Raw genomic sequence first — 461373 nt, 5'->3', positions numbered from 1 at the left:
TCATCAAGACGGCGAAGGAGACGGGCCGCATTCTGCAGGTGGGCAGCCAGCGCGTCAGCTCGGTGGCCTATGCCAAGGCGAAGGAGCTGCTGGCCTCGGGTGCGATTGGCAAGCTGAACTCGGTGTCCGCGCGCTGGGACCGCAACTCGTCGATTGGGGCGTGGAATTATACGGTTCCCCTGGATGCCAGCCCGGAGACCTGCGACTGGCCGCGCTTTCTTGGCTCGGCCCCGAAGCATGCGTGGAGCGCGGAGCGATTCTTCCAGTGGCGCAAGTGGAACGACTATGGCTCGGGCGTCGCGGGCGATCTGTTTGTCCACCTGTTCAGCGGAACGCATTTCATTACCGGTTCCAACGGGCCGACGCGGGCAATGGCGACCGGCGCGATCCGCTACTGGAAGGACGGGCGCGACGCCAACGATGTGTTGCAGGCGCTGTTTGACTATCCGGAGGGCTTCAACCTGAGCCTGCGGGTGAACTTTGTGAACGGCGGCGAGGAGAGCGAAGGCTTTCTGTTCACCGGAGACGAAGGCACGATGGAGATTGCCGGGCAGACGGTGACGGTGACCCGCGTTCCGCATGAGAAGGAGCCGGGCTTTACCGTGGGCACCTTTACCGAGGCGATGCAGAAGCAGACGACGGCGGAGTACCGGAAGAAGTATCCGCTGACGCACCCGGAGGGCGCTCCACAGCAGACGGTGCAGAAGTTTGCGGCGGAGAAGGGCTACTCGGACAGCTATGACCACTTCAAGAACTTCTTTGACTCAGTACGCAGCCGGCGTCAGCCGGTGGAGGATGCGACCTTCGGTTTCCGGGCAGCGGGAGCGGCTCTGCTGGCGAATCGCAGCGTAGAGAAGGGAACGATGGTTCACTGGGACCCGGTGAAGATGCAGCTTGGGTAGAGAGTGAGGGCCGGTGCGTGTCTTTGCGGCACGCACCGGCTCCGACGCCGGTCGATACGACAGTTTGTCCGAAAGCACTAGGCGAAGATGAGTTTGTTCGGGTAGGATTCCGTGGCGGTATGGATGGGGGAGTTTCAGGGGCTGTGCTGAGACGACTCATTTTTGATGTTTTGGGAGGCAATTGACCGATGAAGAAGCTGTTTTCGATTCCTATGCATTTTGGCGCCGCGGCGCTGATGCTGATGGCCCCGTTGGCCGTCTCACAGGCTCCGGCGGGCGGACCACCGCCGGGATTCAATCCCCGTGGTTCGGGGCCGTATGACTATGCCGACAACACAGGATTTACGCCGCTGTTTGATGGCAAGACCCTGAAGGGATGGGACGGCGATACCGCCCTGTGGTCGGTCAAGGACGACTCGATTTACATTCATCCCAGCTGCGAGCATCCGACGGGTACGGTGTACCTGATCTGGCAGGGTGGTGAGCCGGGTGACTTCATCCTGAAGTATGACTTCAAGGGCACGGAACGCGTGAACGGCGGCATGCAGTTCCGCAGCTACCTGTCGGCCAAGCCGACGGGCACGGTGTATCCGCCTCGTCCGCAGATGGCGCCTCGTCCTCCGGCCGCTGCTGCAGGTGCTGCCGGCCAGCCTCCTCGTCCGGCGGGACCGCCGCGTCAGCCGGCGTGCGCCAACCCCGGAACGCCGCCGAGCAAGGAGTCGCAGGCTAAGTGGGATCTGTTTGGACCGCAGGCGGACTTCGACGCGCCGAATATGTGGTCGGGCATGTTCTATGAGCAGGGTGGCCGCTCGATCATCTCGCCGCCCGGACACGTGGTTCTGGCTGAGCCGGGTAAGCCGACGCTGGTGACGGCGACGGTTGCCGAGAAGGCGCAGCTGACCGAGTGGTTCAAGAAGGACGACTGGAACACCTTCATGATCGTGGCCAAGGGCAACACGGTGCAGATCTTCATGAATGGCCACCTGACGACCTCGTTCACCGACCTGGATCCGAAGTACTTCCGCGCGAGCGGCAAACTGGGTATTGAAGTGGAGTCGACCGGCGAGTACTGGGTGAAGAACGTGTATCTGAAGGAACTGAAGTAAGCGTTCCGAGCTAAGCTAGCCTTCACAGGCGCAGCATCGCCCCGCCATGTGCGGGGCGATGCTGTTTGCGGAGGAAATGGATGCTGGCAGGCTGGCGCGAACGCTTCAACAGTAGCTTTACCCCGGAGAAGTATCAGCGTTTGCAGCAGCTTCTGGAAGAACGCACCGGGACGCGGCTTCAGTTCCGCGTGGCCGAGACGCCGTGCTTTCTGGAGCCGGAGCTGTTGCAGCAGATGGTGTGTTCCGGGCAGGAGATGGCACTGCAACTGATTGGCAGTGAGCGCTATATGCAGGATTCGGCCGCCGCCGTTCCGGAGAGGTACCGGGTTCCGCAAGAGAGCCGGAAGCCGCTGTTTCTGGCGATTGATTTCGGTCTGGTGCGTGGTGAGGAGGGCCGGCTGAGTCCCCGCCTGGTGGAGATGCAGGGCTTTCCGTCGCTGTTCGGTTTTCAGAGCGTGCTGTCGCAGGCGTATGTGGATGCGTTCGAGATCGAGGGGTGCGGCTGGTTCCTGGGAGGGCGGGATGAGGACGGGTACTGGGAGCTGCTGCGCCAGGAGATTGTCGGTCCCCATGACCCGGAGCAGGTAGTACTAACCGAAGTAACCCCCCTGGAGCAGAAGACGCTTCCGGACTTCCGTGTGCATGCCGATCGGCTGGGGATCCGCGTTCTTGATATCACTTCGTTGAAAAAGTTTGGGGATGGATTGATCTATGAAACCGGGGGGCGTAAGGTCCCTGTGCGGCGAATTTATAACCGGGCCATCGTGGACGAGATGGAGCGGAAGGGCATTTCTCCGGGCTTCGACTACCGCGACGACCTGGATGTGGAGTGGGCCGGCCACCCCAACTGGTACTTCCGCATGAGCAAGTTTTCGCTGCCGTATCTGGAGCACTGGGCGGCGCCGCCGGCGGTGTTTCTGGACGACTGGATGGAGGGCCGGGGCCGGGAACGGTTGCCGGAGGACCCGGAACAGTGGGTTCTGAAGCCGCTGTATTCCTTTGCAGGTAAAGGAGTTAGCTTTGCCCCCGGAGAGATGGAGATGCAGTCGATACCGGTGAAGGAGCGGAGGAATTTCCTGCTGCAGCGAAGGATGCGTTTTGAGCCGGTGGTGGAAACCCCGGAAGGGCCGACACAGGCCGAGGTGAGGATTCTGTACCTGTGGCCGGAAAAGGGAGCCCTGGAACCGATGATCAGCCTGGTGCGGATGGGGAGGGGAACGATGATGGGGGTCGACCAGAACCGCGAGAGGAAGTGGGTCGGCGGATCGGCTGGAATCTTCCCGGAATGGTAAGAAGTGGTCAAAAAAATTGGGGTACGGGGTATTTGCAAATGAGTTACACTGGGCTCCACCGTAGTAACCAATAGAGGGCGAAGGTCACAAATGCGCTCCGATCGGCGGTAACGCGAAATGTCCTACTTGCCTCCCAGTTTTGCTCTGACCAAAGACCCGGTGCGCACCGCCGTACGGTTCCCGCTGCGTCTCCAGGTATCCCTGCAAACCCCGGAAGGTGCTCTGGACGCGGTGACGGAAAATGTTTCCGCCAGCGGCCTGCTGCTTGTGGCCCATTGGTTGCCTGCAGTCGATACCAAAGTGGAATTCACAATGGCGATGCCTTCGGCCATCATGGGAACGACTTCTGACGTCAAGGTTCATTGTGTGGGCAGGGTAGTCCGCCACCAGCAGTATGAAGCGGAGCAAAAAGCGGCAGTAGTGATTGATGAGTATTCTCTTGAGGCAAGCTGAGTATGAGTGCAAACGAAACGATCCACGATCTGGATCCAGCGGAAGGACAACACGGGGCGAGTAGCGGCATCCGGGTGATTCTGGCAGACTCCCAGGCGATCTACCGCGTAGGGATGCGGAAGATTTTCGCGGTCGAGGACGACATCCGTGTGGTGGCGCAGGCAGAAAGTCTGCCAAACCTGTATCAGGCGCTGCAGCGTTATCCGACCGATGTTGTGCTGCTGGAAGGGCAGATGATTGCCGGGACCATTGATGCGATTCCCGAGCTGGTCAAGCGCGCGCCCAACGCAAAAATCATTGTGCAGGTGGTGGAAACCGACGAGGCCAACACGGTGGAGCTGTATCGCCGTGGGGTACGTGGCGTGGTGGCCAGGTCGATCTCCCCGGATCTGCTGGTGAAGTGTGTCCGCAAGATTGCGGCGGGTGAGACCTGGATCGACAACCAGTCGATCAACTGGGTGATTGAGGCGTACCGGGCGCAGGCCACGACGCTGACCAACCCGAAGGTACAGCCGCGTCTGTCGCCGAAGGAGATCTCGATCATCTCCTGCATTACGCGTGGCATGCGCAACAAGGAGATTGCTTACCAGCTTGGCACGACCGAGCAGGTAATCAAGAACTATCTGCGGAAGATTTACGACAAGCTGGGCGTGAGCGACCGCCTGGAGCTGGCGTTATACTGCCTGCATCACCAGCTGCTGAAGAAGTACATGCAGGATGGGGACGTTCCCGCGGCTGAGGGAGCGGTGCATCCTATCGAGATTGTGGCGGCGAATTAGTCTCAGGAAGATGGGATACGGCAGAAGAGGCGTGGCCACTGGCCACGCCTCTTCTGCCGTATCCGGAGAAATATCTATGGCTCGGGATAGAGCAGTTCTGTAAAGCGCGGATCGTCGGCCATGTCCTGGAAGTCGGAGTCGGAGCGGGCCTGGATGCGTCGATGCGGATTCAGGCTGATGGAGACGGTCAGGTGCTCCAGGCAGGCGGTGAAGTCGCCGGTGATGGCCGAGAGTACGGACAGGCCATAGAGAGCGAAGTCGCTTTGCGGGTTTTTCTTCAGAATTTCGTTAAAGTGCTCGCGTGCGTCGGCATAATTGCCATCGTTCAGCAGGACCACGGCGAAGTCACAGCGTTCTTCCTCGGAGGCGAACTTTGCTGTCGCCTTCTCCGTCTGCTTGGCGCAGGCGATACGGAAGGTACGGATGCGGTCGCCGAGCTCAAAGGGCGCGGTGGGGAGCAGCTTGTCGAAGGCGGCAAGAGCCTTGTCGAACTTGCCGGACTGCATGAGCTGAACGGCAGTGGAGAACTGTTCGAGGGCCTGCTGGCGTGCAGCGTCGGGGGCGGGCTGTGCGGCGATGGTGCGAGGCATGCGGCGTATGTTGTTCGCGGGTGGGGTTTTGCTTGTGGCCATGAGGTTCCAGTTGATTCAGACGCGGGTCAACGTGCAACAGGTAGCGCCGAAAGGGGTCGTGGGTGATTTATACGCAGGATATGCCTCGAGGTCAAGAAGGAGACATCGAGCTACGAGTTCCCGCGGGTGTAGAGAACGGGATTGAGGGTGGGATCGTTGTACATCTTGAGCTGGCGGTAGAGCTTGAAGCGGCGCTGGCCGGCGAGGACGTCGGACCATAGAGCATCGAGGCAGCCGGCAAGGTCAGTCCGCTGCTCGGTGAGGGTGGCAAGCCGCTGCTGATTGCGTGCACGGTGCTCGGCGGTGATGCCGGTGCGGTCAATCTGCTCCTGCGTGTGGAAGATCTTGAGCGCGAGGATGGAGAGCCGGTCGAGGATAAGACCGGGCGTCTCGGAGTGCAGGGCGGCTTCTGGCCTGGGGAGACCGAGCGGAGCGAGCGCGTCGAGCAGGGCGCGGTCCAGTTGTTCGACGACATCGTTACGGCGCTGGTTCAGGATGTCGATGGCGCGCTTGGTGATGGCGATCTGGTCCGAGCTGGCGTTGGGGTCGCGGGCGCGGTCTTCCTCGTGCCACAGGTCAAAGTTGGCGCGGTGGAGTTGCGCGAGCAGGGCGGCGAAGGGCTCAGCCGGTGTGGCCTGCGGAGAAGCGGGCAGATGCCAGTCGCGGGTGTGCTGATCCTGTTGGGCGGCGATGGCGGAGGCGTTAAGTATCGGTGCGGACATGCTCAGCGGATATTCTATGTGCGATGACTCCAAATCACGATGTGAAGCGGGTACTGGTTTACCGTCTGGGAAGCCTTGGGGATACGCTCGTCGCACTGCCGAGCCTGCGCCTGATTGCACGTGCCTTTCCGAATGCGGAACGGCGGATGCTGACCAACTGGCCGGTGAGCAGCAAGGCTCCGGCGGCAGCGGCGGTGTTGGGGCCGACAGGGCTGATCCACGAATATATGCGTTACACGGTGGGGACGCGCAGTCCGCTGGCGCTGGCGAAGCTGGCGTGGGAGATCCGCCGCTATAACCCGGATGTGCTGGTGTACCTGGCCGCGGGGCGCGGTGTGAAGAATGCCAGACGCGATGCCGCATTCTTTCGCGTGGCGGGTGTGAAGACGATTGTGGGACTTCCTCTGACCGAGGACATGCAACGGAACCGGTTGGACGAGAACGGCATCTACGAGCCGGAGGCGGCAAAGCTGGCGCGGAATATCGATGCGCTGGGCGACGCTCGCCTGGATGAGGCGGGAAGCTGGGAGCTGGAGCTGGTTCCGGCAGAGATCGACAAGGCCGGTGCGCTGATGGAGGCGCTGGGCGATCGCAAGGTGATTGCGGTGAGCGTGGGTACCAAGGTGCAGGCCAAGGACTGGGGCCCGGAGAACTGGCGCGGGCTGATGGCGCAGATGGGGGCGGCGTATCCGGGCTACGGGCTGGCGCTTGCGGGAGCTCCTGAAGAGAGCGCGGTGAGCGAGGCTGCGGCCGATGGGTGGCGCGCGGCCGGCGGTGGACCGGTGGTGAACCTGTGCGGCAAGCTGACTCCGCGGGAGAGCGCGGCGGCCTTTGCGCGGGCTGAGGTGTTTGTGGGGCATGATTCCGGGCCGATGCACCTGGCGGCGGCGGTACAGACGCCGTGCGTAGCGATTTTCGCGGCTCGTAACAAGCCGGCGGTATGGTTTCCATATGGGCCGGGGCACCGGGTGGTCTATCACAAGGTGGATTGCTGGGGCTGTGGCCTGGAAACCTGCATTGTGGAGAAGAAGAAGTGCCTGATGTCGATCACCGTGGATGAGGTGATGAACGAGGTTCGGGCTGCCTTGGCCTAGAACAGGCTCTCGTGTGGAAATGATTGATCTTGCGCGGGATGCGATGATGGGGAGAAGGAGAGACGATGCTTCCGCAGGTTCATGAAGTGCTGGGCTTACTCGAGGGCGGATTTTCCGGTCTTCGCGTTCTGGTTGTCGGTGACATCATGCTGGACCGCTATATCCATGGTGAGGTGGAGCGGATTTCCCCTGAAGCGCCGGTACCGGTGCTGCGCCATGCACAGCGGTATGAGCGTGCAGGCGGTGCGGCCAATGTGGCGATGAACCTGGCCGGTCTGGGCGTGAAGGCGACGCTGGCGGGTTTCTGGGGTGCGGACCGCGAGCGGGAAGAGCTGATGGCCCTGCTGGACAAGGATGGCGTGAACCACGCGCCAGTGGTGACCGGCAGCCTGCCGACCATCTCCAAGACGCGCATTGTGGCGCGCACGCAGCAGATGCTGCGGCTGGATATTGAAAGCCATAAGAAGCCGATGCCGGAAGAGATGCAGCGGCTGATTGATTCGTCGGTGGCGTCGGTGGCGCAGGCGGATGCGGTGATCCTGAGCGACTATGCCAAGGGTGCTCTGTCGGAGGAGCTTTGCCATGCGGTGATCCGCGCGGCGCGGGACCGTGCAATTCCCATCCTGGTGGACCCGAAGAGCCGCGACCTGGGCAAATACTCCGGTGCGACGACGGTATGTCCGAACCTGGGCGAGCTGTCGCAGGCAACGGGTGTCTCGATTCACGAGCTGGATGAGCTGCTGCATGCGGCCGAAAAGCAGGTCGTGGAGCATGAATTCGAGTACCTGACGGTGACGATGAGCGAGAAGGGTATCCGCGTGATTCGCCCGGGGTACACATATCACTCGCCGGCGCGGGCGCGCGAGGTCTTTGATGTCTCCGGCGCGGGCGACACGGTAATTGCCACGCTGGCGGCAAGCCTTGCGGGCGGGCTGAAGATTGAGTCTGCCATTGAGCTGGCGAACCTGGCGGCGGGCATCGTGGTGGGCAAGGTGGGCACGGTGCCGATTGCGGCGCATGAACTGGTGGAACTGCTGACGCCGAGCCAGAACCTGCGTTCGGATGAGCGGGTACTGGACCGCGAGCGGATCAGGCATCGTGTGGAAGAGTGGCGCGCCGCGGGCGAGACGATAGTTTTCACCAACGGCTGCTTTGACCTGCTGCATGTGGGCCACATCACGCTGCTGGAGGACTGCCGCAAGTTCGGCACCAAGCTGGTGGTGGGTATGAATACGGATGCCAGCGTGCAGCGCCTGAAGGGACCGACGCGACCGATTGTCGGGGAGAAGGAGCGCGCGCATGTCATGGCGGCGCTGGCCGCGGTCGATGCGGTGGTGCTGTTCGATGAGGACACACCGATGGAGTTGATCCAGGAGCTGAAGCCGAGTGTTCTGGTGAAGGGTGGCGACTATCGCGTGGAGACGGTGGTGGGGCATGAAGTCGTGCTTGCCGCAGGTGGCCGCGTGGAGATTGTGCCGACGGTCGAGGGCTTCTCGACAACCAACATTGTGAAGAAGCTGACAGGCGGCTGCTGAAGGGCAGTTGTCAGTTGTTAGTGAAAGACAAAGTAGAGGAGAGCGCATTGATTATCGTCACGGGTGGTGCGGGGTTTATCGGAAGCAACCTGATTCATGAACTGAACCGGGCTGGCGAAAAAGACATCCTGCTGGTAGACAACTTTGCGCCTGCGCCGAACTGGAGCGGTCCGAAGTTTTTGAACCTGTGGGGAGCGGATTACTCCGACTACATGGACAAGCGCGAGTTCCGCGAGGCGCTGAATGCGGGCGACCTGGACAGCGTGAAGATCAAGGCGATTCTGCACCAGGGCGCCTGCTCGAACACGCTGGAAGACGATGGGCAGTACATGATGGACAACAACTTCACGTACTCCAAGGAACTGCTGCACTTTGCTACCGACCGGAAGATTCCCCTGGTGTATGCGTCGACCGCGGCGACCTATGGGTTGAGCGAGAACTTTACGCCGACCAAGGAAAACGAGAAGCCGCTGAACATTTACGGCTACTCGAAGCTGGTGTTTGATAACTATGTCCGCCAGCGGATGGACAGTTTCGAGTCGACGGTGGTGGGCCTGCGGTACTTCAACGTGTACGGCCCGCGAGAGCGCCACAAGGGCCGCATGGCCAGCGTGATGCAGCACTTCTCCAAGCAGCTGAAGCAGACCGGCGAAATCCGGATGTTTGAGGGTACGGGGACGTATGGCGATGGTGAACAGCTGCGCGACTTTGTCTTTGTGAAGGATCTTGCGCGGATCAACATGTTCTTTGGCGGGCTGCTGCCGGAAAGCCCGAAGCAGCCCGTGAAGGCCGTGGTGAATGCCGGAACCGGCAAGGCGCGGACTTTCAAGGATGTGGCCAAGGCACTGATGGCCGTGCATGGCGAGGGCAAGATCACTTTCGTGCCGTTCCCGGCGGACCTGCATGGACGCTACCAGCACTTTACGGAGGCCGATGTCACGGGCCTGCGCGCGGCTGGATACACCGACGCGATGACGGACCTGGAAGAGGGCGTGAAGCAGACCTTTGCAGAGGAGCCGCTGCAGCTTTAGCGCACACGTATGGACGACGTCAGGCAGACGGTTCTATGCATCAGCAGCTATGAGAAGGGCAAGGCGTTTTTACGCGAAGCGGCGGCGCTGGGCTGCGATGTCGTGCTGCTGACAGCGGAGAAGCTGAAAGACGCATCGTGGCCCCGGGAGGCGCTGGCTGACCTGTGGCTGATGCCGGACCGGTTGACGCCGGAGCAGGTTCTGAACACGGTCACCTACCATGCGCGGCACCGGCGGATTGACCGAGTGGTGGCCCTGGATGAGTTTGACCTGGAGGCGGCAGCGCTGATCCGCGAGCATATGCGGTTGCCGGGGATGGGGCAGTCGACCACCCGGTTTTTCCGCGACAAGCTGGCGATGCGCCAGAGGGCGCAGCGGGCAGGCGTGCTGGTGCCGGAGTTTACCCCGGTGCTGCACTATGACGATCTGCGTGAGTTCATGGCCAGCGTTCCGGGGCCGTGGGTGCTGAAGCCGCGATCGAGCGCCTCGGCGATCGGGATACGGAAGATTCATCAGCCTCAGCATCTGTGGCCGGTTCTGGAAGAGCTGGGGGATGAGCAGAGCCATTACCTGCTGGAGCGGTTTGTACCCGGTGAGGTTTTCCATGTGGACGGCGTGACCTGGAAGCAGCAGGTGCGGATGAGCGCGGTGCACCAGTATGGAGCTCCACCGATGAAGGTGATGCATGAGGGCGGCGTGTTTACGACGCGCTCTATCCATCGTGACAGCCTGGACGCGCGTATGCTGACGGAGATCCACGAGGGACTGGTCCCGGCGCTGGGTATGATGAGCGGCGTCACGCACACGGAATTTATCAAGGCCGAAGATGATGGGGAGTTTTACTTCCTGGAAACGGCGGCACGCGTGGGCGGAGCCTATATCTCGGACGTGATTGAACACTCGACGGGAACGAACCTGTGGCGGGAGTGGGCACGGATCGAGGTGGCATCGATGCGTGACGCCAAGTATGACCTGCCCCGTCAAAAGGGGCTTTACGCGGGAAGCGTACTGTGCCTGGCGAAGATGCCGGAGCCGGACCTGTCAGGCTTTGATGCGCCGGAGGTTGTAGACAGGCTGAAGCACCATCACCATGCCGGATTGATTGTGGCGTCAGAGAGCGCCGAGCGGGTGAATGTGCTGGTAAAGCAGTATGCGGGGGAGTTCCTGGAGCGTTTTTGCGCGACGGCTCCTGCTCCGGCAGACCGACCAACGGCGTAAGCCCGGTCGCATGTCCGTTGGCGTTGGGGATTCCCGTCTCCAAGTGGGTACCAGAGTGTTCGCAAGGTAACCCTGGGAACGGATAGAATCGCCGGGAGTTAACAGGAAGGGAAGAAGGAGTGGTGAGAGCGCTGGGGCTCGAACCCAGGACCAGCGCCTTAAAAGGGCGATGCTCTACCAACTGAGCTACGCTCTCGCACTTTCACCAAGTTAGCACAAACGGGCGGAGAGCATGTGCATTGCCTGTGAAAGCGGCAGGATGCAGGGGGATCTGCTCCAACATCCGTGGATTGTGACACTTAAGTAGCACCTTCCGGTCATTGACTTGGTTTCCTAAGCTCAGTACGCTCAGGGCATTAGCTGGAAAATTTGCGGAAAAGAGTGTGTTTTTCCGGACGGTAAGACCACCAGTTCGACGACACGCAAGGCTCAAGGAGAAGGCATGGATCCCAATAATCCGGAGCGGAGTGGCGAGCAGAAGGCGGCTGAAGAGACCCCGGAAGACGTCGCTGTTCTGTACTCGTGGGCGAACCTGCAAGGCGCCAAGTATCGTGATTTTTCTGCGTCGCGCCGTGAGTTTCGCGCTCAGATGAAGCACCGTGCGGCGGAAGTGGCTCGCGAGACCGAGGAAAAGGCCAAGGCGGATGCCGAAGAGGCCGCGCGCCGCGAGGAAGAGTCTGCACAGAGGCTGATTCAGGAGGCTGCGGACGCCGAAGAGGCGCAGAGGGCTACGGCTGCGGCCGAGGCCGCGCGCCAGGCTGAGAAGGCTGCGCAGGACCGGCTGGAAGCGGCTCGCCATGCGGAAGCTGCAGCGGCTGCCGAGGCGGCTGCCCGCCGTGCAGCGCGCGAGGCCGCAGAGGCGCATGCGCATGCCGAGATGCAGCAGCAGCGCTGGGAGGGCCATCAGGCTCAGCCGGTGGTACCGGGTGAGATCAGCGATCCGTATCTCAAGCCGTCACATGATGTCGAAATTGAGCATCACATTCACCGTCCGCATACCTCTTCCGGAGACCGTGCAGCAGCGTTGCGGCAGAGCTCGGCTATCCGGGCTGCGGTGCGTGTGCAGCCGGGCTTCTCGTCCGGTATGAAGAAGGTTCCGATTGTGGACCCGGTGACACCGCGGGAGCCGAAGTTTACCGCAGGCGAGCCGCCGGCACCGCAGGAGCCGCCGCGTCGTGGATACCATCCCGATGTCCCGACGGCGCAGATGGATGCTTATCGCGAGGAGCCGCGCTATGAGGCTCCGGCGCGCAACTTTATCCCTGCTCCTGAGCGTCCGCTGCAGCCGTATGACGACCGTCCGGCGGTGTTGCACCGCCACCTGGACGTGGTGGATGCTCCCGTGGAACCGGTCCGCAACTTTATTCCGCCTCCCCCGGCTGTCCAGCAGCATGAGGTGATGATTCCTCCGGTGCATGAGACGCCGGTGCGGAACTATGTGCAGCCGCAGGAGCGCATGGAGGCAATTCCGGAGAAGCACGAACCGGCGCCGCCGATGTATCGTCCGGCCCCGATCCGCCAGAGCGCGGTGGTGCCAGCGGCGCAGCGTGAGCCACAGCCGGTACGTCCGGCGTGGCTGTACGGGGATGACCGTGGAGCGCGTCCGCAGCCGGCTCTGCCAGAGCAGGCTCCGTTGCAGGTTCCTGATACGCTGCAGCATTCGCGCGAGCGTGTGGCTTCGCGATGGTTTGCCCTGAAGGGTGTGTTTGATCACACGCAGGAGCAGGTTGAGCCGCAGCCGGTGCGCAAGCAGGAGTACCGCATTCCTACGCTGGTAGTGTTCTCGCTGGCCGGCGGCGTGGGCAAGACGAGCATGGTGGCGACGCTGGGTCGTGCCTTGTCCAGCATGGGGGAAAAGGTTCTGCTGACGGATACCACCTCGCATGGCCTTCTGCCTTTCTACTTTGGAGCGCGCGAATTGCGCCCCGGAGTGGTGCGGACCTTCTCGCCGCCGCCGGGAAGCACGGATGCGCCGATCTACCTGGTGAACTACGAGCTGGACCAGAAGAGCAATGACCAGGGAACGCAGGAGTGGGTGATGGACGAGATTGCCCGCAATGGACAGGGTGCACATCGCATGGTGGTGGACCTGAGCTCCGGTTCCGGATGGCTGCTGCGCCGCCTGGCCCGGCTGAACCCGACGGTGGTGGTTCCCGTGGCGCCGGATATGAACTCGGTGATCAGCCTGCAGGCGGTGGAGAAGTTCTTCCACGGTATTACGGACGCGGACGGACGTCCGATCCGGCCAAGCTATGTGCTGAACCAGTTCGACGCTTCGTTGCCGCTGCACCTGGATGTGCGCGAGGTGATGCGTCAGCTGGTGGGCGACCGTCTGCTGCCGTTCTCGATCCGCCGCAACCCGGCGGTGAGCGAGGCGCTGGCAGAAGGAATGACGGTGATTGACTATGCGCCGTCGAGCCCGGTTTCAGAGGACTTTTTGAATGTGGCAACGTGGGTGCGTGCGGCGACCGCGCCGGCGACGGCAGGATTTCGCGGAGCAAGGTGGACTGAGCGATGACGCACACCTCGGCGTGGCGTGAGTTTGAATCAGGTGACAGTCTTTGGATGAAGCTGGTCAGGATCGTGGTGATCCTGTGCGGCGTGATTGTTCTGGGCACGACGGGAATGCTGCGCCTGACATGGCCACAGCAGGCTGTGCTTGGCCTGTTGATGGTGCTGGTGACGATCTGGATGGACCGCAGCTCGCGCAGCTACCTGGTGACGCTGACGCTGATGTTGGCCTCCATGTTCTCCACCTTCCGGTATGGATACTGGCGTATCGCCACGGTGGTGGAGTTCTTCCAGGACCCCGGAACGAAGTGGGGCCCGCTGGACGCCTTCTTCATCCTGACGCTGTGCGTGGCTGAGAGCTACGCATTCATCATCCTGTTCCTGGGCTACCTGCAGACCATCTGGCCGCTCCGGCGCACGCCGGTGGCTTTGCCGGATGATCCGAACGAGTGGCCCGAGATCGACCTGCTGATTCCGACCTACAACGAGCCGCTGAGCGTGGTTCGTTATACGGCGCTGGCAGCGATGAACATTGACTGGCCGGCCGACAGGCTGAACGTCTACATCCTGGACGACGGCAAGCGGGAAGAGTTCCGCAGCTTCTGCGAAGAGGCAGGCATCGGCTACATGACGCGCGACGACAACGCGCATGCCAAGGCGGGCAATATCAACCGGGCTCTGAAGCGGCTGAATGCTCCGCTGGTGGCGATTTTTGATTGCGACCACGTGCCGACGCGCAGCTTCCTGCAGGTAACAGTGGGCTGGTTCCTGCGTGACCGCAAACTGGCCATGCTGCAGACGCCGCACCACTTTTATTCGCCCGATCCATTTGAGCGCAACCTGGGCCAGTTCCGCATTATTCCCAACGAGGGCGAGCTGTTCTACGGCATTGTGCAGGACGGCAATGACTTCTGGAATGCGACCTTCTTCTGCGGAAGCTGCGCCGTGCTGCGCCGGGAGGCACTAGACGAGATTGGCGGCATCGCGGTGGAGACGGTGACCGAAGACGCGCATACCTCTCTGCGTATGCAGATCAACGGCTGGAACACGGCGTATATCAACATTCCGCAGGCTGCTGGACTTGCAACCGAGCGTTTGAGCGGTCACGTGAAGCAGCGTATCCGCTGGGCGCGCGGCATGATCCAGGTGATGCGTACGGACAACCCGCTGTTTGCCAAGGGACTGAAGCCGGCGCAGCGGCTGTGCTATTTCAACGCGATGACGCACTTCCTGTATGGTCTGCCGCGTTTGATCTTCCTTACGGCTCCGCTGATCTACCTGGTACTGGGGCATACGAATATTCCCGGCTACTGGGCTGCGATTCTTGCCTATGCCTTCCCGCATCTTGTGCTGTCGAGCATTACGAACTCGCGCATTCAGGGGCAGCACCGGCACTCGTTCTGGAACGAGATCTACGAGACCGTACTTGCGCCGTACATCTTTCTGCCGACCATGATGGCGCTGGTGAATCCGAAGCTGGGTTCGTTCAACGTGACGGCGAAGGGCGGCGTTGTGAACCGCCGGTTCTTTGACAGCCGCATCGCGCAGCCCTTCCTTGTGATGCTGGTGTTGAATGTGATCGGGTTGCTGATGGCGATTCCGCGCTATTTTTACTTCTCGCCGGCGCTGCCATTCCCGTTCAACTACCTGGGCGGTCTGTATGACGGCACGCATCCTGGAACGATCTGGATGAACGTGATCTGGACCCTCTTCTCGATCATGATCCTGGGCGTTGCGACTGCGGTTGCGTGGGAGAGCCAGCAGCGGCGGCAGACGGTGCGTATCACCATGAGCGTGCCCGCGGATGTGATCGCTCCGGATGGCACGATCATCTCCGGCCAGACGGCGGACATCTCGAGTGGCGGTCTGCAGATGGATGTGGAGGGCAACGCGTCTCTGCATGCGGGTGACCTGGTGAAGATCGTGTTCCCGGTGCTGGATGGGGATGCTTCTCTGCCGGCGACGGTGGTGTCCTATGACGGCGTGCAACTGCGTGCGCAGTTTGATTCGCTGACGATTGAAGAAGAAGAGGCGCTGACGATGGTGTTGTACTCGCGCGCCGATACGTGGCTTGGATGGGGCGAATCCCGTGAAGTGGACAAGCCGCTGGTAAGCCTGTTGCGCATTTTGAAGCTGGCGGTGTTTGGGTTGAAGCAGACGGTTCAGAGCCTGATGAAGAAGAAGACGGCGGGAAAGGTTGCCACCAGCGTGGCTCCCATCCTGGTGCTGGCAGCGATGCTGGCCGGTGCGGGCAAGATGCAGGCGCAGTCGCGGCCGATGTTGCCGGCGACCTCGCCCAATGCGGGCGGAGTAGCGCCGGTTGGCGGCTCAGCGCAGGCGGGGGCGATGGCTGCCGCGGGGCGTGATGGTGGCGTGCAGGCGCGTCCTGTGCCTCCCGGGCAGTTCGACAACATCTTCACGCTCGGCGATATCGGTGTGCCGGATACGGTTGTACTGCGCGGTGTGGATGCGTACCACTCCACGTATTTCTCGATTCCGCAGAACCAGGTGGTGAAGACCGCGACGATGCACCTGCGGTATCACTTTTCGCCGGGCCTGCTGCCGGCCATCAGCCACCTGAAGGTAAGCGTGAACGGCACGCTGTTTGCCACGCTGCCGGTAACGACGACGCCGAATACGGTGGGTGAGCCTGCCGACCTGACACCCGAGCAGAAGGTTGCAGCGCAGAACAGTCTGAGCAACGCGCGTGCGTTTGAGAACAACGCCCTGCTGGAAGCCACGCTGCAGATGCCGGCAGAGATGCTGGTGCATGACAATCAGATCACCTTTGAGTTTGTAGGCCATTACACGCTGCAGTGCGAGGACCCTTCGCATTCCACGCTGTGGAGCCATGTGGACACCAGCTCGACCATTGAGTTGGCGGGTAACCTGCTGCCTCTGCAGGACGATTTGAAGCTGTTGCCGCTGCCGTTCTATGACGCGGCGGTGAATCTGCATCCGTCGATTCCGATCGTGTTCCTGAACCAGCCCTCGCCGAAGGGCCTGCAGGCCGCGAGCATTGTTGCTTCGTACTTCGGCATTCTGACGGACTACCGTCCTGTACGCTTCCCGGTTTCCTACGGCACGATCCCACAAGGCAACGCGATCATCATCAGCGAGAACGCGGGAGAGCTGCCCGCGGCGCTGAGTGTGACAGGAAGTACAGGGCCAACGGTGGCCATGCGCACCAATCCCAGCGACCCTTATTCCAAGGTGCTGATCCTGACGGGCGACAGTCCGGAAGACGCTGTCCAGGCTGCCATGGGGCTGGCACTGCAACGCAGCATGTGGCAGGGAAGCCAGGTAAGCGTGCAGGTGAAGCATCCCGCGGCCAGCCAGCCGGACGATGCTCCGCGGTGGCTGCCAACCGATCAACTGCGGCTGCTGGGCGATATCACGCAGCAGGCCGAGCTGCAGGGCGACGGCAGCGTCCCGTTGGGCGTGTATATGCGCGTACCGCCGGACCTTTGCTACGACTGCGTGGCCAAGTCGAATCTTGAATTCCACATGGAGTACCGTTACAACCCGGTACCGCTGGCCAACGAAAGCACGTTGCAGGTGTACATGAACGGAGCGTATGTGAGCTCCACGCCCATGCCTCACCAGGACAAGGCAAGCGCCGTGCTGCAGACGCCGGTTCCGGTGCCTGTGGTGAACATGCGGCCGTTCTCGAACTCGCTCATGCTGAAGTTCGTCTTCCAGATTGCGAAGAAGGGCAAGTGCCAGGACACGGCTCCCCTGAACCTGCAGGGAGCGATTCTGAAGGGCTCATACCTGGATATCCGCGATATTCCGCACTGGGCGGTGCTGCCGAACCTGGAACTGTTCTCGAACGCGGGCTATCCATTTACGCGCATGAAGGACCTGTCAGAGACGGCGGTGGTGATGCCGGACAATGCGCAGACCGACGAGGTGGAAGAGCTGCTGACGCTGATGGGGCACTTTGGCGCGCAGACCGGATACCCGGTTACGGATGTGACGGTCACCACGGCCGATGGCATGAAGCGCGACAGCAAGAAGGACTACATCGTTCTGGGAACGGTGGAAGACCAGCCGGCGCTGAACATCCTGAAGAATGATCTTCCTGTGCGTATCGATGGTGGCGGCCTGCATGTGCAGGACACGCAGGGGTTCTTTACACCGCTGCAGAACGCGTGGTGGAAGGTGCGCTCGAGCGACCATGTGCAGACGGGTGAGCTGCAGATGGCCGGCGGACTGCCGGACGCGATCATGGAGGGCATCGAGTGGCCGAATAACTCGGGCCGCTCGGTGGTGGTGATTGCCACGCGCGACCATTCGGTGATTCCGCAGTTCCTGAAGACCTTCCTGCGCGACTCGCAGTCGTCGGATATTGCGCAGTCGGTCAGCGTGCTGCATGGCGACAAGTTTTCGTCCTACCGTATTGGCAACTATGTCTACCATGTTGGCTATCTGTCCCTGTGGGCTCGCCTGAAGATGTTCTTCACGCAGTTCTCCTGGACGGTCGTGATCCTGGTGATGGGCTTCTGCTTCCTGATGGCGGGGCTGATCCGGGTATGGCTGCGCCGCAAGGCCAGAATCCGCCTGCAGGGCGAGTAAAGCGAGCGAAGTGGAATGCGGTGGAGAACGACAAGGCGGGCAAGCGCGTGCGCGCTGCTGATCACGCTGGCGGTGTGGTTCAACCAGGGCTGCCGCGCAGAGCAGACATGGGACCTGTGGGAAAAGTACACGGTCAAGTTCATGGACCCGCAGGGCCGTGTGATCGACCACAGTGCTGAGGACCGCACCACGAGCGAAGGGCAGGCCTATGGCATGTTCTTCGCGCTGGTGGCCGGGGACCGTGTCCGTTTCGACAAGCTGTTGAAGTGGACTGAGGATAACCTGGCGGGCGGCGATATGACGCTGCGTCTGCCGGCGTGGAACTGGGGCAAGTCGCCGGAGGGCCAGTGGGGTGTCCTGGATCAGCATCCGGCTTCCGATGCCGATCTCTGGATGGCGTACACGCTGCTGGAGGCCGGTCGCATCTGGCGGGACGATCGCTATGCGAAGCTCGGAACGGTGATGGCCTACCGCATTGCGCAGAGCGAAGTGGTGCTGGTGCCTGGGCTGGGAACGTCGATTATGCCCGGACCGCAGGGATTTCATCCGGAGCCATCGACTTATGTGCTGAACCCAAGTTACCTGCCGCCATTTATTCTGGTGCGACTGGCCAAGGAGATGCCGCAGGGACCGTGGGGCACGGTTCTGGACTCGTTGCCGCAGATGCTGGCGCGAGGCAGTGGAGGCGGGTTCGCCATGGACTGGGTGCTTGCCGGATCGACCGGTGTTCGGCCATCGCTGACGCCGGCGCAGCTTGCCACGGGCAAGAACGAAGGCATTCCGATGGGCAGCTATGACGCCATCCGGGTGTACCTGTGGCTGGGTATCAGCGATCCGGGAACGCAGGGGCTGCGGGAGATGGTGGCTCCGCTGGGCGGCATGACGAACTACATGCGCACGAACCTGGCGCCACCGCTGCAGGTGGACTCCTCGGGGAAGGTGCTGAATACGGAGGCCCCGGTTGGGTTTTCGGCGGCACTGGCGCCGTACCTGCAACTGGTGGGATTGAAGCAGCAGGCGAAGTCGCAGATGGACCGTGTGACGGCGTTGAAGGATCCTGCGACTGGTTTGTATGGCCGCAGTGGCGAGTATTACGACCAGAACCTGGCGATGTTTGCCACTGGGTGGCAGGAACAGCGTTTTCGATTGGATCGAGATGGCCGGTTGAAGTTGAAGTGGAAGTAACAAGCAGCGGGCGAAAGAAAGAACAGACCGGCTGTAAAGTAGTGATTCCGCAGTTAATAGCGGCAGAAATACGGGGACAAACCCTAAGAAAAGCGGTAAGCTAAGCTGCGATGTAGTGTCCTCCCCAAGGGATACTCGTTGTCACCCAAAGAATTGCCGCTCAGGGTTTGCAGATAGGGATTTGCAGGTAGGGATGAAGAGACTGCTTTCAATCCGGACGATGACCGCCAGCCTGGCGCTTTGCGCCTTGATGCTGAGCGTGCCTGCGGGCTATGCGCAGGGCAATTCATCGACGACATCGGCACTGCTGGACAAGGCACATTCGCTTGAGGTGCGCGGACGCATGGATATGGCTGCGCAGACCTGGCAGCAGGTCCTGCTGGCGGATCCGAACAATACCGAGGCGCTGGGTGGACTGGCGCGCGCGGCACGGCTTGCGGGCAACCAGCAGCAGGCGACGATGTACCTGAACCGCCTGAAGGCGATCAACCCGAACGACCCTGGCATTGAGCGCGCCGAGAACATGATGACCCAGCAAAACCAGCTTGCGCAGTTGCAGCAGGCCGGCAAACTGGCGCAGAGCGGGCAGTACGCGCAGGCCATGAATATTTACCGCCAGGTATTTGGCGGAACTCCGCCGGCGGGTGACTGGGCGCTGGCGTATTACGAGACCGAGTCGGCAACCGAGGATGGACGTCCTCATGCCATCGCCGGACTTCGCTCGCTGATTGACAGGTATCCTCAGGACTCGCGTTACCAGATCACGCTGGGCCGCATCCTGACCTACAATCCGGCGACACGCCCGGAAGGCCGCCGTTACCTGGAGCGCCATCCGAACGATCCTGCGGCGCAGGAAGCATTGCGCCAGTCGCTGACATGGGATGCACAGAATCCTGCGGCCATGGCGGACATTCGTGCGTACCTGGCAAAGCATAAAGATCCTGCGCTGGAAGCCGCGATGAAGAGCACGCAGGCGCGTGTCGCTGCTTCGACAAGGGCGGGATCCCGCGCAGCAGCGGCCCAGGCGCCGGTGATGACTCCGGAGGAGCAGCAGGAGATTGTCGCCAATCGTGCGATCAGCCAGGAGGAGCAGGCCGCCTATAGCGCTCTGAACGGCAAGCGTCTGGCCGAAGCCGAAGAGCGCTTCAAGGCGCTGCTTGGCAAGAACCCGGACAATGCGCGTGCCCTGGCGGGCATGGGATATATCCGCATGCAGCAGTCGAACTTCGGCGGAGCGATCAGCTTCCTGGAGCAGGCCAAGCAGGACGGCGCGCGTGATGCGGGACTTGAGAACGCTCTGTCGACCTCGCGCTTCTGGTACACGATGGGCGAGGGCACAACGGCCCTGAACGAGAACGATCTGACGACGGCCGAGAAGGAGTTCCGCTCGGCGCTGGCAATGAAGCCCAGCAGCCCGGAGGCCCTGGAGGGGCTGGCTGGAACGCTGATGAAAGCGCAGCAGCCTGAGGCCGCGGCTCCGTATTACGAGCAGTACATCAAGCTTCGCGGTACCGGAATTACGGGCTGGCGTGGTCTGTTTACGGCGCAGTATCAGGCGGGCAATGCCGCGATGGCGCTGGCGACAGAGCGACGAATGCCGGCGGGGGTCCGATCGCAGCTGATGCGAGACCCGGACTTCTTACGAACTCTGGCCTCGGCGTATTCAGCCGTGGGCCGGGACGCAGATGCGCAGCGTGTGTTGAAGGGAGCCCTCGAGCTCCCTTTTCCCGCCGATGGGCGTGGCGTAAAAGTTGAGACGCAGCTGCAGTATGCCAGCCTGCTGCTGGCCAGCAATCACATGGACCAGGCCGCCGGCCTGTATCGCCAGGTGCTGGGCGAGGATGCGGCGAACGTTGCTGCGTGGCAGGGACTTGTCCGGGTTGAGCATGCGATGAAGAACGATGCCCTGGCCGAGCAGACGCTGGAGAGCATGCCGCCTTCGGCCTATGACCAGGCATTGCGCGATCCCGGCTTTGTGAGCACGGTGGCTTCGATCTACGACACGCAGAACAAGCTGGACGTGGCGCAGGACATGCTGGAGAAGGCGGTTTCGCAGTCGACCATGGCAGGGCAAAAGCCCGCGGCCGGCATGCAGACAGAGCTGGCCAGCATTTACATGAAGCGCGGCAACTCCCAGCAGGCTTATGCGATTTACCGCCAGGTACTGATGGACAATCCGGATCGGTTGGATAGCTGGAAGGGTCTGCTGACGGCGCTGCACTCCAGTGGTCATGACCAGGAGGCGCTGGCTCAGGTTCAGCAGATTCCCGCGCCGATTCGCAAGCAACTTGAGCAGGATCCGGATTATCTGCAGACGGTGGGTGGTATCTATGGCGGGCTTGGGCAGCCGCAGCAGGCAATGGTCTTTCTGCAGCGCGTGCAGCAGCACTATGCGAGACAGAACGCGACTCCTCCGGCCGACATCGACATTCAGGATGCGTGGTTGCTATATAACGCGCAAAACGATTCGGGCCTGTACCGCCAGTTGATGATGATTGGCAGCCGCAACGACCTGAGCGAGGAGCAGCGCCGCACGGTCCAGACCATCTGGGCGAACTGGGCGGTGCGCCGTGCCAACCAGGCGGTGGCCGCGAACAATGTTCGCCGCGGTCTGGCGATCCTGAATGCAGCGGCCAAAGCCTTCCCGGATAACCCGGCGGTGATTCGCGCGTTGGCCACGGGATATGCCCGCGCTGGACAGCCGAAGCAGGCGGTTGCGATCTTCCGGTCGCAGGATATGACCACGGCCTCGGCGACGGATTACAAGGCGGCGATTGGCGCTGCCCTGGCTGCCAACGATACGAAGAATGCCGAGTTATGGCTGCGTTATGGTCTGGACCAGTATCCGAAAGACGCGCAGATGATGATTCTGGCGGCGAAGTTTGAGCAGGCCCGTGGAGACAGCGGGCGCGCCGCCGATTATTACAAGGCGAGCCTGCAGGCGATGCCTCCGGGAGACCCCGGTGCGGAGCTTGCGGCTGAACTGAGCATGGCGTCTCAGAACGGCGGACGTCTGCCGAACGCGACGCAGGCGCAGGATCTTGCCGCCCTGATGGCTCCTGGCACCGATAGCGCCGCTCTTGCAGGACAGCAGCAGTTTGCTGTTCCGGCTCCGCCGCCGTACCTGCCCAGCTATTCGAACCAGTACGGCAATGCGCCGGTGCAGTTGCAGGGCAACGGTGCGGCCTATCAGAACAACAACCTGGTGCCGTCATACATGACGAACCCTGCTTACCAGCAGCGAGTTCCGGCGCGGCAGGGAGCGACGCGGCTGAAGGATTATGTGCCGCAGTCGCAGACGAATCCGGCGTATGAGCTGCTGGGACAGCAGCCGCCATCGACCGCGGCAGCGCAGAGCGCCCTGCCGGCATTTCCGCAGACCGATACCAATGGCAACCCGGTCGATTCCAATGACTATATGGCGTATCAGCGGGAGCAGATCCGCCAGCTGACGCAGCGAGCCGTGAACTCTGCCGGACCAATGAATGCGTACGGGCCTCCCGCGCAGCAGGCAGGCGGCGATACCTATGGGCCGTATGTCCCGTATAACCCGCAGAACACGATCACGCAGAATGCGGCTTATATGGCACAGGCCTCGCGCGTCGATCTTGGTTCGGACCTGCAGCCGATCCATCCGAAGATGCAGGAGCCGACGGATGTGATTCCGACGGCGGCGTATGTGCCGAACGCGAAGCGCACGGGTCGTGTTCCGTCGACCTCATCGCATCCTGATATTGCTGCGGCCCAGGCTGCATCCGTACGCCGTCGCCAGTCCGATCCGAAGCCACTGGTGGGTTCCAGCCATCCGATTCAGCCCGAGCCGGTTGATGTTGCTCCGTTGACGGAGACGCAGTACACCGGCCAGCCATACAACCCGGCACAGAGCCAGATCCCGCAGTCGCGCGCCAATGCCTCCGGTTCGATCCAGGCAACGCAGACACAGCCCGGCTACCAGTATCGTGGTGACCTGGCGCAGCAGAGCGCCGGCGCTGAGACCTATGGTCAGCAGTACCCGCAGCCGGCGCGCCGTCCGACGGCGACAACACCGCGCCGCCGCACGGTGCGCAGCCGCTCAGTCGAGGGTGTTTCCTCCGGGCCGCAGTCGGCGCCGCTGTTCTACCCCGGTGTTCCGGTGGCCCTGAGCGGCCAGCCGTATCCCGATTTAGGACCGGCATATCCGCTGCAAAATCCGCCCAGCGATCCGATGCTGGTGGCGAAGAATGTTCCTCCGCTGCGTGGCGGATGGGATCGCAACGCGGCACTGACTCCGGGGCCACCGATGAGTGAGCGCCAGCAGACGGAGCTGGACCTGGCTTCGCTGGAGGCAAGCTACTCATCGTGGATGGGTGCGACGGCTCTGATGCGTTATCGCAGCGGCATCTCCGGTATGAACCGGCTGTTCGACCTGGAGGCGCCGATGGAGGCGACCCTGGTGGCGAATAAGACACTGCGCCTGAGCATTATTCCCAAGGCTGTCTTTTTGAACGCGGGCACGCTGGATACCGCCTCTTACCAGGGAACGGAAGGCACCGTGCCGATTCTGGGCACACTGCCGTTGAATGCGGTGAACACTCCGTCGCAGCAGCTGACCTCTGGCCTGGGCGGCGAGGTGCAGCTGGTGACGACCAACGCGGCGTTGTCGATCGGCTTTACGCCGTATGAGTTCCTGGTGACCAATGTGATTGGTCACGCGCGCTGGCGTCCGTTTGGCGGGCATGTCATGTTCTTTGCCGACCGCGACAATGTGAAGGACACGCAGCTCTCCTATGCCGGTATGCGCGACCCTGGGTCGGTGACGCCGGTCTTCGCGGGGAACATCTGGGGCGGTGTGATATCGACCGGTGGCGGCGCGCGCCTGGACTTCGGCAATGAGCGCGCGGGCTTCTATGCCAGCGTGTCCGGAGCGTCGGTGACCGGCTATCACGTGCTGGATAACAAGCGCTTTGAAGGCTCAGTCGGTGCGTACTGGCTAGCCAAGTACATTCCCGGTTACGGCAGCCTGAATATTGGCGCCAGCTTCTATGGAACGCACTACGACAACAACCAGCGCAACATGACGTACGGCATGGGTGGCTACTTCAGCCCGAACGCGTACTTCCTGGGAGCGGTGCCGGTGACCTTCAATGGCCACTATGGCACGAGCTGGCATTACTCCATCGCCGGCGCAGTCGGTATTCAGACGTTCCAGGAGGCTTACGCCAAGTACTATCCGCTGGACGTTTCGCTGCAGACGGGAGCGTACTCGGGTTGCACGCTGCCCTCCATTGCGGCGCATACCTGCGGTGAGTATCCGGTGAACACGGGCACGGGCCTGAACTACTCGCTGAACTCCGAGATGAGCTACCGCATTGCCGACCACTGGTATGTGGGTGGCATTCTGACCGGCAACAATACGAGTAACTTCAATACCATCACGGGCGGTTTCTTCTTCCGCTACCTGTTCAAGCCGCAGGTGCCGAGCGAAGAGTATCCGACGGGCCTGTTCCCGTTTGAGGGCTTCCGTCCGCTGCGTGTGCCGTAAGCCGCCGAAATTTACTTGCCACTCCCCGTGGCAAACGATATAAAGCAGCTACATAAAAAATCAGGATGGATCAAGCGCGGCCTTGCCGTGGCTTGATCCATGCGATAACCCACTCGTTGGCTTGATCTGCAAAGGGTTTGTAGCTGTGCTTCCTAAGCGTTCTCCTTCTGTTCGTTCTCTTCTGGTTCCGGTTGTTCAGTGCGCCTGCGTCGTGGCGCTTCTCGGCTTCTCCGCCATGGCGGAGAAGAAACCTGTGCTGCCTGACTGGTTGAAGGAAGCGGCGAAGCAACCGGTTCCCTCCTATCCTGCCAATACCAATGCCGTAGTCCTGCTGGATGAGACGACCTACACGGTCGGCGCAGATCTGCACGCAGTGGAGCATCAGCGGCTGGCGATCAAGATCCTGCGGCCTCAGGGACGCCGCTATGCGCAGATGGGGACGTATTACGACAGTCTGTCCAAGGTGCGGTCACTGAAGATCTGGAGCATCGGGACGGATGCTCATGAGTATGAGCTGAAAGAGAATGAGATTGGCGATGTTGCGGCCTATGACGGTTTCTCGCTTTACTCCGACAACCGCTATCGCGGGGGGAAAGCCCCTGCCGGCGATCCCGGTGCGATTGTGGCGATGGAGTATGAACAGGAAGCTCGCCCGTACTACACCGAATACATCTGGAGCGTGCAGCGCGAGATTCCCGTTTTGAAAGAACGGTTGAAGCTGGAACTGCCGCCAGGCGTGGAGTACAAAGAGGTCTGGAAGGGCAAGAAAGAGACGACCGCGGTTGACCTGGAGAAGGGTAAGTATCTGTGGGAGGTCAGCGATGAGCCACCTGTGGACCTGCGCGATGTAACGATGTCTCCTGAGTGGCGGGGCCAGCGGAAGCGGATGTCGGTCCATTACTACGGGCCTTCGATTGCGAATGCGACCAGGGGGAACTGGGAGAGCATCGGCGAGTGGTACGAGGTGCTGGCCAAGGGACGTAACGAGACGACACCTGAGATCGCTGCCAAGGCCCAGGAGTTGGTTGCTGGAAAAACGGATTTCGCCGATAAGGTTCAGGCGATTTCAGAGTATGTGCAAAGCCAGATACGGTATGTGGCCATTGAGATTGGCATTGGCGGAAACCAACCGCATCCGGCTCCGCTGGTCTTCAAGAATAAGTACGGAGACTGCAAAGACAAGGCAACGCTGCTTTCAGCCATGCTGGCTGGCATCGGAATTCGATCTACGTGGGTGATGGTGGATACGGATCGTGGAGTGGTTGACCTGAACGCGCCGTCGATGGCCGGTAACCACATGATTGCAGCCATCGAACTTCCGAAGGGATATGAATCCACAAGGCTGAGCGCTATCGTGACGGCGGCCAGCGGCAAGCGATTCCTGATCTTTGATCCAACGTGGGAGTACACCCCTTTTGGCCAGTTGGAGTACAACCTGCAAGGAGGCTACGGCCTCTTGATGGATGGCAAGGACAGCCAGGCGATTGCTTTCCCGGTGCTTGATCCGAAGGTGAACACAATTCACCGTACGGGCGAGTTCAAGCTGGCGGCGGATGGTTCGCTGAATGGGCAGATGGTGGAGAGCCGGTTTGGCGATATCGCCGATCGCCATCGCCGCTTGTTCCGCACGGCAACGGAGAAGGAACAGCGCGAGGTGATCGACCGTCTGCTGGGGCATGACCTGGTGAGCTTCAGCTATGACGGGTTGAAGGTGGAGAATGCGATGGAGCTGACAAAGGACCTGCGGGTGTCCTATGCGCTCAAGGCGAACTCCTTTGCGAAGCCTGCCGGTGGCCTGTTGATGGTGCGGCCGCGAGTGCTGGGGACGGAAACGCTGGAGACGGACAAGAGGCCGCGCGTGTATCCCATTGACCTGGGAGCGGCGCGCGAGGTGAAGGACGAGTTCGAGATCGAGCTGCCGGAGGGATATGTCGCCGACGAGATTCCCGATCCGGTGAAGCTTGATATGGGCTGGGCAGCGTATGAAAGTGCGAGCAGGGTGGAGGGTAACAAGCTCCACTACTCGCGGACGTATGTTGTGCGGCAAGTGGAATTACCGGCTGACAAGTATGCCGAAGTGCAAAAGCTGGCCGGTGTGATTGGATACGACGAGCAAAGCAACGTCGTACTGAAGAAGAAATAGCGAACTGCCTTGGGGAGGGTTGGGATGTTACGCATGGTTCGGGCCGCATATCTTGGAGCGGCATTTCTGATGGGGTCGGGGGTTGGGTTTGCGGCGGATCAGTGGATTTCGCCGACCCCGGATGAGTTGAAGATGACGAGCTTCGCGAAGGCTCCGGGCGCTGCGGCGGTGATCTTGAATTATGACGAGCTGACGGAAGACTCGCTGCACATGGAGAGCCACTACGTCCGCATCAAAATTCTGAATGAAGAAGGCCGGAAGTATGCGGATATGGAGCTGTTCCAGAACAAGGGGTCGGATGGCTGGGCGTATACGGTCGATGATGTGCAAGGGCGTACGATCCATCCGGACGGAACGATCATTCCGTTTACGGGTAAGCCGTACCTGAAGATGATCGATAAGGACAAGGAGCATCAGCATTCCGCGAAGGTGATCACGCTGCCCGATGTAACCGTGGGCAGCATCATCGAAGTGCGATACAAGGGACGCTGGGACGACTATTGGTACACGCTGCCGCGGTGGTATGTGCAGCGCGAGTTGTACGTTGTGAAGTCGCATTTCGTGTGGAAGCCTACGACGCGCGAACTGCATTCGAGCGACGGCACAAGCAACAGCCGGATTTCGTGGACCCCGGTTCTGCCGAAAGGAACGGATCTGAAACAGACGCAGTTGCCTGGTGTGAACGGCAATGCGGGCCAGTTGATCTTTGAGTTGAATGCAAACGATGTTGCCAGCCAGGTGGAGGAAGAGTATATGCCGCCGGTGAAAAGCAACGCGTACCGCGTCCTGTTCTATTACCTGAACTACAGAACAGCAGAGGAGTTCTGGCAGCAGGAAGGGAAGAAGTGGTCGAAGTCCGTGGATAAATTTTCCGACCCTTCCTCGGCGGTGCGTGCATTTACAACTGAGACGACTACGGGTGCGACCACGCAGGAAGAGAAGCTGAAGAAGATCTACGCAGCCGTGATGGCGATGGAGAACACAGACTTTTCTCGTGCGCGGACGGCATCGGAGGATAAGGCAAATGGGCTGAAGGTTGTGAAGTCGGCTGACGACGTGATTGCCCGTAAGCGTGGCAGTGGAGACGAATTGACGGAGCTCTTCCTGGCGATGACGCGGTCGGCGGGGATGAAGTCCTATGGCATGGAGGTCGTGCGTCGCGATGACCGCATGTTCATGCCTGGCTGGCTTTCATTCTCGCAGTTGGATGACATGATTGCGATTGTGACGGTGGATGGCAAGGAGCAGTTCTTTGATCCTGGCATGAAGTATGTTCCGTATGGCCATCTGGACTGGAAGCATACGTTTGCCAGCGGTATCCGGCAGACGGACCAGGGCGTGAAGGTGGACAACGCTCCGGGAGAGAACTACAAGTACTCGCAGGTGCAGCGCGTGGCAGACCTGAAGCTGAACGAGGCCGGAAACGCAACTGGAAGCGCCATCTTCACGTTCCTGGGAGCGCCGGCTGTCCGGTGGCGCCAGAGAGGAGCCCGGACCGACGAGACGGAGCTGAAGCGTGATCTGAAGGATGCGGTGGAGGCGATGTTGCCGAACGGCATGGAGGCCGAGGTCACCAGGATCGAGCAGCAGGAAGAGTACGAGAAACCGCTGAAGGTCACATTGAAGGTCAACGGTCCGGTGGGTGTTGTGACCTCCAAGCGCATGATTCTGCCCGGCGACATTTATGAGTCGCGTACCAAGGCGGCTTTTCCTCATGAGAAACGCGAGCTTCCGGTGTACTTCAGCTACGAGGTATGGGAGCGCGATGCGGTGCGTTACGTGCTGCCTGCGGGGATGAAGGTGGAGTCTGCTCCTGCTACGGCGCAGGATACGATTCTGCAGAGCATGATGTATGACCTGAAATCAGACCAGGTGGCGAACACGATCACTATCCGCCGCAACCTGGCTCGGAACGGGCTGGTCTATCCAATCAGCGACTATCCGACAATGCGGACGTTCTACAACAAGCTGCAGGCCAAGGACCAGGAGAACGTGGTGTTGCAGGTGGCGCCGGCAACAGGAACTCCAACAGCGGCGAACTAGCGGTTAAGGAATCCGGCAGACGCGGATTCCTTTGTAGAGGTAGGGACAATCGAGGCGGGTGCTGGCCGTGGGAGAAAGAATGACCCAGGTCACACCCGCCGGTTTCATTCTGGCGATGCGTTCTGCGTCGTCCATGTTATCCAGACCATGCTGCAGGCGGATACCATCCGCCCACTGTCCGGCAATCGAGGGCTTGACGGCGGCAATGCCGCCGTCCTTGGAGTAGTCGGGCAGGGCATCCCGCAGGGCGATCGAGCGGAACAGGTGTGTGTCCTCGCCGGAGATGTCGTTGTAGTCGGCATCCATGGCGAAGAGCGCATCCTTTGGCGTGTTATCCCGCACCCAAAGGAAGACGTTCTGCCAGTCGTTTGAAAGCGGACGGCCGGGTAGCTCCAGGTGAGCTGTGGATGGATAGGTGCTGCGTTGCACGCAGAACATCAGGCCGGCAAGTGCGGCGCAGAGAACGATGGCCGGAACCTTACTGCGCAGCAGGGAAAGCAGCGAGCCGAGGGCCAGCGTCATGAAGATATAGAGGAAGGTAAAGAAGCGCAGGGGCTGCAGGCTGGCAACCAGGTGGTTGCCGGAGTCAGGATGCGCGAAGATCAGGTTGAGCGCGACGACGGCGGCTCCGCCAAGGCAGAGGGCGCGGACGAAGTCCGAGCAGGTGCCGGTCAGGTAGGCAGGCCGGAAACGGTCAAGAGCGAGCAGAACGATGGGCGGAGCGATAACGCCGAAGATTTCGTCCCAGCTCCACTGGGTAAGGAACCAGTAAGGGCGCGAGAGGACAGCCTGGTGATAGGCAGCGGACTCCGGCGGCGCCAGGCGATGGACAACCAGGGCCGTGAGCAGGGCGAAACCGAGAATACCGGCCATGGCGTACCGGCGGCTATCGCGAAATGCCAGCGTAAGAGCGATCAGGAAGACGCCGCAGGCCGCGACAAGGGGGTGCAGCAGGCCGCCCGCGAGCAGAAGAAGCGCGATACGTAGCCAGCGCGGCTGCAGGCGCAGCGATTCGGCGATGGCGAAAAGCACCAGGGGCAGGCTGAGGGAGCGCGAGGTGATGTAGGGGTCGACGGTGATGATAGAGGTACCGGCGACCGGCGCCGTCATGGTGACCGTGAAGATCAGCAGGCTGCACCAGCGGGCAGCGGAGCTCCGCATGCAGCGCTGCAGGATGAGGTGCAGGCTGGCGAGCGTGAGATAGAGGGACACGATGTAGGCGAGGAAGAAGACCCACGTCAGGGACAGGTGGGTCAGTGTGGCGATTCCCGCCATGATGCGTGAGAAAAAGACGCAGGTGACGTGGGCGTCCGCGAACTGAGGCAGGTGCGGGAACAGCTGCGGATGAAGGGCGTGTTCCGCCGCTGCCAGGTAGATGCCGCCGTCTTCGCTGTAGGGGTGGTAGCCGTGGATAGCAAGGGCTGACAGCGTGAGCAGCCCCAACAGCGCTGCCTGGCCGCCGGATGAAGCGGCAAACTGGCGTACGGAGTGTTCTGCCGTTTGTGGCTGGTTTGCGACAAGCGTTGCCAATTCCGAGAGCGCTCCGATGAGTTATTTGCTTAGACGGGTGGGAAATTGAAAAAAGTTTCGAGAAACCCGCTTTTGATAGGGGCCTGGGAAAAAGCTGCTCCGTCTGTCCTCACTATAATAAGAGCGATGCCCCGCACCCACGAATTGTTGCCAAGGCTCGCCGCCGTTGTTTGCGCGAGGATGACTGCATGACGCCACAGCAGCGCCGCAACCTGCTGAAGACGATCCCCGGGTTCCTGATCAGTGGATTTTTCCTCTGGTACACCTTCCGCAGCGTGGATTATGCGGGGTTGAGCAAGGTGCGGCTGGTCGCGCCGGGCTGGATTGTGGTCGCGGTGGTGTTTCTGGTGGCTGGGTACACGTTGCGTTCGCACCGCTGGTGGCTGATGATGCGGGCGTCGAGCAAGGCAAAATTCAGCGCCTGTGCGCGTGTACTGATGACCAGTTTTGCGGCTAACAACATCATGCCGCTGCGCATTGGCGATTTTCTGCGCGTCTTCAGCTATGCGAATGACCTTGATTCGACGGCTCCGGCGATTCTGAGCACGGTGGTGCTGGAACGCGTGCTGGACGTCTTTACGCTGCTGCTGTTGTTCATGATTACGATGGGCCGCAACTCGACGCTGCTGTCCCACAAGTCGCAGATGATGGCGCGTGTTCTGCTGCTGTGTGTCAGCCTGGCGGTGCTGGTTCTGCTGCTGGCTGCCGGAGCATTGAAGACGCCCCTGCGGAAGCTGCTGAGCCTGCTGCCGCATCCCGGGTTGGTGGGCAAGCTTGAGGGCCGCCTGGTGTCGGCACTGGACGCGATTGCGCTGATTTCGCTGCCGGTGCGGATTTTTCTGGTTCTGGAGTCGTTCATCCTGTGGACATGCGAGGGCATGATCTTTGTCTCGGTGGCGCGGACGCTGGGGATTGTCAGTGACTGGATCGGTCCGTGGCAGGCGCTGGCCTTTGCCAACCTGTCGTACCTGATTCCCAGCTCGCCCGGAGCGGTGGGCACCTTTGAGTTCACGGCCAAGCTGGCCATGGTTTCGCACGGCGCGGCGGAGACGCCTGCCGTGGCCTTTGCATTGGTAGTGCATGTCTTTATCCTGTTCACGGTGACGGTTGCCGGCGGTGTGATGTTCCTGCTGCACCGTGCCAAACGTGGGCCACACCCGTCGCTGGGAGAAGAGATGGAACAGCTTCCGGCCGAGCTTCCGTAAAGTAGAGAGAGTTTATGTATCGCAAGATTCAGTTAGAGCTGCTGCGGCAGATTGCCGTCGTGGTTGAGAGCAAGTACGGGATTGAGCTGCCGCAGTTTGCGGTGGAGCAGCCGCCGAAGATCGAGTTCGGCGAATACGCGCTGCCGGTTGCGCTGCAGCTGGCCAAGCGTGTGAAGAAGGCTCCGCGAGCCGTGGCTGAGGAGCTGCGCCCGGAGCTGGAGTCGATTGATGGCGTGGCCGCGGTGGAGATTGCCGGGCCGGGTTACCTGAACATCAAGCTGGACCGGGCGGCAATTGTTGCGCGCATGGCCGCAGAGGAGCACGCCGATGTCGGCGGGTCGGGGTTCCGCCTGCTGGAGCATACCAGCATCAATCCGAACAAGGCAGCGCATATCGGCCACCTGCGCAACGCTATTCTTGGTGACACCTTCCAGCGCCTGCTGCGCAAGGACGAATACAAGAGCGGCTACGACATAGGCGTGCAGAACTACATTGACAACACCGGAGTGCAGGTGGCGGATGTAGTGGTGGGGCTTGAAGCCCTGGAAGGCAAGAAGCTGCCCGAGGTGAAGGCCTTGCTGGCAGAGCTTGCCGTAAAGGGTGAGCGCATCGATTACTACATGTGGGACCTGTATGCGCGGGTCTCGCAGTGGTACACGGCTGACGAGGCCGAGAAGGACGTCCGCAAGAAGCTGCGCCTGGATACGCTGCACGCGATTGAGCATGGCGGCAACGAGACGGCGGAGATCGCCGACCTGGTAGCGACGGCCGTGCTGAAGCGTCACCTGGAGACGATGGAGCGGCTCGATATCGAGTACGACTTTCTGCCGCGCGAGAGCGAGATTCTGCACCTGAAGTTCTGGGATGCGGCGCGCTCTCTGATGATTGAAAAAGGTGTTCTGTACCAGGAGACCGAAGGCAAGAACAAGGGCTGCTGGGTGATGCGCCGTGCCGGTACAGAAGGCGTTTCCGAAGGACCGGATGAAGAGGCGAAGATCATCGTCCGCTCGAACGGAACGGTGACCTATGTCGGCAAGGACATCGCGTATCACCTGTGGAAGTTCGGTCTGCTGGGCCTGGACTTTGGCTACAAGCCGTTCCATGAATATGCTTCGCACACCTGCTGGATCTCGACGGAACAGGGCGTGGAGCCGCATCCGTACTTTGGTCGCGCGGACGCAATCTACAACGTGATTGACTCGCGTCAGAACGATCCGCAGAACAACGTGAAAGAAGCGCTGCGCGGTATGGGCTATGAAGATGCCGCCGACCGCTACACCCATCTGAACTACGAGATGGTGGCGCTGACGCCGCGTTGCGCCCTGGACCTTGGTTATGCCGTGAGCGAGGAAGACCAGCAACGGGCGTATATCGAAGTGAGCGGTCGCAAGGGATTCGGCGTGAAAGCCGACGACCTGCTGGACAAACTGATTGCCGCGGCGAAGGCAGAGATAGACGCGCGGCGTCCGGAGTTTGCTGAGGAAGAGCGGGCGGAGATTGCCCGCAAGATCGCCGTGGGTGCGCTGCGCTACTTCATGCTGAAGTACACGCGCAATACGGTGATTGCGTTTGACTTCCGTGATGCGCTGAGCTTTGAGGGCGAGACCGGGCCGTACATCCAGTACGCTATCGTGCGCGCGGGCAACATCTTCCGTAAGGCGGGTGTGAGCGAGGCCGAGGCCATGACCGCAATCAACGCCGGAGATCTGTTGGCGGGTGAGGCGGGCGTGAGCATCTGGGAGGTGTGGCTGACGGCGTCGAAGCTGACGCTGGTGATTGAACAGGCTATCCAGAATGCGGAGCCGGCGATCCTGGCCAAGTATGTCTTCCAGCTTGCCCAGCAGTTCAACAACTTCTACCACAAGCACCACATCCTGACCGAGACGGACGAGGCGAAGAAGAAGCTTCTGTTGGCGACAGCGGCTGTAGCTAAACGCGAGATGGTGCGTGCGCTTGGTCTGCTGGGGATTGAAGCGCCCGAGGTGATGTAAACCGATTGCGTTGCCCCATTCTTTGTGCGGCTGTATCGCACAAAGGGTGGGTTTTGCGCATTTACGCGACGAGTTTCTTATTCTGCAAATACGAGGCGCTCTGATCTCGCTTCGCTCCATACCCCGCCCTTCGCTATGCGAAGAATGGGGCAACAAGGGACTCTAAAGTTTTGCCGCCTGTGCGAGGGCGGCGAGCATCTGGTCACGCTGAATGGGTTTGGAGAGCACCGCGATGATGTTCAGGCGGTGCTGTTCTTCGTCCGCAATTTCTTCAAGGCCGGAGGCGAGCAGGATGGCGGGTCTGCCGCCGCATTGCTCAATCAACTGTGGGCCGTTCATCCCTGGCAGGTTGTAGTCGACGAGCAGGGCGTCAATTGCTTCGCCGGCCAGAACCTTCAAAGCATCCTCGCCGCTGGCAGCCGTTAAAACGTGATACCCCTGCCGCGCCAGCCATATCGGAAATAGCTGGAGCAGCAGGGGTTCGTCATCGACAAAGAGGATGGTGGGTTGCCGGGGCATGGCTCACTGGGCGGTGGAACGGACCCATTCTACGATGGAACGCACCGCGAAGCCGCTGGGACCTTTGGGCGACCACGGCTTGTCGGCGTCCTGCCAGGCCATGGCGGCGATGTCGAGGTGCATCCAGGGAGTATCGCCGACGAACTCGCTGAGGAAGGCGGCAGCGGTAGAGGCTCCGCCCCAGCGGGTGTTGGAGGTGTTCATCAGGTCGGCGATGGCAGACTTCATGGGCTGCAGGTAGTCGTCGTTGCAGGGCAGGGGCCAGAAGCCTTCGCCCGCGACCCTGGCGGCGGCGGCAAACCCAGCGCTGACGGCTTCGTCATTGGTGAACAGGCCGGCGTTGATCTGGCCCAGGGCAACGGCGCAGGCACCGGTGAGGGTGGCGGCATTGATCAAGCGGGTAGCGCCGAGCTGCCTGGCATACCAGAGACCGTCGGCCAGCACCAGGCGGCCTTCGGCGTCGGTGTTATTGATTTCAATGGTCTTGCCGCTGGCGGCGGTGAGAATATCTCCCGGTTTGTAGGCCCGGCCGGAGGGCATGTTCTCTGCCGAGCAGATGACAGCGATGATTTTGAAGGCGGGCTTGAGCGCGGCGATGGCCTGCATGGCTCCGATCATGGCGGCGGCGCCGGCCATGTCGTACTTCATCTTCTCCATGCCATCGGAGGGCTTGATGGAGATACCGCCGGTGTCAAAGGTGATGCCCTTGCCGACCAGCCCAAAGACGGGGGCGTCTGGCGCCGGGGAGGTGGCTGGCGTGTAGGTCAGTACGATGAGCGCGGGCGGCTCATAGCTGCCCTGGGCGACACCGAGAAAAGCGCCCATGCCGAGCTCTTTAAGCTTGTCTGTTGAGTAGACCTCGGCGGCCAGGCCGGAGGTCTTCGCCATTTCGGCGGCGCGCTGGCCAAGCACGGTGGGGGTGAGCTTGTTGCCTGGCTCGTTGACCAGGGAGCGGGCGAAGTTCTGCGCCTCGGCGATGATGCTGCCTTCGGCTGCGCCGGTTTCCACGGCGGTTTTCACGGCAGATGGAGCAAGCAGGGTAAGGGTGCTGATGCTCTGGTCCTTACGGTCGGACTTGTAGGTGTCGGGGTCGAAGTCAGCGAGCGTTGCGCCTTCGAGGATGGCTTGTGCGGAACGGGTGGGGTCGAGGGTGAAGGCTTCTCCCGAGGGGAAGAGCACACTGAGTTCGCGGATACCGCGGGGCTTGGCAAAGCGGACGGCGGTTCCGGAGGCCTTGCGCAACTCCACGGTGGAGAGTGACTTAGGCTTGCCGACGCCGATGATCAGCAGGCGCTCGGACTTCAGTCCGGCGGGCGAGTGCAGAAGTACGGTTTCAGCGACGCCGGCCTTGAACTCGCCGGAGGACAGGACAGCGGAGGCAGCGTAGTTCACGTCCGTGGAGGCGGTGAGCAGCGTGATCTGCGGCGTGCCGTCCTTCTCGGTGTTCAGGTCGGTGGCGAAGACGGCGAGGAGCGGAGAGGTGGAGGACGCGACGTCCTCGAAGAGGAGCTTGGTCTGCATGAGGACTATGGTAACGCCGGGGATCGGTCATCGTTGTGCCAGACGAAAACTCAAACCGTTGTCATCTTGACCGTATCGCAGGGAAGAGATCCGTATCTGCTTCGTAAGCCGGGCATGCCTGCTTACTCCGGTCGAAATGACAAGTGCGGTATCAGGAAAGATTGAGGGAAAGGGAATCTACCGCCGCTGGCTGCGGGCAATGGCGGCTTTGGCTTCTTTGTCGGCTTCGCGGCTGCGTTCGGTCTCGCGCTTATCCCAGTCCTGCTTACCCTTGGCCAGGGCCAACTCGCACTTTACGCGGCCGTGCCGGAAATAAAGCCGGGTGGGGATAAGCGTAAAGCCCTTTTGGGCCGTCTTACTGATTAGCTTACGGATCTCTTCCTTGTGCAGCAGCAGCTTGCGGGTACGCAGCTCCTCGTGATTCATGGAATTGCCGTGCGAGAAAGGGCCGATGTGGGCGTTGAGCAGGTAAATTTCACCGTCTTTGATCAGGCCGTAGGCGTCTCTCAGATTAGCCTTACCCTCGCGGACAGATTTAACCTCGGTGCCGCGCAGGGCGACTCCGGCCTCAAAACGGTCGGTAAGAAAGTAGTTATGGCTGGCGATGCGGTTCTGGGCTGCATCGCGCTCCCCATTAGCCACGGGGTCACGTGGGCGCGTGGGACGCGCCTTGACGGCTCCGGCAACAGGTTGGCTTCCAGGACGAGGCATACGAAGGTTTGATGTTAACACGCAGCAAAGGATTCGGCGGGGGATTCCGCTTTTGGGATCATAGGCATAGCATGGACGGACAGCCCAAGGCGGGCAGGCCCGCGATGCTATACTTTCGCCATCAGGAAGCCGGGAGCGGTCCGATTTCACGCAAAGATTTGAGCCTTTACAGAACCATGGATCGCAGCTTCGCGCCCATTCGTCATGCAGCCTTTGTTGCCGCCGTTTTGGCGCTTGCTGGAGGGGTGATGCACGCCCAGTCGGCCGGATCGCTGTACAAGCGTGGCCAGCAGTCAGAGGCGACGCAGGACTACGATGCTGCCTACGAGGCGTATCGTCAGGCCCAGGCAAAGAAGCCAAAGGACTTACGTTACAAGGTGAAGGTCGAGCGGTTGCGCTTTGAAGCTGCCACGGCGCACGTGGACCGTGGCCGTATTCTGCGGCAAAGCGGCGACAGCGGAGGCGCGTTGACGGAGTTTGCCCGCGCCCTGCAGATTGACCCTGCCAATGAGACGGCGCAGCAGGAGCTGGACCTGACGCAGAAGATGGCTGCGGCCACTCCCGCGCAGCAACAACAGCAGATTCTGGACAGCGGCGTTGTGGCGACGCAGGCGGAGATTGCCGGCCTGGGCGGTCCGGTGACGCTGAAGCCGATTTCGAACGACCCCATTACATTGCGCATGGTGGAGGACACGAAGAATATCTACCAGGCGATTGGCAAGGCTGCGGGACTGAACGTGCTGTTCGATCCGGCCTATACCTCGACGCGCATTCCGGTGGAGTTGAACAACGTCTCGCTGTATGACGCGTTGCGTATTGTCGGTGCGATCTCCGGCACCTTCTGGAAGCCGGTGACGGACAACACCATCCTTGTGGCGCAGAACACCCGCAACAAGCGCCAGGATCTGGATGAGATGGCAGTGCAGACCTTCTACCTGACGAATGCCACGCAGACGGCGGACACGAACGAGATTGTGACCGCGCTGCGGAATGTTTTCGGCCAGGGACAGAATGTTGGCGTCTATGCTATCCCCAGTCAGAACGCGATTGTGATGCGCGCGACGCCGGACCAGCTGCTGCTGGCGCAGAAGCTGCTGAACGATCTGGATCGCACGAAGCCCGAGGTGGTTGTGGATGTAGCGGTGCTGGAAGTGAACCGCAACAAGGTTCGCAACCTGGGCATTACGCTGCCGCAATCGTTTGGCGTGACGCCGACGACCACCACGACGACTTCGAGCTCCAGTTCAAGCTCCAACTCGTCCACGACGACGACCAGCAATCTGACGCTGAACAATCTGGCTCATCTGAACGGCAACAACTTCAACGTCACCATCGGTACGGGCACTGTGAATGCCCTGCTGACGGACAACGACACGCGCGTTCTGCAGAATCCGCGGATTCGTGCGACGGACGGCCAGAAGGCGACGCTGAAGATCGGTTCGAAGATTCCGATCGCAACGGGTTCGTTTGCCTCCGGTACGACGGCGGCGGTGAGCGCCCTGGTGAACACGCAGTTCACGTACATCGACGTTGGTGTGAACATCGACATGACGCCAACGGTGCATACGGACCGCGACATTACGCTGAAGATGAAGCTCGAGGTCACCTCGCAGAGCGGATCGGTAACGATCAGCTCGGTGACGCAGCCGATCATCAGCCAGCGCAGCGTGGAGCATACGATCCAGTTGAAGGAAGGCGAGCCGAGCATCCTGGCGGGCATTTTGACGCGGCAGGACTCGCTGGATGTGAGCGGAACCCCCGGTCTGGGCGAGCTTCCTCTGCTGAAGTACGTTTTTGGATCGCGGCAGAAGACGCAGGCGCAGGATGAAGTGGTGTTCCTGCTGATTCCGCATCTGGTGCGTGAGAGCATGTTGAGCCGCATGAACACGCGCGCAATTGATACCGGCACCAGCCAGTCGATTGAGCTGCGCCGCGATCCCACTGCCGAGGCGGCCGCTGCGGCCAGCCTTGCAGCAACGGCGGCGGCTGGAGCGACGAGCGCTCCGGGCCAGCGGACCACCGCAGCCGCGGCGGCGAATGCCGCGATGCAGCAGTTGCAGCAGGACGGCACGGTAGCCCCTCCGGTGGCGCCTCCGATCAACTTTGCAGTGACTCCGGCAAATGCTACACAGGCGGTTGGCAGCACCTTCCAGGTGGCGGTGATGGCTTCGAATGCGCGCGACCTGTACTCGGTGCCGCTGCAGATGCAGTTCAACCCGCAGGTGCTGCAGCTGGTGAACGTCGACAGTGGCGAGATGCTGGGTCGTGACGGCCAGGCGGTTGCGCTGGCGCACCGGGATGAGGGCAACGGACAGGTGACGATCTCGGCTTCACGTCCGCCATCGACCAAGGGCGTGGATGGACAGGGAAGCATTTGCGTGTTGACCTTCAAGGCTCTGGCCGCGGGCGATTCGAACCTGTCGCTGACCAAGGTTGGCGCTCAGAATTCGGCGCAGGTGAATCTGCCGTCGGTGGGTTCGCAGGGCGTTGTTCACGTCAAGTAAAGCCATGCCGAAGCATGCTCCAAACCGTAAGGGTGAGGCAGGTGTCACCCTGGTGGAACTGATTGTCGCGGTGACAATCATCGCCATTCTTGCGTCGGCGGTGGTGCCGATTGCACGCTTCCAGGTGAAGCGGCAGAAGGAGCGCGAACTGCGGCGCGATTTGTGGATGATGCGGGATGCGATTGACCGCTATAAAGACGCGGCCGACCGTGGAGCTTTCCAGACGAAGCTGGACAGCTACAACTATCCCCCGGATATTGAGACCCTGGTGAAGGGCGTGGATGTGCAGGGGCACAAGGTGCGTTTTTTGCGCGAGCTTCCAAAGGACCCGATGACCGGCAACACGGACTGGGGAATCCGGTCCATGCAGGACGACCCGAGTACGGATAGCTGGGGCGGTCAGAATGTATTTGACGTGCACACGAAAAGCACGGCGACGGCGCTGGACGGATCGAGGTACTCCGAATGGTGAGAAGGCGGAGCGCGGAGCGAGGCTTCACGCTGATTGAGCTGATTATCGTGATGACCATCATCCTGCTGCTGATGGCGATGGCGATTCCCGCTTACCAGAACTCGGTGAAGAAGGCCAAGGAAGCCGTGCTGAAGGAGGATCTTCAGACGATGCGGCAGGCCATTGATTCGTACACGGTCGATAAGGAAAAAGGTCCGCAGACGCTGGATGACCTGGTACAGGCCGGATATCTGAAGTCGATGCCGATTGACCCGTTTACCCATAACAAGGACACCTGGCAGACCAGCTCCGACGGGTCGTACAGCTCGGTGGACCAGACGGATACAGGGATCCAGGACGTGCATAGCGGGTCGCAGGAGATTGGCACGGACGGCAGCATGTACTCGACATGGTAGACCGGCAATACACGGCATGGCGTCTTTACACGGTGTTGCGTGTCCGGTCGCAGGACTGGGGCGGCAGCATCGTGGTGCACCAGGGAATGGACAACGATGGTATGGCTCTGGCGGTTGCGGCCAACCTCTGCGGCGCGGTGTTCCTGGGCCTGGAGCCTGACCCTGCGCAGGCGCGCGTCGTTATGCGTGCCGGCTTCTGCGATTTCCTGGTGAACACGCTGGATGAAGCTCTCCGCGCGATGAAGAACGAGGTGCGCAAGCACCGTCCGCTGACGGTGATCCTGGAAGGCGACGCCGCGGCGCACCGGGCTGAGATGAAGGAACGCGGCGTGTATCCCCAGCTGCAGGTCATCCGGGAAGGGGAAGAGCCGATTCCCACCGGGCGAGTCGAAGAACTTTCCGCCATGCTGGCAACGGCGGATGCGGCGCACAGCCTGCTTGCCATGGTGGTGACGGCCAACTCCAATGCCGAGTTGCGCGGTGCCGACCGTGCGATTGCGGAGATTATCCCCGAGGGTGACCCGCGCCGTGCCTGGGCGACCGGCGCGCCGAAGTTCTTTGTGCGGGAGCAGCCACCCCGCCGCTATGTATGGCTGGATGACCCGGAGCTTGAGGCTATGCTGGCAGTGCTGCCAGCAGGGCTGACCATAGAGCCTTTGTCCCATTCTGCTTATTGACCGTGCAGGGGATTACGTTGTCCACCTGGTGCTCGCGCTTGAGTGCGGCAATGGACTTGGCGAGCGTGTTGTTGGAGAGACGGTCCGCCTTGGTACCAACCACAATGTAGGGCCGCTGGTGCTGCTGGAGGAAGTCAATCAGCATGCTGTCGCTGGGCTGCGGTGGGATGTTGGTATCCACCAGGCAGACGGCCAGCGCCAGTGTCTCGCGCTCGGTGAGGTAGGGCTCAATGAATGAGGGCCACTCGGCCGAGATGGACTTGGAGATCTTGGCGTAGCCGTAACCGGGCAGATCGGCAAAGATCATCTTGGGAGGAGTATTGGGGTTGTTGTGCAGCGCGAAGAAGTTGATCGCGCGTGTGCGGCCCGGTGTTGAGGAGACGCGCGCCACGGTTTCGCCCAGCAGGGCATTGATCAGGCTGGATTTGCCAACATTGGAGCGGCCAAGAAAGGCGACTTCCGGCACCGAGGGTGCGGGGAAGTGCGAAGGGCTTGTGGCCGAGAGCAGGAATTTGACGGAAAACTTCACGTTGTTAAGTGTAGCGGGCGCGGAGAGTGATCTCCGCGCCCGAGGTGTTTTTGCCTGACAGGTTGTTTTATTTGCGGACCGTCAGGGGAGCCGTGAGGTGGAAGTTGATCAGGCTCTCCGAGGGGATGGTGACGTCCTTGTTGCCGGTGAAGGCCGCGCCTGCGGTACCAGCTCCTGCGCCGGAGGCTGCACCGATGGCTGCGCCCTTGCCTCCGCCCGCCAGTCCACCGATCAGGGCGCCGAGACCCGCGCCGCCAGCGATGAAGCCGGTGGTGCGCTTGCCCTTACCCTTTACGGCGACCTCGTAGGAGGAGCCAGAGACGTGCATGCCGTTGATCTCCGTCAGTTCGATGCCCAGGGCTCCGGCGCCCTTGAAGCGGCCCTGGCCCTTGGCTGCGGTGACGGTGCCACTTACCTCAGTGCCGCGCGCGAAGACGGTAGCTCCGTCGACGGTAATGGGAGCATTCAGAACTCCGCTCCAGCCATCGCCCACATTGGACGCCTTGGCGGAGATGGTCTGGTTGATGCGGACCGGTACGCGTGTGCCATCCGGTACGGTAATCGTGGTCACCACGGGCGCCGCCGGGCGTGGTGCCGGAGTTGCCGCACGGGGAGCCGCCGGAGCGGGAGCCGGTGCAGTCGCGGTGGTGCTGGCCGGAGCTGCACCTTCAGGGGCCGGCTGGCCGTTGACCGGCAGGCTGGCGCTGTTCGGAGCCTGACCCGGAGGCGGCTCGGGAGTCGAGCTCTTGCAGCCCGTGAATCCAACGGTGGCCAGAACGAGGGCGGCGGTGAGAGGGAAAGTACGAGACATGATGCGGTGTCCTTTCTTACGGTCTTGCGTGTGGACCAGTACCATACTTCAGTTTGGATGGCGGCTGTCTCAAAAAGCGTTGGCTGGACCGCGCAAACATGTGCGAAAGCGCGGCCCGGGCTTATCTCACTACGGCGGCGGCAATTCCAATCTGTCCAAAGATAGAGGCGATGGATGTCAGTTGTTGGAGGATAGGCGTGGGATAGAGCTGTTCCGGCACGACTACGGTGTCTCCGGGGTAGAGTTTGACTGAATTGAAGTTATCGCCCCAGCTGCGGTTGTCCTTGCTGGTGACCGTTCCGTCAGCCCGAATGATGAAGGTATGCTTCCTGTCCGAGTTACGGTCCGGGCCGCCAGCCATGCGGAGAGCGTATTTGACGTTTGCTCCGGGCACGTAAAGTACGGAGTTCTGGCTATAGACCGATCCGATGATGGAGATGATCGCAGGGCGGTTGGCGACGGTGAAGACGTCACCATCTTCCAGTGGGATATCCGGGACATCCGCAAGATTCGAAGAACTGGGCTTGAAGCTAAGCAGGACCCGACCGGAGGCGCGCAGATCACGGATGCGGTTGAGTACATTCTGCTGTGTTGTTCGCAGAAGGGCGTCTGCGCTTTGATTGGAAGAGCTGAGCGCGCGATTGGTGGCGCTATGCTCCTGCTCGATCTGCAGCTTTGACAAATACTCCTCAAGGCGTGATTGCTGCTGAAAGCGTGTGGATTCGCGCTTGAGTTGCGAGGCGTACAGGTAGGCGTTGGGAGTCAGACCTCCGACGCGGATAAGCAGATGGCGAAGAGTCTCGCCCTTTTCGACGCTGTAGATTCCAGCATTGACGACTTCACCCTCCAGGCGCACATACTTCGTGCGATCCAGGATGGGTACCTGAAAGTCCGCCTGGGAAAAGATAGTGACGGTGTCATTCGGAAGCAGTTCGAGGTCGTCTGCGTCGTTGTGATCAAACACGAGTCTTCCCAGATGGAAGGGGATAAGCTCGTGCTTCAGCGTCGTCGCGTCGGTTCTCTCGATCACGGCATAGTTCCAATTGATTTCGGCTGCCGGAATCTGGACGACATTGAGTGGTGCCAGCGGCCGGCTTACGTTTTCGCGTCCTGTAAGCCGGGTAGACGTACCTGATGTGTTGGAGGAGCTTTGAACAGCAGACGAAGCTGTGCGATCTCCCGCGGAGACCTGGTCCATGGGAGTAAAGAAAGGTGTCGGAAGAGATTCCTTGGTTCTCCGCTGCCAGTAGTCAGGCGTCAGAAGGGACGCACGGTCCGGAATGATTTCATGCAGCCGCATTCCTTCGTGCCAGGCGAAGCGGCCGGGGGTTTCTACGTTGCCGCGGAGCGTAATTCCGGCACTGTAGCGGCGGGAGACGGTCCGAATACGAATCAGGTCGCCGTCACGAACCGGAATGGAGAGGCCAGCGCTGGTGAAGGACAGGTTGGTGACAACGCGCTCACGGTGGTCCTGGATGCGTTCCAGCGTTCCGACCTGCAGGGATGCCGTTGTATTGAAACCGCCGGCGTACTCGAGAACCTGCTGCAGGGTAGAAGTGTCCGTGGCTTCATAGATGGCCGGAACCTTCACGCTGCCCGACAAGGCGACACGAGGGCCAGCCGGAGGGATGTACAGGACATCGCCCGGAAGCAGGCGACTGTCATTGTTGGTATGGCCGTTAATGATCAGGTCATAAAGATCAAATGAGGAAACGGTCTTGCTTTCGCGGCGCAACTCGATGCGGCGCATGGAACCTTCAGAAGAAGGGCCGCCCGATGCAAAGATTGCATTGACCAGAGTTGAAAGGGAACTAACGGTATAAGCACCGGGCCGTTTTGCCGCGCCCAGAACAAAAATCTGGATGGCATGCAACTGGCCGAGCTGGGCGGAGAGTTCGTAGTTGCGGAACACACGGTCTACGCTGGATTTCAGATGACTCTCAAGCTCGGAATAACGAAGGCCTGCCACGTGCAGAGTTCCGACCCTGGGAAGAAAGATATCGCCGGCACGGTCAACGATAATCCTCTGGGTAATCGAAATAGAGCCCCAGATGCGTACGATGACCTCGTCTCCGGGAGCGATGACATATTCCGGTGTTACCGGGATATTGGAGACCGGGGAAAAGGTAGAGGGAGATTCGAAGAGGTTTTGCCCGAAGATCGGCAGCATCTGGCCTGTAGAGGCCTGCACCATCCGTTGAAAATCCGTAATAACCGGTGGCGGCGGCACCTGGGGCTGGAGCGGACGAAGATTCGTGGTCGGTGTCTGCTGGTCAGACGTGCGTCCTGAGGAACCGTTCTGCGTCGAGGTCGTGGTGTCACCCCAGGTGATATCGGGCAGATTGAATGAATCAGACGATGTTCCGTTCAGGTTCGTCCTGTTCTGGTTTGATCCATTCTGGTTTATGCCGTTTTGGTTGATGCCCGAAGTATTTCCGCTGCTATAGGGGTCGTTGCTTGATCCAGAATCATAACTCGATCCCGACGTCGAATTGCCGGAAGAGTTGGAGCCATTCTGGTTATCCGACTGGTCTGAAGGAAGAGTGGATTGCCCGAGCGAAGGTAAAGCAAAAGTGCAAGCCAAAACTGCTGTAAGGACGACCGGAGAGGCGAAGATTCTATTCATAAAATAGCGGAAGGCCACAAGGTTTCTCAACGGCAGGATATGCAATAACACCGTTGGGATTAGCATATAGCATTCGTTTTCAAGGTTGGCTGCAGAGCAGAGAGGTTGTTATGCCCGTTTCCAGTTGCCGTTTTGCGTTGAATTTGTTTCTGTTGTTTGCCGCGCCCGTCATAGGACTTGCCCAGCAAAAGGTACCGGCGGAGGTGAGAGCCTTGATTACTTCTCACCATGGCAAGGTCGCTGTCTATGCCAGGCAGCTAAATACGGGCAAGGTCATTGCGGTGGACGAGAATGAGCCGGTGCAGACGGCCTCGGTGATCAAGCTGTCGATGCTGTATGAGGCGATGGAGCAGATTCGCGACGGCAAGGCTCACTGGGACGAGAAGATTGTTCTGAAGCCGGGAGAAGCGGTTAGCGGCTCTGGCGTACTGGGGCTTCTGGATGCTCCCAAGGAACTGACACTGAAGGACGTTTTGACGCTGATGGTGATTTTGAGCGACAACACTGCGACCAACCTGGCGATTGACCGTTTTGGCGTAAAGGCCGTGAATGACCGCATGGCCGCGGTGGGGCTGAAGGATACCCATTTCTACAAGAAGGTGATGAAGCCGGCGACAGAGCCCATGCCGGCGGATCAGCCGAAGTTTGGCCTGGGAAAGACGACTGCGCGCGAGATGGCCGTGGTGATGGAGAAGATTGGCCGCTGCGATCTGGGCGGCCCGGCGCAGCCACAGGATGAGGCGATCTGCCAGACGGCGTTGACCATGCTGCGGAGCCAGTTCTATCGCAACACCATTCCGCGCTACCTGGAAACGCTGGATTCGAGTGAAGCCGGTTCCGCGATTGCCAGCAAAACAGGGTCTCTGAACGCCGTACGCAATGATGTGGCGATTGTGGCAGCGAAGTCCGGGCCGATCGTGCTGAGCATTTTTACCTGGCAGAATGAGGACAAGAGCTGGACGACGGATAACGAAGGCGAAAGCACGGTGGCGCACATTGCACGGGCGATTGTGAAGGAGTGGTCGCCGGATGGGCTGGACGGCCGCCAGATGAAACCGGGATTGGGGCTGAAGTAGTAGATTAGAAGTATTCCCCGTCTAACATTTCAGGTGGTCATGCAGGACGAGCAACAAACGATCCAGACGAAGCAGTCATCCCGCCAGGTAACGGGCTGGATTCGCGACTTCATGATTTCGATCGCGATATCGGCGTTCATCATCATCTTTCTCTACCAGCCTGTGGTGGTGGAAGGAACGTCGATGCTGCCACGGCTCGAAGACCAGGACCGCTTGTTCATCAACAAGATTGCATATCGTGTTGGACAGATTCATCGCGGTGATGTGGTGGTCTTCAACTATCCGCGCGACCCTTCGAAGAGCTACATCAAGCGCGTGATTGCGCTGCCGGGCGACACGCTTGAGATTCGTCATGGGCGTGTGTATGTGAATGGCTACATGGTGCCGGAGCCTTATGTGCCGGCCCGCTACCGGGACGAGCGCTCGTTATCACAACAGATGATTGACCCCGGACAGTACTGGGTGATGGGCGACCATCGTTCGGTCTCAAGCGACAGCCGTGACTTTGGCGCTGTGGACCGTAAGTTCATCTATGGCAAGGCCGTGCTGGTCTTCTGGCCTTTTGATCAACTGGGCGTCGTGCACTAAAACATTTCCGCTCACATTGTGCGTCGTATTTTGACGCGAAGGCAACCCTTTCCAAAAGACAACCCTTTCCTTCTGAAGTTGCATCCTTTTGCCATCCCGGTTTCCGGGCTGCGTCGCGACTGGTTAACGCGCGCAAACGGTTCCAGATGCATATGTGCGTCTGCGTTCCGGATACCCAGTACGGACCAGGGGGAGACCTCATTCCCCAAGCCCAGACACGAAGCGGGCTCTCCTGGTGCGGTTCTATTTGGAGGCAAGGTGATGAGCAATCTGAAATGGATGGTGCGAGCGGCTGCGCTTGTAGCCTTCGCGCTTGCAATGCCGGTGATGGTGCTGGCGCAGTATCGTGCCGGCCTGCAGGGCACGGTGACGGACACCGATGGCGCGGTAATTCCGAATGCAAAGATCAAGCTGGTGGACAAGGCGACGAACCGTACGCTGGAGACGACATCGAGCGCAGAAGGGACCTATTCGTTTCCGCGTCTTGCGCCTTCGAACTACAGCATGACGGTTGAGGTGACTGGCTTTGTGAAGCAGGAGCTTGCGAACGTCACGATCCAGGGCGAGACAACGACCGGTCTGGATGTGAAGATGCAGGTCGGCGCCATTACCGAGACGGTGGAAGTGACCGATGCGACGCCACTGATCAATACGCAGAATGCGCAGGTGGGAGGCACCATCTCCACGCAACAGATTCAATCGCTGCCTTCGAACGGGCGCGATCCGTTCCAGTTGTTGCAGCTTGCTCCAGGCATGTTTGGCGACTCGTCTCGCAACAGCGGTGGCGGCGCGAATAATCTTCCTGGCAATGCCGGACCTGGCGGAGCTGGAACGACGAGCAGCGTTTTCCAGGCGGAGAACCAGGTGCAGGTCAGTGCCAACGGCACACGAAATATCTCCAACAATATGCAGATTGATGGCGTCTCCGTGAACAGCCTTGCATGGGGTGGCGCCGCGGTGATCACACCGAACGAGGAGAGCGTGAAAGAGGTTCGTGTCTCTGCCAATCCGTATGACGCGGAGAGTGGTCACAATAGCGGTGGCCAGGTGCAGGTCGTATCGAAGGGGGGATCGAATGACTGGCATGGCAGCGGCTTCTTCAAGATGCACCGCCCGGGTTTGAATGCCTACCAGAAGTACAACGGGCCCAATAACTCGCCCGTGCAGCGTGATGCTAACCGCTTCAACCAGTTTGGCGGCAGCGTGGGTGGGCCGATCTGGAAGAACAAGATCTTCTTCTTCTTTTCGTATGAGACGCTGCGCAACAACGGCACCAGCTTTGGCAACGGATGGTATGAGACACCGCAGTTTATTCAGACGCTGGCCAGCCGTAAGCCGAACGGCATCGGCACGCGACTCTATAACTACCAGGGCATGGGTGTGTCGTACAGCGCGGTCAGCGGACAGAACTGCGCGTCGATCGGCTTGAGCGCCTCCAGCTGCCGCGATGTAGCGGGAGGTCTTGACCTGGGATCACCGACGAACACCGCACTTGGCACACCTGACCCGACGTATGTCAGCAGCGGAACGCCGGGTATTGGCGGCGGCTTTGATGGTGTTCCGGATATTTTCAACGTACAGACCGTGAACCCGACGCGCAGCACAGCGCAGCAGTTCCAGGGGCGCGCGGACGCTCAGATTACGCAGCATGACCTGCTGACATACACCATGTACTGGGTTCCTGTGAACACGGTGTCGTATAACGGGCCGGTACGTTCTGCGAACCTGTGGAACAACAACCGTTTGAACTACACGGCCGCCGTGGTGTGGAACCATACCTTCAGCCCGACGCTGGTGAATGAAGCGCGCGGCAATGTGACACGCTGGTACTTCAACGAACTGACCTCGAACCCGCAGGAACCGTGGGGGCTGCCCACGCTGACGACGGACACACCAGGTACTCTGACTGGAGGTATCCAGCCAGCAGGGGCTCCGGGACCGGGCATTTTCTATCAGACGACATATAACTTCCGTGATGTGATGACGAAGACGATAGCGTCGCACACCATCAAGGCCGGCGCCGATCTCTACTGGGAGCAGGACAACGATGTACAGTCCGGCGCTGCCCGTCCGCAGTACTTCTTCCGTAACCTGTGGGATGTGGCCAACGATGTTCCGTATCGTGAGACCGGTAACTTCGATCCGCGCAATGGATCGCCGACAGCGAATAAGAAGTACATTCGTTCGAATATCTGGGCAGGCTTTATTCAGGATGACTGGAAGGTGCTGCCGAATCTGACCATCAACGCCGGTCTGCGCTGGGAGTACTACAGTCCTGTGCGTGAGAAGTACGGCAACATCAGCAACGTGGTCCTTGGGCAGGGCAGCGCTCTTCTGACGGGAGCTTCTATTCGCGTGGGTGGCGATCTGTACCAGGCCTCGAAGAACAACTGGGGTCCGCAGATTGGCTTCGCCTTTACGCCGAAGACGGCGTGGAGCAAGCCGCTGGTGATTCGCGGTGGCTTCGGTATTGGCTATAACCGTATGCAGCAGGCCATTACACTGAATGGCCGCGCGAATCCTCCGCTGGTGACGAGCCTGACGCTGCAGTGCTCGGATGTGAATGCACGTACGGGTTGCGGCGACATTCTGTACCAGACGCCCAGCAGCCCGACCTCGTTTGATGGATATCCTTCAAACCCGGCGGCGCGGCAGACCTTTGATGCCAACGGTCTGCCAACGACGGGAACCGCTCTGACGCTGACAGGCTTCCCGAGCTTTATTCCTACGCCGGTGACCTATGGCTACTCCATGACGGTGAGCCAGGATTTGGGTGCAAACTGGGTGGCGACCTTTGGCTATCAGGGAAGCAGCACGCGGCATTACACGCGCCAGTTGAACCTGAACTGGAACTATCCCAACATTCGCAATGCTCGCGTCCAGAACATGTATTACTACGTGAACGATGCCAATGCGAACTTCAACGCCGGATGGGCCGAGATCAATCACCGCTTCTCGCGCATGTTCGATATCGATGCGCAGTATCGCTATGCGAAGTCGATGGACACTGGCTCAAACGATTATTTTATCGGCGAGTATCCGTATGATATCCGCTATGCCACGGGCCCTTCGGATTATGACGTGAAGCACAACGTGAAGCTGTATGGTACCTTCCGTCCGGTGCTCTTCCGTGGCAATAACTGGCGTGAAAAGGTTGCGGGTAACTGGGAGTTCAGCGGCATTATGAACTGGCATAGCGGTTATCCGTGGCAGCCGGTCTACTCCAACTATGCCGGGAACGTGGTGTACAACGGCAGCGGTTACAGCACGCTGCGCGCCGGCGGATACCGTGGCGGTGCAGGCAGCAGCCAGAGCAACGACGCCTTCCGGAACGGAAGCAACTATTCCGGTGGAGCATTGAATTACTTCACCCTTCCGAACTACACGGCAGGGTCTGGCATTCCGCCTGCTCCTGGCGTGGGCCGCAACAGCCTGCGCGGTCCGGGATACTTCAACCTGGATATGGCGGCGCAGAAGGGCTTCGGTCTGCCGAAGTGGGGCTTTCTGGGTGAGAATGCGAAGTTCGTGATTCGCGCGGATTTCTTCAACATCCTGAACAAGCTCAACCTGAATCCGACGAGCATCTCAAACTCCATCAGTTCGGACGGAGTTACGTCGAATCCGCAGTTCGGCATAGCGCAGAGCGCTCTTGGGGCACGTGTGATTGAGTTTACGGGCCGCTTCAACTTCTAACCCACAATGCAGAAACGCCGCGACGGGTATTTACCGTCGCGGCGCTGTTCTACGTCTTACCTTCGTAAGGAGAAGTATGCGTCGCTGGATCTCATCTCTGTCGGTTCTTGCTCTTGCTGCCGCAGCCTCTTTGCCTGCGCAGGATTTTGAGCAGGTTGTTGTCGATGCCCATCAGCAGGGAAGGCCGTTGCGCCATTTCTGGGAGGAGATGTTCGGCTCGGGTCGCGCCATCCTTACGCTGCGCGACAGCTACCGGCAGGACATGCGCACGGTAAAGAAGGCCACTGGTTTTACCTACGTCCGGCCGCACGGCATCTTCATGGACGAGGTCGGTGTGTATGACGTCGACGCGCAGGGCAAGCCGGTCTATAACTTCTCCTACGTGGACCAGATCTACGATGGCTTGCTGGATGAGGGAGTAAAGCCGTTTGTCGAACTGAGCTTTATGCCGAAGAAGATGGCGGCCGATCCGAACCAGCTTCATGCCTTCTGGTACAAGCAGAACATCTCTCCACCTAAGGACTACGCGCAATGGGACGACATGATGCGGGCGTTTGCGACGCACCTTGTCGACCGCTATGGCATTGAAGAAGTATCTACCTGGTACTTCGAGGTGTGGAACGAACCGAACCTTGATTTCTGGGGTGGCAAGCCTTCCATGCCTACCTATTACGAGCTGTATGACCATACGGTGCGCGCGCTGAAGTCGGTGAACGAGCATCTCCGCGTTGGTGGACCTTCCACCGCGCAGGCGGCGTTCACCACGGAGTTCCTGGCGCACTGCAAGGAAGCCGGGGTTCCGGTGGACTTTGTCTCCAGCCACATCTACGCGAACGATACGGCGAAGGATGTCTTCAAGACGGACGAGCAGATTCCCCGTGACCGCATGGTGTGCCGGTCGGTGAAGAAGGTGCATGACGAGATTGCCGCGTCGGCGTTTCCGCAGACGCCATTCATCCTGAGTGAGTACAACGCCAGTTATGCCAACGAGCCGAATGTGACCGATTCGGTATACATGGGCCCGTGGATGGCTGATACGATTCGCCAGTGCGATGGCATGGTGGACATCATGAGCTACTGGACCTTCTCCGATGTGTTTGAGGAGCAGGGCGTGGTGAAGACTCCGTTCTACGGCGGCTTTGGTTTGATTGCGGAGCGTGGTATTCCCAAGCCGGCATTCAATGCGTATGTTCTTCTGCATAAACTGGGCGATCGTCGTCTGGATGTGGACAGCGAGAGTGCCCTGGCGACGAAGACGAAGTCCGGCGCGCTGGAGATTGCGTTATGGAATTACGCACCGCCGGAAGGAACCGGAGCATCGTATACAAAGGAAACCTATGCCGGCGCCGAGAAGACCTTCGAGGTACAGTTGAAGGGCAAAACGGCAGCCACGGCGACCGTGTGGCGTGTGGATGCCAATCACGGCAACGTGGTGAAGGCGTATGACGAAATGGGCCGGCCAGCGACGCCGACCCGGTTACAGATCGCGGCACTGAGGAAAGCCGGCGCCCTGGCCGCGCCGGAAAGGCTTGCAGTGAAGAATGGCAAGCTGACGGTGCATGTCCCGGCGCGCGGCCTGGCGCTGGTGGAGATTCGTTGAACCGGAGAGACGCGCTGAAACTGGTGGCCGCGGGAGCGGCTGGGTTGGGACTGAGTACGGAGGCGCATGCCTTTCCCTTTGGCAGCACCAGGAAACGCGAGCTGACTGCACCGCAGGACGCGTTTCTGGAGGAGCTGACACAGGCGGGCTGCCGCTACTTCTGGGACGAGGCAAGCGAAAAGACTGGCCAGGTGAGGGATCGCGCCATGGCGCAGATTCCTTCGTCGCATGGCAAAGAGACACGCCGCGCTTCAAGCATTGCTGCCACCGGCTTTGGCCTGACGGCATTGTGCATTGCGGACTGGCGGGGGTATCTGCCGCGCAACGACATCCGTCAGCGTGTGCTGCACACCCTGCAGTGGCACTGGGAACAGATGCCGCACGAGCACGGTTTTTTCTATCACTACAACGATATGGAAACGGGGGCCCGTTTTTTCAAGTGCGAGCTCTCGTCCATCGACACCTGCATCTTCTTGTGCGGTGCCCTGATGGCGCGCGAATACTTCAAGAACACGCCGGGTATCGGTGCTCAGATTGCAGAACTGGCCACGAAGATCTACGACCGTGTGGATTTTCCGTGGATGCTGAACAAGGAGACACAGTTCAGCATGGGATGGACCCCGGAGTTCGGCTTCCTGGCCGTGCGCTGGCAGCATTACTGCGAGCTGATGATGCTGGTGCTGCTGGCGATCGGCTCGAACACTCATCCGGTAGACGGCATTTTCTGGCAGTACTTTCGGCGGCCCATTGTCAGCTATGACGGTATCCGCTACATCAGCGGGCCGGACCCTTTATTTACGCACCAGTTTTCACATGCGTGGTTCGACTTTCGCAATGTGCGCGACAAGTACGCCAACTATTTTGACAACTCGATTGCCGCGACCAAGGCGCACAAGGCGTTCTGCCTGTCGATGAAGCACTGGTACAACGAGGATTACTGGGGGGTGACGGCGTCCGACTCGCAGCGTGGTTACCAGGCCTGGGGAGGTCCGCCGGAGTTGGGACATATTGACGGCAGTGTGGTGCCATGCGCGACGGCCGGCTCCGTGGCATTTCTTCCGCAGGATTGTGTGCGTGTGCTGATGTCACTCCGGCAGAAGTATGGCAAGGACGCCTGGGGCAGGTATGGCTTTACGGACGCCTTCCGGCCATCTGCGCATTGGTTCAATCCGGACGTATTGGGCATCGACCAGGGAATTGGCGTTCTGATGGCGGAAAACCTGCGGACCGAGATGATCTGGGCCACGTTTATGCAGGCCGACGAGATCCGGCTGGCGATGGTGAAGGCTGGTCTGACGGCTAGATGACACCAAATGGGTAACTAAAGTATGGTTACCTGTGTTATCTTTTAGGTAACACTTCAGCAAGCCTTTCCCACTCGCCGCGCGTTCCCTTATGTAATTGCGTCCTGAGTTAAGTGTCGTGTACCGTACCGATGGCTGAACGATCGTCTTCGACGCGCAGGCAGCAGAGGGCCAGAATTGCTGAAGCTTCTCTCGAGGTCAGGCCCCCGTGCTGTCTCTTAGCTCTTTCTCTCCCCTCTGGAAATGCCTCTGCGTGCTTCCGTTTGTGTTTACTGCTGCTTCTTCGTTGGCGCAGGTCTACCAGTTTCCTTCAGCAGTGGCCGCGGGAACTGGGAATGATAGTCAAACGATCACGGTCCCGATTACCTCCAATGGCACGTTGAGTGGAATCACTGTGGGAACACAGGGACTCTCGGGATACGATTTTTCCCTGGCTACGGGTGGCAGCTGTTCTACCGGCCTGAGTTATGTTGCCGGGCAAAGCTGCACGGTTGCGGTGAGGTTTGCTCCTGCTGCCCCGGGTGTGCGGCAGGGCGCCATTGTGCTGAAAAGCGGGAGCGGCCAGGTGATGGGCCGTGTGCTGTTGAGCGGTACAGGTTCCGGTCCGCTGGTGGCATGGCTGCCGGGGACAATGTCCACGGTGGTGGGCAACGGAAACTGGATCTATCAGGGCGACAACATGGCTGCGACGGCCTCCACGCTGTACCTGCCGCAGGGGCTGGTGGTGGATGCGGCGGGCAACCTGTATGTCACAGACACGCAGAGCAACCGCGTTCGCCGGGTCGATGCGCAGACGAAGCTTATCTCGACGATTGCCGGCAATGGGACGACCGGGTATGTGGGTGACAATGGCCTGGCCACGGGAGCGGCTCTCAATAACCCGACCGGCCTGGCGCTGGATGGCGCCGGCAACTTGTATATCGCGGACAGCTTTGTGAATGCCGTGCGCGTTGTCGACCTGTCGACCGGCATCATCCGGACGATTGCCGGCAACGGAGCACCTGGGTATACGGGCGATGGTGGGCAGGGAACCGCGGCCATGCTGAACGGACCGAACGGTCTGGCGGTCGATCCCGTGGCGGGCGTGCTTTACATTGCCGACACCGGCAACAACGTGGTGCGGAAGCTGGATCTGGCAACCGGCGTGATTACGACATTTGCGGGTACGGGAGCAGCAGGGTACAGCGGTGATGGCGGCCTGGCGACCTCGGCCCAACTTAACGGTCCATGGGGGCTTGCGGTGGCGGCTGACGGCCATGTCTGCATCGCCGATCAGAACAATCACATGATCCGCTGCGTTACCGGCGGCACCATGCAGCGCGTTGCAGGCGGCACGACTCCGGGGTATTCCGGTGACGGCGGTTCGGCGCTGAGCGCAGTTCTGAACTATCCTTCCGCTCTGTTGTTTGATGCTGCGGGGAACCTGCTCATCTCCGACGCCAGTAATAACCGTGTGCGCCGTATCAATGCCGCTACTGGCGTGATAGAGACGATTGCGGGTAACGGTGGACAGTCTGCCGTGGGTGATGGTGGCCCTGCGAATCTTGCGCAGATCTACGGTCCGTACTCCCTGGCGCTGGATGGTTTTGGCAACCTGTATATCGCGGATATGTTCCACAACCGTATCCGCAAGATCACGACCAACTCCGCGAAGATGGCCTTTGCGGATATCCGTGTGGGTCGTACCTCACCGACGCAGAACATCACGGTGGAGAACTCTGGCAACAGCTCGTTGACGATTACCAGCGTCGAGACAGATGCGAACTCTTCGCTGGATGGGACGACCACAACCTGCGCAACCAACACGGTTCTTGCTTCCTCCGCGAGTTGCGTTGTGGGGGCGCAGTTTGCTCCGACAGTAGTCGGCAGCCCGATTACAGCAACCATCGCCGTACATTCAGCAGCCATCAACGATCCGGCTCTGCTGACGCTGAGTGGCAACTCGTTGACGCTTGATCCGACGACGACAACACTGACCTCCAGCGCAAATCCGTCGGCAGTGGGCACGTCGGTGACCTTCCGCGCAACGGTGCAGAGCAGCGGAAGCAATGTACCTACTGGAACAGTGACCTTCAAGGACGGTTCCACCACGATTGGCACCGGAACGCTTGCGGCTGGTGTCGCGGCGTTCTCCACCAGCACGCTGACACTGGGCAGCCATTCCATTACGGCCAGCTATGCGGGAGATACGGCGAACAATCCCAGTGTCTCCGCCGCGCTGACGCAGGTGGTGAAGCAGGGCGCTACGGTTTCGGTGGGGTCGAGCCTGAATCCGTCCGTAGTGAAGCAGCAGGTAACCTTCACGGCGACGGTGACTTCGGCGGGCACTCCTACCGGCAGCGTGACCTTTCAGGACGGATCGACCAATCTGCAGATCGTGGCACTGAACGGCGCGGGTGTGGCGCAGTTGACGATCGATACGCTGACCGTCGGATCGCATGGCATCAAGGCCATCTACAGCGGCGATACCAACACGATGACCGCAACTTCCAGCACGCTGACGCAGACGGTCAACAAGGATTCGAGCACGACAACACTGGCGGCTGCACCGCCCTCCATCAAAGCTGGAGAGCCGCTGACACTGACAGCGACGGTGACCAATGGCGGCCAGGTGGATGTGACCGGCACGGTGACCTTCCGGGATGGATCGACGACGCTGGGAACGGGGACACTGAATGCCAGCGGCATTGCGACCCTGACGACCTCTGCGCTGGGTGGCGGATCGCACGCGCTGACAGCTGTCTATGCTGGCGACACGAATAACAGTGGCAGCACGTCGACGGCGCTGAGCTACTCGGTGGACAAGATTGGCACGACGACGCTGCTTTCCGCGACCTCGACGACTCTGGATGCGGGATCGTCATTGACGATCTCGGCAACGGTATCGCCGGCGCAGACTACGGGCGGCACGGTGACCGGAACGGTGACCTTTTACGATGGCGCGGTTGTTCTGGGAACGGCAACGGTTCCGGCCAACGGCGTGGCGCAGTTGACCACGACGGCGCTGGGGGTAGGACCGCATACGCTGACGGCCAGTTACGGTGGCAGCACCAACTACAACACCAGTACTTCGAACGGCTTTACGGTGACGGTCCGCCAGGCGACGACCTCGGTTGTACTGACGAGCAGCGGCTCGCCTGCAATTGCCGGCAGCGTGGTGACCTTCTCCTTTGTGGTGACAGGTTCGGGCGGTGTTCCCTCGGGCACGGTGCTGCTCTATTCGGACGGGGTGCAGATTGGTGCATCGACACTGAATGGTGCGGGAAGAGGAATATTCCAGAGCTCAACGCTGAGTGTTGGTTCCCATGTGATTACCGCCGAGTACACCGGCAATGCGAATAATGGTAGTGCGACATCCAATCCGCTTACCCAGGTGATTCAGCAGGCCACCAGCCGGTTGGCGCTCTCGGCCAGCGTGAACCCGGTGGTCAGCGGACAGCCGGCGGTGTTAACTGTAACAGCGACCAGCAACGGCGGCGTACCGACCGGCCAGGTGCAGTTCCTGGATGGCGGTGTGTTGCTGGGCTCGTCGACACTGAGCGGTAGTGGTGTCGCAAGCTTGCCGGTCTCAACGCTGCCGCCGGGCGTTCATACAATTACCGCGACGTATGCGGGCGACACGAAGTATCAGTCAGCCACCTCCAACGTGCTTTCGCTTACGGTACTGCAGGCCATTACGGTGGGCATTGCTTCTGATAACAATCCATCGATTGCCGGACGCACGGTGAACTTTACAGCGACCGTTACTGGTGGCAATAACCTGACAGGGGCTATCACCTTCCGGGATGGTTCGCAGCCGCTTGGAACCGTGCAGTTGCAGGGCGGGGTGGCAGTGCTGCCGGTGGCCAATCTCTCCGTTGGAACGCACAGCATTACGGCCAACTATAGCGGCGACAGCGCCAACGCGGCTGCCAGCTCCGCGGCGGTGCAGCAAATCGTGCGTGCGGCGACGACGACTGTCATTGCGACTCCCAGCGCTTCAACGCTGGTTTATGGAACGCCACTCACCATGCAGGTGCAGGTGACTGGCAATGGTGGCGCGGTGACAGGCCAGGTAACGCTGCTGGATGGGGCACAGGCGTTGGGTACGGCAACGTTGACAAATCTTAGCACCGCCAGCTTCATCAACTCATCGCTCGCCATTGGCAACCATACACTGACGGTAAGCTACGCCGGCGACGCGAACAATACGGCCGCTGTCTCCGGTGCCGTGCAGGTGCTGGTGCGGCAGAACAGCCAGGTGGCTCTTGCCTCCAGTCTGAACCCTGCATTGACGGCGGACATGGTTGTCTTCACTGCCAAAGTAACCAATGTAGATGGCAAGCCGACCGGGTCGATCTCGTTCCTGGACGGCGGATCGCTGCTGGGTTCGACGGCGCTGGACGCTAACGGCAACGCGAGCTTCTCAAGCGCAGTGCTGGCGGCCGGTACGCATACGATTACAGCGCAGTACAGCGGCGATACGCTGAACGTGGGCAGTACGGCCAGCCTGTCGCAGCAGATTGCGCTGCGGCCTACGACCACCGGTCTGACTGCGTCAAAGAACTCCACGCAGACCGGGGATCCGGTAACGCTGGTGGCGGTGATTCGCGGAACCGGGCCAGTGCTGCCGACCGGTATGGTGACCTTCACCTCGGGTGCATCGGTACTCGGCTCAGCCAGGGTGGATGCAAATGGCCTGGCGACGCTGACGCTGACGCCAGCCGCGGGAAGCTACCAGGTGGTGGCGACCTATGGTGGCGACGCACTGTACGCGGGCTCGATTTCATCGGCAACCGGGCTTGCGATTGCGCAGGCTGAGCAGTTCACGCTGACCCTGTCGCCCTCTACGGTGAAGCTAAGCAGTGGTGATCACACGACCGTGACGTTGAGCGTGGCCTCGAAGAATGGCTTTGCGGATACGCTGAGCCTTGGTTGTGCTGGCCTGCCGTTTGCTGTGACCTGCACCTTCTCGTCACCGACGGTCAAGCTGGCGGCCAATGGATCACAGCAGGTACAGATCACGGTGGACACGGGCACTCCGCTGGGAGCGGGAGCGCAGGCAAGTGTGCGTGGAAACGATACGGCGGTGCTTGCGACGCTGCTGTGGCCGGGTGCTGCCATGCTTGGAGTGCTGGGCCTGGGGATGCGCAAGCGTCGCCGGATGCTGGGCGGTCTGCTGATGGCGCTGGCGATGATCGGCGTGATTGGCTCGGCGACCGGCTGCGGATCGCTGCATGTGAATACGACGCCTGCCGGCTCCTACACCTTCCAGGTGACGGGTGTGGGAACGACGAGCGGTGCAACTGAGGCTGTGAATGTAAGCCTGACGGTGGGGCAGTAAGATGCGGCGTTGGATTGCTGTGATCGCGGCCTTTCTGTGCAGTGCTGTTGCCGGTGCCCAGGCGATTCCTGCGGGAGTCGGCCCGGGCCCGCATGTGATGGTGGGTGGCGGCTACAGCCTGTTTGACTCAGACTACGGGAAGCGCAAGCTGGGCGGCGTAACGCTGTGGGCGGATGCGAATGTGACCTATCGCTGGGGACTGGAAGCCGAGGCCCGCTGGCTGCGCCAGAACAAGGACTTCAATGGGAGCGACCAGTCAACGTACCTGGCGGGGCCGCGCTACACCGTCATGACACACAGCCTGCGCCCCTATGCCAAGGCGCTGGTCGGCGTAGGGCACTTCAACTTTCCCTTTGGCTATGCAAACGGCAACTACTTCGTGGTTGCTCCGGGCGGCGGCGTGGAGTGGCACCATAAGCGGTTCGCCGTGAAGCTGGTGGATGTGGAGTACCAGATGTGGCCGCAGTTCTCCTACGGCTCACTGCATCCGTACGGGGTTTCCGCGGGCATTACGTTCAAGCTGTGGCAGGGACGCTCGTACATGACCGAACGCTAAATCATTCTCTAGCGTGCTTCCTGCGTAAGCTCTGCTTCGCGCAGGAAGTCATAGCTGGCCGATGGGTTGGGATGGATATTGGTCACACGGCGTGAATGGATGACGGTGTTGTCCAGGTACCAGAGGTTCACGCCCGCGGCGTCTTCGGCCAGGATTTGCTGGATGCGCACATAGAGGACACGGCGCTTTGCCTGGTCGGGCTCAATGGCGGCGCTGGCGATAAGCGCGTCGACTGCGGGGTTGCTGTAGTGGCCGCGATTGGCTCCCTTGGGAGGGAAGCTCTTCGTCGATGCAGTGTAGCGGAAGATGTCGGGGTCTTCGTTTGATCCGATCCAGCGCAGGCCATAGATCTGGAACGCTCCCTTGGTCACATCCGCGTAGAAGGTGCCGAACTCATTCGAACGCAGTTGAAGGTCAATCCCCACACCACGTAGCTGCTGCTGCAGAATAGCCGCGAGCAGACGCGTTGTCTCGTCGGTCGAGGTCTTCATCGTCAGCGTAAGGCGTGTACCGTCGGCCTTGGCAGGGAAGCCTGCGGAGTCCAGCAGCCTGCGTGCGCGGTCTGGATTGAAGCTGAAGTCGGGTAGCTCGGTTGCTGTGGCCTGCGCCCAGTGTCCATTCGGTAGAAGGGATGCAGCGGGACGAGCGTGATCGCGGAAGAGCGCGTGGATGACGGGTGCGCGGTCAATGGCGAGGGCAATGGCCTGCCGGACTTCGCGACGCTTCAACAGGGGGTCCGTGCAGTTGAAGTTGATGTAGTTGAGGATGGAGCCGGGACCGACGTCGATGACGATGTTCTTCTCGTTGCGCATCGCCCATACCATGTCCTGCGTGATGACATTGGAGGCGATGTCGGCGGAGCCTTTGCGCAGTTCGAGCGCTGTGGTGACGGCATCCGGAATCACGGCGAAGCGGATGCGTTCAAGCTTCGGCACGCCGGACCAGCTCTGCGGATTTCGTTCGAGGACGACGTCTTTATCCACTACCTGCGAGATGAAGCGGAAGGGACCGCTGCCGATGGGTGCGTTGCCCAGTTCTTTACCACTGCCGCGCGGCACGATGCCGAAGAGTCCGTCTGAGAGATTGAAGAGCAGCGAGGCGTCAGGCTGTTTCAGATGCATCACCAGCGTGTAATCATCCGGTGTTTCGACACTGGTGATGGAGTTCAGACTTGCGCCCTTGCTGGTGACAAGAGAGCCATCCTGCAGCGAGCGGATGGTGTAGGCCACATCCTCGGCCTGCAGCGGGCGGCCGTCGTGAAAGGTGACGCCGTGGCGGATGTGGAAGACCATGCGCGTGGGCTCGGGCTGCTGCCAGCTCTCGGCGATCCATGGTTGCGGGTTGAAGTGGTCGTCCTTGCGCACCAGCGGATCGAAGATCAGAGCACCAATGCGTTCGGACTGTGCATCGGTGCCGATGCGCAGGTCAAGGTTATTGGGGCTGGACTCGATGACCATGACAACGGTGTTGGGTTCCGGCTTCGAGTGACAGCCGGTGAGAGGTAGCAGTGCTGCGAGAACGAGAAAGGCAGATTCCTTCGCTGCGCTACGGAATGACAAACCAAAAAAGCGGATCTTTGGCTTGCTAAACATGCGTGATCCTGCCGAGGATGACCGGACGCGATGCTCCAGTGGCGGAGGGCACGTTGCCTGGCAGATGGTGCCATGTGAGCCATGCCAGCAGAGCGAAGGCGGCTGCCTCCTTGGCTTCGGCGGGCAGGCCGAAGTCTTCAATGGCGGCGAAGGTGATGCCCAGAGGTTCCAGCCGTTCGCGCAGCATGCGCATCAGCGTGGCGTTCTTCGCTCCGCCGCCGGCGGCGATGTAGTCCGTGCCTGTGGCCAGCGGAGCGTTGGTGCCGAGGTGAGGCCATACAAAGGTGCGGTAGGCATGCGCGATGGTTTCGGCTGTGAGAGCGGTGGCAGTGGCGATGATGTCCTCGCTGCGCGCCTTGCCTGCAAGCTTCATCAGCTTGTCGACGAAGACGATGCCGTACTGCTCGCGCCCGGTGGACTTCGGCGGAGCGGCTGCGTAGTAAGCGTCACGCATCAGCGCATTGACCACGGGCTGCAGTACGATGCCACGCTTCGCGGTGGCTCCGTTGCGGTCATACTTCTTCTGGAAGAGCCGCTGCATGAGAGCGTCCACGACCATGTTGGCCGGGCCGGTGTCGAAGGCAAGCAGCTTGCCTGCATCAGAACCGGCGGGGATAGCCGAGAGGTTGGCGATGCCGCCAAGGTTCTGCAGGATGCGATTGCGTTTCGCGTGCGCGAAGAGTGTGTAGTCGAGCATCGGCACCAGCGGAGCAGCGTGGCCTCCTGCGGCCATGTCCGCAGGGCGGAAGTCGCTGACGATGGGAAGACGTAAGCGTTCGGCAAGGCAGCTGGCTTCGCCGAACTGCCAGGTGCAGCGCAGCGGCGTGCCCAGATATTTTTCCGGCACGCCCTGGTGATAGACCGTCTGACCGTGGACGCCAACGAGCGAGGCTTTGAGTTTGTTCTCTGCCAGCGTCTCCGCGATGCATTCTGCATAGACCTCGCCCAGACGCCAGTGCAGGCGTGCCATCTCTGCGGCGGAGATGGACTGAGCGTCCATGGCCGCGAGCACTGCGGAGCGTAACGGTTTTGCGTAAGGGAAGCTCTTGTGTGCGAGAAGCTTGAGCTTTGGAGCTGCTTTGCCCGGCGTGATGCGAACAATGGCGACGTCGACGCCGTCGGCCGAGGTGCCGGACATGACGCCGGCTACGTTGAGGGGTTGTGGTTCCGAACCCACCCTGGCGTTGCGAGGGTGGGGCACCCGGGGTAAATTTCTCACTGTCCCTCCAGTTCTCGTTTCAACTCGTCGAGCAGTTGCAGCGCCTGCATCGGTGTCAGGGAGTTGATGTCGGTCTCCTGCAGGCGGTCGACAATCTTCTGCGAGAGCGGCGTGAAGATGGTCATCTGCAGCGATGCCTGTTGCGGTGCAGGCGACGCCCCGCGGACGGAGGCTGTTTCGGCCTTTTCATGTAGCCGAAGCACATCGCGGGCGCGGTCGATCACGGTTTGCGGCAGGCCGGCGAGGCGTGCCACCTCGATGCCGTAGCTCTTGCTCGCAGGTCCGCGTTCGACGGCGTGCAGAAAGACGATACCGGTGGATGTTTCCTTGCAGGCGACACGCAGGTTTTCGAGCCGGGTGAGCTGCTCGCCCAACAGTGTGAGCTCATGATAGTGCGTGGCAAAGAGCGTGCGTGCGCCGATGCGGTTATGCAGATGCTCGACTGTCGCCCATGCCAGTGAAAGGCCGTCGTAGGTGGCGGTGCCACGGCCCATCTCGTCCAGCAGCACCAGCGAGCGTGCGGTAGCAGTATTCAGAATGGCGGCAGTCTCCGTCATCTCCACCATGAAGGTGGAGCGCCCGCGCGAGACGTTGTCACTTGCGCCGATGCGGGTATACACGCGGTCGACCAGCGAGAGGTGCATTCTCTCCGCCGGAACAAAGCAGCCCATCTGCGCCATGATGACCAGCAGCGCCGCCTGACGCAGATACGTCGACTTGCCACCCATGTTTGGTCCTGTGATCAGCAGCAGCGACGGGCCTTCCGCGCCATTGAGATGCAGAGAGTTCGGATGGAAGCGTCCGCTGCCTGCAAGCTCAAGACGCCGCTCGACCACAGGATGGCGTCCGTTGACGACCTCATACAGGCTGCCTTCGGCCTCAATCTGGGGGCGAACGTAGTTGCGCAGAGCGGCCAGGTGAGCGAAGCTGGCCATCAGGTCCATCTCGGCGACGCGGCGTGCGGTTTCTTTCAGCCTGTGTGCGGCGGCAAGCACGGTCACACGCAGTTCGGCAAAGATACGCTTCTCGATCTCGACCGAGCGTTCATGCGCCGTAAGAATCTTGGTTTCGTATTCCTTCAGCTCGGGCGTGGTGAAGCGCTCGGCGTTGACCAGCGTTTGCTTGCGCTCGTAGTCGGCAGGCACGTTGGCCAGGTTCGACTTGGTGATCTCAATGTAATAGCCGAAGACCGAGTTGTAGCGCACCTTAAGGGAGCCGATACCGGTACGTTCGCGTTCGCGCTCTTCAATGGCGGCAATGGATTGGCGGCCGGACTGCGAGAGGCCGCGCAACTCATCGAGCTCGGCGTCTTTGCCTGCGCGGATAAAGTTGCCGTCGGCCAGTGTGACCGGAGGCTCGTCCGCGATGGTGTTGGATATGGCCGCGTAGATGTCGGTCAGTGCGTCAAAGCTCTGCACCAGCGTTTGCCAGCCTTCGGTGTGGAAGGCCGCAGCCTCGGCCAGAACCGTGGGCAACGCACCCAGCGTGCGACCGAGTGCAAGCAGGTCGCGCGGTCCGGCAGAGTCCATGGAGACGCGAGCCAGCAGGCGTTCTAGGTCGAGCACCTCATCCAGAGCGCGGCGCAGTTGCTCGCGCAGGCGGAGGGAGCTGACAGCTTCGCCAACGGCGTCAAGGCGGCGATTGATCGCCACGGCGTCGGCCATGGGGCGCAGCAGGCTGGCACGCAGAAGGCGCTTGCCCATCGGCGTGGAGCAGGCGTCCAGCGCGTGGAAAAGCGTGCTTTCGATGCCTTCCTGCGTCCACAGCGGATCGACCAGCTCGAGGTTGCGGACGGAGACGGTGTCGAGTTCGAGGGAGCTGCCGCGCTGGTAGTACTTCAGGCCGTCCAGGTGTTGCAGTTCGCCCTGCTTGGTGCTGCGAACATAATGCAGCAACGCACCGGCGGCCACGGCGGCGGCGGTGTGCCCGGCCAGACCATAGCCATCCAGCGAGTGGGCATGGAAGTGGTTCTGCAGCAGCGGCAGGGAGTAATCGCTTGTGAAGACCCAGTCTTCGACCGGGGTGCGTGTGCGAACCTCGAGGCCGGGAAGGTCGGCTTCGTCTTCGGCCAGCAGACCCGCCTTGCCGGGATGGAAGCCTTCGGGTAGTACCAGCTCCACCGGGCGCAGGCGGGCCAATTCATCGAGCGCGAGCAGCAGGGAATCGGAGCCACGGAATTCCGTCGCGCGGAAGTCGCCGGTCGAGAGGTCGAGCGCGGCGACGCCGAAGGCATCTTTACCAACGGGTGCAAGGCTGGCGAGGAAGTTGTTTTCAGCCGAGCCAAGCGAGGGGTCAAGCGCCGTGCCCGGAGTCAGCACGCGGACGACTTCGCGGCGGACGATGCCTTTGGCCGCCTTGGGGTCTTCCATCTGCTCGCACAGGGCAATGCGATAGCCCTTGCGCAGCAGGCGCTGAATATAGGTTTCGGCGGCATGGTAAGGAACGCCGCACATGGGCTGTGTTCTCTGCTTGTCGCGGGCGGTAAGGGTAAGCTGCAGCTCGCGCGAGACCTTGATAGCGTCGTCGTAGAACAGCTCGTAGAAATCGCCCATGCGGAAGAAGATCAGGCAGTCCGGATGTGCCTGCTGTGCGGCGGTGTACTGCCGCATGAAAGGGGTCATCGTGCTCTGTGTCGTCTCGCTCACCGGAGCCTTCAGGATACTTGCCCAGCCCTGTGCATTTCCGGGGTGGAATCAGTGGGACCCGGCTGGCGCGGGGTTGGCGGTGAATTCACCGCGCACCAGCGCATCGGCACGGTTGCGCCAGTAAACGAACAGGGCTCCGGCAATGACGATCAGCGCGGCGGTCAGGCCGATCCAGATGCCCAGGACGCCCCAGCCTTTCCAGAAGCAGAGCGCAATCCCCAGTGGCAGGCCAAAGGCCCAGTAGCCGAACAGGTTGCTGAGCATGGGGATACGCGTGAGCCCAAGGCCGCGCAGGGCTCCGGTGCCGATGGTTTGTATGGCGTCAAAGACAGCAAAGGCCGCAGCCAGCCACAGCAGGCGCGCGCCTTCCCGCAGCACGGTGGCGTCCGTGGTGTAGAGCGCGATGAGTGGGCGGGGCAGCAGGATAAAGACCACCGCGACGATGGCCATGAAGGCCGTTCCCATTGCCATGGCTATCCATCCGTCGCTACGGGCGCGGGACAACTCTTTCGCCCCCACGGCGTGGCCTACGGCGACCGAGGCTGCTGCGGAGATACCAAGAGGCACCATATAGGCCAGCGCGGCATAGTTCAGCGCGATCTGGTGGGCGGCCAGGGCGACGGGGGAGACCTTTCCGGCCAGTACGGTGGCAGTGCCGAAGGCGCCGATCTCCAGCAGGATCTGCAGGGCTGCGGGCAGGCCCAGGTGGATCAGGTGGCGGATCTGCTGCCAGTGCGGCCTGGCCCAGCGCGCAAAGAGCGGATGCCCGCGCTTGCGCTCGTAGCGCCAGACAAAGCCGAGGAGCATGGAGGCCATGATGATGCGGGAAATGACGGTAGAGAGCGCCGATCCGCGCACGCCCATGGCCGGCAGACCGAAGTGGCCGTAGATCAGCGCCCAGTTGCCGCCCCAGTTCACCAGGTTGGCGACAATGTACGTAAGTGTGACGACACGGCTTTGTCCCACGGCCTGCAGGTAACGGCGGGATGCGGCATAGAGCAGCAGCGGCAGGGTGCCCCAGATCAGCACGCCGACGTACTGGGTTGTCGGTTCCACCAGGGACGGCGCAACGCCGAAGCGTCCGACCATATGGCCGAGAATCCAGACCGGGAGCATGAGCAGCGGCGTGGCCGCGATGGCGATGTAGACGCCCTGCGCCAGCCAGCGATGGCAGTCGTCGAAGTCCTTGCGACCGAAGGCCTGGGCGACCACGGTGTCCAGGCCGAGGATGAGGCCGATGCCGAAGATGGAGGGCGCATAATAGAGCGCGTTTCCCAGAGCGACGGCCCCGATGCCGACAGGCCCAAGGCGGCCCACCATGATGACGTCCACGATGCCCTGCAGCATCCAGCCCAGTTCGGCCAGGACGACGGGCGTCGCCAGCTTCACCATGCTCCACAGGTCCTGCTTCCAACTGCGCATCCGGCGATTCTATCGGTATCAAGTCATTGAATCTGCTCTTGTGCAGTGAAGGGACGGCAAATCGTTCCGGGCGGTATCCGGACGGGGCTAAGCTGATGAAAGAAAAAGCCGTTGGGCGACCTTATATACTTAAAAATCGCTATGTCATTGCTCTGGCTCAGGGTCGCGGTTGTTCTGTATAGCATCGCCAGCCTGGCTGTGTTGCCTGCCGCGCTGTACGAGCGGCCGCGCTGGCGGCATATCGCTCTGCCGGCGACCGTTGCCGGGGTTCTTTTCCAGTTCGTGGCTCTGTCGGAGACGCTGAACGCGGCCCATCACCGGGTTCCGGTGGAGGCGCGCGAGGTGCAGTCGCTGCTGGCTATGCTGATCGCCGGAGCGTTTCTGCTGGCATACTGGCGTTACCGTACGCTGCAGCTCGGGGTTTTTGCCCTGCCTATCGCTTTCACCCTGGCGCTGGTAGCCGGGTTCGTGCCGGGGCAGCATTTTGCGGAGTCCGCGCTGGTGCGCAGCGGCTGGATCTGGCTGCATGTTCTTCTGATTCTTGCCGCTTACGCCGCCATGCTGATCTCGCTGGTCGCCAGCGTGCTTTACCTGATCCAGGAACGCCACCTCAAGACCAAGGGGCTGGGCTCGCTGGCCGGATGGCTGCCGCCGCTCGAAACCATGGACCAGATCGCACTGAGGTCGCTGCTGTTTGGTCTGCCCTGCATGACCGCCGGGCTGCTGATCGGCTCGGTCGTGGCGCAGGAGACGGTGGGACCAGCGTACTTTGCCGATCCGAAAGTCCTGTTGAGCTTCGGCATGTGGATCGCCTACGTGCTGATGATCCAGATCCGGCGCATCTCGGGTCTGCGCGGACGGCGCGCGGTCTATCTGTCCAGCTTCGTCTTCCTTGTGATGGTTGCGGTGTGGGTAGCCAACCAGTTCTCGAACGTGCACAGGTTCACCACATGAAGCTGGCGCTGCTGGGTGTGAATCACAATACGGCCCCGATCGAGGTGCGCGAGCGCCTTGCGATTCCGACTGGGCAACTGGCGGATGCGACGCGGTCGCTGCTGCATCAGCCCGGCGTGCGCGAGAGCATGATTCTTTCCACCTGTAACCGCGTGGAGCTGGTGACGCTGCATGAGGATACGGCGGACCTGCGCCGCTTTCTGGCCGAGTATTTCTCTGTGCCGACGCAGGATATTGAGCCTCACCTTTATGAATATTCGGAGCGCGAGGCGGTGCGGCACCTGTTCCGCGTGGCCTCGTCGCTGGACTCGATGGTGGTGGGCGAGCCACAGATTCTTGGCCAGGTGAAGGAAAGCTATACCGTTGCCCGGGAGATTGGCGCGGTGCAGGCCACCCTGGAGCCGCTGCTGCAGCGTGCGTTCACCGTTGCCCGCAAGGTCCGTCGTGAGACGCAGATCGGCTCGTCCTCGGTCTCGATTGCTTCGGTCGCGGTAGACCTGGCGCAGAAGATCTTCGGCTCTCTAAAGGGCAAGACGGTGCTGCTGGTGGGAGCGGGCAAGATGAGCGAGCTGGCGGCACGGCACCTGATCGCACAGGGGGCCGGCAACCTGTTCGTGGCCAACCGCACGCGTAGCCGGGCGGAGCGCATCGCGCAGGAATTTCATGGTGCGGTGATGGACTTTGAGTCGCTGGCCGCGCAGGCTCATCAGGCAGATATCGTTGTGACCTCCACGGGATCGCAGGATGCCGTCTTCACCGTGAAGATGGGGCGCGACCTGCTGTCACGGCGCAGGGGCAGGCCAATGTTCTTTATCGACATTGCCGTGCCGCGCGATGTGGAGCCGGCGATGAACCAGGTGGATGGTGCATTCGTCTATGACATTGACGACCTGCAGCAGGTAGCCGCCGCCAACATGGCGGAGCGCAGTAAGGAAGCGCAGGCTGCGGAGCGCATCGTGGCCCGCGAGGTAGACCGCTATGAGCAGCGTCTGCAGACACTGGATGCCGTGCCGGCGATTCGCGCCATGCAGATGTCGGCCGAGGCGATGCGTGAGGCGGAGTTGCGCCGCATACAATCCAAGCTGACCGGCCTTACGCCGGAGCAGCAGCAGGCGGTGGAGGCGTTGACTCGCGGCCTGATGAACAAATTTTTGCACGGTCCCATGGCTGGTGTGCGCGAGGCGGCACGCGAGGGCGATGCCGAGGCTCTGGATGCACTTCGCCGCGCCTTTGGACCTAACGAAGAAGGAGATTCCAAGTGAACCTTCGCATCGGCTCCCGCGGTTCTGCGCTTGCGCTTTGGCAGGCAGAGCATGTTGCCTGCCTGCTGCGTACGCATGGCCATGAAGTTTCGATTGAGATCATCAAGACCACTGGCGACCGCATGCAGGACCCCGCTTTTGTTCCTCCAACGGGCGTTGACGGCAAGGGCATCTTCACCAAGGAGATCGAAGAAGCTCTGGCCGAGGGCAGGATCGACCTGGCGGTGCACTCGCTGAAGGATCTGCCGACGGAGTTGAATCCGACCTTTGAATTGGGGGCGATTCCCGAGCGTGCCGACGCGCGTGATGCCCTGATCTGTCCGGAGTGGTTGTTGATGCACACGCTGCCCATTGGAGCTCGCATTGGCACCACCAGCCCGCGGCGTATCGCGCAGCTGCTGGCGCACCGTCCGGACTTCCAGTTTGTGGCCATTCGCGGCAATATCGATACCCGTCTTCGCAAGCTGAGTGAGGGCCAGTGCGATGCCCTGATTCTGGCAGCAGCCGGGCTTGACCGTCTGGGGCCGGAGAAGCTGAGCATGCCTCCGGACTGGATTCGCCAGCGTTTTGACCCGGAGGACATCTGTCCCGCCCCGGGACAAGGCGCACTGGGGATTGAAATCCGCTCTGGAGATGCTGCCGTGCGGGAAGCTGTCCGCGTGCTGCATTGCGAGGCGACAGCCTGGTGCGTGGACGCCGAGCGGGCCGTTCTGGCTGCGCTGGGCGGTGGTTGCAGCGTGCCGATTGGAGCGCACTGCGCTGGTGAAGGCAGGTTCCGCCGCATGCTGGCCTGCGTGGTGGCTGAAGACGGCGAGCAGATGGTGCAGCTCTCGCTCGCGCCGGAAGACGACGACACGCCGCAGAGCTTTGGCGAATTTGTTGCCGGGGAACTGCAGCGTCGTGGAGCCCATGAGCTTCTGCATCCTGAGGTTTAAGGGCATACTTTTCTGGTGACGAATCCCCACGTCCCACTCGGCAAGGGCCCGGTTGCACGGGTGCTGGTCACGCGTGCTCTTCACCAGAGCCCTGAACTGGCCGATGCGCTTCGTGCGTGTGGGCTGGAGCCGGTGATCATTCCCGTGCTGGAGATGGCTCCGCCGGTAAGCTTTGCCGGGCTGGATGATGCGCTTGCGCGGCTCAAGGAGTTCGACTGGCTGCTGTTCACCAGCGCGAATGCGGTGCAGGTCTTCCGTCAGCGTTTTCCGGGCGAGCTGCCGTCTACCCTGCACGTAGCCGTAATTGGCAGCGTGACCGCGCGGGCGGCGCAACAGGCTTCCATTCCCGTTACGCTGCAGCCCGAAAAGGCCACGGGCGAGGGACTGGCCGATGCATTGTTGCCGCATGCTGACGGCGCGCGGATGTTGCTGGTGCGCGCAGCCGTGGCCCGCGACGTACTGCCCGGAGTGCTGCAACAGGCAGGCGCAAGGGTTGAGATTGCCGAGGCGTACCGCACGGTGGTACCTGCCCATGCTCCCATGCAACTGAAGGAACTATTCATTGGGCAGGACCGGCCATCGGCGGTGGCGTTTACTTCGTCTTCGTCGGTGCATCACCTGTTGCAGGCGCTGCAGGCGGGAGGGGGAGAGCTGCCGGAGTTGACGGTGCTGGCCACCATCGGTCCCATCACCTCCGCTACTCTGCGCGAGGCCGGATATATACCGACGGTCGAGGCGAAGGAGGCCAATGTGGCCTCCCTGGCGGAGGCGATTGCTTCCGCGCTGGGGCCGCAGTCATGAGCTGGCTGGTATGGGCTCTGCTTTCGGCTGTCTTCGCGGCGGCTACGGCGATTCTGGCGAAGATTGGCGTCTCCGGCATTGATTCAAACCTGGCGACAGCGGTGCGCACCACGGTGATCTTTGTCTTTGCCTGGGCCATTGCGCTTGCGTTGGGGAAACATGGCGAGCTGCGGCACATCAACACGCGCTCGTGGTTTTTCCTGGTGCTCTCCGGGCTGGCGACGGGGCTTTCCTGGCTGTGCTACTTCCGCGCGCTGCAGATGGGGCAGGCCTCGAGAGTAGCCCCCATCGACAAGCTGAGCGTGGCTCTGGTCATCGTCTTTGCATGGCTGTTTCTGGGCGAAGGCCTGACGATGCTGAAGGTGCTTGGAGGCCTGTTGATCGCGGCCGGAGCCATCGTGCTGGCCTTTGCGTGATTTTTGACGAAGCTAGGTCATTCCGACCGTAGCGGGTCTCCCCGCTACGCGCTTCGGTCGAGATGACAAACTTTATGTTTCTAATGCGAGCTCCAGGTCTTGTCCGGAGCGTTGCACAGCTTCTCCAGCGTGCAGTCGGCACACTTGGGCTTGCGGGCGATGCAGACCTGGCGGCCGTGGAAGATGATGCGGTGTGAATAGTTGATCCACTCGCTTTGCGGCAGGATCTTGATCAGGTCGCGTTCCACCTTCACTGCATCTGTGTTTTTCGTTAACTCAAGCCGTTTTGAAATGCGCAGCACGTGGGTATCCACGACGACGCCGACGGCGATTCCGAACCACGAACCAAGGACAACATTCGCTGTCTTGCGGGCGACTCCGGGCAGGGTGATCAACTCTTCGAGCGTCTCCGGCACCTTGTTGCCAAACTTCTCCACGACCACCCGGGCTGCGCCCTGGATATTCTTCGCCTTGGCGCGAAAGAAGCCGGTGGTGCGGATGATCTCTTCAATGGCGGGCAGCGGGGCTTCGGCCAGGGCTTTGGGGGTGGGGAAGGTGCGGAAGAGCTCCGGCGTGACCATGTTCACGCGGACGTCAGTGCATTGCGCTGAAAGTGCCGTGGCTACCACCAGTTCCCAGGCGGAGTTGTGGTGCAGTGCGCAAACGGCATTGGGGTAGGCCTTCCTCAGGCCATCGAGAATGGCCGCAATGCGCTCCGGCGCCAGCGGGTTATAGACGGGCTTCTTTGGGGCCGCTTTTTTAGGGGCAGCGGGCTTCTGCAGGACGGCGGTTGCGGCTTTCTTCAGGGACTTGGTAGCCATGTCGTTCCCGATGATAGCGCGGGGAGTTTTGCACCGGGTTTTCCACTGAATGGAGCGAAAGTATTTTCGCTTTTTCTTTGCTGTCGATCGGGATTTGCTGCTAGACTCTGATTTCCTGATGGTGAAAGCCCAGGAGTGATTGCGGCCAACTTGAGCAGGTTCCAGGCGGAGTGAGGAGAAACAACACGTGGCGGATGATCGCGTAAGGGCAGTAGAGCTGGCAATGGCCGGCATTGAGAAGCAGTTTGGCAAAGGTTCGATCATGCGCCTGGGTGCGCGTGAAGCCATTGTCCCGATCTCGGTGATTTCAACCGGCTCCATCTCGTTTGACGCGGCTTTGGGTGTGGGCGGAGTTCCACGCGGCCGCGTGATTGAGATCTACGGCCCGGAATCGTCGGGTAAGACGACCATTACCTTGCAGATCATTGCCGAGGCACAGAAGGCCGGCGGCCTGGCCGCCTTTGTGGACGCCGAGCATGCTCTGGATCCCATCTACGCGAAGAAACTGGGCGTCGATGTGGACAACCTGCTGATCAGCCAGCCGGACTATGGCGAACAGGCGCTGGAGATAACCGAGGCGCTGGTTCGTACGGGAGCCATTGATGTACTGGTGGTGGACTCTGTGGCGGCGCTGGTGCCGAAGGCCGAACTGGACGGCGAGATGGGCGATTCGCACGTAGGTCTGCAGGCGCGTCTGATGTCGCAGGCGCTGCGAAAGCTGACCGGTACGGTAGCGAAGTCCCGCACCAGCCTGATCTTTATTAATCAGATCCGCGAAAAGATCGGTGTGATGTTCGGCAATCCGGAGACGACAACCGGTGGCCGTGCGCTGAAGTTCTACTCGACGGTACGTATCGATATCCGCCGTATTGGAGCCGTGAAGGAAGGCGAGGTCATTACGGGCGCTCGTACCAAGGCCAAGATTGTGAAGAACAAGGTCGCCGCGCCGTTCCGCGAGGCTGAGTTCGACATCCTGTACGGTGAGGGCATCTCGCGCGAGGGTGATGTTCTGGACCTTGCGGTAGCCAACAATATCGTAGAGAAGTCCGGCGCCTGGTATAGCTACTCCGGTGAACGCATCGGACAGGGCCGTGAGAACGTTCGTGGCTACCTGAAGGAGAACAAGGAAACCTTTGAGCGGATCAACGCGGAACTGCGCGCCAAGCTGAAGATCGGTGCCGCGGGGCCGGAAGCTCCGGCTGCTCCTGAAGATGGCGCCGCCGCGGCCCAGGAAGTGGTTCGCGGACGTAAGTAGTTCGAACGGTTCAAGATGTACGGAAAATGCAAGGGGCTGCTTCGGCAGCCCTTTTTGCTGCGCCCGGGGGCAGCCTAGGACATGCCGGGAAGAATCGCGCCTTCCTAAGCGTGTATGCTGCATGTGCGATGCAGCCTGTACGAGCCATCTATCCCGGAACCTTCGATCCGTTGACCAACGGCCACCTTGACCTGATTGCGCGGGGAGCCAAGATTGTTGACCACCTTGTGGTCTCGATCCTGCGCAATGTGAACAAGGGCAAGCCTTTGTTCACGATTGAGGAGCGGCTGGAGATGATCCGCGAGGAGACCAGGCGCTTCCCGAACGTGACGGTGGAGGCCTTTGACGGCCTTCTGGTGGATTTTGCCCGGCAGCAGGGCGCAATCGCCGTACTGCGCGGGATCCGGGCGATCAGCGACTACGAGTATGAGTTCCAGATGGCGATGATGAACCGCAAGCTGGCTCCCGAACTGGAGACGATCTTCATGCTGCCGCACGAGAAGTACACCTATGTCAGTTCGCGGCTGATCAAGGGCGTATTTCAGCTGGGTGGAGACGTCAGCGACCTGGTGCCGAAGCTGGTGATGGAGCGGCTGCAGGCGAAGGTCTAGGGCAGGGTCTCCGTAATTCTCACGGCCAGCACGCGGCGTCCAACCCACAAAAAACGGCTGCTGCTGAAGTCGATGCGAAAGTTCAGATTGTCGATTTGCCGGATACCTGTCTGATTGCTGTCAATCTGAAAGTCCGGTCCGAGACTCGCAGGGTCTTTACAAGTGGCCTGGGTGCGCAGGGTGTACTGGTTTGCATTCCAGTGTGACCAGAACCCGAGGCGTTTGCCCTGTGCCGAAAGCAATTGCAGACCATATTTGTTCCCCGTAGAGGCTGGGAAGTCGATGCAGAGAGTCTCCGGTCTGAAGACAATAACCTTTTCGATGGTACGACTGGCAGGCGAGTGATTGTTGCCTCCGTCGTTTCCTGAAGTCAAGTGTTTGAACAGTTCGGTAAAACTGTCTGAGAACTTCTGGCAGCAAGTCTCCAGCGACTTGGCAACCAGCGGGTCCGGGGAGACGGGCTGGGAGGTCTGCCCGTTGCTGATGTAGTAGGTATCCCCTTCTGCTGCCGGAACGGATGATTGAGTCGTGCTCACTTGCGGTTGCGTGGATGACTGTTGCGGCATATCAGCCATCCTTTGCAGCAGGACGTTCATTGCTTCAAGCACCTTGTTTGTGCTTTCTTTATCGGTCTGCTGCTCCGTGACCCGGATCACCTCGGTTTTCGCCCGCTCGAGCTGATCTTCGGCGTGGTGCACTACGACCCATTGGCCAACCCCTGCGATCAGGCCTGTCAGAAGGAATGTCGTAAGAACGGGAATCAGTGGGCTGCTGGTGGAACTGCCGGAGGACTCCTTGTCTTTTCCCTTCAGGCCGAAAGGGTGTTCCCAGAGGGAGGACAAAATTTTCCGCGCGGTTTGCTGGTTGTGGCGAATCTTGCGGGAAGCGGCGATGACAAGATAAGCGAACTCCTGGTTGGAGGCGAGCTTCTGGATATCGAGCTTTCCGTCCTCGTCCCAGCTCTCGTCGATCAGTGCTTTTGCCCTTTTCTCGGCTGCGATTTCTGCTACAAGTTCTGCGGAGACGAGATAGTAGGCGCGGGAGTGGTGTGCGGTTGTGTCGTCCTGCCGTGCGGTTGTCTCACTTGGTGGTGGATCCGGGACATTCTGATCGTTGGGCAGTTTGGACTGGTTGGGTGAAGGTCGTTTGGGGGCGTGAGACTCAAAGACTCCGGCGACTGCAAGGGCCAGTTTGAGTGGGGGCGTCTCGGTAAAGTAAACAGTGAGGATCGCAACCGCCATGGCGAAGAGGAATGCGAGTCCTATGAAGCCCTGAAACCATGAGTTGCGGAGCGTTCGGAGCAACGGCTCGATCGAGAGTTTCGGTTGGTCGAGGTCATCCAGGGTTTTCTGCGCCTTCTTGTTGTCAATCTGTGCCTGGAGCAGGGTTGTGCGGTCTTTCATATCCTGCACACCGGGTGGCAGTTCCGCCCTGGAGGGTGAGCCAGGGCACTGTATCTGCGGGATGCAGCAACAAGGAGAAGGCTTTGAGATGACCGGCTTTTTCGGCGGACACGGCTGCGGAAGGGAGCAGGACGATTTGGAGCCAGAGGGGACAGCGCAGGGCCGTGTGCTGTTCGTCGGTGTTGTTAGGGGTTTGCTCTTGGACGGAAGCAGCGGCCTGCATCCCAGGGTTGCCGGCAGGATGAGCGAGACTGGCCCTGGCGATGGGGCAACCGGAGCGAGTGTTACGGTGAGGTTCTGCTGCGGAGTGGTTTGCAGTGTGTCGGCGTATAGGTACGCCTGGCCGAGAATGCCAAGCGCGGCTAAAAGGAAAAAGATGGCGGCCCAGGTAAAAATCCGCAGTAAGCGGAGGCGCAGGTGTACAAACGCCAGATAACGGTCGATTTCGGAACGCCCAATCTCAGCCAATGGAGTGTCCTGTGTTCTTAAATGTTCGGGGAGGTCTTGACAGTAGCATGAAATGACCGGATTTCAGACGAAAAAACTTCCGGGGTTCCCGCCAAGTGTTGAATCTGCGAAACTAGATATTATGACCACCGCAGCAGCCACGCAAAAGAAGGTTCTTACCGACCGCATTAACCGCATCGAAGTCTCAGCCACCATGGCCATTACGGCCGAGGCGCTGAAGATGAAATCGCAGGGCATTGACCTGGCCGATTTCGGCGCAGGCGAGCCCCACTTCGCCACTCCGCGCCACATCAAAGACGCGGCGATTAAGGCGATTGAGGAGAACCACACGCGGTATACGGCGGTTGCCGGCATCCCCGAGGTGCGTAAGGCGATTGTGGAGCGCCATAAGGCTGACTTCAACACCAACTACACCGTAGAGGAGTGTGTCTTCTCCGTCGGCGGCAAGCATGCGCTGTTCAACGCCATCCAGGTGCTGGTGGACCACGGCGACGAGGTTGTTCTGCCGGTACCGTACTGGGTCAGCTTCAAGGACATCATCCAGTACGCCGGTGGTATCCCGGTGTATGTGGAGTCGAGCGAAGCGGAGAACTTCCGCATTACGGCCAGGATGATTGAGGCTGTGATCACGCCGAAGACCAAGGTCATCATTCTGAACACTCCGTCGAACCCCTCGGGCGCGATCATCGCTCCGTCGGACCTGGAGTCGATCATCCGTTTGGCGCACGCCAAGGGCATTTATGTACTGCTGGACGAGTGCTATGCGTACCTGAACTTTACGGGCGCCTGCATCAGCGGCGGTTCGTTCACCGATTGCAAGGAGCACATCATCGTGCTGGGTTCGCTGTCGAAGACCTATGCGATGACCGGCTGGCGCGCGGGCTACGCTCTTGGTCCGAAGCAGATCATTGCATCCATGAGCAAGCTGCAGAGCCAGAGCACGTCGAACGTGGCGACACCGGTTCAGTATGCTTCGATTGCCGCTCTGACGGCCAGCCAGGAGTGCATCACGGAGATGCGTGCGGACTACATCCGTCTGCGCGACCGTATCCTGGAAGGCTTCAAGGGGATCCCCGGGCTGACCTGCACGGTGCCTGAAGGTGCGTTTTACGTGTATCCGAATATCAAGGCTTTCCTGGGCAAGGGCGGCCTGAACTCGGCCGCTGATGTAGCTTCCAAGCTGCTGACGGAAGCCCATGTGGTGACGGTACCGGGTGAGCCCTTCGGAACCACCGAGCATGTCCGTCTCTCCTATGCCGTGTCGGAAGATGTCATCGACAAGGGTGTGGCGCGCATGAAGGAATTTTTCGCGAAGTTGTCGTAAGTGGTTGTACGCTAACGATTAACACGGAGCCCATGGAACCGACATCTACGAAAGCACCTAACTTTGTGCCTGTGATTCTTGCAGGCGGCAGTGGAACCCGTTTCTGGCCTCGCAGCCGGAAAGCCAAGGCCAAGCAGGTACTGGCGCTGGACGGCGAGCGCACGATGATCCAGCAGACCGTCGATCGCCTTGCGCTGACGACCGAGCGGAAGAATATCTGGGTGATCACCAACTCGGTGCTGTCCGAGACGATCCGGACGCAGCTGCCGGATGTTCTGACGCAGCATATCGTCTGCGAGCCGGCTGCCCGTAACACGGCGCCGGCCTGCGGACTTGCCGCATTTCTGATGGAGCGTGATGAGCCGGATACGGTGATCGGCATCTTCCCGTCGGACCACGTGGTGAAGGACGCCGGCCGCTTTGCGGCGGCTCTGCGCGCGGGCATTGCAGTAGCTGCCGCAGGCGACAACATTGTGGTCATGGGCGTTCCGCCCACACGCCCGGAGACGGGCTATGGCTACATTGAGCAGGGCGATGTGGCCATGCCGGCGCAGGGACTTCTGCTGCCGGTGCGTCACGTGCACCGCTTTACCGAGAAACCAGACAAGCAGACTGCAATAGAGTTTGTAGCGGCGGGCCGCTACACCTGGAACAGCGGCATCTTCCTCTGGTCGGCGCGTACGCTGGCTAACGCTCTGCGGGAGCATGTGCCGCAGGTGGCGGTACGCCTGGAAGAGATTGCGGCGGCTTGGGGTACACCTGAGTTTGACGAGGTGTTCAACCGGGTTTATCCGGAGTGCGAGAACATCTCGATTGACTACGCGGTGTTGGAGCCACGTTCCGGCAAGGGCGAGCAGGCTTCGGGCATCTACTGCATTCCGGCTGAGTTTGGCTGGAACGACCTGGGGTCGTGGGCTGCTCTGCATGAGCATCAGCGGTCGATTGCTGCTCCTGGTTGCGACCAGTATGGCAATGTGGTGGACGCGCAGGGACGGTTGGCGCTGAACGCCCGTGGCAATTATGTGTATGCCAAGGACCGTATGGTCGCCCTGGTGGGTGTGAATGACCTGGTCGTGGTGGAAACCGAAGATGCGTTGCTGGTAACCACGCGGGAGCACTCGCAGGACGTGGGCAAGGTTGTGAAGGCGCTGCAGGAACTCGGCAGAAAAGAGCTGATCTAAATGAGCGAGATAAAGACAGTTGTAAAGTTTGGAACGGATGGCTGGCGCGGCATTATTGCCGACGATTTTACCTATGCCAATGTTCGAGTCGCCGTGAGCGCGATTGCGCATTACGTGCTGAAGCATGAGAACCCGGCAGCGGGCGTCTGTATCGGCTACGACACGCGCTTCGGATCGAAGCGCTTTGCCCAGGTGGCCGCCGAGGTGCTTGCAACGGCCGGCGTTCCGGTCTTCCTGGCCAGCGAGATTACACCGACCCCGGCACTGTCATTTGCCGTGCGTGAGCGCAAGGCGGCTGGCGGCGTGATGATTACCTCCAGCCATAATCCGCCGGAGTGGAATGGCGTGAAGTACAAGGGCAGCTATGGCGGCAGCGGCAAGCCGTCCATCATGACCTCGATTGAGAGCTACCTGACGGTGGATCTTTCGCCTGCGGAGAAGCCAGCGCCGATCACCGAGGTCAACTTCAACCCGGATTACATCACCGCCATCAAGAAGTTTGTCGACCTGGGTGAGATTAAAGCCTCTGGCTACCGCTTCCTGATCGACGTGATGTTTGGTGCGGGCCGTGGTGTCATCAAGGGCATCTTTGACGAAGCCGGTATTCCGAATGTGGAGATGCGCTCCGAGCTGAACCCGAGCTTCCCTGGCATTAACCCGGAGCCGATTCTTCCGCACATCGCCCTGACCCAGAAGGTCGTGGTCGCGGAGAAGTGCGCCGCCGGCCTGGTGACGGACGGCGATGCCGACCGCATTGGCGCGGTGGACGAGCATGGCAACGTGGTGGATGCACATAAGATCTTCTGCATCCTGCTGCAGTGGCTGATTGTGCGGAAGCAGTGGCCGGGTGAGGTGACGCGGGCCTTCAACACGACCAAGATGATTGACCGCATCTGCGCCAAGTATGGCCGCAAGCTGAATGAGCACGGCATCGGCTTCAAGTATGTGTGCGACCTGATGCTGGAAAAAGAGATCCTGATCGGCGGCGAAGAGTCCGGTGGCATGGGCATCAGCAAGCACCTGCCGGAGCGCGATGGTCTGCTGAACAGCCTGTTGCTGGCGCAGATTATGGCCGACGAAAAGAAGACGCTGGGTGAGTTGGTGGCTTCGCTGCAGGCCGAGTATGGCGAGCACCAGTACGGCCGTATTGATATGCACATTACCGATGAGGTGAAGCAGTCGGCGATTGCGCGCGCGCGGGCGGGTGTGGAGTCCATCAGCGGCATGAAGGTGCTGCGGATGGAGACGATGGACGGCATCAAGTTCTTCCTCGACAATCCGGAGGCCGCAACCAAGCCAAACGCTGCCGAGACCTGGCTGCTGCTGCGCGCCAGCGGCACGGAGCCGTTGCTGCGCGTTTACTGCGAGTCGTGTTCGGTGGAATCCGTAAACAAGGTGCTGGAAGCGGCGCGGGAGTTTGTGCTGAATGGCTGAGCAGGTGACCGTACAGGCCAAGGGACTGTTGTTTGATAATGACGGCGTTCTGATCAGCTCCATCAACAGCGTGAATCGCTGCTGGCGCCAGTGGGCCAGGATGTACGGCATTCCCGATGCGGAGAACTATAACGTTCCGCATGGCATGCGCGCGATTGAGATTGTGCGGCAGCTTCGCCCGGATATTGACGCCGATGCCGGCCTGAAGGTGATTGAAGACCTTGAGATTGCCGACACCAGCGATATTGAGGTGTTGCCCGGTGTACGCAAGCTGTTGACCTCTCTGCCGCCGGAGCGCTGGGCGATTGTGACCTCCGGCACCAGCCGTTTGCTGGTGGCGCGGCTCAAGGCGGCGGGTCTGCCATATCCGGAACGCCTGGTTGCTGGCGACATGGTGACCAACGGCAAGCCGCACCCTGAGCCTTATGAGAAGGGCGCTGCTCTGCTGGGGTTTGCGCCTGCGGAGTGCATCGTGGTGGAAGATGCTCCAAGCGGTGTGCAGGCGGGCAAGGATGCAGGATGCCGCGTGATTGCGGTGTTGGGAACGCACACGGCGGAAGAGCTGAGTCATGCTGACTGGGTGGTTCCAACGCTGGAAGAGCTGCAGTTTACGGCTGGGCCCGATGGGCTGACGTTGAGCTTTCCTTCGGTGAAGTAGCCAGAGATTCAAACGGAACAGCGTTCAGCGGCCTTGGGGCCGCTGAAGTTTTTGGGGGAATGCTGGTCCCTCCACCTGGCTTTGTTCCGGTCGGGATGACAGAAATAAAGCGCGCTAGACGTAGCAGTTGCAACTGATGCCGTGTTGCGCGGGCATCGATCCGTCCAGCGCGGGAATGCAGTGGCCGTGGGGGTCTTGCGTAGGGTTGCCGAGCCGTGCGGCGACGCGCTCTTCGAAGCGCTCGGAGATGAAGTGCTCCAGGCGCTCGGCCTCGTCGTGCAACTCTTCCATCCTGTAGCCCAGAACTTCGAAGAGGAAGGTCTCGATGAGGCGATGATGCCGCACGATCTCGAGTGCGCGCTTGCGTCCGATGGCGGAGAGCCTGACGCCCTTGTGCCGCTCATACTTCACCATGGGACGGGTTTGCGCGGCCAGGCGCTGCAGCATATTGGTGACGGAGGCGGGTGCGATGCCGAGCCGGTCGGCGATCTGCTTGCTGCCGACGAGATGGTCGTCACCGCCACCGAGGGCGAGGATCGCCTTCAGGTAGTTGTCGATCGACTCACTGCGACGGCTTTGGGACTGCTTCTCCACGATCAAGCCATTATTTCAGAAGTGCGAATTGAGTTGACGCGGTGATTTATTTAGGCGAACCTAAATTAGGTAAGCCTAAACATGACCTTTCCCCTGAAAACCGCATTACTGCTGTGCCTCTCCGTGAGTGCGATCGCGCAGCAGGAAGAGAAACCAAAGACCGTGACCGAGACGGTGACCGTGCGGGCGATTGAGGCGGAGCTGGAGGCGATGCCTTCGACCGCGCATGGCGTCGTGGACGGAGGAACGGTGCGGCGGTTGCCACTGTCATCAACCGGAAGCGGCTTTACCGACCTGATTACACGGACCACGCCGGGAGTGGCGGCGGATTCGAACGGATTTGCCCATCCGCTGGGCGAGCATGCGGATACATCGGTGTCCCTGGATGGGCAGCCGATGACCGATCAGTTGGCGAAGATCTTTGCCAACCAGATTGATCCGAGAATTATTGATCGCATGGATGCGATGACCGGGGCGCCGCCGGCGGAGTTTGGCGACAAGACCAGCCTGGTGATCAACGTGGTGACGAAGTCGGGTGTGGGGAGGCCCCTGGCGGGCGAGTGGAGCAGTGAAGGTGGGTCGTTTGCGACGTGGTCTCAGGGATTGATGCTGAGCAAGGGCGGCCAGCGCTGGGGCGAGTTTATTGCGGCAGGCGCGGCGGGTTCGAATCGCTTCCTGGATACGCCGGAGTTCCGGCCGATCCATGCAAGGGGCGACGTGGAGAGTGTGTTCAATCGCTTTGACTGGAATCCGCATGCGAATGACCTGATTCACTGGAATGTGGGTTATGGGAGGTCAGCCTTTCAGACGCCGAACAGCTTTGACACGGAGGCGAAGGGGCAGCAGCAGCGAAGCCTGCTGACGAGCGGCAACCTGGCGATGGGATGGACGCATGTGGTGTCGCCGGAGTGGCTGGTGCAGGTGACGCCATTTGTGCGGGTGCAGCAGGCGCGGTATCTGCCGTCGCCCGATGAGATGCGCGACCAGACGGCGACGCTGGCGCAGGATCGCAGCCTGTGGAACATGGGTGTGCGCGCGGAGACAGTCTATGCGCGCGGGCGGCAGACTTTGAAGGCGGGCGGGACGCTGTGGCAGACACGGCTGAATGAGCGGTTCGATGTCGGTCTGACGGATCCTCTGTTCAATGCGGTGTGTGTGGATGGCAGTGGCAATGCGGTGGTGGCCGCGGGCGTACGCGATCCGCAGGCGTGCGCTGCTGCCGGGTACAAGGCGAACGCCGACTTTCAGGCCCGGTTGCTGCCGTATGACCTGAGCCGTGGAGGCACGCTGTATCACTTCTCCAAAACGGCGGGCATTGCGCAGGCTGCCGTCTACGCGCAGGAGGAACTGCGGCTGGGTGCGGTAACGCTGAGCGCGGGGCTGCGGTATGACGTCTATGACGGGCTGAGCACGGGAAAGCAACTGCAGCCGCGTGTGGGCATCGGGTGGCGCGTGCCCGGTGCGAAGACGTTGCTGCGAGCCAGCTATGCGCGGCTGTTCGAGACGCCGTATAACGAGAACCTGATCTTTGCCAACGATGCCGGGCAGGATGCGGCGACTTCGAACCCGTTCGCGGTGTATCGCAGTGAGCCGGTAAAGCCGGGCACGCGCAACCAGTTCAACGTGGGCTTTGCACAGCCGTTTGGCAAGTATGTGACGGTGGACGCGGACTACTACTGGAAGTTCACCCACACGGCTTTTGATTTCGACACACTGTTCAATACGCCAGTGACTTTCAGCGTGGCGTGGGAGAAGTCAAAGATCGATGGGCTGGCTCTGCGGGTGAACCTGGAAGACTGGCATGGCGTGAGCGGTTACAGCGTGATGGGCCATGTGAGGTCGCGGTTCTTTACGCCGCAGGTGGGTGGGCTGATCTTTAGCGCGACTCCGGCGGGCAGTGTTTTTCGCATCGACCATGGCGAGGAGTTTGAACAGACGACGGCACTGCATTACACGCTGCCGAAGATGCGCGGGCATCGGCCATGGGTGGGCTTCTCATGGGGATATAACAGTGGCCTGGCGTTGCCGGGAACGACGCCTGTGTACACCGATACCTTTGTACTGACTGGGGATGAGCAGCAGCAGATGGGGCTGCACTGCGGCGGAGTGTATGCCACGCCATCGCAGCCGATCCGCAACTGCAGCTATGCGTTGTTTGGAGCGGACCGTGTGAGGATCCCCGCACCGGGCACGCAGGATGATGACAGAAACCCCGTAAGGGTGGCTCCCCGGCAGCTGGTGGATGTGTCGGTGGCCGATGATGCGTTGTGGCGAAGGGACAGGGTATCGGTGGGGATGAAGCTGTCGGTGACGAACCTGTTCGACAAAGTGGCTCTGTATAACTTCCTCTCGACCTTCAGCGGGACGCACTTTGTGCCTCCGCGGAATATTCAGGCAGGGGTGACGATTGCGTTTTGAGAAAAGCAGAAAATGCAGGTCCCTCCACTTCGCTTCGCTCCGGCCGGGATGACAAGAAAAGGAAATTTCGGACGGGATGACAGATCAACAGCGGCGTTATGATGGTGCGCATGGACGCCCGTGTGGATGCCTACATTGCAAAGGCCCAGCCCTTTGCCCAGCCGATTCTGAACCACATTCGTGAGGTGATGCACAAAGCATTGCCGGATGTGCAGGAGACGATCAAGTGGAGTATGCCCTTCTTCACGACGAAGAGTGGCAGGATCATCGCCAACATGGCGGCGTTCAAGGCGCATGCCAGCTTCGGCCTGTGGTCGTCCAGCGTGCGCGCGGAGATGACGGCTGCGGGGTTTGATTCCTCCGAGGGCATGGGGACGCTGGGGAAGATCACTTCGGTGAAAGACCTGCCAGCGGACAAGCAACTGGTGAAGTGGGCGAAGGCCGCTGCAGCGGCTGTCGAAGGCGGCGAGAGCTTGATGAAGCGGCCCAAAAAGGCTGCGACGAAGCCATTGCCCGAGATGCACCCGGAGTTTGCGGCGGCGTTGAAGAAGTCAAAGACGGCGACGAAGGTGTATGCCGAGTTCAGTCCGTCGTGCCAGCGCGAGTACCTGGAGTGGATCAACGAGGCCAAGCGCGACGCGACGCGGACAACCCGCGTTGAGCAGGCGGTTGCGTGGATTGCCGAAGGGAAACAGCGGAACTGGAAGTATCAGAACTGCTAAAGCAGTTGCTGGTTGTTTGTCCTTAGTTGTTAGCAGAATAGTTTCGTTCTGAAACTAGCAACTAAGAACCAGCAACTGTCTTACCCCAGCCTGGTGTTTTGGTTTGGGCTGATCGTGGAAGAGTGTGCTGGAGAACCACTCAGTTTGTAGCTGATCCTGGATGCTTCCTGCCCGATGCCGGTGATGCGCGTGACTTTGCCATCCAAGGTGGTGGTGAGGCGGAAGGTGCCGCTGGCGGTACCGATCTTGTTGCCGTCGAGCGTAAGCGTGGCTGTGTTGCCTTTATAGGTGAGCTCCGCACGGTGGGTCTTGTTGAACTTCAAAGAGAAGCGGGCGTCCTTGCTGGCGGCGTAGTTGGGGCGGATGTTCCATTCGAGCGTGTCGCCCTCTTTGCGGACGCCCGCCAGGCGCCAGGTGAAGTCCATCAGAACCAGGGCACAGGGAGAGTAGTTAGGGTTGCCGCTCTGGGTGAACTCGCCGTTAGCGGGGTCCATCTGCTGGCGGAAGGTGCCGTCGCGCAGGATGGCGTCGCACCAGCGGTCCATCAGGTGGCTCATCTCGGCGGTGTGGCCGTAGTGCTCCATCCAGCGGGGAACGCGGAGGGCGAGCAGCGCCTGCGGTGGTCCGCTCCAGGTATTGCGGGGGAAGGGACGTTTTTCGAAGCCGGGGTCGTCCATGGCGATGGAAGTCAGCGGGAAGGGCGCCCAGAAGGCCTTTGGGTTGTGGATCTGGCGCTCCCATAGCGTGTTGAAGAGCTTCTGGTCGGGGACGTGTTCGCCGCAGACGCGAATCATGGCGTCGCCGCGCACGCGGACGAACTTGTTGTCGCTGTCCAGGTCGTAGAAGCAGGCGTCTTCTTCGGAGTAGAGCTTCGTGAGGATGAGCTCGCGGATGTGTGCGGCCTGCTCCAGCCAGTGGGCTTCTTCCTGCGGCTTGCCCAGGGCCTTGGCCATGGCGGCGAGGGCGATGCGGCCACCGTAAGCGGTGGCGGAGAGATCGGGTGAGAGGCGCGGCAGGCCGGGGATGCCATCAGGCCACTTGGTTGCGTCAGCATCTTTGCGGCGGTTGGGCACACCATGCCAGCGGTAGGAGTTATCGTGGCCGGTGTCGTAGGTGCAGTAGCCCTCGACTAATCCTGTGCCGCGCGAGTTATGGAACTTCATTAGCCACTGATCCCAGCGGCCGCAGGCGGTGTAGGCCTTTTCCAGCAGCTCGTGGTCGCCCGTGGCTTGCGACAATTCCCATGCTGTTGCGGCAATGGGGACGACCATCTGGATCTGTCCGTAGCCTACTTCGGAGACCTTGATGCTGGCCGGGAGCTGACCGTCGGGCTTCTGGAGCTGGAAGAAGCCAAGGTGGTTGTTGCGCGCGGCGTCGGGGCGGAAGTGGCGGTAGAGCAGGCCTTCCTGCGGGGCGCACTCCTGCCAGATGCCGGGGTAGTCGGAGCCTTCAATCAGAACGGGATCGGTATAGCGGGGCAGCGTGCGGACGTTGGCGGCGAGCACGGCAAGCGCCTTGTCGTAGACGGTCTGCCAGCGGGTGTCGGCGGTGTGGAACTCGATCTCAGGAGCTTCCGGGTAGGCCGGTGCGAGTTGCTGGGCAAGCCCCATGCGGCTGAGGGCAAGGTGGCCGGCGGTGAGGGAAGAGGCAGCCAGAAAATCGCGACGTTTCATATACGAAACAATATCTCATTTGGTGAAAACGTTTGAGAAGAGAAAGCCTTAAAATCAGAGGGTTATGCCGAACGCTGGTTTCCCCCCAGAGCAGGTAGCCGGTTTCCGGCGCGCGCTCAGTAAGTGGTATCAACAACACGCACGCGTTCTGCCCTGGCGCGAGACCGGCGACCCGTATCACATCTGGGTCAGCGAAGTGATGCTTCAGCAGACGCGTGTGAATGCGGTGCTGGAGCACTATGACCGCTTCCTGCGGCGCTTCCCTACGCTCGTGTCGCTGGCGCTGGCCCCGGAGGAGGATGTGCTGGCGGTGTGGAGCGGCCTGGGCTACTATCGCCGCGCCCGCATGCTGCATAAGGCAGCGCAGTTCATTACGGCAGAGCTGGATGGCCGCCTTCCTTCCACATCGCAGGAACTCCGCAAACTGCCGGGCATCGGGGATTACACCTCGGCTGCGATTGCCAGCATTGCGTTTGGCGAAAGCATCGCCGTGGTGGACGGCAACGTAGAGCGCGTATTGCTGCGAATCACTGGCCGTGCGGAAGAAGCGACGGCCGAGGCAAAGCGGTTTGTTGCGGCGCAGGCGGCTGCGCTGGTACCTGCGGCAAACAGGGCGCAGAATGCTCCGGGAGACCATAACCAGGCCATGATGGAGCTGGGTGCGACGATCTGCGTTCCGCGCGGGCCGTTGTGCCTGCAGTGCCCGGTGCATGATTTTTGCCTGACGCGTGGAGAGCATAAGACTGAGGCGAGGGAGAAGATGCGCAGCCGTCGCGTGGCGTACCTGCTGCATCAGCGGAAGCGCGAGGGTGTGATTGAGGTGATGTTGCATCGCAGGCCCGCGGAGGCGTCCCTGATGCCGGGGATGTATGAGTTGCCGGAGCTGCCTGGGGAGAGTGTGGCCGGTTATACGGCTACCCTGCAGGTGCGCCATTCGATTACGAACACGAATTATTACGTTGAGGTGTTCTCGGCGGACCAGGCGCTGGTGGGGCAACTGCCGCTGTCGCTGCGCGATTATGAATGGTGGCGCCTGGGCACGCTGCCGGACCTGCCGTTGACCGGGTTGGCGCGCAAGGCGCTTCGGCGGCTGCACCTGATTGCGTCACCCGGGGTTCGCATGCCGCAACCGGAAGCAGTGGTGCGACAATAGGTTTGCATGGCAATACAGAAGACATCCATTCCGTTGGCGGCTGCCGTGGTGGCGGCCGTACTGCTGGGGTGCCGTCATTTGAAGCCTCCGGTGCCGCTGGAAAAACTGAACGAACAGCAGACGCACGGTTACTGGGTCTTTCAGTCCAACTGCCGCCAGTGCCATAGCGACCGCGAGAGCAAGGCGCTGCAGGGACCATCGCTGCTGGGTGTTTACCAGAAGCAGTATCTGCCGAGCGGTGCTGCAGCGACGGATGAGCGTATCCAGGCGACGATTCTGCATGGCCGCAACATGATGCCCGCGATGGGCGGAAACGTAAGTGATAAGGACATGGCCGATCTTCTGGTCTATCTGCATACCCTATGAGTGAAGTTCCCAGGAAGCCTGTGCAGGGGCCGCGCATGTTGCCCGGCATGGCGATGATCTCGATTTTCATGCTGGTCGTGGCGCTGTTTGGTGTCTTTGGCGCGCTGAATGGCGTGTGGAACCAGCAGGGAAAATATGTGGTTCTGCCGGTGGCCACTCTGCTGGTGGTGGGTGTGTTCGGCCTGCTGAAGCTGAAGCGCTGGGGATGGGCGATTGTCACGGCCGGATCGCTGCTACTGTCCCTGGGCTACCTGTTCGGCTACACGGCGACGCATGACTTTCGCCTGATCGTGATGGCAGGCTTTGGCCTGGTGTTCTTTCTGTACCTGATCCGGATGGAAGTGCGCGACCGGGTTCATTGATTCTGAAAAGATCGGGAAGCGGTGGGGGTCTGCTTTTTCCTTTTCTGCGGCGTACAATTTAACCGATGGCACCCGTCGCAGCTTCTGACCTGGTACAGATTGATCTTTCGCCGCGCAAGCCCGCCGCTAAGCCGGAGTGGCTCAAGGCGCGGGCGCCCATGGGCGAAACCTATCACAACCTGAAGAAGCTGACCCGCGATCTGGGTCTGCACACGGTGTGCGAGAGCGCCCACTGCCCGAACATTGGCGAGTGCTGGAACCACAAGACTGCCACCTTCATGATGCTGGGTAACAGCTGCACCCGCCGCTGCGGATTCTGCGCGGTGCCGAGCGGCAAACCCGAACCGATTGACCATGACGAGCCGCGCCGCGTGGCCGAGGCCGTTGCCGCGCTTGGGCTGCAGCACGCCGTCATTACCAGCGTGAACCGCGACGATGACAACGTGGGCGCAGCACGCGCGTTTGTGGAAGTGGTGCGGCAGATTCGTGCGCAGGCTCCCGGATGCCAGGTCGAGATTCTGACTCCTGACTTCCAGGGGACGGAAGAGGCCATCCGCATGGTCGTCGCTGAAGGCCCGGAGATTCTGAACCACAATATTGAGACGGTGCCGCGGCTGTATCGCGTGGCAAAGTCTGGTGGACGCTATGAGCGCAGCATCGGTTATCTGAAGCTGGCCAAGGACCTGAACCCGAAGCAGGTAACCAAGACCGGCATCATTGTCGGCATGGGTGAGGAAACGCATGAGCTGCTTGACGTCTTCCGCGACCTGGCTGCGATCAAGGTGGACATCCTGACCATAGGCCAGTACCTGCGTCCCAGCAAGGACCATATTCCGATGAAGCGGTATTACACGCCTCAGGAGTTTGAGTTCCTGAAGGAAGAGGCGCTGCGCATGGGCTTCAGGCATGTGGAGAGCGGTCCTCTGGTGCGGTCCAGCTATCACGCGCACGAGCAGGCCCAGTCGACCGGGCTGGTCTAAAAGCGGCAGAAACAAGCTGTGCCCGCTGGCTCCACAAACACGCGTCAATCTTCTAGAATCAACATTTGCGCATCCGCGCATTGAGGACGACTGTATGGCATCGGTAATGGCAAATATTCCCGCGCTGAAGGACCTGCACCAGGACCTGAAGGTTCGTATGGAGAAGTCGGTGGAAGACTTCCGCACCCATCTTCAGGGTATCCGCACCGGGCGCGCCAGCGTGCATATGCTCGACAACATCCGCGTGGATTATTACGGTAGCGAGATGCCCATCAACCAGCTGGCGCAGATCAACACGCCGGAGCCGCAGTTGATCGTGGTGCAGCCGTTCGATATCGGCGTGGTCGGCCTGATTGAGAAGACCATCCGCATGAGCGGCCAGGGTTTCAACCCGATGCACGACGGCAAGGTTATCCGTATCCCGGTTCCTCCCATGACGGAAGAGCGCCGTAAGGATACCGTCAAGCAGCTTGCCGGCTCGGTGGAAGAGTACAAGACCTCGATCCGCAACATCCGCCGCGATGGCAATGACCAGATCAAGAAGGCCGCCAAGGACAAGGCGATCTCCGCCGATGACGAGAAGCGCGCCACCGAAGAGGTACAGCAGTTGACCGACGCCGAGATCAAGCGCATTGACGAGCTGTTCAAGAACAAGGAAAAAGAGATCCTGACGATCTGACAGTTGCCTGCGGCAAGTGAAAGGGGAACCCATTGCGGGTTCCCCTTTGTGTTTGTGGTGAAGCTTAGCCCAGCCGCTGTAGCAACACAGCTTCGGCCGCCTTCAGATCGGTTTCGGTATCTACGCCGATGGTGTCGAAGTGTACCGGCTCCACGTAAAGCGCAAAGCCGTTTTCCAGTAGCCGGAGCTGCTCCAGGCGTTCCGTCTGCTCCAGCGCCGAAGGGCCGAGTTCCGTGAAGCGCTCGAGCGTCTGCCGGCGGTAGGCATAGAGGCCGATGTGCTTCCAGTAGGGCACATCGCCGATGCGATCGCGGTGGTAAGGAATGGTGGCGCGGGAGAAGTAGAGCGCACGCCCATCAAGCGCGGTGACTACCTTCACGGCGTTAGGGTTGTGGACATTCTCCGGTGTGCACAGGGTCTTGATGGTGGTGACGTCGACGTCGGGCTTGCTGAAGGGTGCCAGAAGGGCGTCAATGTGCTCGGGCTTCAGAAGCGGCTCGTCGCCCTGGATGTTGACGTAGATGTCGGCATGGTGGTGCCGTGCGACCTCGCGGACGCGGTCGGTGCCGCTGGGCAGGTCGGCCGCGGTCATGGCTACGGGCCAGTTGTTTTCGCGGCACAGCTCTGCCACCTCCTCGGAGTCGGTCGCGACGATCAGATCATCGAGGCCGGGGCATGCCTTCGCGGCATCGTATACCCAGGCCAGCATGGGCCGGTGGGCGATGGGCAACAGCACTTTACGCGGGAGCCGGGTGGATGCAAGACGTGCAGGAATAACGCCAAGAACACGGGGTTTGTAAGACATGGTGGTCAGGGTTCCGTTCGCGGCAATTTTGCCGTAGAATGAAGTTTAGCTGGTTGCGCCACGTGGTGCGTCAGTTCCTTCCATGCGCCCGGCGGTGTAGCTCAGATGGTTAGAGCGACGGACTCATAACCCGTAGGTCACTGGTTCGATTCCAGTCACCGCCACCAAACAATCCCAAAAGAGAAACCTCGCTCGCCAGACTCCAAGAGAGCAGTTCCGTTGCGTATGGAATTGTGGAGTTTGCAGGTGGAGAAATATCTTCGCGTCATCAGGGGGTGCTGGTGGTTTGCGGAAGCGGAAGCTCCGCGAAGAACCGATGGATGGACATGTCCTTCGACGCTGGACTTGGGCGTGTGAGGCGGGCCAGAAGGACGCTCTCTGACGGGATACCCGGAACCTGCAGCCGCACGGAGTTGAGCTGGTGGCAGGTGTCGCAGCCGGTGGGTGCGCTCTTCTGGGTGTGGCAGGAGATGCAGCCGCCCATGGAGAGGTCCTTTTCGCGCGAGATGACTTCGCGTTCGGCGACTGGGCCGTGGCAGTCTTCGCACTGGGCTCCAGCGCCGGTGTGGGTCTTGTGGCTGAAGGTGACAAACGACGGTACGCGGTAGACGCGGGTCCACTGCAGAATCTGGTTATTCTGCGCGGCATCCGCCAGGCGCTTGATGTCCGGTTTGTCCGTCGCGATGGCCGCGTGGCACAGCATGCACTTCTGCGCCTGCGGCATAGCCAGGGTGGCTCCGGTGCGCGCAGGCTCGTGGCAGTTGTCACAGGCCATCTTGCCATCGCCGGCATGCTTTTTATGACTGAATGCGACAGGCTGCGTGGGCCCCGGAGGCGGGTTCGCAACGGTGGGAGCTCCGGAGGAGGCCACGGTTCCTGGTGCAGGCGCGGTGGATGGCGTAGCGCCTGTAGGTGCGTCCTGTGCACGGACGGCAAGCGCCGTGCACAGGAGGGCCGCGATCAGCAGGAAGCGGCGCACCCTAGACGTTCCCCTTCCGCATCTCCTCGGCCAGGTACTCTGAGGCACGCATGGCGAGGGCGCACATGGTGATGGTGGGGTTCTGCCAGCCCGCGGAGACGAAGACGCTGGCATCGGTGATGAACAGGTTCTTGACGTCGTGGCTCTGGTTCCACTTGTTCACCACGCTGGTCTTCGGGTTGTCGCCCATGCGTGCCGTGCCCTGCTCGTGGATGGAGAAGCCCGGCGGATTGAACTCGTAGTTCTTCACCAGAATCTCGAAGCCGGCGGCCTCGGCCATGGCTGCGGTGGTATCCACCATGTCCTTCGCCATGTTCTTCTCGTTGTCGCCGTACTTGGTGCTGATGGTCAGCGTGGGCATGCCCCATGCGTCCACCACCTGCTTGTTCAGGGAGACGTGGTTTTCGTAGTGTCCGAGCGTTTCACCCATGATGTTCGTCGTGAAGCCGCTGCCGTTGTACTCTTCCAGCTTTGTATCCAGAGCAGGGCCGTACTCGGTAAACCAGCGGGCGTCCATCGGGCCGTTGCTGCTGGAGACGTTGACGGCGTAGCCGCGCAGGTAACCAGGGGTCTTGGTGGTGATATTGCGGAAGCGGGGAATCAGCGCGCCGCCACCAATCACGTTGCGTCCGCCCTTGCCGCCACGGGCTTCGGGTACGGAGGCCGCAATGCCTGCGCCGTAGATCTGGTCGCAGAGGTAGTGCCCCAGAACGCCGCTGGAGTTGCAGATGCCGGAGATCATCAGCAGGCGGGTCGTTTCCAGGGTGCCTGCGGCGACTACGACAACACGTGCCTTGATGGTCATCTCGCGGTGCGAGTGGCGATCAATGAAGATGGCGCCGTTGGCCAGGCCAGTGTTCTTGTCTACCGTAATCTGCCGCACGATGGCATTGGGGATGGTGGTCAGCTTATTGGTGGCCACCGCATCAGGAATCAGCAGGTTGAGCGAGGAGGCGAGGCCGTTGGCTCCCAGCGCGGAGCGTGCCTTGGTGACGGGAACGCCCATCTTCTTGCCGGCATCCACAAAACGCTGCATGGCGCCCGACCAGGGAGCGTTATCTTCAATAAACTTGCCATCCGGGTAATTCGGGATGCCATCGGTGTGGCCCTGCACGCGGAAGATAGGCTCTACGCGGTCATAGTACGGTGCAAGGTCTTTGTAGGAGATGGGCCAGTTTTCGCCAAAGCCGTCGTGGTCCTTGCTCTTGAACTCAAGGTCGCTGTGACGGAAGGACTGGCGGCCCCAGAAGGGCGAGCGGCCGCCGACGCTGCGAACGCGCACGAAGTTGTACTGCTGTCCGGGGGGGTAGTTGTAAGGAACTACCTTCTCATCCACCCACTGGTTGGCGTTGAACTCGCTGGACTGAAAGATGTGCGGGTGGCGGCCAGGAGCATCCAGGCCGCGGAAGGGAAGCTGGCTTGCCGGCTTCAGAGTGCGATCACGCTCAAAGTTGAGCATGGGACCTGCATCCAGCATGGTGCAGGAGATGCCTTTTTCCGTCAGGATCTTTGCTGCCATGCCGCCGGTATGACCTGACCCAATGATCAGGACATCAACCTTCTTGTCTGCCATACGCTCTATGCCTTCTTGGGGGATTACAAAACTGGTTTAGGGATGTGCCTGTCGCGTGAGGGGTGCGGATGCCTTCGGTGCGCCGTGGCTGACCCAGGTCTCAATGCCGGGGTCAATCGGTGCCCAGTACAGGCCAACGCCCGGAGTGCGCTCGCCGGAGGCTTCCGCGGCGGAGGCCCAGGCAGGCGAATTCATGGTGGCGGTACGAATCTCGCGGTGCGCCAGCGCGACAAAGCGCTCGTGCTTTTCGAGCGGCGGATGGTCGTTGATCCAGCCCTTCAGCGCGGGGCGGATGACCGCATCGGCCTGCTTCGCATCCGTCTCGGCGAAGGCGATATTGAACTTCTTCATCGAGTCGGCGTTCAGCCGGTCCAGGCCATCGTTGTACATCGCCTGCCGGTCTGCGGGCGAGCCGCCAACATGGAAGTCCAGGAACTGCGGGGTATCCGCCTGCAGGGCGCTGGGGTATCCACCGCCACCGGGCATCAGAATCTCGCACAGATGCACCAGCGTGGCGTAGCGCGCGGCTGTAAAGTAGCGTGCATCGGTCGTGGCCACCACGTCCGGCAACGTTACCGGAATATTAGGTGTGCGAAATGCAGCCATCTGCTGCGTGCGCGCCGCGGCCGCGGGACTGGATGCCGCATTCGGAGAGACCGCCATCGTCCCCTGGTCCACAGCACTGGTTGACGGTGCCGGGGTCGTTGCCTGCGGTGTCTTCTGCTGGCCAAGCGCTGTGCCGGCGGCTGCAGCCGCGGCCAAACCCTTTACAAAATCACGCCTCTTCATGCATGGAACTGTAGTAGCCAAGGCCGGGGAGCGTCAAGGTTCGCCGTGTGAACAATTCTTCAAGGGCAGTGGGATGGCCCATCTCTGCGGGGCAGGCGCGGTTGCGATGACATGCAACCGCGCCTTCTCTCTTTGAAGTACGGTCGTTTATAGATCGCCGCGCTTCATCTGTTTAACCGCATAGTCACAGGCCCGTGCCGTCATGGCCATGTAGGTGAGGGACGGATTCTGACAGGCAGAGGAGACCATGAACGATCCATCCGTGACGAAGAGGTTCGGGATATCGTGTGCCTGGTTCCAGGAGTTCAGTACCGAGGTCTTGGGATCGCGGCCCATGCGGGCGCTTCCCATCTCATGAATCCCCTCCCCGGGAAGAGACGGTGTCGAACGCAGGGTAATGTCCTTCGCTCCGGCAGCTTCCAGCATCTCGGCGGCGGTGACCTGCGCATCCTTGAAGAGCGCCATCTCGTTCTCGCGCCATTTGTGACGGATCATGAGCGTGGGAATACCCCAGGCATCCACCTTGTCCTGATTCAACTCCATCCGGTTCTCGGGATGCGGCAGGCATTCTCCAAAGCCTGCGAAGGTAAACCTCCATGGACCAGGCTGACGCAGGCTATGTTTGAAGTCAGCACCGAACCCAGGGGTTTCGCTGCCACGGCCCCAGTCATCCCGGCTGCCGCTTCCCTGGAAGCCATATCCCCGGACGAAGTCAGGGTGTTTGTCCTTGATATTGCGGAAGCGTGGCATATAGATGCCGTTGGGGCGGTTGCCGATCGGTGCGTGGTCTTCGTGGCCCGGGATCATGCCGCTGGCTCCACTGCCCATGATGTGGTCCATCAGGTTGCGCCCCAGCTGGCCGCTGGAGTTGGCAAGTCCGGTTGAAAATTCCGGTGTGGCGGAATTCATCAGAATACGCGCGGACTCAAGCGTCGAAGCACACAGGAAGACAACCTTCGCGTGAAATTCGAGTGTTTCTTTGGTTTGGGCGTCAATCACGCGGACTCCTGTAATACGCCTCGTTCTGGAGTCGAAGATGAGGCTATGCACAACACTGAAGGGTCGCAGGGTCAGCCGTCCGGTCGCCTCCGCCGCGGGCAGCGTGGAGTGCAGGCTGCTGAAGTAAGAGCGCGTAATGCAACCACGCGCGCAGGGACCGCAGTAGTGGCAGGCAGAGCGTCCCCGGTGCGGCGCTGTCAGAATCGCGGTGCGACCGATCGTCAGACGTCGGTCAGGAAACTTCTGCGCGACAACATCCTTCATGGCCAGTTCGGCGCAGTTCATCTCCATCGGTGGCAGAAACTTGCCGTCAGGCAGTTGCGGGAGTCCTTCCGCCTGGCCGCTGACCCCGATAAAGTCTTCGACGTAGTCATACCAGGGCTCGATGTCCTTGTAGCGGATCGGCCAGTCGACTCCGTGACCGTCCTTGAGATTGGCTTCAAAGTCGAGATCGCTCCAGCGGTAGCTCTGGCGACCCCACATGACGGACCGGCCGCCGACATGCCGTCCGCGCAGAAACAGGTACGGCTGGTCCACCGGGGTGGTGTAAGGGTTCTCCTGGTCATCGACAAAGAACTTGGCATTCCATTCGTCGCCGATGTGGCGCTGCATGGGACGATGCACCTTCTCATATTGACGGTCACGCATGCCGCGGAACTTTACATCCCAGACGGGCACATGCTCCACGTAATCACGCTGGGGAACGATAGTCTGGCCTGCTTCAAGAACGAGAGTCCGCAGGCCTTTTTCGGTCAGTTCCTTGGCAGCCCAGCCGCCACTGATGCCTGATCCCACAACAATCGCATCGTAGATATTGTCTTTACGGGTCACAACGTTCACTTTGATACCTCCGGAAGGGGAGCGCAACCGGCATGTCCGGGCGGAATAATGGATTTGCCAAGCTCTTTCTCAAAGCCAATCTCTGAGGTGTAGTAGCCCGCAAGAGTCAACTTTTTGATCTGGTAGAAGAAGTCCATTGGAGGTGGCTGTGTCCCGGACTTTGCGGCCTGTTTCTGCTTCTGCGCGAACTCCATAGCCGCTGCATCCAATTGCTTGAGCAGTGCGACCTGCTGGGATGCACTGCACTCTACGAAGCTGGCGGAGAACTGTTTGCGGCTTTGGACATCTATCTGTTCCAGCCCGGCAAGAAACTCCCGGGTTTCAACCGGCTCAAACCACTCGGAGAGCAGAAGGTCGATAAACTCGTTGACCTTTGCCCCTTTTGCTCCGGGGGTGTCCGTCTCGGGGATGATCAGCTCTGCGATTGTGGTAACGGTGGCATCCTGGTGTGCATTCAGTGTCTTCAGCCCCCTGGCCGCGGACGCCTGTGCGCTGGCCTGTCCCAGGAGCGCGAGCGCCTCCTGCGGCAAGGCGGAAATCGCGGCTGCCGAACCCAGCAGCCTCAAAACATCACGTCGTTGCATGAAAACTCCATCTATCGTTACTGGGGATTGCGAATTCTTCGATCCGTCCGGTGTGTTTCTTTAGATATCTGAGATGCGCTATGCCGGTGCCCCGGGGCGGCAGCAAACCCCTGATTCCAGATTCCTGCATGAGGGATATTGTTCATGGTTTTTCTCGGATCGGGAGTGGTGCCGGTTTCCGCGATGCTTGCCTGGTCGGGGCAAATGGAGGAATCCGGCAGTGCGGAGACGTATTTTCTGGTCTCAGGCAGCGTAAGTCATCGTTCGCTTCCAGACATTGCCACACACGTACCGGCCGCCACAACTCCCGGGCTGTGGGAGTATGCTATTTTTACCCTTCCGCGTCTAATACCCATCGCGGGCGGGTAGCTCGTATCGTTTTGCCGGAGAAAGTTCCTGATGCCTCGTTTCCCCAAGATTCTGCTTCTGATCGGTTCGGTCGCACTGGTGCTTACGGTTTTCCTGGGCGCGAACGCCACGGGAGTCAGCGCGGCCAGTGATCCGCAGGAAAATGCCTACCGGCAGATCAACGTCTACAGCGAGGTGCTCAGCCACATCCAGTCGGATTATGTGGAAGAGCCGAATATCCCGAATGTGACGAACGGCGCCCTGCGTGGCCTGCTGGAGTCTCTGGATTCTGAGTCCAGCTACCTGACGCCGGAGGAAAACAAGTCCTTCAAGGCGATGAAGGGCGGCAAAGCGCAGGTGGGTCTGAACGTCTCCAAGCGTTTTGGCTTTGCCACGGTAGTCAATGTGGTTCCGAACAGCCCTGCGGACCGCGCCAACCTGAACGATGGCGACCTGATTGAATCGATCAACGACAAGTCGACCCATGACCTGTCACTGGCTTCCATCGAGATGATGCTTCGTGGCGAGCCCGGAACCCCGCTGACGCTGTCGGTAGTGCGTCCGCGGAAGGCTTCCCCGGACAAGGTAGAGCTGACGCGCGTCATCATGGCTCCGGTTCCCGTGGCGGAGACGCAGTATGAGAACTCGACCATCCTGTATCTGAAGCCGGGTTCGCTGGATCGTGACCATGTTTCCCAGATTGAGGGCAAACTGAAGAGCCTGAACAAGGGCGGCAAGAAGCTGCTTCTGGATCTGCGGGATGTTGCCGATGGCGATATGGCGGAGGCGCAGCGGCTGACCAACATGCTGCTGAAGTCGGGAACCATTTCGACGCTGGAAGGCCAGAAGTTTGCCAAGCAGACGGTGACAGCTGACCCCTCGAAGACGATTGCCGAGAAGGCCCCGGTGGTGGTGCTGGTCAACCGCGGAACTGCCGGTCCGGCCGAGCTGGTGGCGGCAGCGCTGCAGGACAACAAGCGCGCGGAGCTGGTAGGCGAGAAGACCTTCGGCATTGGCAGCCAGGTGAAGACTTTTGAGCTGCCGGACGGTGGCGCCCTGATCCTGTCCGTGGCGAAGTACGAGACGCCTTCGGGCAAGAAGTTTGAGGATGAGGGTGTGACCCCAGGTGTCCTGGTGGCCGGTGCGATCGATACCGGTGATGACGACGCCACGGCCCCCGCGAACAAGGACCAGCTGGATGACCAGCTCTCCAAGGCGCTTGAGATCCTTAAAGGGAAAGCCGCTTAAGCTGGCATGGACTGCATCTTACAGAGCTGAGAACGGATCTGTGGGATGATCTCCCATAGGCAGTACATGGCTCGTGAATACTCTTTTTACTGAAGATCCGCAGGAAACCAGGCGCCCCCATATGCGCACGCGGCGTGTTGCCGCAAGAACACGCGCCGTCATCCGGCGCAGCGCCTTTGTGGGTCTGCTGGCGATTTCTGCGCTGTTTGGTTCTCTCTGTGGCCTGATGCTGGTCTATTCCGTGGACCTGCCGCAGATGCAGGACCTGGAACGGTACCGCCCGAACACAACGACAGAGCTGTATGACATTCACGGGCGCCAGTTCGGCTCATTTGCCCTGGAGCGTCGCGTGGTGGTGCCGTATGCGGAGTTTCCTCCCATGCTGCGGCAGGCCATCCTGGCGATTGAAGACAAGAGCTTTGAGAGCAACTGGGGTGTCAACCTGTTCCGCGCCATCGGCGCAGCCTATCGCGATCTGCACAGCAAGGGCCGGGCGCAGGGAGCCAGCACGCTGACCATGCAACTGGCGCGCAACCTGTTCCTGTCGCCGGAGAAGACCTTCAGCCGCAAGGCGCAGGAGGTGCTGCTGACGCTGCAGATTGAGCGTCACTTTACCAAGGAACAGATCTTTGCGCTTTATGCCAATCAGATCTACCTGGGTCGCGGAACCTATGGATTTGAGGCGGGGGCGGAGTACTACTTCTCGAAGCATGTCCGCGACCTGACGCTGCCGGAGGCGGCTCTGCTGGCAGCCTTGCCGAAGGGCCCAGAGCTGTATTCTCCGGTGCGGCATCCTGAGAGGGCTCTGAAGCGGCGCAACCTGGTGTTGAGCGAGATGCGCAGCGATGGCTGGATCACCGAAGCCGAAGAGGTGCGCGCCAAGGCGGCTCCCCTGGGGTTGAAGGTCGAGCCGCCGGCCAACTCGATTGCTCCTTACTTTATTGAAGAGGTTCGCCGCCAGCTGGAGCAGCAGTTTGGCACCGAGCAGGTGCATGGCGCGGGACTGCGCGTGTACACCACGCTGGATTATGACTTGCAGGTGGCTGCCAACCGCGCCGTGCTGAATGGTGTGGCGTCCTATGAGCGTCGCCACGGCTGGAAGAATCGCATTCAGAACATTGTGCTTGCCGGGCAGGAAATGGATACCTATGAGCATCCGGACTGGACCGAGCCGGTGGAGAAGGATGCCTACTTCCACGTGCTTGTGACTGACGCAACAGCCAAGGAGATCCGCTTCCGCATTGGATCGAAGCAGGGATACATCGAGCCGGCCGACTGGGCCTGGACGCAGATGAAGACCGGCGATGCCCTGCTGAAGAAGGGCGATGTCGCGTATGTCCGCATCCTGTCTTCTGATGGCGAGAAGGGGATTCATGCGTCACTGGAGCAGGATTCCGGCGCGCAGGGATCGCTGATGGCGATGGACAACTCCAACGGCGAGGTGTTGGCGATGGTGGGCGGGCGCGATTATGGCCTGTCGCAGTTCAACCGCGCCACGCAATCGGAGCGCCAGGTCGGTTCGTCCTTCAAACCGTACGTGTATACGGCGGCGGTGGAGGCGGGCACCAAGCCGACCGATATCGTTCTGGATATTCCGACCACCTTCTCGACCCCAAGCGGGCCGTATACGCCGCACAACTACGAACCTAACTTCAAGGGGCCGATGACGGTGCTGGAGGCCTTTGCGGAGAGCCGTAACATTCCGGCGTTACGGCTGGCGCACCAGGTCGGCATTCAGAAGGTGATCGACGTTGCGCAGCGCTTCGGTATCACCTCAAAAATTCCCGCGTTTCTGCCCATCGCCCTGGGTGCAGCGGATATGAAGTTGTATGACCAGGTGGGGGCCTATGCGGTGTTTCCCAATGACGGCATCCGCGTGGAGCCGCATTATGTGCGCCGTGTCACGGCGGCCGATGGGCTGCCGCTGGAGGTGCCGACGCCGAAGGTCAGTGAGGTGACCTCGGTCGAAACGGCGCGATCCATGATGACCCTCCTCAAGCAGGTGACGCTGACCGGCACGGCTGCCGCTGCCTCGCAGATGCACCATGCCCTGGGCGGCAAAACAGGAACGACGAACAACTTTACCGATGCGTGGTTCCTGGGATTTTCGCCCTCGGTGACCTGCGGTGTGTGGATTGGCTACGATACCCGCGAATCGCTGGGTGAGAAGGAAACAGGAGCGCGTGCGGCCTTGCCCATCTGGATGGATTTTATGAAGGTGGCCATTGCCGACAGACCGAACGAGCAATTTGTGACGGGTGGGGAGAAGAAGAAGCTCGACGTCCAGGTGAACTCCGACGCGAAGTTAGCGACCGAAGAACAGAAGAAGAAGGACACCGACGAGGATTCGGACGAGGACCAGACATCGGAGACGACCAAACCCGTGGTAGACCGCACGCCTGCGCCGAAAATTCCTCCGCCTGTCCAGAAGCCGGAGATGCCGTCGCAGCCTTCGCCGCAGGATTATGTTCCGAAGCCGGTGCTTGTCCCTGGAATGCCTTCGCAGGGGCCGCAGGCTCCGTCTCCGGCGAAGCCGCAGGAGTGATGCCGTGCGGCATGCTGAAGCCGTGCGTTAGTGAAAGCCATCACGCAAATTCAATAACCAATCCATTAACTTCTCCCGCGCAAAGGTATAGCGACTTCTGTGTATTGCCATTCGCAGAGGGCTGCACTTATTGTCGCCAAACCGGCACAGATGAGTGAATCGTCAGCCATTCCCTGAATGGATGCACCGAGAAGCTCCATTTCCAAAGAACATTCCAAGCCCGGCTATGCCATGGAGAAGAGATGCACGGATGGAAAGCGGTAATGGTGGGAACTGTGTTCAGCATGTGTTCCCTTGCTCTTGCGCAGGTTACAACAAGCGGTGGAACAACGAATGTGATCCCAAAGTTTACGGGCGGATCGCAGATTGGTGATTCCCATATCTCTGACTCGAACGGCAATATCGGGATTGGGACACTGAACCCAGCGGCCACGCTGGATGTACAGGGCACTCGCTCTAACAGCATCGGAGTGAATACGGGTATCACCAAAGTGGGAGGCGACGATGTTTATCTCTATACAGGCGCATTGAATGGAAGTCCAAGTTATGCGGTCTGGATACAGACGATGCGTCCATCGGATGGACTCTCCTTTCCGTTAGCGTTGAATCCTAATGGAGGCAATGTCGGCATCGGGACGGCCGCTCCAGGTTCCGCACTGGAAATTGACGGTAACCGTAGCGCAATGATTACCCAATCACAGACCGCTGCTATGCCTGACGGTTTGACGTATGACGTGGGTGGGATCATATACAACGACCGGTTTCTTCGAGATACGAATCCGAGTGCTCCTGCTGCGTACCTTAAGATTCGCAACGTTAATACCCTCGGCGCGTTTCCGACAACGATTCGTGGAACGCAGATCGAATTGGGTACAGCGAATGGCCTCCATGGTCAAGGGACGACTGCAACGACGGCCCTGGCAATTTCACCGGATGGCAACGTCGGCATCGGAACGACGAGCCCAGGGGCGAGGCTTGAGCTCAATGGCAGTCTCAAGCTGACGACCGGAAGTGGTGCGTCGATGGCTTACCCTGACGGTACGATCCAGGCCACGGCATGGAACGGCACGACGTGTGGTGGGGACTATGCGGAGTCAGTGGATGTGGCCGGGGACCGCAGGTCGTATGAGCCGGGGGATGTTCTGGTGCTGGCTGCATCTGGGACGGAGGATGTGGAGAAGTCGCAGGAGCCATATTCTTCGCTGGTGGCGGGAATCTATTCGACCAAGCCGGGGCTGACGGGGAGGCGCCAGAGTAATGATCCCAAGGCGGGGCCGGGGGAGGTTCCGATGGCGATGGTGGGCATTGTGCCGACGAAGGTGAGCGCGGAGAATGGGGCGATCAAGCGCGGGGATTTGCTGGTGACGTCGTCGAAGGTGGGATACGCGATGAAGGGCACGGACCGCGGCCGGATGCTGGGTGCAGTGGTGGGGAAGGCCATGGGGAGTCTGGAGCAGGGAACCGGTGTGATTGAAGTGCTGGTCACGCTGCAGTAGCGGGGATGTGGGGATGGATAGAAGCAGATCCTTACAAGATGACAAAAGACAAGAAAGACAAAAAAGACAAAAGCAGGCCCTTCGCTGTGCTCAGGATGACACACCAAACTCACTTATTTGGCTGAGAGTTTGCGATATCCGTGCAGGAACCGTTGGGCCCTGGCGATGTCCTTGCCGATCTGGGCCTTCAGCGCTTCAGGCGAGTCCCATTTCATTTCAGGCCGCAGGTGCTTCAGGAAGGTGAGACGCAGCGGTGTCTCTTCCGTAAGGTCAACCGGTTGGAAGTCGAAGAGGTGGGTCTCGACGGCGAAGCTGTCCGGGCCGAAGGTGGGTCGGTTGCCGGCGTTGGTCACGCCTTCAAAGATGGGACCGTTCTCGCCGATCTGCAGCGTGGTTACGTAGACGCCGTTGGCGGGCAACAGTTCGGCATATGGAGCCATGTTGATCGTCGGAACGGCATACTTCGTTCCGTAGCCACGGCCGCGTGCCGGGGTGCCGCAGATACTGAAGGGCCTGCCCAGCAGGGCGCGTGCGGCGGAGACGTTGCCGGCTTCCAGCAGCTTGCGGATGCGGCTGGAGGAGATGATGCCGCCGCGCAGAGGAACCGGCTCGTAGATCTTTTCCGAGAAGCCGAGTTCGTTGCCCAGCTGGGCCAGCCGGAAGACATCGGCCTGTGCCTGGTAGCCGAAACGGAAGTTGTTGCCGACGTGGACCTCGGTAGCGCGCAGGCAGTCGCAGATCACCTGCCGGGCGAAGTCCTCGGCGGAGGTCTGCGCCAGCTCCGGTGTAAAAGGAACGATCAACGTGGCGTCCAGGCCGGTGGCGGCGAGAAGGCGCAGCTTTTCGTCGAGCGGCGAAATCATCTTCGTGGAGATTTCAGGCCGCAATACCCGTACCGGATGCGGGTCAAACGTGACGGCTACGGACTTCGCGCCGGACTCTTGTGCGCGGGCGATGATCTCCGAGATAACCCAGCGGTGGCCGCGGTGGACGCCGTCAAAGTTGCCGATGCTGATGATGGTGGGGCCGAAGTCTATGGGGATTTCAGCCGGGGAGCGGAAGATCTTCATTCCGTATCCTCTGCGATCTGGAAGGGGACCTGCAGGCCGTCGTACGCCATGCGGATGTTCGGTGGCAGCTCGGCGTTGATGGTGTCGTGGTCCAGGTCGTGCGAGATGTGGGTGAAAAAGGCCTGACGCGGCTGGATGCGTTTAGCCAGGGCAATGGAGTTCTCGAGGTTCGAGTGCGAGGGGTGCGGTGCGCGCCGCAGCGCATCGAGGATCAGGATGTCGAGGTCCTCGAGTAAGGGGAAGCTCTCCTCCGGCAGGGAGGAGAGGTCGGTCAGGTAGGCTGCCTTGCCGAAGCGCCAGCCGGTGATTGTCTGCCGTCCGTGCTGGACGGGGATGCGCTGAAAGGCCGCGCCGAAGAGCTCTACCTGGGTGCCGGGAGCGGTGCTGACGCGGTGCATCTCGACGCGTGCGGAGGTGGTGTAGCGGTCCTGCTTGCGGAATGTGTACTCGAAGATGCGCTCAATGGTGGCGGCCGTCTCCTCGTCCGCATAAAGCGGGATGGGGTTGGCGAAGGAGAGCGGACGAAGGTCGTCCATGCCGAGGATGTGATCGGCGTGGCCGTGGGTGTAGAGCACGGCGTCCACCTGGGTGATCTTCTCGCGGACGGCCTGGACATGGAAGTCCTGGCCGGTGTCGATCAGCACGGTGCGGCTGTTGAACTCGATGCGCGCCGAGGTGCGCGTGCGCCGGTTACGCGGCTGTGTGCCGTCGACCGCGGAGGCGCATACAGCGCAGCCGCAGCCGAGCGTCGGCACCCCCATGGAGGTGCCGGTCCCGAGAAATGTGAGGGTGGCCTGCATGCCTCTAGCGGACGATGCGCGGACCTCCGCCCGGCGGCGGTGGCAGCGGTTCATCGGTCTGAGGACGGGCTGCCTGGCGGGCCAGAGCCTGCGTAATTTCGAGGAAGGCCATGCGAACCTCAAAGAGAGCGTTGTCGATGAGGGCGGCCTCGCTGTCGCTCAGGTTGCCCTTGGTCTTCTCCTGCAGCACGCCCAGCATGTCAATGGACTGGCGTGCGCCAAGAATGTCGACGCGGGCCTGTTCGCCGTCAGGAGTGCCGCCGCCCAGCTGCATGATGGTGGTCATGTAGATGGACTGCACCATGCGCTCAAAGCTCATCGGCGGCAGGTGGTCCATGCCGGGGTTGGCGGCGCGAACAGCGGTGTCGAGGCGGTCGGCGGTCGCTTCATAGGCGGCCTTCGAACGCTCGGCCTGCTCCGCTGTCACGCGCGGCATCTCGGCCTCTGCTGGTTCGGATGTCTCGGGCGCGGGCGGCTCCGGCATCGCGGCGACGGGCTTCGGCGCCTCTTCTATCTTGGCTGTTTCAGACTCTTCGGAGTGCGGACGCTCGGACTCGGGGCGAAGTTCGCCCTCGGTGGTGAACTTGCGGCGGTCGTTGACGACGAACGGAGTGACTTTATCTGCCATAAATACCTTCTATGCGATGCGGAAGGGGAGCGGTGACGCGATCAGCGTGCCCCCTTCGTAGCTAAGTTCCTGGCCGCGCTCAAGAGCTTCGCGGCGGATGAATCCAAGTGCAGCGCCGAGCGTAGCGTCGATGCTGGTCAGCTCGCCGACCGGCAAACCGGCGGCGATGATGGCGGTCCCTGTGACTGGAGCGGTGCCCTGGAAAAGGAAACCGGTAAAGGTGCGGTGGACGTTACCGCGCGAACGGATGCGTTCGACGATCTCCTGGCCAAGGTAGCAGCCCTTGCTGAAGTGCAGGGCGCGGATCTGGCCGGTCTCCTGTGCAAGCTCTTTCTCGCGGATGTCGTGACCGATGGCCGGGACGCCTTCGAGGATGCGGAGGGATTCGAGGTCGGTGGCACTGGCTTGCGGCACATCCGCAAGTGCCGCAGTCAGCGGAGCCATCTCTTCGGCCCACAGCTCAAAGCGCGGTGTCAGCGGACTGTACTGCGCGACGACCCAGAGCTTGGCGCCCTTCCATTCGGCCTCTCGTGTAGAGACAGGTTCGAGACCCGCAACGTCAATTCCAATAGCCGCCAGTTTGGCCTCAGCTTCCGGTCCGGCGATGCCGATGCCGTGATGCCTGGCCGAGACATCCTCCAACTCGACGTCATCCATGATGATGAAGTGGTCGAGTGCTGCCATCAGCGCGGGGACGCGCTCGTGTGCGGTCTCTAACAGAATCTGGCCGCCGAGCTGGAAGGCGGTGGTGTCCTGCTGGATGCGGCCCTGCGCCGAAAGAAGGAAGTTGTAGCAGCCTTCGCCGGGCTTCAGGTCGCGGATGTTGTTGGTCAGCATCCCGTTCAGCCAGCGTTCGCGGTCTTCTCCGCGAACCGCAATCCATCCGTTTGCGTCCAAGGGATACGTGGCCGCCGTGGACAGGAGTGCTTTCAGGACGAGATGATGGTCGACTGAAAGCGCCGGAGCTTCGTTGTGTGCAAGTGTGCTCATAAACGGCGTCTATGCTAAGTATACGTTTCGTTGGATGATGGGAGACTCCCGTTTGATGCGCCACCCGTTTCGCGCTCTTTTGACTTTTACCGCCACGCTGCCTTTGGTGGCCCTTTTCTCGGTTCCGGCCGCTATCCAGGCTCAGGTTCAGACTCCCCCTCCCGGCACTTCGGACGCCGCCAAAAAGCCCGAAATCCACATTACCCAGAAGGAAGCCGCTGAGCTGTTCAAGAGCGTGGACGAGATCCAGGGCTTTGCGGCGAAGGATTCCGGCTTGAAATCCAGCAAGCCTGTAAAAAAAGTGCTGATCACGCGAGACGCGGTGACCAGGTACCTGAAACAGAAGTTCGACGAGGACGAGGGCGCCAAGCGCATGGAGCGCAGCGAGATTGTGCTGAAGAAGTTTGGCCTGCTGGACCACGACTTCGACCTGAAGCCCTTTCTGCTGAGCCTGCTGACCGAACAGATTGCCGGGTATTACGACAACAAGACCAAGACCATCAATCTGCTGGACTGGGTGGAGCCGGAGACGCAGAAGCCGGTCATGGCCCATGAGTTGACGCACGCCCTGCAGGACCAGCACGTGGACCTGACCAGGTGGGGCGACCAGGGGCTGAAGGACATCGCGAAAAATGTCCAGCAGGACAATGCCCACATCAAGAACGATGAGGCCGACACGACGCGCGAGGCCGTGCTGGAGGGCCAGGCGATGATCGTCTTCGTGGACTATTCCATGAAGGACACGGGCAAGACGCTGGCCGATGTTCCGGAGGAGCTGATGGGCCGCATGAAGGACATGCTGAGCGGCACGGACAGCTCTCCGGTTCTGTCCCGTGCTCCGCTGATCCTGCAGCAGAGCCTGCTGTTCCCGTATGCGAACGGGCTGACCTTTGAGCAGGCGATTCTGCGGCGTAAGGGGGTGCAGGCGGCCTTTACCGGCACGCTGGACAATCCGCCGGTCAACACCTCGCAGATCATGCATCCGGAAAGTTACCTGGCCCAGACGCCTCAGCCGCTGATCCATCTCGCGGACCTGCACCCGTTGCTGGAAAAGGAGTACACACCGTATGACGTGGGTGTGCTGGGCGAATTCGATGTCCACATGCTGGCGGAGCTGTTTGCCGGTCCGCAGATGGCCGATGCCCTGGCCCCATCGTGGGCTGGCGGTGTGTATTACGCTGCGCTGAAGAAGAACGCTCCGGCGACGACCGCGAATCTGGGCCTCCTTTACTACTCCCGCTGGAAGAACAAGGATTCGGCGGAGAGCTTTCAGAAACTGTACTCGGCGCAGTTGGCCCGGAAGTATTCCGGCTTGCAGCGCCGGTCGGACGAGGAGAAGGACGGCGAGGAGATTTACTCCACCAACGAGGGCGATGTGCTGATCTCGAAGGCGGGTTCCGGTGTCTTCACCAGCGAAGGCTTTCCCCTGGAGCTGGCGCGCAAGCTGCGTGACCAGGTGACGGCGAACCAGGGCGAGGGGCCGACGCAACTGGTGATGCAGCCGCTTTCGACGCCTCTGATGAACGGAATGGCACGCCTGGGCGTGATGAAGGCGGGAATCCACGAGGCCGGGCGATATACTCATCATTTGGCCACCACAGGAGAATGAACGCGTTGCAACAGGCAGAGATTGGCATTATTGGCGGCAGTGGGCTGTATTCCATGCCCGGGTTTACCAACATCCGCGAGGAGAAGATCACCACTCCTTTCGGCGACCCCAGTGACCCGCTGGTTCTGGGTGAGCTTGAAGGCCGCAAGGTGGCCTTCCTGGCGCGTCACGGCAAGGGGCACCGTATTCTGCCCACGGAGCTGAACTTCCGCGCCAATATCTACGCCATGAAGCAGCTCGGCGTGAAGCGCATTCTTTCGGTTTCGGCTGTCGGAAGCCTGAAGGAAGAGCACAAGCCGACCGATTTTGTGATTCCCGACCAGTTCATCGACCGCACCTTTGCCCGTACCTCCACCTTCTTCGGGGACGGTATTGTGGGCCACGTTGCCTTTGGTGACCCGGTCTGCGCGACGGTTGCGAAAACCTTCGAAGGCGCATGCGCCGAGGTTGGCGTGGTGGGCAAGAACGGCGGCACGTATATCTGCATGGAAGGCCCGCAGTTCTCCACCCGCGCCGAGTCAAAGCTGTACCGCAGCTGGGGCGCGGACGTGATCGGCATGACGAACCTGCAGGAGGCGAAGCTGGCCCGCGAGGCCGAAATTTGCTACGCCACGCTGGCCATGGTCACCGACTACGACTGCTGGTTTGAAGGCCACGATGATGTAACCGTCGACGCGATCATCAAGGTGATGCACACCAACTCAACCAACGCCGCCAAGGTCGTGAAAGCTGCCGTTGCCGCCATGCCGAAGGGCGAGCGCACCTGCGCCTGCGCCTCCGCTCTGAAGTTTGCCGTGATGACCGACAAGAAGGCGATTCCCCCGGCAACGCGCGCTAAGCTGGCCCTGCTGCTCGACAAGTACGAAGGATAAGGAATACGAATGTCGATTCTGGTTGTTGGTTCGGTTGCGTTTGACACCCTGGAGACGCCGCACGGCAAGCGTGAGCGGGTACAGGGTGGAGCCGCCTTTCACTTTGCGATGGCTGCCAGCTTCTTTACCGATGTGCGCGTGGTCGGCGTCGTTGGCGAGGACTTTCTGCCGGAGCACGAAGAAACACTGAAGAAGCGCGGTGTGGACACCACCGGCATTGAACATGCTGAGGGCAAGAGCTTCCACTGGGCCGGTTCGTACATGAAAAGCCTCTCCGAGGCGGAGACGCTGGCCACTGACCTGAACGTCTTCGGCAGCTTTGCTCCGAAGATCCCGGCAAGTTATCTCGACTCCGACTATCTCTTCCTGGCCAACATCGATCCCGTGCTGCAGTTGCAGGTCCGCAAGCAGATGCCGGATGTAAAGCTGGTGGCTGGCGACACGATGAATTACTGGATCGCCGACCATCGTGCCAACCTGGAAAAGGTGCTGGCCGAGTTGGATGTCCTGTTGATCAACGATGGTGAAGCGCGGATGCTGGCCGGCGAGAACAACCTGCTGAAGGCTGCGCGCAAAGTCATGGAGATGGGACCGAAGTCGCTGGTGGTCAAACACGGCGAGTATGGCGCAACCGCTTTCTTCTGCGACCGTAGCTTTACCGGCGTAAGCCACATTACGCTGCCCTTCCGCGCGCCGGCCATGCCGCTGGATGAAGTGGTGGACCCGACCGGTGCAGGCGACTGCTTTGCCGGTGGTTTCTATGGCTACATTGCATCGCAGCCGGAGCTGACCCCGGCGGTCTTCCGCAAGGCGCTCTTCTATGGCGGTGTTATGGGGTCATACGCCGTAGAGAGCTTTGGCACGGAGCGCCTGCACACGTTGACCCGCGACGACATCGAGCAACGCTTCCGCACGCTGCAGGAGATCTCGCACCTTGAGCTTGAGGCGTAAGTACAACCAGAGCGCGAAGGACCGCGATCGCGACCTCATCCCCAACGATGAGAAGACGATCGCGGAGCGTCTGGCGATCAGGCCGGCGAAGCGGCAGGAGCTGTTCCCCATTGCGCTGGCGTCGTTGATTCTCGCCTTTCTCGCGGTACTGGTCTGCGCCGCGCGCGGCTACCTGCTTCTGTATGGCGATGCGGTGGCCCATCTGGCCATTGCGCGCCGCATCATCGATTCGGTAAACCCTGGACTACCGCAGCTCGGCAGCGTGTGGCTTCCGCTGCCGCATCTGCTGCTGGTGCCGTTTGTTTCAAAGTTGCAGTGGTGGCAGACCGGCTCCGGCGGCACGTGGCCATCCTTTGTCTGCTACATCCTTGGCAATATTGGCTTCTACCGGCTGACGCGCCGCATGCTGCCTATGCACTGGGCCTTTGGCGCGACGCTGTTTTATGCGCTGAACCCAAACCTGCTGTACCTGGGCAGCACGGCCATGACTGAGCCGCTGTTCCTGGCCTTGTTCATCTGGCAGACAGTGCTAGTGATGGAGGCGATCGACGCGATCCGCGAAGAGCGCATCGGCGTGGTGAAGGCGCGGCTGGTGGTCTCTGGCATTCTCTCGGTGCTCTCGGTCTATACGCGCTATGACGGCTGGATTCTGGCTGCATGCGTGTGGCTGATGCTGCTCATCTCACTGGTGAAGAACAAGCGCATCTTCGATCAGGTGCGTGGAGCCTTCGCCATTCTCACCATTTTGACCGTGCTCGCGCCGATGGGCTGGCTGTATCACAACTGGCATTACACAGGCGATCCGCTGGACTTCATGCGGGGGCCTTACTCGGCGGCTGCGATTGAGCGGAACACCGCGCCTCCGGGACAGCATTATCGTGGCTGGCACAACCCCGGCTGGGCGCTGCTGTTCTACACGCGCACCGCGCAGGTGGATGCCGCCGCGTGGGAGACAGGCTTCCTGCTGATGGCCGCGGCCATTGCCGGAACGTACATGTTGTGGAAGCGGGGGCTGGCGCGCGCCTCGGCTCTGCTGTGGATGCCGCTGCCGTTCTATGTGTACTCGGTGTCGTATGGTTCGGTGCCGATCTTCATTCCACAGCTGTATCCGCACTCGTACTACAACGCACGGTACGGTATGGAACTGCTGCCCGCGCTGGTGGCGTTTGCTTTTGTGGTGGTGGCGTGGTTTGAGAGCAGGATCATTCGCACGCGGCCCATGCAGGCGGTGTTTCTGCAGCCCGTGGTGCTGATGCTGTGCGTGGCCAACTGCATTGCCATGACGTGGTTTACACCTCTGGTGCTGAAGGAAGGCATTGTGAACTCGCGTACGCGGATTCCGTTTGAAGACTCCATCACGCGGGAACTGCTGGCCATGCCGCAGGGGTTGCCGGTGATGATGTTTACCTCCGATCACGTCGGGGCAATTCAGAAATCAGGAATTCCGCTGAAGCAGTTTGTGTCGGAGTCGGATTATGTCAGCTTCCATCGCGCCCTGGACGCACCTTCGATCTGGGCGGCGTATGTGATTGCGATCGACAAGGATCCGGTTGCCGAGGCCGTCAAAAAGAATTCCGCGAACCTGAAGTTGTTGACCGTGCTGTGCACAACAGGCCAGCCCTGCGCACGCATTTACGAGTCTGAAGTTTTTCAGCCGATTAAGAGATAACGATGATTCCTTTTGTAAAAGCACATGCCTGCGGCAACGACTTTCTCGTAGTGGAAGAGACGCTGGCGGGCGGCAATCATGCCGGCATCGCGCGCAAGCTGTGCGCCCGTAACACCAGCGTAGGCGCGGACGGCGTCGAGTTTCTGGATCGCCTGCCCGATGGCAGCTTCTTCCTGCGTCTGTTCAACGCCGATGGCTCCGAGGCGGAGCTCTCCGGCAATGGCACACGCTGCGTGGCCGCATGGCTTGCTTACAGCGAAGGCCTGAAGCAGGTGACTCTGGGCACGCATGGCGGGCCGCGCAGTTGCACCACGGTCTCTTGTGAAGAGACGGAGTTCCTGATCGAAACAGGCATGGGTGTGCCCCGGGTGCATCCGCAGACGGTGGAGGTGCCGGGCGTAGGCGCGGTGGAAGGCGCGAACGTCAACGTCGGCAATCCTCACTTCGTCATCTTTGTGGATACGGACGACTTCAGCGCGTACGGGCTCACCTGGCAGGCGCTGGGAGAGAAGATCTGCTTCCACCCTGACTTTCCGAAGCAGACCAACGTGGAGTTTGTCCGCGTGTTGGCTCCGGGGCAGATAGCCTTCCGCATCTACGAGCGCGGCGTTGGGCCAACGACCTCCTCTGGCACCGGCACCTGTGCTTCGTCGACCGCCGCGATCGCTCTGCGTGGATGCAGCACAACGCTGGAAGCGATTGCCGAAGGTGGTCCGCAGCGTGTGGTGTGGCCATCGAAAAGTGAGGAGATGCGCCTGACCGGTCCGGCAGAAATTATCTGTGTGGGTGAGGTTACGCTGTGAGCGTAAAGCCAAAAGCGTTGCGGAAGGGTGCGCGGCTGGCAGTGGTTTCGCCGGCGAGCACACCGCAGCGGCACCTGGTGGATAAGGGTGTGTCAGCGTTGCGTGAGCTTGGGTACGAGCCGGTGGTGTATCCGCATGCGTATGGCGGCGGGCCTTTGTATTACGCGGGCACGGCGCAGCAGCGGGTGAGTGATCTGCACGCGGCCTTTGCGGACAAGACGATTGATGGGATTATCTGCTCCCGCGGTGGATGGGGCACGGCGGAGTTGCTGCCCCTGCTGGATACGGAACTGATCCGCACGAATCCGAAGGCATTTATTGGATACAGCGACCACACCTCGCTGCATAACTACTTCCAGACCTACTGTGATCTGAATACCTTCTATGCGCCTATGGTGGCGGCGGACTTTGCCCGCGAGAACGGTGTGGACAGGACAAGCTGGCGTGCGGTCTTTGAAGGTGCTGCAAACTGGAAGCTGACGCCCGCCGATGGCCTGCGTGTGTTGCGGCCGGGCAAGGCGGAGGGCGTGCTGCGCGGTGGTTGTATCTCCATCCTGGCGCAGTCGCTGGGGACACCGTGGGCTGCGGAGACCGGCAATAGCATCCTCTTTCTTGAAGACATCGGCACCAAACCGTACCAGTGGGATCGCATCCTGCTGCACCTGCGCTGGGCCGGACGGCTGGATACGGTGCAGGGCATCGTCTTCGGCGATATGAAGCAGTGTGTTGGCCCGGAAGATATGCAGCTGCTCGAGGATGCCATCCAGCATTCGCTGCGCGACTTTGCCGGGCCGGTGGCGATTGGTCTGCGGTCGGGGCATGTGTCGGAGCCGAATATCTCGATGCCACTGGGCGTTCGCTGTGCATTGGATTGCTCGGCTGAGCCTGAATTGAATTTTCTGGAGAGTGCGGTCGTCTAGATGCAGGGACTCAAACACATTCATCTGATCGGGATCTGCGGCACGGCGATGGCCTCGCTGGCTGGCATGCTGCAGGCGCAGGGACACAAGGTTACGGGTTCGGACGCGGCGGCGTATCCGCCCATGTCAGAGCTTCTGGCCTCGCTGGGCATTCCGATCCTGGAGCCATACGCGGAGAAGAACCTGCAGCCCGCGCCGGACCTCGTGGTGGTGGGCAATGCTATCTCGCGCGGCAATGTGGAGCTGGAGTATGTGCTGGAGCACCGGCTGGCCTTCACATCCATGGCGGCGCTGATCCACGACGAGTTTTTGCGCGGGCGTGACTCGTTCGTCGTGGCCGGAACGCATGGAAAGACGACGACGACCAGCATGCTGGCATGGATCTTTGAAGTAGCCTCGCGGCGCAGGCCAGAGCTTGCGCCCAGCTTCCTGATCGGCGGCGTGGCGGAGAACTTCGGCACCAGCTTCCGGGTGCGCGGCACCAAGCCCTTCATCCTGGAAGGTGACGAGTACGATACCGCCTTTTTCGACAAGGGTCCGAAGTTTCTGCACTATTTCCCGCAGGCCGCTATTTTGACGCATGTAGAGTTTGACCATGCGGATATCTACGCCGACCTGCCGTCGGTGAAGACGGCCTTCAAGCGCTTCGTGAACCTGGTTCCGCGCAACGGAGTCGTGGTGGCTTTTGACGGCAGCGAGAATGTGACCGAGTGTGTGGCTCGTGCTTTCTGCCGGGTGGAACGCTATGGCTTCGCGGAAGGTTCGCACTGGCGGGTGACCAATCTTCGGCATGAAGGAGAAGGCTCGCGCTGGTCTTTGCTGCGTGCCGGAGAACCATTTGCCGAACTGACGCTGCCAATGGCGGGTGAGCACAACGCGATGAACGCCACGGCTGCGGCTGCTCTTGCCGCGACGCAGGGAGTGGATGCGGCCAGCATTGAGGAGGCGCTGAAGACCTTCCGGTCAGTGAAGCGCCGCCTTGAAGTGGTTGCGGAGACCCGCGGCATTACGATTATCGATGACTTTGCGCACCACCCTACGGCCATCCGTGAGACGCTGCGCGCTCTGCGTGCGAAGTATCCGGAACGGCGTCTGATCGCAGTGCTGGAACCTCGCTCGAATACGCTGCGCCGCAATGTCTTTGAGAAGGAGTTGGTTGGTTCGCTGGCGCTGGCGGATTCGGTGATCCTGGCTGCGGTCTTCAAGAGCGAGAGCATTCCGGTAAAGGAACGTCTGCATCCGGAGACGGTGGTTGCCGGGCTGAACGCGCAGGGAACACCGGCAGTACTGCTGCCGGATGTGGATGCAATCGTCACGAAGATTGTGAAAGAGATGCAGCCGGGCGATGTGGTCGCCATCCTGTCAAACGGTGGCTTTGGCGGAATCTACGACTTGCTGCCCATTGCCATTGACTCTGCTGCTCTTTAGCTATTTGACGATGGCGTTGTAACCGTCTGAGAGCAGCTTCTGGCGCATCGCCTCGGCGTCCTTACGCGAGGGGAACGGCCCAAGCTGCACATGGATCAGTCGGTCAGCCGGCCCGGACGCAGTGAAGACCGCATACCCGCGACGCTTCAACGCGCTGAGCAGGACTTCGGCATCTTCCTGGTGCGATACGGCGGCCACCTGTACTACGGCAGGGCCCTGGGGCTGGGTCGTAGGCAGGGAGACGGGCTGCACGGCAGGAACCTGCGGCTGCGCAACGGCGGCCGCAAGACGCGGCGCCGGAGAAGGTTCCGGTTCGGGTGCTGTGCGTACTGGTGTGGTCTGCCGGGGAGCAACCTGCGCTACCGCCGGTGTGGCGGTTGGCTGCGGTGCTGCGGTAGCGTTGGGCGAACCATAGTATTTCTGGCCGGAAGTTGCGGAGTTCGCATCCGAGGCCTGCTTGTCGGAAAGATAGCCGGGGACGGACTGGATGGCGACTGAGCCGGGGGCAGGCTTGAAGTTGCTGAAGTTGTTGCCGGCCTCTCCCTGCTCAGCCGGAGTGTTGATGGCCGAGCGACGTCCGGCGGTGTAGCCGAAGCCGAAAAAGAGAGCACAAACCAGTGCTGCGGCAAAGAAAATGCCGAGTACTGAGCTGGTGCTCAGGTGAATTTCGCGCTCTTTGCGCGCCGGTTCCAGATCCAGGTCGTCGACCACGGTACTCATAGCAGGAGGAGGTATCCACGGACCACGGCTTCAGCCGCAGCCTACAATCGCGATGATAGGCCAACTGTGGCCCGGTGGATATCCCACAAAAGTATCTAGAAGTGTACGTAGAAGCCGAAGGCCGGCTCAATGCTGCTGTTTTGCTTCTGGATGGTCAGATAGTTCTGGCCGAAGTCCGGAGCCTTGTGGAAGGCCTGGCGGAACTGCACGCGTACGCCGAAGTTCGGCGTAAAGACCGGCATTTCGCCGCCAATGGAGTAGTAATACGTGGCGCGTGCCTGCGACTGCAGGCCAACACCGCCCAGGCGAGTAGGCTTGTACTCGGTCACACCGGCGCCGCCGGAGACGAAGGTCCTGATGCCCGCGAACTCGGGTCCGTGGTAGACGTAACCAATTGTGTGCTCCAGGGGAGCAGTCTGCACGGTCAGTACGGTTCCAGCAGTCGTGTTGGTGTAACCCTGGGTGGCGCGGCTGTAATTGAAGTTGTACTCAAAACCAACGCGCGGGCTCTTGGTGTAGCGGATCTGCAACAGGGCGCCAAAGGTGGTGGAAACATCCTGAGTAATTTTCTGGTTCAGGTAGTTGGTCCCTTTTACGGTGGATTGGCTGACGTAAGCACCACCCAGCCCAAGATCCAGCCGGTCAATGTGCTTGGCGAGCTTCTTGGACCCTGAGGCCTGGGCATGCGCCTGGGTAGAAAGGACGGAGGCAAGACCCAAACCTGCAATCAGAAACGCACGGCACAACTTCGACATGAACAGCGGTGACTCCTTACCGAAAAAACGATGTTTCTAGTGTATCGTGACGCGCTTGGCTCGGCGCGCCCGTAACGCAATGCTGAAAAGATAACTGGTGGCGAATCCCAGAACGGCTGATAGAAAGACGGCGGCCACTGGGTTTGGTTGGGGCCATGCAGCATAAAAATGCGCCATCCCCGCGGACATGGCCGTGACCCCGGAGAGGGTCCCGATCCAGGCGACCGGGAGCCATGCCTGCAGCACGCACAGCCCGAAACCGGCCAGCAGCAGGAAAAGCGAAAGCGGCAGAACGGCCGGAGTAAACAGCACCGGCAGGGTGACGAGCAGAGTCAGCAGGCCAAGGCAGCCCGGGATGACTCGTCCGGGCCGGTTGGCTTCCACATACATGAGCAGAATTCCCAGGATGGCCAGGGCGAAGAGCCATGCCGGCTGAGGCAGCAGGGCGGTGAGCATTTTTACTGGGCCGCCTGGCTTCGGCTGGCAATGGTCTGCTTCAGAGCGATGGCGGCAGCGTTGGCAGGCTCCAGGCGCAGGGCGTTACTGACGTCGTTGGCGGCCTGTGGAAGCTGGTTCGTTGCCAGTTCCATGCGCGCCAGAACCAGGTAGGCCGCAGCGTTCGGTTTCAGCTTCAGAGAGGCTTCGGCTTCGGTGCGGGCATCAGCAGCATTGCCGCTGCGCTCACGTACCTGGGCCAGGCCGGTATGCGCCGCGGCGGAGGCCGGGTCAATCTGTACAGCGGCCTGGAACTCACGTTCCGCCTCCAGCACCAGCCCCTGCTGCAGGTAATCGATGCCTTGCTGAACCAGTGCTTCGGACTGCTTTGCCGGAGGCAGGGTGGCAGCCTGCATGGCGCGCATCTCTTCCAGTTCATACGCTGCCTGTCGGAAGCCGGTCTCAGAATAGGTGCGGCGAATGCGCGGCAGCGGCTCGAAATCGGCGGACGGATTGTCGATTTTCTGCAGCAGCAGCGGCGCTTCCGCATCGTTGGGACGCAGGCTCAGGGTCTTCTGCAGCTCGGCACGGGCACCCGAAAGATCGCGTCGCTGGAAGAGCGCCGTGGCCACGTTGTAATGGTAGTCAGCGTCCTTGGGGTCGGCAGCGGAGGCGCGTTGAAAGAGAGCTCCCGCGTCTTTACCCTGGCGGCTGGCGGAGACGGCCTGGTTGTTGACGACCTCTGGCAGAGGCAGTCGGCTGGCGACGAATTCAAATGCCTTTTCCGCGGCGGGGTACTGGCCGGAGTTGAAGCTGGCCAGGCCGAGGTAGAAGTTTGCTTCCAGCGCAAGGCGGTTGTTCTGCGGCAATTTGCCCAGTGTTGCGGCGGCGTCTTCAAACTGGCCCTGTGCATACTGGGCTTTGCCCAGCGCAAGAATGGCGGCGGCGTAATCCGGAGCGATCGAGACCGCAGTCTTCAGACGCTTCAAGCGTTCGGACGGAGTCTGCGCGGAGACTCCCCGGACGTAACTTTCAAATGCTTCCAGCTTGTCACCGGCGCTCTGCGCCAGAAAGGTCTGCTCAGCGACCGGGAAGCTGGGGTCGACCTGCCGGACAACCTTCCAGGCGATGGCGTTCTCCAGGTCGAAGAAGCGGGTCTTGTCGACGGAATCTTCCAGCGGGCGCGACATGGAGAGCTTGCTGACATCCAGAACCTGAGCCTGGGCGGCGATGCGGTCATCCTGCATGGTGAAGCTGCCAATTACGATCAGGTCGGCGTCCAGGGTCTGCGCAATGCGTAGAGCGGTCGCGCGCGTAGGTTTCAGGTCCAGCGGATAGCCGAGATGGTCGAGCGCATACATGCGATCGTCGCGGCTGATGGTGAGAAAGCCGGAGGAGGAAAGGCGCTGGTTCAGCATCTCCGGGAAGGAGTCGCCAATCCAGTTCAGGCCGGTCTGACCGGAGCGGTTATCAAAGGGCAGCACCAGCACCACGTGCCCGCGCGCGGCAGGAGCGGCATGCACGGCCGTGGCGGCTGCAAACGACAGAAGTCCCGACAGAATGCGGCGTTTTGAAAACATCCTCACCGGCCTGATTATAGGTGTTTGGACGGCTGCTGGGGCTGAACGGAGGCGTCCATGAGACGGGGAAAGCGGATGACGGCAGCCCATTCACCATTGCGCTCACCCTGCCAGACCACCTTGCCGTGCAGAAGGGCGGCGGCCTCGGCTGGCAGAAGATCGCGGTGGAAGTCAAAGTAGCGGGTCGCCTGGCCTTCCAGCGGCTTGCCGAAGTTCATTTTTCCGGTGGCTGGCTCGTACTTCGTGCTGAAAACCAGTGCCGTATCGAAGCGTTCAGGGTGCTGTGCCGCCTGTTGGACCTGCTCGAGAGAAAAATTCTGGATGGGTGTTACCTGCACCGGCGTCTTTACATAGCCAAGATCGGGATGCATCAGCTCGGTCCACGCCGGCCATGCGGTGAGCACCGTGGCCTGGGGGTAATGCTGCGTGATGACGTTGATGGCCTGCTGATGCAGCACGACGAAGTCGCGGTAGGTCAGGTTGTCTTCCGGGGCAAAGGCATATGGCGGGTTGATGAAGATGGCCGCCACAAAGCCCGCGAAGCTGATACCGGCCAGCAGCCACCACTGGCGGAAATGGTGCTGCCAGACGCTGACATACACCAGCAGCAGAAGCGGGAAGCAGGGCAGCAGGTAGCGGGTCAGCAGGGCTCCGCCAAGTACGGAGAACTCCAGCAGATTGATCAACAGGATGACGCCAATGGCCGCCAGCGCGGGCTTCGCAATGCGGCGTGTGCTGCCGGAGGGCTGTGGGGGCAGCAAAAAGACGCCGGTGGTGAGCACGGTAGCCACCCACATGTTCATGTGCGTGGTCAGATGCAACACGCGATGATAAAAGGAGAGTGCAATCCGCTTAACGTCCAGGGTGGCAGTGGCGTTGTAGCGAACGAATTCCGGGTTGCCGAACATGTAGCCGGTCTTGTGCTGATGGTAGAAGTACCAGCCTAGGAGCGGCAGCAGGGGGAAGGCCAGCGCGAGCACCCATGCCCAGCGCAGCCTGCGGGTGCGGAGACCCTGCAGAAGTTCCCATCCGGCCAGCGCGGCCGGCGTAACGATGGCGGTCTCTTTGGCGATAGCCGCCAGGGAAAAGAGCGTGGCGGCCAGTACGGCATGGCGTACGGAACTCTTGCTGACCAGGCTTTCCAGGTAAAACGAGAGCGCCCACAGCGTGAAGGCCGCGGCGAAGATATCCGCGTGGGCCAGGGTGCTTTGCGCGTACCAGATGGAATAGGCAGCCGTCAGCAGGACGGTGACCCAAGCGACGGCCGTACCTGCCAGCATGTGGCCCATGCGGAAGACCGCCAGAAGCGCGGCCGCGGAGAGCATAACGCACAGCGTGCGCGTGGCTGACGGAACATAGCCCGCAATGTGCCACCAGCCGGCCATCAGGATAGACGGCAGCGGCGGATGCGCATTGGTGATGGTGGTGAAGGGGATCAACGAGCCGATACGGAAGTAGTCCAGCGCAGCCGGAATGTAGTATCCGGCCTCGTCCCAGAAGTACGGCAGGCGCAGCAAGGTCAGGTGCGAAAAATAAATCCCTGCGAACAGCAGCGGATAGATCACCCACAACGGCAGTGCCGCATCACGTTTCGGAAACACTTAGTGGACAGGCCCCGGCAGGTTGAACTTGGGCTCGAGTGCAATCTCGCCAAACGCCTGCTCATACTGGGCAACATTCTGGTTCAGCACATTCAGCAGAGCCTTGGCCTGCTGCGGGCTCAGGTACACGCCCTGGAAGTTCCGCACCGTCACCTCGTCGGCAGCCTGCGGATGCATGGTGCCGAAGATAAGCTGGAAGTCCCACACGGACATGCGGACCTGCACGCTGTTGGCGTAGGTCTCGCGATACTCCTCGGTCTTTTCCAGGTGAAGCGTGGTGGTGTTTTCTGCGGGCTTGTTCTGCTGGCTCATGATGCCTTTCCAGGATCGAGAAAAAAGAATTGGTGCGAAAGGGGGGACTTGAACCCCCACGGGTTGCCCCGCCAGATCCTAAGTCTGGTGCGTCTGCCAATTTCGCCACTTTCGCACGGGAAACGCTACCCATGGATTCTACCCGATTCATGGTGTGGCAATATGTTTGCGGTAGAAAACTAAAATATGCGCCGTTTTGAAATTGCTGCTCTCGCCTTTGCCGTATGTGCTCCCATGGCCTTTGCCCAGTCTGCGCAGGATAAACAGATCCATCTCAACCAGATCCAGGTAATCGGCTCGCACAACAGCTATCACAAAGGGTTTGCGCCGAGTGAAGCCAAGTGGCTGGAGCAGAAGAATCCCGCGGGTTTCCGCAGCCTGGACTACCGTCATGCTCCGCTGGCCGACCAGCTGAGCGGTGGAGTTCGTCAGCTTGAGATCGACATCTTTGACGATCCCAAGGGCGGCAAGTATGCCCATCCGAAGGTAGTTGAACAGGTAAAGGAAGCCGGTCTTCCTGCCGACCCTGACTTCGACCCCAACCACGAGATGGATAAGCCCGGCTTCAAGGTGCTGCACATGCAGGACGTGGACCAGCGCAGCCAGTGCCACCTGTTTGTGGATTGCCTGAAGCAGGTGAAGGGATGGAGCAAGGCCCACCCGAAGGCCCTGCCGGTCTTCCTGCTGATTGAGACCAAGGAAGGCTCTGAGCGCAATGTGCCCAATGCCACCGTGGCCACGCCTTTCACGACGGAGACCTTTGACCGCGTCGATGCCGAGATTCGCAGTGTCTTCAGTGAGAGCGAGCTGATCACCCCGGATATGGTGCGCGGTAAGTACGCTACGCTGCCGGAGGCGATCAAGGCCAACAACTGGCCCACCTTAGACAAGGCGCGCGGCAAGGTCGTCTTCCTGATCGACCAGCGCGGCAAGGAAGAGACCTATGTTGCCGGTCACCCTGCGGGGAAGGGTCGCGTCATGTTCACCAACGCCGTTCCTGGCCATGACGATGCTGCCTTCACCGAGATGAATGGTGGATCGAAGGCTGAGATTGACGCCCTGGTAAAGGACGGCTACCTGGTCCGCGCCCGCACCGACGAAGGCACCAAGGAAGCCCGCACCAATGACACCAAACGCCGCGACGAGGTCTTCGCCAGCGGAGCGCAACTGGTGAGCACGGACTATCCGCCGTCGGAGCCCTCGCAGTGGACGCCGTTTGTGGTGAAGTTCCCCGGTGGAGAGGTAGCACGCTGTAACCCGATCATTGCTCCGGCAGGATGCGACAGCAAGAAGCTGGATGGGATGTTGCCTGCAGGCAAGTGACACTGGAAAGCTTTAGCTCTCCAACGGATGAAGCAGTGGCCTTCAGGCCACTGAATATGGCCATCCACTTGAAGGGCTTTAGCCCTGGGTTTTTAAAATCCCAGGGCTAAAGCCCTCTCTCCTTACCGCTCCCAGAAGGGTGGCGGCTCAATGCCCAGCGCGCGAAGGTAGACATAGCCTTGGCCGCGATGATGAATCTCGTTATCAATGGCGTACTGGATGGTGGCGATGTTGGTGTTCTCCCACTGGCCGAAGGCCTTGTCCACCTCCAGGAAGCGATGCGGTGGAATCTTTGGGAACTTCTCATCCAGCTCCGCGGTCTGCTGGTCCCACATCTTCAGAATTTCGGCCTTGGTCGTAGGCTTTTCGGCTTTGAACTCTTCCCATTTGCCGGTAGCGACGCCGTCCACGATCGGGATGGCCATGTGCAGAAATTCGCTGGCCATCTCGGCGAAGGTTCTCATGCCGCCGAGCGAAAAACCGAAGAGCTTGTCTTCGGGGAAGGCTTCGATTGTTTTGCGGGTCAGGCGGCGGTGTCCCTGCCAGTTCTTCAGTAGTTCGTCCGCGGTCAGTACAGTGGTTTCATTTGCCATATCGGTTCCTCCAGGTGAAGCCTTGTACGAGCTCAAATTCAGCTTAGGGAGTATTCCCGACAGAAGCTGTCGTAAATTAAAGCGAAGCTGGAACTGGTATGTATGACCCCATCATGCGCGTGCTCACCGTCCTGGAGATGTTGCAGGGGCGCGACCACGTGACCGGAGCGGAGCTGGCCGAGCGGCTGGGTGTGGACCTGCGCACCGTGCAGCGTTACATGGTCCGTTTGAAGGACCTGAACATCCCTATCGACTCCTCGCGCGGTGTGGGAGGGGCATATCGCCTGCGTCCTGGCTTCCGTCTTCCTCCGCTATTGTTTACCAACGAAGAGGCGTTTGCGCTTTCACTTGGACTGCGAGCTCTTGCCCAGGTCGGGTTAGCGGCGTTCGCTCCTGCAACCGAAGGCGCATTGGCCAAACTGGAGCGGGTGATGCCGCAGTCATTGCGCGAGAGCGTGCGGACGGTGGACGAAGTCATCGCGATTGAGACGGGGCCGTGGGTGGTCTCGACCTCGGTGGAGTCACTGACGCGGGCGGCATCGGCCATCCGCGCGGGGCGGCAGGTGCGGTTTGCGTACCGCACGCACAGCGGCGAAACCTCCGAACGTGAGATCCAGCCGCATGGCGTGGTGCACACCGATGGCCGCTGGTACCTGATCGGGTATTGCCTGTCGCGCAAGGAGATGCGGACGTTTCGCCTGGACCGTGTGAGCGGGTTGCTGGTGACACCGGTGAGTTTTGAGCCGCCGGAGAGCTTCGATGCGCAACGGTATCTGCGGGAGCACATGCCGTTTGTGCAGTCGGATTACCAGATTGATGTGTGGGTGGATATGCCGGCTGGGGAGGCGGAGAAGAACTTCGCTCCGTGGCGGATTGCGACCGAAGCGCACGAAGGGGGAACGCGGCTGCGCTGCGGACGCGACCGGCTGGAGATGTTTGCGGCCATGCTGCTGAGCCTGAACTGCCGGATTGTTGTCCATCACCCGCCGGAACTGCACGAGACCTTTCACCAACTGGGACAGCGGGCTATGCAAGCGGCAGAAGCCTCCGGCGAGGCGTTCCCAGCGGGAACTGTTGGATCCTGACGAAAATCGCAGGTTTGCGGTGGCGTGGTTCAGGACTTGTGCCAGCGAAATGTGATGGGGGCGCATAGCTCTGGCCGGAGGCTATTGTGTACAGGACAGGCGTGAGCTGCAGCCTCCAGCTTGGTAGCCTGTTCCTCGGTCAGAGGATGCGGAACGTATACGTCGATTGCAATGTTGACGATTCTACGGGGCGCATTTGCCATTTTCTTGCGAACGGTTGCGGAGGAGCCGGCGATGTCCAGATCCATCGACCGGGCAACGATCCCCATGAGACTGAGGACGCAGCTCCCAAGAGAGACGGACAGCAGCTCGCTCGGAGAGAAACTCGATCCTTGCCCATGATTTTCTTTTGGGGCATCCGTGGTGATGGTTACGCCGGATTCCTCATGTCTGGCGGTGCAACGCAGTCCACCTTCATAGAGCACTACCGTCTCACTCACAAAAACTCCTCGCCGCTCCGTAATGACTTGGGTTATTGAAGCTCTTTCAGCCAGATATTGCGGAAGGAGATCCTGACCGAGCCCGGTCCGGCGCACTGCAGGCCGATTACGCCGCTGGCCTTCCACTTTGTGGTGTCGTCGTCCAGCAGAATGCCGGTGACATGACCATTGATCATTTGGATGACGGTGTGGCCGCGCACGATCAGGTGGACATTGTTCCAGTCATGCGGCTTGAAGAAGCTGGACAGGTCTTTGGTGGAGGCGAGTTCGCCGAGCAGCTGCGGTGTCCTGCCGGTTTGCGCATAGACAATCTGTCCGCGCTCCCCGACGATGCCGCGGCCTCCGCCCTCGGCAAGAATCCCGATGTTGTCGCCATTGCGCTGCAGGCTCAGGTCAAACTGCAGCCCGGCGAGATTCCACTTCGTGTCCTGCGGAAACGCCGGAGCTCCGGGCCGTGGTGTCAACGGGGGTGCGGGATAGCTGTGGTACTGAATGCCGCTGTCGGCCTGATCGCCTTCCAGCCGGACCTCGAGTTTCAGTTCGAAATCCGCAGGCTCCGAGCCGCGATAGATGGCGAAGGTCTGCGGGTTGCGTGCGCCTTCCGCGGATTTGTATTCCCCCACCATTGCGCCGCCCTGCACACTCCACACGTTGGGGTTTGCATCCCAGTGCGTGAGTGTTTTGCTATCAAAGATCTGCGTGAAGCCTTCGTGATCGCCGGGGTCGACAGCGACGGGGAGAACCCGTGCAGGTCCCCGCGGAGGCGTCGCCTGTGGCTGCTGGGCAAGAAGTGTTGTGGAGAGAAGAAGGCAGGCGGCGAGCGAGCGGTTCATCAGGACCTCTGGAGAGCGGGCGTTTGGAGCGCACTCACTCTACAGAGGTCGGATGAGGATTGAGAAGGGTGAATCTAGCGCAGCACCCAGGCGTACAGCGTGTCGCCTGCAGCGGCGGTGATGTACTGCAGGCCATCCAGCTCAAAGGTCGTGGGCCCATTGCTGACCGGTGCATTCAGACCGGAGTGCCACAGGATGGCTCCGGTCGTGGAGTTGAAAGCGATCAGGTTGCTGGAAGGATCGCCGGTGAAGAGCAGGTTCCCGGCAGTGGTCAGAATGCCGGAGCGAGCGCCTTCGGACGGCCACTTATGGTTCCAGCGGACTTTGCCGGTGCGGTAGTCCATGGCGCGCAGTGAGGCGGAGGTCCAGCCGCTGCGGTCATTGCCTGCCCAGCCTTCCGGCTTCTTGTTGTTGTCATAGATGTAGTACATGCTGTACGCGTCATACGCGGGCACATAGAACAGACCGGTCAACGGGCTGAAGCTCGGGGGATACCAGTTGGATGCACCTGCCTGGTTGGGAGCAGTCAGGGTACCGTTCTGCTTGGCGGTGATGGCCGGGTTCAGGATCGGCTGACCCTTTTCGTTTACGCCGGTAGCCCAGTTCTGCTTGGCATACGGAACCGAGGTGATGGCTTTGCCGTTGGTGCGGTCCAGCAGGAAGTACCAGCCGTTGCGGCTGGCCTGCGCCAGCAGCTTGCGAGGCTTGCCGTCCACCGTGCCGTCAATCAACACGGGCGTCTGCACCGCATCCCAGTCATGGGTGTCATGCGGATTGGGCTGGAAGTACCACACCAGTTTGCCGGTGTCCGGGTTGAGTGCGCAGATGGTGGAGGTGAACAGATTGTCGCCGGGGCGTGCCGTGCCGTTGATGACGGGCTGCGCATTGCCGGTGCCAAAGTAGTAGAGATTTAGATCGGGGTCATAGGTGCCGGCCACCCAGGTCATGCCGCCGCCATGGGTGCGGGCATCATCGTTGGGCCAGGATTTCGCTTCCGGCGTGCCCGCTTCCGGGTAGGCATACCAGCGCCACTGCAGGGCACCGGTTTCGGGGTCGTGGGCTTCCACGTAGCCGGGGATATCGAAGTCGTCGCCGCTGATGCCGACCATGACGTGGTTGTTCACGATGACCGGGGCAACGGAGCCAAAGTAGAACTGGTCCGGATTTCCAATCGACGCGTGCCACTTCTCCTTGCCGGTGTGGATATCGATGGCGACCAGGTTGCAGTCTTCAGTCTCGAAGTAGAGCGTGTCGCCCTTGATAGCGGCGCCGCGGTTGCCGATGGTCTCGCCGCCCTTGCTGGTCCAGTCGAACTGCCACAGCTTCAGACCTGTGCGTGCATCCACGGCCCATGCATGGCTGGGCACGGTGAAGTAGATGACGCCGTCAACCATCAGCGGTGTAGCGGAGATGCGCTGTCCTCCGCCGGTGGTGGTGGTGATGCGGTAGCTCCAGGCCAGCTGCAGCTTGCCCACGGTGGCGGTGTTGATCTTCGTCAGCTTGCTGAAGCGGCGGCCGCTGTAGTCACCGTTGTAGGTAGGCCAGTCCGTCTGAGGCTTTGTCGCAGCCGTTTGTGAGGATAAGGGAAGTGCGAGCGCGGCCAGTGCGGCGAAAGAGAGCAAAGACTTCATGGAATCGTCACCAGGTATGCGGTCAGGTTATGGATGTCGGCATCGGTGTAGCGGTCCAGCAGTGCCGCGTGGCCTGCATAGGGATCGGTGGTCTTCACCTTCACGGTGGGGGTGCGGTTGAAGGAGCGGAAACGTCCATCCTTGTCCTTCAGCGCCACGGTGAAGTCGTCGATGCGCACCAACTCCCCTGGAATGGTCTGTCCGCCGGTGGTGACTTCAACTTCGGTCTTTTTCTTATTGCCGAAGCCCGAGTTGGGGAAGAGGAACTTCTGCTGCAGTCCGGCCACGCTCATGCGTTTGGAGATACCGGCCAGGTCACCTGTGGTGGAGTGGCACTTGCTGCAGCCGCCCGCTCCATTGAAGTAGGCTTCGCCGGCCTTGGCATCGCCGCTCAACAGATTCTTCGGCTCGGAGTCATAGCCACTGCGCAGGATCTTGTTGACCGAAAACGAAAGGAAGTTGGACAGGTCAGCGGCTTCCTTCGCATTGAGGCTGACCTTGTGCGGAGCTTCCTTCATATAGGGCGCAAGCTCTGCGCCATGCAGGTTCTGGCGGCGGTCATGCAGAACGCGCAGCGACCGGATAAGATCGGGGCCGTCCTGTGTGCCGCGAACGTCGTCGCCGTGGCAGCGGGCGCACTGCTTGTCGTACATGGCTCTGCCGCGTTCAGCCGCGGCAGTGTCGATTACTGAGCGTGGAAACTGCGCCAGGGCAGGTGTTGCCATACAGAGCCCAGCAGCGAGGAGGAGTTCAGGACGGGCGAGGAGGCGAAATCTCATCGCACATAGTTATACTTTGTCCGAACCACGATAAGGAATGGAGATAAGCCGGATGGATCGTCGGAAATTTTGCCAGCTGGGTGCCGCAGGAATCCTTTCGAGCTTCGCGACGCGCACTTTGCTCGCGGCGGCATCGGCACAGCCGAAGTTTTCCTACATGCTATGGGCTCTCCCTAAGCCGTTGACCATCGATCAAAGGCTTGAAATCGTGGCAAAAGCCGGCTACACCGGAGCGGAGCTGGTGCTTGAGTGGATGAACTGGTCTGACGCCGAGCGCAAACGTGTGGCCGCGCTGGCAAAGTCTCTTGGTATCACCCTGGACATTATGTTTCCTGGCCGCGTCACGCTGAGCGATCCCGCAGCGAAAGATACGATTAACGAACAACTTGCGAAGGCAATTCCAGTAGCAAAAGAAATGGGCTGCCCGCAGCTTGGCTATGCCTCCGGACCGCGGATAGAAGGGCAAAGCCCGGAGCAGCGCATCGCCAGCATCACCGAAAATCTCAAGTTCGCCGCCGACATCCTGGCAAAGGAGAAGATGGAGCTTCTTCTGGAACCGATTGACCTGCTTGAGGACAAACGCGCCGCGATCAACTCCGTAAGCGATGCCTTTACCATTACGCGGGCGGTTGGAAGCCCGTGGATCAAGGTTTTGTATGACTTCTACCACGAGCAGCGCGGCGCCGGGAACCTGATTGAAAAACTGGAGCAGAACGTTGACCAGGTAGGGTTGGTCCACATCGCTGATGTGCCCGGACGGCATCATCCGGGCACGGGAGAGATGAACTACGAGATGATTTATCGCGCTCTGGCACGGCTTGGCTACAACCGCTACATTGCCATGGAGTTCTATCCGCAGGGCGATGCCGTGACGGAGTTGAAGACCGCGCGCGAAGAGGTCTTGAAGGCCTTTAAAGGCTAGTGGCTGGCCACGGCCTCACGCGACTCCTCGGTCGGAACTGAATCTTTCGGGGAGAAGACGGAGAACAGCAGTGGCAGCACGTAGAGCGTGAGCGCGGTGGCCGTAAACAGGCCGCCGATGACCACCGTCGCCAGCGGACGCTGCACCTCGGCTCCGCGTGAGGTGGAGATGGCCATCGGGATGAAGCCGAGGCTTGCCACTAGCGCTGTGATGAGTACCGGACGCAGGCGGTCAGCAGCGCCATGGTGGATCGCGTCCATCTCGCTGAGGCCGGTTTTCCGCAGCGCGTTGATGTGGCTGACCATGACGACTCCATTGAGTACGGCGATGCCGAACAGGGCAATGAAGCCGACGCTGGCCGAAAGGTTCAGGTTGATGCCACGTATCCAGAGCGCGGCAATACCGCCCACCAGCGCCAGCGGCACGATCAGCAGGATCAGCAGGGTCTGCCGCACATTGTGGAAGGTGGCATACAGCAGGCCCGCGATGATAAGTACCGAGAGCGGGAAGACGATCGCGAGACGGGCCTGTGCGCGTTGCTGGTTCTCATACTGGCCACCCCACTCCAGGCGATAGCCCGCAGGAAGCTGCATCTTCTGGGCGACGGCCTTCTTGGCATCTTCGACAAAGCCGCCGAGGTCGCGGCCGCTGACGTTGGACATGACGACGGCGCGGCGGTGGGCCTGTTCGCGGTTGATGATAATAGGGCCGCGCACCTGGCGAATCTCCGCCACCTGGTCCAGGCGAACCAGCGCGCCGGAGGGAGTCTTGAACTGCATGGCGCGTAGCTGATCGGGATCGTTACGAAGGACAGCGGGCAGACGAAAGGCGATGGGGAAGCGCTGCTCGCCTTCAATCAGTTCAGAGACCTGGCGGCTGCCGTAGAGGTTCTCAATCACCTCCTGCACGTCGCTGACGTTGACGCCGTAGCGAGCGGCGGCGGCGCGGTCGATATCGATCTGGAGTTCGGCTTCGCCGGAGATCAGCTCCATCTGCGTCTCAGAGGCTCCGTTGACGCGGGTAATGATGTCCCGTGCCTGCCGGGCCATGCGTTCCAGAATATCTAGGTTCGGTCCGAAGATCTTCAGTGCCACGTCGCCACGTGTGCCCGTAATGGTCTCGTCCATGCGCATCTGCATGGGTTGCGTGAACTCATAGGTCACGCCTGGGATCTTCTGAAGTTCCGCCTCGACGCGCTTGGCGAACTCTTCCTTTTTGGTGGGACTGAAGTCGCGCGCCTCGGGAGTGAAGGTGACGTAGGAGTCGGATTCATACTCGCCCATGGCCTCGGTTGCGAGATCAGGACGTCCCATCTTGGTGACGACTCCTGCAACCTCAGGAAAGCTCATGATGGTGCGCTCAATCTCTTTGCCGATCTTGATCGACTCCGTAAGAGAGATACCGGGAAGCTTCTTCGACGTAATGATCATGGAACCCTCATCGAGGGTGGGCATGAACTCCGTCCCGATAAATTTGAGCGAGACAATCGCTCCTACGATCAGCAGGCCGGAGGCAATGTAGATGGGCAGACGGTGGCGTTCGGCCACGGCAAGCGAGCGGAGATAGCGCAGCTTGAGTTTTTCAAACCAGCGCTGCTGGATCTCATGGCGATCTTTGAGGATGCGTGCGCGATGGCGCAGGGCGAGCGTGCAAATGGTGGGCACCACCAGGAGCGCCAGCAAAAGAGAGCCAATCAGCGCCGCAACCACGGTGACCGCCATGGGCCGGAACATGCGGCCCTCCAGGCTTTCCAGCGTGAGGATGGGCAGGTAGACCGAGATGATGATCAGAACGCCGAAGATGATGGGGCGTGCCACTTCATGTGCGGCTCCGCGGATGACTTCAAGCAGTGGCCGTTTGCTGTCGCCGCTTTCAAGCCGGTGCATGCAGTTCTCCACCATCACCACGGAGCCGTCGACGATGGTGCCAAAGTCAATGGCGCCAAGGCTCATCAGGTTGACCGAGATGCCGAACAGCGACATGCCAAAGAAGCCGAAAAGCAAGGAGAGCGGAATGGTGACGGCGACGACGAGTGCGGCGCGCCAGTCGCCGAGGAAGACCAACAGAATGGCGATGACCAGCGCCGCGGCTTCAATCAGGTTATGGGCCACCGTGCGCGTGGTGGCATTGATGACGTCGCTCTGATCATAGAAGGGAATAATCTTAGCGCCGTCCGGCAGTTTGAGGCTGGCGATCTTGTTCTTCACATCGCGGATGATGCGCTCACCGTTCTCGCCGCGGAGGATGATGACCATGCCGCTGACGGCCTCACCCTTGGCATCGTGGAGAATAGCTCCGTGCCGCAGCAGCGGTCGGATGGCGATATTCGCCACCTGCTTGAGCAGAATAGGTGTGCCGCTCACCGAGCTGACAACGATGTTGCCGAGGTCCTGCATGTTGCTGGCGCGGCCAATGCCGCGGATGGTGTACTGCTGCTCGGCGTGCTCAATGTAACTGCCGCCAAAGTTGGAGTTGTTGCCGCTGACGGCGGTGACGACCTCGTGCAGGGTGAGGTTGTACTGACGCAACGCGGCGGGGTCCACTTCAATGGTGTACTGCTTCGACTCGCCGCCCCAGGAGTTCACTTCGCTGACACCGGGAATGGAGAGAAGACTGTAGCGAACGGTCCAGTCCTGCAGAGTCTTCAGGTCCATGACGGACTGCGTGGGCGCCTGGATGGTGTACTGGTAGACCTCGCCAAAGGCCGTGGACATGGGGTTCAGCGTGGGCTGCAACCCCATGGGCAGGCGCGACTGCACCTGGTTCATGCGCTCTGAGACGAGTTGACGGACAAGATACTTGTCCATGGAGTCGTCAAAAATGACGGTGACCATGGAAAGCTCGAGCTTCGACGTGGAGCGCACGGTCTGCAGCTTGGGCATGCCCATCAGGGCGGTCTCAATGGGGAAAGTGACGGTCTGTTCCACTTCCACCGGAGACATGCCCGGGCACTGGACGGTAACAACGACCTGGTTGTTGGTCAGGTCAGGAAAGGCCTCAAGCGGCAGGTTGAGCATGACCGCGACACCGCCCACGACCAGCGCAAGCAGAATGCCGATGACCAGCCAACGGTTGTCGAGAAGGAAGTCCAATGCGCGGTTCATACCGGGTCAGTCTCCCACGGAGCCTTTGAGCAGTTCGCCCTTCACCATGAAGGCGCCATTGGTGACGACCTTGTCGCCAGGTTTTAGACCATCAGTGATCTCAACAAGATCATCACTCTTTGTGCCGACGGTAACGGGAGCGGCGTGGAAGGAGACTCCATCGGGCGTGACGAAGACAACACGGAAGCCGTTGACGTCCTGCAGCGCATTCTGCGGAACAAAGATAGCATTGCGTACCTCGGGCTCAGAGATAGCGGAGCTGACGAACATGCCGGGCCGTAGCTGTGTGCCGGGGTTGGCCACCTGGATGCGGACAGGCAGGGTGCGTGTCTGCGGATCGACAAGGTCGCCAATCATGGCGACCGTGCCTGGCAGTTGCACATTCGCTGACGCCTGCATGGTTACGATGGCTTTGCTGCCCACATGCATCTTCGCGACGTCTTTTTCACTGACTGCTGCGCTCACCCAGACGGTGGAGAGGTTTGAGGTAGCGAAGAGTTCATCGCCCGTGGTCACCACCTGGCCCGGGGTGATATTGCGCGTGATCACAACTCCATCGGCGACTGCGCGAACTGGGACCAGCTCTTTTTCGAGAAGGTTATTGGGCTGCAGCCATTCCGGACTTACCTGCAGAATTTCAGCAAGATGTTCGCGCTCCGCCTGCACGGTGGCATTGGCGCTGATCAGGTCACGCTGGGCAGAGGCAAGGTCCTGCTCGGACTTCTGCTTCTCTTCAAGCGACGCTGCCTGGATGGAATAAAGCTTTGTGTAGCGGTCGCGCACCTGTTCGGCATAGCTGACAGCGCTCTTCTGACGGGCGGCGCTGGCGAAGGCCTGGGTGAGGGCGGCTACAGTCTCATGCACGGTGTGGCTGTGCAGGTTGGCCATGGTTTGTCCGCGGCGGACCGGGTCGCCGGGAAGCACCGAGACGTTTTCGATACGTCCGTCGGCCAGAGCGCCGATATGGTTGGTGTGCTTCTCATCGAGAATGACCTGCCCGGAGACGGTGAGCACCTGTGGAACGCTGCGGACAGTAACGCTCGCGACCTGGATGCCGGCACGGGACTGGTCCTGGCGCGCGATCTTGATGGAGTCGGCAGGGACTGAGGCCTTCGGCTCGCTCGCAGCCTGCATTCCTGTGACAGAACCCTGTTGGCTGGCTGTGGCATTCTCAGACTTCGAATGGCATCCAAGCGCCGGGACAAGCATGACGGCCCACAGGCTCAGGAGAGATTTCCGGTTCATGGCTGGACTCCATAGGCCAGAAGAAGCTGGGTTGCGGCTTGCTGCAGTTGAGCCATCGCACGTACGGCGGTGACCTCCACATCAAACTCGGTTCGCTGGGCATCGATGAGCCTGAGCAGGTCTGTTCCGCCCAGATGGTAGGCCTCGGTAATGGTTTGCAGATTCACTCTGGCGCGTTGCCGCATGTCCGGAACGGTCTTCTGCACAATGTCGCGCTGAGCGGTGTAGCCGGAGTAAGCCTGTTCGACCTCGGTCTTCGTCTGCTGTTCCAGGGCGGCCAGTTGGGCCTGTGCGGACGTAACCGCGGCACGCGCTCGCTCCACCTCTCCCTGGTTGCGGTTGCGGAAGGGCAGCGAGATCTGCAGGCCTGCATAGGCGGTGTTGTCGCCGGTATTGCGTTTGTAGCCGCCGAAGAAGTCGGGGTCGGGGATGGCGTTGGCTCGCTGCAGGCGAAGATCGGCCTCGGCGGCTCGTACGGCAGCACGGGCGGCAAGGATGTCGGATCGCTGTTCCAGGATGACGGAGATATCTGCCGGCTGAATCTCGCGCACGGCATCCAGGGGATCGATCAAGGCTGCATCAGAGGACTCAATGCCTGCTTGCTTGAAGAGATCGAGCTTTGCCTGGCGGGCATCGCGCATGGCGGTCTCAAGCGTGATGGCAAGCCGGTCCCGTTCAATCTGCATGCGAAGGAGATCGACGCCGCGTGCCGCACCCGCATCAAGACGCTCCTTGTTGTAGCGCACAATCTCGTCGACTGCGTGGATATCCTCGTTGAGCAGGTTGACGATCCGTTGCTGGCTTACGGCGGTCCAGTAGGCCAGCGTGACGCGGCCTATCAGTTGATTGACCTTGAGGGTTCGGTCTGCCTTGCTCAAGTCAAGCCGCGCACGGGCGAGATCCACTCGCTTGCCGCGCTTGCCGGCAATCTCGATGGTCTGGCCGATGTATCCCAGATCCTCGGTCTGATTGGCGAAGTCAAATGTTCTGGACCAGGGTGCGATGTCTTCTGAGCTCAGATAGAGCTTGGGATTGGGGCCGAGGCCCGCCTGGCGAATGCCCGCCTGTACCTGTGCGATTTCGGAATCAAGAACGGCGACCTGCGGGCTGGCCAGCGCCTTCTGCACCACATCATGCAGTGAGAGCCCGGTCGCGGTCTGCGCTGGAAGCGGAGATGCGATGCAGGCAGCAAGCAATAAAAAACCGATGCCCCGCAGCAGGTGGCTGCGGAGTGAAGGAGAAACACACACGGTAGAGTCAGTTTCCAACAAACGAACCTGAAAGGGAATGGCTGCTGACAAGACGGAAGCAGACGACCTCAGGTTTCTGACTGTGAAGTATTTAAATCCCATGGAACGAAGACTTTAGCAGTCCTCGTTCCACCTTACGAAAGCGACCTTAAAGCTTGCTGAATGGTTTTTACGCCGATTCGTCGAGGCATCAACGTGCGCTGTATTTCTTAGCGAAGCCGTTGCGGCCATTGGTCACGGTGAAGCGGCCGTCTGGATAGGCTTCGACGGTGATCATGTTGCCGGCATCCTTCGTGTGCGAGGTGACAGCAGGAAGCGGCTTTCCCGCAGCCAGCTGTTTGGCTGCTTCCTCGCCTTCGGTGGAGAGCAGGTTCGCAATCATATCCTTGCCGGTGTTGTGCTGGTCTCCGCCTTCCAGGGCGTAGTGCAGCTGCCATAGATCAGGCTTGTTCGGAGCGTTGCGAATGGTATCGAGCACGCGCACAAAGCCGCCCTTGGTCTCACCGTTGTCCATAATGGCTGCCTGTGGAGCAATGCCATTGATCAGGACCGGGCTCGAGCTTGGCTTGGAGCCATGGTGGGAGACGACCAGCAGATTGATATGCCCGATCTTGTTCACGGGGCACATCAGCGGCCGTTCCTTGTCCCAGGTCAGGTCGCCAAGGTCAAGGATGCGCAGTTTGCCGAAGTTCATTTCAAAGCCGGCGGAGTAGGCGTTCTCTACCTGCCCGGGCGTATCCAGTCCATCGGGCATCGTGTCAGGCGCGGCGCAGGTGGCATTCTTTTGCCCTGCTCCGGGCAGCGAATGGTCCAGCACCTTGCCGTCAGAGCTGACAAAGGTGAGGTCAACGCCGGGGAGGGGAAGCTTGTCACCGGGCTTGACGGTGATGTGCTTGTATTTTCCGGACTGCAGCGTGGCCTGGTAGGTCTGAAAGTTCTGCACTGTTCCCGGTACCCCGGTTTCGTGGTTCGGGCCGTGGTCGATAAGCGTTCCAACCGGAACAAGGGCGAGAAGCTCCTGCAGACCGCCCAGGTGATCCAGGTGGTAGTGCGTCGTCAGAAGATAATCGATCCGCGAAAGTCCCGCTTTCTTCACCGTCTCGGCAATGCGCTGGGAGTCGCGGCCGCCATTGCCGGGGAAGCCAGCATCCACCATCAGCGAGGTGTGGTCCGGCAGGACAAAGAGAGTGGCCTGGCCGCCCTCCACGTCCACAAAATAGATGCGCATCGGCGAACTGCTTTGGGCGTGGAGAGACGGAGCGCCGATGGCTGCTGCCAGCAACAGGGTGGCGACACGGCGAAAAGGACGGCGCATGGTGAGGGAAAATGCCGGAATCAGGGACATGCAAACTTCTTTCACCGCGCAGATACAGCGCCGGTTGGGGAGATAACTCGCGATACCTAGATACTAGAAGCGGTTTTCCACTGTCAAAAGGATGGCAGGATCACTTTTCCTGATCGCTTTATTCATATCTTTTTCTCCCATGCTTCTCGTTCCGTAAAAAAGTGTTCGATAGCGTACGCACTACACGCTTACCGCTGGGCCTTTTCTGATGGGGTCGTCTACTGTCCGGGCAGTGTCAGCGGTTTGCGACTGGAGAGATATGACAGTCAGGCATTTCCGATTGCTACTTTTTGTTGTTTTGTGTGTGGGGCTTTTGAGCTCAGCCAGCTGGGCACAATCCACTCAGGGGTCAATTCTTGGCACGGTGAAGGACAGCAGTGGCGCTGTGCTTCCGAACGCTGCCGTGAAGTTGACGGGTGTCGATACCGGTACCGTGAGATCAGGCCGTGCGGACTCCTCCGGCGCCTACCAGTTTATGAACCTGAACGCAGGCCGTTACCAGGTTGAGGTGACAGCCGATGGGTTCAAGACCCAGGTGCTGCAGAACCTTACACTGACAGCCCGTCAGGAACTTCGTGCGGATGCTGTGCTTTCAGTCGGTAACCTGTCGCAGGAAGTTTCCGTGGATGCCAACGGAGCGGGTGTTATTGAGACGGACAATCCGTCGATTGACGCGACTCTCTCTTCCGCCGCCGTGCGCGACCTCCCAGCCAACTATCGGGCCAGCTCCAATGGCACAAGCCCTCTGAACATGATCCAGACGCTGCCCGGCGTGCAAAGCGACGCGAATGGTAATTTCTCGGTGCAGGGCGGCTTACCCTTCCAGACGGATGTCACGGTCGACGGCATCACGACCCGCAGCGCAACCGGTGGAAACGCTCCCATTCAGAACGCCTTTCCTTCTGGCGACTCGATTGCTGAAATGCGCGTGGACGGCGTACTGAACGCCGCCGAGTTCGGCCAGCCGGGTGAAGTCACCACGACCACCAAAGGCGGCACGAATCAGCTGCATGGCGGCGTCTTCTGGTACCACCAGGACTCCGGCCTGAATGCGAAACCCTGGGGCTCGGTCACGAAGCCGAAGCTTGTGACCAATGACTATGGTGCAACACTGGGCGGACCGGTGGTTCTGCCTCACCTCTATAACGGCCACGACCGGACCTTCTTCTTCGGAACCTATGAAGGCTACCGCAGCCCTCGTACCAGCCCTTACACGGCGACTGTACCCACGGCGGCCATGAAGCGTGGCGACTTCTCGGCGGTGCAGGGACTTACCTCGCTGAAGAACCCCAACACGGGTGGAACGTATCCACTTAGTGCTGTCCCGATCAACACGGTGGCGCAGAAGTTCCTCTCGTTCTTCCCGGATCCCAATCTGGGCAACGCCAACGTGTATGTTCCGGGCGCGGTGAACTACAGCAGCAACAAGAGCACCTCGTTGTTCTCAAACCAGTTCGACATTCGCGGTGACCAGTACTTCGGTCAGAAGGCGCTGGTCTTCGCGCGCTTTACCTGGAAGAACTACACGCAGGATGGCCAACAGCCGCTGCTGGTGCCTTCCAGCACGACCTCTTACCAGGACCGCATCTTCCTGGTTGCGGGCAACTATAACTTCACGTCGAGCCTGATCAACGAGTTCCGCTACGGCTTTACCTTCGATACCAACGGCAAGGTGAATCCGTTCGACGGCAAGGCGTTTACCAATGGCTCTGGCCTGCAGGGTTTACAGAACCTTTTCTTCAACGGCATTCCCGAGCTCGACTTCGGCGACCTGACCAGCCTGGATGCGGGACGTCTGACCGCGATTACGAAGTCTCGTACGCATGTGTTTGTGGATAACCTGAGCTGGGTCAAGGGTCGCCACAGCATGAAGTTCGGTGTGGATATCCGCAAGATGCAGGCGGTGACTCCGCTTGGCTTCAACGGCGCGGACAACTACGGTACGTTTGACTACTCGTCGGCGATGTTTACCGGCCAGGAGTTCGCGGACTTCCTGATCGGTACGCCGAACACCACCTTCTATGACGTGGTGCAGGGCGACAACGATGGCCGCACCATGCACTATCACTTTTATGCGCAGGACCAGTGGCGTGTCTCCGACCGGCTAACGCTGAGCTATGGTCTTCGCTATGAGTATCACCCGGCGTATCACGACCCCAGCGGCAACATCGGTAACTTCGATCCGTCGGTTGCCAAGTCGGGCCGCGTCATCTATCCCACGGGCAAGGGCAGCCTGGTGTCTGTGGACTACCTGAACAGCTTCAACTCCTGCGGTCTGGGCCAGACAAGCGGCAAGGCTGCGGTCAACGGAGCAGCCTGCACGCCGACGGTCGACAACAGCCAGGCCGGTCTGCCGGATGGTCTGCGCACGGCGGTGAAGCTGCGTTTTGCTCCGCGCTTCGGATTCGCGTGGCGTCCGTTTGGAGGTAACCGTACGGTTGTCCGTGGTGGTTATGGCTTGTACAACATCACCTTGCTGGGTTCCAACTTCTACTCGCTGACCGGGACACTGCAGGCCAACACTGTGCAGTACAGCAACACGCAGACTTCGACCGGTCCGTCGTATGTATGGCCGCAGATCTACGCCGGTGCCGGCACCAGTTCCAACACCACCAGCAGCTATGGCCAGGCGTACTTTGGCACGGCCAACGATATCAAGTGGGTCGATCCTTACTCGCACCAGTTCTCGCTGTCGGTGGATCGCGATCTCGGACGCGGCTATGGCCTGCGCGTCTCCTACATCGGTATGACCACGAAGCATCTGGTGTGGGCTCCGAACCTGAACGACCTGCCGTACTCCAGCACGGTTTCGGCGTATAACCAGCCCCTGTCGGCGCGTCCGTTCCCGAACTGGGGAACCATCAACAGCCGTTCGACGGGTGGCTCCGCGGCGTATCACTCCGGCCAGGTAGATTTCCACCATTCCATGACGGATGGCCTGACCTTCGATACCACCTATACCTTCGCCAAGAACCTGACCAACAACCAGGGACCGGCGAGTACGACCTTCGCTGGTGAGAGCGGCGGATCGCGTGCTTCGTATGGTTACGATCCGGATGTGGACCGTGGCCAGGCGGCCGGTACCCGCCGTCATCGCTGGAACACGACGCTGATGTATGCGCTGCCCTTCGGCCGCGGCAAGCAATTTGGTGGCAACATGAGCCGCTGGGCTGACCTTGCGGTGGGTGGCTGGCAGTTGAGCAGCATCTTTGTTGCGCAGAGCGGACCGTTCCTTGCCCCCTACTTCCCGGGCGGACAAGGCGATCCTTCCGGCACTGGCGCTGGTCTGAACAGCGCTGCCAACGGTGGTGCCTATCCGGGCCGCAACCAGAAGGTGGACCGCCTTGTGGGAGTAAGTGCCGTTTCCACGGCGCGCACTGCGGCAAAGTGGTTCAACGCGGCTGCCTTTGGCTGCCCTGGCGATCCGACCTGGACGCCGGGCTCGCAGTGCCACACCGGTCGCGGACAGGCGGGTGACCGTCTGCCCATTGGCCGCTTTGGCAACATGCAGAACAACTCGATTGTTGGCCCTGGAACGGTGAACCTGTCGGCGGGACTCAGCAAGACCTTCGCTCTGACCGAGCGTATCTCGCTGCGAACGGAAGGCACCTTTACCAACATTCTGAACAAGGCAAACCTCGGGATTCCGAACATGAATCTTTCGAGCAGCGCCTTCGGCGCCATTACCTCGGCTGCGACCGCCTCTGACTTCAGTGGAGCGCGTACCGGCCAGATTTCGGCCCGTCTGCAGTTCTAAACCCTGTTGACGGACGACCATCGAGTAGCCAGCGACACCAATCGCTGGCTACTCTTTTCTTGCGGTAAAAGACTTTCAGGAAGACTGATGAAGACCAGACGCGACTTTCTCAAGATGACGGCTGCGACGGCTGCCGGGTACTCCATGCTTCCGCCTGCCATTGCGCGAGCCCTTCAGCTGCCTGCCAATCGCAGGACGGGAACGATTGAAGATGTAGAGCATGTCGTCATCCTGATGCAGGAAAACCGCTCGTTTGACCATTACTTTGGCACCATGCGCGGCGTGCGCGGCTTTGGCGATCCCCGCCCGGCGCTGATGCCCAACGGCAAGCCAGTGTGGCACCAGCCGGTGGCGAGCGTAAAGACCAAGCGGTACCACAGCCGTGGCCTCTCGCCAAAGGCGGAACATGTTCTGCCCTTCTACATCAATCCGAAGCGTACAACCGAGTTTCAGGCAGGAACCGACCATGGATGGAGCAGTGGCCACCTGGCATGGAATGAAGGCCGATGGAATGAGTGGGTAAACCAGAAGCAGGATGTCATGACGATGGGATACCTTCGCCGCCAGGACGTCAGCTTCCACTATGCTCTGGCGGATGCCTTCACGCTGTGCGATGGCTATTTCTGCTCTGTGCATGCCAACACCTGCCCCAACCGCATCTATCTATGGTCGGGAACCATTGATGCCGAGAACCGGTATGGCAAGCGGAAGAACGGTCCGGGACTGGATGAACGGCACCATGTGAATGGCTACACCTGGACCACCTATCCGGAGCGGTTACAGAAGGCCGGCATCAGCTGGAAGCTGTACCAGGGTGGATCCGGCGAACCGGATACGCCGGTCGATAACTACACGGACAACTCGCTCGAGTTCTTTGCGCAGTACCACGTCAAGGAAGGCGCCGATCCAAAGAGTCCGCTGGTGCAGCAGGGCGTTACCGATCACACGCTGCGTGAGTTTCGTGAGGACGTGGCGAAGGGGCGGTTGTCGCAGGTTTCGTGGATTGTGCCGCCATACAAGTACTCTGAGCACCCCGAGGCTTCCCCGACCGATGGAGCGTACTACCTCTCGCTGGTGATGGATGCGCTTACGGCGAATCCTGAGGTCTGGAGCAAGACGGCCTTCCTGATCAACTACGACGAGAACGACGGCCTGTTCGATCACATTGTTCCTCCGATGCCGCCGAAGGCGCAGGAGCCGGGAAGATTCGGCATGGTCTCCGAGGAGTTGCGGGACAGCCTGCGGGACGAGTTCGTGGATATGGACAAGGTTCCGGGGGAGAAGCGTCCGCTGGTACCGAACGCCGATCCGGGTGGCCTGCAGCCGATTGGGCTCGGGCCGCGCGTGCCGCTGTTTGTGGTCTCGCCGTGGAGCACGGGAGGCTATGTGTGTTCGCAGGTCTTCGACCACACCTCGGTCCTGCAGTTTCTGGAAAAGCGTTTTGGCATTGAGGAGCCGAACATCAGCAAGTGGCGTCGCGCGGTGTGCGGTGATCTGACCTCGGCCTTTGACTTCTCGAGCCCAGGAGCACCCAAGCAGACCTCGTTTCCCGCACCCCAGGCGATCAAGTCAGAACATCAGCCGTACAGTGTGCCGGAGCCACAGACCATGCCGGTGCAGGAAAAGGGAAGCCGTCCCGCACGTGCGTTGCCCTATGAGTTCTGGGTCGACTGCCATGTGGAGCCGGAGAAGGTCTGGGTCGAGTTAAGCAATCATGGCCATGCAGGTGCGGCGTTCTATATTTACGACCGTTTAGCCGCAGCCACTGCGCCGCGGCGCTATACCGTCTCAGCCGGAGATACGCTGCGCGATTTCTGGGCGGCGAAGCCGGGGGATGCCTATCACCTTGCCGTATACGGTCCAAACGGATACATGGCGGAGCTTGCCGGAAAGTCCGGTACGGATACGCCGGAGGTCGCGCTCCGCAAAGGGAGCGGTCAAAAGACCCTGCAGCTGGCGGCGAAGAATGCCTTGGCCGAAGCGCGTGTTCTGCATGCTGCCGATGCCTATACAGGCTGGAAGAGCGAATTCTGGAGCGTCGCCGCGAAGTCAGAGCAGAAGCTGGACATTGCGCTGGAAACAAGCTCGGGCTGGTTTGATGTGACGGTACGTGCAGAAGACGGCTTCCTGCGGCGGTTCGCAGGTCATCTTGAGGATGGAAAGCCGAGCGTCAGCGATCCATTGCTGATGACCGAAGCCTGAGCCGGTGTACCTTATGTGCGCGGGGAGAGAGGCAACCTCTATTTGGGTACCTCTCTCCCCGCATTTTGCTTATCCCGCATAAGAATTTGTGAATTCCAATACGCCCGCTTCCTGCCTAAGGTCATTACATGAGCGTAGGGGAATCAAACACGACGATCGCAATCATCGGGGGTGGGGTCAGTGGAGCCCTCGCCGCATTTCACCTGGCCCGCCAACATACAGCTGCGCGGGTTGTTGTTTTTGACCCCAGGCCGGAGCTTGGCCTGGGGCTGGCCTACTCCACGCCGAGCCTGCGGCATCTGCTGAATGTTCCTGCGGGAAAGATCAGCGCTTTGCCTGAGGAGCCTGATCACTTTCTGACATGGCTGCGCGAGCACCATGATCCCGAAGCGACGCCCGGAACCTTCGCTCCGCGCGCTGTGTTCGGCCGGTACATTCAGTGGTTGCTGGCGCAGGCGTGCGGTGTCGAACACGACAGTCACGCGGTGGTTGATCTTCGCGCTATCGAGTTGGGAGCCGTTCTTACGCTGAATGACGGATGCCAGTTCCGGGCAGACTATGTCGTGATGGCGACCGGGAACTTTGATCCGGCGGCTCTGCCCGGCATCTCGCAGGCAGCCCAGGACTCCGGAGCGTACTGCCATAACGCGTGGACGGCGGAAACCTATGATGCCCTGCCGCAGGATGCCCCGGTTGCCTTGATTGGCACCGGTCTTACCGGCATAGATGTGGTGTTGCGGCTGCGGGAACTTGGACATCGCGGCATCATCACCGCGGTATCGCGCCACGGCATCTTGCCGAACCGTCACGCCGGGTATGTCCCCCTGACGCAGAGCGCGATTCCTTCCGGGACTGAGCCGACCTGTCTTGCGTATGTGCGTGTGTTGCACGCGGTATTGCGGCATGGAGTTTCGTGGCGCGCTGCGATCGATAGTTTGCGTGCGACGACCAACGACCTGTGGTTGGCTCTCCCGTTGCGTGAGCAGGAACGCTTTCGCCGCCACCTGCAGCGTCGCTGGGATGTGGTGCGGCACCGCATGGCTCCCACAATTGCGGACAGGATTGAGGCAGAGCTGCGCGCCGGAACACTGGTGATCCGCAAGGGACATCTTGCCCGGGTGGAGGCTCTTGCGCAGGGCGCTGCGGTGGCCCTTCGAACCCGGGTTGGAGTGGAGACATTTACGACGACGCGTGTGATCAACTGTACCGGCCCCGGCATGAACTATCGCCGCGTGAACTCACCGTTGTTGGACAGCCTGTTTGCGCAGGGATTGATTGTGCCGGGGCCGCTTGGCGGAGGCTTTTACTGCGACAGCGATGGCGCCATGATCGACGCTGATGGAAACGCGTCAGAGGTGTTGTTCAACCTTGGTCCGGGACGTCTGGGAACGTTGCTTGAGTCGATTGCGGTACCTGAAATCCGCATGCAGGCGGTTGATCTGGCAGAGACGCTGCGAAAGTATTTGGAGCAACGTAAGTCCGCAGAGGCTGTGGGTGGACGCGATGAGGCGAAGCTTATGGAAGCGGTTGCATCGTGATGCCGTCTGGCAACGTCACGACGGTGCGGTTGCACAATTTCTTGCGGGAGAGAGTTTGGGTGTTCCTGCTGGGCATGGCCAGTGGCCAGAGTTGTGCCGGTGGCATTGCCTCGTCGGAACCGGCGGAGAGTCTTGAGTGGACGGTGTCAGGAGGTGGCGACTGAAGGTTTTTCTTCGTCTCGTTTAGGATGAATTCATTCTTACCTGGCATGGGGCTGGTGCATGGCGATTCGTCTTCAGGACATTGCGGATGATCTGAAGCTGTCCAAGATGACGATCTCGAAGGTCCTTCGGGGCCAGACGGATGTAAGTGCGGAGACCAAGGCTCGCGTGCTGAAGCGCGTGCAGGAGCTTAATTATCGCCCGAATATCTCCGCGCGCGGCCTGAGGACAGGACAAACCTTTACCCTGGGGCTGGCACTGCCGTCGCTGCTGGATCCTGCGATGCCGCAGATTGTGGCTGGGGTCAATGAAGCTGTACGGACCGATGGCTACAGCGTCGTGATCACTTCGGCCGACGACGATGCCGAGCAGGAAGAGCGTGAGGTGGAGTTGCATCTTTCGCGGCAGGTGGATGCCTTGCTGCTCTGCCTGCGCAACGATGCTACGGAGTTGCCGGCTGTGCTGGCAACGGCAAGCGTTCCGGTGGTGCTTGTGGGGCCTGCTCCGGCTCGCTTCAGCGGTACCAGTGTGTCGATGCGTGAGTCCGAGGTGGGACAGATGGCGGCGCAACACCTTCTGGAGAGGCGATGTCGCCGCATTGCGTACCTTCGCGGACCTCGTACACCGGTTGCCGACATGCGCTTCACGGGCTTTCTGGAGCAGATGCGCGAGGCAGGGATTCCGGTGAAACAGGAATGGGTGATTGAGGCGCAACCGGGCGATGCGGGGTACCGCAATGGTTATGAGGCAATGCAGCGGCTGCTGGCCGCGAAGACGGTTCCCGATGGCGTAATGACCTATGCCGACCTGCAGGCCATGGGAGTACGCGATGCTGCACTGGCAGCGGGGCTGGAGATTCCAAGGCAACTGCGTGTGATTGGTTGTGGCAATGCGCTGCCCATGTGTGAGACCGGGCTGACGCTTTCAAGTATGGATCTGGCATATCGCGAACTAGGGAAGAGAGCCGCAAAGACAGCGCTGCGCAGCATTGGGGAAAAAGGAAGCGCTGCAGCCGCACGGCCCATCTTCCTGTCTCCGCGCGTGGTACAGCGCGACTCCACAAAGGAGTGGAGCGCTGCGGAAAGGAAAAGGACGAAATGAGCAGTGCAGGCAGCAAAACACGCAGCAGCGCGGCCAGCAAGTTTGACCTGGTGATCTTCGGCGAGTTTTTTTCCGACATGATCTTCTACCAGTTGCGCAATCAGCCGCGCTTTGGCGAAGAGATAAAGACCGATAGCTTTCTGATTGCTCCCGGTGGCGGTCTGGCAAGAACCGCGATTGCCGCCAGCAGGCTGGGCTCCTCGACTGGCATTGTGACGCGTGTGGGCAGCGACGCCGCCGGCCTGCCGACCTGGAACGCGTTGATGACCGAAGGCCTGGATGTGACGGCCTGCGAGGTCAGTGAGGAGTATGCCACGGCATTGACCGTCTCCATGGCCTACCGCTCCAACCGGATGATGGTGACCCATGATCCCATCAACCAGCGCATTGAAGACCTGTTGTCGAACAGGGCTGTACTCCAGAAACTGCATCGCGCACGCCACGTCCACTTTGCGTGCGCGCTGCGTCGGCCAAAGCAATGGATTCCCGTGCTGAAGCAGTTGCGTGAGGCTGGCATTACCGTTTCCGCCGACTTTGGCTGGAACCCAGATCTGTCGCCCTCGCAGATTCACTCCATCGTGCGTCACTGCGAGTTCATTTTCCCCAATGAAAACGAGGCAAAAGCCATCACCGGCGCAAGCGATGCCATGCGTGCCTTGGAGAAGTTGCAAGACTGGGTGAAGGTTCCGGTCATCAAGCTGGGCCGCCGCGGCGCCATGCTGATGGCCGATGGCAAGGTGTATCGCGAGCCTGCGCTTTCCATCGCGGTGCTGGATGCGACAGGTGCGGGAGATGCGTTTGATGGAGGATTCCTTCATGCATTCCTGCACGGCGCTGACTGGAATGATTGCCTGCGCGCAGGCAACATCTGCGGCAGCCTCTCCGCCGCGTACCCAGGCGGATCGCACGGCCTGCCGGGGCCGAAAGAGCTTCGGCAATACATGGCGCAAATGAAAAAACGCCCGTGAATTGGTCGTTTCCACAGGGTTTTGTGCGGAGCCCGAAAGAATAATTTGTTAAAAACTTGTTGACAGAGGAAGAACGCGGACCTTACGTTACCGATAACGATACCGATATCGGAACCCTGGAAGCTCCATCTCGACCCATTGCTGCAGGGGTTTGCTTCTGGCTAATCCGACACTCAGGAGGCAGTCGATGCGCCCGTTGGTCACTGTGGTCCCCGCTTTCCCCCATGTCTTTCGCCGATTCACCCTGTTCCGCCTCCTTCTTACGGTGTGTTTTGTATTTGGGGCCGTTGCCGCGCAGGCACAGCTTGATAATGGCTCCATCACCGGTACGGTGCGCGATGCCAGCGGCGCTGTGATTGCAGGTGCCACCGTTACGATCCGCAACGTAGCCACGGGTGTTACCAGTACGTTGAAGGCAAACCAGGATGGCGTGTACCAGGCACTTGCCCTGATTCCTGGAACGTACGAGGCCGAGGTTACCGCTCCAGGCTTCGGTACGACGAAGCAGACCGGCATTGAGGTGCACGTGAAGACGCGCGCCCAGATCGACTTTGACCTGAAGGCGGGCGGCCAGAATGACACCGTGGAAGTAAGTGCCCAGGTTATGGGGCTACAGACACAGTCAGCCGACGTGGGCAACGTTGTCAGTACGACGCAGATCAACGATCTCCCGCTGAATGCCCGTCGCTACGCCGACCTGGCGCTGCTGGAGCCGGGCATCTTCAAGAATCCGGCCGTGGCCAATAATGCGCCGGACCGCTTCAGCTCCAACGGCAACCTGGAGACACAGAACTACTTCGCGCTGGATGGCGTAGACAACAACTCCGGTTCGACCAATCTGCAGGAAGGCTCTGTGCAGAACGTGCAGCCTCCGCCGGATGCGATTCAGGAGTTCCGCGTGCAGACGCGTACGTACTCCACCGAGTTCGGTACATCGGCTGGCGCCGTGGTGAATGCCTCGACCAAGAGCGGCACCAACAACTTCCACGGAAGCGTGTGGGAGTATGCCCGCAACAGTGTGTTTGACGCCAACAGCTGGGCGAACAACCATGCGACGGTGAAGGTGCCGAAGGGCAACTTCAGCCAGAACCAGTTTGGCGGCACCATCGGTGGCCCGGTACTGCGTGACCGTCTCTTCTTCTTTGGCGACTACCAGGGACTGCGCAGCACGCAGCAGGCAACAGTTTATTCGGTTGTGCCTTCCGCGGCCATGAAGACGGGCAATCTGACCGAGGTTGCTTCGTATAACCCGACGCCCGCGCTTGCCAGTCAGGCCGGCTGCATCACGGCGAAAGTCGTCAATCCCACCTGCATTGACCCGGTAGCCCGTCGTATTGCGGCCCTGCTGCCAGACCCGAATAATGTGCAGTCCGCCAATGGTAACTGGGATGGCTCCAATAACTACCGCTTCAGCTATCAGCTGCCGCAGCAGGTGAACTCGTTTGATACGCGTATCGATCAAAAGATCAGTGATCGTCATTCGATCTTTGGCCGCTACAGCCTCCTGCAGCAGCATCGTCAGGACCCGCCGTGGACCTCGAATGCAACGGTCGGCAACGGTGGTTTCGCGACGGACTACAACATCCGCAACCAGGGGCTGGCGCTGGGATGGACGACGGTCTTCTCGTCAACGGCCGTCAATCAGGCGCGTTTTGGATGGAGCCGCGACAAGGCATACAGTAATCCGATCGGCTTGACGCTTGGAACATCGTCTGCCGGGGATGTGGGACTGACCGGAGTTCCGGCTTCTCCCTATACGGCGGGCCTGCCTCCAATGAATATCTCCGGTGGCTTCCGCCGCATCGGTGTTGATTTGTACCGGCCCCAGTTCCAGGTGGCGCAGGTTTACCAGTTCCTGGATACCTTTACCAAACTGAAGGGCAATCACAGCCTGATGTTTGGCTATGAATATCACCGCAACACGCTGCTGTTCCTGGATCTTCAGGCGCCGCAGGGATACATGGGCTTCTCCGGCATTTTCACCAACAGCAATGGTTTTGGTTTTGCTGACTTCCTTCTGGGCAATGTGAATCAGACGATCTATAACAGCGCCCTTGTGGTCCATAACTTCCTGCATGGCAACTCGTTTTTTGCGCAGGACACGTGGCGTGCCGCACGCAAGCTGACCATTACCTACGGAACGCGGTATGAACTGTATTCGCCCATGCTGAACCGGACGAATTCGCTGTCGAACTTCAACACGGCGAACGGCGGCAGCTTGAGCGTTGCCAGTGGCGGCGGGTGGGCGCAGCGTGCGTTGATCAACCCGGACAAGAATAACTTTGCTCCGCGTATCGGCTTCAGCTACCAGGTCAGCGACAAAGTCGTGCTGCGCGGAGGGTACGGTGTGTTCTACCAGTACCTGAACCGCATCGGATCGGAAGCGCAGTTGGCGCAGAACCAGCCGTTCCTGAAGTATGTGAGCGACTCGCGTACGACGGCGGGTAGTTCGCCGGTGTTCTTCCTGCAGAACGGTTTCCCCGGAGCGACCTATGCCAATGCCACAACCCCTCTCTCGATTCAGAAATCGAACTGGCAGGACCCCAACCAGCGCACCAGCTACGTGCAGCAGATGAGCTTTGGTCCGCAGATTCAACTTCCATCGAACATGGTGCTGGAGACGATCTGGGTTGGCAACTTTGGCCACAAGATGAACCGCCTGCGGAATGCCAACCAGGGGCTGATCACCGGCTTTACGGGCAGCACACCGAACGTCACCTTCCCTTACGCCAACCTGAACTCCGGTAGTCTGCATGCCTTCCTGGAGAAGGCGACCAACGATGGCAACACCAACTACAACGGTCTGGTGGCCAGCCTGCGCCGCCCCATGAAGAACGGCCTTGCGTACCAGTTCAGCTACACGTGGGCACATGCCTTTACGGACTACGCGGATAACCTGACCGCTGGTTCCACGCCGCAGAATGCGTATGACTACGCACACGAGTATTCGCAGTCGCCGTTTGATCAGCGTCATCGCTTTGTAGCGAACGCACAATGGAAACTGCCGATTGGACGCAATGGGCTGGTACTGAACAATAACTCTGTCGCATCGAAGCTGATCGGCGGATGGCAGCTCAACGCCATCGTCAGCATGGAAGCAGGCAATCCGTTCAACGTGACAGCGACCGACCTGACACAGACCGGTGGCAACCACGCAACCTATGCCAACTGCAATGCGGATGGTTTCGCGGGCGCATCGCGCGATCGTCAGGCGATCAGCAATCCTGCATCGGCATCGCGTTATCTCAATTCTTCGGCCTTCTCGCAGCCAACAACGGGCACCTTCGGCAGCTGCCGTCCGCGTCCATATGCTGGCCCGGGGCGTCATAACGAAGACCTGAGCTTGTTCAAACAGTTTGAGTTTACCGATGTGAAGAAGCTGGAACTGCGCTTTGAGTTCTTCAATGCGCTGAACCATCCGAACCTGGCAGCTCCGTCTGCAAGCGTTGCAACACCGGGTACCTTTGGCAAGATTAGCAGTGTGGTGAACAACGCTCGCCAGGTACAAATGGCCGCCAAGTTCTACTTCTAATCCTCCTGTTGATTGCTCCAGGTGGCCGGTCCAGCATGCGGGCCGGCCACTACTGAAAGGGTTATTCATGTTCCTCGCCAGAAAGTTCACGGCCTTTGCGCTTGCCCCGGTTTTGTTCGCAGGGCCGATCCCGGCTTCTCATGCCTTCCAGGCTCACCCGCAGGTGGACGCGCGTGCAATTCCGGTGGACGAAGGCGCAGTCGAGCTATGGCAGCAATTGAAGAAGCTGCAGACACGCGCCAGCTTGATGATGATTGTGGCGCACCCGGATGACGAAGATGGCGCGACGCTGGCCTATCACAGCCGCGGAGTAGGGGCGCGTGTCGCCCTGTTGACCCTGGACCGCGGCGAGGGCGGAGCCAATGTCATGTCGTCCGATTACTGGGACGCTCTTGGCCTGGTGCGGACGGAAGAACTGCTGCAGGCAGGCCGTTACTACGGTCTGGACGCACAGTACTTCACCTCCATGGCCGACTATGGCTTTTCGAAGTCACTGAATGAAGCGCTTGGGCAATGGGGACACGACAAGGTGCTGGAGCAGGCCGTCCGCGTGGTGCGTACTGTTCGCCCGCTGGTGGTGTGTTCCGTGTTTGTGGGCGGTCCAACGGACGGCCATGGCCAGCATGCAACCGCAGGCCTGATGACGCAGGAGGTTTTCAAGGCTGCGGGCGATCCGAAGATGTTTCCGGAGCAGATCAAAGAAGGGTTGTTTCCCTGGCAGCCTATCAAGACCTACGCCCGCGCCCCTTTTCTTCGCGTAACCGAGAAGGGCATGTATGACTATGCCAACCACACGTGGGGGCCGGTGGGCGTAACAAACCACATTACCGGCAAGTGGGAAGAGGGCAAACCGGCAGTGAACGTCAGCATTCCCGCCGGCAGCTTTGATCAGGTGATAGGTGCGACCTATGCGCAAGTCTCGCGGGAAGGACTTGGCTACCAGCGCTCGCAGAACGGTGGGCAAAGCATTCCGCTGCCCGGGGCGCAGATGAGCGACTATCACCGCTTCGGATCGAAGATTGATTCCCCCGCGAAAGAAGAAAGTTTCTTCGATGGCATGGATACCTCGCTGACCGGAATCGCCGAGCTTGCCGGTGCGAAGCCCCCGGCTTTTCTGAAGCCTGGCCTGCAGGAAGTTTCCTCCCAGATCGACGCTGCGATGAAGGGGTTCTCCGCGCAAAAGTCTGCCGCGGTCGCTCCAATGCTGGCCAAGGGCAAGCTGAAGATTGAGTCGCTGATTGCAGAGACAGAGAAGAGCGATCTTTCCGCGGAAGCGAAGTACAACGTGCTGCATGAACTGCGTGTGAAGCAGCGCCAGTTCAACGATGCTCTGGTGGCGGCGCTGCAGGTCAAGCTGAACGCCGACGTAATTCCTGCAGGCCAGGAAGACAACATGATGGCGGCCATGCGCGGCGCATCCGCTACCTTCCAGATGGCGACGCCTGGACAGGCATTTCCTGTAAAGGTTCATCTTTACCAGCCCACGCAGCCGTCGTTGACGGTGAAGAGCGTGAAACTGGTGGGCACATCCGGCAAAGACTGGAGCGCCTCGGGTCCCGCTTCTCCCACAACTCTAGCGACAGAAAAGGCCGCCGACCTTGTCTTCAAGGTGAAGGTCCCGGCAGATGAGCCATACACGCGCCCGTATTTCACACGTGCCGGCTTGCAGAACGCCGCGTATGACGTCGCTCCCGGTGCTGCAAAGAATACGCCGCTCTCACCTTATCCGCTGCAGGCCGAGGCCACGCTGGAGTATGAAGGCGCCACCGTTCAGTTGGCCAGCGTTGTGCAGGTAGTCAGCAAGGTGAATGGGCCGGGGACTCTGCATTATCCCATGCCGGTTGGCCCTGCGTTGTCGGTAGCCATGTCGCCCTCGGCGGGCGTGGTGCCGCTGGACAGCAAGTCCATCCGCGTGAGCGTACGTGTGCATAACAACGAAAAGGGTGCTGCAACACCGTCGGTAAAACTTGCTTTGCCAGACGGTTGGACGGCTGAACCAAAGCAGATCCCCATCAAGTTTTCACAGGAAGGCGAGGAGCAGACGGTAGCCTTCACTGTGACACCGAAGGTGGCCGGCGCCAAAGAGTACACCGTGACAGCAGTCGCAGAGCTGGACGGCAAGCAGTACACCGAAGGCTACGTCACCATTGGCTACACCGGGCTGCGGCCGTATTTCCTGTACTCGTCGGCAAAGTATGTCACCACAGGCACTGACGTGAAGATGGCTCCCGGCGTCTCCGTTGCCTATGTTGAAGGCAGCGGCGATGATGTGCCTTCCGCTCTGGAGCAGATTGGCGTGCATGTTTCTTATCTGTCGGCGCAGGACCTTGCCAATGCTGACCTGCAGAAGTACAGCGCCATTGTGCTGGGTGTGCGTGCCTATGCCGTGCGGCCTGACCTGATCGCGAATAATGCGCGTTTGCTGCAGTTTGTCGAAAAGGGCGGCACGGTGATTGTGCAGTACAACACTCCGGAGTTTGACCACAACTACGGGCCGTATCCGTATGTGATGAGTGGCGATCCGGAAGAGGTGACCGACGAGAAGTCGGTGGTGAAGATTCTTGATCCGAAGAATCCCGTCTTCAACTGGCCCAACAAAATTACCGAAAAGGACTTTGACGGCTGGATTGAAGAACGTGGATCGAAGTTCCTGCAGTCGTGGGACCCGAAGTACACCGCGCTGGTTGAAACGCATGATACGGGCCAGCCGGAGCAGAAGGGCGGCCTGATCTACGCTCGCTACGGTAAGGGCGTGTACATCTATAACGCGTATGCTTTCTATCGTCAGCTTCCGCTGGGTGTTCCGGGAGCCTTCCGTTTGTTTGCCAACATGCTTAGCCTGCCGAAGAATCCGGAGATCAAGTAAGCGAAGGATTCTTCATGGCGAATGCAGGACAACAAATCGGGCACCTGGAACGGGGAGTCGGGCTATGGGGAGCATTGTCAACCAATGTGCTGAACATGGTTGGCGTGGGCCCTTTCCTTACCATCCCGCTGGCGCTGGCTGCCATGGGCGGCCCACAGGCGATGCTGGGCTGGATCCTTGGAGCTCTGCTGGCGCTGTGTGATGGCATGGTATGGGCTGAGCTTGGTTCGCGCATTCCAAACTCCGGCGGCTCCTACCACTACCTGTTGCGCGCCTTCGGTCCCAAGTCGCTCGGAAAGCTGATGGCGTTTCTGTTTCTGTGGCAATCACTGCTGGTGGGGCCTATCTCCATTGCTTCAGGCGCGGTTGGATTTGCGGACTATGCCAGCGTCTTTCATCCGCTGTCGGCAACCCATTTGAAGCTGCTGGCGATGGCGCTTTGTATGGTCAACATGGCGGTGCTCTATCGCTCCATCCGGTCTATCGGCATTCTGTCAGTCGTTGTGACGGTCGTTGTGCTGGCCACTTGTTGTTGGATCATCCTGAGCGGTTTCACGCACTTCCATCCGGCAACTGCTTTTGACTTTCCTCCCCACGCCTTCCAGATCTCCCACGCCTTCTGGCTTGGACTCGGCTCCGCCACCCTGATCGCAACCTACGACTACGGCGGCTACAACAATGTCTGCCTGATCGGTGGCGAGATTAAAAATCCCACACGCAATATTCCACGAGCCGTACTGTTCTCGATCATGATCGTGGCCGTGCTGTACCTGGCGATGAATATCTCGATCCTGGGAACATTGCCGTGGCGCGAGGCGCAACACTCCAGGGTGATTGTGGCGGACTTCATGCAGGCCGTGCATGGAGCGTTTGCAGCCAGGGTTGTGTCGCTGCTGATTCTGATCGCAAGCTGGGGATCAGCCTTTGCGATCCTGCTTGGCTTCTCGCGTATTCCCTATGCTGCAGCGGCGAACGGCGAATTTCCCGCTATCTTCGCGAAGGTGCATTCTAAGGATCATTTCCCGACAGTGTCTCTGCTCTATATGGGCGTGGCGTCCATGCTGATGTGCCTGTTCTCGCTGGCCGATCTGATCGCGGGACTCATCGTGATCCAGACCATGCTGCAGTTCCTGGGGCAGTGTATTGCGGTCATCCTGCTGCGCAGGCAGTCTCCGCCTGGGCCCGGCAGTTTCCGCATGCCGCTGTATCCGCTGCCAGCGCTGGTTGCGCTGCTTGGCTGGCTCTACATTGTGGCCACCAGCCAGATGAAACATATTGCCGTGGGAGCGGGCCTGACCGTTGCCGGTACGGTCTTTTTTCTGATTCAGGCGAACCGGGCTCGGGAGTGGCCATTCCAGAAGGCATGAGATACGACGTAACAGTGATTGGCGAGATTTACCTGGACCACGTCTTCAGTGGGTTTGCAGGCTGGCCCGCGCCCGGTTCAGAAGTCTTTACCGACGACTACACGCGGGAGCTTGGCGGCGGCGCCATTACAACGGCCTGTGCACTGTCACTGCTGGGGGCCAGGGTACGGCTGATTGGCGTAGTCGGCGAGGCAGACTATAAGACCATTGCAGATCGCCTGGAAGAGTTTGGTGTTTCTGCCGGGAACCTGATCCTGGAGAAGGGACGTACCGGTGTAACCGTCAGCATCTCTACGGCGGCTGACCGCACCTTCTTCACCTATCGCGGCGTTAACGATCAATTGGCAAAATATCTCACCGGCCATCCTGAAGTAACAGCGGAGGCGGCGCAGGCGCGGCATGTACACCTGGCGTTGCCGCTGGAGGTGAAAGGTGGAACGCAGGTATTGCAGGCATTGCAGGCGCAGGCGGCGACGGTCTCCATCGATGTGGGGCATCATGTGGACTGGTTGCAGAACACGGACAACTGGGAACTGATGCGCAGGATCGACTACGTAATGCCGAATGAGAAAGAGTCGACCATGCTGGCCGGCAACCCGGAGGCCTATCTGCAGCTTTGCCGCGAGCATGGTGTGAAGCATGCACTGGTCAAGCTGGGTGCGGCTGGTGCGGTCATGCTGTCTGACGGCAAGGAGTATCGTGCAGCGCCACCCGCGGTGGACCTGATCGATACGACCGGCGCGGGCGACGCCTTTGACGCCGGATTCATTCACGCGCTGCTCGAAGGGCTCTCTCCACAGCAGTGCCTGCAGCATGGCTGCGTCTGCGGAGCACTTTCAACGCGCGCCGCCGGTGCATTGCGCGCGCTTCCTACCCTGGCTGAAGCGGAAGCTGCGCTCGAGGAGTTTTATGCCACGTAAGATTGCATTTCTCGGCGGCGGAGGCGTGCGTACCCCGCTGGTTGTGTTTGGTATCAACGAATCGGCAAAGCAGTTGGATGCCGAGGAGTTTGTGATTTATGACGTCGATATCTTTCGTGCGGAGATGATCGCCCGGCTTGGCCGCGAGGTCGTGCGCCGCGAAGGTGGATCTCTCAGGATATCGGTCGCGAAGTCCGCGGAAGAGGCCGTCGATGGCGCGAGCTTTGTACTGAACAGTGTGCGTGTCGGCGGCATTGGCACGCGCGCGCATGACGAGCGAGCCGCGATGCAGTGCGGCTATCCGGGGCAGGAGACGACCGGCCCCGGCGGCGTTGCCATGGGGCAGCGAACGATTCCCATTGCGATGGAACAGGCGCGTCTTGTCGAGAGGCTTGTACCTTCTGCGTGGATCATTAATTTCACGAACCCCGCCGGCCTCATCACGCAGGCCGTCGCACAGCACTCGCATGCGAAGGTCATCGGCATCTGCGATACGCCGACAGAGATGCTGCATCGCATCCATACGGCGCTCAACGCTCCGGCAAAAGATGTGGTGTGCGAGTATGTAGGCCTGAATCACCTGGGTTGGGTGCGACGTGTAACGCTGCGCGGCGAGGATGTGACCGAGCGCATTCTGAACGATGACGCACTGTTGTCGCAGTTGTACTCCGCGCCTTTGTTTGACCACGAACTAATCCGTGCTCTTCGCCTCATCCCGACCGAATACCTGTTCTTCTACTACTCGCGCCGCAGGGCGTTGGAGAACCAGCGCAAGCAGGGCGCGACCCGCGGAGAACAGATTGCCGCCATGAATGAGTCGCTGATGCAGCGGCTGATCGAGCTGCTTACGGCAAATGACGATGCGGGGGCTCTGCAGGCCTATGTGGACTACCTGAACCTTCGTTCAGGCTCGTACATGAAACTGGAAGGGGAAGGGAAGTCGGCCTTTGATGAGGCTGCTCCGCAGGAAGATCCCTTCCGCGCCGCCAGTGGCTACCATCGCATTGCGCTGCAGGTGATGAACGCCTTGTCCAGCACATCGCCCGAGAGCGTCATTGTGAACCTTCGCAACGGCAATACGATTCCGGAGATTGCCGCGGACGACATCATCGAAGCGGCAACGAACATCAGCCAGACCGAGCTCACACCCATCCCGGTTGGTCCTCTGCCGGAAGCTGTCCGCGGACTGGTGCTGGCGGTAAAGGCCTATGAAAGGGCTGCCATTGAAGCGGCGGTCAGTGGCTCCGAACGTGATCTGCGGAAGGCCATGCTGTTGTACCCAAGCATCGGCGAGTGGGAGCCATCGGAAGAGTTATTGAAAACGATGCGCTGGAAGTAGGAGCGGACGGATCAGGAGCCTTCAGAACGAAGAAGCCCCGGCAACGATGCCGGGGCTTCTTCTTGTCTCAGATAAGCAGGACTACCAATCCAGTTTTTCCGGCAGGAACTCGGCGAACAGCTCGTCGTAGTACGGCTTCAGCTCCGCCATGTTCGGCTTGGTATGGCCCTTGGAGTACAGGTCATAGGGGTTGAACTTCTTTACCCACTCCAGCATTGCCTTGTCCTTCTCGTTCATCAGGTGCGTGTACGCGCCCTGGCGATGCCACGCGTAGAAGGAGTGGAAGCGCAGCATGTACAGAGCTTCGTCCGGAAGGTAGGGCTTCATGACCTCGGCGATATAGCCGTCGTGACCGAAGGACATGTGTACATTTTCCAGTCCGCAGTTCGGCTCATAGATGCCGTACTTGGTCTGGTACTTCTCGATGTGACGGTCTGGGTTGGCGGCAAAGTACTCGGGGAAAACAATCTGGTCGCTCCAGGCGCAGCCCACGGGGAAGGTGTCGCCCACCACGCCCCACTGCGGTTCGCCATACAGGCACAGGCACTTGCCCAGGTCGTGGATGAAGCCGACCAGTACCATCCAGCGGGGCTGGCCGTCGCGGCGCATTGCTTCCGAGGTCTGCAGAAGGTGCTCAATCTGCGTCAGGTCGGTATCCGGATCGCTGTCGTCGACGAGGGTATTCAGGAACTCGGCGGCTTCCCACACAGTCTTTTTGCCGCGCTTCAGTCCGAAGTACTCCTTCTCCTTGCCCAGAACATAATCGACGGTCTGGAACTGGTGGTTCAGACGGTAGAACTCTGCGACACCAGGCTGCGCCTCGGCATCGTACTGACGGAACTCGGTTTCGGACTTGCCTTCTTTATAACGGCCTTCGAGGAAGTCTTCCCACTGATCCAGATCGGTGAGCGGATTGGCATTGACAGTCGTTGCGGCGGACATGAGGAACTCCTTTTACGGCGCGATGACCCGGGAGAAGCGGAGCATCTACGTAATCGATTACGTAGAACTATAGACAAGCCCGCTTTCCTCTGGCAATAGGGGAGAAAAGAATATTTTTGAGCTGGAATTCGCTACCGTTTACGCTGGCTTCCAGCTGCTCTCGCGCACACGCAGGTGCGGTTCAATCAGGGTGCTCCGCGAGGCCGATTCGGGGTCGTCCAGCAGGCGGATCACCTCTTCGCCCGCAGTACGGCCGATCTGCTCGGTCGACTGGTCCACGGAGGTAAGCGGCACGCGTAAATACTGCGCATAGCGGAAGTTACCGCAGCCGACGATGGCAATATCCTCCGGAACGCGAAGTCCGGCTTCCAGTACAGCTTCAATGGCGCCCACGGCGGTAAGGTCGTTGTAGCAGAAGATGGCATCGGGACGCGGATTCAGCTTCAGCAGCTTCTGGATGGCTTTGCGGCCGGCCTCGATACCGGTCTCCTCAAACCGCTCGTGCATCAGCACATATTCCTGCGGCACGGTCGCGTTGTTCCTCCGCAACGTCTCGGAGTAGCCCCGCATGCGCTCGTGGCCGGTGCTCAGGTGGCTGGCACCAATGTGGGCAATGCACTTGCGACCGGTTTCAAGCAGATGCAGCGTGGCGATCTCGCCGATCTTGAAGTCGTCGGAGCCGACAAAATTGGCATCCAGCAGCGGAAAGGTACGGTCCACCAGGAGAATGGGCGTCTGCTTCTCGCCCACCTTGAAGATGCCCTCCAGCCGGCGCTGGCAGGAGGAGATCAACAGAAGGTCCACACCGCGGTTGATCAGGGTGCGGATCTCGCGCTGCTCCAGTTCGGGGTCGTCCTCGGAGGAGGCAAGGATCAACGCGCGGTCATGCTCGCGCAGCACCGCGCCCAGGCTTTTGGCGACTTCGCCGAAGTAAGGATGCAGCAGGTCCGGAACCACCAGGCCCACATTGGCCGTGCGGCCGCTGATCAGCGCACGGGCGATCAGGTTGGGCTTGTACTGCAGCTCCTCCATACGCTTCAGAACGCGCTGGCGGGTCTTCTCGCCCACGTCCTTGCGGTTGCGGAGCACCTTTGAAACCGTGACCGTGGAGACGCCCAGGTCGCGTGCAATGTCCTTCAGGCGGACGGCCATTCCTTGTTCCTCGTCTCCAGTGTAGAAGAACGCCGCTTATTGGCGCGACTGCGGCAGGCGGGCGCGTTTGCGCACCATCTGCACGAAGCTCTGCACAGCGGGGTTTGTGTTTGACTTCTTCCAGATCAGGTACAGGTCGGCGTGAACCGGCGGCATCTTCAGGCGGCGGAGCGTCACGCCTTCAAAGTGCAGGGCTTCCGCAGTCTCCGGCACCAGGGCTACCCCCAGCCCGGCGCTGACCAGTGCCAGCATGGAGTGGATCTGGCTGACGTGCTGGACATACCTTGGCTGCAGGTTGTGGCTGCGGAAGATGCTGTCAATCAGCGCGTAGAAGTAGAAGCCATCTTTGGGCGAAAAGGTGATGACCGGCTCCGCACGCAGGTCGTCCAGCGTGATGCTGGTCTTGCCGGTGAGCGGATGACGCTCCGGCAGCGCCAGCAATAGCTGCTCGCGTGCCATGCACAGACCGTCCAGTTCCTGCTGGCTGGGCTGTTGGCGGCCAAGGCCCATATCGATCTGGTTGGCGTTCAGCGCCTCCACCTGCTGTACGGTGACCATCTCCTCCAGCACGATGTCCAGGTCCTTCAGTTCCTTGCTGGCATAGGCCAGCAGGCGCGGCAGGTGGCGGTAGCTGGAGCCCGCGGTAAAGCCCATGCGCAGCAGGCCGGCCTGCCCCTGCGAGTGGCGGCGCGCAACGGAGACCGCGTTCTCGGCGAGCGAAAGAATCTGCCTTGCCTCGGCGCGAAATGCCTGCCCGGCCGGCGTAAGTTGCACGCTGCGGTTGTTGCGTTTGAAAAGAGGGAATCCGAGCGTGTGCTCCAGCAGTTGAATCTGGCGGCTAAGCGGCGACTGCGTCATATGCAGACGTTCAGCGGCGCGGCCAAAGTGGAGCTCGTCGGCCAGAACCAGGAAAGAATGGAGCTGTTTGAGCTCAAACATATTAAGTCCCTTTGTGCATCAATCCATGCTCATTATGATTCCACAACGCATCGTTGCAAAGACTATAGTGTTTCCTGCCGAGCGGCGGCCTGATCGCCGCGGGCTGGAGACGAACAGACACGATGGCGCAGATGCTTCCCGCAGACCTGGCAAAGAAAACCGGCAGTGGATTGCTGTCGTTCCCGGTAACGCACTTCACCCCGGAGAACACCTTTGACGAGAGCGCCTACCGCGCGCACATCAGCTGGCTGCTGCAGCACAATCCTGCCGGCCTGTTTGCTGCAGGCGGTACGGGTGAGTTCTTCTCGCTCACGCTTGGCGAGTACACACGGGTCGTCCGTGCCGCGGTGGAAGAGACTGCGGGCCGCGTTCCCGTGCTGGCAGGATGCGGCTACGGTACCGCCATGGCAATTGAGTTTGCCCAGGCCGCCGAGGCGGCAGGCGCCGATGGACTTCTGCTGTTGCCACCCTACCTCGTTGGGGCGGAGCAGGCCGGCCTGGCTGCGCACGCTGAGGCTGTCTGCAAGGCCACGAAGCTTGGCGTCATCCTGTATAACCGCGACAACTTCGTCATCAACGAAGACACGCTGGAAGCCCTGTGTGAGCGCTGCCCCAACCTGATTGGCTTCAAGGACGGCTACGGCGACATTGAGCTGATGACGCGCATCTTCACCCGCATGGGAGACCGGTTGACCTACGTCGGCGGCCTGCCCACGGCGGAGACCTTTGCATTGCCCTACCTGGAGATGGGAGTGACGACGTACTCGTCGGCCATCTTCAACTTCCTCCCGAACTTCGCCAATGAGTTTTATGCCGCGGTGCGGGCACGGGATCACGAGACGATCTACAAAGGATTGCGTGAGTTTGTATTGCCCTATAGCAGCATTCGTAACCGTCGCAAAGGGTATGCGGTTTCGATTGTGAAGGCGGGCATGAAGCTGGTTGGCCGTTCCGCGGGGTCAGTGCGTACTCCGCTGAAGGACCTGACGCAGCAGGAGATGGACGAGCTGAAGACGCTGATCGGAAGCCGGTCGTAAGCGAGCGGTCAGGGGTGGTTCGGAATGGCAGCGAAAGAACAGTCTCATATCCGTTTTCTCATCGTCTTCATGCTGTTTACCGCAAGCTGCTTCAGCTACGGTGACCGCGTTGTCCTCTCCATCGTGGGAGGCGATCTCTCGCACAAGCTTGGACTGACCCCGCTGAAACTGGGATATCTCTTCTCCGGTTTCAGCTGGGCCTATGTTGTGGCGCAGCTTCCGGCGGGTGGTCTGCTGGATCGCTACGGCTCCAAGAAGGTCTATGGCCTGAGCATCGTCGCGTGGTCTATCCTGGCGCTGATCGCGGGGTGTATCGGATTTGCGCCCGTGGCCTGGGGTTTTGCTCTGCTGTTCGTGGTGCGGTTGCTGTCGGGGCTGGCACAGTCACCGGTCTTTCCCGGCAACGGACGCATCGTCGCCGCATGGTTTCCCACGGCCGAGCGTGGCCGCGCCTCGGCGATCTTCAACTCATCGCAGTACTTTGCACTGGTGTTGTTTGGGCCTGTCATGGGCTGGCTGGTGCATCGTTATGGATGGATGGCCTGCTTCTGGCTGGGCGGCGTGGTCAGCCTGATGTTAAGCGTGGTCTGGTTCCGCGTAATCTATGGTGTGAAGTCGCACCCCCATATCTCCGACGCGGAGATCAGCCACATTGAGCAGGGTGGAGGCCTGGCGAACATGGACCAGAACCTTGCCCGGGGAGCCCATCCGAACCAGCTCACATGGTCGGCTGTGCGTATGCTGCTGAGCAACCGCATGCTGGTGGGCATCTACATCGGCCAGTACTGCATTACCACGCTGACATGGTTCTTCCTGACATGGTTTCCGGTATATCTGAACCAGGCACGGCATATCTCCATTGCGAAGACGGGCCTGCTGGTGGCGGTGCCTGCCCTATGCGGCTCCATCGGCGGAGTCTTCGGTGGCATTGTCTCGGACAAGCTGTTGAAGAGCGGCAAGTCCCTCTCCGTGGCGCGCAAGGTGCCGATTGTCGCGGGCATGGCCCTGTCGATGACGATGATCGGCTGCAACTATGTCTCCACTCAGACGCTGGTGATTCTGCTCATGTCGCTGGCCTTCTTCGGCAAGGGCTTCGGTGCGCTGGGATGGACGGTCATCTCCGACGTGTCACCGCGCAACATGATCGGGATCAACGGCGGGCTGTTCAACCTGATTGGTAACCTTGCAGGGATCACTACGCCGATCATTATCGGATTCATTGTGCAGAGGACAGGGTCGTTCAACCTGGCGCTGGTCTTTGTCGGATTCACGGCGCTGGCCGCCATTGTGGCGTATCTTCCGCTGGTGGGTCGCATCCATCGTGTCGAATTTGCAACGAAGGAGCAGGTGGCCTGATGTCGAGCCCCAAGATTCAAACCATGCGCGTGATTCCTGTCGCCGGGCAGGACAGCATGCTGCTGAACCTGAGTGGAGCGCACGCGCCCTACTTCACGCGCAACCTTCTGGTGTTGACGGATACCGACGGCAAGACCGGCGTCGGCGAGGTTCCCGGCGGGGAGAAGATCCGCTCTGTGCTGGAGCAGGCTGCGCCGCTGGTCGTGGATCGTCAACTGGCGCACTACCAGAGCGTGCTGCAGGAGGTGCATGCTGCCTTTGCCGATCTGGACAAGGAGGGCCGTGGCCAGCAGACCTTTGATCTGCGGACGACGGTGCACGCGGTCACGGCCATTGAGTCGGCCATGCTGGATCTGCTGGGCCAGTTCGTCGGTCTGCCCGTTGCGGCCCTGCTTGGCGAAGGCCAGCAGCGTGAGAAGGTGGAGGCGCTGGGCTACTTGTTCTTCATCGGCGACCGCAACCGCAGCGATGCTGGATATCGCAGCGAGGCAGATGCTGACGATGCATGGTGCCGCCTTCGCAATGAAGAGGCGCTTACGCCGGAGTCAGTGGTGCGGCTGGCCGAAGCCGCGCATGCACGGTATGGCTTCAACGACTTCAAACTGAAGGGCGGCGTGTTGGAAGGCGCAGCCGAAATGGAAGCTATCATTGCCCTGGCCGAGCGTTTCCCGAAGGCGCGTATCACGCTGGACCCCAACGGAGCATGGTCGCTGGAGGAAGCGGTGCGCTTGTGTACCGGCAGGCAGGGCGTGCTGGCCTATGCGGAAGACCCCTGTGGAGCGGAGAAAGGTTTCTCCGGCCGCGAGATCATGGCGGAGTTTCGCGCCGCCACCGGCCTGCCGACGGCGACGAACATGATTGCTACCGACTGGCGGCAGTTGAAACATGCCGCGCAGCTAAAGGCTGTCGATATTCCGCTGGCCGATCCGCACTTCTGGACGATGCAGGGTTCTGTGCGTGTGGCGCAGTTCTGCCGAGACTGGGGTTTAACCTGGGGATCGCACTCGAACAATCATTTCGATGTCTCCCTGGCGATGTTCACGCATGTCGCCGCGGCGGCGCCCGGCAAGGTGACGGCCATCGACACGCACTGGATATGGCAGGATGGTCAACGGCTGACAAAAGAGCCCTTCCGCATTGTGGAAGGTGAGATCACGGTGCCGAAGATGCCGGGGCTTGGTGTGGAGCTTGACTGGGAACAGGTTGAGGCCGCACATGCTGCCTACAAGAGCCTTGGACTGGGCGGGCGCGATGACGCACTGGGCATGCAATGCCTGATGCCCGGCTGGAGCTTTGACCCAAAGCGCCCATGTCTGGTGCCGCGCGTGGCACGATAACAGGAGAGGGAAATTACGTATGTCGATTACGGGCGAGATTCTGATTGGTGGAAACGCAGTTGCAGGTAAGGGGCAGGCATTCTCTGCATGGAACCCGGCAACAGGACAGACGTTGGAACCTGCCTTCCACGGTGCGACGGCCAAGCAGGTGAACGATGCCTGCATACTGGCGGCGCAGGCCTTTGACGCCTACCGCGGCACGACTCTCGAGCAGCGTGCGCAGTTTCTGGAAGCCATCGCACAGGCGATCCTCGACCTTGGCGATGAATTGGTGGAACGCACCGTGGCAGAGAGTGGTCTGCCGCGTCCTCGCATTGAAGGCGAGCGCGGTCGCACCGTCGGCCAGTTGCGCATGTTCGCGCAGGTGGTGCGGCAGGGGCTTTGGCTTTCGCCCATTCTTGATTCGGCGTTGCCGGACCGCGCGCCGCTGCCGCGTCCCGATCTTCGCCTGCGCAAAATCCCGCTTGGTCCCGTAGGAGTCTTCGGCGCCAGCAACTTCCCGCTTGCCTTCTCCGTTGCCGGGGGAGACACCGCATCGGCGCTCGCTGCCGGATGTCCTGTTGTCGCGAAGGCGCATCCCTCGCATCCCGGAACCTCGGAGCTTGTCGGCCGTGCGATCCAGAAAGCGGTTGCTGCATGCAATCTGCCCGCAGGCGTGTTTGCCATGGTTGGAGGTACGGACAACGCCGTGGGTGAGGCGCTCGCAGCGCATCCGGCAATTGCTGCCGTCGCCTTTACCGGCAGCCGCCGCGGAGGCCTTGCGCTTGCAGCCATCGCCGCAAAGCGTCCTGTGCCCGTACCGGTCTACGCGGAGATGAGCAGCGTGAATCCGGTCTTCCTGCTGCCCGGAGCACTCCAGGGAGATATTGCCGCGCTGGCGCAGGGATTTGCGGACTCTGCCACGCTAGGTACCGGTCAGTTCTGTACGCAGCCCGGCCTGGTCTTCGGTTTTGCGGGTGCCGGGTTTGACAGCTTCGCACAGCTTGCCGCGGAGAAGATGAGCGCCAAGTCCGCAACGCCCATGTTGAATCAGGGGATTCATGCGGCCTACGAGAAAGGCGTCAGCGATCTTGCTTCGCATGCCTCCGTCAAAACAACCGCGCGCGGCCATGCGACCGATGCCCCATGTGCCGGCGTACCCGCACTCTTCCAGACCAAAGCAGCAGAGATACTGAAAGACCGCCATCTCACCGAAGAGCTCTTTGGGCCATCATCCATTCTGATTGCCTGCGAGAGTGAAGAGGAGATGCTTTCGCTGGCCGCTTCGTTTGAAGGCCAGCTCACCGCGACTCTCCATATGACCGCGGCGGACACTGCGTTCGCAAAGCAGCTTGTTCCCGTGCTGGAAAAGAAGGCAGGCCGTCTGCTCGTGAATGGCTTTCCGACCGGTGTTGAAGTCTCTTTTGCCATGGTGCATGGAGGCCCATTCCCGGCAACCAGCAACGACCGCACGACCTCTGTCGGAGCCACGGCGATCGACCGCTTCCTTCGCCCGGTCTGTTATCAGAACTTCCCGGCAGAGCTTCTTCCCGCGGAACTGGACGATGCCAACTCACTTGGCCTTTGGCGTCTTCGCGATGGCAAGGTGGAGCAGCGATGAGTTCCGCCAGTGAACCGCGATACGTCAAGCTTCAACCGCAGGATAACGTCGCCATTATCGTGAATCCCGGCGGCCTGCCCGCAGGCACGCAATTTCCGTCGGGACTCATTCTGCAGGAGACGGTGCCCGAGGCGCACAAGGTGGCACTGGTCGCCCTGCAGCCCGGGGACGCCGTGATCCGCTATGGATCGATCATCGGCTACGCATCGCGCGCGATTCCGCAGGGTGGGTGGGTGGCGGAAGACGCTTTGACCTCGCCGCCGCCGCCGGCGTTGGACGCTCTGCCTCTGGCAACGGAAACGCCTGCTGCGCTGCCGCCGCTTGAGGGCTATACCTTCCAGGGCTATCGCAATGCTGACGGCACCGTGGGTACGCGCAACATTCTCGGCATCAGCACAACGGTGCAGTGTGTGGCTGGCACGGTGGACTACGCCGTTCGCCGCATCAAGCAGGAGCTTCTGCCGAGGTATCCCAACGTCGATGACGTCATCGCCATCACGCATAACTACGGCTGCGGCGTCGCCATCAACGCTCCTGGCGCTGAAATTCCTATTCGAACGCTGCGTAACCTCAGCCTGAACCCGAACCTCGGTGGTGACCCGATGGTGGCCAGCCTTGGTTGCGAGAAGATGCAGCCCGTGCAGATGCTTCCATCGAGTACACTTCCCATCCTGCAGCAGGAGTCCTATGTCATCCGTCTGCAGGACGAGGAGCACGTCGGCTTTGAGGCGATGATCTCTGCACTGATGGAGATGGCCGAGAAGCGTCTGCAGCGGCTGAACCAGCGTAAGCGTGTCACCTGCCCCGCGTCTGACCTCATCGTTGGCATGCAGTGTGGCGGCAGCGACGCCTTTTCGGGGGTAACGGCGAATCCGGCACTTGGCTTTGCTGCGGACCTGCTGGTGCGTGCCGGTGCAACGGTGATGTTTTCTGAAGTGACCGAGGTGCGTGATGCCGTGCACCTGCTGACTGCGCGTGCTGCTAATGAGCAGGTTGCACGTGACCTGATCCGCGAGATGGCCTGGTATGACAATTATCTTGCGCAGGACCATGTCGATCGCAGCGCGAATCCTTCGCCGGGCAACAAGAAGGGCGGGCTCGCCAATATCGTGGAGAAGGCGCTTGGCTCGGTTGCCAAGGCGGGCACCAGTCCTCTGGTGGCTGTCACGGGTCCGGGTGAGCGTGTGACCACCAAGGGATTGGTGTTTGCTGCGACACCCGCGAGTGATTTTATTTGCGGCACCCTGCAGCTTGCTGCTTCCATGAATATGCATGTATTCACCACGGGGCGTGGCACACCGTATGGTTTGGCAATGGCCCCGGTTATCAAGGTGGCCACGCGCACTTCCCTGGCAGAGCGCTGGCATGACCTGATTGATGTGAATGCAGGTAAGATTGCTACCGGCGATGCAACCATTGAGGATGTGGGTTGGGAGATTTTTCGGCTTATCCTTAAGGTTGCGAGCGGAGAGCAGACGACCTGGGCGGACCGCTGGGGATTGCACAACGAATACGCGTTGTTCAACCCCGGGCCTGTGACCTAGAACGCACCGCACGTGGACAGCGAGGAACGATGCAGCACCATACGACCGAGATCCCGACCCACAACCGTCATTTGATCCGTTGGGTGGAGAAGATGGTGGATTTGTGTCAGCCTGATGGGATTCACTGGGTGGATGGATCTCAGGAGGAGTATGACCGTCTGTGCGGGGAGTTGGTCTCTGCGGGGACGTTCTTGAAGTTGAATGAGGAGCGCTGGCCTGGCTGCTTCTACGCGCGGTCTTCTGCCAGCGACGTAGCGCGTGTTGAAGACCGCACCTTCATCTGCTCCTTGTCGAAGGACAACGCCGGCCCGACCAACAACTGGAAAGACCCCTTCGTGATGCGCAAGAAGCTGAAGTCGCTTTTCCGCGGCTCGATGAAGGGCCGCACGATGTATGTTCTGCCGTACTCGATGGGCCCCATCGGATCTCCGTTCTCGCAGATCGGCGTGCAGCTGACCGACTCAGCGTATGCGGTGGTGAACATGCGCATCATGGCGCGCATCGGCAAGCCAGTCTTCGCGGAGATCGACAAGGACCTCAAGCGCGTGGTGCCGTGCATGCATAGCGTGGGCGCACCGCTTGCGCCGGGCGAGCAGGATGTACCGTGGCCGCAGAACGAGACCAAGTACATCGTTCACTTCCCGGAGACGCGCGAGATCTGGAGCTACGGCTCCGGCTACGGCGGCAACGCTCTTCTGGGCAAGAAGTGCTTCGCCCTGCGCATCGCCTCGAACATCGCGCGCGATGAAGGCTGGATGGCCGAGCACATGCTCCTCCTCGGCGTCGAGTCTCCCGAAGGCGAAAAGACCTACGTGGCCGCGGCCTTCCCCTCGGCCTGCGGCAAGACCAACTTCGCCATGCTCATCCCTCCGAAGGGCTTCGATGGCTGGAAGGTGTGGACGGTGGGCGACGACATCGCGTGGATCAAGCCTGATGCGACGGGCCATCTTCGCGCCATCAACCCTGAGTCCGGCTTCTTCGGCGTCGCACCCGGCACCAGCGCGAAGACCAACCCGAACGCGATGGCCACGCTCAAGAAGAACAGCATCTTCACCAACGTTGCGTTGATCACGAAGAACGGTGTGCCAACGGGTGACGTGTGGTGGGAAGGCATGACGGACGAGCCACCCGCCGAAGCGTTGGACTGGCAGGGCAAGCCATGGACGCCCGCGTCCTCAACACCTGCGGCACATCCCAACGGCCGCTTTACCGCGCCCGCATCGCAGTGCCCGTCGATCGACCCGGCATGGGAAGACCCCGCGGGCGTGCCCATCGCGGCCATCATCTTCGGCGGCCGCAGGGCAACGACGATGCCGCTGGTGTACCAGGCCTTCAACTGGTCCAGCGGAGTCTACGCCGGAGCGACGATGGGCTCGGAGATGACGGCCGCCGCGGCGGGCAAGCTGGGCGTGGTGCGCCGCGACCCGATGGCGATGCTTCCGTTCTGCGGCTACCACATGGGCGACTACTTCCGTCACTGGCTGCGCATGCAGAAGAAGCTGAAGCGGACGCCGAGGATCTTCCACGTGAACTGGTTCCGCAAGGATGAACAGGGCAGGTTCCTGTGGCCCGGCTTCAGCCAGAACATGCGCGTTCTGAAGTGGATCGTTGACCGTGCAACAGGCAAGGTAGGCAGCGACGAAACCCCCATCGGCTGGACCCCGCGCTACGACGACATGCACTGGGAAGGCCTGGAGTTCAGCAAAACCCAGTTCGACCAACTGCAGGAGGTCAACCACCAGGCCTGGACCGAGGAGGTCATGGGACACGAACAACTCTTCCTCCTCCTCCATGACCACCTCCCCCCGGAAATGATCTACGAAAGAGAACTACTCATCTGCAGAATGTAGGGCTGTAAATCAACGGAAATCGGGCATGGAACAGGCGGGCACTTGCGGAAGCATGTGCCCGCCTGTTCTGATACAAGGCACAGCCGAATTCAGTTGTTTGCAGGAGAGATTCATGACGCATTCGTGTGCCATGCGAGGCGGCCTTGCCGCAGTCGCAGTTTTAGCCCTTGCCGCAACCATGGCCGCCCAGCCGCCACAGGAACAGGGCCGTCGTCCTCAGATGCCGGATACAGGGGGCCGTTCCGCCACGTATGACCCGCTGAAGACGTTTGCTCCGTATACGATGCCGCTGCCACCCAGTGGCTTCCGTGGCGCGGATGGCGCTCCCACGCCGACCTACTGGCAGAACTCCGCGGACTACGAGATGCACGCCAGCATCGACACCGCTTCCAAGGTGCTCACCAATGTTGAGACCATCACCTACACCAACAACAGCGCTGGTTCCCTGAACAGCCTGTGGCTGCAGGTGGAGCAGAATACGTATCGTGCGGACGCTCGCTCACGCCCATTTTCCGGCGGCAGCCGCCAGCGGCCTGAAAACATCAACACCGAAGGCACAGTCTTCGAGTCGATGGAACTGCTCTCGACCGCTAAGGGTGCCAAGCCGGTGAAGGCTGAGTATGTCATCAGCGATACCCGTGCCCGCATCAATCTGCCAGCGCCGCTGGCGCACGGCGCCACCATCAAGATTCTGATCAAGTACCACTACACCATGCCTGGACAGTGGGGCGGTCGTACCTCGGTCGAGAGCGTGAAGGACGGCCCGATCTATGACGTCGCGCAGTGGTATCCGCGCATGTGCGTGTATGACGATCTGCACGGCTGGGACACGCAGCCCTTCCTGGGCAATGAGTTCTATACCGAGTTCGGCAACTACGACATGTACATCACGGTTCCGGCCAACTATCTTGTCGCCGGCTCAGGCTTGCTGGTGAACGAAGCCGATGTGCTGACCAAAACACAGCAGGATCGCCTGAAGCAGGCGCGTGCCAGTGACAAGACGGTTTTTATCCGTACCCTGGACGAGGTTCACGACCCCGCCAGCCGTCCGAAGCAGGATGGCACACTGACCTGGCACTACCACATGGACAGAACGCGCGATGCAGTCTTCTCCGCCTCGCCCTCGTTCCTTTGGGATGCTGCAAAGATGAACCTTCCCGGCGGAAAGAACGCTCTCTCCATGAGCTTCTATCCGGCGGAAGCGGTGGGCGATGAAGGCTGGGGCCGCACCACGGAGTACACCAAGGACACGGTTGAGAACTTTTCTCGCGACTGGTACCCCTACCCCTGGCCGGTCATGACCAACGTTGCAGGTTTCTCCAGCGGTATGGAATATCCGGCCATGGTCTTCGATGGCATTCGCTCCAAGGGCAAGGGACTCTTCGTCGTTACCGCGCATGAAGTGGGTCATACCTGGTTCCCGATGATCGTGCAGTCCAATGAGCGCCGCGACGCATGGATGGACGAAGGTTTCAACACCTTCATCGACATCTATGAGTCAGAGCAGTTCAACAAGGGCATCTGGGGACCGAAGCGCGACGGAGAGTACGCTCCGGGCGGCGGATATCCGGCGGATGAAATTGCCAAGGTGATTGCAGATCCGGAAGCTCCGCCCATGCTGTCGCGCGCGGACGCCATCCGCGAGAAGTATCGTCACCCCATCACCTACTTCAAGTCGGCAGAAGGTCTGTACCTGCTGCGCGAAGAGATTCTGGGCCACGAGATCTTCGATCGTGCCTTCCGTAAGTACATTGCGGACTGGGCCTTCAAGCATCCCACGCCGTCTGATTTCTTCCGTGCAATGGAGAGTGAGGGCGGTGAAGACCTGAGCTACTTCTGGCGTGGCTGGTACGAGAACAACTGGACCATGGACATGGCCGCCAAAGACGTGAAGTACAACGATCCGTCCGATCCGTCGAAAGGCGCAAAGGTCACCATTGAGCAGAACGGTCAACTTGTGCTGCCGGCGTGGGTTCAGGTGAAGTACGAGGACGGTACGGATCTGAAGATCAAGCTGCCTGCCGAGACCTGGATGCAGAAGGCGACCTATGCCATGCCTCTGCCGACGACGAAAAAGATCGCCGAGGTGACGATCGACCCGGAACACCGTATTCCAGACGGCAATCGCGCTAACAATACGGCAAAGCCGTAGTTACTTCAGAACAGCAGAACCACAAAGGCCGCACATCACGTGCGGCCTTTGTATTGCGACAAATTTTATCCAGCTATCTCAGAAAGATATTTTTGATAGGCGGCCATGGTTGCCGGAACTGAGCGGTAGTACACATTCAGCCCCTCTTTGCGTGAAGAGATGAGGTCGAGTTCAGACAGCACCTTGAGATGATGAGAGATTGTCGCAGGCGAGATCGAATGCTTCTCACAAATCTCCCCGCAAAAGAGTTCTTCACCGCGCGCGATCTGCTTATAGATAGCAAGCCGGTTGGGGTCTCCAAGTGCTTTTGCGATCTGGGCCGCTTCTTTGTCCTTCATCTTGCTCATGCCTAATTAGACGCGTTTCTTGCACAAAACGCCACCAATGCAGGAAGTTGAATCCAAGTAATTCGACGCGCATCAAAATACTCGCGACAAGAAAAGTCATCGCATTATGGAGACGCCGTTATGTGGATAGTCCGCCTTGCACTCGACCGCCCTTACACATTTATCGTGGCGTCGATTCTTATTCTGGTGCTCGGTTTCTCGTCAATTGCAACAACCCCGACCGACATCTTCCCGAACATCGACATTCCGGTCGTGACGGTGATCTGGTCCTATAACGGCCTGCCTGCAAAAGAGATGGAGAACCGCGTTACGACCTTCAGTGAGTTTGTGATGGCGGTCGTCAATGATGTAAAAGCCATTGATTCGCAAACGGTCGCGGGCGCAAGCGTAATCAAGATATCGTTTCAGCCGCAGGTTCGGATTGATGCTGCCATGTCCCAGGTGGGCGCGGCTGTAAACTCGATTCGCTTCCGCATGCCCCCAGGCGTCAATCCGCCGTGGATTCTGCGTTTTAGTGCCTCAACGATCCCGATTATTCAGCTATCGCTCTCCAGCGATACCTTGTCGGAGTCGCAACTGTATGACTACGGACTGTTTCGCGTGCGTCAGCAGCTTTCAACCGTTCCAGGAACACTGTTGCCGGCTCCATATGGTGGCGTTGCCCGCCAGATCATGGTGGACATGGACCAGAACGCCCTGAATGCGAAGGGGATCACGCCCATTGACGTTACGAATGCGATCAACGCGCAGAATGTAACGCTGCCTTCAGGCACCACGAAAATAGGCAATCGCGAATACACGGTCAGCACCAACTCCAGCCCCGTGGATGCCTTGTCGCTCAACAATGTACCGGTGAAGACCGTAAACGGATCCATCGTGTACATGCGGGATATTGCGCATGTACGCGACGGGTGGGGTGTTCAGCAAAATGCATCCAGAACAGACGGCAAGCCCGGCGTCCTGCTCTCGGTCATGAAGACAGGCTCCGTGTCGACTCTGGATATCGTGAAGCAGATCAAGAACGATGTTTTGCCTGTTTCCAGAGCTGCTGCTCCAAAGGGACTGAAGATCACGGAACTGTTTGACCAGTCGCTCTTCGTGCGGGCTTCAATCGAGGGCGTATTGCGGGAAGGTCTGATCGCGGCCTGTCTGACGGCGTTGATGATTCTCCTCTTCCTTGGCAGCTGGAGAAGCACGCTGATTATCGCTATCTCCATCCCGCTGTCGATTCTCAGCTCCATCATCGTGCTCGGCGCAATGGGGCAGACGATGAACACCATGACACTTGGTGGGCTTGCACTTGCAATCGGCATTCTGGTGGATGACGCAACAGTGACGATTGAGAACATTCACAGGCACATGCACGGGCAGCCTCTGCGCGAAGCGGTGTTGGTCGGCGCATCGGAAATTGCAACGCCAACCTTTGTCTCAACCCTGACCATCTGCATTGTGTTTGTATCGGTGGTCTTCCTCACCGGACCGGCCAAGTATCTGTTCACCCCGATGGCGCTGGCCGTTGTCTTCGCCATGATGGCGTCGTATCTGCTGTCGCGCACCCTGGTCCCGGTGCTCGTCAACTTCCTGCTGGGAGCAGAGCACGAGATTGAGGACGACAGCTTGACCGCGACAGGCAAAGTCTCGATCTTCCGCCGGATCCACCTGCGCTTCAACCAGGGATATGACTGGTTCCAGTCGCGGTATACGGAAGCTCTTCGCGCAGTGCTGCGGCATCGTAAGGTGACGCTCTACGCCTCCGTTGCTGTAATGGCCAGCGCTTTCGTGGTGGCTCCTTTTGTCGGCCGCGACTTCTTCCCGTCGGTTGACTCCGGGCAGCTGCGTCTTCATGTGCGCGCCATGCCGGGCACTCGTATCGAAGCGACCAAGGTCATCTTCAGCCAGGTCGAAGATGAAATCCGGAAGGTGATTCCTGCAAGCGATATGGAGTTGATGATCGACAACATCGGCCTCAGCCCCGAGACGTTCAACTATGCCTTTGGAGATGGAGCCACGGTCGGAAGTGGAGACGGAGAGATCCTGATCGCGCTGAAACCCGATCACCATGGCTCGGGCGAGGCATACACGAAGCAGCTTCGGTCGAAGCTCCAGAAGGATTTTCCGGACCTCACCTTCTTCTTTCAGCCTGCCGACATCGTCACGCAGATTCTGAACTTCGGTCTTCCGTCGCCGATTGATGTGCAGGTGCAGGGCTACGACCCCGCCAACTATGAACTTGCGAAGCGTGTTCGTGAGCGGATCGCGGGTGTTCCAGGGTTGGTGGATGTACACATGCACCAGGTTGTGGATGCTCCTGATCTTCATCTGGATATTGATCGCGTCAAGGCCGCGCAGTTTGGCCTGACGCAACAGGATGTGGCGAACAGCCTCTATATCTCGCTCAGCTCCAGTGCTGCCGTACTGCCGAATTTCTGGCTCGACCCGAAGATGGGCATTACGTACATGGTGGCCGCACAGACGCCGCAGTATCGTCTGAACTCCATCAATGCGCTGGAGAATACGCCGATTCCGATGCACACGGCGGACAATCGGACGCAGCTTCTGAGCAATCTCGCTACGTTGAAGCCGGCGGTCATGCCGCTTGTGATCAACCATCACAACGGAGCCCCAGTCTTCGATATCTACGCCAACACGCAGGACAGTGATCTTGGGTCCGTCGCCGCACGAGTTCAAAAAATCGTGAATGAAGAGAGCAGGAACCTGCCCGCCGGAACGAAGATCATCGTCCGTGGCCAGGTGGAGAGCATGAACGAAGCCTTCAGCCGGCTGGGTCTTGGCCTGGCATTTGCAGCCCTGCTGGTATATCTGCTGATGGTTGTCAATTATCAGAGCTGGCTTGATCCGTTCATCATCATCTGCGCATTGCCGGGTGCTTTCTGCGGCATTGTGTGGGCCTTGTTCCTGACGCAGACAACCTTCAATGTTCCAAGCCTTATGGGCGCCATTATGTCGGTTGGCGTAGCGACAGCCAATTCGATTCTTCTGGTTACCTTTGCGAACGGGTTGTTGGCGGAAGGAGTGGCTCCGGGGGAAGCAGCCATTCGGGCAGGCTATACACGGCTTCGTCCCATTCTGATGACGGCCTTCGCCATGATCGTCGGCATGCTTCCAATGGCCCTGGGAATGGGCGAAGGCGGCGAGCAGAATGCACCGCTTGCCCGGGCTGTGATCGGCGGATTGTCCGTCGCAACCTTCGCAACGCTCTTCTTTGTACCACTTATGTTCAGCCTGATTCACGGGCGCAAAACATCTTCACAGGAGGCTGTATGACACGGCAACTTGATACCAACTCATCCCCTAAGAACCATGCCTCGGCAAAAGGCAAAGCTCGCATCATCGCAACTGGAAGCGTCATTGCGGCGGCTCTTGTGGCCATCGGAGTGGTTCCGCGCATAACGCGCGCCCATGAAGCGCTGGCTGCCACCAACGAATCACCGGTAACGCATCCGCATGTCTCGCTGGTAAGTCCGAAGGAAGGCCAGGCGACCTCGGAACTGTTGCTGCCGGGCAACGTGGAAGCGATGTACTCCGCTGCGGTGTTTGCACGGACGGAAGGGTACCTGCAGCGCCGCTCGGTTGATATTGGATCGCACGTGAAGGCGGGCGACCTGCTCGCCATCATTGCGTCTCCTGAAGTGGACCAGCAGTTGCTGCAGGCAAAGGCCAGCCTTGCCCAGGCGGATGCCTCTCTGGAGCAGGCAAAGGCGGCGCTCGCCCAGGCCAGGGCCAACGAAGAGTTGGCGCGCCTGACCAGGGAGCGCGATATCCCGCTCGGCGAACAACATGCCATTTCGCAGCAGATTGTGGATGAAGCCATCCAGGCACACAATGCCCGTCAGGCGGATGTGGCAGCGGCTTCTGCAAATATTGCAGCGGCTGCGGCAAACCAGAAAGCCAACCAGGCAAACGTCGCCCGCCTGCAGCAGATGCAGGGGTTTGAACGGGTGGTCGCTCCATTTGATGGAGTGATTACAGAGCGAAATGTGGAGCAGGGTGACTTGGTGCGTGGAGGCAGCAATGGCAGCGGTAAGCCGCTCTTCTCCATCGCGCAGGGAAGCACGCTTCGCATTCGTGTGGACGTGCCGCAGTCGCAGTCGGTCAATATCAAGGCTGGTCAGCAGGCTTCGCTGACCGTCAATGAACGCGTTGGCCGCACCTACACCGGGACCATCGTTCGCAGCGCGGACGCCCTCAACAATGCGGCTCGCACGCTGCAGGTTGAATTGCAGATCGACAATCGCGACGGCTCCTTGTTGCCTGGAATGTATGCCGAAGTGAAGTTCATTCTTCCTGAGCCCAAAACGGCTCTTATCGTTCCTACAAGCTCTCTGGTCATCGATCAAACAGGGCCGCACGTAGTAACGGTTCGCGATGGAAAGACAATCCACTTCGTTCCCGTTGTCATTGGCAAAGATATGGGCAATGAAGTGGAGGTCATCAGTGGTGTCACCAAGTCGGATGCCATGGTGGCCAGTCCAAGTGATCTGCTTCACGAAGGACAAACGGTTGAGACACGCTGAGGATGCGATGCAGAAGAACTTCAAAGACGAAAAGGTAAGAACGATCGGGAAAGCCGCGATCTGGACTCTGCTAGTGGCTTTGACGGTGGGCTGCAAGGTCGGGCCGGACTATAAGCGTCCCATCGTCAATGCGCCGGCGGAGTTCAAAGGAAAGCTGGCTCCGGACATTGCCGAGGTGGAGGCTCCGGCCTCGTTTGCGGAAAACGACTGGACCACGATCTTCAATGACGCGGTTCTGAAAGAATTGGTGCAGCGGGCACTGGAGAACAATCTTGACTATAAGATTGCGGCTCAGCGCGTGCTCGAGGCCCAGGCGCAGCTCGGCGTCGTCCGGTCGCAGCAGCTGCCATCGGTGTCGGCAGGGGGCAGCTACTCCGCATTGCAAGCTCCCTCCGCATTGGTCGGCAACAACGACAATGGAACTCCCAAGTCGTCCTTCTTCAATGGCGGAGGTCCAAGCGCTTCGGCTGCGTGGAACCTTGACTTCTGGGGGCTTTATCGCCGGCAGACTGAGGCTGCTCGTGCTGAGGTGCTTGGAAGTGAGTGGGGCCGCAGGGCTGTCCGGGTATCTCTCATTCAGTCCGTTGCGGAGAGCTATTTCCGTCTGCGCAGCCTGGATGCACAACAGCAGATCACCACGGCAACCATCGCGGCCCGTGAAGATTCCGTCAAGCTCACACAAGCGTTGGAGCGTGGCGGTGCGGCTTCAAGGGCCGATTTGCGGCAGGCGGAAGAGCTTTACGAGGCTGCCCGCGCCAATCTTCCGGAGATTCGCCGTCAGGTTGCGGTGGAAGAGAATGCCCTGAGCGTGCTGCTGGGGAAATCTCCCGGGGACATCGTCCGCGGGTTGGATATCGCCGGACAAACTCACCCGGAGGAAGTGCCCGTAGGGATTCCTTCCTCCCTGTTGGAGCGCCGTGCCGATATCCAGCAGGCGGAGCAGAGGCTGGTTGCCGCCAACGCGCGCATTGGTGTGGCGCGTGCCCAGTACTTTCCTCAGCTATCGCTGACAAGTATGGGGGGTGCTGCAAGCAACCAGTTGAGCTCCATCTTCGCCGGTGGAAGCACGTACTGGTACGCGGCAGGCTCGGTAACGCAACCTGTCTTCAGCGGCGGTCGCATACGGAGCAACTATCGCTATTCAAAGGCGCAGCAGCAGGAGATGCTGCTTGCCTACCAGAAGTCCATTTTGAATGCGCTGAAGGATGTGTCGAACGGTCTGGCTGCATATGCCGAGACCAGGCATTACACAGAGCGTAAGGCAGACCAGGTCAAGGCGGCGGAAGATGCCGTGCGGCTCGCAAAGATCCGCTATTCCGGTGGCAACACCAGCTATCTTGAGGTGCTGACAACGGACACGCGGCTTTACGATGCACAGCTTCAACTGGCGCAGGGAAAAGAACGGGAGGCCGCATCGCTGGTACAGCTGTACGCAGCGCTGGGCGGTGGATGGCGATAAAGACCGGCCAGTTCAGCCCGTACGGAACTGTGGAAACTTTGAGCTGTGCAACAATTCATATCGTCTGGATAATAGGTGGCAGTTAGGAGTCCTTCGGACTGCCACCTGTTCCTGCTTCTGATATGACGTCGATAAAAGCCTCACCCTTTGAGCACGTGGCTCTCATCATCCCTGCCTGGCAGCCTTCTGAACAGTTGGTGCCTCTCGTCCGTCGTCTTGGCGAGTTCGGATTTGGGGCAATTGTGCTGGTGGATGATGGAAGTGATGCGGCAGCGGAGCAGGTCTTCGCGGCCCTTCAGGCATTGAGCAGAGTGCATGTGCTTACCCACGCTGTGAACCTGGGGAAGGGACGTGCTCTGAAGACAGCGTTCAATTATGTGTTGACCTCTCTTCCTGAGATCGAGGCTGTAGTGACTGCCGATGCGGACGGACAGCATCGCCCCGAAGATATCGCCAAGGTAGCGGACGCCATCCTGAAAATTCCGGACCGCACCGTGCTTGGTGTGCGTGCTTTCTCAGGAGATGTACCCTTGCGGAGCCGTTGGGGGAATGCGCTGACGAAGAAGATCTTTCGCTTCCTGACGGGTGTCAACGTGTCGGATACACAGACCGGCCTGCGAGGGTTCTCGCGGAAGCTTGTGCCCGAGTTACTGACGCTGGATGGCGAGCGGTATGAGTACGAAATGACGGTGCTTGCCAGTCTGTGCCGGCAGGGAAGCATCCCGTTCGAGGTGCCGATCGAAACGGTCTACATTGAAGGAAACCGCTCCTCGCATTTTGATCCGGTCCGCGACTCCATGCGGATTTACTTCGTTCTGGTGCGGTTTTACGTTTCTTCGCTGATTGCCGCGGGAATCGATTTTATCGGGTTTACCGCAGCATTTTCCGTGACGCACAGCATTGGCATCAGTGTTGCGGTCGGGCGGTTGAGTTCGCTGGTCAACTTCGCGCTCAACAAGAAGTTCGTCTTTCATAGCAGCGCGTCGGTGAAGGGAACCATCTGGCGCTACTATGTGCTGGCCGCGGCGATTGCAGGTGTTAGCTACCTGTTGATCCGTTCCGTACACCAGTACCTTGGCTGGAACGTGATCGCCATAAAACTGGTCGTCGACGTTCTGTTGAGCCTGGTCAGCTTCTCCGTCCAACGGACCTTTGTTTTCCGCCGCAATAAAGAGAGGTAGCACGGCTACCTGGCCGTCTGCTTTTGTTTCTCGCGGATGGCCCATGCCAGGTTGTTCTTCGCAATCTGCAGCGAAGGATCTAGCCGAATCGCATTCTGGGCTGCAGAAATTGCGGCATCCCATTCACGCATCGCTGCATGGGCTGCCGCAATGTTGTTCCATGCCTGCGCCATGCGCGGCTGCAGTTTCAGCGCGGCCTGGGCCGCACGGATGCTGCCGCGGTAGTCCCCCGCCTGGTACAGGTGGAGCGACTGTTCCACAAGCTGTTCCGGCGTTGCGGCAGCGGTGTTTCCATTTGGCTGCTGCGCGTTTACGGCAACCTGCGCAGCTTTGAGGTTATTGCGCGCAATCTCCAGCGACGGGTCCAGGCCAATGGCTTTCTGGTCGGCTTCAATCGCATCGTTCCAGCGGCCCATGGCAGCGTAACTTGCGCCGATGTTGTTGTACGCTGCCGCAAGATTGGGGTTGAGCTTCAGCGCCTGCTGAGCGGCATCAATCGATCCCATGTAATCGCGTGCCTGGTAGCGCGCCAGGGACGTGCTAATCCATGCGTCCGCGCCCCCGCCGGCAGGATTATGCAAGGCAGATGCCTGCAACGCCTGTGCACGATGCAGAGCTTCGGCAATATCGGTGCGTGCGGGGTTGAGGCTTGCGGCAGTCTGCAACTGGGTAATGGCTTCCGGCAGTTGACCGGTCCGCATGAGCCATTGCCCAAAAAACATGTGGGTCTGATCATCCGTCGGCGCCAGCCGGATAGCCCGTTCGAAATGGGCGCGTGTCTCCGGCAGGCCCATCACACCGCTGACAACGCCCAGATTGATCTCAAGGCTCGGATAGTTCGGCGTGTAGGCCTCTGCACGATGGAAGAGCTCCATGGCCTGCGGGAACTGCCCGCGTCCCATCAGCGCCAGCCCATAGTTCATCAGGCCACGGCCGTTTTCAGGGTTCTTTTCGACATTGTCCTTCCACACGGACAGATCGTCATGCCATACCGCATTGCGCAAATGCGCTCCATACGCATAGGAGCCAAGCAGCAGAAGTAGAGCGGCCGCGACCGCTTTCCTGGCTATTCCTGAAGGCGAAATCGCAAACAGGCGCCGCAGGCAAAGATAAGCGCTCCACGTGACAGCCAGGGTCAGCCCGACAAACGGCATGTACATGCGGTGATCATTCTCGACTTCGGAGAGCCGATAGACCGATGTCGGAACCGAAGCGATCAGGAACCAGGCCAGTCCGTAAGCGATGGGCAAGCCGCCGCGTGTGCGAGCGGTCCGCCAGATGATGACGAGTAACGCGGCCACGAACACAAACCCGAGGAACGTCTTGGCAGAAAGACCGTCAAAGGCCTTCAGGTCAGAGTCGATGCCAAGATGCAACGGCAGAAAGAAGCTGGCAAAGTATCGCATCAACACAAAGGGCTGCGTGATGCAGTAGGAGTAGTTGGAAAGCGTGGAAGGTGCATACGTCTTCGGCGTCATGGCAGCCTGAAGCCACATCAGGGCAGCGCCAGTCGCTGCTACCGGAACAGCCGCGAGCAGGCTGCTTCTCCACCTGGGAGCGGTCGTCTCAAACATGGCGACATACAGTGGCAGCAGGGCAACCATCACAATTGCCGGTGGCTTGGAGAGTAGCGCCAGGCCAAATGGCAGCAGATAGAGCCCGGTGCGTCGCCAGGAAGGTTTTGCCGCGTAAAGCGCCAGCGAGACCACGACGCCCGCGGTGGAATAGATGTCTCCCCGTTGGATGATGTAGTTCACGGTCTCCGCCATGGCCGGATGCAAACCATACCAGGCAACGGCGAGAATCGCCGCGAGATCACTCCGTGGGTCTGACGAAATGCGCCGCAGCAGCGTTCGGAAGAACAGGAACATGGCCGCAAGCTGCGCCAGATAGACGACGAAGGTCGAAACATGGAACCACAACGGCTTGTATCCACCGAGTGCATAATCCAGCGCCAGCGTGGTTGAGACAACAGGACGGTATGTCCTGTTTGTGGGCAACACGCTGAAGGTGGTCGCGTCGGTGAAGAAGCGCGGAATGTTCTTCAGACTCCGGATCGCCGGATTATTGACGACGGTGTGAAAGTCATCGAACTCAAAGTCATTGTGGAAGGAGTTTGAGTAAGTGAGCAGAACGGCAAGTCCAACGGCCGCAAACCAGAGCCAACGCTTTTGTAAAAGTGCATGCAAACGATTCATCGAAAAGAAAATCCACGTGGCTGGACAGCCAATCGGCATACCCAGGCCTGCCGGAGCGCCTCAATTATCGCATTCAGCTTCTGCGATGCCATCTTTATCCTGTGCGATGTTCGGATGGCTTTGCGAAAGATATCGTAGAAACTCCATCGACAAAAATTCATTCACTGCTATAGTCGGGTTGCAAACATATAGCTGTTTCCCTGGTATCAGAATTTTCGGGGCATCCCCTTGTATCCCCTTGCCCTGCCTTAAAGGTCCTTGCATGCGTCTTTTTGCGTCTCGTGGTTTTGTTTTCTGCCTGCTTGCCATCTCTGCCACTTCCTTGCGTGCCGCAACTCTTCCGGTTACTGCAGATGCCAGCGTGAACTCTGTGCGCAGCGGGGTGAATCAGGGGTACCAGTCAAACCTCTATGTGGGCTCCAACAGCCAGTCGCTTGTGCAGTTTGACCTTTCGACTCTGCCCGCCGGACTGACCGCATCTCAGGTGAGCCGGGCAACGCTGACAGTCTTCGTCAATCGCGTCAATACGGCAGGAACCCTTTCTCTTGCGGCAAACAGTGGAGCATGGGCAGAAAGCAGCATCACCTATTCCACCCTGCCGGCGAATGCAGCGGTGACCGTGGTCGCAGGGCCTGCAAGCGCGGGCCAATATGTCACCTTCGATGTGACCTCGACCGTGCAGGCATGGCTGACGGCCCCTGCCTCGAACTTCGGTTTCAACCTCTCTTCGACTGGCAGCTATGTACTGGATAGCAAGGAGAATGATCAGACAGGGCATGGGGCCATGCTGGACGTTACGATTACTTCCATGGGCGCGACCGGCGCCACAGGTGCTATCGGCCCGCAAGGCCCCCAGGGTTCTCAAGGGATTCAGGGCGTCCAGGGTGTAACGGGTGCGCAGGGTATCCAGGGCATTCCAGGTGTAACCGGAGCAGTGGGCGCCCAGGGCCTGCAGGGTGTCACAGGAGCGACCGGAGCCGTTGGCGCAACCGGCGCGCAAGGCATCCAGGGTATTCAGGGCGTAACCGGAGCGGTGGGACCAACTGGTCCTACGGGAGCACAAGGCATTCAGGGTGTAACTGGAGCTACGGGTGCGACTGGTCCCACGGGCGCACAGGGTATTCAGGGTATTCAAGGCGTTACCGGGGTCACGGGAGCCACTGGAGCTACAGGTATCACGGGTGCCACCGGTGCTACGGGTGCCACCGGAGCGACTGGCGCGCCCATCAGTTTCCAGGGTCTCTGGAGCAGCTCAACAGTATATGTGGCCGGCGATGCGGTTTCTCTGAATGGCTCTTCGTACATTGCCATGTTTACAAATCTGAACGTCAATCCGGCCATCGATGTTGCTGGATCGGGCACAACCTGGGCTCTTCTGGCGCAGCAGGGAGCTACCGGAGCCACTGGAATTACAGGTCCGACAGGCCTGCAGGGTGTACAGGGTATTCAGGGCGTACAGGGTGTTACCGGTAATACTGGTACAACCGGCGCGCAGGGTATTCAGGGTGTAACCGGAGCGACAGGTGCCACCGGGGCGACGGGGACGGTCTCCTATCAAGGCGTCTATTCGTTCTCAACCACGTACCTGCAGAACCAGGTCGTCAGCGACACAAACTTTTACCAAACGTATGTCTCCCTGGTGAATGGCAACCTTGGGCATGCGCTGCCCTCAAGCGGATCCAACGCCTACTGGGCTGTTCTGGCGTCGCAGGGAGCTCAGGGACTGGTTGGCCCCGCGGGTGCTACCGGAGCTACGGGCGCTATCGGTCCACAGGGACCGGCGGGTTCCAGTGGCGGCAGTTCCGCGGTCATTCCTCGGATGTATTCGGTCAAGACCTCGAATTCGACGGCTTCCTCCTATGCCAGTCTTTGGCCCAATGCAGGATCAAGTAATAGCCTCACGTCATCGCAGGTGACGTATGTTCCCTCCGCATGCACGGTCACTCTCAACATCACACATTACATACCTCAGGCGGCGACATTTACGTTAGGGAAGGCCACTTTCACCACGGCCACCAACCTCGGTACATTTACCGCGTACAGCAGCGATACGCCTAGCTGCACCACCGCCGCAGCTTCGGGCAGTACGACGCAAAGCTGCTCGATTACGACATCGGCAGCCGCCGGCGATCTGATTGCTTTGAAGCAGGATCTTCCTGCAACGGGCGGCAACCAGGCAATTATCTTTGATTTCGTCTGCCAGTAATGCGCAGCCCAAAACGTGGAGTCTGTGCAGATATGTGGGTGAGAAAAGCGACATTCCGATTCCTTCAGCGCCGGCCGGTTATGGCGATCGCACTTCTGTGCGTCAGCCCTCTGCTGGCACATGCCCAGGGAATCCTTTCCGTTTCGCCAGGCACAACCATTAGCTCCGGCGCAGGCAATGGATCGGTTGGTTATACCGGCGACAACGCAGCCGCAACCGCGGCTACGCTTGCCTCCCCTGCGGCCGTTGCATACGACGCCAACGGCAACCTGTTTCTCGCAGATGCCAATAACCACGTTGTCCGGGAAGTGCTGAAGAGCAGTGGCAACATCCTCACGATAGCGGGCAACGGTTCAGCCGGCTTCTCCGGTGACGGAGGCAGTGCGACCGCTGCGCAACTGGATACCCCCGCAGGTATTGCTGTTGATGCCAGCGGCAACCTCTACATCGCAGACTCGCATAACCACCGCATTCGCCGGGTCAGCAATGGAACCATAACAACGGTTGCGGGTACGGGAGTCAGCGGTTTCTCCGGTGACGGAGGTTCAGCGACCGTTGCGGCTCTTTCGTTGCCCAGCGGTATCGCCGTTGATGCGAACGGCAACCTCTATATCGCGGATACGAACAACCAGCGCATCCGCCGGGTCAGCGGTGGAACCATCTCGACCATCGCCGGCAACGGGGAACAGCTCTTCGCGGGGGACGGTGGCGCCGCTACCTCTGCTTCGCTCGATTCACCAACCGGCGTGGCCGTGGATACAACGGGCGCTCTTTATATCGCTGACCGTCACAATCAGCGGATTCGTAAGGTCAGCGGTGGCACCATCACAACGCTTGCGGGCGGTGGCCCGGTTACTTTTTCTGGTGCGGATGGTGGTGATGGCGGAAATGCAGCAGCAGCGTTCCTGTCGCGTCCGACAGGCGTCAGCGTGGATGCTACCGGCAACGTCTACATCGCAGACAGCAACAACAATCGCATTCGCAAGGTAAGCGGCAGCACCATCGCTACGGCAGCCGGCGACGGGACTCAGGGATTTGGCGGAGACAACGGCACGGCAACATTGGCCGAGTTCGATACTCCCAGGGCCGTCGGAACGGATGCCCTCGGCAACGTTGCCATCGCCGATACGAGTAACCAGCGTGTTCGCCTGGCCGCGCTGCCCACCTTCTCCTTTACCAGCCAGGCCGTCGGCGTTATTTCCACGGGGCAGCCGGTAACGCTTGCTAATACCGGCACTGCTTCCATCGCTGTCAGCTCCATCACATTTACCGGGGCCTTTACCACGACCGGTGGAGGCACCTGCCCGGCGCCTCCCATCGCGCTGTCTGCCGGCGCAAGCTGCACCCAAAACGTCGCCTTCCTTCCCACTGCGGTGGGCCCAGCTTCGGGCTCTGTTGTCTTCGGTGGCAATGGCGTTACCTCGCAGTCGATTCTATTGACCGGATCTGGCGCTCAGGCAACCACGTTCACAACGCTCACCTCCAGCCTTGCAACACCACTCTTTGGACAGGCAGTTACCCTGTCAGCCACGGTGACACCGCAAGGCGTGGGAAATGCGACGGGCCTGGTCTCCTTCTATGATGGCGGCGCGCTTTTGGGGACGCAGCCTCTCAGTGCGAATGTTGCGACCTTGACCACGACATCACTGAGTGCAGGAACGCATCTCATCACGGCTGTTTATGCGGGCGATGCGAACTTTGGCGGGAGTACTTCCAATGCTCTCACGCAATTTGTCACGGACTTCAACTTCACGCTGCAGCCCGACCCAGCGGTTCCGGGTGGATCCGGCTTCGACCTGACGGTCATTCCAGGGCAGGCCGGTACGTTTAGCTTCAGGATCGCACCGCTCAACGGTCCCTTCTCGTTCCCGATTATCTTCTCGGCAACCGGGCTTCCGCCGGGAGCGTCTGCGACCTTCTCTCCATCCACCCTCACGCTTGGCGCAAGTCCCGCAACCTTCACGATGAAGGTGCAGACGGCAAGCACCTCCGCAATGCATCGTATGCAGTTGTTTGGAGGAGGAACTTTTGCTGCCGCTCTGCTTCTGCTGCCATTTGCCGGACGTATGCGCAACAGCACCCACCGGATGAAGAGCCTGCTCCACGGCTTTGTCTTTCTGGCCGCGCTTGCGGCGGCTGCGGGACTCTCGGGCTGCGGTAGCGGTAATGGATTCTTTGGCCAGCAGCAGCAGACCTACACCATCAACGTTACTGCCACCGCCCAGGGGACGGGGTCGCAGACACTGCAGCGCACCGTAAGCGTCAGGCTGGTGGTGCAGTGAGAAGGAGACCGACGCTCGTGAAACTATACCTTCGTTCGATCGCACTGCCGGGCATTCTCGGCGCACTTTCGCTGTCCGCCCTTGCTCAGTCCGCACCGCGCCTCGACCTTGGCGTAACTTACCTTGCCCAGCGTTCCATCAAGGCCAACACGACGCAGAGCTTCTGGATGCAGGGAGGTTCCATTGAACTGGGTGCGAATCTCTACAAAGGATTCGGCATCGCTGCCGATGTCAGCGGAGGCCATACCAACTCCATCGGTTCCAGCGGTGTTCCTCTTGCCCTGGTAACGGCCACCTTCGGTCCGCGGTACCGCTGGCACAGCAACCGGAAGCTTTCGCTCTATGGGCAGGCGCTGATTGGTCAGGCTTACGGATTCAACAGCCTCTTCCCAAATACCTTTGGTGCGAAGTCGGACGAGAACAGCTTTGCACTTCAGTTGAATGGAGGCGTGGATTACGCGCTCACACGGCACACCAGTCTTCGCCTGCTCGATGCAGGATGGCTGAGAACGCAATTGCCAAACAGCACGAACAACGTGCAGAACACTCTGCGTCTCGGCGCCGGTGTGGTCGTCCGCTTCGGTCGATAACACGCCGCCTCATTCCGAGGCCTGCTCCGGTTCTTCCTTTTCTCCATCTGCAAGTGCGACACACCAGCGAACCTGCCTTCAGGCAGCTTTCGCTGGTGCGCCGCAGCGTCAGCCCCATGTTTTCTACCTTCTGATGCTGCTCTTAGGCGTCAAATGCGCTTCTTTGTGCACATATTGTGCGTGTAATACCCATTCGTAGAGCTATTTTGCAAGCTAACGCTTCTTCCTTGTCTTTATGATCGCTTCCGAAAGGTGAAATAAGCATGCTTATCGGAGTCCCCAAGGAAGTCAAGAATCTCGAAACACGCGTCGGCATCACCCCAGCCGGCGTAAAGGAACTGGTCGAGCGAGGCAATCAGCTACTGGTAGAAAAGAATGCCGGCCTGCTCTCCGCGTTTCCGGATGAAGAGTATCTCGCTGCAGGAGCCACGATCGTTGCTACGGCGGACGAAGTATGGCAGCGCGCTGAGATGGTCGTGAAGGTGAAAGAGCCTGTGCCCTCCGAGTACGGCCACTTCCGTCCGGGCCTGGTGTTGTTTACTTATCTGCACCTTGCACCCATCCCCGAGTTGACCGAGAAGCTGCTTGAGTCCAGGGTCACGGCGATTGCTTACGAAACAGTAGAAGACAGTGCGGGAGCACTTCCTTTGCTGGTGCCCATGTCGGAGGTCGCGGGCCGGCTCTCCGTGCAGGTCGGCGCATCTTTCCTGCAGCATGGCAACGATGGACGCGGCCTGCTGCTGGGCGGCGTTCCTGGGGTTCCTCCCGGAGAAGTCTGCATCCTGGGTGGAGGCATCGTCGGTACCAACGCCGCAAAGATCGCACTGGGCATGGGTGCCAATGTCACTATTGTCGACAAGAACCTCAACCGCCTTCGCCAGCTGGATGATATCTTCGGCGGACGTCTGCGCACTCTGGCTTCGAACTCCTGGAACATCGCGAATGCCGCGGCCAAGAGCGACCTGTTGATTGGTGGCGTTCTCATCCCCGGAGCATCGGCGCCTAAGCTCTTGACCGCGGCCATGGTGAAGGGAATGAAGAAAGGCGCCGTGATTGTGGATGTCGCCATTGACCAGGGCGGCTGCATTGAGACCGCTGTGCCTACGACACACACGGCTCCCTCCTATGTAGTCGATGGTGTCGTCCACTACTGCGTTACGAACATGCCGGCAGCTGTGCCCAATACGTCAACGCTCGCTCTGACCAACGCTACCTTCCCCTACGTGCTCAACATGGCGGAGCAGGGTGCCCTGGAAGCCTTGAAGAACTCTTCAGGCCTGCGCAAGGGGCTTAACACACACAATGGAGTGCTCACCTGTGCTCCGGTCGCTGAATCGCAGGGCCGCTCCTGGAAGCCTGCCATCGAGTGCCTGAACTAGTCCCTTTCCGGGCGGAAACGTCGTACTGCTTGACAGCGCGGTGTTTCCGCCTTAATCTCCCGGTAATCGCTCGAAACTGAAAGCAAGAATCACAGCCACGTTGAGGATGCTGTGCGCGGCCCGGTTATGCGACTGCGTTGAGCAACTTGGAAGTGAGAACTGCGTGCATTCATCGCTCTTCGCCGTTGATTAGTTTTTTCAATAGCGTGATAGAGTTTTTTGCACCTATGGCGTAAATTGCGCACTAATTCTGTAAGTGCTGGTCATAGCAAGCATGATCTGTGCCCGCTAACTTGGGTCACGAATGTCGAGTTCCCGTTCGAAAACATTGCGAACGGCAAAGCTGGACTCAATGCGGCGCACACCTGGAAGACGCGACAACTCCTGCTGATGGAAGCGTTCATAGTCCATGATGTCGGCGACCTTGACCTGCAGCATGTAGTCGTAATCGCCTGCCATCAGATGGCATGAAATTACGCCATTGCAGCGCCGGATACGTACGTCAAACGCCTGTAAAACCGCGGCTGTTTGTCGTTCCAGCGTAATTCTTACGAACACTGTGATCTCAGCTCCCAGGGCCTTGCTGTCGACCGTTGCCTGGTAGCCCGTAATGATGCCGCGCTCTTCAAGCGAATGAATACGTCGCGAGGCTGCAGAAGGTGAAAGCCCGACAGCGTCGCCAACCTCTTCATTGGTTGCGCGTCCTTTGTGCTGCAAAATCCTGAGTATGGCGATATCGAGTTCATCCAGCGTCGCATCGCTAGTTTTGTGTGAAGCTGCAGACTTCCTTGCTCGAAAATTGCTCATTGCGTGCAATGTACCACGGTATTTGCAAACGTTGTGCTCATAAGTTTGGTTAGAGTTGCAATCGTACCCAGTAAAAAATCTGTAAATCATAAGTCCGACGAAGAAGCTCGCAACCCTCTCATCTTCTAAGGACCACGTGTCTCACTTGCAGTTTGCCTTCCGGCTTGCCAATGAAAGTGTGGAAGGTCTACGTGTATCCGGCCACCGTTGTGCCGGATCGAGCTCGAACCTTGGGTAATTGAAAGCAGTTTCTGTTCTTGTGCAGCAGCGGCGTAGCCGTGCCGGAATTTGTGTCCGCCTTATCTATCGATAGGCCGGTGCCAGCGCATTCGTGTATGCGCAGCCAAGGTCGTACCGAACTGGACGGAGTTGGGGTTGTTTATGGGAAATGCTTGGGCGGTTGCAGTGAGCGCTCTGAAGAAGAACAAGCTTCAGACGACACTGACCATGACCGGAATGACAGTAGGCATTGCGACGGTTCTAACGATGATTGCGTTAGGCACGGGTGCGCAGGCCGCTATTCAGGATCAGGTCCGAGCCGCCGGGATGAATCTTCTGGTTGTGACCTCTGGCAATTACAGGGTCAAGCTCGAGCTTGGCACTGCAGATGGCGTTGAGGGGCCTTCGGCTGCCCTGGAGCCGAAGGCCATTTTTTCTAGCCCGCCCAAACTTCGCCTGGCCTCCTGGAAGGTCTCGCGCCGTCCGCGTCTGATGCTGGTGCAGGAAGGCTCCACGATCGATCCAACCGTCGCTCCAACAGAGCACGATGGACGGCAGACGCGTCTGATGCCGCGGCCCGGAGATGCTGCAGCCGGAAGAGGCGCAGCCACAACGCTCTCCATTGACGATGCCAACGCGATCCGCGCAATCAAGGGAGTGCAGTATGTATCTTCCGGCATTCGTGAGAATGTTCTGGCCAGGTCAGCAGACGCAACCGGCTTCACCTCACTGCACGGAGAAGAAGCGTCGCTGCCACAGATTCGCAGAGCCTGGGTCTTCCCGCATGGCCGCTTCTTTTCCAGGAAAGAAGAAGAGCGCGCGGAACACGTAGCCGTTCTCGGCAAGGTCGTCAGTGACAAGATCTTCGGCAATCAGGATCCCGTAGGGAAAGAGATCGTGCTCAAGGACGAGACCTTCCGTGTCGTTGGCGTCATCGGCAGTGGGAGCTGGATGATTCAACCGGCAGCGGGAGACGATCAGTTTGACGCGATCTATATCCCTGTCACAGCGATGCAGCAGATGCTGCATCGCAACTACCTGGATAACATTACCGTCACCACGGAATCCACCGGTGACGTGACTCGCGTCTCCAAGGTGATCACTGCCTTGCTGCGGCAGCGGCACCACATTGGTGCGGCCGACCCCGATGACTTCGGTGTGAATGGAGAGGCACGCAAGGTGCTGGCAAAAGGCGGCATGCGGCCGGAGATTGCTCATGCGGTGGTTGGCAACGTCAGCACCTTTGAAAAAGTGACGCTGGATCAGTTGAGCAAAACGCTGGAGCAGGCGAGCGCGACCATGACCGCTCTTCTGATCAGCATTGCTGCCGTATCGCTCATCGTGGGAGGCATCGGCATCATGAACGTCATGCTTCTCTCGGTCTCGCAACGAATTCGCGAGATCGGAATTCGCCGCGCGGTCGGCGCACGCACGGGCGATGTGCTGAATCAATTTTTGCTGGAGGCGGTCGCACTGTCCCTTTCGGGTGGTGTGGCCGGGGTGACGCTTGGATGTGTTGCGGCCCAGGTGCTGTCGCAGTCGGTCAAGTGGTCAACCCACATTTCGCTTCCAGCTATCGCTGTATCGTTTTTCATCTCGGTGATGATTGGAATCTTTTTCGGGTACTACCCGGCAAAACAGGCTTCACGGGTCGTGCCTATGGAATCGCTTCGGTATGAGTAAGTAACCGGCAGGTTTCCTCTCGAGTTGCTCAGGAACACTGTTGTCCATGTGGCCAGCTTGGTTGTGGTCATCGTTCGATAGATAGCTGTACTCAACACAGATTATTTGGAGCCTAACCTATGCGATATAAGCAAGCAGCTAGACTCATCATCGGAGGGTGCCTGCTCGCAGGTATGCTTCTTCCTGCGGCGAAAGCCCAGGATACGAATGCTTCTCTTTCAGGCCTGATCATTGATGCGCAGGGAGCTGCAATTACGACTGCAACCGTGGTGGTTACCAATACCGCAACGGGCGTAACCCGCACCCTGGTCGACGATTCCAACGGTCGCTACGACGTGCAGAACCTTCCGCCCGGACCATACCAGGTAGAGGTTTCCGCGCCAGGCTTCAGTAAGACAGTGCTGAACAACATTGTTCTGACGGTGTCTCAGGCAGCCTCCCAGAACGTCACGCTGAGCGTCGGTTCAAACAACGAGACGGTGAGTGTTGAGGCAAGCATGAACCTCACGCAGACCGAATCGTCTGAATCAGGTGCGTTGATCGACAACAAAAAGGTCGTCGAGATGCCCCTGTCGAATCGTCAGTTCTACTCGCTGGCTCTGCTGTCTCCAGGTGCGGTTCCGGCAGGTCAGTCGTCGACCCTTGGCTTCCGCGGCGGCTTCAACGTTTCGGGAGCCGGCGAAGCGACGAACATGTTTACCTACAACGGCATCTATAACGACGCCATCGGCACCCAGCAGCCCTCGTATCGTCCTTCCGTGGAGACGATCCAGGAGTTCAAACTGATGACCGGCGTCTATCCGGCGCAGTACGGCAAGTACAGCGGAGCTCAGGTCGTTGTGCTTGAAAAGTCCGGTACCAATGCTCTGCACGGTAGCGTGTATGAGTTCATCCGCAACGAAATCGCCAACGCAAAGCCATACTTCACGCGGGTCGGAGCACGTAAGCCGGCCTTCCGCCAGAACACCTTCGGCGCTACGCTTGGTGGTCCCATCATCAAGGACAAGACCTTCTTCTTCGCTGGCTATGAAGGTCAGCGTGTCAACAGCCAGACGACGCAGAATGCTACCGTGCCGAGCAGCAGCATGCTCTCGGGAATCTTTCCTGGAACGACTGCGCTCTACAACCCATACACGGGGCAACCGCTCACACGCAGCGCGGACGGAACATATGACTTGAAGCAGATTCCGCAATGGACAAGTGCTTCCGCTCAGCTTGGTCAGCAGATTGCCTCCTTCTTCCCTTCTGGAAGCAATGGCCGCCCCGCAGGTCTGGTCTCAACCCCCACAACGGCTTACCCGAGCAGCAACTTCACCTACAGCGCCATCCAGGTAGAGAAGATGGACGAGTGGACCGTCAAGATCGACCACACGATCTCTGACAAGGACTCGGTCCATGGAAGCTACAATGAATTCCGCGATCCCACCTACCAGCCTTCCAATATCCTTTGCGGCAATGCTGCCATTCCGTATGGCGGTTGCGACTTCAACCAGATTGTTCACTTCCTCACGCTGCAGGAAACGCATCTCTTCAGCCCAACCTTCCTGAACACCTTCAACTTTGGCTACAACCGCTTCCAGATGCCTCGCTTCCCAGAGGACAGAACTTTGTCCAATCTGCCTGTAATCCCGGGTGTGTTCAACAACCCAACGCCTGAGAACCGGGGACTTCCGAACACGGCAGTCAATGGTTACGCCACGCTTGGCGGCCCCACGAACATTCCACAGAACCAGTGGCTCAACCAGTACGAAGCATACGACTCGGTGAACTGGACGAAGGGCAAGCACTCTTTCCAGTTCGGCCTTGATACCTTCCTCGCGATTACGACGGAAGTCTTTACCCAGAACGGACGCGGCGCTTTTGCGTTCAACTCCGCCACCATCCGCAGCACGCAGGGGCAAAACTCCAATACGGGTACCGCTGCGACCGCAACTTCCTGCGATCCCGCAACCAATCCCAATCTGCGTTGCTATGGTACGACCGGCAATCCCATGTCCGATCTTCTTCTCGGAATTCCTGTGACTGCAACAAGAAATCCGGTCGCTCCGAACATCCACATGGGCAACTACGCGTTCTATGCCTATGCCATGGATGACTGGAAGATCCTTCCGAACCTGACCCTGAATCTCGGTATCCGCTACGAGAATGCTTCTCCTGCGTACGACTCGAAGAATGTGCAGTCGCGCTACAACCCGGCTACGCAGCGCATCGAACTCGGCCTGGGAGTTCCTAACCCGACCGATCCTGCTCTGCTGGCGCTGGTCGATGTCAACGCTCCGAAGTTCAAGTACCTGTACAACTTTGACAACAACAACTTTGCTCCGCGTGTTGGCTTAGCCTGGCAGCCGTTCAGCAAGGAGACGACTGTCGTCAAGGGAGGCTATGGTGTCTTCTACAACGGCCCAATTCAGTTCAACCAGTACATCAGCGCCAATACACAGGTTCCTGTCCGCACACCGCAGACCTTCACCGCGGCGAGTGTAACCTCTGGTACGTCCATCCCCCTGGCGACTGTGTTCTCCGGGAGCGGAACCCCTGGCTTCTACACTGCATTTGGTGCGGAGCCAAAGCAGTCTGAGACCTATGTGCAGATGTATAGCCTGGGAGTGCAGCAACAGCTCACCACCAGCATCGTGGCAGAGATTAACTATGTCGGGTCAAAGGGAACGAAACTTCCTCAGGCTCGTAATATCAACACCGTACCTCTGAGCGTAACTACGCGCAACCAGGCAGCACGTCCCGATCCTAAGTTCGGCAACATTACCTATGCTGAGAACGCGAACAGCTCCAACTTCAATTCACTGCAGACCAGCGTCCGCAAGAACCTGAAGGACGGCGTCTCGTTCCTCTTTGCCTATACCTGGGCCAAGTCGCTCGATTACGCCGGTGGCACCGGTAGCGGCAGCAACTCGTCGGGCAACTACCAGGACCCGCGGGATAAACGTCTGGAGTATAGCCTCTCGGACTTCAACGTCAAGCACCGGATCGTCTTCAGCCCTGTTGCAGAATTGCCCTTCGGCAAAAACAAGCCCTTCCTGAACCATGGCTTGTCTGCAGCTATCTTTGGCGGATTCCAGCTCTCCGGTATCTTCGCTTACCAAACCGGACGTCCGTTCACCATCACAAGCGCAGCAACAAACCGCTCTCTTACCTTTGCTGGAGCAGATCGTCCGAATACGGTTGGCGATCCGAATGCAGGACCAAAGACGGTCAAGCAATGGTTCAATATCGCTGCGTTCCAGGAGCCGAACTCTGCCGTATTCGGCAATACCCGGCGCAACACGGTGATTGGACCGGACAACCTCCAGTTGGATGTAACGCTGGCGCGCCAGGTCAAGTTCACTGAGCGGATCGGTGCCCAGTTCCGCCTGGAGACGTTCAACCTGCCGAACCGTCCGAACTTCTTCAACCCGTTCAGTGCTTCCGCTCAGCTGCCAACCAACGCCACCACGATTCTGAACCCAAGCACCTACACCGGTACCTTCGGCCAGATCACCAACGCATACGACCCACGTCAGTTGCAGGCGGCGGTTCGTATTCTCTTCTAACAGCAACCAACACACGGCGGCATTGCCTGCAACCCCAGGCAATGCCGCTGGATCACCCCTCATTCTCCGGAAGTCTTGTCGTGAAGTTTTCTGTACCTCTGTATCTTCGCAATCTCCTGTTGGTGTCTGGTATGGCGTTGCTCCTCGAAGGATGTTTCGGTCATAACGCTCCAACGCGCGAGGCATTCAGCCTTGATGCGGCGGCGCGCACCTATATCCGTCTGGCAGTGGCGCTTGGAGAGCATGATCCGGACTCGATCGATTACTACGTCGGTCCAGCAGATTGGGTCGCGGATATACGCAAGCAGGCGCCGTCCACCTCTCAGATCCATCGGGACGCCACGGCATTGATTACCTCGCTGACGCATCTGCCGGCGGATGCTGAACCTGCGGTAACTCGCAAAGATTTTCTGCTGCGCCAATTGCATGCCATCGCATGCCGCTCAGCATATCTGGCAGGAGCCCACTCGACCTTTGATCAGGAGATTGCATGCTCCTTCGAGACAAAGATTCCCGAGCATCTGGAGGAGCAAACGCTCGCTTCCGTTCGTTCCAGGCTCAACGAGTTGCTCCCTGGCAAAGGACCGCTCGCCGCTCGCTATAACGCGTTTGAAGCGCAGTATGCCGTCCCGGTAACTAAGTTGCGCCCAACGGTAGAGCGCGCGATTGCAGGTTGTCGGCAGCAGACACAAAAGCATGTAACGCTCCCCGCGGATGAGTCGATTGCGCTTGAACTGACAGGCGATAAGCCGTGGGTAGGATTCAGCCGTTACCAGGGAAAGCACCACAGCCAGATCTCGATCAACGCAGATTACCCGGTGACCATCAACAGCCTGCTGGACCTCGCTTGTCACGAAACCTATCCCGGACATCACCTGTTCAACATGACGGTAGACGACAGCCTGGTCCAGGCAGCGCATCGCGTGGAATTTTCTGTACAGCCAAGCTATAGCCCACAGTCCTTTCTGTCAGAAGGTGCGGCAACGCTTGCCGGAGAAGTTGCATTTCGCGATGAGCAGCGCCTGCGCTTTGAACGCGAAGAGCTTTGTCCGCTTGCCGGCCTGAAGTGCAAGGACCTGGAGCGGCATATCCAGGTGGAAGAGTTGATGCATCAGCTGGAGCCGGCAATCCCGGTCATCGTCCGCGGTTACATGAATGGCGAGATGGAGTTTGTGCGGACAGGTGAGGCTCTGGAAAAGCAGGTCCTGATGGACCACTACTTTGAAACGCTGAAGTACCTGAACGAGTTTCGCAGCTACGTGGTTACCTACACCATTGCGCCCGGTCTGTTGCGGAAAGCACTGCCGCAGGGGGAAGCACCAGCCGACGACGAGCGGCGTTGGAAGGTTTATAGGAATTGGGCTCAGCAGCAACCCAGCACGTATCCATGGGTGCAATAGCAGCATATCGGCGGTTTGTCTGAAGGAGAGAGAAAATGCGTTCAGCAAAAGTAACGGCGTGTCTGCTCGGAATGGGACTTACCCTTTGCGTGGCGGGCTGTAAGAGCAAAGAAGCCTCGAAGGTGGCGACACAAACGAAGCCAAAGCTTGGCATTCGTCCCTATGGCGATGAGACGCAGAAGATTGATTTGTCGAAAGAGCCCGAGGATCTGAAGAAGGTCTTCAAGTACATCGATGACCACATTGACGATCACGTGGAAGCCTTTCAGAAGATGATTCAGCAGCCCTCCATCTCCAACTCCGGCGAGGGCATTCCGGAGACGGCCGAGATGGTGAAGGGCATGTTCGATCGCCTCGGCTGCCAAGAGTCGAAGGTCTACGACATGGGCATGACGGAGTGGGGCCAACCCGGCAATCCCGTTGTGTACGCCCACTGCGATGAAGGGCAGCCAAAGACGCTGGTTGTTTATTGGATGTATGACACCATGCCGGTCACGCAGCCTGACCTTTGGGTAGCTCCTCCATTCGAAGGCCGCATCGTCGACGGTAAGACCGCCGGCATCGACCCCGCGATTAAGAAGGTACTCGTTGGCCGTGGTGCGACCAACACGAAGGGACCCGAGATCACGCAGTACAACGCGATCATGTCGATGAAGGAAGCGTTGGGCAAGCTTCCCGTCAACCTGATCTTCGTTGCCGAAGGTGACGAAGAGCGCATGTCCATGGGTCTGCGCAAGTTCGTCACATCGCACCCTGAGCTCTTCAAGGACGCCGATGCCATGCTTGGCGGCGGCGGCTCGGAAGGCCTGATGTATGTGGAGCTGACCACCAGCGGCACCAAGTGGGGCCGCGGTCCTACCGTCTCCGATATCCACGGCATCTTCAAGCGCTCGGTGGACAGCCCGGCATGGCGCCACATCCAGATGCTTGCTTCGCTCACCTCGAAGGACGGCAATACCCCGATGATTGACGGATTCAACGACGGCATCGCTCCGCTCAATGCATCGGAACAGAAGCTGCTGGAGAATGCTGCTAAGAAGGTCGACCTGAAGAAGACCGCCGAGAATATCGGCGTAGCCCGCTTCATCGCCGATGATCCTCTGAAGATGACCATGATGTCCCGTCACGGTACGGCGTTCAATCTCGACGGCATCTGGGGCGGCAACATGTATGCCAACGGTTCGGGCGCGATCCTCCCGAACAAGATCACGTCGAAGCACAGCATCCGCTACATCCCGAACATGCACTCGGCAGACATCCTGAAGAAGCTGCGCGCGCAGCTGGACAAGAACGGCTACAAGGATGTCGACATCCACTTCGTCGGCGATCAGCCATGGTCGAAGATGTCATACGACACCGACATCGCGCACTCAGTGGACCAGATGAGCGCGCACTTCGGCCTGCCTCCTCGCGAACGTGCCGATGGCGATTCCATCCTGATGGATTCAGCGGGTGCCGGTGCATGGCCGGGTTACCTGTTCACCAACGCCGAACAGGGCGATCCGAACATCAAGCCGCTTGGTCTTCCCATCGCAGGAGCCCGCGTCGGTACCGGTGGACGCGCCCACGCGGCAAACGAGTATTACGTCATTGAGGGTGCAGGCAAGACCCTCGGTATGGCCGCCGCTGAGAAGTCCATCGCGGAGATCATCTACAACTTCGCACATACAACCACCGTTCCCACAAAGAGCGGGCGTAAGTAGTTTGTTCGTGCTCGTGCGGCATCGCAGGGTGCCGCACGAGTTACCCCAAAGGAGTCGCCGGTTGTTCTCGGCGTCGATGTAGCAATAAACGGCAGTCAGAATGAAGGAGATTCAGATGCGTGCAGTAAAGCTGACAACCTGCCTGGTTGGCGTTGGGCTCACCCTCGGCGTAGTCGGGTGTAAGAGCAAGGAAGCCTCCAAGTCGGTCGCACAAAACAAACCGAAGCTTGGCATCCGCCCCTATGGCGACGAGGCCCAAAAGATCGACGTCTCGAAAGAGCCCGAGGATCTGAAGAAGGTCTTCAAGTACATCGACGATCACATCGATGACCACGTCGAGAGCCTGCAGAAGATGATCCAGCAGCCCTCCATCTCCAACTCCGGCGAAGGCATTCCGGAGACGGCCGAGATGGTGAAGGGCATGTTCGATCGCCTCGGCTGCCAGGAGTCGAAGGTCTACGACATGGGTATGACGGAGTGGGGCCAACCCGGCAATCCCGTTGTGTACGCCCACTGCGACGAGGGCCAGCCGAAGACCGTGGTTGTCTACTGGATGTATGACACCATGCCGGTGACGCAGCCTGACCTTTGGGTAGCTCCTCCGTTCGAAGGCCGCATCGTGGACGGCAAGACCGCCGGCATCGACCCCGCAATCAAGAAGGTGCTGATCGGTCGCGGCGCCACCAACACCAAGGGCCCGGAGATGACGCAGTACAACGCGATCATGTCGATGAAGGAAGCGTTGGGCAAGCTTCCCGTCAACCTGATCTTCGTTGCCGAAGGTGACGAAGAGCGCATGTCCATGGGCCTCCGCAAGTTCGTCACCACGCATCCGGAACTGTTCAAGGATGCGGACGCGATGCTTGGCTTCGGCGGCTCGGAAGGCCTGATGTATGTAGAGCTGACCACCAGCGGCACCAAGTGGGGCCGCGGTCCTACCGTCTCCGATATTCACGGCATCTTCAAGCGTTCGGTGGACAGCCCGGCGTGGCGTCACATCCAGATGCTCGCCTCGCTCACCTCGAAGGACGGCAACACGCCGATGATCGCCGGTTTCAACGACAACATTGCTCCGCTGACCGCTTCAGAGCAGAAAATGCTTGAGAATGCAGCGAAGAAGGTTGATCTGAAGAAGGCAGCCGAAAACCTCGGCGTGGCGCGCTTTATTGCCGACGATCCGTTGAAGATGACCATGATGTCCCGTCATGGAACAGCGTTCAACATGGATGGCATCTGGGGCGGCAACATGTATGCCAACGGTTCGGGCGCGATTCTTCCCAACAAGATCACCTCGAAGCATTCGATCCGCTACATCCCGAACATGCACTCGGCAGACATCCTGAAGAAGCTGCGCGCGCAGCTGGACAAGAACGGCTACAAGGATGTCGACATCCACTTCGTCGGCGACCAGCCGTGGTCGAAGATGTCGTACGACACTGACATCGCTCACTCGGTAGACCAGATGAGCGACCACTTCGGCCTGCCTCGGGCGGAGCATGCGGATGGCGACTCCATTCTTATGGATGCGGGCGCTGCCGGTGCGTGGCCCGGTTACCTGTTCACCAACGCCGAACAGGGCGATCCGAACATCAAGCCACTTGGGCTGCCCATCGCAGGAGCGCGCGTCGGTACCGGTGGCCGAGCTCACGCAGCAAACGAGTACATGGTAATCGAAGGCGCAGGCAAGACCTACGGCATCGCGGCGGCGGAAAAGTCCATCGCCGAGATTCTCTACAACTTCGCACACACAACCACCGTTCCCACAAAGAGCGGACGTAAGTAGTTCCACCGGCAGGCGAACCGGGAGATCGATCAACTCCCGGTTCGCTTTCTCTGAAAACGTGGCAGTACTGCATCCGTGAGAGGGAAAGCATGATCAGGAAGTATCTTCGTCCATTCGTCGTCTTTGGTTGCATCGCTGGCGTATCGCTGTCGGGATGTAAAGACGGCAAAGCTCCGTCGGAAGCAGCGAAGAGCGTCTCAAAGCCAAAGCTCGGCATTCGTCCTCACGGCGATGAATCCATCAAGATCGATATGGCGAAGGTCGATCCTGACCTGCAAAAGGTCTATAGCTACATCGATGAGCATATTGATGAACACGTAGAAAATCTTCAAAAGTGGATTCAGCAGCCCTCGATCTCAAATTCCGGTGAAGGTATCCCGGAGACGGCGGAGCAGGTCAAAGGCATGTTTGACAAGCTGGGCTGCCAGGAGACGAAGGTCTACGATGTTGGCGTTGCCGAATGGGGCCAGCCCAGCAATCCTGTGGTCTATGCGCATTGTGATGAAGGCGCACCCAAGACGCTCCTCGTCTATTGGATGTACGACACCATGCCGGTCACTCAGCCTGACCTGTGGGTAGCTCCTCCGTTTGAAGGTCGCATTGTGGACGGTAAGACCGCCGGCATTGATCCGAATATCAGGAAAGTCCTGGTTGGACGCGGCGCTGTGAACTCCAAAGGCCCGGAGATGACGGAACTGAATGCCATCATGTCGCTGAAGGCAGCCATGGGCAAGCTCCCGGTCAATCTCATCTTTATTGCTGAGGGCGACGAAGAACGCATGTCCATGGGACTTCGCAAGTTCGTCACCACGCACCCTGAACTGTTGAAGTCTGCCGATGCCATGATGATGTTCGGCGTACCCAACTTCGGCATGATGGGTGGCTCAGAAGGCCTGATGTATATCGAGCTGACGACCAGCGGAAGCAAGTGGGGCCGTGGCCCTACGGTCTCTGACATTCACGGTGCCTTCAAACGGTCCGTCGATAGCCCGGCATGGCGGCATGTTCAGATGCTTGCGTCGCTCACCTCCAAGGACGGCAACACTCCCGCAATCGCCGGCTGGAGCGACAACATTCAGCCCCTGAACCCAAAGGAGCTCGAAGCCCTGAAGGCATCTTCAAAGACGGCTGATTTGAAGAAAGCCGCGGACAATCTTGGCGTCGCCCGCTTTATTACCGATGACCCATACAAGATGACGCTGATGACGCGTTACAGCACCATCCTGAACCTTGACGGTATCTGGGGCGGCAACATGTACGCCAACGGATCGGGTGCGATCCTTCCCAACAAGATCACATCGAAGCACAGCATCCGCTACATCCCAAACCAGCGTTCGGCTGACATCCTGAAAAAGATTCGCGCACAGCTGGACAAGAACGGCTACAAGGATGTGGAAGTCAAGATGATCGGAGACCAGCCATGGTCCAAGATGTCTTATGACACGGACATCGCTCATGCAATCGAGCAGATGTACGACATCTTTGGAACGCCCTATCAGAAGCCCATTGACGGCAACAGCATCCTGGAGGGAAGTGGAGCCTCCGGCGCATGGCCGGCATACCTGTTCACGAACAGCGAGCAGGGCGATCCCAACATCAAGCCTCTTGGCCTTCCCATCGCTTCCGGCGGCCTGGGCATGGGCGGACGCGCTCACGCGGCCAATGAATATTGGGTGATTGAAGGCGCAGGAAAAGTTGCAGGCATGGCAACGGCAGAAAAGGCAGTTGCGACGCAGATCTATCAGTACTCCAAAACGACAACGGTTCCCCCGAAGAGCGGCAGCAAGTAAGGCTCCTTAACACGCCATCTCTGGCACCAGGCATGGCTTCATCCCTTCAGGCAAAGGACACGAGATTTATGGATGCAGTGATTTCGGTACGCAATCTCACGAAGACCTACCAGGTTGGTGAGCACCAGGTAAACGCGCTTCGCTCTATCTCGCTGGATGTTCACAAAGGCGAGTTCGTCTCGGTCATCGGACCCTCTGGTTCCGGCAAGTCCACGTTGATGCACATCCTCGGCTGCCTGGACCAGCCGACCGGCGGCCAGTACTTTCTGGATGGCCGCGATGTCTCACGGCTCAGTGATGATGAGATCTCGCTGGTGCGCAACAAGCAGATTGGTTTCGTCTTTCAGGGCTTCAATCTGCTCACCCGTACCTCGGCGCTGGAAAACGTGGAGCTGCCGCTGCTCTATGGCGACAGCAACCTTACGGCTGCCGATCGCAGAAAGCGCGCCATGGCTGCGTTGGAGTCTGTTGGACTCGGCGCGCGCTACGACCACCATACGAATCAGCTCTCCGGCGGACAGCAGCAGCGCGTCGCAATTGCCCGTGCCCTGTTGAACAACCCCTCCATTCTTCTGGCCGATGAGCCTACCGGTAACCTCGACAGCAAAACCTCGATTGAAGTGATGGAGATCTTCCAGAACCTGCAGCGGGAGCGCGGCATCACGATCGTACTGATTACCCACGAAATGGATGTAGCCGCATACGGCTCGCGCATCATCAGCTTCAAAGACGGCAACATCCTCAGCGATGTCTCGAACGAAAGCCGCCGTCATGCCAGCGGAGAGCTGGAAGGGTTTCCCGTTCCCGTCGGCGGAGGCGCCTGATGCAGGTTCCAAACAGCCTGATGCTTGCGTGGCGCTCCCTGCGCCGCAATCGCATGCAGACGGCATTGACCATGCTCGGAATGACCATCGGCGTTGCCACGGTGCTGACGATGGTCGCGCTTGGCACTGGAGCCCAGCGGGCTATCCAGGACCAGGTGAAGGCCGCCGGCATGAACATGCTGGTGGTCACCGCTGGCAACTATCAGACCAAGAAGGAAAAACCACCGGACGATGCCATCGAGATGGGGCAGCTGCGTAACCCTGAAGCGGAGATGCGTCCGCACCTGCGGTTAGCCATGTTCCATCCTGAAGACGATCCGTTTGCCGTGCATGACCATCCCACTTCGCGGCAGCGGCTGGGGGACTCAGAGGCCGGACTGGGCGCTGCCGCTACATTGACGATCGACGATGCAGACAGCATCCGGAAGATCTCCGGCGTACAGTATGCCGTGGAAGGCATCCATGAAAATGTTCATGTAACCAGCGGCGAGGATCGCTGGTTTACCCGCGTGCATGGAGACGGTTCCGCGCTGCCGCAGGTGCGCCGCTCCTGGAAGTTTGTTCATGGTGCTTTTTACAGCAGCCGGCAGGAGCGTAATCATGAGCAGGTGGTGGTACTCGGCAGCGTCGTAGCGGAGAAGCTTTTTGCGAACGCCGATCCTGTCGGAAAGACAGTGCTGCTGTGGAAGCAGCCGTTCAAGGTCGTCGGGGTCGTGACAAGTTCCAGTTGGATGGTCGTCCCGGAATCAGGAGATGACCAGTTTGACGCCATCTATATTCCTGTCACCACCATGCAAAGCCTGCTGAACCTGTCCAAGCTGAACGACATTACGGTCACGACGGAATCCACCGGCGACGTAACCCGTGTCTCCAAACTGATCACCATCCTGCTGCGCAAGCGGCACGGCATCGGAGCAAACCAGGCCGATGATTTCAGCGTGGCCAGCCAGGCAAGCAAGGCCTTGATGAAGGGAAGCATGCGGCCGGAGGTTGCTCAGGCAGTCATCGGCAATGTCTCGGGTCTTGAAAAAGTAACGCTGGATCAGCTCGGAAAAACGCTCGATAAATCCAGCAAAACCATGGCGGCACTCCTCGGAGGCATCGCAACGGTGTCCCTGATCGTCGGGGGCATCGGCATCATGAACATCATGATGCTCTCGGTGACGGAGCGCACACGCGAGATCGGTATCCGCCGCGCCGTTGGCGCTCGCGAGCGCGAGGTGCTGATGCAGTTCATCTGCGAGTCGGTCACGCTCAGCGTTGTGGGTGGTCTTCTCGGCATCCTTATTGGAGTCGTCGCGGCAGTCGCCATTTCGCATGCGGCGCAATGGTCCACCAGCATCTCTCCGCTGGCCATTCTTCTTTCATTCGGTATCTCCGCAGCCGTTGGTATCTTCTTCGGCTACTATCCGGCGCGCGAGGCATCGCGTGTCTCACCCCTTACGTCTCTGAGGTTTGAGTGATGATCATCAAAAAGAGCTTCAAAATTGCAGTCAAAGCCCTGAAGGTCAACAAACTGCGTACCGGGCTCGCCATGCTGGGCATGACGATCGGTGTTGCGGCCGTGCTCACCATGTTTGCCCTCGGAACCGGAGCACAGCAGAGCGTCTCCAAAGACGTGAAGTCCGCGGGCACGACTCTGATCAACGTCCGCGCAGGTAACTTTACCCGCGGCGGAGAAGACTCCAAAATCGCCACTGGACTTGGTTCGGCAACAACTCTGATTCCGGACGATGCGGAAGCCATTCGCCAGGTCGATGGCGTGGCCTACGTCTCTCCCGTCTCCCGCATGCGGGGATGGGTTGGCTATGGAACCGAGAAAAGCTACGTGCAGGTGTATGGCGTCAGTGCGGACTACGCTTCCATGTACGACTGGGGCTTTGAGAAGGGCAAGTTCTTCAAGAAGGGCAATGTCGACGATGCGGACAACGTCGTTGTCATTGGAAGCGCGCTGCGTGACAATCTCTTTGCAGGATCTGACCCGATTGGCGAAGAGATTGAGATTCACGGAGAAAAGTTCAAGGTAAAGGGCGTCTTCACCACCAACGACGAAGAGCAGTCCCAGATGGCGATTGTCCCCTACACCAAGCTGCAGAAGATGCTCGGCGTCAACTACCTGGCGAACATCATGCTTTCGGCGGAGGAAGCTGGCCGCGCCTCGGAAATCTCGCAGAACGTGACCACGGTTCTGCGCTCACGTCACAAAATGGCGACCGCCCCGAAGGCGTCAAACCTTGCCGGCCCGGGCGGCGGCACAGCAAGCGCCGATGACTTCACCGTGAAAACCCAGGCGTCTGAAGCTCTGACCAAGGGCTTGAACACCTCGGTTGCCGCGTTCATCCTGGCGAACATGCCTCAGATGGACCAGGTCAATATGCAGGAGATGTCCGGTACGCTGAACCGTGCCGGACAGACGATGACGGCCCTCCTGGCCGCCATCGCTACCATCTCGCTGATCGTGGGCGGCATCGGCATCATGAACATCATGCTGGTCTCGGTCACAGAACGAACCCGTGAGATCGGCATTCGCCGCGCCGTGGGAGCACGTCAGTATGACGTGCTGATGCAGTTCCTGACAGAGGCTGTGACGCTCGGGCTTGCCGGCGGTGTCTTCGGCATCATCCTGGGATACCTGGCCGCCTTTACCATCAGCCGCACCTTGCAGTGGGATGCCACGGTATCGCCTACGGCTGTTGCTCTGGCTTTCGGAATTGCGGCGGCGACCGGTGTCTTCTTTGGCTTCTATCCGGCACGAAGAGCCTCCAAGCTGAATCCGATTGAAGCTCTGCGCTTCGAATAACCATCGCCAGCTGTTGAACTCGGCAGGAATACCTTAGCGGGCCTGGGTGATTTTCACTCAGGTCCGCTAAGTTTCAGCACATGTTTACGGCTGACTTGGAAGCGCGCCCGGAGCGGGAGGCGGCATCGGAATGGGCGAGACATCGGCATCGGTCTCTCCCAGCGCCCACTTGATCGCCTGCAGATACATCTCCTGGATTTTAGGGTTGTCCCAGATAACCGGAGCGTGCCCAAAGGTGGAGTAGAACACTCGACCCTTCCCATACGTCTTTGCCCACGTAAGGGCGTACGGGTAGTCTTCAGCCTTTACGCCGCGCTTGGGGTCGTTGTTCAGCTTGGTCGTATCCAGCCGCATCAAAACGCGGCTCTTCTCCGGAGAGAATCCGCTGCTTTGGTAAAACTCATCTTTGATGGTGAAGCTGGGGCCAAACTGGGCCATTCCGGGAAACTTCGGGTCGGTAACAAGAACCGTTCCCTCGGTCGTTCCCCACGGATGCTGGTCGAAACGCCCGCCCAGCAGTTCCCCGAACTCCGGCCACGAAAGAAAAGCCGTGGTTCCGGTATGCGCCGCCACAAAGCCTTTGCCTGCGTCATGCACGAACCACAGCAGGTCAGTTTTCTGCTGATCCTCCAGGGCAATCTCGCGGTGACCAAGAAAGAAGATAGCATCCACATTGCAGAGGCTGGGGCCGCCGCTGGCCGGCTCGCCCGTGGTCATCTTGGGGTTCCGCGAAATGATGTTGGAGTCGGTGCGGATCCATGTGTCATAGGCGCCCGACTTATAGCCAATCTCTTCAATGACGGCGATGGCATGCGCAATATCATGCTGCGCGATGCCATTCCGGGTGTCAGCCCAGATCAGCAGGCGCTTCTTCGGAGGCCCGGAAGGGGCAGCCGCTTCCGGCGGAGGTCCGGCAGGTCTTGCGCCACCCGGAGGTCCTCCGGCCGGGCCACCAGGACGAGGTCCGCGTGCCCCGGGCGCCGGGCATCCTGCCTCCGGAGCTGCTGCCTGCGCACTGCAGATTGCAGGAACTGCGAGTACGGCCAGAATCGTTGCAAGCCGCAATAAACTGCCTTTCTTCATTGCTTCCTTCTCCTTGCTGGCAGTGCGCTCTAACACTCGCCAGATGGCATTCCGTTGCCGGTCGTGATGCTAGCATGCAGCCCAAAGTTAATACCTTTTGTGAACGGTATTGGCACGGTAATTGTATTGACACCTTAAAAAGGTGCCGCCTAGCATCCGCTTCCGATTGAGGAACAGGACTCCTTCTGTAGATGAAGGAAGGAATTTGCTCTCAGCCAGTGTGAGGACGTGATGCAAACGAAAAAAATATATGGCTTCCTTGTTGTAATGCTCATGTGTTGTGTATCTGCATGGGCGCAGTCATTGAATACTTCCCGGATCAACGGTATCGTGCAGGACCCAACCGGAGCCGGTGTGCCAGGAGCAGTGGTCGTTCTGACGCAGACAGATACGGGCCTGACCCGCACCGTGCAGACGACAACCGACGGCTCGTACAGCGCCCCTGATCTGCCGCTCGGCCCATACAAGATCCAGGTCACGATGCAGGGTTTTCAAACCTCGACCGTGTCCGGTGTCGTTCTGCAGGTAGGCAGCAATGCCGATGTGGATGTAAAGCTGTCGCTCGGCAGCGTCACCGATGTGATCAACGTGGAGTCAACAGCAGGCGTCTCTGTTGAGACGGTAAGCAATGGCGTCGGGCAGGTCATCGACCGTACGCAGGTGGTGGAACTGCCGCTCAATGGCCGCGATCCAACACAGCTCATCGCCCTCGCCGGTGCAACAACTCCTGCTCCGGCTGGCGATCTGAACACCAACAAGAATTTTCCTACGATTACCATCGCGGTGTCGGGCGGTCTGGCCAATGGTGTTGCCTATGTCCTGGACGGCGGCAACCATAATGACGTCTTCAACAACCTGAATCTACCGCTGCCGTTTCCGGATGCATTGCAGGAGTTCAAGTCAGAGACCAGTTCGCTGCCCGCGCAGTACGGCAACCACGCATCGGCGGCTATCAATGCCGTCACCAAAGGCGGCTCAAACCAGTTCCACGGCGATGTCTTTTACTTCGTCCGCAATTACATGTTCAACGCGGCGAACTACTTCAACTACATCAACGGAGCAAAGCAGCAGGACAACCTGAAGCGCAATCAGTATGGTGGTGTGATCGGTGGTCCTATCAAGAAGGACAAGCTCTTCTTCTTCGGCGGCTACCAGGGCACTGTTGTTCGCCAGCTCAGCAATCCCACGAACGTGATTCTGCCGACAGCGAACATGCTGAATGGCGACTTCTCTGATTGCTCTGCGGTTTTGACCGGTCCTTACGTCGCCAACAAGATGCCGGCGTCACAGGTCAGCACGCAGGCGAAGAACATCATCAACAAGGGAATCCCTCTGGTCAGCACATGCGGAAGTGCGCTCCCCATTCGCTACTCGCAGAACTCAACCCGCCAGGACGCCGTAGGCCGTGTGGATTACTCGGTAAACTCCAAGCAGACCATCTTCGGCCGCTATATCTTCGCCCGCTTCAATGCTCCGGTGACTGTTGATCCGAAGAACGTGTTGACGGCCAACCAGGTGGGCCAGCTGAACCGCGTTCATGCGCTGACGCTGGGCCACACGTACATCCTTTCGCCCAACGTGGTGAACTCGCTGCGCATCACCGGTAGCCGAACGGTGGGCCTGCGCTTCCTGGCTCCGTTCTTTGATCCGCAGTCGGTGGGCATCAACGCCTATACCAAGCCGGGCCTCGAAGGCTTCATGGGCATCAGCATCACCAACGGCTTCTCGCTGGGACAGGGAGGCAACAACCCCGGCTACTTCAATACGGTGAAGTACCAGCTCGGCGATGACGTTACGGTCGTCCGCGGCAAGCACTCGATCGCCTTCGGAGGTCAGTACCTGTTCGCCTACATGAACACGGTCAACAACCGCCCGACGAACGGTGCGTATACCTTCAACGGAACCGTCTACGGTGCTAACACGCTGGGCTATGCGGATTTCTTCGCAGGGAAGATTGCCACCTTCAACCAGGGCAACGCCGATTACGAGAACGATCGCTGGCACTACGTGGCGCTTTATGCGCAGGACTCCTGGCGCGCCAGCAATCACATCACCCTCAACTATGGCCTGCGGTGGGAGCCGTATATCCCGTTCTACAACGTGGACAGCCACGCGCAGAACTTCGATATGACCCGCTTCCTTGCAGGCACCAAGAGCAACCAGTACCTGAACGCTCCGGCTGGCCTTACCTTCCCCGGTGATCCTGGATATCCGGGACGTTCCTACAACCAGGGCAAGGTCTTCAGCGGCTTCCAGCCCCGCGTCGGCTTCATATGGGATCCGTCAAAGGACGGCACGATGTCCATCCGTGGTGGCTATGGCATGTTCTTTGATTCGCCGCAGATGTTCTTCTTCACCCGCTACTCTAACTCGCCGCCGTGGGGCCAGACAGTCACGGTGACGGATACCAATGATCTGGCAAACCCATGGGTAAGCTACGGCAGCAATCCTTTTCCGGCGCTTGCTACCCTCACGCCGACAACTCCGTTTGTTAAGGGCGGTGTCTATGTCAACGCGCCCATCAATCTGAAGCAGATGTATCTGCAGCAGTGGAACCTGGCCATCCAGAAGCAGTATGGCCGCTGGCTCCTGGGAGCAACTTACCTGGGAAACAAGACGACTCACCTGACCTCGGCCTACGAACTCAACCCGGCCGTTTACATTGCCGGTACTAAGGCAACCACCGGGTGCCCCGGCATGCAGACGTCGCTGGTGCCTTCTTCCGGAAACTGCTCGACCACCAGCAATACCAACAACCGCCGCGTGCTGACAAATGCCAATCTGGCAAACGGTCAGTACTACGCCACCATAGGACAGCTGGATGACGGCGGAGCAGCGAACTATAACGGCATGTTGCTTTCAGTAAACCGCCGCGCAAAGACGGTGAACCTGGTAGCCAACTACACCTGGTCGCACTGCCTTGGCCAGGCCAACACCACGGAGCTTACAGGTCCGGCCTATGTCATTCCCGGTCGGCGCGACCTCAGCTACTCCAACTGCGATTCGGACCGCCGCCACCTGCTGAACGTGTCGTCGATCCTGACAGGGCCGCACTTCCAGGAACGCTTCGTCAATGCGATCTTCGGTGGTTGGGGCCTCTCTAATATCTTCACGGCGCGCAGCGGAGGCTACTTCACTGTGACCAGTGGTGTGGACAATGCGCTCTCGGGCATCGGCAACCAGATGCCCTGGACAACAGGCAATCCTTACAACTCCATGGTGAAGTATGGTGTTGCGAACGGCTTGATCACCAATGTGTTGAATAAGGCTTCGTTCACGGCGGCAACCACCGGAACCTACGCCACCACGCGTCCGCTTACGCTTCACGGGCCTGCTTACTGGAACGTCGATATGTCGGTGTCGCGTGAGTTCAAGGTCACCGAATCACAGAAGTTCCAGTTCCGCTGGGAGACCTTCAACATCTTCAACCACACCAATCTGAACAACCCGACCAGTGCGCTCAACAGCTCGCAGTTCGGTTACATTACCAGCGCACAGGATCCACGCATCATGCAGTTCGCCGGCAAGTACATCTTCTAACTGCCGCAAGCAAGCGGCTTCACCCCACGGCCCGCGCATGCAACGCTCGGGCCGTGGCTATTTAAAGCAAAGTAGCGTCATCTCGCCCGAAGCGCAACGTAGTGGAGCGACTTGTCTCTCGAGCAAAAAGAAAAGGCCCCATGCTCATTGCACGGGGCCCATTCCATCGTCAGGTTACTTAGTACGTCTGCGTGTTGTAGAACTCGCCAAAGAGTTCTTCATCCGAAGGGCGGTCTTCCTTGATGGGCCGGCTCACCCATGTGGTCTGCATGTAATGCTTCAACGTCACATTCTCGTTGGTGATATTGCCACCCCAGATACCGCAACCCATGCTGGAGGTCATCGCCATGCCATTGTTGAAGGAACCCGAGTTGGCTCTCGACTGCGGCTGGCGCACCGTGATGCGGCTTACCGGCGCCATGCGGGCCAGTTCGTCGATATGCTCGTCGTTGAAGCTGTAGATGCCCACCGAGTGACCGCGTCCGCCGACTTTATAGATCTCGGTAACCATCTTTAGCGCGTTCTCCCATCCGCTGTACTTGAAGATGGCGAGCACCGGCGACAGCTTCTCGCTGCAGAACGGGTACTCCTTGCCGATATGCGTCTCCGGCACGATGAGGAAGCGCTTGCCCTCGGGGATAGAGAAGCCCGCAAGCTCTGCAATCACCTTCGCCGGACGGGCAATAGTGGGCGAGGTGCGGTGACGCTCCGCGTCCCACATCACGGCCTGCAGCTTCACTTTTTCCTCAGGCGAGACCAGGTAGCCGCCTTCCTTCTGCAGGTTCTCAAGCACCGCGTCGTAAACCGAGGCTTCGACGACAAGGTTGCCATCGGACGAGCAGCCTGACCCGTTGTCATGCACCTTGCTGATGCGCGTGTTCCTTGCGGCCTCTTCCGCGTTGGTGGTCTCGTCAAAGACCATGGTCGCATTGCCCGCTCCAACGCCATAGGCCGGCTTGCCGGAGCTATACGCTGCCTTCACCATTGCCGGGCCGCCCGTGGCGATGGTCAGGTCGCACTGCGCCATCACTTCATTCGCTACGGGGATAGTCGGCTTCTCCACCACCTGGAAGACATCCTCCGGAACGCCTTCGCGCTTCAGCACGGCACGCATGATGTTGACGGTCTCAATGGTGGTGTTCTTTGAGGCCGGGTGCGGAGAGAAGATAACGACATTCTTTGCCTTGATGGCGAAGATACCGGTGACAATCTCCGTCAGCGCGGCATTCGTGACGGGAACCAGGCCGGCAATGACGCCGACCGGCTTGGCATACTTCACCAGGCCCTTCTCCGGAATCTCTTCGATGATGCCCATGCTCTTCAGGCGCAGCACGTCGCGCAGCACGCCGCTTACCTTGTTCCGCTTGCCGGGGCGTGTCTCGCGATCGCCCAGACCGCTCTCGTCGATGCTCTTGTTGGAGAGACGAGTAAAGGTCTCTTCATTCGCCACGGCCCAGCCCAGCGCCTGGCACAGGCGGTCAACCTTCGCCTGGTCATAGTCCTTGATCGCGTCCAGCGCCACCTTGGCGCGGGCCACCATCTCCTGCACTTCCTGCTTCTGTTCTTCGGTAATTACCTTGGGTGCCATACTTTCTCCTGAAACGGTTGAAGACTAGGGAAGGTCTCGCGGCGGCGGACCGTCATACGTGACCGGAACCTTGATGCGCATCGCTTTCTCACGGGCCAGCTCCTCGGCAACCTCAGCGCTCAGGCCTGCGGTGCGTCCGATGATGAAGATCAGCCTTCCCATGATGGGCGGGAAGCCGAGGTCGTAAAGAATTGCCGCCAGCACGCCGTCAATGTTGATGGGCAGCGGCTTGACCTTCGCGGCCACGGCAGCCTCCAGCGCCAGCATGAACCGCACGCCGTCTCCCGCAAGCCCATAGCTCTCGGCCATCCCGAAAAGAATCGCTTTGCGCGGGTCGGTCGAGTGCTGACGATGTCCCATCCCGGCCAGGCGTTCTCCGCGTGCGCGGTAAGCATCGACCAGCATTTCAGCAGCGGCTTCCAGCGAAACTCCCTCGGTCTTTGCCAGCGCGACACCTTCGGCGATGGTCTCCATGCATGCCATGCCCGCGCCGCCATGCTGGTCGCCGATGGCCAGGATGCCGGCTGCGATGGCGGAGGAGACTGAGCCGCGATTGCCGGAGCAGGCCAGGCGGGCGGTCGCCGCCGACGGAGAGCCCGGACCGTGATCGGCCGATGAAATCAGGATGGCATCCAGCAACTTGCCCTCCTGCTGGCTGGGCATCCGGCCCGCGTGTAGCAGGAAAATGGTCTCCGCAAAGGTGGCGCGCTGCATCAATGCGCCGACCTCATAGCCGCGGATCCATATATTTTTCTCGTCGTAGGTGGTGATGCCTGTACGCCACGCCTCTACCATCAGGTCTCCATTCTGTTTGCTGCGTGCTGCGATTCTGACTCCGTGGACAGCCTAAACCGGACAGCCTGAACCCAGCAGCGGCAAAGCAGGGAAAACCGGGGAAACGGGAATCGATCAGGCACCAATTTCAGATGCCAAGCTTAACACCCGGACGCGCCTGAAAGGCCGTTTCTACCGTGCCGATACGGTTCAAACGTTGCCCTTCAAATCAACGTGGTGTTACGGTTTCATCCACTTTGGAAGCATGTGCAGCTTCTTGCTTTTTTCAGGCCGTGAAGGCCTAACCATAACCGGGAATCCGACGTGCTGATTCAGAAGATTGAAGTCCCCGCCGAAGAAACGGCGGGCATACGAAACTACCCTCCCGCCTGGCTGTGCTGGTCCATCTGGGCCGTGGCCGCGCTGTTCTATCTTTCAGGCTTCTACCAGCGCGTCTCGCCCGCGGTCATGACCGACGAGCTGATGCGCGCCTTTGCCATCGGCGCAGCCAGCCTGGGGAACCTCGCCGGGTTCTATTACTACTTCTACCTCGCCATGCAGATCCCGACCGGCATCCTGATTGATTCCTGGGGCCCTCGCCGTCTGCTGATGACCGGCGCCGTCATCGCCGCCGCGGGCACGTTTCTCTTCGGCTCCACCAGCAACTTTGCCGTCGCCTGCCTGGGCCGGGCGATGGTGGGTGCTTCCACGGCCGTTGCGTGGGTCACGCTCCTTACCCTGGCGGGACGCTGGTTCCCGGCGAAACGGTTCGCCATGCTCTCCGGACTCGGCCTTCTCTTCGGCAACCTGGGAGCGTTGGGAGCCCAGGTGCCGCTGCGGCTTGGCATCCAGACCTTCGGCTGGAGACCCGTGGTCATCGCCTCGTCGCTCGGCGTGCTCGCAATCGCCATCTTTACCTACTTCATCGTCCGGAACGATCCCCGCGACCGCGGATACGACAGCTACGCGCAGGTAAGCTTTCACGCCAGCGACAGTACCTTCCTGGAGCGGCTGAAAGGGTTCGGCCGCATCTTCGGTTTCCGCAATACCTGGCTTATCTTCCTGGCCCAGGGCGGTATCGTCGGCTCCATCCTCTCGTTCACCGGCCTGTGGGGGGCGCCCTACCTCCGCGCCCGCTTCGGTCTGCAGCCCACCACCGCCGCCGAGGTCTGCTCCGTCATGATCGTCTGCTGGGCGGTGGCCAGCCCCATCTTCGGCGCCATGAGCGATCGCATCGGCCGTCGCAAGCCGCTCTATGTGGGCGGTACCCTGGTTGCGCTCCTGGGATGGGCCTCGGTCTTTTATCTTCCCGGCCTGACACTTCCGTTCTTTATCGCTATCGCAGCCATTACCAGTGTTGCCAGCGGTGCCGTGGTCATCGGTTTCGCCTACGCCAAGGAATCAGTGCCTCCGCAATATATGGGTTCTATCTCCGGCACGGTCAATATCGGCAACATGGTCGGTCCTACCATTCTGCAGCCCGCAATCGGTCTGATCCTGGACCGCAACTGGAGCGGTGCCCTCAACAAAGGTGTCCATGTCTATGACATGCACGCCTACCAGCTTGCCTTCGTGTTGATCGTGAGTTGGCTGACGGTCTCTGTCCTTCTGCTCAGCCTGACCCGCGAAACCGGCTGCCGTCAGTGCTAGGCGCTTTTCGATAAAACGGCGAAGGGTTGTCATCTCGACCGGAGCGCGAAGCTCGTAGTGGAGAGATCCGCATTTGCATGCCTCGTCAGGGCACAGCTTTAGCCGCGTCGCACCTGTGCAATAGAGAATGTGGCTTCAACCGCTGGGGTCAGATAAAAAGCGGAAGATCGAGATCGATCTTCCGCTCAATGGTCGTTAGGAGACTTGCACTGCCATGCCGGAGGCGTTGGCTCGGCAGTTATTCACCATTACGGTAAATGTCATTGATGTTCCAGTGGCCTGGCGTCGGCGTAGGAGCGTTCTCCATGGGCACCTGGATCACTGTCGGCATCTTGGATTCAATCGCCTCGCGCAGCGCCGGTCCCAGCTCCGCGGCTGACTTGATATAGACGCCGCGCGCGCCATACGACCGGGCGATATTGGCGTAGTCCACGTTATAGGTCTCGCCATTGCACTCAAACAGGCAGCCAAAGCTCCAGCCGTAATGCATCTTTTCCAGGCCGGCAATCGTACCGAAGGCCGAGTTGTCCATTACCAGCCAGATACAGGGAAGCCCTGCCTCCATCGCCGTGGCAATCACTCCCGGATTGCTGCTGAAGGCGCCATCGCCAATCAGCGCCAGCGCCACGCGTTCGGGCTGGGCATATTTCACCCCCAGTACCGCCGCAGGTCCAAAACCCATCGTTGCCAGTCCACTGGGCGTAATGAAGGTCCCGGGAACAGGGAACTTGAACTGCTGCGCCACACCATTCTTGTTCCATCCCACGTCGGTCACAATAAAGCCGTCATCCGGAACAGCCTTGCGCAGCTCAGAAAGTATCCGCTCCGGCCGCAGCGGATACTGGTCAGAGCTCCACTCCTCGGCCCACAGGTCGCTGAATTCTTTGCGGCCTGTGGCAATCTTCTCGCGCATGCCGGGGCGCGGCTTGTGCTCTCGGCCCTGGGCAGCATCGGCAAGTGAGGTCAGCGCCACCTTCGCATCCGCAATCACGCCAAGTTCCGTCTGGTAGTTGCGGCCAATCTCGGCAAGATCGATATCAATGTGAATCAGTCGCGGCGAATCAAACGTGAACTCCGGCTCCCACGAACTCGAATTCGCCTCGGCCAGCCGCGTGCCCACCGCCAGGATCAGGTCGGCTGTGCGGCACATCTCGTTTGAGACCGGGATGCCCCAGAAGCCGGTCTGCCCCATCAGCAGCGGATGCTCTTCCGGCATACAGCCTTTGCCCATCAGCGTATGGGCCACCGGCAGTTCCAGGGCCTCCGCCAGTCGCTGCAGTTCCTTCGTGGACTTCGAAGAAAGTACGCCCCCCCCGGCGTACAGAACAGGGCGCTCGGCATTCGCCAGCGCATCAATAATGTACTCAACCGACTCGGGATCGATGGCCTGCTTGCTCAGCTTCGGCGGTGTCTTTGAGAACGAGCCTTCCTTCAGGTCGGCCGAGAAGATGTCCATCGGCACATCCACCAGTACCGGTCCCGGGCGTCCTGACTGTGCCAGGTAGAAGGCGCGCTCCACGGCGCGTGGCAGATCCTCCACGCGGTCAACGCGATAGACCCGCTTGCAGAACGGCCGGTAAATCTGGCTCTGGTCGGCATCCGCATGCAGGTTTACCTCTTGATGAGGGTGGCGGCCGTAGTAATAGGAAGGCACATCGCCCGCGATGACCACCATCGGTACGGAATCCAGCGCGGCATTCGCGACTCCGGTTGCCGCGTTCGTCAGTCCCGGCCCCAGGTGACTCAGCACCACGCCCACCTTTCCCGAGGCCCGTGCGTAGCCATCGGCCGCATGGGCCGCGGTCTGTTCATGACGCGTGGTAATGAACCTGACCTTCTGGTTCTTCCCCAGCGCATCCAGCATGGCGATGACCGTGTGGCCGCACAGGCCAAAAACCACCTCGACGCCCAGCAGCTCAAGGTAGTCCACCAGCTGATAGGCGGCAATGCGATAGCCTTCCTTCGGGGGTGGAGGAGTTTTCGTCAAAACGTGGCCGTACGGTTTTGCGGGTGCGATCGGGGCGTCTTCGATTTTCAGAACCATAGAGCATGGATTCTAGGTGCCGCTTCCTGTTGGCTTCAACAGTGTTACGGTGTTGGCACGGTCGGCGTTTTACGGCAACCTAATCTGCTGGCACCGTTCTCAAAAGGTTGTGTACTATCGTGCGGTGCCTGTGAAACCGCAAACCACCGACGAGACCACCAGCTTCGACGACGCCATTCGCCAGGAGCTGCAGAAGATTATTGCCAGCAAGGCCTTCCGCCAGGGCGACCGCCTCCAGCGCTTCCTCAGTTTCATCGTGGAGGAGACGCTTGCAGGACGTGGCGACCAGCTCAAGGAATATCCCGTTGGCGTCGATGTTTTTGGCAAGGAATCCAGCTTCGACCCGCGCATGGACCCGATCGTCCGCGTGCAGGCCAGACGTCTGCGCATGCGCCTGGTGACCTACTACCAGGAAGAAGGGCAGGCGGACGAACTCGTCATTGAGCTGCCGAAGGGTGGGTACGCACCCACCTTCCGTAAGGTTGAGCACACACCGAAGAGGCGTTCCCTGGCTCCTGCGCTGGTTAGCCGCAACACCGTTGCCGTGCAGGTCTTTGAGGATTGCAGTCCTTCCGGAGACGAGGGATATTTTTGCCGCGGCCTCGCCAGTGAAATCGTGCACGCCCTCTCGAAGGTCGGCTCAATCGTCGTCATCGACAGCAATGCGCCGCAGCCCTCCGGATCGCCGTCAGCGGCGCTCGTCGTCAGCGGCAGCGTTCGCAAGGCGAATGATATCTGGCGCATCACCACGCAGATCGGCGACGCCATGCGCGGTTCCATTCTGTGGTCTGACGTCATCGACCGCAAGCGCGGAGCTCCCTTCCAGGTACAGGAGGAGGTCGCCTCCGTTGTCGCCGAGACATTGCGCTCGGAACTCGTAGGAGGCGACGGCCGCAATAGTCTCCATTCCAAGGTCGGCAGCCTGGCGGCCAACAATATGTACCTGCAGGGTCGCTACCAGATGAGTCAGCGTACCGAAGGTGGCCTGCGCAAAGCCATGGAGTACTTCCAGAAGGCCATTGAAGAAGACCCCGGCTTCGCCCAGGCATACGCCGGCATGGCGGACGCACAACTGCTCATGGCGAACTACGGTGTCTCTGCCCCCATGGAAATCTGGACCAAGACGGCCTCGAACGCCGCGCACGCTTTGCTTCTCGACGAGGAATGCAGCGACGCCCATACCTCGCTGGCGCACGTAAAGGCCGTGCAGGACTGGGACTGGGACGGCTCAGAGCAGGAGTTCCGGCGAGCGATCCGCCTCAGTCCTCGTAACTCGACCGCACACCACTGGTACGCGATGTCCTGTCTGGTTCCGCTGGGCCGCCTGGATGAGGCGCTGCAGGAGGTCACCATGGCGCAGAGTCTTGATCCTGTGTCGTCGATTATCTCGCGCGACCTCGCGCAGATCCATCATTTCCGCCGCGAATACGATCTGGCGCTGGAGCAGAGCGATTACACCATCGAACAGAATCCGCACTTCTCCGCCGCCTACTGGACACTTGGTCTGGTGCAGGAACAGCGCGAAGAATGGGAGGAGGCCATCGCCGCGTTTCAGCGCGCCATCGAGCTCGCACCGCCCAACCCGCGTGTCGTCGGTGCACTGGCGAGGACCTATGCAATCTCCGGACGAAAGCAGGAAGCGCTGCGTCTTCTCCGTGACCTGAATGATCTGTCAACGCGTCGCTACATCTCGCCGTTTGAGCTGGCACTGATCCATTTTGCCTTGGGCAGAATGGACGAGGGCTTTGAGCGTCTCGCAGAAGCATTTCAGGACCGCTGCTTCGAGCTGGTCACCATCCGCATCGATCCCCGTTTCGACAATGTCCGCGAAGACCATCGCTTCACCGCGCTTTACCGCCAGCTCGGTCTGTCTTCGTGACCTTTAAGGCGCGGCTTCAGACATGCCGCATGAAGGGCCGCAAAACAATCAGAGAGAATTACTTGGAAGCCGGAAACGCCCGCGGTGCAAGCTCTGCATCTGTCAGCTTCAACGCCCAGCGAATCGCCTCGTAATACATCTGCTGCACTACACGGTCGTCCCATGTGCTGGGGTCGTGCCCCAGGGCCGAATAATAAACTCGTCCCTTGCCATACATCTTCGCCCACGCCAGCGGGAAGTCATCATCCTTGTGATGCACCAGCGGCATGTTCTTATCCAGCCCTGACACATCCAGCCGCAGCAGCACACGTGCCTTGCTCCGCGAAAAATCCTTGATCTGGTAGTACTCGTCAATGTGAGCGAACGATGCCGGAAGGTTTGTCATACCGGGGAACTTCGGGTCTTCCACAATCACCGGAGCCTCGGTAATGCCCCACGGATGCTCATCGAACCGGCCGCCCAGCATTTCGCCAAACTCTGGCCACGAGAAGAAGGCAGTCGCACCGGCATGTGCCGCCACAAAGCCCTTGCCGTCATCGTGTACAAACGACAACAGGTCGGCGCGCTGCTCCGGTGTCAGATCAATCTCGCGCACCCCAAAGAAGAAGATCGCATCGTAGTCATTCAGGTTTTTGGAATAGAGCAAAGGCTTTCCATCGCTCCCGTTCACTGCCCCCTTGGTGATCATCTTTGAGTCGGTACGGATAAACGTATCGTAGGCGCCGGTCTCATAACCAAGCCGCTCAATCGTGGCTACGGCATGTGAAATCGAGTCGTGCTGGTACCCGTTGCTCACATCGATCCATGCCAGCACGCGCTTGCGATGCGGCACGGCGTTGTTGTGGTAGCTGTAGTCGCCAACGCTGGCGGCATTCATTCCCGGCCCGCGGCGAATGCCGTCCTGCATCCCCAGGTCAGCCGTCCCTTGCCGGTTCTGCGTCTGTTGTGCGTTCGCGAAAAAGAACGAGAAGGCGAGCAGGGCAAAGGTGACACGTAGTTTCACAGCAACAACCTCAAACGGAGATTCAGCCCAAGCAGGGTAAAGTACCCCGGCAACTCCCGTCACCCGCGCAACAGTAGCGATACTGTTTTTCCCGCCACGCTCCTTCTTCAGACGGAACAATGAACAGTGTCACCGGAGGCCGATGTTGGAGCATAAGCAAGCGAAGATCCCGACCCACAACCGTCATTTGATCCGTTGGGTGGAGAAGATGGTGGATTTGTGTCAGCCTGATGGGATTCACTGGGTGGATGGATCTCAGGAGGAGTATGACCGTCTGTGCGGGGAGTTGGTCTCTGCGGGGACGTTCTTGAAGTTGAATGAGGAGCGCTGGCCTGGCTGCTTCTACGCGCGGTCTTCTGCCAGCGACGTAGCGCGTGTTGAAGACCGCACCTTCATCTGCTCCTTGTCGAAGGACAACGCCGGCCCGACCAACAACTGGAAAGACCCCTTCGTGATGCGCAAGAAGCTGAAGTCGCTTTTCCGCGGCTCGATGAAGGGCCGCACGATGTATGTTCTGCCGTACTCGATGGGCCCCATCGGATCTCCGTTCTCGCAGATCGGCGTGCAGCTGACCGACTCAGCGTATGCGGTGGTGAACATGCGCATCATGGCGCGCATCGGCAAGCCAGTCTTCGCGGAGATCGACAAGGACCTCAAGCGCGTGGTGCCGTGCATGCATAGCGTGGGCGCACCGCTTGCGCCGGGCGAGCAGGATGTACCGTGGCCGCAGAACGAGACCAAGTACATCGTTCACTTCCCGGAGACGCGCGAGATCTGGAGCTACGGCTCCGGCTACGGCGGCAACGCTCTTCTGGGCAAGAAGTGCTTCGCCCTGCGCATCGCCTCGAACATCGCGCGCGATGAAGGCTGGATGGCCGAGCACATGCTCCTCCTCGGCGTCGAGTCTCCCGAAGGCGAAAAGACCTACGTGGCCGCGGCCTTCCCCTCGGCCTGCGGCAAGACCAACTTCGCCATGCTCATCCCTCCGAAGGGCTTCGATGGCTGGAAGGTGTGGACGGTGGGCGACGACATCGCGTGGATCAAGCCTGATGCGACGGGCCATCTTCGCGCCATCAACCCTGAGTCCGGCTTCTTCGGCGTCGCACCCGGCACCAGCGCGAAGACCAACCCGAACGCGATGGCCACGCTCAAGAAGAACAGCATCTTCACCAACGTTGCGTTGATCACGAAGAACGGTGTGCCAACGGGTGACGTGTGGTGGGAAGGCATGACGGACGAGCCACCCGCCGAAGCGTTGGACTGGCAGGGCAAGCCATGGACGCCCGCGTCCTCAACACCTGCGGCACATCCCAACGGCCGCTTTACCGCGCCCGCATCGCAGTGCCCGTCGATCGACCCGGCATGGGAAGACCCCGCGGGCGTGCCCATCGCGGCCATCATCTTCGGCGGCCGCAGGGCAACGACGATGCCGCTGGTGTACCAGGCCTTCAACTGGTCCAGCGGAGTCTACGCCGGAGCGACGATGGGCTCGGAGATGACGGCCGCCGCGGCGGGCAAGCTGGGCGTGGTGCGCCGCGACCCGATGGCGATGCTTCCGTTCTGCGGCTACCACATGGGCGACTACTTCCGTCACTGGCTGCGCATGCAGAAGAAGCTGAAGCGGACGCCGAGGATCTTCCACGTGAACTGGTTCCGCAAGGATGAACAGGGCAGGTTCCTGTGGCCCGGCTTCAGCCAGAACATGCGCGTTCTGAAGTGGATCGTTGACCGTGCAACAGGCAAGGTAGGCAGCGACGAAACCCCCATCGGCTGGACCCCGCGCTACGACGACATGCACTGGGAAGGCCTGGAGTTCAGCAAAACCCAGTTCGACCAACTGCAGGAGGTCAACCACCAGGCCTGGACCGAGGAGGTCATGGGACACGAACAACTCTTCCTCCTCCTCCATGACCACCTCCCCCCAGAAATGATCTACGAAAGAGAACTACTCATCTGCAGAATGTAGTTACTCCTTCGATGGATTGCGTTCCATGCGGAAGCGATAGGTCAGTCCGGCATAGGCAATGGTCTGTGGTATTCCACGGCCATTGTCTTTCAGCACCTGGCCAGGGAACAGATGGCCCACACCGAGGTTTGCCACGACGGACTCGCGGTAAACATACTTAATCGTCAGGTCCATCGTGTTTCCAAGGTTGCTGTGAGCAAAGCCTTTCGCTGGCGCTTTGATGGAGGCGGATCCACCGCTGCTATAGACACTGTCCATGCGGGTTGCCAGGCTTTGCTGTCCTGCTTGCAATAAGAGTGAGAGGTTTGTCGTAGGGCGCAGGTCCAGGTGGATGCGCTCCATACGGATATTCTGGAAACCAAACTGGTCTACCAGGCCATGGATGTTGTGGTTGCTGGGATATAGATTGTCGTAGGTGCTGATGCGGTACGCATTACGGTGTGGGTTGCCGGTGGCGTAATCGTACTCGGCGCCCATGCGCGGCTGTAGCGGCAGTTTCGGCATGGAGTAGTAAAGCTTCGCAAATCCGGCGCCCGCATGGATGGAGTTGTTGGAGTAGCTGCCACGCTGCAGGGTGCCCATAGCCTGATAACTGAAGTGTGCAGGCAGCTTTCCTTCAATTTCTGAGCCGAAAGTGGTTTCCAGTTCGTTTCCATTCACCTTCTGTTGGCTTGATACGGTGCGAATCGCCTTGATGAGCACGAACGGCGTAACCCTTGCTCCCGGAACAACGGACTGCAGGGATGCGTATGCACCATGAAAGTTCAGGCCGTTCCCGTGCGTATCCAGCGAGGTAGGGTGAACCGCAACCACCGAGCTGGTAAAGATATTCAGGCGATTCTTCAATCCACCAATCCCAAGCAGAATCGCATCGAAAGAGCGTGCGTTGTTGGTCCAATCGCTGACGCCAATCACACGCTCGCTGCCAAATTTCAGATCCTGTCGCCCAACAAGCAACTGGAGGTTCCTACGGTGGAACTCAAGGTAGCCCACGCGCAGGTCGAATCCATCGCGCATATTGGCGGAGACAAGATCAAGCGGCTGGCCAAGCGCATGCGTGTCGTGAAACTGCATATAGAGCGAGAGGAATCGCGCAGGACGAATTGTCATGCCGCCACGAACGCGCGTCAGACTATAGACGCGCTCTCCCTTCGTGGCACTGAAAGCATTCTGGTACTCGCCACGGTCGCGCACCTCCATATCAAAGGAAAGCCACGCCGGTAAAAAGCTCCATTGAATCGCCTGCACCTTCCCTTTCTTCTGAGGATAGTCTGCGTAGACGACCGTTGAAGTCGCCGCCGATTTTTGCGCGGGCGCATGCCTGGCCGGAGGCTGTGCATAAGCTTCCGGGGACAAGATGCAACGGATGATCAAGAAAAAAAGACACGAAGATACGTTACGAATAGACATGACAGGCTCTCGTTTGCGATGTGTGGAAATGCGTTTTGCGACAGGCCTTATCGTTCGGCGGGATGATCCCATCCCGTGCTGACGCGGATGACATCTTCCCCCAGCACAAAGGTGGCGCTGAAGTTGTCGTGTCCAAGCTCAGGGCGATCCGTCTGTTCTGTGCTGACGACGGGCATGGACATTACCGCGTCTGTCTTGCCGCGCAGGGCTTTTACTTTGCCGGCGATAATGTTGACGATCTCTCCGATGGCGTCATTGCGCATCTCTTCGTCGTCCACTTCGCTGGGATCATCGAAGCCAAGCATCGCAGCGCTCAGCCTGTCAGCCGTGGCCTGGCTCAGCTCAATGCGGATCATCCCGGAGGGCGATCCGTTGAAGTCAACAACGGCATGCAGCTCGACGGGAAAGCTGTCGCTGCCAGTTTCTGACATCTGGACGGAACATCCCGTCAGTGTGCTCAGTGCATCCTGAATTGCGTTCTGTACATGCATGGTGAAGGTGGCTTCCTGTGGCCTAGTACGCTCCGAGAACGGAGAGCAAACCGCAGTCCTTTCCGGAGATGACAACCTTGAAGTTGCTGGCGTAGGTGGACTTCTTAAGCAGCTCGGAAGCAGGATGAGGAATGGCGTTGCTGTGGGTAGTCATGCTGCGCAACAACACGCGTTCATCGCCACACAGGCATGTCGAACAGATATTGAGCGCTTCGTAAATCGCGTCACGAATCGCATCATCCATCGGGTCGCATAAAGCGCGTTCCATCGCCGTGGCTGCCGGAAGCCCGATCAGAAGGCCAGCGATAGTGGCAAGGAAAGGCAGATCGGCACGGACGATGATTGGCCGTCCAGCCGGCAACGTTTCGTAGATGCCAAAGACCTTTTTCGCCTCGACTGCCGGAAGCGCTTTCGCCTCGGAAAAGTTGACGGGGCGATCCACCAGGTCAGAGAACAGATGCGTGAATGAGAATGCCGTTGGTCCTGACATGGCTATTTGCTCATGTGCGGCGACAGGGCCGCATCAATGCTTTCGGGAGTAAAAGGTTTCGTGATGAAGAAGGCGCCCGCACTCATGGCGGCTTCACGAATGTCGTCGGAGGATTCCGAGGTGATGAAACCGAAGGGAACCTCGCAGTTGCCGCCGCGAACCTGCTTCAGCAGGTCGATGCCCAGCATCTCGGGCATGTTCCAGTCCGAGAGCACAAGTCTTGGCTGTTCGGCCTGCACCATGCCAAGAGCTTCAGCACCATTTCCGGCCTCGCCAATCTGCAGGTTTTCGTAGCCGGCCTGGCGTAGTGCCCGCTTTACCAGCTGGCGCATAGTCTTGCTGTCGTCTACCAAGAGGATGTCCATGATTCGCTCGCATGTCGCTGATGCGACTGGTGAGCTTATCGGCGGCCTGACGCAGAAGTTGAGGCGCGCGCCTGAAATAACAGCGAAAACTCAACACTCATGTTTGCTGTTCCATCGCCGATAAAGATCTCGAATGACTTCAAGACGGAAATACATCTGGGCGAAACCGTGACCTTGAATACCCGATCTCTCATGACCGTAGGAATCAGCGACTGCGTCGTATCCGCAGACCCGCAAGGAGTCATTGCGACACACGCACTGGGTTCGTGTATCGCAGTCGCGATCTACGACCCGGTTGCAGGCGTCTCAGGACTTCTGCACTTCATGCTTCCGGACTCAGCAACCGATCCGGAGCGCGCACGTACCAGGCCCTACATGTTTGCCGACAGCGGGATTCCAACCTTCTTCCGCATGTCGTACGAGCTGGGAGCCGTCAAACAGCGACTTAAGGTCGCTCTGATTGGCGGAGCACAGGTGCTTGGCACCAACGACGTCTTCCAGATCGGCAAGCGAAACCATGTTGCCGCCAGAAAAATTCTGTGGAAGGCCGGTGTGATGGTTCACCACGAAGATGTCGGCGGAGAAGACCCGCGGACCGTTCACATGGATGTCAGTTCAGGCAGAGTCGTGATCTCGCACGGTGGAAGAGAGCGCGAGCTTGTGCCAGCCCAGGAAAGGAAACGCAACGTATGACACGCAACGTACTGATCGTCGATGATTCACCGGCGATGCGTAAGGTGATTCGCAGAGTCCTTATGCTCTCGAACTTCGAGACGCAGGAGTGCTTTGAGGCCAACGATGGTCTGGAAGCCCTGGATATCCTGCGGATTGAACCCATAGACATTGTCCTGACCGACATCAACATGCCACGCATGAATGGTGAGGAGCTGCTTGAGAAAATGTCGCAGGATGACACGCTCTCCCTGATGCCGGTCATGGTCATCTCCACCGACCGCAGCGAAGAACGCATGCGCCGCATGGACGCTCTGGGTGCCAAAGGATATGTCACCAAGCCTTTTGCTCCGGAGACTCTTGGAGCAGCGCTGAATGAAATCTTTGTAGAGGTATAGGGATGCCAGTCGAACAGTTATCGAGCAATCTTGAAATGGCCATGGCCCAGGTGATGGAGTCGATGTGCTTCATCCTTCCCGGGGAACCGGCAGATGAACACACCTTTGCGAACGAGTCCTGGGTCGAGCGGACGTTGACCTTTCATGGACCGGAGGAAGGGCGCTTCGGCATACGTGCACCGCACAGCGTCGCCATACGCATTGCCTCTGATTTTTTGTGCGAAGATCCAATTGATCTGACTGAGAAGCAGGTTGGCGAGGTGATGGGCGAGCTCGCCAATATGGTGTGCGGCAACCTACTTGGTCATTGTTACCAGGATCGCGCGTTTGCCCTCACCACGCCGGTGGCGCAGGAACCGGTCTTCGAAGAGCAGAATGCGCGTATGGATTGGGAGGAAGGCATCCTGGTGGCATGGGTGAAGACGTGCTGAGTCGCCTTCCGGAGCAGATAAAAACCCTCTCTTGCGAGAGGGTTTCTTTTTTGAGGAGAAGAAACTAGCGCGCGTGTTGGTTCTTTCGCGCGATCTGTTGGGTAAGCTGTGTCAGAACATTCGAGGCGATCTGATCCAGGGGAAGTACAGAGGTCGCGGCGCCCATACGGATCGCCTCCCTTGGCATGCCGAAAACGATGCTCGTAGCCTCGTCCTGCGCAATGGTCGTCGCTCCCGCTTGTCGCATCTGCAGCATGCCTCGCGCTCCGTCGGACCCCATACCCGTCAGCAGCACTCCAATGGCCTGCTCTGCGTAGGTCTGGGCAACAGACGCGAACATCACATCGACAGAAGGTCTGCTGAAGCAGACCAGAGGGCCGCCGGCAATGCGGACACGTGCACCTGCCGCAGAACGCTGCAGCGTCATGTGGAAGTCACCCGGCGCAATGAGAATACGGCCTGGCCGGAGTTCATCCCCGTCTTGCGCCTCTTTAACATCCATCATGCATGTCTTCTTCATGCGCTCTGCAAAGTGCGCGGTAAAGACAGGTGGCATATGCTGCGTAATCACCACCGGTGGCATGTCGGCCGGGAATTGGCTGACGATGTGTGCAATCGTCTGCGGTCCGCCCGTGGAGGCACCAATCGCGATAAGCCGGCGCGATGCAAACGCTGGTAACGATGACGCGACAGCTTTCCCTGCCGCAGGCTGGGAGGCAGAAACCGCAGACGTTCGCGACGGTGCAAAAGCCCGTGGGTTCGCCTGGGCTGCGGAGCGGACCTTGTCGGCAAGTGTATTGGCCAGATCTCCCACGGAGTAAGGACCATGCGGCTTGGCAAGCACGTCGACAGCGCCAAGGCGGAAGGCCTCCATGGTGGCATGGCACGATGCCTGCCCAAGCGAGCTGATCATGATGACCGGCATCGGCTTGTACTCCATCAGCTTTTTCAGGAAGGTCAGACCATCCATGCGCGGCATCTCAATGTCGAGTGTGAGCACATCAGGCTTAAGCGCCAGGATCTTTTCGCGCGCGACATAAGGGTCCGGTGCGGTCCCCACAACCTCAATGCCAGCAGCATTCCGCAGAGCATCGGAAAGAATTTTGCGCACAGTAGCGGAATCGTCCACGATCAGGACGCGAATCGGCGAGCTGTTCATCGGAATGTCCTAGCGTTTTTTCAGTGAGCCGGCCTTCTTGTACACGGCGGGCTGCACGTATTCGAATTTGTGCTTCAGGTTGTTCAGGCTCTCGGCATGGCCGACAAATAGGTAACCACCCGGCTCAAGACGTTCGTGAAAGCGGTCGACAAGGTCCTGCTGCGTCGGAATATCGAAGTAGATCATGGCATTGCGACAGAGAATCAACGGATAGCTGCCGACAAAATTCTCGAATGGTTTGATCAGGTTCAGTCGGCGGAATGTGATGGTCTCACGGATGAACTGTTTCACACGGTAGTTCCCGGAGGCCGGTCCTATGCCCCGCTGCAGATACTTACGCAACATTTCTGTTGGCACCTGTGTAAAGCACTTCTCGTTGTAGGTGCCATCCTGCGCGCGCGCCAGCACCTTGGTGGAGATGTCCGTCGCCAGCAGGCTGACGCGCGGTCCACCGTTTCCATAAAATTCCTGTGCAGCAAAGGCGAGCGAATACGGCTCCTCACCACTGGAACAGGCCGCGCTCCACAGCGTGAACTCGCTGCGGCTGGCCAACGCGGGAAAGATCGTCGCTGTCAGAAACTCGAAGTGTTTCGGCTCGCGGAAGAAGTTCGTGTAGTTGGTGGTCAGCCCGTCAATCATGGCAACCAGCGCATCGCTTGAGCTGTCACGAACCACATAGTCGTAATAGTCAGAGAACGAAGTGATGTTCAGTGAGCGCATGATCTTGGTCAATCGCGAGGCGACCAGGCTCTCTTTGCCCGTGTCAATTGCAAGACCACAGTAGTCGTAAGCCAGCTTTCTGAAACGGTCAAAATCCTTTGAGGAAAGTTTCAAGTCTCCAACGGATGTAAATGCACTCATGCTGCCTCCTCGCCGCTTGCATTCGGCATTCTGAAAATCTGTACAACATCCAGGATCAGGCCAATGCGGCCGTCGCCAAGAATGGCGCATCCGGTAAGGCCGGATTGGTTACTGAAGCTTTCGCCCAGGCTTTTGATCACAATCTCCTGCCGCCCTACAAGGTCATCGACGTGCAGACAGAACTGGCGTCCCGCACCTTCACACACCACTACCAGGCCTTCGCAGATATCCTCTGACGCCGCCCGGATGCCAAAGCGCCGATGCAGCCGGACAAGCGGGTAGAGATTGCCTCGCATCAGGATCATCTCCTCCGTGCCCTGCACCCGGACCAGCATCTCCCCCGTGGGCCGCAGCATCTCGCGGACAGAAAAAACAGGAATGATGTACCGGTGATCACCCACCACGATAACCAGACCCTCAATGATGGCCAGCGTCAGCGGAAGATGAATATAGAAGGTGGTTCCTTTGCCCAGCTCAGACTCAATCTGGATATGACCACGCAACGTCTCGACATGCTTCCGCACCACGTCCATGCCAACACCGCGGCCGGAAATATCGGTGATCTTTTCCGCGGTCGAGAAGCCTGGGGCGAAGATCAGCTGGAAGATGTCTTCATCGCTCATTTGTGCATCTTCACTCACCAGCCCGCGCTCTACCGCCTTGCGGAAAATCTTTGCGGGATCCAGCCCGCGGCCATCGTCGGAGATAGAGACAACGATCTTGCCGGACTCATGTTCGGCGGAAAGCCGAAGCGTTGCCGTTGCGCTCTTGCCCGCCGCAATGCGCTCCTGCGGTGTTTCAATGCCATGGTCCAGTGCATTGCGGATCATGTGCAGCAACGGATCGGAAAGTTCCTCCGCGATCGTCTTATCCAGTTCCGTCCCTTCGCCGGAGATAATCAAGTCCACCTGCTTGCCATGCCGCCGCGAAAGATCCCGCACCAGCTTGGCATTCTTCTGGAACAGCGGACCGATCGGCATCATGCGAATGTTCATGGCACGCCGCTGCACTTCGCCCGTGATGCGTGCAAGCTGTGCCAGGTCACCCACCAGGCGTGCATCGCGGTTGTTCGCAACGCATGGGTTGTTGCTCAGGATCGACTGGGCGATCACCATCTCGCCAACCATGTCCATCAACTGATCAAGCTTTGTGGTGTCAATGCGGATCGATGCGGAGATCGGTTCGTTCTTCGCGACAGCCTTCGCCGCGGGCTCGGCCTGGACATCTTCTTTTACAGCCGCCGCTTCCGCAGGTACGGATACGGGCTCTTCCGCCAGGGAGGGTGCAGGCTCCGCCATCTTTGCCGGTACCGCAACATCGGCGGCTTGCGGATCGGGCACATCAACAACTGGAGCAACATCGCTCTTCACCTCCGGAGCAACAGGGGCGCTGCCTCCCGCAAGGGCACGTTGTGTGACGTCGGCAATCGTGCGCAGCAGGGAACGATTGTTCTTCGCCTTACCCGGTGCTGCTCCGTTGAGCGTTGCATGGATGCGGTTGACCTCGCCCTGCAGGTACTCAGAGCTTTCAAGAACCAGGTCGACAATCTCAACACTGATCCGCACACGGCTGTTCCGCGCGTGATCCAGCAGTGTCTCTACTTCATGCGCTACGCTCTGCACGCTCTTCAATCCAAGAAATCCCGCAAGTCCTTTAATGGTGTGGAAGGCGCGGAAGACAGCATGCACGGCGGGCATCTGGGACGGATCGCGCTCGAGCGCGAGGATTTGTTCTTCGATGGCCGTAAGGTGCTCCTGCGATTCGGTGACAAAGCCAGTCAGCATCTCCGGATCATCGTCAAAGGCACTATTGTCGTCGCACTCTCCGGTTTCTTCCTCAACTTCAGCGACAGGCTGAGAGACGACGACTGGCTCAGGCTCGGTCTCGCCACGCATCAGTGCATGAAGCGCGGTGAAGGGTTCCTCGGCGATAAGTTTGCCTTTCGACCGTTCGTTGGCCAGTGCGTTGACATGCTTGGCCACAGCGGCAAAGGCGGGATCCTTCTGCGCAAGTGCCGCCAGTTGAATCAGCCGTTGTTCGGTGAGCGATCCCGGACCATCCACCATCCAAAGCGTGCCCAGCTCATCGAGCTTTGCGGCCAGTTGCTCAACAATCGGTGTTGTTTTCTGCTTGGACGACATTGTTCTTATCCCTGGTAGAGAACCGCGGTTGTACGTGCTAATTGAGGTCTGCTGTGTTCTCGATACAGAAGACCTTGTCCGTGTCGAGCAGCAGTTTTACACTGCCGCGTACCTTTGCCATGCCCAGCAGGTAAGGAACAGCGGTGCCATTGCCGAAGTCAGGGCTGGGCTCAATATCTTCCTCGGAGATGGAAAGAACCTCGCTGACGCCATCGGCCACCGCGCCAATCAGGCGCTCACCCATCGGTGAAGCAAGGCGGACCACCACAATGCAGGTATGGGCCGTGTACTGGCGTTGTGGAATGCTGAAGCGCACCGAGAGGTCAAGGACAGGAATCACCTGGCCGCGCAGGTTGATCACGCCTTTCACATAGACCGGCGTCTTGGGAACGGCCGTGACCTCCTGCATCTGGATGATCTCTTTGATGTTCAGCACCTGGATGCCGAACTCTTCATCGCCCAGGGAGAAGATGAGATGTTTGCGCGACGTATCGAGCCCCACCTGCACCGCCCGGCTGTTTGTCTTGGTTGCCATGAAATTGCTCCTGAGAGGAATCCGGATACTCGATCTATCGGCGGATGGCGCTGCAAGTTGAGTGCGCCATCCGCCCATGCGGTTAGAAGTCGGTGAAGTTGGCGTCTGCGCTGCTTACGGATGCGGTGGCAAGCTTCTGTGAGACATAGTTGCTGCCTCCTGCCGTCATCGGTTTCACGGCAGGGGCTGTGGGACGCTTCTTTGCCGTGGCAAGCTGGCGCGTGCGCCCGTCCACCTCCAGGCCGGTCATCAGTGCCAGGTCCTGGGCCACAGCTCGCAGGGCATCGGACTGGGCGTTCAGCTCTTCCGCGGCAGCCGCGCTTTCCTCCGCGTTGGCTGCGTTCTTCTGCGTGCCCTGTTCCATGCGGCCAATGGCGCGGCTGATCTGTTCAATGCCCTTGCCCTGTTCCTGGCTGCTCAGGCGAATCTCATCGATCATCACCTTGATGCGCGTGAAGACCTCGTTGACCTTGCGGCCCGAATCCACCAATGTCGTCATCCGCTCGCGGCCGGCAGCGGTGTTGTCCACAGAGCGCTTGATCAGCACAGCAGTCTCCTGCGCGGCCTGGGCGCAACGCTGCGCCAGGTTGCGGACCTCTTCGGCGACGACAGCAAAGCCCATGCCGGCTTCACCCGCGCGAGCAGCTTCCACGGCTGCGTTCAGCGCAAGAATGTTGGTCTGGAAGGCGATCTTGTCGATCACCTCAATGATCTTGGCAATCTGGCTGCTCGACTCGCTGAGCGCATCCATCGCCTCCACGCACTGTTCCACTGCGCGGTTGGCATCGTCGCTGTGGCGGACGGCTTCGCCCACCAGCATGGTGGAGTGGTCAGAGTTTTCAGCATTGCGCCGCGCCATGGAATTGATCTCTTCGGCGGAGGCCGAAGTCTCCTCGATCATCGCCGCCTGTTCAGAGGTGTCCTTCGCCAGGTGCTGGCTGGAAGAGGCAACCTGAACCGAGGCATCCGTCACCTGGTCAGAACCCTCTGAGAGCTCACGCACCGCATGGCGCAACTGGCGATCCAGCACACGAACCACGTACGCAATCAAAACAGAGGCAAGAGCACCGATAAGGAGCAGGCCACCAATGATCCAGCGAGCGAGCAGAACCTCCTGCTCTGCCTGTTTATTGGCTTTTTCCATCACCACACGCTGACGGCCCAGCATCGTGGTCCCGGCAGAGTCTACGTCCAGCAGCGCTGGCTCCAACTCGTTTTCCGCAAATTGTGCTGCTTCCTTTACCTGGTGCGCATGAACCATCTGCAGAAAACGCGGATAAAGTTGGCCCGCCCGGTCAAGCTTCGCGCTGGCGGCATCCAGAATAGGGCGGCCCTGCGCGGAGACACCCAGTTGCAGAATGGTCGCAATTGAATCCCGCATGGCCTTTTCATTCGTCTCGTAAGCCTGTGTAGCTTTCTTCAGGCCCTCCTGGTCATTCAACAACTCCCGCACCATGATGAGACGGCCTGCCGCCAGCATCTCGGTGGAGTAGCCATTGGCCATGCCTGCATTGAACATCTTGGAGGAGTCCTTGACGCCCACCTCCCACATGGCATCGCCCAGGCTGTTGATCTTGTAGATCGACAGGCCGCCCAGCAACACCAGGAGGACCATCATGATCCCGTAGGAGGTCAGTAGTTTTTGTTTGATCGTAAGTTTCTGCAGATTCACGTCCGCCGCTCCATTCCGCTGAAGACCGATACGAGTCCAGCGCCCTCAGGAACCCTCATCGGCCCGCAGAAGCATTTCTTGACGGACATTTCTCAAGAAGGCAGAGAAGAGGCTGTCCCTCATTGAGCGTTGGAGGGGGTTTTCTTTAAGGAATGCTTTAGAAATGAAATGAGCCCCGTGTGAAGCTGAGCCCTCAGGTGGCTTTATCTAAGAATTTGTAATTAATTTCAGGATTCGGTTTCTCTTCTGCGTCTATTTCTTCGCTTCATGCGTCGAAGAACCCGGAAGAAACCACTTCCCAAGGACAGATTGAGTCATTTATAAAAGAACGCGCTCACAAGAAGGCGGTCTTGTATCGTTCTTGGAATGGCCCACGATACAGCGGGCGGAATGATGGACCTGGATTTTGATTCGAAACACACTACGACAAGGTTGGCCAATGACGATCTTCCACACGAAACTTCGCCGAAGCGCCCTTTTAGGTGGTTTTGCGGCAGCGGTGCCTCTGCTGATATGGCTGTGCGCTGACAATCTCCACGTCGCGGCCCAGCAGGCTGCACCCAGCGCCGAGCACGGCGGACAGGCCGCTCCAGCCCCGGGCCCGGGGGCCCGCGGAGGTCTTGTAGCCTATCCTGACCGCCCGAAAGCTCCGCAGGAGGTGCTGGATCGCGGCAAGGCTGCTTTCGGTGTGAACTGCGCCTTCTGTCACGGTTCCGATGCAGGCGGCGGATCGGTCGGACCGAACCTGCTGCGCTCGGAAGTCGTGCTGCAGGATAAGAGCGGTGAGCTGATTGCTCCCATCGTGCACGGCGCCCGCGCCGACCGTGGCATGCCGAAGATCGATCTGACCGACTCTCAGGTTGCCGACGTAGCTGCCTGGCTCCACAGCCTGAAGGTAAGCAGCCGCGCAGTCATCACTGAGAAGATCAATATTGTGGTGGGGGACGCCAATACCGGCAAAGACACCTTCACCAAGCTCTGCGGCTCCTGCCACTCGGTCACCGGCGATCTGGCTGGTTTCTCCGCCAAGTTTACGGATCCCCGCGCCATGCAGCAGGCCTGGCTCATGCCCGGCATCAGCGCCGGTCGTGGCCCGGCAGCCGCTTCGGCGGTGAAGCTGAATGTTCCCCCTGTAACCGCGACCGTCACCCCGTCCAAGGGGCCGGCCGTGACCGGCAAGCTCGACGCCATTGACGATTTCTACGTTCAGATCACGACGGACGATGGATTGGCGCACCGTTTCCTGCGGGAGAACGATCTTCCGAAGGTTGAGATCCACGATCCCCTTGCCGCGCATCGCGCCATGTTCCGCACGATCAAGGACAAGGAAATCCACGACATTACCGCCTATCTGGTGACGCTGAAATAAAGGGGACTTTGGATGCGCGTACTGAAGACACTGGGAACCATTGCACTTGCGGCCATGTCCGCGGCCCCCGCGCTTGCGCAAAAGGCGTGGCTCGATCCGGCCGATATTCTGAAGCCCAAGCCCGATAGCTGGCCAACCTACTCCGGCGACTACAGCGGACAACGTTTCAGTCCGCTGACAGAGATCAACAAGACCAACGTGCATGGGCTGACGCTGGCCTGGATGCAGCGTCTCACTCCGGGATCGGCTCCGCCCTCCGCGGCGCCCGGTAGCTTCATGCAGGCTGCCGCCGCTCCGCCCACAACCGTTGGCGGCGTGGGCACCATTGAAGCTCCCATGGGCACCGTGAAGGGCGCCATCCTGAAGGTGAATGGCGTGCTCTATGTCACCTCGCCAGACAATGTATGGGCCCTGGACGCATACGACGGTCACGAGCTGTGGCACTTCCTCTGGAAGACCCGTGGCGGCACCCACATCGGCAACCGCGGCGTGGGCATGTGGCATGACCGCCTCTTCTTCGAAACGCCGGACAACTACCTCGTGGCCCTGGACGCTTCGACCGGCAAGGAGATCTGGCACAAGGAGATCGCCTCCTTTGACCTGCAGTATTTCTCCACCATGGCGCCCATCGTCATTGGCAACCACCTCCTTGTGGGTACCGGCAACGATCTGGACGAGCCCGGCCTCCTGCAGTCCTTCAACCCGGAGACGGGCGACGTGGAGTGGAAGTGGTACGCCGTTCCCATGAAGGAAGGCGACCCCGGTCTCGACACCTGGAAGAACCTCGACGCAGCCTCGCACGGCGGCGGCAACGTCTGGGTGCCGGGCTCGTATGACCCGGAGACACACCTCTACATCTTCGGTACCGGCAACCCCACCGCTGCCTACACCTCGCAGCTTCGCGGACCCGGCGCCAACCTCTATACCTGCTCGCTGGTCGCGCTCGATGTCGATACCGGCAAGATGAAGTGGTATTACCAGACCTCGCCGCACGACACCCATGACTTCGATTCGACGCAGACGCCCACCATCGTGGACGGCACCTTCAATGGCAAGCCCCGCAAGCTGGTGCTGACCGCTGCCCGCAATGGCTACTTCTTCGTTCTGGACCGTCTGACCGGGGAGCATCTGCTGACCAGCAAGCTGGTGGACTCGCCCAACTGGGCGAAGGACACGCTGGACAAGAACGGAGCTCCGGATCGTGACCCGGCCAAGGACTTCGACCTTGGCGGCGCTCTGGTCTCGCCGGCCAACGGCGGCATCGTCAACTGGCCGCCTCCGGCTTACAGCCCGCAGACCGGCCTGTTCTATGCGCACGCACAGGAAAGCTACGCCATGTACTACCTGGCCACCACCGATCCTCGCGGAGCGATGGGCCTTGGGGGTAAGGACGAACTCAGCGTTGGCTCGCTGGGCAGCTATCTGGTCGCCATGGATTACAAGACCGGCAAGCCGGCATGGAAGCATCGTTATCCCGGAGTCGCGGGTGGCGGTGGCTTGAACGGCCTGCTCACAACGGCTGGCGGACTCCTGTTTGCCTCCGACGCGCGCAACAACTTTGTGGCGCATGACGCAGCAACCGGCAAGCCGCTGTGGCACACCCACATCTCCACCACCAACGCTCCCGAAAGCTACACGCTGGACGGTCACCAGTACATCCTGGTCGCCGGTGGAGACATGGTGTACGCCTTCCGCCTGCAATAGGGAAGGACAGGAAAGACAAGGGCCGCTTTCGCAAATCTGCAGGCGGCCCTTTTCGTTGGCTTCAACAGACGTTTTATCCAAGGAGTGACGTATGCATTACTCACGACGTGAATTCGGCAAACTGGCCTTGTCGAGCCTGCCTGTGGCTGCCGCCCTGGCCTCTAACCCCGCGCGTTTGTTCGCGGCCACCAAGCCCAACTCAAAGATCAACGGCGTGCAGATCGGCGTCATCAGCTACAGCTACCGCCAGATGCCCCAGAACGGCGCCCTCGATGACCTGAAGTACGCCGTCGAAAACGGTATCAACGCGCTCGAGCTTGAAACCGTCCAGGAAGAGTGGGCAGGCGCTCCGAAGCGTCCCGCGATGAATCGTCCGGGTGCCAACGCTCCACAGACCAGTGCATCGCGCGCCGCCGGCCCCCGCCAGATGTCGCCCGAGCAGCAGGCCGCCATGAAGCAGTATGCCGAAGACCTCAAGAAGTTCCGCCTCTCCGTCCCCATGTCCAAGTACGAGGAACTGAAGAAGATCTACGCCGATGCAGGTTGTTCGATCTATGCCTTCAAAATCACGCTGAACATGGCTATGGAAGACGCTGAGTTCGACTACGCCTTCAAGGCTGCCAAGGCCTGCGGAGCAAGCCACCTCACGATGGAGATGCCCGACGGAAAGCCCGAGCTCACCAAGCGCATCGGCGAGTTTGCGTCCAAGTACAAGATGATGATGGGCTACCACGCCCACCTGCAGGCCACACCCACCACCTGGGACGAAGCCATGGCGCAGTCGCCCTACAACGGCATCAACCTCGACATCGGCCACTACACCGCCGCCGGCAACACAGACACGATCGAGTTCATCAGGAAGAACCACGCCCGCATCACCAGCATGCACGTCAAGGACCGCAAGAACAAAGAGCACGGCGAAGCCAACATGCCCTTCGGCGAGGGCGACACGCCCATCAAGGAAGCGCTGCAGCTGATGAAGAAGGAAGGCTACAAGTTCCCGGCGACCATCGAACTGGAGTACCCCATCCCCGAGGGTTCAGACTCGGTGAAGGAAGTCGCCAAGTGCCTGTCCTACTGCAAGGCAGCACTGGCATAACCAGCAAAAGCCACTGTCCTCTCGACAGGAGCGAAGCGAAGTGAAGAGCCCCGCATGGGGCTTTTCGAAGGTGATGCGTCAGTGCACGGCTTCAGCCGTGCCGCAACTTCCATCCCAACGCGGCTTTAGCCGCTGAGGTCACAAAGCAAAAGGCCCGCGAAGAATCGCGGGCCTTTTGAGCTTTCCCATCCAACTTACGCGTCAGCCGTCTTCTCTTCCTTGAACGCCACCAGGAAGAACAGCAGCACCACGGCGGCAACCGACGCCGCCACCAGCCAGATGGACCTCCATGCGTGCCCATCGGCCGTGGCATACTTGTCCACCACCAGGCCAGACAGCCACGAACCCAGCAGCATGCCCACGCCGTAGGTGATCAGTGTGATCAGTCCCTGGGCCGCGCTGCGATACGCAGCCGGAGCCTTGCGGTCCGTATAGATCTGCCCGGTTACAAAGAAGAAGTCATAGCAGATGCCATGCAGCAGGATGCCCAGCAGCAGCATCCACATGCCCGCCTGCGGATTGCCATACGCGAAGCAAAGATAACGCAGCACCCAGGCCGCAATGCCCGCCACCAGCATCCACTTCACACCCAGCCGGCGGAAGAACCACGGGATCAGCAGCATGCAGCCAAGCTCGGACATCTGGCCAAAGGTCATCTTGCCCGCGGCGTTGGCCACACCCACCTGCACCAGGAAGGGATTGGTGAAGGCATAGTAGAACTGCAGCGGAACGCAGATCAGGAACGACGCCAGTGCAAAGATCAGGAAGCTGCGGTCCAGGAACATGCGCCGCACCTCCACCGGAAACAGGTTGCCCACGCTGAAGCGTTCCTTCGCCTGCGGGGGCGTATTGGGCAGCAGCAGGGAATACACCGCCAGCGCCACCGAGGCGCCGGCAGCCAGCCGCAGCGGAAGCGCCGTGGCCTCCGCCTGGAACCCATAGCTCACCACCAGCCCCGCGCAGATCCAGCCAATCGTTCCAAGCACGCGGATCGGCGCAAACTCTGACTTCGGATCGGTCATCTGGCGGAAAGCAATCGCGTTCACCAGACCGAGCGTCGGCATGTAGAGAACGGCATACGCCAGCACCAGGCCGTACAGCGGACCGAAGCTTGTCTGCAAAGACGCCGCATACATCAGCCCGCCGCCAATCAGGTGCAGCAGCGCCAGCATCTTCTCCGCGGCCATCAGGTTATCGGCCACCCATCCGGCAATAAAGGGCGAAAGCACGGCGCCAATTGCCGTCGTACCGGCGATCAGGCCGGTTTGCACACCATTGAAGTGCAGTGTCTGGCTTACCCAGGTTGTTACCGTCACATACCAGGCGCCCCAGATGAAAAACTCCAGAAACATCATGGTGCTAAGCCTGAACCGCATCTGCATGTTCATCAGGAAGTGGTCTCTCCGGATTCCGTATTAGATCGAATTGTGGGTCGCAAAGGATGGTGCGGTGCTCTCGCCGGGCATCAGTTGAACCTGCTTCCACACGCTACCAGCCTCATGGCTCGCCAGCATAGCATCCAGCACGCGCATCGTGTATTCGGCGTCGGCAAAGGTGCAGACGGTGGCTGGCTTGTTGCCCGTGCGGATCCACTGATAAATGTCCGCGATAATGTTGCGGAAGGCATCCGGCCAGCCTTCCTGGTGGCCGCCCGGCAGGCTGGCATAACTGGCCGCTCCCGCCAGCATCAGGCTGGGGTCTTTCTTCAGGGTCTCGTTGGGACGGTCATGGTGGCCAATCCAGATCTCGTTCTGCTCTTCCTGCACCCAGCGCAGGCTGGCCGCGCGGCCATTCAGCTCAATCTCCAGGCCGTTCTTATGCCCCGGCAAGACCTGCGCCACGGTAAAGCAGCCACGTGCCCCGTTGTCGAAGCGCACCAGCACAGAGGCCAGGTCCTCGCCTTCCACCGTCACCGGATACTTCTCCCCGGAATTGTTCTGCGAGAAGGCCTCGGCGGAGGCGCCGCTGGTGTAGCGGGTCTTCACAATCGTCGTCATATCGGCCAGCACTTCAATAATGCGAGCTCCGGAGACATGCTGAGCCAGGTCGCACCAGTGCGAGCCAATGTCCGCCAGCGCTGAGCTCACGCCGCCCTTCGCCGGGTCCGAGCGCCAGGAATACACATGGTCGTCCGTCATCCAGTCCTGCAGGTATTGCCCATGCACGAAGAACAGGCGGCCAATCTTGTCCTGCTCAATCATCAGGCGCATCTGCTGTACCAGCGGATTGCCACGGTAGTTGAAGGTCACCGCGTTCACCACTCCGGCTGAGGCCGCCGCCGCGCGCAGGGTCGCTGCTTCCTTGCTGGTCATGGCCACAGGCTTGTCAGAGACAACATGCTTGCCCGCCTCCAGCGCTGCCAGGCTCACCGGAAAGTGCAGGTGGTTCGGCGTGGTGTTGTGGATCACATCAATGTCTGGCCGGGCGATCAGCTCGCGAAAATCACCGTAGGCATCGCGAACGTGCAGCAGGTCGGCCTTCTTGCGGGCCGTCTCCGGGTTTGATCCCGCGACGGCTACAACCTCAACATCACCCAGGCGTCGCACCGCGTCAATGTGGTGGGGAGCAATAAATCCGGGGCCAACCAGTCCCATAGTAAGTCGTTTGTTGGATGACATCGGCTGCTCTACCTCGGTTCCTGCGGGGGATGGGGACGACTGCCATAAATGCTGCCTAGCCATGCGCAGGTTTGTCAAAGATAAAACGAATCCTGCCGAAAGAAGCCTCGTTTTGACTCGATATTGTTAATTATCAAAATATATCGGCCCGCCAAACCTCCCTTCCAGGGCGATAGCATAGCCTCAGGGGAAAACCATGCGACTTGGTGTCTTCAATCCGGTCTTCGCAAAACTGAGCCTGCAGCAGATGCTGGCGGAACTGAAGCTCTATCCCGAGATTACCGCCGTCGAAGTCGGCACCGGTGGCTGGCCGGGCAGCGCACATATCGATCTGGACGCCTGCCTCGCCTCCAAAGACGCCGCCACAACCTTCAGGCGGCAGATTCAGGACGCCGGCCTGGTCATCAGCGCCTTCTCCTGCCATGGGAATCCGCTGCACCCGGACGCCGCCGTGGCCAGCGAAGCTGACACCCTCTTTCGCAAGACCGTACGTTTGGCGGAGATGCTGGAAGTGCCGGTCGTCGTCACCTTTTCCGGCTGCCCCGGAGGGGGGCCACAAGAGACGAAGCCTAACTGGATCACAACCCCCTGGCCGCCGGAGTACAGCGAGATGCTCGCCTGGCAGTGGGAACAGCGGTTGATTCCGTACTGGCAGGACGCCGGCGCATTCGCCGCGGACCATGGCATCAGGGTCGCAATTGAAGCCCACCCCGGTTTCTGCGTCTACAACCCGGAGACCGCCATGCAACTGCGCGCCACGGCGGGCAAGTCCGTCGGCATCAACCTGGACCCCAGCCACTTCTTCTGGCAGGGAGTCGACCTGCCGGCCGCGATTGCTTACCTGGGCGAGGCCATCTTCCATGTCCACGCCAAGGACGTCGCCCTGAACACCGGCAATGTAGCCCGCACCGGCGTGCTGGATGCGAAGAGTTATACCCGCATGCAGGAGCGCGCATGGTTGTTCCGCAGCGTCGGCTGGGGCCATGGCGATCTGGAGTGGAAGGGAATCGCCTCGGCGCTGCGCCTCGCGGGGTACGACTACGTCATCAGCATTGAGCATGAGGACGCACTGGCCTCGATTCGCGAAGGCCTGTCTGCGGCCGTGGCGACGCTCTCGCGGGCTATCCTGCGTGAACCGCCTGTTGAGGCATGGTGGGTATAGCAGTCTCCGCGCCGCGGTTGTGAACGCTCTCCATCAGGGCCGCGGCTGTCAGGCGGGCTGCGCCCACTGCTCCCGCGTTGGTGCTCAGCGGAGAGATCAGCAACTGCACATCGTTGACTGCCTTTTCCATGGCACGCTGGCGAACGACACGGCGAATCTGGTCCAGCAGCAGCACCGGCGCGGCGCGGAACAGCGCTCCGCCGAAGATGATGGCCTCGGGGTTCAGCAGGTTCACCAGGTCCGCCGCGGACGCGCCAATGTGCGAGGCTGCCTCTGAGAGCACGCGGAAGGCAAGGCTGTCGTTCTCCTCGGCTGCCTGCGCAATAATCTCAATGCTGATGCGGTCCATGTCATTGCCGGCCATCTCCAGCGTCTTGGAGATAACGCCTTTGGACAGGGCCCGTCGCACGGCCTCAATGATGGTGGCGGAAGAGGCCATCGCCTCCAGGCAGCCGTTATTGCCGCACAGGCACAGGGGCCCGTTTTCATCCACGGTCATGTGGCCAAACTCGCCCGCACTGCCATTAAAGCCACGGTAGATCGAGCCTCCGATAAAGATCGAAGCGCCGATACCCATGCCCGCGTCAACGTACACGAAGTCGCGAAAGTTCTGCCCCGCACCCAGAAAGCATTCGCTGGTGGCCACAGCACGCGCGCTGTCCTCCAGCAGGCAGGGAATCCCAAAGTAATCCTCCACCAACTGCTTCAGCGGCACATTCTTCCATTGTTCGGCGTGGCCCAGTCGCGGGTAGGAGAGCACCATGCCTCGGGCGACATCGATCACGCCGGAGAAGGCAACGCCAATGCCCAGCACCGAGCTGCGCGCAACGCCGGCGTCCGCCAGTGCCTGGTCGATCAGTTGAAAGCAGCGATTGAGCGCGGCTTCGCGCCCGCGCCACATCTCGGTAGCTTCTTCCCGATAGCCCAGCAGCTTGCCGTTCAGGTCCGTAATGGCGATACGCAGGTTGAAGGTACCGATATCCACGCCAACCACGTTACCCAGGTCGGGGTGCATGGTTAGCGAAATGCGGCGGCGGCCCACAACCTTGGCGGAAGACATCTCCTCGACAAGGAACTTCTTCTCCACCAGACCGCCCACCACGCCGGTAATATTGGCGGTGCTCAGACCCAGCCGCTGCGCCAGCTCCACGCGAGAGATGGAGGGTTCACGCTGAATCAGCTGCAGCACGGCAAACTCGGTCTGCGTCCTGCTCGAAACGCGTTCTTTGTCCTTCCCCATGCGCGGCATATCGTGAACCATCATAAGCGAAGCTATTTCCTTCGTGATGGCCAGTATATGCCGTGGAATCCGATTGACGTCGGCTGTCGAACGGGCATACAACTTCGTATACGCAAACCGCGCCAGTGCATGTGCCATGAGTCTTGATCTCGAAAAGCCGATCCGTACACGGCCATTGCCGGATGAATTCCCCGGCGTCCATTCGATGGACGAGGACGAGGCTGAGGCCGCGATTCGCATCATTCGCAGCAAATCGCTCTATCGCTACTACGGCGTTCATCCACAGCACGAGGTCTCCTCCTTTGAAGAGGAGTTCGCCCGCTTCCTGGAAGCGCGGCATGTGCTGGCCGTAACCAGCGGAACCTCTGCTCTGCATGTCGCCCTGAGCGCCCTGAAAATTGGCCCCGGCGACGAAGTGATCGTTCCCGCCTACATGTGGGTATCGGTCGTTGCGGCCGTGGTGAACCTCGGCGCGATCCCGGTGCTCGCGGAGATCGACGACACCTTCGGCCTGGACCCGCGCGATGTCGAGCGCAGAATCACCCCGCGCACAGCAGGCATCGTGGCCGTACACATGAACGGCTGCGCGGTGAACATTCACCGCCTGGCGGAGGTAGCTCGCCGCAACGGCATCTTCCTGCTGGAAGACTGCGCCCAGTGCGTGGGAGCCACCGTCGGCGGCCAGCGCGTGGGAACCTTCGGAGACATGGCCATCTTCAGCTTCCAGCTGAACAAGAACATGACCGTCGGAGAAGCCGGCGCCGTTGTCACCAACGACGAGCGGCTTTACCGCAAAGCGGTGGCCGTGCACGATGCCGGCTACTCCCGAGGCCTGGATGAAGATCTGCAGATGGATGACATCGCTTCCTATAGCTGGGGACGTGGCGTTCGTCTCGATGAACTGCGTGCCGCCGTCCTGCGGGTGCAACTGGGCAAGGTGGAAACCACGATCAGCCGGATGCGCCGCAGCAAGAACCGCATCCTGGAGTCGCTGTACGCTCATCAGCAGCTCAGCTTCCGCCGTCGCGTGGATGCAGCAGGAGACACCAGCTGCTTCCTTCTGACCATCTTTCCCGATCGCGATTCGGCCCGGCAGGTCAACCGGCTGATGCGTCAGCATGGCATTGCGACCAAGTCGCCGGACACCAGCAACGTGCTGCTCGCCAACTACGGCATGCACATCTACTCCAACATCCCCGCCCTGGTGCAGAAGACTGGCACGGACAAACGCGGCTTCCCCTGGACGCTGGCGGAGAACCGCGATTCCGTCTACAGCTACGCCCACGGAGCCTGTCCGGCCTCCGATGATCTGTTCGAGCGTACGCAGTTGCTGGTCGTGCCATCCTGCCTCACCGCGCAGGATGAAGACGATATCGTCGAGTCGTTCCATCGCGCACTGGACGCGGTATTTGGCTCCGTAGCCGCCCCGGCCAACCGCTTTACCGCGGGCGAATGCCTGATTACTCCCTGCGGCTGAACTCTGTGGCTCTAGGATGGTAGGGTGTCCGGAAGCGCAGACAAGCCAAACGGAATTCGCGAAATTGCTGAAGCCCTCGGGGTCTCCATCGGCACCGTAGACCGTGCCCTGCATGGCCGTCCAGGCATCAGTCCACAGACGCGCGACAGCGTTCTGCGCATGGCGAAGAAGCTGAACTACAAGCCCAACTTCGCCGCGCGCAACCTCAAGCTCTCACGAACACTCCGCTTCGGCATATTTCTTCCCGAACGGATCGCCGTCTACTTCGACAGCATGCAGGCAGGCATGCAGGCTGCCGCCGAACGGCTGACGACAGGCACACCGCTCGAACTGAAGTTCTTTCGCTTTCCTCGTTTGGGCGATGGTGACGTGGAATGCATGGAACGTGCCCGCTGGCATCAGTTTGATGGTGTAGTGCTCGCACCGGGTAATCCTTCCGGTCTCTCAACGCTCTTCCGTGACTCCTCCGCGCCGCCGCTGTTGTTCATCGGCAGCGATGCTCCCTTGCTGGACCGCATTGCCTCCGTCTCGTCCGATGCAACGGTCAGCGGCCGCATCGCGGCCGATCTGCTGGGCCGCGTTTTGCCGCAGCCGGCGAAGGTCGCCATGATCGCCGGAGATCTCCGCATTCAGGATCACGGTGAAAAACTGCGTGGCTTCTCGGAGTCCCTGGCCGTGCACGCACCGCAACTCACCCTTCTACCGCCGCTGGAGTCGCATGACAATCCGGAAGAGGGATATGAAGCCGCGCGGAAGCTGCTGCGCAGGCACCCCGCCCTGGGCGGCCTCTACCTGGGAACGGCGAATAGCCTTCCCGTTCTCCGGGCTGTGGATGAGGCAAAGCTGCTGGGCAGGTTGAAGATCGTGACCACGGACCTGTTTCCGGAACTTGTCCCCCTCATTGAGAGCGACCGCATCCTGTGCTCGCTGCATCAGCGTCCGTTTACGCAGGGAAAGATGGCAGTCGAGATGCTGTATGCCCACGTTCTGGGCTTGAAGCCGGTACCGCCCATCACGCGCCTAGCGCCCCACCTTGTGCTGCGCAGCAATCTCTCCTTGTTCGCCGACGGACTGGACCAGGAAGCCTCGCTTCTGCCGGATTCCTAGGCATGCCCTGCAGAGAACAAGCGGCGAGAGAAGACCTTCTTTCCTCTAAGGATGTTGCCGTTTTTTGTCGGGGAACGATGTCGTAAGGGGAACGCTGGAAAGCCTTAGCTTTCAGGACGAAGGGGCAGGGAACTTCGTCCTGAAATAAACCAGCATGGAAAGAAGCTTCACCCCCGGCTGTTCGCGAAAGCCGCGCCGAAAACTTTGCATCCGTAACTCCTCTCGTGTACGTTACCGAAGAGGCTTTTTTCCCTCCCACGATACACTTCTCCATACACTTTCAAGGATCTGCATGACCGCCAGCACTGACCAGCAAACCACCCTCTTCCGTGCTCCCGCGCGCGTCAATCTGCTGGGCGAACATACGGACTACAGCGGAGGATGGGTGCTGCCCATCGCCATCTCCTACTACACCCAGGTGCGCATCTCTCCCTCTGTCGATGGGCGTTACAGCTTTCGCAGCCTCCAGTTCGAGGGCGTGGCCGAAGGCGACCTGCACACTCTGAAGACACGCCACCACACCTGGAGCGACTACCCTGTGGGTGTTCTGCAGGAGCTGGCAAAGCTGGGGATCGCTCCGCCACCCTTTGCCATGGAGGTCAGTGGCAACGTGCCGCTCGGTGCGGGACTCAGCTCCTCGGCTTCCATTGAGGTGGCCTCCTGCATGGCCATGCTGCGGCTGAGCGGATCCTCGATGACCGATGCGGAGATCGCCCTTCTGTGTCAGCGCGCCGAGAACCTCTTCGTGGAGTCCCCCTGCGGCATCATGGACCAGTTCGTGGTCACCGCCGGTACAGAGGGGCACGCTCTTCTGCTGCAAACACGCGACCTCACCTATGAGCTTGTGCCGGTGACTACAGGCGCCCTGGCCGGCCTCAGCATCGTGGCCTGCAACTCCATGGTCAAGCACTCGGTGGCAACCGGAGACTACGGCTCGCGCCGCAAGGGTGTCGAAGCAGGGCAGCAGGTACTGCGCGAAACCTTTCCCGGCCTGCGCGATCTGGGCGATGCCACCGTGCAGCAGTTGGAACAATGCAGGGACAACATGTCGCATGAAGCCTACAAGCGTTGCTTCCACGTGATTACGGAGAACGCCCGCGTTTTGTCTGCCCGCGAAGCCCTGATGGCGGGCGATGCGAAGCGCTTTGGCGAGTTGATGCTGGCCTCGCACATCAGCCAGAGAGACGAGTTTGAAGACAGTTGCGAAGAGATCGACTTCCTTGTGGACACGGCCATGGCACAGCCCGGCTGCCTCGGTGCACGCCTCACCGGCGGCGGCTTCGGCGGCTGCACCGTCAACCTGGTGAAGAAAGACGAGGTCCCGGCATTCTCTCGGGCGATCATCCGTGCTTACCAGGCCCGCTACGGAATTGATCCTGAGATCTACCTCTGCGATGCCGTGGATGGCGCCGTGGAACTCGCCGCAAAGGAGAATGCCTAATGGACGCGCTCTGGCTGCAGTCGCCGCATCGCCGTTGGAACCCCTTACGCCGCGAGTGGGTAGTGGTTTCTCCGCACCGCACGCAGCGTCCCTGGCAGGGGCAGACGGAAACTCCCGCCACGCCCGCCGTTCTGCAGCATGATCCCGGCTGCTACCTCTGCCCCGGAAACCTCCGCGCCAACGGTGATCGCACGCCGCAGTATGACAGCACCTTCGTCTTTGAGAATGACTTTGCCGCGCTGAAGCCCGATGTGCCGCAGGCTGCGCTGTCGCTCGATCCCTCCGGCCTTCTGCGCGCTGAGACCGAGCGCGGTATCTGCCGCGTGCTCTGCTTCGATCCGCGTCACGACCTCACACTGGCGACGATGCCCGTCGCAAAGATTCGCAACGTGGTGGAGATGTGGACGGCGCAGGCCGCGGAGCTGGGAGCACGGCCGGAGATCCAGTACGTGCAGATCTTCGAGAACCGCGGCGCCATGATGGGCGCCAGCAATCCACATCCGCACGGACAGATCTGGGCCACCGAACACATCCCCAATGAGCCCCTTCTGGAGCTTGCCGCACAGCGTGAGTTCTACGCGCAGCACGGGGAGCCGTTACTGGCTTCGTATCTGCGGACCGAGCTGGCGCAGCAGGAACGCATCGTCGCGCAGAACGAGACCTGGGGGGTCGTGCTGCCCTTCTGGGCCGTATGGCCGTTTGAGACGCTGTTGCTGCCCAAACGTTCCGTTGCTTCCTTCGACGCGCTCACCAGCTCTGAGCGCGACGGTCTGGCGGCAATCCTGCATACTCTCACGGCGGGCTACAACCGCGTCTTCGATACGCCCTTCCCATATTCCATGGGCTTCCATCCCGCACCCTCGGATGGCGAAGAGCACCCGGAGTGGACCATGCATGCCCACTTCTATCCGCCGCTTCTGCGCTCGGCAACCGTACGCAAGTTCATGGTCGGCTTTGAGCTTCTCGGCTCTCCGCAACGCGACATTACGCCGGAGTCCGCCGCCGCAACCCTCCGTTCCGTCATGCAGTCATTTGGCGGTTTGCCCATCGCCGTTCAAGAATGAACCCATTGCTGCGAATTGCAGCAACGGGAGAGTTCTGGTGCGTCGTCGTACATTTCTGGAAGGTGGGCTTGGCGCTGCGGCCATGCTCTCGTCGCGTTCGTTGTTGGCCTTTGCGGAGACGCGGCCCGTGGTCCGCACCTCCGCGGGCGAGGTTCGCGGTGCAACGAAGGACGGCATCGCCAGCTTCCTCGGCATTCCTTACGGAGCCGACACCAGCACCCGCCGCTTCCAGCCGCCTGTGCCGCCCACCGCATGGACAGGCATTCGCGACTGCATCCGTTGGGGAGACCGTTCTCCGCAGCTTGGCGGCAGCAGCCGCGCCCGGCGGGAAGAGCCGAAGCAGAACCCTGACACCTTTCACCTTCCGCCCGATGAAGGCCCCATCAGCGAAGACTGCCTGCACCTGAATGTGTGGACACCGTCGCCTTCGCGCGCTGGTCATAAGAAGCGCCCGGTGCTCTTCTACATCCATGGCGGAGCCTACAACGGCGGTACGGTCAACGCCGCTCTCTACGATGGCACACGGCTGGCGAAGCGTGGCGATGTCGTCGTGGTCACGGTGAACCATCGCCTCAACGCCTTCGGCTATCTCTACCTGGCGGAGCTGACGAACGATCCTGCCTATGCCGATTCCGGCAACGCTGGCATGCTGGATCTGGTGCTGGCCTTGCGCTGGGTGAAGGACAACATCGCCTCGTTTGGCGGCGATCCCAATCGCGTCACTATCTGGGGACAGTCCGGCGGCGGAGCCAAGTGCGCCACCCTGATGGCCATGCCCGCCGCACACGGTCTCTTCCATCGCGTGATGAGCATGAGCGGCCAGCAGGTGACGGCGGCCCCGAAGAAAATTGCGACCGATCGGTCTCGTCAGTTCCTGGCAAAACTCGGCTTGCAGGATGTCTCCGGCACGGAGTTGCGGCAGAAGCTGGACGCATTGCCGCTCGAAACCCTGGAAGACGCCGCCCGTGTCAGTGGCGCGTGGCTCCCGGTAGTGGATGGCGGAGCGCTGCCGCGCGATCCGTTCGACCCGGACGCTCCGCCGCTCTCGAACGACGTGCCGATGATCCTTGGCAACACCCATGACGAGACCCGCGGCCTGATCGGCGGTGGGCAGCCAGCTTTGTTTTCAATCACCTGGGAGGACTTGCCAGCCGCGCTTCAAAAGAACGTCGGCAGCTTCCTCGGCGGCATGGACCCGAAGGATGTGGTCACGAAATATCGCGGCTGGTATCCGCTGTACTCTCCGGCGGACGTCTTTTTTGCCGCCGCGACAGCCTTCCGTTCGTGGCCGGGACAGGTGATCGAGGCGGAGCGCCGCGCCCAGAGTCCCGCATCCAACCGTACCTGGGTCTACCAGATGAACTGGCCGTCGCCGGTGGCGGGTGGCAAGTTTAAAGCGCCACATACGCTCGATATTCCGTTCTTTTTCGACAATTTAGCGCTCTCTCCGGGCATGATCGGCGCCACAAAGGACGAAATTCGCCGCGCCCAGCCTCTGGCGGAGGCCATGAGCCAGACGCTGATCACCTATGCAAAAACCGGCAATCCGAACAATCGGGCGATCCCGCAGTGGCCCTCCTACGACCTATCGAAGCGTTTCACCATGATGTGGGAGACAAAGCCTCTGGTCGCCAGCGATCCGCGCGGAGAGGAGCGTAGATTGGCGGCGCAGGCGCACTACCGCCAGCCCGGCACATAAATGTTTCCGCTATTGAAACGTTTTGATTTGTATTTGACGCGAATTAACTCCGCTCCATATAGTTCAGGCGAGCACCTCTGGTGCATCCCTCTGGCTTTGAAGTGGAGTTCCGTGACTCGTTCTGCCGTTTTTGCCCTTCCGTTCGCATTGTTAAGCCTCGCCGCCGCAGCCCAGGACACCCGCCATGTTGTTGAACCTGTTATCCCAAAGGCGTGCACGGTGCTGAAGTCCGAGCTGCGTGCGGAGAACAACGCCCTGCGCGAGCAGGACGAGCAGAAGCTCGACTCCGAACGCATTCAGAAGGCTCTGGATAGCTGCGGCGCGGGCAAGGCTGTAGCGTTGCGTGCAAGCGGGGGGAACAACGCCTTTCTGAGCGGCCCTCTGGAAATGCGTGCAGGCGTTACTCTGCTGATCGAGAAGGGTGTCACGCTGTATGGATCACGCGACCCGAAGTTGTATGACACCAAGCCCGGCGGGTGCGGTACCTCCGGACCCGAAAGCAGCGCCTGCCGGCCGCTGATCAGTGTGAAGGATGTGAAGAACGCGGCCATTATGGGCGAAGGCGCGATTGATGGCCGTGGCGGCAGCCAGCTGATTGGCAAGAGCTATACCTGGTGGCAGCAGTCGCGCGCGGCTGAGCCGACGAACACGAAGTACTCCGCGCCACGGCTCGTGGTCGCAAATCATGCAGACGGCCTGATCCTGTACAAGGTGCGCCTGCACAACTCGCCCAATTTCCATGTGACGGTCAGCAACACCGACGGCTTTACCGCGTGGGGCGTGCACCTGCTGACGCCCACCGTGCGTGGGACCGATGCGCGTAATACGGATGGCATTGACCCAGGCAGCTCGCAGAATGTGACCGTGACGAAGAGCTGGATCGACAACGGCGACGACAATATCGCCATCAAGGCTGGTGTTCACCACATGAGCGTGCTGGACAATCATTTTTACAGCGGTCATGGCATGTCGATGGGCTCGGAAGCGCGCGACGAAAGTGACATCTACGTAGACACGCTGACGCTGGACCACACCACCAGCGGCGTCCGCATCAAGAGCAATGTGCAGCGCGGCGGCGTGGTGCGCAACGTGGTCTATCGCAACCTGTGCCTGCGGGATGTCGAGGTGCCCATCTCCATCAGCCCCTTCTACAACGGCCAGACGACCGACGGCATTGAAGATCTTGGATTGAAGGGACCGCTGACGCCGGACTACAAGGGCATCCGCATTGAAAACTTCCTCAGCTTGACGCCGGGCATTGTGCAGGTGGCTGGTCTGAACGCTGAGCGTGCGACCGAGTTGACGCTGGATGGCGTGGAAGTTCGCGGTGTGAAACCCGAGCAGGTACGGGCTCGTAATGCCAGTGTGACTGTGGGCGCGAAGGGCGCAAACTTTACCTTTACCGGAACGAGCGTGACCAGCACACCTACGCCGATTCCCTCAGTGAAGTCGGGCTTCAGCTGCGACAACAAGTTTGTTCCGTACCAGGATTAGGGGAGATGACGATGCGGTTTGTCGCGAAGAATGTGGGTGCGTTGTTGCTGTGTGCCGCTGCCGCGGGTGCGGTTGCGGAAGACGCGTATGTTGGCGATCATCCGGCACAGCGCCGCGCCGGAACCACGGTGCGCATCGACCTGATCGGTGATTCGACGCAGACCGACAACGCCGGCTATGGTCGCGGCTTCTGCGCCAACCTTTCAGAGAAGGTGGATTGCCTGAACATGGCCAAAGGCGGCGCCAGCACCAAGACCTATCGTGAGATGGGTTTGTGGGACCGCGCGCTGAGCACCAGGCCCGACTACATGCTCATCCAGTTCGGCCATAACGATATGGAGAGCGCTGAGCACCTTGCCCGCCAGGTGACCATGGCCGAGTATGAAGCTAACCTGCGCCGCATGGTGGAGGAGGCACGAGCGCAAGGCATCAAGCCGGTGCTCGTGACTCCGCTGACACGTCGTTACTTTGAGAAGGACGGCAAGATCCATAGTGACCTGCTGGCTCACGCCGCCACCATGAAGAAGGTGGCCAGCGAGATGAAGGTGCCGCTGATTGACCTGCAGACTGAGAGCATTGCCTATCTGGATAAGATTGGCGAGCAGGAAGGCAACAAGCTCGGCATTACCAAGAAGGACAAGGACGGCAACACTGTTCCGGACAAGACGCATCTGGACTGGCAGGGAAGCTATATTTTTGGCCGCATGGTTGCCGCCGATCTGGGCAAAGCCGTTCCGGCGCTGAAGAAGTATGTGCTGCCGAAGGCCGCCGAGCTGCCGCCGCAGGGCAAACTGGCGATGGATGTCATCGAAGGCAAGCCCTTTAAGATCGTCCTGACCGGCGACTCGACCACGGCTCTGGAAGGTGGCTGGGGGCCGGGCTTCTGCGCCACGCTGACACCGAACGTCACCTGTGTGGACCTGGCGCAGAACGGCCGCAGTACGGTCAGCTTTATCGACGAAGGCTGGTGGAAGAAGTCGATCGATGAGAAAGGGCAGTACTACTTCATCCAGTTTGGCCACAATGACCAGAAGCCCGACCCCAAGCGCCACGCGGACGCCGACGGTCTGTATGCCGACAACCTGCGCCGCTTCATTAAGGAAGTGCGTGCAATCGGCGGCATTCCGATCCTGGTCAGCCCGCTTTCGCGGCGCAACTATAAGGACGGCAAGCTGGTGAAGGACGGCCTTGAGGACTACGCCGCCTCCGTACGTAAGGTTGCCGCGGAGGAGAAGGTTACCTTCCTGGACCTGTTCAGCCTGTCACAGCACTACCTGTCTATGAAGACACAGGCCGAGGCGGATGCATACAACGCCACCACGCACCCTGACGCCAGGGCGGAGAACGGCACGGAAGTAAAGCCCGACCGTACTCACCTGAATGACAAGGGCAAGGCGCTGTTTGGCCGCATGGTGGCCGACAACGTCATCCGCACGCAGGTAGAGCTTGGGCCGAATGTGAAGGGGCTGCCTGAGGGAGCGACGCCCGTTCTGCAACAGGCCGCGCCCACGGACGGTCACTAGAGATCTGTTTCATTACAACTGAAGGAGTGTTTTGTGACGCTACGTTGCTTTGCCACGTTGCTGCTTTCTGCTGCTGTCTGTACGCTGCCCGCTGTTGCCGCCGATTCTTTGAAGGCGATTACCGTGGCGCCGCAGGGAAGTGCTGACTTCCACACGATTCAGGAGGCCGTGGACCACGCGCCGGCTGAAGGCGCGATCCTGCGCATCGCTCCGGGCAAGTACCGCGAGAAGATTCACATCAGCAAACCGAACATCCATCTGATCGGCACGGGCAAGCAGCCGCAGGATGTGGTGCTGAGTTGGAACGACTCGGCGAAGTCTGCCGGAGGCACCGGTAAGAGCGGCAGCGTAAGCGTGGACGCCGACGGCTTTGCCGCCGAGAACCTGACCATCGAGAACACCTTTGAGCTGGAGCACGAGCGTTTTCCGGGTGAGGGTTCGCAAGCCGTCGCACTGCTGATGAGCTCGGACAAGGCGGTGCTGGACCGTGTGCGCCTGCTGGGCGCGCAGGACACGCTCTACGCCAACAGCCGCACCTGCCATGACAACCTGCCGAAGGACGGCAGCGCCCCGCCGCCGGGACGAGCCGCCTGCCAGGGCTCGCGGCAGTACTTCCGCGATTGCTATATCGAGGGGCACGTGGACTATATCTTTGGCGACGCCAAGGCGGTCTTTGAGAACTGCGAGCTGCACTCGCGCCACCATGACACGGTGATGGTGACGGCGCAGAGCCGGCAGTTTCCGGAGGAGGACTCGGGCTACTACTTCCTGCACTGCCGCATCACCGGGCAGGACGTGGGCGATAAGGTCATCCTTGGGCGGCCGTGGCGGACATATTCCACGGTCCTGTTCTACGACACCGACATTCAGCAGAAGCTTGCCGCCGATGGGTGGTCCGAGTGGGGTGGCCGTCTGAAGAACAGCACCTACCGCGAATACAAGTCGCACGGACCGGGAGTGAACGGTGGCCAGCGCGTCGTCAACTATCCGCCTCTCACCCGGGCAGAGGAGAAGTCGCTGACTCCCCGGGGCCTGTTGGCGGGAACGGACAAGTGGGATCCGGTTGGCGCGATTGGGCGGCTCCGTAAGCTGGCGCGTTAGGTATTGGTCAGACCATTACGCTATTGAAATTATTTCTGTAAAGAATTCAGAAAGGTTCCGGATCCGGAGGCGGGGAGTGATCCCAGCCTCCGGATTTTTCTGGATAAAAGGGTTCTGGATGCAGCAGGAAACGAGGCGGTTTTCAGTGATGAAAAAGCGAATTCCGAGCCATGAGAAACGGGCGTTTATCGAAACGCTTCAATTTCCAGATTTTTGGATATTTATTCCGTTTTAAGGAGGGCATTCGATGGCTTATCCGAACCGTTTTAATTTTGAAAACTCCATTTGACTGTCGTGTTTTCCGGAGCGTAACATTCGCATCGTTCTCGAAATCTGAGACCAAGCCGCAGCGCGAAGCTATGCGCACGGTGATATTGCGGTCTATTTATATCCGCGAGTTAATTTTTGAGGAGTCACCAATGACGTTTCGCTCTTCCATCTCTCGACTGGCACTTGCAGCTGGTCTGACCAGAGGAGTCGTTCGATACGCGACGCCGCTGGCACTGGCTGCAGCGTTGTCGGTTTCTGCCAGCGCTCAGCTTGCTGGTAAGGGGTCGATCAACGGTCGCATCGTCGACACTACCGGCGCGGTTGTTCCGGGTGCTGATGTCACGATCACCGACAACGGCACCAATAAGAAGCTCACAGCCAAGAGTTCCGGGGCTGGCGACTACACCTTTTCTCTGGACCCAGGCAAATACACGATCACGGTTTCCATGCCTGGCTTCAAGACCGTGACGCAGGAGAATGTCAACGTCAATGCTCTGCAGACCTTTTCAGTCGACGTAACTTTGCCCACGGGCGAGACGACGGAACAGGTAACGGTATCCGACGCGCCTCCGACACTTGAAACGTCCAACGCAACGCTCGGTGTCACGATCGAGCAGGAGCAGTATGCTGCCCTGCCTCTGATTCAGGATGGCGGCGGTCAGCGCCGCGCCACCGACTTTGCCTCGTTGCTGCCGGGTGTAAGCTCGCAGACGACCAACGGCAACCAGACCACCAATGCTGGTGTTGTGAATGGTTCGGGCAGCCGTGGTGCTGTTTCGGCGATTTACATCAATGGTGTGCCGATCACCTCGGCGGCTGGCGAAGGCGATCCCCGCTTTGTATGGACATCGATGGCGGTAGACGCCATTGAGCAGTTCCAGGTGCAGACGGTTGGCTACTCGTCAATCTACGAAGGACAGGGCGTCCAGAACTACGTTGTAAAGCGTGGTACGAACAGCATTCACGGATCGATCTATGACTACTTCCGTGACACCGCGCTGGATACCTGGGGCTTCCAGAAGGCGACCAACCCGCTGACGGGCCGCCTGCAGAAGCCGACCGAGCATCAGCATGAGTACGGCATGTTCCTTGGCTTGCCGATTATCAAGGATAAGCTGTTTGTCTTTGGCGGCTATGAGGGCTACCGCTTCTCGCGCCAGGTTCCTTTCCAGCAGATGACGGCGCCGACAGCACGTATGCGCCAGGGCGACTTTGGCGAGCTGCTGACCAATCCGGCGAGCTGCGTTGCCGGATCAACCTCTGTAATCGCTGGCTGCATCTACGATCCGGATACGACTCGCCTGGTGGGCAATAACTACCAGCGCACCGTGTTTGCCAACAACATTATCCCGGTCTCGCGCCAGTCGCAGGTTGCGCGCAACCTGCAGTCGTATCTGCCGGCTCCGACCAACAGCAACGTCAACAATAACTACCTGGTGAACTACAAGACCGGTCTGAACAACTGGACGACGACCAACCGTATCGACTACACGATCAACAACAAGCAGGCGTTGTCGGTCGTGCTGGCGTGGGGCCGTCAGGCAACCACGGCTCCGGCCGCGGTCAGCATCTCGTCCACCTCCAACGGTATGCCAGCACCGTACATCTCGTCACAGCAGTTTGCGCCGAAGACGAAGGTGTTCATCTTTGAGCATACCTATGCGATTACGTCGCGCATCACGAACCAGGTTCACTATGCGTTTGGCCGTTATGACGGTCCTGGCTTCAACCAGAGCATCAGCAGCACCTGGGGAGCAGCGGCAAATGGCATTTCGGGTCTTCCGAGCGGACAGGCTTCCACCTCGTTCCCGACGGTGACCTTCTCGGGTAACACCAACATCAACCGCTGGGCGGGCTACTCAAGCAATCGTCCCGTGGCAAACGGCTTTGTCCTGGTCGACAACCTGCAGTACACCAAGGGCAACCATAACTTCACCTTTGGCGGTCAGATTGCCTGGATGCAGTACAACTTCCTGAACAATGCGACGGGTGTGAATCCGCTGCAGCTGACCTTCAACGCGACCTCGACGGCCGGCTACACCGGTACGGCGACGGTCGGAACAACGGGTCAGGCGTATGCCAGCTTCCTGGCTGGTGCGGTTAACAGCGGCACGTTTACGTTGTCGTCGGTGCCTGAGACAGGCGCTCGTTTCCGTCCCGTGTCTGGTTATGTGCAGGACAACTGGAAGATCACCCCGAAGCTGACGCTGGATATTGGCGTGCGTTTCGACTATTTCCCCAGCTATCGTGAAGTACAGAACCGCTTTTCGTACTTTGACCCGAATGCAACCAATCCTCTGGTTGGCGCTCGCGGAGCGGTGGCCTTCGGCGGATACGGCGCGGGACGTTGCAACTGTAACAGCCCGGTCAACGACTACTTCAAGGGTTTCAGCCCGCGTGTGGGCTTTGCCTACCAGCTGGATCCGAAAACGGTGGTTCGTGGCAGCTACAGCGTGATCTATACGCATGGCAACGCGAATGGCGGCAGCGCCACCTCCCGGCAGGGCATTGGCCTGCAGGGCTACAGCGTGAGCCCCTCCACGGTCTTTGCAGCTCCTGCCGCAGGCCAGGTTGGATCGCAGTATTGGAAGCTGGACACGGCCTATCCGTCCTACAGCGCTCCGCCGAATCTTGATCCGTCGATCGGTACGTTCTACACGACGCTTTCATCGGCCTCGTCGCAGACACCTTCGTACGCCGATCCGAATTACGGTGGCCGTGCGCCGCAGTTCATCAACTGGAACTTCGGTATTCAGCGCGAGCTGACGCCGAGCACGACGATGACGCTGAGCTACGTCGGATCGCAGGGCCACTTCCTGCAGCCGGACAGCCTGAACGCTCGCGGTGCCATCTCCAACCAGGTGGACCCGCGTTACCTTGCACTGGGTTCGCTGTTGAATGCACAAGCGACGCCGGCTAACCTGGCAACGGCGGGAGTCTCCCTGCCTTACGCCAGCTTCGGTGGTTCTGCTAACCCCTCGATTGCCCAGGCTCTGAAGCCGTTCCCGCAGTACGGCAGCATCAGTGATGCCTATGGCTTTGTGGGTAACACCCGCTTCCATGCCTTCCAGGCCTATGTCACCAAGCGTCTGACCAATGGTCTTACGTTCATGACCAACTACCAGTGGGCACGTTCGATCGACAACAACGGAACCTTCCGTGTTGGCTACGACCTGCCGGCTGCTTATGCCAGCGATGGCAAGTTCCATGCGGCCCGTTCTCTGGATAAGAGCCTGTCGCTCGGCGATCAACGTCACAAGTTCGTTGTCACCGGCGCGTATGACCTGCCGTTCGGTAAGGGCGAGCTTGGCGGAAGCAATCCGTTTGTCCGCCAGCTGATTGGCGGATGGAAGGTCTCGGGAATCTTCAATGCATTCTCAGGCGCTCCGATGTCGGTCACGATGAACTCCTGCAACATCAACCCGTCGCAGAATGTCTGCTATCCGCAGGCGAATCCGAACTATGTGGGCAATGGCCGTCTGAACAATGGCAGCAATCGTCCGCATCTGGCCACAGAAGTGGGAGCCAAGCAGTTCCTGGATGCGAATGCGTTCGTTCCTTACGCTGGCAACCAGGCGCAGTATGACTACCGCTTCAGCACGATCGCTCGTACGGCTCCGTACTCAGGTCTGTTCCAGCCGGGCAACTACCGCCTGGATATGAGCCTGCGTCGCGCCATCAATCTGCCGAAGGCCGGTCCGCTTGAAACCAACAAGCTGGTCATCGAAGCGGACTACTTCAACGTGACCAATCACACCCGCTTTGTGTACAGCCAGTCCAACGCTGTGCTGAACACATTCGGTACCGCCAGCTACGGAACGATGGTTGTAGACAGTTCTTCTGCAACCAACCGTGCGCTGCAGCTCGCTGCTCGCATCGAGTTCTAACCCGTAACCCAGAAAGCCGCCGGTCCTGCCGGCGGCTTTCCTTTGCTTATTTTGTTTGTTACCCGTAATTAATATTTTGACTCCCAGGAGCCTTGCACCATGGATCGCCGTTCGTTTCTCCGTAACAGCACATTGGCCAGCGTCGCCTCAGCTCTGAAAACGGAAGCCGTGTATTCCCAGCCGAAGGAACAGCCGCTGCTGACAACGGGTGCGCGCAGCGTGCGTTATAGCGAGATGGAGCTGGATGTTCCTGATGATGGCTGGCGCCTGTGGCTGGATCGCAAGGCGGAGTGGAAGAACGATACGATCTTTCTGCCCCAGGATGTGAAGCTCGCCTCGTTACCCGTGAATGCTCCAACCGGGGGATGGGCGGTGCTCTCCACGCAGCAGGGGCTAGGTGTGGCCTTGCCGGCGACGGCGGAGCAGTTCTTCTGGGGCATCAACGGCTTTTTTCCTTACAAAGACGAGTACAAGTTTGAGACCACTGATGACCAGGTGAAGAATGGCGCGTACTACGGCGTCTCCTGGTGGTGGCGCGAGATTTCGATTCCCAAGGCCTTTGCCGGTAAGCGCATCCTGCTGCACATTCGCGGAGCTCGCCAGCGCGCCGAGGTCTACCTGAACCAGAAGCTGGTGGGCTACTCCATCATGGAGGAGCTGCCGTTTGAGTGTGACCTGACCGAGGCAGCGCAGCCGGGGCAGAGGAATGTGCTGGCTGTCCGCATTACCAATCCGGGCGGCCGTCTTGACTGGGTGGACGGCAACCGCCTGAGCTGGGGCGGTATGGAGTTCCAGAAGAGCCATGGCTTCGGCGGCATTGACCGCGGCATGGTGCTCAGCGCGCATGGTCCGGTCCGCATTGCCGACAGCTGGGCCTTGAATACGCCGGAGGCAAAGTGCATTGTGGCGCATGCCGAGGTGGAGAACAGCGGCAGGCAGGGCATCACGGGCAAGGTACGCTTCTCAGTGCTTGCGGCAAACGGGAAGCAGACTCTGGCTACGATCGAAGTGCCAGCCAGCGTTGAGCCTGGCAAGACGGCAACGCTGAAATCAGAGCTTACGGCGAAGGACGCGAAGATCTGGGACCTGGATACGCCGCATGTCTACACGCTTCGCTCGGAGTGGATTGACGGCGGCAAGGCCGCGGCAGTCCGTGACGTGGATTGCGGCTTTCGCTGGATTACGACGGATGGCGTTGGCAAGGATGCGGTCATCCGCCTGAACGGCCGGCGTATCCGCATCTATACCTCGATCTCGTGGGGCTTCTGGGCTCTGAATGGGCTGTTTCCATCACCAGACCTCGCGGAGAAGGAGGTGCGCGTCGCCAAGCAGTTCAACCTGAACGCACTGAACTTCCACCGGAACCTGGGCAAGGAAGATGTGCTGTACGTGCAGGATCGCATGGGACTGCTTCGCTGCCTGGAACCTGGCGGCGGCAGCCAGGGCTTCGTTCCGGCATCGCAGGGCCACCAGAGCGCGCGGCGCTACATGGAGGCCAAGATTCGCGGCATGATCCGCGCCTTCCGCAGCCACCCATCGGTGGTGCACTACATTATCCAGAACGAGACGACGCTTGATCCGCAGAGCCCCGACCTGGCACAGCTCTTCCACCTGATGCAGGCCGAGGACCCGAGCCGCACCATTGTGGGCAACGATGGCTTTGTGATGCGTGCACCGCAGGCGTGGAGCCAGCCCTACAGCGCGGAGATTCTGAAGTCCAAGGGGAAGGCGACGGAAGAGGGCGGGGCCGGCGGATGGTGGGTTGACCACACGGGCCACTTCTCCGATGTGTGGCAGGACACGTATTACAACTCGAAGACCGACTTCTATTACCGCTCGCCCGTGAAGGCTGAGATTGTGGAGTGGGGCGAAATGAAGGGCGCTGCGTCGATCGACAACCACGCGAGCGTGCTGCGTGAGATTCGCCGCCATGGCGGCCTGAGCTACGACAAGCTGGACCATGAGGAACAGCTTGCGAGCTATGAGAAATTCCTCGATCGCTGGGGCTTCCGTGCGGCTTTCCCGACGGCGGAGAAGCTCTTCCTCTCCATTGGCCGCCGTGCGTATGAGTCGTGGGGGCAGTTCATGGAGAACGTCCGCATCTGCGACGAGAATGACATGGCGGCGATCAGCGGCTGGGAGTCGACGGCCATGGAGAACCACTCAGGCCTGGTCGACAACTTCCGCGACTTCAAGGCAGACCCGAAGGCGATCTCGAACGCTCTGAGGCCGGTGCTGCCGGTGGCCAAGCAGAAGCGCCTTGTGCTGGCCACGGGCGAGAAGGCCGTCTTCGACACGTGGCTGCTGAACGATAGTGATAAACCCGTGGCTGGCAAGCTGACGCTTACCCTTACCAGTCCTGATGGTGTGAAGACCCAGGTGGCGCAGTACGATGCTCCGAAGTTCCAGCGGGACCAGCTCTCGTACCTGCTGGAGGAGAGCGTTACGACGGTTCCGCTGACCGGGGCTGGAACCTGGGTGGCACGCTTCTCCGGCAGCGAGCATCCGGATGTTGTGCACGAGGTTTCACTGCTGGTTGTCGACCTTGCGCCGGCCAGCCTGAAGCCGCTGCGTGTTGGCGCGGCGCAGTTGTCTCCCCAGGTGGAAGAGACGCTGAAGAAGATTGCCGGCATCACGGTAGAGCCGTTTGTGGAAGGCGGTAAGTACGACGTTCTGATCGGCTCCGGTGGCGCATCCGATGCCTCGAAGAATCTGGCTGTGGATGCCGAAGGTGCCTACAAGCCCGGCTCCGGTCCAATCAAGGAGTTCACCCTGCCGGAGGCAATGCTGGCTGCCGTCAAGGCGGGCACGCCTCTGCTGGCAATTACGCCGACAGACGGGCAGTCGATCGGTGTGGCGAAGCAGTTGGAGACACTGGGCGCCTTCAAGTTCCATGGAGTGGTTGGCGCCTCTCGCGCCTCGTGGATGGGGTCGTGGTATTTCATCCGCAAGCATCCTCTGTACGACGGCATGCCGGTGGACCAGGCCATGAGCATTCACTACCAGGTGAAGGGCGGGGGATCGAACGGTTGGATGGTCGATGGGCCGTCGGTGGAGGTGCCGTGCGCCTATGCACGCGATCATGATCGCAACATCGGAGCGGGCACGCTGGCTGCGAAGGTGGGCAGCACGCCGGTTGTGTTGCATCGCATTGTGGACATGCATCCGGTCCTGCTGCAGCGCTTCATGGCGAATGCTCTCGCGTTCCTGACAACCAAAGGAGGAGCACAACAGTCGTAGTTTCCTGTTGTTCCTGTCATCAGGTAAGCTGGTAGCCCCGTCCTTTCAGGAGATTTTGCGTTGGCAGTTTCACCGAAGGCAGACGCTTACCAGCAGAAGCGATCCAGCCGAATCAAAATTCAGGATGTCGCCCGCATGGCGCAGGTCTCGTTGAGCACCGTCTCCGGCGTGCTCAACGAGAAAGACAATATTCGTCCCGAGACGCGCCAGCGCGTTCTGAATGTGATTGAACAGCTTGGGTACACGCCGAATATCTTTGCCAGCAACCTGGCGCGGCGTCGTACCAAGCTGATCGGCATCATTGTCTCTGACCTTCTCAATCCGTTCTTTGCAGAGATTGCCAAGGCGCTCGATACCCAGGCGCGTGAGCAGGGGTACGAGACATTTCTGGCCGCTACCAGCTTTCACCCGGACCAGCAGTATGCTGCCGTGCAGCAGATGCTGGCGTTGCGTGTGGCCGGCATTGCCATGATGACCTCCGAAAACGATCCGGAAGCTTACTCACTGCTGAAGAACAGCGGCACACCAGCGGTCTATCTGGACAACAGCCACTCTGCTCCGTCTATCGGCACTGTCCGGGTCGACAAGCGGCACGGCATGTTTGTTGCCGTGCAGCACCTGCTGGAACTGGGGCACCGCCGCATCCTGCTGATCAAGAACTCGCAGCAAAGCCCCTCCGAGCCGCCTGAGCCGCCGATGTTCTCGCACATGGAACGGCAGATCGGCTTTGAAGAAGCGCTGCTGCAGTACAACCCCAAGGAGATGGATGTTCACATCGTCGACGAAGCGGGTGAGCCGGCCGCGGCGGGGTTGCGGGCGGTGCAGCGAGCGCTGGAACGCTATCGCTTCACGGCAGTGGTTGCCATCAACGACCTGGTCGCCCTGGGAGCCTTTCGCGGCTTGCAGGCAGCCGGGCTGTCGATTCCACACGATGTTTCCGTCGTAGGATTCGACAACACCTATCTGTGTGACTTCCTGCATCCGCCGCTGACGACAGTTGCCACGCCGCGCACCGACCTGGCGCGCAGCGTGCTGAAGATGCTGAATGCTTACATTGACGGGAAAGAGCAGGCCCACGAGTCCATGCTGTCGGCCAGCATTGTGCTGCGCGAGTCCACGGCAAAGCCGCCGGTGAGCTAGCGCAACACGTACGTCTCTTTTGCGGTAATTGGGTCCGGAACTTTGGTCGGCTGCAATGCCACCGCACCCTGCAGGCCGCTGCCGCTCACGTTGACCATGCTCAGCAGTGGGCCGTTGAACCCGGTAACTGCAATGTTTTTCAGCGAGACATGACGCATATTGGCCAGCGACATGCCCTTGCTGCAGGTGCCCGTGATGTTTTCCAGTACAAAGCCATCCAGCGGTTTTTCGGGATGGATATTCACCGCTTCCACCAGCACTGGCATATCCGTAACGCGGATGTTGTGGAACTGGAAGTTGCGAATGGTCGGAATGCCGTCGAGCCCCGGCACCGGGAACTCATCCTGCTTACCGCTGTCGAGAATATTCAGACGGAGGAAGCCCATCTGCGCGCCGGAGACCTCGAGGTCGTTCATCACGATGTTCTCGAGAAATGCGCCGCGGCCGGGTCTGCTCTTGATGTAGATGGCGAAGGTTTTTGCGCTAAGGCACTTGCAGTGCTCCACGTGCACGTTACGCACGCCGGCGGAGGTCTCGCTGCCAATGCCGATGCAGGCCCAGTGATGGTCGCGGAAGGTGCAGTTGGCGATGCGGACATTCTCCGTGGGGCGAGCGATGGTGTTGCCCTCCATGCCACGGCCCGACTTGAGCGAGATACAGTCGTCGCCGGTGTCGAAGTCGCATCCTTCGATCACCACGCCGCGGCACGAGTCGACATCAATGCCGTCGGCGCCTCCATGCACGGTCACGTTGCGGAAGGTCACGTCTTCGCAATAGACCGGGTGCGTGGACCACATGTCATTCTGCCTGGTGTAGAGGTCCTGTACCAGCACGTGCTTGCAGTTCACAAACTCCAGCAGCGCGGGATGACGCATGCCGGTGGCGCGGTCGACGCGCCCGGGAATGGCGGTGTTGCCCAGGATCTTTCCCTTGCCAGTCAAAGTGATGTTCTCGGCATCGACAGAGATGATCAGGCCGGGATAGCCCTTGATCCACTTGCCCTCCCAGCGCACCTGCGACAGCGGATAATCGGTAAGGTCAGGAGATCCCTGAAGCGTTGCGCCTTCCTCGATTCGCAGCGTGGTGTTGGAGTGCAGGGAAATGGTGCCGATCAGGTACTCACCGGCGGGAACAAGAACCTCACCACCGCCCAGAACGAGGCAGCGGTCCAGTGCCTGCTGAAAGGCCAGCGTGTCTTTCGTCGTTCCATCGCCCTTGGCACCGAAGTCACGAACGTTCAGATGAACCGGGTTCAGCTTGCTAGCTGTTCTGGAAGGCTGCTTACTGTGGCTGGCGGTTTCTTTCGCCATGGCATACCGGACAGCACCGGGGAATGCCGCTGCCAGTAAGGTGGTGTTCTGCAGGAATCTGCGGCGATCAGTCATGTTCTCTTCTCGTGAAAGCAGTTCAGAAATATGGAATCGAGAGGGATAGAGTGGGAGAGTGTTGGAATTGGAATAGGCTTTCCGTCCGTGTCCAAGCTGATTATAAGTGCCGTCATACCTCGATATGGTCCTTCTTTGCGGGAGATCTCCGGCTCTCTGGTGCGATTCCCTGCACAGACCATGCAATCTCCTGCACGCGGTCATCGGCTCCACGGCTTACGGATATTGCAAAGGCCGCAGGTGCCTTTATCGCTGCCGTCCCTATTGCGCTGAATAAGAAGAGGTCGTCCCGCGTCAGTGCCCATCTGCGCGAACACATCGGCCCGGGATATAGCGACTCACTGAACGAACTGGCAAGGAAAATGGGACCCCGCGTTGTCGTGGGCCAGCCCGGCAGCCTGGTCCGCTTTTCCGCCAATGATCTTCTCCCCGACGGGTTTTCCTGCCCTACGAATGCCATCAAGGCCGAGACAGAATTTCTGCATAGAATCGCGAAGCAAATTGGCACAAGAAAATCCGGAACAAAAGAAAAGGCCGCCTATGATTGTTCTTTTTGTGCACGGTGCTGTCCTGGATAAATAACGCATACTGCAACCTGCCCGTTGCGTTGCACCTGTTTAGAGTGCTCTGTAGGATGAAGGCTATGATCATTCCACGGAGTCTGGATGAGTCGCCTTAAACGCAGAATATGGACCTGCACAGGTTCGAGTATTGTATGGGTGGGAACTTGCTGTTTGTTGGCGGTGTTTTCTGTTATCACTGCTTTTGCGCAACAGTCACAGCCCCATCTCTTGCTGCCGGAGGATGATTCGGACAGTGAACTCTCTTATACAGATGCTTATGGATCAACCAACGTTCCCATGGATAGTTGGATCTATCCGGCCCTGGAGCGTCTTGCAAATCTTGGATTCATCGATCATCAGAGCGTCTCAATCCGTCCATGGACCAGAGTAGAGTGTCTGCGGCAACTGAAGGAGGCGGAGGGCAACTTTCTTGGTGAAATGGCTGACAGCCCGATGTATCCGGAGGCGGAGCGTCTTCTATCTGATCTGCGACGAGAGTTTGAATACTCTCCGTTAGCTCCATCAGCGGAGGTCGAATCAGTTTATGCGCGTGTCGGCACCATCGCTGGGCCAGCCCTTACGGACGGTTTTCATTTCGGGCAGACATGGTGGAATGACTATGGCCGCCCACTGGGGCGGGGAAGCAGTGTGATTGCCGGCTATTCTGTACGTGCGCACCGTGGCCGGTTCTTCTTTTATGACCGCCAGGAATTGCAGTATGGTCCGGGTAAAGCTGCAGTCACGAAGGTGATGTCGGATCTGTTTCAGCAGATTGACATGCTGCAATATACGTCCTCAATTCCAAACGCATTTCCGGTGGCTCCTGCATCACCGGCCGGAGTGCGACAGCGGCCTATCGAACTCTATGCGGGGGTAGCATTCGCAGGAGCTCAGTTGTCGTTCGGAAAGCAGCAAATTTTTTGGGGACCAACCAAGTCGGGACCGTTCTCGTTTTCCAGTAATGCGGAACCTACCTACAACCTTAGGCTCGTAGCTACGCGGCCGCATTACGTCCCCTTTCTTGGCCATGCGGTTACATACCGGTATGACATTGTGTTTGGAAAACTCTCCGGCCACAAATTTCCCGCACGTCCGTACTTCAATGGACAGAAGTTGGAACTCACGTTCGGTAGAAATTTTGAGATGAGTGCGACGCGGTGGTCGCTCTTGTGGGGTGTAGGTCACCCGATGACCCTGCGAAGCCTGAAGGATAACTTCTTCAGTGCCAATTCTACGGGAGATACATTCGATTACGGCGAACGAAGCGACCCAGGTGATCGCAAGAGTGGATTCGACTTTCGCTGGCACGTTCCAGGAATCGAACGTTACGTGACAATTTACGCGGACGGTTATGCCGACGATGAGCCAATTCCGATGGATGCGCCACGGCGCACTGCCTGGAGTCCGGGAATCTACTTCAGCCAGATGCCATACCTGCATTCTGTTGATCTACGGTTCGAGGTGGCCAGCTCCATGGCTATGAGCCAGGATGAAGGCAGCAACCGTTTCTTTATCAACAACCAATATCGCGACGCTAATACCAATAAAGGATTTTTGCTTGGGAATGCTGTCGGACGAAACGCAAGATCCTACGAAGTCAGTTCCACATACTGGCGCTCTGCGCGGACTTCCTACACAGCCGCGTTCCGGCATGTACAGGGTGGTCGTATGTTGCCCGGCAGTCATTCGATCAGTGATCTTTCCTTTACAGGGAATTTCGCCCTTTCGCGTGAATGGAGCCTCACCGCATTTGCTCAATATGAGCGCTGGCTGATCCCTGTGCTAAATCCGGGAGCACAACGAAACGGAAGTGCCTGGATTTCTTTGACCTGGAATCCTCAGTCGGAGAAACTGATTTCCCGTCGTAAATAACATGAGTTCAGCAACTGGTGGAGCACGTCTACAGTCTCGAATTATGTCGTACACTGATGCTTCCATGAAAGTCCTTATCTCCTCGGGAGCGGGGAAGCTTCACTTCAATGACACCGCACTTGCAGCCGCCTCCGCAAACGTAGACGTTGGCTTTATTACAGGCTGGATTCCGCGTGAGAGGGACCGTTTCTGGGTGGATGCACTCGGGAAACTTATCGGAGAAAACTCTCTTTTTAATCGCCTGCGCCTACGGGCCGTCGCACGACCTGGTCTGAAGAATATTGAGGTTATCTGGCCTGAAGTGGCTGGCGGTCTTCTCCAGGTCGGGACAAAGCTGAAGCTTCTGGATCCGATGGCTTCCTGGGGGCAGGCATTCATTCTTGCCGGACGTGCGAGCCGGAAGCATCTTCATGGTGCGGATATTTTTCATGTCCGCAGCGGAGCAGGCCGCGGAGGTGCAATCGCACGAGCACGTTTCGAAGGGATGAAAATCCTTGTTGACCACTCCATTGCGCATCCGTATGCGATGGAGGAGCTTCTACGGCCCGAGTATGAACGAGCGAAGCTTCCACCTGAAGAATTTCGCAAAGCAGGCCTTTGGAAGATTGTGCTTGAAGATTGTATGGATGCGGACCGACTACTGGTTAACTCGCACTTCGTACGGCGTACCTTCATTGAGCAGGGGTACGATCAAGACCGCATCGACGTTGGATATCTTGGAGTCCGGGAGAGCTACTTTGGTTTGAAGCAGAAGTACGAAATTGAAGGCAGACTGAAGGTTTTGTTTACCGGTAGCTTTTCACTTCGGAAGGGGGCGCGTTCTCTTCTGGAGGCAATGCGTATCCTGCGGGCAAGCGGAGTGGATGCAGAACTGCATATTGTGGGTAATATAACGGACGGTGCAGTCTGGATTGAGGAGGGAGATTCGGTCTTTTTGCGGCATACACCGTTTGCCGCGCCTGAATCTCTTTTTCCCTTGTTGGCATCTTCTGATCTATTCGTTTTTCCAACACTGGCTGAGGGTTGCTCCCGTTCGGCCATGGAAGCTGCCGCCGCAGGAATGCCAGTCATTACAACAGAGAACTGCGGTCTTCCTCTCCAGCATGGAAGCTCCGTTGTCTATACTCCGGTGAACGATGCGCAGACTCTCGCAGCGGAGATTGCCCGGCTTGCAGGCTCCGTTGAGGAACGTGCACGCCTCGGCAGGAATGGGGCTAACACGATTGCGCAAGAGTACACGTGGGCGGACTATGGCCGCGTCCTACGGTCTATCTATACGCGTATGCTTGCGTGAACCTGCGACTTGCCTGCAGTAATGGAACTTCTGCTACAGGGGCTCCCCGTTAGGCTCTGGGTCCGAGAAAATTTGCGCCAGCATGGTTAAGCTTTCCGCTCGCGTTTCCTGCGATCGGAGAAGGCCGGCTTCGAACTCATTTCGCGCTGCGCAGGACAATTGGCTCAGGAGTAGTTCATCTCCGGCTAAGGCGCATGCTCTCTCGGCAATCTGGTCTAGATTATGAGAAAGCGGCACGATGTTGTTCGCGAGAATTCCTTGCATATAGGCGGACACCCCTCCGCAATCGCGGCAAAGAGGTACGCAGCCAGAGGCCATTGCTTCCAGTGGAGGAAGAGCAAATCCCTCGTGATCGCTCAGCAATAGAAAAACTTTCGTGTCGGAGTACAGATCCCGCATCTCCTCCACAGAAGGTCTCAGCAGAATCCGATCGGTCAAAGGGGCCGCCATTGTGGCGATGTTTTCGTCCGGCGTAATACAAGCTGTCCGTATAGAACCACATGTGCGCAGAAGGGCAAGCAGACTCATATAGAGATCGAGCCGCTTATGCGCCCCATCTCGCAGAACCATCACGAAATCAAAGGACCTGCCCACATTGGGGGCTTTGCTGGAAAAATCGGATAAGGCCCAGATTGCCGTCTCACACAAGGGGAGGAGCCCGATTTCCTGAAGCTTTTTCTTGAGGTATTGGTTTGCGACTACCAGAGATGTATAGCGATAAAAAAACAGTATCGCGCTTTTTAGCAGATGCTGCTTCCAGCCCCTCGCCACAAAAGTCCATTCAAGGTCTTGAACAAACACGTAGCGGGTTCGGTTGGCGACAAAGAACAAAAATGGAAGCGTCGAGAAATGTGTCGCGAATAAAATATTGCGGCGGTTCGCCGTTCCTGTGCGACGTCTTAAGTGCTTCCGTAAAAGATATGCAATGCGCGGCAGGTCTTTCCATGCGCCCGCCTTCGTAGGCATAGACGGAAGCAAATGTAATACAGGCAGGCCAGTGGCTGCCCCCTCAGCAGGGTGTGACCACATGGTGATGATCTGAACAGCGCAACCGCGGTCCTGAAGATCTTTCGCAAGTTTTATGGCTTCCCGTACTCCGCCGCCGACCCGAAGAGTTGGCAAAAGAAAGGATACCGTCCACTCCTGAGAGGAGTTCTTCATAGTGCACGTCTGCCCTTTAGTGAGAGCGTTTGATCTGTGGAATCAAACGATGGACGAGCCAGTGCTTTGTGATGTAACCCCAGCACAAAAGCGTTGCGATAAAACTGGACATTCCATTTTCACGCTGAATTCTCTTGTTGGAACGAAAACTCTTTAGAAAAGCTGCATCGCTGTGGCCACCCAAATAGTAAGTTCCCAGCACCTGGTCTACCACATAAAATCCTGTTTTCCCAAACCGTTTGTAATACCGGTGGAACCACTCGTAGTCCATGCTGTTTGGGAGTAACTGGTACAGTCCCAATTCCTGGTCGTCGTAGAAATGAAGCGGGACAATGGCCCAATTATGAGGCAGGTGCATCCCGCGCCACAGACTCTCCGGGCGAGCCTTAAAGACGCCAGTGATGTCACCGGCTTCTGTGCTGAGCCGAGCGTGGCAACAGGTTATACGGTCATCGGAAACATACTTCTGCAGGACAGCCAGACACTCAGGATCAACCGTATCGCCGGAATTTAGCAGCATCAGGTGGCGGCCTTTGGCTCTACGGATACCTTTGTTCCACGCATCCGCGATACCTTTGTCCGGTTCACTCATCCAGAAAGAAGCTTGCGTGTACCCAGGAAGATCTTCAACGGTTCCATCGTTGGAGCCCCCATCGATTATGATCCATTCAAAATCGCGCGAACTCTGGGCTTCGATGCTACGCGCAGTCCTTGCCAGGCCACTTCTGTTGTTCCAGTTAATCGTCACTATAGAAAATAGAGGACTTGTATCCACTGGGTTTATTTCAACAGCTTGGGTCAAAGAAACTCCCTCTCATCGAGTCGCTTGGTTAGGCAAAATATCAGGCTGGGGTATTTGCAGAGATGCTCGTAACCCGGAAAGAAACGCTACTCCCATCGCAAGCGAGGGGAGGAAGAGTGAATCCTGAGTTAGCAAGAATCCAAGGCTTCCAACGACGATCAGTATGCCAAACTCTGCCTGAAAAGACCAACCAATACGAGCCTCTTTGATAACCCGGTACATGGCTAGCAGAAAGGTAGCCAATCCCCCAACTCCTGCTTCCAGCAGAATCCTTGCGTACAGATTGAAGGCTGATGCACGCGAAGCAGCGCCTGGAGCCATCGAACTCAGGGCCTCGTAAGAGTTCATCAGAAACGAGGGCGCGAACTCTGGCCGGTAAAAAAAATGGAACTGCCCGAACCCAATACCGGTTAGCCCATATCCCGCAAGACTTGCTCGCAGACACAGCAGCGCCGACCCGAAGCGCATTGCGCTGCTCAGGTTCTCCTGCAGATCCAGCGCCGAGTTGCTGACAACCAGGAACATGGCAATAAGAACAAGCGCAACAAGACCAATCGTAGCCGGAATAAGCCGCGACTTGCCAGGACGTTTGCGGCAGAGCAGCAATACGAGGAACTGAGCCGCAATGACCGGAAGAAACGTCTTTGCTCGAATGAGAAGGCTGGCCAAAAAGAGAAGGATCCCTAGAGTAACGTAAGGCCATCTCTTGCGTCCCATGCGTACGAACATAAGAGGTGTGCCATACATCCCCGCAAACGCTCCAAAATAAGAAGGTTCGCTCAACAGGCCAGCCGGCCGGACATCGTCGTACCCCGCCTCCGAGCGGAATAAGGCAAGCAGGCCATGCGAGTGGCTGAGCAGTCCAAGGGCATCGGCAAAAACGGCAGCTAGATAAACTAAAGCCACTGGTGCGAGCATCCGCATGGCCAGCTTTCGTCTGGCTTCTACTTGAAAATAACGTTGGTGTACCACAACAACCAGCAAAAAAGCAGCGTACAGCCCGCCCTGTCCTACAAACTGCACGGCAGGGTTCTTTTCCCGGCCAAACGCTGACCATCGCAGAAGCATGTTCAGAAAAAACGCAGCGCTGCCCAGAAGGAGAGTCACGGCAAGCGGACGGGCGATACGTGTCTCTGATGGTGTCAGTCGTAAATAGTAGCCCGGAGCTTTTGCAATTAATGCAAGACTTGCCAGAACCATCAAGGGAACGGCTGGCTTAGCGCCAAACTCGCGCAAAAGTGCTCCTGTAGGCGCAAACCAGTCCATCGGCAGAAGAAGCATCAATAAAAATACATATGTGGCATCATGCCACTTCAACGAACCGGACGAAGGGGGCACCGCAACGCCTTGTTCGAGACCTGTCACGCACCTAATCTTATAGTGATTCCCAGGTGACCGCCTAGAAAGCCGAGGCATCGTGCCTGCGCACCAGTGTATGGTTTGAGAGCGCCGTACACTCCGGCATGAGACATTCCTGTTTGCTTGCGTTTATCCTATGGAAGGAGACGTGTACCATCGATATGGTGGAGCCAATCGCAAGTAATTTGCTGAATTCCTCATCGCGGCAGATCTCTGAAGAAGAGAAGGGGATCGACCTTACCACGGTCTCAAGAAGGCTTTGGCGGCACAGGTTAGCCATCTTCTGTTTTGCGAGCGTCAGTGCCCTTCTTGTTCTTGTGTTGGTATTCTTTCTGCCCAATGAATTCACCGCTAAAGTCTCTTTCCTCCCCCCCCCCTCGTCATCGTCTTCCGGGCTGGCCAGCCAGCTTAATTCTCTTGGGGGAATGGCGTTACTGGGGGGTGGTGTAAAAACTTCAGGGGATGTGTATGCGGGGCTTTTAAAAAGCAGCTCGGTACAAGGCAATCTGGTGGACCAGTTCCACCTCATGACCGTGTATCACACCAAGACCAAAACTCAGGCCATGGTGCGGCTCGCTAAAAGAACCGTGATTGATGTGGGTTTGAAGGACACGATCGTAACTCTCAGCGTTACAGACAATGATCGTGTACGAGCTCGTGACCTGGCCAATGCCTACCTCGACCAGCTTGAGGCCCTTTCTACCAGGCTGGCCATCACGGAAGGTGCTCAGAGGCGCCGTTTCTACGAAGAGAGGCTTGCCGCGGAAAAAGAGGCACTTGCTACTGCGGACGTAGAGCTGAAAAAGAGCGAAGAAAAGACCGGGTTGGTCGTTCCTGGCAGCCAGGCTCAGATGCATTTCCAGACGATTGCCAATCTCCGGGCTCTCATCACGAGCCGTACAACACAGCTTGCGGCTCTTCTGCAGGCTTCGACCGAGCAGAATATGGATGTGATTCGGCTCCGTTCAGAGATTGCCAGTTTGAATGCTCAGCTTGGCCGTCTCCAGCAGGGCGGTGGAGCGGATGAGGATCTTACGACAAAGAAGGTCCCCGAGGCTTCTCTTGAATATATTCGGAAACAGAGAGACGTCCGATACCACGAGACGATGTTTGAGATACTCGCCCGGCAATATGAGACGGCCAGACTTGACGAAGCAAAAGAAGGCCCTTCTCCGCAGATTGTAGACCGCGCTTTTACTCCTGAACTCAAGTCGGGACCGCCACGTGTGATTATGGTTCTATCCGCTTTTATCTTGGGTCTCCTTGCATCAGCGGTGTACTTCCACTTCAAAGACCGCGCAACAGCTCCTGTGGCGACGGTCTTGTTTCTCGCAATCTGTCTGCCGTACCTGCTTGCCCCCGAACATGCCTCTGCTTTGCAGAAGAACGTCATTGACGGCTCGCGTCATGAAGCTTGGGCAACTCAATACCTTTACGGCGAATAGCCGTTCCAAATGCAGCGCATGAGACATCGTTGACCACAACTCCCACAAGTGGCCACGTAACGTTTCCTATCTATGCCAATGCAACACAGCGCTTCAATCCGACGCTCGAGGCTTTTACGGCTGGCAATGTGGAGCCGCGGCGCCAGCAAGATAGCTGGCGCTCTCTTGCAGGGACTAGCCATACCGCTTGTTTACCATGCTCTTGGGCCGCATGATTATGCGCTGTTCCTGCTTCTGTCCGCAATTTTATCGACCATTACGCTCACTCAGTTGGGTGCTGGTCCCGCGCTTTCACAGTCAATCGCTAAATCGAATGCTGAAGAAGATCACAGTGCTGAAGCCAGTGCTTTTGCCTCGGCCCTGATCTTTGCCATGGTGATCTCCCTGTTCGCAGGAATCGGGGTGCTTGCGGTGACCCGGTTCATTCCGGTGGGTAGCCTGTTCGGAGCATCGTTCTCGGTCGATCAGGACGTAGTCGTGCATACCGGGGCTTACGTCGCTCTGATTGTCGTTTTCCTGGGAATGATGGGCGTAATCGATTCCGCGCTCAGCGGATACCAAGAGCAGGTTCAAACCAACTTCGGCGTGTGCGGAAGCTATCTGGCCAGTGCGCTTGTACTCTTCGTTATCTCCAGACATCACGTCACGATTGTGCAGGTCTTGTTGACGCTGTATTTGCTTCCCGGTGCTGGCCGTCTCATCAATTTGGTGATGTTACTTTGGCGACGGCCATACCTTGCAGGCGGCTTTTCCAAAATCAACAAGAGGACGATGAAGCATATCGTTCATACGGGAACGGCATTCTGGATCATTCAGGCCTCTGCTGTGATTGAGCAGCACGGAGGCACCTATGTCATGGCAAGATTCGCTACCCCTGAGATGACGGCTATTTTCGGGGTGGTCTATCGTGCGGTAGACCTTGTGGCTTCTGTGGTTGGAATCGTGACTCAGCCGCTGTGGCCTGCTTTTACTGATGCTGCTGCACGGCAGGACAGCGGATGGATACATAGAACAACACAAAAAGTTCGACGTTCTTTGATGGGGGTAGCATCTCTTCTTGCACTTGCGCTGATTACATGCGGAGCATGGGGAATAAAGCATATATGGCATGTAGATCTTGATAGCCAAAGCTCACTAATCTACGTTCTGGGAGCCTACCTCGTATGCAATGTATGGACGCACCTGCATTACGTGATTTTGATGGGCCTGGATCGGGTATGGAGTATAGCTTCGCTGCTGATAACCGAGAACATTATCATGATCGGCTGCGGAGTTTTGCTAGTTCCTAGATTCCATGAAACCGGCATGGCTGCGGCCTACCTTATTGCAAGCATTGCATTGCCCGCATGGCTTTTGCCAAAGCTGCTGGATGCCAGCCTCAAAACACATCCCTCTTCGTGATGCGGGCCCGCATGCCTAACGGTGAATTGCCCCAGCGCAGTGTGCTGACGGGCAGATTGTGAACGGGCACTCAGGAGCTTCGCTGGATACCCCAGGAAGGCGATTTCACAAATCAAGAAAATAAACTGGCTTAGTAATGGTGGAGGCGGCGGGAGTCGAACCCGCGTCCGAAATCACAGCCGACAGAGAGCTTTCATGCTTTTCCTCGTTCCTCTTTGTCTCGTAGCCTGCCCTGAGAACGGGCGAAGATGAGCCGGCCACCAGCCTGATTGATCTCACTCCTCGGGCACAGGCGGAGCCCTTGGAGCCAGCCTACTGTGCGACGATTGGTATCCGCCCGTAGGCGAAGCGGAAGCAATCGGCTACTTAGTTAATTAAGCAGCAAGCGCGAATTGAGGTTCGGCACTTATAGTTTTGTGAGCGATTACGGGTGTCCACACCCCGGCATGCCTCTCAGCCGCACGCAATCCCGTCGAAACCGTGACGCCCCCACATCTCAAAGAACAACCTGAACTAGCCCCTTAGGGCAGCAAAGCCAGCCGGAGTGAGCTCCGGCTGGCTCCTTTACATCTGATGCCAGTCTACCATCCCCGGACTCAGAGGCCGGCCTTCTCCAGGTCCAGGTTCATCCACTCGCCGCGCTCAATTGCCGCGCGAATCTGCGCCGGTGTCTTTCCCGCCTTCGTCTGCTGGTAGGCAAAGGCTGCCTCCTTCATGCAGGTGGAGCAGGCCGCGCCGTGCGTTCCCTCAAAGCAGCTATGCAGGCTGTTGTGGCCCATGGAGCGGTCGCAGCGGCAGTAGCAGGGAAGCTGGTGCAGCACGGGGGAGATTTTGGCCGCCATCTGGTAGGTCTTCACCTGGTATGGATGAGAAAAATACTCGCCCGTCAGCTGCTTGCCAGCCATGACCGGCGGCAGAACTCCACGGGGTGGAGCAGCGTTGTACGCGGGAATATCGTTGGCGGGGTTCGACCACTGAGCATAGGCAGCAAGGGTCAGGGCAGCCATGCCAGCTGCAGCCAGAAAGCGCTTTTTCATAGGGAAATGATAACCGTCCTGGCTATATGGACGTCCGACAGAAAAAAAAGACGGCACGAACATTGCTGTTCGTGCCGGGAGGCCAGTGACGCAACTTGTTTCCGAACGTCTAAAGCATCATTCGGATAAATCTTCGACCCTCTGAGACTACCACATCAGCGGCCGGTACACTATCTAAGACGCAGAAATAATCTAGAAGTTGCGTCTAAACTGGAAGAAAGTATTCCCGCACTTGAAGTTCAAGGCAGACCGTCGTCTGCTTCCCCCCGCTTTTGGAAGGTTTAGCTGAGTGAATTTCCGATTGGCACTGTCCATGATCCTGGTTGTGTCCGAAGTTGTTGCGTCGGACATCTTCTATGTAATCAATCCTTTAGGTCCTGTGTGTTCCCGCTTTGCAACGAAATGGGACTACATCAATGAGCATTTTGTTGTGGCGATGGGCCTGTGGGCTCTCATTGGCCTGGTATCCATGTTCCTGACGAACCCCATGTTTTGGCAGAGCCTGCGTCGTTCTGACGAAATGCAGAAGGGGTTCTTCTACTGCGGCCTTATCGGTCTGGTGGTGGACGGGGGCGCGTCAGCGTACCAGCGCTGGGTGGCGACCATTGATATGTCGGTGCATACCTGGACCCGCCTGGGACTGATTCTCAATGCCTCCCTGCGTACTGTCCTGTGGCTGGTTCTCTACACCGCCCTTTCGGTCGCCTTTATCGCCTGGGCCAAAGTGCACGAAGCCGATTTTATTGAGTAGGTGCATGCGAGGAATCCCATGCGATTCCTCGCCCTCTCCAACTTTCATTTGACAGCCTAATTGGGAGCTGTATTCTTGCACCAAAGATGGTGCAGCCGAACGCTGGCTGTTCCGACCGTATTCCCCGCCAACAGGCGCGGGCGCGCCGCAACGTACGTCTCATCAACGGAAAGAGGCAGGCAATGGTCGTGACGGAGTTGGAATTCCTGGAAGCGTGGATCCCCGAGCAGATGGCCCCCGGAACTGTCTTTGTGCTGGACGGAGACGGTCGTTTTGGAGAGGATGACAATCCCTACTTTGCGGTGCTGGCGTGTCCACGCTGCGGCTGCATGGGGCTCATCAAGCGCAGCCAGTACATTGGTCTTGAGCCGATGATCTGCGGCGGCAACGCCTGTTCGGCCGAGTACTTCGTCGACGAGGACGACCGCATCGCCTTCCGCAGGCCGCAGTAGCGCTACGCCGGCGGAACGACGACATACGACAGGTTCCCGTCGCGCTCAATCTGTAGAACCACCGCTTCCCGGTTGGGGACCTGCGCCAGTTCGCGCCGCAATGACTCAATCGAGATCACAGGCCTGCCGTTGACCGCGTGGATCACATCGTGCGGCCGCAGGCTGCTCTCCGCAACGCGCAGTGCGCTGGAACGGGCCACCACCAGCACTCCCTGCGGGCTGCGGATCGGATTCCATTCATTCGGAGTGTCTGGATCAACCGTAATCCCGAAGATCTCCAGCCGCGGAATCAGGTTGCGCCCAAAACTGATGTCGGAGGTCAAAGAACGGGCCCGGGATCCGGCGCGGTCCGGCTCGACCTTCAGGGCCAGCGTTTTGTCTCCCCGCAGAATTGTTACCGGTACGGCCTTCTTTGGCTCCAGGGCGGCTACGGTCTGCGCGTAGTTGATGATGGAGGTGATTTTTTTCCCATTCACCTCCTGCACAATATCGCCCGGCAGAATGCCGGCCCGCTCTCCGCTGCCAGCCGGCCACACATCCTCGACAAGCACACCCTGTGTCCCCGTCAGCCCCAGTCCCCGTGTCAGGTCGCGGGAGAGCGCATGCGTGGTTACGGAGAAGGTCGAACGGGTGACGTGGCCATCCTTTCGGATCGCGTTATAAACCGAGCGCGCTGTCTCAACCGGGATCGCCAGGGCGATGCCTTCATTGCCTCCGCTCTCGGAGTAGATCAGAGTGTTGATCCCGATCAATCCGCCGCGAACATCCACCAACGGGCCGCCGGAGTTGCCTGGATTCACGGCTGCATCGGTCTGGATCCACAACCGGGGATCGTCCGGGGAGGACTGCCGCCGCACCGCTGAAACAATCCCCATTGTGACCGACCGCTCAAAGCCGAACGGGCTGCCAAAGGCGACAGCGATCTGTCCCTGGTGGGCTGAGGGCGGATGCGCAATATCCAGAAACGCAAACTCCTCACCCTCCGGCGGCTCAGCCTTCAACACCGCAAGATCGGTATCCTCGTCCAGTCCAACGCGCGTCACGGGCAGCGAACGCTGCTTGCCAGAGAGCAGGCGAACCTCCGCACGGAGCCTGGCGCTGCCGGCAATCACGTGGGCATTGGTCAGAATGTAGCCATCGGCCGACACCAGTACGCCCGACCCCTGTGCCGTGCCGGCGGTCACCAGTCCCGTGTCTGGAAGATTTGTGGAGCCGCCTGTGCTCGCCGTCGGGTTGATGGCGGAGTTGTCCTCGTGGTCGCCCACATACACCTGCGCCGTAATGCGAACCACCGTCGGCAGCACCTGTGCCGACAGAGCCTGCAGATCGTCAGAGAACTGGGCGAGCGATGTCTTTGGGGCGGAGCTCTGCGCGTATGCCGCAGAGAGAGGCAATGCAAGAAAAGCGGCCAGGCACGCGCGAAAACGCATGCCATCACGGTATCAGCCAGCATGGCGCACTCAAAGCGAAATCATCCCGTGGCGGCTACGGAAAAGCGCTGCGGTCCAGCTTGCCGATACGCCCCTTCGGTCCAACGGCAAAGGGCAGCGAAAGGGCGTTCCAGTTGTTACTCTTCTCCGGATCGGTACCTACAGGTTTCCAGGTGCTGCCGTTGTCGTAAGAGACATCCGTGCCATTGGGACCAACGGTCAGAAAGGCTTTCAGGTCTTCACTCCACGCAACCGAACTGCGGTAGCCGTGGGGAGGAGTGGTGGGCGTTATCATCTCGACCTTATGGGGGAAGAGGGAATGAACCGAACCCCGTGGCCGTAGAAGGACCGCGTTCTTCTCCGTCGCATCTGGTTTCTTATAGTCCCCGCCGACTGCCATCACCTCCAGCGGTGCGGCGAATCGACCTTTGGTCGCGACAGCAAACGATCCAGAGGAGTTGGAGCCATCCCCCAGTGGAAGATCAACGTACTTTGCAGATTCGTGGCAGAAGGAAAAATCAAGATCGAAGTGATCGACATAGGCCAACCGCGCCTTCGATCCGCCCGTAACGAAGAAGAACAAATAGGGGTGTGGGTAGACGAGGGATTGATTGCTGGCGGCGAAGAGCGACTCTCCCTGGGCTGCTGCGAAGGTGTCAATCCGGCAACGGCTCTCTTTTCCCCGCTTGAGCGCGGTTCTTCGTATCCAGTGGTCGCCTCCGTCGCCCGTCTGAAAGATGGCAAACTCTCCATTGACTGGATCGCCAAGCAGTACGCCCCGTGCGTACTGCACAGCCAATGCATGGTTTGTCACGTTGCTGATGGAGAGAAACTGCAGTGCGTCCCAGAAACCATCCTTATCCGGATTGGTAAACACCAGCTTCCATGTCTTGCAGCCATCCGTCGTCTTATACAGACGCGAAGCATCGCCCTTGCCGCTCGACATCACAATCGCTGTCTTCTCGTCGAAGGCCTGAACCCCGCGAAAATCCAGCTTCTCTGCATCTGGCGGAATGGCGCAGGCCAGCCAGTGCTCGCCGCCGTCCACCGTACGCAAGACAGTGCCTCCGGTGCCGGAGGCCCAGGCGATCTGGTCATTCACGGCATGAATACCGCGAAAGCTTTCCGTCGAGTTGGACGGCTGCAGAGTGAACTGGGCAGAGGCCGTTGCTGTAACCAGTGCGAGCAGGAGTGGAAGGCGCATGCAAACAACCTATCAGCTACGCGGACACGGTAGCCGCGATCACAAGGCCTTCATAGCTCGCAGACCAGCTTTCCGTTCGAAGAACCTGCCTGCAAGGAAGCAAGTGCTTCTGCCAGATGCGCAAACTCAAAGCGGCAAATAGCAGGCGGTGCAATGTTTCCTTCAGCAATGTCCTGCAGCAGGGCAGCCCCTGCGCCGCGCAGGTCGTCCCAATCCTGCACGTTGCCATGGCGGTAGATGGCACCCAGAGCGACCTCATGCTGCGAGACCACCGTTGAAACAGGAGGTGAGGCAGGGCTGTTCAAACGGCCCTGGATGCACACCACGTGGCCGTTGTATCCGATCAACGGCACAAGCGACCGCGCGTGTTCTTCATTCACCGTATCCACAGCCGCAAACAGATGCTGCTCTCCCAGGGCATGCAGCAGGGCTTCCCGCCATTCCGCATCGTGATAGTCGAAGACGCCGGCGGCACCTTTCTCCAGCAACTGCGCGTGATGTTGTGCGGAGGCGGTTGTCCAGACACGATAGCCTCGCCGGAGCGCGATCTGTACCAGGAACGTACCCACCGCCGATCCAGCTCCGACAACCAGCACATCGCGTCCCACGCGATGCGGGAGCTTGTCGATCGCCATCCACGCCGTCAGACCGGGGCACGGAACCGTGGCGGCATCCATAAAGCGGATCGCTTCCGGAAGAGGAAGCAATGCCTTCACCGCTACAACCGTATGCGTCGCAAAGCTGCCATGGCGCTGCAGATCCTGGTGATAGGCGACACGGGTACCCGTAGGAATCACAACATCCTCACCGCAGGCCACCACAATGCCGGCTCCATCTACGCCGGGGATATGTCCATGTTCCCATCCGGATTTTCTTCCCAGAATCTTCCAGTCAATAGGATTGAGCGCGACAGCCTTGTTGGCGACCAGTACTTCTCCGGGCTGCGGAGCTGGCAGGGAAAGCTCTTCAAGTCGCAGAGCGGAGGACTCTGGGTCTCCGTTCCATGTCCATGCATGCATCGTTACGCTTCCTTTTCAGAGTGCGGTCAATGGCCGTCCTGATGGTACCCAGAAGGGATGTATTGTGTGGTGCATCGAGTCGTATCGAATCGCACTAAATTTTCAGTGCAAACCGGCACAAGAGTTAGGTGAGTGATAGGCAGGTCTAAGGATCGGATTGACCCAAACGAAATGGGAAGGAATGCTATACCGCCCGCGTCCTCGAAAATTTTATATATATTCTGCCCTTCAGATGTGCTGTTAGCCGGAGGGTTTCTCTTCACAGGATGCGGGGGAGCAAACACGGGTTCCGGCGGAGGCACGACGACATCTACTAATCATCAAGCTACCGTTTCAACAGCCGTTACCCTGATCGTGCAATAGAGAATCATTGCGTGGTGCCCGGAGTGGGCCTGAACTTCCACTCACCGTTAAGCGATGCGGATTTGAGAGCTGTTTTCCGCGTTCTGCAGACTGCTGCACCACGCTGCACGGTGGCGCGTAACGCATTTATTCAATGATTTGAATTGATTTTCCGAGTTGCGCCAGCTTGCAGGAAATGGCATGGGATTCCGGAAAGTATCACCAGGAAGCTGCGGATTCACAATCCGCAGCTTCCGAAAAACGTTATTTCAGTGCAGGAAGATGGATCACACATCTTGCACCTGACTTGTATTCCGAATTGAATTCTATTGATCCACCAAAGCGTTCGACTACGAGCTTGGATATTGACAACCCGAGTCCTGCACCCTTTTGGCTTTGCGAAGTAGCCGTCCCCGTATAGAAGCGCTCAAAGACCTTCTCTCGATCTTCTGGGCTGAGCCCCTCCCCTTCATCTTCGATTACAACTTCTGCCATGGCTGATGATTCAACTCGTCTGCAGACCACACGAATGGTTGAATCTGACGGAGAAAACTTCCAGGCGTTGTGCGTGACATTAAGCAAAGCCACCCGCATCAAGCTTCTGTCGGCCTGCACGAAGATGTTTGTATCGCAAGAAAGCTCCAAACTTACCCTCGACTCTTCCATCATCAGTGCCAGAAGTGCCGTAATCTCATTCAACAAATCGCAAAGCTGAAACTTCTCGAACTGCCCGGTAGCCCCTGTGGCTTCCACGCGCGACAGCAACAAGAGGCTGTCCACTGTTCCGCTAAGACGCGAGGTTTCTTCCAGGATGTCTTCGACGACTCTCCGCGAGTTCGCATCCATTTCTCTGCTGAGAGCGACTTCACCCATCGTTCGAATGGAGGCGAGTGGGGTTCTTAGTTCATGTGCGGCATCGGAAGTAAAGCGTCCGAGTTGCTGAAAAGCGGCTTCGAGCCGGCTGAGGAGATGGTTGAAAGCCGTCGCCATTCTCCCCAGTTCATCGTCGGGATTCGCGATAAGGAGGCGATCGTGCAAGTTGGTGGCCGTGATCTGCGTGGCACGATCCGTCATGTCATCCACCGGTCGTAGCGCTCGTTTTGCAATGGTCTGTCCTGCGATTGCCGCCAAAGCCAACGCGACAGGAATCGCGATCAGCAAAAGCAACAGGAACTGCCACATCCGGTCACGGAGCGGCGCAAGGCTGTAGCCAAGGCGGATGAGCAATGTTCTGTCGTCCATTCCATGCACATGGCTGACAACGAAGACATGCGATCCGTCATCCAGACGCACAATCCGCTCGGCGAAGTCGCGATCTCCTTCACCTTGATACGACGGCCCGCCGAGGCGCATCCCGTGAAGCGTCGGGCTGCTGAAGAGCACATTGTCTGCCCGGTCCCTTACCTCCATATAACGATCGACAAGGAGATGAGACTGGGGGCGAGAGAAATAGTCCTGCCGGAGCTGAAGTTTCCCGAAGCTGTCGAAGTAAAGCAGGCCTTCGACGGTAACAACATCCTGAATCTCATCGTGGAGCATTTGCCGCGTCAGCACGGCATATTGGAACGCAAAGACAATCGTCGCGTAAACAAGCAGCAGCAGCGCCAGAACGGCTACGTACCAGGACGTAAGGCGGCTTCGCAGGTTCGTTGGCGTGAATCGCTTCACGAGGGCTCCCTGAGGCAGAAGCCTAATCCTCGCACAGTCTGCAGCAGCTTGACCGGGAAGGGATCGTCGATCTTTTTGCGCAGGCGCGCGATCTGCACGTCGATCACGTTGTCGATGGGGGTGAACCGCGATGTCTCGCGCCATACGTCCCGTGCCAGCATCTCCCGCGAGACGATTCGTCCTCGATTCTGGACGAAGTAAAGCAGAAGGTCGAACTCGCGCGGCGTGAGGTCCAGCATCTCGCCTTTGCGCGCTGCTGTGCGGGCTTTTGTGTCGAGAGACAGGTCGCCGATGCCATAGGTGTTTGCTTCCGTCGGCGGCAGCACACGGCGCAACAAGGCATCGATACGTGCCAGCAATTCGGGGAAGGAAAAGGGTTTGCCAAGATAGTCATCTGCCCCGGCCCGCAGACCTTCCACGCGGTCTTCAACCGTGTTGTGCGAGGTAAGAATCAGCACCCGCATGTCGATCCCTTCGGCACGCAACTGCTTCAGAATCTCCAACCCATTGCGATGCGGTAAGGTCAGGTCCAGCAGGAGCAGGTCGGGCCGCTGTTTGTGGGCAAGATAAAATCCTTCCTCGCCCGAAGCTGCCGTATCCATGTCGTAGCCCGCCTCCTGCAGGCCGACGACCAGGGCCTCCGACATCTTGCGATCATCTTCGATGATGAGGATTCTGGGCTTCATTGCAACCATCTGTTCTCTATGATTTCCGATTCCACGCCTGGCCAGCAAGCCGGGATCCGGCGATGTAAGGAAGATGTAAGGGAATGTCAGAAACGAAAATGTTTCACTGCAGGTGATATCGCATCGGCGAGGAAACCTGTAGATGAAGTCTTTCATCACCGCGGTTGTGTCTTTGGGGCTCGCTCTGGCACCTGTCTGGGGACAATCTGCGACGAGCAATGGACCGTTGGACCTGCCTCAGGTCGAAGCAACCGCGCTGGCAAACCAGCCGCGAATGCTGGCGGCTCAGCTAAGGGCGCGTTCGCTTGCGGAGCGTGTAAAGCAGGCGCGTGCCGGTTACGCCCCGACGATCAACTTCAATGCGACCGGAGCGCAGGTTGCTGACACTGGTTCTGCCGTAGCAGCAGGAGCTTTGCCAACCTCAGCCTTGTCCGGGCGATTCGCGTACGGCGGCAATCTCACACAACTGGTGACCGACTTTGGCAGAACGAGCTCTCTTGTGAGCTCTGCCAGGCATAACGCCGAAGCACAGAACGATCTTGCAACCCTCACTCGCGCTCAGGTCCGGCTGAATGTACGAACGGCGTATTATCGTGTGCTTGGGGCCGAGGCGGTTCTACGTGCCGCGCAAGCCGCGCTGGAGAACCGCAAGCTCAACGCACGACGGATCGAAGCGTTGACCCAGAGTGAACTGCGCTCCACCCTCGACCTGAACTTCGCGAAAGTGCTGGAGCGCGAGGCGGAGCTGGCGGTTGTTCGAGCACAGAGCTCTGTGGCACAGGAGCGGAATACCCTGGCGACAGCTATGGGGCTGGAGATGCCCGTGTCAGCCAGATTGGTGGATGCAGCCGCGAGTGACGACGCGTTGCCGGCATCTCCTGAAGACCTGCAGCACCAGGCAGGTGCGCAGCGGGCGGATCTGAACGCATTGCAGGCGCAGCAGCAGGCGGCGGAGAGCTTTGCGAAGTCAGAAAAACGGCTGAGCTATCCGACGCTCAATGTTCTTGGCACGGCGGGCCAGTTGCCGTATCACGACCACACACTGCATGAAGATTACGCCTCGGTTGGCTTCAACCTGAATGTTCCCGTATTCAACGGCGGCTTGTTCCATGCCCGCAGGAACGAGGCAGAGCTTGAAGCAAAAGCCCGCGCGCAAGATGTGAAACAGTTTCGGCTACAGGTCAACGAAGAGGTTCGCAATAGCTGGTACAGGGCCGATGAGGCATACCGCAGCCTCGACGTAACCGCGCAACTGGTGACCCAGAGCAAAGAGGCTCTGCGGCTTGCTCAGGACAGGTACGATGCCGGACTTGGCAGCATCGTGGAACTGAACGAGGCGCAGTTGAACGAGACCTCCGCCGAGATTACGTCCGCGGATGCCACCTACACCTATCTCACGCGGCGAGCGCAGTTGGACTATGCCGCGGGACTTCTGAACTGAAAGGGTTTCGACCGATATGACTCGACAGCTTCTCATTGGATCAACAGCAGCCTTTGCCGCGATGGTCTTCTCGCTGTCCGGTTGCAGAAGCAAGGCCGTTCCCGAAGCCCCGGTATTGGCGGTTCCCGTGGCAACGGCTGCAAACGCTACGCTTGAGAACGACCTTGTTCTGTCTGCCGAGTTCCGGCCTTATCAGGAGGTCGATGTCATGGCCAAAATCGCCGGTTATGTAAAAGCCATTAGGGTCGATCTTGGCGATCATGTTCGACAGAATTCCGTGCTCGCAACGCTTGAGGTGCCGGAAGTTCAGGATGACGTGGCGAAAGCAAAGGCGGGACTGGCGGCGGCTGAAGCCGACATCGTAACGGCCCAGGCTGCCGTTCAAAGAGCAAATGCAGGAGCGGACATTGCATCGCTCTCCTTCAAGCGGATTCAGGAAGTTGCAACAAGAGACCGCGGTCTGGTGCCACGGCAGGAAATTGACGTGGCGCACGCACGCGAACTCGAAGCAAACGCTCAGCTCGCCAGCGCGAAATCCTCGTTGGCCGCGGACGAGCAGAAGAAAATCCAGGCCGGGTCGGAGTATCGGCGAGCCATTGCGATGCTGCAGTATGCAACCATCCGTGCCCCCTTCAACGGCGTCGTCACGAAACGGTACGCCAATACCGGCTCCATGATTCAAGCCGGAATCTCTTCGCAATCGCAAGCGATGCCCGTCGTGAAGCTGGCACAGAATGACGTTCTTCGGCTGGTGCTTCCTGTACCCGTGAACCATGTGGCCGGGATAAAAAACGGCCAGCTGGTCGATGTAAATGTTGTGAGTGCTAATCGCAAGCTGCAGGGCAAGGTCACACGCTATGCCGATTCCGTTCAGATGGCAACCAGGACCATGGACACCGAAGTGGACGTGCCAAACCCCGACGGGTCGCTGGTTCCCGGCATGTATGCGGAGGTTCATCTTCATCTTGCGGCGCGTCCGAACGTGCTGAGTGTTCCGCTCGATGCCGTCGATGGCCTTGGCACCAGTTCGCAGCAAGCCTATGTCGTTCGTGACGGAGTGATTCATCTCGCGCAGGTAAAGGTAGGCCTGCAGACACCCTCCCGCGTGGAGGTGCTTTCCGGCCTGCAGGCAGGAGACAAGGTCATCGTCGGACGTCACACCGGACTCTCCGACGGCCAGAAGGTCGACGCGCAACCAGTCGCTTACGAAGCCGCCCACTAACGACGAGAGGGAGAAACAATGTCTGGATTCTCGATTCGAAATCCTTATCTGATGGTGGTGCTGTGCCTCATGATTACGATCATGGGTACGGTCAGCGTCTCGGACATGCCGATCGACATGTTTCCTCCCGTCAATCTGCCTGTCGTCGCCGTAGCGACATTTTATTCGGGTATGCCCCCGCAGCAGATTGAAGCAAATATTACCTATCACCTTGAGCGCCAGTTCACGCTTGCCAGTGGCATCGATCACATGGAGTCGCGCTCTCTTCCTGGCGTCTCGCTCATTAAGGTGTACTTTCGCGCCGGCACGGATCCTGATGCAGACGCGGCGACCATCTCGTCGCTTGCAAGCAGCGATCTTCGCGATATGCCTCCGGGCACGTATCCTCCCATCGTCCTGAAGCAGGATGCTTCCAGCGTCCCGGTGGCCCTGGTGACGTTGAGCGGCTCCGGCTTGAACGAGAGCAAGCTGAAGGACGTTGGCCAGAACTTTGTTCGTAACCAGCTGGCAAGCGTCGCCGGCGCCTCCGTCACGCAGCCTTTCGGTGGCCGCTGGCGCCAGATCATGCTTTACGCCGACCCTTACAAGCTGGAAGCAAACCAGCTCAGCCCGATGGATATTGTGCGTCAGGTGAATGATGCGAACGTCATTCTTCCGGCAGGCGATGTGCAGATTGGCCGTTACGACTACAACATCTATACGAACTCCATGCTGAAGGGCGCGGAGGACATTGCCCAGGTTCCACTGAAGATGGTGGGCCAGTCACCTGTGCGTGTGGGTGATGTAGCAACGCCGCAGGATTCGTTCGGCCTGCAATACAACATCGTGCGTGTGAACGGCCAGCGTGGTGTCTATCTCCCCATCTTCAAACAAGGCGGAGATTCCAACACCATCGCCATTGTGGAGGGTGTGAACGACACTCTTAAGAAGCTCACCGATGTGCCGGCATCACTGAAAACTAATGTTGAGTTCGACCAGTCACGCTTTGTCAAGACGGCGATTGAAACACTCATTCATGAGGGAGGAGTTGGCCTCTTCCTTACCTGCTTGATGATTCTTATCTTCCTTGGAAGTCTTCGAGCCACGGTCGCAGTCTTCTTCTCAATTCCGCTCTCGCTGCTGACAACGTTCTTCGTCCTGAAGATGACCGGAAGTTCGCTGAACAGCATGGTGCTGGGCGGGTTGGCGCTTGCCCTGTCCCGTCTGATCGACAACTCGGTCGTTGTGCTGGAAAATATCTTCCGCCACCTGGAAGAGGGTGAATCGCCCGAGGTAGCAGCGGAGAAGGGCGGTAAAGAAGTCGCCCTTCCGGTACTTGCCGGAACGCTCACCACGGTCGTTGTCTTTTTCCCTGTAACCATGCTCTATGGCGTCAGCAAGTTTCTCTTCTCAGCGCTTGCTCTGGCCGTCGTCATATCGCTGTTTGCCTCCTACTTCGTGGCTCTTACGGTGGTGCCGCTCTTCTGTGCCCGCTTCATCAAGAGCGGCCATGGGGACGTTGTTCATGAATCTGCGGAAGATGAAGCCGCTGTCACTCCAGACCCGCGAAGCACCCATCACGGCCTGTGGGCACGATTTAATGCGAAGTTTACTGCCGGGTTCGATGCCATGCTGCATCGGTATGACAAGGTCGTAGCCCGCGTACTGGAAAAGCCATGGCAAACCCTTGCAGCTGCAGGAATCATCTTTGCGCTATCGCTGCTCCTGTTTCCCTTGCTGGGCCTGTCCTTCTTTCCCCGTACCGATGCAGGGCAGTTCGTCATCAGCTTCAAGGCTCCCTCAGGCACAAAGCTTGAGGCAACAGAAGAAGAGGCTCAGCGAATCGAGCAGATTGTTCGCCGCATCGTGGCTAAGGACGACCTTGGCATCGTCGTCACCAACATCGGTGTCGACCCGGGTTTCTCCGCACTTTTCTCTCCGAACGCTGCCATGCACACCGGTTTTATCCAGGTGGCGCTTTCGCACGATCACAAGCGCAGCAGCTTCGAATACATCGATAAGGTGAAAGCCACCGTCGCAAAAGAAATTCCTGAACTGCAGACCTTCTACGCTTCAGGCAGCCTGGTGGACGGAGTTCTGAACATGGGCGCTCCGGCGCCGATTGATGTGCGTATCACCGGCAACGACGTCACTGCCGACTTCGGCCTTGCCCAGAACATCGCCTCAAAGATTCGTGGCATCCAGGGTATCGCCGACGTCTTCATCCCGCAGGACATCGACTATCCTTCGCTTCGCATCTCGGTTGATCGCACACGCGCAAGCCAACTCGGCCTGTCGGAAAAGGAAGTCGTCTCCAACATCATCACCGCGCTCACATCGAACCAGATGATCGCCCCTTCCATCTGGATTGACCCGAACAGCGGCAACAACTACTTCCTCACCGTGATGTACAAGGAAGGCCAGGTCAAGTCGCTCGAAGATCTGAAGGCCATCCCTTTGCACGGCAAAGATATTACGCAGCCTACGCGTCTCGACATGGTTGCAAACATTGAGCAGTTCAATGCTCCTACGGAAATGGACCACACCCAGATTCGTCGCAATCTCGATGTCTACGTCCGTCCGCAGACGGAAGATCTGGGTGCCATCACGAAGCAGATTCAGAAGATCGTCGATGACTCGAATCCTCCGAAGGGGATCAACGTTACGCTGGCTGGAAGCGTTACCTCAATGAACGCATCCTTCCGCAGCTTTGCCATCGGTCTGGTTCTTTCTGTTCTGCTGCTCTATCTCATTCTCGTTGCCCAGTTCCGTTCATTCCTCGATCCCTTCATCATCCTGCTCGCACTTCCGCCAGGAATTACCGGCGTCATTCTCGCACTGCTCGCCTGGAACACAACACTGAACGTCATGTCGCTTATGGGAGTGGTTATGCTGGCAGGAATTGCGCTTTCGAACAGCATCCTCATTGTCGAGTTTGCGCACCACCTCATCAAAGAAGGCAAAAGCGTTCGCGAGGCGATTATCCTCTCCTGCCGGGTACGTTTACGTCCCATCCTGATGACGTCGCTTGCAACCCTGATTGGTCTGTTGCCCATGGCGCTCAAACTCGGCGAAGGCAGCGAGTCCTACGCACCCCTGGCCCAGGCCCTGATTGGTGGCCTCACTGTTTCAGTGATCCTGACCATCATCCTGGTGCCGGCAGGTTTCTACCTGGCCTATCGAGAGAAGTTTGTGACCGCCTAGATTATGGAGCAAATACCGGGGCTAGAGGCAGATGCGTCAACTGCGCCATTCCGCGGACGGCATCAAGCTGCGGCGGATAGAGCTTCGTGACCGCCCGTAGCGATGGGTATTGACAATTCCTGGTGCCCGGAGGGGGACTTGAACCCCCACTCGCCGTTAAGCGATGCGGATTTTAAGTCCGCTGTGTCTGCCGATTTCACCATCCGGGCGCCATCTTTGATGCTATCTCAACTGCGCACCCAATCCGGATGGTTATGCGCCACATGGGCCACCATCTCGCCGAAAAGTGTGTTGGCCCAGGCGAACCAGGCGCGGGTAAACTTTGCCGGGTCATCCTTGAAGTAGCTCTCGTGCATAAAGCCCGTCTCGCGGGCCGAGGTCTTCAGCATCTTCAGGGCCTGCATCACCTCTTCGCGCTTCGTGCTGGTCAGCGCGTAGATCGTCTGGGACATCGGCCAGATCATGCCATCGCCAATGTGCGGGCCGCCAATACCTTCGCCCGCCGTTCCGCGGAAGAACCACGGGTTGCGCTCGCTCCACACAAAGGCTCGCGTCCGCGCGTACAAAGCCGCATCGGGAGAAGCATTCAGATAGGGAAGCGCCAGCAGGCTGGGCACGTTGGCATCGTCCATCAGAAGCTGGCTGCCGAAGCCGTCCACCTCATACGCCCAGATGGTGCCGGTCTCCAGCTTCGCAATGCCGTGCTGGCGCAGCGCCTGCTCCACCTCGGTTGCCAGCGACTGTGCCTCCTGCGCGGTTGCGCTGTCATGCACAATAGCGTTCAGCATCTCCGCAAGCTGCCGCAGCGAGGCCACGGCAAACAGATTGGCCGGAATAAAGAATGGGAAGATGCAGGCATCGTCGCTTGGCCTGAAGCCAGAAGCGATCAGGCCCACCGGCTTCACCGGGTTACCGGCGCCCTTGCGCGCCAGCGTCTCGGTCGGCCGGGGAGAGCTGCGCTGGAACAGGTACGGTCCATCGCCCTGTTTGCGCTGCTGCACCCGCATGGTGCGTACCACCGTCCGCATTGCCTCCGCCCACGTCGTGTCGAAGGGCTTCGTATCGCCGGTGGCCTTCCAGTAGCCGTGGCTCAGGCGGATGGGGTAGCACAGCGAATCCAGTTCGTACTTGCGTTCACCCACGCCGCGCTTCATCTCCGTCTCGTCGGTGCGTCCCCACTCCAGCGCCGGATCATCCAGGTTCGCCATGAAGGCATTCGCATAGGGGTCGATCAGCAGGCAGCGGGCCTGGCGGCGGATTACGCCTTCCAGCAGGGCGCGCAGCTTCTCATCCTGCCTGGCGAGGGGAAGGTATGGCCACACCTGGGCAGAGGAGTCCCGCAGCCACATCGCCGGAATATCGCCGGTCAAAACAACGGTATCCGGCTTGCCTTCAAAGCTGCCGTGCTGCACCGTCGTGTCCAGCGTATTAGGGAAGCAGTTCAGGAAGAGTTGCCGCAGCTCCGGGTCGCCAATCCGTTTTGCCGTCTCGGCCATGGAGCGTTCCACGGCCTCCGAAGTGAACTTGCGGTCTCCCACGGCCGGCCTGCGATCCATGACCTCGGCCTGCAGACCCATGCTCCTGCCCGCTACCGCGAGCGCTCCCAGCTTTACGACATCCCTGCGCGTCCAATTCATGCTCTCCATTCTGCCCCCGCAGAGAACGCATGCGCTAGGCCGCGAGGCCTATCTGCTCCATTCGTTTGCTTTGATCCGGATCGTGTAGCATTCAAACCGTCTGGAGGCAGATTAATGAAATATCTCTACTGGTTGGTCCTGCTCGTCTCGCTCAGATACACAGGTAACGCAACAGCCCAGAGCGGGATTACGGAACAGAACGGAAGAAACCTGACCTGCGCGTCCGATGACATGGGCAAGCACTATTGCGAGGTCAACACCAACGGAGGCGTCCGCATGGTGAACCAGCGCAGCGGCTCGCCCTGCGTGCAGGGACAGACCTGGGGCTGGGATCGCCGTGGTATCTGGGTCGATCGCGGTTGCCGTGCTGACTTTGTCGTCGGTCGCGGAGGCCCGGGCAACAACAACGGTGGCCCTGGCAATGGCTGGGGGAACGGTAACGGAAACGGCTGGGGCAACGGCAATGGCGGCCAGCAGATCACCTGCTCCTCCAACGACGGCCGTCGCAACTACTGCAATGCAGACACCAGCGGCGGCGTTCGCATGGTGAACCAGCGCAGCGGCTCGCCTTGCATTCAGGGGCAGACCTGGGGCTGGGACCGCAATCGCATCTGGGTGGATCGTGGTTGCCGCGCCGACTTCGTGACCGGCCGCGACAATGGCGGCCCCGGGAATGGCTGGGGCAATGGAAATGGCGGCGGACGTCCCGGACTTGGTGTCCAGGTCATCACTTGCTCCTCCAATGATGGCCGCCGGAACTATTGCAGCATTCCTCCCAACGCCCGCGTCGAACTCAGCCGCCAGATCAGTGGTTCGCCCTGCCGTGATGGAGACACCTGGGGTACAGACCGTCGCGGTCTCTGGGTTGACCGCGGTTGCCGCGCAGAGTTCCGCATCCGCTAAGCGGTGTCGAATTACTGTTTGAAAGCTGCAGAACTAACGCCAGCTCTAAAGCGCAACATCGCAGAACGGCATTTCGTACCGGTCATGGCTGAATCCATGACCGGTACAACTTTGGCAGTCCGGAGAGAGCAAGGCCCTCCTGAAGAGCCGTTTAACATCAGGGGCTTCAGCCCCGGATAATCCCGCCTATACGATCGGAAGTTGCACAACCACTCCTGCACGGAACAAATTCCTTCCCTTGCGCGTAATCCTATGCGCCATGCCGATTCGCGAGATCTTCCTGCAAACGCTCGCCGCCCTGTGGGCTACCAAGCTCCGCAGCTTCCTCACCATGTTCGGCATCGTGTGGGGCATCACCTCGGTCATTCTGCTGGTTGGCCTCGGTATTGGCTTCAACAGGGAACAGCACGAGCGCATGAAGGGGCTTGGCACCGACATCGCCATCATCTGGGGCGGCAAGACCGGAGCGCAGGCTGGCGGCTATGTCGCAGGTCGCGATATCCAGTTAGAATACGCAGACGCGGTCGCCATCCGCGACCAGGCAGCGCTGGTGCAGCACGTCTCGCCGGAGATCAACCGGACCGTCAACGAGGTTTCGCAGTACAACGCCGCCAACCGCGCCGTGCGAGGCGTATGGCCGGAGTACCAGTCCTTCCGCTCCATCAAGGTCTCCGAAGGGCGCCTGATGACCGAGCGCGATGAGGCTGACGGCGCCCGCGTCGTCCTTCTCGGCGACGACACCAAGCAGCAGCTTTTCCGTTCAAACCCGGCCGTCGGACAGACAATCTCCATCGCCGGCTACCCCTACACCGTGATTGGCGTGCTCAAGAAAAAGCAGCAGAACGGCTCCTACGGTTCCGGCCGCGATGGCACACAGCTCTTTGTTCCGTATGTCTCCATGGCTCGCGACTTTCCTCCGGCGCGCAAAGGCGTCTTTCCCGGCTGGCTCAACGACCTGGTCGTGCAGCCCGTCTCCCCGGACAAGCATGACGCCGCGGTCAAGGAGGTCTACCGCATCCTCGGCCAGCGCCATCACTTCGATCCGGATGACAAGGAAGCTCTCTGGGTGTGGGACACCCTCGAAGGCGCCAAGTTCGTCGACCGCATCTTTGGCGTGATGACGCTCTTTCTTGGCGCCGTCGCCCTTCTCACGCTGGCCCTCGGCGGCATCGGCGTCATGAATATCATGCTGGTGGCCGTTACCGAACGCACCCGCGAGATCGGCGTGCGCAAAGCCCTTGGAGCGCGGTCGGCGGATATCCACCGCCAGTTTCTCGCCGAGTCGGCCATTATCACGCTCGTCTCCGGCAGCATCGGCTTTTTGCTCGGGGCAGGCGTATGTGTCGCCATGCGCTACATTCCCATGCCGGACTTTGTGCCTCACCCGGTCATCTCGCCCGTTGCCATTGTGTTGTCTCTGCTGACACTTACGGGCATTACGCTCTTTGCCGGAACCTATCCGGCGCGCCGCGCAGCCATGCTCAGCCCCATGGAATGTCTCCGCACCGAATAACGGCGTTACACTAGAAAGATGGAGAGTACCCGGAAGGTCGACTTGGTTGGTGTTGGCCTGAATGCCACTGACACCGTCCTGACCCTTCCCACCTTCCCCACACTCGGCTCCAAGGTGGAGTACCACCACTCCATCGTGCTTCCGGGCGGACAGGTTGCCAGCACCGTTGTGGCCTGCCAGAACTGGGGACTCACCACGCGCTATGTGGGCAAACTCGGCGACGACCAGGCCGCCGATCTGCACCATAAGGCCTTTGCTGCCGCCGGCGTTCAGACCAAGATCATTACCGTTCCACACTCTGCCTCCCCGCAGTCGCACATCCTTGTCGACCCCAGCGGCGAGCGCACCGTGCTGGTCCGCCGCGATGACCGCCTGACGCTGTGTCCCGAAGAGATCCAGCGCGAGTGGATCACCGACGCGCGTGCGCTCCACGTGGACGGACAGGACACCGCCGCTGCCACCCAGGCCGCACAGTGGGCACGCGAGGCCAACATTCCCGTCGTCGCCGATCTCGACCTGCAGTTCCCGGGCATCGACGACCTGCTGATCAACATCGACTACCTGATCGTCAGCCGCGACTTTCCCACCCGCCTGATGAACGAGCCCGACCTCGAGACCGCTCTCAGCAAGATGCACCGCCGTTACGGGAATACGCTCTCTGCTGCGACGCTGGGCCCCGATGGTGTTCTGGCCTATGACGGCAAGAGCTTCTGCTACCGCCCGGCCTACCGCATCCACGCGGTCGACACCACGGGCGCAGGAGACATCTTCCACGCCGGCTTCATCTACGGCATGCTGCAGGACTGGCCGCTGACCCGTCAGCTCGACTTCGCCTGTGCCGCTGCCGCCCGCAACTGCACTGCCGTGGGCGCCCGCGGAGCCATCGATTCCCGGGATGCCATTGAAGCTATTATCCAGGCGGATGCCCGTTATCCTTCGCTTTCATTTGCCTCTGTAAGCGCTTGATTTAAAGCATGTACTGCGCCTGGTTGAGGCGTATCCGCAGCGTCTTTTGCGTCAGGGCACGGCTTTAGCCGTGCCGCAAAATCCCTCGTGTGGATGCGGCTTTAGCCGCTGAGGTATCTCCTGGCCTCGGCCTCCGTGGAACTTTTCCTGTCGCCTGCCGTACCCTCCTGCAGGCAGGCCAGCTCCCACATGATGCAGATCAAGGAAACCGTCCAGCAGTCTCTCCAGTCGCTTCTGCGCAACCGTCTGCGCTCGGGCCTCACCATGCTGGGCATCGCCTGGGGACTGGTCACTGTCGTCCTGCTCATCAGCTACGGGGCGGCGCTCGGCCAGACCATCCTGATGGGCTTCATGGGTATCGGCAACAACGTCATCATGGGCTGGGGAGGGCAGACCTCCATGCAAGCCGGCGGCGAACGCTCCGGCAAGCGCATTCACCTCACGGCAGAGGACGCCGACGCCGTCCGTGAGCAGATGCCGCTGATCAAAGCCTTCTCCGTCGAGAACGATACCTCCTACAGCTTCAAGTGGAACGCCAAGGCCGTCAACATCCAGGTCAAGGCCGTGGAGTTGCCCTACGATGGCATGCGCAAGCTCGTCGTGGAGCAGGGCCGCTACTTCGCTCCGGACGACTTCACCGAGCATCGCAAGGTCGCTATCTTTGGTCCGCACGCGGCGCAGAAGCTCTTCAACGGCTACCCGGCCATTGGAGAGACCGTGCAGCTCAACGGCCAGACCTTCACCGTCATCGGTGTGCTGCAGAACAAGATCCAGGACTCATCCAACAATGGACCGGACAACGAGAACGTCTTCATCCCGTTCTTCACGCTGCGAGACCTGGAGAACCGCCGCGACCCGGACTCGCTGGTCTATCAGCCGCTCTCACCGGAGCTGAACAAGAAGGCCACCAGCGCTGTCCGCTCCATTCTCGCCGCGCGCCACCACTTCAATCCCGCTGACGAGAAAGCCTTCTCCGTTTGGGACACCATCGAAAACGCGCAGGAGATGAGCCAGTTCTCGCTCGCCCTCGAAGCCCTGCTTGGCATCATCGGAGCGATGACGCTCGCGGTGGGCGGCGTCGGCGTCATGAATATCATGCTGGTCTCGGTGACCGAACGCACCCGCGAAATCGGCCTGCAGAAAGCACTCGGTGCGCGCCGCCGCGATATTCTCTCGCAGTTCCTGCTCGAAAGCCTGACGCTGACCTTCCTTGCCGGGATTGCCGGGATGATCGCTGCCGTTGCCATCGCCCATCTTATTCCGCCCATGCCGCTCTATTCCGACATGTACAAGACCGTGAACAACGAGGGCGACATTGTCCTCAGGCCCAACCTGACCATCGCGATGATCAGCTTCGGCATCCTTGCGCTGGTTGGTCTTGTCTCCGGCTTCCTGCCTGCATGGCGCGCCAGCAGGCTCGATCCTGTCACGGCTCTCCGTCACGAATAAGCCTGCCAGTAGACGCAAAAAGGCCGGAGCCTGAGCTCCGGCCTTTTTCAGCTTCCGCGCTTACTTCCTGCGCGCCTTACGGTACTTCTCGATCAGCGCGTTGGTGGACGAGTCATGCTTCAGCTCGCCCGCGCCTTCCAGCTCGGGAACGATGCGCATGGCCAGCACCTTGCCCAGCTCCACGCCCCACTGGTCGAACGAGTCGATGTTCCAGATCACGCCCTGCGTGAAGACGATGTGCTCATAGAGAGCCACCAGCGTTCCCAGAACCTTCGGCGTCAGCTCCTCGGCAAGGATGGTGTTCGATGGGCGGTTGCCCTCAAACACGCGGTGCGGCACCAGCCAGTCTGCCGTGCCCTCGGCCTTTACCTGCTCCGCGGTCTTGCCAAAGGCCAGCGCCTCGGTCTGCGCAAAGACGTTGGCCATCAGCAGATCGTGGTGGTTGCTCACCTGGTTCAGCGAACGCATAAAGCCGATGAAGTCGGCGGGGATCAGGCGCGTGCCCTGGTGGATCAACTGGTAGAAGCTGTGCTGTCCATTGGTGCCCGGCTCGCCCCAGTAGATGGCGCCGGTATCGTGCGAAACATGCTCACCCTGCAGGGTCACATGCTTACCGTTCGACTCCATGGTGAGCTGCTGCAGGTAGGCAGGGAAGCGCTTCAGGTACTGGTCATACGGCAGCACGGCATAGGTCTGCGCATTGAAGAAGTCCGTGTACCAGACGCTCAGCAGGCCGAGGATCACCGGCAGGTTCTTCTCAAACGGAGTCGAGCGGAAATGCTCGTCCATCGCGTGGAAACCGGCCAGCATCTCGCGGAAATTATCCGGTCCAATGGCGATCATGGTCGACAGGCCAATGGCCGAGTCCATCGAGTAGCGTCCGCCGACCCAGTCCCAGAAGCCGAACATGTTCGCCGTGTCGATGCCGAACTTCGCCACTTCCTTCGCATTGGTGGAGATGGCCACAAAGTGGTTCGCCACGGCCTTCTCGTCCTTCAGGCTCTTCAGCAGCCACTCGCGCGCGGAGTGCGCATTGGTCATCGTCTCCAGCGTGGTGAAGGTCTTCGACGCGATCAGGAACAACGTCGTTTCAGGATCAAGATCATGCGTCGCTTCGGCAATGTCGGTGCCGTCCACGTTCGACACAAAGCGGAAGCTCAGGTCGCGCTGCGAGTAGTGGCGGAGAGCCTCATAGGCCATCACCGGGCCCAGGTCCGATCCGCCGATGCCAACGTTGACCACGGTCTTGATCGCCTTGCCGGTAAAACCCTTCCATGCGCCCGAACGGACACGGTCGGCAAAACCGGCCATCTTGTCCAGAACCTCATGCACCTCGGGCACAACATCCTTGCCATCGGAGAAGATCTGCGTCCCCTTTGGCGCGCGCAGGGCGATGTGCAGCACGGAGCGGTTCTCGGTGATGTTGATCTTCTCGCCGGTGAACATCGCCTCGATCTTCGCCTTCAGGCCGGATTCCTCGGCCAGCGCCAGCAACAGCTTCAGCGTCTCGTCGGTGATGCGGTTCTTTGAGAAATCAACAAAGATGCCTGCGGCTTCCAGGGCGTAACGCTCGGCGCGGGCGGGGTCGGAGGCAAACAGCTCACGCAGGTGGATCTTCTCAATTGCGGTGTAATGCTGCGCCAGTGCGCTCCATGCGGTCGAAGTGCTCATAACGAATCTCTGCTCCGTTCTGTTTCTTGTAGCAGTTCATGGTTCGGCCGCGCCAAACGTGCGCTTCGCGGCCCGTCATCTCCATTATCGCCGGTCTGGCCTGCGTGACGCGAATCACTGCGCTCGCGGGCGCACAGGACTAGGCTGGCTCCGCAGTCGAAAGGGAGTCAGGGTATGAAGAACGTTGGCACGATCGATCAAATCATCCGCATCGTCCTGGGCCTTGTTTTGCTGGGCGCGATTGTCCTGGTGCAGGGGCCGCTTCGCTGGATCGGCCTCATCGGACTGGTTCCTCTGCTGACCGGACTGGTGAACTATTGCCCGCTCTACAGCATCTTCGGCATCCGTACCCGCCGCTTGTAAGCCACCGTATCGGGTGCCCCATCCATGCGAAGCATGGGTGGGAGATCGCGCATCGCGCGACCGCCTTTGCCTTTCTTGTTTGTCATTTCGCAGCGCAGCGGAGAAATCTGCTTTTGTGGAGTTTTCCTCCACCGGGTGGCCGCCCTCGCAAACCGGGGTCCCGGCGACTTTGTCGCTGGGGTGGAACGCTGGGGTGGGTTAAGAGCCGCCCTTACAACGCCGCCAGCACATCGGCCGGCTCCGGTCGCACACGGAAGTCCGCATGCGCCTCCGCAAAGCGGATGATCCCATCCTGACCCACGACAAACGTCGCCGGCAGCGGCAGGCGCCACGCGGCATCCGTCGCCGGTTTCAGAGCGTTCTGCCCTGTGTTGATGAAGGGAATGTTCACCAGGATTGACCGGTAGTACTGCTGCATATTGGTTGACGGCGTGTAGCCCACACCAAACTTGTCCGCCAGTGCGGCGCCCTGGTCCCACAGCAAGGGAAAGCGCAGTGCGTGCTGCTGCACGGTGAAGTCTGACTGCCGCACGGTCTGCGGTGAAATCGCTACCAGCAGGGCGCCGCGTTCGCGCAACGTGGGATACAGCTCGCGCCATGTCTCCAGTTCCGTAACGCAGTACGGGCACCAGCGTCCGCGGAAGAAGTTGATGACCAGCGGTCCCAGTGCCAGCAGGTCAGCCGACTGGATCGGCTTGCCGCTGATGGCATCGGGCAGCGAAAACTCCGGGGCCTTCGAGCCTACCGGCAGAATGCGGTCTTCAATGCCGGTGCCAAACAGCTCGGCTACGGCGTTTTCATTAATGGCCAGGCGCTCAGCCTGCACCAGCCGCCGAGTGTTCGCGGTGATTTCGTCCAGTTGGGGCTGGAGGGAGGGAATGGTTCTGTCGTCCACCTCTCCATGGTAGCGATGTTCCAGCATCGCCGGGCACAGACTCCGGTTTTCCTGTGAGAAACGGGGATCAGCGGGCATGTGGCAGCACCGCCCCACCCACACCGTGGTGGTGCGATTTGTCCTGCAGCATCAGGCAGGCCAGACCGCAGTTCACCACGCCGAAGCCCAGCAGATAGCCGTAGAGAACACGTGCCGAAATTTCCGCGGGCATGGTAGGCGCCACCAGGATCGCGCTCATCAGGAAGTACACAGCCGCGGTGCCGGCAACCAGCGCCGAGGCATAGACCAGCATCGTGCGGTGGTGCCGCCAGACATGTCGTGCCGTGACCATATCGGACACCGCCGCTGCGCCCGCCTGGGCCGCCACCAGGTAGAAAAACCAATGCACGCGCGTCTGCTCAAAGGCAATCGTTGCCAGCAGAAGAGCAATCACCACCCCAAGCACTCCCTGCAGGCGGCTTGCAATCTGCCCTGGCCGCTCCGGAAGAGCAAAGCTCCCTACAAAGACCAGGGCACTGTCAGCCGCGCCATACACCGCCAGAAACAGGATGGACAGTACCGTGGCGAACGGCAGCAACAGCAGCGAGGAGGACATCTGCGGAATCAGCACAATGGCGCAGCCAAACATCGTGGCCAGCACACCGCGAAACAGCGTCACAATCCAGTAGTTCTCATAGCGATGCACGGTATTCCTCCCTTCGCTTCCTGTTAGCGGACGCTCAGCACCGGGCACGGTGCGTCCTGGATCAGCCGTGTCAGCGTTGTCCACAGGGCGCGGTCGGCCAGCGGCCCCTTGTCATGGCGTCCTACCACGATCAGGTTGGCCTCGCTCTGGTTGGCCTGCCGCACAATCTCCCGCGCCGGTTCTCCATGGCTGACACGAACCGCTGTTTGGCACACGCTCGGCATATCGCCAGGAAGCAGTTGACGCAGTTCCTTGGAAACCGCGTTGCGCTCGTCGTGGGTTGGCCAGCCGGGCTGCGGAATCACGTGCAGCAGCGTCAGGTTCGCCTGGAACTCTTCAGCCAGCGACGTGGCATATTGTGCTGCATGCAAGGCCGCCGGTTGCAGGTCGGTGGCAAACAGGATCGACTGTGGTGTCTCGGATACCTTCGCGTCCGGACCAACCACCATGACCGGAAGGCGCGACTTGCGCAGCATCGACTCCGCGACCGAGCCAAGCAGAACCTTCTCAAAGCCCCGTGCGCCATGCGAGCCAACCACGACCAGGTCGATCGACTCCTCCTGCGCCACGGAGGCAAGCTCTTCATTCATATATCCCTCGCGGACGATAGCCCGATGAGGAATTGCCTTCAGTTCCGGACGGAACGCAATCTGCGCTTTCATGCGATTTGCGGCATGGTCGCTGGCCGCAGCCGCCGCTTCAACCGAACTCATCGTGGCATCCGGAGAGACAGGAGGAGGTGTGATGTTGTGAAACAGAACCAGTTCACTCTGATAAGCCCGGGCAAGATGACAGGCCGCCAGTAGCGCGGTATCGGCAAAGGATGAGAAATCGGTCGCAACCAGAATCCGGCGCAGCTTCAGACGGGTCGTTTCCAGGTGGAGGGAGGTCTCGGCAGGATGGAGGCTTGTGGTCATGGCGCACTCTCCTTGTGGCCGGAAATCATAATCCAGCAAGGCTAGAGTGCGCCTGTTTTCGTAGAAAATCGGTGACGGCCGTCACACGGACGTGCGGATTTTCACGCCTGCCGGTAGACCTCGCGGTGAATCGCCGTGACCCAGCGCTTCCCGGTCTCTTCAGAAGGGTGTGGCCGGCCGTAGGAAAGCCATAACAACTCCATCGGCGGTGGCGGAGCTGCCGCAACCCGCGGCATGGTGTACGGAACTGCCAGCGGCTCCGCGCCAAGGGAGGCATAAAACCGTCGCCGCCGGACCTGGTCCTCCGATTCTCCGGACTCGATTTCGATCACAAGAACGCGATTTTCATTTGCGGTAAGAGCCGCCACCTGCTGAAACAGCCTGCGGCCAACACCCTTGCCGCGATGCAGTGGAGCGACAGCCATATACTCCAGCAGCGTGATGGGTTGCGCAGTCGACCGCATTATGACGGCGAACCCGGCCAGATCCGCCCCGCTGCCAAGCGTAAGAAAGCGGTACGAGAGCCCAGCCAGCATCTCCCGCAGCCATGCTGCACTCTTGCGTTCTTCCGTCGGGAAAGACGCTTCGTAAACGGCCATAAGCGCGGAAAAGCCGGCGTCATCGCCGGCTTCCAGGTATTGCAGATTGTTTCCGGCGTAAGCCGCCATCTTCCTATCCCTTACCCTGTCATCCCGACCGAAGCGGAGTGGAGGGACCTGCATTTTCAACGACTACCGTCCGAACCGCCCCATATTGCCCATCTGGCTCATCAGGCGGCGCTGCATCTTGCCGCCACCCGATCCCATGCCTTTGAACATCTTCCGCATCTGGGCGTACTGGCGCAGCAGGTTGTTCACCTCCTGCACGCTCGTTCCGGAACCGGCCGCAATGCGCTTGCGGCGGCTGCCGGAGATAATCTCGTGGTTCACGCGTTCGCGGGCGGTCATGGAGTTGATGATCGCCTCCACGCGGCTGAACTGGCTCTCGTCGATATTCCCGGCTGCCTGCTGCAGGCCCTGGAACGGTCCCACCGACGGCAGCATCTTCAGAATCGACTGCATCGAGCCCAGCTTCTTGATCTGCCGCAACTGGTCGCGGAAGTCTTCCAGCGAGAACCCGTCGCCCGTCAAAGCCTTCTTGGCAAAGGCCTCGGCCTTGCCGCGATCCAGCTTCTCCTCGGCGCGTTCCAGAAGGGTGGCGATATCGCCCATGCCCATAATGCGGCTGACGATACGGTCCGGGTGGAACGGCTCAAAGGCATCCGGCTTCTCGCCCGTACCCAGGAACTTGACCGGAGCACCCGTCACCTGGCGGATCGACAGTGCCGCGCCACCGCGGGCATCGCCGTCCATCTTGGTGAGGACGACGCCTGTAATTCCCAGCCGGTCATGGAAGGCCTTGGCTGAGTTCACCGCGTCCTGTCCGGTCATGGCGTCGGCCACAAACAGGATCTCGGACGGGTTCAGGAGCTTCTTCAGCTCGCTCATTTCGGACATCAGCTCTTCGTCAATGCCCAGGCGTCCGGCGGTATCCACCAGCAGGATGTCGCAGCCGAAGTTGGCCGCATCGCGCTTGGCTTCCTTGGCCAGGCGCAGCACCAGCGGCGTACCCGCCTCATCCGCGCCCACATTGCCGGTGTACAGCTGCGTGCCAATCGTCTTGGCCACCACGGCCAGCTGCTCACGCGCAGCCGGACGGTAGACGTCGACCGAGACCAGCATCGGGCGATGTCCGCCCTTCTTCAGCCACTGCGCCAGCTTTCCCGCCGTAGTTGTCTTACCGGAACCCTGCAGACCGGCCATCAGGATGACCGTCGGCGGCTGCGAGGCGAACTTGAAGCGGGCGGTGTCGCGGCCCAGCAGCTCCACCAGCTCGCCATGGATGATCTTGATCACCTGCTCGGTCGGCGACAGGGCCGTCGCTACCTGCTGGCCCACCGCCTTCTCGCGGATGTGCTCCATCAGGTCCTTGGTCACGTTCAGGTTGACGTCGGACTCAAGCAGGGCAAGGCGGATCTCGCGCAGCGCTTCGGTAATGTTTTCCTCGCTGACGGTCCCTTGACCGCGGAGGTTCTTAAACGCGCGCTGCAGTTTTTCCTGAAGGTTCTCAAACATAGTCGCCTTCCAGTTTATCGCGGACCGGGCTGCCCCGTTCCGTTGCCCCTATTCTTCGCCGCCGGCGAAGGGTGGGGTTGTGGCACCATCGCTTGCATTTCCCCAACCCGGGTGGGTTCGGTCAGCGCGATCCCCTCAACGCGATAGCATTGACCCCATGAAGTCGCTCCTCGCTGTCCTTGTGCTGAGTTCCGCCGCTCTCGCCCAGTCTGCTGCCTACAAATCCGTCGATCCCATGATCGGCACCGGCCCGGACGGCCATACCTTTCCCGGAGCCGTCGTTCCCTTCGGTATGGTGCAGCTCAGCCCCGACACCGAGATCAAGCCCTTCAAGCAGAGCTACAAGTGGGCCGCCGGCTACCGCTACGAGGACACCTCCATCCTCGGCTTCTCGCACACCCACTTCTCCGGCGCAGGCCACTCCGACCTCGGCGACCTGCTGCTTACGCCCGAATCTGGCGAGGTAAAGCTGGAGCCGGAGCAATACCGCTCCGCTTTCCGCCATGAAACCGAGCACGCCGAGCCCGGCTACTACACCGTCCTGCTGGACGGGCCGCAGGTGAAGGCCGAGCTCACCGCTACCACTCGTGTTGGCGTCCACCGCTACAGCTTCCCGCAGGGCAAGCCCGCACACCTGGTGCTGGACCTGCGCTCGTCCATCTACAACTATCCCGGCAAGGTCATGTGGTCCCGCATCCGGCTGCGTCCGGACGGCACCCTTACCGGCATGCGGGAGACCCGTGGCTGGGCACCGGCGCGCCAGCTCTACTTCGCCATCCGCTTCTCGCAGCCCCTCACCGGCCACTTCTTTCGCAATGTGGAACCGGTCGACCAGCCCTACAACGGCTTCAGCGGAGTGCGCCGCGACTCCACCGACGTTCCATTCAAGGAAGGCCGTGGCATCACCGCCGCCTTTGACTTCGGCCAGCTTGCAAAACCGCTGGTGGTCGAGGTTGCCCTTTCCACCGTCAGTGAAGAGGGCGCCATCGCCAACCTGAACGCCGAGGCAAAAGACTTCGACTTCGACCGTGTCCGCGCACAGGCCCGCGCAGCCTGGGAGAAAGAACTCGCCCGTGTTGAGTTCACCGGGACTGATGCGATGAGGAAGAACCTCTATACCGCGCTCTACCACGCGCTAATGGCGCCGAGTACTGCCATGGACGTGGACGGGCGCTACCGTGGCCCGGATGAAGAGGTTCACCAGGCCAAGGATTGGGAGTTCGTCTCCACCTTCTCGCTGTGGGACACCTACCGCGCAGAACAGCCCCTGATGACACTACTGCAGCCCGAGGCGCGCACCAATAACGTCGTGCGCTCTCTCGTCGCATCACAGCAGCAGTCGCCCTTCGGCATTCTGCCCGTCTGGCAGTTCGCCGGGCTGGAGACATGGTGCATGATCGGCTATCACGCCGTGCCCATTCTGGCCGACGCCTACCTGAAGAACATCCGCGGCTATGATGCTGAGGCCGCGCTCAACGCCATGGTGGCCAGCGCGCGTTATCGCCAGTACGAGGGCGTGGGTGAGTACATTGACCGTGGTTACGTGCCCGTCGACCGCGACGACGAGTCCGCCTCCGAGACCATGGAGTACGCCTTCGATGACTGGACCATCGCACAGATGGCGCACGCCCTGCACAAGGCAGACATCGAGCAGGAGTTCACCAGGCGCGCCGCTTACTGGCGCAACGTCTTCGACCAGAAGACCGGCTTCGTCCGCCCGAAGCTGGCGGATGGAACCTTCCGCGAGCCCTTTGATCCCGCCAAGGCCGGCAACGGCAGCGGCTTCACCGAGGGCAACGCATGGCAGTATTCCTGGTACCAGCCGCAGGACGAGGCCGGCCTGATCAACCTGCTTGGCGGTGATGACAAGCTGATCGCAAAGCTCGACGCGATGTTCGACGCCAGGGTCGATCCCAGGCAATACGCCGACGTCGAAGACATCGCCGGCATGATCGGCCAGTACATCCACGGCAACGAACCCAGCCACCACCTGGCCTATCTCTACGCGTATGCCGGAGCGCCCTGGCGCACGCAGGAGCGCTTGAAGCAGATCGTCGACTCGCAGTACCGCCCCGCGCCCGACGGTCTGGTCGGCAACGACGATCTCGGCCAGATGTCCGCCTGGCTGCTCTTCACCGGCATTGGCTTCTACCCGGTGGCGCCGGGCAGCAATGAGTATGTGCTGGGCCGCCCGTTTGTCGACTCCGCCACGCTGCACCTGCCCAACGGCAAAACGCTGCACATCGTGAAGCAGGGAAGCGGCGACTACGTGGGCAACGTCGCGCTCAATGGGAAAGCGCTGGACCGCGTCTTCGTCACGCACGAGCAACTGCTCGCAGGCGGCGAGCTTCGCTTCACCATGCAGACCACCCCCAACAAGAACTTCGGTCGTGCAGCCTCGGCGCGTCCTTATTCGATGTCAACAGCTGGAAAGTAGGTGGGTGTCATCCTGAGCGCAGCGAAGGATCGCTTTCCAACGAGCAGAACACAGGGGATTACTTACCCGCCGCCTTCATCGGCTGCCACAGCTCAATCGGATTTCCCTCCGGATCGTGAATGCGCGCAAAACGTCCGTTGGGATAGATCGTCGGGTCCACCTTCACCGCGATGCCTGCCGCTTCCAGTTGCGCGGCCAGCTTATCCAGATCGCGCACGCGAAAGTTGATCATCCACTGTTTCGCCGGGTCGCCAAAGTACGTGGTCTTCTCAGAGAAAGGTGCAAACACTGTCGGCCCTTCCTGTTGTGTCCACACCGGCGCACCATAGCTCTGCGGCATTACGGAGATACCCAGGTGATCCAGGTACCACTGGGCCAGAGTCTTCGGGTCATGTGCACGAAAGAAGAAGCCTCCAATACCGGCCACTGTCTCTTTCGCCCCGGGCTTCGCCTCAGCCGCCTGCTCCGCCACGACAAACGAACCCGGCATCAACGCCGACCCGGCGGCAGCCGTCAGCACTCCAAGCATCTTGCGGCGTTGCATCTTCATAAGAGTTCCCCTTCGTTGTTTGTCCAGAATTGTACGGTCGCGGCGATAAGGAACGGCAAGTCATTGCGACTGCCGTTGCAAAGCGGTCCGAAGCTCCCGGTAGGAAGACACCAGCGCCTCAAGGCTGAATGCCCGGTTGAGTCCGCTGGGGTTGGGTAAAACCCAGACCTCGGCACCGCCAAACCGCATGGACTGCGGTCCCCATTCGACGGTTCTTTGCTGAAAGATGGCTGCAAACGCTGGTTTGCCGAGAAACGCCAGGAAGCGCGGACGATACCGTCGAAGCTTCCGTTCCAGTCCGTCGGCGGATGCGCGAAACTCACGGCGGGTCAGTTCGTTCGCTCCTACCGTTGGCCGTTCTACGGCAGCTGTCAAACCACAACCGTATTGAAGAATCGTGCGGTCGTCTGCCGGCAGAATCTGATTCGGCGTGAACCCCGCCAGGTGAAGCACACGCCAGAACCGGTTGCTGCCACTTGAGAAATGGTGTCCCGCACGGGCTGCGCTCAACGCAGGATTGATTCCGCAGAACACCACATCCAGATCTTTGCGGAGGATGTCCGGCAGTAAAAGTTCCGGCTCGCTCGGCTTCGAAATCATTGCAGAATCTTCAGCGTCGATACGCAAGCTCCGGATGTCTTTTCGCGTTTGATTCGATTCTGCGTCATGTTGCCGGTCGAAGAATACCAGACGCGGTTTTGTCGATCGTGCCTCGCAAATGGAATAATTCCCCCGCTGAAACTCCGGGAGAATCCATCGCAATGAAAAAGCTGTTGTGCGTCCTCGCTCTGTCTGCCGCTGCCATGGCTCATGCTGCCAGCCGTCCGGCGGACATCGCCTTCCGCACCTCCATGATCGATCCAGGCTACGGCGAAACCGTTGCCGTGGCTGACCTGAACAAGGACGGCAAGCTCGACATCGTCGCCGGCGAAAGCTGGTACGAGGGGCCGAAGTGGATCAAGCATCCTCTGCGCTCCATCGACTACGCCTCCGGATACATCGACAACTTCAGTGACCAGGTGATGGACGTCGACGGCGACGGATGGCCCGACGTCATCCAGTGCAGCTACTTCGCGCACAATATCGTCTGGCTGAAGAACCCCGGTAAGGCCGGCGGCGCGTGGAAGGTGACCGAGATCGACAACTCCGGCCCCACCGAGTTCGCCTTCCTCGTCGACCTGAACAACGACGGCAAGGCCAATGAACTGCTCCCCGAGTTCGACCGCGAGAATGTCCCTGCCGCATGGTTTGAGTTGAAAGACCATCAGTGGATCAAGCACACCGTCTCGCACCAGAGCTACGGCCACGGCATCGGCGCGGGGGACATCAACGGCGATGGCCGCGCCGACATCCTCACTCCACGCGGCTGGCTCGAAGCTCCTGCAGACGTCCATTCCACCGCCGAGTGGACCTGGCATGCCAACGACTGGGGCGGGAAGCCTATCTATCCCGCCGGGACTCGCATGGACCTGCCGCTGACGCCGCCGGTCAACAACGGTCGCATCTCCATGAGCCAGCTTCACCTCATCGACATCAACGGCGACGGACGCAAGGACCTCGTTGCCGGCATGGCGCACGACTACGGCTTCGCCTGGTATGAGCAGAACGCCGACGGTACCTTCACCCAGCACATCATCGACGCAAGCTGGTCGCAGGTGCATGAGGTTGTCCCCGTCGATTTGAATGGCGATGGCCAGCTCGACTTCGTTGCGGGCAAACGCTACTTCGCGCATAACGGGGCCGATCCCGGGGAACGCGACCCGGTCGGCATCTACTGGTACGAGTGGAAGAAGGTTCCGGCCACGCAGGCTACTTCCCGCGGCCCCGGCAACGGCGGTGTCGAGTGGATCCGCCACATCATCGACTACGGCGGACGCATGGGGGCAGGCGTCCAGACAGTGGTCGTAGACATCGACGGGGACGGAGACCTCGACGTCATCAGCGCGGGGAAGTCCGGCCTCTTCGTCGCGGAGAACCTGACGAAGTCTCAGAAGTAGAAGGATACGGAGTTCCACGCAATAGAAAAGCGGCCACCAGGGCCGCTTTTCTATTGCAAGTTCAACGCCGCGTTATGGGACAAACCGCAGGTAGACCAGGTAGCAGACCAGACCGCCAGCCACGGCGACAATCAGGCCGGAGACCCGCCGCTTGTACACGAAGAACAGCAGCACCAGGCCGGTAAGTGAGACCAGCGTCAGCAGTACGGCGGAGATGTCAATCATCGCCGCCCACACCGCGCCCGAGTCGCGGCCCTTATGCAGGTCATTCACCACGGCCACAAAGCCGTTGCGTGTCTCCGTCAGGTCGTACTTATTGGTGTCGCGATCAATGAAGATATCGGCCGCATAGCCCGGGCCCTTGAACGAGACCTCAAGCTGCGTGTCATCCACGCGGAAGTCGCTCACCGCGCCGTGCAGCTTGTGGCGCGAGCGCAGCTCTTCGGCAATCTTCAGCTTGTCCGGCTCGGCGCCATCGGCGGGGCGTAGCCATTCATGCGGCAGCTCGCCCTTGGTCACCGTGGTCTTCTCCTTGCCGCCCAGAGCTTCGGCATGGTTCAGCGTAAAGCCGGTGATCGAGAAGAACAGCACGATGGCAAACGAGACCATCGACAGGTAAATATGCAGCCAGCGGGAAATGATAGCGGTGCGCTTGCGTAAGCGCACCGCCAGGGTGATGGGTGGTTTGGTTGGAGCCGTCGTTGCCATGGGTTTAGTGCTTACCGTAATCGATGGTCGCCTTACCGACCTCCTGCTTGCCCTGCAGGGAGTACTTCGCCGCCGTCTTGCCGTCGAAGTTGATCTCCTGCTTCAGCAGGTCGTAGCCGCCATGCTCACGCGCGGCTTCAATCAGCACGGTGTATTTGCCCGGCTTCACAGGCTTGCCGCTGTTGTCCTTGCCATCCCAGCGCAGGTTGTAGCTGCCCGGTACGCGCGTGGCAGAACTCAGCGTAGCCGTCAGGTCCGTGCCCTCGGCCATGTTGCGCATTTGGTCATCGCGATACCACTGCTTCAGCTCGTTCAGCCAGCGCGGCTTGGCAAACCACAGGGCCAGCGTGCGGACGGGGAAGTGGTCCTGGTCCTCGACCCACACCGCCACATACGGGCGGCGGTAGCGCGGATTGTCGATGCGTGCGATCTCGAAGTTGATCATCACATCCAGGCCGGCGGTCCTGGTCGCCGGGGCAAAGCCGGCCGTCACCAGGCGAGGCACCTCGCGGCTCTGCCATCCGGCAGAGGCTACCGTCGATCCATCGCGCAGCACGAGCATGTAATCCACACCGGTCAGTTTTGATGCCAGCTTCTTGCTCTCCGCCGGCTCCATCACGCTGAACGCCGTTGCCAGGGCACCCGCCATCGCCGGATCCTTGGCAATCACGGTCGACGAGATTACGTTCTCCGCCGTCTGGCCCGTACGCGGATCGATCAGGTGCGAGTAGTGCTGGCCTGCGATATCAAAACCGCGGCGATAGTCGCCGGAGGTCGCAATCGTGCGATTGCTGACGCGCACCATGTCGAGGGGCTCATCGTTATCGGCATTCGCCTTGGGATCGGTAATGGCAACGCTCTCTGACAGACCGCCGCGCACCACGATGTCGCCGCCAATGTTCAGCAGGATGCCGCTCGCTCCAGCCGCCAGAGCCTTGTCAGCAGCGCGTCCTGCAATGTAGCTCTTGGCAAACGAATTCAACGCCACCGGAGCATCGTCCAGGTGCGTCGCCGTGCCACGCGCCTGGTCCAGTGTCCAGTGCGGCTGCTGCATCGCAGCTACGGCTTTGGCCAGCTCAGCCTCGGTGGGTTTGCGGTTTTCGACAGCCGCCAGCTTCCACACACGGGTAGCGGTCTCGGCGCTGGGGTCCAGCGCGCCACCGGTCTGCTCGCGGTACTGGTCAAAGGTGGCCAGTACCTCCATTAGCTCCGGACTCACCTTCACCGGCGTGTTGCGGGTCTTCATCCAGCGCGAAAACTCCGAGTTCGACTGCCACGCGGAAAGAATTCTGTTCTCACGCGCAATCTCGTCCAGAACGGCCTTCTCGGCGCGGTTGGTCTGGTGAGCATTCGTCGTCTGGAGCTTCAGCTCCATCGACGTTCCCAGAACATTGTCATAGTGAAAGACGTGGGTCGCCGGCTTCTGTGCCAGGACAGAAGCAGTCATGCAGAACAGTGCAGCAACACTCTTGCGGAAGGTCATCCATACCTCTCTTGTTCCCTTGTTTACCATCACTCAGTTCAAGGCCAGCTTAAGACGCTAGTTTTGCGGAGCGCCTTCCGGACGCGGCGCGCCCTCGGGTCGCGGTCCGCGCTGCTGCTGCGGCATATTCGCAAAGTAGGTCGTGGCTTCCTGCAGGTCGATAAAGCCGTCGTGATTCGTGTCGATGTTGGCAAACTGCGGCGCCATGCGTTCCGGAGCTTCCTCCACCGTGATCTTGCCGTCCTTGTTCGTGTCCCACTCGTCAAAGAAATGCCCGGCGCGATCGGCCGGGGTCTGCTGGCGCGGACGAATCTCGTCGGCGGTGAGCGTGCCATCGCCGTTCTTGTCCAGCGTCTTCAGTGCGGCGGGAGCAGCGGCAATCTCCGCGGCGGAGATGACACCGTCGTGATCCGTGTCCAGCGCCGACAGGATCGGGTCCATCCGCGTCACATTACCGCCACGCTCCGCGCGGCCATTCGGGCCGGACTGCTTCGATGCGGTCGACTTCAGCTCATCCGCCGTGATCTTGCCATCGCCATTCTTGTCCGCGCGCGCAAAGATCCCCGCCATGCGTTCCGGCACCTCGTCCTTGGTCAGAACGCCGTCGCCGTTCTTGTCGAACACCATCAGGCGCTGCGCCAGGTCGTCGGCGTTGTTCGCCTTCGGATCCGCCTGGTTCGGCAGGTACTCCAGTGAGGTCAACTGGCCGTCGCCATTCCTGTCCAGCGACAGCAGGTTGGCCGACGCAGCCGCAATCTCTGCCATTGAGAGCTGGCCGTCCTTATCGGTGTCCAGTGCCTGCAGAACAACACGCGGCGGTGGGCCGCCCGGACCACCGGGACCGCCAGGGCCCTGCGCAAGGGCAACCAAGGGAAGCGCAAAAAGAGAGAAGGGCAGAATACGACGCATGCAATGACCCGCCTTTATATGGGACAGTTTCAGTCCTATTTTTATAGGACATATCCAGTCCGAATTCAAGGAGCTTCGGAATTTCTCTTCCTAAAGACGGGAGTTATGCCGAGATAGACTCGGTTTTCTTGCTTACACAGGAGGCATGCCGGAGACAATCTCCACCCCGACAGGTGGCGTAAACGTGAAGTCGGAGTCCTTCACCGGCACATTCTCTTTCAATGCGCTGAAGGTGAACTCCGTGGTGGAACCGTCGATCTCCTCCACCTTCAGGCCAAGAATCGCCCCGGTCGCTGCCTGCACGGCCACGGTAAACTCCTTCACCCGCTCCTCCATGCCCTTCGGCACACCGGTAAAGTAGGCGCGGTCTCCGCTGCTGTTCATGGTCAGGTGGTCCAGTTCCTTCTCCAGGTTGGTATGCCCCAGCAGGAAGCGCAGCGGGCTGCGCATATCGTCCAGCTTCTTGGCAGGAATCACCTGTGCCTGCGCATCGCCCGGTGTGTAGAAGTAGGCATTCTTGCCATCCAGCACAAACAGTTTGCCCTCGGGCGCCGCATAGCTCCAGCGCATCTTGCCGGGCTTTTTCAGCAGCAGCGTGCCGGTCTCGGTCTTGTTCATCCCCATGCCGGAATAGCGCTCGGTGTACTTCGCTTCCAGGGAATTCAGGTGGTTGTAGTGGTCATTGACCCGCTTGGCAACATCGTGCAGCGTCTGGGAAAAGGCCGGAGCGGCGAACAGGACAACAAGACTTGCGAGGCGGGCAATACGATGGCGAACCATGATTTCTATGATGCGTGAATTTGCTGCTTGACATATAACTAAATAGTTATATAAATAAAAAGCTATGGAATCGTTCGACCATCTCGACACCACCTTTCAGGCTCTCGCCGATCCCACCCGCCGCGCGATCCTTGCCCGGCTTTCCCTGGGCGAAGCCTCCGTCAGCGAGCTTTGCGAGCCCTTCGACATGAGCCAGCCCGCCATCTCCCGGCATCTGAAGGTGCTGGAGCAGGCTGGCCTCATCTCGCGCGGACGCGATGCGCAGCGACGTCTGAGCCGTATCGAAGGCGGCCCGATGGCCGAGGCGAATGCATGGCTGGAAGGCTTCCGGCGCTTCTGGGAGCCCAGCTTCCAGCGGCTCGACGGGCTCCTGGAAGAGATGAAGACGGAAAAGAAATCAGCAAAGAAGAGGTAACTCGCATGCAGGTTGGCAAACTCACGCAGGATCGTCTGGGTAGCAAACAACTCGTCATCACACGCGTCTTCAACGCACCACGCGACCTTGTGGTGCAGGCCCACACCCAGCCCGCGTACGTCCGCCGCTGGCTGCTTGGACCTCCGGGATGGGAGATGCCCACCTGCGAGATGGACCTCCGTGTCGGCGGCCGTTACCGTTGGGAATGGAGCAACGCCGAGCGCAAGATGACGATGGGCCTCGGCGGTGAGTATCTGGAACTCGACCTGCCGCGCTTCATGCGCGTCACCCAGCGCTTTGACGATGCCTGGGATGGCCAGCAGTCCGAGATCTTCACCGAGTTCCTCGAGCAGGGAGCACAGACCATTCTGAAGATGACCATTACGTATGAGTCCGAAGCCATTCTCGAAAAGGTGATGACCACACCGATGGCCAACGGCATGGAGATGGGCTACGAGCGCCTGGAGTCGCTCCTCAAGCAGATGGAAGGAGAGGCCGCATGATGACCGCAACCAAAGTGGGCAAGTCCACCATCGAGATCCTGAATGAAACCTCTCTGCTGGTCACGCGGCGCTTCCAGGCTCCCCGGTCCATGGTCTTCCAGGCGATGACCGTACCCGACCTGCTACGGCAATGGATGCTTGGCCCGGATGGATGGACGATGGAAGCCTGCGAGATCGACCTGCGCCCCGGCGGCAACTTCCGCTTCTACTGGACGAACCCCGATGGCCGCGAACTGCAGATGACGGGAAGCTACCTCACCGTCGATCCTCCCAACAGCTTCTCCTCCACGCGCCGCTTCGACCTCGGCTTCCTCAGCCCGGAGGAGAAGATGCACTGTGTTCTGGCCGAAGATGGCGACGCGACCCTCATGCGTGCCGAACTGGTCTACGAATCGCAGGCCATCCGCGATCAGGCGCTGCTCAGCGGCATGACCAAGGGTATGGAGAGCAGCTACGAGCGCATCGACCAGATGTTGAAGAGATAGTCGTATCTGTTTTTCTTGTTTGTTATCCCGTAGCGCAACGAAAGGGGGCCGCTTCCCAAAACAAAAAGAGCCCGCCATCGGCGGGCTCTTTTCTCGAAGCAATCTCTTCTTACTGCACCGGAGCCGTGCAGGCTGTTCCACCAGCAGGGTCATACTTCACCTGCTGCGACTCATCCGAGCAGAAGCCGCGGTCGCCTGTCTTGCCTACCTGCTGCGGAACAGCGGTGATCTCATACGAGGTGTACTGGTCCGTGTTGTTCACCGTCACCTTGGTGCAGTTGGTAATGGCGAAGGTGTAGCCCGCCTTCACGCCGGCCGAGAGGTCTGACGGCAGCAGGTGCGCCGAGGTCGGGCTGGCCGCGCCCGACGCATCCTCGCCGCCCAGCGCGGAGAGCGAGCAGGCAAAGCCATTGGCCGGATAGTTCGACTGGTACATCTGCTCCGCCTGCGCAATCGCGCGCACCGACTGGATGGCCGAGGTCTCATTTGCCTTGCGGCGGATCTTGGTCAACTGGGGAATGGCCAGAGTCATCAGGATCAGGATGACCGACATCACGATCAGCAGTTCTACCAGCGAGAATCCGCGTTCGTTCGAGCGCTTCAGGCGGCCAGACATAGACTTCGTATTCATAGTTCCTCTGCGTTTGGAGTTTAGCAGGCCAGATCGCTGCGTTGAATATCAGTACCGTCAAGATTGCCAAGCAGCGTCAGCGCGATCGTGTCCTGGTGGAAGAGCTCCCGCGCCAGCACCTGCAGGTCTTCGCGTGTCACGGCCTCTACCTGGTCAATAATCTCGTCCACGGTGAAGAAGCGCTCGAAGTACATCTGCTGGCGGGCAAGATTGGCCATACGGCTCGAAGAAGATTCCAGACCCAACACGATGTTGCCTTTCAACTGGTTCTTGGCGCGCTGCAACTCGTCTTCGGTGACCAGCTCTTCTTTAAGACGCCGGAACTCGGCAACCGTCAGCAGGACGGCCTCCCGCGCCTTGTCCGGTGAGGTGCCGGCATAGACGCACAGCGATCCGGTATCGCGGAACGGGTTCATCTCCGAGTAAATGCTGTAGGCCAGCCCACGGTCCTCGCGGATAGTCTGGAACAGCCGCGAGCTCATGCCTCCGCCCAGAATCGTGTTCAACAGATACACGGGATACCGCAGTTGCGAGGCCACGGCCGGCGCTGCAACGCCCATGCAGATCTGTACCTGTTCCAGCGACTTTTTATTCTTCAGGGTCACATGCGGCTGTGCCTCCGGCTTTGCGCGGCCGGGCAGGGCGTTCGAGGTGGCCGACAGGGCAGAGAAGTGCTGCTCCACCATGGCCACAAACTTGTCATGGTCCAGGTTTCCCGCCGCCGAGAAGACCATATTCGCCGCCGTGAACCGGCTGGCGTAGAAGTCGAAGACCACCTGCTGGTCAAAGGAGGAGACCGTCTTGTTCGTTCCCAGGATCGGACGTCCCAGCGCGTCATGCTTCCAGAAGTTCTGGGTGAACACCTCGTGGACCAGGTAGTCCGGGTTGTCCTCGTCCATCTTGATCTCTTCCAGGATGACGGACTGTTCCCGTGCAATGTCTTCCGGCGTGAAGGTCGGGTGCAGCACCAGGTCGGCCAGTACATCCAGCGCGGCCGGAACATTCGTATCCAGCACCTTGATGTTGAAGCAGACCGTCTCCTTGCCGGTAAAGGCATCCAGATTGCCGCCAATGGCGTCCACTTCGCGGGCAATCTGCTGCGCGCTGCGCGAGGTGGTGCCCTTGAAGACCATATGCTCCACAAAGTGGGAGATGCCGTTCAGCTCCGGCGACTCATCACGCGAGCCGCTGCCCACCCACACGCCCATCGATACGGAGCGGAGGTGCGGCATGCGTTCGGTCAGGACCAGGAGGCCGTTGGCAAGGCGGGTTTTGCGGATATTGCGGGCCGGATGGCCGGAGGTAGCTGTCGTTGCGTTTTCAGCCAGGGTGATGTCCAGGGACAAATGGTGCTCCTTACGCGGCAAACGCCCGGATAGGGGCGGAAACGGCTATTGTTTCATAAGACGGACGCCGAGGCGTTAGAGTGAGAAGAGGGGATTTGCACGAGATGGAAGACGGGACACAGGCCGCGCAGAATGAAGAACTTACCGCACAGGGGCAGTCCCCGGAGCGGAGCGCGCTTTTTGGCCTGACGCTGAAAGACCTGACTGCCCTGGTCGAGAGCTTCCGCCAGCCCCTCTATCGCGCCAAGCAACTCCACGACGCCCTCTACCGCCAGCGCGTGGAGACGATCGACGAAATCTCCACCCTGCCCGTTGCCGTGAGGGAGAAAATGAAGGCCGCCGGATGGGTCGTCGGTCTGCCGGATGTCTCCCTCGTCGCGAAGTCCATCGACGGTACGGAGCGCTACCTGGTCAAGCTCGCCGATGGCGAGACGGTTGAAACCGTCTGGATGCCGGAAGGCGACGGCGGCGAACGCGGCGACGGTACTCCCGCAGCCGAAGAAGAAGAGGAAGCCGCTCCCACGGACGATTACAAGCGAGGCACCATCTGCATCTCCAGCCAGGTCGGATGTGCGGTTAACTGCCAGTTCTGCCTTACCGGCAAGCTGGGTCTGCGCCGTAACCTCACCGCCGGCGAGATCGCCGGACAGGTCGCCCTGGTGCTCAACCGCCAGTCCATGCAGGTTGGCAAAGACCGCGTCAACCTCGTCTTCATGGGACAGGGCGAGCCCTTCCACAACTTCGACAACTTCATGGATTCGGTTCGCCTGCTCGTTGGCCCCATGGGCATTCCGGAGTCCCGCATGACGGTGTCGACCTCGGGCATTCTGCACGGCATCAACCGCTACATGCAGGAGCCGGTGCGGCCCAAGCTGGCCATCAGCCTCAACGGCTCGAACGACAAGGTCCGAGCGGCGGTCATGCCGATCAACCGCAAGTGGCCCATCGGTGTTCTGCTGAACACCATCCGCGAGATTCCGTTGCGACCACGCGAACGCATCACCTTTGAGTATGTGCTTCTGGGTGGTGTGAACGACGGCGTAGAGAACGCCCGTGAGGTCATCCAGCTATTACGCGGACTCCGCGCCAAGGTAAACCTCATCGTCTGGAACCCCGGCCCGCACATGCCTTTCTCCCAGCCCGACGACGAGCATGTCGCTCTCTTCCAGCAGACGCTGCGCGACGGCGGCATTCCCGCTTACATCCGTCGCCCCCGCGGCCGCGACATCTACGCCGCCTGCGGACAACTGAAACGCACGATGGACGACGAACGTCTGGTCACCATCCAGTAGCGAACACAACCTCGCGTGCCCCATTCTCACAACGCTAGGGTGGGTTCGACAGCCGCAAACCTAAACCCGGATCACCTGAATATCCTTCGCCGCATACTGCTCCGCCACCGACTCCGGCAGCCCGGTATCCGTGATCAGCACGTCGATGTCTTCCAAAGGCGAAACAAACGCCGGAGACACCTTCCCGAACTTGCTGGATTCAGCCACCACGATCACCTGCTTGGCCTGGCGAGCCATGGCCCGGAAGACAAGCGCCTCTTCCTGCTCGCGTGTGGTGGCGCCACGCTCCAGGTCGACCCCGGTCACACCCAGGAAGACCTTGTCCATGTACACCGTGTTCAGAAAGTCCAGCGTGGCCTGTCCGCTGAGCGAAAACGCCCACGCCCACGCAAGCAGGCCGCCGGTCAGCGAGGTCTTGATGCCCGGCTGGTTGCATAGCTCCATGCCGATGTTGATGGCGTTGGTCACCACCGAGATATTGCGGCGGTGGCGCAGGGCGCGGCCAATCTGCGTGGTCGTTGTTCCAGCGTTCAGGCCGATGGTTTCGTTCTCTTCAATCAGCTCTGCCGCGGCCAGCCCGATGCGGCGCTTCTCCTCGGCAAACTGGCCCTCGCGCGACTGGAAGCTGATGTCGTAGCGGAAGGGCTCATACAGCAGCGGTTCCACCAGCGTGGCGCCGCCATGGGTGCGGCGGATGAGGCCACGTTTCTCCAGCCGGGTGAGGTCACGGCGAATGGATGGGGCAGAGGTGCCAACCGTCGCGACAAGTTCCTCAACAGAGATATCTCCCTTGCGCAACAGGAGTTTCATGATGCGCTCGGCGCGCTCTTCGGTCTTGGTGGACATACTGATTTCGAACCAGCTTATACCGTTCTTATCCAAATGGCCGGAGTTTTTGATCATTTCAGGGCAAATAAACCCATTTTCGGCAAACGACTGATTAAATAGACTCGATATACTCACTTTTGAGGTGATGCAATGCAAGATGGACTGAATGGCTTTCCGCACTGGATGCTGAAGGAGATCTTCGAGCAACCTGATGCGCTGGATCGTACGCTGTCTGCCTATAACGAGAGCGCGCTCGCGCCCGTGCGGCAGTGGCTTGAGGGAGTACAGGAGATTGTGATCGCAGCGAGCGGTTCCAGCCGCCACGCGGGTCTTGTCGCTGAGTTGATCCTGGAGGACCGCGCCGGCATCCACGTGGATGTGGAGTACGCCAGCGAGTATGTTTACCGCAGTGAAGCCCGCCTGAAGCAGGCCGCTGTGATCGTTGTTTCCCAGTCAGGTGAGACCGCCGACACCCTGGCCGCCCTGCGCAAGGCTAAGGAGATGGGCCAGAAGACCCTGGCCATCACCAACGTCGCCACCTCGTCGATGGCGCGTGAGGCGGATGTGGCCCTGACCACGCAGGCCGGTGTCGAAAAAGCCATCCCGGCCACCAAGAGCTTCACCACGCAGCTTCTGCTGCTGGCCTCGCTGGCCGATCAGGCTGCGAAGCAGCGCAACCTGCCTGTCCTCGGAGTCGATACGGTTGTACCCGGGCTGATCGCGCAGATGCGTGTATGGCTGCCTCGCTGGCAGCAGGTGGTTGCGGTTGCCGCAGGCCGTCTGCAGGCTGCGGAGACCTTCCTCTTCCTGGGCCGCGGAGTCCATTACGCCATTGCGCGTGAAGGCGCTCTGAAGCTGAAGGAGAGCAGCTATATCCACGCCGAAGGCTACCCAAGCGGCGAGCTGAAGCACGGCCCCAACGCCCTGGTCGGCAGCAAGACCCCGCTCGTCATGATTGCCACCGTCGACCGCAACGATGCTGAAAGCGTCCAGCGCTATGAGAAGGTGCTCCAGCTGATGCAGGACATGCGCACGCAGGGCGCGCCTATCTTTGCCGTCGCCAATGAAGGCGATGCGCAGGTGGCTGGTCTGGCGGATGCCATCGTTGAAGTCCCCGCGGCTCCGGAACACCTGCTGCCCATCCTGGAAGTGGTGCCGCTGCAGTTGTTCGCGTACTTCATGGCCATTGGCCGCGGCATTGATGTGGACAAGCCACGCAATCTCGTAAAGTCCGTCGTGGTGGAGTAAGTGTTGCAGGCCTTCCGCCGTTTGCGGTGAATCGATCGCAGGCGGCGGAAGCTTTCTTTTGTGCATCTGCAGACATTGCGGTCCCGTTACGTCTGCGGCACCCCATCCTTGCAGCGGCCTGTAGAGTGTGCTCTTCTGGTCGCTCGAGTAGCGCCAATGGGAGATCTTGCGTCAATGCAGCAGCGTCCGGTCCAGCTTGAAGTTGCCGTCGATTCGACAGCGTCGTTGAATGCCGCCCTTGAGGGCGGAGCTGACCGCATCGAACTGTGCTCGGCACTGGCGGATGGTGGCCTGACACCAAGCATCGGCTTTATCGGCGCGGCTCTGCAGGTCAGCGAAGTTCCCATCCACGTGATGATCCGCCCGCGTGCCGGCGGCTTTGTGTACACCGAGGAAGAACTGACGGTGATGCGCATGGATATTGAGGGCTGCAAAGAAGTTGGCGCTCAGGGCGTCGTCTTCGGCCTGTTGACCGGAAACAACACCATCGACGTGAAGCACACGCTGGAGATGGTGGAGCGTTCGCGGCCCATGAAGGTGGTCTTCCACCGCGCCTTCGATGTCAGCGCCGATCTTGAGGAGTCTCTGGAAGACCTGATCGCGTGCGGCGTCGATGAGGTGCTGACCTCGGGCGGAGACGCCCTGATGGAGCAGGGCATGGAGACGGTCACCTCGCTCGTCCGCCAGGCGGCAGGCCGCATCAGGCTGATCGGCGGCTCCGGGGTAACGGTTCGCAATGCCAAGCGGCTGTGGGATATTTCCGGCGTGGACTGCCTGCATGGATCGTTCCGTGGCTCGGCGGTAGCCGGCAGCCGGATCTCGATGGGAGACGAGGAGCGCGAGTTTATCCGCATCACCTCGCGCGAGGACGTGGCCCGCGTCAAGCAGATGTTGACGGCTCAGCCGTTGAACGCCGTGTAAAATCAGCAGTACACGCGAGCAACTGTGCCGAGTGATCTTCGCAGGGTCTTGCCCTGTGTCTCTAAGAAAATCGACGCGGTGAAATGTTCGGGAAGCGCGGTGAAACTCCGCCACTGCCCCGCAACTGTAAGCGCACGTCTCTCCCATGGACAGTCATCCCTTCGGAGAGGCGATCAACAGCCAGGTGTTTCCCACTGCCAAGGCGCGGGAAGGGAAACATCATCGAGTGCTGCTGGAATGCGTAAGTCAGGAGACCGGTTTCACTGTGATTAGCCAACGTTCCGAGGGGGAACCGAGGAGTCTATGACTATTCCTGCAGGCCGCGTGTGCGCGGCCCTTCTTGCCATGTTGTTGTCTGCGTCAGCGGCTCATGCCGTTGTGGTGCGCGGACGTGTTACCAACCAGCTCGGCGCCGGTGTTGCTGGCGCCCGCGTACAGCTCCTGCTTGGCCGCAATGTCGTGGCCACCGCCGTCAGCGGCACCGATGGCGAGTATGAAGTTCGCTCGTCGGAGGCCGGCCGCTTTCTTCTGCTGACGGGCAGCCCCGGCTTTGCTACCACGCCCTCCCAGAGCTTCTACGGTGGACGTCTCGATGTGCTTGAGCAGAACGTGGCCCTCCGCGTCAGCGAGCGCCAGGACGAAGTCACCGTAACGGCCACCGGCCTGCCGACAACGCTGTCGCAGACAAACTCCTCCGTCAGCCTCATCCAGCCCGACGCCTTGTGGCCGCGTTACAGCATCACGGAAGAGATGCGCCTGATGCCCGGCGTCCAGATGGTGCAGAGCGGACAGATGGGCGGCCAGACCTCGCAGTTTGTACGCGGTGGCCAGTCCGACGGCAACCGCGTCACCATCGACGGCATTCCCGCCGAGGACATGGGCGGCCGCTTCGACTACGGCAACCTCTCCAGCTTTGCCCTGGACAAGATCGAAGTACATCGTGGCCCGGACAGCGTCACCGTCGGCTCCGGCGCCACGGCCAGCGCCGTTCGACTTGCAACACGGCAGGGAACCACCATCCGCCCGGTGCTGAACTACACGGGCGACGCCGGCAACTTCCATACCTGGCGCAACCAGGGCGACCTGAGCGGTACAGCGCGGCAGCTTGATTACCTGCTCGGCTTCTCGCGTGTGGATTCGTCGAACGCTCTGCCCGGCAACCGCTATCACAATGCAACCTCGGCGGCGAACATCGGCCTCGCGCTCGGAGCGAAGACATCCCTGCGCTTCACGCTGCGCAACACCACCGCGGCTGTCGGTGTGCCGAACGCGCATGACTTCTTCGGCATCTCTGACAACTCCAAACAGGCTGACCAGATCCTGATCTCCGGCATATCGCTCGATCACCAGACCACGACGGCCTGGCACAACCTGGTGCGCTACGGCGTCACCCGTAAGCGCGAGCAGCTCTTCCAGTACTCGCCTGTGGGAACTCCGGTCACCAGCTTTGGTTACACCACCTATTACGGCAACGTCATGACCATCGCCGGAGCCAACGGCTACTCGGCAACAGGTCGTGCGGCCATGGATTACGACCTCGCGTACCCCACGCGCTCTGACCAGGTCAGCAACCGCGACCAGCTCTACTACCAGACCGACTTCCGCTTCTCGCAGCACCTCGCCGTTCTGGGTGCCTTCCGTTATGAGGATGAGCGCGGTATCTACAAGAACTCGGCCTACGGAACCTTTAATAAGGCTAATCGCGGCAACTATGGCTACACACTGCAGATGCAGGGCGACTTCGCCAGCCGCGTCTTCTACTCGCTCGGCGGAGAGATCGAAAAGAACGCTCTCTTCGGCCTGGTCGGAGTGCCCAAGTTCGGTATCGCCTGGTACCCGGTCGCTCCCGGCAACGGCTTTGCCCATGGCACGAAGGTGCGCTTCAACTTCTCCAAGGGCGTACAGGAGCCCACCTTGACCGAGCAGTTTTCCTCGCTCTATCAACTCCTCATCAACTCCGGGAATACGGCGGCCATCAGCACCTACCACGTCACGCCGATGAACGCCCTGCGCTCGCGCAGCTATGAGGGTGGTGTGGAACAAAGCCTGCTCAGCCAGCGCGGCATCATCAAGCTCAGCTACTTCCACACGCAGTTCGATCACCAGATCGAATACGTGGACGCGGGCACGCTGATCAACGACTTCGGCATTCCGTCCAGCATCGCCTACTCCATCTATGGAGCCGACCTGAACTCGCTCGCCTACCGCGCGCAGGGGCTTGAGGCCGAGAGCGAGTGGAAGCTGACCAGCCACTGGTTTGCACGCGGAGGCTACACCTTCCTGGACGCCACCGTGCAGCGCTCGCTTTCAGGCGATGCAGTCGCCGCGGGCCTGGCCACCACCAACCCGAATCTTCCCGGCATCGCCATTGGTGCTACCTCACCTCTGGTCGGCCAGCGTCCCTTCCGCCGTCCCACCCACTCGGGCTTCTTTGCCCTGCAATGGACCCAGAACAAATGGTCCGCAGCTCTCAAGGGAGCACTCGTGGGACGTAGCGATGACTCCACCTTCCTGTCCTATTCGGACATCAACGGTGGCAACACGCTGCTGCTGCCCAACAAGAACCTCGACTACGCCTACCAGCGTATCGACGCCAACGTTGCCTACCAGTGGAAGCCCAGCGTGAACATCTTCACGCAGCTCGACAACCTGACCAGCCAGCAGCGCACCGGCCCCATCGGATACCCGGGACTGCCGTTTACCTTCCGCGCAGGCATCAAGCTGCGTCTGGTGCGCGACTAAGCAAAGAGTATCCGCCCAATGCAAAAGGCCCTTCCAATGGAAGGGCCTTTTGCTTGCCTCTGAAATCGCTTTACTTGATCCGGTAGACGACGCCGAAGTTGATGCTGTAGGGCGTAAAGGTCAGGTCGGGGCCAGCACCACCGGAAATCTTGATGTGCTGGTAGTCAAACTCAACACGGCCAGCAAAGCGCGACGTAATCGGGATGTCCGCGCCGCCACCCAGGATGTAGGAAGTGCCGGAATCATCAAAGCCGTTGGCTTTGACCTTCAGACTGCCTACGCCTATGTCGGCCACTGCGTAGGGACGGACATGATAGTGCTCGCGGAACCGCCAATCCAGTCCACCGCCGAAGAATGGTTCGTCCACGACAGATCCTGATGAGCGGGAATAGCGCACGTTGACGCCCGGCTGACCAAACCGTATCGGACGGAACATGTAGTCCACACCGAAGGTGTAAACATTGTTTTTCACCGGACCGTAATCAGTATTGGCGCGCCCATAGAGAAAGAAGGCATCCACGTCTCCGCGCTTCTGCGCGGTGGGGATGGCCTGCGCCTTTGCCTGGAAAGAGGAACCAGCAAGAGTGAGTGCCACGGCCAGTACAGCAAACTTAATGCGAAGTTGCATGAAGACTCCGGTAATTGAGACAAGTCTGGTCCCTGCGTACAGATAAAGCGGATAAAGGCGAGCCGCGCATACGATGCCGGTACCTAGGCCAGAAGTTGCGTGTGTTCTACGGTATGCAGGACGGCTGTCTCCAGTCCGCGGGGACCTGCTGTTTCCTATTTGAGGGGAATTCCCTCCGGAGTGCAAGAGAAAGTATTGAAACTTCTCCACTTTTTAGCGAGACGAGAGCGGCATAACCGCCGCCAGCCGGAAAAGTTGCCTCCAGTGATTAGAAAATTTGTTCAAAAGCCTTTAACACAGGTATGCTTAACCCACACACAACAGCAGCAAACAGACGGAGACGAAACAAACCTTGTCAGCCGCATTTATCGCATCCCGGGGATGTCCCGGCGCTTGTCTACCCAAGCAGGGTGGCATGACGGCGTGCTGCTGTTGTTGCTAAGGGCGCGTTATTCCCGCACCCGGTTTCAAGCAATCTGTCAACGCATCAAACGACCCCAAACGTAGTTGTTAACGCAGTTGTTTCACTACTTTCAGGAGCCAGTCCATGCGCATTACCCGCTTCTTCCGAAGCATCTTCGTACCCATCCTCGTGTTGCTGATTGCAATTCCGCTCTCAGCGCAGACCTATCGTGGCGGTATCGGTGGAACCGTAACCGACGCCACCGGCGCTGTGGTTTCTCACGCAAAGGTCACGCTGACGAACAGCGGTACCGGTGCTACCCGTGAGACGGAAACCACCTCGGCCGGAACCTTCGTCTTTCAGGATCTCGATGTTGCGACCTACTCATTGGCCGTCAGCGCTTCGGGCTTTGGTGAGACTACACTGAAGAATGTCTCCGTGAACCCCGGTGCAGTCACTCCGGTGGAGCCCAAGCTGTCCGTGACGGGCGCGACGGAAACCGTTGACGTTTCGGCGGATACGACTTCCACAATTCAGACGCTGTCCTCGGCTAACAATGCTGTTATCGGCAGCAAGGCCGTATCCGAAATTCCACTGAACGGCCGCGACTTCACGCAGCTGATCAAGCTGGCTCCCGGCGTTAACGGCGCTGGTTCGGTCAATGGTACCCGTACCAACCAGAACAACTATCAGCTTGACGGCGCCGACTCGAACGACATCTGGCAGAACAACACCGCCGCCAACCAGGGTGGTGTAGGCCCCATCGCCGGCGTAACCATCCCGGTGGAAGCAATCGACCAATTCGCGGTTCAGTCCTCAGGTAACGCGGACGCGGGCCGTAACCCCGGCGGCACCATCTCGCTGAGCGTTAAGACCGGCACGAATAACTTCCACGGTTCGGCCTATTTCTATATCCGTAACGAGTTCTTCGCTGCCCGCGACTTCTTCCAGGCTGACAACACCCGTAAGCAGAAGACGCGCAACCAGCAGTTCGGCGGATCTCTCGGTGGACCGATCATGAAGGACAAGCTGTTCTTCTTCGTCAACTACGAGCGTCAGAAGTACGTTATCCAGCTTCCCAGCTCGAATGCTACCGAGCCGGGCGCAGCTTATGTTGCCAAGGCAACGCAGCTGCTGACTCGCCACGGTTTCTCCGTAAATCCTCTGTCGGTGAACCTTCTGAACAATCTCTGGATGGGTGGCAACGCTCCCGGCCTTGCTGCCAGCCCCAACAACTATGTTGAGACTCACCCCCGCGTTGGCTACAGCGATAACGCGATCGGTAACCTGAACTACATCATTTCGCCGAAGCAGACCCTGCGCTTGCAGGCCTTCGTTGGTACTGGTCGTCAGGTTGAGCCTGGTGGCAGCACCTACTGGTACTTCCAGGCTGCTCCGGATATTACCCAGAACTTCTCGGCCGCGCACAACTGGTCCATTACCGATCACTTTTCCAATCAGCTGTTGGCTGCCGTCGGCGTCTTCAACCAGACCTTCAACGACAACCGTCACGACTTCAACATGCCGGCTCTCGGCTTGAACACTGGCGTTACCAACCCGTCGCTCTTCGGCGCTCCGACCATCACCATCGGGAGCACCTTTGACAGCGTAGGCGCAACCCAGGCTCTGGGCCGCAAGGACTACACCGGTCACATCACCGATGCAGCAACCTGGATCCACGGCAAGCACCAGATTCGTTTCGGTGGTGAATATCGCCGTAACTACATGGACCTGCAGTACCAGGCCAACACCCGCGGAACCTTCAGCTTCCCGGGAACGGCATCCGCCAATATGACATTGGCTGCAGGGCAGACCCCCTACACCAGCAACTCGTCGAACGCGACATCTCTTGCGAGCGACGTCGATATCACCAACAACCAGGCGGAAATTCTGGCGCTTGCCGATTACCTTGCCGGTAACTTCAGCTCGGCGTCCTTTATTGCGGGTAACCTCCGCCGCGATCTGTATCGCACCGACCTTGCCTTCTTCATCTCGGATCAGTTCAAGATCACGCAGAACCTTACCTTGAACTACGGTGTTCGCCATGAGTACACCGGAGCACTCTCGTCGACCGGCCCCATCTCTGTATGGCGTCCCGGTACTTCCGGTGCTGATGCGAACGGTCTCGTTCGTGTTGGAAACTCCGGCCTGCCGTCGCTTTACAACCCCGGTAAGCTGCACTTCGCTCCTCGCGTTGGCTTCAACTACAGCCCGACCGATAAGCTCGCAATCCGCGGCAGCTGGGGTCTTTACTTCGATGCTCCTCCGTTCAACGGATTCGGCGACAGCGCTCCAGGATTCACCGGTGCAACCGCACGCGGCATCCAGGCAAACCCGATCGCCGGTCTTCGGAACGTGTCGCTCACCAACGTAACGCAGTGGCAGACGAATCAGGCGGTCTTCCCGGCGAACTCGAGCCTTTCGCAGTTCGGGCTGTTCTCTGTTGATCCCAACCTGAAGATGGCCTACGCCCAGAACTTCGGTCTGACGACTGAGTATCAGCTCAGCAAGCGGAATGTTGTGACTGTGGCATACGCCGGTTCTCTCGGCACTCACCTCTACACCATGTTGGATGCGAATCAGGCAGCTCCCTGGAACACCACGCAGGCAAATGTTGGCACAACGGTTTGCAACGTCGCGTCTGCTGTCGCAAACGGTACCTGCCTTCAGCGCCGTCGTCCTTACTACAGCACCCTTCCTCAGGTTGGCGCTGTGGTTCAGGTGTCGAGCAACGCTGCTTCCAACTACCACTCGCTCCAGACCAGTCTGAAGTCGAGCAACTTCCACGGAATCACCAGCCAGATCTCCTGGACCTACGGCCACTCGCTGGATAACGGTTCGGCCTTCCGCAGCACCGGCCCCATCGACTCCACGAACCTGCGTCTTGACTACGGCCATTCGACCTTTGATGTCCGTCACACCATCAACGGCTACGCTGTCTACGAGATCCCGGGATCGCACGTGATGCCGGTTCTCAGCAAGGGGTGGCAGGTCACTGGCTTTATGACCTACTACACCGGAACTCCGTTCTCCATCACCGTCGGTGACACCACCGGTATCGGCATGGCGAAGGATCGCGTCAACTACAACGGTGGAAAGCTGAAGACTGGTAGCTCTGACGTGACCCTCCGTTCTGGGACGACCACAAAGATCGTCCAATGGTGGGTTCCGCTGTCACAGACTCCGTTCAGCGCTCCGGCTGCCGGATCACACGGCAACACTGCTCGCGATCAGTTCCGCGGACCGAACTTCTTCACGCTCGATGCGTCGCTTGTGAAGAACACCAAAATCCGTGAAGGAATCAGCCTGCAGCTGCGTGCTGAGATGTTCAACGTCCTCAACCACATGAACATGGCAAACCCGACCACGACCTACAACTCGGCAAACTTCGGTCAGGTCACCGCTGGTCGTTACAGCACGGCGATCTCGTCGGGCGCTCCCTTCAACGTTCAGTTCGCTGGAAAGCTGATCTTCTAAACGACTGCCACACCAACCACGAAAGGGCCGGAGAAATCCGGCCCTTTCTGCGTTACCGCATCTTATGTCCGGTTTCTGCGTCTTAACCAAGTGTGCAGGAAGGGATGTAACCATGCGTTGGCTGAGTGTTGCTCTTTTAGGATTGGTGACCGCTTCGGCGGTCGCACAGGTGGAGGGGCCCGTCACGACCTCCGCCCTGGTTCGTGTGGAAGATAAGCGTGGCCCGGAGGCTCCGCGGGTGCAGGCATCCGAGGTGACCATCAAGCTGGGGGATGCCGACCGCCGCGTGACCGGCTGGCAGCCCGTCCTCGGCGGCTCCGGCCAGGGGCAGGGAACCGGTGTCGAACTCGCCATCCTGATTGACGATGGCCTGCAGACAGGCTTCGGCCGTATGCTCAGCGACCTGCAGAGCTTCATCCAGTCCCTGCCGCCAGACGTTGCCGTAACCGTCGGCTATATGCAGAACGGCCGTGTCGTGGCAGAACAGGAAGGCTTCACCACGGAGCACGATGATGCCGCCAAGGCATTGCGGCTTCCCCGGGGAATGCCCGGCGTCAGTGCCAGCCCCTACTTCTGCCTCTCGGATTTCGTGAAACACTGGCAGCCCAGCGGCAAGGCCCGCATTGCGCTCATGATCACCAGCGGCGTTGACCCCTACAACGGCAGCACCAGCCCCATGAACCAGTACAGCCCCTACGTGGAGACGGCCAAGGCCGATGCTCAGCGCGCCGGCGTCGCCGTCTACTCCATCTACTACACCGGAGCGGCCCTGCGCGGCGGCCAGGCCGCCTTCAGCGGGCAGAACTACCTGACCGACCTTGCTGCCTCCACCGGAGCGCGTTCCTACTACATCGGCACCGGCAACCCGGTCAGCTTTCGCCCGTTTCTCAAGCAGTTTACCGATGCGCTCTACCAGACCTACCGTGTCCAGTTCGACGGCGGCGGCAAAGGACTGCAGCGCTTCAAGGCATCAGCCAAAGGCGTCAAGCTGACCGGCCCGCAAATGGTGCTTGCCGGAGCACACTAAGCATCCATCTTCATGGAAGGCTGCGGCCACAGAATCATCCCGAGCCATTACTCTAGGAGTCTGGAGTAACGATCTGTGACCGCAGACCTCACCATGCAAGCCCTTGTCGTCGATAGCTTTGAAACCGGCCTCTTCCGCCTCGCCCAAGTCCCCAGGCCGCAGATCGGCGACCACGATGTGCTCGTCCGCGTCATCGCCAGCGGCGTCAACCCCATTGACAGCAAGATCCGCACCGGCAAGGCTCCGCACGGCGGCATGACCGCGCCCTGCATCCTCGGTACGGACATGGCAGGCATCGTCGAAGAGGTCGGCATCGGCGTCAGCGAGTTCGAAGTGGGCGACCAGGTCTACGGTCTCGCCGGCGGCGCCGGAGGCGAACAAGGCTCGCTGGCGCAGTACATGGCCGTGGACGCCGACCTGCTCGCGCCCAAGCCGAAGAACCTCTCCCTGCACGAGGCCGCGGCCGTCCCTTTGGTCGCACTCACCGCCTACGAAGGCCTTGCCGACCGTGCTCAGGTGCAGGCAGGTGACCGCGTTCTTGTGACCGGAGGAGCAGGCGGCGTAGGACACATGGCGGTGCAGATCGCCGCCTCCGCCGGTGCCCAGGTCTACGCAACCGTATCAGCCGGTAAAGCAGAGATCGTGCGCGGTTACGGCGCCACTCCCATCGACCGCGACGAACCGGTCACAGAGTATGTGCAGCGCATCACGGAGGGCGTCGGCTTTGACCTGGCGTTTGACACCGTGGGCGGCAAGCCCCTGGACGATTGCATGTCGGCCATCCGCAACTACGGCCGCGTGGCCAGTTGCTACGGCTGGGGAGCGCACGACCTGAAATCGCTCTCGCGCCACGGAGCAACGTATTCCGGTGTCTTCGTCCTCCTGCCGCTCATCACCGGCGAACGCCGCGGTCACCACGGCTGGATCCTGCGCGAGATCACCCGCCTCATCGAAACCGGCCAGCTCAAACCCATGGTCGACGACCGCCGCTTCACCTTCGCCAACGCTCTGGAAGCCCACGAACTGGTGGAGAGCGGTAAGTCCAGCGGCAAAGTCGTCATCGACGTGCAGCCGGAGTAGCAGCTGCTACTGCGGAAAGCGTTCAACGTGGCCCTCGCCTTTGCGGCCAAAGTAGCTGACCTGTTTGCCGCTCAGGAAGGCCCAGTCGCCGATCACTCCGGTCTGCTCCAGCTTGCCATCTCAACGGATGCCACTCCTCGCAACGCTAGGATGGGTTCGATGTCACGAGTATCAAGCGACAGCCGGAAACTGATCGCGCTCGACCACTTCCACATCTCTGGTGAAGAGACCAGGCCGCGCACAACTCTCCATAAGGATAACGAGCCATCGCTGGAAGTCCGTAACAGTATTAGCGAAAAGCTCCATCCGTGGCGCAATCCCTCGATTGAGCGACAAGATTCTCCTTGGATAGCGGCTTGCGAATTCCCACTAGCACGCCGAAACTTGCAATAAATTTTCTGTTTCCATGGGAAAGATATTCTTTCCTCTTGTGCACGCTTCAGAAAAGCGAACCATCGGTAATGTTTCGAGGAGAACGCTGTGATGGAAAACAAACGGTATGACGCACTCATCGTTGGATGTGGTGAAGCGGGGAAGTATCTTGCCTGGCACCTGGCACGCCAGGGACAGTCGGTGGTGGTGGTGGAGCGTTCACTGGTGGGAGGTGCGTGCCCAAACATTGCCTGTCTTCCAAGCAAGAACGTTATCCACTCAGCAAAGGTGATTGACCTGGTACGCAGGGGAAAGACCTACGGCGCGGATGTTGAATCGTGGCGGGTGAACGTTGCTGCGGTAAGGCGCCGCAAGCAGGAAATGATTGATGGACTTGTGCAGATGCACTATGACAAGTTCGCCGCGAGCGGCGCCGAACTATTGATGGGCGAAGCTTCTTTCATTGGAGATCGGACGCTGAAGGTGATCCTGCTCTCAGGCCAGGAGGTGCATCTTGAAGGAAAACAGGTCTTCCTGAATACAGGAAGCAGGGCCGCGATTCCGGCGATACCGGGACTTGCTGAATCAAATCCTATGACCCACGTCGATGCGCTTCGGCTTGAAGATTCTCCATCGCATCTGCTCATCCTGGGCGGAGGGTATATCGGCCTGGAGCTGGCACAGGCCTTTCAGCGCATGGGAACCGCCGTCACTGTGATCCAGGATAAGAACCGTCTGCTTCCACATGAGGATGCGGATGTCTCCGCAGCCGTATTGGAGCTGATGCAAGACGAGGGAGTTGACGTCCGACTAGGGTGCGTCGTTCGCTCCGTGAGCGGCCGCTCCGGAGATGCTGTCGAGGTACAACTCAACGGGTGCGACGGCGACACCATGTTGAAAGCAAGTCATATCCTTGTTGCGACGGGACGGCTGCCGAATACTGAGCGGCTAAACCTTGAGGCAGGCGGTGTTGCTGTAACAGATCGCGGTTTCATTCGCGTTGACGATACCTTACGTACCAGCGCGGAAGGTGTTTGGGCCATGGGGGACTGCTCCGGCAGCCCCTTCTTCACGCACGTGTCCTACGATGACTTCCGCGTAGTTCGCGATAATCTTGCTGGGAAAATACGTACCACAACAGGGCGGCTGATTCCTTTTACGTTGTTCACCGATCCTGAGCTGGCCCGTGTTGGGCTGAATGAGACGGAGGCACAGGCACAAGGGTTGCGTTATCGCATTGCCACCCTACCGATGATGGGAGTTCTTCGCACACGTACGTTGGGGGAGACGCGCGGCTTCTTGAAAGCGCTAATTGCAGACGACGATACGATACTCGGCTTTACTGCGTTTAGTGTAGGAGCAGGTGAGCTTGCCTCTGCCGTACAGCTCGTCATGCTCGGAAAGTTGCCATACACGCTTGTAGCCAACGCTATCATCACTCATCCAACACTCGCCGAAGGGCTCATGTATTTGTTTGCTTCGGTCCCGGCGCGGGATGCGTAGCCTGCTTAGGCAGGCTACGCCCCTTGTTATCGCTGATAGGCGATGCGGGCAGGAATCTCCAGGCTGATCCTGGTCCCGCTGTCCGTTTCGCTTTGCAGCGTGAACTTTGCATTGATTGCTGCGGCGCGTTCCCGCATTCCAGGAAGCCCCCAATGTCCATCGGCGCTGCCCGCATGCAAAATGTCTACTGGAATTCCTCTCCCGTTATCGCTCAACTCAAGCCGTAGTTCCGCCGGGTCATGAGCAATCACGAGATGGATAGCCGATGCCTTGCTGTGTCGGAAGGCATTTCTCATCGCCTCCTGGAGAATAATGAAGATCTCCTGGGCGATGGTGAGTTGCAGGCTGATGGATTGGCCCTCTGCAAGGACATTGAATGCAATGCCGTATTCTCGGCTTAGTTCCTCTCCGCACGCGGTAAGACGTTTTTCGAGCGCGTTGTCTTCATCGATGGGGCTTCGAAGCTCGAAGATCAGTCGACGGCCTGCCTCCATCACATCGTCCGATTCGTCAAGTAACTTCTCCAGGGAGTGCCTTGCGGTCTCTGGTGCTGTAATGCTCCTCGTTGTTGCCTGAACCTGCAGGAAAATTCCGTGGACCGACGGGAAGAAGGTGTCGTGGAGATCGCGCGCGATGCGTGCTCGTTCTTCTCGCTGCAGCGCGTGGCGCTGTTCTGCCTTCTCAAGCAGGTAATGGACCCGGGCGTAATAAAGCAGCCGTACCATCAGCAGCCCTGCAACGACGCAGAGTCCCCGAAACCAGATGCTCTGGAAGAATGTGGGAGGCACCACGAAAGAGACCATTGCAGGTGTGGTGCTGTGGATTCCCTGGCCATTGACGGCTTCCACCACGAATGTAAAGTTACCCGCAGGCAGTTGTGAATACAGGGCTTCTCGTGTGGTTTCTGTTTCATGCCAACCAGACTCAAAGCCTTCCAGCTTGTAACGCACCTTTGTCCGTTCCGGAAACAGAAGTGTGCCGACAGAGAACGCGAAGCTGATCGATGAAGGTTTTTGTATGGTTTTGATGATGCCCGTGGTATCCATCAACCTGCCATCGACGGTCATCTGGTCAATCTTTATTCCCGGGGGACGGCTTTCTGGTTCGCTTTGTTCAGGATCAATCCAGGCTACGGAATCACGCGCCGCAAAGTAGAGCCGCTCGTTGTCGTCGGCAACCAGACTCGGCAGCGGTCGGATGACGGTGGGTGCTCCAGGGAAATTATCGAGAGCGTCCAGAATGCGATAGTCCGCCGGACGCTCCGGATGTTGCAGGAGTCTTGTGACTTGATCGGCTGCAAGTGTAATTGCGCCAGCTCTGGAGTTGATCCAGAGCGCTCCTTTCGAAGTCTCGTATACGCCAGAGGCTCCACTGGGATCCTCGGTTGCCTGCAGGTGAAGATCATGGAGGCGGCCACCTCGTACGAACTGGACACCCTGGCTGCCAACAATCCAGATGTGGTCTCCGCGTTCGAACATCGCCGCAACGGAACCGGTATGCAGGCCTGATTGTTCATCGAAGCGATAGACCTTGCCTTGAGACAGGATCATCAGCCGGTTCGGAAAGCCAAACCACATGCTCCCATCGCGCGCGGCAAGTATGCTGAGCGGTGCAGTGAACCGTTTTTCAATGAGCGAAGGCGGTTGTGACCAATGTGAACCTTCCAGGAGGAATGGTGGTTCTCCGTTTGCGGCTACCCATAGGCGTCCTGCATGGTCGTAGCGAATTGCTTGTACATCGCGTTTGATTCCACGGGAGTCGGGCGGCAGAAGGAAGGTTGTACTTTGTCCGTTGAGCCAGTGCACAACCTTCGCGTCGTATCCAATCCAGATGCTTCCGGGAGTGTCGTAGTAAGCCGTGGTTACAGCCCCTCTAAGATGTGGATCGACCGAAAGTTCGCCGCCATGAAACCGGTATACCGCATCGTCATTCCCACCTGAAGACCCAAATAGCATGCTGCCATCATGCAGGTTCGCCATCACAGCGTTCGGAACAGCCGCAGGGAAGGGAATGTTGGTGAAGCGTGAGCGACGGAAGTAATCAAGCCCCTTCTGCGTTCTGACCCACATGCCTCCTTCGCGGTCTGCAAACAGACCTTGGACGCTGTTCCGCGTCAACCCATCTGCTCGCGTGAACGATGCGGCGCTCGCGCTGGTCAGCTTCTTCGGATCAGACAAGAAAGATGACGGGGTTATAAACAGGCCGTCCTGCTCGGTCCCCCACCACATGTCGCCATTGCGATCCATCGCCATGGCGCTGACCTTGTTCCCGAGTTTGCTTTGTGCCACGGCCCACTTACCATCGCTGCTGCGGTCCAGGTAACGCACCGATGAACCGGAACTCCACCAGAAGTTCTGGTTGTCACGAAAAACGCTATTGAAGCCAAAGTCCTCGGGAAGCTGCTCAAATGTTTCTTTGCCCGACATCAGGCATTGCATGGAGTGTTTGTCAGAGCCTACCCAAAGCGTTCCATCCCGGTCGACGCGCAATTGAAACGCGGGTGCAACGTGGTATTGCGCCGCTGGCGTAGGTGCAACAGGAACATCATGTTCCATGCGAAAAAGGCCAGAGGCTGTTCCTACCCAAATGGTATGATCGGGCGTTTCAGCAAAGCCGAGAACCGTTCCACGAAGGGCGCCTTCTCGCGGGAAATTGGTGACAACACCAGAGCGAATGCGGCTGGCCCCGCCGAACTGATACCCAACCCAGAGATCTCCATTCGATGCGCCATAGACCGACACAACCTGGTCGGAGACAAGCTTGTGAACCGACGCCGAATAGCGGAGGAAGTGAATTCCGTCGAAACGGTATAAACCTGTATCGCTGGCAATCCAGAGGAACCCATCCGTTGTTTGCGTGAGGCCCCACATGCTATCCGGAACTCCGTCACGAGTTGTCCATCCGCGATGGTAGATGTTGGAAAAGCCCTGTGCTGTTATTTGGAGTGGGAAAATCAGGAAGAGAAGTAGAGCAATGAGTTGATGCGCCCGCAACAGGGCCAGCATGCGACTCTCCTTTCGGTGCATGGATAGCTTGTTCCTGCTCAACATAGGGGTATGTCTGCAGGATATCCGATAGCTCACCCGAGGGTGTGAAAACCTGCTTTTATGCAACTGTGACAATCGCTCGAAAGAGGTGTGTCCAGACCGCTCTCTACAGGCTACGAATGCTTCGTTCTGTCTTTGAAGATGGTCAGACGCATTTCCTGACGAGGTCTATGCGTCTGATCTGTTTGGTCTGGCGAACGATATTTGACCTTTGTCCTCTGCTAACTGCGTCACAACACCTGCTTCAGGCCCGGAGGGCACATGAAAGCTGTTGGCTACACTCAACCATCACCGATTACTGCTCCTGATTCTTTGATTGATATCGCCCTCCCAGATCCCGTTGCGAAGGGAAGAGACCTTCTTGTTGAGGTCAAAGCAATTTCGGTCAATCCGGTTGACTATAAATTTCGCAGCTTCGCACCGCCTTTTCCCGGTGACACCTATCGCGTGCTTGGGTGGGATGCGGCCGGTGTTGTGAAGGCTGTTGGAGAGGGCGTAACGTCTTTCAAACCGGGAGATGAAGTCTTCTACGCCGGGTCCATTGCTCGTGCCGGCTCAAACGCAGAACTAAATCTGGTCGACGAACGAATTGCCGGTCGTAAGCCGGCGACGCTCAGCTTTGAACAGGCAGCGGCATTGCCGCTCACGAGCCTTACCGCGTGGGAACTTCTATTCGACCGCTTTGGTGTGCAGCCGGGTAAGCCTGTGGGCGCAGGAAGTCTACTCATCATTGGCGGAGCCGGAGGCGTGGGCTCGATTCTTATTCAGTTGGCCCGCAGACTTACGGGGCTTACTGTGATCGCCACCGCATCCCGCGAAGAGACCAGGAAGTGGTGCCTGGAGCTTGGCGCGCACCATGTCATTGACCACACAGTTCCCTTTGCCGGGCAGTTGCAGGCTCTCGGGATTCCCGCAGTGGAGTATATCGCGGGGCTCACTGGTACAGAGGTGCATTATCCAGGACTCGTTGAGGTCCTTGCTCCACAGGGGCATTTCGGTGTGATCGATGATCCGAAGACTCTCGATGCCATGCCATTAAAGCGGAAATCAGGCTCTTTACATTGGGAGTTTATGTTTACACGCTCTTTGTTCACAACGCCGGATATTCTTGGCCAGCACCTGATCCTGAATGAGATTGCGGACCTGGTGGACGCTGGGATTGTCCGTACAACGGTGGCTCAGAGCTTTGGCAGGATCAACGCCGATAATCTTCGCAAAGCGCACGCATTGCTGGAGACGGGCAAGTCGCATGGCAAAATTGTGCTTGCCGGTTTCTAAGCAGGCGGGGGCGGTCGGAGAGTTCGGCCGCCCCGATGTAGCTTCTTCAGGAGGCGATGGCGCGCTCCATCAACGCGATCACGCTGGCGTCGAGTGATCGGGCCACGGTAAGCGCTTCCGTGATGCCGTACGGTTGCAGAAGGCTCTCCATCGTGTCGTAACGCAGGTGAGTCATTTCACCCTGCTCAAAGACCAGAATACTGATGGGGGCATACGAGCCAGCCTCCGGCGTGTGGCGCGTCATCTCCTTCATCGTCAGGGGATTGCCCGCAATGATTCGGATCATCCGATACGGTACAAGCACGCCGGGATCGCGATAGAGGACCGCCCCAAGATCGAGACGGAGGAATTCAAGCAGCCCCGATGGGCCCTCCGTCTGGTGGATTAGCTCTTCAAAGCCACTGTAGCTAACATCTTTCGAGAGAATCTCCCGTAGCCTTGCGAGATCGGGGCGGCCTATACCGGATTCCAGGATAGAAAGAACATGATCAAAGCTATTCGTTGTCTGCGCATTCCATCGGGTGATGGTTGTAGAACTTTTCTGAAACACGGCTCTCCTTTTATCTTTGCGTGCTAGTTTGCGGTTGCATCGCGTTCCGGCACTTCGGCGGCCAGGAATCGGTGAATATCTGAGATGACGACAGAGCCCTCGCCAACAGCGGAAGCAACGCGTTTCACGGAATCGGAACGGACATCGCCAACCGCGTAAACGCCTTTCATACTCGTGGCATACCGCGTGGGCTCAAACCCGTGCTCTCCGCCCGTGAGTACAAACCCCTTACGGTCAAGATCAACGCAGTCGCGCAGCCATGCGGTATTGGGATCTGCTCCGATCATCACGAAAAGGTTGCGCGTAAGAATGCGTCTTGTTTCCTGGGTGTTTTTATTGGTGAGCGTGATGTCTTCCAGGTCGTGTGTGCCATCAAGCCGTGTTACCTCGCTGCAGGTGTGAAGCGTGATGGAGTCTGAAGCCCGAATGCGGGAGATCAGATACTCCGACATGGTGTCTCGCAGGGAATCACGCCTCACAATTAGATGAACGTGTTTTGTTATTCCTGCCAGAAATACGGCAGCCTGGCCGGCAGAGTTACCGCCGCCAATGACCGCCACTGCCGTCCCCCGGCATAGATTGGCTTCCATTGCCGTGGCCGCATAGTGGATGCCGCGGTTTTCAAAGGCTGCGTAGTTCTCGGCGTCCAGTTTGCGATAGCTGGCGCCTGTTGCAATGACAATGCTGTGAGCGCATACCTCGAACCCACCGGTCAGCGTAATGCAGAGATCGTTATTCCGTTTGCGAACTCCGATGGCGTCGCGGGCAATGGTCAGCTTGGCTCCAAACTTCTGCGCCTGTACCTGGGCGCGGTACGCAAGCTCCTCTCCCGAAATACCCGTTGGGAAACCGAGATAGTTTTCAATGCGGGAGCTCGTGCCCGCCTGTCCACCGGGACCAATGCCTTCCACTACAAGGGTTCGCAGCCCTTCTGAGGCACCGTAGACCGCTGCCGCCAGACCGGAAGGCCCCGCGCCAACGACGACCAGGTCGTACACAATATCCTGCCGTGGCTCTTCCGCAAGACCCAACGCCTCAGCCAAAGTAAGCAAGGATGGCGCCTTGAGGGGCTGCCGGTCGGCCAGAATGACCGTTGGTACCACGGGGTGTTCGCCTTTATCGCGGTATTGCAGGCTCTCAATTGATTCGGAGGCAACAACTCGGTGCGGATAGCTGTTTTGTGTCAGAAAGCGGCATATCTGCATGACGTCCGCATGGCGTGATGGACCGATGACGAGCACGCCCCCATCGGTCTTTCCCAAAAACTGCAGGCGTCTCCACATGGAGGCTTGCATGATCAGGTTGGCGATGTCCGCCTCGGACCGCATCAGCATACGCAGGCCTTCGCGATTGACGCGAATCAGAAGACTATCGCTGCCACATTCCGCGCTGAGCAGCGCACTACGGGAACTGAGCAGGTCCAGTTCGCCGGTGAACTGTCCTTGCTCCATGTGCACGGGATACAGCCGTTCACCACCCTGATCGGTTGCGAAGAGTTCGATGGAGCCGCTCAGCACAACGAAAAGATCCGTATCTCTTTCGCCCTGCGAAAAAAGCCGTTCTCCCTTTGTTCTGTATTCGATCTCTCCAAACCGGCGAATGCGGTCGATCATCCCCTCGTTCAGTTTGGGAAAGGCGAGTTCTGGTTGGAAGCGCGGGATGTTGGTAACCTTCGCTTCCTTGTTCCCAAGGAAGATGTCTCTCATGAAAGGCAACTCCGAAAATTCTTTCGTTGCCCGAGTATTCAGCACTCCCATCATCTGGTCATGACTCGATTGCGGTCGTCGGACTCATCCTTTCGAGCGATGGATACATACACTCAAAAGTGCCCGGCATTTTTTTACCGACGGCAAAAGCGACTCATGGGGTAAGAAGATTACAGACCTTCGGTGACATCAAAAAAGCCACGCCGGTGTGCGATGGCGACGGCATGCGTCCTATCATGCGCGCGCAGCTTTTGAAGAATGTTTTTGAAATGCGTCTTCACCGTGTGTTCCGAGAGGCGCAGCACATCCGCAATTCTCTTATTAGAGTTTCCTCGCGAAGCTTGTTGAAGGACTGCTATTTCCCGTTCGGAGAGCCTTTGGTCCAGTGCGTGCTCGGCCAGTTTTACAGCTACTTCTCCGGGAACCTTCTTCTGTCCCTTTGCCACTGTTCTGAGTGTCTCTATCAGTTCGGCGCGCAGCATGCTCTTTAGCAGGTAGCTGAAGGCGCCATGTTGGAAGGCGCGAAGCACCTGAACATCCGCGAGGGAAGTTGTCAGAATGACGGTCTTGGCATTTGGATCTATCGCACGAATACGGCGAATTGTCTCCAGTCCATCAATCTCCGGCATACGAAGATCAATCAGGGAAACATCGGGAGATGCCTGGCGATAAAGTGAGATGGCCTCCATGCCAGTGCTGGCTTCTGCAACAACGCGCATATCGTTATGCGCGTTAATCTCTTCCACCAATCCACGCCGCATCATCGGGTGATCATCAGCCAACAGGATGCGAATCTGATTCGGACCTTCCATCTCATCTCCTCCTGCCGCTGTGAATCTAAAGGTGCATTCCTATACAGCCCCGCGCATGTTGCTTCCAAACCGCATTGTTCTTCTAGTGTAGCCCGGAAAAAATGCTGCATGAGGATACCTCTTTCGAGCGATGGCGTCTTTGGGGGCCGCTACTGGCTGGCGGTTCAGCCGATTTCGGGATGGCGTTTTACAAAGATCGAGCCATGCACGCGGTCATTCAAGTTCATAGTATCGGGATATTGCCGCAGGCTGGCATCTTCAGCATTGTGTCAACCCAGGAGCTTTATGCAGGATCTCGCACAAATCGCAATCGACGCCCACGGCGGGCTTGATCGTTTTCGGAAGTTCTCTTATCTCTCTGCGCGGTTGTTGCAAGGCGGAATTCTGTGGGGTCTAAAGGGGAAGCCTACAGTTCTGCAACATGCAAATGTACGCGTCAATCTGAAAGAAGAGACTGTTTCACACTGGCCATTTGCGCCAACAGAAAACCGGTCTGTCTTCACGCCGGCGCGGGTGACGATTGAGTCCCCCGGAGGCTCTGTCGTAGAAGAACTCGACAATCCGCGCGCTTCGTTCGCTGGCTATGAGATGGAGACATCGTGGAGCAACGCGCAGGTGGCTTATTTTGCCGGATACACCATGTGGACCTACCTTACATCCCCCTTCATCCTTCGCCAACCTGGTGTGAGCTATGAAGAAATCGCTCCCTGGGTGGAGCAGGGAGAGACCTGGCGCCGTCTCCGCGTTAATTTTCCCGAGCGCATTGCAACACACTGCACGGAACAGACTTTCTACTTCAACAGCCGAGGCATCCTTGTGCGGCACGATTACGACGTCGACATCCAGGGGAGCAATCCGGCAGCCCGTTACCTGCTCGATCCCGTAGAAGTGCAGGGCATTGTGCTGCCCGGGAAAATGCGAATTTATCCGCGTCTGCAAGACAACACGCCCGCACCGGAACCGTTGATTGTAACGATTGATTTGAGCGACTTCCATTTCGAGTAAGCAAGCCGGGTTAGGAGAAAGCAATGAAACAAACATATAAAGCTGTGGCCGTGGTAGCACCCGGCAAGATGGAACTTGTAGAGAGAACCATCCCGGCTCCGGCCAAAGGACAGGTTCTGATCCGCGTAGAAGCCTGTGGTATCTGTCATTCCGATGGTGGGACCGTGGAGGTGGCATTTGCAGGCATGGAGCTGCCACGTGTACCGGGGCATGAGGTTGTCGGAAGGGTGGAAGCGCTTGGTGAAGGTGTAACCCAGTGGTCTATCGGCCAACGCGTGGGAGTCGGTTTTATTGGCGGATACGACGGGACCTGCCCGCGTTGTCTGAGAGGCGATTTTGTTAATTGTGAAAACCCCGTCATCAGCGGTGTAACAACAGATGGTGGGTATGCGGAGGTGATGCTTGCTGAAGCCAACGGTATCGTCTCCGTTCCGGAAGATCTGGAGGCTGCGCAGGCTTCACCGCTGCTTTGCGCCGGGCTTACTACCTTCAACGCTTTGCGAAACTCCGGGGCGCGGGCAGGTGATCTCGTCGCGATCCTGGGACTTGGCGGTCTGGGGCATCTTGGTGTGCAGTTCGCGCGCAAGATGGGGTTTGAGACGGTTGCGGTTGGCCGTGGCCAAAACAAAGCAACTCTCGCCAAGGAGCTTGGTGCCCATCACTACATCGATTCCGCCGAGGTGAATCCGGTGGAAGCCTTAAAGAAGCTGGGAGGAGCCTCAGTCATTCTGGCAACCGCGCCGAATGGAAAGAGCATTGGAAGTCTGATGGCCGGGCTAGTACCCGGAGGCAAGATGCTCGTGGTCTCTGTGCCAAGTGATCCGATTCCGGCACAGGGATACGATCTCGTCTTCGGCACGCGGTCGATTGAAGGCTCCTTGACCGGGAAGATCATTGATGGCGCAGACACGCTGCGCTTCAGCGCGATGCAGAACGTTCTTCCCATGATTGAAACCTTCTCGTTAGAGCAGGCACCTGAAGCCTACGCGAAGATGATGCGCGGCGATGTGCGTTTTCGTGCCGTGCTGGTAATGGAACAAACACAGTAGGAAAGGAATCTCCAATGAACGATCTTGTGAATCTGGCAATTGAAGCGCATGGCGGTCTGGAGAGGTGGAACCAGTACTCTTCTCTCTCCGCACACCTGGTACAAGGGGGTGCACTCTGGGGGCTAAAGGGTAAGGGTGGGCTGCTTGATGATGTCAATGTGACAGTAGCATTGAAGCGGCAATGGGCTTCGCATGCTCCATTCGGATCGGCGGATGTGCGGTCTTCCTTTGAGAAAGATCGCACCGCTCTTGAAAGACAGGACGGCAGCTTGATCGAAGAGCTGAAGGACCCTCATACTTCGTTTGCTGGTCATACGCTGGAAACTCCATGGAGCGATCTGCAGCTTGCGTTCTTCGCCGGCTGTGCCATGTGGACCTACCTGAATGTCCCATTCGTACTTGCGCAGCCTGACGTGCACTCAAAGGAGCTTTCGCCGTGGGACGAAACAGGCGAAACCTGGCGCCGGCTGGAAGTGATCTATCCCGAGACGCTGGAGGTCTTCAGTAAGAAGCAGATGCTTTACTTTGCCGCGAATGGCGAGTTGCGCCGCATGGACTACGACGTTGAGATCGCTGGCAATACTCCTGGAGCGCACTATGTCTCGGATTACACCGAGGTCTCGGGTATCCGCTTCCCAACGCGCAGGAAAATTTATCCGCGTACTCCCGATGGAACTTCCCTGGCGGAGCCGCTTGTCGTTTCCATCGACCTGGACGATATCACCCTCATCAAATAGCTCGGCTAAGAATCGTTGGAGAAAATATGTCATTAAGTGCAACCGCTACAACCAAGGCTCCCACGCAACTGTTGTCAAAAGACGGCTACACCTACGCATACCGCTACTTCGGTTCGTCTGCGGGAGTGCCATTGGTGTGCTTCCAGCACTTCACCGGAACGCTCGATCTTTGGGATCCACTTGTCTTCGATGCGTTATCCAGGAATCGTCCGGTTCTGCTGTTCGCGAATCCCGGAGTTGGACGCTCTGAAGGTGTTCCTCCTCAGACCGTCGAAGAGATGGCGCGACACGCCATGGTTCTGTTGGACGAGTTGAAGCTCACGCAGGTGGATATCCTCGGCTTCTCGCTCGGAGGATTTCTCGCACAGTGCATCGCGCTCGCGAGACCTTCTCTTGTACGCAGGTTGATCCTTGCCGGTACGGGCCCGGAAGGCGGAGAGGGAACAAGCATGGGGCGTCCTGACCTTCTGAACATCTTCTTTGACCAGGCTATGTCTATGCCTCAAAAGTTGAAGCGGATTTTCTTCTCACAGAGCGCAGCGGGGCAGGCCGCCGCAGACGCCTATCTCGCGCGTGTTGCGGTCCGAAGCGAAGACCACGATACGGCGGCTTCAGCCGAGGCGGCCGTCCACCAGTTGAAGGCAATGGCCATTTGGGAGAACACGAAAAGAGCCGGCTTTTCAGATCTCTATCGCATCGCGCAGCCGGTGCTTGTGCTGAACGGCAACAACGACATCATGATCCCGACGCCGAATTCCTTTACCTTGAATGCGCATCTTCCCAATGCCACGCTTGTCATCTATCCGGATTCCGGACATGGTGCGATCTATCAGCATCCACAAACGTTTATTGCGCATGTTGAAGAGTTTCTTGGACGGCAATAGATTCGAACGGCTTGTTCTTAGGGAACCAGTTTCCCCATTGTCGCGGCTGCGCCAGTTGGGATGTTCAGAGTGCTATGGATCGCTCCAATGAGCGATCACAACGTGGAGCATTCGAGGGTAGATCGGATGCTCCACGCCGTCCTATTGTGAAACTGGTCTCGTTGTAGCAAGCGTTCCCCCCATCCTCTGAGTCGCAGGAGCCATAATGACCAGCATGCCCGAGTTTTCTAAGGACGAAGCCGCCATGGATGTCGTACCTCCAAAGCGCGTTGACGAGTTTGTTCCGAACACTAAGGTAACGATCCTTCTGAACGGTAAAGCTGCAGATGCCTATGAAGGAGAGCTCCTTGTCGAATCGTTGACGCGCGTCGATAAAGACATCATTCCGCACATCTGCTACCACTCTCATCTGATGGGGCCGATCCAGAGTTGCGATACCTGCATCATTGAAGTGGATGGAAAACTGGTGAGAGCCTGTGGCACCAGGGCAACAGAAAACCTCCAAGTCACGACCACGTCCAAGCGCGCTGCCGATGCCCGCGCTGAAGCCTTTGATGTGATCCTTGGCAACCACATGTTGTACTGCACCGTCTGCGACAACAATAACGAAAACTGCCGCGTTCACAACACGACGATGATGCTGAAGGTAGAGCATCAAAAGCACGAGTTCACCCCGAAGCCGTATGAGGTGGACATGTCGAACCCGTTTTACCGTTACGATCCTGGTCAGTGCATCCTTTGCGGACAGTGTGTGCAGGCCTGCCAGACGGTACAAGTGAACGAAACGCTATCGATTGGCTGGGAGCTCGACCGTCCGCGTGTTCTTTGGGATGGAGGCATGCAGATTGGTGGCTCAAGCTGCGTATCCTGCGGACACTGCGTGACCGTATGCCCGTGCAACGCCCTGATGGAAAAGTCGATGCTCGGAGAGGCAGGTCTGATGAGCGCTATTCCGAAACCATCGCTCGATAAGATGATTGACCTCGTCAAAGCCATTGAGCCGGAGCTTGGCTACGGAGCCATCCTGAAGGTGTCGGAGACAGAAGCCAAGATGCGCGAGACGCGCATTGAAAAGACAAAGACTGTATGTACCTATTGCGCGGTTGGATGCAGTTACGACGTCTGGACCAAGGAACGGAAGATCCTCAAGATTGTGCCGATGCACGGCGACGCAAACCAGATCTCAACCTGCGTGAAGGGAAAGTTCGGCTGGGATTTTGTGAACAGCAAAGATCGCCTGCAGAAGCCGCTGATTCGGACGGAAAATGGGTTCCGTGAAGCGGAGTGGGAAGAGGCACTTGCGCTCATCACAGAAAAATTCACGACGATCCGGCGGCAACATGGCGCTGATTCGATCGGCATTATCGTCTCTTCCAAGACCACCAATGAAGATGGTTATCTGATGCAGAAGTTTGCACGGTCGGTCATCGGAACCAACAATATCGACAATTGTTCCCGCTATTGCCAAAGCCCTGCAACGCAGGGGTTGTTCCGCACCGTCGGCTATGCGGGAGATTCGGGATCGATTGAAGATATCGCAAAGGCAGGACTTGTCCTGATCGTTGGCAGCAATACGGCGGAAGCACACCCTGTACTTGCCACTCGGATCAAGCGAGCGCATAAGCTCTTTGGTCAGCGTCTCATCGTGGCTGACCCTCGCACGCACGAGATGGCACAGCGCGCCGACCTTCACTTCCGCCCGCGTCCCGGTACAGACCTCGTCTGGCTCTCGGCCATGAGCCGTTACATGTTTGATCACGGTCACGCAGATAGTGCGTTCATCTCGCAATGGGTTAACAACGAAGGGGACTTTCGCAAGAGCCTTGAACCGTTCACGATGGAATATGCTTCGCAGGTCTGTGGCGTTTCCATCGAGACGCTGGAGCAGTTAGCGATAGAGATTGCTATGGCTGACACCATGTGCATTCTATGGGCCATGGGCATCACACAGCATACCTGCGCTTCTGACAGTTCTACAGCTATTTCCAACCTGCTTCTTACAACAGGCAACTACATGAAGCCCGGTTGTGGTGCGTATCCTTTGCGCGGACATAACAACGTTCAGGGGGCGGGCGATATCGGAGCCTCGCCCGACAAGTATCCCGGCTATCAGGCCGTGGAAGACGTTGCGATCCGCGAAAAGTTCGAAGCGGCCTGGGGAACGCCTCTTTCAGCGAAGAACGGACTCAACAACCACGGCATGTTGCAAGGCGCGTATGACGGAACCTTCCGTGCCATGTACCTTGCTGGCGAAGACATGATCTCGGCTGACTCTAATGCCAATTGGGTTGCAGGAGCGTTTGAGCATCTTGAGTTCTTTGTTGTCCAGGACATCTTCTTCTCTGAAACCTGCCGCTATGCTGACGTGATTTTACCGGGCGCGCCGGCGCTTGAAAAAGACGGCACCTTCACGAATACGGAACGTCGTATTCAGCGTTTGTATAAGGCGCTTCCGGAATTGGGCGAATCGCTTGCCGACTGGAAGATCACGCAAACAATTGCGAACCGCATGGGAGCTGAATGGAACTATAAGCACCCTTCGGAGATCATGGACGAACTGGCCTCTGTTAGCCCCATTCATGCCGGCGTAAGCTACGAACGCCTGGAGGGCTACAACACGTTGCAGTGGCCGGTAGCGCCGGACGGGACAGACCAGCCAATCCTGTATTTGAATGGATTCCCGTTCCCGGATGGAAAGGCGCGTTTCTATCCGGTCGATTTCCATGAGCCCGATGAATCTCCGAACGAGGAGTTCGATCTCTTTCTCAACAACGGACGCCAGCTTGAACACTTCCACGAGGGCAATATGACCTACCGGGTCGATGGCATTCGGCATGAGAGCCCGGAGCGGTATATCGAAATCTCGGAAGAGTTGGCGCAGGAACGCGGCATTCAATCCGGCAGTTGGCTGCGCGTGACCAGCCGTCACGGGACGCTCAAGATCAAAGCGCTTGTTACCTCGCGTGTACACGGCAAGCAGGTATACATTCCACTGTTCTCACGGGAGGGGCCGGTGAATATCCTCACCGGGTCACACGCTGACACTCCTACTCATACGCCGGCGTACAAAGAGACCGCGGTAAAGATCAGGCTGTTGTCAGAAAACGGAGAGAATCCTCTCAAGTCGTTGAACTTCCGTTACTCCGGCAAGCCAACGCCCCAGCCAGGCGTTGAGATAGAACGCAAATGGAAACGGCCCGACTACCGCTTTCCTGGAGAAACCACTCTCGTTCAGATAACGGCAGCGAAGAATTAGCTGGAGGGAATTGCGATGGCCAAGGCTGTAGAGTTTCGAACATATACACCGCAGGACTCCCGCGACGACCTGATGCGACGCATCGAACAGGCTCCTCGCGAACATGCGGAGGCCATTCTTATGGCATACGACATCCTCGGGAACCTGCACCAAAAAGGACTACTCGATATTGCCAAAGGTGCGCTGGAGCGAGGCGATGCCGTGTTGGATCACGTAGTCACACTGGCTGCATCAAAAGAGGCGGTGATCGCCATGCGCACTGGACTCATGCTGATCAATGTGCTCAGCGGTCTGAACGCAGACCGTTTGCACAAGGTGATTGCTGAGCCGGAATCTTCTCCCTCGTTATTGAAGATTCTCCGAATGCTTCTCTCAAAGGAGACTCGCAGGGTGATCTCAGTTGGCCTTGCACTTCTACAGGAGTTCGGTGCAGCCTTGAAGCCTCGCGCTTCTTAGCAATAGGACATGAAACGGTGGATAAGAAAATTGCTCGCATGAAGTCACTCGCTTGCACATCTCGGATGTTGGCGTTCCTGTTGGCCGTGTTCACCATTGAAATTCTGCATGGGCAATCGCCTGATCTTCAGAAGGCGGTTGCCATCACAGCCCAGGAACCGATCACCGGAGTGACAACGACTCGGGATGGCAAGGTATTTGTTCTTTTTCCGCATCTGGATGGTCACGACGGAACCCGCGTGGCACAGGTGTTAGCAGATGGTTCATTTCGGCCGTTTCCCGATGAAGAGTGGAATAGATGGCGAGCGGGAATGGACTCCACGCAGCACCTGGTGGGACCAAACTCCATCCGCGTCGGAGACGATGGGCTGCTCTGGGTTGTGGACACAGGAACGCGAGGTTTTGGAAGCAGCGTGATTCCTGGTGCAGCAAAGCTGGTTGGGTTTGATCCTTCTACCGGCGTCGTGCGGCATCAATACCCGCTCAATGCCGCCGTACGTAGTGGCAGCTATGTTGATGATGTCCGGTTTGTAAGAAACACGGCGATTTTTACTGACGCAGGCGATCCGGGGTTGATTCTGCTGGACATGAAATCCGGGGCCGCGCGGCGTGTGTTAGACCATGAAAACTGTGTAACCGCAAAAACACCCATGCGTGCCAGTGGTGCCCTCCTGCAAAGCTCCCGGGGGCCTGTCTCGATCCATGCCGATCAACTTGAAATCTCTCCTGATCGGGAATGGCTCTATTTCCAGCCTGCAAGCGGTCCTCTCTCTCGTGTTGCCGTGAAAGACCTGCTGGATCGGAAGCTTTTACCGCAACAACTTGTTGCTCGCGTCCACCTCTTTGCTCATACACCCTCTACTGGAGGCACAGCAATGACCTCCAAAGGGATTCTTCTGGTCTCGGATGTAGATAAGCACCAGCTTCTTGCAATTGATCCGAAAGGCAAGATTAGGATTCTGCTCAGCGATCCGCAGCTCGCCTGGGTCGACGCGATGTGGATCGATGAGAAGCAGAACCTGTGGATGCCGGCAGCGCAGCTTGACCGCCTGCCTCTTTTTCAGGGCGGCCGGCAAATGCTGAGGTTTCCCATTCAGGTTTATCGTGTATCGCTGGTCTCTTTACTGATGAGGAGAGAGTAGCGAACAGGACGCGTGCATGTTAGTCGTGAACGCCAGCAACTGCGATGCGAGTTGTTGCCCGTCCGGCAGATCCCAGACATCGGTTCCATCATCTGGCTAACGCTTATCTTGCGACTTTGACGACGGCACAACAAACTTCCACAGTGCTGTCCTGTACGTTGGCTAACGCCGAAATCTGGTCGAATCTTCCGGGCCATCGCGTAACGGTCTAAACCGCGGCAGCCTCACGATAACAGCGTGCTGCGGCCTACGCTTAGACACAAGCCCTCTCCGGAAACTACTCTCGGGAACCTTCGACGATGTCCTGTGGGCTTGGATAACCTTGCCTTCTGGCTCGCATATGGCCTGTGGCATCTGAGGATGAACACGGGAAGAGGGAACCGTTACAACTACCAAGAGAAGTGATACCGAACCCATCCTGGCGTTGCGAGAATGGCATTCGTGATTAGAAAAAAGCAAAGGCCCCGGGAAGCCGGGGCCTTTGCTTTTGTGCGAAGCGCGTACCGCTGGACGCGAAGTCCTAGTACATGCCGTCCATGCCGCCGCCGTGGCTGTGGCCACCGGCAGGTGCAGCCGCCTTCTCGGGGATGTCCGAGATGAGGGCTTCGGTGGTCAGCAGCAGGCCGCTAATGGAAGCAGCGTTCTGCAGCGCGGTGCGGGTTACCTTGGTCGGATCGATGACGCCGGCGGCAACCAGGTCTTCGAAGACGCCCGTGGCGGCGTTGTAGCCGATGTCGGACTTGCCTTCCAGGATCTTGCCGACAACCACAGCACCCTCTTCGCCAGCGTTGCTGACGATCTGGCGCAGCGGCTCTTCGATGGCGCGGCGGATGATGGTGGCGCCGATCTTCTCATCGCCCTCGAGGGTCTTGATCAGAGCGTCGACATCCGCAGCGCAGCGAACCAGGGCAACACCGCCGCCCGGGACGATGCCTTCTTCCACGGCAGCGCGGGTTGCGTGCATCGCGTCTTCCACACGAGCCTTCTTTTCCTTCATCTCGGTCTCGGTCGCGGCACCCACCTTGATGACGGCAACGCCGCCAACCAGCTTGGCCAGGCGCTCCTGCAGCTTCTCGCGGTCGTAGTCGGAGGTGGTCTTCTCAACCTGGGCGCGGATCTCACGAACGCGTCCCTCGATCTCGGTGTCCTTACCGGCGCCGTCCACGATGGTGGTGTTGTCCTTGTCGATGGTCACGCGCTTGGCGGTGCCCAGGTCCTCAAGCTTCACCGACTCCAGCTTGATGCCGAGGTCTTCGGTGATAGCCTTGCCACCGGTCAGGATGGCGATGTCGCCCAGCATGGCCTTGCGGCGGTCGCCGAAGCCAGGAGCCTTCACGGCAGCCACGTTCAGCGTGCCACGCAGCTTGTTGACAACCAGGGTCGCCAGGGCCTCGCCGTCCACGTCCTCGGCAATGATGACCAGCGGCTTGCCGGTGCGGGCAATCTGCTCCAGCAGGGGCAGCAGGTCCTTCATCGACGAGATCTTCTTCTCGTAGATCAGGATGTACGGAGCATCCAGCGCAGCTTCCATGCGCTCTGCGTCGGTGACGAAGTAGGGCGACAGGTAGCCACGGTCAAACTGCATGCCCTCGACAACGTCGAGCTGCGTCTCCATGGTCTTCGACTCTTCCACGGTGATGACGCCGTCCTTGCCAACCTTCTGCATCGCTGCGGCAATGATGGTGCCGATCTGCGCGTCGGAGTTGGCCGAGATGGTGCCGACCTGGGCAATCATGTCGCCCGAGACAGGCTTCGACAGCTTGGCCAGCGCGCCGCCAACTACCGATCCGTCTTCCTGGCGCTTGCCGACAATGGCTTCAACAGCCTTGTCGATGCCGCGCTTCAGGGCCGTCGGGTTTGCACCGGCAGCAACCGTCTTCACGCCCTCGCGGTAGATGGCCTGGGCCAGAACCGTCGCGGTCGTCGTGCCGTCGCCGGCAACGTCCGAGGTCTTCGATGCGACTTCCTTCACAAGCTGGGCGCCGACGTTCTCGATCGGGTCCTTCAGCTCAATCTCCTTGGCAACCGTCACACCGTCCTTGGTGATGGTCGGGGAGCCGAACTTCTTCTCGATAACAACGTTGCGGCCCTTCGGACCGAGGGTGACCTTGACCGCGTCGGCCAGCGTGTTGACGCCGCGCAGAATGGCCTGGCGGGAATCTTCACCGTGCAGGATTTGCTTTGCCATGATTCGTTTTCCTCTTTATTCAGTGCCCGCATGTACGGGCAGATGTTTTCAAAACCAACCACCCTGGCGTTGCGAGGGTGGGCACCCGGATGGGGTGAGTTATTTAACGATGCCGAGGATCTCTTCCTCGCGCATGATCAGGAACTCTTCGCCGTCGAGCTTGATTTCGGTGCCGGAGTACTTGCCGAACAGCACCTTGTCGCCAGCCTTGACGTCGAGCGGGAAGACCTTGCCTTCGTCGTTCGACTTGCCCTTGCCAACTGCGATCACTTCGCCCTGCGAGGGCTTTTCCTTGGCCGAATCCGGGATAATGATGCCGCCACGAAGGGTTTCGCCCTCTTCCGTGCGCTTGACCAGAATGCGGTCGTGCAGCGGAGTAAACGTCGTCGATGCCATGTGTTGACTTCTCCTTGAAATGGTTGGAGACGGGATTTAGCACTCACGCCTTCCGATTGCTAACAATATGCAAACCCGAGTGCCAAGTCAAGGTGGGTGGATTAAATATGAGTGAATTGCACTCATATCCATGCAGGGCCAGGTTTCGACTATCCAACGATAGGCTCGCCCGTCCAATCCCTGCAGAAGTACAATGAGTTCAGCTTTTTGAGGGGCTTCAGGAATGCGTTTCGCAGGTGTTTTCATGTTGGCAGCGGCAATGGCGGTGACGGGCGTAGCAGGCGCCCAGGAGAGCCGTGAAGACCGGCATGGCCGCAAGTACAAGGCTCCGCCGGAGACCTCGCGCGTCGAGGTTCTGGTCGTCAAGGACTTCAACGGCAAGCCCATCCAGAACGCCGCGGTCATCTTCCGTCCCATGGAAGACGGCCAGCCCAACGGCAGCTACGAGATCAAGACCGGCCCGGATGGCAAGGCCGTCATCGATGTGATTCCGCGCGGCACCACGGTCGTTCTGCAGGTGCTGGCCACCGGTTTTGCCAGCTACGCGAAGTCCTTTGATATTGCCGAGGCGAACAAGGCGATTGAGGTCCGCGTCATCCGTCCGCGAGCCCAGGTCTCCGCCTACGAGGACAACGCTGGTAAGGAATCGCAGCGCAAGGCCGGCGTGCAGGAGCAGGCAAAGCCGGAAGCCAGTAAGTCCACCGGCAAGCAGGACAGCACCTCCTCGCCCAAATAAGTTTTTCTGTTGTGTGCAGGGGCCGCCTTCGGGCGGCCTTTTGCCTTGGTGGATAATCTCGGGATGGGCTTGCTTGCAGGGAAGAAGGCGCTGGTCACCGGCGCCGCACGAAGAATCGGTCGCGTCATCGCTTTGGAACTGGCGCGGGCGGGGGCCGATGTCACCATCACGTACCGCGGTTCCGCTGCGGAGGCAGAAGCCGTCGTCTCGGAGCTTCGGGCTCTTGGCGTCCGGGCAAACGCCGTTGTCTGCGATCTTCGCTTTGCCGTGAGTGCCCGTCAGGCGGTTGAGTCAGCCGCACAGGCCATGGGCGGCATCGATATCCTGGTCAACAACGCGGGCCGCTTTGAAACCGCTCCCCTGGAGCAGATCACACCGCATCAGTGGGACGCCATGGCGGAGACCAACACCCGCGGGCCGTTCTTCGTTGCGCAGGCCGCACATCCGTACCTGAAGGCATCGCACGGCCGCATCATCAACATCGGCTCGCTGGGCGGACTGCATCCCTGGGCCACGCACGCGCACTACTGCACCTCGAAGGCGGCGCTGCACATGCTCAGCCAGACCATGGCCAAGGCCTGGGCGCCGGAGATCAGCGTCAACTGCGTCGCTCCGGGCATGATCCAGTTTGGAAAGATCGAGACCGAGTTCCAGCACTTCGCCGACCGCACGCCGATGAAGCGCAACGGCACCGCCGAAGATGTCGCCGCAGCGGTCCTGTTCTTCGCCACCGGACCCCACTTCATCACCGGCCAGCTCGTCAGTGTCGACGGGGGACTGGCCCTCTAAACGTTCTTGTTCTGTCCTTCCGCAGGCAACAAGCGTCAGCAGGGGATCTCTGAGACAACGCTCTTATCGCCGCAGCAGCTTATCCAGCCACGACTTCTTCGGTTGTAATTCGGAATAAATCCCGAGCGGTTCCGGCTGTTCGCCCAGCGGCTTGCCGTAGAAGATTCTTCCCGGGTTGTCGATGCACAGCCTGCGGGCCGTCTCCGCGCCATACATCTCCGCAATCACGGTACCTGCCTGCTGCATCGCCGGCGGACGACTGGTCGTGTTGTGGGCGTCGGTCGCAATCACGTGGACCCAGTTGTCGGCCAGCAGGCGGTTGGCCATGTGCTGCGCGATGCGGCCAAAACGGCCGATCACGGACCCTGCCGTGACCTGCACCAGCATGCCGCCACGGATCCAGTTCTTCATCCGGTCAGGGTTCCGCTGCAGCGTGGCATTGCGCTCCGGATGCGTCAGAATCGGCGTCAGACCGGCAATCTGCAACTGGTAGAAGGTCTCCGTCAGGCCAACCGGAATGCCCTCATCGGGAAGCTCCACCAGCAGGTAGCCGTTGCCGTTGATGCTGTACTTGGTAGGGTTCTGCCTGGCATCCTCAATGTTGTCGAAGGTCATGTGGAAGTCGCAGCCCAGGCCGAAGGTCATCTTGCCGCCGTGGCCGGAGCGCTCCAGTTCCTGCTCAATCTCTTTCAGACGTGCAGTATTGATCTCCGGGTTGAAGGGATACCGGTGATTGGCGTGTGGTGTACATACGATGTGCGTAATGCCGTCCTGCATGGCCATACGCGCCATGTTCAGGGAGTCTTCCAGCGTACGCGCACCATCGTCGAGGCCGTACAAAAGGTGATGGTGAAGATCGATCATGGGGGATGGGGGAAAGAGTACTACCTGGCGGCGAGCGCCGAAACCATATTCTGGAACAACTTCAGCCCGTCCGCCGAGCCCAGCATGGTCTCGCTGGAACGGTCCGGGTGAGGCATCAGGCCAAGAACATTGCGGCCCTCTGACAGCACACCGGCAATGTTCTTAAGCGATCCGTTGGGGTTGGCCTCAGGCGTAATCTGGCCGTCGGCGGTGGCATAGCGGAAGGCAATGCGGTCCTGCTTTTCAAGCTGGGCAAGTGTGGCGTCGTCGCAGAAGTAATTGCCTTCCATGTGGCCGATCGGCATCTGCAACACCTCTCCCTTGCTCAAAGATGCTGTAAACGGAGAATCCGTTGTCTCCGTCCGAAGATGAACCTGTTTGCAGATGTACTTCAGGCCGGCATTGCGCATCAGCGCGCCGGGCAGAAGGCCGGTCTCGGTCAGAATCTGGAAGCCATTGCAGATGCCCATCACCAGGCCACCCTGGGCGGCAAACTTCTTCACCGCGCCCATTACCGGGGCAAAGTGCGCAATCGCGCCCGTGCGCAGGTAATCGCCATAGGCAAATCCGCCTGGAACAAGAATGGCGTCGCAGCCCTCAAGGTCGGTCGACTCATGCCACAGAAAGGTCACCGGCTGGTGCGCAACGGCATCCAGCACGTTGTAGGTGTCATGGTCGCAGTTTGAGCCGGGGAAGACGAGCACGCCGAATTTCATCCGTTTATTGTAATTGGTCAGTCTGGACTTGTTCTTCGTTCCTCAAGAGAGGTTTCTGTCCCAGGGGAGTTCTCCGGATTGAGTAAGACGGCAAAATAGACCGCACACCGGCGTTCGCAGGCCATGCTTGGTAAACCTCCATGCCGTCACTCCACGAAAAAACTGACCGCCTACGCCTGCTCGGCCGGCACCAGCTTTTTCGATGCCTTCCAAAGCTGCCTGTTGATGAAATCGGGAGCAAGACGGCGGAGAAGAGCGAGCTGCTTGGATTGCCCCGGCCGGATCTCAAGAGTTCCCGCCTTCAGGGATGCGAAGGATTGCTTGACCAACTCGTCCGTGGTGATCACGCTGGCGCCGCCCTCGGCAAGCTCGGTCGTCATGTCCGTCTTAACCGCAGGAGGCATGATCTCAATGACCTCGACGCCGGTTTCTTCCAATTGGAACCGCAGCGATTGCGTGTAGGAGTGAATGGCGGCTTTGGTGGCCGAGTAGATGGGTGCGGGCGGCAGCGGCACGAAGGCAAGACCGGAGGACACGTTGATTACCGTCCCTCGGTTGGCCGTAAGAATGTCGATGAATGCGGAGGTCATCCCGATGACACCGCCCACATTGATATTCATCTCCGTCATCAAGCTGGCCAGGTCAGCCGCCGGTGTCCTGAGGTTTTTATAAAGCAGGATGCCCGCGTTATTCATCAGCACGTCGAGCCTGGGGAAATCCGCCTTGACGCGTGCCGCCAGGGCGCCGATTTGTGCCTGGTCCGCCACGTCGCTCTGGATGACATGGAGCTTCGGGTACTTTGCCTTTACCTCGTTGAGCACCCCTTGCCGCCGCCCAGTTACGATGACCTGGTTGCCGAGATCGAGGAACTTGAGGGCGAAAGCAAGGCCGATGCCGGCAGAGCCTCCGGTAATAAGAATGGTGCGGCCGGTGAGTTTCATAAGTTTCCTTTCGCGCGTTCAACGTCCGCCAATCCTGGGCTTTTGCGCCTGCGAGTGGGGCTTCCAGAACTCGTCTGCAATATAGGATTATGTAAATAATCCTACTGATGCAAAAAAATCAGAAGCTGCGTAAAAGGTGGTCTTGCATCTCCTGCAATATCTTTTGGCGGTCGGCGGCCTCAGGGTGAATGCGGGCTACCGAAATGGCGCCCGCCATGGCGCTAAGGAGAATGAAAAAATTCCGTTCCCGCTCCGTTGCGGTCGCCCCCGGCATCATTTGCAGCAGCTGATCTTTGCGTTCCTGGATGAGATCCGCGGCTCGTTGTCTCACGGAAACTTCGGCGCGAGCAATTTCAGGAGCCAATGCCGCAACCGGACAGCCGATTTCCGGATGATCACAGTGCTCGAGCGAGAGATACCGCCGAACCATCTCTTTCCACCTGTCTTCTTGAGGCACATCGAGCAGGATGGAATTGGCTTTATCGTCAAACTCCGCGAATCCCTGGGCAATGGCATCGGCAACAAGCTCGTCCTTGCTATGGAAATGCTTGTAAAAGCCACCCACAGTCAGGCCCGAAGCCTTCATGACGCTGGCCACGCCGGAACCGCTCAGCCCCTCGGCGCGGAGCTGACGAGCAGCGTTCCTGACGATTCGATCACGGGTGCGCGTCTTGTGTTCGGGGTTATACCGCATATGACCCCATTAGATTGCGTGTGTAATCTTTGGATGCAAAATTTACAGGCGAACCGGGTGAGACCGCGTTTGCCCCCTGGTTGTGCGCCATAAATTCGTACGTAGCCAGGAATTTTATAGACGGAGGTAGAAATAAGGTGTACATAAAGTTGTATCTGCAACTTTATCGGAGACTTATGCGCAAGCTCGCCGTTCTCGTTCTGTTGTTCGCCTCCTATGCCGCTCTTCACGCCCAGACCGCCGTCAAACCCACCTGTGTCCTGGTCAACCTCACCGCTAAGCCCGGTATGCGGGAAAAGATGGGCCCCGTCATGCAGCAGGAAGTGACGGATACCGTACAGGCCTACCTCGATGGCAAGATCCTGCAATGGTTCTCCCGCGCTGACGGCACCGGCGTCATGTTCATCCTGAACGCCACCAGCGTTGATGACGCCAAGGCCATCATGGGCGCTCTGCCGCTGGACAAGGCCGGTCTCGTCAACCTGGAGTTCACCCCCTTGGCGCCGCTGCAGCCGCTCAAGCGCCTTCTCGGAGCGCAGAAGTGAGCAGCCTGCCACCCCTTCCATGCGCCTGCATGTCCGCACGGCGCATGGCGCGTGTGCTGACGAAGATGTATGCCGAGGAAATGGGGGCGCACATGGAACCGGCGCAATTCGGCCTGTTGCAAACGGCGGCGAACCTGCCGCACTGCACCCAGGCCGGGCTGGCCCGTGCTCTTGCCATGGATAAAACCACCATCTCGCGCGATGTGGCCGTAATGAAGAAGCGCGGATGGCTGGAAGGAGGCCGCGGCGAGATCCGCGTCACCGCCGCGGGCCGCACCCTGCTGGCCGAAACCACGCCTTATTGGCAGCGGGCGCAAAAACGCCTGCGCAGAGCATTAGGCGACAGCGGCTGGGAAGCTCTCTTCACCGCCATGCGCTCCGTCGATTACGGCGCCTCGGCGTAAGCCGTGCGGATGGCTCCGCCCAGCCGGTTGGTGTCCTTGTACTGTGGCACCAGTTCTGCGCTCAGCGTTGCCACCACCTGGTCCACCGTTTGCCCCTGCTGCTTCAAGGCAGCCGCACGGTCGCGGATTGTTGTCAGCAGTGCCTGGTAGTTGGAGATGTAGCTGGCATCGCCAACCGGTCCATGGCTTGGCACCACTACGATCGGCTTCAGTGCGGCAAACTCCTCCAGGCTCAGTAGCCAGTTGCTGCAGGCTGGAGTCCGGCGGAATAAACGACGGCAGGCCGCGCATGGCGACATCACCGGAGAAGAGCACTCGCTCCGACGGTACCCAGATCGCCGTATCGCCCAGCGTGTGGTCCGGCCCGGTAGCAAAAATGCGCACTGTCACGCCGCCAAGCTCGAGCGTGTACTCCTTGTCGAAGTGAATGTCGGAGGTGCGGAACTTTGCTCCATTCAGCAACTCGGCGTTGACGGGGCTGCGGGCAATGAAGACCTTTGTCAGGTCATACCCATGGTGCCGGATATCCTCCTCCTGGTCGGCCGAACGGATCATCTTTGTCGTGGCGGGAAAGGCCTCCGCACCCAGGTCGTGTTCCGGATGCACATGTGTCGTCACCAGGTAGATCTGCTTGCCGGCGGCCAGCTTTTCCGCTTCGGCCAGCACCGTGCGGCCGTTGCGCGGCCCCATGCCGGTGTCGATCACCAGCACACCCCGCGTCCCCACCACAAAGCCGATGTTCGGCACACCGGGCGTCGTGTCCTTGTCTTCAATAGCGTAGGTGTGTTCGGTCAGATGGCGCGTCTCGCCGCCTGGCACGATGGGTGGCCTGGCCGCTGACGGCTGGGCCAGGGCAGCAGCCGTCAGCGCCATATACAGGGCAAGAGAAAAGGGCTTCATGGTGGCACGCTCCTGGAACGCCGGGATGCCTGTCATGATAGCCCGGTGGAGCGGTTAGCTGTCCTTGCGATACAGCATGTTGCGGATGGTGGCGCGCCGCGCCTCATTCACTTCCGCCTCGTACTTGCGTGTATCGGCATCCATCGGGCCCTTGCTGGCGGCCTCTTCTTCCATCTCGAACGCGGTACAGGTGGGGCAGTGGTTGGCGAAGCCCGGTTTGTCGGGCTTCAGTTCGAACTCTTCTTCACACAGGGCGCAGATTTTCTTTGGCCAGGGCATAACGTCATCCATGCTAATGGACGCTGCAGCAGTGGAAAGGTTCCACTCGGAATTGCCGTTGATTCCCCCCGGCACTATTGCCTACCCAATCCCTGTGTGCCCATATCTGGCAAAGCCAGATGTGAGCATCGCGCGACCACCTTGTCAGGGCACGGCTTCAGCCTGCTAAGGGTCCGCCTTCCCGGAAAGCGGACCCATAGCGAAATCAACCTACTTCGACCACGGCGGAACCACGCCGTTCATACGCGCATAGGCAATCGACTGGCCCAGATGCTCGTGCTGGTCAGAGAGCAGCATGTGCAGCGCGTCTTCCTTCGTCATTTCACGGCCAAACAGCTTCACGCTGGCCTTCAGATCGCTGTCCGACAGGGCGCTGATCGCCTTGTCCAGGGCCGCGTACGAATCCTTCAACGCCGCCTGCAGCTTTTCAGGATCGGTAATCGGAACGGGCTTTTCTGCGGGTCCGGTCGCGCCGGTTACGGTGCGCAGCAGCATGCCGTTCTCCGCGACGATCAGGTTGAAGACCTCACCCACCGACCGGATACCCGTACCGGGCTTCCAGTCATACTTGCCGGCCATCACGCGGGCCAGGCCAGTGAACTTGGTTGAAAGGGTCTGCGTGTCCTTGGCAAGCGACGCCTGCGCGGTCTGCGCGTGGAGCGGCGAGGCAAAACAAAGAGCGAGTGCGAGCACAAAGGAACTCGTGGCAAGACGGAGGAATTTCATCGGAAAACCTTCTTTCGTACAGACGTATGGCGATGACTATGGGACGTGCGAGATGACGTTACGGTAGCTCCCCGCCACTTGGCAAGAAGCCACAACCCATGGATCGTGCTTTTGTGATGGGAGAACAGGGTTCGAGCTACTCTCGGAACCCTGCACGCTCTTCTTGTTGTCATTCCGTAGTGCAGCGGAGGAATCTGCTTCGTATCCATCCAACCCGGGTGCCCCACCTCGCAACACAAGGGTGGGTTCGATGGCCGCAGATCGTTGTCATCTCGACCGAAGCGCAGCGCAGTGGAAAAACCTGCATTTCACTCCAGATCAAACGAAGCAGACATCTATGGGATGACAACCAAAAAGACAAAGGCGATTCCGCCTGTTACTCACTCACCGGCACATACACGCAATACCCCCGCGGCGGTGCAGGGAACTCTGCGTTGCCTTCGTCATCCGTCGTACGTTCATCCGGATGCGCCGTGTCATGTCCGTCCCATGCCACCGGCTTGAACTTCTGGTTGGGCCACTTGGTCTTGACGGAGGTGCCTGACCACTGATCGCCCAGGTTGTTCAACACATAGATCAGGCCCGGCTGTTCCTCGTGGCCGCCGCGTTGCAGAATGTACAGGTCAGGGTCGGCGTGCAGAATGCAGGCCTCGCCGCCGGCGTAGCGATGGTGCGCATCAATCAGCGCGTCAATGCCGTTCGGCGTCTGTGGACGCGCCAACTGGTTGTTGAAGTAGTCGTACCAGAAGATGCAGGGGTAGCCCTCGTTCATCAGGATGAAGGAGTAGGCCAGCATCTTGTCGTTCACAATCTGGTTGTCGCCCATGTCGTGGTTGTCCACGAAGGTCACGGCGTTGAAGGGCCGCTTGGTCACCACGGCGCCGTCGTCGGTCAGGTCGCGCAGGTCATACTGCAGCGTGTCGCACAGGTCCTTCAGTTTGTAACGCAGCGGAAAATCAAAAGCGGCAATCTGCGAGTCGGTGTGGCGATTGACGCGCTCCAGCCAGCCGCCGATCTCTTCCTTGCTGGACCAGTGCTCGCCCACAACAAACGGCACAAACTCGTTGCCGTCGCGCTCATAGCGATACTTGGCCAGAAGGCCGATCATCCACGGCTCAAAGCCTTTTACAAAGTCGAAGCGGAAGCCGTCGAACTTCAGTTCCTCAATTAACAGGCGGGCATACTCGTACATCGCCTCATAGACCCGGGGGTTGCGATGACACAGGTGCGGGAAGCCCGCGAAGTTCTCGCCTTCCATCATCACCTGTTCATAGCGCGAGGGGTGAAAGCAGTTCCAGTCGCGCGGAAACTTACCCGACTTGGGCGCGAACTTCGTCCACCGCTTCTGCCCGTCCAGCGGGTTGACCTCTTCTTCGTCCGCGCCGGAGTTGTGATTGATCACCATGTCGGCGTACACGCCCATCTTGTGCTCGTGGACCGTGTTGAGCAGCGCCTCCAACTCGGCGCGGTTGCCATACAGCGTCTTCACGCCGCCCTTCTGGTCAAAGTCGCCCAGGTCAAAGTAGTCATACGGGTCGTAGCCGTTGGAGGTGATGGTCGCAGCCTTCGAGATCGGCGGCAGCCACAGCGCATTGATGCCGGAGGCGGCAAGCTGCGGCACAAACTCCTTCACGTGATTCCACCACTCGCCCTGCTTCTCTTCTGCAATCGGGGCATCCCAGTAAAAGGCCTGCATCATTACTGCCATAACGGTCGTTCTCCAAGGGCAAAGCTCGTGCTCACGTCAGTGTTTGCGTTTCTGTCGCAGTGAGCATCCAACCCATAGGATGCGAATTCCCGAGGAGGGCTGCTTTGGCTGTATACGAACCTGAGAATCCACTGAAGACCGCCGGCGGAGCGTTGCTGGCATGGTGGCGTGCCACCACACTGGACGCGTTGATCGTCGGCCTGATCTGGTGGCTCGGACTCACGCTGATCGGTGTGCCACTGGCTCCGCTATGGGCTCTGCTCGGCGGCCTGCTGCAGTTCATTCCCAACTTCGGACCGGTGCTCAGCGTCTGCGGCCCGGCCATGGCGCTTCTGTTTACAGACAAGGACTGGTACAGCTACTGCTGGCTGCTTGGCCTATATGGACTGATCGCCGCCATCGACGGCCTGCTCATTCAGCCTTATCTGCTCAAGCGCACCGCACGCGTGCCCTGGTGGGCGGCCTTCTTCGGCCCCATCGTGCTGGGCATCGTCATCCCCTTCTGGGGAGTACTGCTGGCCCCGCCGCTGCTTGCGATCATCTTTGCGTTTCGAAAGCCGAAGGAGACTTAGCCCTTCCGTTTCGACTCGCGAATGCGTCGTATCTCATCCATCCGCTGTGCCAGCAGCTTCTCGCGGCCGTCCTGCGTGGGCTGATAGTAGCGGCGGTTGGCCAGCGACGGTGGCAGGCACTCCATATCGGCCACCTTGCCCTCCACATCATGCGCGTACTGGTAGTCGCGGCCGTAGTCCAGAGACTTCATCAGTTTCGTCGGGGCATTGCGCAGGTGCAGCGGCACCGGCTCTGCGGCTGTGCGTTGAATATCCTGCTGGATCGCTCCCCATGCCGTGTACACCGCGTTCGACTTCGGTGCGAGCGCAATGTAGGCAACCGCCTGCGCCAATGCCAGCTCACCCTCGGGTGAGCCGAGAAAGTGCATCGCATCGCGTGCGGAGAGACACAGGTTCAGTGCCTCCGGAGCGGCCAGGCCAATGTCTTCGACGGCCATGCGCACCACGCGCCGCGCCACGTACATCGGGTCTTCACCCGCGGCCAGCATGCGTCCCAGCCAGTACAGCGCGGCGTCCACATCGGAGTTGCGTACTGACTTGTGCAGAGCCGAGATCAGGTCATAGTGCTGCTCGCCACTCTTGTCATACAGCAGTACGCGCTGTTGCAGGGCATCGGTCACCAGGGCTTCGGTCAGCGTCTCCTGCTTGCGCGAAGCAGCCAGCTTGGCCGCAACCTCCAGAGCATTCAGCGCATAGCGCGCATCTCCACTGGAGTAGCTGGCCAGCGTGGCCAGTGCAGCTTCTTCAGCGCCCACATGCAGCTTGCCCAGGCCGCGCTCTTCATCCGTCAGCGCGCGCTGCAGCAGCGCGACAATCTGCGGCTGCGTGAGCTGTTGCAGCGTGTAGACACGGCATCGCGACAGCAATGCCGCGTTCACTTCAAACGAAGGGTTCTCGGTCGTTGCACCGATCAGGCGGATGGAGCCGCGTTCCACGTACGGTAGAAACGCATCCTGCTGTGCCTTGTTGAAGCGATGGATCTCGTCGACAAACAGGATGGTGCGCGATCCCATCTGCGCGGCCTTCTCCGCATCGGCCATCACCTGCTTGATCTCCTTGATGCCCGCGAGTACGGCGGAGAACTCAATGAAGGTGGCTTGCGTGACGCGTGCAATGATCTTGGCCAGCGTGGTCTTGCCCACGCCCGGCGGACCCCAGAGAATGATGGACGCGGAGTCGTCCTGCTCTATTTGTGTGCGCAGCGGTTTGCCCGGCGCAAGCAGATGTTCCTGCCCGGCATATTCATCCAGCGTGCGCGGGCGCATACGCTCGGCCAGCGGAGCGCGCGAAGAACTTACGTCCTGCGCCAACGGAGGTCCACCAAACAAACCCATCTATTCCCCTGCGCGCTGCCGCGCTGCTTCATATAAAAGGATGCTGCCGGCGATCGCGGCGTTCAGGCTCTCGGTCGGCCCCGGTGTTGGAATCGTGATACGCTCATCGGCCAGACCAAGCATGGAGGGCGACAGCCCCGCGCCTTCATTGCCCAGCAGGATGGCGCACGGTTCCACCAGTCCGGCCTTGGTTGCAGGAATGCCGTCCGCAGGGACGGCTGCAAGAATGCGCACACCCTTGCCGCGCAGCAGGTCAATGGTTGAGCGATCCCCCGCCACCACAGGCAGCCGCAGGGCCGAGCCGGCAGAAGCCCGCAGGGCTTTCTGGTTCCACGGAGAAACGGTTCCCGGCAAGGTTAGTATGCCGGTCGCGCCAAACGCCTCTGCCGTGCGAATGATAGTGCCAAGGTTGCCCGGATCCTGCAGGGCTTCCGTAATGACGATCAGCGGTCTGCCGCGCAGCAGGTCATCGACATCATGCAGCGGTGGGACGGCCAGCGCCGCGATCCCCTGGGGTGTCTCCGTTGCGGAAACAAAGGCATCCTTTGCGACCGTCAGCACCTCAAAGTCTGGATGGTTTGGAAGAGATCCCGGCAGGGCACGGTCCTCGCGCAGAAAAACCGTCCTGACCTCCACCCCGCTGCGAAGAGCCTCTTCCAGCAGGTGCTCGCCTTCCAGGCCGATCAACCCATCGGAAAGCCGGGGTTGCCCATTCAGGGCAGCGCGAAGCTGCTTCAGGCGAGGATTGGTTCGGCTTGTGATCGCTTGCGACATGCTTCTTTAAACATCTTAATGCCTGGAAATGAAACACTAAGTACGACACCCGTGATACCAATGCTGAAAGCCCTGCCATCTGGCGATGGAAAAACGGCAACGGCTCTGTAGTACCAGGGATGCGAAACTGCGTCCAAAAGCTCGTGAAGGAGCTCCATGATAGGTACCCCATTGTGCGCCGCTGGCAAGGCGACATCCTGTGCGTCACGCATCTCCGGTAAGGCTGCATGACGACATTGCTCGCTCGCATCGAGCGCAATACTCTGCTGAACCGTCTCCGGGACAACTTCGACTCTCCCATTAAACTGCTGCCAGCCATCGTCTTCTGCGCGCTTGCAATCCGTTTGCTGGTTGCTGCTTTTTGTGCGGGAGATATTGCCAAGGCAACCTTTGATCACGGTGACTTCGGCGCCGAAATGGGATGGGTCGCCCGGGCTCTTTACCTTGGCCATGGCTACAGCGCCCCCTTCCTGCCTATGACCGGGCCAACCGCCCTGGTGCCGCCCATCTATCCGTACCTGATGACGATGGCGTTCAAGGTCTTTGGCCTGTACACGGTGCAGGCTGCTTATGCCATGCTGGCGCTCAATGGCCTGTTCTCCGCTCTGACCTGCATCCCGGTTTACTTCAGCGTCCGCAACGTGGCCGGTGAGCGTGCCGCGCGCTGGGCCGCATGGGGATGGGCTCTGTATCCCTTCGCGATCTATTTCTCGGCGTCGCAGGTGTGGGACTACGCCCTGACCTCTCTGCTGTTCGCCTGCTGCTTCTGGGCCGCGCAGGTGCTGCATCGGTCGCACCGTTCCATCGGGTGGGCGGCGTTTGGCGCTCTGTTCGGCATTACGCTGTTGTCGAATCCTTCCGTGCTGACCTCTCTGCCGTTCCTTCTGATGATCGCTGGTTGGCGCGTTCGCCGTGCCGGAGGCCCGTGGATTCGCCGCATGGCCGTGGCCCTCCTCGCCACCATCATCGTGGTTCTCCCCTGGTCCATCCGTAACCAGCGCGCTCTGCATACCGCTGTGCCGCTGCGAGATGGCTTCTGGCTGGAGTTCTACGCGGGCAACCACGGTGACACCTCGGTCACTAATCCGCCTGAGGCGCACCCGGCAAGCAACGCCTATGAGATGAAGAAATGGGTTGAGATGGGCGAGACCGCCTACCTGCAGGAGAAGCACGATCTCTCTATCCATTTCATCCGGCAGTACCCCATCTACTTCGCAGGTGTCACCCTGCGTCGTGCGTTGCGCTACTGGACCAGCTTCTGGAGCTTCAATCCCAGCTACCTGAAGCGCGAACCCTTCGACATTCCCAACTGGTTCTTCTGCACGGGGTTGACGCTGCTGATGCTTCGCGGCATCCGCCGCTGGGTCAGCCAGGACTGGCGCTCAGCGATGCCCTACCTGGTGCTGATCACGCTCTTTCCCATTCCGTACTATCTGACGCATGCGTCCATGGACTACCGTCAGCCCATTGAGCCGCAGATTCTCGCGCTGGTCGTAGTAGGAATCGTGGGCCTGCAGCCGCAGGAGAGCTACGAACCGGAAGAAATGGAAGAAGAGTTCGACGTGGATGCGGCTGAGGCAGGGCTACAGCCCGCAAACTAGCCTTCAACCCTTCACGGCGATGGAGTCCAGATACGCTATCAGCGCGGTGCGCGCGTCTTTCAGGGCATCGTAGTTGCCTTCAAGACGGGTCATCATGACCGCGCCTTCGAGCGTCGCGATCATGACGTTGGCCGTGGTCTTGGGGGAGACCAGCGGCTGAATCTCTCCCGCGGCGATGCCGCCTTCCAGGATCCCCATAAGGCGCATCTTCCAGCCGCGCAGCGTCTTTTCCGCCAGATCGCGCAGCACCGGGTTGCCGTCGTCGCTGTCGGAGGCGGTGTTCAGCAGCGGGCAGCCGCCGGGGATCGGGGAGCGGACCTCGATAAAGTTGTCGAGGATGTGCCGTAGCTTTCCGAGAGAGGTAGGAACCTGGTCCAGCCCGGCCAGCCGTGCCTGCAGCACCTCGCTCCAGGCGTACTTGAAGCTCTCCGCGGCCAGGTCTTCCTTGTTGCGAAAGTGACGGTATATACCGCCTTTTTCCAGCCCCGTGGCCTGCATAAGCTGCGAAAGAGTGGCTCCTTCGTAGCCATGGGTATTGAAGACCGGCGCTGCCTGGGCCAGGATGCGTTCGCGGGTTTGGTCGCCTTTTTTCATTGAATCGCTTTGCCGCCGAGTTCCATCTTATCGCTTAAGAGACCGTTCGGTCTCATTTCTTTGGATGCGGTTGAGACCGTTCGGTCTTTTTTTGGGAGGGTGGCGTGGCGGAAGCCGGACGAAAGCAGATCAATCCGTGGGTGGTGGCGTTGACGGTCACCATTGCCACCTTCATGGAGCTTCTGGACACCTCCATCGCGAACGTAGCGCTGCCGCACATTGCCGGCGGCCTGGGACGCAGCTTTGACGAGGTGACCTGGATTCTGACCACCTACCTGGTGGCGAATGCGGTCATCCTGCCGATGTCGGCCTGGCTGAGCCGCGTGTTCGGGCGCAAGACGTATTACATGCTCTGCGTGGCGCTGTTTACGGTGACCAGCTTCTTCTGCGGCATTGCGCCAAGCCTGAACGTCATCCTGATTGCGCGTGTGTTGCAGGGGATTGCGGGCGGTGGACTGGCCCCGGTGGAGCAGTCGATCCTGGTGGATACTTTTCCCCCGGCGAAGCGGGCGAGCGCGTTTGCGCTGTACACGGTGGCGATTGTGACCGCACCGGCGATTGGGCCGGTGCTGGGCGGATGGATCACGGACAACTTCAACTGGCGGTGGGTCTTTTTTATCAACATTCCCATCGGCATAGCCAGCCTGCTTCTGACGGAGCGGTTCGTGCATGATCCGCCTGCCTTTGAAGAGGAGCGGCGGAAGATCAAGGCCGCGGGTGGCAGCAAGATTGATGGCGTGGGCATTGCGTTGATCGGTATCGGGTCGGCGGCGCTGGAGATTGTGCTCGACCGTGGACAGATTGATGACTGGTTCGGCAGTACGACCATCTGCTGGCTTCTGGCCATTGCCGTTACCTGCTGGGGAACAGCGATCTGGTGGGAGCTGCGCGCGCCCGATCCGATTGTCGAGTTTCACATGCTGGCCAACCGTAACTTTGCCATTGCCTGTGTCTTCTACTTCGTCTTCGGCGTGGGATTGTTTGCGACAACGACGATGATTCCCCAGGTGCTGCAGAGCCTGTACGGCTATCGCGCGATGGACGCCGGGCTGGTGCTTGGGCCGGGGGCGCTGGTGATTACCTTCCTCGCCCCGGTGGCGGCGCAACTGGTGCAGCGCGGCATCGTGCATCCACGGGTGATGATTGGGGTGAGCCTGAGCGTGGTGGGCGCGTCGATGTTCTATTACAGCAACCTGACGCTGCAGACGGACTACTTCCACTACGCCTTTGCCCGCGCTTACCAGGGGCTTGGGTATGCGTTTCTGTTTGTTCCGTTGACGGTGCTGGCATACTCCGGTCTGCGACCGGACCAGAACAACAAGGCATCGAGCCTGACCAACCTGTTCCGCAACTGGGGCGGCAGCTTCGGCGTGGCGTTTGTTACGACGATGAGCGAACGAAGGCAGAACTTTCACCAGGAAAGGCTTGGGTCAAACCTTACCGCCTCGGGTGGTGCGCTGCAGCAGACGGTCCACCAGATTACCTCGTATCTGCAGGCGCATGGCATGAGCGCGGCCGACGCGACGAGCGGAGCGTATGCGCAGGTCTACGCCATGCTGGAGGCGCAGACGCGCATGCTCGGTTTCATGGACTGCTTCCGCATGATGGGCTGGGCGACGCTGGCTGTAGCGCCCCTGGTCCTGCTGGCGAAGCACTTCCGTGCGGGAGGGAAGGCTCCGGCGGGGCATTGAGTGGTGAGGTGTGACGCCGGCCATTGAGGCCGGCGTTGGTTTTTGCTGGGAGGAGTTTGTGGCACGGCTGAAGCCGTGCCCGGACGGGAGTGGTAGCTACTCGGCTTTTGGCTTGGGAGACAGGATGTCTTCCGTGGAGATTCCGACAGCTGCCGTGTCCAGGGAGTAGAGCGTCGCCACGCCCATGGTGGTGGCGGCCTGCGCGGTGACGTAGCTCTGCTGTTGCGCGTTGGTTGCATTGTGGGCGGCATTGGCAAGCGCCTGGGCGGTAGCCTGGTACAGGTTGCCCATGGCGATTGCCGGGGATTCGGCAAGGACCTTCACATTGGTTTGGGTGACGGCATCGGTGATCTGGCCGCTGACTGTAGTGTGTTCTGCCATTTGTGTCTCTCCTGTGGTGATGTCGGGTCAGGCGGATGTTGATTGCTGCCTGAATTTTTCAAGCTCTTCGCGAATGGTTTCCATGCAGGTCTTGATCTCCTGCACGGTGTTGGTCAGGCCTGGGGTTTTGAGCTTCGCTTCGGCCAGGTCGAGAATCTGCTTGGCCTGCGATTCGTCGCCGTGCAGGATGGCTTCGGCCGCGGCGGTGGTGAAGGCCATGTGGAGCATCTGCTGGTGCTGTTGCATGAGGACGGCATTCTGCAGCGCCAGCGACAGAGATGCGGCGACGCTCTGATAGACAGCCGCGCTGAAGACGATGGGGAGGCTTTCTCCGGTGATGGCGTTCAGTTGCGATACGGCATCGGCAATCTGGCTGTTGACCGTGGTGTGAGCGGAGGAGGAGGTGTTTGCGTTTTCAGACATGGCTTAGACCTGTGCGGATCCCTTCAACCGATGCAGCCGGTTTACGCATGCGGTGGTGATGGCGTTGGCCAGGATGGAGGTCTGCTGCTGTGTGTGGGTTGCGTTATGAGCGGCCAGGGCCAGCGCCATGGCGGTGGCCTGGTACATGCTGGCAATCGCCTGTACGGGAGCCTCGCCCAGTACCGTAACGTTGGTCTGGGTTACGGCATCGGTGATCTGGTCATTGACTGCTGTGGGGAAGGCCATTTCTTTCTCCAAAAGGGGTGTGATTCGGCATTCACCGAACATGCCGCACAGGCTGGAGAAAGAGTTGCTTTGGGGATACCGGTTCTTTGCAGAACGCGAACGACGTACTCTAACGGTGTCTGCAACGAAACATAGTGGCGGCAGCAGCGGGGTGTCAAGGGAAACTCGGTTTGCGGAGGCCGGCGTTGGACTTCTCTGACGGGAGTGGTGGAGAAGCGGATCCTTACAGAAGGACAAAGGACGAGAGAGGCAATACAGATCCCTTCACTCCGTTTTGCCTCGGTCAGGATGAGAAAGAGGCGGAAGCGTCGGCGGCAAATGCGGGGCATTTTGCTTGCACCTTGCACCCGGAACCGTGCGCCGTTACCCTGAATCAAGTTTCCGAGGGACCGTATTGAGCGCTGACGTTGTTCGTATGCATCCGGATGAACCGGAGCCGGATATGGTGGCCTATGTGGCCGAACGCCTGAACCAGGGTGAAGTGGTTGGGATCCCGACCGATACCTTCTATGGACTTGCCGTAGACCCGGTCAATCTTCGCGCGGTGGAGCGCATTTACGAGATCAAGAAGCGCGCGAAGTACAAGCCGCTGAGCCTTCTGCTCTCCGAGGTCTCGCAGTCGTACGAGCTGGCCCGGGACCTGGACACGGCCTTTGACCGGCTGACGGAGAAGTTCTGGCCCGGTCCGCTGACCATTATTGTGAAGGCGGGCGGCAAGCTGCCGCTGCGGGTGACGGCACAGACGGGCAACGTGGCCCTGCGTGTGCCGGAGGCGGCGATTCCGCGGGCGGTGGCCGCCAAGCTGGGGCTGCCGATTACGGCGACTTCGGCCAATCTTGCAGGTCTGCCGGAGTGCACCCATGCCACCGGTGTCCGCGAGCAGATTGGCGATCAGATCCCTCTGATTGTGGATGGCGGACCGACGGCGCGTTCGCTGCCGACTACGATTGTCGATTTGAGCGGCGGTGGTTCGTCGTGGATGATTCTGCGGGAGGGCGCGATTCCTACGCACGAGATTGCGCTGGCCCTGCAGCGGACCTGATCCTGGTCACTTTACCCGGCTTCGTATGATGGAAGCACATGCCTGAACGGAAATGGCACTTTTGGCGCTGGTTGCTGCTGCTGGTCCTGCTTGGGGCCACGCTGTGGTGCGCCTGGGTGTATCGCCAGATAGTGCGCGTGGCGGAAGAGGACCAGGCGCAGACGGCCGATGCGATTGCTGTTTTTGGAGCAGCGGAGTATGGCGGGCGGCCTTCACCGGTGCTGCATGCGCGGCTGGACAAGGCGGTGGCGCTCTACCGGCTGGAGGTTGCGCCGGTGATTGTGACGCTGGGCGGCGGATCCGAGAAAGACTCCGGACGCACGGAGGGTGGCGTGGGGCGTGACTACCTGCTGGCGAATGGCGTGCCTTACGACAAGATCATCCCGGAGACGCGGTCCGTCGATACGGAGCAGCAGGTGCAGGTGCTGGCGGACCTGGCGCGTGCTTCCAGCTGGCAGCACATCGTGGTGGTCAGCGACGGATCGCACCTGTTCCGCATCCGCGAGCTGTGCCGCCAGGCAGGCCTGAATGTGTGGACGTCGCCGCGGGCGATCTATGGCCGCATTACGCCGTGGGACTACCGGATGAGGATTCTGCACGAAATTGTCAGCTACACCGCCGTGCGCTTGCACGTTCCCGCGAGTTTTGTTCATCGCTGGTGGGTGGGTGCAGAAGACCTTTAGCCTGGGGATCCTTCGCTTCGCTGCGGAATGACAAACAAGAAAACGAAGTGCAAATGCAGGTCCCTCCACTTCGCTCCGCTGCGGTCGGGATGACAACGCAAAACAGGTGTTTTGAGCTAGCGCAGGAGGCTGATGCCGACGGCGGCGGCCAGGGCTGCGATCAGGGTTGAGATGAAGTTCACCAGGTCGTTGCCGAGCCATCCGGCGCGCTCGACGGTAGCGCCGAGCAGGCTGTCGGCGAAGAAGCCGATCAGGGATGCGAAGAAGGCGGCGGCGGCGACGCGGGGCGTCAACAGGAAGGCCCACCAGCCGATGCCAGTGATGGCGGCTGCTCCGGCAACGCCAATGAGGGTTCCGGCCAGGGAGATGGCGCCGTCGGTGCCGGGCGCGACGCGGCGGAAGCCGAGCCATGGATCGCCGCCGAAGACCTGTCCGAGCTCGGAGGAAAGGGTGTCGGCCGTGGCCTCGGCCAGGGCTGCGAGGCAGGCGGCAAGCGAGGCGAAGTAGCTGAAGGGGAAGGGAAGTTTCAGTGTCTTGCCAAGGAGAGTTGCGCCGAGCCAGGTGATGATGAGCGCGGCGACGGCCAGGTTGGCGCAGACCTGTGCGGCGTTGCGGCCGTGCTTGGGTTCGGCGAGACCGAGGCGTTCTTTCTGCCTGCGGCGGGTTTTGGTGGCGGCCCAGGTGAGGAGGAACAGGGCCAGAAGAGGAGTCAGGGCGGAGTGCAGAAGGGTTTTGTTGTAGTCGCGGGTCCAGCTGACGAGGTCAAAGCAGATCATGGCGCCGACCAGGGTGCCGCCCAGGGTGGCTGCGCGCAGGCTGAAGACAACCGCGGCGAAAAGCAGGGAAATTGCCAGCGGGGGGACGACGAAGGAGAATCCTGCGCGTCCAATGCTGAAGTTCAGGATAGAAAAACAGGTGAGCAGCAGGCAGCAACCGCAGAGTCCTGTGAGGAATTTGGACTGCCGCCGGTCTCTGCTGGCGGGAATGGTCTTTCCGGGAACCGTAAGGATAGTCTTGCTCCTGCACCTGTGATTTACAATCGGCTTTGAGCATATCGGACCTCGGTCTGCGTTTGGGAGATGGTTTGGCTTCAGAAGTTCGTAGCGCAGTGAAAATGCTGGCCAAGGCCGGTGCAGTGTTGGCAGCAGCGGCATCGCTGGTTCCGTTGAGCGGTTGCGGCAATACGTATCGTGCTGTCATCAGCTCCATCAACCCGGTCGGCCCGGCAACGCAGCCGCAAAAGCTGTTGGCCGTTGTTTCCGACCCTGGAAATAATCAGCCCGGCCTGATCACCGTGGTCGATTTCGCGGGTGACACGGTGCTGGCGGTGGCCAACATCGATCCGAAGCCCACGTATTTCGACCTGCTGCCTGCCAGCAACGGCGGTACGGGCTACTCGCTGCATGCGAGTTCGACGGGAACGCTGCTCAACAATTTCGATGTCTCTCCCACGCTGAAGACAAATATCGTCTACTCGACGACGCTGTTTTCCGATGCGCAGGCAAATGCCCTGGTGGCAACCTCCGCGGGCGCGTATGTCAGCGAGCCTGGCCGTTCTGCGATTGGCCAGATTGTCGGCGGTTCGCCGGCATCGCTGCGGCAGGAGTACAGCGTCGGCGCCAATCCGCAGTACGTGATCGGACTCTCCGGTTCGGCCCGCTACTATGCCATCAGCCAGGGTACGGGCACGACGGGAACCGCGGCGGCGATTGAGACGGCGACCTCCACGATTTCGACCTCCATCAATGTTGGAACGCAGCCGATCTACGGCGTGATGAGCGCTGACGGGAAGCGTGTCTTTGTCGTGAACAAGGGCAGCAACAACATCTCGGTCATCAATGCGCAGGCCAATGCGCTGGATACGGCGCACCCCACGCTTGCCGTGGGAACCACGCCTGTCTGGGCGGATACGGTTTCGACGATCAATGAGTTGCTGGTGCTGAACCAGGGATCGACGACCAGTTCGCTGAGCATCATCAATGTTCCGCTGTGCAATGCGAATGCTTCGACCAGCAATCCGAACTGCGACTCGACCAACCCGGTGGACGCGACGGACTTTGGAACGGTTGTAGCGACGGTACCGCTGGGCAAGAACTGCACGCAGGTCTCCGCTCTGCAGGATGCTACGCGTGCCTACGTGATGTGCGATGACGATCCGACGAATTCGGATGCGAGCAATGGCGTGGTGTATGTCGTGAACCTGACGACGAACACGGTGACCGCGCGTGTGAAGGTTTCGGGGCATCCGAACTGGATTACCGCCGTGACCGGAACGCCGAAGGGCAAGGTCTACACGACGGCCCGCGATTCGCACCTGCTGACGGTGATCGACACCAGCACCGACACCAAGTACACCACCATTGACGTGCTTGGAAATGGCGTTGCCGTTCGCCGGAACGCACAGTAACCAGTTTTCAGGTAAGAGAAAGGGCGGACCCCGAGGGGGTCCGCCCTTTTGCTTGTACCGATGTCTTGTTGCTTACATGCCCACCATGATGATGGGCAGCGTGGGAACCTGGGAGCCGCCATTGTTTTCGATGGTGACACCGAAGGCTTTCGCGTCCACGCCCTTTGGAACATCGGGAAGGACGATGGAGGCGTTGCCGCGCGCATCCGGCTTGAAGGTGCCGGCGGCGATGGGTGAGCGGCTGGTGTCGGTCGGAATGATCCAGAGCTCGTAGGTCTTGTCCGGAGCGACCGGAGCGATGTTGCTGGCGAGGAAGAGCAGCACGCCGCGGTCGGAGCGATAGATGACGCGTCCGGTGGGAGCAGGAGCGGTCTCCGCGCGGGTGAGGGTGACGCGCTGGGTCGTGTTGTCCGACAGGGCGTCGAGAATGGTGCGCGCGCGTGCGGCGTCTTCTGAGAGGCTGGCCATCTGCGCCGTATTCATACGCAGGGTCTGCTGCAGCTCCTCGCGCTGGCGGTAGATATAGAAACCACCCACGGCAAGGCCCGCTGCCACGGCCCATCCGGCCCAGCCAAAGATGAGGGTTCCGATGCCGGTCTTGCGCGGCGCCTCGTCTTCGTACTCGTCCTCAAAGGAGGTCTGGCGTCCGTAGCCAGCGAAGGGAACCGCTCCGTCAGAGGAGTGGTGGGGGCGCAACATTGGCTCCGGCGCAGGGATGGCCTTCTTCTCGTGGCCGACCTGGGTCATGAGGCGCTGGCGGGAAAGCGTGGGCGGAGACTGCATCTCCGCGGTGTGGGCGAAGGCCGCCAGATCGCCCTGGATGGTGGCCAGTTCACGACGGCAGTCCGGGCAGGTGCGCAGGTGGGTCTGCACCACCGCGGCTTCCTCGGGCGTGAGGAATTGCATGGCATAGAGCGCCAGGTCGTCGGCCGGTATGTGTCTGGGCTCGATCATGCCTGGAAGCTCCTTCGCAGTGAAATGAGCGCACTGCGGATGCGGGTTTTGACGGTGCCAAGCGGGTCACCTGTCATTTCTGAGATCTCGGTGTGCGTCAGGCCGTCGAAGAAGGCCATTTCCAGTGTTTTGCGTTGTTCTGAGGGCAGATTCTGGATGACGGTGCGGGCTTTTTCAATCAGGGCGTTGCGTTCTGCCTCGTCGGCCAGGTTGAAGCCGGAGGAGAGGATGACATCTTCGACGGAATCTGTGGGGCGGCGGCGGCGCAGGGCGTCAATGGAGCGGTTGCGGGCGACGACGGCCAGCCATGCGCCGAGAGTGCCACGGGTCTCCTCAAAGGTCTCCGGATTGCGCCAGATCTGCATAAAAACGTCCTGCAACACATCTTCCGCGGTGCCCGGATCCCTGAGGACCCGTAGAGCCACCGAGTAGACCACCCGCGAGTACCGGTCATAGAGCGTTGCCATCGCCTGCTCATCACCCCTGCGGACAAGGGCGAGCAGGGATGCATCATCGCGCATCGGGCTTCCGGGCTCGGTCCTCACTTCAGGGTCTCGATACATGAACGGTCTGGCGGCGGTTCCGGATTAAGTGCGTTGCGAAAGTGGTTTTATGCCATGAAAGGGTTGCATGTGTGAGATGCAAACTGGCGGGTCATCCCGCTCATTCTACAGAGAATTCTCCCATGCACGCAGTCGTATGGCTTTGAGTGTACTCTGCCATAAGTGGTTGCCGCTGCAAAACTTCGCCTCGATAAGCTGTTGATGGAACGCGCGCTTGCTCCCAGCCGGGAGCGAGCCCAGGCCATGATTATGGCCGGCCGTGTACTGGTCAACGAACAGAAGCTGGACAAGCCCGGAGCACCGGTGGCTGCCGATGCCGTCGTTCGCATTCTGGGCGACGACCTGCGGTATGTGAGCCGCGGCGGTCTGAAGCTGGAACATGCGTTGAAGCACTGGAATGTGGATCTGAACGGCTTGTTTTGTCTGGATGTGGGTGTCTCGACCGGCGGATTTACGGACTGCATGCTGCAGCATGGAGCCGCCGAGGTGCTGGGTGTGGATACCGGGGCCGGGCAGATTGCCGAGAAGTTGCGCCAGGACACTCGGGTGAACCTGCGGGAGCGAACGAACGCGCGGCTGCTGCAGCCGGGCGATCTGCCGGCGGGGATTCGTTTTCTGGCGATGGATGTTTCCTTTATCTCGGCCACACTGGTGTTGCCCGCGGTGGTGGGAGCGTTGAAGGCGGCGGAGCAGGGAAGCTGGCCCGGACAGATGGTGGTGCTGGTGAAGCCGCAGTTTGAGGCCGGACGCGAGGCCGTGGGCAAGGGCGGCATTGTGCGGGATGAGGCTGCGCAGAAGGGCGCGGTGGAGAAAGTGCGCCAGTGCGTGGCGGAGCTTGGCGGAGGGGAGATTGAGGTGATCGATTCTCCCATTCTTGGCGGCGGAGAAGGCGGCGAAGGGAACCGCGAGTTCCTGTTGCATGCCGTCTTTGGGCCGGCGGAAGGTACACTGGGCTAAGCATGCGTAGGGTCGCGATCATCTCCAAACCGCAGAAGGCTGAGCTGGAAACTATTCTCCCGGAACTTGCTTCCTGGCTGGTGTCACGAGGCTTTGAGCCGATTTTCGACGATGTCTCGGCCGGGTATGCCAAGTCAGAGCACTCGGTGGAGCGGACGGAGATGCCGGCGCTGGAGCCGGAGCTGGTGGTGGTGCTGGGTGGCGATGGAACGCTGCTGAGCGCATCGCGGGCCTTTGCCAAGACCGGAACGCCGATTCTGAGCGTGAACCTGGGATCGCTGGGCTTCCTGACGGAGATTCCGATCCAGGACCTGTACAAGGCCCTGGAAGCCTGGTGTGTGAACTGTTGCGAGGTGGATGAGCGCAGCATGATGCACGCCGAGCTGTGGCGCGACGGCAAGGTGTTCTGCGAGTTTGAAGCGCTGAACGACGTCGTGATCTCAAAGGGAGCAATTGCCCGCATGGGCGACTTTACGATCCGCCTGAATGGCAAGCTGGTGGCGACCTTCCGGGCCGATGGCATGATTGTTTCGACACCGACGGGATCGACGGCGTACTCACTGGCGGCCAATGGGCCGATTGTGATGCCGGATGTGAATGCGATGATCGTCAATGCGATCTGTCCGCACCTGCTGACGATTCGTCCGATTGTGGTGCATGGCGATTCCGAGATCCAGATCAAGGTGGAAGGCGTGGCAGACCAGACCTACCTGACCGTGGATGGCCAGGAGGCGGTGGAGATGAAGGTGGATGATGAGCTGCACTGCCGCCGATCGCAGCACGCCGTCAAGCTGATCCAGCAGTACGATACGGGATTGTTTGATGTGCTGCGGACGAAGCTGAAGTGGGGCGTGCGGTAGAGCGCTTGTTGAGATCGGGATTTTCGGAACGCCGGCCATGGAGGCCGGCGTTGTTGTTTTAATGTCCCGCGCGTTTGTGCTACTTCCCATGCGTGCTTCGTATGGGTGAGGCGTCCGGAGTTGTGGCCAAAAGATGGGTATCTCTGGACAAAAGATTGCAGGGCGGAGGGCGAAAGATTGGTCTGACCAGGCCTCTGCTTCCGCTATCGTCACAATGGTAGTGGCGTCGAACCATGAGAACGAAAAGGAAGGGCCCAAACTAAAAGATGCCCTCCTTTCACAACACTTCTTGGTGCGTTTCGACGAGCGCATAGAACGATTAATTCTGTCTCTGTCGCGGATTCCTCTCTGGCCAGGCGTCTGCGGGAACGAACCCGAAAAATAAATCAAAAGAGGCCATGTCTCATTCTTCTTCTCATCAGCCGCTCCATACCCCTTTACAACGTTTATTTCGCCTCCTCCAGCCGGATCGTTCTGATCTCTGGGTAGTTGTTGCGTACTCCATCGCGATTGGTCTGCTGACGCTGGCACTTCCTGTTGCCTCGCAGGCGTTGATCAACACGGTTGCATTTGGCACGGTTCTGCAACCGCTGCTGGTGTTGTCGATCCTGTTGTTTGCGGCGCTGGCTGCCGCTGGAACGATCCAGGTGATGCGCCACTGGCTGGTGGAAATCCTGCAGCGGCGCATCTTTGTCCGTGTGGCGGGAGATGTGAGCGACCGGCTGATCCGGGGGCGGAGCAGCTTTTTTGACAGCGCCCACGGGCCGGAGCTGGTGAATCGCTTTCTGGATGTGGCCATTGTGCAGAAGAGCGTCTCGCTGCTGCTGATCGACGGCCTGACGATTTTGATGCAGACCATCGTTGGGCTTCTGCTGCTGGCGATCTATCATCCGCTGCTGCTGCTGTTTGATGCGGTGCTGTTTTTGATGATTGTGTTCATCCTGTTCGGCCTGGGACGCGGCGCTATCCGCACCAGCATTGCGGAATCGCAGGCGAAGTATGAAGTGCTGGCGTGGCTGGAAGAGCTGGCGCGTCATCGCGGTACCTTCCGCTCCACGCAGGGAAGAAACTTCGGCTGGTTGCGGAGCAATGCGCTGACGACCACCTATGTTGAGGAGCGTACGTCGCACTTCCGCGTGGAGCTGCGGCAGAACATTGGATCGCTGGCGCTGCAGGCTTTTGCGCTTTCGGCGCTGCTGGGCGTTGGCGGTTACCTGGTGACGGTAGGGCAGCTTACGCTGGGCCAGCTGGTTGCCGGTGAACTGGTGGTCGGCATGGTGGTGTATGGCTTTACCAAGCTGAACAAGTCGCTGGAGGGCTTCTACGACCTGTCTGCCGCGATGGATGAGCTGGGCTTCCTGGAAGATCTTCCGGTGGAGAAGGAGCTTGGAAGCTATGTTCTGGAGGCGGGATCCGCTGCTTCGGTCCAGGTGTTTGGCGTGGAGTATCGCTATGAAAATGGACCGAGCCTGTTGCATAGCCTGAACCTGAACGTGAATGCCGGTGAGAAGGTGGCGTTGCATGGCTCGCTTGGCTCGGGCAAGTCGACGCTGCTGGACCTGATCTCTTCACTGCGTACACCGACGAAGGGCCACCTGGAGATTGACGGCCACGACTATCGTGAGCTGCGGCTGGATAACCTGCGGACGCGGATTGCGCTTGTCCGCAGGCCGGAGATCTTTGCCGGAACGCTGCTGGAGAACCTCACGCTGGGAGCGGATGTTGACGCCAGGAGGATTCGCACCGTGCTGGAGCAGGTGGGCCTGCAGGCGGCGGTAAGCGGCCTTTCCGACGCCCTGCAGACGCGGCTCTCCACGGGAGGTTCGCCGCTGACGCGTACGCAGGCGTTGCGGTTAGCTGTGGCGCGCGCGTTGCTGGCCAGACCAGCGGTCGTGCTGGTGGATGGATTGCTGGATGAGATGGAAGGGCTGGAGAGTAACGATCCGATGGTAAATACGCTGCTGGCGCCCGATGCTCCATGGACGCTGATCCTGACCTCGGACCGGCCGGAGATTCTACGGCGCTGCGGGCGTATCTATCGCCTGTCTTCGGGCTCGCTCTATGAGAGCGGCCACTCCCAACCTGGCAACAACAATCAGGAGCACGCATAGTGACGACAGCTACGCAAGATCAAACCTCCACCGGCAAGATGTCCATTATGGAAACCCTGGGCACGCCGAAGGCAATACGGGCGATTGCCCTGATGCTGGGCGGCCTTCTTCTGCTGATCATCCTGGCGTTGTTTTCGCCATGGCAGCAGAATATCGATGGCGCCGGGCGTGTGACCGCGCTGACGCCGGTCGAACGGCAACAGGCGATCGACACATCGGTCGATGGCCGCGTTGTGAACTGGCATGTGATTGAAGGAACCCATGTCACGAAGGGCAGCCCGATTGTCGATATCGCTGACATTGATCCGACAATGCCTGAGCGGCTGCGCCTGGAGAAAGACGCGTATGAAGATCGCATTCGTGCCGCGACTGCGCGCGAGCAGCAGTTGGGCAGCCGTCTTCTTGAGGTGCAGTCGCAACTTGTGAATGACCTGAACGCGGCCGATAACAAGATTCGCCAGGCGCAGGACAAGGTGGAGGGAGCGGAGAGAGCGGTCGATTCCGCAGAGGCGAAGGAGATTGCCGCCAAGAAGAATATCGACCGTGTGCGCGTGCTGTTTCCGAACGGTGTTGTGTCGAAGCGCCAGGTGGAAGTAGCTGAGGCCGAGTACACAGCCGCGGTGGCGGATGTGAGGAAGAGCAAGGCCGCACTGAGCGAGAGCCGCAACGCTTTGCGGACGAGTGAGGCCGAACGGGGCAAGACGAACAACGTTGGCCGCGCTTTGATCAACGATGCGCGGGCGAGCCAGCAGTCTGCACGGTCAGAGATTGCCAGCGCACAGGCGGCGCTGCAGCCGGTGCAGGTGAAGGTGAATCGCCAGGCGACGCAGACGATCACGGCCCCGGCGGATGGCACGATCTTCCGCCTGGTGGCGCAGCCGGGCAGCGCCGTGTTGAAAGCGGGCGAAGAGATTGCTTCGTTTGTGCCTGATAACTCCGCGCCGATTGTTGAGCTGTGGGTAGCGGGCCGCGATATGCCGCTGATCAGCCCCGGGCGCAAGGTGCGGCTGCAGTTTGAAGGCTGGCCAGCGATCCAGTTCACGGGCTGGCCGTCGGTGGCTGTGGGTACCTTTGGCGGCAAGGTCCGGCTGGTTGATCCGACGGACAATGGCAGCGGCAAGTTCCGCATCCTGGTAGAGCCTGATCCGAACGACAGGACTCCGTGGCCGGATCTGCGGTATCTGCGGCAGGGTGTTCGCGTGCATGGATGGGTGCTGCTCAACCGCGTTTCGCTGGGCTTTGAACTGTGGCGTTTGTTCAACGGATTCGCACCTGTTGTCGATCAGGAGAAGTTCGGTAAGACGACCGGAGACGGCAAAGCAACGGAGAAGAAGAAGTGATGAGTGGAGGCAGAAACTGGTTTCATAAAGCTTTTGCCATTTGCTGCCTGCTGGTATCGGGCTACTCCATGCGTGCAGATGTTTTGCAGCAGGCGGATGTGGAAGAGGCGGTTCGAAGGGCGTATCCGCCGTTGCTGGCGGCGCTGCAAGAGATCAAGCAGGCCAACGCCGATGCGATTTCCGCGCGAGGTAAGTTCGATACCAAGGTGAAGACCAAGGCGGAGAACAACGCTCTTGGTTATTACGAAAACCGCGTCGCCGATGTCACCGTGGAGCAACCGCTGCGGTGGGGAGGCGCGGACATCTTTGGCGGCTGGCGCGTTGGCGAGGGCTACTTCCCGGTGTATGAGGGCAAGTACCAGACGCGCTCCGGCGGTGAGTACCAGGTCGGCGTGCGGCTTCCAATCGTTCGGGACCGCAGCATTGACTCACGGCGTGCGGATCTGACCAAGACGGAGATCGGTCAGCAGATTGCGGGCTTGTCTGTGGAGCAGCAGCGGCTTGCCATTATGAACAGCGCCGTGCAGCGGTATTGGCTTTGGGTGGCGGCCGGCAACAAGCTGGCGATTGCGCGGAATGTGCTGCAGACTGCACAGAGCCGCCAGTCGCTGCTGGACCTGGGAGTGGATTCGGGCCAGTTGCCCGCGATTGATGCGATGGACAATCGCAAGGCGATTCTGCAGCGCCAGGGCCAGGTGGTGGAAGCTACGCGATCGTTGCAGGCCGCCGCGCTTGACCTGTCACTGTTCTATCGTGATGCGGCCGGACAGCCAATTGTTCCCACGGAAAATGAGCTGCCGCCTGAGGTGACGCAGAGCCAGGTTCCTGACCCGGACAACATGGAGGCATCGGTTGCGCTGGCCCTGGAGAAGCGTCCGGATGCGCAGCGTGTGGCAGCCCAGCGCGCCTCCGCGAATGTGGACTTGAAGCTGGCGAAGAACCAGAAGCTGCCCGAACTGGACTTTACCTCCAGCTTTGCCAATGGACTGGGAGCACGCGATGGCGTCAGCCGCGGACCGAAGGAGTTCCGGGCCGGCATCGTATTCGAGCTGCCGATCCAGCGACGCGTGGCCGAGGGCAAGATCCAGTCTTCGCTGGCCAAGGTTGCGCAATACACGCAGAGGGAGCAGTTTGCGAGGGACACGATTCGCGAAGAGGTACAGGATGCCATCTCGGCGCTGACAACGGCATCGCAGCGGTTGAAGCTGGCGCAGGAAGAGCTCAGCATCACCAGGCAACTGGAGCAGGCCGAGCGTGCGAAGTTCGACCTTGGAGAAGGCACGCTGTTTCTGCTGAATCTGCGAGAGCAGGCGACGCTGGAAGCGGCCATCAAGCGGGTGACAGCACTGGCCGACCACCAGCGTGCGGTCGCTGCCTACAGGTACACGATGGCTGATTTTTAGCCATCGTGCGTGCGAGCCAGCGCTGGTTTCTACCGGCGCTGGCCTTTTTGTTTTGCCCGCAAGAGAAACGCAATTGAAACCGATTGTCGGGAATCTTTTGTGGGAGCAAAACATCCAACAACAGTAATTCGGACTAATGTAGACTGAATTAGGTGGAAGCGATGTCCCTGAGCGAGATGAAGGTAGGCCAGCATGGCCGTCTGGAGCGGGTGGATTTGCCGGAAGAGGTGGGCGATCACCTGGCGCATATGGGCTTTTTGCCCGGAGCCGGCATCCATGTGCTGCGTCGTGCGCCGGGGGGAGATCCAACTGTCTATCGCGTTGATGGCATTGAGGTTGCTCTGCGTAAGGAGACGGCCCGCCACCTGTTTATGACCCCGATCGAGAAGGTCCAATGAGCTCCTGCTGTACCCCCGGAGATTCGAATACTGCTGTTCTGACGCCGCTGCCAAGCGCGGCGGGGACGAAGGGGCAGATTCGCACGATTGCGTTGATCGGGCCACCGAATTGCGGCAAGTCGACGCTGTTCAATCGCCTGACGGGGTTGCGCCAGAAGGTGGGCAACTATCCGGGTGTGACGGTGGAGCACCGCTCGGGAAAGATGAAGGCGATTGGCCGCAGCGACCTGACGCTGGTGGACCTGCCGGGAATCTATTCGTTCGCTACGTTTTCTGAAGATGCCCGCGTTGCCGTGGATGTGCTGAAGGGGCAGATGCCGGGTGTGGCCGCTCCGGATGCGGTGCTGCTGGTGCTGGACTCAACGCATATGAACCGCCAGCTGATGCTGGCCGCGCCGATTCTTGCGCTGGGATTGCCGACGCTGGTGATCCTGAATATGTCGGATGTGCTGGAGTCGCGCGGCGGCAAGGTGGATGTGCTGGCGATGGCGCGGGAGCTGGGCCATCCTGTGGCGCTGATTTCGGCGGCCAAGGGCACGGGCATTGATCGCGTTGCTGACTTTTTGAACCAGTATGGTGACTTTGAGGTCACACGTCCCGGATCGGTGAAGCTGCCGGTGATCCAGAGCGCGGACAGCTATCGCAAGTGGGCCACGCAGGTGAGTTCGCGTACGCAGTATCAGCAGCCGAACGCTCCGAAGTGGACGCGACGGCTGGACCAGGTGCTGCTGCATCGCGCGTGGGGACCGCTGATTTTTCTGGCGGTGGTGATCTGTGTCTTCCAGGTGGTGTTTGGGCTGGGCCAGCCGCTGAGCGATGGCATGGACGGGTTGCTGACGTCGCTGGGTGTGAAGGTTGCGGCGTTTTTGCCGGATGGCTGGATGCGGGCCCTGCTGCGCGATGGGTTGTGGAACGGCGTGCAGTCGGTGCTGGTGTTTCTGCCGCAGATCCTGCTGCTGTTTGCGTTTATCGGCGTGCTTGAGGACTCCGGCTACCTGGCGCGTGCGGCGCTGATTGCCGACCGCCTGATGCGCTCGATTGGCTTGAACGGCAAGGCGTTTATTCCGTTGCTGAGCGCGTACGCCTGCGCTGTGCCGGCGATTATGGCGACGCGCACGATTGAGAACAAGCGTGACCGGTTTGCGACGATCCTGATTGCACCGTTCATGACCTGCTCGGCGCGGTTGCCGGTGTACACGCTGATTATTGCGGCCTTTGTTCCGGACCGTCCGCTGATTGGGCGGCTGGTGGGTCTGCGCGCGACGGTGATGCTGGGGCTGTATGTGCTGGGCTTCCTGGCGGCGTTATTTACGGCGCGCGTGCTGAAGTCGTCGCTGCTGAAGGCGTCGGCATCGGCGCCGTTCATCCTGGAGCTGCCGCAGTATCGCTGGCCCACGGTGCAGGGACTTGCGCTGCGTTTGTATGACCGCGCGAAGCTGTTTCTGCGCAAGGCGGGAACGATCATCCTGGGTGTGACCTTTGCCGTTTGGGTGCTAAGCGTTTTGCCGGTGCATCACGGCGAGTTCTCGGCGCTGACAGATTCGATCATCGGCCATGTGGGGCACTGGATTGAGCCGGTGATCCGTCCGCTGGGCTTCAACTGGAAGATCGGCATCGGCCTGTTGAGCTCGATTGTGGCGCGCGAGGTGATTGTGGGTACGCTGGGCACGCTGTATGGCGTTGACCCGGAGACGCATGCGCTTGGCCTGCAGCAGGCGCTGCGCGGGGATATGACGCTGGGTGGAGCGCTGGCGCTGGTGGTCTTCTTTGCCTTCGCCCTGCAATGCACCTCGACGATCATCATGGTGCGGCGCGAGACCAATAGCTGGCGCTGGCCGGCGATCCAGTTCACATATATGACGGCGTTTGCATATATCGCGGCGCTGGTGACCAATCAGCTTGTGAACCTGATTACACGGTAGGGAATCTTCCCGGTTTTCGCCGGGATGACAAAGAGTTTTCAAGCCGTCGGACATGTATTTGTCCGGCGGTTGCTGTTTTGAGAGAGAAGTTGTCTTATCCAGGTATCGGAAGTCGTTATATGCACTCGTGCAAGTTATGTGCCACGAACTAAACTCGTATCCGTCATGAGTGAAACGACCTTTGCCGCGGGTACGCCTGCTGCTGATATGCCTGAGACCTTCACGGAGTATGAAGCACCGCCCGCGCAGAGCTCGCGTGCGTTGTTGCGTGTACTGGCTGCCATCAGCTTCTGTCATCTGCTGAATGACATGGTGCAGTCGCTGCTGCCTTCGATTTACCCCATTCTGAAGAGCCAGTTCCACCTGGACTTTGCGCATCTTGGGTTGCTTACGTTTACTTACCAGGTCGTGGCTTCCATGTTACAGCCGCTGGTGGGGCAGTTTACGGACAAGCGTCCCATGCCATTTGCCCTGCCGGTGGGGATGACATTTACGCTGGGCGGTATTTTGCTGCTGGCGGTTGCTCCTACGTTTGCGTGGCTGATTGTGGGCTCGTGCCTGGTGGGCATCGGTTCGGCGATCTTTCATCCGGAGAGCTCGCGCATTGCACGCATGGCTTCGGGCGGGAAGCATGGATTCGCGCAGTCATTCTTCCAGGTGGGCGGAAACTCCGGCTCGGCGATTGGGCCGCTGCTGGCTGCGTTTATCGTGCTGCCGCAAGGGCAGAAGGGCATGGCGTGGTTTGCGATTCCGGCGGTTGTTGGTATCTGGGTGCTGTATCGGATTGGCCGCTGGTACAAAGCTCGCCACGCGGAGAACACTGCCAGGAAGCATGTTGAGAAGCATGCTCATGTTCAGCTTTCGAAGAGCCGCATTGTGTTTGCCTTGCTGATTCTGATTGCGCTGATCTTCTCGAAGTACTTCTACCTGGCAAGCCTGTCGAGTTATTACACGTTCTACCTGATCCAGCGTTTTCAGGTCTCAGTGCAGACATCGCAGATCATGCTGTTTGCGTTCCTGGGAGCGGTGGCCGCGGGTACGCTGCTTGGAGGCTCGGCGGGTGACCGCTGGGGCCGCAAGCTGGTGATCTGGATCTCGATTCTTGGGGTGCTTCCGTTCACACTGATTTTGCCGTACGCGTCACTGTTCTGGACGGGTGTGCTTTCCGTGATCATCGGCTTTGTGATTGCGTCGGCGTTTTCGGCGATCCTGGTCTATGCGCAGGAGTTGCTGCCTGGACGTGTGGGCATGATCTCAGGATTGTTCTTCGGGGTTGCGTTCGGCATGGGTGGCATTGGCGCGGCGGTACTGGGCAAGATTGCGGATGCGACCAGCATTACGACGGTGTATCACCTGTGCGCGTATCTGCCTGCCATTGGGTTGCTTACCGGGTTTTTGCCGGACATTGAGCCGAAGAAAGCGAAATAGCTTCGGCCGGTTGGAACGCTGATCCATCTTTCACTATGCAATGCAGGCTCTCCGCTACGGTCGAGATGACAAGCATTTGTGGTGATGGGACGAAGTGTTGCCCGGGGGCGGTTCTGTGCATCCAAATTGAGAGATGAAGACGATCTTTCGCCCTGCCCCGATTGTCCGTACGGTTTCGCTGGATGTTGCCCACCTGGATGAGAGTTCCCGCAGCCGCCGCGGCTTGTTTACGGAATGGATTGTTACGAATGGTCTTGGAGGATATGCCTCCGGCACCGTGGGCGGGTTGAATACGCGCCGCTACCATGGCTGGCTGATTGCCGCGCTGCCTGCACCGCATGGGCGGACCATGGTGCTGAACGATCTGCGCGAGCGGTTGACGGTGGGCGACAAGACGTATGTTCTGAATTGCGATGATTTCGTTCATAGCGACGGCGTTGATCCCATCAGCCCTTACCTGGAAGAGTTTCGCCTGGAGAACGGGCTGCCGGTGTGGCGGTACCGCTGCGACGGCAATGTGATTGAGAAGCGCGTGTGCATGGTGCATCTGCAGAACACCACGTACATCACCTATACGCTGCTGGAGGGCGAGGGCGGCCGGCTGCAGGTACAGACTGCGATGCAGGTGCGGTCGCATGATGGAGCCCTGTGGGATCTTCCGCAGGACCGCTATCGCTGGAGCGGTGTGGCCCAGGGCTTTGAGCTGCGCGTTGGCGATGATCTGCCGCCGGTGAAGATTGCGTGGCGGAGCGACGACGGCGGCTTTGAGCTGCGAACGGAGCGGCTGGATAATCTTCGCTACCGCGTGGAGCAGTCGCGGGGATATGACTGGCAGGGGTCGTTGTGGTCGCCGGGGATATTTGCGGCGGAGCTTCGCCAGGGCAAGGCGTCGTCGCTGGCGGTTTCCACGGAGGATTGGGAGAAGGTAGAGGCGCTCTCGCCGGGAGCTGCGTTTGCGGCGGAGCTGGAGCGCAAGCGGCGGTTGCTGCGTATTGCTCCTGAGGAGGCGCGGGAGGGGATTGCGGCGGAGCTGGTGATGGCCGCGGACCAGTTTCTGATTACGCCGATGGGACGCACGGCCGACCAGGTGAGGGCACATGCGGTGGGCGATGAGATTCGCACGGTGATTGCCGGTTACCACTGGTTTACGGACTGGGGCCGTGACACGATGATCTCGCTGGAGGGGCTGACGCTTTCGACGGGCCGGTATCGCGAGGCGGAATATATTCTGCGCAGCTTTGGCAGCTATATCCGCAATGGGCTGATTCCGAATTTATTTCCCGAGGGCGGTACAAGCGGGCTGTATCACACGGCGGATGCGACGTTGTGGTTCTTCCATGCGATTGACCGCTATGTGCAGACGACAGGCGACTGGGAGACGCTGGAGTTTCTGCTGCCGAAGATGGTAGACGTGGCCGAGTGGCATCTGCGTGGCACGGACTTCGGCATCCATGTGGACCAGAGTGACGGGCTGCTGGTGCAGGGGCAGGATGGCTACCAGCTGACGTGGATGGATGCGAAGGTGGGTGACTGGGTAGTGACGCCGCGGCGCGGCAAGGCCGTGGAGATCAACGCGCTCTGGTACAACGCTTTATGCCTGCTGAACGAGTGGCTGGAGACGATGAGCGACAGCACGCATGACCGTACGCGTTTTGCGGACTGGGCGACGCGCTGCCGCGAGAGCTTCAACCGGCGTTTCTGGAACGCGGAGAAGAACTGCCTGTTCGATGTGGTGGATACCTTTGGAGGCGGCGACGATGCGCAGTTGCGTCCGAACCAGCTGCTGGCGCTGGCGTTGAAGTATCCGGTGCTGGAGGAAGCAAGGTGGAAGCCGGTGGTGGAGACCTGCAGGCGAGAGCTGTGGACGCCGGTGGGGCTGCGCAGCCTGGCGCGCGGGGAGAAGGATTACAAGCCGCGCTATGATGGCGACCTGTGGGCTCGCGATGGAGCGTACCACCAGGGGACGGTGTGGGCGTGGCTGATGGGGCCGTTTGTGAATGCGTGGCTCAAAGCTTTTCCGGATGAGGTGGAGAAGGCACAGGAGTTTCTGCTTGGCTTTGACCAGCACCTGTCGGAGGATGGCGTAGGGACGGTCAGCGAGATCTTCGATGCGGAGGAGCCTTTTACGCCACGGGGCTGCATGGCGCAGGCGTGGAGCGTGGCCGAGGTGTTGCGCTGCGATTTGCTGCTGCGGCAGAGGAAGGCCGCGGCGGTGGCTGCGGACGATATGGCAGCCACGCGATAGCTGCTGACAGCAACATGGCGTAGCCTGCGGGGTTTGCAGCATGGAATACTTCGTTTGCATGGAGAGGGAGACTACGGAATGTTCCTGTCATCGCAGCTTGAGGATGTATCGCGCCGGTATCCGAGATATGTCACGGAGCTGCGCGGCTTCCTGATCAGTCGAGGGCTCCTGATGGACGCCCTCGAAACTCTGCCCGCCCTGGCGGCCCGGCTGTCGGATGACAGGGCGTTCTGCCGTGGTGTTTCGACGCTGCTTGAGGCGGTGATTTACCGGGAGCAGGAACAGATCAGCTATGCCGATCTGCTGGGGATCCTGATTGTTGCAGCGCAGGGGACGGCGGAGCCGGCTTCTTCTGTGGAGCAGGATGAGTCGACCCATTACCTGCTCGGATTTCTGATGCATCTGCGCGAATCGATGCGCAGCACTGCTGGGTTATCGGCAGCGGCGCTGGCTCCTGCTGCTCCGGTGATTCCGATTGCGGCCCCGGAGCCCGCGGGGCCGGTTGTGGCTGCAGCAGAGCCCATTGTGGTTCCGGTTCCTCCACCCGCCCCGGTGCAGAGTTTTGTGCAGCCGGCGGCAGCGCCTTTCTCGGCGTATGAAGCGGAGTATGACGAGGAGCCGGAAGAGCCGTGGTGGAAGCGCAATGCTTTGCTGGTGGGAACGGTGGCGGTGCTGCTGCTGGTTGTGGGCGGCTACGGAGCCTGGCATGCAATACAGAACCCCGCTCCTGTAACGGATACAGCGGCGACGGCTCTCCCTGCGGTACAGACGCAGCCTGCGGCCCCAGCGCCAGAGGTAGCTCCCGCATCGGAGGCAACAACCGTTCCGCAGGAAAAGCCTGTGCGTCCGTCTGCAAAAGAGAAGCGACATGCGGGGAGGGTGGCGAACGCCGCGCCGCCAGTGATTGTGCGGCAGGCCCCGGTTCCACGTTCGCAGGCGAGTGCCCCTGCTACGGTACGGCAAGCGCCGCAGACATCGAGCGCGGCCGCGCCGGCTGCTCCGGAAGTGAATGCGCCGCCTCCTCCGGCGGAACAGACGGCCTCGTCGGCACCGGTACGCAGACGGCTTCCGGTGCCGACGAACCGTCCGCGACGCGTGCCGGGGCTGGGTACAGGAGCGGCGAATACGACGGTGCCGCTGCTTTGGACTGCTCCCACGGCCGCGCCCGCGGAACCGAAGGTGAGCGCACCAACCATTACGTCGACTGCGCTGGGTGTGATGGCCAGCAACCTGGTCTACAGTCCTACGCCTTCGTATCCGGCAGAAGCGAGCGCGGCGCATGTCGAAGGCCAGGTGAAGGTTGAGGCTACGGTCGGCAACGATGGCAGCGTGACCAGTGCGCGTGTGGTCAGCGGGCCTCCGCAGTTGCGGGATGCGGCGCTGGGCGCGGTGCAACGCTGGCATTACCGGCCGTATGTCGAGGGTGGCAAGGCGCGCACGATTGTAACGACGGCGGTGCTGGAGTTTCAGCTGCCGTGAGGAACGAGATCTGTGTTCACACTGTTATGAGGCGAGAGGAATGCAGTGCGGCTAAGTAGATTTCGGTTCGGGTTTGGCCATTTTGAGCAGCAGGCCGTCGAAGCCGCCGACGCGGAACCAGCGGTAGCCGTAAGGTTCCATATGGATGCAGTAGTGGCCGTTGTCTTCTTCGAGGAAGCTGTGGTCCTTGGAGAGGATGTTGACCAGGGGCTTGCCTTCCTGGGCTCCGTCGCCGATAGCGCGGGGGGAGAGACATAGTTCGATGGGAGCGTCTGCGAAGTTGTGCAGGACCAGGGTGTGGTTGCCGCGCCAGTCGTAGCGCAGGCCGAGGATCTCACGGTGGCCGGTATCGATGATGGAGAAGTCGCCCCATCCGATCTCCGGTGTTTCTTTGCGGACGCGGATCATGCGTTCCATCCAGTCCATCAGTGAGTTGGGGTCGCGGCGCTGTTCGGCGACGTTGACGTGCTGGTAGCCAAAGGCGCTGTCGCGGATAACGTTGACCCTGGAACGCGTGGCCGGGGTGAAGCCGGCGTGGTTATCGTTGGTCCACTGCATGGCGGTGCGGCAGCTGTAGCGCTCGGGCAGGGAGAGGTCTTCGCCCATCCCGATCTCGTCGCCGTACCAGAGGACGGGAGTGCCGGGCAGGGAGAAGAGCAGAGAGTAGGCAAGCTCGATGCGGCGGCGGTCTCCGCGCAGCATGGGAGCGAGGCGACGGCGGATGCCACGACCGTAGAGCTGCATGGATTTGTCCGGGCCGAAGGCTGCGAAGACCTTTCTTCGCTGGGGTTCGGTCAGGCGGCCAAGGTCCAGCTCGTCATGATTGCGCAGGAAGGTGCCCCACTGCGCGGTTGCGGGGCGCGGCTTTGTCTGTGTGAGCGAGGTTTCAAGGGGGCGTGTGTCGGCGGTGGCCAGCGAATAAAAGAGATGCTGGTTGACGTTGAAGTTGAACATCATGGAGAGCCGTTCTCCGGATTCGCCAAAGTACTGCATGTCCGTGGTGGGAAGAACATTGGCCTCGGCCAGGATGATGGCGTCGCCTTTGCGCCAGCTGAGGAAGGCGGCGAAGGTGCGCAGCATGTCGTAGTCTTCGACGGGGCGGGTGACGCCGGAGCCTTTTTTTGCGATGACGAAAGGAACGGCGTCCATGCGGAAGCCGGAGACACCGAGCTGGATCCAGAAACCCATGATCTTGAGGATCTCCGCCTGTACGGCGGGGTTGGCGGTGTTGAGGTCGGGCTGGAACTCGTAGAAACGGTGGAAGTAGAACTCCTTCGCGGCTTCGTCCCAGGTCCATGTAGTTTGCTGCACACCGGGGAAGACCATGCCGGTGTTGGCGTTCTTCGGCTTCTTCTTCGACCAGACGTACCAGTCGCGGTAGGGCGAGTCGGGGCTGCTGCGTGCGTCCTTGAACCAGGGATGCTGGTTGGAGGTGTGATTGACAACCAGGTCGATGAGGACGCGCATGCCGCGCTGTTCGCAGGCGTGGGTGAAGTCGACGAAGTCGCCCAGGGTGCCGTAGCGCGAGTCAACGGAGTAGTAGTCGGCGATGTCGTAGCCGTCGTCCTTCTGGGGCGAGGTCTGGAAGGGCATCAGCCAGATGGCGGTGACGCCGAGTCCCTGCAGGTAGTCCAGGCGCCGGATGAGCCCCTGGAAGTCGCCGATGCCGTCGCCGTTGCCATCCTGAAAGGTTTCTACCGAGAGGCAGTAGACGATGGCGTTTTTGTACCAGAGGTCGTTGATCACCTCTGGTTGGATGCGAGGGGGGACATCCGGGTGGGAATGAGAAAAGCAGATCCTTGCAGGATGACAAAAGATAAGAAAAGCAAAAGCGAATTCCTTCGCTACGCTGCGGAATGACGTAGCTGGAAAGCGGTCGCTTTGCGCGATTTCCCACTCGTTGTGTCGTGGTGAATGGTGCACCCAAGGGGTGAGGAAGGTGCAACGCAAAAACGGACACCGCAGAGGGTGTCCGTTTCGTTTGATCTATGGTGCACCCGGAAGGAGTCGAACCTCCGACCTAATGATTCGTAGTCATTCGCTCTATCCAGCTGAGCTACGGGTGCATCCGGGACGCTGTTTTTCGAACCAGCGACAACTTTTCTAATGTAACACAGCTTTAGCCTGTTTGCGACCGTTTGCTGTGGATTATGCCTTGGCCGGAGCGGCTGCTGGAGGAGCGGGCGGCGGCGGTGGCGGAGCAGGCAGAACGAGCACTTCCGCATCGCCGATGTGCAGGCCGGCGCGGCGCAGCAACTGGTAAACGACCGGCTCGCCGAAGCGGGTGGCGTCATACTCGACACGGACCGTTTTTGCGGCTTCGTCGAGGGTCACGCGGCGGATGCCGTAGACCTCGCGCAGGTTATTCAGGGCCAGAACAGCGGCCTCAGTAGGAGGCACGCTGTAGCGGTAAAGAGCGTCGACCGTGGTCATGTGTCTAGGGTACAGGGGCAGGAGAATAGGGGCAAGATGTTGTGAGGTGCGGGGGTGAGTGTACGCCAGACCTTACTGCGTCCCCCCCAAGCGTGGTCATTAGAACACGCAACACCTACCTCACAACTTGGAGAGGTAGGTGATCATCTCCGGGCTGGCCCAGTCCTGTGCGCCGATCAGCTTGCGGCGGATGACGCCTTTGCGATCGATGATGTAGGTCTCCGGGAAGCGGAGGCTGCCGTAGAGAGCGTTGGACTTCTGCTGGGCGTCGCGGACGGTGAGGAAGAGGATGCGGTGCTCGTCGAGGAAGCGCTTGTACGCGGCGCCGTCCTCGTCGGTGGAGACGGCGAGAACCTGTACGTTGGGCAGCTTCTCCTGCAGGGTTTGCAGGGAGGGCATCTCTTCGACGCAGGGAATGCACCAGGAGGCCCAGAAGTTGAGAACGACGATCTTGCCACGGAAGCTGGAGAGCTTCACGGTGTGGTCGGTGTCGGCTACGGTGAAGTCGGGCGCGGTGCCGCCGATCTGCCCTGGTTTGACGTTGCGCTCGCAGGCGGTGAGGGGGAGCAGCATCGCGAACAACATTCCCACCCATACTGCGCGTGGAGAGGGCACCCGGATTTGTGGCAGGCGTGACATTGATTCCTATAATACGTTTGCGATGGAACTCATGGCAGCGACGATGGAACTTACGGTGATGGTGCCGGCCCGCAATGAGGAGGCCAGCCTGGGCGCATGCCTGCAGTCTCTGGTTTCGCAGAGTGAGCCTGGTTTTGAACTGGGGCGGCACTGGGAGCTGGTGGTGGTGGATGACGGCTCGACCGACGGGACGCGCGCGATTGCCGAGGGTTTTGCCGGGGTGACGGTGATAGCGGCTCCTGCGCTTGAAAACAAGCCGGGGCGGAAGGGCATGACCGGCAAGAACAATGCGTTGTGGGCGGCGGCGCAGCGGGCGCGGGGGAAGTGGCTGCTGTTTACCGATGCCGACACGGTGCATACGCCGGGCAGCCTGGGGCGGGCGATGCGCGAGGCGGAGAAGTACGAGGCGGATATGCTGTCGTACTCGCCGAAGCAGATTGTGACGGGCTTCTGGCAGAGGACGGTGATGCCGCTGATCTTCTCGGAGCTGGCGATTGCGTATCCGCCGAAGAAGGTGAGCGACCCGGCCAGCCGCATTGCCGCCGCGAATGGGCAGTTTCTGCTGGTGCAGCGTGAGGACTACTTTGCGCTGGGTGGCCACCAGGCGGTGGGCGACAAGGTGCTGGAGGATGTAGAACTGGCGTGGAAGTTCAAGGCGTCCAAGCGGAAGCTGCGCTTTCGTTATGGAGGCGATGCGCTTTCGACGCACATGTACCGCAGCTTTGCTGCGATGGTGGAGGGATGGACGAAGAACCTGGCCATCCTGTTTCCGCAGCCGCTGGCGCTGGCGGGCTTCCGCCTGATTGATTTCGGTCTGCTGCTGCTGCTGCCGGTGCTGATGATCGTTTTGCCGCAGCACATCCTGCTGCTGTGGTGGCAGTGGGCGGCGTTTGGCCTGGTGTGGCTGCGAGTGATGTGGCGGTACCTGGCGCGCGTGCGGAAGAGTGAGTTTCCGTGGGGCGATTGCGTGCTGAGCATTGTGGCGCTGCCGCTGTTTGCATGGCTGTTGTGGCGGAGCTGGATGCAGGTGAAGCTGAAGCGGGAAGTGGCCTGGAAGGGCCGGGTGTATAAGGCCTGAAGCTGTTCCGTGGCATAGGGAGCATTTTTACACCCGCTGGGATGTGGAACGGTACCTGGAGGCTGAGGCGATTGATGTGGTGCAGGCTGATCCGGAATGGTGTGGCGGCGTCTCCGAGCTGGTAAAGATCGGTACGCTGGCGGCGTTGCATGATGTTCCGGTGCTGCCGCATGGGCACTGCCTGCATGCGGCGCTGCATGTGATTGCAAGCCAGCCGCCGATGACGTTTCCGCTGGGCGAGTACTTAGTCAACAAGATGGCGCATTTCTACATGTTTGAGAAGAATCCGCTGTTTCCGAAGAGAGCGCATCTCGAGCTGCCGACGGGCCCCGGGTTCGGTATTGAGCTTGATGCGGCGAAGATTGAGAGTCAGAGAAAGATGGAGTGGGAGTAGGTACGATTCCCACATCTGGCTTCACCAGATGTGGGCACCCAAATTGTGGCAGATCACTCAGGATAGCTCGGATGTTGATGAGGTGAAGCGGTTTGGCTGGTGGCTCATCTAAACTAGAGGGATGGTTCAGCTAACCCGCAAAGCCGAGTTTTCTGCGTCGCACTTCTACTGGGTGGACACGTGGACGCCTGAGGAGAATGAGCGCGCGTTTGGGAAGTGCTCCAACCGCAATGGCCATGGGCACAACTACACGCTGGAGGTCACGGTGACCGGTGGTGTGGATCCGGTGACCGGCTTCGTCGTGGACCTGAAGGAGCTGAAGGAGATCATGGAGCGCGAGGTGGTGGGGGTGTATGACCATCGCCACCTGAACCATGAGATTCCCGAGTTCAGAACGATGCAGCCGACCAGCGAGAACATTGCGATTGCCATATGGCGGCGGCTTGAGGGAAAGATTCCCGGAGCGAAGCTGGTGAAGGTGCGCGTGTACGAGATGGAAGACCTGTTTGCCGATTACCTGGGGGAAGCATGAAAGCTTACCTTGGGCGCAGGTACCGGTTTTCGGCATCGCATCGTCTGCATGTGGATGCGTTCAGCGAGCAGCAGAACCGCGAGGTGTTTGGCAAGTGCAACAACCCCTTTGGCCATGGGCATAACTACTGGCTGGAGGTGCTGGTGAGCGGGCAGGTGGATGCAGTGAGCGGCATGGTCTGCAACCTGGTGGATGTGGATACGTTTGTGCAGCAGAGGATCGTTGCGAAGTTTGACCACATGAACCTGAACACGCTGCCGGAGTTTGCCACACTGGTGCCGTCGACCGAGAACCTGGCGATTGTGCTGTGGGAGATTTTGAAGGATTTTACCGCCGCGAAGGTGGAAAAGATCCGCATTGAAGAGACGCCGAACAACGCATTTGAGTACGCGGGCGAATAAGAGAAAGCAGATTCCTCTGCTTCGCCGCGGAATGACAAACAAAAAGGCGAAGTGGCAGAAGATGCCGAGGAGTTACGAATGAGCACATTGACGGACAAGCCGCTGAGCGAGGCATCGACGGAAGATATCTACCGCGAGCTGTTGATCCGCTATGACGAAGACCCCACGCGCGACGGGCTGCTGAAGACGCCGGAGCGCATGGAGAAGTCCATGGCCTTTTTGACAAAGGGATACAAGCAGGACCCGACGGAGATTCTGCGCGGGGCGCTGTTCGATGTGGAGTATGACGAGATGGTCATCGTCAAGGACATCGAGTTTTATTCGCTGTGCGAGCACCATCTGCTGCCGTTTTTCGGCAAGGCGCATATTGCGTATATTCCCAATGGCAAGGTGATTGGCCTGAGCAAGATGCCGCGGCTGGTGGATGTATTTGCGCGGCGGCTGCAGGTGCAGGAGCGGCTGACGCAGCAGATTGCGCATGCGATTGTGGATGCGATTGACCCGCAGGGAGTGGCCGTCATCATGGAGGCATCGCACCTGTGCATGATGATGCGCGGTGTGGAGAAGCAGAATTCGTCAACGGTGACCTCGGCCATGCTGGGCGTCTTCAAGGAACAGCAGCAGACACGCAACGAGTTTCTTTCCCTGGTGAGACAGAGTAAGTCGTGAACGGATTGTTAGTACTGGATAAGCCGGCGGGGATGACCTCGCACGATGTTGTGAACCGGGTTCGCCGCGCGACGGGTGAAAAATCAATCGGGCACCTGGGAACGCTGGACCCGATGGCGACGGGAGTTTTGCCGCTGTTGCTGGGGAAGTGGACGCGGCTGGCGCAGTTTTTCTCAAGCGCGGAGAAGGGATATACCGGCGCGATCAGGTTTGGCTTTGCGACGGATACCTATGATGCCGAGGGTGAAGCTGCTGGTGAGCCAAAGCCGCTGACGCAGACTCTGGACGAACTGCGTGTGCTGGCTAGGGGCTTCCATGGTGAGATTGAGCAGACGCCGCCGGCGTTTTCCGCCAAGAAGATCAACGGTGTGCCTGCGCATAAGCTGGCGCGGCAGGGCAAAGAGGTTCCGGTGAAGCCGGCGAAGATCCACGTGCATCGCTTTGAGCTGACATCGCTGGAAGGCGACACGGCGCGCTTTGTCGCGGAGGTTTCCGCGGGTGGGTATATCCGCTCGCTGGCGCATGATCTTGGAGCGCTGGCTGGATGTGGAGCTCACCTGACGGAGCTTCGCCGCACGAAGGCGGGCGTGTTTACGCTGGAGCAGACGATGACGCTGGAGCGGATGGACGAGCTTGCGGCAACCGGGGAGCTTGAGGCGGCATTGCCGCATCCGCGGACAATTTTGCCGGAGATGCCGTCGGTGACGGCGGACATGGCGACGGCGGGGAGACTGCGCAACGGTATGACCGTGAATCTGCCGGAGTTCTCCAATGCGCCGCTGGTGAAGGTGTTTGAGGGGCAGCGGCATATTATCGCCATCGGCAAGCGGGTTGCCGGAACGCTGATTCAGCCTACGGTTGTGATTGGGTAGCAGGTTCCTCTACTAAGCGCTGTGAGCTTCGGTCGGGATTACAGGATGAGAAGCGGTCTCGCTGCGCTCGATACCCCACCCTTCGGCTTTTGCCAAAGAATGGGGATATCGAGGTTGGCGGGAATGAAAGTTACTTCTTCAGCAGCTGCTGGACGTGCTGTTCCATGGCCTGAAGGTTGGCTTCGCCGTCGAAGCGTTCGCGGACGGTGCCGTTGCGGTCGATGAGGAAGGTGACCGGAAGGCCGAGCACGCCGCCGTAGGCTTTGCCCATCCGGGCGTCGCCCATGACGACGGGATAGTTGACCTTCAGCCTGGGAACGAGCTTTTTCACGGGAGCGTCTTCGTCGTCCATGGAGACGCCGAGAACCTGGAAGCCTTGCGGGCCGTACTGGGTCTGCCATGCGGCGAACTTCGGAATCTCCGCCTGGCAGGGAGCGCACCAGGTGGCCCAGAAGTTGAGCAGGACGACCTTGCCCTTGTACTTGGCAAGGCTGACGGACTTCTGCGTGAGGTCAGTCTTTGAGAAGGCGGGAGCGGCGTGGTTGACCAGCGGGGATTCCGCGCGTGTGGCCACTGCGCCCAGCATGATGGCGAGAGCGAGGGTAAGAGCTTTCGTGCGCATAAGAGAGATTTCCTCTGGAAGAACTTACTGTGCGGGCTCGACCGGGTAGTGTTTCTGGACCCAGTCCGCGCCGAAGTTGTTGGCGATGTAGAGCACCTTGACGTTGCGGAAGCCCATCTGCTCAAGCAGTGTCCAGGCAGCGCCGATGTTGGGGCACCGTTCCCACGGACAACAACCGCAGTAGAGGACAAGGGCTTTGTCGCGCGGCAGATCTTTGACGCGGGTGCGCAGGGCATCCTGCCCGGCAGGCTGGGAGACGAGGCCGATGTATTCCGAACCGGGAATGTGGGCCTGGTCGTACTGCGTGTGTGAGCCGACCTGGAGAATGGGCACGCCTTTCAGCGCGGTAAGCTGCTGCTGCAGCGCTTCCGGTTGCAGCAGGTGATCCTGCGGCACGATGGAGGCGGGAATCTTATTCGGAGTTTGCGCATGGACCAGCTTTGGACGTGCGATGGCGATCGCGGAGAGCAACCATAGGAAGCTGCGGCGCGTGCTGGTCTTCGATGCGTTACCCGTGGTGCGATCCATGCTTCCAAGTATCGCACCATGGGGCACCTAGATGTGGTGCATGATGTCGGCGGTCCATTGCACGGCGGAGATGTGCTTGTCAGCGATCTCGGCTTCGCCGAGGCAAAGCTGCTGGCAATATTGTGTGAAGGCGTCCCAGTCTCCGTGCTCGTACGCGATGGCGAGTGTCAGCGCGTGGGCGTGGGGTTCATCGGTGTCTGGTGCGAGCAGGGCGTTGAGGACCTCCGGCCGCAGAGGAAGGTTGGCAACAACCTCTTTGGGGTCGAGATCAAGCAGCGGCATGACGGCGGAGAGCATGCCCATGAGGTAGAGCTCTTCAGAGGGTGTGCCGAGACAGTCTGCCAGCAGCTCGCAGAAGCGTGCCCGCTGGACGCAGCGTTCCATGGCTTCGGTGCATGATCCGCGGGCGAGTTCCGCCGCCAGTGCGGTGCGAATGATGCGCCGACTCTCCTCGGTGCCGATGAGCAAAACGGCGCGGCGGATGTCGGTGATGGTGCTGTGTACTGCCATTGAGACGGAGTTGACGTAACGCAGCAGGCGATAGCAGATGGCGGGTTCGGCGCGCAGTATGCGCAGCAGCGCGTTCAGATCGAGGTTCTGTTTGCCGATCTCCGCCAGCAACTGGATCTGATGGATAGACCTTCCCGGAGCGCGTCGTGCCGTCATGATGGGCTTCATGAAGAAGTAGCCCTGGAACAGTTCGAAGCCTTCCGAGACGGCCAGTTGCAGATCTTCGGCCGTTTCAATGCGCTCGGCGAGAAAGCGGATGCCGCGGCCTTTGAGGCGTGCGATCAGTCGTCTGCGGTCTTCGGAGCTGGTTTGCGAGAAGTCGACCTTGATGTAGTGCACAAGGTCAAGCAGGGGCTCCCACTGCTCGCGAAAGTCGTAGTCATCCAGTGCCAGCGTAAAGCCAAGGTCGCGGTAACGCCTGCAGGCCTGCAGGAGCTGTTCGTCGACTTCAATGGTTTCCAGTATCTCCAGCACGGTGTTTTTGGGCAGCAGCTCCGCGCACCGACTGAGCAGGAGAGAGCGTGTGCAGTTGACGAAGGGGCGTGCGGGGCCGACCAGTGAGTCAAAGCCATGTGTGATGGCCCAGTCCACAATGCTGCTTGAGGCGGATTCCCCTTCACCGCTGAAGCGATTTTCCCAGCTGTTGCGAAACAGGAGTTCGTAGCCGAAGGTATGCCGGTTTGCCGACATGATGGGCTGCCTGGCCAGGAAGCGCATGGATGTGTCGATGGCAGCCTCCAGCGGAACCGGCGGCGTCTGTGGAAGGGGATCTGGCTGAGGTGGAAGAGGGGCGTGCAATATATCTCCGCTCCCGGTCATGGCCGGGGCTGTTCTTCCGGCTTATCGGCAAAAAACCGGCGGAGCTTTAGGAGATTGGGATGCAGATGTGCGGGGCGTCCCTGTTGGCTCCAACTGCTAAACTGCGCATGGACGAAGATATCTGTTAGGGGGTTAAATGCCTGGTTTTGGAATGATCAAGACTGACCGTTGTGTACTTCGGATTCGCCGCGTGTTGATGGCTGTATCTGTCTCCTACGAGCTGGAACCGGGAGTCCGAATCCCTGCTGTCGCGGCATAAGAAATAAGACCGCAAACAGCGAACAAGAGAAAGGCCCTCATCCAGAGAGATGAGGGCCTTTTTAGCGAAGCAGATGAGTTTAGCGTTTTTTCTTCGGAGCGGCTTTCACGCCAGTTGAGGCTGGCTTATAGGCAGGGTTCCTGGAAGCGCTGATCAGGTTCATGTAGATGCGGTAGGAGCCGGGGACGCCCTCGGGAATCTGACGGAAGAAGGCGAAGGAGGTGTAGATGTACAGACCTTTGCCATGCCTGGCGTAGAGCAGGCCGCCTTTTTGCGGGTCCTGCTCGTCGTCATGCATCTCCGTCAGAGCGGTGAACTTCGGATCCCAGGTGCTGGCGAAACCGTGGCCACGTTCTTCTACCCAGTTGTCGAAGTCCGCGCTGGTGATCTTGTTAGGCCAGTTCAGCAGCGGATCGGCGGCATCGAGGATGGTGGCCTTGGAATTTTCGTCAACAACCTTCTCGGCATCCGAAGGAACGGAGATGGCATAGGGGCCGTAGTTGTGGTCGTACTCGTTGGTCTGGTATTCCACGACGACGGTGCCGCCGTTATTCACATAATCCAGCAGGCGATTGTTGTTGGCACGCAGGTCAGGGCGGTTGGCGTAGGCGCGAATGCCTACAACCACGGCATCGAACTTGCTGAGGTCGGTGGAAGCCAGGTCGGCAGCGGTGAGCTGCGTGACCTGCACGCCTACATCGCTGAGCGAGGCCGGAACGTCTTCTCCGGTACCCATGATGTAGCCGATCTTCAGATCCGCCGGCGTCTTGAGATCAACGCCGGTGGTACGGTATGTCGCCGGACGGTACGAAGGATACGGACGCAGGCCAGGCCATGAGACGGTGGTGAAGCCTTCCTTGTATTCCTTGCCGTCATACTTCGCCACGGCGGTGATGGTGTAAGGCTTCAGCTGAATGTTCTTCGGTGTGACCTCGAAGATGAGTTTCTTTTCATCGCCGTCGCGCGCGGTGGAGAAGTGTGCCGTACGCGGAGACGACGTCCAGCCGTCAGGCAGATTGAGCGCGACCTCGCCTTCGGCCGGCCCCTTCACGTTGCTGCGAAGAGCGACCTTCAGGGTGAGGCTGGAACTGCTGGAAGGGATAACGCCTGCCTCAGGCGAGACGAGAACAGAGATGGCGGGAGCGATCATCAGCGGCTCAAGCACGGGGCCGATGCCGTTGATGCGGTGCGTGGTCTGCACCGTGCCGAGAACGCTGGCCTGCACGCCGGCATAGCTGTACAGCAGGCGAGCGGTGACAGGGTAGGGCATGGTGGGAAGGCCAAGATAAGCGGGGTTGTTCAGGTCATAGTAGCTCTGCTCCAGCGTGGGACGGCTGAAGTAGGGCTTGGTGACCGGGGCATTCTCAGGCACGGAGCCTTCGACGGTGAGGTCGCCAGCCTGACCGGGGGTGAGCGCCGTGGTGGTCTTGTCGGTGGTCTTCCACTTCCAGTCGCCGCTGTCGCCGACCAGGGCAACATCGTCAACGGTCACGGTCTGTGCTCCCTGGTTGGCCACATGCACGTTGATTGAGACGGGCTGGCCGGGGATGGCGACCTGGTAGGTGGGGGTGTTGCCCCGCAGCTCGCCGAAGGGCCCCATGCGCGGCTTTTCACCAACCGGGTTTACGGTTGCGACCAGCATGACGCCGAGCGACTGCGAAAGCGCGTCGTTGAACTGGTCTTCCTTGATAGAGAGCTCGTGCAGCATGTCGTACCGGGCATCTGCGGAGAGATTGCTGTTCTTCACCTGGTTCTGCAGCGAACGAGTCATCTCGAGTCCCTGCGCGAGCAGAGGGGCGGATTGTGACGGGTCGGCGGCGTTGAAGCGCTGCATGGCGTCATTGACCAGGACGGTGAGTGCGTCGAAGCTCTTGCGCCAGTTGGGACGGTCAGGGACGGGAGCGTAATCGGCAATGCCGGTGAGCGAGATGTCGATGCCGTCGAAGAAGGTCTTCTCGGCCACGGGCAGAGCGGCTCCGCTGACGCGCGAGGCGTAGAGGTGATAGGGCGAGTTGAACTGGCCGGGAAGGGGCATGCCTACGCCGTCGTTCTGCGACTTCTGGTTGGCAAGGCCCTCGCGGGCAACCGCAAGATAGTTGCGCGCGAAGAGGGCGTTGTAGGTGCCTTCGGGGATTTCCAGCGTTTTGCTGGGGACGGCGTTGATGGTCTCACCGGTGACGTAGTTCTTGAAGCGAACAGGTTCCCACTTGCCGGTGGCGTAGTCGAAGATTCCTTTTTCGGTGACGCGGGCAAAGGGAACGCGCGCGTAGACCTTCAGCGGCGACCAGGGCTTGAGGCCGGCGGCGATCTGGTCAGGAAAGACGTTGGGATCGCCGGCGAGCTTGTAGGCCTCCTGCGCCATGAGGCCGGCGGTCTGGTGATGTCCGTGACCGTCAGAGAGGTTGCCGGCGAAGACGCTGGTGATGACGAGCGGCCGCGTGATGCGTACCTGGCGGACGACGTCATATAGAACGCGATCATGTCCCCAGTTCTTCAGGGCTTCATCCAGAGTTTTGGAGAAGCCGTAGTCAGCGACGCGGGTCCAGCGCTGGTGCACGCCGTAGTAGGCTCCGGCGGCCAGCAGCTCCTGCGTACGCATGATGCCGAGCTGGTCCCAGTAGTCGCCGGTCATCACATTCTGCCCGCCTTCGCCGCGGTTGAGCGTGAGCAGGGTTGTATCCGCGCCCTGGCCACGGCTTTCATAGGCAAGCATGCCGCCGTCTTCGTCGTCAGGATGGGCAACGACCATCATCAGGCTGGCGCGTGTCTTCAGCTTCTGCAATGACTGCCACAGGCCGGAAGCGCCACGGTCCAGAGGAAGCGCGTAGGCCTCTGGAGAAAGATACGGAGGCTGCGGGCCTGGCTGCTGCGCGGCCGCCAACATGGGAGAGAACGCAAGCCAAGCGGCCAGGGGATATGAGATGCAGTGTTTCCACTTCGTCATTTGTGAGCCGTTCCTTCGACAGACGAGGCGCTGGAGAGGCGGCGCGCCTGCTGGTGATGTTTTTTTGATTGTCCTTGTTGATAACACCCACTTGCGACTTTGTAAAGTTTGTTTATAATCGGGCCTACACCTGCTATGCCATTAACGCTTGCTAATTCGCGTGAGCTTCGTATTTCTCGTCCGGCCAATCTGCGTCGCGCGAACAATCGGGTTCTTCTTCAATTGGTGCGCGAGAATTCTCCATGCTCTCGCGCAGATCTGGTTCGCCTGTCGGGGCTTTCCGCACCGACCGTAACGGCGGCCATTGCTGATCTGGAAGCGCTTGACCTGATCGAGTATCTCGGTGAGGGGGTCTCCTCGGGAGGCCGTCCGGGGGAGCTGCTTCGCTTCCGTCCGGAGCATGCTTATGTTGCCGGCGCCGACATTGGTGGAACACGGCTGCGCATGATGCTGGCCAATCTTGATGGCAAGCCGGTCGCACAGTGGGCCTGCAAGCTCGGCGCGAAGGAGAAGGATCCAGCTTCGATTTGCCAGCTGCTGCGCGATGGTCTGAAGCAGATGTGCGAGGACGCGAAGGTGGCCTTCAAGAAGGTGAAGCACCTGACCGTAGGCGCGCCCGGTGTGACGGATGTGGCTCGCGGTGTGGTTCTCTCCGCGCCGAACCTGACGGACTGGAATGATGTTCCTTTGCGCGCTCTGCTGGAAGAGAAGCTGGGCTTCGAGGTGATTGCGGAGAACGATACCAATCTTGCCGCAGTTGGCGAGCACTGGCACGGTGCGGCAGAGAATGTCGATGACTTTGTCTTCATTGCGATGGGCACGGGCGTGGGCGCCGGCGTTTTCCTGGGCGGACAGATTCATCATGGCTCCGCGTGGAGCGCTGGTGAAATCGGCTATCTGGGTGTTCCGGGAATGGCGCGTGAGCCGATGGAGATGCGACGCACCGGTCAACTGGAGCGCGTGATTGGCGGCGCCGGAATTGAAGCGCAGTGGCAGAGCGAACTGGAGCGCACGAAGCAGGGCAGTGCAGAACTGCGAGCTCTACGCGCTTCACAGATTTTTGAATTGGCGGCGACGGGAAATCCGCAGGCAAAGGCCGTGCTGCAGAATACGGCGCGGATTCTTGGTGACGCCATTGCGACGATTACGTTGCTTTTCAACCCATCGCTGGTGGTGATGGGTGGAGGTGTTGGTTCCCATGCGGCGTTGTGCGAAGCCGTAGGTGGTGTGCTTGCGGAGAGCGATTTCCCGCATCCGCAGGTGCGATGTAGTGTGCTTGGGCCGGAAGCCCAGCTCTACGGCTCAGTGGCCTTGTCGCTGCAGGCGATGGACGGCAAGCTGCTGGGATGAAGTGAGGGCTAGGCAGTGACGAACTCCCGGAAGAGTAGTCGCTTCCGGGAGCGCAGTACATGATTCCAATTCAAAAGGTCAGTTGCTATTCGGGGAGGGTCAAAAATAATGAGAACTCATCGGGTTCGATCAGTTCTACTATCGGTTGCCATGCTGGCGCCTGTGGCGGTTTCCAGTCCTGCCGCATTCGCTCAGTCGCAATCCATCAATGGAACAATCCGCGGTCGAGTCGCGGATCCGAGCGGCGCAGCGATTGCTGGCGCTTCGATTACTGTTACCAATCCGTCTGTAGGCTTTACGCGTACGATCACGACCGGCTCTGATGGTTATTATGTTCTGGTCAATCTGCCATTGGGTGAATACACCGTCAATATCACCTCCGATGGCTTTTCACCGTTGACTGTCTCCGGAGTAAACCTGAATGCAGGCACGGAGGCCGCGATTGATGGCAACCTGAAGATCGGTTCTGCTGCGACTGCTGTGACGGTGGAAGCCTCCATTGCTTCCATCGATCCGACGAACCTGAATGTGCAGCGCACGCTCAGCTCTGTTGAAGTTGAGAACGTGCCGCTGACCTCGCGTAATCCGTACAACTTCATCGTGTTCCAGCCGGGCGTTTCGGGTCACCCGAACCCTGAGCTTGGCATTCCGCGTACGCTGAACACCAACGGCCTGATGGACCGCATCAACTATCAGCTGGACGGTATGGTGAATACCGAGGCGGACCGTATCGGTCTGCGCCTGTTCCCGATCGGCAACATCTTTGTGAAGGAAGTGCAGACGGTTTCCAACTCGTTTGCTCCTGAGTATGGATGGACGACGGGTGACGTGTACAACGTCATTTCCAACTCCGGTACGAACCAGTTCCACGGCAAGTATGAGTTCGTGAAGCGCTGGGTGGATGCAACGGCCTATCCGCTGTTACAAAGCAAGGTGACCAATCCTGCCAAGCCGAACCTGATCCTGGAAGATCATGCCTTCAATGTGGGCGGTCCGGTGATCAAGGACAAGCTGTTCTTCTTCGGCGCGTATGAGCAGCTGAAGCGTGGCAGCCCGACGCCTGTGACCATTACGGCGGGGAACGCCGCACAGCTTGGACTGGGAGCCTCGGAACTGGTTCCGGGGCAGGGCACTCTGCAGGGCAAGTTTATGGATGCCCGCGTGGATTACACCATCACGCCGAAGCATTCCATTTTCATGCGCTATAACTACTTCCAGAACTCCTTCCCGGCGAACACGCAGGTTGGCGGCATTAACGCAACCAGCGCGAACGCCGACTATAAGGATCGTGCCCACGTTTTTGGCATTCAGCTTGTGTCTACACTGACCAACAGCCTGGTCAATGAGCTCCGTCTCTCGGTTCCTTTCCGCGCCAATGTGTACACGGCCGGGGCGAGCGCGGGAACTGGCCCTGCGATCGTGATCACCAACATTGCTGCCTTTGGCAACACCAGCAGCGCCGGCACGCAGTACACGGATAAGCAGCCTTCCGGTTCAGAAAACATCAGCTACGTGCGCGGACGGCATACCTTCAAGGCCGGCTTCGTACTGGCGCAGATCCAGAACCGTCAGAGGTCCGCATCGTTCAATCGCTATACCTTCGCGACCGTTCAGGCATATCTGAATGCCCGCAACGGAACCGATCCGTATGGCTATGCAAACTACGCTTCCCAGACCGATGCCAGCGGCGTTGGATATGCTTCTCTGTTCTACGGCGGTTATGCGCAGGACACATGGCAGCTTAGCCCGCGCCTTACCATGGTGTACGGTTTGCGGTATGACCGCTTTGGTGCGCCTCAGGCCAATGCGAACGCACCGTATGCGGATTCGCGTAAGTTCAATATTCCGAACACGAACTTTGCTCCCCGTCTCGGCTTCAGCTATCGCGCTTCAGACACAACGGTGGTCAAGGTTTCTGCCGGTATCTTCTACCAGCAGACGCCGACGAACCTTTGGTTCAATGCGCTTAACCTCGATGGCTCCAACCGTGTTGCATCCTTTACCTACAATGGTGGCACTCCGGGTACTCCTGGTCGCCCCGCTTTTCCCAGCATTCCTTCCTCGATCGGTTCAGTTGCGACGCAGAACGTAACGACCATCAACCCGAACATCAAGAACGAGTACACCTGGAACGTCAACGCGCAGATCACGCAGCAGGTCAACAGCCATATTTCGGCCACGATCGGCTACATTCTGTCGAACGGACGTAATCTTCCGTGGCGTCACAACATCAACGTGATTCCGACGGGAGTGACGCTCGCCGACGGACGTCCCACGTTCAGCAACACGGTCAGCGCAACGACGCGTTACGATGCACGCTTCAACGAGGTGAACCGTGTCGAGTCGGGTGCAAACTCCAGCTACAACGCGATGTTCACGAACCTGACCATGACTCCGTGGCGCGGTATGCAGTTCAATGCCAGCTACACGTGGTCGCATGTGATCTCGGATGCTCCTGAGGTAAACACCTTTGAGCAGAACCTGGGTGTTTCGAACACGCTGAACAAGAAGTTCGATCGCGGCAATGCTTCGGTCAACCGTCCGAATGCGTTCAACATGTCCGCTGTTCTGGAGCCGAAGTTTGACCTCAGCAATCCGGTTGGACGGCTGCTGGCGAACAACAACATGCTGGCTATCCTGGGCAACCTGTCCTCGGGTGACCAGGCAACGTTGCTGGCCAGCAACACGACCTTCTATGGTGATACGGCGACCAGCGGTGTGGCGCGTCCTGCCTTTGTTGGTAGGAACTCGCTCCGCAGCCCCTCGATCTACCAGGTGGATGCGCGTTACACGCGTACCTTCCCGAAGATTGTTGACCGTTTCGCTCCCACGTTCTTCCTGGAAGCGAACAATATCACCAACACGAACAACATCACCGGACTGGCGGTAACGCAGGCGGTGAATACTACCACCGGCGTGGGAACAGGCGCCGTTACCACCCAGCGCAGCAGCGTACTGGAACAGCGTATTGTCCAGTGGGGCGCGGCGGTACGTTTCTAACGATGTAAACCCGGGGCCGCAGGCAAACCATCCTGCGGCCTCAACTTATTTAGCAAAGGAATCATGGCATCCTCGAAGAGTTCAAAGTTTCCGGCAGACGTTTATCGTGAACAGGTGCTCTCTCACGTCTTCCATGACGCGCAACGTTTGTTTTTGCCCTCCATGCTGGAGATTGATTACGCTCACGTGCTGATGCTGGCCGAGCAGAAGATCATCTCGCGGGAGACGGCGGCCAATTGCTTCCGCGGGCTTGCATTGCTTCCGATGGAAGAGATTGCCGCAGCGAAGTATGACGGATCCGTCGAAGACCTGTTCTTCCTGGTGGAGAAGAAGCTCGCCGAACTCTGCGGCGAAGAAGATGCCGGGCGCGTTCATACCGCCCGCTCGCGCAACGACCTTGATATGACGATGTACCGCATGGTGCTGCGCAAGCGCCTGCTGGAGGTGGCGGAAGCCTGCATCGCGGTACGGTCTGCGCTGTTGAAGATTGCCAGTGAACAGCGTGCGACGCTGATTCCGGCGTATACACACAACCAGCCGGCGCAGCCGACGACGCTGGGGCACTACCTGATGGCCTTTGTTGAAGTGCTGGAGCGCGATACCGAGCGTGTCCGTGCGGCGTATGCCCGCGTGAATCGTTCACCGCTTGGAGCCTGCGCGATTACGGGTACCGGATTTCCGATTCATCGCGAGCGCACGGCGGAGCTGCTTGGCTTCAAAGGTCTGCAGGTCAATACGTACGGCGCGATTGCGGCGGTGGATTACATTACCGAGTCGTGTTCGGTGCTGGCCACGCTGATGGTGAACTTTGGCCGCTTTGCGCAGGAGATGCTGCTGTGGTCCACAGCCGAGTTCGGTTTCCTGCGTTTGTCTGATGGATACGTGCAGGTCTCCAGCATCATGCCGCAGAAGCGGAACCCGGTGCCGCTGGAGCATGCCCGCATCCTGGCGTCGCGTGCGATGAGCGAGTCGCAGGCGGTGTTGAACTCGCTGCATAACACTCCGTTTGCGGATATGAACGACAGCGAAGATTCGCTTCAGCCGCTGGTGGACCTGGCCTTTGCGGATGGCCTGCGCGCTCTGCGCCTGATGGCTGGCGTGCTGGAAGAGACCTCCTATAACTTTGAACGCATGGCCGAGCGTGCGCATGGTGACTTTCTGGCGGTGACGGAACTGGCGGATACGCTGGCACGCGATGCGCGGTTGTCTTTCCACGATGCGCATACGATTGTGTCGGCCGCGGTGAAGGCGTCGAACGGGCGCTACCAGCCGGCGGCGATGGTGGACTTTGTGGAGAAGGCATTGCAGGAGAAGCAGGCCCAGGTGTTGAGCCGGAATGCGCTGCTGCGGGCTCTTGATCCTGAGAACTTCGTGGCTGTGCGCACCACGCCTGGAGGTCCTGCTCCGAGTGCGCTGGACCCGCAGATTGAGCGGGCGCAGAAGCAGGCGGCGGAGGATGCCGCATGGCGGTTTGGCGAGGTGGAGCATCTGACGGCGGCATCCAACAATCTGCATGCCGCGGTGAAGGCGTTTGGCCGTGACTGAGAAGAACCCTCACCTGGTACGTGGTCTTTCGACCACGGCTGCGACCAGCGCCAACATTATCGACATGGTGGGCGTTGGTCCGTTTATCACTCTGCCGCTGATTGTGACGGCGATGGGTGGACCGCAGGCCATGCTTGGCTGGATTCTGGGCGCGCTGCTTTCGCTGTGCGACGGCTGCGTGTGGAGTGAGCTGGGGACCGCGTATCCCGAGGCTGGCGGGTCGTATGCGTACCTGAAGAACATCTATGGCAAAAACGGTGCGGGAAAGGTTTTTGCTTTCCTTTATGCCTGGCAGCTCCTGCTCTCTGCGCCGCTTTCGATTGCTTCAGGATGCATTGGCTTTGCGCAGTATGTGACGTGGTTTGTGCCCTCCGCATCGAAGCCGATTCTGAGTGGAAGCCTTTTTCATGCTCCGATTATTTTCAGCGGTCAGACGCTGATTGCGATGAGTGCCTGTGGCATTGCGTTGATCGCGTTGTATCGTCCGGTGGCCCATGTGGGACGGATTGCGCGTGTGACGGGCGCGATTGTGATTGCGACGCTGGTGGGCGTGATCCTGGTAGGCTTTACGCACTTTTCTCCGAGCATGGCGTTTTCGTTTCCGGCGAGCGCGTTCCACCTGGATTCAGCCTTCTTCTATGGCCTGGGTGCGGGACTGCTGGTGTCTGCGTATGACTACTGGGGTTACTACAACGCCTGCTTCCTGGGCGCCGAGGTAGAGAAGCCGGAGAAGACGATTCCACGCGCTGTGCTGGGATCGATTGTGATTGTGGGCACGCTGTATGTGCTGATGAATATCTCGGTGCTGGGCGTTCTTCCGTGGAAATCAATGATGGCCCTGACGCATGACGATTCGGCGCGCCAGTACACCATGGCGGCGTTTGTGCAGACGGCCTTTGCTTCGCATGCGTGGGCGCATTCGGCGGCGTCGATTGTCGTGGTGTTGATCGCGACCGCTTCGCTGGCGTCGGTCTTCGGGTTGTTGCTGGGCTATTCCCGTATCCCGTTTGCGGCGGCGCTGGATGGGAACTTTCCGGCTGTCTTTGGCAAGGTGCATGCCCGGTATCACATTCCGGCGGTGTCGCTGTTTACGCTTGGGGCCATCGCGATGCTGCTTTGCCTGCTGCGTCTGCAGGAGGTGATTGCATCGCTGGTGATTATCCGCATTGTCTTTCAGTTCCTGATGCAGGGCGTTGCGGTGATGACGCCGAAGCACCGCGAGGAGCGGCGGAAGCAGGGCCGGTTTCGCATGCCGCTTTATCCGTTGCCGGCGGTTCTGGCGATGGTTGGCTTCCTCTTCATCCTGTTTTCGAGGAAGAACTTTGGCGCGGAACTCAAGCTGGCGGGCATGGTTGCCGTCACCGGACTGGTTGTCTATTTCCTCCGCTCACGCGTTGCCTCGCGAGCGTAGAGGAGTGGCCAGGTAACTTGCTGGGGGAGTGGGTTACCTGGCCACAAGAGTCTGTTGCGTGATGAGAAGGTCTTCCGGACGGTAGCCGCTTCCCTTGATCCTTTGCAGGATGCCATCCATTGTCTCCCTGGGAAGGGATGGAGTGCGGGAGAGGATCCAGAGATACTTCCTTGATGGCTCGCCGACGATGGCCCAGCGATACTCCGGATCGAGACCGATGACCCAGTAGTTGCCATAGAAGGGCCAGAAGAAGGTCACCTTGAGTTTGGCGTTGGTGGCTGCATCCACAACCTTTGCCTTGCCGCGCGAAGTGGTAGGGGAGCCGTCTTTCCGGACGCAGGTATTGGTGACGGAGACGGTGCTGCCATCCAGGGCATACTCGGCTGTTACGTCACGGTCGCACTTCTTCTCAAAACGATTGGGCAGGCGGGCAAGCTCATACCACTTGCCGGCATAGCGCTGAAGGTCAACCTTCTCGACGGTTTTGAGAGTGGTTTGGCTCATGGCAAAGGATGTTCCCAGAAGAAGTGCAGCGACCGTGCGGATCATATTTTGATTCTAGGATGGCCGTTTTGCTGTGCTGGATGTTTGGGGGAGAAGTTTTGATGGAGTGATGTCTGTGTGTCGCGGCATCCAGGGATGACTGGAGAGAAGCAGATCCTTGCAGGATGACAAACGACAAGAAAGATAAAGGCGAATACAGGTCTCCCCACTCCGCTTGGCTTCGGTCGGGATGATAGGGCAACGGAGAGCGAGAAGGGGAAGGGCAAAAGGAAAAGCCCCATCCTTTGAAGAAGGATGGGGCCGCGTGCAGTGCTGTTGCTAAGCCTTTGGGGCTTTCTTCTGGAAGGTGACGCGGAGGCCACCGAAGACGTTGATAGGAGCGCCGGGAGCGAGGAAGGTGGAGTGGCGTAGGGGATAGACGGTTTCACCTTCGTAGCGAATGGACGCAAAGGGGCGGCCGATGAAGTTGCCGTTGGAGTCAAAGGGCGTTCCGCCGAGCTGCGCGGCTGTGGCGTAGTGGGTGTCGAACAGGTTGTTGATCTGCGCGAAGAGCTCAAACCTGGATGAGAACGTATAGCGAGCGCCGACGTTGGCGATGCCATAGGCGTCTGTGCGGCCGGCGCCGAGGTAGTAGACTCCGTCGGGCTGGTGCTGGTTGTTCTCATTGCCTCGTGCGTAGGAACCTGAGGTGGAGAGGACGTTGAAGTTGATCATCAGCTTGCGCGAGGGGCGATAGTCGGCGTTGAACTTCAGGATGTGCGACGGCGTTTGCGGAAGGGTGTTTCCGGCGGAGATATCCTGGTTGCCTCCAATACCGCGTGCGCCGTCTTCGGCGGCTTCGTTGGCGCTGCTGGCGCTGCCATCCACGATCTGTGCCGAGCCGTAGGTGGCCTGCAGGAAGGTGTAGTTGGTGGAGAAGGTGAAGGGGTGGAACTGGTAGCTGATGCCCGCCTCGACGCCCTGGCGGATGGTACGGCCGAAGTTGGTGAAGTAGCCGAAGCCGGTGGCGGTGGACGATACGAAGAGAAGGTCGTCGTAGTTGGTGCCACGGAAGAAGCCGGCGTTCCACTGCAGGCGGTTCTCATTCTTGCCACGGATACCCACTTCGAAGGTGCGGCTGACTACCTGCTTGAGCGGCGGATCGCTGACCATGGCGTTGGGCAGGCGGCAGGGGAATGCAGGATCGGCGCAGCCCAGCTCCGTGGAGGTGGGAGCGCGGTTGCCTTCGCTGTAGTTGAAGTAGACGGTCGCCTGCGGAGCAAGGCGGTAGGTCATGCCCGCTGAGGGGTTGAAGCGCTGGTAGCTGTACTTTGCTGTGAGCGTGCCACGTCCGGCGGAAGAGGGCAGGCGGTCGAAGTTATCGACGGTGGCGTGGTTGTAGCGGCCGGAAAAGGTAAAGGTGAACTTCGAGAGCAGGATGGTGTCTGTCGCGTAGAAGCTGGGGACGTTGACCTTGCCATGCAGGTTGACGCGGGTGTCGTTGGGAACGCCGTCGTCTTCCGTCGATCCGTCCGCAAAGACGGGGATGGTGGTGATGCTGACGCCATCGGTATTCAGGTAGCCAAACTGCGAGATCTGCGAATAGCTGAGGCTGCTGCGGTCCCAAGAGACGCCGGCGGCAAAGCGATTGCGCGTGGTGCGGTAAGAGAGCAGACCGGAGAGACCGTAGGCGGTCTGCTTGTTCTGGCCATAGGTATCCATGCCGGTGCACTTTTCGCCGGGCTCGTCCTTGAGCAGGCCCTGTGCGATGCAGCGCCAGAAGGGGAAGGGCTGCTGCGTGGCGTTGCTTGCGCCGGTGGGGAAGCCGGTGTAGCCGTTGGCGGTGAGAATGTTCTTTTCGGCGGTGCTGAGGGTGTAGAGCGACTGGTCGAAGGAGTCGTCGTTCAGGTCGCCGTTGAAGGTATTGGCGCGGATGTAGCGATAGTAGGCGTTGCCCGAAAGGGTGAGCTTGTTGTTGACCTCGTGTGTGACGTTGAAGGTCAGCGAGGGGGAGTGATTCTTTGTCTGGTCGGGGATGGTGTAGACGCTGGAGTAGTCGCGGTTCAGATTGCGGAAGTCCTGCGTTCCGTTGCCGGTGAGGTTGTTGATAGCATATGCACCGGAGAGCGACATGGTGGTGCGTCCGGTGATCCAGCCGAGCTTGGCGAAGGACTGCTTCACATCCGAGGGAGAGTACTTGCGCCATCCGTCCTCGTGATAGAGATTGCCGGCGACGTACCAGTTGAAGCCACGGGAGGTGAAGCCTCCCCACTCGCCTTCGACGGCGCGGCGGCCGAAGCTTCCTCCAGTGGCCTTGACCGTGAGGCCGGCGTTCGAGATGCCGTCCTTGGTGCGCAGGGCCAGTGCTCCGCCGAGTGAGTTGAGGCCGTAGAGCGGGTTGGCGCCTGGGATCAGCTCCATGTCCTGAATAGCGACCTGCGGAATCAGGTCCCAGGAGACGACGTCGCCGAAGGGCTGGTTCTGGCGCACGCCGTCCATGTATACGGAAAGTCCCTGTGGCGTACCGAGCAGCGGGGAAGCGGTGTAGCCACGGTAGTTCACATCCATCTGGAAAGGATTGCCCTGGTTCTCATTGACGTAGATGCCGTTGACGCGCTTGTTGAGGCCGTCGCCCAGGTTGAGCGCATTGACGTCGGCGAGTTGCTGCGCGGAGACGGTCTGTACGGGAATTGGTACCGTGCTGGTGTCGGTATCGGCCTGGCCGATCGGAGTCTGGGAGAAGACGGTGATCGAGGTGGAGAGCGACGACAGGGTCAGCGTAATTGCGCTTTCCACAACATCGGAGGAGCGCACGTCGATGACGGTGGTCTGCGTGGCAAAGCCGTTGCGGTAGAGCTGCAGCCTGTAGTTGCCGAAGGCAAGTCCCGTGAAGGTGTGCTCGCCGCCGACAGAGGTCTGGAACTGCTGGATGGCTCCGGGGCCGGTCAGTGTACCGGTTACCGCCAGGCCAAGGCCGGCGGTGTCCTTCACGACCAGGTGAATCTGCCCGGAGTCATGCGACTGGGCTGGAGCAGAGACCAGAGAGAAGCAGAGAAGAAGACCGCAAACGATACGAAACAGAAGACGCATGTGACCCTTGCTCGGGAACGAATGGCCCGACGATGGAAGCTGTGAAATATGCCGCTGCGTAGATATTCCCGAGGGTCGCGATCTGTTCAGTCTTTTTCGAAAATTTTTCAAGGGTTTGATTTTTGCCGGGATGGATTGTTTTCCCTGCTGTCGTTCATAATGGGGGCGCCTCGCATGAATTCCGTATTTGACCAGTCAAGATTGGCAGTCCTTGTCCCCGCCGTGGTACGGCCGGGGCGCACCCGCGTTATTGAGACGGAGGTGCTGGCGCTGTTTGACCTGCACCATGCCGGATTGCTGCGGTACGCCGTTTCCTTCGGCATAGCGGTCCAGGACGCCGAGGATGTGGTGCAGGAGACCTTCTTCGCGCTTTTTCGTCACCTGCTTGATGAGCGGCCACAGGACAACCTGCGGAGCTGGCTTTTCCGCGTCACGCATAACCTTGCCCTGAAGCGGCGAGGAGCGCATCGCCACGAGGTGGCCGGTGCGGAGGATGTGCCGCTGGAGTGTACGGATCCTGCTCCCGGGCCGGAGGATGCCTTGCTGTTCACTGAACGGCAGTTGCGACTGCGGCGGGTGATGGAGGCGATGCCCGCGGCGGACCGTGCCTGCCTGCAGCTGCGCGCCGAGGGATTGCGCTATCGTGAGATAGCGCAGGTGCTTGGCATCTCGCTGGGGTCAGTGGCTACGGCTGTCGCCCGCTCGGTGGAACGGCTGGAACGATCGGAGGGAAGCGTTGAACGGCGCTAAGCATCTTTCTCGTGAGGAGATACTGCTGCTGCTGGAGGGCGAGTTGTCCGCCGAGGAGACTGTTGCCGCCGAACAGCATCTGGCTGCCTGTGAACCGTGCCGCGCTCTACAGCAATCCACAGAGAAGACCTTCGCCTCAGCCTTCGAGGAAACACTGCGAGCGCGGCCGCGTCCAGTGGAAGCGCAGCGGACACAGTTGCATGAGCGAATGCAACATCACCGTCGGTCAAGCCTGCTGCGCATTGGGATGGCGAGTGCGGCAGCGGCGCTCCTGGTTGCCGGAGGGATTGGTTTTTCTTTGCATCCGTATTCCGCGGCGGTGAAGCCGTATGTGGAAGATCGTCCGGTGCCGAATCCGTCGCTGACGCCCGGTGCCGTGCGCGCGATAGCCTTTGCGGAGGTTTGCTCTGGGAGCGATGACGATCTTGACCCCACGGTGCCGTCGCAGGTGCAGCAGGTTGTGTTTGCGGAATACCATGTGCCGCAGCAGCAGCGTGGCCGCGAGTTCCAGGTGGACTACCTGATCAACCCACAGCTTGGCGGTACGGCAGAGGTGAAGAACCTGTGGCCACAGCCTTACACCACCGTGTGGAATGCGCAGACGAAGGACATGCTGGAAAAGCGGCTGTATGCCAGGGTATGCAGCGGTCAGCTTTCCCTGGAGCAGGCGCAGCAGGCGTTGTCCAGTGACTGGATTGCCAGTTATCAGCGGGAGTTTAAAACGAAAACCCCGCTTCGCGTGGAAGCAGGGCTGGAAGAACCGGAACTGCCGTAGCTGGATGGAGAAGCAGATCCCTTCGCTGCGCCGCGGGATGACAAAGCAAGAAAAGCGAGTCACTTGGAGCGGTGTCCCATCCATCGCGTAGCGATGGATGGGACACCCAGAGTCGTTGTGAGTGCTAGGGAAGTGCGACCAGTCCCCAGGGGCCGCCGCTGGCCTTGGCCTTGTGCGTGACGGTGAAGCTGGCCAGATCCACGAACGAGACATCATTCGAAGGTCCGTTGGCGGTGAAGAGCGTCTTCTCATCGGGCGAGAGAGCCATGCCCCAGGGGCGCTGGCCCACTTCGACGGAGCCGAGGATGGAGTCGTCCTTGGTGTTGATGGCGAAGACCTTCTTGCCGCGTCCGGTGCTGACGTAGAGCTTAGAGGCATCGGGCGACAGCAGCACGTACATAGGCTTGATGACGCCGGGCTCGCCCAGCTTGATGGTCTTGGTCATCTTGTGCTTCGTTACATCGACGACGACGACATTACCATCGTTCTCCGCGTTGACGAAGGCGGTCTTCCCGTCGGGAAGGAAGGCAATGTTGCGCGGGCGATGGCCGACCTTGATAGTGGCGATGATCTTGCCCTTTTCAGGATCGAGCACGGAGACCTCGCCGGTACCCTCGGAAGTGACCCAGACCTCTTTGCCGTCCGGGCTGACCTTCACGCCTTCCGGCTCGCTGCCGATCTTGAAGCTCTTCTCGACGGTGCCGGATTCGATGTCGATGATGCTGACGGCGGAGATGTCTTCGTTGGAGATGAAGAGCTTCTTGCCGTCTTTGCTGACGTCGAAGTTCTCGGGGTCAGAGCCGCCGGGGATGGTGCGAACGATCTTGCGCGTGGCAAGGTCGAAGATGGCGATGCCGTCAGCGGAATGATCGGGTGGAGGAAGTGTGCTCTCGTCCACGCCAGGGCCTGCGATGGGCGTGCCGCTGAGCGCGATGTAAAGCTGCTTGCCGTCGGCGGAGGCATGAATGCCGCGTGGACGTTTGCCGAGGTGCACATTAGCGATGTTCTGCGCTGTGCCGATGTCGATGATGGTCAGGTCGCCGGAGACCTCGTTGGTGGCATAGACGCGCGGGCCGGTTGGCTCCGGCGCGGGCTTGTTTTCAGACGTAGGAGCGGGAGTGCTCTTGCAGCCCAGGGCGGCAAAGGCAAGGCAGGTGGTAGCAACAATGGGCAGTGCAAACTTCCGCATGGTGGTGACTATTCTCCCTTGAAGGTGAAGTTGACCGGAGTATCGCCTTTAGCAGAGACGGTGATGGTCTGCTCCTGGACGCCAAGTTTTTCGTGCCACACGCCCAGCGTGTAGGTTCCGGGCGGCAGGTTCTCGATCCTGAAGGTGCCGTCGTCCTTCGAGACGGCGAAGTAAGGATTGTCCACGACGCCGATGAAGGAGTGCATCCAGTCGTGGATGTTGCACTTGACCGGCACCATGATCTCCGGCTTGGTGAACTTGCGCTTCAGCGGCTCGTCGCCGGGGCCCATACTGTGGTTCCACTCGCGGTTGATCTGCGCGACCGGGTGAATATTGTGCGTGACGGGGTCAGAGTTGGTGATGGTGAGCTGCTGGCCCACCATGATGCCCAGCACATGCGGACGGAACCAGCAGCCCGACTGGTCCAGAGCGACCGGCGTAGCGGGAACTTCGAAGACTTTTCCTTCGAGGCCCTTCTTGATGTAGAGGAAGGCATTGGCAAGGTCACCCTTGCTGTCGACGACCAGCGACTCGTCATACGCCTTGCCCTTGTGCGAGCGAACGCAAAGCGGATCCTGACTGATGTCGATCAGCCTTGGCGCGGGACGCTTGCCGGTGTACTTCAGCGTGCCGGAGATAGAACCGGCTGTGGCCGCATCCACGTGATAGTAGACCGGAGGCGTCTGCGTTTCGGTCGTCGTCACAGGCGTGGCCGGCTGGGATTTGCAGCCCGCAAGGGAAGCAGCGATCAAGGCCAGGGAGAGAGTTTGCTTCAGTCGCATATCACCGTCACTTTACTACCTGAGCTGGTTACTTTGCAGGAGGGCCGGAGTTTGGCGGCATCTCTCCGGTGAGTGCGTTGAGAAACTCAACGAGGTCGCGGCGGTCCTGTGGGCTCAGATGGATCTTTCTGATCTCAGGATCAAGGTAGGGGTTGGAGTTACCCTGCCCGGCGTAGAAGTCGACGACCTCGGGCAGCGTTTTGATGCTGCCATCATGCATGTACGGGGCGGTCTGTGCCACGTTACGCAGGGTGGGAGTCTTGAAGGCGCCTTTGTCGGTTTCCACCTTGGTCTCGTGGTAGCGGCCAACATCGTTGAAGTCGCCCTCATCCTTTACACCCTGGCCGATGTTGTGGAACTTGCCGTCGGTGAAGAGCGAATCTTTTGAACCGAGGGTGTGGCAGGCGGCGCAGTTGCCCGCTGCGGGATTCATGAAGACGACCAGACCGCGAAGTTGTTCCGGGGTGAGCGCTGTGGAATCTCCGCCGTATTGAAAGCGGTCAAAGGCGGAGCCTCCGCTGAGCAGGGTGCGTTCAAAGCTGGCCAGAGCTTTTTCGACGCGAAGCAGGTTGATGTCCTTTGAGCCGTAGGCCTTGCGAAAGAGAGTGGCGTACTCGGGGTCTCCCTTCAACTTGCCTAGAAAGATGTCGTGGGTCTTGTTGTTCATCTCCACGGGATTGGCGATGGGGCCGATGGACTGCTGCTCGAGCGAGATGGCGCGGCCGTCCCAGAACTGGAAGGGCATGTAGGCAGCGTTCAGGATGGTGGGGGCGTTGCGAACGCCGAGCTGTTCTTTGACTCCTTTGGAGAGGCGCAGGCCATCCGTGAAGTAAAACTTCGGGTCGTGGCAGTGCGCGCAGGCCAGGGAGTTATCGCTGGAGAGACGCTTGTCGTAGAAGAGCTTACGGCCCAGGGCAATGCCTTCGGCGGTGACGGGATTGTCGGCCGGGACCGGAACGGCGGGCAGCCCGAGCGGCGGCTTGATGGTGATTGGCTTACCGATGGGGTTGTCCTGGATTCTGGAGCGGCAGCCGGCCATCAGCAGGGGAAGAAGGAGCAGGCCGGCGATGGAGGTGCGGGAAAACGGCATATCCAGAAGAGTAATGGTAATGGGACGCCGGAGGCAGGGTTTGGGTTCCAGGGGTTGTGCGATCTTGGGCGGATGTGAGGAATCGAAGGGTTTTCGGAAGTTTCTTGACATTGGCCGATGGTCGTCGATAGTATCCTCGCGGCAATGAGACGTCTCACGAAAACGTTCCATTCCCTCCTCAATCCTCCTGTTTTCCGGTATTTCGCCGGTTTTCAGGCGAAGAGAAGGGGCGTCTGGTGAGATATGTGCTCGCACAACCGGATCCGCTGGTCCAGCCTGTTGTCGGTAGGGCAGCCAGTCTCCGCAACAGAAGAAGGAAGACGTCAACATGGTGAATCGCTCTAACGTACAGGACGCTATCAATGCCGGCGAGGGTATCCTCCGGCTGGCTCCCTGCTGGGTCCCCCGCTCATTCATGATTCCGGGCCGCCGTCTGCGCCTGCACCCGGACGACCTGTATGCCTTTGGCGCGAACCGTGGCGGCATCAATGAGCGCTGGTTCTCGTCGACGACCAAGGCGTCGAACGGTCCGCTGACCACCGCGGATGAAGGTCTGAGCTACGTGGTCACCGGCACGGGTGAGAAGTTCCAGTTGAAGGATGCCGTGGACGAAGCCGGAGACCTGCTGCTGGGCGCCGATGTGATGGAGCGTGAGAAGGGTTGGAACATCCTGTGCAAGTTCTTTGACAACATGGGACCGATTCCGCACCACATGCACCAGAACGATGAGGACGCGGCGCGTGTCGGCTTCAAGGGCAAGCCGGAGGCGTACTACTTCCCGCCGCAGTACAACCAGATCAAGAACAACTTCCCGTACACCTTCATGGGCCTGGAGCCCGGCACGACGAAGGACGATGTGCGCAAGTGCCTGGAGAACTGGAACAGAGGCGACAACGGCATCCTGGGCCTGGCACGCGCCTACCTGTTGGAGCCGGGAACGGGCTGGCAGATTGATCCGGGCGTACTGCATGCTCCGGGATCGCTGGTGACCTATGAGCCGCAGGTGAATTCGGATGTGTTCGCGATGTTCCAGTCCGAGGTGGATGGACGCATTGTGGACTGGAGCCTGCTTGTGAAGGATGTTCCGGAAGCCCAGCACCAGGACCTGGATTACATCATCAACATGCTGGACTGGGACCAGAATGTGAACCCCGAGTTCGGCAAGTCGAACAAGTGCTTCCCGACTCCGGTGAAGCCGTTTGCGGAGACTGAGAAGCTGGGCTATCGCGAAGTTTGGGTGACCTACGGCACCAAGTTCTACTCGGCCAAGGAGCTGACGGTTCTGCCGGGGCAGACGGTGACCATCACCGATGCCGAGGCGTATGGTTGCATCGTGGTGCAGGGCCATGGATCGCTGGGCAGGCAGCCGGTGTCGGCGCCGACGATGATCCGCTTCGGGGAGCTGACCGAGGACGAGTACTTTGTCACCAAGGCTGCCGCGAACAAGGGCGTCGTGGTGCAGAACAAGAGCATCAGCGATCCTCTGGTCGTTCTGAAGCACTTTGGCCCGGGCAATCCTGACGCCGCGCCGCTGATCAAGAAGTAACCGGAGAGAGTGTTGTGAGCACACACAAGAAGCCTGCACTGCACAATGCCATGTGGCCGGGTCTGGTTGGCAAAGGACCAGACTCGGAACCACCGATTGACCTGGAAACCATGCTGGACCTGACCGCTGCGGCGGAGGTGAACGGTGTGAAGTTTGACGGTGTGGATCTGTTTGCCTCCGCTCCACATACGGACATTGATTCGACTCCCGATGATTTGAAGAAGCTGGCCGACTCGGTTGCCAGCCGGAACCTGGTAGTTGGATCGCTGGTGGCGCCGGTGTGGCCGCCGACGGGTGGCGGATCGTCGTTCGGTTCCGAAGAGGACCGCAAGCACTATCTGACGCAGGTGGAGAAGGCCTGCAAGATGGGCAAGACGCTGAAGGAGATCGGCATCCGCAAGTACGGCATCATCCGTGTGGATACGGCGGACAGCCCGTCGCACTGGGCGGAGAATCCTGCGGAGAACACGAAGAAGGCTGCCGAGACGTTGAAGGCGGCCTGCGATATCGCCGAAGGCTACGGCGAGCGGCTGGCCCTGGAAGGCGAGATATGCTGGGGCGCGATGCATAGCTGGAAGGCCGTGGTGGAGCTGCTGGAGACCGTTGGCCGCCCGAAGACACTGGGCTACCAGGCGGACATGGCGCACAGCATGCTCTACACGCTGGGCTATAACGCGCCGGAGGCACGTATCCTGCCGGCGAACTTTGACTGGAACGACAAGGCCACGCTGATGGCGGCGTTCAAGACGCTGACCGATGCGCTGCGTCCCTGGACGATCGACTTCCATGTCGCGCAGAACGATGGCACGGTGCACGGTACGGGGTCGCATGACAAGACCGGACGTCACTGCCCGGTGAATGACCCGAACGGCAAGATGGACGTGGTGGAGGTTGCCGGTTTGTGGCTGCGCGGAGCCGATGGTCAACCGACGAAGGCGATGCAGCACATCTGCTGGGACGGCTGCATGTTCCCCAACGCGATGATGCTGAATCCGCAGACGTGGAATGACATTCTGGGCACGATGATCAAGGTGCGCGACGCGCACGGATGGGACTAAGGAAACAGACGCATGGCTAAGAAAAAACTGAACGTTGGCCTGGTCGGTTATGGCTTCATGGGCAAAACCCATTCGAATGCCTTTCTGCAGGCGCCTCGCTTCTTCGATACTCCGTATGAACCTGTGCTGAAGGCCGTGTGCGCCCGCAGCGCGGAGAAGGTGAAGGGCTTTGCCGAGACCTGGGGCTATGAGTCGGTCGAGACGGACTGGCGCAAGCTGATCGAGCGCAAGGACATCGATGTGATCGACATTGCCAGCCCCAACAACACGCATGCCGAGATTGCGATTGCAGCGGCCGAGGCGGGCAAGATGGTGCTGTGCGAGAAGCCGCTGGCTCGTACCGCGGAAGAGGGCAAGCCCATGTGGGACGCGGTGAAGAAGGCCGGAGTTCCGAACATGGTCTGGTACAACTACCGTCGCGTGCCCGCCGTGGTTCTGCTGAAGCAGTTGCTGGACGAGGGCCGCTTTGGCCGCATCTTTCACTACCGCTCGCAGTTCCTGCAGGACTGGACGATCTCCGAAGACCTGCCACAGGGCGGGCAGGGAACCTGGCGCCTGGATTCCAGCGTGTCGGGCTCTGGTGTTACGGGTGACCTGCTGGCTCACAACATTGACATGGCCATGTGGCTGAACGGATCGATTGTGGATGTGACGGCGATGACCGAAACCTTCATCAAAGAACGCATGCACAGCGAGACCGGCGTGAAGACTCCGGTCACCATCGATGACGCAGCTGCTTTCCTGGGCCACTTTGAGAACGGCTCGATGGCGCTGTTTGAGTCCACGCGTTACGCGCGCGGCCACAAGGCTCTGTTCACGCTGGAGATCAACGGCGAGAAGGCTTCCGCTCGTTGGGACCTGCATGACCTGCACCGCCTGGAGTTCTTCGATCATCGTGACGAGAGCCGTCTGCGCGGATGGAAGAGCATTCACATTACCGACGGTGACCATCCGTACATGAAGAACTGGTGGGTACCGGGTCTACAGATTGGTTACGAGCACACCTTCATTCATCAGGTTGCGGACTTCCTGATTGCCGTAGGCGAGGGCAAGGAAGCTGCTCCGACGTTTGAAGACGGCCTGAAGTGCGACTATGTGACCGATGCTGTCCTGAAGTCGGCCAAGACCAAGCAGTGGGAATCTGCGCTTCCGCCAAAGGAATAATGATGCACAGAATCAACTTGAAGAAGACGGCAGGCCTGTTTACGGCTGCCGTCTTTGTTTTGTCCGCAGCGGTAACACTGCCGGCGCAGAAGGCCGCGGCGAAAAAGCTGCCGCCGCTTGGCCCGGTGAACCGCGTTCCTCCGGAGCCGCGCAACTGGGACGACCACACCGGTTGGACAGCCTTGTTCGACGGCAAGACGATGACAGGCTGGAGCGGTGCGCCTGAGGTGTGGAGCGTGGCCGATGGCGCCATTGTCGGTTCGTCCAGCGAAGCGGTGCCGTCAGGCACGACCAACCTGATCTACAAGACCAGCCAGTTCGCCAACTTCCGTCTTCGCATGGAGGTGAAGATGGAAGGCGCTGGAGCGAATGGCGGCATCCAGTACTGCAGCCATATCGTTCCGGTGCGCGACCGTATTCCTCCGGCGAATCCGACGGAAGAGCAGAAGGCCCGCATGGCCAAGGCGGCGGAGCTGAACAGGAAGCATGCCGCGTGGAACATGGACGGCTACCAGATGGACTTCAACTATGACAACCGCTACACGGGCCAGCTCTACGAGCAGAGTTCGGAGCGGGGAATCATGACCTATCCCGGCCAGGTGGTGGCGTTTGAGGGCAAGGGGGCTAAGCCTCGTGTTGTAGCTGAGGTCGGTACTGCGGAACAGTTGAAGTCCTACTTGAAGAAAGATGACTGGAACGAGATTGAGATTGTTGCCGATGGCCATACGCTGACGCACATGATCAACGGTCACGTCTTCTCGCAGACGATCGATACCGATCCGGAAAAGATGGCTTCCAGCGGCTACATCGCGCTGGAGATCGAGGGGCCGGGGACGCTGCATATTCTGCATCGCAACATCTACATCAAGAAGCTGCCATAGCCTGCGGCGGATTTTGTTTGACCTACAGCGTGGCGAGGGATCGCCGCGCTGTTAGTTTTTAGAAGGAACATTGGGAGACGAAGATCACGATGGGTTCTGAGACACGCACATTTCTGGAAGAACGTACTGGCCGGTTGTCACAGCTGGGTGGTGTCACGGCGTTTGAGTATGCCGACGGTAAGGCGAAGGGTGTTTCTGCGCTGCGTGTGCGCACGGCCGTTGGGCTTGAGTTCTGGGTGATGCCCGGCCGGGGCATGGACATTGGCGAGGCCTATTACTACGGCAAGTCGCTGAGCTGGCAGTCGGCCACAGGCATTACGCATCCGGCGTACCACTCGGACAAGGGGCTGGACTGGCTGCGCGGGTTCTATGGCGGCCTGCTGTGCTTCTGTGGGTTATCGCATGCGGGCGCTCCGAGCGAGGACGACGGCAAGCAGCTTGGGCTGCATGGATTTGTTTCGAATACACCGGCGGAGCAGGTGAGCTGGAGCGAGGACTGGGTGGGCGATGATTGCATCTTCACGATTACCGGGAAGGTGCGCGAGGCCTCAGTCTTTGGACCGAACCTATTGCTGACGCGCAAGATCACGGCATCCTTGAAGACGAGCAGGATTGCGGTTGAGGATACGGTCGAGAATCAGGGCTACGGCGAGTCACCGCTGATGGCGCTGTATCACCTGAACTTTGGATATCCGCTGCTGACAGGGAAGAGCCAGATCTTTGCCAGTCCTGCGTCGACGGTTGCCGCCACGCCGCATGCGCAGGCGACTTTTGACGAGTGGAATGTCTTCAACGAGCCGGTGCGCGGCATGGGTGAGAGGGTGTACTTCCACACCATGAAGCCCGGAACGGATGGATGGGTGAATACGCTGCTTGTCAGTGATCGCGAGAAAAAGGATTGGGCTGTAAGCGTGAAGTATGACCCAACCACGCTGCCGGACTTTATCGAGTGGAAGCTGACCGGGGTGCATGATTTCGTGCTGGGCTTTGAGCCGGCGAACTGCCGCAGCCTTGGCCGCAAGAAGGAACGCGAGCGCGGCACGCTGAAGATCATGCAGCCGGGAGAGAAGGTGGTCTTCCGGATTCAGTTCGATATCCACGATGGCGTGGATGCCGTACAGAAGGCGATTGCGGCGACTGAAGTTTAGAAGTGCAGGCTGTCGACATTGTTTTTGTCGATGAGCAGCGGCTTGCCGAGGATGATTTCGGAACCATTGATATCGAGCTTGCCTAAGCGGCCAACGTGGACGTCTGTCGCGTTGGCCGCGATTTTTTTCTCTGCGGTCAGCACGCCTGCGTAGACGGTCAGGTAGCCAAGGTCCTGCGTGTTCCACAGGAAGATGGTCTGCACAGAACCATCGTGCAGGTAGGTGCGGCAGATGGAAGGCAGTGACAGGCCGATGACCTTCACGTCCTTGCGACCGGCCTGCGAAACGGCTTCGGCTGCTCCGGGGACGGCGGGTGCGGAGATGGCGATGATGAGCTTCACCTGCGGGTAGGCCTTCAGGATGACCTGGGTCTGGTTGAAGGCCTTGTCGCGATCGTCGTCGCTGGGCTGAATGGTGGCCAGTTGAAGGTTGGGATGGTCGGAGGCGACGCGTTTTTTGATGTCGGCGATCCACTCGTTCTGGTTTTCGGCGCTGAGCGCTCCGGTAACGATGGCGAACTGTCCGCCCTGCGGCATCAGGCGCGCGCCTTCGTCCGTTAGGGCGTTGGCGATGCCGACAGGTGTGGCCTGGTTGAGGAAGTAGTCGCGTGCATTGAGCTCGGCGTCGGCGTCCCAGGTGAGTACGGCGATGCCATGCGCGCGGGCCTTACGCAGAACGGTGGAGATGCTGCCCTTGTTCTCGACGGCGACGACGATCGCGTCCACACCACGGGTGATCCAGTTCTCGACCAGCTCGTTCTGCTGCGAGGCGTCGAGGCTGGTGGGGCCGTCCCAGATGAGGTCGATGCCGAGTTCTTTTGCAGCCTCTTCGGCACCGGCACGGGCGCTGATGAAGTAGGGATCGCCCTTTGCCTTGGGCATGACCGCGATGGTGAGCTTATGGCTGCCGGCGGCGGCGCTGCTGCGATGCGAGGCCGCATGCGTCATCAGCGAACCGATGACGACGCATGCGACCAGTAAGGCAGAAACGATGCCGGGACGCTTCCAGAGCGGGGTTTCGCCGGGTTCGAGCTTCAGCTTGCCGGTGGCGCGCAGGCGATCGACCGCAACGATAGCCAGCAGAAGGAAGCCGATGAGGACGCCGGTCATCTCCGAAGGTAGAGCCATCAGGTGCATTCCGTTCTGCAGCACGGAGAGGAAGAAGAGGCCAAGCATGGAGCCGAGCAGGGTGCCACGGCCTCCGAAGACGGAGACGCCACCGACGACGACGGCGGTGATGGCCTGCAGTTCGTAGCCGGTGCCGAGGTCAGACTTTGCAAGGCCAAGATGTGCGACGTAGATGAGCGCCGCGAGAGACGCAATTACTCCGGAGAGGACATAGAGCAGCGCCAGCCGCTTGCGGACCGGGATGCCGGCGTAACGTGCGCCGTCGGCGTTAAAGCCGATGGCGTAGATGCTGCGGCCGATGACGGACTTGTGCAGAAGAACGACATAGGCAGCGAGAATGATGAGCAGGATGGGAAGCTGCACGGGGATGAGCTTCCAGAAGTATCCCTGCCCCAGGTGCAGAAAGGCTGCGGGGTAGCCGGTGAAGCTGACGGCTCCGTGGGTGATGCCTTCGGCGATGCCTCGGTAGAGCGAGAAGGTGCCAAGCGTCACGATCAGCGGCGGCAGGCGCAGGCCGGCGATGAGCAGGGCGTTCAAGCCTCCGGCAAGCAGGCCGATGACGAGAGCCAGGAGGAAGCAGAGCGCGATGGGCAGGTGGCCATCGTGCCAGAGCGAGCCGAAGAGCACGGCGGTCATGCCGATGGTGGATCCGACGGAGAGGTCGATGCCACCGGTGATGAGGATCGGTGTGAGCGCGATGACCAGAAGGCCGAGCTCGACAGAGAAGCGGACGACCTCAAAAAAGTTGCCCCAGGTGGCGAAGCTGGGCGCGGCGATGCCGAAGTAGACGCACTCCAAGACAAGAGCGATGAGCAGGGCGACCTCTGCCGCGGAGATGCGAAGCCGCTTAGGCATGGCTCACCGACTTTCGGCGATAGTGGCTGAGCACGTTGGCGGAGACGGCGGCGAGAATGATGAGCCCCTGGATGGCGCGCTCCCAGTAGGCGCTGATGCCGAGGAAGGTGAGCGCCGGGCCGATGAGGCCGAGTAGAACGACACCGAGCACGGTGCCTGCGATGGTGCCGGAGCCGCCGGTGATGGTGGCTCCTCCGACGGCGACGGCGGCGATGACCTTCATCTCCATGCCGATGCCGGAGTTGCTGGGAATCTGGTTGAAGCGTACGGCGTTGAGCGAGGCGGCAAAGCCGGTGAGCAGGCCGGTGATGGCGAAGACCGAAAAGAGAACGAGGTCGGTATTGATGCCGAGGATGCGGGCAGCGGTTTCGTTGGAGCCGGTGGCGAAGATCTGGCGGCCTCCGCGAAAATAACGCAGGCCGATGGCGAAGAGCGCGACCAGAAGGACAGCGATGACGAGCGTGGTGGCTGTGTAAGCGGTCTGCGAAAGTCCGAAGCGCAGGAAACTGGCGGGGAGGCCGCCGACCCATGCACCCTGCGTCTGCCAGCGCAGGCCGTCGCGAATGGCGACCATGGAGGCCAGCGTGACCACGATGGAGGGCATGCGCATCCATGCGACCAGGAGTCCGTTGAAGGACCCGAGCAGCGTACCGGCGGCACAGGCCAGCAGCATGGCGAGCAGGACCGGAAGGCCATCGCGCGCGGCCACGCCGGCGACGATGCTGCAGACGGCGAAGACCGAGCCGATGGAGATATCAATCTGTCCGGTGAGGATGATGAGCGTCATCCCCAGGGCGATGATGAGCACGGGTACGTTGGCCAGAAAGAGGTCGGTGAGATTGTCGGCGGTGAAGAAGCCGCGCGTGGTTGCAGCCAGTACGGCCAGCAGCAGAAGGATGGTGATGGCGACAGCGATCTCGCGTGCGTGCTGCTTCATGCGGATACCTCGTGTCCAAAGGCGAGGGACATGACCTTCTGCTGCGTGGCTTCTTCCTGGCTGAGCGTGGCGACGATGGTGCCCTGATAGAAGACGCCTACGCGGTCGCTCATGCCGAGGACCTCGGGGAGTTCGGAGGAGATGAGAATGACGGCCATGCCGCGCTCGGCGAACTCGACAATGAGTTCATGGATTTCGGACTTGGAGCCGACGTCGACGCCCTGTGTCGGCTCATCCAGGATCATGACGCTGGGGTGGATGGCCAGCCATCGTGCGAGTGCAACCTTCTGCTGGTTGCCGCCGGAGAGCGCTCCGGTGGTTGTTTCCGTGGTTGGAGCCTTGATGCGCAGGCTGGTGCGGTAGCCCTCGGCGGTGGCTTTTTCCTGCGTGGCATTCAGCAGGCCATGTTTGGCGACGTCTTTCAGGCTGGCCAGTGTGATGTTATCGGCGATGCTCATATCGAGGATGACGCCGTGCTGGCGGCGGTCTTCCGGCAAGTAGCCAAGGCCGTTGGCGATGGCCTCCGCGGGGCTATGGATGGTGACCTGGCGCCCATGCAAGGTAATGGAAGTGGAGACGGGAGTGATCCCGAAGAGGGTGCGTGCCAACTCAGTACGACCGGAGCCGACGAGGCCCGCGAGGCCGAAGATTTCTCCCTTGCGCACGCTGAAGGAGATGTCGTGGAGGCCTACCTCGGGATTGCTGAGGCCGTTCACTTCGATGGCGAGGTCGCCGGGAGTGACTGCGCGCTTCGGGAAGACGGATGCGATGGAGCGGCCGACCATCAGTTCAATCAGCTCGGCGCGGCTGACGTCGCTGGCGTTGCGGCAAGCGATGGTCTCGCCGTCGCGTAAGACGGTGATGCGGTCGGAGAGAGCGAGGATCTCCTCCAACCGGTGCGAGATGTAGACGATGGCGACACCTTCGTCGCGCAGGCGCTTGACCAGGGCGAAGAGCTTTTCGGTCTCTCGCTCGGAGAGCAGGGCGGTGGGCTCGTCCATCAGGATGACGCGTGCTTTGGAGCCGACAGCCTTGGCGATCTCGACGACCTGCTGTTCGGCCATGCTGAGGGTTCCGGCCAGGCGGCCCGGGTCGATGGTGGCTCCGATGGACTGCATCAGGTCTTTGGCGCGCTGCTTGCGATTGCGCCAGTCCACGGTCAGGCCGTTTTTTTCACGCTCCAGCGGCATGCAGATGTTTTCTGCCACCGTGAGATGCGGGAAGATGGAGGGCTGCTGGTAGATGACGGCGACGCCGAGCGAGCGGGAGAGGTTGGGATCGTTGGCCGTGATGCGCTGGCCGAAGATCTCCAACTCGCCGGAGTCCGGCTGGATGGCGCCGGTGATGATCTTGGTGAGCGTGGATTTGCCAGCGCCGTTTTCGCCGATGAGGGCGTGGACTTCGCCGGCGCGAAGCTCCAGCGAACCAGAGCGCAGGGCCCGGACGCCGGCATAGGACTTGGTCAGTGCGTTCGCCCGAATGGCGAGCGGTAGAGTGCTGTTCGGCGCGACGTTTTGCATGCTGGCAACTGGGCCACCAGCTTATTCCTTCGCACGCTTCTTTGTCTCGCTTCTTGCGGGCGCATCTTTCAGACGGGTGGCGGAGGATTCGCGTACGACGAGTTCGGCGGGCAACTGCACGCGCGTGATGGGCGGAGGAGACTGCTCGCCAGCTTCAATGCGGCGCAGAAGTACCTCGACCGCGCGGTGACCCATGTCATAGGTGGGCTGTACGACCGTGGAGATGCCGGGTTTGAACAGAGCCTCGGCGTTGACCTGGTCAAAGGTGACAAAGGCAAAGTCGCGCGGGGTGCGCAGTCCCATGGTGTACAGGCTGCGCAGGGCAGCCATGCCAGTGACGCCGTTGGTGGCCAGCAGGGCGGTAGGTCTCTCCGGCGACTGACGGAAGCCGCGCTGGCACAGTCCAGCTACCAGTTCCTGTCCGAAGGCCGCGTTCCAGATCAGGGATTCGTCCAGCGGGATTCCAGCGCGCGACAGGGCGCGTTTGTAGCCGCGCAGGCGTTCGTGTTCGTTTTGCAGCGACAGGGGGCCGGTGATGATGGCGATGCGCCGGTGGCCATTTTCAATGAGATGGGCCGTCGCCATTTCGGAGGCTCCGGCATCGTCCACGCATACCGAATCGACGTCAAGATTTACGGGAACGCGGTCGACGCAGACGATGGGAGAGCCAGCGATGTCCTGCGGGTTTTCGGTATCGCCGGCTTCGCTTGCCTGCGCGGTGACCAACAGGATGCCTTCAACACGTTGCGCTCGGAGCAGGGCCAGCATGTCCTCTTCGCGCTCCGGGCTACCCTCGGAGTCCAGAACGATGAGGAAGTAGCCTCGCTCGCGTGCGGCGGCTTCGGCGCCGCGTACGATCTTGGGGAAGAAGGGAATCGTGATGTCCGGAATGACGATGCCCAGCGTATAGGTGCGGTTGGTCTTCAGGCTGCGGGCAATCAGGTTGGGGCGGTAATTCAGGATACGGATCGCCTCCAACACCTTCTGCCGGGAGCGCTCGCTGACCTTTGCCGATCCGCTGATGACGTTGGAAACCGTTCCGGCGGAGACGCCGGCGAGTTTCGCCAGTTCTTTTTGATTCGGTGCCATGGGCCTGGTGAACTTCCTTGTCGAACGTGTTGACCACGCCAAAACGCAGCCGAGAAACTCTACATGCGACTGTAAATGAGAGTCGATACACGGTCACGGACGAATCCCCGGGGGGCGGGCAACTATCCGTCTGGCCGAGGGTTCATACGGAATGTTAAAATCCCCGCTAGGTTACTTTTGGGGATTGGTGAGGGGAAATGAGCGAACTGCGTAACAAGTGGGAGCAGCTGACTGGAAAGCTGAATCCGGTATACCTGAAGTTCACCGGCGCGATTGTGGTTGCCGCGTCGTGCCTTGTGGCTGCTGCTGTTATCGCCGAGCCAAAGCCGGCCAATCCGCCGGCGGCCGTGCTGGCTGCATACCAGTCGGACGAACACCCCGAATTTCCCGCCGGTGAGGGCCGCGACGTTACGCTGCGGGTGTGCAGCCGCTGCCATTCGCCGAACAATATCCTGAGCCGTCCGCAGAGCCGCGAGGGATGGGAAGCCACGCTCGCGAAGATGGTCGACATGGGAGCAACGGCCAGCGATGAGGATTTCGCGAAGATTCTGGATTACGTCTCGAAGAACTTCCCCGCTCCTGGAGCTGGCGGTGCGACGGCGCATGTGAATGTGAACAAGGCTGCCGCGGCGGACCTGGTGAAGGGACTTGGCCTGACGGAGAAGGAAGCTGCTGCCCTTGTGGACTACCGCACCAAGAACGGCGACTTCAAGGCGCTGAGCGACCTGAAGAAGGTTCCGGATGTGGATGGCTCGAAGATTGACGACAAGAAGGACATCATCGAGTTCTAAGCAGAGACGATACGTTATCAACAAAGGCCCCTCCGTGTGTGAGGGGCTTTTGTTTTGTCTGTGCCACTGATAGTTTTCAAACGCGGCGCGTCCGCGCATACGGAGGTTGTCCATGTCATCCCCGCTGGAAAAACGAGAGGCTGCTTCCATGGAGCGTCGAGCTTTTCTGAAACAAGCAACCCTGGCTACGGCAGGCGCGGCGATGGCCACGGCACCCGCTTCGCTGATGGCGCAGTCCAGCTACAAGCAGCCACAACATGCTCCGATGGAGCTGGGGCTGCTGATCAAGCCATCGCCTGATCCGGAGGCGAAGATCCGTCTGGTGCACGAGCTTGGGTTCGAGACCTGCTTCCTTTCGCTGGACGGCTATCTTGACCACTTCACTCCTGCGCTGACGAAGCAGTTCGCCGGCTTGCTGGAGAAGTACCAGGTCATTGCCACGACGGCGGAGGTAGTCAATCCACAGCCGTTGAAGTGGAACTTCCTGGAAGGGCCCTCCACCATTGGCCTGGTTCCGCGGGCGTATCGTCAGGCACGGCTGGATGCGCTGAAGCAATGCTCGGACTTTGCGAAGTCTCTGGGCATTGGCCGTGTACAGACACACTGCGGCTTTATTTCGGAAGACCCGAAGGACCCGCTCTATCCGGAAACAGTCGCAGCGATCACTGAGATTACCAGGCACTGCGCGGCCAACGGGCAGAGTTTCCTGATGGAGACGGGGCAGGAGACGCCAACGACCATGCTGCGCATGATCAAGGACGTGAATAACCCCGCGCTTGGCGTCGGTCTGGACACGGCGAACCTCATCCTTTACGGCAAGGCCAACCCGGTGGATGCGCTGAAGGTGCTGGGACCGCATGTCCGCGCCATGCACGCAAAGGACGGCAAGTGGCCCACCAATCCGGACAAGCTGGGGGAAGAGGTGGTGATCGGGAGGGGTGAGGTCGATTTTCCCAGGGTGCTGCAGATGCTGCATGAACTCGGCTACCAGGGCGCGGTCAGCATTGAGCGCGAGACCTCTGGCCCGCAGCAGATTCAGGACGTAAAAGAAGAAAAGCTTTATCTCGAAAACATTCTGAACAAGATCAGGAACGCGTAGCCAGGAGATTCCCGATGGATCGCAGAAATTTTCTCAAGAGCGCCGGAGCCGTTGGCGGACTGATGATCGTCAAGCCGAGCGTTGCCTTCAGCTACGCTGCCAATTCGAGCGTGAACTACGGCTTGCTTGGTTGCGGCAAACGCGGCACCTCGGTTGCCACTTCGTTTGCGAAGAATACACAGGCACGCATCGTGGCGCTGGGCGACATCTTCCCGGACCAGCTTGCCAAAGGGAAGCAGCACTTTGACCAGGTCAATGCTTCGCTCGGCCTCTCTGCCATTGACTCCAAGATGACCTTCCATGGATGGGAGTCCTACAAGGCGATGGCGGCCAACCCGAAGATTGACGCGGTCCAGATCTCCACGCCGCCCTTCTTTCATGTGGAGCACATGGATGTGCTGACGGCTGGCGGCAAGCATGTGTACTGCGAGAAGCCGGTCGGTGTGGATATTCCGCAGACACGCCGGGCTCTGGAGATAGCAAAACGCGTAGGGAACAAGGTCAGCATCTCGGTTGGATTCCAGATTCGTTCGGCGCCGCCGTTTATCGAGATCGTCAAACGCATCCACGAAGGACAGATCGGCAGGATCGCATCGCTCAGCGGACACTACAACGCTCCCACAGCAACCTATCCTGACCGTGGCAACATGCCCAAGGATGAGTTGCGCCTGCGCAACTGGCTCTGGGACAAGACGTTGTCCGGAGACATTCTGCTGGAGCAGAACATCCACGTCATTGACGTGTGCAACTGGGTGATGAACACCCATCCGGTGAAGGCGGTTGCGCGCGCCAGCCGTAAAGTGCTGACGAACGCGGGCAATATCAATGACAACTACGAGGTGATCTTTACCTATCCCAACGGTGCGGAGTTTGTCTTCAGCTCCACGCAGTTCAATGCCGCCGGCTACTTTGATGTGAAGGAGACCATCTTCGGGACCGATGGCCTGGCCGAGATGCCGTACAAGGGAACGCTCGGCATCCAGGGACTGAAGCCATGGACGTGGTCTGGCAGTGAACAGAGCAGCGATACCAAATTCGCCGCTGACGGTGCCTTCAGCGATAACCTTGCCGAAGCAGACAAGATGAAAGACCGCAGCTTTATTGAAAGCATTACCAGCAATACCTTCCAGAACCAGATTGCGGCCGGCGTGGAGAGTGCGCGCAGCTGCATGCTGGCGCGAAAGGCTGCTGAGACAGGGCGGTCCGTGAGCTGGGAAGAGATTGAGGCCGATACCGAGGCGTATCAGCTGGGCTTCGATATCAAAAAGTTTGTCTAGTGGACGGACTTCATGCGGCGCTGCATGAAGTCCATCAGCAGGTAATTCCCCAGAGTCTGCGGCGTGGTGAAGTAGGCCTTGCCGCGGCACATGGCCGTGACCTTCTGTACGAACTGGACGAGGGAGAAGTCATTGGTCAGCATGAAGGTGTTGATCTGGATGCCGGAACGCTTGCACCGTCCGACCTCTTCCAGTGTTTCGGAGACGACAAGCGGATCAAGGCCGAAGGCGTTTTTGTAGATGCGGCCATCGGGCAGCGTGAGCGCCGAGGGTTTCCCGTCGGTGATCATGACGATCTGCTTCATCTGCTTGTTCGAGCGAGAGAGGATACGCCGTGCGACCTTGAAGCCCTCGCGCGTATTGGTGTACCAGGGACCAACCTTGACGCGGCCAAGTTGCGAGATGGGAATCTCCTCGGCGGAGTCGTGGAAGAGCACGAGGTGCAGTGAGTCGCCTGGGAACTGCGTGCGTGTCAGGTGCGCCAGCGCCATGGCCACGCGCTTGGCCGGGGTGAAGCGGTCTTCGCCGTACAGGATCATGGAGTGCGAGCAGTCCAGCATGACGACTGTAGCGCAGGATGCCTGGAACTCTGACTGATGGACGTGCAGGTCGCTGTACTCAATATTCAGCGGCATGGTCAGGCCTTCGCGTTCGATGGCGGACTTGAGCGTGGCGGTTACGTCCAGGTTCAGCGTGTCCCCGAATTCGTAGGGCTTGGAGGATCCGCTGGCTTCGATGCCGCTGGCCTCGTGGATGGTGTCATGACGGCCAAAGTTGGCGCGGCCCATGGAGCCGAGCAGGTTGCGCAGCGCCTTGTAACCGAGGAAGTCCATCGACTTGTCAGTGACTTCGAAGCGTACCTCGGACTCATTGCGTCCTACCTCGCCCGGAGCAGTGGATGGCTGCGTGCTGTCTGAGGTTTCCGCGTCGGTGCGGATCATGTTCTCGTTCTGCATGCGCTCGATCAGCTTGTCGAGCATCTGCTCCTGCTGCTCGGCGCTCATGTCGTCGTACTGCTGCTGGGTATCTTCGTCCAGGAAGTCGCCGTTCTCCAGCACCTGGCGGATGGCCTCACGCAGGTCGTCGAGCGACTGGTCCATGTTCATCTCGCTGAAGTCGCCGTAGGGGTCCTGGAAGCCGGAGTCGAGCAGGAAGTCGCCGAGCGCCTCCATCAACTCCTCAAGACCAAGCTCGCTGGCCAGGTCGCCCTCGTATTTCTTGTAGCGCGTCGTCTTCATGGGCCTGGTTTGATGATACGCCCGCTAGAGCCTTGTGCCTGCCAGAACGGCGAAGCCGGACTCCTTGTACCAGCAGTCTGCGTCGGCAAAGCCCGCGGAGCGCATCCATTCAAGTTGGGTTTCCACCGGTGAGCACTTGTCGTCGCGGCGGCGGTAGAGGCTGGCTTCGATCTGCTCTTCGGTGGCTCCGTTGGAGCGGATCTGGCGCAGCCAAAGCTCGTTGTAGGCATCCGTCTGCGCGGGTGTGGGGCCGGCCACCTGTTCGGCGTTGAGGAAGACGCCGTTGGGTTTGAGCGCGTTGTACGCTGCCTGGATGACACGCTGCTTGTCGGCATCAGTGCAGTGATGGATGGAGAGCGCGGAGACAACAGCACAGGCTTCCGTGGGCAAGGGCTGCGCAGCGTAGTCGAGTTGGTGGAACTCGACGTTGGCGTCGCCGCGGAAACGCTCGCGAGCGCGGTCGAGCATGGGCTGGGAGAAATCGACGAGATGAATCTTCGCCGCGGGAAAGTGCTGGCGAAGCATCGCGGTCAGATGCCCTGTGCCCGCGCCGAGGTCGATGATGGTTCTCGCAGCGGGCGGGATGAGGCGGATGGCCCAGCCGTAGAAGGTGTCATGCGAAGGTATCAGCTTCGCGCGATCCTGGTCATAGGTGGCGGCTGTGGTGTCGAAGACGATCTGCGTAGCGCTGATGTTCATGAGTTGAACCATAAGCGCGGTCCCTAGCGGGTGTCGCCGCCATATAAAAATTTTGCATCTTCAAATTACGAATACTTAGGGGCGGTTGATGCGCCACATGTCATCTTCGTTGATGCTCCTGCGCCCCGTGATCGCGTAAAAAGCACAGCGGTATGACACATACCCGATGCTGAAGCCAAGGGAAGCGCCAATGATCCAACCTCTTGAGGTCTGGTGCCAACCTCCGCAGCGGATAAATAAGAATGCGACAACTGCAAGCGGCAAAGCACAGATGCCATGAAGCCAACGAGCGAGAGCGTCGTCCTTGCCATTGAATTCCATGTTTTAGTTGAAGCCGCGGCGTGTGCGGTTCTTAGAACCCCAGTCTTCCTTGTCCTTTTCGCGCTCGCGTACCGTCTCGTGGAAGTTGGCGGCCTGTTCGTGGCGGCGGCCTTTTTCGCCGGCGGAGAAGCTGCGTTCCTCGCTGCGGGTGATGCGCTTGTGCGCTGTCATGCCTTCGAGAAGGAACTCTGCCGCGGAAACTGTCATCTCCGGCGATGACTTTGCCGTGATGCCCACAGGCTCCAGCTTGTCGAGCAGTCCCTGAATCTGCTTCAGCTCTTTCAGGGACGCTGCTGCGGGCTGCTGGTCGTTCAACTGCACGGTGCCGCCCAGGTTGAACCACTCCTCAATCTGCTGCGTGTTCACGTTGCCGAAGTGCTTGTCGAAGCTGCGCTGTACGGCCTGGCGGATGATGTCGCGGATAATGACATCGGCGCCGCGCATCTCGCCTTCGTACTCCAGCTCGATCTTGCCGGTGATGCCAGGAAGGGCGGTGAAGATGTCGCCGATGCGGGGCACGGAGAGTTCTTCGCCATGGATGAGGGCGCGGCGTTCGGCGTTGGAGAGGACGAGTTCCATGGTCGAGATAGGCAGGCGCTGCGAGACGCCGGAGCGCTTGTCGACCTTCTTGTCCTCGCGGGCGAGGAAGGCGATCAGCTCAACGACTTCGCGGATGTAGCCGGGAATCTCGATGGAGGAGTTGGGGCGTGCGGCCCAGGCCTCCTGTGTGGTGATGCTGATGGCTTCTTCGAGCGACTCCGGATAGTGGGTGCGGATCTCCGAGCCGATGCGGTCCTTCAGTGGAGTGACGATCTTGCCGCGCGCCGTGTAGTCCTCCGGGTTCGCCGAGAATGCGATGGCGACATCCAGCTGCAGGCGGACGGGGTAGCCCTTAATCTGCACGTCGCCTTCCTGCATGATGTTGAAGAGCGCGACCTGGATCTTGCCGGCGAGGTCCGGCACCTCATTGATGATGAAGAGGCCTCGATTGGCGCGGGGCAGAAGGCCGTAGTGCATGGTCAGTTCGCTGGAGAGCTCCTGCCCGCCGCGCGCTGCCTTGATGGGGTCAAGATCGCCGACGAGGTCGGCCACGGTGACGTCCGGTGTAGCAAGCTTCTCGACGTAGCGATCGTCCGGCGTCAGCCAAGCGATGGGGGTGTCGTCGCCTTGTTCTGCGACCAGGTCGCGGGCGTACTTGCTCAGCGGCTTGTAGGGATTGTCGCGCAGCTCCGAGCCGGCGACATAGGGAACGACGGGATCGAGCAGGTTGGTCAGTGCGCGCAGAATACGGCTCTTTGCCTGTCCGCGCAGACCCAGAAGGATGAAGTTGTGCTTTGACAGCACGGCGTTGACGATCTGCGGAACGACGGTGTCTTCATAGCCGACGATGCCGGGGAAGATGGTCTGCCTGGAGCGCAGGCGTGCGATCAGGTTCTCGCGCAGCTCGTCTTTGACGGAGCGGTTGACGCGCTCCGGCGTCCACTCGCTCTTTTTCAATTCGCCAAGGGTCAGGGGCAGGTTCTTCGTTACCGGCATGGCACAAGTATAGGCCTGTGGCCGTTACTCTTCCCACGAGAAGGTGCGAAGTCCCTGGAGTGCGCGCAGTTCAGTAAATGGCCGGGGTATGCGCGGCTGGCGGCCTCCGGAGGCTTTCCATGTCACATCGCAGCTCAGAGTGGTTATACCGTTGACGCGGTCATGCGAAACACGCCAGCGGTCCGCGATGAAGCCTGTGCTGGCAAGCAGGGCAATCACTTCAGACTCGATGGTGGGTGTGTATTCCACCGACACCGATAACGTGCCTCGCTTCTTGCGTGGAAGACGGTCATCGACATACTCCAGGATCCAGAGAACGAAGATGGTGGAAGCGGCTCCGATGCTGCCCAGAACAAGCTGGCCGGCACCGAACAAAATACCCAGAACGGTGACCACCCAGATGGTGGCGGCGGTGGTCAGGCCGGTCACGAAGTTATCGCGGCGCACGATGGCGCCTGCGCCGATGAAGCCGATGCCGGTGAGGATGCCCAGAGGCAGCCGCATGGGATCAATCTGCACGAAGGAGTTGGCGGCTTTGCCCACCGTGGGCAGCAGCAGGTTCAGCTCCAGCGATGCCAGCGTTGCGGCCATGCAGACCAGCATGATGGTGCGCAGCCCGGCAGGGTGCGAACGCTCGTCACGATTGAAACCGATGGCGGCGGAACTGATTGTTGCCAGGCCGAGACGCAGCGCAATGCTGGTCATGGAGACATCGGGCGACATGGCAGGGAACCAACTGGCAGGCATCGCGATCATCCTACTCGACGACAGGTCTCCAGAGATAGACAATCGCGCTTCCGCTCAGGATGAGTACGCCACCCAGCAGGACGGGGATGGTTGGCGCGACATCGAAGAAGAGGTAGTTCGTGATCTGGAAGACGATAAACAACAGCGCGATGTACAGGCCTACGACAGTGGCGAACTCAACCGGAGCGATGTTCAGGCAGGTCCCATAGGCGGTGAGCAGCAGGCTGCCGAGAAGGAAGAACATGACTCTTGCGCGCATGTTGCCGGTGTGTACGGCAATGCGGATAACCGCGTCGCCGACAGCTTCAAAGACCGTGGCAGCAAGAACGAAAAGAAATACCTTCATCCCCGCATCCTGCCAGCTTTTAGTCACCGCACGCAAATTTACGGCAAATCGCTTAATAGGCCCGACAATTCGGAAATAGCGTGTCCATTGCCGGTTTTTTCAGCGGCGGCAAGGCCCGTCTCCAGGCGCTCGCGGGCCTCGCTGTAGCGGCCAAGCTTGATCAGGGTCTGCGCGGCCATCTGGTGGCCGGGAACGTAGTCGGGCTGGTGCTCGCGTAGCGTCTGGAACTCGGCAAGGGCCTTGTCCGTGTCGCCCTGGCCAAGGTATTCCATGGCAAGCCCATAGCGGGCAAAGGCGTTGGCGGGGTCCATCGTCAGAATTTCCGAGAGTGCTGCAATCTTGTCCATCTCTTACAGGCTATCGCGGAATTGGATACCTGCGCAGGCCAGCGGCGGTAAACTGTTAGCTATGCAAGAGAAGCGACAGCGGACGGTCCGCGAAAGCCAGGCCGAACGCAGCGAAGTCATCTTCCCCGGCGATGCCAATGGACTTGGCAACCTGTTTGGCGGCCGCCTGATGCAGTTTATTGACCTGGTGGGCGCCGTGGCCGCATACCGCCACGCGCGGGCTACGACGGTCGTCACCGCCAGCATGGATTCGCTGGACTTCGTCGCACCGGTTCACGTGGGCGAGGTGCTGATTCTAAAGGCCAGCGTCAACCGCGCCTTCCGTACCTCCATGGAGGTGGGTGTGAAGGCGATGGTGGAAGATCCGAAGACGGGCAATCTCCGCCATGTTTCTTCGGCGTACCTGACCTACGTTGCTGTGGATGACAGCGGGCACCCGGTCGAGGTGGATTGCCTGGTGCCGGAGACCGAGCATCAGAAGCGCCGCTTTGACGATGCCCTGAAGCGCCGCGAGGCGCGCAGTGGCGAGGTTGAGCGAAAAAAGCGGCTCCGCAAGAGCCTTGAGAACGCCTGGTACATCTAAACCAGCGAAACCGAAAAAGATTTGGAGTACACCAAGATGGGACACATGGGACATAACGCGCCGCAGGGACCGCAGCGGCTGCCAGGAATCGCAAATGTAATTGCAGTGGGCAGCGGCAAGGGCGGCGTAGGCAAGACCACCACCAGCGTGAACCTGGCGATTGCGCTGGCGAAGCTGGGATATCGCGTGGGCCTGGTGGATGCCGATATCTACGGACCGAATGTGCCCCTGATGCTGGGTTCACAGAAGCAGCCGAACGTCATCGGCGACAACCGCATTGAGCCCATTACGGCGCACGGCGTGAAGTTTATCTCGATTGGCCTGATCTCGCCCGGCGACAAGCCGATGGTGATGCGTGGACCGATGCTGCACCAGATCATCCGCCAGTTCCTGCAGCAGGTGGATTGGGGTGAGCTGGATTACCTGGTGGTCGATCTGCCGCCGGGAACGGGTGACGTGGTCATCTCGCTGGTCCAGACGGTGCCGCTGACAGGAGCCGTGGTCGTTTCCACCGGATCGAGCGTCGCTCTGCAGGACGCCCGCAAGGCCCTGGAGATGTTCCACCAGGTAAATGTCGAGGTGCTGGGCATGGTGGAGAACATGAGCCAGATGCGGTTGCCGGACGGCACCATTCTGGATGTCTTCGGTGCTGGCGGCACGGAGCAGACGGCACGCCAGTTCGGCCTGCACTTTTTGGGCAGCGTCGATCTTGACCCGGAGATTCGCTCCGGCGGTGACCGCGGCCTGCCGGTAGCGCTGGGTGGCGAGAGTTCCGAGCGTGCGAAGGGCTTCTACGAGATTGCCAGGAACGTGGTGGCGCGCGCGGCCGAGGTGAGTGACAAGGCCGACGACGTGCTGGAGATCACGTAGGGCGAATCGATTTTCCTCCATCAATGAGACCTGCATTTTTGGCGCTTCAGCGCTCGAAATGCAGGTCTCTCCACTCCGCGCGAAGCGCTCCGGCCGCGAGGACAAGTGATGGAAGAGCTTGCCGATACGTCTGGCTGGCCTGCACGGCTTGACGGGGTAGTTCACAATAGAAGATATGGGGCAAGGGCTGACAGCGAACCTCTCTCCGCGAAAGCTGGCCGTGTTGACGGCGATTGTGGAAGAGTATGTCTCCTCCGGCGAGCCGGTTTCGTCGCAGGCGGTTGTGCGCAGCGCGGGCGGTGAGATTGTGGGCCTTAGCTCAGCCACCATTCGCAACCTGATGGTTGACCTCTCCGAGGCGGGTCTGCTGGAGCAGCCGCATACCTCCGCGGGACGCATTCCTACCGCTTCCGGTTTCCGTGTGTATGTGGAGCGTCTGCGTGGCGGCAACCCTGCGCTTACTGAGCAGTCGCGCGTTGTGATTGACCAGCAGTTGCAGGGAATTGGCAGCACACAGGGGTTCCTGGAACGCACCAGCAGTGTGCTTGCTGCCCTGTCGAGCGGTGTGGGTGTTGCGCTGGCCAGCGCGCGTATCAGTGACCAGTTGGAGCATATCTACTTCTCGCGCCTGGGCGGCGGCCGCATTATGGCCGTGGTGGTGACGCGCCCCGGTGTCGTGCGCGACCGCATGTTGACGGTGGGCAGTGACCTGGCCGTGGCGGAGCTGGAAGCGGCGGCCAGCTATCTGAATGAAAATTTCCGCGGCTGGACGCTCGACGCGATTCGCGAGGAGCTTGGACACCGCATTGAGACCGAGCGCAGCGAGTACCAGCAACTGCTGTCGCGCGTCAAAGAACTTTGGAAGCAGGCGCTTCCGGCAGGCGAGACCGTGGTGCAGACCGTCTACGTAGACGGCGTGGCCAACCTGGTGGGCAGCCACGCGGACCGTGACCGTCTGCGGGCGATGATGCAGGCCCTGGAGGCCAAGCAGCACCTGGTGGACCTGCTGAACGCCTACATTGACGCGCAGCAGAAGAGCGTCCGCGTCGTTTTCGATCTGGAAGAGTATGCTCCCGGCATGGAAGGGCTGGTGCTGGTGGCCGCGCCCGCGACCATCGGTGGCGAGACCCGCGGCGCCCTGGCGGTGATTGGGCCGCAGCGCATGCAGTACGAGCAGACGATGGGAGCGGTCAGTTACGTAGCACAGCTGTTTGACCGCATGCTGCATGCCGGCAATCCCACAGAGCGGCCCTGATGCGAGAAAATAGATGGAGAAGGATTTTCAGGAATATGAACAACGAAACTGAGGTACAGGAGCAGGCTGGAGCCGCTCCGGTGGAAGAGACTGCGGCAGCCGTGGAAGTTGCTGCGCCAAGTGAAGTGGAGACGCTGAAGGCTGAGCGCGATGGTTTGGTGGACCGTCTGGCGCGCCTGCAGGCGGAGTTTGACAACTTCCGCAAGCGCGAGGCCAAGGAGCGTGTGGACTTCCGCGATTATGCCGTGGCCAATGCGGTGGAGCAGTTTCTGCCCGTGCTGGACAACTTCCAGCTCGCGCTGAAGTCGCAGGGAAGCGCCGAGCAGCTGCGCACCGGCGTGGAACTGATTCTGAAGCAGATGGAAGAGGCTCTGAAGACCCTGGGCGTGACCGCGGTGGAGACTGTAGGCGCACAGTTCGATCCGCATGTGCATGAGGCCCTGGGTTCGGTTGAAACCTCTGAGCATCCGGATCATCAGGTATTAGAGGAAGTGCGGCGCGGATACCGCATCAAGGACAAACTGCTGCGTCCGGCCATGGTGAAGATCGCCATCAACCACGCGCAGGTGAACGACTAAGGCATCAGTCAGCAGGAAGCAATACCCATGAGTGCGACGGCAAACGTGAAGATTGATTACTACGAAGTCCTGGAAGTTGAGCGGACAGTCTCCGATACGGAGCTGAAGGCAGCCTATCGCAAGATGGCGCTGAAGTATCACCCTGACCGCAACCCTGGTAATGCCGAGGCGGAAGAGCGCTTCAAGGCATGCAGCGAGGCCTACCAGGTGCTGAGCGATGCAAACAAGCGCGCCGCGTATGACCGTTTTGGCCATGCTGGCGTTGGCGGAGCGGGCGGTCCCGGCGGATTCAACGGCGGCAGTCCCTTCGGTGGCGACGCGCAAGACCTGGGCGACATCTTCGGTGACCTGTTCGGCGAGATGTTTGGCGGCGGGCGCGGCGGTGGCCGCGCGACGCGCGAGCAGCGTGGACGCGACCTTCGCTACGACCTGAAGCTCGAGTTCGAAGAGGCTGTCTTCGGCAAGGAGCAAGAGATCAAGATCCGCCGCATGGATCTTTGCGAGGACTGTCACGGCAGCGGCGCTGCCAAGGGCAAGCAGCCCATCACCTGCCCGCACTGCGGCGGCCGTGGACAGGTTCGCATGCAGCAGGGCTTCTTCTCCATTGCGCGCGCCTGCACCTCGTGCCAGGGCACGGGCACGCTGATCGTAGACCCATGCCCCACATGCAGGGGCGAAAGCCGTCTGCAGCGCGATCACACCATCCTGGTGAAGGTGCCGGCCGGTGTTGAAGACGGCACCCGCATTCGCTATGGCGGCGAAGGTGAGGCAGGGCGCTTCGGCGGCCCCTCGGGCGATCTCTACGTGGTGCTGACGGTCAAGGCGCACGCCTTCTTTGAGCGTGACGGTGACGACCTGCACTGCTCCATGCCGGTCTCGTTCCCGCAGGCATCGCTTGGAGCGGAGCTTGAGGTGCCTACGCTCGAAGGTCCGTCCACCATCAAGATTCCAGAAGGCACGCAGAGCGGCAAGGTGATCAAGCTGAAGGGCAAGGGCGTTCCGCACCTGAACTCCAGCGGCAAGGGCGATCTTCTGGTGGAGGTCCGCGTGCAGACGCCGACCAAGCTGACCAAGCAGCAGCGCGAGTTGCTGGAGCAGTTGAGCGAGACGATGGCCGTCGACAATGCACCGCATGAACGCGGCGGCATCTTCGGCAAGGTGAAGGACATCTTCAGCTAGGCATAAGGTTCAGGCTGCAAGCAACAAGGAAAGGCGCGGATGACTCCGCGCCTTTTTATTTCTGCCGATCATCGTTGGCTACAGTAGCGCACCGGCAATGGCCAGCGCGGCAATGGCGGCGGTCTCCGCGCGAAGGATGCGCGGGCCGATGGTCACCGGTGTCCAACTGTTCTGCGTGAACAGCGCCATCTCTTCCGGGGTCCATCCGCCTTCGGGGCCGATGGCCAGCGCGGTTGGTTCCTCTTTGCGGATGATGGAGGCAATCGTTGTCTCCTGCTCGGTCTCCGAGAGAAGAATTTTTGCAGTCGAAGTTTCCCCGGCAAGAGCCGCCTTCAGGGGCATGGGATCGACGATCTCCGGAACGGCAACACGGCGCGATTGTTTGCTGGCTTCGAGTGCAATGCGGCGCCAGCGCTCCACACGCTTTGCCGCAGCCTGCGTCAGATGTTTTTCGGTGCGGCGAGCCAGCACGGGAGTAATGCGCTCCACACCAAGCTCCGTTGCTTTCTCAATCGCCCATTCCATGCGGTCAAATTTGAAGACCGCCATCAGCAGGTGTACTGGCAGTGCGTGATCAATCTCCTGTTCTTCGTGCAGATCAAACTGCACTTCGTTCTCGTTCACGCTGGCCACGGTGGCGCGGTGCAGAAAGCCTCCGGCAACGACATCGAAGGTCTGTCCCACTTCAGCGCGCAGCACGCGTGCAAGGTGTTGTGCCTGCTCACCCAGCAGGGAAGCAGAGGTGCGTTCGTCATTCCATGTGTCGGCAATCCAGCGGCGGCGTGTCATCTCTTTCAGCTTAAACACTGCGGGGAGCGCTGTCGCGCTCCCCGTATGTGTTGCCTTGTTTGTTGCCTTTAGTTGGAAGCTGACGTCCGGCGTTCGTTCTTTGCCTTGCCGAGCTCGTCGCCCCTCTATTCTCCCTGTTGCAAACAGCAACGCTGAGTTGCAACTAGGGAATGTATAGAGTTCTGAAAAAAGAGTGTCAAGAGAAAAGTGAAGAAAGTTGTCATGCGCGATGAGAATTTGAGAACACGCACAAGCGTCAGCACTCGATGACATTCAACGCGAGACCCGCGAGCGAGGTCTCTTTGTAGCGCGATTGCATATCAAGTCCGGTCTGATACATCGTCTTGATGACCTGATCGAGCGTGACTTTATGTCCTTCTGTTTCATGCATCGCCATGCGTGATGCGTTCACTGCTTTCACGGCTCCCATTGCGTTGCGTTCAATGCATGGAATCTGCACGAGGCCGCCGATGGGATCGCAGGTCATGCCAAGGTTATGCTCCATGCCGATCTCGGCGGCGTGCTCCACTTCATCGTTGCTTCCATGCAGAGCGGCGACAAGTCCACCGGCAGCCATGCTGCACGCTACGCCGACTTCGCCCTGGCATCCAACCTCGGCGCCGGAGATGGATGCGTTCTCCTTGTACAACACGCCAATCGCAGCCGACGTCAGGAAGTAGCGAAGGATGCCTTCTACGTCCGCGCCCGGAATGAAGTTCAGGTAATAGTGCGCGACAGCAGGAATGATGCCGGCCGCGCCATTGGTTGGTGCCGTGACGACGCGTCCACCGGCGGCATTCTCTTCGTTCACCGCCATGGCGTAGATCGTTACCCAGTCCAGCGGAGCCAGCGGGTCAGCGCTGCCCTGCGTGCGTAAACGCGTTGCCAGGCGAGGAGCGCGGCGGCGTACATTCAGCCCTCCCGGAAGAATGCCTTCCGTGGCCATGCCCTTTTCGGTGCACTCCTGCATCACCTTCCAGATGGCGAGGATTCGTTCGCGCACCGTGGCTTCGTCGCCGGCCAGGGCAATCTCATTCGCCATGACTGCCTGCGCGATGGTGAGGCTGTGCTTCTTCGTGATCTCCAACAGCTCTGCAGCGGAGTGGAACGGATACGGAACATTGCGTGGTGCAACGGAGCTTTGCTTGCCGAATTCGTCGGCATTCACCACGAAGCCTCCGCCGATGGAGAACAGCGTCTCCATGTGCAGCGGATTGCCTTCGGCATCGAGTGCAGTGAAGCGCATGCCGTTGGGATGCGATGGTGTCTCCGGATCGGGATACATCTGGTCGCGGCGGAAGAGAAGCTCGACGCCTTCGCGCAGTGCGAGCGTTTGTTCACCCGCTAGCAGGATGTTTCCGTCTGTGTGCCACGAGGCAAGAATGCGGTCGATCGTCTGGGGCGTGACCTGGTCCGGAGCTTCGCCGGAGAGGCCAAGCACCACGGCTTTGTCGGTCGCGTGGCCATGTCCGGTCAGGGCAAGTGACCCGAACAGCTCCGCGCGAACCTGGGATGTCCTCTGCAGCACGCCAGACTGCCGCAGATGGAGTGTGAAGTTCAAAGCGGCACGCATCGGGCCAACCGTATGAGAGGAAGAAGGTCCGATGCCGATTTTGAAGAGTTCAAAGAGAGATGTATTCAAGGCCGTTCCATGGCCGGCTGTCACAAAGCAGAAAGGCAGAGCCGCCGGCTCTGCCTTTCAGACTACATGGAGCCGCCCGTTCTAGGGCTTTGTTCTTTTGCTCTTATGCTTTGGAGCAACGGGGGGAGAGGTGCGCGTCGAGGTCAAACGAATGGCTGTTGCTGCCGCGGTAATGCGGACCGCCGGCTTGCTGTCGACAAACAGGGGGACGAGGCTTTGCGCTATGTTGTCATCATGAAAGTCGCCCAGCATGCGGGCCGCCGTCTGGCGCACTTCAGCGTCCTTGTCCGTGAGCGCATCCACCAGCACCTTGCGGACATCGTCTGACTTGTCCTGCGCAATCAGTTCGGTGGCGATGACGCGCGGGCTGTCGCCGCCGGGCCGGTGCATGTAGTTGTAAGCGGCAAAACCGATGCCGAACGGCCCGAGGAAGAAGGGAGCAGTCATCTTTGCAATCTCGGTGGGAGAGTGCATGTCTCTGCTGGCCTGATGCATGGCGCCGCCCAGCATTCCGGCATCGCCCTTGCGCTCTCCGTCCACCACGGCAAACAGCACGTCTTTGCCGGAGTGGTCGCCCATGGTCCACAGTGTGCTGGCCGCCGCGAAAGCGATCTGCGGCTTCTCGTCATCCAGCAGCTTGCGCAGCGTGGGGACAAACATCTGATTCCTGGTCTGGCCCATGGAGGCAATCGCTGCCATGCGCACGTCGATGTCGGAGCTGCCGACGGCTTCCATCAGCATGTTCTGTGCCTTGGGCTCAGCTCCAAGGTCACCCAGCGCGGAGACAACCATGATCAAGGTCTCCGTCTTTTTGTCGGAGGCATCCTTCTCCAGGATGTTCCAGGCATCGCTGTTGATTTGTGTGGAGCTTGCCTTGGGAGCGTCCATGGCTGCTGCTGCCTCCTCCGCACGGTTCAGCGGTTCCGCGGGGGCAACGGCATTCAGGCAGAGGAAGAGGGCAATCAACCCGCCGGCCCACGCAAGCATATGCAGGGAACGGCGAAGTGGGGTCGTGTAGGCCTTCATGGTGTTGTGCTTTCCGGCGTTTGCAGCATGAGATTCCTGCAACGCTCTTCTGCAAGATTGGATGCTATAGTCGGAACAATTTACTGCCTCACTGGAAACACCAGGCCAACATGCTCTTTAAGACCCGCAGTGCAGCTGTTTACGGCATCGACGCGCACCTGATTGATGTTGAAGTCGACTTTTCCACAGTGCAGCAGCAGCAGGAAAGCTTCTCGACCGTCGGTCTTCCGGACGCCGCCGTGAAAGAGAGCCGTGATCGCGTGCGCAGCGCCATTCGCAACTCCGGCTTTGACATGCCGCCGGTCCGCATCACCATCAACCTGGCTCCGGCCGATATCCGTAAGGAGGGCTCGGGCTTCGATCTTCCGATCGCTCTCGGCATTCTTGGCGCGTACGGCGCGTTGCAGGCCACGGACCTTACAGAGTTTCTCTTCCTGGGAGAACTTGGACTGGATGGCACCGTGCGCGCGGTGCAGGGCATGTTGCCCGTCGCTGTCGCTGCGCGTCAGAAGGGCATCAAGCGGATGGTGGTCCCCGCGGTGAACGCGCGCGAGGCTGCCGTCGTCGATGGCGTGAAGGTGTATCCCGTGCGCAGTCTTCTGGAGGCACGGGAACTGATCAACGCTCTTGCAACGGGGCAGGAAAGTCTTACTCCGATTCAACTGGATAAAAGCACGCTTCTGGAGGAGATCCAGGAATCTCTCCCGGACTTCTCCGATGTGCGTGGGCAGCACACGGCCAAGCGCGCCCTGGAGGTTGCCGCTGCCGGCGGACACAACGTGCTTATGATCGGTCCGCCGGGAAGCGGCAAGACCATGCTGGCCAAGCGCTTTCCGTCGATCCTTGCACCGCTGAGCTTTGAAGAAGCGCTGGAGACGACCAAGATCCATTCGGTGGCCGGTGTATTGAATGCTGAGACCGGGCTGGTGACACACCGCCCCTTCCGGTCGCCGCACCACACGGTCAGCGATGCCGGACTGATCGGCGGTGGAGCCGTGCCGCGGCCGGGAGAGGTCTCGCTGGCGCACAACGGGGTGCTGTTTCTGGACGAGCTGCCGGAGTTTCCCCGCAACGTTCTGGAGGTGATGCGGCAACCTTTGGAAGATGGTGTTGTTACCATCTCGCGCGCTTCCATGAGTCTGAGCTTTCCGGCGCGGTTCATGCTGATTGCCGCCATGAACCCATGCCCCTGCGGCTACTTCAATGACAAAAGCCGCGAGTGCATGTGTACGCCGCCCATGATTCAGCGGTATGTTTCCAAGGTCTCCGGACCTCTGCTGGACCGGATCGACATCCACATCGAGGTGCCCGCCGTGCAGTATAAGGAGCTGCGCTCGGGCGCGGCGGCGGAGGGCTCGCGCGAGATACGTGCCAGGGTTCTTGATGCCCGGCGGCGGCAGCATGACCGCTTTGCCTTGTCGCCTGAAGGCGCCCGTCGCAGCCAGCGCGTATTTGCCAACGCGCAGATGTCGACGCAGCAGATCCGGCTGCACTGCGAGCTGGCCTCCGATGCGGAACGGTTGCTGGAGCGCGCCATGCAGCAGCAGGGGCTCAGCGCCCGGGCGCATGACCGGATTTTGAAGGTAGCTCGTACCATTGCAGACCTGGCCGGAGAAGCGCAGATTAATGTTCGCCACATTGCAGAAGCGATTCAATATCGGACGCTGGATCGCCAATATTGGTCTTGAAAATGCACCAATCCTGTTGCAGCGTTGCGGTAAATGATTGATTACGAAGGGGAACGATGTGATCCCATTTTTGGGATACTTGAACGGCCGGAAATTCCGAAAAAAGTATTGACCTTGCCCCGGCTCAGGCGTTACCTTCTGGAAGGTCGCGGTTGATAGCCGGTTTGGACGGTAGCGGCGGCCAGCATGTTGGGGTGAGTGCCAGGTACCCCGGACAAACAATTTGGAAGGGGCACTAGACCCCGATGGCGTCTGTTCCATTTGGAGGTCCCGACTGGGGATCTGTCAGGGACGCCGGCTCCACAAATCAAATTATGTGGATGTAGACAGAGAGCGCAGGTTTGCGTGCCCGAAATGGACAAAAGATAGGTGCATCCTGAAGTCCCGGCGCATCGTCTATTGAAACAGAAACACGATTTGCAGCTAACGAAGTCTGCGGTCGACAGCAGCGCCGGGTGAGGACTGTACCCCGGTCGGTAGAGAGAGGAATCGCTTATGCGCTCAGACCTTATTTTTGGAGCACTTACGCACGTCAAGAACCGTTATGAGCTTTGTCAGCTCGCCTCGAAGGCGACGCGCAAGCTCCACAAGCCCAACACCCGTGTGCAGGACACCACGAACGACGTCCTGGGCCGTTTTCGCGTAGAGTCGCCGGTCGGCGCTGAACTGGCCAGCCCGGTTCGCTCCAATCGCGTGCAGAATCGCCGCGCGGCCTAAACAGGCCCGCGGCTTTGCCGCATCTCCGGCAGATGTTATAAGTGCCTTAGCAAGACCTCTTCCGCAGCATCCCCTTCAGCAAACCGCAGTCCGTAGTTCCGCAGTGAGCTTTTCCCGCCCGCAGCAAGATTCCCCAATTCAGAAAAAAAGGCAACAATGACAATTTCAGAACTCAAAGAAATGAACATCCAGGAACTGGGCAAGCTTGCACGCAGCCTAGAAATTCCTGGAACCAGCGGCCTGCGCAAGCAGGACCTGATCTTCAAAATTCTGCAGGCCCAGAGCGAAAAAGAAGGCCATATCTTCGCTGAAGGCGTGCTTGAAATTCTGCCCGATGGTTATGGATTCCTCCGCTCGCCGGATTACAACTACCTGCCCGGCCCGGATGACATCTACGTTTCTCCTTCCCAGATCCGCAAGTTCGATCTCAAGACCGGCGATACCATCAGCGGCAACGTTCGCCCGCCGCATGAGGGCGAGAAGTACTTTGCCCTGGTCAAGATTGAGGCCATCAACTTCGAGTCTCCGGAAGAGACCCGTTCGAAGATCCTGTTCGACAACCTGACGCCGCTCTATCCGCAGGAACGCCTGAAGATGGAGACGGTGCGCGACAACATCAGCGGCCGCGTGATGGACCTGCTGACGCCGATGGGCAAGGGCCAGCGTGGCCTGATCGTGGCTCCTCCGCGTACCGGTAAGACCATGCTGCTGCAGTCGATTGCGAACTCCATCACCTCGAACCACCCGGAAGTTGTGCTGATCGTTCTGCTGATCGACGAGCGCCCGGAAGAAGTGACGGACATGCAGCGTTCGGTGAAGGGCGAGGTCATCTCCTCCACCTTCGACGAGCCGGCGGCACGTCACGTTCAGGTAGCCGAGATGGTCATCGAGAAGGCCAAACGCCTGGTCGAGCACAAGCGTGATGTCGTTATCCTGCTGGACTCGATCACCCGTCTGGCGCGCGCCTACAACACTATCGTTCCTCCCTCGGGCAAGGTGCTCTCAGGCGGTGTGGATTCGAACGCCCTGCAGCGCCCCAAGCGCTTCTTCGGCGCGGCCCGCAACATTGAAGAGGGCGGCAGCCTGACGATCATCGCCACCGCTCTGGTCGACACCGGATCGCGTATGGACGAGGTCATCTTCGAAGAGTTCAAGGGTACCGGCAACTCGGAAGTCATCCTGGAGCGCAAGCTGGTCGACAAGCGTGTCTTCCCGGCGATCGACATCCAGCGTTCGGGTACGCGTAAGGAAGAGCTGCTCATCGCGAAGGAAGACCTGCAGCGCATCTGGATCCTTCGCAAGGTCCTGAACCCGCTGAGCCCGGTGGAAGCGATGGAGCTTCTGACGGACAAGCTGGGCAAGACGCGCAACAACAGCGAGTTCCTGCACAACATGAACTCGCTCTAGGCAACAGATTTCGCGGTTCTGGCGCGGAGCAATCCGCGCGCGGTCCAGGTGGTCTGGTTCTCAGCAACAGAACGCGAACGACGAAAGGCGCAGCCCCAGGGCTGCGCCTTTTGCTTTGGATGAAGCGGTTAGCATCCCACCTATCCCCGCATGGATGGGCGGGAAATACAGATCTCTCCGCTCCGTGCTGCGGACTTCGGTCGAGATGACAAATTTTGTAGGGGGCGTTAGTCGTCGAGTTTGATAAAGCCCAGCGGCTTCTGGTCGCCGATGGCGTGGTAGAAGCTCCAGATCACCAGAGCGGCGACGGCGGCTACGCCGGTGTACATGGGCGGAGCGAGCCAGTTGTTAGGATCAACTGTCCAGGGCAGCTGCTCCAGCATCTTCGAGACGAAGACGAAGACCGCGGCGGCCAGTGCGCCAACGCGTGAGATAAGGTAGGCAAGCAGAGCGGCCCAGACGGCTTCGACCAGAAGGCTGGCCCATTCGCCATGGGCAGAGACATGCGCCAGCAGCAGGATGAAGGCAAGGATACCGGCGGTCAGGTAGGTCCGCTTCAGCACGGCCCGCAGAGCGACGAAGACCGGGATGGCGAGCACGGTGTTCACGATGACCGTACCTGCCAGGATGAGGACGGTGTTCAGCCAGGGGATCGGCCCGCCGAGCAGCAGCGGTTCGACCTCCCACAGCTCGACCGAAGGGATCAACGGCTTCAGGAGCGCGGTCAGGGCGAACTCCACGCCAGCGCAGGCGGCGGCCAGGCTGACGCCCAGAAGGATGTCACGTGTGACCGTCAGCGAGGTGAACTGGCGCTTCAGAATGAGCGCGGCGCTGATCAGCAGACGGGGGACACGGCGGCGGGCGAATGGCTCCATGGCCACATAGCCAAGCCATGCAATGCCTGCGGTCAACAGGCCGTAGGAGATCTTGGTCAGCAGCCAGGAGAAGGTGGCATCCGGGCTGCCGGTCGGCTTGAAGCCGCAGAAGGCGGCCACGACAAAGAGGAGGAAGACGCCGGAGGCCAGCGTGTAGGCCCCGCGCATATCGCCGCGCCGCATGGCTACATTGCGCCGCACCAGGGGGATGGCTGTACCGAAGAAGGCCAGGTAGAGGAAGATCTGGCTCCAGGTGGCGGCGATCAGGCCCTTTGCCACCGCGAGAGGCTGGTTCCACGGCGGCATGACACGCAGGTAAGTGAATTTGCCGTACCAGGAACTGGCGGTGAAGCTGATGGGCGTATCGGGGTGGCCGGGGTAGGTGCCGGCCCACTCTTTCTGCTCATTCATGGCGACCGGCGGGGTGATGGTCGGCGTGACTTCGTGCATCAGCTTCGGGTCGAGCCCGGCGGCGGCAAAAGCGGCGTTCCAGTCAGTGGGTCTGGCCTGGTGCTGCGCGTTCAGCTCTTCCTGGTCAGGCATGTTGACCAGGCGGATCAGGCGCCCGTTGGAGTCCACGTCGATGGAGACCATGCCGGGCCGATTGGCCGCAGGGTCAGTCTGCGTGGGCAGGTTGCGCGGGCTCAGCTGGATGGGCAGCAAGGAGTTGCTGTAGGTACGATAGGTCAGCAGCAGCGGACCTTCGCTGGCGGAGGCAATCTTCCTGGGGTCGTTCTTCCAGTAGTCGGCGATGCTGCCGTTCTGCTGCAGCCAGGCGGCGGTGTTGGTGGCGCGGTCCGGAATGTGCAGCTCGCGCAGAAGTTCCTGCGAGCGGTGCAGCATCTCGTCATAGGACAAGGCAGGCGGAGCGACGCCCAGCGTGGTGGCCTTCGGGGCAAACAGGAAGCAGCTTGCCAGGCCCAGAAGAGTGATCCCGATCAGCGCCCAGGCATTGCGCAGCGGCAACTCGGTCTCATTGGCGGAGGCGGTGAGCTGGTCGACCGTGATGGTCTCGCCCTGCGCCATGGCGTGTGCCACCATGTCGACCGCCGGAAACTCCTGCATCATAAAAGCGGCGGAGACGGGCCGGTCGGTGACGGTGGTCGCCAGGCACTGCATGATGACGCGCTCGACGTCGGCAGGAACCTTGGGCGCATAGCGCTTCAGGGGCGTCGGAGGGGTCTGCTGGCGTTCCTTCGGGTTCTTGGTGTTCCAGGGCAGACGGCCGGCAAACAGCTCGTACAGCACGATGCCCAGGGCGAAAAGGTCGGAGCGGCCAGAGGCTTGTCCTCCGGTGAACAGTTCCGGGGCCATGTAGCCTGGAGTTCCAGCAACCTCGCTCAGGCGTCCATCCCCGGCGACGGTGGCCAGGCCAAAGTCGGTGATCTTGGCATGGCCGCGGCCATCCACCATGATGTTGGCGGGCTTCAGATCGCGGTGGAGCACCCCTTTGGAGTGCGCGGCGGCGAGACCAGCGGTGATCTGCGCGGCCATCTCCAGCGCCTTCTGCGTAGGCAGGCGGCCAAAGCGCTTCAACAGGGCGGAGAGGTTCTCCCCGTCCACGTACTCCATTGTCAGGAAATGGATGGAGTGTCCGTTCGGGTTGGGAATCTCAACGATGTCATGCACGCGGCAGACGTTACCGTGGGTAACCTCGCGCGCCGTGCGGACCTCGGAGAAGAAACGCGCCAGCCATGCCGGGTCGTTCGACATGGCGGGGGGCAGGAACTTCAGAGCAACGGTCTGGCCCAGCTTCAGGTCTTCGGCGCGATAGACGCGTCCCATGCCGCCGCGGCCAAGCGGCGAGACGACGCGGTAGCGGCCGACCAGCAGTGTTCCGGGGACCAGTTCCTGCTCTTCAAGCGAGGTCTGCCCGGAGGGCGTTGAGCCGGCGCTGTGACCGGAGGGCTTGTTGGTGCTGACCGGCGTGCCGCTGCTGTTGTGCGTGATGGGCAGGTCGCTTGGAGTGGGTGTCTCCCCGGTGGCGGACGAAGTGGGCGTGGGAGTCGGTGTCGGCGGAACAATGACGCCCGGCAAACTGCTGATAGGTGTTGGCGTGGGCAACGCAGGCGTCGGTGTGGCGTCGCCGGTGACAAGGGTCTCTTCCGCCCAGATGCCGGTGTCCATCTCGTCGGAGGGTGTGAGGTATTGGCTGGGGACGGAGAGAAGCGTGGCCTCGTCTGCCGACGAGCTGCTGTCACTGGAAACCGGTGTTGGCGTGGCCCCATTGGCGCTGGACCCGTACTCCGCTACGGCAATGGCCGTGCGATAGACGGGTTCGGACTTGCAGACAGGGCAAGGTCCGGGTGTGTCCGGCAACTCAGCGGTGCAGACAATACAGGTGCGCATGAGGCAGAGGAGACAAAATAAAACAAACTAAGGGATACGCGAATGGTATCTCAGCCGACAGAAGAGGGGAAGCGCTGTTAAATGCAAGAGGCCCGGCATGGTGCTCCGGGCATCTCGGGAAGGATTGCTGAAAATCTATTTCAGCTCCAGAAGAACGCCTGTAGCCTTTGGAATAACGATCGATCCGTTGCGGCTGATGAGCTTTCCGGCAGCTTCGCGGCCGCTCAGCAGATGGGCCTCGCGTGCATCGATGGCCGGGGCCGTGAGCAGATGGCGAACGGTGAATGCGGGAAGCTCCACCGTGATCTCCTGTGCGAGGTCCTTGTTCAGGATGGCGACGATGGTCTTGCCGCTGGTTTCCTTTGCGGCGTAGGCCACGGCATTTACGCCGCCGGCATTGAACTCCACTGGAATCATGGTGGTGCCCGCGAACGAGGCGGCAAACTTCATGCCATAGCCCACCGGCTCCAGCAGGTACTTGCTGTTCAGCTTGCCGTTGACGCCGCTGCCGGCCAGTGTGCCTTCGTTGGCGATTGGTGTGTAGAAGGGCTTGGGGTGCGGTGCGTTGGGGTCCTTCATGTCTGCTTCGCCCACGAAGGTGCCGCCGACGGAAACCGCCTGCGCGTGGCCGCTGCCGCCGTGCAGGTTGACGCCGCTGTAGCCGTTGGCCATCAGGTGGAAGAGGTAATCAGCACCCCATAACGCTGAGGCGAAGACATCGCTCAAGCCATACTTGCCTCCGCGGTAAACAGTGTTGCCCTCGGTCATGCGATAGGCGGTGTGCATCTTCTCCGCGGCTGCCTTGGTGAGTGTGGCTTGCTTTGCCGCTGCGGCGCTGGGCTGCATCAGGCGCTCGATGGTGGCGTTGGGGCTGCTGGGCGGACCACCCCAGTAATGGTGATGGCTCAGCGTGGTGACGTTGGGCTTATCGGGGACAGCGTCCCACAGCTCTGCGATGCGGGTGAGCCAGGTGGTGTCCGAGGCGACGTCGGGCATGCCGAACTTCGCCTTGGGAAGAGCTTTCTGCACGGCGTGGGCGATCTTCAGCCACTCGGCGAGGTAAGCGTCGGCGTTCCATTCGGACTTCTCGCGCAGACGGTACTGCGGGAAGTTATCGACCTCGTTGCCGATCTGGAAGTATTCCAGGCGCGGTCCCAGGGTTTCGTAGACGAACTTCGCCTCGGGCAGATCCGTCTCCGGTGTGCCGTAGCCAAGATTCAGGCCGTAGATGCAGGTCCAGCCGGTGGCGCGCAGAAAGCTGTCCAACTCGCGGATAGTCTCCGGTGAGATGGCGTAGAGATAGTCAGCCGGCTTGCTGCCATCTTGCAGAACGATGTTGCGGACGGGAGGTTTGTCGGTGGGCCTGGCCTGCCACCAGTTGAACTCGCTGGTATTGCCGCCCAGGCGCAGAACGCCGCGCGGCGACAGCAGGCGGAACTGCTCCACCAGGCCCTTGTTCTTCGCGGAGAAGAAGGTGGGATCCTCTAACTGCATGTTCTCGTAGGAAAGGCCGATGAACTCCGGCGAGATCTTCGGGCCGGTGCCGGTGCCGAGGCTCAGTTTCGCGGTAGCAACCTGTGCGGAGAGAAAAGAGGGAAGCATCGCGGATCCCGCAAGCAGGGATCCGGTGCGCAGAAACTCGCGTCGGCCGGAGGAGAAGTGTCGCATGAGACGGGATGGTAGAGCATCCCGGCAACGGTTGTCGACATTAGTTCGGAGTTCGTCAGAATCCCCGGGCGATCAATCCAGCCTCGGTCAGCGAGCCTTCGGCAGCCAGCGACTGCAGACGCATCTGCTCGGCGTAGCGGGCCAGAACATCAGTTTCGAGGTTCACCTCGGAGCCAACCGTGAGCGTGCGCAGATTGGTGGCGGCATAGGTGTGCGGAATGATGGCGATGGTGACGACATCGAACTCCAGCCCGGCCACGGTGAGCGAGATGCCGTTGATGGTGATGGAGCCTTTCTCCACGATGAAGCGCGTAAGCGCGACCGGTACGCGGATACGCAGACGCCAGTCGGAATGCTCCGGGGTCTCAGGGTGCAGCGGGCTTAATTCAACGATGGTTCCAGTGGCGTCCACGTGTCCCTGCACGATGTGTCCGCCGAGCGGAGTGCCCGCAGGCGTGGGCAGCTCAAGGTTCACTGCGGTGCCCGAGGTGAGGCGCGAGAGTGAGGTCCGTGCGATGGTCTCGGCGGCAAGATCGGCGGAGAAACTGCTCTCGGTGATGTCGAGCGCGGTAAGGCACACACCAGAGACAGAGACGCTGTCGCCTTCCTTCAGCCGCGCGGTCAGCGATGCGGGCGCGTCCAGCACGATGCGCGTTGCTCCGTCAGTCGGGGTGAGGGAACGGATGGAGCCGGTGGTCTCGATCAGGCCAGTGAACATGGTTTTATTTTAGTGCGGGCGGCTGTTTCTTCGCGTTTTGTCATCCCGACCGGAGCGACGCGAAGCGGAGGGACCTGGAATGCAGGTTTCTCCGCTGCGCAGGACGATAAAGCCGTCCTGCGCCGGTCGAAATGTCAAAGATGAGGGGACAGAATGAAGGCCTTCAGGCCCAGGGATCGCGCAGGTATCCGGTCACCAGCGTGTCGGAGCCAAACTCTGTCTTCGCAAGCCCGCTCAATTTTTGCTCCAGAACATACGGCGAAGGGCCGCCTTCGGCGAAGGGAACAGAGCCCGCACCAAGCTCCGCCTCGGCATAGAAAAGAGCCAGAGCATCGACCGCTCCACTTGTCAGCAGCGAGGCATTCAGGCGGCTGCCACCTTCGCATAGCACAGAGGTAATTTGCCGCTCGGCAAGGCATCGCATAACGGTGGTGAGATCAACGTGGTTGTGCTGCGCGGGAAGACGAACGACATCGGCACCATGCTCGCGCAGCTTATCTTCGTGCTGCACAGGAGCCGTTTCGCCACAGAGAATAAGCAGGTCGTCCTGCGCAGATTCCACCAGCTTGCTGGTCAACGGCAGGCGAAGGTGGGAGTCGAGTACAACGCGCAACAAGGGGCGGCGTCTCGGGAGCCCGCTGCGGTCGGTCAGTTGGGGATTATCTGCCAGTACCGTGCCGACGCCGGTGAGGATGGCATCGGCGGCATGGCGTATCTGTTGCACGTGAGCGCGTGCGGAAGGGCCGGTGAGCCAGTGCGGCTCCTGCGTGTGGCGCGTTGCGGGTGGAGGCGCGAGGTAGCCATCGACGGAGAGCGCCGCTTTCAGCACAACGTACGGCGAGCCGGTGACGATCCATTTGGCGAAGGCATCGTTCAGGCGGCGGGCTTCCTGCTGCAGAACGCCGACGGTCACGGCGATACCCGCCTTGGTAAGCTTTGCCAGACCCTGTCCGGCGACCTGCGGGTTGGGGTCGACGGTAGCCGCCACGACGCGCGCAAGCTTCGCATGCACCAGTGCGTCGGCGCATGGGCCGGTGCGTCCGGTGTGGCTGCAGGGCTCCAGCGTGACGTAGGCGGTGGCGCCTTCGGCCTCGCTACCGGCTTCCTTCAGGGCGACGATCTCCGCGTGGTCGCGGTGGTCATAGATGTGGAAGCCACGACCGATGACGCGGCCATCCTTCACCAGCACACAGCCCACGGTGGGGTTGGGCGAAACAAGACCGACACCCTCACGCGCCAGCGCGATGGCCTGCTGCATGTACTGAAGGTCGCCGGTCTGTTTCATCAAGGCCCGCCTAGTTGAAAAGTCCTTCGACGAAGGCGGCTGAATCGAACTGGAGCAGGTCTTCCATCTTTTCTCCGATACCGCAGAAGACGACCGGCAGCTTCAATTCATGCGCGATGGCGACGACGATGCCGCCCTTGGCGGTGCCGTCCAGCTTGGTGAGCACGATGCCGGTGACGCCGGCGCTCTCGGTGAAGAGTCGTGCCTGCTGCAGGCCGTTCTGCCCGGTTGTGGCGTCGATGACCAGGAAGACCTGGTGCGGTGCTCCGGGGACAAATTTCTGCGCGATGCGGCGCATCTTGTCGAGTTCGGCCATCAGGCCGGTCTTGGTATGCAGGCGCCCGGCGGTATCGACCAGGACGACCTGGGTCTCGCGCTTCTTCGCGGCTTCAAGAGCGTCAAACAGCGCGGCGGAAGGATCACCACCCTGGCGCGTCTTGATGATGGGAACGCCGGAGCGTTGCGACCAGACCTCAAGCTGCTCAATGGCGGCCGCGCGGAAGGTGTCGGCAGCGCACAGCAGGGCAGAGCGGTTCTGCGACTGGAAGAATGCGGCCAGCTTGCCGGAGGTGGTGGTCTTGCCGGTGCCGTTCACGCCGACCATCAGGATGACCTCGGGCGGCGTTGCCGGTGGATGCACGGGGCGCTGCACGCTATCGAGGATGGAACGAATCTCCTGCTTCAGCAGGTCTTTCAGTTGGGAGCCGGAGTCAATGCTCTCGCGCCGGGCGCGCTCGCGCAGGCGGCTGATGATCTCGTTGGTGGTGGCGAGGCCGATGTCGGCGGTGAGCAGGATCGCTTCCAGGTCTTCGAGATCGCTCTCGTTGACCGAGCGTGTGAAGGACAGCGCCTGGTCCAGCTGCGAGGTCAGGTTGTCACGCGTGCGCGTGACCGCCTGCTTCATGCGGCTGAAGAAGCCGCTCTTTACTTCAAGTGCTTCCTCTTCCTGTTCCGGTTTACGGGGCTCGTTGTCATTCAGCGAGCCGAAGAGTGTTTGAATAGCCATCGCTTATTAGTGTATCGCCGTGCGCGACAACGCAATCTGCAGCGGAGCGGAGGGATCTGCTTTTCTCTTATTCGGTCCGCAGCGAACGCGTCATCAGCGCGTGGATGGCGTCCATGGGAGCCTTTCCTTCGTGAAGGACAGCGTCCATCTGCTGGGTGATGGGCATCTCCACGCCGTGACGGCGCGCCAGTCCCAGGGCGGCGGAGGTGGAACGAACGCCCTCGGCCACCTTGCCGTCCAGCGAGGCGATGATCTCCGGCAGCTTGCGGCCCTTGCCCAGCTCCATGCCGACAGTGCGGTTCCTGGAGAGGGAACCGGTGCAGGTGAGCACCAGGTCGCCCAGGCCGGAAAGGCCTGCCAGCGTTTCGGGCTTGCCGCCGCAGGCCACGGCCAGACGCGTGATCTCGGCGATGCCGCGGGTCATCAGGGCGGCGGCGACGTTGTGTCCCAGGCCAAGTCCGGCGACGACGCCGGCGGCCAGTGCAATGACGTTCTTCAGCGCTCCGCCCAGTTCCACGCCGACGATGTCTTCGTTGGCGTAGGTGCGGAAAGTGGAAGAGGAGAAATCCTCCTGCAGGCGCTTGGCCAGTGCATGGTCTTTGGCCGCGATAGTGACAACCGTGGGCATGGCCTCGGCGACCTCCTGCGCGAAGGACGGGCCGGAGAGAGCGGCGACCTTGGCGGGGGTCAATTCCTCAATCACCTGGCTCATGCGCAGGAAGGTGCCTTGCTCAATGCCCTTGGTGGCGGAGACGATCGCGTGCTGTGGCGTGATGAGCGAGGCCGCGTTGACGAAGGTGGCGCGCAGGTGCTCCGACGGCACGACGCAGAGCAAGACCTCGGCAGAGGGAACGGCTTCTTCCAGCGATGATGTGATGGCCAGATCCGCAGGCAGGGAGAAGCCGGGAAGGAAGCGTTTGTTCTGGCGCGTGGAGCGCATGGTGACGGCTTCGTCTTCCGAGTGGGCCCACAGCGTGAGCTCATGGCCGCCACGGCGCGCCAGCGTCAGCATCAGAGCGGTGCCCCAGGCGCCAGCCCCCAGTACAGCGATCCGGCTCATGCCTGTGCCGCCTTCTTCTTGGAGCCGAAGCGGTTCTCCTTGCCCTGCAGCAGGCGCTGAATATTGGAGTGGTGCTTGAAGATGATGATGGCGGGGATGACCACGTAGCTGGCCGCAACGATGGCGCTGACATTGCCGTGCGAGATCAGGAAGGCGGCTACCGGGAAGGCCGCTGCCGCCAGGATGCTGGCCATCGAGACATACTTCCAAAGGGCAAAGACCACGATGAAGATGGCGAGGCAGCAGAGCGTCGCAAGCGGCGAGATGGCAAGGAAGACACCGAGACCGGTGGCCACCCCTTTGCCTCCGCGGAAGCCAAGCCAGACGGGGAAGATGTGGCCGATGATGGCCATGGCCGCGGCTGCCGCTGCCATGTCCTCGGCACTCAGGCCGTGCGCGCCGGCGATGTAACGCGCAATCAGAACGGCGGCGACGCCTTTCAGCAGGTCCAGCAGAAGCGTGGCGATGGCCAGGCCTTTTTTGCCGCTGCGGGCCACGTTGGTAGCTCCGGTGTTGCCGCTGCCGGTGGCGCGGATGTCCTGCTTGAGGAACAGGCGGACAAGGATATAGCCAAAGGGAATGGATCCCAGAAGGTAGGCAAGGACGAGCGTAAGCAGCCAGGGGTTCATTGCGTCAGATGCAAGTGTAGCAATCTCGTTTGATTACTGGACGCCGCGGCTGCGATCGAAGTCGTCGAGAATTTCTTGCTCGACAGCGGTGATCGGTGCGCCTTCAAACAGGAGGGCCTGCCGTTTGCGCCATGACTCGTCGAAACCATCTTCCCAGGGAAAGACATTGTTCAGATCCGGGCAGATGCACTGATAAGCAGGGAACGCGATCTCCTCATCATAGAACCACATGGAAGAGAGCATCATCCGCTCGATAAACGTCGGACTCATCAGCCGAAAGACAACATCCATGCCGCCGCCGAGAAAATCCTGATAGCGCGTGTTCTGCTGAGGAATAAAGCCGTCTTCGTAACGTCTACCGAGCTCATTGATCACGAACTGTGCGAGATCCATAGGGAAACCGGAGACGATGATCTCGGGCTGGCCGTAGGTGTCGTACAGGCCGATTGAGTAGCTGAAGTCCAGAAATGCATCGTCTTCGTTTGAAAAAACATGTGTGATCGAAAGGCCGTATTTCTCGATGCTCGAGAGAATGTCGAGAAAGTAGTCGTCCTCGCCTTTGCCGCCAATGTTTTCCTGGGAGCGATGGTAAGCGAGTCGGTCTGTAAACCTATTGGCCACTACATCAGTTTTCTGCGCAGCATATCCAGCGCGTGCTGGGTGGTCCACCAGCGGATGCGTTCCCGGTCGCCGCTCAGGCTCAGCTTCTTGACGGCGGTGCCCTGGGCATCGGCCAGTGCCACGTAGACCAGGCCGACAGGCTTTTCTTCGGTTCCGCCGCCGGGGCCAGCGATGCCGGTGATGCCGATGGCGAGGTCAGCGCCTGTTTTACGGCGGATACCTTCAGCGAGCGCGCGCGCCACCTGCTCACTGACCGCGCCATACTGCCGGATCAGAAGCGGTGGGACCTCCGCAAAGGTCGATTTCAAGTCATCGGAGTAAGCCACCGCTCCGCCCACAAAGCTGCGTGAGGAGTTTGGCAGTGAGGTGATCCGCTGGGCCAGCCATCCCCCTGTGCAGCTTTCGGCCGTGGCCAGGCGTACGCCCTTCAGTTGCAGCAGAAGCTGCACGACCTCTTCCAGCGATTCGCCATGCGCGGAGAAGACGTCGTCGGCCATCTCCTGCTCGCAGCGGCTGGCCACTTCGTTGACGCGTGCCTGTGCCTGCTCCATGGAGCTGTTGGCGCACTGGAAGTGCAGCTGGATCTCTCCGTTGTGGGCGAGGATGGTCGTTTCCACATCCTCGTAGGTCTTGTAGATAGGCGCCGTGCGGGCGTCGACGGTCGACTCCGGCACCAGGGCGATGCGCAGCATGCGCTTGGCGATGAAGCGCGGCGGCAGAATGGCGTGCAGGCGCGGCCGTACCTCGGTGTCGTAGAGCGGTTTCAGTTCTTTTGGAGGCCCGGGCAGCAGGACGATGAGCTTGCGATGATCGCCGTAGACCGTGTCCAGAAACTGCCCGGCGGCGGAACCATGTGCGTTGGGCAGAACCACCGCGCCGTCAATCACGTCCGCCTGCTTGGCGTTGTTTGGCGACATGGTCATATTGCGCTTCGCAAAGCGTGCATGCAGGCCGGCCAGTAGCTCGTTGCTGCGCTTGAGGTTCAGCTTCAGCACACTCGCGACAGCCTCGCGGGTCAGGTCGTCTTCGGTCGGTCCCAGGCCGCCGGAGAGGATGACGATATCCACGCGGGACAGGGCTGTATCGATGGCTCCCGTCAGGTGGGCAAAGTTATCGCCGACGATGGTTTTGAAGTCGACCGTAACGCCCAGCGAGTTCAGCCGGTCCGTCAGGTAGAGCGAGTTGGTGTCCTGGCGGTGCGGCGTCAGCATCTCTGAGCCGATCGCGATGATCTCAGCGTTCATGAATTCGTAGATGCGACCAACCGTCCTTCTATGCCAAGTTCCACGTGGTACAGCGCATTGTTGGTGGCAATGGCGGCGCAACCGTCTTCCAGGAAGCAGAAGCCCACAATCGAGCTGCCGGAGACCACCAGCGATGCTTCGCGCCGGGGCGTGATCCTCACGATGCCACGCTGACCGTTCAGCGATGCCGCCACGTACAGATTGCCATCCGTATCAAAAGCCGAGCCCTGTGGGCGTCCCAGGCCGGTGTAGAAGGTCTCCACCTCACCGTGCCGGTTGATCGCGTAGACGTGGTCGCGGCTGGAGGTTGTGGGGCCGGTGACAAACAGCGTGCCGTGGTCGTCGAAGGTCAGGTGATACGCGGCGACGCTTGGTTCCAGCGTGGCATAAACGAAGATCTGACGTTCGCGATCAATCTTGAAGATGGTGCCGCTGCGGTCGCCGACGAACAGGTTCCCGTCCTCATCAAAGGCGATGCCGGTGGCCACGCCCATGCCCTCGGCGTAGATGGTCATCGCGCCGGCGGGAGAGATGCGGTAGACGATGCCTTCGGCGCGCGAGCTGGAATACAGGTAGCCGTCCTTGCCGAAAGCCAGGCCGGTGGCGTTCATCAGGTCGCGGACAAAGGGCCGTACCTGGAAGTCGCGGTCGATGCGGAAGATGGAGACAGGGGTCTGTTGATTGCGCTGGCCGGAGAGCGTGGCGTAGACGTTGCCTTCGGCATCGACGGCAGGGTTGGCCACCGGATGCAGGTTGTCCGTCATGGGAACAGCGACGCGTACAGGCAGGGGGTTGCTGGAGCTTCCGTGTGACCGCACGACCAGGTCCCCGGTGATGGTGCCTTCCGGGACGCGGACCGAGATCCGCGATTCACGTGAAAGAGCCAGCCGCGCCGGAACATCGCCGATCATCACCGTCGGCAGGTCGCCCTCATGCACGCCCAGCCCACTGCCGTGTACCTCAAACTCACCATGGGGCAGCGCCGCCAGCGGCGTTACGGAATCAAGACGCGGGTCTTCTAGGTTGGAGCCAAAACGAAAGGCAGCGGCCATGGCTTAAGCCTAACGCAGCCAGCAGCTTCGCGCCTGATTTCTGCGGAGAGGCATGCGTGCGGTCAAAAATTGGGAAATGCGAAGTGAGCGATCACCACGAAGCAGATCAGGGCATAGACACCGGCCATCAGGTCGTCGCACATGATGCCTGCGCCTTCTGGCAGGCGTTCCAACTGGCGCACCGGCGGGGGCTTCAGGATGTCGAAGATGCGAAAGAGCACCAGCGCCAGCACGTAGTGCTTCCACACGGGGGCGGCGAACAGCAGGGCCACCCAGACGCCGGCAGCCTCGTCGACGACGACGATCTGGGGGTCTTTTTTGCCGCTCTCACGGGCCACGCGGGTGGCCGCCGGAATGCCGACGACGGTGGCGAGGATGGCCAGTCCCAGCGTCAGAAAGCTGAGAGCGGGCCGGCCAAGGTCCAGGCCATAGGCAAGCAGGCGCCAGATCAGAACGGCTGCGATGGAGCCGTAGGTACCAGGGCCGGGCTTCAGAAGGCCGGATCCGAAGAAGGTGCCGATTACCCAGGCCCAGGTGGTCCTGTGCGGTTTGGCGGCGGAGCTAATCGTCATCGTTATCCTGCTGCGGACGCCGGTTATGCTCCGCAAGTCCTTCTAATACTTCAGGATCCAGGATAGGAGAGGAAATTTTGTAATCGCCCGAGGCCCATTTGCCGAGGTCAATCCGGCGGCAGCGGTCGCTGCAAAAAGGGAAGTCCTCGGTCTTTTCAAGCACCAAAGTGCGGCAGGTTGGGCAGCGTAAAGCCTTGTTCGAAGCCATCGGTTTCCTTTTCCAACTTACACCGTTTGCGCTTTTCGGTGGTGGATCGTGAAAAACCCGCAAAAACCCCAGAAAAATAGCAACGCCGGGATACTTGGCAACGTCTCATCACCGGGCGTAAGATTTCACGCCGGAAGTAAAGAAGTGTGCAGTTGTGCAGTACCGCAGTGTGCAGTACGTAGTTGTTGGAAACAGAAAGGTAGCACCCGATGAAGAACACAAATCGTTTTGTTATGTCGCTCGTTGCAGCGACCCTCCTTGCCAGCTCCCCGGTTATGACGCTGGCCCAGCAGAATCAGTCCTCCGATAACACCGCTCAGTACAACGGTCCGTTTGTGGGCACTCCCGAACAGGAGCAGGCCTACAAGGACGGTATGGAAGCGGCCAAGCTGGACACGCTGGCCAAGCGCAAGATCGACGCCACCGAGTCGCACCTGTACAAGAACCCGCCTTCCAGCGTGAAGAAGGACAAGCGTGATTCCTATCGCTCCGCCTTCACCGCCGGATACAACAAGGCTCTTGATAAGGCAAAGGCGAACGGCGGTTTCTAAGCCAAGGCAAGGAAGCAGCAAAAGAAAAGGCCCCCATCGCGGGGCCTTTTCCTTTTGTCTGAAATGCGCTGGGTTACTCGATGATCTGCGCCACCACGTCGTAGTCGTGCGACTCGGTAATCTCCGCGCGATAGAAGGTGCCGGGAACCAGCGTCTCGTGCGGTCCGAAGTCGTTGATCAGTACCTTGCCGTCGATCTCCGGTGCATGCAGCATGGTGCGCGCGTCCCACAGCAGTGGCGTCTCTTCGTTCTCGCCTTCCACCAGAATCTCAACCTCGCGACCGACCCAGGCTTTCTTTGCCTTGGTGCTGATCTTCTGCTGCGTCTTCATCAGCTTGCGGCGGCGGGCTTCGATGGTGCGCGATGGCACCTTCTCGCCCAGGTCGAAGGCTTTGGCGCCTTCTTCGTCCGAGTAGGAGAAGACACCCAGCCAGTCGATCTGTGCCCTCTGGATGAACTGGACCAGTTCCTCGAACTCGGCCTCGGTCTCGCCGGGGAAGCCGACGATGAAGCTGGTGCGCAGTACGATGCCGGGGACGATGGCACGTGCGCGTTCGATCATCTTCAGGAAGATCTCGCCTGATCCGCCACGCTTCATGCGCTTCAGCGCCGAGGGAGCGGCGTGCTGCAGCGGAACGTCGAGGTACTTGGAGATGTTGTCATGCTTCGCAATGGTCTCCAGCAGCTTCGGAGTCACCTTGTTGGGGTAGGCGTAGAGGAAGCGCAGCCACTTGACGCCGGGCACCTGCGCGAGCGCATCCAGCAGGTCGGCGAGGCCATCCTTCAGGCCCAGGTCTTCGCCGTAGCAGGTGGTGTCCTGGCCGATGAGCGTGATCTCGCGCACGCCCTGCTTCACCAGCGACTCCGCCTCGGCAACGATGGACGACATGCGGCGCGAGCGGAACTTGCCGCGAAGCTGCGGGATGATGCAGAAGGTGCAGGGATGATCGCAGCCTTCGGCAATCTTGATGTAGGCCGAGGCCTTGGGCGTCGTCAGGATGCGCGGCGTCTCGTCCGAGTAGAGATACTCGGGCAGAGAAGCCGAGGCGCCTTCCCATGCGGCGCGGCTGAAGCGGCCCTGCTCTTCGCGCAGGTCGCCTTCGGGACGCGAATGCTTTTTGACGGCCGACGGAGCGCGGTCAATCAGTTCTGCCTCGGAGGTTGCGGGTGAGGCGTTCAGGATGGTGAAGGGCGAGTTCGCGGCCTGCGTGGGAGCCATGCCGGCCGCGGCCAGAACGGCGTCCAGCTCGCCGGTACCGATGACGGCATCGACTTCGGGGATGTTCTTCCGGATCTCGTCGCGGTAGCGTTCCACCAGGCAACCGGCGACGATCAGCTTCTGCGCGCGGCCGGTGGTTTTGTGCTGCGCCATCTCCAGGATGGCGTTGACGGACTCCTGCTTGGCCGAGTCGATGAAGCTGCAGGTGTTCACAACGATGATGTCGGCATCTTCGGCGTGCGGCGTCAGCTCCGCGCCTGCGTGGTGAAGAAGGCCCATCATCACCTCGGAGTCAACGAGGTTCTTGGGGCAGCCGAGAGAGACGAATCCGATGCGGGTTTTTTGCGTTGCGACGTCGTCTGCCGGGGTGCTCACAGCAGCGGAATCGCCAGATTTTACAAGGGTAGACACCTATGTATTCTACCGCGATTTCCACTATTTTCAGCGGCTTGAAAAGCATGCTTCGACAATCGCTGATAGACTAAGCAAGTGCCGGGACCTACGCGACATAATCCCGCCAACCCCGCCAGGTCCGGAAGGAAGCAACGGTAACGGGCCAGTATGTGCGCAGTAGGCTCCCCGGTACTCTTCAAACACTCTTTGCCGCGCTCCCCACTCTACAATTCATCCGTTGATATCCTTCCTAATGGAAGTGTGAGGTGACAGTTTTGTCTCTTGAGTTGAAGCCGCGCGTCAGTGTGCGGGCAAAGATCAGTTCTGTTGGTACGTATGTGCCCCCGCGGCTGTTGACCAATGCGGATCTCGAAAAGATGGTCGAAACCAACGACCAGTGGATCGTGGAGCGGACTGGCATCCGCGAGCGCCACATCGTCGACAAGGGAGTTGCGACCAGCGACCTGGCGACGGAAGCGGCAAAGAAGTGCCTGGCGGCCCGCGGTGTTTCGCCCGAAGAGGTGGATGCGATCATCGTCGCTACCGTCACTCCGGACATGATGTTCCCGGCGACGGCCTGCCTGGTGCAGAACAAGCTCGGAGCCAAAGGCGCATGGGGTTTTGACCTCTCGGCTGCCTGCTCGGGCTTCCCCTACGCTCTACAGGTCGGCGCCAAGCTGGTTGAGAGCGGAGTGCACAAGAAGGTCCTGGTCATCGGCGCGGATACCATGTCGTCGATCATGGATTACACCGACCGCACCACCTGCATCCTGTTCGGCGACGGCGCCGGTGCTGTCCTGCTGGAGCCCTGCGAGGGTGATGAGGTGGGACTGGTCGATTTCTGGCACGAGGTGGATGGCTCCGGCGGAGTCTCGCTCAACATGCCCGGCGGCGGCAGCCTGCATCCTCCGACGCACGAAACCATCGACCAGAAGATGCACTACGTGCACCAGGATGGCCAGGCGGTCTACAAGTTCGCGGTCCGCAAGATGGCGGAAGCCGCCGAGACTGTGCTGGAGCGCAACGGGCTGAAGGGCGACGAGCTTGCCTGCCTGATTCCGCACCAGGCCAACAAGCGCATCATCCTGTCGACGGCAGAACGCCTGGGGATGCCGGAAGAGCGCGTTGTCATCAACATTGACCGCTACGGCAACACCACCGCCGGTACCATTCCGCTGGCGATGGGTACGGCGATGGAAGAGGGCCGTCTGAAGAAGGGCGACCTGGTCCTGTTGGCCTCTGTCGGAGCGGGTTTCACGGTAGCTTCCACCCTGCTGCGCTGGGAGATCTAGCCGGGAGCGCACCGCTGCATACTTTGTGGGGTGGTGCGCATCTTTAACTGCTGGAGATTTAACATCATGCGATCATTTACGACGGCTGTTGTTCTTGCTCTTTCGCTGCTGGCGGCTCCTGCGCTTGCCTCCGCGCAGATGGCCCCACCTTCCACCAAGGCCCACATCTACGACGAGAAGGCTGACCCCTGGAAGGACATTGCCGCTGCCCTGCGCCAGGCAAAGCGCGAGCACAAGCGCGTGATCCTCGACTTCGGCGGAGACTGGTGCGGCGACTGCCAGGTGCTGGATATTTACTTCAAGCAGAGCCCTAATAAGGAATTGCTGGCGAAGCACTTCGTGCTGGTGCATGTCTGGATCGGCCGGATGGACCAGCATGTCGATGTTGCCGACAAGTACCAGATTCCGCTGAAGAAGGGCGTTCCTGCGCTGGCGGTTGTGGATGCGAATGGCAAGTTGCTCTACGCACAGAAGACGGGCGAGTTTGAGTCGATGCGATCGATGAATGCTTCTTCCGTGACGGAATTTCTAAATAAGTGGAAGATCTAAGGGAACGGTGATATCAAACAACAGCGTCCCTCAACGGACAGGACGCGCATACGGTCGTTCCGTTCAGAAATTTGATGTGTAACCGGGAGTATCCATGAAACGAATGCTGGCGGCGCTCTGTGTAAGCCTGGGCTGCCTTGTGAGTGCCGGATCGCAGACGTCCTCGACGACGCAGTACCCCGTCGTGCTGGTGTGTGAGTGCAAAGAGTTCAATGGAATGGAGTTGAACAGCGCTCTGCACAACGCACTGTCCCGTGACAGCGAGCTGACCGAAGCGGTGGATACCAGCGACAGCCGCGCGCAGTACTACGTTGTGGAGGTCCGCCAGGGCGCAGCTCCGGAGCAGTCGGCCAGGTTTCCTGTGAGTGTCCGCCTGGTATGGCTCTCCCGCCGCTCCAATCCGGCCAGGATCCAGTGCACGGATACCGAGGTCTGCGCGGCCAACATCATGACGATCGTTCGCCGTGCCGTGAAAAAGAGCTATAGCCAGCAGGAGCAATAGCCGTTCCATCGGCCGTTGTCCACGATAGTCTTGTGTTACTCATGCGCCGATTCTGGGCTCACCTGCGACTGGCCGCGCGCAACGGCTTTCATCACGATGTCTTCGGCACGGCCAAGGGGTGTGCCTACTCTGCCATTTTCGCGTTGTTCCCGGCGCTGATCGTTACCGCTGCCGTCATCGCGCGGATGCCGGATGGGTCTCTCTTTCGCCAGCAGTTTTCGCTGGTCTTCGTACGGGTCTTTCCGCCGCAGGTCACGGCGCTGCTGGCTTCGTACTTTCCGCATGTGGACAGAGCCGGGGCCAGCCTTCCTATCGGGGCCTCCATCGTCAGCCTTACCGGCGCCTCCGGTGTGCTGTTGACGCTGATGGAAGGTTTCCGCCGCGCCTATGACCTGCCGCAGGGGGTGTGGGGCTTCTGGAAGCGGCGCATCATCTCCTTCGTCCTCGTACCCATCTCCGTACTTCCGCTTGGTTTAGCCAGCGTGCTGGTGGTCTTTGGCCATTATTTCGCTTTGTGGCTGTACATTCTTTCTCCCTACTACTCGCGGGATCTTATCTACGTTGTTGCAACTGCCGCACGGTGGATCATTGCCCTGGCCGGCACGGTCAGCATCGTCTCGTTTATCTACCACTTCGGTACACCACGTTCGGTGTCGTGGCGGCGAACACTGCCGGGTGCGCTGTTTGCCACGCTGTTGTGGTTTGCCTCCACGCTGGCCTTTGGGTGGTATGTGACCCACTACGCCAACTACTCGCGTGTGTATGGCTCCCTGGGCGCGGGTATTGCGTTGCTGGTATGGCTCTATCTGGCCAGCATCAGTGTGATGTTTGGAGCGGAATTGAACGCCGCGCGGCAGCTTCACACGAGCCGCCGCAGGTCTGGAAGTCTACTTCGCCGCAGATAATGATGGTGGTCCAACCAGCTATATGGACAAAGACTGTAGAATGACTGCGGACTATTGTTGTACTGCCGCACAAAATAGGGGACTTAATCACACATGCTGAATGGTTTGAGCCTGGGAGAGAGCGGCACGCGCCGCGCTAAGATCGTCGGAACACTGGGGCCTACATCGAGCGATGAGCTCGTCTTCGGACAACTGGTCCGCGCTGGCCTTGATGTTGCCCGCCTGAACTTCTCGCACGGCTCGCATGCGCAGAAGGCGGAACTGATCCGCATGGTGCGTAAAGTCGCCGCTCAGGAGAAGAAGCCGATCTGCATTCTTGCCGATCTGCAGGGTCCGAAGATCCGTACCGGCAAGCTGAAGGGCGGCAAGCCCGTTCTGCTGGAGCAGGGAAAGCTGCTGACCATTGATCCGAAGATCAAGGAAGGCACCGCCTCCGCCGTAGGCACTACCTTCACCACGCTGGCCGAGAACCTGGAACCCGGCGCACGCATCCTGCTGAGCGACGGCCTGATTGAGCTGCTGGTCCGCGATGTGAAGGGCTCGGCCGTGGTCTGCGACATCGTCAACGGCGGCATGCTGGGTGAGAACAAGGGCATCAACCTGCCGGGTATCCCGGTCAAGGTTCCTTCGCTGACGGAGAAGGACGAGGAAGACCTGGAGTTCGCCATCGGCGAGGGCGTGGATACCATCGCCGTCTCCTTTGTGCGCACCGCGGACGATGTTCGCCACGTGAAGGGCCGCCTGGATGCCCTGAAGTCCGATGCCTGGATCATTGCCAAGCTCGAAAAGCCGCAGGCGATTGAACACCTGGACTCGATCCTGGAAGTGGCCGACGGCATCATGGTCGCGCGTGGTGACCTGGGTGTCGAAGTGCCACCCGAGAAGGTTCCGGCCATCCAGAAGCACATCATCACGAAGGCGGCGGAGTTCCGCAAGCCGGTAATCACGGCGACGCAGATGCTGGAGTCGATGATCGAGAACCCGCGCCCCACCCGCGCCGAGGCCAGCGACGTTGCGAATGCCGTGTATGACGGCACGGACGCCGTGATGCTCTCCGCCGAGACGGCGAACGGCAAGTATCCGGTGAACGCCGTGGCCATGATGGCCAAGATCGTTGCCGAGACAGAGTACCAGATCCGCAACAATCCGGCTCCCAAGGTTCGCCAGCCGCGCCGTGGAGCGCTCTCCGTACCGGAGACCATCTGCGAGTGCATGGCGCTGGCTGCGCAGGACCTGGACCTGTCCGCCATTGCCATCTTCACCGAGAGCGGTTACTCGGGCCGCCTGCTGTCGAAGTTCCGTCCGGAGACGCCGATTTACCTGCTCTCGCCTGACCCGGCCGTCATCAACCGCGCCATGCTGCTGTGGGGCACCACGCCGGTGGCCTGCAAGCGGTTCCTGGACACTGACCTGCTGGTGACCATGGCCGATGAAATTCTGCGCGATGCAGGTTATGTGCAGAACCGCCAGATCCTCGGCATCGTTGCCGGAACCCGCACCAAGTCCGGCGGCACCAACTTTATGCGCCTGCATATGGTTGGCGACCAGGACTACGATTTTGTGAAGAAGAAGGCAGGCAAGGACAAGACGAAGTCCAAGTCCGCCGTGAAAACCAAGTCCGCGTCCAAGGTGAAGTCCAAGACCTCGACGAAGACCAAGGGCAAGAAGAAGTAACCACTTCGCAGACCGCCATCGTGGCATTTACGATGGCCTTAAGGAGATTGCACGCACATGTCGCAGCAACAGAACAGCTGGATCGACCGTAACTGGCAGATTTTCCTCATCCTCTTCGGCATCACCTTCGCCATCCTCTGCGGCAACTTCAAGTAGAGTTCACCGCGTGGCCCGCATCCGCTTTGCCGGATGCGGGCCTTTGCGTTTTAAGCCCGGCTTTCCTCATCTCGAAATCCCCCTAAAATAGCCGGATGGGCCGTATCCGTGTTTTGTCTGACCAGGTAGCGAACCAGATCGCCGCCGGCGAGGTGGTGGAGCGTCCAGCCTCCGTGGTGAAGGAGCTGCTGGAGAACTCGCTTGACGCCGGTGCGACCCGTATCCGCATTGAGGTGGAAGGCGGCGGACGCAAGCTGATCCGTATTGCCGATGACGGCCACGGTATGGGCCGTGATGACGCCCTTCTGGCCTTCGAACGTCATGCTACTTCCAAGTTGCGCAGCTCCGATGACCTGCTGCAGATTGCCACTCTCGGCTTTCGCGGGGAGGCTCTGCCGTCCATCGCCTCCGTCTCGCGTCTTCTGCTGGAGACACGAGCTCCGGAAGATGAGGCCGGAACACTGGTCGAGATCGCAGGCGGCAAGATGGTGCGCGTCGAGGAGATGGGACGCCCGGCCGGTACCACGATCACCATCCGCGACCTGTTCTTCAATACCCCCGCGCGCCGCAAGTTCCTGCGCAGCGAATCGACCGAGCTGCAGCATGTAGCCGCCCTGGTGACGCACTACGCGCTGGCGAATCCAACGAGGCACTTTGAGCTGCACTCGGCCACGCATGCGCTGCTGGTCGCGCCTGCGGTTACCAGCGCCGCCGATCGCATGTTCCAGATCTTCGGCCGCGAAACCGTGGACCAGATGATCCCGGTGACAGCTGAAACTGACTTCGCACGGACGGGAATCCCGGAGCCGCCGCCCTGGAAGAGGGACGAGCACTATGAGCCCCCAGAGCCTGGAGCGATGCGCATAAGTGGTTTTATTTCAAAGCCGGAGCTGCAAAAGCTCAACCGGAACTCGATCTACGTTTTTGTGAATGGACGCCTGATTCGTGACCGGCTGGTGCTGCACGCGCTGGGCGAGGCGTATCGCAACATCATTCCGCCGACCAGCTATCCGGTGGTGCTTCTGTTCCTGGAGATGCCGCCTGCGGAGGTGGATGTGAATGTGCATCCGGCCAAGACGGAGGTGCGCTTCCGGCAGCAGTCGATCGTGCATGACTTCCTGCGGGACTCGGTGCGGACGGCACTGATGGCGGCTCGTCCGGTCATGAGTTTTGCCACCGCCCTGACGGACTCGCCACTGGCCAGTGAGTCGCTGCGCATCGATGTGAGCCCGCTGCCCGGCGCACCGGAGGGAATGCCGGAGTCCGAGGGGCAGCCGATGGCTGGCGATACCGCGGCGTTCTCCTTGCAGCCAGACCCGTTCCTGGCGACCGAGCAGAGGATTGCCTTTCCGGAGACGACGCGGCCTGCCGAGGAGCCGGAGTACCTGGACGGAGCGGACCGCCGCGCGACGGGGAAGCACTCCTGTTCCACGCTTGCCGTCGAGGAGGAAGACCGGCCGGAGACGCTGCACTCGCTCAGCACGCTGCGCCCTCTGGGGCAGCTGCGGAACTCCTTCATCCTGGCGGTGAATGAAGACGGGCTTTGGATTATTGACCAGCACGTAGCCCATGAGCGGGTGCTGTTTGAGAAGATTCTGCGGGAACGGAAGACGGAGTCTGTGCAGCGCCAGCGCCTGCTGATGCCACTACTGGTGGATCTGCAACCCGCCCAGATGCTGGCCTTTGCCAACATTGCGGATGAGCTGGACCGGAATGGCTTTGAGGCGGAGCCGTTTGGGCCGCGCACGCTGGCGGTGAAGTCGGCCCCGGTGGGGCTGGAGGGCAAGGAGCTGGAACACCTGCTGGACGAGGTGCTGGCAGATGACCGCACGGGGCAGGCAGAGAATGCGGAGGCCCGGCGCATCCGCATTGCGGCGTCGATTGCGTGCCACGCGGCCATCAAGATCAACATGCCACTGGAGCCGGCGAAGATCGACTGGCTGATTACGGAGTTAGCGAGAACGCAGCACCCGACGAGCTGTCCTCATGGCAGGCCGATCGCACTGCGTTATTCGCTGAAAGAGATTCAGAAGGCCTTCAACCGGATTTAGGTGGCGTTGGTTGAAGAAATGCAGGTCTCTCCGCTCCGTGCTACGCACTCCGGTCGAGAGGTCAGAGTAAATCGTATGTGCGGTTATTTAGCCTGTCCGTGGTCGTAGCTGATCACGCGCGTCAGTTTCCACACATCCCCCTTCTGCTGCCAGAGCATCACGAACTTGCCTTCTCCGGGAGGGTTGGTGGGATCGTTGGGGTGCAGGAAGCGGTGGACGCCGATCTCGACCGCGCCGTAGGTCTTCAGCGGGTGGACCTCGAGCGAGGCGGAGACCAGTTCGCGGGTGACCTTGCCGCAGATGTTGTTCCTGATGGCTTCCAGAAAGGGCTGTTTGCCCACGGCCAGGCCGGTCTGGTCGTGGTAGAACTCCAGGTCGTCGGCGACCATGACGTCCAGTGTCTTCAGGTCGCAGGTGTTGTAGGCGTGAAACAGCTTTTGATCCAGCGCGGCGACGGTTTTGTAGAGGGTTGTTTCCGTGGAGGACTGGGCGTGGACCGCGGATGTGATGAACAGAACGGCGAGCAGGGCGAGGGCGTTCTTCATACCTTCGTTGTACGTCGACCCACGGATAAAGTTCACGCGGGCGGCACGCGCGCGCAAATGCCGATAAACTTAAAAGGTTATGACACGAGAGCAATTAGATCTTGCGCGGCGTCGCGCCTTTGGGCTGGACGGAAACGCGCTACTTACTTTAGAGGACGCACATGCGTGGGTAGACCGCATGGGACTCGTCCTGTGGACCCCGAAGACGCAGCTTACCACGCTTGCCCCCGTCTTTGTTTCAGCCGTTACCGGAGTTGCAGAACCCGGACTTGCGGAAGTTGAACTGGCAAAGGACACGCTGGGCCGCCTGGTGCGCGAAGGCGCAGCCGTTCCCCTGCTGTTGATGGGCGGAGCCGCCCCGGGCGAGACACCCGACTTTATCGTCAGCCCCGCCGCTCTGCCGTATGTGTACACGCTGCGCGGCGATAAGAACTGGAAGGTCGCTCCGGACCCGCAGACGCTTTCTCCGCTGGCACTGAAGGTCTGGAGCCTGTTGAAGACCAAGGGACCGCAGACTGCCTCAAACCTTCTGCCGGAGCTTGGCCGCGAGCTGACGCATTCTGCTGTGCTGCGCGCACTGGCGGAGCTGTGGGCGATGCTGCGTGTGGTTCCCGTTCCGCAGCAGGGCGAGGAAGCCCGCTGGGAGCTGATGTCGGCGCGCTTTACCAAGCAGATCAAGACGGGCGGAAACGCCGGTGTTCCCACCGCGCTTTCGGCCATGATTTCGCTCTACATGAGTGCGGTTCTGGTGGCGGAACGCGAAGAGATCGAATCTTTTCTGTCGCCCCTGGTGGCCCGTTCCAAGGTGCGCGATGCCGTCAGCGGCCTGAACGCCGCCCGCCAGATTGACGAAGTGGTGCTCGAAGGCAAGACGCTGCTGCATATTCGCGGCGAACTGCCGGAGATGCCTGAGATTGTTGTTGCCGTTGAGGAAGGTGCCGAAGGCGCAGAGGAAACCGCTGGAGCGGACCTGGGCGATGTCGGAGAGGCCGAGCCCAACCGCGATGCCCTGCTGGAGCGCAGCAAAAAGCGCGTCGAGAAGACCTTCAGCGAAGGCCGTGGCGATTTTGAGCGCAAGGTGCCGGTTCGCACGCGCCGTCCGTTTGACCCGGAGAAGAAGCCGTTTGTCCGCAAGCCCGCGGCCGAAGGCGACCGCCCGGCCCGCCGTCCGTACGATGGTGAGCGCAAGCCCTTCCGTCCTCGTACCGAGGGTGAAGGTGGCGGTGAACGTCGTCCGTATGTGCGCAAGCCATTCGATGGTGAGCGTAAGCCGTTCCGTCCTCGCGAAGAGGGAGCCGGTGGCGAGCGTCGCAGCTTTGGCGGCGACCGCGACCGCAAGCCTTTTGCCCGGAAGCCATTTGATGGCGAGCGCAAGCCCTTCCGTCCTCGTACCGAGGGTGAAGGTGGGGGTGAGCGTCGTCCGTATGTACGCAAGCCATTCGATGGTGAGCGTAAACCGTTCCGTCCTCGCGAAGAGGGAGCCGGTGGCGAGCGTCGCAGCTTTGGCGGCGACCGCGACCGCAAGCCTTTTGCCCGGAAGCCATTTGATGGCGAGCGCAAGCCCTTCCGTCCCCGTACCGAGGGTGAAGGTGGCGGTGAGCGTCGTCCGTATACTCGCAAACCGTTTGATGGTGAGCGTAAGCCGTTCCGCCCTCGCACCGAGGGTGAGGGTGGCGGTGAACGTCGTCCGTATGTACGCAAGCCGTTTGACGGTGAGCGTAAACCGTTCCGTCCTCGCGAAGAGGGAGCCGGTGGCGGTGAGCGTCGCAGCTTTGGCGGCGACCGCGACCGCAAGCCTTTTGCCCGGAAGCCATTCGATGGCGAGCGCAAGCCCTTCCGTCCTCGTACCGAGGGTGAAGGTGGGGGTGAGCGTCGTCCGTATGTACGCAAGCCATTCGATGGTGAGCGTAAACCGTTCCGTCCTCGCGAAGAGGGAGCCGGTGGCGAGCGTCGCAGCTTTGGCAGCGACCGCGACCGCAAGCCTTTTGCCCGGAAGCCATTTGATGGCGAGCGCAAGCCCTTCCGTCCCCGTACCGAGGGTGAAGGTGGTGGTGAACGTCGCAGCTTTGGTGGCGATCGTAAGCCTTCCTTCGGCGGAGATCGCAAGCCGTCGTTTGGTCCGAAGAAGTTTGGCAGCAAGCCTGGCTTCGGTGGCCCGAAGAAGTTCGGCAGCAAGCCGGGTGGTAGTTTTGGTGGTCCCAAGAAGTTTGGCAGCAAGCCTTCCGGACCCCGCAAGCCGTTCAAGAAGCGTGAGGGCGGCGAGTAAATGGCTGTACGTAAGCCCGTCGTTGCCATCGATGGACCTTCCGGAGCTGGAAAAAGCACGATCGCCGCTTTCCTGGCAAAGCGCTTTGGCCTGTTGAACCTGGAAAGCGGCGCGATGTATCGCGCCACCGCACTCAAGGCGCTGCGCCTCGGACTTCCCCTGGAAGACGAGGCAGCCCTTGCGGCCATGGCGGAGATGACTGCGATTGCGCTGGAGCCCACCGAGGGGGGGAACCGCGTTCTGCTGGATGGCGAGGATGTGACCACACAGCTTCGCGAGAAGGACGTAACGCAGGCAGCCTCCAGAGTAAGCGTTCACCCCAGGGTGCGAGCCCTGATGGTGGCCGCGCAGCAGCGGATGGGCGCCGAAGGTGGCGTGGTGATGGAAGGGCGTGACATCGGCACGGTCGTCTTTCCGAAGGCCGAGGTGAAAATCTTCCTCGACGCCTCACCGGATGCGCGTGGAGAACGCCGCTTTATCCAGACCGGGCCAACGCAGGGGCAGCCGTCGGCCGACGACGTCAAACGCGAGCTGCGGGAGCGGGATGAACGTGACCGCACGCGTACCGAGTCGCCGCTGCGTCCAGCCGAAGACGCTGTCCTGGTGGACTCGACTGTGCTGAGCCTGGATGAAGTGAAGGCGCGGGCAGAGGCGATTGTGCTGGAGAAGTGGCCCGGATAAGGACCAGGTGGCACCCTGCAAAAAGAAGCAGGTCCTTCACTGCTTCAGGAATGGCAACCAGAAATCAGCAAATAAAAAGCGCTTCCTCTCAGGGGAAGCGCTTTCTTGTTCCGGTTGTAACGAACTTACATTGCGGGCGGGTGATGGACATCGACCTCGCCGCCGGAGTGGTCCTTGGGGTTCACAAGATCGCGCAGTTCTTTCGCGGGTTTGAAGTAGGGAACACGCTTGGCCGGGACGTCGACCTTGGCTCCGGTCTTGGGATTGCGGCCGATGCGCGGCTTTCTCTGGCGCGTGCGGAAGGAGCCGAATCCGCGGATCTCAATCTTGTCCCCGGTCTTCAGGGCGCCGATCACGGAGTCGAACAGGGTATCTACGATGACTTCGCCATCACGGCGGGTCAGGTCTCCGAGTGCGGTGACTTTTTCAACGAGGTCGGCCTTGGTCATCAGCATCCTTTCGGGGCTTGCGGTGTCAGGGGTCCGGGAAAGCGTGTAAATGCGAGACAGCTCTAGCTTTACACGTTTTGACGAACGACGGCAAAGGGGAGTTTCAAAACATTTTCCCCCTTACTTCCACATGAAATAAAAGCCGGGGGCCTCATTGAGCAGTTTGCTGGGGTTTGGGAACAGATCGTCGGCGTCAGAGCTGAGCAGAGCGCCCAGCACGCCCGTCTTATCCTTCTTTGGGCGTACGATGCCTGGCTCACCACTGATGCCGGCCTCTTTGGCCGTTTCCATCAGGGCAACACGGAAACCGCCCTGGCGGTCGATCAGGCCCAAGGGAAGCGCCTGTTCGCCGGTCCAGACCTGGCCGGTAGCCAGCGGCTTGATTTTGTCATCGGCCACGTGGCGGCCGGCAGCGACGTCGTGGATGAACTGGATGTGCATGTTGTCGACCAGGGTCTGGAAGTAGGCCTGCTCTTCCGGGGTCAGGTCGCGGGCGGGGCTGCCTGCGTCTTTCAGGGCGCCGGCCTTCAGAACGACGTTCTTGAGCTTGGCCCAGCGCATCAGGTCGCCGTAGTTCATCCACTCCATGATGACGCCGATGGAGCCGACAAC

The 461373-nt window shown here is 59.9% G+C and carries 363 protein-coding genes, 5 tRNA genes, 2 other RNA genes and 1 riboswitch (2 of these 371 running past the window's edge); of the genes, 209 read left to right on the top strand and 161 right to left on the bottom strand.

Annotation, left to right across the window (positions count from 1 at the left end):
• The 5 genes from OHL13_RS10445 to OHL13_RS10425 all read left to right on the top strand — a co-directional run.
• Positions 1–902, top strand: partial view of a Gfo/Idh/MocA family protein gene (locus OHL13_RS10445; RefSeq protein ID WP_263410067.1) — the 3' portion only. It extends 412 nt beyond the left edge of the window; the window shows 902 of its 1314 coding nt (coding positions 413–1314); its start codon lies off the left edge, out of view; its stop codon occupies positions 900–902.
• A gap of 188 nt (positions 903–1090) precedes the next feature.
• Positions 1091–2008, top strand: coding sequence for a 3-keto-disaccharide hydrolase (locus OHL13_RS10440; protein ID WP_263410066.1), 918 nt, complete (start codon positions 1091–1093; stop codon positions 2006–2008).
• 80 nt (positions 2009–2088) lie between these two features.
• Positions 2089–3300, top strand: a complete 1212-nt coding sequence (locus OHL13_RS10435) for a hypothetical protein (RefSeq protein WP_263410065.1) — start codon at positions 2089–2091, stop codon at positions 3298–3300.
• A gap of 117 nt (positions 3301–3417) precedes the next feature.
• The gene (locus OHL13_RS10430) at positions 3418–3753 is read left to right on the top strand and encodes a PilZ domain-containing protein (RefSeq protein WP_263410064.1); all 336 of its coding nucleotides are present in this window, start codon (positions 3418–3420) and stop codon (positions 3751–3753) included.
• A 2-nt stretch (positions 3754–3755) separates the two neighbouring features.
• Positions 3756–4532 (top strand): response regulator transcription factor, encoded by a 777-nt coding sequence (locus OHL13_RS10425; RefSeq protein WP_263410063.1) that lies wholly within the window; start codon positions 3756–3758, stop codon positions 4530–4532.
• Positions 4533–4606: 74 nt separating this feature from the next.
• Here OHL13_RS10425 and OHL13_RS10420 read toward each other — a convergent pair whose 3' ends face one another.
• Positions 4607–5164: a tetratricopeptide repeat protein gene (locus OHL13_RS10420; RefSeq protein WP_263410062.1), complete on the bottom strand. Its 558-nt coding sequence runs from the start codon at positions 5162–5164 to the stop codon at positions 4607–4609.
• A gap of 110 nt (positions 5165–5274) precedes the next feature.
• Positions 5275–5886, bottom strand: coding sequence for a DUF4254 domain-containing protein (locus tag OHL13_RS10415; protein ID WP_263410061.1), 612 nt, complete (start codon positions 5884–5886; stop codon positions 5275–5277).
• 23 nt (positions 5887–5909) lie between these two features.
• On the opposite strand from OHL13_RS10415, the gene OHL13_RS10410 reads away from it, so the two are divergent.
• The 4 genes from OHL13_RS10410 to OHL13_RS10395 all read left to right on the top strand — a co-directional run bounded on the left by OHL13_RS10410 (position 5910) and on the right by OHL13_RS10395 (position 10764).
• Positions 5910–6980, top strand: a complete 1071-nt coding sequence (locus tag OHL13_RS10410; RefSeq protein ID WP_263410060.1) for a glycosyltransferase family 9 protein — start codon at positions 5910–5912, stop codon at positions 6978–6980.
• Between the two features lie 65 nt (positions 6981–7045).
• Positions 7046–8515, top strand: coding sequence for a bifunctional D-glycero-beta-D-manno-heptose-7-phosphate kinase/D-glycero-beta-D-manno-heptose 1-phosphate adenylyltransferase HldE (hldE, locus tag OHL13_RS10405; RefSeq protein ID WP_263410059.1), 1470 nt, complete (start codon positions 7046–7048; stop codon positions 8513–8515).
• A 47-nt stretch (positions 8516–8562) separates the two neighbouring features.
• A complete protein-coding gene (gene rfaD, locus OHL13_RS10400) occupies positions 8563–9546 on the top strand; it encodes an ADP-glyceromanno-heptose 6-epimerase (protein ID WP_263410058.1) in 984 nt (327 codons plus the stop codon).
• Between the two features lie 9 nt (positions 9547–9555).
• Positions 9556–10764: an ATP-grasp domain-containing protein gene (locus OHL13_RS10395; RefSeq protein WP_263410057.1), complete on the top strand. Its 1209-nt coding sequence runs from the start codon at positions 9556–9558 to the stop codon at positions 10762–10764.
• A 120-nt stretch (positions 10765–10884) separates the two neighbouring features.
• Here OHL13_RS10395 and OHL13_RS10390 read toward each other — a convergent pair.
• Positions 10885–10960: transfer RNA gene (locus OHL13_RS10390), tRNA-Lys, on the bottom strand.
• A gap of 246 nt (positions 10961–11206) precedes the next feature.
• On the opposite strand from OHL13_RS10390, the gene OHL13_RS10385 reads away from it, so the two are divergent.
• The 6 genes from OHL13_RS10385 to OHL13_RS10360 all read left to right on the top strand — a co-directional run bounded on the left by OHL13_RS10385 (position 11207) and on the right by OHL13_RS10360 (position 28745).
• Positions 11207–13282 (top strand): cellulose synthase operon protein YhjQ/BcsQ, encoded by a 2076-nt coding sequence (locus OHL13_RS10385; RefSeq protein ID WP_263410056.1) that lies wholly within the window; start codon positions 11207–11209, stop codon positions 13280–13282.
• The gene (gene bcsA, locus OHL13_RS10380) at positions 13279–17853 is read left to right on the top strand and encodes a UDP-forming cellulose synthase catalytic subunit (RefSeq protein WP_263410055.1); all 4575 of its coding nucleotides are present in this window, start codon (positions 13279–13281) and stop codon (positions 17851–17853) included. Before OHL13_RS10385 ends, bcsA begins: the two co-directional genes overlap by 4 nt.
• Positions 17854–17868: 15 nt before the next feature.
• Positions 17869–19038, top strand: coding sequence for a cellulose synthase complex periplasmic endoglucanase BcsZ (bcsZ, locus tag OHL13_RS10375; protein WP_263410054.1), 1170 nt, complete (start codon positions 17869–17871; stop codon positions 19036–19038).
• A 193-nt stretch (positions 19039–19231) separates the two neighbouring features.
• Positions 19232–24559, top strand: coding sequence for a cellulose synthase subunit BcsC-related outer membrane protein (locus OHL13_RS10370; RefSeq protein ID WP_263410053.1), 5328 nt, complete (start codon positions 19232–19234; stop codon positions 24557–24559).
• Between the two features lie 211 nt (positions 24560–24770).
• Positions 24771–26702 carry a DUF3857 domain-containing transglutaminase family protein gene (locus tag OHL13_RS10365; protein ID WP_263410052.1) on the top strand — a complete coding sequence of 644 codons (1932 nt, stop codon included), beginning with the start codon at positions 24771–24773 and terminating at the stop codon, positions 26700–26702.
• Positions 26703–26735: 33 nt separating this feature from the next.
• On the top strand, positions 26736–28745 hold the full coding sequence (locus tag OHL13_RS10360) for a DUF3857 domain-containing protein (RefSeq protein WP_263410051.1): 2010 nt from the start codon (positions 26736–26738) through the stop codon (positions 28743–28745).
• A 3-nt stretch (positions 28746–28748) separates the two neighbouring features.
• Here the strand turns inward: OHL13_RS10360 and OHL13_RS10355 are convergent, their stop codons facing one another.
• Positions 28749–30275: a hypothetical protein gene (locus tag OHL13_RS10355; RefSeq protein WP_263410050.1), complete on the bottom strand. Its 1527-nt coding sequence runs from the start codon at positions 30273–30275 to the stop codon at positions 28749–28751.
• Between the two features lie 188 nt (positions 30276–30463).
• Here OHL13_RS10355 and OHL13_RS10350 point away from each other — a divergent pair, with 188 nt between their 5' ends.
• Together OHL13_RS10350 and OHL13_RS10345 are read left to right on the top strand one after the other, a co-directional pair.
• On the top strand, positions 30464–31480 hold the full coding sequence (locus OHL13_RS10350) for a lysylphosphatidylglycerol synthase transmembrane domain-containing protein (RefSeq protein WP_263410049.1): 1017 nt from the start codon (positions 30464–30466) through the stop codon (positions 31478–31480).
• Positions 31481–31494: 14 nt separating this feature from the next.
• Complete coding sequence (locus tag OHL13_RS10345; protein WP_263410048.1) at positions 31495–33471, top strand: arginine--tRNA ligase; 1977 nt, start codon at positions 31495–31497, stop codon at positions 33469–33471.
• Between the two features lie 162 nt (positions 33472–33633).
• Here OHL13_RS10345 and OHL13_RS10340 read toward each other — a convergent pair whose 3' ends face one another.
• The 3 genes from OHL13_RS10340 to smpB all read right to left on the bottom strand — a co-directional run bounded on the left by OHL13_RS10340 (position 33634) and on the right by smpB (position 36222).
• A complete protein-coding gene (locus OHL13_RS10340) occupies positions 33634–33990 on the bottom strand; it encodes a response regulator (RefSeq protein WP_263410047.1) in 357 nt (118 codons plus the stop codon).
• A gap of 3 nt (positions 33991–33993) precedes the next feature.
• Positions 33994–35511 carry a leucyl aminopeptidase gene (locus OHL13_RS10335; protein WP_263410046.1) on the bottom strand — a complete coding sequence of 506 codons (1518 nt, stop codon included), beginning with the start codon at positions 35509–35511 and terminating at the stop codon, positions 33994–33996.
• Between the two features lie 177 nt (positions 35512–35688).
• On the bottom strand, positions 35689–36222 hold the full coding sequence (gene smpB, locus OHL13_RS10330; RefSeq protein WP_263410045.1) for an SsrA-binding protein SmpB: 534 nt from the start codon (positions 36220–36222) through the stop codon (positions 35689–35691).
• Between the two features lie 176 nt (positions 36223–36398).
• Here smpB and OHL13_RS10325 point away from each other — a divergent pair, with 176 nt between their 5' ends.
• From OHL13_RS10325 to OHL13_RS10310, 4 genes are read left to right on the top strand one after another with little or no spacing between them, the layout of a single operon-like run.
• Complete coding sequence (locus OHL13_RS10325; protein WP_263410044.1) at positions 36399–38726, top strand: cohesin domain-containing protein; 2328 nt, start codon at positions 36399–36401, stop codon at positions 38724–38726.
• A 4-nt stretch (positions 38727–38730) separates the two neighbouring features.
• A complete protein-coding gene (locus OHL13_RS10320; RefSeq protein WP_263410043.1) occupies positions 38731–39198 on the top strand; it encodes a type II secretion system protein in 468 nt (155 codons plus the stop codon).
• Positions 39192–39593 (top strand): type II secretion system protein, encoded by a 402-nt coding sequence (locus tag OHL13_RS10315; RefSeq protein WP_263410042.1) that lies wholly within the window; start codon positions 39192–39194, stop codon positions 39591–39593. The genes OHL13_RS10320 and OHL13_RS10315 overlap by 7 nt, the downstream gene beginning before the upstream one ends.
• Entirely contained in the window at positions 39587–40270 is a 684-nt protein-coding gene (locus tag OHL13_RS10310; protein WP_263410041.1) for a hypothetical protein, read from the top strand. The genes OHL13_RS10315 and OHL13_RS10310 overlap by 7 nt, the downstream gene beginning before the upstream one ends.
• Here OHL13_RS10310 and yihA read toward each other — a convergent pair.
• From yihA to OHL13_RS10295, 3 genes are all read right to left on the bottom strand, one after another.
• On the bottom strand, positions 40209–40799 hold the full coding sequence (gene yihA, locus OHL13_RS10305; RefSeq protein WP_263410040.1) for a ribosome biogenesis GTP-binding protein YihA/YsxC: 591 nt from the start codon (positions 40797–40799) through the stop codon (positions 40209–40211). The genes OHL13_RS10310 and yihA overlap by 62 nt on opposite strands.
• A 67-nt stretch (positions 40800–40866) precedes the next feature.
• Positions 40867–41610: a hypothetical protein gene (locus OHL13_RS10300; protein ID WP_263410039.1), complete on the bottom strand. Its 744-nt coding sequence runs from the start codon at positions 41608–41610 to the stop codon at positions 40867–40869.
• A gap of 121 nt (positions 41611–41731) precedes the next feature.
• Positions 41732–44194 (bottom strand): SLBB domain-containing protein, encoded by a 2463-nt coding sequence (locus tag OHL13_RS10295; RefSeq protein ID WP_263410038.1) that lies wholly within the window; start codon positions 44192–44194, stop codon positions 41732–41734.
• A gap of 245 nt (positions 44195–44439) precedes the next feature.
• Between OHL13_RS10295 and OHL13_RS10290 the strand changes: the two genes are divergently transcribed.
• The 7 genes from OHL13_RS10290 (at position 44440) to OHL13_RS10260 (ending at position 58376) form a co-directional block, all read left to right on the top strand.
• Positions 44440–45312 carry a serine hydrolase gene (locus tag OHL13_RS10290; protein ID WP_263410037.1) on the top strand — a complete coding sequence of 291 codons (873 nt, stop codon included), beginning with the start codon at positions 44440–44442 and terminating at the stop codon, positions 45310–45312.
• A 39-nt stretch (positions 45313–45351) separates the two neighbouring features.
• Entirely contained in the window at positions 45352–45900 is a 549-nt protein-coding gene (lepB, locus tag OHL13_RS10285) for a signal peptidase I (RefSeq protein ID WP_263410036.1), read from the top strand.
• A 261-nt stretch (positions 45901–46161) separates the two neighbouring features.
• A complete protein-coding gene (locus tag OHL13_RS10280) occupies positions 46162–49593 on the top strand; it encodes a TonB-dependent receptor (protein ID WP_263410035.1) in 3432 nt (1143 codons plus the stop codon).
• 76 nt (positions 49594–49669) lie between these two features.
• The gene (locus tag OHL13_RS10275) at positions 49670–51193 is read left to right on the top strand and encodes a GH39 family glycosyl hydrolase (protein WP_263410034.1); all 1524 of its coding nucleotides are present in this window, start codon (positions 49670–49672) and stop codon (positions 51191–51193) included.
• Positions 51190–52500, top strand: coding sequence for a glucoamylase family protein (locus OHL13_RS10270; RefSeq protein ID WP_263410033.1), 1311 nt, complete (start codon positions 51190–51192; stop codon positions 52498–52500). Before OHL13_RS10275 ends, OHL13_RS10270 begins: the two co-directional genes overlap by 4 nt.
• Positions 52501–52750: 250 nt before the next feature.
• A complete protein-coding gene (locus OHL13_RS10265) occupies positions 52751–57820 on the top strand; it encodes an Ig-like domain repeat protein (RefSeq protein WP_263410032.1) in 5070 nt (1689 codons plus the stop codon).
• A gap of 1 nt (position 57821) precedes the next feature.
• Positions 57822–58376 carry a porin family protein gene (locus OHL13_RS10260; protein WP_263410031.1) on the top strand — a complete coding sequence of 185 codons (555 nt, stop codon included), beginning with the start codon at positions 57822–57824 and terminating at the stop codon, positions 58374–58376.
• Positions 58377–58384: 8 nt separating this feature from the next.
• Here the strand turns inward: OHL13_RS10260 and OHL13_RS10255 are convergent, their stop codons facing one another.
• The 4 genes from OHL13_RS10255 to OHL13_RS10240 form a co-directional block, all read right to left on the bottom strand.
• Entirely contained in the window at positions 58385–59935 is a 1551-nt protein-coding gene (locus tag OHL13_RS10255) for an ABC transporter substrate-binding protein (protein ID WP_263410030.1), read from the bottom strand.
• Positions 59936–59960: 25 nt separating this feature from the next.
• Complete coding sequence (locus tag OHL13_RS10250; RefSeq protein ID WP_263410029.1) at positions 59961–61169, bottom strand: anhydro-N-acetylmuramic acid kinase; 1209 nt, start codon at positions 61167–61169, stop codon at positions 59961–59963.
• A gap of 14 nt (positions 61170–61183) precedes the next feature.
• A complete protein-coding gene (mutS, locus tag OHL13_RS10245) occupies positions 61184–63808 on the bottom strand; it encodes a DNA mismatch repair protein MutS (protein ID WP_263411644.1) in 2625 nt (874 codons plus the stop codon).
• A 72-nt stretch (positions 63809–63880) separates the two neighbouring features.
• Positions 63881–65254, bottom strand: a complete 1374-nt coding sequence (locus tag OHL13_RS10240; protein ID WP_263410028.1) for an MATE family efflux transporter — start codon at positions 65252–65254, stop codon at positions 63881–63883.
• 141 nt (positions 65255–65395) lie between these two features.
• Here OHL13_RS10240 and OHL13_RS10235 point away from each other — a divergent pair, with 141 nt between their 5' ends.
• The 5 genes from OHL13_RS10235 to OHL13_RS10215 are packed head-to-tail and all read left to right on the top strand — an operon-like array spanning position 65396 to position 69622.
• Positions 65396–66208 (top strand): cytochrome C assembly family protein, encoded by an 813-nt coding sequence (locus OHL13_RS10235; RefSeq protein ID WP_263410027.1) that lies wholly within the window; start codon positions 65396–65398, stop codon positions 66206–66208.
• Positions 66205–67470, top strand: coding sequence for a glutamyl-tRNA reductase (hemA, locus tag OHL13_RS10230; protein ID WP_263410026.1), 1266 nt, complete (start codon positions 66205–66207; stop codon positions 67468–67470). Before OHL13_RS10235 ends, hemA begins: the two co-directional genes overlap by 4 nt.
• Positions 67467–68405 carry a hydroxymethylbilane synthase gene (hemC, locus tag OHL13_RS10225; RefSeq protein ID WP_263410025.1) on the top strand — a complete coding sequence of 313 codons (939 nt, stop codon included), beginning with the start codon at positions 67467–67469 and terminating at the stop codon, positions 68403–68405. Before hemA ends, hemC begins: the two co-directional genes overlap by 4 nt.
• Before the next feature lie 15 nt (positions 68406–68420).
• On the top strand, positions 68421–69206 hold the full coding sequence (locus OHL13_RS10220; protein ID WP_263410024.1) for a uroporphyrinogen-III synthase: 786 nt from the start codon (positions 68421–68423) through the stop codon (positions 69204–69206).
• Entirely contained in the window at positions 69203–69622 is a 420-nt protein-coding gene (locus OHL13_RS10215; RefSeq protein ID WP_263410023.1) for an EamA family transporter, read from the top strand. The genes OHL13_RS10220 and OHL13_RS10215 overlap by 4 nt, the downstream gene beginning before the upstream one ends.
• An 80-nt stretch (positions 69623–69702) precedes the next feature.
• Here the strand turns inward: OHL13_RS10215 and nth are convergent, their stop codons facing one another.
• Positions 69703–70443, bottom strand: a complete 741-nt coding sequence (nth, locus tag OHL13_RS10210; protein WP_263410022.1) for an endonuclease III — start codon at positions 70441–70443, stop codon at positions 69703–69705.
• A gap of 187 nt (positions 70444–70630) precedes the next feature.
• Between nth and recA the strand changes: the two genes are divergently transcribed.
• Together recA and coaD are read left to right on the top strand one after the other, a co-directional pair.
• Positions 70631–71698: a recombinase RecA gene (gene recA, locus OHL13_RS10205; RefSeq protein ID WP_263410021.1), complete on the top strand. Its 1068-nt coding sequence runs from the start codon at positions 70631–70633 to the stop codon at positions 71696–71698.
• Positions 71699–71826: 128 nt separating this feature from the next.
• Entirely contained in the window at positions 71827–72309 is a 483-nt protein-coding gene (gene coaD / locus OHL13_RS10200) for a pantetheine-phosphate adenylyltransferase (protein ID WP_263410020.1), read from the top strand.
• On the opposite strand, the gene OHL13_RS10195 is transcribed toward coaD, so the two are convergent.
• Positions 72306–73712, bottom strand: a complete 1407-nt coding sequence (locus OHL13_RS10195; protein WP_263410019.1) for a hypothetical protein — start codon at positions 73710–73712, stop codon at positions 72306–72308. The genes coaD and OHL13_RS10195 overlap by 4 nt on opposite strands.
• Positions 73713–74301: 589 nt before the next feature.
• Here OHL13_RS10195 and OHL13_RS10190 point away from each other — a divergent pair.
• Genes OHL13_RS10190 through OHL13_RS10175 form a run of 4 tightly spaced genes read left to right on the top strand, consistent with a single transcriptional unit; the run spans position 74302 to position 78777 of the window.
• Entirely contained in the window at positions 74302–75504 is a 1203-nt protein-coding gene (locus OHL13_RS10190) for a pyridoxal phosphate-dependent aminotransferase (protein ID WP_263410018.1), read from the top strand.
• 32 nt (positions 75505–75536) lie between these two features.
• Positions 75537–76685: a mannose-1-phosphate guanylyltransferase gene (locus OHL13_RS10185; RefSeq protein WP_263410017.1), complete on the top strand. Its 1149-nt coding sequence runs from the start codon at positions 75537–75539 to the stop codon at positions 76683–76685.
• Positions 76686–78119: a phosphoglucomutase/phosphomannomutase family protein gene (locus OHL13_RS10180; RefSeq protein WP_263410016.1), complete on the top strand. Its 1434-nt coding sequence runs from the start codon at positions 76686–76688 to the stop codon at positions 78117–78119.
• Positions 78112–78777: an HAD family hydrolase gene (locus OHL13_RS10175; RefSeq protein ID WP_263410015.1), complete on the top strand. Its 666-nt coding sequence runs from the start codon at positions 78112–78114 to the stop codon at positions 78775–78777. The genes OHL13_RS10180 and OHL13_RS10175 overlap by 8 nt, the downstream gene beginning before the upstream one ends.
• A 114-nt stretch (positions 78778–78891) precedes the next feature.
• On the opposite strand, the gene OHL13_RS10170 is transcribed toward OHL13_RS10175, so the two are convergent.
• On the bottom strand, positions 78892–79371 hold the full coding sequence (locus OHL13_RS10170) for a metal-dependent transcriptional regulator (protein WP_263410014.1): 480 nt from the start codon (positions 79369–79371) through the stop codon (positions 78892–78894).
• Between the two features lie 81 nt (positions 79372–79452).
• Between OHL13_RS10170 and OHL13_RS10165 the strand changes: the two genes are divergently transcribed.
• Positions 79453–81789 (top strand): TonB-dependent receptor plug domain-containing protein, encoded by a 2337-nt coding sequence (locus tag OHL13_RS10165; RefSeq protein ID WP_263410013.1) that lies wholly within the window; start codon positions 79453–79455, stop codon positions 81787–81789.
• Between the two features lie 98 nt (positions 81790–81887).
• The gene (locus tag OHL13_RS10160) at positions 81888–82511 is read left to right on the top strand and encodes a YdeI/OmpD-associated family protein (RefSeq protein ID WP_263410012.1); all 624 of its coding nucleotides are present in this window, start codon (positions 81888–81890) and stop codon (positions 82509–82511) included.
• A gap of 80 nt (positions 82512–82591) precedes the next feature.
• On the opposite strand, the gene OHL13_RS10155 is transcribed toward OHL13_RS10160, so the two are convergent.
• The gene (locus tag OHL13_RS10155; RefSeq protein WP_263410011.1) at positions 82592–84184 is read right to left on the bottom strand and encodes an MGH1-like glycoside hydrolase domain-containing protein; all 1593 of its coding nucleotides are present in this window, start codon (positions 84182–84184) and stop codon (positions 82592–82594) included.
• Positions 84185–84248: 64 nt separating this feature from the next.
• Here OHL13_RS10155 and OHL13_RS10150 point away from each other — a divergent pair, with 64 nt between their 5' ends.
• From OHL13_RS10150 to frr, 5 genes are all read left to right on the top strand, one after another.
• The gene (locus tag OHL13_RS10150; RefSeq protein ID WP_263410010.1) at positions 84249–85337 is read left to right on the top strand and encodes an A/G-specific adenine glycosylase; all 1089 of its coding nucleotides are present in this window, start codon (positions 84249–84251) and stop codon (positions 85335–85337) included.
• A 6-nt stretch (positions 85338–85343) separates the two neighbouring features.
• Entirely contained in the window at positions 85344–85703 is a 360-nt protein-coding gene (locus tag OHL13_RS10145) for a c-type cytochrome (protein ID WP_263410009.1), read from the top strand.
• Positions 85700–86065, top strand: a complete 366-nt coding sequence (locus OHL13_RS10140; RefSeq protein ID WP_263410008.1) for a hypothetical protein — start codon at positions 85700–85702, stop codon at positions 86063–86065. The genes OHL13_RS10145 and OHL13_RS10140 overlap by 4 nt, the downstream gene beginning before the upstream one ends.
• A 65-nt stretch (positions 86066–86130) precedes the next feature.
• On the top strand, positions 86131–87045 hold the full coding sequence (gene lipA, locus OHL13_RS10135) for a lipoyl synthase (RefSeq protein WP_263410007.1): 915 nt from the start codon (positions 86131–86133) through the stop codon (positions 87043–87045).
• 94 nt (positions 87046–87139) lie between these two features.
• The gene (gene frr, locus OHL13_RS10130) at positions 87140–87724 is read left to right on the top strand and encodes a ribosome recycling factor (RefSeq protein WP_263410006.1); all 585 of its coding nucleotides are present in this window, start codon (positions 87140–87142) and stop codon (positions 87722–87724) included.
• 64 nt (positions 87725–87788) lie between these two features.
• Here the strand turns inward: frr and kdsB are convergent, their stop codons facing one another.
• Entirely contained in the window at positions 87789–88529 is a 741-nt protein-coding gene (gene kdsB, locus OHL13_RS10125; RefSeq protein WP_263410005.1) for a 3-deoxy-manno-octulosonate cytidylyltransferase, read from the bottom strand.
• Between the two features lie 90 nt (positions 88530–88619).
• On the opposite strand from kdsB, the gene OHL13_RS10120 reads away from it, so the two are divergent.
• Positions 88620–88696 (top strand) — tRNA-Met (locus OHL13_RS10120).
• Between the two features lie 101 nt (positions 88697–88797).
• On the opposite strand, the gene OHL13_RS10115 is transcribed toward OHL13_RS10120, so the two are convergent.
• The 5 genes from OHL13_RS10115 to OHL13_RS10095 all read right to left on the bottom strand — a co-directional run bounded on the left by OHL13_RS10115 (position 88798) and on the right by OHL13_RS10095 (position 94293).
• Positions 88798–89508: a cytochrome c3 family protein gene (locus tag OHL13_RS10115; protein ID WP_263410004.1), complete on the bottom strand. Its 711-nt coding sequence runs from the start codon at positions 89506–89508 to the stop codon at positions 88798–88800.
• A 1-nt stretch (position 89509) separates the two neighbouring features.
• Positions 89510–91081 carry a GMC oxidoreductase gene (locus tag OHL13_RS10110; protein ID WP_263410003.1) on the bottom strand — a complete coding sequence of 524 codons (1572 nt, stop codon included), beginning with the start codon at positions 91079–91081 and terminating at the stop codon, positions 89510–89512.
• Between the two features lie 36 nt (positions 91082–91117).
• Positions 91118–91870, bottom strand: coding sequence for a gluconate 2-dehydrogenase subunit 3 family protein (locus OHL13_RS10105; RefSeq protein WP_263410002.1), 753 nt, complete (start codon positions 91868–91870; stop codon positions 91118–91120).
• Between the two features lie 147 nt (positions 91871–92017).
• Positions 92018–93709: a GMC oxidoreductase gene (locus OHL13_RS10100; protein ID WP_263410001.1), complete on the bottom strand. Its 1692-nt coding sequence runs from the start codon at positions 93707–93709 to the stop codon at positions 92018–92020.
• Positions 93706–94293, bottom strand: coding sequence for a gluconate 2-dehydrogenase subunit 3 family protein (locus OHL13_RS10095; protein WP_263410000.1), 588 nt, complete (start codon positions 94291–94293; stop codon positions 93706–93708). The genes OHL13_RS10100 and OHL13_RS10095 overlap by 4 nt, the downstream gene beginning before the upstream one ends.
• A 399-nt stretch (positions 94294–94692) precedes the next feature.
• Between OHL13_RS10095 and OHL13_RS10090 the strand changes: the two genes are divergently transcribed.
• The 3 genes from OHL13_RS10090 (at position 94693) to OHL13_RS10080 (ending at position 99930) form a co-directional block, all read left to right on the top strand.
• A complete protein-coding gene (locus OHL13_RS10090) occupies positions 94693–95889 on the top strand; it encodes a S41 family peptidase (protein WP_263409999.1) in 1197 nt (398 codons plus the stop codon).
• Between the two features lie 121 nt (positions 95890–96010).
• Positions 96011–98434 (top strand): penicillin-binding protein 1A, encoded by a 2424-nt coding sequence (locus OHL13_RS10085; RefSeq protein WP_263409998.1) that lies wholly within the window; start codon positions 96011–96013, stop codon positions 98432–98434.
• Between the two features lie 242 nt (positions 98435–98676).
• The gene (locus OHL13_RS10080) at positions 98677–99930 is read left to right on the top strand and encodes a hypothetical protein (protein ID WP_263409997.1); all 1254 of its coding nucleotides are present in this window, start codon (positions 98677–98679) and stop codon (positions 99928–99930) included.
• A gap of 113 nt (positions 99931–100043) precedes the next feature.
• Here OHL13_RS10080 and OHL13_RS10075 read toward each other — a convergent pair whose 3' ends face one another.
• The 4 genes from OHL13_RS10075 to ygfZ are packed head-to-tail and all read right to left on the bottom strand — an operon-like array spanning position 100044 to position 103418.
• Positions 100044–101000 (bottom strand): bifunctional riboflavin kinase/FAD synthetase, encoded by a 957-nt coding sequence (locus OHL13_RS10075; RefSeq protein ID WP_263409996.1) that lies wholly within the window; start codon positions 100998–101000, stop codon positions 100044–100046.
• Entirely contained in the window at positions 100997–101800 is an 804-nt protein-coding gene (locus tag OHL13_RS10070) for an MBL fold metallo-hydrolase (protein ID WP_263409995.1), read from the bottom strand. The genes OHL13_RS10075 and OHL13_RS10070 overlap by 4 nt, the downstream gene beginning before the upstream one ends.
• A gap of 4 nt (positions 101801–101804) precedes the next feature.
• Positions 101805–102428, bottom strand: coding sequence for a DUF1844 domain-containing protein (locus OHL13_RS10065; RefSeq protein ID WP_263409994.1), 624 nt, complete (start codon positions 102426–102428; stop codon positions 101805–101807).
• A gap of 9 nt (positions 102429–102437) precedes the next feature.
• Complete coding sequence (gene ygfZ / locus OHL13_RS10060; protein WP_263409993.1) at positions 102438–103418, bottom strand: CAF17-like 4Fe-4S cluster assembly/insertion protein YgfZ; 981 nt, start codon at positions 103416–103418, stop codon at positions 102438–102440.
• 55 nt (positions 103419–103473) lie between these two features.
• On the opposite strand from ygfZ, the gene OHL13_RS10055 reads away from it, so the two are divergent.
• Genes OHL13_RS10055 through mpl form a run of 7 tightly spaced genes read left to right on the top strand, consistent with a single transcriptional unit; the run spans position 103474 to position 111670 of the window.
• Positions 103474–105027 (top strand): hypothetical protein, encoded by a 1554-nt coding sequence (locus tag OHL13_RS10055; RefSeq protein ID WP_263409992.1) that lies wholly within the window; start codon positions 103474–103476, stop codon positions 105025–105027.
• 5 nt (positions 105028–105032) lie between these two features.
• A complete protein-coding gene (gene mtnP / locus OHL13_RS10050; protein ID WP_263411643.1) occupies positions 105033–105899 on the top strand; it encodes an S-methyl-5'-thioadenosine phosphorylase in 867 nt (288 codons plus the stop codon).
• Positions 105900–105908: 9 nt separating this feature from the next.
• Positions 105909–106850, top strand: a complete 942-nt coding sequence (locus OHL13_RS10045) for a PfkB family carbohydrate kinase (protein WP_263409991.1) — start codon at positions 105909–105911, stop codon at positions 106848–106850.
• Positions 106834–108519, top strand: a complete 1686-nt coding sequence (locus OHL13_RS10040) for an ArnT family glycosyltransferase (RefSeq protein ID WP_263409990.1) — start codon at positions 106834–106836, stop codon at positions 108517–108519. The genes OHL13_RS10045 and OHL13_RS10040 overlap by 17 nt, the downstream gene beginning before the upstream one ends.
• A 2-nt stretch (positions 108520–108521) precedes the next feature.
• Positions 108522–109322 (top strand): diaminopimelate epimerase, encoded by an 801-nt coding sequence (dapF, locus tag OHL13_RS10035; protein WP_263409989.1) that lies wholly within the window; start codon positions 108522–108524, stop codon positions 109320–109322.
• Positions 109319–110242 carry a S66 peptidase family protein gene (locus tag OHL13_RS10030; protein WP_263409988.1) on the top strand — a complete coding sequence of 308 codons (924 nt, stop codon included), beginning with the start codon at positions 109319–109321 and terminating at the stop codon, positions 110240–110242. Before dapF ends, OHL13_RS10030 begins: the two co-directional genes overlap by 4 nt.
• The gene (mpl, locus tag OHL13_RS10025; RefSeq protein WP_263409987.1) at positions 110243–111670 is read left to right on the top strand and encodes a UDP-N-acetylmuramate:L-alanyl-gamma-D-glutamyl-meso-diaminopimelate ligase; all 1428 of its coding nucleotides are present in this window, start codon (positions 110243–110245) and stop codon (positions 111668–111670) included.
• Here mpl and OHL13_RS10020 read toward each other — a convergent pair whose 3' ends face one another.
• The 7 genes from OHL13_RS10020 to OHL13_RS09990 all read right to left on the bottom strand — a co-directional run bounded on the left by OHL13_RS10020 (position 111671) and on the right by OHL13_RS09990 (position 117188).
• The gene (locus OHL13_RS10020; protein ID WP_263409986.1) at positions 111671–112390 is read right to left on the bottom strand and encodes an SPOR domain-containing protein; all 720 of its coding nucleotides are present in this window, start codon (positions 112388–112390) and stop codon (positions 111671–111673) included.
• Positions 112391–112485: 95 nt separating this feature from the next.
• Positions 112486–113145, bottom strand: coding sequence for a hypothetical protein (locus OHL13_RS10015; RefSeq protein WP_263409985.1), 660 nt, complete (start codon positions 113143–113145; stop codon positions 112486–112488).
• Between the two features lie 36 nt (positions 113146–113181).
• On the bottom strand, positions 113182–113601 hold the full coding sequence (locus OHL13_RS10010; protein ID WP_263409984.1) for a hypothetical protein: 420 nt from the start codon (positions 113599–113601) through the stop codon (positions 113182–113184).
• A gap of 2 nt (positions 113602–113603) precedes the next feature.
• A complete protein-coding gene (locus OHL13_RS10005; protein ID WP_263409983.1) occupies positions 113604–115160 on the bottom strand; it encodes a tetratricopeptide repeat protein in 1557 nt (518 codons plus the stop codon).
• A 14-nt stretch (positions 115161–115174) separates the two neighbouring features.
• Positions 115175–116761 carry an ArnT family glycosyltransferase gene (locus OHL13_RS10000; protein WP_263409982.1) on the bottom strand — a complete coding sequence of 529 codons (1587 nt, stop codon included), beginning with the start codon at positions 116759–116761 and terminating at the stop codon, positions 115175–115177.
• Positions 116762–117073, bottom strand: a complete 312-nt coding sequence (locus tag OHL13_RS09995; RefSeq protein WP_263409981.1) for a DUF3467 domain-containing protein — start codon at positions 117071–117073, stop codon at positions 116762–116764. It lies immediately after the preceding gene.
• Positions 117074–117103: 30 nt separating this feature from the next.
• Positions 117104–117188 (bottom strand) — tRNA-Leu (locus OHL13_RS09990).
• Positions 117189–117259: 71 nt separating this feature from the next.
• Here OHL13_RS09990 and OHL13_RS09985 point away from each other — a divergent pair.
• On the top strand, positions 117260–118396 hold the full coding sequence (locus OHL13_RS09985; protein ID WP_263409980.1) for a phosphatidylinositol-specific phospholipase C1-like protein: 1137 nt from the start codon (positions 117260–117262) through the stop codon (positions 118394–118396).
• A gap of 122 nt (positions 118397–118518) precedes the next feature.
• Here the strand turns inward: OHL13_RS09985 and OHL13_RS09980 are convergent, their stop codons facing one another.
• On the bottom strand, positions 118519–118989 hold the full coding sequence (locus OHL13_RS09980) for a DinB family protein (protein ID WP_263409979.1): 471 nt from the start codon (positions 118987–118989) through the stop codon (positions 118519–118521).
• 98 nt (positions 118990–119087) lie between these two features.
• Here OHL13_RS09980 and OHL13_RS09975 point away from each other — a divergent pair, with 98 nt between their 5' ends.
• The gene (locus OHL13_RS09975) at positions 119088–120074 is read left to right on the top strand and encodes a helix-turn-helix transcriptional regulator (RefSeq protein ID WP_263409978.1); all 987 of its coding nucleotides are present in this window, start codon (positions 119088–119090) and stop codon (positions 120072–120074) included.
• Positions 120075–120103: 29 nt separating this feature from the next.
• Here the strand turns inward: OHL13_RS09975 and OHL13_RS09970 are convergent, their stop codons facing one another.
• The 4 genes from OHL13_RS09970 to OHL13_RS09955 all read right to left on the bottom strand — a co-directional run bounded on the left by OHL13_RS09970 (position 120104) and on the right by OHL13_RS09955 (position 123703).
• On the bottom strand, positions 120104–120499 hold the full coding sequence (locus OHL13_RS09970; protein WP_263411642.1) for an OsmC family protein: 396 nt from the start codon (positions 120497–120499) through the stop codon (positions 120104–120106).
• Positions 120500–120546: 47 nt separating this feature from the next.
• A complete protein-coding gene (locus OHL13_RS09965; RefSeq protein ID WP_263409977.1) occupies positions 120547–121347 on the bottom strand; it encodes a 3-keto-disaccharide hydrolase in 801 nt (266 codons plus the stop codon).
• Positions 121348–121421: 74 nt separating this feature from the next.
• Complete coding sequence (locus OHL13_RS09960) at positions 121422–122978, bottom strand: acido-empty-quinoprotein group A (protein WP_263409976.1); 1557 nt, start codon at positions 122976–122978, stop codon at positions 121422–121424.
• Complete coding sequence (locus tag OHL13_RS09955; RefSeq protein WP_263409975.1) at positions 122975–123703, bottom strand: c-type cytochrome; 729 nt, start codon at positions 123701–123703, stop codon at positions 122975–122977. Before OHL13_RS09955 ends, OHL13_RS09960 begins: the two co-directional genes overlap by 4 nt.
• Before the next feature lie 106 nt (positions 123704–123809).
• On the opposite strand from OHL13_RS09955, the gene OHL13_RS09950 reads away from it, so the two are divergent.
• Positions 123810–124679 carry a TIM barrel protein gene (locus tag OHL13_RS09950; protein WP_263409974.1) on the top strand — a complete coding sequence of 290 codons (870 nt, stop codon included), beginning with the start codon at positions 123810–123812 and terminating at the stop codon, positions 124677–124679.
• On the opposite strand, the gene OHL13_RS09945 is transcribed toward OHL13_RS09950, so the two are convergent.
• From OHL13_RS09945 to OHL13_RS09930, 4 genes are all read right to left on the bottom strand, one after another.
• Positions 124676–127783, bottom strand: coding sequence for an efflux RND transporter permease subunit (locus tag OHL13_RS09945; RefSeq protein WP_263409973.1), 3108 nt, complete (start codon positions 127781–127783; stop codon positions 124676–124678). The two genes, OHL13_RS09950 and OHL13_RS09945, sit on opposite strands and share 4 nt — an antisense overlap.
• Positions 127784–127789: 6 nt before the next feature.
• Positions 127790–129028: an efflux RND transporter periplasmic adaptor subunit gene (locus tag OHL13_RS09940; RefSeq protein WP_263409972.1), complete on the bottom strand. Its 1239-nt coding sequence runs from the start codon at positions 129026–129028 to the stop codon at positions 127790–127792.
• Positions 129025–130296: a TolC family protein gene (locus OHL13_RS09935; protein WP_263409971.1), complete on the bottom strand. Its 1272-nt coding sequence runs from the start codon at positions 130294–130296 to the stop codon at positions 129025–129027. The genes OHL13_RS09940 and OHL13_RS09935 overlap by 4 nt, the downstream gene beginning before the upstream one ends.
• A 172-nt stretch (positions 130297–130468) precedes the next feature.
• Positions 130469–131623: a ComEC/Rec2 family competence protein gene (locus OHL13_RS09930; protein ID WP_263409970.1), complete on the bottom strand. Its 1155-nt coding sequence runs from the start codon at positions 131621–131623 to the stop codon at positions 130469–130471.
• Positions 131624–131831: 208 nt separating this feature from the next.
• Here OHL13_RS09930 and OHL13_RS09925 point away from each other — a divergent pair, with 208 nt between their 5' ends.
• The 10 genes from OHL13_RS09925 (at position 131832) to OHL13_RS09880 (ending at position 151375) form a co-directional block, all read left to right on the top strand.
• A complete protein-coding gene (locus OHL13_RS09925; RefSeq protein WP_317889919.1) occupies positions 131832–135380 on the top strand; it encodes a TonB-dependent receptor in 3549 nt (1182 codons plus the stop codon).
• An 87-nt stretch (positions 135381–135467) separates the two neighbouring features.
• Entirely contained in the window at positions 135468–137582 is a 2115-nt protein-coding gene (locus tag OHL13_RS09920) for a phosphocholine-specific phospholipase C (RefSeq protein WP_263409968.1), read from the top strand.
• Positions 137583–137710: 128 nt separating this feature from the next.
• Positions 137711–139120 carry an FAD/NAD(P)-binding protein gene (locus OHL13_RS09915; protein WP_263409967.1) on the top strand — a complete coding sequence of 470 codons (1410 nt, stop codon included), beginning with the start codon at positions 137711–137713 and terminating at the stop codon, positions 139118–139120.
• A 222-nt stretch (positions 139121–139342) separates the two neighbouring features.
• Positions 139343–140383, top strand: coding sequence for a LacI family DNA-binding transcriptional regulator (locus OHL13_RS09910; RefSeq protein ID WP_263409966.1), 1041 nt, complete (start codon positions 139343–139345; stop codon positions 140381–140383).
• A complete protein-coding gene (locus OHL13_RS09905; RefSeq protein WP_263409965.1) occupies positions 140380–141351 on the top strand; it encodes a carbohydrate kinase family protein in 972 nt (323 codons plus the stop codon). Before OHL13_RS09910 ends, OHL13_RS09905 begins: the two co-directional genes overlap by 4 nt.
• Before the next feature lie 187 nt (positions 141352–141538).
• On the top strand, positions 141539–144883 hold the full coding sequence (locus OHL13_RS09900) for a TonB-dependent receptor (protein ID WP_263409964.1): 3345 nt from the start codon (positions 141539–141541) through the stop codon (positions 144881–144883).
• Positions 144884–144950: 67 nt separating this feature from the next.
• Positions 144951–147749: a PIG-L family deacetylase gene (locus OHL13_RS09895; RefSeq protein ID WP_263409963.1), complete on the top strand. Its 2799-nt coding sequence runs from the start codon at positions 144951–144953 to the stop codon at positions 147747–147749.
• A 14-nt stretch (positions 147750–147763) separates the two neighbouring features.
• Positions 147764–149116: an APC family permease gene (locus OHL13_RS09890; RefSeq protein WP_263409962.1), complete on the top strand. Its 1353-nt coding sequence runs from the start codon at positions 147764–147766 to the stop codon at positions 149114–149116.
• Positions 149113–150036 carry a carbohydrate kinase family protein gene (locus tag OHL13_RS09885; protein WP_263409961.1) on the top strand — a complete coding sequence of 308 codons (924 nt, stop codon included), beginning with the start codon at positions 149113–149115 and terminating at the stop codon, positions 150034–150036. The genes OHL13_RS09890 and OHL13_RS09885 overlap by 4 nt, the downstream gene beginning before the upstream one ends.
• Positions 150026–151375 (top strand): family 4 glycosyl hydrolase, encoded by a 1350-nt coding sequence (locus tag OHL13_RS09880; protein WP_263409960.1) that lies wholly within the window; start codon positions 150026–150028, stop codon positions 151373–151375. Before OHL13_RS09885 ends, OHL13_RS09880 begins: the two co-directional genes overlap by 11 nt.
• Positions 151376–151456: 81 nt before the next feature.
• Here the strand turns inward: OHL13_RS09880 and OHL13_RS09875 are convergent, their stop codons facing one another.
• From OHL13_RS09875 to OHL13_RS09865, 3 genes are all read right to left on the bottom strand, one after another.
• Complete coding sequence (locus OHL13_RS09875) at positions 151457–152317, bottom strand: inositol oxygenase (protein ID WP_263409959.1); 861 nt, start codon at positions 152315–152317, stop codon at positions 151457–151459.
• Positions 152318–152455: 138 nt separating this feature from the next.
• On the bottom strand, positions 152456–153469 hold the full coding sequence (locus OHL13_RS09870; protein WP_263409958.1) for a LacI family DNA-binding transcriptional regulator: 1014 nt from the start codon (positions 153467–153469) through the stop codon (positions 152456–152458).
• Between the two features lie 36 nt (positions 153470–153505).
• A complete protein-coding gene (locus OHL13_RS09865; RefSeq protein ID WP_263409957.1) occupies positions 153506–154408 on the bottom strand; it encodes a LysR family transcriptional regulator in 903 nt (300 codons plus the stop codon).
• Between the two features lie 122 nt (positions 154409–154530).
• Here OHL13_RS09865 and kdgD point away from each other — a divergent pair, with 122 nt between their 5' ends.
• From kdgD to OHL13_RS09830, 7 genes are all read left to right on the top strand, one after another.
• Positions 154531–155445 carry a 5-dehydro-4-deoxyglucarate dehydratase gene (gene kdgD, locus OHL13_RS09860; RefSeq protein WP_263409956.1) on the top strand — a complete coding sequence of 305 codons (915 nt, stop codon included), beginning with the start codon at positions 154531–154533 and terminating at the stop codon, positions 155443–155445.
• A 24-nt stretch (positions 155446–155469) separates the two neighbouring features.
• Positions 155470–156801 carry an MFS transporter gene (locus tag OHL13_RS09855; RefSeq protein ID WP_263409955.1) on the top strand — a complete coding sequence of 444 codons (1332 nt, stop codon included), beginning with the start codon at positions 155470–155472 and terminating at the stop codon, positions 156799–156801.
• Positions 156801–158138, top strand: a complete 1338-nt coding sequence (gudD, locus tag OHL13_RS09850) for a glucarate dehydratase (protein WP_263409954.1) — start codon at positions 156801–156803, stop codon at positions 158136–158138. The genes OHL13_RS09855 and gudD overlap by 1 nt, the downstream gene beginning before the upstream one ends.
• Before the next feature lie 19 nt (positions 158139–158157).
• Complete coding sequence (locus OHL13_RS09845; RefSeq protein ID WP_263409953.1) at positions 158158–159738, top strand: aldehyde dehydrogenase (NADP(+)); 1581 nt, start codon at positions 158158–158160, stop codon at positions 159736–159738.
• Complete coding sequence (gene garD / locus OHL13_RS09840; RefSeq protein ID WP_263409952.1) at positions 159735–161282, top strand: galactarate dehydratase; 1548 nt, start codon at positions 159735–159737, stop codon at positions 161280–161282. Before OHL13_RS09845 ends, garD begins: the two co-directional genes overlap by 4 nt.
• 29 nt (positions 161283–161311) lie before the next feature.
• Positions 161312–163132 carry a phosphoenolpyruvate carboxykinase (GTP) gene (locus OHL13_RS09835; RefSeq protein WP_263409951.1) on the top strand — a complete coding sequence of 607 codons (1821 nt, stop codon included), beginning with the start codon at positions 161312–161314 and terminating at the stop codon, positions 163130–163132.
• A 112-nt stretch (positions 163133–163244) separates the two neighbouring features.
• The gene (locus OHL13_RS09830; RefSeq protein WP_263409950.1) at positions 163245–165284 is read left to right on the top strand and encodes a M1 family metallopeptidase; all 2040 of its coding nucleotides are present in this window, start codon (positions 163245–163247) and stop codon (positions 165282–165284) included.
• A 65-nt stretch (positions 165285–165349) separates the two neighbouring features.
• Here the strand turns inward: OHL13_RS09830 and OHL13_RS09825 are convergent, their stop codons facing one another.
• Positions 165350–165631 (bottom strand): ArsR/SmtB family transcription factor, encoded by a 282-nt coding sequence (locus tag OHL13_RS09825; protein WP_263409949.1) that lies wholly within the window; start codon positions 165629–165631, stop codon positions 165350–165352.
• A gap of 120 nt (positions 165632–165751) precedes the next feature.
• On the opposite strand from OHL13_RS09825, the gene OHL13_RS09820 reads away from it, so the two are divergent.
• The 4 genes from OHL13_RS09820 (at position 165752) to OHL13_RS09805 (ending at position 172806) form a co-directional block, all read left to right on the top strand.
• Entirely contained in the window at positions 165752–168916 is a 3165-nt protein-coding gene (locus tag OHL13_RS09820; protein WP_263409948.1) for an efflux RND transporter permease subunit, read from the top strand.
• Entirely contained in the window at positions 168913–170166 is a 1254-nt protein-coding gene (locus tag OHL13_RS09815) for an efflux RND transporter periplasmic adaptor subunit (protein ID WP_263409947.1), read from the top strand. Before OHL13_RS09820 ends, OHL13_RS09815 begins: the two co-directional genes overlap by 4 nt.
• Positions 170153–171625: an efflux transporter outer membrane subunit gene (locus tag OHL13_RS09810; RefSeq protein WP_263409946.1), complete on the top strand. Its 1473-nt coding sequence runs from the start codon at positions 170153–170155 to the stop codon at positions 171623–171625. The genes OHL13_RS09815 and OHL13_RS09810 overlap by 14 nt, the downstream gene beginning before the upstream one ends.
• A gap of 122 nt (positions 171626–171747) precedes the next feature.
• A complete protein-coding gene (locus tag OHL13_RS09805; RefSeq protein ID WP_263409945.1) occupies positions 171748–172806 on the top strand; it encodes a bifunctional glycosyltransferase family 2/GtrA family protein in 1059 nt (352 codons plus the stop codon).
• Positions 172807–172811: 5 nt separating this feature from the next.
• Here the strand turns inward: OHL13_RS09805 and OHL13_RS09800 are convergent, their stop codons facing one another.
• Positions 172812–175004 (bottom strand): tetratricopeptide repeat protein, encoded by a 2193-nt coding sequence (locus OHL13_RS09800; RefSeq protein ID WP_263409944.1) that lies wholly within the window; start codon positions 175002–175004, stop codon positions 172812–172814.
• Between the two features lie 85 nt (positions 175005–175089).
• Here OHL13_RS09800 and OHL13_RS18625 point away from each other — a divergent pair, with 85 nt between their 5' ends.
• The 4 genes from OHL13_RS18625 to ald all read left to right on the top strand — a co-directional run bounded on the left by OHL13_RS18625 (position 175090) and on the right by ald (position 181461).
• Positions 175090–177210, top strand: coding sequence for a DNRLRE domain-containing protein (locus OHL13_RS18625; RefSeq protein WP_449649497.1), 2121 nt, complete (start codon positions 175090–175092; stop codon positions 177208–177210).
• A gap of 80 nt (positions 177211–177290) precedes the next feature.
• Positions 177291–179492, top strand: coding sequence for an NHL domain-containing protein (locus tag OHL13_RS09785; RefSeq protein ID WP_263409943.1), 2202 nt, complete (start codon positions 177291–177293; stop codon positions 179490–179492).
• Positions 179493–179509: 17 nt separating this feature from the next.
• On the top strand, positions 179510–180082 hold the full coding sequence (locus OHL13_RS09780; RefSeq protein WP_263409942.1) for a porin family protein: 573 nt from the start codon (positions 179510–179512) through the stop codon (positions 180080–180082).
• A gap of 263 nt (positions 180083–180345) precedes the next feature.
• Positions 180346–181461 (top strand): alanine dehydrogenase, encoded by a 1116-nt coding sequence (gene ald / locus OHL13_RS09775; protein WP_263409941.1) that lies wholly within the window; start codon positions 180346–180348, stop codon positions 181459–181461.
• A 288-nt stretch (positions 181462–181749) separates the two neighbouring features.
• Here the strand turns inward: ald and OHL13_RS09770 are convergent, their stop codons facing one another.
• Positions 181750–182268, bottom strand: a complete 519-nt coding sequence (locus OHL13_RS09770) for an Lrp/AsnC family transcriptional regulator (protein ID WP_263409940.1) — start codon at positions 182266–182268, stop codon at positions 181750–181752.
• Between the two features lie 381 nt (positions 182269–182649).
• On the opposite strand from OHL13_RS09770, the gene OHL13_RS09765 reads away from it, so the two are divergent.
• The 9 genes from OHL13_RS09765 to OHL13_RS09725 all read left to right on the top strand — a co-directional run bounded on the left by OHL13_RS09765 (position 182650) and on the right by OHL13_RS09725 (position 198018).
• The gene (locus tag OHL13_RS09765) at positions 182650–184170 is read left to right on the top strand and encodes an ABC transporter permease (protein WP_263409939.1); all 1521 of its coding nucleotides are present in this window, start codon (positions 182650–182652) and stop codon (positions 184168–184170) included.
• A 173-nt stretch (positions 184171–184343) separates the two neighbouring features.
• On the top strand, positions 184344–187718 hold the full coding sequence (locus OHL13_RS09760) for a TonB-dependent receptor (protein WP_263409938.1): 3375 nt from the start codon (positions 184344–184346) through the stop codon (positions 187716–187718).
• A 131-nt stretch (positions 187719–187849) separates the two neighbouring features.
• Complete coding sequence (locus tag OHL13_RS09755) at positions 187850–189118, top strand: hypothetical protein (protein ID WP_263409937.1); 1269 nt, start codon at positions 187850–187852, stop codon at positions 189116–189118.
• 122 nt (positions 189119–189240) lie between these two features.
• Positions 189241–190821: a M20/M25/M40 family metallo-hydrolase gene (locus OHL13_RS09750; protein WP_263409936.1), complete on the top strand. Its 1581-nt coding sequence runs from the start codon at positions 189241–189243 to the stop codon at positions 190819–190821.
• A 115-nt stretch (positions 190822–190936) separates the two neighbouring features.
• Positions 190937–192604: a M20/M25/M40 family metallo-hydrolase gene (locus OHL13_RS09745; RefSeq protein ID WP_263409935.1), complete on the top strand. Its 1668-nt coding sequence runs from the start codon at positions 190937–190939 to the stop codon at positions 192602–192604.
• 89 nt (positions 192605–192693) lie between these two features.
• Complete coding sequence (locus tag OHL13_RS09740) at positions 192694–194394, top strand: M20/M25/M40 family metallo-hydrolase (protein WP_263409934.1); 1701 nt, start codon at positions 192694–192696, stop codon at positions 194392–194394.
• A 68-nt stretch (positions 194395–194462) separates the two neighbouring features.
• On the top strand, positions 194463–195218 hold the full coding sequence (locus OHL13_RS09735) for an ABC transporter ATP-binding protein (protein WP_317889917.1): 756 nt from the start codon (positions 194463–194465) through the stop codon (positions 195216–195218).
• Positions 195218–196681 (top strand): ABC transporter permease, encoded by a 1464-nt coding sequence (locus OHL13_RS09730; RefSeq protein WP_263409933.1) that lies wholly within the window; start codon positions 195218–195220, stop codon positions 196679–196681. The genes OHL13_RS09735 and OHL13_RS09730 overlap by 1 nt, the downstream gene beginning before the upstream one ends.
• Positions 196681–198018: an ABC transporter permease gene (locus OHL13_RS09725; protein ID WP_263409932.1), complete on the top strand. Its 1338-nt coding sequence runs from the start codon at positions 196681–196683 to the stop codon at positions 198016–198018. The genes OHL13_RS09730 and OHL13_RS09725 overlap by 1 nt, the downstream gene beginning before the upstream one ends.
• 84 nt (positions 198019–198102) lie before the next feature.
• Here the strand turns inward: OHL13_RS09725 and OHL13_RS09720 are convergent, their stop codons facing one another.
• Entirely contained in the window at positions 198103–199101 is a 999-nt protein-coding gene (locus OHL13_RS09720; protein ID WP_263409931.1) for a ThuA domain-containing protein, read from the bottom strand.
• Positions 199102–199404: 303 nt separating this feature from the next.
• Between OHL13_RS09720 and OHL13_RS09715 the strand changes: the two genes are divergently transcribed.
• Complete coding sequence (locus tag OHL13_RS09715; protein ID WP_263409930.1) at positions 199405–202641, top strand: carboxypeptidase regulatory-like domain-containing protein; 3237 nt, start codon at positions 199405–199407, stop codon at positions 202639–202641.
• Between the two features lie 178 nt (positions 202642–202819).
• Here the strand turns inward: OHL13_RS09715 and OHL13_RS09710 are convergent, their stop codons facing one another.
• Both OHL13_RS09710 and OHL13_RS09705 read right to left on the bottom strand, forming a co-directional pair.
• Entirely contained in the window at positions 202820–204229 is a 1410-nt protein-coding gene (locus tag OHL13_RS09710; protein WP_263409929.1) for an aldehyde dehydrogenase family protein, read from the bottom strand.
• A gap of 24 nt (positions 204230–204253) precedes the next feature.
• Positions 204254–205024, bottom strand: coding sequence for a citryl-CoA lyase (locus tag OHL13_RS09705; protein ID WP_263409928.1), 771 nt, complete (start codon positions 205022–205024; stop codon positions 204254–204256).
• Positions 205025–205327: 303 nt separating this feature from the next.
• Here OHL13_RS09705 and OHL13_RS09700 point away from each other — a divergent pair, with 303 nt between their 5' ends.
• Positions 205328–206653 carry an MFS transporter gene (locus tag OHL13_RS09700; RefSeq protein WP_263409927.1) on the top strand — a complete coding sequence of 442 codons (1326 nt, stop codon included), beginning with the start codon at positions 205328–205330 and terminating at the stop codon, positions 206651–206653.
• A 238-nt stretch (positions 206654–206891) separates the two neighbouring features.
• On the opposite strand, the gene OHL13_RS09695 is transcribed toward OHL13_RS09700, so the two are convergent.
• Positions 206892–208697 (bottom strand): thiamine pyrophosphate-binding protein, encoded by a 1806-nt coding sequence (locus tag OHL13_RS09695; RefSeq protein ID WP_263409926.1) that lies wholly within the window; start codon positions 208695–208697, stop codon positions 206892–206894.
• Between the two features lie 16 nt (positions 208698–208713).
• Here OHL13_RS09695 and OHL13_RS09690 point away from each other — a divergent pair, with 16 nt between their 5' ends.
• Positions 208714–210576, top strand: a complete 1863-nt coding sequence (locus OHL13_RS09690) for a tetratricopeptide repeat protein (RefSeq protein ID WP_263409925.1) — start codon at positions 208714–208716, stop codon at positions 210574–210576.
• 58 nt (positions 210577–210634) lie between these two features.
• Here the strand turns inward: OHL13_RS09690 and OHL13_RS09685 are convergent, their stop codons facing one another.
• Positions 210635–211579 (bottom strand): ThuA domain-containing protein, encoded by a 945-nt coding sequence (locus tag OHL13_RS09685; RefSeq protein ID WP_263409924.1) that lies wholly within the window; start codon positions 211577–211579, stop codon positions 210635–210637.
• Positions 211580–211721: 142 nt separating this feature from the next.
• Between OHL13_RS09685 and OHL13_RS09680 the strand changes: the two genes are divergently transcribed.
• Complete coding sequence (locus OHL13_RS09680) at positions 211722–213545, top strand: phosphoenolpyruvate carboxykinase (GTP) (protein WP_263409923.1); 1824 nt, start codon at positions 211722–211724, stop codon at positions 213543–213545.
• Here the strand turns inward: OHL13_RS09680 and OHL13_RS09675 are convergent, their stop codons facing one another.
• The 4 genes from OHL13_RS09675 to OHL13_RS09660 all read right to left on the bottom strand — a co-directional run bounded on the left by OHL13_RS09675 (position 213546) and on the right by OHL13_RS09660 (position 216301).
• Positions 213546–214793, bottom strand: coding sequence for an alginate export family protein (locus OHL13_RS09675; protein WP_263409922.1), 1248 nt, complete (start codon positions 214791–214793; stop codon positions 213546–213548).
• Positions 214794–215002: 209 nt separating this feature from the next.
• Positions 215003–215446, bottom strand: coding sequence for a chemotaxis protein CheX (locus tag OHL13_RS09670; RefSeq protein WP_263409921.1), 444 nt, complete (start codon positions 215444–215446; stop codon positions 215003–215005).
• Between the two features lie 22 nt (positions 215447–215468).
• Entirely contained in the window at positions 215469–215936 is a 468-nt protein-coding gene (locus tag OHL13_RS09665; RefSeq protein WP_263409920.1) for a hypothetical protein, read from the bottom strand.
• Between the two features lie 2 nt (positions 215937–215938).
• Complete coding sequence (locus tag OHL13_RS09660) at positions 215939–216301, bottom strand: response regulator (RefSeq protein WP_263409919.1); 363 nt, start codon at positions 216299–216301, stop codon at positions 215939–215941.
• Positions 216302–216493: 192 nt separating this feature from the next.
• Between OHL13_RS09660 and OHL13_RS09655 the strand changes: the two genes are divergently transcribed.
• Genes OHL13_RS09655 through OHL13_RS09645 form a run of 3 tightly spaced genes read left to right on the top strand, consistent with a single transcriptional unit; the run spans position 216494 to position 217802 of the window.
• The gene (locus OHL13_RS09655; RefSeq protein ID WP_263409918.1) at positions 216494–216994 is read left to right on the top strand and encodes a chemotaxis protein CheD; all 501 of its coding nucleotides are present in this window, start codon (positions 216494–216496) and stop codon (positions 216992–216994) included.
• A complete protein-coding gene (locus OHL13_RS09650; protein WP_263409917.1) occupies positions 216991–217371 on the top strand; it encodes a response regulator in 381 nt (126 codons plus the stop codon). The genes OHL13_RS09655 and OHL13_RS09650 overlap by 4 nt, the downstream gene beginning before the upstream one ends.
• 2 nt (positions 217372–217373) lie before the next feature.
• Complete coding sequence (locus OHL13_RS09645) at positions 217374–217802, top strand: chemotaxis protein CheX (RefSeq protein ID WP_263409916.1); 429 nt, start codon at positions 217374–217376, stop codon at positions 217800–217802.
• Between the two features lie 64 nt (positions 217803–217866).
• Here the strand turns inward: OHL13_RS09645 and OHL13_RS09640 are convergent, their stop codons facing one another.
• The 5 genes from OHL13_RS09640 to OHL13_RS09620 form a co-directional block, all read right to left on the bottom strand.
• Positions 217867–218961: a protein-glutamate methylesterase/protein-glutamine glutaminase gene (locus OHL13_RS09640; RefSeq protein WP_263409915.1), complete on the bottom strand. Its 1095-nt coding sequence runs from the start codon at positions 218959–218961 to the stop codon at positions 217867–217869.
• 9 nt (positions 218962–218970) lie between these two features.
• Positions 218971–219822, bottom strand: a complete 852-nt coding sequence (locus OHL13_RS09635; RefSeq protein ID WP_263409914.1) for a CheR family methyltransferase — start codon at positions 219820–219822, stop codon at positions 218971–218973.
• The gene (locus OHL13_RS09630) at positions 219819–221963 is read right to left on the bottom strand and encodes a chemotaxis protein CheA (RefSeq protein WP_263409913.1); all 2145 of its coding nucleotides are present in this window, start codon (positions 221961–221963) and stop codon (positions 219819–219821) included. Before OHL13_RS09630 ends, OHL13_RS09635 begins: the two co-directional genes overlap by 4 nt.
• 37 nt (positions 221964–222000) lie before the next feature.
• Complete coding sequence (locus OHL13_RS09625) at positions 222001–222498, bottom strand: chemotaxis protein CheW (protein ID WP_263409912.1); 498 nt, start codon at positions 222496–222498, stop codon at positions 222001–222003.
• 82 nt (positions 222499–222580) lie between these two features.
• A complete protein-coding gene (locus tag OHL13_RS09620; RefSeq protein WP_263409911.1) occupies positions 222581–224170 on the bottom strand; it encodes a methyl-accepting chemotaxis protein in 1590 nt (529 codons plus the stop codon).
• A gap of 439 nt (positions 224171–224609) precedes the next feature.
• On the opposite strand from OHL13_RS09620, the gene OHL13_RS09615 reads away from it, so the two are divergent.
• The 3 genes from OHL13_RS09615 (at position 224610) to OHL13_RS09605 (ending at position 228342) form a co-directional block, all read left to right on the top strand.
• Positions 224610–225539: a c-type cytochrome gene (locus OHL13_RS09615; RefSeq protein WP_263409910.1), complete on the top strand. Its 930-nt coding sequence runs from the start codon at positions 224610–224612 to the stop codon at positions 225537–225539.
• 12 nt (positions 225540–225551) lie between these two features.
• Positions 225552–227243 carry an acido-empty-quinoprotein group A gene (locus OHL13_RS09610; protein WP_263409909.1) on the top strand — a complete coding sequence of 564 codons (1692 nt, stop codon included), beginning with the start codon at positions 225552–225554 and terminating at the stop codon, positions 227241–227243.
• 91 nt (positions 227244–227334) lie between these two features.
• Positions 227335–228342, top strand: coding sequence for a sugar phosphate isomerase/epimerase family protein (locus OHL13_RS09605; RefSeq protein ID WP_263409908.1), 1008 nt, complete (start codon positions 227335–227337; stop codon positions 228340–228342).
• Positions 228343–228536: 194 nt separating this feature from the next.
• Here OHL13_RS09605 and OHL13_RS09600 read toward each other — a convergent pair whose 3' ends face one another.
• Together OHL13_RS09600 and OHL13_RS09595 are read right to left on the bottom strand one after the other, a co-directional pair.
• Entirely contained in the window at positions 228537–229718 is a 1182-nt protein-coding gene (locus OHL13_RS09600) for an MFS transporter (protein WP_263409907.1), read from the bottom strand.
• Positions 229719–229757: 39 nt separating this feature from the next.
• A complete protein-coding gene (locus tag OHL13_RS09595) occupies positions 229758–230960 on the bottom strand; it encodes a Gfo/Idh/MocA family protein (RefSeq protein WP_263409906.1) in 1203 nt (400 codons plus the stop codon).
• Between the two features lie 196 nt (positions 230961–231156).
• Between OHL13_RS09595 and OHL13_RS09590 the strand changes: the two genes are divergently transcribed.
• On the top strand, positions 231157–232122 hold the full coding sequence (locus OHL13_RS09590; protein WP_263409905.1) for a sugar phosphate isomerase/epimerase family protein: 966 nt from the start codon (positions 231157–231159) through the stop codon (positions 232120–232122).
• Here the strand turns inward: OHL13_RS09590 and OHL13_RS09585 are convergent.
• Positions 232082–233386 (bottom strand): ROK family transcriptional regulator, encoded by a 1305-nt coding sequence (locus tag OHL13_RS09585; protein WP_263409904.1) that lies wholly within the window; start codon positions 233384–233386, stop codon positions 232082–232084. The genes OHL13_RS09590 and OHL13_RS09585 overlap by 41 nt on opposite strands.
• A 112-nt stretch (positions 233387–233498) precedes the next feature.
• Here OHL13_RS09585 and OHL13_RS09580 point away from each other — a divergent pair, with 112 nt between their 5' ends.
• The 11 genes from OHL13_RS09580 to OHL13_RS09530 all read left to right on the top strand — a co-directional run bounded on the left by OHL13_RS09580 (position 233499) and on the right by OHL13_RS09530 (position 252805).
• On the top strand, positions 233499–234839 hold the full coding sequence (locus tag OHL13_RS09580; protein ID WP_263409903.1) for a DegT/DnrJ/EryC1/StrS family aminotransferase: 1341 nt from the start codon (positions 233499–233501) through the stop codon (positions 234837–234839).
• A gap of 24 nt (positions 234840–234863) precedes the next feature.
• A complete protein-coding gene (locus OHL13_RS09575; RefSeq protein ID WP_263409902.1) occupies positions 234864–235946 on the top strand; it encodes a LacI family DNA-binding transcriptional regulator in 1083 nt (360 codons plus the stop codon).
• A gap of 292 nt (positions 235947–236238) precedes the next feature.
• Positions 236239–237387 carry a galactokinase gene (gene galK / locus OHL13_RS09570; RefSeq protein ID WP_263409901.1) on the top strand — a complete coding sequence of 383 codons (1149 nt, stop codon included), beginning with the start codon at positions 236239–236241 and terminating at the stop codon, positions 237385–237387.
• Positions 237387–238451, top strand: a complete 1065-nt coding sequence (locus OHL13_RS09565) for a UDP-glucose--hexose-1-phosphate uridylyltransferase (protein ID WP_263409900.1) — start codon at positions 237387–237389, stop codon at positions 238449–238451. The genes galK and OHL13_RS09565 overlap by 1 nt, the downstream gene beginning before the upstream one ends.
• A gap of 37 nt (positions 238452–238488) precedes the next feature.
• On the top strand, positions 238489–240150 hold the full coding sequence (locus OHL13_RS09560) for a carboxylesterase/lipase family protein (RefSeq protein WP_263409899.1): 1662 nt from the start codon (positions 238489–238491) through the stop codon (positions 240148–240150).
• Positions 240151–240261: 111 nt separating this feature from the next.
• On the top strand, positions 240262–241644 hold the full coding sequence (locus OHL13_RS09555) for a glycoside hydrolase family 28 protein (RefSeq protein WP_263409898.1): 1383 nt from the start codon (positions 240262–240264) through the stop codon (positions 241642–241644).
• A 5-nt stretch (positions 241645–241649) separates the two neighbouring features.
• The gene (locus OHL13_RS09550) at positions 241650–243167 is read left to right on the top strand and encodes a GDSL-type esterase/lipase family protein (RefSeq protein WP_263409897.1); all 1518 of its coding nucleotides are present in this window, start codon (positions 241650–241652) and stop codon (positions 243165–243167) included.
• A gap of 33 nt (positions 243168–243200) precedes the next feature.
• On the top strand, positions 243201–244268 hold the full coding sequence (locus OHL13_RS09545) for a pectinesterase family protein (RefSeq protein WP_263409896.1): 1068 nt from the start codon (positions 243201–243203) through the stop codon (positions 244266–244268).
• 419 nt (positions 244269–244687) lie between these two features.
• The gene (locus tag OHL13_RS09540) at positions 244688–248425 is read left to right on the top strand and encodes a TonB-dependent receptor (protein ID WP_263409895.1); all 3738 of its coding nucleotides are present in this window, start codon (positions 244688–244690) and stop codon (positions 248423–248425) included.
• A gap of 99 nt (positions 248426–248524) precedes the next feature.
• Positions 248525–251665, top strand: coding sequence for a sugar-binding domain-containing protein (locus tag OHL13_RS09535; RefSeq protein WP_263409894.1), 3141 nt, complete (start codon positions 248525–248527; stop codon positions 251663–251665).
• Positions 251666–251725: 60 nt separating this feature from the next.
• Entirely contained in the window at positions 251726–252805 is a 1080-nt protein-coding gene (locus tag OHL13_RS09530; RefSeq protein WP_263409893.1) for a LacI family DNA-binding transcriptional regulator, read from the top strand.
• Here the strand turns inward: OHL13_RS09530 and OHL13_RS09525 are convergent.
• On the bottom strand, positions 252802–254190 hold the full coding sequence (locus OHL13_RS09525; RefSeq protein ID WP_263409892.1) for a glycoside hydrolase family 28 protein: 1389 nt from the start codon (positions 254188–254190) through the stop codon (positions 252802–252804). The genes OHL13_RS09530 and OHL13_RS09525 overlap by 4 nt on opposite strands.
• Before the next feature lie 743 nt (positions 254191–254933).
• Between OHL13_RS09525 and OHL13_RS09520 the strand changes: the two genes are divergently transcribed.
• Both OHL13_RS09520 and OHL13_RS09515 read left to right on the top strand, forming a co-directional pair.
• Positions 254934–256625, top strand: coding sequence for a capsule assembly Wzi family protein (locus tag OHL13_RS09520; protein WP_263411640.1), 1692 nt, complete (start codon positions 254934–254936; stop codon positions 256623–256625).
• Positions 256626–256689: 64 nt separating this feature from the next.
• Complete coding sequence (locus tag OHL13_RS09515) at positions 256690–257919, top strand: glycosyltransferase family 4 protein (RefSeq protein WP_263409891.1); 1230 nt, start codon at positions 256690–256692, stop codon at positions 257917–257919.
• Between the two features lie 33 nt (positions 257920–257952).
• Here OHL13_RS09515 and OHL13_RS09510 read toward each other — a convergent pair whose 3' ends face one another.
• From OHL13_RS09510 to OHL13_RS09500, 3 genes are read right to left on the bottom strand one after another with little or no spacing between them, the layout of a single operon-like run.
• Complete coding sequence (locus tag OHL13_RS09510; RefSeq protein WP_263409890.1) at positions 257953–259080, bottom strand: glycosyltransferase family 4 protein; 1128 nt, start codon at positions 259078–259080, stop codon at positions 257953–257955.
• A gap of 16 nt (positions 259081–259096) precedes the next feature.
• Positions 259097–259882, bottom strand: a complete 786-nt coding sequence (locus tag OHL13_RS09505) for a glycosyltransferase (RefSeq protein WP_263409889.1) — start codon at positions 259880–259882, stop codon at positions 259097–259099.
• 12 nt (positions 259883–259894) lie between these two features.
• Positions 259895–261247: an O-antigen ligase family protein gene (locus OHL13_RS09500; protein ID WP_263409888.1), complete on the bottom strand. Its 1353-nt coding sequence runs from the start codon at positions 261245–261247 to the stop codon at positions 259895–259897.
• 155 nt (positions 261248–261402) lie between these two features.
• Here OHL13_RS09500 and OHL13_RS09495 point away from each other — a divergent pair, with 155 nt between their 5' ends.
• Both OHL13_RS09495 and OHL13_RS09490 read left to right on the top strand, forming a co-directional pair.
• A complete protein-coding gene (locus tag OHL13_RS09495; protein ID WP_263409887.1) occupies positions 261403–262686 on the top strand; it encodes a Wzz/FepE/Etk N-terminal domain-containing protein in 1284 nt (427 codons plus the stop codon).
• Between the two features lie 126 nt (positions 262687–262812).
• On the top strand, positions 262813–264087 hold the full coding sequence (locus OHL13_RS09490) for a lipopolysaccharide biosynthesis protein (protein ID WP_263409886.1): 1275 nt from the start codon (positions 262813–262815) through the stop codon (positions 264085–264087).
• A gap of 137 nt (positions 264088–264224) precedes the next feature.
• On the opposite strand, the gene ssrA is transcribed toward OHL13_RS09490, so the two are convergent.
• Positions 264225–264578: a transfer-messenger RNA gene (ssrA, locus tag OHL13_RS09485) on the bottom strand.
• 105 nt (positions 264579–264683) lie between these two features.
• Positions 264684–265124, bottom strand: coding sequence for a CYCXC family (seleno)protein (locus tag OHL13_RS09480; protein WP_263409885.1), 441 nt, complete (start codon positions 265122–265124; stop codon positions 264684–264686).
• 313 nt (positions 265125–265437) lie between these two features.
• On the opposite strand from OHL13_RS09480, the gene OHL13_RS09475 reads away from it, so the two are divergent.
• On the top strand, positions 265438–265875 hold the full coding sequence (locus OHL13_RS09475; RefSeq protein WP_263409884.1) for a hypothetical protein: 438 nt from the start codon (positions 265438–265440) through the stop codon (positions 265873–265875).
• A gap of 182 nt (positions 265876–266057) precedes the next feature.
• Positions 266058–266327 (top strand): hypothetical protein, encoded by a 270-nt coding sequence (locus tag OHL13_RS09470; protein WP_263411639.1) that lies wholly within the window; start codon positions 266058–266060, stop codon positions 266325–266327.
• Between the two features lie 2 nt (positions 266328–266329).
• Here the strand turns inward: OHL13_RS09470 and OHL13_RS09465 are convergent, their stop codons facing one another.
• The 5 genes from OHL13_RS09465 to OHL13_RS09445 form a co-directional block, all read right to left on the bottom strand.
• Positions 266330–267757, bottom strand: a complete 1428-nt coding sequence (locus OHL13_RS09465) for a trypsin-like peptidase domain-containing protein (RefSeq protein WP_263409883.1) — start codon at positions 267755–267757, stop codon at positions 266330–266332.
• A 55-nt stretch (positions 267758–267812) separates the two neighbouring features.
• Complete coding sequence (locus tag OHL13_RS09460; RefSeq protein WP_263409882.1) at positions 267813–268961, bottom strand: WD40/YVTN/BNR-like repeat-containing protein; 1149 nt, start codon at positions 268959–268961, stop codon at positions 267813–267815.
• A 50-nt stretch (positions 268962–269011) separates the two neighbouring features.
• Positions 269012–269980 carry a zinc-binding dehydrogenase gene (locus OHL13_RS09455; RefSeq protein WP_263409881.1) on the bottom strand — a complete coding sequence of 323 codons (969 nt, stop codon included), beginning with the start codon at positions 269978–269980 and terminating at the stop codon, positions 269012–269014.
• A 606-nt stretch (positions 269981–270586) separates the two neighbouring features.
• On the bottom strand, positions 270587–271990 hold the full coding sequence (locus OHL13_RS09450) for a sensor histidine kinase (RefSeq protein WP_263409880.1): 1404 nt from the start codon (positions 271988–271990) through the stop codon (positions 270587–270589).
• Positions 271987–272676 (bottom strand): response regulator transcription factor, encoded by a 690-nt coding sequence (locus tag OHL13_RS09445; protein ID WP_263409879.1) that lies wholly within the window; start codon positions 272674–272676, stop codon positions 271987–271989. The genes OHL13_RS09450 and OHL13_RS09445 overlap by 4 nt, the downstream gene beginning before the upstream one ends.
• 142 nt (positions 272677–272818) lie before the next feature.
• Between OHL13_RS09445 and OHL13_RS09440 the strand changes: the two genes are divergently transcribed.
• From OHL13_RS09440 to OHL13_RS09430, 3 genes are read left to right on the top strand one after another with little or no spacing between them, the layout of a single operon-like run.
• Positions 272819–274117 carry a TolC family protein gene (locus tag OHL13_RS09440; RefSeq protein ID WP_263409878.1) on the top strand — a complete coding sequence of 433 codons (1299 nt, stop codon included), beginning with the start codon at positions 272819–272821 and terminating at the stop codon, positions 274115–274117.
• A gap of 16 nt (positions 274118–274133) precedes the next feature.
• On the top strand, positions 274134–275339 hold the full coding sequence (locus OHL13_RS09435) for an efflux RND transporter periplasmic adaptor subunit (RefSeq protein WP_263409877.1): 1206 nt from the start codon (positions 274134–274136) through the stop codon (positions 275337–275339).
• 18 nt (positions 275340–275357) lie between these two features.
• A complete protein-coding gene (locus OHL13_RS09430) occupies positions 275358–278522 on the top strand; it encodes an efflux RND transporter permease subunit (RefSeq protein WP_263409876.1) in 3165 nt (1054 codons plus the stop codon).
• A gap of 120 nt (positions 278523–278642) precedes the next feature.
• On the opposite strand, the gene OHL13_RS09425 is transcribed toward OHL13_RS09430, so the two are convergent.
• Together OHL13_RS09425 and OHL13_RS09420 are read right to left on the bottom strand one after the other, a co-directional pair.
• Positions 278643–278731: transfer RNA gene (locus tag OHL13_RS09425), tRNA-Leu, on the bottom strand.
• Between the two features lie 18 nt (positions 278732–278749).
• Positions 278750–280159 carry a glycoside hydrolase family 125 protein gene (locus OHL13_RS09420; RefSeq protein WP_263409875.1) on the bottom strand — a complete coding sequence of 470 codons (1410 nt, stop codon included), beginning with the start codon at positions 280157–280159 and terminating at the stop codon, positions 278750–278752.
• A gap of 114 nt (positions 280160–280273) precedes the next feature.
• Here OHL13_RS09420 and OHL13_RS09415 point away from each other — a divergent pair, with 114 nt between their 5' ends.
• The 4 genes from OHL13_RS09415 (at position 280274) to OHL13_RS09400 (ending at position 284990) form a co-directional block, all read left to right on the top strand.
• Entirely contained in the window at positions 280274–281062 is a 789-nt protein-coding gene (locus OHL13_RS09415; protein ID WP_263409874.1) for a DUF3011 domain-containing protein, read from the top strand.
• A gap of 238 nt (positions 281063–281300) precedes the next feature.
• A complete protein-coding gene (locus OHL13_RS09410) occupies positions 281301–282575 on the top strand; it encodes an ABC transporter permease (RefSeq protein ID WP_263409873.1) in 1275 nt (424 codons plus the stop codon).
• A gap of 18 nt (positions 282576–282593) precedes the next feature.
• The gene (locus OHL13_RS09405) at positions 282594–283541 is read left to right on the top strand and encodes a carbohydrate kinase family protein (protein WP_263409872.1); all 948 of its coding nucleotides are present in this window, start codon (positions 282594–282596) and stop codon (positions 283539–283541) included.
• 189 nt (positions 283542–283730) lie between these two features.
• Positions 283731–284990, top strand: a complete 1260-nt coding sequence (locus tag OHL13_RS09400; RefSeq protein WP_263409871.1) for an ABC transporter permease — start codon at positions 283731–283733, stop codon at positions 284988–284990.
• Positions 284991–285050: 60 nt separating this feature from the next.
• Here OHL13_RS09400 and pgi read toward each other — a convergent pair whose 3' ends face one another.
• Positions 285051–286661: a glucose-6-phosphate isomerase gene (pgi, locus tag OHL13_RS09395; RefSeq protein ID WP_263409870.1), complete on the bottom strand. Its 1611-nt coding sequence runs from the start codon at positions 286659–286661 to the stop codon at positions 285051–285053.
• A 174-nt stretch (positions 286662–286835) separates the two neighbouring features.
• Between pgi and OHL13_RS09390 the strand changes: the two genes are divergently transcribed.
• The gene (locus tag OHL13_RS09390) at positions 286836–287024 is read left to right on the top strand and encodes a YgaP family membrane protein (protein WP_263409869.1); all 189 of its coding nucleotides are present in this window, start codon (positions 286836–286838) and stop codon (positions 287022–287024) included.
• Positions 287025–287235: 211 nt separating this feature from the next.
• Here OHL13_RS09390 and OHL13_RS09385 read toward each other — a convergent pair whose 3' ends face one another.
• From OHL13_RS09385 to ffh, 5 genes are all read right to left on the bottom strand, one after another.
• Positions 287236–287919 carry a peroxiredoxin-like family protein gene (locus OHL13_RS09385; protein WP_263409868.1) on the bottom strand — a complete coding sequence of 228 codons (684 nt, stop codon included), beginning with the start codon at positions 287917–287919 and terminating at the stop codon, positions 287236–287238.
• A 67-nt stretch (positions 287920–287986) separates the two neighbouring features.
• On the bottom strand, positions 287987–288604 hold the full coding sequence (locus OHL13_RS09380; protein WP_263409867.1) for a hypothetical protein: 618 nt from the start codon (positions 288602–288604) through the stop codon (positions 287987–287989).
• 23 nt (positions 288605–288627) lie between these two features.
• Positions 288628–289521, bottom strand: coding sequence for a universal stress protein (locus OHL13_RS09375; protein ID WP_263409866.1), 894 nt, complete (start codon positions 289519–289521; stop codon positions 288628–288630).
• Between the two features lie 101 nt (positions 289522–289622).
• Positions 289623–290189 carry a GNAT family N-acetyltransferase gene (locus tag OHL13_RS09370; RefSeq protein ID WP_263409865.1) on the bottom strand — a complete coding sequence of 189 codons (567 nt, stop codon included), beginning with the start codon at positions 290187–290189 and terminating at the stop codon, positions 289623–289625.
• 63 nt (positions 290190–290252) lie between these two features.
• Positions 290253–291635: a signal recognition particle protein gene (gene ffh, locus OHL13_RS09365; RefSeq protein WP_263409864.1), complete on the bottom strand. Its 1383-nt coding sequence runs from the start codon at positions 291633–291635 to the stop codon at positions 290253–290255.
• A 157-nt stretch (positions 291636–291792) separates the two neighbouring features.
• Between ffh and OHL13_RS09360 the strand changes: the two genes are divergently transcribed.
• Complete coding sequence (locus OHL13_RS09360; RefSeq protein WP_263409863.1) at positions 291793–294072, top strand: GH92 family glycosyl hydrolase; 2280 nt, start codon at positions 291793–291795, stop codon at positions 294070–294072.
• Positions 294073–294130: 58 nt separating this feature from the next.
• Here OHL13_RS09360 and OHL13_RS09355 read toward each other — a convergent pair whose 3' ends face one another.
• Together OHL13_RS09355 and mug are read right to left on the bottom strand one after the other, a co-directional pair.
• Positions 294131–294622, bottom strand: a complete 492-nt coding sequence (locus tag OHL13_RS09355) for a VOC family protein (protein WP_263409862.1) — start codon at positions 294620–294622, stop codon at positions 294131–294133.
• Between the two features lie 60 nt (positions 294623–294682).
• Complete coding sequence (mug, locus tag OHL13_RS09350) at positions 294683–295384, bottom strand: G/U mismatch-specific DNA glycosylase (protein WP_263409861.1); 702 nt, start codon at positions 295382–295384, stop codon at positions 294683–294685.
• Here mug and OHL13_RS09345 point away from each other — a divergent pair.
• Positions 295384–296619, top strand: coding sequence for an FG-GAP repeat domain-containing protein (locus tag OHL13_RS09345; protein ID WP_263409860.1), 1236 nt, complete (start codon positions 295384–295386; stop codon positions 296617–296619). The two genes, mug and OHL13_RS09345, sit on opposite strands and share 1 nt — an antisense overlap.
• 72 nt (positions 296620–296691) lie before the next feature.
• Here OHL13_RS09345 and OHL13_RS09340 read toward each other — a convergent pair whose 3' ends face one another.
• From OHL13_RS09340 to lolA, 4 genes are all read right to left on the bottom strand, one after another.
• On the bottom strand, positions 296692–297327 hold the full coding sequence (locus OHL13_RS09340) for a PepSY-associated TM helix domain-containing protein (protein WP_263409859.1): 636 nt from the start codon (positions 297325–297327) through the stop codon (positions 296692–296694).
• Positions 297328–297331: 4 nt separating this feature from the next.
• Complete coding sequence (locus tag OHL13_RS09335) at positions 297332–298810, bottom strand: DUF2271 domain-containing protein (protein WP_263409858.1); 1479 nt, start codon at positions 298808–298810, stop codon at positions 297332–297334.
• Between the two features lie 57 nt (positions 298811–298867).
• Positions 298868–299719, bottom strand: a complete 852-nt coding sequence (locus tag OHL13_RS09330) for an EF-hand domain-containing protein (protein WP_263409857.1) — start codon at positions 299717–299719, stop codon at positions 298868–298870.
• A gap of 132 nt (positions 299720–299851) precedes the next feature.
• Complete coding sequence (gene lolA / locus OHL13_RS09325; protein ID WP_263409856.1) at positions 299852–300499, bottom strand: outer membrane lipoprotein chaperone LolA; 648 nt, start codon at positions 300497–300499, stop codon at positions 299852–299854.
• A gap of 64 nt (positions 300500–300563) precedes the next feature.
• On the opposite strand from lolA, the gene OHL13_RS09320 reads away from it, so the two are divergent.
• Genes OHL13_RS09320 through OHL13_RS09310 form a run of 3 tightly spaced genes read left to right on the top strand, consistent with a single transcriptional unit; the run spans position 300564 to position 301902 of the window.
• Positions 300564–300914, top strand: coding sequence for an ArsR/SmtB family transcription factor (locus tag OHL13_RS09320; RefSeq protein ID WP_263409855.1), 351 nt, complete (start codon positions 300564–300566; stop codon positions 300912–300914).
• A 5-nt stretch (positions 300915–300919) separates the two neighbouring features.
• The gene (locus tag OHL13_RS09315) at positions 300920–301417 is read left to right on the top strand and encodes an SRPBCC domain-containing protein (protein ID WP_263409854.1); all 498 of its coding nucleotides are present in this window, start codon (positions 300920–300922) and stop codon (positions 301415–301417) included.
• On the top strand, positions 301414–301902 hold the full coding sequence (locus OHL13_RS09310) for an SRPBCC domain-containing protein (RefSeq protein ID WP_263409853.1): 489 nt from the start codon (positions 301414–301416) through the stop codon (positions 301900–301902). Before OHL13_RS09315 ends, OHL13_RS09310 begins: the two co-directional genes overlap by 4 nt.
• A gap of 109 nt (positions 301903–302011) precedes the next feature.
• Here the strand turns inward: OHL13_RS09310 and OHL13_RS09305 are convergent, their stop codons facing one another.
• Positions 302012–302533 carry a type IV pilin protein gene (locus OHL13_RS09305; RefSeq protein ID WP_263409852.1) on the bottom strand — a complete coding sequence of 174 codons (522 nt, stop codon included), beginning with the start codon at positions 302531–302533 and terminating at the stop codon, positions 302012–302014.
• Positions 302534–302553: 20 nt separating this feature from the next.
• On the bottom strand, positions 302554–303879 hold the full coding sequence (locus tag OHL13_RS09300) for a M16 family metallopeptidase (protein WP_263409851.1): 1326 nt from the start codon (positions 303877–303879) through the stop codon (positions 302554–302556).
• A 104-nt stretch (positions 303880–303983) separates the two neighbouring features.
• Between OHL13_RS09300 and rlmN the strand changes: the two genes are divergently transcribed.
• Positions 303984–305171, top strand: coding sequence for a 23S rRNA (adenine(2503)-C(2))-methyltransferase RlmN (gene rlmN, locus OHL13_RS09295; RefSeq protein WP_263411638.1), 1188 nt, complete (start codon positions 303984–303986; stop codon positions 305169–305171).
• 60 nt (positions 305172–305231) lie between these two features.
• Here the strand turns inward: rlmN and OHL13_RS09290 are convergent, their stop codons facing one another.
• Positions 305232–306017, bottom strand: coding sequence for a DeoR/GlpR family DNA-binding transcription regulator (locus OHL13_RS09290; protein WP_263409850.1), 786 nt, complete (start codon positions 306015–306017; stop codon positions 305232–305234).
• A gap of 132 nt (positions 306018–306149) precedes the next feature.
• Here OHL13_RS09290 and OHL13_RS09285 point away from each other — a divergent pair, with 132 nt between their 5' ends.
• From OHL13_RS09285 to OHL13_RS09275, 3 genes are all read left to right on the top strand, one after another.
• A complete protein-coding gene (locus tag OHL13_RS09285; protein ID WP_263409849.1) occupies positions 306150–307247 on the top strand; it encodes an SIS domain-containing protein in 1098 nt (365 codons plus the stop codon).
• 174 nt (positions 307248–307421) lie between these two features.
• On the top strand, positions 307422–308168 hold the full coding sequence (locus OHL13_RS09280; RefSeq protein ID WP_263409848.1) for a copper homeostasis protein CutC: 747 nt from the start codon (positions 307422–307424) through the stop codon (positions 308166–308168).
• Positions 308169–308232: 64 nt separating this feature from the next.
• A riboswitch (cobalamin riboswitch) is annotated at positions 308233–308445 on the top strand.
• A gap of 26 nt (positions 308446–308471) precedes the next feature.
• The gene (locus tag OHL13_RS09275) at positions 308472–310910 is read left to right on the top strand and encodes a TonB-dependent receptor (RefSeq protein ID WP_263409847.1); all 2439 of its coding nucleotides are present in this window, start codon (positions 308472–308474) and stop codon (positions 310908–310910) included.
• A gap of 70 nt (positions 310911–310980) precedes the next feature.
• Here OHL13_RS09275 and OHL13_RS09270 read toward each other — a convergent pair whose 3' ends face one another.
• Positions 310981–311538: a porin family protein gene (locus tag OHL13_RS09270; RefSeq protein WP_263409846.1), complete on the bottom strand. Its 558-nt coding sequence runs from the start codon at positions 311536–311538 to the stop codon at positions 310981–310983.
• 547 nt (positions 311539–312085) lie between these two features.
• Here OHL13_RS09270 and OHL13_RS09265 point away from each other — a divergent pair.
• From OHL13_RS09265 to OHL13_RS09250, 4 genes are all read left to right on the top strand, one after another.
• Positions 312086–315418, top strand: a complete 3333-nt coding sequence (locus OHL13_RS09265) for a TonB-dependent receptor (protein WP_263409845.1) — start codon at positions 312086–312088, stop codon at positions 315416–315418.
• A gap of 112 nt (positions 315419–315530) precedes the next feature.
• A complete protein-coding gene (locus OHL13_RS09260) occupies positions 315531–316445 on the top strand; it encodes a vWA domain-containing protein (protein ID WP_263409844.1) in 915 nt (304 codons plus the stop codon).
• 75 nt (positions 316446–316520) lie between these two features.
• The gene (locus OHL13_RS09255) at positions 316521–317525 is read left to right on the top strand and encodes a zinc-dependent alcohol dehydrogenase family protein (protein WP_263409843.1); all 1005 of its coding nucleotides are present in this window, start codon (positions 316521–316523) and stop codon (positions 317523–317525) included.
• A 483-nt stretch (positions 317526–318008) separates the two neighbouring features.
• Complete coding sequence (locus OHL13_RS09250) at positions 318009–319400, top strand: dihydrolipoyl dehydrogenase family protein (RefSeq protein WP_263409842.1); 1392 nt, start codon at positions 318009–318011, stop codon at positions 319398–319400.
• Positions 319401–319426: 26 nt separating this feature from the next.
• Here the strand turns inward: OHL13_RS09250 and OHL13_RS09245 are convergent, their stop codons facing one another.
• Positions 319427–322405, bottom strand: coding sequence for a sensor histidine kinase (locus tag OHL13_RS09245; RefSeq protein ID WP_263409841.1), 2979 nt, complete (start codon positions 322403–322405; stop codon positions 319427–319429).
• Positions 322406–322708: 303 nt separating this feature from the next.
• Between OHL13_RS09245 and OHL13_RS09240 the strand changes: the two genes are divergently transcribed.
• Positions 322709–323725, top strand: a complete 1017-nt coding sequence (locus tag OHL13_RS09240) for a zinc-binding alcohol dehydrogenase family protein (protein ID WP_263409840.1) — start codon at positions 322709–322711, stop codon at positions 323723–323725.
• 46 nt (positions 323726–323771) lie between these two features.
• On the opposite strand, the gene OHL13_RS09235 is transcribed toward OHL13_RS09240, so the two are convergent.
• The 3 genes from OHL13_RS09235 to OHL13_RS09225 all read right to left on the bottom strand — a co-directional run bounded on the left by OHL13_RS09235 (position 323772) and on the right by OHL13_RS09225 (position 326793).
• A complete protein-coding gene (locus OHL13_RS09235; protein WP_263409839.1) occupies positions 323772–324011 on the bottom strand; it encodes a DUF302 domain-containing protein in 240 nt (79 codons plus the stop codon).
• A gap of 287 nt (positions 324012–324298) precedes the next feature.
• Positions 324299–325981, bottom strand: a complete 1683-nt coding sequence (locus OHL13_RS09230) for an FAD-dependent oxidoreductase (protein ID WP_263409838.1) — start codon at positions 325979–325981, stop codon at positions 324299–324301.
• 170 nt (positions 325982–326151) lie between these two features.
• Complete coding sequence (locus tag OHL13_RS09225) at positions 326152–326793, bottom strand: response regulator (protein ID WP_263409837.1); 642 nt, start codon at positions 326791–326793, stop codon at positions 326152–326154.
• A 285-nt stretch (positions 326794–327078) separates the two neighbouring features.
• Between OHL13_RS09225 and OHL13_RS09220 the strand changes: the two genes are divergently transcribed.
• The 7 genes from OHL13_RS09220 to OHL13_RS09190 all read left to right on the top strand — a co-directional run bounded on the left by OHL13_RS09220 (position 327079) and on the right by OHL13_RS09190 (position 335322).
• A complete protein-coding gene (locus OHL13_RS09220) occupies positions 327079–327798 on the top strand; it encodes a hypothetical protein (protein WP_263409836.1) in 720 nt (239 codons plus the stop codon).
• 23 nt (positions 327799–327821) lie between these two features.
• Positions 327822–328847, top strand: a complete 1026-nt coding sequence (locus tag OHL13_RS09215; RefSeq protein ID WP_263409835.1) for an alcohol dehydrogenase catalytic domain-containing protein — start codon at positions 327822–327824, stop codon at positions 328845–328847.
• 14 nt (positions 328848–328861) lie between these two features.
• Positions 328862–329584 (top strand): hypothetical protein, encoded by a 723-nt coding sequence (locus OHL13_RS09210; RefSeq protein WP_263409834.1) that lies wholly within the window; start codon positions 328862–328864, stop codon positions 329582–329584.
• Positions 329585–329610: 26 nt separating this feature from the next.
• On the top strand, positions 329611–330468 hold the full coding sequence (locus tag OHL13_RS09205; RefSeq protein WP_263409833.1) for an alpha/beta fold hydrolase: 858 nt from the start codon (positions 329611–329613) through the stop codon (positions 330466–330468).
• A gap of 214 nt (positions 330469–330682) precedes the next feature.
• Positions 330683–333724 (top strand): formate dehydrogenase subunit alpha, encoded by a 3042-nt coding sequence (fdhF, locus tag OHL13_RS09200; protein WP_399255517.1) that lies wholly within the window; start codon positions 330683–330685, stop codon positions 333722–333724.
• Positions 333725–333739: 15 nt separating this feature from the next.
• Entirely contained in the window at positions 333740–334180 is a 441-nt protein-coding gene (locus OHL13_RS09195) for a DUF1641 domain-containing protein (RefSeq protein ID WP_263409832.1), read from the top strand.
• A 17-nt stretch (positions 334181–334197) separates the two neighbouring features.
• Complete coding sequence (locus OHL13_RS09190) at positions 334198–335322, top strand: major royal jelly family protein (protein WP_263409831.1); 1125 nt, start codon at positions 334198–334200, stop codon at positions 335320–335322.
• A 520-nt stretch (positions 335323–335842) separates the two neighbouring features.
• Here the strand turns inward: OHL13_RS09190 and groL are convergent.
• Positions 335843–337510 carry a chaperonin GroEL gene (gene groL, locus OHL13_RS09185; protein WP_317889916.1) on the bottom strand — a complete coding sequence of 556 codons (1668 nt, stop codon included), beginning with the start codon at positions 337508–337510 and terminating at the stop codon, positions 335843–335845.
• A 99-nt stretch (positions 337511–337609) separates the two neighbouring features.
• The gene (locus OHL13_RS09180; protein WP_263409830.1) at positions 337610–337906 is read right to left on the bottom strand and encodes a co-chaperone GroES; all 297 of its coding nucleotides are present in this window, start codon (positions 337904–337906) and stop codon (positions 337610–337612) included.
• A 244-nt stretch (positions 337907–338150) separates the two neighbouring features.
• Here OHL13_RS09180 and OHL13_RS09175 point away from each other — a divergent pair, with 244 nt between their 5' ends.
• Positions 338151–338642: a carboxypeptidase-like regulatory domain-containing protein gene (locus tag OHL13_RS09175; protein ID WP_263409829.1), complete on the top strand. Its 492-nt coding sequence runs from the start codon at positions 338151–338153 to the stop codon at positions 338640–338642.
• 63 nt (positions 338643–338705) lie between these two features.
• A complete protein-coding gene (locus OHL13_RS09170; RefSeq protein WP_263409828.1) occupies positions 338706–339431 on the top strand; it encodes an SDR family NAD(P)-dependent oxidoreductase in 726 nt (241 codons plus the stop codon).
• Between the two features lie 63 nt (positions 339432–339494).
• On the opposite strand, the gene OHL13_RS09165 is transcribed toward OHL13_RS09170, so the two are convergent.
• The 4 genes from OHL13_RS09165 to OHL13_RS09150 form a co-directional block, all read right to left on the bottom strand.
• Positions 339495–340295, bottom strand: coding sequence for a tyrosine-protein phosphatase (locus tag OHL13_RS09165; protein WP_263409827.1), 801 nt, complete (start codon positions 340293–340295; stop codon positions 339495–339497).
• A gap of 20 nt (positions 340296–340315) precedes the next feature.
• Positions 340316–341011, bottom strand: coding sequence for a phosphoribosylformylglycinamidine synthase subunit PurQ (gene purQ, locus OHL13_RS09160; RefSeq protein ID WP_263409826.1), 696 nt, complete (start codon positions 341009–341011; stop codon positions 340316–340318).
• A 170-nt stretch (positions 341012–341181) separates the two neighbouring features.
• A complete protein-coding gene (locus tag OHL13_RS09155) occupies positions 341182–341952 on the bottom strand; it encodes an SDR family oxidoreductase (protein WP_263409825.1) in 771 nt (256 codons plus the stop codon).
• 118 nt (positions 341953–342070) lie between these two features.
• Positions 342071–342646: a TetR/AcrR family transcriptional regulator gene (locus OHL13_RS09150; RefSeq protein WP_263409824.1), complete on the bottom strand. Its 576-nt coding sequence runs from the start codon at positions 342644–342646 to the stop codon at positions 342071–342073.
• Positions 342647–342822: 176 nt separating this feature from the next.
• Between OHL13_RS09150 and OHL13_RS09145 the strand changes: the two genes are divergently transcribed.
• On the top strand, positions 342823–343191 hold the full coding sequence (locus OHL13_RS09145; protein ID WP_263409823.1) for a YciI family protein: 369 nt from the start codon (positions 342823–342825) through the stop codon (positions 343189–343191).
• Positions 343192–343220: 29 nt separating this feature from the next.
• Positions 343221–343595 (top strand): MarR family winged helix-turn-helix transcriptional regulator, encoded by a 375-nt coding sequence (locus OHL13_RS09140; RefSeq protein ID WP_263409822.1) that lies wholly within the window; start codon positions 343221–343223, stop codon positions 343593–343595.
• On the opposite strand, the gene OHL13_RS09135 is transcribed toward OHL13_RS09140, so the two are convergent.
• The 4 genes from OHL13_RS09135 to OHL13_RS09120 form a co-directional block, all read right to left on the bottom strand.
• On the bottom strand, positions 343527–344495 hold the full coding sequence (locus OHL13_RS09135; RefSeq protein WP_263409821.1) for an MBL fold metallo-hydrolase: 969 nt from the start codon (positions 344493–344495) through the stop codon (positions 343527–343529). The two genes, OHL13_RS09140 and OHL13_RS09135, sit on opposite strands and share 69 nt — an antisense overlap.
• A 54-nt stretch (positions 344496–344549) precedes the next feature.
• Positions 344550–344774 carry a hypothetical protein gene (locus OHL13_RS09130; protein ID WP_263409820.1) on the bottom strand — a complete coding sequence of 75 codons (225 nt, stop codon included), beginning with the start codon at positions 344772–344774 and terminating at the stop codon, positions 344550–344552.
• Positions 344775–344984: 210 nt separating this feature from the next.
• Complete coding sequence (locus tag OHL13_RS09125) at positions 344985–345500, bottom strand: DinB family protein (RefSeq protein ID WP_263409819.1); 516 nt, start codon at positions 345498–345500, stop codon at positions 344985–344987.
• 376 nt (positions 345501–345876) lie between these two features.
• Positions 345877–347208, bottom strand: a complete 1332-nt coding sequence (locus tag OHL13_RS09120) for an alpha-amylase domain-containing protein (RefSeq protein ID WP_263409818.1) — start codon at positions 347206–347208, stop codon at positions 345877–345879.
• 104 nt (positions 347209–347312) lie between these two features.
• Between OHL13_RS09120 and OHL13_RS09115 the strand changes: the two genes are divergently transcribed.
• Positions 347313–347780: an AI-2E family transporter gene (locus tag OHL13_RS09115; protein ID WP_263409817.1), complete on the top strand. Its 468-nt coding sequence runs from the start codon at positions 347313–347315 to the stop codon at positions 347778–347780.
• On the opposite strand, the gene OHL13_RS09110 is transcribed toward OHL13_RS09115, so the two are convergent.
• Both OHL13_RS09110 and OHL13_RS09105 read right to left on the bottom strand, forming a co-directional pair.
• The gene (locus tag OHL13_RS09110; protein ID WP_263409816.1) at positions 347777–349114 is read right to left on the bottom strand and encodes a replication-associated recombination protein A; all 1338 of its coding nucleotides are present in this window, start codon (positions 349112–349114) and stop codon (positions 347777–347779) included. The two genes, OHL13_RS09115 and OHL13_RS09110, sit on opposite strands and share 4 nt — an antisense overlap.
• Entirely contained in the window at positions 349115–349888 is a 774-nt protein-coding gene (locus OHL13_RS09105; protein ID WP_263409815.1) for a TrmH family RNA methyltransferase, read from the bottom strand.
• Positions 349889–350115: 227 nt separating this feature from the next.
• Between OHL13_RS09105 and OHL13_RS09100 the strand changes: the two genes are divergently transcribed.
• Positions 350116–351489, top strand: coding sequence for an ArnT family glycosyltransferase (locus OHL13_RS09100; RefSeq protein WP_263409814.1), 1374 nt, complete (start codon positions 350116–350118; stop codon positions 351487–351489).
• A 3-nt stretch (positions 351490–351492) separates the two neighbouring features.
• Here the strand turns inward: OHL13_RS09100 and OHL13_RS09095 are convergent, their stop codons facing one another.
• The gene (locus tag OHL13_RS09095; protein WP_263409813.1) at positions 351493–352083 is read right to left on the bottom strand and encodes a TetR/AcrR family transcriptional regulator; all 591 of its coding nucleotides are present in this window, start codon (positions 352081–352083) and stop codon (positions 351493–351495) included.
• Between the two features lie 104 nt (positions 352084–352187).
• Between OHL13_RS09095 and OHL13_RS09090 the strand changes: the two genes are divergently transcribed.
• Entirely contained in the window at positions 352188–353774 is a 1587-nt protein-coding gene (locus OHL13_RS09090) for a DHA2 family efflux MFS transporter permease subunit (protein WP_263409812.1), read from the top strand.
• A 96-nt stretch (positions 353775–353870) separates the two neighbouring features.
• Here the strand turns inward: OHL13_RS09090 and OHL13_RS09085 are convergent, their stop codons facing one another.
• The 3 genes from OHL13_RS09085 to OHL13_RS09075 are packed head-to-tail and all read right to left on the bottom strand — an operon-like array spanning position 353871 to position 354824.
• Positions 353871–354155 carry a RebB family R body protein gene (locus OHL13_RS09085; protein ID WP_263409811.1) on the bottom strand — a complete coding sequence of 95 codons (285 nt, stop codon included), beginning with the start codon at positions 354153–354155 and terminating at the stop codon, positions 353871–353873.
• A gap of 27 nt (positions 354156–354182) precedes the next feature.
• Complete coding sequence (locus OHL13_RS09080; protein WP_263409810.1) at positions 354183–354578, bottom strand: RebB family R body protein; 396 nt, start codon at positions 354576–354578, stop codon at positions 354183–354185.
• Positions 354579–354581: 3 nt separating this feature from the next.
• Positions 354582–354824 carry a RebB family R body protein gene (locus OHL13_RS09075; RefSeq protein WP_263409809.1) on the bottom strand — a complete coding sequence of 81 codons (243 nt, stop codon included), beginning with the start codon at positions 354822–354824 and terminating at the stop codon, positions 354582–354584.
• A gap of 415 nt (positions 354825–355239) precedes the next feature.
• On the opposite strand from OHL13_RS09075, the gene OHL13_RS09070 reads away from it, so the two are divergent.
• Positions 355240–355866 carry an L-threonylcarbamoyladenylate synthase gene (locus OHL13_RS09070; protein ID WP_399256072.1) on the top strand — a complete coding sequence of 209 codons (627 nt, stop codon included), beginning with the start codon at positions 355240–355242 and terminating at the stop codon, positions 355864–355866.
• Positions 355867–355904: 38 nt separating this feature from the next.
• Positions 355905–356549: a YdcF family protein gene (locus tag OHL13_RS09065; RefSeq protein ID WP_263409807.1), complete on the top strand. Its 645-nt coding sequence runs from the start codon at positions 355905–355907 to the stop codon at positions 356547–356549.
• A 116-nt stretch (positions 356550–356665) separates the two neighbouring features.
• Here the strand turns inward: OHL13_RS09065 and OHL13_RS09060 are convergent, their stop codons facing one another.
• Positions 356666–357703, bottom strand: coding sequence for a DUF92 domain-containing protein (locus tag OHL13_RS09060; RefSeq protein ID WP_263409806.1), 1038 nt, complete (start codon positions 357701–357703; stop codon positions 356666–356668).
• Between OHL13_RS09060 and OHL13_RS09055 the strand changes: the two genes are divergently transcribed.
• The gene (locus OHL13_RS09055; RefSeq protein ID WP_399255507.1) at positions 357658–358956 is read left to right on the top strand and encodes a YncE family protein; all 1299 of its coding nucleotides are present in this window, start codon (positions 357658–357660) and stop codon (positions 358954–358956) included. The two genes, OHL13_RS09060 and OHL13_RS09055, sit on opposite strands and share 46 nt — an antisense overlap.
• A gap of 72 nt (positions 358957–359028) precedes the next feature.
• Here the strand turns inward: OHL13_RS09055 and OHL13_RS09050 are convergent, their stop codons facing one another.
• Positions 359029–359910: an anti-sigma factor gene (locus OHL13_RS09050; protein ID WP_263409805.1), complete on the bottom strand. Its 882-nt coding sequence runs from the start codon at positions 359908–359910 to the stop codon at positions 359029–359031.
• Entirely contained in the window at positions 359907–360431 is a 525-nt protein-coding gene (locus tag OHL13_RS09045; protein WP_263409804.1) for an RNA polymerase sigma factor, read from the bottom strand. Before OHL13_RS09045 ends, OHL13_RS09050 begins: the two co-directional genes overlap by 4 nt.
• Positions 360432–360635: 204 nt before the next feature.
• Here OHL13_RS09045 and OHL13_RS09040 point away from each other — a divergent pair, with 204 nt between their 5' ends.
• The 10 genes from OHL13_RS09040 (at position 360636) to OHL13_RS08995 (ending at position 374616) form a co-directional block, all read left to right on the top strand.
• Entirely contained in the window at positions 360636–361430 is a 795-nt protein-coding gene (locus OHL13_RS09040) for a TlyA family RNA methyltransferase (RefSeq protein ID WP_263409803.1), read from the top strand.
• A gap of 2 nt (positions 361431–361432) precedes the next feature.
• A complete protein-coding gene (locus OHL13_RS09035; protein ID WP_263409802.1) occupies positions 361433–362290 on the top strand; it encodes an NAD(+)/NADH kinase in 858 nt (285 codons plus the stop codon).
• Positions 362291–362688: 398 nt separating this feature from the next.
• Positions 362689–364401 (top strand): peptidase domain-containing ABC transporter, encoded by a 1713-nt coding sequence (locus OHL13_RS09030; RefSeq protein ID WP_263409801.1) that lies wholly within the window; start codon positions 362689–362691, stop codon positions 364399–364401.
• Positions 364401–365741, top strand: coding sequence for an HlyD family secretion protein (locus tag OHL13_RS09025; RefSeq protein WP_263409800.1), 1341 nt, complete (start codon positions 364401–364403; stop codon positions 365739–365741). The genes OHL13_RS09030 and OHL13_RS09025 overlap by 1 nt, the downstream gene beginning before the upstream one ends.
• Positions 365742–365809: 68 nt before the next feature.
• On the top strand, positions 365810–367144 hold the full coding sequence (locus OHL13_RS09020) for a TolC family protein (RefSeq protein WP_263409799.1): 1335 nt from the start codon (positions 365810–365812) through the stop codon (positions 367142–367144).
• A 161-nt stretch (positions 367145–367305) separates the two neighbouring features.
• Positions 367306–367542: a FeoA family protein gene (locus OHL13_RS09015; RefSeq protein ID WP_263409798.1), complete on the top strand. Its 237-nt coding sequence runs from the start codon at positions 367306–367308 to the stop codon at positions 367540–367542.
• On the top strand, positions 367539–369464 hold the full coding sequence (feoB, locus tag OHL13_RS09010) for a ferrous iron transporter B (protein WP_263409797.1): 1926 nt from the start codon (positions 367539–367541) through the stop codon (positions 369462–369464). Before OHL13_RS09015 ends, feoB begins: the two co-directional genes overlap by 4 nt.
• A 165-nt stretch (positions 369465–369629) precedes the next feature.
• On the top strand, positions 369630–370892 hold the full coding sequence (locus tag OHL13_RS09005; RefSeq protein ID WP_317889915.1) for an MFS transporter: 1263 nt from the start codon (positions 369630–369632) through the stop codon (positions 370890–370892).
• Positions 370893–371025: 133 nt separating this feature from the next.
• Complete coding sequence (locus tag OHL13_RS09000) at positions 371026–373137, top strand: amylo-alpha-1,6-glucosidase (RefSeq protein WP_263409796.1); 2112 nt, start codon at positions 371026–371028, stop codon at positions 373135–373137.
• A gap of 78 nt (positions 373138–373215) precedes the next feature.
• Positions 373216–374616 (top strand): energy transducer TonB, encoded by a 1401-nt coding sequence (locus OHL13_RS08995; protein WP_263409795.1) that lies wholly within the window; start codon positions 373216–373218, stop codon positions 374614–374616.
• A gap of 51 nt (positions 374617–374667) precedes the next feature.
• Here the strand turns inward: OHL13_RS08995 and OHL13_RS08990 are convergent, their stop codons facing one another.
• The 4 genes from OHL13_RS08990 to OHL13_RS08975 all read right to left on the bottom strand — a co-directional run bounded on the left by OHL13_RS08990 (position 374668) and on the right by OHL13_RS08975 (position 377634).
• Positions 374668–376362, bottom strand: a complete 1695-nt coding sequence (locus tag OHL13_RS08990; RefSeq protein ID WP_263409794.1) for an alpha-amylase family protein — start codon at positions 376360–376362, stop codon at positions 374668–374670.
• 243 nt (positions 376363–376605) lie between these two features.
• Positions 376606–376682, bottom strand: a tRNA-Arg gene (locus OHL13_RS08985).
• Positions 376683–376764: 82 nt separating this feature from the next.
• The gene (locus OHL13_RS08980; protein WP_263409793.1) at positions 376765–377049 is read right to left on the bottom strand and encodes a hypothetical protein; all 285 of its coding nucleotides are present in this window, start codon (positions 377047–377049) and stop codon (positions 376765–376767) included.
• Positions 377050–377169: 120 nt separating this feature from the next.
• A complete protein-coding gene (locus OHL13_RS08975) occupies positions 377170–377634 on the bottom strand; it encodes a TlpA family protein disulfide reductase (protein WP_263409792.1) in 465 nt (154 codons plus the stop codon).
• Between the two features lie 85 nt (positions 377635–377719).
• Here OHL13_RS08975 and OHL13_RS08970 point away from each other — a divergent pair, with 85 nt between their 5' ends.
• From OHL13_RS08970 to truB, 6 genes are all read left to right on the top strand, one after another.
• On the top strand, positions 377720–378766 hold the full coding sequence (locus OHL13_RS08970) for a glycosyltransferase family 2 protein (protein ID WP_263409791.1): 1047 nt from the start codon (positions 377720–377722) through the stop codon (positions 378764–378766).
• Positions 378756–379160 carry an enolase C-terminal domain-like protein gene (locus OHL13_RS08965; RefSeq protein ID WP_263411633.1) on the top strand — a complete coding sequence of 135 codons (405 nt, stop codon included), beginning with the start codon at positions 378756–378758 and terminating at the stop codon, positions 379158–379160. Before OHL13_RS08970 ends, OHL13_RS08965 begins: the two co-directional genes overlap by 11 nt.
• Positions 379161–379281: 121 nt before the next feature.
• Positions 379282–379692 (top strand): 6-pyruvoyl trahydropterin synthase family protein, encoded by a 411-nt coding sequence (locus tag OHL13_RS08960; RefSeq protein WP_263409790.1) that lies wholly within the window; start codon positions 379282–379284, stop codon positions 379690–379692.
• The gene (locus OHL13_RS08955; protein ID WP_263409789.1) at positions 379689–380093 is read left to right on the top strand and encodes a 6-carboxytetrahydropterin synthase; all 405 of its coding nucleotides are present in this window, start codon (positions 379689–379691) and stop codon (positions 380091–380093) included. Before OHL13_RS08960 ends, OHL13_RS08955 begins: the two co-directional genes overlap by 4 nt.
• A 78-nt stretch (positions 380094–380171) precedes the next feature.
• Positions 380172–380762, top strand: coding sequence for a GTP cyclohydrolase I FolE (folE, locus tag OHL13_RS08950; RefSeq protein ID WP_263409788.1), 591 nt, complete (start codon positions 380172–380174; stop codon positions 380760–380762).
• A complete protein-coding gene (truB, locus tag OHL13_RS08945; RefSeq protein ID WP_263409787.1) occupies positions 380759–381634 on the top strand; it encodes a tRNA pseudouridine(55) synthase TruB in 876 nt (291 codons plus the stop codon). The genes folE and truB overlap by 4 nt, the downstream gene beginning before the upstream one ends.
• Positions 381635–381764: 130 nt before the next feature.
• On the opposite strand, the gene OHL13_RS08940 is transcribed toward truB, so the two are convergent.
• From OHL13_RS08940 to OHL13_RS08925, 4 genes are all read right to left on the bottom strand, one after another.
• Positions 381765–382256 carry a TlpA family protein disulfide reductase gene (locus tag OHL13_RS08940; RefSeq protein WP_263409786.1) on the bottom strand — a complete coding sequence of 164 codons (492 nt, stop codon included), beginning with the start codon at positions 382254–382256 and terminating at the stop codon, positions 381765–381767.
• Between the two features lie 24 nt (positions 382257–382280).
• Positions 382281–382784, bottom strand: a complete 504-nt coding sequence (locus OHL13_RS08935) for a rhodanese-like domain-containing protein (RefSeq protein WP_263409785.1) — start codon at positions 382782–382784, stop codon at positions 382281–382283.
• 27 nt (positions 382785–382811) lie between these two features.
• Positions 382812–384092, bottom strand: a complete 1281-nt coding sequence (locus OHL13_RS08930; protein ID WP_263409784.1) for an EAL and HDOD domain-containing protein — start codon at positions 384090–384092, stop codon at positions 382812–382814.
• Between the two features lie 359 nt (positions 384093–384451).
• Positions 384452–387316 (bottom strand): PIG-L family deacetylase, encoded by a 2865-nt coding sequence (locus OHL13_RS08925; RefSeq protein WP_263409783.1) that lies wholly within the window; start codon positions 387314–387316, stop codon positions 384452–384454.
• A gap of 225 nt (positions 387317–387541) precedes the next feature.
• On the opposite strand from OHL13_RS08925, the gene OHL13_RS08920 reads away from it, so the two are divergent.
• The 4 genes from OHL13_RS08920 (at position 387542) to OHL13_RS08905 (ending at position 394622) form a co-directional block, all read left to right on the top strand.
• Positions 387542–388666, top strand: a complete 1125-nt coding sequence (locus OHL13_RS08920) for an ROK family protein (protein WP_263409782.1) — start codon at positions 387542–387544, stop codon at positions 388664–388666.
• A gap of 162 nt (positions 388667–388828) precedes the next feature.
• The gene (locus OHL13_RS08915) at positions 388829–391666 is read left to right on the top strand and encodes a TonB-dependent receptor (protein WP_263409781.1); all 2838 of its coding nucleotides are present in this window, start codon (positions 388829–388831) and stop codon (positions 391664–391666) included.
• A gap of 63 nt (positions 391667–391729) precedes the next feature.
• Complete coding sequence (gene argH, locus OHL13_RS08910) at positions 391730–393211, top strand: argininosuccinate lyase (protein ID WP_263409780.1); 1482 nt, start codon at positions 391730–391732, stop codon at positions 393209–393211.
• Positions 393204–394622, top strand: a complete 1419-nt coding sequence (locus tag OHL13_RS08905; RefSeq protein WP_263409779.1) for an APC family permease — start codon at positions 393204–393206, stop codon at positions 394620–394622. Before argH ends, OHL13_RS08905 begins: the two co-directional genes overlap by 8 nt.
• A 33-nt stretch (positions 394623–394655) precedes the next feature.
• Here the strand turns inward: OHL13_RS08905 and OHL13_RS08900 are convergent, their stop codons facing one another.
• Together OHL13_RS08900 and OHL13_RS08895 are read right to left on the bottom strand one after the other, a co-directional pair.
• Positions 394656–395171 (bottom strand): lipocalin family protein, encoded by a 516-nt coding sequence (locus OHL13_RS08900; protein WP_263409778.1) that lies wholly within the window; start codon positions 395169–395171, stop codon positions 394656–394658.
• A 273-nt stretch (positions 395172–395444) separates the two neighbouring features.
• Complete coding sequence (locus OHL13_RS08895; protein ID WP_263409777.1) at positions 395445–398195, bottom strand: TonB-dependent receptor; 2751 nt, start codon at positions 398193–398195, stop codon at positions 395445–395447.
• A gap of 174 nt (positions 398196–398369) precedes the next feature.
• On the opposite strand from OHL13_RS08895, the gene OHL13_RS08890 reads away from it, so the two are divergent.
• Positions 398370–398945 carry an RNA polymerase sigma factor gene (locus OHL13_RS08890; protein WP_263409776.1) on the top strand — a complete coding sequence of 192 codons (576 nt, stop codon included), beginning with the start codon at positions 398370–398372 and terminating at the stop codon, positions 398943–398945.
• Positions 398932–399720: a zf-HC2 domain-containing protein gene (locus OHL13_RS08885; protein WP_263409775.1), complete on the top strand. Its 789-nt coding sequence runs from the start codon at positions 398932–398934 to the stop codon at positions 399718–399720. The genes OHL13_RS08890 and OHL13_RS08885 overlap by 14 nt, the downstream gene beginning before the upstream one ends.
• Before the next feature lie 124 nt (positions 399721–399844).
• Here the strand turns inward: OHL13_RS08885 and OHL13_RS08880 are convergent, their stop codons facing one another.
• The 3 genes from OHL13_RS08880 to OHL13_RS08870 are packed head-to-tail and all read right to left on the bottom strand — an operon-like array spanning position 399845 to position 402781.
• On the bottom strand, positions 399845–400909 hold the full coding sequence (locus tag OHL13_RS08880) for a beta-propeller fold lactonase family protein (protein WP_263409774.1): 1065 nt from the start codon (positions 400907–400909) through the stop codon (positions 399845–399847).
• Between the two features lie 8 nt (positions 400910–400917).
• Positions 400918–401691: a carboxypeptidase regulatory-like domain-containing protein gene (locus tag OHL13_RS08875; protein ID WP_263409773.1), complete on the bottom strand. Its 774-nt coding sequence runs from the start codon at positions 401689–401691 to the stop codon at positions 400918–400920.
• A 28-nt stretch (positions 401692–401719) separates the two neighbouring features.
• The gene (locus OHL13_RS08870) at positions 401720–402781 is read right to left on the bottom strand and encodes a cytochrome-c peroxidase (protein ID WP_263409772.1); all 1062 of its coding nucleotides are present in this window, start codon (positions 402779–402781) and stop codon (positions 401720–401722) included.
• A gap of 328 nt (positions 402782–403109) precedes the next feature.
• Here OHL13_RS08870 and OHL13_RS08865 point away from each other — a divergent pair, with 328 nt between their 5' ends.
• The 5 genes from OHL13_RS08865 to OHL13_RS08845 all read left to right on the top strand — a co-directional run bounded on the left by OHL13_RS08865 (position 403110) and on the right by OHL13_RS08845 (position 408578).
• A complete protein-coding gene (locus OHL13_RS08865) occupies positions 403110–404327 on the top strand; it encodes a cupin domain-containing protein (RefSeq protein ID WP_263409771.1) in 1218 nt (405 codons plus the stop codon).
• Between the two features lie 14 nt (positions 404328–404341).
• The gene (locus tag OHL13_RS08860) at positions 404342–405385 is read left to right on the top strand and encodes a sugar phosphate isomerase/epimerase family protein (protein WP_263409770.1); all 1044 of its coding nucleotides are present in this window, start codon (positions 404342–404344) and stop codon (positions 405383–405385) included.
• A 12-nt stretch (positions 405386–405397) separates the two neighbouring features.
• Complete coding sequence (locus OHL13_RS08855; protein WP_263409769.1) at positions 405398–406549, top strand: Gfo/Idh/MocA family protein; 1152 nt, start codon at positions 405398–405400, stop codon at positions 406547–406549.
• Positions 406549–407430 carry a 3-keto-disaccharide hydrolase gene (locus OHL13_RS08850; RefSeq protein WP_263409768.1) on the top strand — a complete coding sequence of 294 codons (882 nt, stop codon included), beginning with the start codon at positions 406549–406551 and terminating at the stop codon, positions 407428–407430. The genes OHL13_RS08855 and OHL13_RS08850 overlap by 1 nt, the downstream gene beginning before the upstream one ends.
• Before the next feature lie 89 nt (positions 407431–407519).
• Entirely contained in the window at positions 407520–408578 is a 1059-nt protein-coding gene (locus tag OHL13_RS08845; protein WP_263409767.1) for an aldose 1-epimerase family protein, read from the top strand.
• Here the strand turns inward: OHL13_RS08845 and OHL13_RS08840 are convergent.
• Genes OHL13_RS08840 through OHL13_RS08825 form a run of 4 tightly spaced genes read right to left on the bottom strand, consistent with a single transcriptional unit; the run spans position 408575 to position 414106 of the window.
• Complete coding sequence (locus OHL13_RS08840) at positions 408575–410560, bottom strand: substrate-binding domain-containing protein (RefSeq protein WP_263409766.1); 1986 nt, start codon at positions 410558–410560, stop codon at positions 408575–408577. The two genes, OHL13_RS08845 and OHL13_RS08840, sit on opposite strands and share 4 nt — an antisense overlap.
• Entirely contained in the window at positions 410553–411497 is a 945-nt protein-coding gene (locus OHL13_RS08835) for an ABC transporter permease (protein ID WP_263409765.1), read from the bottom strand. The genes OHL13_RS08840 and OHL13_RS08835 overlap by 8 nt, the downstream gene beginning before the upstream one ends.
• Entirely contained in the window at positions 411494–413017 is a 1524-nt protein-coding gene (locus tag OHL13_RS08830) for a sugar ABC transporter ATP-binding protein (protein ID WP_263409764.1), read from the bottom strand. Before OHL13_RS08830 ends, OHL13_RS08835 begins: the two co-directional genes overlap by 4 nt.
• A gap of 21 nt (positions 413018–413038) precedes the next feature.
• On the bottom strand, positions 413039–414106 hold the full coding sequence (locus OHL13_RS08825; protein ID WP_263409763.1) for a LacI family DNA-binding transcriptional regulator: 1068 nt from the start codon (positions 414104–414106) through the stop codon (positions 413039–413041).
• A gap of 197 nt (positions 414107–414303) precedes the next feature.
• Here OHL13_RS08825 and OHL13_RS08820 point away from each other — a divergent pair, with 197 nt between their 5' ends.
• From OHL13_RS08820 to OHL13_RS08810, 3 genes are all read left to right on the top strand, one after another.
• Positions 414304–414897 carry a ComEA family DNA-binding protein gene (locus OHL13_RS08820; RefSeq protein ID WP_263409762.1) on the top strand — a complete coding sequence of 198 codons (594 nt, stop codon included), beginning with the start codon at positions 414304–414306 and terminating at the stop codon, positions 414895–414897.
• Between the two features lie 112 nt (positions 414898–415009).
• Entirely contained in the window at positions 415010–415996 is a 987-nt protein-coding gene (locus tag OHL13_RS08815; RefSeq protein ID WP_263409761.1) for a sugar phosphate isomerase/epimerase family protein, read from the top strand.
• A gap of 14 nt (positions 415997–416010) precedes the next feature.
• The gene (locus OHL13_RS08810) at positions 416011–417273 is read left to right on the top strand and encodes a Gfo/Idh/MocA family protein (RefSeq protein ID WP_263409760.1); all 1263 of its coding nucleotides are present in this window, start codon (positions 416011–416013) and stop codon (positions 417271–417273) included.
• Here the strand turns inward: OHL13_RS08810 and OHL13_RS08805 are convergent.
• From OHL13_RS08805 to OHL13_RS08780, 6 genes are all read right to left on the bottom strand, one after another.
• Positions 417270–418511 (bottom strand): vWA domain-containing protein, encoded by a 1242-nt coding sequence (locus OHL13_RS08805; RefSeq protein WP_263409759.1) that lies wholly within the window; start codon positions 418509–418511, stop codon positions 417270–417272. The two genes, OHL13_RS08810 and OHL13_RS08805, sit on opposite strands and share 4 nt — an antisense overlap.
• 24 nt (positions 418512–418535) lie before the next feature.
• The gene (locus tag OHL13_RS08800; protein WP_263409758.1) at positions 418536–419210 is read right to left on the bottom strand and encodes a class I SAM-dependent methyltransferase; all 675 of its coding nucleotides are present in this window, start codon (positions 419208–419210) and stop codon (positions 418536–418538) included.
• A gap of 324 nt (positions 419211–419534) precedes the next feature.
• Positions 419535–421067 carry a sigma 54-interacting transcriptional regulator gene (locus tag OHL13_RS08795; RefSeq protein WP_263409757.1) on the bottom strand — a complete coding sequence of 511 codons (1533 nt, stop codon included), beginning with the start codon at positions 421065–421067 and terminating at the stop codon, positions 419535–419537.
• A 24-nt stretch (positions 421068–421091) separates the two neighbouring features.
• On the bottom strand, positions 421092–421814 hold the full coding sequence (locus OHL13_RS08790; RefSeq protein ID WP_263409756.1) for an MgtC/SapB family protein: 723 nt from the start codon (positions 421812–421814) through the stop codon (positions 421092–421094).
• A 10-nt stretch (positions 421815–421824) separates the two neighbouring features.
• Positions 421825–422160, bottom strand: a complete 336-nt coding sequence (locus OHL13_RS08785) for a hypothetical protein (RefSeq protein WP_263409755.1) — start codon at positions 422158–422160, stop codon at positions 421825–421827.
• Positions 422161–422198: 38 nt separating this feature from the next.
• Positions 422199–422507, bottom strand: coding sequence for a tetratricopeptide repeat protein (locus tag OHL13_RS08780; RefSeq protein ID WP_263409754.1), 309 nt, complete (start codon positions 422505–422507; stop codon positions 422199–422201).
• A gap of 61 nt (positions 422508–422568) precedes the next feature.
• Between OHL13_RS08780 and OHL13_RS08775 the strand changes: the two genes are divergently transcribed.
• The 5 genes from OHL13_RS08775 to dnaJ all read left to right on the top strand — a co-directional run bounded on the left by OHL13_RS08775 (position 422569) and on the right by dnaJ (position 426972).
• Complete coding sequence (locus OHL13_RS08775) at positions 422569–423090, top strand: acyl-CoA thioesterase (RefSeq protein WP_263409753.1); 522 nt, start codon at positions 422569–422571, stop codon at positions 423088–423090.
• A gap of 36 nt (positions 423091–423126) precedes the next feature.
• Complete coding sequence (locus OHL13_RS08770; protein ID WP_263409752.1) at positions 423127–423960, top strand: Mrp/NBP35 family ATP-binding protein; 834 nt, start codon at positions 423127–423129, stop codon at positions 423958–423960.
• A 175-nt stretch (positions 423961–424135) separates the two neighbouring features.
• Entirely contained in the window at positions 424136–425215 is a 1080-nt protein-coding gene (gene hrcA, locus OHL13_RS08765; RefSeq protein WP_263409751.1) for a heat-inducible transcriptional repressor HrcA, read from the top strand.
• A gap of 35 nt (positions 425216–425250) precedes the next feature.
• A complete protein-coding gene (gene grpE / locus OHL13_RS08760; RefSeq protein ID WP_263409750.1) occupies positions 425251–425793 on the top strand; it encodes a nucleotide exchange factor GrpE in 543 nt (180 codons plus the stop codon).
• A 27-nt stretch (positions 425794–425820) separates the two neighbouring features.
• Positions 425821–426972, top strand: a complete 1152-nt coding sequence (dnaJ, locus tag OHL13_RS08755) for a molecular chaperone DnaJ (protein WP_263409749.1) — start codon at positions 425821–425823, stop codon at positions 426970–426972.
• Positions 426973–427050: 78 nt separating this feature from the next.
• Here dnaJ and OHL13_RS08750 read toward each other — a convergent pair whose 3' ends face one another.
• The 3 genes from OHL13_RS08750 to OHL13_RS08740 all read right to left on the bottom strand — a co-directional run bounded on the left by OHL13_RS08750 (position 427051) and on the right by OHL13_RS08740 (position 430429).
• Positions 427051–427761 carry an RsmE family RNA methyltransferase gene (locus OHL13_RS08750; protein WP_263409748.1) on the bottom strand — a complete coding sequence of 237 codons (711 nt, stop codon included), beginning with the start codon at positions 427759–427761 and terminating at the stop codon, positions 427051–427053.
• A 256-nt stretch (positions 427762–428017) separates the two neighbouring features.
• Positions 428018–429403, bottom strand: coding sequence for an L-serine ammonia-lyase (locus OHL13_RS08745; protein WP_263409747.1), 1386 nt, complete (start codon positions 429401–429403; stop codon positions 428018–428020).
• Positions 429404–429484: 81 nt separating this feature from the next.
• Positions 429485–430429 (bottom strand): HEAT repeat domain-containing protein, encoded by a 945-nt coding sequence (locus tag OHL13_RS08740; protein ID WP_263409746.1) that lies wholly within the window; start codon positions 430427–430429, stop codon positions 429485–429487.
• A 110-nt stretch (positions 430430–430539) separates the two neighbouring features.
• Between OHL13_RS08740 and OHL13_RS08735 the strand changes: the two genes are divergently transcribed.
• The 3 genes from OHL13_RS08735 to rho all read left to right on the top strand — a co-directional run bounded on the left by OHL13_RS08735 (position 430540) and on the right by rho (position 434241).
• Positions 430540–432117 carry a YifB family Mg chelatase-like AAA ATPase gene (locus OHL13_RS08735; RefSeq protein ID WP_263409745.1) on the top strand — a complete coding sequence of 526 codons (1578 nt, stop codon included), beginning with the start codon at positions 430540–430542 and terminating at the stop codon, positions 432115–432117.
• 495 nt (positions 432118–432612) lie between these two features.
• A complete protein-coding gene (locus tag OHL13_RS08730) occupies positions 432613–432834 on the top strand; it encodes a DNA-directed RNA polymerase subunit omega (protein ID WP_263409744.1) in 222 nt (73 codons plus the stop codon).
• 156 nt (positions 432835–432990) lie between these two features.
• Positions 432991–434241, top strand: coding sequence for a transcription termination factor Rho (rho, locus tag OHL13_RS08725; RefSeq protein ID WP_263409743.1), 1251 nt, complete (start codon positions 432991–432993; stop codon positions 434239–434241).
• Between the two features lie 227 nt (positions 434242–434468).
• Here rho and OHL13_RS08720 read toward each other — a convergent pair whose 3' ends face one another.
• From OHL13_RS08720 to OHL13_RS08665, 12 genes are all read right to left on the bottom strand, one after another.
• A complete protein-coding gene (locus OHL13_RS08720) occupies positions 434469–437465 on the bottom strand; it encodes a serine/threonine-protein kinase (RefSeq protein WP_263409742.1) in 2997 nt (998 codons plus the stop codon).
• Between the two features lie 135 nt (positions 437466–437600).
• Positions 437601–439067 carry a hypothetical protein gene (locus tag OHL13_RS08715; RefSeq protein ID WP_263409741.1) on the bottom strand — a complete coding sequence of 489 codons (1467 nt, stop codon included), beginning with the start codon at positions 439065–439067 and terminating at the stop codon, positions 437601–437603.
• Between the two features lie 121 nt (positions 439068–439188).
• Positions 439189–439851: a riboflavin synthase gene (locus OHL13_RS08710; protein WP_263409740.1), complete on the bottom strand. Its 663-nt coding sequence runs from the start codon at positions 439849–439851 to the stop codon at positions 439189–439191.
• Positions 439852–440014: 163 nt separating this feature from the next.
• Positions 440015–441136, bottom strand: coding sequence for a bifunctional diaminohydroxyphosphoribosylaminopyrimidine deaminase/5-amino-6-(5-phosphoribosylamino)uracil reductase RibD (ribD, locus tag OHL13_RS08705; protein WP_263409739.1), 1122 nt, complete (start codon positions 441134–441136; stop codon positions 440015–440017).
• Positions 441137–441146: 10 nt separating this feature from the next.
• The gene (gene ftsY, locus OHL13_RS08700; RefSeq protein WP_263409738.1) at positions 441147–442142 is read right to left on the bottom strand and encodes a signal recognition particle-docking protein FtsY; all 996 of its coding nucleotides are present in this window, start codon (positions 442140–442142) and stop codon (positions 441147–441149) included.
• A 67-nt stretch (positions 442143–442209) separates the two neighbouring features.
• Positions 442210–443202: an NAD(P)H-dependent glycerol-3-phosphate dehydrogenase gene (locus OHL13_RS08695; RefSeq protein WP_263409737.1), complete on the bottom strand. Its 993-nt coding sequence runs from the start codon at positions 443200–443202 to the stop codon at positions 442210–442212.
• Positions 443199–443831 (bottom strand): glycerol-3-phosphate 1-O-acyltransferase PlsY, encoded by a 633-nt coding sequence (gene plsY / locus OHL13_RS08690; protein WP_263409736.1) that lies wholly within the window; start codon positions 443829–443831, stop codon positions 443199–443201. The genes OHL13_RS08695 and plsY overlap by 4 nt, the downstream gene beginning before the upstream one ends.
• A 33-nt stretch (positions 443832–443864) precedes the next feature.
• Entirely contained in the window at positions 443865–444452 is a 588-nt protein-coding gene (locus tag OHL13_RS08685; RefSeq protein WP_263409735.1) for a DUF4262 domain-containing protein, read from the bottom strand.
• Entirely contained in the window at positions 444452–445696 is a 1245-nt protein-coding gene (locus tag OHL13_RS08680) for a competence/damage-inducible protein A (protein ID WP_263409734.1), read from the bottom strand. The genes OHL13_RS08685 and OHL13_RS08680 overlap by 1 nt, the downstream gene beginning before the upstream one ends.
• Complete coding sequence (locus OHL13_RS08675) at positions 445693–446748, bottom strand: gluconolaconase (RefSeq protein ID WP_263409733.1); 1056 nt, start codon at positions 446746–446748, stop codon at positions 445693–445695. The genes OHL13_RS08680 and OHL13_RS08675 overlap by 4 nt, the downstream gene beginning before the upstream one ends.
• A 62-nt stretch (positions 446749–446810) precedes the next feature.
• Complete coding sequence (locus tag OHL13_RS08670) at positions 446811–447320, bottom strand: phosphatidylglycerophosphatase A family protein (RefSeq protein ID WP_263409732.1); 510 nt, start codon at positions 447318–447320, stop codon at positions 446811–446813.
• Positions 447310–447528: a DNA gyrase inhibitor YacG gene (locus OHL13_RS08665; protein WP_263409731.1), complete on the bottom strand. Its 219-nt coding sequence runs from the start codon at positions 447526–447528 to the stop codon at positions 447310–447312. The genes OHL13_RS08670 and OHL13_RS08665 overlap by 11 nt, the downstream gene beginning before the upstream one ends.
• A 209-nt stretch (positions 447529–447737) precedes the next feature.
• On the opposite strand from OHL13_RS08665, the gene OHL13_RS08660 reads away from it, so the two are divergent.
• A complete protein-coding gene (locus OHL13_RS08660) occupies positions 447738–448079 on the top strand; it encodes a hypothetical protein (protein ID WP_263409730.1) in 342 nt (113 codons plus the stop codon).
• A gap of 73 nt (positions 448080–448152) precedes the next feature.
• Here OHL13_RS08660 and rimO read toward each other — a convergent pair whose 3' ends face one another.
• Positions 448153–449709 carry a 30S ribosomal protein S12 methylthiotransferase RimO gene (rimO, locus tag OHL13_RS08655; protein WP_399255482.1) on the bottom strand — a complete coding sequence of 519 codons (1557 nt, stop codon included), beginning with the start codon at positions 449707–449709 and terminating at the stop codon, positions 448153–448155.
• A 79-nt stretch (positions 449710–449788) separates the two neighbouring features.
• Between rimO and ffs the strand changes: the two genes are divergently transcribed.
• The 7 genes from ffs (at position 449789) to mutL (ending at position 456820) form a co-directional block, all read left to right on the top strand.
• Positions 449789–449886: signal recognition particle sRNA small type (ffs, locus tag OHL13_RS08650), an RNA gene on the top strand.
• An 80-nt stretch (positions 449887–449966) separates the two neighbouring features.
• Positions 449967–450983: a beta-ketoacyl-ACP synthase III gene (locus OHL13_RS08645; protein WP_263411631.1), complete on the top strand. Its 1017-nt coding sequence runs from the start codon at positions 449967–449969 to the stop codon at positions 450981–450983.
• A 66-nt stretch (positions 450984–451049) separates the two neighbouring features.
• The gene (locus OHL13_RS08640; protein ID WP_263409729.1) at positions 451050–451532 is read left to right on the top strand and encodes a thioredoxin family protein; all 483 of its coding nucleotides are present in this window, start codon (positions 451050–451052) and stop codon (positions 451530–451532) included.
• 94 nt (positions 451533–451626) lie between these two features.
• Complete coding sequence (locus OHL13_RS08635) at positions 451627–452034, top strand: hypothetical protein (protein WP_263409728.1); 408 nt, start codon at positions 451627–451629, stop codon at positions 452032–452034.
• 41 nt (positions 452035–452075) lie between these two features.
• Positions 452076–452939: a YihY/virulence factor BrkB family protein gene (locus tag OHL13_RS08630; protein ID WP_263409727.1), complete on the top strand. Its 864-nt coding sequence runs from the start codon at positions 452076–452078 to the stop codon at positions 452937–452939.
• A gap of 93 nt (positions 452940–453032) precedes the next feature.
• Complete coding sequence (gene pyk, locus OHL13_RS08625) at positions 453033–454613, top strand: pyruvate kinase (protein ID WP_263409726.1); 1581 nt, start codon at positions 453033–453035, stop codon at positions 454611–454613.
• Between the two features lie 251 nt (positions 454614–454864).
• Complete coding sequence (gene mutL, locus OHL13_RS08620; RefSeq protein WP_263409725.1) at positions 454865–456820, top strand: DNA mismatch repair endonuclease MutL; 1956 nt, start codon at positions 454865–454867, stop codon at positions 456818–456820.
• Between the two features lie 83 nt (positions 456821–456903).
• Here the strand turns inward: mutL and OHL13_RS08615 are convergent, their stop codons facing one another.
• Positions 456904–457365 carry a nuclear transport factor 2 family protein gene (locus OHL13_RS08615; RefSeq protein WP_263409724.1) on the bottom strand — a complete coding sequence of 154 codons (462 nt, stop codon included), beginning with the start codon at positions 457363–457365 and terminating at the stop codon, positions 456904–456906.
• 178 nt (positions 457366–457543) lie between these two features.
• On the opposite strand from OHL13_RS08615, the gene OHL13_RS08610 reads away from it, so the two are divergent.
• Together OHL13_RS08610 and cmk are read left to right on the top strand one after the other, a co-directional pair.
• On the top strand, positions 457544–459631 hold the full coding sequence (locus OHL13_RS08610) for a hypothetical protein (protein ID WP_263409723.1): 2088 nt from the start codon (positions 457544–457546) through the stop codon (positions 459629–459631).
• Positions 459632–460312, top strand: a complete 681-nt coding sequence (gene cmk, locus OHL13_RS08605; RefSeq protein WP_263409722.1) for a (d)CMP kinase — start codon at positions 459632–459634, stop codon at positions 460310–460312.
• A 125-nt stretch (positions 460313–460437) separates the two neighbouring features.
• Here cmk and OHL13_RS08600 read toward each other — a convergent pair whose 3' ends face one another.
• Both OHL13_RS08600 and sppA read right to left on the bottom strand, forming a co-directional pair.
• Positions 460438–460761 carry an HU family DNA-binding protein gene (locus OHL13_RS08600; RefSeq protein WP_263409721.1) on the bottom strand — a complete coding sequence of 108 codons (324 nt, stop codon included), beginning with the start codon at positions 460759–460761 and terminating at the stop codon, positions 460438–460440.
• 120 nt (positions 460762–460881) lie between these two features.
• On the bottom strand, positions 460882–461373 hold the final stretch of the coding sequence (sppA, locus tag OHL13_RS08595) for a signal peptide peptidase SppA (RefSeq protein WP_263409720.1). It continues 591 nt past the right edge of the window; the window shows 492 of its 1083 coding nt (coding positions 592–1083); its start codon lies beyond the right edge, outside the window — the gene reads right to left on this strand; it ends in the stop codon at positions 460882–460884.

This window comes from Terriglobus tenax (assembly GCF_025685395.1).
Classification (GTDB): Bacteria; Acidobacteriota; Terriglobia; order Terriglobales; family Acidobacteriaceae; genus Terriglobus; species Terriglobus tenax.
This window is presented reverse-complemented; position numbering and strand designations above follow the sequence as displayed.

What these genes read in the sequence shown, in the direction of transcription:
- OHL13_RS10440 (WP_263410066.1), top strand. Translation starts at nt 1,091, where the DNA reads ATGAAGAAGCTGTTTTCGATTCCTATGCATTTTGGCGCCGCGGCGCTG.
- OHL13_RS10435 (WP_263410065.1), top strand. Translation starts at nt 2,089, where the DNA reads ATGCTGGCAGGCTGGCGCGAACGCTTCAACAGTAGCTTTACCCCGGAG.
- OHL13_RS10430 (WP_263410064.1), top strand. Translation starts at nt 3,418, where the DNA reads ATGTCCTACTTGCCTCCCAGTTTTGCTCTGACCAAAGACCCGGTGCGC.
- OHL13_RS10425 (WP_263410063.1), top strand. Translation starts at nt 3,756, where the DNA reads ATGAGTGCAAACGAAACGATCCACGATCTGGATCCAGCGGAAGGACAA.
- OHL13_RS10420 (WP_263410062.1), bottom strand. Translation starts at nt 5,164, where the DNA reads ATGGCCACAAGCAAAACCCCACCCGCGAACAACATACGCCGCATGCCT.
- OHL13_RS10415 (WP_263410061.1), bottom strand. Translation starts at nt 5,886, where the DNA reads ATGTCCGCACCGATACTTAACGCCTCCGCCATCGCCGCCCAACAGGAT.
- OHL13_RS10410 (WP_263410060.1), top strand. Translation starts at nt 5,910, where the DNA reads ATGACTCCAAATCACGATGTGAAGCGGGTACTGGTTTACCGTCTGGGA.
- hldE (WP_263410059.1), top strand. Translation starts at nt 7,046, where the DNA reads ATGCTTCCGCAGGTTCATGAAGTGCTGGGCTTACTCGAGGGCGGATTT.
- OHL13_RS10395 (WP_263410057.1), top strand. Translation starts at nt 9,556, where the DNA reads ATGGACGACGTCAGGCAGACGGTTCTATGCATCAGCAGCTATGAGAAG.
- OHL13_RS10385 (WP_263410056.1), top strand. Translation starts at nt 11,207, where the DNA reads ATGGATCCCAATAATCCGGAGCGGAGTGGCGAGCAGAAGGCGGCTGAA.
- bcsA (WP_263410055.1), top strand. Translation starts at nt 13,279, where the DNA reads ATGACGCACACCTCGGCGTGGCGTGAGTTTGAATCAGGTGACAGTCTT.
- bcsZ (WP_263410054.1), top strand. Translation starts at nt 17,869, where the DNA reads ATGCGGTGGAGAACGACAAGGCGGGCAAGCGCGTGCGCGCTGCTGATC.
- OHL13_RS10370 (WP_263410053.1), top strand. Translation starts at nt 19,232, where the DNA reads ATGAAGAGACTGCTTTCAATCCGGACGATGACCGCCAGCCTGGCGCTT.
- OHL13_RS10360 (WP_263410051.1), top strand. Translation starts at nt 26,736, where the DNA reads ATGGTTCGGGCCGCATATCTTGGAGCGGCATTTCTGATGGGGTCGGGG.
- OHL13_RS10350 (WP_263410049.1), top strand. Translation starts at nt 30,464, where the DNA reads ATGACGCCACAGCAGCGCCGCAACCTGCTGAAGACGATCCCCGGGTTC.
- OHL13_RS10345 (WP_263410048.1), top strand. Translation starts at nt 31,495, where the DNA reads ATGTATCGCAAGATTCAGTTAGAGCTGCTGCGGCAGATTGCCGTCGTG.
- OHL13_RS10340 (WP_263410047.1), bottom strand. Translation starts at nt 33,990, where the DNA reads ATGCCCCGGCAACCCACCATCCTCTTTGTCGATGACGAACCCCTGCTG.
- OHL13_RS10335 (WP_263410046.1), bottom strand. Translation starts at nt 35,511, where the DNA reads ATGCAGACCAAGCTCCTCTTCGAGGACGTCGCGTCCTCCACCTCTCCG.
- smpB (WP_263410045.1), bottom strand. Translation starts at nt 36,222, where the DNA reads ATGCCTCGTCCTGGAAGCCAACCTGTTGCCGGAGCCGTCAAGGCGCGT.
- OHL13_RS10325 (WP_263410044.1), top strand. Translation starts at nt 36,399, where the DNA reads ATGGATCGCAGCTTCGCGCCCATTCGTCATGCAGCCTTTGTTGCCGCC.
- OHL13_RS10320 (WP_263410043.1), top strand. Translation starts at nt 38,731, where the DNA reads ATGCCGAAGCATGCTCCAAACCGTAAGGGTGAGGCAGGTGTCACCCTG.
- OHL13_RS10315 (WP_263410042.1), top strand. Translation starts at nt 39,192, where the DNA reads ATGGTGAGAAGGCGGAGCGCGGAGCGAGGCTTCACGCTGATTGAGCTG.
- OHL13_RS10310 (WP_263410041.1), top strand. Translation starts at nt 39,587, where the DNA reads ATGGTAGACCGGCAATACACGGCATGGCGTCTTTACACGGTGTTGCGT.
- OHL13_RS10300 (WP_263410039.1), bottom strand. Translation starts at nt 41,610, where the DNA reads ATGTCTCGTACTTTCCCTCTCACCGCCGCCCTCGTTCTGGCCACCGTT.
- lepB (WP_263410036.1), top strand. Translation starts at nt 45,352, where the DNA reads ATGCAGGACGAGCAACAAACGATCCAGACGAAGCAGTCATCCCGCCAG.
- OHL13_RS10280 (WP_263410035.1), top strand. Translation starts at nt 46,162, where the DNA reads ATGAGCAATCTGAAATGGATGGTGCGAGCGGCTGCGCTTGTAGCCTTC.
- OHL13_RS10275 (WP_263410034.1), top strand. Translation starts at nt 49,670, where the DNA reads ATGCGTCGCTGGATCTCATCTCTGTCGGTTCTTGCTCTTGCTGCCGCA.
- OHL13_RS10260 (WP_263410031.1), top strand. Translation starts at nt 57,822, where the DNA reads ATGCGGCGTTGGATTGCTGTGATCGCGGCCTTTCTGTGCAGTGCTGTT.
- mutS (WP_263411644.1), bottom strand. Translation starts at nt 63,808, where the DNA reads ATGACCCCTTTCATGCGGCAGTACACCGCCGCACAGCAGGCACATCCG.
- OHL13_RS10240 (WP_263410028.1), bottom strand. Translation starts at nt 65,254, where the DNA reads ATGCGCAGTTGGAAGCAGGACCTGTGGAGCATGGTGAAGCTGGCGACG.
- OHL13_RS10235 (WP_263410027.1), top strand. Translation starts at nt 65,396, where the DNA reads ATGTCATTGCTCTGGCTCAGGGTCGCGGTTGTTCTGTATAGCATCGCC.
- hemA (WP_263410026.1), top strand. Translation starts at nt 66,205, where the DNA reads ATGAAGCTGGCGCTGCTGGGTGTGAATCACAATACGGCCCCGATCGAG.
- OHL13_RS10215 (WP_263410023.1), top strand. Translation starts at nt 69,203, where the DNA reads ATGAGCTGGCTGGTATGGGCTCTGCTTTCGGCTGTCTTCGCGGCGGCT.
- nth (WP_263410022.1), bottom strand. Translation starts at nt 70,443, where the DNA reads ATGGCTACCAAGTCCCTGAAGAAAGCCGCAACCGCCGTCCTGCAGAAG.
- coaD (WP_263410020.1), top strand. Translation starts at nt 71,827, where the DNA reads ATGCAGCCTGTACGAGCCATCTATCCCGGAACCTTCGATCCGTTGACC.
- OHL13_RS10195 (WP_263410019.1), bottom strand. Translation starts at nt 73,712, where the DNA reads ATGAAAGACCGCACAACCCTGCTCCAGGCACAGATTGACAACAAGAAG.
- OHL13_RS10190 (WP_263410018.1), top strand. Translation starts at nt 74,302, where the DNA reads ATGACCACCGCAGCAGCCACGCAAAAGAAGGTTCTTACCGACCGCATT.
- OHL13_RS10185 (WP_263410017.1), top strand. Translation starts at nt 75,537, where the DNA reads ATGGAACCGACATCTACGAAAGCACCTAACTTTGTGCCTGTGATTCTT.
- OHL13_RS10180 (WP_263410016.1), top strand. Translation starts at nt 76,686, where the DNA reads ATGAGCGAGATAAAGACAGTTGTAAAGTTTGGAACGGATGGCTGGCGC.
- OHL13_RS10175 (WP_263410015.1), top strand. Translation starts at nt 78,112, where the DNA reads ATGGCTGAGCAGGTGACCGTACAGGCCAAGGGACTGTTGTTTGATAAT.
- OHL13_RS10165 (WP_263410013.1), top strand. Translation starts at nt 79,453, where the DNA reads ATGACCTTTCCCCTGAAAACCGCATTACTGCTGTGCCTCTCCGTGAGT.
- OHL13_RS10160 (WP_263410012.1), top strand. Translation starts at nt 81,888, where the DNA reads ATGATGGTGCGCATGGACGCCCGTGTGGATGCCTACATTGCAAAGGCC.
- OHL13_RS10155 (WP_263410011.1), bottom strand. Translation starts at nt 84,184, where the DNA reads ATGAAACGTCGCGATTTTCTGGCTGCCTCTTCCCTCACCGCCGGCCAC.
- OHL13_RS10150 (WP_263410010.1), top strand. Translation starts at nt 84,249, where the DNA reads ATGCCGAACGCTGGTTTCCCCCCAGAGCAGGTAGCCGGTTTCCGGCGC.
- OHL13_RS10145 (WP_263410009.1), top strand. Translation starts at nt 85,344, where the DNA reads ATGGCAATACAGAAGACATCCATTCCGTTGGCGGCTGCCGTGGTGGCG.
- OHL13_RS10140 (WP_263410008.1), top strand. Translation starts at nt 85,700, where the DNA reads ATGAGTGAAGTTCCCAGGAAGCCTGTGCAGGGGCCGCGCATGTTGCCC.
- lipA (WP_263410007.1), top strand. Translation starts at nt 86,131, where the DNA reads ATGGCACCCGTCGCAGCTTCTGACCTGGTACAGATTGATCTTTCGCCG.
- frr (WP_263410006.1), top strand. Translation starts at nt 87,140, where the DNA reads ATGGCATCGGTAATGGCAAATATTCCCGCGCTGAAGGACCTGCACCAG.
- kdsB (WP_263410005.1), bottom strand. Translation starts at nt 88,529, where the DNA reads ATGTCTTACAAACCCCGTGTTCTTGGCGTTATTCCTGCACGTCTTGCA.
- OHL13_RS10110 (WP_263410003.1), bottom strand. Translation starts at nt 91,081, where the DNA reads ATGGCAGACAAGAAGGTTGATGTCCTGATCATTGGGTCAGGTCATACC.
- OHL13_RS10105 (WP_263410002.1), bottom strand. Translation starts at nt 91,870, where the DNA reads ATGAAGAGGCGTGATTTTGTAAAGGGTTTGGCCGCGGCTGCAGCCGCC.
- OHL13_RS10095 (WP_263410000.1), bottom strand. Translation starts at nt 94,293, where the DNA reads ATGCAACGACGTGATGTTTTGAGGCTGCTGGGTTCGGCAGCCGCGATT.
- OHL13_RS10090 (WP_263409999.1), top strand. Translation starts at nt 94,693, where the DNA reads ATGCCTCGTTTCCCCAAGATTCTGCTTCTGATCGGTTCGGTCGCACTG.
- OHL13_RS10085 (WP_263409998.1), top strand. Translation starts at nt 96,011, where the DNA reads ATGCGCACGCGGCGTGTTGCCGCAAGAACACGCGCCGTCATCCGGCGC.
- OHL13_RS10080 (WP_263409997.1), top strand. Translation starts at nt 98,677, where the DNA reads ATGCACGGATGGAAAGCGGTAATGGTGGGAACTGTGTTCAGCATGTGT.
- OHL13_RS10075 (WP_263409996.1), bottom strand. Translation starts at nt 101,000, where the DNA reads ATGAAGATCTTCCGCTCCCCGGCTGAAATCCCCATAGACTTCGGCCCC.
- OHL13_RS10070 (WP_263409995.1), bottom strand. Translation starts at nt 101,800, where the DNA reads ATGCAGGCCACCCTCACATTTCTCGGGACCGGCACCTCCATGGGGGTG.
- OHL13_RS10065 (WP_263409994.1), bottom strand. Translation starts at nt 102,428, where the DNA reads ATGGCAGATAAAGTCACTCCGTTCGTCGTCAACGACCGCCGCAAGTTC.
- ygfZ (WP_263409993.1), bottom strand. Translation starts at nt 103,418, where the DNA reads ATGAGCACACTTGCACACAACGAAGCTCCGGCGCTTTCAGTCGACCAT.
- OHL13_RS10055 (WP_263409992.1), top strand. Translation starts at nt 103,474, where the DNA reads ATGCGCCACCCGTTTCGCGCTCTTTTGACTTTTACCGCCACGCTGCCT.
- OHL13_RS10045 (WP_263409991.1), top strand. Translation starts at nt 105,909, where the DNA reads ATGTCGATTCTGGTTGTTGGTTCGGTTGCGTTTGACACCCTGGAGACG.
- dapF (WP_263409989.1), top strand. Translation starts at nt 108,522, where the DNA reads ATGATTCCTTTTGTAAAAGCACATGCCTGCGGCAACGACTTTCTCGTA.
- mpl (WP_263409987.1), top strand. Translation starts at nt 110,243, where the DNA reads ATGCAGGGACTCAAACACATTCATCTGATCGGGATCTGCGGCACGGCG.
- OHL13_RS10020 (WP_263409986.1), bottom strand. Translation starts at nt 112,390, where the DNA reads ATGAGTACCGTGGTCGACGACCTGGATCTGGAACCGGCGCGCAAAGAG.
- OHL13_RS10015 (WP_263409985.1), bottom strand. Translation starts at nt 113,145, where the DNA reads ATGTCGAAGTTGTGCCGTGCGTTTCTGATTGCAGGTTTGGGTCTTGCC.
- OHL13_RS10010 (WP_263409984.1), bottom strand. Translation starts at nt 113,601, where the DNA reads ATGCTCACCGCCCTGCTGCCTCAGCCGGCATGGCTCTTCGCCCTGGCC.
- OHL13_RS10005 (WP_263409983.1), bottom strand. Translation starts at nt 115,160, where the DNA reads ATGTTTTCAAAACGCCGCATTCTGTCGGGACTTCTGTCGTTTGCAGCC.
- OHL13_RS09995 (WP_263409981.1), bottom strand. Translation starts at nt 117,073, where the DNA reads ATGAGCCAGCAGAACAAGCCCGCAGAAAACACCACCACGCTTCACCTG.
- OHL13_RS09985 (WP_263409980.1), top strand. Translation starts at nt 117,260, where the DNA reads ATGCGCCGTTTTGAAATTGCTGCTCTCGCCTTTGCCGTATGTGCTCCC.
- OHL13_RS09980 (WP_263409979.1), bottom strand. Translation starts at nt 118,989, where the DNA reads ATGGCAAATGAAACCACTGTACTGACCGCGGACGAACTACTGAAGAAC.
- OHL13_RS09975 (WP_263409978.1), top strand. Translation starts at nt 119,088, where the DNA reads ATGTATGACCCCATCATGCGCGTGCTCACCGTCCTGGAGATGTTGCAG.
- OHL13_RS09965 (WP_263409977.1), bottom strand. Translation starts at nt 121,347, where the DNA reads ATGAACCGCTCGCTCGCCGCCTGCCTTCTTCTCTCCACAACACTTCTT.
- OHL13_RS09960 (WP_263409976.1), bottom strand. Translation starts at nt 122,978, where the DNA reads ATGAAGTCTTTGCTCTCTTTCGCCGCACTGGCCGCGCTCGCACTTCCC.
- OHL13_RS09955 (WP_263409975.1), bottom strand. Translation starts at nt 123,703, where the DNA reads ATGGCAACACCTGCCCTGGCGCAGTTTCCACGCTCAGTAATCGACACT.
- OHL13_RS09950 (WP_263409974.1), top strand. Translation starts at nt 123,810, where the DNA reads ATGGATCGTCGGAAATTTTGCCAGCTGGGTGCCGCAGGAATCCTTTCG.
- OHL13_RS09945 (WP_263409973.1), bottom strand. Translation starts at nt 127,783, where the DNA reads ATGAACCGCGCATTGGACTTCCTTCTCGACAACCGTTGGCTGGTCATC.
- OHL13_RS09940 (WP_263409972.1), bottom strand. Translation starts at nt 129,028, where the DNA reads ATGAACCGGAAATCTCTCCTGAGCCTGTGGGCCGTCATGCTTGTCCCG.
- OHL13_RS09930 (WP_263409970.1), bottom strand. Translation starts at nt 131,623, where the DNA reads ATGTCCCTGATTCCGGCATTTTCCCTCACCATGCGCCGTCCTTTTCGC.
- OHL13_RS09925 (WP_317889919.1), top strand. Translation starts at nt 131,832, where the DNA reads ATGGGGTCGTCTACTGTCCGGGCAGTGTCAGCGGTTTGCGACTGGAGA.
- OHL13_RS09920 (WP_263409968.1), top strand. Translation starts at nt 135,468, where the DNA reads ATGAAGACCAGACGCGACTTTCTCAAGATGACGGCTGCGACGGCTGCC.
- OHL13_RS09915 (WP_263409967.1), top strand. Translation starts at nt 137,711, where the DNA reads ATGAGCGTAGGGGAATCAAACACGACGATCGCAATCATCGGGGGTGGG.
- OHL13_RS09910 (WP_263409966.1), top strand. Translation starts at nt 139,343, where the DNA reads ATGGCGATTCGTCTTCAGGACATTGCGGATGATCTGAAGCTGTCCAAG.
- OHL13_RS09905 (WP_263409965.1), top strand. Translation starts at nt 140,380, where the DNA reads ATGAGCAGTGCAGGCAGCAAAACACGCAGCAGCGCGGCCAGCAAGTTT.
- OHL13_RS09900 (WP_263409964.1), top strand. Translation starts at nt 141,539, where the DNA reads ATGCGCCCGTTGGTCACTGTGGTCCCCGCTTTCCCCCATGTCTTTCGC.
- OHL13_RS09895 (WP_263409963.1), top strand. Translation starts at nt 144,951, where the DNA reads ATGTTCCTCGCCAGAAAGTTCACGGCCTTTGCGCTTGCCCCGGTTTTG.
- OHL13_RS09890 (WP_263409962.1), top strand. Translation starts at nt 147,764, where the DNA reads ATGGCGAATGCAGGACAACAAATCGGGCACCTGGAACGGGGAGTCGGG.
- OHL13_RS09885 (WP_263409961.1), top strand. Translation starts at nt 149,113, where the DNA reads ATGAGATACGACGTAACAGTGATTGGCGAGATTTACCTGGACCACGTC.
- OHL13_RS09880 (WP_263409960.1), top strand. Translation starts at nt 150,026, where the DNA reads ATGCCACGTAAGATTGCATTTCTCGGCGGCGGAGGCGTGCGTACCCCG.
- OHL13_RS09875 (WP_263409959.1), bottom strand. Translation starts at nt 152,317, where the DNA reads ATGTCCGCCGCAACGACTGTCAATGCCAATCCGCTCACCGATCTGGAT.
- OHL13_RS09870 (WP_263409958.1), bottom strand. Translation starts at nt 153,469, where the DNA reads ATGGCCGTCCGCCTGAAGGACATTGCACGCGACCTGGGCGTCTCCACG.
- OHL13_RS09865 (WP_263409957.1), bottom strand. Translation starts at nt 154,408, where the DNA reads ATGTTTGAGCTCAAACAGCTCCATTCTTTCCTGGTTCTGGCCGACGAG.
- kdgD (WP_263409956.1), top strand. Translation starts at nt 154,531, where the DNA reads ATGGCGCAGATGCTTCCCGCAGACCTGGCAAAGAAAACCGGCAGTGGA.
- OHL13_RS09855 (WP_263409955.1), top strand. Translation starts at nt 155,470, where the DNA reads ATGGCAGCGAAAGAACAGTCTCATATCCGTTTTCTCATCGTCTTCATG.
- gudD (WP_263409954.1), top strand. Translation starts at nt 156,801, where the DNA reads ATGTCGAGCCCCAAGATTCAAACCATGCGCGTGATTCCTGTCGCCGGG.
- OHL13_RS09845 (WP_263409953.1), top strand. Translation starts at nt 158,158, where the DNA reads ATGTCGATTACGGGCGAGATTCTGATTGGTGGAAACGCAGTTGCAGGT.
- garD (WP_263409952.1), top strand. Translation starts at nt 159,735, where the DNA reads ATGAGTTCCGCCAGTGAACCGCGATACGTCAAGCTTCAACCGCAGGAT.
- OHL13_RS09835 (WP_263409951.1), top strand. Translation starts at nt 161,312, where the DNA reads ATGCAGCACCATACGACCGAGATCCCGACCCACAACCGTCATTTGATC.
- OHL13_RS09830 (WP_263409950.1), top strand. Translation starts at nt 163,245, where the DNA reads ATGACGCATTCGTGTGCCATGCGAGGCGGCCTTGCCGCAGTCGCAGTT.
- OHL13_RS09825 (WP_263409949.1), bottom strand. Translation starts at nt 165,631, where the DNA reads ATGAGCAAGATGAAGGACAAAGAAGCGGCCCAGATCGCAAAAGCACTT.
- OHL13_RS09820 (WP_263409948.1), top strand. Translation starts at nt 165,752, where the DNA reads ATGTGGATAGTCCGCCTTGCACTCGACCGCCCTTACACATTTATCGTG.
- OHL13_RS09815 (WP_263409947.1), top strand. Translation starts at nt 168,913, where the DNA reads ATGACACGGCAACTTGATACCAACTCATCCCCTAAGAACCATGCCTCG.
- OHL13_RS09805 (WP_263409945.1), top strand. Translation starts at nt 171,748, where the DNA reads ATGACGTCGATAAAAGCCTCACCCTTTGAGCACGTGGCTCTCATCATC.
- OHL13_RS09800 (WP_263409944.1), bottom strand. Translation starts at nt 175,004, where the DNA reads ATGAATCGTTTGCATGCACTTTTACAAAAGCGTTGGCTCTGGTTTGCG.
- OHL13_RS18625 (WP_449649497.1), top strand. Translation starts at nt 175,090, where the DNA reads ATGCCATCTTTATCCTGTGCGATGTTCGGATGGCTTTGCGAAAGATAT.
- OHL13_RS09785 (WP_263409943.1), top strand. Translation starts at nt 177,291, where the DNA reads ATGGCGATCGCACTTCTGTGCGTCAGCCCTCTGCTGGCACATGCCCAG.
- ald (WP_263409941.1), top strand. Translation starts at nt 180,346, where the DNA reads ATGCTTATCGGAGTCCCCAAGGAAGTCAAGAATCTCGAAACACGCGTC.
- OHL13_RS09770 (WP_263409940.1), bottom strand. Translation starts at nt 182,268, where the DNA reads ATGAGCAATTTTCGAGCAAGGAAGTCTGCAGCTTCACACAAAACTAGC.
- OHL13_RS09765 (WP_263409939.1), top strand. Translation starts at nt 182,650, where the DNA reads ATGGGAAATGCTTGGGCGGTTGCAGTGAGCGCTCTGAAGAAGAACAAG.
- OHL13_RS09760 (WP_263409938.1), top strand. Translation starts at nt 184,344, where the DNA reads ATGCTTCTTCCTGCGGCGAAAGCCCAGGATACGAATGCTTCTCTTTCA.
- OHL13_RS09755 (WP_263409937.1), top strand. Translation starts at nt 187,850, where the DNA reads ATGGCGTTGCTCCTCGAAGGATGTTTCGGTCATAACGCTCCAACGCGC.
- OHL13_RS09745 (WP_263409935.1), top strand. Translation starts at nt 190,937, where the DNA reads ATGCGTGCAGTAAAGCTGACAACCTGCCTGGTTGGCGTTGGGCTCACC.
- OHL13_RS09740 (WP_263409934.1), top strand. Translation starts at nt 192,694, where the DNA reads ATGATCAGGAAGTATCTTCGTCCATTCGTCGTCTTTGGTTGCATCGCT.
- OHL13_RS09735 (WP_317889917.1), top strand. Translation starts at nt 194,463, where the DNA reads ATGGATGCAGTGATTTCGGTACGCAATCTCACGAAGACCTACCAGGTT.
- OHL13_RS09730 (WP_263409933.1), top strand. Translation starts at nt 195,218, where the DNA reads ATGCAGGTTCCAAACAGCCTGATGCTTGCGTGGCGCTCCCTGCGCCGC.
- OHL13_RS09725 (WP_263409932.1), top strand. Translation starts at nt 196,681, where the DNA reads ATGATCATCAAAAAGAGCTTCAAAATTGCAGTCAAAGCCCTGAAGGTC.
- OHL13_RS09720 (WP_263409931.1), bottom strand. Translation starts at nt 199,101, where the DNA reads ATGAAGAAAGGCAGTTTATTGCGGCTTGCAACGATTCTGGCCGTACTC.
- OHL13_RS09710 (WP_263409929.1), bottom strand. Translation starts at nt 204,229, where the DNA reads ATGGCACCCAAGGTAATTACCGAAGAACAGAAGCAGGAAGTGCAGGAG.
- OHL13_RS09705 (WP_263409928.1), bottom strand. Translation starts at nt 205,024, where the DNA reads ATGGTAGAGGCGTGGCGTACAGGCATCACCACCTACGACGAGAAAAAT.
- OHL13_RS09695 (WP_263409926.1), bottom strand. Translation starts at nt 208,697, where the DNA reads ATGGTTCTGAAAATCGAAGACGCCCCGATCGCACCCGCAAAACCGTAC.
- OHL13_RS09680 (WP_263409923.1), top strand. Translation starts at nt 211,722, where the DNA reads ATGTTGGAGCATAAGCAAGCGAAGATCCCGACCCACAACCGTCATTTG.
- OHL13_RS09670 (WP_263409921.1), bottom strand. Translation starts at nt 215,446, where the DNA reads ATGCATGTACAGAACGCAATTCAGGATGCACTGAGCACACTGACGGGA.
- OHL13_RS09665 (WP_263409920.1), bottom strand. Translation starts at nt 215,936, where the DNA reads ATGTCAGGACCAACGGCATTCTCATTCACGCATCTGTTCTCTGACCTG.
- OHL13_RS09660 (WP_263409919.1), bottom strand. Translation starts at nt 216,301, where the DNA reads ATGGACATCCTCTTGGTAGACGACAGCAAGACTATGCGCCAGCTGGTA.
- OHL13_RS09655 (WP_263409918.1), top strand. Translation starts at nt 216,494, where the DNA reads ATGACCGTAGGAATCAGCGACTGCGTCGTATCCGCAGACCCGCAAGGA.
- OHL13_RS09650 (WP_263409917.1), top strand. Translation starts at nt 216,991, where the DNA reads ATGACACGCAACGTACTGATCGTCGATGATTCACCGGCGATGCGTAAG.
- OHL13_RS09645 (WP_263409916.1), top strand. Translation starts at nt 217,374, where the DNA reads ATGCCAGTCGAACAGTTATCGAGCAATCTTGAAATGGCCATGGCCCAG.
- OHL13_RS09640 (WP_263409915.1), bottom strand. Translation starts at nt 218,961, where the DNA reads ATGAACAGCTCGCCGATTCGCGTCCTGATCGTGGACGATTCCGCTACT.
- OHL13_RS09635 (WP_263409914.1), bottom strand. Translation starts at nt 219,822, where the DNA reads ATGAGTGCATTTACATCCGTTGGAGACTTGAAACTTTCCTCAAAGGAT.
- OHL13_RS09630 (WP_263409913.1), bottom strand. Translation starts at nt 221,963, where the DNA reads ATGTCGTCCAAGCAGAAAACAACACCGATTGTTGAGCAACTGGCCGCA.
- OHL13_RS09625 (WP_263409912.1), bottom strand. Translation starts at nt 222,498, where the DNA reads ATGGCAACCAAGACAAACAGCCGGGCGGTGCAGGTGGGGCTCGATACG.
- OHL13_RS09615 (WP_263409910.1), top strand. Translation starts at nt 224,610, where the DNA reads ATGACGATCTTCCACACGAAACTTCGCCGAAGCGCCCTTTTAGGTGGT.
- OHL13_RS09610 (WP_263409909.1), top strand. Translation starts at nt 225,552, where the DNA reads ATGCGCGTACTGAAGACACTGGGAACCATTGCACTTGCGGCCATGTCC.
- OHL13_RS09605 (WP_263409908.1), top strand. Translation starts at nt 227,335, where the DNA reads ATGCATTACTCACGACGTGAATTCGGCAAACTGGCCTTGTCGAGCCTG.
- OHL13_RS09600 (WP_263409907.1), bottom strand. Translation starts at nt 229,718, where the DNA reads ATGCGGTTCAGGCTTAGCACCATGATGTTTCTGGAGTTTTTCATCTGG.
- OHL13_RS09595 (WP_263409906.1), bottom strand. Translation starts at nt 230,960, where the DNA reads ATGTCATCCAACAAACGACTTACTATGGGACTGGTTGGCCCCGGATTT.
- OHL13_RS09590 (WP_263409905.1), top strand. Translation starts at nt 231,157, where the DNA reads ATGCGACTTGGTGTCTTCAATCCGGTCTTCGCAAAACTGAGCCTGCAG.
- OHL13_RS09585 (WP_263409904.1), bottom strand. Translation starts at nt 233,386, where the DNA reads ATGATGGTTCACGATATGCCGCGCATGGGGAAGGACAAAGAACGCGTT.
- OHL13_RS09580 (WP_263409903.1), top strand. Translation starts at nt 233,499, where the DNA reads ATGAGTCTTGATCTCGAAAAGCCGATCCGTACACGGCCATTGCCGGAT.
- galK (WP_263409901.1), top strand. Translation starts at nt 236,239, where the DNA reads ATGACCGCCAGCACTGACCAGCAAACCACCCTCTTCCGTGCTCCCGCG.
- OHL13_RS09565 (WP_263409900.1), top strand. Translation starts at nt 237,387, where the DNA reads ATGGACGCGCTCTGGCTGCAGTCGCCGCATCGCCGTTGGAACCCCTTA.
- OHL13_RS09550 (WP_263409897.1), top strand. Translation starts at nt 241,650, where the DNA reads ATGACGATGCGGTTTGTCGCGAAGAATGTGGGTGCGTTGTTGCTGTGT.
- OHL13_RS09540 (WP_263409895.1), top strand. Translation starts at nt 244,688, where the DNA reads ATGACGTTTCGCTCTTCCATCTCTCGACTGGCACTTGCAGCTGGTCTG.
- OHL13_RS09535 (WP_263409894.1), top strand. Translation starts at nt 248,525, where the DNA reads ATGGATCGCCGTTCGTTTCTCCGTAACAGCACATTGGCCAGCGTCGCC.
- OHL13_RS09525 (WP_263409892.1), bottom strand. Translation starts at nt 254,190, where the DNA reads ATGACTGATCGCCGCAGATTCCTGCAGAACACCACCTTACTGGCAGCG.
- OHL13_RS09515 (WP_263409891.1), top strand. Translation starts at nt 256,690, where the DNA reads ATGAAAGTCCTTATCTCCTCGGGAGCGGGGAAGCTTCACTTCAATGAC.
- OHL13_RS09510 (WP_263409890.1), bottom strand. Translation starts at nt 259,080, where the DNA reads ATGAAGAACTCCTCTCAGGAGTGGACGGTATCCTTTCTTTTGCCAACT.
- OHL13_RS09495 (WP_263409887.1), top strand. Translation starts at nt 261,403, where the DNA reads ATGGTGGAGCCAATCGCAAGTAATTTGCTGAATTCCTCATCGCGGCAG.
- OHL13_RS09490 (WP_263409886.1), top strand. Translation starts at nt 262,813, where the DNA reads ATGTGGAGCCGCGGCGCCAGCAAGATAGCTGGCGCTCTCTTGCAGGGA.
- OHL13_RS09480 (WP_263409885.1), bottom strand. Translation starts at nt 265,124, where the DNA reads ATGAAAAAGCGCTTTCTGGCTGCAGCTGGCATGGCTGCCCTGACCCTT.
- OHL13_RS09475 (WP_263409884.1), top strand. Translation starts at nt 265,438, where the DNA reads ATGATCCTGGTTGTGTCCGAAGTTGTTGCGTCGGACATCTTCTATGTA.
- OHL13_RS09470 (WP_263411639.1), top strand. Translation starts at nt 266,058, where the DNA reads ATGGTCGTGACGGAGTTGGAATTCCTGGAAGCGTGGATCCCCGAGCAG.
- OHL13_RS09465 (WP_263409883.1), bottom strand. Translation starts at nt 267,757, where the DNA reads ATGCGTTTTCGCGCGTGCCTGGCCGCTTTTCTTGCATTGCCTCTCTCT.
- OHL13_RS09460 (WP_263409882.1), bottom strand. Translation starts at nt 268,961, where the DNA reads ATGCGCCTTCCACTCCTGCTCGCACTGGTTACAGCAACGGCCTCTGCC.
- OHL13_RS09455 (WP_263409881.1), bottom strand. Translation starts at nt 269,980, where the DNA reads ATGCATGCATGGACATGGAACGGAGACCCAGAGTCCTCCGCTCTGCGA.
- OHL13_RS09445 (WP_263409879.1), bottom strand. Translation starts at nt 272,676, where the DNA reads ATGAAGCCCAGAATCCTCATCATCGAAGATGATCGCAAGATGTCGGAG.
- OHL13_RS09440 (WP_263409878.1), top strand. Translation starts at nt 272,819, where the DNA reads ATGAAGTCTTTCATCACCGCGGTTGTGTCTTTGGGGCTCGCTCTGGCA.
- OHL13_RS09435 (WP_263409877.1), top strand. Translation starts at nt 274,134, where the DNA reads ATGACTCGACAGCTTCTCATTGGATCAACAGCAGCCTTTGCCGCGATG.
- OHL13_RS09430 (WP_263409876.1), top strand. Translation starts at nt 275,358, where the DNA reads ATGTCTGGATTCTCGATTCGAAATCCTTATCTGATGGTGGTGCTGTGC.
- OHL13_RS09420 (WP_263409875.1), bottom strand. Translation starts at nt 280,159, where the DNA reads ATGAATTGGACGCGCAGGGATGTCGTAAAGCTGGGAGCGCTCGCGGTA.
- OHL13_RS09415 (WP_263409874.1), top strand. Translation starts at nt 280,274, where the DNA reads ATGAAATATCTCTACTGGTTGGTCCTGCTCGTCTCGCTCAGATACACA.
- OHL13_RS09405 (WP_263409872.1), top strand. Translation starts at nt 282,594, where the DNA reads ATGGAGAGTACCCGGAAGGTCGACTTGGTTGGTGTTGGCCTGAATGCC.
- OHL13_RS09400 (WP_263409871.1), top strand. Translation starts at nt 283,731, where the DNA reads ATGATGCAGATCAAGGAAACCGTCCAGCAGTCTCTCCAGTCGCTTCTG.
- pgi (WP_263409870.1), bottom strand. Translation starts at nt 286,661, where the DNA reads ATGAGCACTTCGACCGCATGGAGCGCACTGGCGCAGCATTACACCGCA.
- OHL13_RS09390 (WP_263409869.1), top strand. Translation starts at nt 286,836, where the DNA reads ATGAAGAACGTTGGCACGATCGATCAAATCATCCGCATCGTCCTGGGC.
- OHL13_RS09375 (WP_263409866.1), bottom strand. Translation starts at nt 289,521, where the DNA reads ATGACCACAAGCCTCCATCCTGCCGAGACCTCCCTCCACCTGGAAACG.
- OHL13_RS09370 (WP_263409865.1), bottom strand. Translation starts at nt 290,189, where the DNA reads ATGGCGGCTTACGCCGGAAACAATCTGCAATACCTGGAAGCCGGCGAT.
- ffh (WP_263409864.1), bottom strand. Translation starts at nt 291,635, where the DNA reads ATGTTTGAGAACCTTCAGGAAAAACTGCAGCGCGCGTTTAAGAACCTC.
- OHL13_RS09360 (WP_263409863.1), top strand. Translation starts at nt 291,793, where the DNA reads ATGAAGTCGCTCCTCGCTGTCCTTGTGCTGAGTTCCGCCGCTCTCGCC.
- OHL13_RS09355 (WP_263409862.1), bottom strand. Translation starts at nt 294,622, where the DNA reads ATGAAGATGCAACGCCGCAAGATGCTTGGAGTGCTGACGGCTGCCGCC.
- OHL13_RS09345 (WP_263409860.1), top strand. Translation starts at nt 295,384, where the DNA reads ATGAAAAAGCTGTTGTGCGTCCTCGCTCTGTCTGCCGCTGCCATGGCT.
- OHL13_RS09340 (WP_263409859.1), bottom strand. Translation starts at nt 297,327, where the DNA reads ATGGCAACGACGGCTCCAACCAAACCACCCATCACCCTGGCGGTGCGC.
- OHL13_RS09335 (WP_263409858.1), bottom strand. Translation starts at nt 298,810, where the DNA reads ATGACCTTCCGCAAGAGTGTTGCTGCACTGTTCTGCATGACTGCTTCT.
- OHL13_RS09330 (WP_263409857.1), bottom strand. Translation starts at nt 299,719, where the DNA reads ATGCGTCGTATTCTGCCCTTCTCTCTTTTTGCGCTTCCCTTGGTTGCC.
- lolA (WP_263409856.1), bottom strand. Translation starts at nt 300,499, where the DNA reads ATGGTTCGCCATCGTATTGCCCGCCTCGCAAGTCTTGTTGTCCTGTTC.
- OHL13_RS09320 (WP_263409855.1), top strand. Translation starts at nt 300,564, where the DNA reads ATGGAATCGTTCGACCATCTCGACACCACCTTTCAGGCTCTCGCCGAT.
- OHL13_RS09315 (WP_263409854.1), top strand. Translation starts at nt 300,920, where the DNA reads ATGCAGGTTGGCAAACTCACGCAGGATCGTCTGGGTAGCAAACAACTC.
- OHL13_RS09310 (WP_263409853.1), top strand. Translation starts at nt 301,414, where the DNA reads ATGATGACCGCAACCAAAGTGGGCAAGTCCACCATCGAGATCCTGAAT.
- OHL13_RS09305 (WP_263409852.1), bottom strand. Translation starts at nt 302,533, where the DNA reads ATGAATACGAAGTCTATGTCTGGCCGCCTGAAGCGCTCGAACGAACGC.
- rlmN (WP_263411638.1), top strand. Translation starts at nt 303,984, where the DNA reads ATGGAAGACGGGACACAGGCCGCGCAGAATGAAGAACTTACCGCACAG.
- OHL13_RS09290 (WP_263409850.1), bottom strand. Translation starts at nt 306,017, where the DNA reads ATGTCCACCAAGACCGAAGAGCGCGCCGAGCGCATCATGAAACTCCTG.
- OHL13_RS09285 (WP_263409849.1), top strand. Translation starts at nt 306,150, where the DNA reads ATGCAAGATGGACTGAATGGCTTTCCGCACTGGATGCTGAAGGAGATC.
- OHL13_RS09280 (WP_263409848.1), top strand. Translation starts at nt 307,422, where the DNA reads ATGCAGCAGCGTCCGGTCCAGCTTGAAGTTGCCGTCGATTCGACAGCG.
- OHL13_RS09275 (WP_263409847.1), top strand. Translation starts at nt 308,472, where the DNA reads ATGACTATTCCTGCAGGCCGCGTGTGCGCGGCCCTTCTTGCCATGTTG.
- OHL13_RS09270 (WP_263409846.1), bottom strand. Translation starts at nt 311,538, where the DNA reads ATGCAACTTCGCATTAAGTTTGCTGTACTGGCCGTGGCACTCACTCTT.
- OHL13_RS09265 (WP_263409845.1), top strand. Translation starts at nt 312,086, where the DNA reads ATGCGCATTACCCGCTTCTTCCGAAGCATCTTCGTACCCATCCTCGTG.
- OHL13_RS09260 (WP_263409844.1), top strand. Translation starts at nt 315,531, where the DNA reads ATGCGTTGGCTGAGTGTTGCTCTTTTAGGATTGGTGACCGCTTCGGCG.
- OHL13_RS09250 (WP_263409842.1), top strand. Translation starts at nt 318,009, where the DNA reads ATGGAAAACAAACGGTATGACGCACTCATCGTTGGATGTGGTGAAGCG.
- OHL13_RS09245 (WP_263409841.1), bottom strand. Translation starts at nt 322,405, where the DNA reads ATGCTGGCCCTGTTGCGGGCGCATCAACTCATTGCTCTACTTCTCTTC.
- OHL13_RS09240 (WP_263409840.1), top strand. Translation starts at nt 322,709, where the DNA reads ATGAAAGCTGTTGGCTACACTCAACCATCACCGATTACTGCTCCTGAT.
- OHL13_RS09235 (WP_263409839.1), bottom strand. Translation starts at nt 324,011, where the DNA reads ATGATCCGAATCATTGCGGGCAATCCCCTGACGATGAAGGAGATGACG.
- OHL13_RS09230 (WP_263409838.1), bottom strand. Translation starts at nt 325,981, where the DNA reads ATGAGAGACATCTTCCTTGGGAACAAGGAAGCGAAGGTTACCAACATC.
- OHL13_RS09225 (WP_263409837.1), bottom strand. Translation starts at nt 326,793, where the DNA reads ATGGAAGGTCCGAATCAGATTCGCATCCTGTTGGCTGATGATCACCCG.
- OHL13_RS09220 (WP_263409836.1), top strand. Translation starts at nt 327,079, where the DNA reads ATGCAGGATCTCGCACAAATCGCAATCGACGCCCACGGCGGGCTTGAT.
- OHL13_RS09215 (WP_263409835.1), top strand. Translation starts at nt 327,822, where the DNA reads ATGAAACAAACATATAAAGCTGTGGCCGTGGTAGCACCCGGCAAGATG.
- OHL13_RS09210 (WP_263409834.1), top strand. Translation starts at nt 328,862, where the DNA reads ATGAACGATCTTGTGAATCTGGCAATTGAAGCGCATGGCGGTCTGGAG.
- OHL13_RS09205 (WP_263409833.1), top strand. Translation starts at nt 329,611, where the DNA reads ATGTCATTAAGTGCAACCGCTACAACCAAGGCTCCCACGCAACTGTTG.
- fdhF (WP_399255517.1), top strand. Translation starts at nt 330,683, where the DNA reads ATGCCCGAGTTTTCTAAGGACGAAGCCGCCATGGATGTCGTACCTCCA.
- OHL13_RS09195 (WP_263409832.1), top strand. Translation starts at nt 333,740, where the DNA reads ATGGCCAAGGCTGTAGAGTTTCGAACATATACACCGCAGGACTCCCGC.
- groL (WP_317889916.1), bottom strand. Translation starts at nt 337,510, where the DNA reads ATGGCAAAGCAAATCCTGCACGGTGAAGATTCCCGCCAGGCCATTCTG.
- OHL13_RS09180 (WP_263409830.1), bottom strand. Translation starts at nt 337,906, where the DNA reads ATGGCATCGACGACGTTTACTCCGCTGCACGACCGCATTCTGGTCAAG.
- OHL13_RS09175 (WP_263409829.1), top strand. Translation starts at nt 338,151, where the DNA reads ATGTTGGCAGCGGCAATGGCGGTGACGGGCGTAGCAGGCGCCCAGGAG.
- OHL13_RS09170 (WP_263409828.1), top strand. Translation starts at nt 338,706, where the DNA reads ATGGGCTTGCTTGCAGGGAAGAAGGCGCTGGTCACCGGCGCCGCACGA.
- OHL13_RS09165 (WP_263409827.1), bottom strand. Translation starts at nt 340,295, where the DNA reads ATGATCGATCTTCACCATCACCTTTTGTACGGCCTCGACGATGGTGCG.
- purQ (WP_263409826.1), bottom strand. Translation starts at nt 341,011, where the DNA reads ATGAAATTCGGCGTGCTCGTCTTCCCCGGCTCAAACTGCGACCATGAC.
- OHL13_RS09155 (WP_263409825.1), bottom strand. Translation starts at nt 341,952, where the DNA reads ATGAAACTCACCGGCCGCACCATTCTTATTACCGGAGGCTCTGCCGGC.
- OHL13_RS09150 (WP_263409824.1), bottom strand. Translation starts at nt 342,646, where the DNA reads ATGCGGTATAACCCCGAACACAAGACGCGCACCCGTGATCGAATCGTC.
- OHL13_RS09145 (WP_263409823.1), top strand. Translation starts at nt 342,823, where the DNA reads ATGCGCAAGCTCGCCGTTCTCGTTCTGTTGTTCGCCTCCTATGCCGCT.
- OHL13_RS09140 (WP_263409822.1), top strand. Translation starts at nt 343,221, where the DNA reads ATGTCCGCACGGCGCATGGCGCGTGTGCTGACGAAGATGTATGCCGAG.
- OHL13_RS09135 (WP_263409821.1), bottom strand. Translation starts at nt 344,495, where the DNA reads ATGAAGCCCTTTTCTCTTGCCCTGTATATGGCGCTGACGGCTGCTGCC.
- OHL13_RS09130 (WP_263409820.1), bottom strand. Translation starts at nt 344,774, where the DNA reads ATGCCCTGGCCAAAGAAAATCTGCGCCCTGTGTGAAGAAGAGTTCGAA.
- OHL13_RS09125 (WP_263409819.1), bottom strand. Translation starts at nt 345,500, where the DNA reads ATGAAATTCCTCCGTCTTGCCACGAGTTCCTTTGTGCTCGCACTCGCT.
- OHL13_RS09120 (WP_263409818.1), bottom strand. Translation starts at nt 347,208, where the DNA reads ATGGCAGTAATGATGCAGGCCTTTTACTGGGATGCCCCGATTGCAGAA.
- OHL13_RS09110 (WP_263409816.1), bottom strand. Translation starts at nt 349,114, where the DNA reads ATGGGTTTGTTTGGTGGACCTCCGTTGGCGCAGGACGTAAGTTCTTCG.
- OHL13_RS09105 (WP_263409815.1), bottom strand. Translation starts at nt 349,888, where the DNA reads ATGTCGCAAGCGATCACAAGCCGAACCAATCCTCGCCTGAAGCAGCTT.
- OHL13_RS09100 (WP_263409814.1), top strand. Translation starts at nt 350,116, where the DNA reads ATGACGACATTGCTCGCTCGCATCGAGCGCAATACTCTGCTGAACCGT.
- OHL13_RS09095 (WP_263409813.1), bottom strand. Translation starts at nt 352,083, where the DNA reads ATGAAAAAAGGCGACCAAACCCGCGAACGCATCCTGGCCCAGGCAGCG.
- OHL13_RS09085 (WP_263409811.1), bottom strand. Translation starts at nt 354,155, where the DNA reads ATGGCAGAACACACTACAGTCAGCGGCCAGATCACCGATGCCGTCACC.
- OHL13_RS09080 (WP_263409810.1), bottom strand. Translation starts at nt 354,578, where the DNA reads ATGTCTGAAAACGCAAACACCTCCTCCTCCGCTCACACCACGGTCAAC.
- OHL13_RS09075 (WP_263409809.1), bottom strand. Translation starts at nt 354,824, where the DNA reads ATGGCCTTCCCCACAGCAGTCAATGACCAGATCACCGATGCCGTAACC.
- OHL13_RS09070 (WP_399256072.1), top strand. Translation starts at nt 355,240, where the DNA reads ATGCATCCGGATGAACCGGAGCCGGATATGGTGGCCTATGTGGCCGAA.
- OHL13_RS09065 (WP_263409807.1), top strand. Translation starts at nt 355,905, where the DNA reads ATGCCTGAACGGAAATGGCACTTTTGGCGCTGGTTGCTGCTGCTGGTC.
- OHL13_RS09060 (WP_263409806.1), bottom strand. Translation starts at nt 357,703, where the DNA reads ATGCCGCTGCTGCCAACACTGCACCGGCCTTGGCCAGCATTTTCACTG.
- OHL13_RS09050 (WP_263409805.1), bottom strand. Translation starts at nt 359,910, where the DNA reads ATGATCGAGCCCAGACACATACCGGCCGACGACCTGGCGCTCTATGCC.
- OHL13_RS09045 (WP_263409804.1), bottom strand. Translation starts at nt 360,431, where the DNA reads ATGCGCGATGATGCATCCCTGCTCGCCCTTGTCCGCAGGGGTGATGAG.
- OHL13_RS09035 (WP_263409802.1), top strand. Translation starts at nt 361,433, where the DNA reads ATGCGTAGGGTCGCGATCATCTCCAAACCGCAGAAGGCTGAGCTGGAA.
- OHL13_RS09030 (WP_263409801.1), top strand. Translation starts at nt 362,689, where the DNA reads ATGTCTCATTCTTCTTCTCATCAGCCGCTCCATACCCCTTTACAACGT.
- OHL13_RS09020 (WP_263409799.1), top strand. Translation starts at nt 365,810, where the DNA reads ATGCGTGCAGATGTTTTGCAGCAGGCGGATGTGGAAGAGGCGGTTCGA.
- OHL13_RS09015 (WP_263409798.1), top strand. Translation starts at nt 367,306, where the DNA reads ATGTCCCTGAGCGAGATGAAGGTAGGCCAGCATGGCCGTCTGGAGCGG.
- feoB (WP_263409797.1), top strand. Translation starts at nt 367,539, where the DNA reads ATGAGCTCCTGCTGTACCCCCGGAGATTCGAATACTGCTGTTCTGACG.
- OHL13_RS09005 (WP_317889915.1), top strand. Translation starts at nt 369,630, where the DNA reads ATGAGTGAAACGACCTTTGCCGCGGGTACGCCTGCTGCTGATATGCCT.
- OHL13_RS09000 (WP_263409796.1), top strand. Translation starts at nt 371,026, where the DNA reads ATGAAGACGATCTTTCGCCCTGCCCCGATTGTCCGTACGGTTTCGCTG.
- OHL13_RS08995 (WP_263409795.1), top strand. Translation starts at nt 373,216, where the DNA reads ATGTTCCTGTCATCGCAGCTTGAGGATGTATCGCGCCGGTATCCGAGA.
- OHL13_RS08980 (WP_263409793.1), bottom strand. Translation starts at nt 377,049, where the DNA reads ATGACCACGGTCGACGCTCTTTACCGCTACAGCGTGCCTCCTACTGAG.
- OHL13_RS08975 (WP_263409792.1), bottom strand. Translation starts at nt 377,634, where the DNA reads ATGTTGTTCGCGATGCTGCTCCCCCTCACCGCCTGCGAGCGCAACGTC.
- OHL13_RS08970 (WP_263409791.1), top strand. Translation starts at nt 377,720, where the DNA reads ATGGCAGCGACGATGGAACTTACGGTGATGGTGCCGGCCCGCAATGAG.
- OHL13_RS08960 (WP_263409790.1), top strand. Translation starts at nt 379,282, where the DNA reads ATGGTTCAGCTAACCCGCAAAGCCGAGTTTTCTGCGTCGCACTTCTAC.
- OHL13_RS08955 (WP_263409789.1), top strand. Translation starts at nt 379,689, where the DNA reads ATGAAAGCTTACCTTGGGCGCAGGTACCGGTTTTCGGCATCGCATCGT.
- folE (WP_263409788.1), top strand. Translation starts at nt 380,172, where the DNA reads ATGAGCACATTGACGGACAAGCCGCTGAGCGAGGCATCGACGGAAGAT.
- OHL13_RS08940 (WP_263409786.1), bottom strand. Translation starts at nt 382,256, where the DNA reads ATGCGCACGAAAGCTCTTACCCTCGCTCTCGCCATCATGCTGGGCGCA.
- OHL13_RS08935 (WP_263409785.1), bottom strand. Translation starts at nt 382,784, where the DNA reads ATGGATCGCACCACGGGTAACGCATCGAAGACCAGCACGCGCCGCAGC.
- OHL13_RS08925 (WP_263409783.1), bottom strand. Translation starts at nt 387,316, where the DNA reads ATGACGAAGTGGAAACACTGCATCTCATATCCCCTGGCCGCTTGGCTT.
- argH (WP_263409780.1), top strand. Translation starts at nt 391,730, where the DNA reads ATGGCATCCTCGAAGAGTTCAAAGTTTCCGGCAGACGTTTATCGTGAA.
- OHL13_RS08900 (WP_263409778.1), bottom strand. Translation starts at nt 395,171, where the DNA reads ATGATCCGCACGGTCGCTGCACTTCTTCTGGGAACATCCTTTGCCATG.
- OHL13_RS08895 (WP_263409777.1), bottom strand. Translation starts at nt 398,195, where the DNA reads ATGCGTCTTCTGTTTCGTATCGTTTGCGGTCTTCTTCTCTGCTTCTCT.
- OHL13_RS08890 (WP_263409776.1), top strand. Translation starts at nt 398,370, where the DNA reads ATGAATTCCGTATTTGACCAGTCAAGATTGGCAGTCCTTGTCCCCGCC.
- OHL13_RS08880 (WP_263409774.1), bottom strand. Translation starts at nt 400,909, where the DNA reads ATGCGGAAGTTTGCACTGCCCATTGTTGCTACCACCTGCCTTGCCTTT.
- OHL13_RS08875 (WP_263409773.1), bottom strand. Translation starts at nt 401,691, where the DNA reads ATGCGACTGAAGCAAACTCTCTCCCTGGCCTTGATCGCTGCTTCCCTT.
- OHL13_RS08870 (WP_263409772.1), bottom strand. Translation starts at nt 402,781, where the DNA reads ATGCCGTTTTCCCGCACCTCCATCGCCGGCCTGCTCCTTCTTCCCCTG.
- OHL13_RS08865 (WP_263409771.1), top strand. Translation starts at nt 403,110, where the DNA reads ATGGTGAATCGCTCTAACGTACAGGACGCTATCAATGCCGGCGAGGGT.
- OHL13_RS08855 (WP_263409769.1), top strand. Translation starts at nt 405,398, where the DNA reads ATGGCTAAGAAAAAACTGAACGTTGGCCTGGTCGGTTATGGCTTCATG.
- OHL13_RS08850 (WP_263409768.1), top strand. Translation starts at nt 406,549, where the DNA reads ATGATGCACAGAATCAACTTGAAGAAGACGGCAGGCCTGTTTACGGCT.
- OHL13_RS08845 (WP_263409767.1), top strand. Translation starts at nt 407,520, where the DNA reads ATGGGTTCTGAGACACGCACATTTCTGGAAGAACGTACTGGCCGGTTG.
- OHL13_RS08840 (WP_263409766.1), bottom strand. Translation starts at nt 410,560, where the DNA reads ATGCCTAAGCGGCTTCGCATCTCCGCGGCAGAGGTCGCCCTGCTCATC.
- OHL13_RS08835 (WP_263409765.1), bottom strand. Translation starts at nt 411,497, where the DNA reads ATGAAGCAGCACGCACGCGAGATCGCTGTCGCCATCACCATCCTTCTG.
- OHL13_RS08830 (WP_263409764.1), bottom strand. Translation starts at nt 413,017, where the DNA reads ATGCAAAACGTCGCGCCGAACAGCACTCTACCGCTCGCCATTCGGGCG.
- OHL13_RS08825 (WP_263409763.1), bottom strand. Translation starts at nt 414,106, where the DNA reads ATGGCACCGAATCAAAAAGAACTGGCGAAACTCGCCGGCGTCTCCGCC.
- OHL13_RS08820 (WP_263409762.1), top strand. Translation starts at nt 414,304, where the DNA reads ATGAGCGAACTGCGTAACAAGTGGGAGCAGCTGACTGGAAAGCTGAAT.
- OHL13_RS08815 (WP_263409761.1), top strand. Translation starts at nt 415,010, where the DNA reads ATGTCATCCCCGCTGGAAAAACGAGAGGCTGCTTCCATGGAGCGTCGA.
- OHL13_RS08810 (WP_263409760.1), top strand. Translation starts at nt 416,011, where the DNA reads ATGGATCGCAGAAATTTTCTCAAGAGCGCCGGAGCCGTTGGCGGACTG.
- OHL13_RS08805 (WP_263409759.1), bottom strand. Translation starts at nt 418,511, where the DNA reads ATGAAGACGACGCGCTACAAGAAATACGAGGGCGACCTGGCCAGCGAG.
- OHL13_RS08800 (WP_263409758.1), bottom strand. Translation starts at nt 419,210, where the DNA reads ATGAACATCAGCGCTACGCAGATCGTCTTCGACACCACAGCCGCCACC.
- OHL13_RS08795 (WP_263409757.1), bottom strand. Translation starts at nt 421,067, where the DNA reads ATGCCGGTAACGAAGAACCTGCCCCTGACCCTTGGCGAATTGAAAAAG.
- OHL13_RS08790 (WP_263409756.1), bottom strand. Translation starts at nt 421,814, where the DNA reads ATGCCTGCCAGTTGGTTCCCTGCCATGTCGCCCGATGTCTCCATGACC.
- OHL13_RS08785 (WP_263409755.1), bottom strand. Translation starts at nt 422,160, where the DNA reads ATGAAGGTATTTCTTTTCGTTCTTGCTGCCACGGTCTTTGAAGCTGTC.
- OHL13_RS08780 (WP_263409754.1), bottom strand. Translation starts at nt 422,507, where the DNA reads ATGGACAAGATTGCAGCACTCTCGGAAATTCTGACGATGGACCCCGCC.
- OHL13_RS08775 (WP_263409753.1), top strand. Translation starts at nt 422,569, where the DNA reads ATGCAAGAGAAGCGACAGCGGACGGTCCGCGAAAGCCAGGCCGAACGC.
- OHL13_RS08770 (WP_263409752.1), top strand. Translation starts at nt 423,127, where the DNA reads ATGGGACACATGGGACATAACGCGCCGCAGGGACCGCAGCGGCTGCCA.
- hrcA (WP_263409751.1), top strand. Translation starts at nt 424,136, where the DNA reads ATGGGGCAAGGGCTGACAGCGAACCTCTCTCCGCGAAAGCTGGCCGTG.
- grpE (WP_263409750.1), top strand. Translation starts at nt 425,251, where the DNA reads ATGAACAACGAAACTGAGGTACAGGAGCAGGCTGGAGCCGCTCCGGTG.
- dnaJ (WP_263409749.1), top strand. Translation starts at nt 425,821, where the DNA reads ATGAGTGCGACGGCAAACGTGAAGATTGATTACTACGAAGTCCTGGAA.
- OHL13_RS08750 (WP_263409748.1), bottom strand. Translation starts at nt 427,761, where the DNA reads ATGACACGCCGCCGCTGGATTGCCGACACATGGAATGACGAACGCACC.
- OHL13_RS08740 (WP_263409746.1), bottom strand. Translation starts at nt 430,429, where the DNA reads ATGAAGGCCTACACGACCCCACTTCGCCGTTCCCTGCATATGCTTGCG.
- OHL13_RS08735 (WP_263409745.1), top strand. Translation starts at nt 430,540, where the DNA reads ATGCTCTTTAAGACCCGCAGTGCAGCTGTTTACGGCATCGACGCGCAC.
- OHL13_RS08730 (WP_263409744.1), top strand. Translation starts at nt 432,613, where the DNA reads ATGCGCTCAGACCTTATTTTTGGAGCACTTACGCACGTCAAGAACCGT.
- rho (WP_263409743.1), top strand. Translation starts at nt 432,991, where the DNA reads ATGACAATTTCAGAACTCAAAGAAATGAACATCCAGGAACTGGGCAAG.
- OHL13_RS08720 (WP_263409742.1), bottom strand. Translation starts at nt 437,465, where the DNA reads ATGCGCACCTGTATTGTCTGCACCGCTGAGTTGCCGGACACACCCGGA.
- OHL13_RS08715 (WP_263409741.1), bottom strand. Translation starts at nt 439,067, where the DNA reads ATGCTTCCCTCTTTTCTCTCCGCACAGGTTGCTACCGCGAAACTGAGC.
- OHL13_RS08710 (WP_263409740.1), bottom strand. Translation starts at nt 439,851, where the DNA reads ATGTTCACTGGCCTGATCGAGACCACCGGCTCCATCCGTTCCCTCACC.
- ribD (WP_263409739.1), bottom strand. Translation starts at nt 441,136, where the DNA reads ATGAAACAGACCGGCGACCTTCAGTACATGCAGCAGGCCATCGCGCTG.
- ftsY (WP_263409738.1), bottom strand. Translation starts at nt 442,142, where the DNA reads ATGGCTATTCAAACACTCTTCGGCTCGCTGAATGACAACGAGCCCCGT.
- OHL13_RS08695 (WP_263409737.1), bottom strand. Translation starts at nt 443,202, where the DNA reads ATGAGCCGGATCGCTGTACTGGGGGCTGGCGCCTGGGGCACCGCTCTG.
- plsY (WP_263409736.1), bottom strand. Translation starts at nt 443,831, where the DNA reads ATGAACCCCTGGCTGCTTACGCTCGTCCTTGCCTACCTTCTGGGATCC.
- OHL13_RS08680 (WP_263409734.1), bottom strand. Translation starts at nt 445,696, where the DNA reads ATGAACGCTGAGATCATCGCGATCGGCTCAGAGATGCTGACGCCGCAC.
- OHL13_RS08675 (WP_263409733.1), bottom strand. Translation starts at nt 446,748, where the DNA reads ATGGCCGCTGCCTTTCGTTTTGGCTCCAACCTAGAAGACCCGCGTCTT.
- OHL13_RS08670 (WP_263409732.1), bottom strand. Translation starts at nt 447,320, where the DNA reads ATGACGATTAGCTCCGCCGCCAAACCGCACAGGACCACCTGGGCCTGG.
- OHL13_RS08665 (WP_263409731.1), bottom strand. Translation starts at nt 447,528, where the DNA reads ATGGCTTCGAACAAGGCTTTACGCTGCCCAACCTGCCGCACTTTGGTG.
- OHL13_RS08660 (WP_263409730.1), top strand. Translation starts at nt 447,738, where the DNA reads ATGAAGAACACAAATCGTTTTGTTATGTCGCTCGTTGCAGCGACCCTC.
- OHL13_RS08640 (WP_263409729.1), top strand. Translation starts at nt 451,050, where the DNA reads ATGCGATCATTTACGACGGCTGTTGTTCTTGCTCTTTCGCTGCTGGCG.
- OHL13_RS08635 (WP_263409728.1), top strand. Translation starts at nt 451,627, where the DNA reads ATGAAACGAATGCTGGCGGCGCTCTGTGTAAGCCTGGGCTGCCTTGTG.
- OHL13_RS08630 (WP_263409727.1), top strand. Translation starts at nt 452,076, where the DNA reads ATGCGCCGATTCTGGGCTCACCTGCGACTGGCCGCGCGCAACGGCTTT.
- pyk (WP_263409726.1), top strand. Translation starts at nt 453,033, where the DNA reads ATGCTGAATGGTTTGAGCCTGGGAGAGAGCGGCACGCGCCGCGCTAAG.
- mutL (WP_263409725.1), top strand. Translation starts at nt 454,865, where the DNA reads ATGGGCCGTATCCGTGTTTTGTCTGACCAGGTAGCGAACCAGATCGCC.
- OHL13_RS08615 (WP_263409724.1), bottom strand. Translation starts at nt 457,365, where the DNA reads ATGAAGAACGCCCTCGCCCTGCTCGCCGTTCTGTTCATCACATCCGCG.
- OHL13_RS08610 (WP_263409723.1), top strand. Translation starts at nt 457,544, where the DNA reads ATGGGACTCGTCCTGTGGACCCCGAAGACGCAGCTTACCACGCTTGCC.
- cmk (WP_263409722.1), top strand. Translation starts at nt 459,632, where the DNA reads ATGGCTGTACGTAAGCCCGTCGTTGCCATCGATGGACCTTCCGGAGCT.
- OHL13_RS08600 (WP_263409721.1), bottom strand. Translation starts at nt 460,761, where the DNA reads ATGACCAAGGCCGACCTCGTTGAAAAAGTCACCGCACTCGGAGACCTG.